Genomic DNA, 461373 nt, shown 5'->3' on the forward strand with positions numbered 1-461373 from the left:
GAGGGTCACCCCGCTGGCCGGCGCGCTGAGCGCCGCGCCGCGGAAGCCCCAGCCGCCGCTTGGCGCAGCGGCTGGAAGCCCCGCCGCAGGACTTGCGGCGGGTATGGCTTCGCCGGCGGGCGGGCGCCGCCGGCTCGGGAAGGCCGCAGCGGTGCTGGACGCTGCGGCGGAGCTGCTGCGCCGCGAGTCGGCCATGGCCTCGGCCGCGCGCAGCCTAGCGGCACGGGCGGCGGATCTCGCCGGCGGCCGATTCACGCTGGCGCTGTTCGGAGCGTTCAGCGCCGGCAAGTCCTCCTTCGCCAATGCACTGTTGGGCCAAGAGGTGCTGCCTGTGTCGCCTCACCCTGCCACAGCAGCGGTGAACCGCATCTTGGCCCCGGAAGGAGACTTCCTTCACGCCAGTGCGGTGGTCACCATGAAGAGTGCGGAGGATTTCTGGGAGGATATCCTCCATTCCTTCAGCGTGCTGCAGCTTGCCGAACCGCAGCCGGAGAGCTGGATTAGCAGCGCTGCGAACCTTGAAGTCAGCGGGCTCCATCCTTCGGCATTGCCGCATGCCGGATTTCTGCGGGCAGCCGCGGCAGGCTGGAAGGAGTCCGGACCCTTGCTCGGAAGCGTCCGCACGGTCGATCTGCAGGAATACCGGCTGTTAGTTGCCGAAGAGACGCGCGCCTGCTTCATTCAGGGAATAGATCTTTATTACGACTGTCCTCTAACGGCCAGCGGTATCGTGCTGGTGGATACGCCTGGGGCAGATTCACTCCATGCACGTCATACGGGAGTAACCTTTGGTTATATGAAGAGTGCCGACGCGATATGTTTTGTGACCTATTACAATCATGCGTTTTCCAAGGCGGATAGAGGCCTGCTCACCCAATTGGGCCGGATCAAAGACAGCTTTGCGCTGGATAAAATGTTCTTTATTATCAATGCTTCCGATCTGGCCTCGGATGAGGAAGAGCTGCAGGAGGTTCAGCGGCATGTCGCGCAGAATCTTCGCGTTGGAGGTCTGACTGCACCGCAAATGTACTCTCTCTCCAGCCTACTTGCCCTGGAAGGGAAGACGACAAATAATCAGGAGATCTATGAAGCTTCCCGGTTCAGCAGTTTCGAGCAGGCACTTGCCCAATTCGCTGGCGGAGAGCTGCCGAAGCTGGCATTGGCAGGAGCCAGAGATAGCCTAAGCACCGTCCGGCGCAGGACGGAGGAGTGGCAGGAGAAGGCGCGTCAGGCGGCAGGTAAGCGTGAAGTGCAAATGAGGGAGCTGCAAGAGCAGCGGAGCCAGGCAGAACGACGATTGGTTCAACTGGTCTCTGAGGAGCGGCCGCGCCGGGACTTGCGCCGGGAAGGTGAGGAGTTGCTGTATCATGTCCGTCAGCGGATCTCCTTCTCTTTCGGCCAATTCTATCAGGAATCGTTCCATCCCTCTCTGCTCCGTGAAGACGGCGGTCATCTGAAGGATATCTTTACAGCTTGCGGAAGAGAGCTGGAACGGACGATCCAGCGTGAGCTGGAGCAGGAGCTGTGGGCCACCACGCTCCGTCTGGAGGCTGCCGGACGCCGTCTGGTGCACTCAGCCGCCATCGCTGCCGCTGAAGAATTATCCATACCCGCAGAAGAGCTTCAGTTCCTTCAGAATGATAAAGAGCCTTGGCCAGCCCCGGTCAAGCTGGAAGTCAGACTGGAGCCGCTGGATTGGTCAGCGCTGTGGAGCCGCTTCAAATCACCGCGCCATTTCTTCGAAGGGACTGGCCGTAATGAAGTCAGAGCGGGTGCGGAGCCCGGGATGAAGGAAGCCGTGGCCGCGGCGGCTGAAGGACAGGAAAGCTTGTTGCTTGAATTCTACGTAGGAAGCCTGGACACCGCGTTCTCCAGGGTGGTGAAGGTGCTGCGTGAGAATCTGTCCGAGCGGGAAGCAGCGATCACAGAACTCCTGGAAGGGGGTGATTCTGCAGAGCACTGGAGCCATCTTAGCAGCGAACTCCTGCAACTCGAACAAGCTTTGGGCGATATCGTGGACAACAATCTGTGAAGTTTGTAGGAAAATGTCGAAGAAAACTTGCATTCTGACTGAGGATGGAAGAAAATAAAGAAGCCTGAAAATTTACAATTTGAACTGCATCGTTTACAGAAACATAGAACGCAGCATTCAAATTGCCGAAAGAGGTTGGAATCGACAATGTGGGGAGCTCCTTTTTCAGCCCGAAGCCGTAAGCTGTTGCTCTTGGGCAGCGGGGAATTGGGCAAGGAAGTCATTATCGAAGCTCAGCGCCTTGGCGTAGAGACCGTAGCTGTGGATCGTTATGCAGATGCACCCGCCATGGGAGTGGCTCATCGTTCCCATGTCATTGATATGCTTGATGCGGATGCACTGAAAAAGCTGATTCGTGACGAGAAGCCGGATCTGATTGTTCCGGAGATCGAAGCGATTGCTACACATGCGCTGCAGGAGCTGGAGCAAGAAGGGTTCTTCGTAGTTCCTACTGCACGTGCAGCCCGCCTGACTATGGACCGGGAAGGCATTCGCCGGCTAGCCGCCGAGGAGCTTGGCCTACCTACAGCAGCCTACCGCTTCGCGAATAGTCTGGACGAGCTGCGGCAGGCCATAGAGATCCTGGGCACCCCATGTGTAATAAAGCCGATCATGAGTTCTTCCGGCAAAGGGCAAAGCGTCTGCAGGAAGCCCGAGGATGCTGAGAACTGCTGGAATACGGCATTGGAAGGTGCACGTGCCAAAGGAACTAGAGTCATTGTAGAAGCCTTTGTGACCTTCGAGAGCGAGATCACATTACTCACCGTACGTTCAGTCAGTGGTACAGTATTCTGTCCTCCGATCGGACATATCCAGAAGGACGGCGACTATGTGGAGTCCTGGCAGCCTCATCAGATGAGTTCGGCTGAGTGGGCCGAGGCTCAAGAAATCGCCCGTGCCGTAACAGACCAGCTGGGCGGGTATGGAATTTTCGGCGTGGAATTGTTTCTTACGGATCATGGTGTATTGTTCAGTGAAGTCTCGCCTAGACCGCATGATACCGGCATGGTTACCATGATTACACAGGATTTATCAGAATTTGCTCTGCATGTCAGAGCCATTCTTGGATTTCCGCTCGACTCGGTGCAATTGCTGTCACCGGGCGCATCAGCAACATTGAAGGCAGACACAGCCGGACAAGCTTTTAGAATAACCGGTATTGGTGAGGCGCTGGCGCTTCCCCGTACTCAGATTCGGGTGTTCGGCAAACCGGAGATCCGCCCTGGACGGCGGATGGCCGTAGCGTTAAGTGCAGCGGAAGATGTGGAAATCGCGCGGACGGCGGCCAAACAGGCAGCGTCTATGCTAAAAGTGGAGGTAATTGAGGATGAACAGTAGTACTCAGGAGCAAGTACTGCAGATTCGCAAATGCGGCTTGAATGATCTGGAGAGAGTGACAGCCCTTCTGCGGGAATTCGGCTATCCGACAACGCTTAGCGTGATGAAAGAAAGAATGGAAGACATGGAGACGGATCCTTTCCACTGCACACTCGTCGCAGAACTGGATAATGAAGTTGTGGGAATGATTGGACTACGGAAGGTAAGATCCTATTACAAGCATGCAGACTGTATTATGGAGATAACCGCATTGATCGTAGCAGAGGAGCTTAGAGGCAACGGTCTTGGCAAAAGACTGGTGGCTTCAGCAGAGGATTGGGCACGCCAGCAAGGATGCTGTCAGCTTTTCCTTAGAAGCGGCAATCGGGTGGAGCGTTCGCCGGCACATGCGTTTTACCGTCATATCGGATTCGAGAAAACTGCCGGCTACCGCTTCAACAAATCATTGCTATAGACCCATACGCACCAATCATCCCCATCCCGGTTCAAGCGGGATGGTTTTTTTTGCCTGTTGTTCTGTTAATTAGTTCCATGGCTCTATACGCGTATGTATTCTTTAGATTACCTTCACAAATCCACCTTCCCTAACTTAACCATAGATTGAGCCGTTCGAATCATATAGAATGGTGTAGAGTGACATAAACCTGATTCAAAGAGGGATGAAGTATGTATAAATTGATTCTGGCAGAAGACGAAGAAGAGGTTAGAGAAGGAATTATCGCACAGATCGACTGGGAGCACTACGGGTTTGAGGTTGTAGATCAGGCAGAGAACGGACGGGAAGCCGCGGATTCTATTGACCGGCTGATGCCGGATGTCGTCGTAACTGATATCCAGATGCCCTTTATGAACGGGTTGCAGTTGGCGGAGTGGATTCGCAGCCGTCATCCCAATACGAAAATAATTATTCTGACCGGATATGATGAATTCGAATACGCCCAGAAGGCGATCAAGCTGCAAATAGATGAATATCTCTTAAAGCCGTTTTCTGCTCAGGAGCTGATTGACGTTCTGCTTAAGGTAAGGTCAGGGATAGAGGCTGAGATTGCCGAGAAGGAGAATGTATTTTTGCTCAGCGAGCATTACCGCAAAAGTCTGCCGGTGCTCCGTGAGCAGTTTCTCTCCTCGCTGGTCTCCCGCAGACTTCCAGCCGCTGAGATTGCCGGGAAGAGTTCGGAATACGGCATTGAATTAGACGGTGAGCTGTTTCAGGCTTCTGTGATCCGCGTGGATTATATCCGCGAAGGTGCAGGAGAGGCTATAACCGGCAAAAAGCCGTTATCGCTCAGAGATACGGGTGAACGTAATCTTCAACTGTTCGCTGTACTGAATATTGCTGAAGAAATATGCCAAAGACATGGATTCGGTAAAGTATTCATCTACCGCGATGATGTGGTGCTCCTCTCACTCAGCGAAGATAGGGATGAAGCCGTCATTACCGGAAGAACCTATGCGATTCTCGAAGAAATCCGCCAGAACGTGCAGCGTTATCTTAAGCTGACTGTGACAGCGGGTTCCGGTACGGCCTGCAAATCCCCTTCACTCCTGTCCCATTCGTTCCACGATGCGCTACAGGCGCTGGATTACCGTCAAATCCTCGGGAATAATAGAGTAATCTGGATCGAAGATGTGGAATCCCGGGTAGGACGCATGCTGGCGTATGACGAGCTGACCCAGCAGTCGCTGACCCGCACCATCAAGCTGGGCACCCTTCAGGAATTGAAGGAGGTAGTGGACGAGCTGTTTGAAGGATTGGATGCGGCCCAGGTGAGCACGCAGGAGTATCAGATTTTTCTTCTGGAAGTGATCACTACGATTCTTAGGGTGGCCAAGGAATCAGGCAGTGAGATGAGTGATTTTAGCGGCTTAGGATTCTCTTCCCTAACGGAGATTCAGAAGTTTAATAATATGGGTGAAGCCAAAGAATGGATAATCGGTGTGTGCAGCCGGCTTATGGATTCCATAGCGTCAGAGCGGCAGTCCAGTTACAGACAGCTAGTAGACCAGGCCAAGGACTATATCCGCAGCCATTATGAGGAGTCCGATATATCGATCGGCAGAGTCTGCCAGCATTTGCATATCAGTACCGGCTATTTCAGCAGTATTTTCAAGAAAGAAATGAAGATGACTTTTGTCAGCTACCTGCTGCAGATCCGGCTGGAAGCAGCTAAGGAGCTGTTGCGCTCGACAGAGCTTAAGGCCTTTGAAATCGCTGAAAAAATCGGTTTTGCCGATCCGAACTATTTCAGCTTCTGCTTTCGCAAGAAATACGGTCAATCACCAAAAGAGTACAAAAACAGCTCCCGGGGAGGATAAGCCATGAATAAACCGAAGGCTTATTTTTTTCCGCTTCGCCCGCAGCCGCACAAGAAGGGGAAGCTTCGTTGGTCCTCCAAGCTGCGGAGTATCCAGCTCATTATTACACTTACCTTTACGGCGGTCACTGTGCTCGTTGCAGTGATCGTTAGTTTTATGCTGTACAACAAATTTGCCACAACCGCCGAGAATAATGCCAATATGAACATGCAGCAGATTATCGAGCAGGTGAATTATAACCTGGAGCTGTATGTTAAAGGGATGGGGAGTATTTTTGAAACAGCGGAGAAGCAGATTACAGCCAGCCCTTCGATTGATTCTCCCTTGCTTGCTGAGCGGATGGATACCCTGATGAGCAGCCGTGAGGATCTCGTCTCGGTGGCGGTGTTCACACCGCAGGGAAAATATGTAGTCGGGACTCCGGGCCAGAGCATGCGGCTCAATACCCAGCTGCAAAGTCAAAGCTGGTTCACTTCTGCGAACAAAAACCCGCAGATTTCCTACTCTCCCCCCCATATCCAGAATTTGTTCAAGGGACGGTATACCTGGGTGGTCTCTATCAGTAAAAAGATTGAATACAAAGAAAACGGGCTGGCCAAAACCGGCGTTTTGCTGATCGATTTCAACTTCCGTACGATAGATCAGCTCAGCAGACAGGTTAAGCTAGGCAATAGAGGTTACGCTTACATCCTTGATCCCCAAGGCAACATTGTATACCACCCGCAGCAGCAGCTGATTTATGCCGGGTTGAAGTATGAGAATGTAGAGCCAGTACTGGCGTATGAATACCGCAGCTATCTGGATGAATCGACAGGAGAGAAACGGTTTATCACGGTACGTACACTGGCTCAGACAGGCTGGAAGATCGTCGGTGTGGCCTATTATGATGAGATTGTAACCACCAAACGCGATTTGAACCATTTTTTGATCTGGTTTCTGGGCTTCGTTATCTTCGGTGTAATCGTGTTATCCATCTCCTTGTCCTGGCTGATTGCCAGTCCCATCCGCAAGCTGGAACGGACAGTCAAGCTGGTTGGCGAAGGGGATCTGAACTCGCCTATCGATGTCAGCGGCCCTTACGAGGTGGAACAGTTGTCCAGGCGCTTTAACTTGATGCTGCAGCGGATCAGACAGTTAATGGACCAGATTATCTACGAGCAGGAGACCAAGCGCAAAGGTGAGCTTGAAGTTCTGCAATCCCAGATCAACCCCCATTTTCTATATAACACGCTTAATTCGGTAATCCGGCTCGCGGAACGCGGTAAAACAGATGAAGTGGTCACAATGATCCAGTCCCTGTCGAAATTTTTCCGCATCAGCCTAAGCAAAGGGAAAAATATGATTACTATGCAGGAGGAGCTCGATCATATCCGGCATTACCTGGTTATTCAGAGCTTTCGCTTTAAGAATAGATTCCGTTATGAGATTAAAGCGCAGGATGAGGTCCTGCCTTGCCAGACGATCAAGCTGATTCTGCAGCCTATTGTTGAGAACGCTCTTTACCATGGTATCGAGATGATGCCTGATGAAGGTCTGATTACGATTACAGCGGAATTGCAGGAAGGTCTGATAGTTATCCGGATCAGCGACAATGGGCTTGGCATGAATCCAGAGACACTAAAAACGATTCTGAGCGGAGGCAAAAGCAGCGGGGGTTCAGGTGTAGGTGTCCGGAATGTGAATGAACGGATCGGACTTGTCTATGGACGTGAATTCGGGCTTACCTTTGAGAGTGAGATTGAAGAGGGTACTACGGTTACGATCATCTTTCCTGCGGTCCGGGCCCAGGAGGGTCTAGAAGAAGGAAAGGAGGAATCCGTATGATGAGAGGCTTACGCATAGGGGTGATTTTGCTGATATGTGCGGTGTTGGGGGTTACGGTTACCTCCTGCCTGGGTACTTCTCCGGCCTATATCAGCACTGCCAAAACACGCAACGTGCACATGATTGTAAAAATGAACAGAGGCGATTACTGGAACACCGTGAAGCTGGGCGCAGAGGCCGCTGCGAAGGAGTTCAATGTGAAGCTGACCTTTAAGGCCCCGGATTCCGAGAGCGACATTGACGAGCAAATCACGATGGTGAAGGACTCCATCAAGCAGAAGGCGGATGTGATTATCCTTGCAGCGAGCAGTTATATGGGGCTTGCACAGGTTGTGGACCAGGCAGAATATTATAAGATTCCGGTCATTTCGGTAGATGCAGAGGTAGGTTCAGCCAAGGTGAAATCCTATGTAGGCTCAAACGGCTATGAGGCCGGGCAGAAATCTGCAGAAAGGCTGATTGAGCTTTTGAATGGCTACGGGGAGGTTGGAATTATTAATTTCACCAATTCCAGCGGAAATCAAGCTCCCTCTGGAACAATTGATTATGGCGCACGGGATGCGAATGAACGGGAAATGGGTTTTTTGAACTATGCAGCACGTTTTCCTGATGTCAGGGTCGTGCAGATTTCCTATACTTCATCCAATACCAGCGAAGCGGAACAACTGACCCGGGATATGCTGCTGAAGCACCCTGACCTCCGCGGAATTGCTACTCTGAATGAAACGGCCTCTCAGGGGGCAGGCAAAGTGATCCAGGAACTGGGCTACAGCAAGTTGAAGATGGTCGCCTTCGACAGTTCTCCGTCAATGATGGAGCTGCTGCAGAATGGTACGGTTCAGGCAACAGTTATCCAGAATCCCTTCAGTAACGGATATTTGGCTGTGAAATATGCCGTGGAAGCCGCTGAGGGCATTAATGTGCCTGAGCGTGTCGATACAGGTACCAAACTAATTGATCTGGAGAACATGCTATGGCCGGAGAACCAGAAATTATTATTTCCTTTTGTCCGGTAGATCGCTTACATCATTAGAATTTTTATAAAAGTGAGTAGGATTTTATATTCGCAACCGCTTTCACGTCGGGCATAATAAGGATGTACCCGGGACACACCGGGCAAACTAAAAAGAAACATTATCAGGAGGTCAAATAATTATGAAAAAAATCACTTCCGTTCTACTCGCTAGTGCTTTGCTGGGGGCTGCACTTGCAGGCTGCGGCGGTAACAACAATGCAAAAACCGAGAATACAGGCAATGCTGCAAAAGCAACTAACAGTGCAAACTCCGGTGCTGCTGGTGAGACTCCAAAAGTCGGCGTGGCCATCTACAAATTTGATGATACATTCATGACTGGTGTCCGCAACGCAATCGACACAGCTGCCAAAGGCATCGCTACTGTAGACATCGTAGACAGCCAGAACTCACAGCCTACACAGAATGACAAGGTGGACCTGTTCATCACCAAGAAATACGACGGCATGCTGATCAACCCGGTTGACCGTACAGCAGCAGGCGTAATCATCGATAAAGCCAAAACAGCAGACATTCCGGTAGTGTTCCTGAACCGTGAACCTCTTCCTGAAGATATGAAGAAATGGGACAAAGTATACTACGTTGGCGCTAAGGCTGAAGAGTCCGGCACCATGTCCGGCCAGCTGATTGTAGACTACTGGAAGGCTCATCCGGAAGCTGACAAGAACAAAGACGGCGTGCTCCAATATGTAATGCTGAAAGGCGAACCTGGACACCAGGATGCTGAGCTTCGTACAACCTACTCCATCCAGGCCATTGAAGATGCAGGCATCAAGGTAGAGAAACTGGCTGAAGATACTGCAATGTGGGATCGTGTAAAAGGACAAGAAAAAATGGCTGCCTTCCTCGGCTCCCATGGTGACAAGATTGAAGCCGTTCTTGCCAACAACGATGATATGGCCCTCGGTGCGATCGAAGCTCTGAAAGCTGCCGGTTACTTCACTGGCGACAAGTATATGCCGGTTGTAGGTGTAGATGCGACTGCACCAGCAGTTCAAGCCCTGCAAGACGGAACCATGCTCGGTACAGTGTTGAATGATGCCAACAACCAAGGTAAAGCTGCTATAACACTGGCTGCATTGCTGGCTAAAGGCGAAACACCTACCAAAGAAAATGTAGGCTTTGATATCACAGACAATCAATATGTATGGATTTCCTACAAAAAAATCACTAAAGACAATGTAGCTGACGCTAAATAAAGCTTGATACAAATAAATCCGGGGAGTGTTTATTTGCTCCCCGGAATTCCTTTCGGGTAGGGAGCAGGATGGAACCGCTGTGCCTCTCATGGAAAAAGAAAAAAAGCGTAGGGGGCGTAACAACATGGCAAAAACTGAATTTTTGCTGGAAATGAACAATATTACCAAAGAATTTCCCGGCGTTAAGGCGCTGGACGGCGTGAGCCTAAAGGTTCGACCGGGTTCGGTCCATGCACTGATGGGCGAGAACGGTGCGGGCAAGTCCACACTCATGAAATGTTTGTTTGGGATCTATTCGCCGGATGCCGGTGAGATTTACCTGGATGGTGAAAAGGCTAATATCACGAACTCCAATGATGCTTTGGGTCTCGGAATCTCTATGATACATCAGGAGCTGCATCCTGTGCCGTTCCGCAATGTAATGGAGAATATCTGGCTGGGGCGTTTTCCGACAAAAGGGTTCGGACCGATTCAGTTCATTGACCACAAGAAAATGTTTACGGATACTGAGAATCTTTTCAAGGATCTGGATATCGACCTGAATCCCGAGACCCTTGTAGGCAAATTGTCTGTATCCAAAATCCAATCTATCGAAATCGCCAAAGCCGTCTCTTTTCATTCACGCGTTATCGTTATGGATGAACCTACCTCCTCGTTGACCAGTGTGGAAGTGGAGCATTTATTCCGGATTATCCGGGATCTGCAAAAAAGAGGCGTAGCCATTATTTATATATCCCACAAAATGGAAGAAATCCTCGAGATTTCTGATGAAGTGACGATCATGCGTGACGGCAAAAAAATCGGAACCTGGCCTTCGGCAGAGCTGACAACGGATCTGATTATTTCCAGAATGGTCGGCCGTGACCTCACGAACCGGTTCCCTGAACGCACCAACGTTCCCGGTGAAGTTTTCCTGAAGGTGGAAGGGCTTACTTCCCCTGAACCGAGATCGTTCAAGGATGTATCCTTCGAGCTCAGACGCGGTGAGATTCTGGGTGTCGGCGGATTGGTCGGCGCACAGCGTACGGAGGTTATAGAGGCCTTGTTCGGACTCCGTGCAATAAAATCCGGAAGCATCTCCATTGCTGGCAAAAAGGTTAATATTCAGTCGCCGCAGGATGCCAAAAAACACGGGCTGGCGCTGCTTACCGAAGAACGGCGTGTAACGGGGATTTTCCCAGTGTTGTCCGTTCACGAGAATGGGGCTATTGCCAATCTGGACCGTTATCAGACGCCTTATCTGCTGCTTGACGGCAAGAAGAAAAAAGTTGAAGTTGATAAGATGATTGAAAAGCTGCGCACCAAGACACCAACCACCAAAACACAGATCATGAATTTGTCTGGCGGTAACCAGCAAAAGGTTCTGCTGGCCAGATGGCTGTTAACCGAGCCTGAAGTGCTGCTGCTGGATGAACCCACCCGCGGAATTGATGTCGGGGCCAAATTCGAGATTTATTCAATCATTGCCGATTTGGCGAAGCAGGGCAAAAGCATCATCATGATCTCATCGGAAATGCCGGAGCTGCTCGGGATGTCCGACCGTGTAATGGTCATGTCGGAAGGCAAGCTTACAGGAATACTAGAAGGCGAGCAGGCTACGGAAACCGAAGTTATGCGTCTCGCTGCACAGCATTAAGGGGGAAACTACTAATGAACGTTAAAAAAGCGCAATCCTTTGTCACTCAAAACGCGATCTATATCGTACTCGTCCTGCTGATTATGGGTATTATCATCTATGAGCCAAGCTTCATGTCTGTCAATACTCTGCGTGATGTACTGATTCAATCATCCACACGCGTTATTATTGCCCTGGGTGTGGCCTTTATACTGATCACGGCCGGAACGGACTTGTCCGCAGGCCGGGTTGTAGGATTCACGGCGGTTATCTCTGCTTCTATGCTGCAGATACCTGATTATTCACGCCGGTTCTTCCCTGATCTGCCGCAAGTGCAGGTATGGCTTCCTATCCTGATCGCTATCGTTGCCGGTCTCCTATGTGGTCTCGTGAACGGGATTATTGTCTCCAAGCTAAATGTTCCACCATTCATCGCTACACTGGGTACGATGTTGATTGTATACGGTTTGAACTCTCTGTACTTTGATATGGACCCGAACCAATCGCAGCCGATCGGCGGTCTGCGTCCTGACTTCACCAAAATAGGTTCTGGCTTTATTGGTAGCGGGAAGTACTCTCTACCGTATATCGTAATCATAGCCTTGATAGTCGCCGCCATTGTCTGGGTGCTGTTCAACAAAACCAAGCTTGGCAAAAACATGTACGCTATCGGCGGCAACATGCAGGCTGCTAAGGTATCCGGGATCAACGTATCCAAGAACCTGATCTACATCTACGCTATCGCGGGTGCCCTGTACGGTCTGGCTGGTGTACTTGAGGCTGCCAGAACAGGCGGCGCTACCAACAACTATGGTAACATGTACGAGCTTGACGCTATCGCGGCTTGCGTAGTCGGCGGCGTATCCACTACAGGCGGTATCGGTACGGTACCGGGCGTTCTGGTCGGTGTTATTATCTTCACCCTGATCAACTACGGTCTAACTTTTATCGGCATCAGCCCTTACTACCAACTGATTATCAAAGGTCTGATCATCATTGCGGCTGTATCGTTTGATATGCGGAAATATTCGTCGAAGAAGTAAGCGAAACTGTGAGGGAAAGCGTTGTGGGAGAGAGTTGAAGATAAAGTGCCTGAGGTGATTGGGGCGTGACTGCTGGTAGTGTTTGGGCTTCCGATCGCTGTTATCCTCTGATTTCCTGATTTGAACCGCTATTAGCGGTAGAAATCCGAGGATAAAGGCGAGCACTTCGTTTCTCCAGCTCCAAACCTCCCCTCCGCCACTTGCATCACCTTAGGTAGTTCCCCTCCCTGCTTCGTGAGGGGGAGAGGCAATATAAAAAGCGTTTGCTGGGTAACCGGCAAACGCTTTTTGGCATTTATGAAGTTACAAGTTACTTCAAAAAGAAGAATTAGGAATACGATTTCTCGGAGCCTCTTTAGTTGGCTAAGTGGAAAAAGTATCACTAATTAGATCAAATATCCTTTTCTCCACAGGCTAAGTGGAAAAAGTATCTCTATTCTAGCTCATTTCGTCCCTTGTAGGGGAATCTCGCCGGATTAAGTTTCCTTTTTCCACCTAAACCCTCAACATTGCTGTTTTCGGCGGGATTAAGTTCACTTTTTCCACTTCATAGTTGAGTGGAGCCCAGTTTGTTCTTATCTAGAACTCCATAAACCTTTGGAACCGCCGTATGCGGACTCGCATGCATCATTTCCATTTCAATAGTTAGCAGTATTATAAGTTGATCAAATGGGATTTTTGGTGCTTTCGGAAAATTCCTGCCTTTACTATTAGCTAAATCAATAATTTCATTCTCAACTAAACCAATAATCAAAGGTTGTGCTTTTTCCGCTTCCGCATACTCTTAAACTGTCGAGGATTGTACAATCTTGAAATGTTTTTCTTTCTCTTCTTATTTCTTTAAAGTCCCCGTCTGGTTTGATACGAATCAAAGTGATTTTCAGGTTATTTGATAGGGGGTTCAAAATAAAGAACTGCTCCAAAGCCAATGCTACAGCTTTGGGCAGTTCCTTTAAATGGTTATAAGGCTACTTCAATCCCAATATGCGAATAAGAGGCGAAGTCGAACAAACCCCGGTCTGTCAACTTAAGCGCGGGAATGACCGGCAGGGCCAGGAAGGACAGGGTCAGGAACGGATTGAAGTTGTCCGGGGCACCGATCTCGCGCATAGCGGCGTACAGCTGCTTCATCTCGGTATATACCTGTTCGTAGCTCTGCTCAGACAGGAGTCCTGCCACCGGAAGCGGCAGAGAGGCTAGAATTGTGCCGCCAGATACTACAGTCAGCCCGCCATTCATGGCTTCGATGTGGCGGATGGCGGTAAGCAGCTCCTGATCGGAGACACCAGCGGCGATGATGTTATGCGAATCGTGGGCTACGCTTGCGGCGATGGCACCTTTGGAGAACTGGAAACCTTTTACGATACCCAGACCGATATTCCCGGTACGGTTATGCCTTTCCACGACAGCCAGTTTGAGCTGATCCTGCTCGATCGAAGGGGCGAAGAATCCATCCTGCACCTGAACCTGCTCCTGGAGATGGCGGGTCACGATGGAATTCGGAATAATCCCGATCACATTGCAGTTGCCGGATTGCAGAGGGATTGCCAAATCCCCGATCTCCATATTGGCCAGGCGGCAGCTCTCGGCGATTGAATGTTGAACCTCGGCTCTTTGATTTTCTGTGAAAACTCCTTGTACCAGCGTTCCATCGTCAACAACACATTCACCGTGCTTAAAGACCTGAGTGATGGAGAGTGAATTCAGATCGTCCAGCACCACCATATCCGCCCGGTATCCCGGCCCAATGGCTCCCCTGTCCTGAAGCCCGAAGCATTCTGCTGTGTTCAGCGTTGCCATTTGGATGGCTGTGATGGGATCAAGACCTTTGCTGATGGCGAGCCGGATGTTGTGGTCCACGCTACCTTCTTCCAGCAGATCATCGATTAATTTATCGTCGGTAACGAAAAGGCAGCGTCTGGCATTCTTTGCCGTGACGGCAGGTAGAAGGGCCTCCAGGTCCTTGGCTGCGGTTCCTTCGCGGATCATCAGATACAGGCCCAGGTCAAGGCGCTGCCTGGCCTCTTCCGCATTGATGCATTCATGATCTGTCCGGATGCCTGCAGAACGGAAGATATTCAGATCTTCCCGGCTAATCCCGGCTGCATGCCCGTCGATCTGTTTCCCATGGTCCAGTGCACCGGCCAGTTTATCCAACATCGCTGGTTCAGGTCCAGCCAGGGCGGGGAAATCCATCACTTCTGCGAGTCCCAGAACCATGGGGTCCGCATACAAAGGATTGAGGTCAGCGGCCTCTAATTGGGCAGCACAGCTCTCAAACTTTGTTGCCGGCACACAGGAGGGAAGCATGACGTAAATATCCACCGGCAGGTCCCTGGAGCGCTCCAGCATGTAATTAATGCCCTCTACCCCGGATACGCTGCCGATTTCATGAGGATCGGTGACTACTGCCGTTACTCCATGCTGAAGCACGACCTTGGCGAACTCCTGGGGCGTGAGCATAGAACTCTCAATGTGTACATGCCCGTCGATCAGGCCGGGAATAATCCATTTACCGGCCGCATCTGCCGTACGTTTGCCTTCATACGAGCCAATGCCTGCGATATATCCATCCACAATCGCAATATCGCCCTCCATAAGCTCACCAGTGAATACATTGACTATGGTTCCGCCTTTGATTACGAGATCCGCCGGGATTTGCTTGCCTGCCACCTGAATACGTCTGGAGAGCAAGGACTTCGTACTGTAGCTCATAGAATTCACTCCCTTTTCTGAATATAAGGTACGCCAAAAATCCTGATCGCAAAAAAATGCACACCGGCATTTTTTTGTAATCAGGATTTTACGGTTCCTGGTAGAGACCCTCGGCCCATATCGCCGAAGTTATACAACAATGTTATGTCTATAGTATGCGAGGACGCTATGATTTTCAAGATCACACTACATGTCATATAGAATGTGCCTGGTTAGGCACATTAATCCGCCCCCGCCCATATCCTGTAATCATAAGGTTTGGGCAAAGGGGAGCGAATGGATGCTGAGGATCAAATTGAATGAGCTGGGAGCAGTAGGGGACAACAGCCTTATCCAGACAGAAGTATGGCGGTGGGACGGAATCGGCTGGAACGAGTGTATCTCCCGGCAGGAAGAGGATTTCATCCTTGCGGATGAAGATGTGTTCGTAACGATCCCTGCAGTAGAGGGTTTATACCGGGTAGACTATATCCGCCAACCTCTAGAACAGCAGTGGGTTCATCCAGAAGCAGAGGAGCATACACTACGGGCAGATCTGCTGCATCCTGCGCCTTTCAAGCTGAGAGTGGGCACGCTCTGGGGCTATATTAATAATGAGGGCCGTACAGTCATCGAGCCCAGATACGATTATGCCGAGGAATTTCAGCCGAACGGGCTGGCTATCGTGCAGCGTAAGAACGGCAGCGGGCTGATCGACAGCACCGGCAAGGAAAAGGTAAAGCCCGTCTATTCCTTTATTGCCCCCTTTTCCGAAGGCCGGGCGGTAGTCTCCGATGCAAAAGGGTATACCCTGATTGATGAAAAAGGCAAAGAGGTAACCTCTGCACGGGCTGACTATTTGAATTCGCTGCATGAAGGACGGGCGCTTTTTTCCAGACAGAGCAACACTGGCACTGCCAAATATGGCTATTGGGATGCGCAGGGGAAAGAAGTTCTTCCAGCCGTCTATGAGGATGCTGGCGATTTCAATGGCGGAACTGCACTTGTCAAAATGAAAGACGGAGAGTTCGCGCTGATCGATCCGCAGGGAACTGTATTACATTCGTATCACTATCCGTTTGTCGGGTATCCGGGAGACGGTCTGCTCCCCTTCCAGGGGGAAGTCAACGGCAAATACGGCTATCTCCGCACGGATGGAACTATAGCCATACAGTCGCAATTTACCGCTGCCCTTCCTTTTTCCGGGGGAAGAGCGGTCATCAATACAGCTGCGGATTACGGCAATGCCTACGGCCTGATTGATACGAAGGGACAACAGATCATCCCGGCCACTTATTACGTCGTGCTACAGCTTGGCGAGGATCGCGTTGCACTCGGAACCCCGCTGGACGCTGCCCGGCCTTACATCGGGTCTCGTTATGTTATCGCAGATGCGGTAACTGGCAGGATTCTCAGTAATCATCCTCTGCTCGGTGTGAACAATTATCAGAATGGCCTGGCGTCTGTATATGATGACAAGGAGACCTATTTTATAGATAAAAGCGGCAAAAAAGCCGCCCAGCCTCCTGTTATCCCTGGTGCCGGCACTTTGTCATTCAGCGGCAGTCTGATCCGGGCGGATGTCGATCTACGCACGTCTTATTATGACCGCCGGGGCAAACAGGTATGGAGACAAAATAGTGTGATTCCGCTCCGGCCGCCGTATTCCGTACTTGAGAAAAAATATAAGCCAAATAAAGACTATCTGGTCTATTATCCGGTGGTGGAAGGCATCGCCATTACGGATGTGTCCAGAGCAGTGAACGACAAGCTGCGAAGCCTATCTCTGGCCGAGGGTGTAAGTACAGGCGGCGCGTCTCAAGATTTCAGCTATACCGGTGATTTTAACGTGTCCTTCTTCCGTAAAAATCTCCTGGTTCTGGAGCTGAACGGTTATCGCTTCCCATTCGGAGCGGCACACGGGATGCCAACAAAAATCTATACGCATATTAATCTGCGGAACGGTAAATTTTACAAGCTGGGTGATTTGTTCAAGCCTGGCAGCAAATATGTGCAGAAGCTAAGTGATATTGTCGGCAGGCAGATTGCTAACGATCCCCAGTATTCTTATGTATTCCCCGATACCTATAAGGGCATTACCGCTGACCAGCCGTTTTATGTGGATGAGGAGGCACTTTATCTCTATTTTGCACCATATGAGATTGCTCCTTATGCTGCTGGATTCCCTACATTCCGTATTCCTTATGCAGAGATTATGGGCCTCATCTCAATCGAGGGGGAATTCTGGCAGTCTTATCATTAAGAGGGACGCTGCCCCGTTACAATATATAATGAAAGAAAATTAAATTTAAAATATCTGCGGCCGTTCCGGAAGGAACGGCTTAGCCATATCCACTGGGTGCTCAGGCTAATCAGGCGCTAAATGGGACAAGCAGTGCTGGAATCTATTATTATCCAGAATTTAGAAGCGCACGGCAAATAGATTTATGTTACAATGACTGAGGAACAAATTACAATTTTGTAACATATGATTCAAATGGCTTTTGGCGGAAGACAACCTTACAACAAGAACAGAACAAGGAGATGGCAGAATGAAGAGCAAGACTTTAAGAGCAGTAATTGGTGGAAGTGTAGCGGCTGTTATGGCGCTTAGCCTCACTCTTCCATTACAAGCAAGTGCAGCCTCACAAACTCAGACAGTCACCATAAAGACCACTAACTTCGCACAATTCATGGATTACCTTGAACAATATGGCGCTAACGGATGGTTATTTGACGGTTCCACCATAACGATCACGAAGCTTCAGCCTGTGCCTGCTAAGCCGGCAGCGGCTGCTCCATCAGCTACAGCAAAGCCTGCTGTTACACCAGCACCCGCGGTTCAGCCTGTAAAGCCAGCGGTGACACCAGCGCCAACAGCAAAACCCGTAGCAACGCCTGCACCAACAGCTGCACCTGTGGCAACAGCCAAACCTGTAGCAACAGCGGCACCTGCAGTTGCAACTACAACCGGTACGGCTGCATTCACTCAGCAGATTGTAACACTAGTCAATAAGGAACGCGCAGCAGCCGGACTTTCGCCTGTAACCGCATTGGCGAGCCTTAACAAAGTAGCAGCAGCCAAAGCCACAGACATGCGTTCGAACCAATACTTTTCCCACACGTCTCCTACGTACGGATCACCTTTTGACATGATGTCTTCTTTTGGGGTGAGCTACCAGTATGCAGGTGAAAACATCGCCATGGGACAGAAAACACCTCAGGAAGTCATGACTGCCTGGATGAACAGCACCGGACACCGGGCTAACATTCTAAGTGCCAATTTCAATTATATTGGCGTTGGTTACGACAATAACTACTGGGTACAAGAATTCATCGGCAAATAAACAACAACCCTTGCATGGTGTAACCGTTATTCATTCTCTCTTATGAAGAACTGCGGCGCCTGCAGCAGTATACCGTTCTCCGGATTAGCCGGGGAGCGGTTTTTATTTGCAAATTGTACATAGAAGAATTATGTTTATCTACATAGTTAAGAAGTTTGTAAAATGTGGAACAATACAGAATAGAACGGCATACGGAGGGATAGCATTGAACGATTCCAGATGGACCTGGCGGGCAGTCAGCCTGATTTCCATAGCAGCTACCATTCTTTTAATCGTCGGGTTTGTATATGCGGTAAAAGATGTTCTGTACCCGAAAGGAGAGGCCACGCTGACCGTTCTCCCGGAACAGACCGCTGCCCCGGCCTCATCAGCCGGAGAAGCCATCCGAATAGTAGCATTAGGCGATTCCCTGGCTAAGGGAACAGGAGACAATGAAGGCAGCGGCTACGTGAAGCGTACGTTAGACGGGTTAACAGCAAAAGGAAGTAAGACGAATCTGATCGGCAACATGGGGATCAACGGTTTGACAACAGCAGGACTCTTGAGCAAGCTGGATCAGGAGGGTGTGAAGTATACGCTTCGCCAATCTAACGTGATTCTGGTGTCTATTGGCGGGAATGACCTTTTCAGGGGATCTGATCTTTTGGGAAGCGGAAGTGAAGGCCAGCAAATTGCAACACCGGATACGGAAAGTCCGGAAATTGGAAGCATGGATACTGATGCTGATGCAAGTGCAGATGTTGGTATCGCAGATGGAGCTAAAGAATTAACTCCTGCCTCCCTGCTGGCAGCCTTGCCTGAAGCAGCTAAAAGGCTTAATACCATTCTCGAACGCATTACACAGATTAATCCTGAGGCGCAGATCTATTATCTGGGGCTTTACAATCCTTTTGGAGATGTTCCTGAACTGCTGGTGCCCGGGAATCAGGCGGTGACGGCCTGGAATAATGCCGCAATGGATATTATTAATAAGCACTCTAACATGACTCTTGTGCCGACCTTTGATTTGTTCAACCGGCACTTGGATAAGTACCTGTCAAGCGATCATTTTCATCCGAATGGTGACGGTTACCAGCGGATAAGCGAGCGGGTTGTGCAGGCAGTGCGTTAAGTCTGGTCATTAGTAAACAGGACTAATAAGTCAGCTGAAGGGAGCTGCGAGAAGAATGACAACAGACCCAAGAGACGGCTCCGGAACGGTAGTGCTGTCTGTCAACGGTGTCCGCAAAAAGATAGGGCGTAAATGGATTATTGATGACGTAACCTTTGATGTGCGCGAAGGTGAAATATTTGGTTTTCTCGGTCCGAACGGAGCCGGCAAAACAACAACCATCCGCATGCTGGTAGATTTGATCCGGCCAAGCGAAGGGCAAATTACCGTGTGCGGCTACAACGTGAACCGTGAACCTGAAAAAGCATTGCAATATGTCGGCTCCATTGTGGAGAATCCGGAGGTATATACCTACCTGACCGGATGGGAGAACCTGCAGCATTTTGCCCGGATGCAGCCGGGAGTGGGTAAGGACCGTATCGCTGAGGTAGTAGATATCGTCCGGCTGGACCAGAGGATACATGACAAGGTAAGCACGTATTCACTGGGCATGCGCCAGCGCCTGGGGATAGCCCAGGCCCTTCTGGGACGTCCCCGGCTTCTAATCCTGGACGAGCCAACGAACGGGCTGGATCCCAAAGGGATCAAGGAGCTTCGTGAATTTATCCGCCGCCTGGCCGATGAAGGTCTAGCTGTATTTGTCTCCAGCCACCTGCTGAGCGAAATTCAGCTGCTCTGTGACCGGGTGGCCATTATCAGCAAAGGACGTGTGCTCGCCGTAGGCGGAGTGGATGATCTGGTTGCCCAGAGTTCACCATATGTGCTGTGGGAACTGGAGCCGCTAAGCAGAGCAAGAGAGGTCCTTGGCGGCCGCCCGGATATTTCACTCATGGAGATGGATGAAGTGACTCTGGATGATTCCATTATCGCCGGGATGGGGGCGAATTCTCTGATCACCGTGATGGAGGAGGATTTGATTCCGGAGATTGTAGCCGTACTGGTTACAGATGAGGTGGAAGTAAGAGCCGTGCATAAAATCAACCCCACACTGGAACAGCTATTCTTGAAGCTAACGGAAGGTGAGACTATTGACTAGCCTGATGCCGCTCATCCGTAATGAGTGCCTGAAGATTATTAAAAAGAAACGTTTCTATATTATTTTGCTCATTCTGCTTGTGCTGGTGCCTATGTTTACATACGCGCAGATGCGGATTGCCGAGCGCAGCCGGGATAAGTTCAACTCGGACTGGAGGCTTGAGATTCAGCAGCAGATCATAGACAATCAGAATTCACTCGGCAGTGACCGGATCCCCGAGGAATGGAAGTCTTACCGGAAAATTTTTGTCCAGCAGCTGCAATATTATCTGGATCATGATGTGAATCCGAATGAGCCCAGCGGAGTAACCTTCACCCGTGAGTTTCTGGACAATTCGGTAACCTTGTTTATTCCGCTCCTGATCATGGCTGTAGCCTCCGATCTGGTCTCTGGAGAACGCACCACAGGTACCATCAAAATGCTGCTGACCCGCCCGGTAAAACGCTGGAAGGTGCTGTTCAGCAAAATGGCGGCACTGCTGATGTTTGTCTCACTGATTGTGCTCTCGACTTTTTTGATCAGCTATCTGGTGTCGGGTCTGGCTTTTGGCTATAAAGGATTTAATGTCCCTGTCTTTACAGGTTTTCAGCTGAATGGAGATACAGTCAATATGTCTACCGTGCATGCGGTGCCGCAATGGAAATATATACTGATGCAGGGCGGACTGATCTGGTTCGTGAGTGTAGTTGTTGCGCTTCTGGCATTCATGGTATCAGTGCTCGTACGCAGCACAGCCGCAAGTATTGTTGTGATGATGGCGGCGCTGATTGCCGGCACTATATTGACAAATATGGCTTCAGCCTGGACTACGGCAAAATATTTATTCATGGTCAACCTGGGCCTGACCGGATATTTGTCCGGATCGCCCGCCCCTATTGAGGGGATGACACTATCTTTTTCTATGGGTGTACTGGCCGTTTGGGGAATTCTTTCGGTGATCATTTCATTCACCGTCTTTACGAAACGGGATATTTTGAATTAGAATGTACAAAGTGAACGAAAACGTTTGTTTGCATTTCGCAGATAGAGAAAGAAGGAGGAGCATGAATGCTCGAACAGATCGATATGTTTGCAAAAGTCTCTAAGAACGGCGATACCGCCCGGACTGGATACGATGCTGACGACATTCAGGTGCTCGAAGGTCTGGTTGCAGTACGCAAACGGCCCGGCATGTATATCGGCAGTACGAGTTCCTCGGGACTGCACCATCTGGTATGGGAAATCGTAGATAACGCCGTAGATGAGCATTTGGCCAAGTTTTGCTCCAAAATCGATATTACACTTCGCAAGGACGGTTCGGTGACCGTACTCGACAATGGACGCGGAATACCGACCGGCATGCACAAGACAGGAGTGCCTACACCGCAGGTAGTTTTTACTATTCTGCACGCGGGGGGCAAGTTCGGAGGCTCTGGCTACAAGAAATCCGGCGGTCTGCACGGCGTGGGAGCTTCGGTGACCAATGCTTTGTCCGAGTGGCTGGAAGTAGAAATATACCGGGATGGCAAGATTCACCGGCAGCGGTTTGAATATTGGGTGGACAAAAAGGGCAAAGAGCATGTCGGTGAGCCCGTGACCGGACTTGAGGTTATGGGAAATACGAATAAGACCGGATCGAAGATCACCTTCAAGCCGGATATTCGTGTCTTTCCGAACGGAATTGCCCTGAACTATGACACACTGGCGGAACGGGTACAGGAGATTGCGTTTCTGAACTCCGGCCTGCGCATTAATCTGACAGATGAGCGGAGCGGCCGGCAGGATGAATACTTTTATGAAGGCGGAGCGAGCCAATTCGTACAGTTCCTCAACGAGGGCAAGGATGTATTGCATGATGTGATCCATTTCAGCTCGGAAAAGGATGATATTGAGGTTGAGATTGCCTTACAATACAATGCCGGATATACAGAAACGATTGCTTCCTTCGTGAACTCCATTCCTACCCGCAGCGGCGGCACGCATGAGACAGGCTTCAAGACAGCCTATACCCGTGTTCTGAATGATTATGCCCGCCGTACACAGCTGCTCAAGGAAAAGGACAAGAACCTAGAGGGTAATGATCTGCGCGAAGGCATGATGGCCGTAATCAGTGTTAAGATGTCCGAGGTAGAATTCGTCGGCCAGACGAAGGACCAGCTCGGCAGCGCATCGGCCCGAAGTGCTGTCGATTATATTGTATCCGAGAATATGGCGCGTTTTCTGGAAGAAAACCCGCAGGTGGCACAGAGCCTCCTGAAGAAGTCGATTCAGGCCTCCAAAGCACGGGAAGCTGCGCGTAAGGCCCGCGATGAAATTCGCAGCGGCAAGAAACGCAGTGAAAGCTCGAACCTGGGCGGCAAACTGTCGCCTGCACAGTCCAAGGATGTAACGCGTACAGAATTGTTCATCGTCGAAGGCGATTCTGCCGGTGGTTCAGCCAAACAGGGACGGGATTCCAAGATTCAGGCGATCCTGCCTTTGAAAGGGAAACCGATGAATTCTGAGAAAGCCAAGCTGCTGGATGTCCTCAAGAACGACGAATTCAAGGCTATCATTTCCACTATCGGTGCAGGAATCGGGCCGGAATTTGCCGTAGAAGACAGCAATTATTCCAAGATTATTATCATGACCGATGCTGATACTGACGGGGCGCATATACAGGTCCTGTTGCTGACCTTTTTCTACCGTTATATGAAGCCGCTGATTGATGCCGGCAAAGTCTTTATTGCTCAGCCGCCGCTGTACAAGCTTACGCGCAAATCGGGTAAGCTGGAGACGGTACGTTATGCCTGGAGCGACGAGGAGCTGGCGAACTACCTGAAGGAATTTGGCAAGAACTTCGAGCTGCAGCGCTACAAAGGACTTGGCGAGATGAACCCGGATCAGCTGTGGGAAACCACGATGAATCCGGACTCACGCAATCTGCTTCAAGTGCAGATCGAAGATGCCGCCAAGGCAGAGCGCCGCGTATCCACGCTGATGGGTGACAAGGTCGACCCGCGTAAGCGCTGGATCGTGGAGAATGTCGATTTCACGGAGATAGAGGAATAGCAGAAATTTCTGTCGGAATTGCGCATTTCTGTGTGCTTTGTCCGTTCCGCGCTGCTTCGCGGCAGGATATCTAAGAGATGCTGCGGATACACGCGGCATAGGTTGTATATAGCGGTAAGTGACGATTACTTCCGTTTTTTTAATTTTTTGGTGATCTTTTTATGCGAAGCAAAAAGGAGAATTCTCTGGTTTTGCCGCCAGGTTCTATAGAATAAAGCGAAGCTTATTGAGTGGAAAGTACCGAAGGAGAAGTTTGGAACTGTAGGAGCGGAGCTTCCGCCTTTATGTTTGGATTTCTACCGCTTATAGCGGTTAATATCAGGAAATCCAAACAAAACAGCGGCCGGAAGTCCAAACATTCCCCGCAGTTACGCCGGACACCAATCAGCATAGTCTTTTTCTATTGAACATTATTGGCAACAAACCTCGAAGAATTTCCCTTCAGCTAGGCGGTAAGGTATCACCAATATTTAAAACGCGGACAGATTTGAGGAACAGAAGGTGAACGAATGAGCAGTTTATCAGAACAGTTTTTGCCGGCTTTTCTGGAAGAGGTCGTTGGTGACCGCTTTGGCCGGTATTCCAAATATATCATTCAGGACCGGGCGATTCCGGATGTACGCGATGGGCTGAAGCCGGTGCAGCGCCGGATTCTGTATGCGATGTATGATTCGGGTAACACCCCGGACAAGCCATACCGCAAGTCTGCCAAAACAGTCGGGGATGTGATGGGGAATTATCATCCGCATGGAGACTCATCCATTTACGAAGGTATGGTACGGATGGCGCAGCCCTGGAAATTAGGTCATGTGCTTATAGACGGACACGGCAACTGGGGTTCGATGGATGATGATCCCGCGGCAGCGATGCGTTATACAGAAGCGCGGCTGTCACCGATCGCGATGGAGATGATGCGCGATATCGAGAAACGCACGGTGCTGTTCAAGGACAATTTTGATAACACAGCCAAGGAGCCGGTGGTGGTACCCTCCCGTTATCCGAATCTGCTGGTCAATGGGACCAGTGGCATTTCGGCTGGCTTTGCGACAGAAATTCCTCCGCATAATCTGCGTGAGGTGATCGACGCCTGCATCGCTGTCATGCAGAAGCCGGATATTGAATTGGAGGATATCATGACCTTTATCAAAGGTCCTGATTTTCCGACAGGCGGTACTATTATGGGCGGCGAAGGCATCATGGATGCTTACCGCACAGGCAAAGGGCGCATTTATTTACGCTCCAAGACGGAGATTGAAACGCTTCGGGGCGGAAAACAGCAGATTGTGATCACTGAGGTGCCATTCCAGATCGTCAAATCCCGACTGGTCACTTCCATGGAGAATATCCGGCTGGAGAAAAAGATTGAAGGTATCGCCGAAGTCCGCGATGAGAGTGGACGCGATGGCCTGCGAATCGTAGTTGAGCTTAAGAAAGAGGCGGATGCCCAGGGGATTCTTGCCTATCTGCTCAAAAAAACCGACCTGCAGATCACATATAATTTCAACATGGTTGCTATTGTTAACAAGTCTCCACAGCAGCTTGGCCTTAAAGCTATTCTGGAGGCTTATATTGCCCACCAGCGTGAGGTAGTTACCCACCGCACCCAGTTCGACTTGGAAAAGGCAGAGGACCGTGCCCACGTACTGGAAGGGCTGGTTAAAGCGCTGAATATCCTGGACGAGGTGATCGCCGCTATTAAAGCGTCGAAGAACCGCCAGGATGCCCAGAACAATCTGGTCTGGATGTTCGGATTCAGTGAAAGACAGGCGGACTCCATCCTTACCTTGCAATTGTACAGACTAACCAATCTGGAGATTCATTCCCTCCAGAAGGAGCTGGACGATATGCATGCACGGATTGCTGTACTGCAGGGTATTCTGGACAGCGACAAGAAATTGATCGCTGTTATCCGTAAAGAGCTTATCGAAATCCGCGATAAATATGGTATCGACCGCCGCTCCCTCATACAGGGTGAGGTCGAAGAGCTTAAGGTCAGTCTTGAAGTGCTTGTGAACGCTGAGGATGTCCTTGTAGCTCTTTCAGCTGACGGATATATCAAGCGGACAGGCATGCCTTCCTTCACACGTTCAGGCGGCGAACGCCACGCTTCGGGCGTGAAGGAAGGCGACCATATCATCAAGCTGATGGACCTGAATACAAGGGACAGCCTGCTTGTCTTCACCCGCAGAGGGCAATATTTCCTTCTGCCCGTGCACCAGATCCCGGAGTTCAAATGGAAGGAACCCGGAACAGCGATAGTGAACGTGATTGGTCTGGCCAAAGGAGATGGAATTGTAAGCATTCTTCCTGTCGGCAATATGGAGGATCCGCAGGCTAGTCTGGTCTTCATCACCCGCAAGGGACAGGTGAAGCGAACCGAGCTCAAGGAATACTCGACCACCCGTTCAGGGGCCGTTGCGGCATGCAAAGTGGCCGATGGGGATGAGGTCATCACAGTGGCACTGAGCAGTGGTGATAAGGAGATCGTGCTGGTGACCCGGGAGGGCATGAGCATCCGTTTCCGTGAGAGCGAAGTGAATCCTATGGGGCGTGTAGCCAGTGGGGTAAGGGGAATTCAATTGCGTGAAGGTGACGAAGTGGTCTCTTGCTTCTGGGTCAGTGAAGATGAAGGTGAAATCCTGTCGGTAACCGAAATTGGTTATGCCAAACGAACCTTGCTGCTGGATTACCCGGCGCAGAGCCGCGGCGGCAAAGGGATGCCAACCTTCGAATTCAAAGAGGGCAAGCGAGTCCGTCCGAACGGCAGCAGAATCTCAGGCGCTTTTTATTGCCGCGAACCGCTTGAACTGGTGGCAATATCCCGTAGTGGAGCAACTTATTCCTTCTCCTCGGAAGCGGCGCCGCTCAGCGAACGGCGTTCGATAGGCAAGCAACTGGTCGCCATTGAGAAGAAGGACGAGATTATCAGCCTATTCCCTGCAATTAAGTAGTACTATGTAATATTCTTGAGTTCACAAAGTTATGAAGAAATTAACGGTGTCCTGAATCCCCATTTGGAGAACAAGGACACCGTTTTATGATACATACACCATACTCTGATTCTGATTCAAAGGATGCATTTCAGTATGGCTTTGGGCTATTTATTTTTTCCTTTTGCAGGAAATGGAAGTTTTCTCGCGAAAATGTAGATATGACGACCCGAAATGAACCCATCCTTATTGATCAAGAAAGGACGGAATACGTGTGCACTCCACTGAATTCAGTAAGATCTGGCATAAAATATTAAAGGATTACAAGTTACATATGGACAGCAATCTTGCCCCTACACTTACAGACGCGCAACTTACTGTACTGGAATTACTACAGGAGCGTGACGCGATGAAGCCTTCTGATCTTGCACCGCATCTGGCGACAAGCCCGGCAGCAGTAACGATGCTGCTGGACCGGATGGAGAAACATGGTCTGATAGTGCGGGAGCGTGATGCTGCGGACCGGCGGATTGTATGGGTGAGCATTACGGAGACGGGCAAGAAAGAGACCGAACGCGGACTTCAGATCCGCAGCGATTTTTTTGCTGAAGCGCTAGACCCGATCTCTTCCCATAACCAGCAGCTGCTGCTCTATCTGATGGGGAAGATGGCGGTGGCACCAACATCTACATCAACACCGACACCGACACCAGAGGGCTCAATGCCCTGATGCCGGCGGCGGTCTATAAGAATGTGCTATGTTCATTCTTAGAGAAATATATTCATGCATATACAAAAGCAGGCCTCCTTTAACGGATGGCCTGCTTTTGTATATGTGGTGTCCACAGATTCCACGGATGGGTCTGCGGCGGCAGCGAGATTAGTTCAACTTCTTCTTTGGTGACGGGATGCGGGAAGCCGACAAGTGCGGACCATAGAGCGATCTGCTGGCCGGGCTTGTTCACAGCAGCCCCGTATTTCTGATCACCATACAGGGGACAGCGGATGCCGCTGAGCTGAACCCGGATCTGGTGGGAACGTCCGGTGAGCAAATCGATCTTGAGCAGACTGTAACCTTCAACACTGCCGAGAACCGTATAATCCAGAATGGCTTCTTTGCCTCCGGGTGTGCCTTGGCGGACTATCGTCACCGTGTTACTCTTGGCATCCTTTAGGAGAGTGTTGACCAGACGCCCCTGCGCAGCCGGTGGCTTGCCGTGAACCACGGTCAGATAAACCTTGTTGAAACTGTGGGAGCGGACACTCTCCGACAGCCGTGAAGCGGCTTTGGAGGTCTTGGCGAAGATCATGGCTCCTCCAACCGGACGGTCTAGCCGGTGAACCAGTCCCATATATACGTTGCCCGGCTTCTGAAAGCGCTCCTTCACATCCTCTTTGAGCAGGCTGAGCAGATCAGGATCACCTGTAGCGTCTTCCTGCACCGGAATATTCACAGGCTTCACGATGCCCAGCAGATGATTGTCTTCGTACAGAATCTCGAACCGGGAGCTTCCACTACCGGATTCACTGAGTGTGCCGGGTGTCATTCCTGACATGCTTTACGCCTCCCAGCGGCCCAGAATTCCGCAAGGCAGGTTCATTCCGGAGGCCGTAATCGGCAGGCCAATTTCACCGGAGGTCAGCTTACCGCCGTAACGTTTGCCCATTGTCATCGAGAGCATGTTCCGCAGAACGGTTGGTGAAATACCAGTGGTGTAGGAGTTGATCAGCATGAATAGCGGTCTGTCGCTCATAATCTCCATGCAGCTCTCCAGGAACGGATACAGGCTTGCTTCCAGTTTCCACATTTCACCGCCGGGGCCTCTGCCATAGGATGGCGGGTCCATGATAATCGCATCGTATTTGCTGCCGCGGCGCTGTTCACGCTGAACGAATTTGAAAACATCATCGGTGATGTAACGAACCGGCCGCTCAGCCAAACCCGACAGCTGCACATTTTCCTTTGCCCATTGGACCATACCTTTGGCAGCATCCACGTGAACGACTGAAGCTCCTGCGCTGGCAGCAGCAACAGTAGCCCCACCTGTATAGGCAAAAAGATTGAGCACGGAAATTGGACGGCCCGCTTCAGCGATCTTGTCCATCATCCAGCGCCAGTTGGCCGCCTGTTCGGGGAACAGGCCGGTATGCTTGAAGTTGGTCGGACGCAGGTGGAATTTCAGCTTGCCGTAGCTGATTTTCCAATCGTCTGGAATGGTCTTCTTCATTTCCCACTGTCCGCCTCCGGCTGAACTGCGGTGGTAATGACCATGCACATCGCGCCATTTCGCGGTCTCATTGGCAAGCGGCCAGATGATTTGCGGGTCCGGACGACGCAGGATGATATCACCCCAACGCTCCAGCTTCTCTCCGCCTCCAGTGTCTAGTACTTCGTAGTCCTTCCAATCACTTGCTATATACATTATTAATCCATCCTTCAAAAAGTCATTTAGCCTTTATTGTACAACATTTAGCCTTGCAGCTACAAACAAAATGGTTGCAAAGCTGCGATTCTTCTCATTTTACCCCAATCCTCCATTAAGTATATTATTTCCATAGAATGGAGTGAAGTAAGAAGACTAATGAGTGCAGCTAAAAGGATTCGCAGAGGAAAAGAGAGGTCTGTAATTCTGGCGCTTCTGGCAATGATTGTGTATGATCGGATTGTGTTCTATAGAACTACTAGAAGGGAGGCAGGACCGGATGTTTGATCTTTCGCAGCTATATTATCCGATTACGGCAAGGCCCGCCGGAGCCAGTGAGGTTCTGCCCTGCAAGGCACTGCGGCCGTATATCCGCTGCTTCTGGGGACCTGGAGCCCTTCCGCAGACAAGTGGGCCAGAACCGAAGGTGATCCTGACAGGCGGGCCAACCTCTGGCCCTCAGGAGCGGGAAGTGATTATACCGGACACCTGTATGGATATTATTTGGGAGTGGGATGAGCATACGGGGGAGTCTGAAGGGGTTTTTTGCGGAATTAATGATGCTCCGTTCGAAGTGGGACAAGCCGAGGAGTCAACCGGCAGGCTGTACTTCGCTATCCGTTTTCATTTCTGGGCCGTGCACTTATTCACGGATGATCACCTCAGAGATGTTCTTAATGTTCATGTTCCGGTGGAGCAATATTTTGCTTCTTTTCGCAAAGAGCTGGGTTATAGGCTGGCCGCCTCTCTTTCATATACAGAACGTATCGCAATGGTGGAAGAATATCTGCTTGAGCGCCTGGAACGCACCGGGCATAGCCGGGATAGCTTGCTGAACGCCGTCTACAGTATTCTTAGGCAGAGAGGGGCCGTTAATGTCAGAGAGCTTGAGAGCTCAGCAGGGGTAAGCAGCCGGCAACTGGAAAGGCTTTTCCGGGAATACATCGGGCTTTCTCCGAAAAAAACAGCAGATTTGGTCCGGTTTCAAAATGTATGGCTTGATATATACCGTTCTCCTCCCCCAGAAAGGGCGATGCAGGATGTAGTATACGATTACCATTACAGCCACCAGTCGCATATGATCAACAGCTTCAAGAAATTTGCCGGCAGAACGCCGCTTGAGGCTTTGGCTTATGCCCGGAGGTAGATGTCGTTTTTTTGCAATACATTAATTACAGGAGCAGGTACACTGATGTCAGCGGGCCAATGTGCAGCTAGTAAATAATCTTGAAGGAGTGCGGGCAGATGATTTCTTCTTTTGAAGGTATTAACTTGTATACCAAGGATACGGCCACTTTGGCAAAATTTTATGCTGAACTGCTGGGGGTTCCGGTTCCATTTGAGGGATTTGGTAACTATGACGGCGCGAAGATCGGTTTTGACCGTGGACAGCCGGGGCTGATTATCTGGGATGAGAACAAATGGGGCAAGCACACTACCGGAGTTGTTAATCTGGTGTTTTCCTGCAGCAGTCTGGACGAGACCTATGAGCAGCTTAAAGCGCGGGGATTGGATTGTCAGCCGCCGGCTACCATGGAGTATGGTGGAAAAGAAATGAACTTCCGTGATCCGGACGGCAATGGAATTACGTTACTGGAAGGCGCATATTAAGCTTGTTGTACCCATGGTGAATGTATTTGTTCAAAGCGTTGAAGGCGGACTCTAACGGTGAAGGAACCGGAGGGTCCGTTTTTTGTGTGTTTATATTGACAATGAGAATCATTATCAAATAGAATGGGATTAGCAATACTTGATTTAAATTTAAACTTGTTTGATTGGTATAAAAAGTGTGCTTACTTTGGGAGGAAACCATACATGGCTAAAGTATTAGTAGCATATGCCAGCTTGACTGGCAACACGGAGGAAATGGCTGAGCTGATTGTGGAAGGTATACGCCAGGCCGGTGGTGAGGCGGTTCTGAAATCGGTCACAGACTGCAATGCAGATGAGATAAAAGCCTATGAAGGCGTTCTGCTAGGGGCATATACCTGGGGAGATGGCGAACTGCCGGATGAATTCCTGGATTTCTATGAGGAGATGGATGAGCTGGATTTGACAGCCTTCAAGGCTGCCGCCTTCGGCAGCGGAGATACGGGTTATGAAATATACTGCGGTGCCGTCAATCAGATTGAGGAGAAGCTGAGGGAACGCGGAGCGGATATTATACAGGAAAGCCTGAAGATTGAATACGGGCCTAACGCAGCGGAAAAAGAAGCCTGCCGCAGCTTTGGCCGCCAATTTATCGAGACCTGCGCGGCGGTATCCTAAGAATGGGCGGCGCGGCGGGAAGCAGGACCGTTGGGGCACGAGATCTACATGCCGTACAATACAGACGGCTGGATGATTTTCGTATGGAGCATATTATGCTGGGAGGATCAGAACATACCGGGAACGGGTCGCAGGCCACCGGGCTGCCGCGCTGGAGACAACAGGTGCAGTATGCGGTTGGGCATACGCTGAATGACTTCTATAGTCTGCAGCCTGAGGTGCGCAGCGAAACGCCGATTCAGTTCCTGCTGGAGCGGCGCTGGCCGCCCAGAGGGGATGCTTTTCCATCGCTGATGCATTATTGGGAGGTCAAGAACGCCGTCTCCGATGAACTGATGCGGATCGTCAGTGTGAATCATCTGCAGGAGGTGCCGGTGCTGCTGTATGAGCAGTGGCATGTCCCGGTGCCGGAGCTGGAGATTGAGCTGGCGATGATTTTTCAGCTGGCCTGGAATGCTGTGGTTCCCGGACGCTGCCTCAGGATTCAGAAATTCATGGTGAATGGAAATGATGAGGTCATTACAGGATTTCTGCATATGGCCAATGTATTTTGTCATCAGGCTTATGGAATGCCAGCCGAAAGGGTGGAGGTATACTCACTTTTGGACGGCCGCCGGTATAGGTTTGATGGTGCAGGAATCCAGCTTACGGAATCAATGGATTATGTACGGTTGTTGTCCGTATTCCTGGGGCGGGAGGAGTCGGCTTCGAAGCTGCTGAAATACGGAGAACGCAGAAGCGAACAGGATGAGCTGGTCCAACGGGGTTATGGGCTGATGTGAGCGGCGCATGACTACACTATAGCTTGCGCTTGCAAGCAGACGGCCAAGACGATAAGGTTAAGAACAGGGGGGTGTTCGAAACCATGCCAGAACCAATCAAAACGTATAACACCGCGGTGGAGGCCACGCTTGAGGTAATAGGCGGCAAGTGGAAGCCGGTCATTCTATTTTTTCTTACCTTTGGCAAGAAGCGTAACGGTGAGTTCATGAGTTTGATGCCAATTATCACCCAGAAGGTCCTGACCCAGCAGCTACGAGAGCTGGAAGAGGATGGCGTGATTCAGCGGACTGTATTCAATGTGGTTCCTCCCAGAGTCGAGTATGAGCTGACCGATTACGGCTGGAGCCTCAAGGAAATTCTGCACCTGATGTGCAGATGGGGCGATGCCCATATTGAGCGGGTCTACGGTGATCAAGCCGCCGTGCTGGCCCAGCCGCAAACGAAAGATTAAAGAAGCCTGACCCGGCAGGATAGGGTCAGGCTTTTTACGCTGTTCAGGAAGGATGAATCCCCACGTTTACGGGATGATCTTACGATTGCGCAAGTCTGCAAAAATACGCATAAACATCGCCTCTGTATCGACAAATTCATGAAATCCGAACCGCCGGGCCTTGCTTCCGTCGGCAAAAAAATCATAATCCCAGGAGAATACAAAATCGCCGAATCCCCATGAAGATACATCCTGATAGCGGTTCGGTTCCAGCCCATATTTCTCTACCATGCGATTCCACAGCTGTTCCTTGTCATCCATCACTGCCGAGAGTGACATCGGCAGCGGCGGTGCTGTCTCAAGTCCGAAAAATGCGGCAAGCTTCGGCCAGAGCTCCTCCCAGCGAAACAGATCGCCATTGGTAATGTTGAAGGCCTGATTGGCACAGCGGGTGTCTGTCGCTGCCCACACGGTTGCCTCTGCCAGCAGACCTGCATCCGTCATTTCCAGCAGACTGTGATAGGCACCCGGCTTACCCGGGAAACGGAGCGGAAGTCCCAGCTCCTTAGAGATTGAGGCATAGACGGCGATGACCATAGCCAGATTCATCGGATTGCCAAGTGCGAAGCCGCAGACCACAGATGGCCGGAGTGCTGACCAGGTCCAGGTTTTGCCCATCTGCCGCTTCTCAAGAAAGTCCTGTTGATCAATATTGAATTCTGGCGGCATATGATTGGCGTCTGTCTCCCGGGCAGGGGTCTTGAAGGGACCCAGATGGGCTCCATAGACCTTATAGCCCTGCATGAGGCTTATGTGCTGCAGTTTGTAGGCAATAGGCTCTATCGCTTCGACAACGTTCACCAGCATGGCCAGATTAGGAGGGACCAGCTCCGCCCAGGTTGGACGATCCTGATAGGCGGCGTAGAAAAGATGGGTCACCTCGGGCAAAGCCGCAAGCTTTTGACGAGAATCTTCAGGGTTAAGTAAATCGGCCGCGATATAGCGGACACGGCTTGTATCTTCTCCGCCCCGGCGTGAAATTCCGATAATGTCCCATTCGGGTAGTGTAACCAGATATTCAATCAGATTGCGTCCGATCACTCCATTCGCTCCTATAACCAGTGCGGTTTTGCGTCCTGCTGTATCATCTAGCATCATAAGCGGGTTCTCTCCTTTAACTTGTGTATGACCTCATTATGTCTGCTGGATGAGGGAGCGGATAGTACGCACTTTGAGGTTATATAGGCACCTGAGAGTAACAATGACGCTTTCGATGATTGTGTGAAGCCTTAAAGGTATACAAAAAAGCACCCTATCTTAAGGCCTGAGCCATAAGAAAAGATGCTGTTCAGATTGCAATCCACTAGCCGATATAGCGGTAATACTCCTGTTTGTTCAAAATAACAAAACCGCAGCTTTCATACAGCTTCAGCGCATTGGGATTGTCGAGTGCCACTTCCAGATTCACGCCATTGTAATTGTGCCGCTCCCGTTCAATCGTCTGCAAAAGCGCGCTCCGGCCAATGCCGAGTCCCCGCAGCTTCTTGTCCACGGTAAACCCGTAGATCCAGGTTTCGTTGTCTTCCGTCCACAGCCGCATCTTGCCGGCAGGTTGGCCATTCATTTCAATCACGATTTGCTCCTGCTGATGGTCATTCATCTGCTGTATATACATCTCCGCGGCATCCTCTTTAGACATGTCAAACCCTTCAGCATCCAGTTCGACAAGAATATCAGTTTCATCCTGACGCGCAGGCCGGAGGATTACGGTTCCAGCGGCAGAACTGGCTTCGACCGAGCCTAATGGTACAGAAGTTCCATCCCATTTCATCTGATATTCCGCATGATTGAATTTCAGAGGAAGGGTCTTCAGAAATCCGGCTGCCGAGGCCGAACTTGCCGGGGCATTGAGCAGCAGTGTTCTTATATTACTGCGTTTGATGATGCTTTGGGCTCTTTCCCATAGGGAGGTAAAAATGCCTCTGCGCCGGAATCCCGGACGCACCATTCCGCAGACTTCCATTTCGCCGGCGAATCCGTACAGTCCTATAAAACCTACCAGTTCCTCTTCCTCATAAGTTACCAGCCATTCGGCACCGCCGGATTCTGGAGGCATACGCAGCATGTCCCAATTCAGCTTCAGGCTGATGCCTTCGTATTGCTCGCAGCGCTGCTGCAATTGCTCTATATCTTTTAATGTATCAGCTGTAGTCAAACGTATATCCTCCTGAAAGTTTAATCCCTTAGTGGTCTCCTGTACTGCTCTCAGTTGCTGAGAACATCCCCGTATTCTGCATGTTTCTTGAATTGATGTGCAGCATAAGGACACTGGGGTACAATCTTGACCTGTTCAGCGCGGGCTTTATCCACAACCGCACGCACAAGCTTCTCACCGGCACCTTGGCCGCGCAGATCTTCGGAGACAAAGGTATGGTCAATAATCCAATTCCCCGTTGCCTCTTCCGTTCTGTATGTAATCTCGGCAAGGTCCTGTCCGTCACCAGCAATATAAAAACGTCCTTCTCCCTGTTCAATCTGTCCCATATTCTTCACTCCAATCCGGTTATAGTGTCTATATTTTACTACCGTGATCTGGAAAAAGCGAGGTCACGACCATTGGAGAGCGTGTTCACATGAAATATTAACCCACACCCGCTGCCTCTTTGCCAAGGAGGTTGGTAAGTAGCAGGCTCCTGTTTTCCGTGGTGGCGGAAGCGGACATTTTGTGGCCTGTCATTTGGTTTAAATCAGATACAAATGGGATAAAATTGAACTATCTCCTATATCGGCTTGCTCTGTACTCAGTGCTATACTGTTTCCACTGTAGGCAAATATGGTTAATAAGAGACTAATTAGACTTACATATCTAATTGGTCTTGTTTTTTGTTTTGGAACAAGAATTACTCCATGCAGCTAAGCTGATCCAACTTGGCGTATGCTTCCGGCGCAGTTTTTTAAGCTGAACCACTGGTGTATCGTCAAAAAAATTTTAGGAGGAATATCATGAATACCACAGTACGTTTGACTGAAAGATCCGGCTCGACCTCTTCACAGCGGAGCAAAGGCTTTGTACCGGTTGTCGTCTACGGTGCAGGTTCAGATAGCCAGTCCTTTACAGCGGATGCGAAGACATTGAACGAAATTCTGGGCAAAAACCCCCGTGCTATTTTGAAGGTGGAATTCCCGGATTCCGGCTCTAAAAATGTAGTGATTCAGGAGGTGCAGCGCCAGCCGTTGTCCCGCAAGCTGCTCCATGTGGATCTTCATCAGATCGACATGAAAGCCACACTGGACACCAAGGTTGCTTTTCACTTCACTGGAGATCCTGCCGGTGTGAAGAACGGCGGCATTCAGCAGGTTGAGCTCTATGAGCTGGATATCCGCACTTTGCCGGACAAGCTGACAGCGACCTTTGAGGTGGATATTACCGGCCTCGACATTGGGGACCAATTGCTGGTCTCGGATCTGCCGAAGCATGAAGGCTGGGAAGTACTGACGCCCGAGGATACGCTGATTGTCCGTATTGCACCTCCGGTAGCACTGGAAGAGCCTGCAGATACGGAAACAGACACACCGGAAGCTGCTGAAGCTTCCGAAGTGCAAAAAACTGAGGAATAAGCCTGAACTCGGCCAAACCGGCCTACCCATATGTATAGCAAAAAGGAGCAGACCCTATCCTTGCCAAGGAATGGTCTGCTCCTTTTTGCGTGCCTATGGGAATCCTTGAAATAGTTTTGAAGAATGAGCGGAAATCATCCTAAAGGCGGAGGTTTGCTGTATTGCTGTGGAATACAATCGGAAGTATCCAAGTGTACGAATCAGTAAGGAGAATCCAAGAATAAGGAGTGGAATCTGTGAATTCAGCCTCAAAAACGCCCAATCTGGGTATTGTTATTGCCGGTTTGCTGCTAGGCATACTTATGGCCTCTATGGACAGCACAATTGTCGCTACAGCGATGGGCAACATTGTCGGTGAACTGGGTGGCATGGACAAATTCGTCTGGGTCACTTCAGCATACCTGGTTGCCGAAATGGCGGGGATGCCTATTTTCGGCAAGCTGTCGGATATGTACGGCCGTAAAAAGTTTTTTATCTTTGGAATTATTGTGTTTATGGGCGGCTCAGCCTTGTGCGGTACGGCAGAGACGATTACCCAGCTGGCCGCTTACCGAGCCATTCAGGGAATCGGTGGGGGCGCGCTGGTACCGATTGCCTTTGCCATTATGTTCGATGCGGTCCCGCTGGAGACACGCGGTAAGCTTGGCGGCGCTTTTGGAGCGGTGTTCGGTCTTTCCAGCATATTCGGACCGTTGCTTGGGGCTTATATTACAGATCATATTGCCTGGCAGTGGGTCTTCTATATCAACCTGCCGCTGGGAGTGATTGCTTTGCTTATGGTCGTGGGCTTCTACCGGGAATCAGTGGAGCATTCGAAGCAGCCGATTGACTGGCTGGGTGCGGGAACGCTGCTGGGCGCCGTGATCAGCTTGATGTTTGCTCTGGAACTGGGCGGTAAAGAATACGCCTGGAGCTCCGGGTTAATTCTGGGGTTGTTCGGAGCTTTTGCTGTTCTTACAGTCTTATTCCTGTTCGTTGAGACGAAGGCTAAGGAGCCGATTATTTCTTTTGCCCTGTTCCGGCAAAGACTGTATGCCTCCAGTATTCTGTGTGCCTTATTCAGCGGTGCGGCTTTTATCGCCGCTTCCGTGTATATCCCGATCTTCATCCAAGGTGTGCTTGGCGGATCGGCTACGAATTCGGGGCTGGTGTTGCTGCCGATGATGGTCGCCTCAGTCGTAACAGCATCCACCGGCGGTTTCCTGATGGCCAAAACCAGTTACCGCAGCCTGATGGTGCCGACACTGGCCGTGCTTGTACTGGGAACGGGTCTTGTAGCTACGCTTACACCCGATGCCTCGCGCCTTCTCCTGACGCTGTATATGATCCTTATTGGACTCGGTATCGGGGCATCCTTTTCGGTACTCAGCACAGCAGCGATTCATGGCCTGACGCCTCAGCAGCGCGGATCAGCCAGCGCGACCATGAATTTTATCCGTTCGCTCGGCATGACCATTGGAATCACAACCTTTGGAATCCTTCAGAGCCATTATCTCAGCTCCAAGCTGTTAAATGATCTTGCGTGGTGGAGCGGTGGAGATCCTTCGGGCGGCCCACTTAATTTTAAGGACCCGCATGCGCTTCTATCCCCCGAGTTAAGGGCTCAGATTCCACAGGAAATTCTGGACAAAATAACGAATGGCCTATCTTTCTCGATCACTACCACATTCGCCTGGGCTGTCATACCTGCAGTGCTGGCGCTGGTGGCTGCATGCTTCATGGGACGCCAGAGGGTGGATGCATCGGCGGAAGGACAGGTGCCTTCCAGCCACTGAGACTGACATGCGAAGCTAAGCATCCGATCAAGCACATTTGCCCGTGCTACTCTTCACGGGAGACCAGAAAACGCAGGACGGTCTTCAGATTCTCCGGTTTTGTTCTGCGGTTATCCGTGATATATATTTCCCGGTGGGTTTTGGAGATCCGCCGAAGTCCATTCAGCCTGCAGTATTCCTCCATCCTCCTGAAGCTCGCCGGCTCATTATCGTAGGGTCCCAAATGTAGCATTTGCACACACAGTCCGTCTTCGCAGCTCGCGAAGACGGCTCTATCCAGCAAGGGTTGCGGCTTCGCGCGCTTAACCTTCTCCATCATTTCGGCGGCAAGAACCGGTGTGACAAAATCCGGCTGCCGGATCATTATGTTGTAGACCAGCTCATCCTTATCAAGTTCTGCCTTCAAACGTCCTTGTTCACTTAGATCCCATACACCCTCCAAGGGGAAAATGCTGTATTCATGATAACCTTCCGGAGCAGGACCTTTTTTGGGCAGCATCTTGACGGCATAAGATAGTGAATACAAGACACCAACAGCCTCTGCAAACTCATCACTGTTCGGGTTGCCATTCCCTGTCACCATGAAGTAGGGGTAGGCGGGAACCTTTATCAGCCCCGGTTCAGAAGGGGGCAGGTAGAATGCTTTTTCTTGTTTTTTCCACTCGTATTTCATAGTTATCCCTCCGTAATTCATAGCGGCTGGCCGCCATGATTCATAATTGCCTCCAGAATATCATGCCTAACTGGACAGGTGTCTGTCATATTAGCCAAAAGTGGATAATAATACTCTGCGAAGGTAGAATGGAAAAGAAGTGCACTATTCTAGAGTAAGCTAGGAGGAAATTCATTGATCATAAAGGCAGAACTAGTGCTGGATGCAAAGGCTGAGCTTGGCGAGGGTGCCCACTGGGACCCTGAAGCCGGGCGGCTAAATTGGGTGAATATTGAGGGCAAGCAGCTTCGGATAGTGGATTCCCGCACGCTTAATGAGAAGATCTACAGCTTCAAGCAAATGATTAGTGCGGCTGTTCCATCAGTTGGCGGCGGCTGGGTAGTGGCTTTGCAGGACGGGATATACAAATTCCGAGAAGATGAGTCTTTGGAATTACTGGCCGCAGTAGAGACAGAGCTTCCCGGGAACCGGCTGAACGATGCGAAATGCGATAGCAAGGGCAGATTATGGTTCGGCTCGATGAGCATGGAGAACAAGGAAGATGCGGGAAGCTTATATGTGATGGACCCCGAAGGCGAAGTGCGTAAGGTGCTGTCGGGTATCGGCATCTCCAATGGCATGGCCTGGGACGACAGCCGCGGGCTAATGTATTACATTGATACATTGACCCAGGGAGTCGATGTGATGGATTATGATCTGCAGAACGGGACAGTAAGCGGACGCAGAACTGTGGTACGGTTCACGGAAGGTGTTGGCAGCCCTGATGGAATGACGATTGACCGTGAGGGAATGATCTGGGTAGCCCATTGGAATGGCAGCTGCGTCTCGCGCTGGAATCCCCATACCGGAGAGCAGATTGGCAGAATCGAAGTACCGGCTCCATTCGTGACCTCCTGCGCTTTCGGAGGTGATCATCTGGACGAGCTGTACATCACTACAGCCAGAGGTGGCATGAATCCGGAAGAATTACAGCGCTGGCCGCTGGCTGGCGGATTATTCAAGGCGGACACGGGTGTGAAGGGATTGCAGGGCAACCGTTTTGCAGGTTAAGGTGCTTAGCGGGAAGCCGCCCATCCTGTTCTCCTGCTGATTAAGCATGGAGCAGGGGGTACATAGGATTTAGATCAGCTGAACTGGAAATGATATTGTGATTAGGGGAGGAACGGGTATGCAGCTTTTGAATTATTGGGAATCAGGAAGCCTGCGTCTCGGCGTGAAGAGAGCAGAAGGCATATTGGATGTAGAAGAGGCACTGCGTACGGTGCCAGCGCGGATAGCGGAAGCTGTACCGGCTACACTAAGAGAATTACTGGACGGAGGAGAGACCGCACTCGGCAGTTTGCGTGAATTCGTGGACAACTTGTCAGTAATGGGCGAAGCTACCCGGTTTATTTATAAAGAGGAAGCTTCGCTTGATTTCGCGCCCTGTGTGGCTGATCCCGGCAAAATCATCTGTGTCGGGCTGAACTACCGCAGACATGCCGAAGAAACCGGAATGCCGTTGCCTGAATATCCGATTCTTTTCAGCAAATTCACGAACAGTCTGGCCGGACACGGCATGGAGGTTCCTCTCCCGGGCACCACACAGAAGGTTGATTATGAAGCTGAGCTGGGCATTGTGATCGGCCGGACCGTCAAGAATATAAGCGAGGAAGAGGCGCTGGATGCAGTGTTTGGCTATTTTGCCACCAATGATCTGTCCGCACGTGATCTGCAGACGCGCACCAGCCAGTGGCTCGCAGGCAAATCATGCGACCGGTTCGCGCCGGTCGGGCCTTATGTGGTAACAAAAGATGAGGTGGGGGAGCCCGGTTTGCTGCGCATCAGAAGTTCGGTCAACGGGGAGATCCGCCAGGATTCCAACACTTCGGACATGATCTTCAATTGCCAGCAGATCATCAGCTATATCTCAGGGTGCATGACACTTTCTCCAGGGGACATCATTCTTACAGGAACCCCGGAGGGCGTTATGATGGGATATCCGCCGGAGCTTCAGATATACCTGCAGCCGGGTGACGAGGTTACTGTGGAGATTGAGAAGCTTGGGAGCTTAACTAACCGCATGATTGCAGACAAGGCTTAGGCGGAGGAGATGGGGATACAGCGGAATATCCGCTGCATCCTGGCGTCCGCACGAATTCATGGGATGTACGAAGGAAGGAGCCGTTCATTGGCAGAGCTTGCCAATGAACGGCTCATCTTTTTTTGAACCCCATAGCCTGCTACGGGAAATTCGTCCGTTGACCTGTGAAAATCGTCTGATACTGTCTTACCGCTCTCGCAGAAGGCCTGGCGGTCCTCTCTCCCGGCGGAGATCTGTTATGCCCTACAATGAAAGCGCAAACAAAATCCGGGTAGAGGAGATTTGATATGGGGGTACCTTCTGGCGAACTGCTTCGCGGTGTGGATCCGGTCCGGCGATCCCGCAGGAAGCTGCAGAACAAACACAAACTGTTTCTGATGGCGCTTCCTTTTCTTGTAGTGACCTTTGTTTTTTATTACCTGCCGGTTAGCGGGTGGATCTACGCCTTTTATGATTTCATCCCTGGTATTCCGCTGGCGGATACACCGTATGTAGGACTGAAGTGGTTCAGGACCATTGTTGCTAATCCCACGCAGACAGAAGAGGTGCTGCGCGTACTGAAGAACACAGTAGCTATGAGTTCACTCGGTCTGGTCACTTCTGTCTTTCCTGTTATTTTCGCCATATTGCTGACGGAGATACGGGCAGGCTGGTACCGCAAGTTCGTGCAGACGCTGACGACGATACCGAATTTTATCAGCTGGATTCTGGTCTATGCCCTGGCCTTCTCCCTGTTCTCTGTCGACAACGGCGTGGTGAACCACATTCTGATCCAGTTGGGATTTGTGAATGAGGAATTCAATTTCCTGGCCTCCAGTTCGCATATTTGGGTGACGATGATTGCCTGGTATTGGTGGAAGTCCCTGGGGTGGGGGGCTATTCTCTATCTGGCGGCTATTGCCGGCATTGACCAGGAACTGTATGAAGCGGCAGAAGTAGACGGGGCCAGCCGGTTCCGCAAAATCTGGCACATTACCGTTCCCGGTCTCATCCCGACCTTCTTCGTACTGCTGCTGCTCTCCATCGGGAATTTTGTCAACAACGGCATGGAGCAGTACTTTGCCTTCCAGAATGCCATGAACAAGGATGCGATAGAGGTGCTCGATTTATATGTGTACAATATCGCGTTTGCCAACAATTTTCCTTTCGCCACGGCGGTCAGCATGCTGAAGTCGGTCGTCAGTGTCATTCTGCTGTTTGCGGCCAATACGTTGTCCAAAGTTGTGCGCGATGAATCGATTATTTAAGGACGGTGATTCCAGTTGCGTAAAAAGCTAAAGCCCGGCGATGTCCTGTTCCAGGGAATCATCTATGTGCTCTTTGGTTTGTTCACCCTGAGCTGTATTTATCCCTTCTATTACCTGTTCATCAACACGATCAGCTCCAATGATCTCAGCGCGGCAGGCTACATCAAGTTCTACCCGCAGCAGATCCATTTCGACAACTATTCCAAGGTGCTGCGGATTAGCGGGCTTAGCCATGCAGCGCTGGTCTCGGTCTACCGGACAGTTGTCGGTACATTGCTAACTGTAGGCGCTTCGGGCTTTCTCGGTTATCTGTTTACGAAGAAGGAGATGTGGGGCCGTCAGGTCTGGTACCGTAGCGTCGTAGTCACCATGTATTTCAGCGCAGGGCTGATTCCCTGGTACATTACGATGCACAACCTGCATTTGACCAACAATTATCTGGCCTATATTTTGCCGACGATTATTACTCCGTTCAACATCATTCTTGTCAAAACCTTCGTTGAGGCGATTCCGCCCTCACTGGAGGAGTCGGCAGCTATGGACGGCGCAGGATACCTGCGGTCATTCTGGAGTATTATTGTCCCGCTGACCACTCCAATTCTGGCTACCATTACGATTTTCTCGGCGGTCAACCAGTGGAACTCCTTCATTGATACGGCATTCCTGATGACGGACACCAAATATTTCACGCTGCAGTTCCTGCTCTGGAGGTACCTGAATGAGTCCAGCTCGCTGGCTGCACTCATCCGAAGCTCCCCGGATATGGCTGCCAGTGTGCAGAACATGCAGACACCAACCTCTGTGCGGATGACGGTTACGATGATCGTTGTGCTGCCCATTCTGATTGTATATCCGTTTTTCCAGCGTTTTTTTGTCAAAGGCATCATGATCGGCGCTGTTAAGGGCTGACTGTTCAGTAACAGCATGTACAGCTGGAGTTCGGCTCTGCCAGCCGGCGGAGCTTTAACTTATGAGCACCATTTCACATTTTACCAATTCAATAGGGGGTATGACGCAATGAGATTTAAGAAGCTGCCGCTTATTCTGCTGAGCATGATTATGGTGCTGGTCCTGGCATCCTGCGGCGGAGGGAACGGGAATTCGGACAAGACGAACACAGCGAAGGCCAGTGATAAGCCTACAGCTGAAGCAACCAACGCAGCAGCAGAGACGACAGCGCCCAGTGACGGGACACTCGACCATTCTAAGCCGCTCAAGCTGACGGTATTCTCGACCACAGCCAACTATGCAGGTCCGCAGACCGGATGGTTCGCCAAAATTATCAAAGACAAATTCAATATTGAGCTGGATATCGTAGCTTCCAATCTGACCGGAGGCGACACCAAAATCTCGGCAATGATGGCTTCCGGTGATCTGGGCGATATTATCATCTTCGGGGATGACAAGAACCATTATCCTAATGCCATTAAGGGCAACCTGCTGCTGGATTGGACCAAGGACGGTCTGCTCGACAAGTACGCCCCGGATATTGCGAAGCAGTTTCCCAAAGCCATTGAGAAAGCAAAGGTTGCTTTTGGCGGGGGCAACGCAGTCTATGGGATGGGGAACAATGTGGCAACGAACCCGTCAGGACCTTCTGAAGGCAAGGATATGACCTGGGGACCGGATCTGCGCTGGGATCTGTACCAGCAAATCGGGGCTCCGGCGATCAACAAAATCGAGGATTACCTGCCGGTGCTGAAGAAGATGCAGGAGCTGGAGCCCAAGAATGAGCTGGGTAAAAAAACCTATGCCTTCTCGCTCTGGTCCGACTGGGACGGCAACTATAAAATGACACTGGCGAAACAATTCGCCAATATGATGGGCTATGATGAAATTCCTGACACTGCCCTTTACGTCAAAGCGGATGAAGAGAAATATTATGATTTCCTCTCCGACGAGAGCTGGTACATGAAATCGCTCAAGCTGTATTTTGAGGCCAATCAAATGGGGCTGCTTGATCCCGACTCTCTGACACAGAAATTTGATGATGTGGTTGCCAAGTATAAGGATGGCCGTCTGCTCTTTTCCTGGTTCCCTTGGCTCGGCGCTGCCAACTATAATACACCGGAAAGAACGGCAGAAGGCAAGGGCTTCGCTCTCGTACCATTCAAGGATGAGCTGATGTATTCTACAGGTTTTAATGTCTACGGCGGCAATGGGATCATCTCCATCGGTGCGAAGGCCAAGGATCCGGCGCGGATTATGGAATTCATCAACTGGATGTACACACCGGAAGGCGCAATGATCTCGGCAGGCAGCGGAACGGCGGTACCGAACGGTCCGAAGGGACTGACCTGGGATATTGACAGCAGCGGCAAACCGGTCGTTACCGACTTTGGCTGGAAAGCTTACGCTGATCAGCAGAACACCAAGGTTCCGGATGAATACGGCGGCGGGGACTACTACTACGGCTCGAATCAGATGAACTTCTCGTTCGTGGTTCCGGCAATGGTGAATCCGCAGACCAGTGAGCCTTTTGACCACAATTTGTGGAAAACCTCCCTGGAACGCAACCCGTCGAAGCTGGACAGTGACTGGAGAGCAAAAATGGGCGTGCTGACGGCCAAGGAATATTTTGAGAAGAATAATCTGCTTGCCGTTGCCCCTCAGGGCTTCACCGGGAAAGAACCGCTGACCATGGACAAAACACTGGAACAGAAAAACAAGCAGATCGGTACGGTGATTCAGCAAATTTCCTGGAAAATGGTCTTTGCCAAAAACCAGGCCGAATTTGATAAACTGAACAAAGAAATGCATGACAAGGTGAACGGACTGGGATATGCCGATGTGATGGACTTTTCGGTCAAGAAAGCACAGGAGCTGTTTGAGGCCCGTAAAAGCGTGAAGTAACACATCCTGAACTATAAGAGCAAGGCAGGGCGGAGAAATGGCTGCTCTGCCTTATTCTGTTCGTATGAACGTAAATCTGGTATTCTGGATTTATGAGATAAAACGCTTTCATCGGAGGAGAAAAAAGGACGTGCGGATGCTCAGAAGAAACGCGGGAAAGCATGCTCCGGCAAGCCATTCACTGCGGACGACCTTGGTGATATACCTACTGGTCGGGACACTGCTGCCATTGCTCATAGTCGGAATAGTATCCTATACTTCAATCTACTCTATTCTGTCCGGCAAAATCGGCAGCGGGATCAGCGCAAGTCTGCGGCAGGAAGCGCTCAGCCTGGAGAATGCCATCGATAATCTGGATTTTGCCTCCAAGCAGTTTGCCCTGGACGGTCAAATCGTAGCAGAGATGTCGTCCTTTCTGGAGGAGAAGCAGATCTACCGGAAATCCCAGATTATGAATTCCATCAATGAGAAGATCAATCTCGTGAACTTCACCAACCCCTACATCGGACTGACCGCCTATATTATGCCGGGCAGTGAAGACCCGGTGCTGTTCACCAATATGAGCACCCGCCGGGATTTTGATATCAGCCGGCTTCCGTCTTTTATGCGTTACAATGGTGCTGATTATTACGGGCCTCACGGGACGATGTATGCAGTTGGTGACAATGTTGTTTTTTCTGAACGCAGGATCGTCCGGGTGAACGGCCAGCATGATTTATATGTTTATCTGGAGACGAACTACAGCCTGCTGCGCAAAATTTTCAACCCGCAGGCTTACGGGATGCAGGTCAATCATCTGCTGGTCAACCAGGACGGCACGAATGCGCATGTGATTGACGGAGAAGTACCTGCACGGGTTGTGGAAGCAGCCGGTACAACCTCGGGGCCTGAGCATGAGGAGCTTGACGGCTATCATTTGTTTCGGTATGAGAGTCCGCAAGGCTGGAAGCTTGAGGCTGTGGTGAAGAAGTCAGTGTTTAACAGCGAAATTTATACCTGGTTCTATAAAATGATACTGCTCGCGCTGTCCACGCTGCTGTTTGCCGGAATGCTGGCCTGGCTGATCTGGAAAAGGATCTATGGTCCCTTGCGCAAGGTGAACCTCGAAATAATCCGGATGGCGGAGAATGTAACGGCCCCGGTATCCTTCACCAATGTGGAGGAGTTCGATTTCGTGCTGACGAACTTTCAGCAGATGAAGGATCAGGTGAACGAACTGATTCAGGCGGTAGCCCGTAATGAGAAGCAGAAAAGCCAATCTGAAATCGAGAAGCTACTGAGCCAGATCAACCCTCATTTTCTCCATAACACGCTGAATACGGTGCAGTGGCTTGCACGGCTGAATGGCCAGAAGGAGATCGACAAGCTGGTCACGCTGCTGGTGAAGGTGCTCCATTACAACCTCGGCAAACAGAGTATCATCGTAACGGTTCGTGAGGAGATTGAAGCTATCCGTAATTATATGGAGCTGCAGCGGATCCGCTATGATTATGAGTTTGAATTCAATGTGCAGGCCGAAGAAGCAGTGCTAAATGCAGCGGTTCCGCGCTTTCTGCTCCAACCGCTCGTTGAGAACTCGATCTATCACGGACTCAGCGACAAGGGCAGGGTAGATGTCATGATTACAGCCCACGGCCCCGGTGAAGTGCAGCTATGCGTCAGGGATAATGGAATCGGCATGAATGAGGCTCAGATCGGTGAGCTTCTGGCGGACGGAGAAGTAGGAAAACGCGGGCTTGGTATTGGGTTCTCTTACGTCATGCGTATGCTGAGGACGTATTACGGAGAGCAGATGACCCTGCAGATTCAAAGTAAAGTAGGGAAAGGAACCATCATATCCATTCTCATTCCCATTAAGGGCAAGGAGGACTTCGATGATTAAAGCTGTTGTAGTCGATGACGAGCGCCTGGTGCGCAAAGGCTTCATCTCGCTGATTGACTGGTCGTCCTTCGGGGTGGTAATTATCGGTGAAGCTGGTGATGGCAATTCTGCACTGACGTTGCTCCAGGAACAGGAGACTGACCTGTTATTTGTCGATCTGACCATGCCAGGCATGTCCGGCTTTGAACTTATCCGGCAGGTAAGACTGCGCTTCCCGGCTATACGCTGTGTAGTGCTGACCTGTCATCATGAATTTGACTATGTGCAGGAAGCATTGCGTCTCGGAGCGGTAGATTACATAGTCAAGACCCTGCTTGAGGTGGAGAATGCCGACGAGACCATCGGCCGGCTGGTTGAGCGTGTGAAATGGGAAGACAGCACACGGGAGCTGCTGGCGCGTGGAGAAGCCAGAGTAGTGGCTGCTGACCTGGCGCTGATCTATCTCCCGCGGCTGCAGGGAATGAATGAAGAAGAGCTGTTTCGGCTTTCGGTAACGAAGAATAACCCGCTCATCTCATTTCCGGACATGTGGATGACCCCACTGCTGAGCCGCTTTACGGAGCAAGAACTCTGCCTGGAGTTCAAAAATGTACTTAGCGGACGCTGGAGGATGGTGCTGGTTAGCGGATTGAAAGACCAGCAGCTTCAGGAAGTGGAGCATCTGCTGGGCAAGACGCTGCGGCAAGCACTTTTTTATTACAGCGGGATGGAGGAGCCTGCCAGGTTGAACTTTGGTGAGCTGAAACGAATGGCTGCTCAGCCATTTCCCACAGGAGAAGAATTATTGCGTGAAGGGCTGAATCTTAGATGGACGCTTGACGGTGCAGCTTGGGAAGGGTTCGTCTCCAGCGTGCAGCAGCTGCAGCCGGGGTATGAACATATTACGGCATTCAGCCATTCGCTGCTCCAGGACTGGAGCGGGCTGATCCTGAAGGCTGAAGAATCAGAACAGCTGAAAGCCTCGATTATCGGGAACTTGAACTGGTATCAATGGAAGAACTGGCTCCGGCAGTTCGCCGGATCTGTCCAGCGGCGGATGCTTGAGCTCGGGCTGAGCAAAGAGGTCATGTTCTGTCTGATTCGTGCAGTTCGCTACATGAGGACCCATGCGGGTGACAAAATCAATCAAGGGGATGTTGCCGCCGAGATCAATATGAGCAGAGGTTATTTCAGCCAGTGCTTTGCCCGTTTTGCCGGAGAGACTTTTGGGGATAGTCTGCGGAGCATGCGTCTGGAATTAGCCAAGACGCTTCTGCTGGAGACCCATTATCCGGTATGTGAAATTGCAGGGAAATCGGGATTTGAGGATGACCGGTACTTCAGCAGGCTGTTCCGTGAACATGTCGGCAAGCTGCCGAGCGAATATCGTGCGGAGGGGATGGAGCGGTGAGGAGAACGGTGTATTTTGTTCTTGCCGCCGTGGCTCTGCTCTCCCTGGCGGCTTGCCGGGGAGACAGGATGCCGGCAGCAGGCTCAGATAGCGCTGCAGATCCGGCAAATTCTGCAGATGCGGCCGCTTACGGGAGATATGAGAATCCGGTGATGATGCGAATTGGCTTCAAAGTGCCGGATTCCAGGCTCAATACGGGAGATAGTAATGACAATAACCCGATCTCCCGTTATTTGGAGAGTCTGACGAATATCAAGGTTATACACTCCTGGGAAGCGAAAGGTGAGGAGACATTTACGCAGAAAGTCCAGCTGGCGATCGACAGTAACGATCTCCCGGATGCCATGGTGGTCGACAGGGACCAGCTCAAAATGCTGATCGACAGCGATATGATTGCCGATCTGACCGATATTTACACAGAGTATGCGTCTGAGCTGATCAAAGATATGTATGATTCTACCCAAGGTGAAGCACTTGGAGATGCCTCCCGGAACGGCAGGCTGTACGGTCTGCCCAATGTGGCCATTAATGCAGATTCGCCGTCTCTGCTGTGGGTCCGTCAAGACTGGCTGGACAAGGTAGAACTGCCGGCTCCGCGTACTTTTGAGGATATTGAAGCCATTGCCAAAGCATTTATGGAGAAAGACCCGGATGGTAACGGCAAGCGGGACACTGTAGGCCTTAGCGCCTATAGCAATATCGTATACGGAACGAAACCTCATGTTAATGGCTTGGATACTGTATTCAGCGCATTTCATGCTTTCCCTACCAATTGGATCCAAGACAGCCAGGGTCATATTGTCTATGGCTCGATTACCCCAGAGACCAAGAAGGCACTTGGCAAGCTGGCCGACTGGTATAAGCGGGGTCTCATTGACCCTGACTTTGCCCTGTATAAGGAAACGCAGGAGCCGATTATTTCCGGCAAGGCGGGAATGTTCTTCGGCCCGTGGTGGATGCCGTACTATCCGTTGTCGGAGGCAGTCGCTGCGGATACCAAGGCGGAATGGAGGGCCTATGCAGCTCCGCTTGATGCATCCGGCAAGTTTGTAACTCATATGGCTCCGGTCACTGACCGCTATCTTGTCGTCCGCAAAGGCTATGAGCATCCTGAAGCGGTAGTGAAGCTGCTGAATGTCTTCACCCGGCTGGAACGGAGAAGAGATCCGAACGAGGCCGCGGTTCACAGCCTGGATGATTTCTCTGCGCAGACCGGCATTCAACTGCGTGCGTATTACCCGTTCGATCTGCTGATTGATTATTCGGATGCCACCGAGAAGCATTATGCGGAGTTGCAGCAGGCAGTTCACGGCAAGATCGATCCGGATTCATTGGACCCTGAGACCAGACTGCTCTATGAACACTGGCTTGCAGAGGAGGAGCAGCCCAAAAAAAATCTGGAGGGCTGGAAAGCGACCAATGCCTACAAATACGGAGTTGCTGTATTGTCTACGACAGCAATTGAGAGAGTGCGGAGTGTCTATTACGGCAGTACACTGCATATGCGCACCAAGTGGCCTGAACTGCAGAAGCTGGAGAGTGAAACCTTCCTGAATATTATCGTAGGTGATTCGCCTCTCAGTGATTTTGACCTCTTTGTAGCCAAGTGGAAGCGTATGGGCGGAGAGGTCATTACCCAAGAGGTTACGCAGATCTTGAACAGCAGTAATATGAACCGGTAAGGACTTGTAGCACCAATCCGTTATTTGCTGTTGGCACGGGCTGACAACAGGAGAAGGATATCCCATGACAGAAGCACAGGCCGGACTCTATTAGAAGAACCATTTCTGTAATGAATTAAATTGGGGTTTGTCTTTCCCAAACGTTTGGGATTATGCCCCCTGGCTTCGGCGGATACTCGAAAGGACTGAGCCTACAAAATGACATTTTCCCGAGAGCATAAACAATTGCGTATTAGTAACCTCTGCCCTATGGATCTGAACTTTCTTTTATATATTGAAAATATCTATGAGTGTTATCTCGGAAAAGAAGAGATCTTTCCAGGTAGAGGCGTAATCCCAAATGACCAAGAATTACTGGAAGCTGAAAGCTTTAGTGTCCGTCTTCATACTTGCTGGGATGAAATTGTAAAGGAGTATGAACAACAACAATACATGGATAACCATTTTAAAACATTTCATTTTAGAGATTGTTATAAAAATTTGTTTAAAGAGGGTTCAATATCTCAGATAGCTGAAAAGGTATGGAGTTCATTTTCATTGTGGTGGTGGTCTGAATACGGTATTAAAGCATACATGGAGAGATACTCCGATATATTTCTACCAGACCTTGCGGAGCAAATTTGGAAGGGTATTTATGAAAAGAATATTGAAGTTGATGACAGTTGTTCTCTTTATGTAATCCTATTATTCAAACAGCCTGTTAGGGTATTACCAAAGAGTTCAAATAACCTATTTTTTTCAACCATCAATAACTTTGTATATAAAAGAGAGGACATAACCTCCGATATAGTTGATTTATTTGTATGAATGCTCTTTATACGAGAGCAGAAGTGCTAAATACGTTATCCGAAATCATCAGCAATGCCCGTCAACCTTAACTGGTCGGCGGGCTTACTGTTTTATTAAAGGCTAATTACATTGGACCTATGTTAATTTTTGCTTAGGTCATCAACTACTAAGGAGTCTGAAGTTGTCCTCACGGGTCGATCATAGGTTCCCTGAATTTTTATTGACCTTTTGCAGCAAAATAACCAGCTGATCTGCCTCTTCTTCGGTTAGGTCGAGGGTAAGCTTACGGTTCAGCTCTGTCAGGATCGATTGGAGAACCGGAGCGAACTCGAATGCCTTGGTGGTCGGATAGAGCAGGGAGGAACGCCGGTCCTTGGGATCGGTTCTGCGCTCAATATATCCCGATTCTTCAAGTTGCTTCACTGAGCGGGCGGTAGTGGCTTTATCGAATTTCATTTCACTTGTCATTTGATCCTGTGTGATGCCGGGCTGGCCCAGAATCAGCTTCAAAAAGCTGTGCTGCCCTCCGTTACCGATGCCGTAAGGCATCAGTTCCTTGACCAGCCATTTTTGGTTCTGGCGATGAAGCTGGGAGATCAGCTTGCCGATAGGTTCTCTTTTTGTATTCAACGTGCACACCTCTTTGGTTGGAATCCTGCAGTCAGCAGGCTCTCCTCAAATCTTACATTATAATAGTTGCGCATGCAACTAAATTGGAGTACACTGGTGAAGATCAATTCGTTGCGGACGCAACTATATGCGAAAACTGTTTAAAGAGGGTGCTAAATATGAGTACACTTAGTGCAACCTATCAGGAGGATGCGGCGGTTCAGAAGAAACGCTGGATGATTCTAATCGTTCTGAATTTGTTCACCTTTATGTCCACGCTTGACGGAAGCATTGTGAATATTGCCTTGCCAGTGCTAGTGAAGAAGCTGCAGCTGCCGATAGCACAGGTCGAGTGGGTTACTACTGGTTATTTAATGGCGATATGCGCGGTCATTTTGTTCTTCGGAAAGCTGGGAGATATCGCCGGCAAGATCCGGATTTTCAAAATCGGAACGGTGATCTTTATCATTGGCTCACTACTCTGCGGTCTGAGTGCAAGCCTGCCGTTTCTGATCGCTTCCCGGGTCATTCAGGCGATTGGTGCTTCGATGACCATGGCCAACAGCCAGGGGATTGTCACAGACATTTTCCCGGCTACGGAGCGAGGCAAAGCGCTAGGGCTGATCGGAACCTTCGTGTCGCTTGGAAGTATAGCAGGACCCAGCCTGGGCGGGATTATCGTCTCCGCATTAGGCTGGGAATATATATTCTGGGTGAATGTGCCGATTGGCATAATCGCAATTGTACTAGGGTGGAAGGTGCTTCCGAAAGATCTGATCCGAGTAAAATCCAGAATCGATCTCCCGGGAAGCCTGCTGTTCGCCATATTCATCGTAACCTTGTTCGCTGGTCTGCTGCTCGGACAACAGCTCGGGTACGGGGACAGCCGGATTCTCTCGGCGCTGGTTGCCGCAACCGCAGCTTTTATTGCGTTTATTACAGTAGAGTTGCGCCGGAATCAACCGCTTCTGCAGCTGTCACTGTTCAAAAATCCTTTATTTTCTCTCAGTATCCTATGTGCGTTCCTAGTATTCGTAACGAACTTCTGCTTCAACATTATTGCCCCCTTCTACGCGCAGAACATGCTGAACCTCTCGCCATTCTATGCCGGGTTTCTGCTTATGCTGTTCCCGATATCCATGGTAATTGTGGCTCCGCTAAGCGGTGCATGGTCTGATAAAATCGGCTCCGAATTCCTGACCTTCGCCGGACTGATCGTGATGGTTATCGCCCAATTCGGCCTGGCCCGCCTGCATGAAGGAAGTGCAGTAGCGCTGGTGGGTGTGTGGATCGCCATGCTCGGCATCGGCAGCGGACTGTTCCAATCACCCAACAACTCGCTGATCATGTCCAAAGTGCCGCGGACCCAGCTGGGTTCGGCAGGCAGTGTCAACTCGCTGGTCCGCAATGTCGGGATGGTTGTCGGGATTACGATTGCCACATCCATACTCTTCAATGTGATGAGCAGCAAGGCTGGCTACCGTGTAACCGGCCTGATTCCGGGCCGTCCGGATATTTTCCTCTCCGGCATGCATGTCGTATTCATGACCTCATCAGCCATCTGCCTGGTATCAGCGCTGCTGACCGGCTGGCGGATGATCAGCATTAAAAAGGCTAAGAAGGCAAAGAAAGCCGCAGTTTGATAGTGGGCCGGGAAGCTTATACTGAAAGCTCGAGATGAATCCATTCGATCGTACTTTTTGCAGCCAGATGGCCCGCGATTATAGGCCTTTGTCACAAATACACACTTTGCATTGTCTTCAATATGTACACACATTTATGGAGGCGATGAGAATGAGTTTAAGATTTAATCACAGAGTGGTGAACGCTCCGGTTTTTAAGGCAATGAGGGCACTGGAGCAACAGGCGGGCGAGCGGATAAAAGATAAGGTATCCTATGAATTAGTAAAAATACGTGTCTCCCAGATCAATGGCTGCGCCTTCTGTCTGGATATGCACGCCAAGGAATTGTTGAAGCTTGGTGACTATGCTGACCATATTCTGTTGCTTAGTGTGTGGCATGAGGTTCCGCTGTTTACAGCCAAGGAAAAGGTGCTGCTTGAGCTTGCAGAAGCCGTAACCCTTATCAGCCAACAAGGAGTTCCCGCGCCTCTGTATGACAAGGTTATGGAGCATTTCAGCCAAGAGGAGTATGTAGACTGGATTCTGGCGATGAATACAATCAACAATTGGAACCGGATGGCGATTTCTACCGGAATGTATCCGGGTTGTTTTGACTAACTGATTAGAGAAAAGGCAGGTATAAGGTACAGGAGGGACAGCAGTGAAAGACTGGGCAAGTAAGCCAGGTACGGGAACAAGTCCAGAGCCAGTGCAGGGTAGCAGCCTGGAGGAACTCTTCCGCAGCTACTATCGTTACGGCTTTTCCATTGCATACAGGATGCTTGGATCAGTAGGCGATGCAGAGGATACAGTACAGGATTGCTTTGCGGAGATGCAGCGCCTTGGCTCAAGCAATATTCACAATATGAAGGCATATGTGGCTAAGGGAATCACCAACCGTTGTCTGAATATGCTTGGATCGGCGAGAAGCCGCAGGGAGACCTATATAGGTCAGTGGCTCCCTGAGCCGGTAAGTGACGCTTATGATGAGCCCGAAGCTTCAGTGGAACGGAAAGATACGCTCTCCTATGCTTTTCTAGTGCTGCTGGAACTGCTGTCTCCAACAGAACGGGCAGTGTTTGTGCTGAGAGAGGCTTTTCAATACGGATATGATGCCATTGCAGAAATGGTCGGCAAGTCAGAGAGCAATTGCCGGCAGATCTTTAGCCGGGCGAAACGCACACTCCAAGCCAGACCAACTTCTGAACTGCATCCGGCACCCGGCGGTAGTGCTTCAAGAGAACAGCTGCTGAACCGGTTCACAGCTGCGTTTACCGCTTATGATATTGAAGGAATGCTTGCGCTGCTGGGTGAGCATCCTGTCCTTGTCTGCGATGGAGGGGCGAAGGAAGTGCATACGATTCTTAGACCAATGAAAGGCCGTAAAGGTGTGCTGGCACTGCTGACCTCACGGCGGGTGCTGAAACAGATGCATGAGTGGGAAATCTCAACGAACAGGATTAACGGCGAGCAGAATCTAGTGTTCAAGCGGCAGGGTGAGGTTAGAGCAGTGCTCTGTCTGGTATTGGATAAGAGTGGAGAGCACATTCAGGACTTGTATCTGATGATGGCTGCCAGCAAGCTAGGTCATGTGAACTAAAAAAAGCGCTGCTTCCCGTATCATAGGAAGGCAGCGCTTCTTCGTGGATCTAGTTCTTGAAGCTGTGTATCGGAGCAGGAATACGCCCACCCCGGTTCACGAACCCGGAACAGTCGAACTTGTTCACGGCCATAACTGGCGCATAGCCGAGCAGACCGCCGAATTCAACCATTTCGCCTACTTCTTTGCCGATGACCGGAATCACGCGGACTGCAGTAGTCTTGTTGTTGACCATGCCGATAGCAGCTTCGTCAGCAATGATGCCTGCAATGGTTTCTTTGCTGGTGCTACCTGGTATTGCAATCATGTCGAGCCCGACGGAGCAGACACAGGTCATCGCTTCCAGCTTCTCCAGGGTCAGCGCGCCGCGCTGTACCGCCTGGATCATCCCATGGTCTTCACTGACCGGGATAAAGGCGCCGCTTAGTCCCCCTACATAGGATGAAGCCATAACGCCGCCTTTTTTCACATTGTCATTAAGGATGGCAAGCGCGGCAGTTGTGCCGGGTGCTCCAGCCTCCTCGAGCCCCATCACCTGGAAGATCTCGGCGATGGAATCACCGATCAGCGGAGTAGGTGCCAGAGACAGATCGATAATGCCAAAAGGCACATTCAGCCGTTTGGAGGCTTCCTGGGCTACCAGTTGTCCCACGCGGGTAACCTTGAAGGCGGTACGCTTGATCGTCTCGCAAAGGGTCTCGAAGTCGTGGCCCTTCACTTCCTCCAGTGCACGCTTGATTACTCCAGGACCGCTGACGCCAACGTTGATTACACATTCACGCTCACCAACACCGTGAAAAGCACCGGCCATGAACGGGTTGTCCTCGACTGCATTGCAGAAGACGACCAGCTTGGCACATCCGATGGAATCGCGGTCCTTGGTGCGTTCAGCGGTCTGAAGAATAATATCGCCCATCAGCTTCACAGCATCCATATTAATCCCGCTGCGCGAGGAGCCCACGTTGACGGAGGAGCAGACTCTTTCAGTAACTGCCAGCGCTTCAGGGATACTGTCGATCAGAATCCGGTCGCCTTTGGTACAGCCCTTCTGGACCAGGGCAGAAAATCCACCGATGAAGTTTACACCTACCTCTTTTGCCGCCTTGTCCAGAATTTCGGCTACCGGCACATAGGTGTCCGTATGGATTGCACCGGCAGCAATGGAGATCGGAGTCACCGAAATCCGCTTGTTGACAATCGGTACCCCGAATTGGCGTTCCAGATCCTCACCGGTTTTTACCAGCTTCTCAGCAGAGCGGGTAATTTTGTCATATACATTCTGATTGAACACCCGCATATCCGTGTGGGCACAGTCCATGAGGCTGATTCCCATTGTAATTGTACGGACATCCAGATTCATTTCCCGGATCATTTTATTCGTTTCCTGTACTTCGCCAATTGAAATCATAGGTTTAACTCCTTAAATTTTATTCATATATATTCATCTTTAGCCGTTTAAATCCGATGCATAATATTAAAGATATCTTCATGCTGGAGCTTGATCTCAACGCCGATCTCTTCGCCGACATGCTGCAGATCTTCTACAATCTCTTCAAAAGATTTACTTGGTGCGGATATATCCACTATCATCATCATGTTGAAATAATCCTGTACAATCGTCTGTGAAATGTCCAGAATGTTCAAATTGTGGCCTGCGAGATAGGTGCATACCTTTGCGATAATACCTACTTTGTCTTTTCCCAGTACTGTTATAATCCCCTTCAATGAAAAAGCCTCCTATTATAATTAATGTTTATCTAATGCTTTGCCCATCCGCCGCTTTAACGGAATGAACCGTTTCAATTATTATGGCAAAGGATTGGACAATCGACAACCGAAGTTTTTTTGTCCGTCTGCTCACTGATTTGCGCTTAAGCCCCATTTTAAATAGAATACAGTTGACAGATTAATAAAGCTATGTTTACAGCCTCGCATATACTAGCAGCTCGAAGGAGTTATCATGACAACTAGAAAATACAAAGAGCTGGTCGAGCAGCGTACCAGACAAACACTTCAAGCCTGGTCAACACAGGATGTCGTAAGTGAAAAGGACATTTACCGTTTCCTTCATAATTTGAAGGGTACCGCTGGAACCGTAGGATTATTCAAGATCGAGAAGCTGGCAGACAGCACGTTGCTCTACTTCACGGAGGATATCCACCGCAGCTGGCCGGAAAAGGAGTGGGGAGATTATTTGTACCCGCTGCTGGAGCTATTTGATGACGAAACAGATGCAGGGGTAGAGCCGCCAGGCCCGCATTCGCTTCAAACAGGGCATCTTCACGACATGCCGATCCAGCAAGAAATTCTGATCATTGATGACGATGTGGAACTGGTGGCTTTTATGCGTGAAGCCCTGGAGAAGCAGTCCTATTATGTAAGTATTGCCTTATCCGCCGAACGCGGATTGAAAATATTTTATGAGAGCAAACCGGACTTGATTCTGCTCGACATTCTGCTCCCGGACCAGAGCGGGATTGATGTGCTGAGGCAAATTATCGGCAAGGCGAAGAAAGAACGGATTCCTATAATTATCGTCAGCGGAGAGCATTCCAAGGATATTCAAATGTACGCCTATTCATTGGGGGTGATGGATTACATGCCGAAGCCCCTGGATATCGATTTGTTCCTGGTACTGATCAAAAACCGTTTTGATCTGAAGCGGGAATGGCAGGAATCAATTATCGTGGATGAGCTGACCGGGGCGTTCAACCGCAGATATTTTAACCAGACCATGAAGCAGCTGGTATCTGATTTCCGGCGGACCGGACGGATTTTTTCCCTGGCACTTATGGACCTTGATTATTTCAAGCTGGTGAATGACACCTACGGCCACCAGATGGGGGATCAAGTGCTGCAGACCTTTACGGACGTAGTGCGCCATTCGATTCGTGTGGAAGATACCTTTTGCCGCTTCGGAGGGGAAGAGTTCGCCTTGTTCATGCCTAATACGGACGCTGCTTCCGCTTTGCTGGTCGTGGACCGGATTCAGCAGCAGCTTGCATCAAGATGTTTTACCGCCAAAAAAGAAGAATTTCAAGTGACCTTCTCCGGAGGCATTACAGAGATTCGTGAGGAACTGAATGAACCTGACAGGCTGATCGGGGAAGCAGACCAGGCGCTGTACGCAAGCAAGCACAGGGGAAGGAACCGGAATACCCTGTATACGGACAAGCTCGACACCGACAAAACCGACTCACAGCTGAATGTAATTGTGGTGGATGACGATGCGCTGATCCGGCGGATTGTGACCCATCATTTTGCCTCCTGGGATCCGGTAGGTATTGATCTTGTCAAGGTCAGCAGTTATGCCAACGGTCTGCTATTCCTGGAATCGGACTGGTATACGCAAGGCGGTAAATATATTATTTTGCTGGATGGAATCATGCCGGAGCTGGATGGACTGGAGGTTCTGGAACGGATCCGCAGCAACTACCCGGAAGTGAATATTCTGGTAATCATGCTCACCGGAAGGAATAACCAGCGCGATATTATTCATGCATTGCAGATGGGGGCCGATGATTATGTAGTGAAGCCGTTTCATCTGCCGGAGCTGCTGACCCGAATCGAGCGGTTGGCTCACAGATTTCTGTTCTAAAACAGAAAAGTGCACAACATCATGAGGAACAGAAGGGTGAGGATTGAATGCAAAAAGTACTTGTAGTTGATGACGAAGAAGTTCTGCGTATGCTGATTGAAGATACACTAGAGGATTTGGACAATGTGGTGATCCATACCGCTGAGAATGGCGCCGAAGCGCTGATCAAGCTTTCAGAGGATCAGTATGACCTGGTCATTTTGGATTATATGATGCCGGAGATGACAGGAATTGAAGTTCTGGAGGCGATTGGAAACGAGCAGATTCACACCCTGCCTATCCTAATGCTGACCGCAAAGGCCCAGGAGAATGACCGCAGTAAAGCCCGTGAGGCCGGAGCGCAATATTTTATGCCTAAGCCATTCAGCCCGATGGAACTCCTGCAGATTGTGGAGGGTATTCTCAGTGAGAACAACGCATCCCTCTAATGTCAGCATGAAAACTAAATATTTTCGGATTATTACTCTGTTATTCACGTTTCTGGTTCTGTCAATCAGTGTCCTGTTCTTCTATATCAATTCCCAGCAAAGCAGGCTGAAGTCGGAACGTGAGCTCCTGCAGAACAAAGCGCATACCATAGACCAGTTGGCCGGGATGCTGAATGAAGTATTTTTCCGGGCCCGCGGGTATGTTGCCTTGAAGAGCACAAGTGAGCTGGGAATGTTAAATACGGCACTTGAGAATCTGGATGATATTCTGAAGCAATATTCCGGGCTGGATTTGTCACCCGAAGAGGCGGAGTACCGGGATGCTCTATCCGCTTATTATACGAACTACAAGAATCAAACACTGCCAAAAGTAATCCGTATGATTGAAAAAGATGACTATGAGGGCATCCGCAACCTTTCGCAGAGCGGTAGTACGCAGGCCTTGAATGATTTTCTTGCCTATACCAAGACCTTCAAGACCAGATCAGATGAGAAGCTGAGCGAATTGGCAGACCGTTCCATTCGGAAGGCTGACAGCTATACCGTTGCGGCTTTTGGGATCAGTGCCTTCCTGCTTCTGTTCTTTACCTTAATGATCTGGCGGATGCTGAAGGTTCTGATTGATCCGATTGTCCGGCTGGAGGAGGCTGCTCATTCGCTTGCTGCAGGTGAGGCGGTTCTGCTGGGCAGTCTGAACAAGCGGGATGAGATGGGCCGTTTGTATGAGGCCTTCCTGAACATGGCACGCAGCATACAGGACAAGGAAGAAGAGCTGACGATGCAGAACGAAGAGCTGCACGCCCAGCAGGATGAGCTTCAGGACCAGCAGTTCAAGCTGGAGCGTTCTTTAAGCGAAATTAATAGCATGATGAAAGCACTCGATCAGACCTCGGCTGTCGGCATTCTGTCGGCAAAAGGGCTGTTCACTTATGCAAATGATAACCTTAGCAGCTATACAGGCTACAGAAATTCTGAAATTATCGGTCATCCTTTCCGGTTATTCAAGCTTCTGAATATTGACGCCGCTCAGGTGGAGCAGATCATCAGTAAATTATCGACTGGCGGGGACTGGAGCGGGGAAACAGAAGTTCTGGCGAAGGAAGATCAGGGTTCTGTATGGCTCCATATGATGGTCATGCCGTATTTGAACGATGAGGGTAAAGTCTACCAGTATATCCTGATCGCGAACAATATCACCTCCCTGAAAAATGTGCAGCAGCAGCTGGCGGTTACCCTCCAGAATACGGAACAGACTACCTTCATGCTGGAGCGTTATAACCAGTTGAATCATGATCTCACCTACACATTGGACAAACAGGAATTTGCCGAGAAATTCAGCGGGTTCATGAACCGGATCTATGGTTTTGATTCCAGTCTGTTCCTTCTGGTCAAGGATAAGATTGCCGTTGTCAAAGGTGTACCGAAAGCGAATGTGGAGCGCTACCTCGATCATAATCATTCTGATATTCTGCACCGGCTGGGTGAGGAGAAATCCTATATTGTCAAAAGAACCGGCTCGCCTCGGGAACAGGGCATATCTCCGGATGAAGTCTATTGCTACGATTACTACACTTCCGTAGTAGGCAGCAGTAACGAGATTCTGGCCGTCTTCTGCGGCAGTCGGATTGGCCGTACCTTCACTGAAGAAGAGCTGAGCGAGATTCAGGGGCTCATGAGCCGGGTGGCACTGGCGATCGAACGGCTTATGATGTATGAAGAAATCGAACACGGGCGTAAGCTGAACCGCGATATTCTCAACAATGTCAATGAAGGTATTCAGTTCGTCAATACCGCAGGCGTAATTCAGCATATCAACAAGGCGCTTAATCAGTTGTTCCGCTATAGTGACAGGACTGGAGATTCACTGGTTTCTGCAGAGGATTGGCTGGATGCGTTCACCGGTAAATCTAACGAATCAACTGAGCTCCGGCAGTTCTATGAGCATGCGATGTCCGAAGCGGCCGTGGATTCCAGCACCATGAAATATTCGCTGGGCAGCGAAGAGATTAAGCATGTGGATGTCTATGCGATTCCGGTTCTTCGCCGTAAAGAACGGATAGGGACGCTGTTCGTACACCGTGATATAACCCGGGAGTATGAGCTTGATCTGATGAAATCCGAGCTAGTCAGCACGGTCAGCCATGAACTGCGGACTCCGCTGTCCAGTGTCCTTGGCTTCACAGAGCTGCTGCTGTCCAAAACCATGAAGCCGGAGAAGCAGCTGAAATATCTGGAGACGATTCACAAGGAAGCGAAACGTCTGACGGAGCTGATCAATGATTTTCTGGATTTGCAGCGTATGGAGTCAGGCACACAGCAGTATCACGTCGAAACAGCACATCTTAGTGAAATTGTGCTTGGGGTTATTGATCAATATAAACTTAGCAGCACTCATCATATCCTTCTGGAAGACGGAGCTGTACACGATGAGGTGGCTGTTGACAGGGACAAAATCATTCAGGTGCTCACCAACCTGCTGAGCAATGCCATCAAATTCTCGCCGGAAAGCCATGAAGTCAAGGTGCTGCTCCGCAATGAGCCGAATCAGATTATCGTGCGGATTCAGGATTACGGGCTGGGTATTCCCAAGAATCAGATTAGCCAGCTGTTCCAGAAATTCAGAAGAGTGGACAACAGTGCATCCAAGCGGATCGGTGGCACCGGACTGGGGCTTGCGATATGCAAGGAAATTATTGAAAAGCATCAAGGGGCTATCGGCATCGAGTCGGTGGAGGGTGAAGGTACGACCGTTTGGTTCAGCTTGCCTGTAGAGATTGCAGAGGACAGCAGACCTGTGGAAGAATCCGCCAAGTGGGGAATGGACAAGGAAGAGAAACCGAATGTGATGATTGTAGAAGATGATTACAGTCTGTCGCTGCTGCTCTCGGAGGAGCTAAAGGGCAAAGGCTTCCAGGTCACCCATCACTATCATCCGCAAAAAGCATTCGACCAGGCTATAAATTCCTCTTTTGTGGCTATCGTCGTGGATCTGATGCTGGGTGTGGAGCTGGACGGATGGGATCTGATCCGTATGCTCAAAAATGATCCCCGGACCGAACAGGTTCCTATTGTGATCTCCTCGGCATTAGACAAAACAGATAAAAGCATGCTTGAGAACGTGAAGACCTATCTGACCAAGCCTTATCCGCCGGGTGAGCTGTCCAGTACACTGCAGGCAATTGTGGATATCCGGCTGAAGTCGGGTGAAGTCCTTTTCCCGGACAATACCCTGTAATAGCTCTTGCCTTACAGTAGACTCTAAGGTATATAGTGAGGTTGAAACAGACAACCAATCAGGATTGTAAGGGAGGAAATGCGAGTGAAATACAGTTATTTAGGTAAATCCGGATTAAAAGTCAGCCAGCTCTGTTTGGGTACCATGAATTTTGGTCCGGAAACCGAGGAGAAGGAAGCCTTCAGAATTATGGACGCAGCCTTGGACGCAGGCATTAACTTTTTTGATACAGCCAATGTATATGGCGGTAATGACCGGCGCGGCTGGACCGAAGAGATTATCGGCCGATGGTTTCAGCAGGGAGGCGGCCGCCGTGAGAAGGTCGTCCTGGCTACCAAGGTTTATAATGACATGTTCGACGAGCAGGACGGTCCCAATTCAGGTGCCGGTTTGTCTGCGTACAAGATCAGACGGCATTTCGAAGGCTCACTGAAACGTCTGCAGACGGATCATATTGAGCTGTATCAAATGCATCATATCGACCGTAATGTTTCCTGGGACGAGCTGTGGGGGGCTTTTGAAATTCTGGTCTCCCAAGGCAAAGCCGATTACATCGGGTCCAGCAACTTTGCGGGCTGGCATATTGCCGCTGCCCAGGCAAAAGCCAAGGAACGCCACTTCCTGGGGCTCGTCTCCGAGCAGCATCTGTATAACCTGCTGGAGCGGACACCGGAACTGGAGGTTCTTCCGGCTTCGCAGGAGCTTGGCCTGGGAGTGATTCCATGGAGTCCGCTGGCCGGCGGCTTGCTGGGACGTAATGCGCTGTCCAAATCGGGCGTACGCAGCGCCCGTTCGGCCAAACTGGAGCAGCACCGGGGCCAGCTGGAGCAATTCTCCGCGCTCTGCAAGGAGCTTGGAGAGCATGAGGATCAAGTGGCATTGGCCTGGGTACTTGCTAATCCGGCTGTGACTGCACCGATCATTGGGCCGCGGACGATTGAACAGTTCGAAGATTCGCTCAGAGTCACCGAGATCGTGCTCGAAGCAGATACGCTGAAGAAGCTGGATGAGATCTTCCCGGGACCGGGCCGTCCGGCACCGGAAGCCTACGCCTGGTAAATGTTGCGAAAGAAATCAATATAGGAAACCGGCTGCTGCATATTCTCTGCAGCAGCCGGCCAGCACGGGAGTATCCTTTGGGATGCCCCGTGTTTTTTTTATTCTATGATTAATATTCACCGGGATTTGAATCCTGAGAGGTGGAACGAATGATGACAAGGTCCCCTTCCTCGTTAATTTCCGCATATGCCACTAAATCCAGATCCGGATGGCCAAGCTCCTGAAGCTTCCGGCGCAGCCAGGTTTCATCATGGCCGAGACTGGCCAGCGTGTCCCGCTGTACCACACCGGCTTCCACGAGACTGCGGGGGAGCTGTACGCTCTGTGGCGCGAGGTTCAGATCTTTGCGGGGAGCCGGCTCATATTCAGGTTTCTTAAGGATACTGAGCGATCCGTTGGTTTCATAAATGGCATAGGCCACCTCATTTACGGAGAAGGTATCCTTCGCACGCAGCATCATTCTCAGCTGCTCGAAGTCCAGATTGTTTTTGCGGAGTCTGGAGAGATCAAGCTTACCGTCACGGATGAGAATTTCCGGCTCACCCTCCAGCGGTTTGCGCAGCTTGCGGACCCGCTGTGTGATCTTTTCAAAGAGAATGGAGAGCACGGTCCATACTGCCAGAGCAAATAGCAGCAGCAGTACCGACTTATCCGGCTCATAAATGGTGTTTCCTACCAAATCGCCAAGAATTACAGCAGAGATAAAGTCGAAAGGCGTTAAAGCGGAGATTTCCTTTTTGCCAAGCAATCTTGTCATGGCCCATAAGCCGGTGAATCCCGCTGTAAGTTTCACTAATACGGATAGGTAATCCATAGTTGTTACCTCCCTGATGCGATTTGGATTGCAGATCGCAGATCTAAGAATGTATAACCCATACACCTTCCGTTGTAACATGAAACATATGCCGCTCCAGCCGGGTGGTTCCTTAGAAGAGTGACAGGGATGAATCTTGGATCTTCCTGTGATAAGCTGAGCATGGAGAATGAATAGTACGCTTATTTATAAAGAATGAAGAGGAGGTGGCTATTACGCTTTTTTATTTGATATCCCTATTGATCGTTATTGCGGACCAGGGGGCCAAGTGGGCGGTGCGCTCTCATATGCAGCTGGGTGAGAGTATTCCTGTGTGGAGCGGACATCTGCAGTTTACGTATTACGAGAACAGTGGTGCAGCGTTCAGCTCTTTTCAGGGATTTGGCCAGTATTTCGCTATAGTTGCAATAGTCTTCGTTGCTGCGGTGTTCTATTACAGACACAAGGGGGAGCTGCGCGGACCTTTGCTGGAAGCAGCGAGCGGATTTCTGGTAGGAGGAGCCATCGGGAACGCCCTTGATCGTGTGATTTATCATCAGGTGACTGATTTTCTGGTCTTCGGTAGCCGGGGCGGCATTCTGAACCTTGCAGATTTGGCGATCAACGCCGGAGGACTGCTCGTGGTGGATCATCTGCTGAAGGGACCGCTGACACGTTTATCTTTTAAAAGATAATATAATTCCTTCAGGCTGGAATCTCCCTGGTTTGAATGTGAATGGCTGAATTCTTACAAATTTATCGAATAATTAATATCATTTTATCTAATAGAAGTTATCACTAAATATGATGAAGCTGGTTAAATCAAAGCTTTTTACTATGATTTAACCGGCTTTTGTGCGTTTTATTGAAATTATTGGTTATATAGTATTAATTTAGCAGCATTATCCCTCGTTGATCGTTTCATATAATTGTGATAGCCTGAATTCATGATGTTAAGAGGGAAGCAGATTTCATGCGAGGAGAGGTCGATAGTGTTGCAATTACATGTTACGAACAGTCCTTTTAATGAGGAACAAGTGGAGCTTCTAAACCGCCTTCTGCCGTCATTGACGCAGACACAGCAGATTTGGCTTGGCGGATATATATCTGCACTGACACTGCAGGGCGCATCAACTGTAACAACTGCAGTGCCGGCTGTGCTTGCGGCATCCGGTACAGGTGTTGCTGCTGCTTCAACTGCGATTGCCCAGCCGCCTGTTTCCCGTGAGATCACAGTGCTCTTCGGATCGCAGACTGGTAACTGCCAGCGTCTCGCCTCCAGCCTGTCAGGCAAGCTGAAGGAGCAGGGTTTCGAGGTTACCGTATCTGCCATGAATAGCTTTAAGCCGAATGGGCTGAAGAAGGTGGAGAATCTTCTGATTCTGGTCAGCACCCATGGAGAAGGCGAACCGCCGGATAATGCCCGGTCGTTTCACGAATTTCTATATAGCAAAAGAGCGCCTCAACTGAATCATCTGAGATATTCAGTGCTGGCTCTTGGGGATACCTCTTATGAATTCTTCTGCCAGACTGGCAAGGATTTCGACAAGAAGCTGGAAGAGCTTGGCGGACAGCGCCTGAGCCCGCGTGTGGACTGCGATCTGGACTATGACGAACCGGTCGCTGATTGGATAGAACAAGTGATTACCGCCCTTAACGGTGCCCAGGGTGCCCCGGTAATTGCTGAAGAGGCCGTACTCGCGGCTGAACATGCGGAATCGCTGCAATCTGCGTATTCCCGCAATCATCCTTTTCAGGCTGAGGTGCTGGAGAATGTGAATCTGAACGGACGCGGCTCGGACCGGGAAACCCGCCATTTGGAGCTGTCGCTCGCAGGTTCTAACATGACCTTCGAACCTGGAGACTCGCTTGGAGTCTATCCCGAGAATCACCCCCGCCTGGTTGAGGAGATCATTGCTGCCATGGGCTGGAATTCCGGAGAAACTGTTCCTCTGAACAAAAAGGGGGAAGAGGGCACTCTGCAGGAGGCCCTTCTCCGCCACTATGAAATAACCGTCCTGACCAAGCCGCTGCTGGAGCAGGCAGCCAAGCTGTCCGCAGCGCCGGCGCTTCATGAACTGCTGCTTCCGGACCGTTCCAACCAGCTAAAAGAATATATCCAGGGTCGCGATCTGCTCGATCTGATTCAGGATTTCGCGCCATGGGATGTCCCGGCCCGTAGCTTCGTAACCATTCTGCGCAAGCTTCCGGCAAGATTATACTCTATCGCCAGTAGTTATAATGCCAATCCTGAAGAGGTTCATTTCACTGTACGGGCGGTACGCTATGAATCCCATGGACGAGAACGCTATGGTGTATGCTCGGTTCACTGCGCGGAGCGTGTACAGCCAGGAGACACTTTACCGATATATATCCAGAACAATCCGAATTTCAAGCTTCCGGCAAATCCGGATGTGCCCGTGATTATGATCGGACCCGGTACGGGAGTCGCGCCGTTCCGTTCGTTCCTGGAGGAACGTGAAGAGCAAGGGGCAGAAGGCAAGACATGGCTGTTCTACGGAGACCGTCATTTCGTGACGGACTTCCTTTATCAGACAGACTGGCAGCGGATGCTGAAGGACGGTGTACTGAATAAGCTGGACGTAGCCTTCTCCCGGGATACTGAGGAGAAAGTCTATGTGCAGCACCGTATTCTGGAGCAGAGCAAGGAACTCTATTCCTGGCTGCAGGAAGGCGCCCATGTATATGTCTGTGGAGACGAAAAGCATATGGCCCACGACGTCCACGCAGCACTGATTAGTGTGATTCAGGAGGAAGGCGGATTGAGCCCTGAAGCAGCAGCGGCTTATCTGGACACTCTGCAGCAGGAGCAGCGTTACCAGCGCGATGTATATTAAAGCTTAACAAACAGGGAATGCGGGAGAGGAGACTTGCAGCAATGGCGAATAATGAATCTGTGGTGAAGCCCATCGGCGGCCCGCCTAGTGATGTTGAACATATTAAGCTTGAGAGCAATTACCTGCGGGGAGCTCTGGTGGATACGCTGAAGAACCCGATCACCGGGGGGCTGCCTGAGGATGACAACCGGTTGCTTAAGTTCCACGGCAGCTACATGCAGGATGACCGGGATTTGCGCAGTGAACGGGAGCGTTCGAAGCTGGAACCGGCCTATCAATTCATGCTGCGTGTTGTCGCACCGGGTGGTGTGGCTACCCCGTCACAATGGCTGGTCATGGATGAGCTGGCCCACAAATACGGCAACGGTACCTTGCGGCTGACTACCAGACAGGCATTTCAGATGCATGGAGTACTCAAATGGAATTTGAAAAAGACGATCAAGACCATTAACGATACGCTGATGACTACCCTTGCCGCTTGCGGTGACGTCAATCGTAATGTCATGAGTGGTCCCAATCCGTATCAGTCCGAGGTTCACGGCGAGGTCTACGAGTGGGCCCGCAAGATCAGTGATCATCTGGCACCGCGTACGCCTGCCTATCATGAAATCTGGCTGGACGGTGAAAAGGTAGTGGACAGCAAAGACGGAGCTATCGTGGAACCGATCTATGGTCCGGTTTATCTGCCGCGCAAGTTCAAAATCGGCCTCGCGGTCCCGCCATCCAATGATGTGGATGTATTCTCCCAGGACTTGGGCTTTATCGCTGTCCTGGAAGACGGCAAGCTGGCCGGCTTCGATGTTACGGTTGGCGGTGGTATGGGGATGACCCATGGCGACACCAGCACGTATCCGCAGCTTGGACGGGTCATCGGCTTCTGCCGGCCGGAGCAAATGATTGATCTGGCGGAGAAAACCGTTACGATCCAGCGCGACTTCGGCAACCGGTCGGTCCGCAAAAATGCCCGTTTCAAATACACCATCGACCGCCATGGTCTGGAGTGGTTTATCGGTGAATTGCAGTATCGCTTAGGCTGGGAATTGGAACCGGCAAGAGGCTTTCACTTCGACCATAACGGAGACCGTTACGGCTGGGTGAAGGGTGTGAACGGCAGATGGAATCTGACGCTCTATATCCAGAGCGGACGGATTCATGACACGGAGAGCGTCAAGCTCATGACCGGTCTGCGGGAAATTGCCAAAATCCATGATGGAGACTTCCGTCTGACCCCTAATCAGAATCTGATTATCGGCAATGTCAGCAGCCTGAAGAAACGCAAGGTCACGGAACTCGCCAAGCAGTATGGATTGACAGATGGTGCACATCTTACGGCTCTGCGGCGCAGCTCGATGTCCTGTGTGGCGCTGCCGACCTGCGGATTGGCCATGGCTGAGGCAGAACGTTATCTTCCGCTGCTGCTGGATAAGCTGGAGCTGATCATCGACGAAGCAGGGCTTCGGGATGAAGAAATTGTGATCCGCATGACGGGTTGCCCGAATGGCTGTGCCAGACCGGCACTAGGGGAAATCTCGTTCATTGGGAAGGCTCCGGGCAGATATAACATGTATCTGGGGGCAGGTTTTACCGGCGACCGTCTGAATAAGCTGTATAAGGAAAATATTGATGAACAGGAAATTCTGGCGACGCTTGCGCCGATCATCCGCCACTATGCCAAAGAGCGCTTAACCGGTGAGCATTTCGGGGACTTTGTGATCCGCAGCGGATACGTAAAGGCGGTTACGTCTGGACTTAATTTCCACGACTGATTCTTTAACGAGAATAGGAAACGGACCCGTATCTCTCTATAGGGAGAGAGGGTTCGTTTCTTTTTTTGAAAGGATTCAGATTAAATTTGGATTTTTGGCGAATATATTTCATAATATAGAGATGAACGACCAAACCATAACTAAGAGCCATTATTGTAAGTAATGTGTTCTGTACAGAAGAGGCGAAATGAATGATCATCATGAAAACGATGGAAGAGATCGAAAAAATGCGGGCAGCCGGCAAAATCCTTGCGGAATGCCACCGGCAAATCGCTCAAATCATTAAGCCGGGAATCACAACCTGGGAAATCGACCAGTTTGCCGAAAAGTTTATTCTCTCCCAAGGAGCTACTCCCGAGCAAAAGGGTTATCACGGCTATCCTTATGCGACCTGCGCATCTGTAAACGATGTGATCTGCCATGGATTTCCGAAGCATGAGGAGCTGAAAGACGGGGATATCGTAACCATTGATATGGTTGTGAATCTGAATGGCTGGCTTGCGGATTCAGCCTGGTCCTACGCTATCGGCAATATCAGCGAACAGGCGGAGAAACTGCTGAATACGACTAAAGAGTCATTATTTAAAGGGATTGAGCAAGCTGTCGCCGGCAACCGGATCGGGGATGTTGCCCATGCGATACAGGTATATGCCGAATCGAACGGCTTCTCCGTCGTACGTGACTTCATTGGTCACGGCATCGGATCCGAAATGCATGAGGGGCCTGAGGTACCACATTATGGACCCGCAGGGAAGGGACCAAGACTCAAAGAAGGTATGGTATTTACCATCGAACCGATGCTGAATACCGGAAGTTACCGCACTAAGATTGATGCAGACGGGTGGACTGCCCGCACGATCGATGGCGGCCTGTCTGCACAGTATGAGCATACCCTGGCCATCACTCCGCAGGGCACCATTATCCTGACTGAACTGTAAATCGGTGTCTAGTTAGACCTGCCCACACAAGCAGCGGCTGTGCCGTCCCACCCGGGACTGCACAGCCGCTGCTTGTGTATAAGATTGAACATGAATGTCAGCTAATCAGTAATATTGCGGGTGTAATATTCGATAATGTCTTTCCGGCGGATAATACCCAGGAAGATGCCCTGATCATCAACAACCGGGACGAAATTCTGATCCGCAGCCAGTGTGAGCATATCCTCCATCTGGGCATGAATCTCGACACTTTCGTTGTGAACATGACGCTGAATATCGCTTACGGTTACTTCCCGCATGTTCTCAAAGCTTAATCCTGCCGTATCCTTCAGCTTCCACAGCAGATCTCCTTCAGATAAGGTTCCCACATATTTACCTTCTTCATCAATGATGGGGATGGCAGAATAATAATGATTCTCCAATTGTTCCAACGCTTCCAGCATGGTGATGGAGGAGGTAATGAATGATACCTGGTCCTTGGGCAGCAAAAAGGCGGATATTTCCATTCGTGTAGGCTCCTTTACAGCGGAATTTGCCGATAACGGTATTCTTATTAAAACACAGATTGTCATGTAAGCGCATAAAAAAATAGTATTTGCGATGTTTTTTTGCATGAAAAAAGGATACAGCATCTCATGAATCGTTCTGAGACCTATATCCTTATAGTACCCGGAGGATCGGGAAGACAGGTTAAGCGTTGTCGCCGCTCTGTCCGCCTTCGTGGCTTAGCTGCCAGATGATCCCGAATTTGTCTTTCAGGCTGCCATAGCATTTGCTCCAGAAGGTTTCTTGCAGGTCCATGATTACAGTACCGCCTTCTTTGAGCTTATCGAACCACGTTTTGATTTTACCGGTATCGGCATTCATTAGAGTAAGGTTTATGTTATTCCCTTCAGTATAAGGCGTACCGGGGAAAACATCCGAGAACATCACTGGACTTCCGTCAATGAACAACATGGCGTGCATTACGAGAGGGTTGGCTTCCTCGGGAAGAGGGTGGGCTGGGTCGGGAGGCGACTCTCCAAATGTCATTATCTGCGGTGGCTCCGTTCCAAATACTTCGGCATAGAACTCTACAGCTTCACGGGCATTTCCGTTAAAATTGAAATACACATTAATCGCCACAGGCTTCACTCCTCACAAAGGTTAATGTAAAGGCAAACGCTTTATTTCCATACTATATCATGTGCTTGTCCATTGTAGAAATATACGATTGATTATAGATAGACAATCTGCAGGCAGTTTCAATATACTTAAGGAAAGTATTGGGACTTATGTGCTGGAGGTTTGGATAGAACGTTCTAGATTCACCCGTATCATTGTGACCTGAGGCATAAGGAGGCTGGATATCGTGAATACAGACATCGCAGTCCGAAGACTGGCTAATCAGTTCATTCACAGCTCTGCCTCAATGGAGCCGGAGGAGGTTGTCCGAAGATTAGGGGCTTTACAGGCCCAGGATTATCTGCAGGCCGTGTGGGCGATCGGCCTGCGAACGCCTTCAGCCACGCTGGTCCAGGTAGAACAGGCAGTAGCGGAGCGGAAGATTGCGCTAACCTGGACGCTGCGGGGAACGATTCATTTCGTACCGCCAGAGGATGTGAAATGGATGCTGCAGCTATGCGCTCCGCGTCTGCTAAGACAGGCTGTTCGAAGAATGGAGCAGCTGGAGCTGGATGAGAAGTCCCTCGAACGCGCCAGGAAGATCATCTATAACGCACTCAAGAACGGCGAGAGTGCACGGCGGCCTGACCTGCTTGCGCTGCTTGAGGCCGGGGGCATCCATACTGGAGGACAGCGCGGTTATCATATCTTGTGGCACAGCGCGTACACTGGACTAATCTGCTTTGGGCCGCGCAGCGGGAAACAGCAAACCTTTGTACTGCTCGACCGGTGGGTGGAGCATTCCCGGGAGCTGTCTTACGAGGAATCCCTCTCCGAGCTGGCCTTGCGCTATTTTACAGCCCACGGACCGGCTACCGTACAAGATTTTGCATGGTGGGCAGGGTTGTCGCTAAAGGAGGCCAGAGCAGGACTGGATACGGTCAAGAGCAAATTTGAGACCAATGTCCTCACAGGTACTGAGTATTGGAGTCCGTCTTCAACTGCAGGACAGACACCAACCCTCTCTGAGGTTCATTTGCTTCCCGGTTTCGATGAATATGTTCTCGGGTATAGTGACCGTAGCGCTGTACTTGAACCAGAGACAGCCCCGCTCATCGTGCCGGGTAATAATGGTGTGTTTCTGCCAACGATTGCCGCAGGCGGGCAGATTATCGGCACCTGGAAACGAACCGTCAAGACTAAAGGCGTTGATCTGAGGTTCAGAACCTTCAAGACTCTGGAGAAGAAATGGGAAGCGAAAATTATGCAAGCCGCTGAGCGGTATGCAGGCTTTTTAGGACTCCCTGTGTTAAAGACAGCATTTGAAGATTAGCCTGTACAGATGGATGCGGATGAGCCTGCTGGGTGAATAAGAATTGAAACAGGAAACTCTACGAAGAGGAAGTGTCAACATTGGAGGATTATACCTTATTATTGGATAAGCTTTTGCAGCAGGAACGGGATTTGCAGTTCAGTACATTTTCGAATCAGACAGCCATCCGGCTGGGCAACGCCATTGTAGAGAGAGCTGTGGAGTTGAATAAGCAGATCGTGGTGGATATCCGCAAGAATGGCATAGTCCTGTTCCACGCCAAAATGGATGATACCGGCCCGAACAACGACCGCTGGATTGCCCGCAAGATAAATACAGTCAATCATTTCGGCCATTGTTCTTACTATATGCATGTACTGTATAAATCATGGAACACAACGATTCAGGACAATGCCTTTGTAGATCCGATGGAGTATGCCGCCGAAGGCGGGTGTTTCCCTATCTTTATCAGGAATGCAGGCCCGGTAGGTAGCATTTCAGTCTCTGGATTATCGGGGGAGGAAGACCATGAGATGATTGTTAGCGTGCTTGAGCACTTCCTCAAGGCGGAGTAAGAAACCACAGTATATGTATATCAAATGGGCGTTCACAGCCATAATCCTTGGCCGCGTGAACGCCTTTTACATCTGTTTTCCAAGTTCGTATGAAAATGGCGGGAATGGCAATAAACCAGGCAGGAATAATCTGGGTGAATATCGAATAGTTTTGTTTGTCAACAAAATTCGACTTTTTATTTATAAGAGGGGATTCCGCCATGATTAAAAAAAATAAGACTGTCTTCCTGATCCTGACGTTTGCTCTGATCTTCCTGCTTCCATTTCTGGGAAGTATAGCCAAGTGGAAGGGGATGCCGCCGGGATATGGCGATTTTCCTGCTCAAAAGGTAGAGGCGGACCCTGGCTTCAGCCTGCTGTACTTTTCACTGGCTTGCATTGTTGCCCTGATGATCACACTGGTTCTGGTCTTCCCCTATTGGTGTGGCTTCAAAAAGGTCCAGGATACACCTGTACCGAAGAACGGGTCCACTCCTTTTCCTGTCTGGTTCTGGTGGAGTCTGCCTGTGCTTGCTGTCAGCTGGTTCCTGATGTGGGCCCGGGTCAAACTGTTTGTTTCACTCGAATCCTATACTTTTGTACCCTTATGGTGGTCGTTCATATTAATTCTGGACGGATTGGTGTATAAAAGAAATAAAGGCGCATCCATCATTTCGCGGAAGCCCCATGTGATGCAGCTTCTGGCTGTAGTGTCCTGCTTTAGCTGGTTTGCTTTTGAATATCTTAATTTTTTCGTGCTTGAGAACTGGTATTATCCGAATGGTAAGGTGTTCTCGAACTTTGGCAATGTGTTTTGGTTCTCGCTGTCGTATACAACTGTGCTTCCGGCAATCTTTGAATGGTATCTGCTGCTTAAGACTTTCAGCGCGTTCAGGAACCGCTATAGTCATGGTCCGAAATTCAAGGTCTCCCCGACTTTTCTGATCCTCTACTATGGATTGGGACTGATCCTCGCTTTTGGAATGGGGTATTATCCGTATTTGCTGTTTTGGGTGCTGTGGGTGGCACTTGTACCGATGCTCTCAGCGGCTATGGCGCTTGTAGGATTCTGGACGCCATTTACTCCGGCCAAGAACGGGGACTGGTCCAGTGTCATACTGATCGGGCTTGCCACGCTGTTTAACGGATTCTTTTGGGAATTCTGGAATTTCGGCAGTGAGTGGTTCCATGATTCTCTGCCAACCAATCCTAACTATTGGAAGTACTCTGTACCTTACTTGGATAAATTTCATATTTTCTCCGAGATGCCTGTCCTGGGGTATTTCGGTTATCTGTTTTTTGGGCTGAACTGCTGGATTATCTGGCTGATTGCTGCCTATATTTTTAAATTTGATGCGGATATTGAAGTGACGGGAGAACAGAGCTAAAGGTGGAGTGGGCATGGTTGTGTTTGACCAATATAAGATACTGGAGACGATTTCCGATCAATATATAAAATCCGTATACCGGGCCATCGACTCCGTAACCGGTGAACCGGTAATCCTGAAGGTGCTAAAGCCGGAATATGCCGGTACGGAAGCGGTGATGAGGTTCAAGCAGGAGTACAAGCTGCTGAAGGAGCTGAGTGATCACACAACAGGTGTCATCAAGCCTTACAGGCTGGAGGAGCAGAATAATTCTTACATTATGGTGCTGGAGGATATTCACGGACGTTCGCTCAAGCGGATTATGGCGGAGGATCATCCGGAGCCCGAGTCACTTTTACAGCTGGCGGTCCGTATCGTGGATATTCTGGGGAGCATTCATGAACAGAATGTTATTCATAAGGATATCAAGCCTTCCAATATCATTTGGAACAGGGATCAGAATCTTGTACAAATCATAGATTTCGATCTTGCAGTGAAGCTGTCGAGGGAGCAGCGGGATTTTCAGAACAATGGTGTACTGGAAGGCAGCCTGCTGTATATATCACCGGAGCAGACGGGCAGAATGAACCGCAATATTGATTATCGCAGCGATTATTATTCCCTGGGCGTAGTCCTGTACGAGATGATGACCGGGAAAAAGCCTTATGATGCCGGGGAAATGTTGGAGCAAATCTATTCGATTATTGCGAAGGAAGCCGTTCCTCCTTACAAAGCAACCGGAGGAAAGGTCTCAAGCAGTCTCTCAGCAGTGATTATGAAGTTAATGGAGAAGTCATCAGAGGACCGGTACCGCAGCGCATATGGGATAAAAGCGGACTTAAATAAATGTTTGGCTGGGCAGGATAACTTTGTAATCGGTGCAGAAGACCGGCTGAATATCTTTCGGATTCCTCAAAAGTTATATGGACGCGAGCAAGAGCTCGAATCCCTGGTGGAGTCGTTCCGCAGAAGTGTCAGTGGCAGTACACAGCTGATGCTGATTACCGGTGATGCCGGGGTGGGCAAGACAGCGCTGGTGCATGAACTGCACAAGTACATAAGCGAGGAGAAGGGGCTTTTTGCTGAAGGGAAGTTCGACCAGTATAACCAGAACATCCCCTATAGCGCCATTACTCAGGCTTTTCGGCGGTTGCTCAGCCAATTGATGGACAGTCACGATGAGGATTACAAGGCTGATATCAAGCGGACCTTAACGGAAGCTCTGGACGGAAATGGTCATCAAATTGCCGGTCTGCTCCCTGAGCTCGATGCCTGGATTGGTATCCAGCAGGAGATGGAGACGTTGAATCCGGCAGAAGAAACCAACCGCTTCTACCTTACCTTTGCCAGGTTCATCGAAGGAATTACCCATAACGAGAAACCCTTAGTGCTGTTTCTGGATGATGTGCAATGGGCGGATTATTCCAGTCTGCAGCTTGTTGAGAAGCTGATGGGTCATCAGTTGCAGAAGGTCCTCATTGTCTGCTCTTACCGGCAGAATGAAATACATGAGGGACATCCGTTGTTTGGTATGATATCCAATCTAGCGAATACCCATGAGGTTGGGACAATTATTCTTAACTCCCTATCAGCATCACAGGTAGGCAGTCTGATTGCTGATACTCTATTCACTACAGTGACCCGGGCGGCGGAACTTACGGAAGTGATATATAAGCGGACCAAAGGAAATGTCTTTTTTGTCTATGAGATTTTGAAGGATCTGTACAGGAACGGGTATTTGTATTTTGACGAGTCGGAAGGATTATGGACCTGGCAGCTTCAACGGATTATGAGCTTGCCAGTCAACGAAAATGTCGTCGATTTTCTGATGCTGAAGCAGCAGGAGCTACCGGAGAAGGTGCGGAGAATTCTGATGCTTAGCGCCGTGGTGGGGAATGTATTCGATTTTGGAATATTGGCTCTGATTGCGGATGAACCGCTTGAGGTTATTGCTCATGCCATAGCTACAGCAGTGGAGAAGGAGTACATCTTACCCGACGACTACCGGTATGCCCGGATGACCAGCTTTCTCTCAGCACCGGAGGAAGAGGTGTTGCAGCGTCTGGACATCCGGTTCAAATTTGCGCATGACCGGATTCAGCAGGCGTTCTACCAGATGCTTGACGGCGGGGAAAGCGCTGCACTGCATCTGGCCATTGGCCGCTTGCTGCTTAAGCGCCTGGGTTCTGAGGAGATTGAGGCGATTATCGTAGATATTGCCGCACATCTGAACAAGGGACTGGACAGATTGTCCGGCAAGGCGGAAATCGATGAAGTGATCAGGATTAATCTAAGAGCTGCGCGCAAGGCCAAGGCAGCCTTCGGCTATGACTCGGCGTTCCGGTTGCTGGAAGCCAATATCCGGCTGCTGGGAGAGACATCTTGGGAAGAGGACGAGACACAGACTTCAGAGATTTACCGGCTATATACGGAATGTGGATATCTTACTCATCAGGTAGAAGCCGCCGATTCAGCAGGTGCCGTTCTGATCAATCATACCGGAGACAAAATAGCGCTCGCCCATATCTATGAAATGCAGGCCAACCATTACATGTATTTGGGAATGATGAAAGAGTCTATCGCTTCAGGGAGGCTAGGTTTATCTGCGCTTGGCATTCATATCCCTGCCCGGGTAGGCATGGCATCGGTTCTTATTGAACTTGTGAAGATCAAAGCTGCGCTGCGGGGAAAAACGGCCGATCATATTTTTGAAGCTGCAGAGATGAAAGATCCGGAAATGAAGCTGGTAATGCGGCTATTGATCAACTTTATTCCTCCCGCTTTTATTTCCGGTGAGACCTCACTATTCGGACTGGTTGTTCTGAAAAAGGTGGGTCTTACCCTGAAGCATGGAAATGCCCCAGAGTCCGCGCTCGCGTTCATCGGCTATGCCATGCTGCTGTCCGGGTTCGGAGATTCTAAGGGAGCTTTTGACTATGGTCGTCTGGGCATCCGAATCAATGATAAGTTTGGCGATCTGCAGTGGAAAGGAGCGGCGCATGTTCTATATACGCTGTTCTGTCATACCTGGACCGAACCTTGGGATACACTGCATGAGTGGTACACAACCTCTATTGAGGCGAGTCTCCGGACAGGAGATTTACTCTATCTGGCCCATTCCTGCTTCTACGTGAATCTCTGGAATCCGGGAATGGATATTTCCGCGAATCTGCAGGAGAGCAGCAGAATGATTGCCATGATTGAGAACACGAAATACAAAGAAGCCTTAGCCACCGCACAACTGTCCCGGCAATATCTGCTGAATCTGTCGGGGGAGCTGAAGGACCGGTTATCTTTGGACAGCTCTGACTTTAGTGAAGCAGCCTATCTGGAGGAGCTGGAGGCCGCCAAATATTATTCCGGAATCGCAATCTACTATATTTATAAAATAAAACTGCTGTTCACCTATGAGAACTATAGCGAATCTCTGGCCTATATCGACAAAGCTTACCCGATCATCGGTACGCTTGCCGGTTCAGCTTTTATGGAAGAGTTCGCACTCTACACCTTCTTGAATTTGGCCTATGCCTATCAAGATCTGGGGGCAAACCGGAAGAGGCAGGCCAAAGCGAGAATGCGCAAGGAGTACCGCCGGGTACTCAAGTGGGCCAAACATGCGCCAGAAACCTTCCGTCAGCATGAGCTGCTGATGAAGGCCGAATGGGCCAGAATTGCTGGACGTGACGATGAAGCGGGTCAGTATTATGATCAGGCCATCGAGGCCAGTGAGCGGGGGGGATTTGTACGTTACAAGGCGCTATGCAATGAGCTGGCTGCCCGTTTTTATAACCGCAAGGATTTCAAAGAATTCGCGGGTTACCTGCTGAGGCAGGCAGAGTATTATTATTCGGTCTGGGGTGCGAAAGGGAAAATCGCTTTTCTGGGAGAACGGTACCCTGAGATGATTACACGAATTCATACCAAAGAACTCATGTATAACCATATGGTATCGGATTACACGGAAAGCCTGGATCTGAACTCCATGATTCTGGCTTCACAGGCGATCTCCAAGGAAATTGAGCTGAACAATCTGCTGGAAGCCCTGATGCAAATCGTCATTAAGAATGCCGGCGCGCAAAGAGGCTGCATTGTGATGTCCTCCGCAACGAACCTGCTCGTCGAAGGGGAGTACCGGCCGGCTGAAGACAGGATTACTGTTGCTGTACATGATCGGACCAAATATAATGAACTGCCGTACACTATCCTGAATCAGGTGGTCGAGAGCCGCGAAAGTGTAATCTATAATGATGCATTCTCCGAAACACCATTTGTAAATGATCCTTATATTGTCAAATGTAGGCCTAAATCGATGGTCTGCATGCCGCTGATCAATCAGAACAAGACCATAGCAGTGATTTATTTGGAAAACAGCCTGATGACGGGTGTATTCACCGAGCAACGAATGAAGATTATTAATTTGCTGTCACGGGAAATGGTCTTTTCGCTGGAAAATGCCACTCTGTATTCCGAGCTTGAGCGCTCAGAGGAAAAGTACCGGGAACTGGTTAACAATTTGCAGGACGGAGTCTTTATTACCCAAGACGAAATATGCAAATACGTCAATGAGGCTTTGGCGCAAATGCTTGGTTATGTGGCGGAAGAAATGGTGGGCCAGCCTTTTGTGAAATTTGTAAGTCTTCCAGAACGGGAGAAGGTAATGCATTATTATGCAAGAAGGGTGGAGGGGAAGCAGGCCCCTTTTGAATATGAAACCAAATTAATCCACAAAGATCAGATCCGTGAGGTGATTGTGATCCACAAGGTCACACGGATCAACTACAAGAACAGGCCCGCTATTCAGGGGACCGTCAAGGATATCACCGAACGGAAAAAGGCAGAGCAAGAGCTCCTGAAGCATAAAGAGCACCTGGAGGATCTGGTAGCTGAGCGCACCAAGGAGCTGGAGCTGAATAATGAAGAGTTGAATAAGTACATTCAGCTGATTGAAAAGATATCTATCACTGATGAGCTGACAGGCTTGTATAACCGCAGATATTTCAACAAGCTGCTGGTAGTTGAAGTGGAAGAAGCTGCAGCGAAGCAGCAATATCTGACTTACATGATGCTCGATATTGATTATTTCAAGAAATATAATGACACCTATGGGCATTATGAAGGTGATAAAGTATTACGTAGAGTAGGAAGCTTGCTGCAAGAGCTGTCGGTACGTTCGAATGGATTCGCGTTCCGTCTGGGCGGAGAAGAGTTCGGTATCCTTGTCAGCGGCTACACTCCGCGGCAATCACAGGATTATGCGGAGAATATCAGAAGAAGCATAGCTGATCTGGGCATCGAGCATGCGCTGAGTGCAGAATATGGAATCATAACCGTCTCCATTGGAGTGGCCACGATCCATGTGGACCAAGTTCGCGAAGGGGATCTCTACAAGCTTAGTGATGATGCGCTGTATCAATCCAAAGCCAATGGCAGAAACTGCGTAACTCTGTTTGAGGAACCAGAGGGAGCCGCATAAGTTGCATCAGCTATAGCCGTACCGGAAACGGGGTAACCGTAACCGGCACGGCCCTTTTTATTTTCCATGGGTAAATCTCCAGCATGTTGCAGATACTTCTCTTAAAAAACCGGGGAGGCTGCAGTATGGGGCAGGATAAAAAAGGATTAACGGTGTGGGGACTGACAATGCTTGCACTGGGAACGGTGGTTGGCGGCTCTTTTTTTCTGGGATCATCAGTGGCCATCCGTGCGGCAGGACCGTCTGTACTGTTGTCTTATGTGATCGGTGGGATTCTCGTCTATTTCATTTTGTCCGCATTGTCGGAGATGACAGTAGCCTATCCGGCAACGGGTTCCTTCCGAACCTATACAGAGCAGGCATTTGGCCGCGGTGCAGGCTTCACGGTAGGCTGGGTCTATTGGACAGGCCTTGTGCTTGCGATGTCCAGTGAAGCCACAGCGGTGTCCATCCTGCTGCGGGGCTGGTTTCCCGCACTGCCGATTGCCTTCCTTGGATCGGGGATTATTGTGGGGGTAACACTGCTTAACCTATTGGGTGCAGAACGGCTGAGCAAGCTGGAGAGCGGACTCGCCGCATTTAAGCTGCTAGCGATTGCCGCTTTTGTACTGATTGCCGTGGCTCTGGTAGCGGGAATCGGTACAAGAGGTGCTGATGGGGCAGGTCTTGGTGTTGTGCGCGGACAGAGCTTCATGCCCGGGGGGATTGCCGGAATCGCGGGAAGCATGCTTATGGTTATGTTCACCTATGCCGGTTTTGAGGTGCTCGGACTGGCGGCATCAGAGACGGGCGATCCGGAAGTAACTATTCCGCGGGCGATCCGGTATACCATCATGCTCCTGGTCGGATTATATCTGGCAGCAATGATTGCATTATTTCTGCTCTTGCCCACAGCAGACGTGTCTGAACAGATTAGTCCCTTTGTATCTGCCCTAAGCCTGTATGGATTGGGATGGACCGGAACTGTGATGAATGTTGTGCTGGTATCCGCAATTTTGTCTACAATGCTGGCTTCGGTATTTGGCCTGGGCCGGATGCTCCGTTCATTGGCTGAGGAGGGGCATACCCCAATATGGATGCGGGACCACACGGATATCCCCTTCCGGGGCATCCTTATCTCCGGGACTGCGATGCTGGCAGGTCTCTGGATGGGAATGCTGCTGCCGCAAGGGGTCTATCTTTTTTTGGTCAGCTCCGGGGGCTTCTCGCTGCTGTTCTCCTACGTAATTATTATGGCCAGTCATTATCGGTTGCGCAGACGTCATGGCAGCCCGCTAACGGGGCAACATGGGTTGCGCGGCTATCCCTACACTTCATGGATTGCAATCTTAAGCCTGGTTGCGATTCTCGCAAGCATGCCGCTGGTTCCCGGACAGGGCGGGGGACTCGCGGCGGGAGTAATGTTCGTTGTGTTATTTTCCGGGGTGTATGTGCTGGGGGTGAAGCGGAAGGCCAGGGAATCCGGAAGATTGCGAAGACAGCCATTTCAGATGCTTGGGGTAAGGGCACAGATGGAGGCGGCAGAAGAGCTGGAAGGGAGGCAAGGGCGGGAATAGAGTTCAATTCAACACCGGAAGTGTAAGTGAAACTGTTACAAAATAGTCGGATCATGAAAGTGAAGGGGATTCGCAAAAGCTGGCGTTCAGCTTTTGGGGTCTCTTTTTGCTGTGGCTTCAGTGCTGATTAAGCGAGTCTGAAAGCTCCCCCTGATGAATAGATATAGGTGATGCAGTTTTCATTTGAATGACCTGACCTGTTACTAAAGGGGGAATTAGTATGCATCCGTCTGCAATCTATACTGCAACAGTCGATTCCCATATCCTTGCAACATTTAAAGCTCTTGTTGAAGCAATCATTCCTGATTCACTGATCTCCGCAACATATTCACCAGTGCTTTCTGCAGGGGCTGCCGATTTATGTATCCACGAGTATATGATCTGGGAGCTGGATCACAGCCTTTCCCTTGTTTTGGGATTTGGATTGACGGACATTCCATTGTCCTGTTCCACCTCAGGCTTGCTTAATGCCGGGGCTGCCTATCTCGCCGCCTCGGGACAGCTGCAGTATGCTCCGAATCACCTGCTCTGGGAGAGCGGGCCATTCAGTGCCTTATCCCAGGCTGACCGGATTCGGGTTCTCGCTATGCTGGAGCAAGGAAATATCGATCCCGGCATTCTGCCACCTCCTTACCGGAACGACCTGGGGTTTACCCGTTATATGATTGACTTTCTTAACCGCCAAACCATGTTTGGCAACTATTCTGAGTGGTCAGCATACGGGACGACCCGGCTTAGGACGCCAACTGAACGAAGACTGGAATTTTTCCCTGAATCCTGGAAGCAGGTGGAGTATCCGGGAGTGGTTCCAGGCTACCGGGCGCTTCTTGGCTACATGTTGACCATTGAGCGCCAAGGGGGGGAATCCACCATTGAATAGTGCAGATACTATGTTCGATGCGGACGTTATTGTGATCGGGTCAGGCGGTGGAGGTGCCGTTGCGGCCAAGGAACTTGGAGAAGCGGGTCTCAAGGTACTGGTGCTGGAAGCGGGTCCCTGGTACGGAAACAAGCGTTGGGAGAATCCGAACAGGGAACATGGCGGTGAATGGAGTTCGGAGTATAAGGATCTGGATATAGGGATCTATAAAAGAATCTTCAATGCATATGAGAACAATATGAATGATGTGGTGTCAGGCACGTTCCGTTTTGGGCCAGCCGACCGGCGCCGAACGCCGTGGCACCGAATTATGCGCCAGAAGGGGGATATCTGGCAATTAGCAGGTGTAGGTGGAACGACTCAACATTACTGGGGCCAGTCACCGCGCGCTTTTCCTGTAGCAGTCGATGACATCTGGCCGATCAGTTACCGGGAGCTGATGCCTTATTACGAGAAAGCCGAGGCCACATTGCCTGTTCAGTTCGCGCCTACCACGCCCAAGGAGGAGCTGTTCTACTATGGAGCCAAAAAGGCAGGCTGGCAGCTGAATCCAACGCTTAATGTAACCACTCCGGGCTACCGTCCCAATCCGAATGCCATTCTACCCACGAATGAGCATCTGATGGACCCCGCGTACTCCCTTGAACAATTGTCCAACATGGAAGGATGTACCTTGAAGGGAAATTGTGTCAATGGCTGCTCAGCTGGACCCACCGTGGATAAAATCGCCAAACGAAGCACCTTAGTCAGCTACATTCCACTCGCGCTTAAGACCGGAAATGTTGCGGTCCGTCCTAATTCCTTTGTAGTCCGAATTCTGACTTCTCATGATCCCAAGGAAGGAATTCGAGCGACTGGTGTACAGTTTCGGGATACATGGACAGGAGAAACCGGAGAGCTTACAGCCAGAACCGTGATCATGGCTGCAGGCTGTATTGAAACTCCGCGTCTTTGGTTGAATTCGGATCTGCCGAAAAACGAATGGGTGGGGAGAGGCTTAACCAATCACTGCTTTGACTGGGTTGGCGGGGTCTTTGAGGAAAAGGACCTTATGCGCATTATGGGTCAACCGGCGGTCTATCCGTACATCGGCCATACTTCGGGAGCAAGGGTCGATATTCCGGGGACAGGGATATTCCAGGTATCGTGCTTAAGCCCCGGGTTGATGTCATTCCTGACCTATGGTTTCAGTGAAGCCGGATATGATGCCCTGAACCCGCCGGAGCCGGGAGAACCATGGGATATGCGCGGCCGGATGGTCGGTCCTCAGCTGAAAGAGCTGATGATGAACTATAGCCGGACCATGACCATGCTGCTGTTGACCGATGATGAAACGCTCTACCGCAACAGGGTGGAGGTAGACCCGTTTCTGAAAGACGAGAACGGTCCCATACCGGTCATTCATTATACCCCTAGCGTCAAGACGCTTAAGAGACGCGATCAACTAGCCAGATATGCTTCGGAGACGTTGCGCCACGCAGGGGCAAGCAGAGTTATCCGGTCCGATACCCCCTTCGGCTTCATGCTCCATCTGGAGAGTACAATGCGTATGGGATATGTTACGGATTCGAACTGCGAAGCTTTTCAAGTCAAACGCCTGTTCATCGCCGACAACAGTGTTCATTTCAATGGGATCGGCGGCCCCAACCCCACTCTTACGACACAAGCGCTGGCTACCCGGACGGCAGAGAAGATTGTTACTAAGTATTTCAGCTAACCACCCATTGCGGTGGCGTAATATAGGACGGCACCGGATAATGCGACGATTAACAGAAAAGCAAGAGTCTTACCGAATACTTTCATTCCTCTTCACTTCCTTTCCGTATTGTACAGGTTAGTTATGGAAGAAGTATGTACGGAGGACGGGAAAATATACCTCAACGATTGTACCGGGGCTATCTCATGAGATAGTCCTGTTTGTCTGTTCCAATACATGGGATCATAATCTGAATAATCCAATAATGGATGGGGGAAATTAGGCTGAAAGGGGGATCGTTTATGAAAAGCAATTCCAAAGTGAACAATCCTTTCGGCAAAAAGCTGAGAGAATCCGAACCTCCAGTGGACTTGATGATCTCAGGGACACTGGATGACAACGAAGCAGCAATGAATCAGCAGTTTTCCAAATGTTACGATCTTGTTGTGCGCAGGCTTCAAATTTTCGGATCCCAGCCCGGTATGGTGGTGTTTCTCAAAGTTTTAGTGGACAAACAGTTGTGGGATGACGGTTTTCTCACACCTTTAATGCAGAAAGAGGCTGTACCGCTGGATGATCCCTCCCAGCTCTATGAGCAACTCAAATTCAAATTTTCATCCATCGTCCAGCCCACTGTGATCTTAACGGTCAATGAGGCTGTTCAGCGTATTGTCAGAGGTGAAACTGTTTTGTTCATCGAAAATACCTCTCAGGCTTTTTCTTTTGAACTGAAGGATAAACTGAACAGACCTCTGGAGGAACCGTCAACAGAGGCGGTCATCCGGGGGCCAAGATATGGATTTATCGAGAAAATGGATATTAACCTGGCACTCATTCGTCATCGGCTCCATACTCCCCGTCTCAAGACAGAAAAGTTTAAGGCCGGGAGTATATCCCAGACGGATATTATGATTGTTTACCTGGAGAACATCGCAAAACAGAGTGTGGTTGATGAAGTAAAAAGAAGGATATCAAAGATTGACATGGATAGTGTGCTGGAGTCTGGATATATTGAAGAATTGATCAGCGATCATACGTATTCCCCATTTCCCGTTATTCAGGCAACCCAACGTCCGGACCTGGTGTCAGGTTCACTAATTGAGGGCAAGGTGGCAGTTATTACAGACGGATCGCCCATGGTGCTGGTCCTGCCCATCACCTTCTGGTTTGGATTTCAGACGGCAGAAGACTACTACATGAAATTTATATTCGCTACGACGCTGCGCTGGCTACGATATTTGTTTGCTTTTTTGGCCATGACACTGCCTTCCATATTTATTGCAATTACGACTTTCCATCAAGAGATGATACCGACAAGCCTGACCTTGAGTCTAGCCGCTGCACGCGAAGTGGTCCCTTTTCCGGCCATTATGGAGGCATTGATCATGGAAGTCACCTTTGAGGCACTGCGCGAGGCAGGCATTCGTCTACCACGGCCCGTAGGTCAGACTATCAGTATAGTGGGAGCACTTGTCATTGGACAGGCTGCTGTTCAGGCAGGTATCATCTCGGCTACGATCATCATTGTCGTCTCCATAACGGGAATCGCCTCGTTTCTTATACCCAATCCCGGAATGAGCCAAGCGATCAGTATCATTCGCTTTCCTCTTATGCTGCTTGCAGCAGCCTTCGGGTTATACGGGGTTGGCGTTGGTCTGCTCGCTCTTTTGATTCACCTGGTTAACTTGCGTTCCTTTGGAGTCCCTTATATGACTCCGATTGCACCGCTCAACCTGTCCGGACTAGCTGATGTACTGGTAAGAGCACCGTGGACGTTAATGCGAAAACGTCAAAAGCATATTAGGCGGTGACTGGGATGAATCTTAGGGAGATATATAGAGCTTCGGAGCTGTTGAGATTACTGTCTGTTCTAGTGATTCTTGTGATGACAACAGGCTGCTGGGACCGCAAAGAGATGGATGATCTCGCCTTGGTAATGGCCAGCGGTGTAGATCTTATGGAAGATGGTCAGATTGAAGTCACCTTGCAAATTGCGCTTCCATCCGGAATGCCCAGTACACTGAAGGCTGGAGGCGGGGGTCAGAAACCAGTGGTTGTTGTATCGGCCAAAGGTAAAGATTCCTTGGAAGCCATAGACCGGCTGCAGCAACAAATGTCCCGGTTCATCTATTTTGGGCACAGGGAAGTCTTCATTATCGGGGAGCACTATGCGAAGCAAGGAGTGAATCAGGTTCTGGACATGTTTTCGCGGTTCCCTGAGAGCCGGTATAACAGTTACGTTTTAACGGCATACGGAAGCTCGGCCAAAGAAATTTTGAATCAGATGTATCCGCTTGAGCTTATACCGGGTCTTGGAATAAGTAAAATAGAAGCCGAAAAAAACAGCTTTTCCATAAAAATGGATGGATTTCTGAACGCCCTCTCCACTCAAGGGATATCACCTGTAACAGCTGCTATCCGGATAATGAATAAAGACAGGGATAAAGAAACATTTGCAATTGATCATGCAGCAGTCTATGCGGGGAACAAACTTACTGGTTTTTTGCCGCAGGATGAATTGGAGCTACTGCGCTGGTGGATCGGAGAGAACAACAGAATGAGTTTTACCATTCAGGCAACCCCAGAGGATGAGAAGTACAACGGAACCATTAGCGTGCAAACCCTAAAGAGCAGTGTGAACGTAAGCACAGCCATCCAAAGTGAAATTCCTGAGGTCACGGTTTCTTTTCATACGACAGTCAGAGTGGTAGCTAATGATTCGAGATTAGATTTTAACAGTGTGGATGATAAGAAAACAATAGAAAAAATGTTTTCAGATCAACTAGCAGCCCGATTTGAAAGCATGGTATCTCATCTGCAAAAAGAGGAGAAGTCAGATATTTTCGGTATTGGAAAGGAAGTTCACATTGAGCATCCATACTATTGGAAAAAAACAAAAGATAAATGGAACGATATCTTTCCTGATGTGCCTGTAAGTATAAAGGTTGACGTAGATATGGAACGGATGGGAAAAACGCAGGGAAGGTCATATTTAAGAGAATAGCAGCCCAATACACTGAAAAGGATGCTTACAATGAAGATGAAAATATCAGGTATGCAGGTCTTCTGGCTCATCTTCAGTATGGATCTGGGAATGACGCTGGTTATGACTTTTACCCCGAGCCTGCAAGCTGCCAAACAGGATAGCTGGATTTCCATGATATTGGCAGGTTGCATTGCCTTGCTGGTTGCCCTGCTGGCGACACAAACCGCTCATCTATATCCGGGGCAGACTTTAGTGGAGTACAGCCAAGTGATTCTTGGTTCATGGATGGGTAAAATAATCGTGGTGATCTATCTAGTCCAGTGGTATACGATTATTCCCATTGTCCTCCGGCAATTTACCGATCTGGTACAAATTATGCTGCTCCAAGGGACGCCCAAAGAAGCGATCATTCTCCTGATGGTGCTATTAATTGTCTATGCGACTTTTGCAGGAGGAATCGAGGGGATCGGCCGTTGCAGTGAGTTTCTGGGACCTATCATATTTATCATGGTGGTTCTGGTCCTGGTCGCCAACGTCAACAACATTCACTTGAAGAATATTTTACCGATATATGCTGACAGCCAAGTGAAGGGAATTATACAAGGCTCCCTGGCTCCCGCATCTTATCTGGGACATTCAGTGGAGTATCTTATGCTCGCATCATTTCTGCGGCAGCCCGGCAAGGGAGCACCCTTTGCTTTTGGGGCGGTGCTCGCTGCCAATTTTATTGTGTTGGTCACTTCGGTTATGGTCATTGTCACTATTGGTGTCAGCCTGTCCCCGAACATGTGGTATCCTTTTTTCGAAATGACTCAAATGATATCCTTGTTTGGTTTTATCGATAACTTCGACGCTATCCCTGTCGTGATATGGATATCTAGTGTGTTCATTAAATTGTCAGTCTACTTTTTCGTTGCCAGTTATGGAACCGCCCAATTTTTGCATGTCCGTAACTGGAGGCTATTGATCTGGTTCATTGCTCCGGTTATGTTCGCATTTGCGCTCATTCCCCAGAACGTGACCGAGTCCACTACGAATTATCTGCTGCGATACTGGGTACCGTTTGCGCTACCGGTAAATATGCTGGCCCTGCCTTTGCTCCTGCTGATCGTCGGTAAATGGCGGCAAAGAAGAGGTTAGTCCTGTCCCGTAAAAAAAGGTGCCCCAGCCGCCATTCCATGGCTTGCGGGGCACCTCCAGCTTAGTATTCGTTAAACATTGTGGCAATTTCCTCATAACCCGTCGTTTGGGTCAGCGCCAGCGACAGCAGAATCCGGGCCTTCTGCGGTACCAGACTGTTGCAGGGGATCGAATTGGCTGAGAGGTCAATATAGGAATCCTTCAAGGTAATACCGCTGGAAATCCGCGAGCAGCGGACAACGGGGATATTGTTATTTTTAAGCTCCCCGACCTTATCAATCCAAGGTTTGCTATAGATTCCTCCGCCTGCTCCGGCAATAACGATACCTTTGGAGATGGTAGCCAGATAATCCAGAATTCCCGGATTAGCATCCACATGGAAGTAAGCCACGGACACCTCCGGCAACCCAACCAGTGCAGATACGTCAAACTGGGCAGCGGTCGTATGCTTTTTGAGCGACCGGGTATAGAAAAAAGCCTGGCTGTCCCGCATGTAGCCTAGACATCCGAAATCCCGCTCATCAAAGGCATTCGCCTTAAAGGTGTTGACCTTCTGCACATCCCGTCCGCTGTATATCCCTTCCGCAAAAACAACCATGACGCCCTGACCGGCAGCTTCCGGGTTGGCCGCCAAGGCTACTGACTGATACAAATTCAGCGGGCCGTCCGCACTGATCGCTGTAGCCGGACGCATGGAGCCGGTAATGATAACCGGTTTGTCGGTTTTGATTACAAGATTCAGGAAATATGAGGTTTCATCCAGAGTATCCGTACCATGTGTAATGACAAACCCATGAACATCTTCGCGAAGTGCAAGTGTATTGATGAGAGTTGCCAAGGTCAACCAGTGATCGCTTGTAATGTCGGCGCTGCACAGATTGCTGACCTGCACTCCCGCACAATTCGCTACCCGTTCCAGATGGGGAACACTGTCCAGCAAATCTTGTATCGGCAGAGCACCGGGCTCGTAATTTAACGTTTTATGCGCTTCGCCACTGCCGGCAATCGTACCGCCGGTGGCGAGAATGACCACATTTTTGAGAATGGGATTATAAAAAGGTGAAGCCGTAAAATTCACTTCCGGAGCTGGAATAATCATCGCTTGATTCCTTTCAGATCATATCGTATAAACATAATATTTAGGGTGAATGTATTATAACATATGATAAGGACAAACCAGAACATAGTATACTGAGAGATTTAGTTAATCAATGGGGAGGGCTTGACCATGAGGCAATTTATACCCGCCCGGCATCTACGAAGCAATGCAGATGAAGCGGTGACAGCACCTTAAATCCTTCGCCGAGCTCGAATTCCTTTCCTTCTGCAAGTTCTAGCCCTTTCTTCTTGAAATACAGGTTGTATAGTGCCAGCGTGTCCTCATTGAACTGGCTGCTGTGAAGGGCCATAGCAGCGAACTTCCGGTCAAAGAAATGAGTAATATCCATAACGGTATTGGGTTCTGCCGTGAAATAAAAGCCAATTGCTCTCGGCTGCCAGGCCTGTGTATCCGTTCCCCGGGGATACAGCGGCAATCCCGAGGATAAGAAGGCCTGGGCGGCTGCCCGTCCGGTAATAATATGATCATAGTGGGCTTCATAGGGGAGCCATGGATCAGGGCAGAATACTGCATCCGGCTGAACGGTACGGATGATTTCGGCAATCTCCGCTGCCAGCGCCGGAATATGCTCCAGTGTGCCGTCTCCGTGCGGCAATTGGTGGAACACTGTGGCTCCAAGCGAGCGTCCCGCCGCTTCAAGCTCCTGAGAGCGGACCCTGGCAATCTCAGCATGGGACATCAGGCCGTCACTACTGCCCAAATCCCCATTGGTTACCGTTAAGTAATGAATCTCACAACCCTTCTCCGCAAAAGCGGCAATCGTTCCGCCCATGCCTACTTCATTGTCATCGGGATGGGGTTGAACGCACAATATTCTCCGGCAATCCGTAAGATCGGGAGGTGCCATAAGGCTGTTCAGGATGGATGAACTCATTTTGAATCGCTCCTTCTTTTGCTAAAAGTATGGGTGATAGGATGATGCCTTTTGGTTACAGCGACCGGCGGTCCTCCAAATCCATCAATGTTTGTATCCGCTGCTTGTCGCTTATCGTATAGAACAGAATCGGAATAATAGCCCCGAGGAAACAAATGGCGGGCAATACAAACATGACCAAGCTTAGACCCTGCTGGAGTCCCGGAGAAGACGGCTGATTCTCCACGTAGTTCAGCAACCCGAGACTTGCCCCGATAATCAGTCTGGACACTGCCCCGCTGAATTTGGAGATAAAGGTATTTGTTGAGAATACAATCCCTTCCCCCCGGAACCCCAGCTTCCACTCTGAATAGTCAATGGTATCCAGCAGCATCGATGTGCTGACAATGGTGGTGATGCCTGAGAAAAAGAAACTGATTCCTAAGAACACGAGTGTAAACAGAAAATTCTGATCCCCGGACAGATAAGGAATCACGCAAGAGAGGCTGCCTAAGAGGCATGAGGAGATAAACACGCTTTTCTTGGAAAAGGTACCCAGCAATTTGGGGGTTGCGGTCATGCCAAGCAGCATGCCAACTACCAGACTGATTCCGATCTGTGTGCCATAGCTGGCATCTCCCCAGACATAGACCACATAGTAGAGCTGAATGCTCTGTCTGATGCCTGTCACGAGATTAATGATTAGCAGTGAGGCCAGCAGTGTGAGGAGTGGTTTGTTCTTGAATACGGTTTGCAGATTTTGGCGGAAGGGAGTCCGGTCAGCCGATGGGGCCACTCTTTCTTTGGACAAGATGCCAGTCAGCCAAATGGCCAGTGCGGCAATGACCGATACGATGATTGCAGAGTACAGATATGCACGGGAGCTTCGTTCACCACCGAAGGCAAGCAGGAGCTGTATACCGCCTATGGTGATGACCACAGCCCCGATGGTTCCGCCAATTTTGCCTAGTGTAACGACTAGTGTCCGTTCCGCTGGATCTTTGGAAATAACAGAGGATAATGCCCAGAGTGGAGTATCGCAGATAGTGTATAACATTCCCCACAGCAAATAAGAAATAGCTGCTATGGCTGCGGTTATGGTGGAAGAGGTACCAAAGTTCATGAAGCACAGCACGGTAGCGGCAGCAATCAGAAACGGGGCAAACAGCAAATAAGGCCTGAATTTCCCCCACCTGGAACGTGTTTTATCCGTGATCATTCCCATGACCGGGTCCAGGCAAGCATCGAATGTACTTGCGGTGACCAAGATGACGCTGGCCGTCGTTGCTGGAATGCCAAGTAAGTCAGTATAAAAAAATAAAATGTACATCGACATGAAGCTGTAGAGCATATTTTGGCCGAGTAATCCGCCGGAAAACACCACTTTTTCTGCTAAAGTTACTTTTGTACTCAATCGGCTGCCCTCTTTTCTACGGGAAGATTTGGAGAAACCTATTATTCGTAATTATGTTTATTTATAGCTTATTTGTACATATTGTCAAGAGTATGATTCGTTGTGAAACCGGCGCTTCGGAAAGGGTATAGAAATCCTGCGGAATGTGAAAAATATGGTAAGTAAATAACATTAGGAAGGGAGTGGGAATGTTGGAGATTACACTAGGTTCAGACGAGGTCATTAGCCGAATAAGAGAGCTGCAATCAAACGGTGGAACCGTGAACAAAAAACAAGTTAAGCAGCATGATCCGGAACTGATGCGCAGTGCGCTGCATTACTTTCCAAGCTGGGAGCATGCCGTCAAGAATGCAGGCCTGCTATAAGCTGCACAACAAACAGCCGGAAGGACCACAGTATTGGACTGTGACCTTCCGGCTGTTGTTAGATTACATGATGTTGCAGGTTCACTCCTCCGGCAGATGTACCTGTGCGGGGGGGCCTAGACTAAGTTGTTCGATCGCCTTTTGGTTCAGCTGTAGCTCATTCATATAGCAGTTGACCTTGGATTGAAGGTTTTGCAGAATCTTGATATGCATTTCACTTACCTGATCTTCGATGCAAAATGCCGAACACGTCAGAATTCCGTCCGTATAGGATTTAGTCTCATCTACAACAGTGTTCATCTTCTCTTTATAGATTCTCTTCACGGGTCCGCTCTCTGGCTTGATCTCATAATAACGGTTTGTCTCCAGGAGCAGCCGCCAGTGGCTGACCTTGATCTCGTATTCATCTTTCTCTATTTCTGCCGATACTTTCACAATACGAATGTGACTGTTCTTGATGATATGACCCCCCGAACCCTTATGTGTTGTAAGGGATAAATCTCCCTGAATGACTTAAGAGATTATATCATGCAGGACGTTCAATTCTCAATACTGCGTTACAGTAAAGTGATGGCAAATGCCTGTATCATAACAATCCCGGTCTAGCTGTTTAAAAGTTCTGACTTTTTCCGGTCAAATTCCTCTTGGCTAATAGCGCCCATGTCCAGCAGCTGTTTGAATTTAAGCAGCTCGTCAGCGACACTGAATTTGTCGGAGTTACCTTTGCTTACGTTCTCTTTGTCTGGAGCAAAACCGAGATCGAAGAATTCGCCTTCTATAATATTGATCTCCGGATCGGCAGCCGAACGCTGCACGCACTCGTAATCCTGATTGAATTGTGCCTCTGAGTAATTATGGCTGGCTTCGGAAAGAGCTTCTCGCAGACGGCCACCCATTGGTTTCATAGAGAAATAGGTCATCCCGCCAGACAGGAGTCCGCCGAGGAGCGGTACGAATTTGGAGGCACCTTGAGCGAATGTCTTTTTTGTAATTTTGATTCCGATGTAGGTAGAGGTTTTTTTGAGAATCGGATAGTAGATCGTATGAGTTAAGACATTCTGGGGCAGCTTCTTCAACAACTGCTGGGAAATGCGCGCGGTGAGAAGCTTCAGCAGAGAGGCTGTACCGGCTACACCGAACATTACACCCAAATATAGAGTAAGCTCACGGGTGACATGCTCCGGGTCCATAGGGTCCTCTTGCCATAGATCCCCACGCCCATATAGATAAGCTAATTCTTGAGACATCCGCAGGGCTACCCCAAAAAACTGCAAAGTGTCCGCGGGAATGGTGGCAGCCATGGCCAGTCCGCCAGGAAGTCCTGCAACAGTGGACGCCGCCGTGCTTAGGACAGTTCTTTTTTCTATCAGCGTCTTCGCCATCCGATCAATGATGGAAATATGGATTCCGGCTTCAAGGGGCCCTTTATCCAAAATAACATTCATGCTGTTGGATGTATCATAATTGGCAAATTGTTGAGCCAAAAATTCCCGGCGGTTCACATTTACACCTGGAATCTTCATCGCATTGGTGAGTATGGATTCAACTGTACCCTGTCCGGATTGCTGATCATTTGTCATCTCAAAACTCCTTCAAATAATTAGGTTAATAAATCAGTCTACTACATATTCGGCTTTTCACTTCCAAAATCCTACTATTTTCGTATAAAAAATACTAACGGTTTATTTACTTTTTAATAGATATTTACCAAGGAAAGTATTACAATTAACCCATTATTGGACTCTTGATCCAAAGATACTGTAAATGATAATAAAGGAGACGAGCTATGAAAGAACCGAACGCAAAAAAAGGACATCCGGTTTTATTTTCACTCATGCTGGGCATTGTACTGACCCTGTTGGTGTCCGTTGCCTCAGCTGCAGCAAGCATCATGGAGCTTGACGATACGGGAATCCGGTTTGCTCAGGCTTGTGCCTTTTTACTTATGGCTGTGATCATCACGGTGTACATGAGCAGGAGTAAACGGCCAATTGGCAGTTTTGGATTCGGAAAACTCATGGGGTCTAAGGATAGGCAGGCGCTATATTACATACCCTTACTGATCATCGCACTGATTCAGCCGGTTATGAGCGGATTCAATCTCAAGCTTACAGGAATCGAGATCACGAGTATTCTGCTGCTGACCGTATTTGTCGGTTTTACAGAGGAAACCATATTCCGGGGAATCATCAGGGACAAGCTACGCCACAAGGGGCCAGTGTTTTATATTGTGTTTTCTTCCGTATTTTTTGGCATTCTGCATATGGCCAATGCGTTAAACGGAACCGAGTTCATACATATTATTCTTCAGGTCATCAACGCCTTGCTGCTGGGCTGTGTTCTGGCACTCTTAATTGAAACTACAGATAATATTATTCCCTTGATTGCATTTCATTTTATTTATGATGCTCTTGCCATGGTCAGTAATGAAAATTTGGATCAGGAAATTATGATAGTCTCCCTGCTGAATATTCTGTATTTGCTGTATGGAATCTATTTATATGTCATTTTGACTCGGAGAAATAAATCGAATAGCTTATCTATGTAAAACACACCAGCCCGCAAGCAGGAGCTATTCCTGATTGCGGGCTGGTGTGTTTGTGCAGAAGCGTAGGAGCCTTATCCGGTTAGGCTACATTCGGTTCTTCATTTGATACAGGCTCTGTTTCCGTTTCCGTTTCAGCTGCCGGCTGAACCTCCAGTTGGAATTGGCTGACCAGAGTATCAAGCTCCTCTGCTAATCGTGTCAGACTGCTTGTGGAATCCATTAATTCCTGCATGGCTGACAGGGATCTGACAGTAGCTTCTGCCGCATGTGCAGCCTTTCCGCTGGATTGCTCCGCATGGTTGGAGATGAGCTGGATTGTGGCTGAAATCTCTTGCGAACTGGAGGAGATCTCTTCGACAATCGCTGAAACATTAATAATCTGGCTATTCACCGAATCCACTTTTTCTGTGATATGCTCAAATGCCTCACCGGCTGTCCGGACCGATTGGAGGCCTTGAACCGTTTTCTCAGAGCTAAGGTTGATCTGGAGTACAACAGCCTCTGTTTCACTCTGAATGGAGCGGATCATTGCAGATACTTGGTCTGACGCGGTTTTGGATCTCTCCGCCAGCTTCTTCACCTCATTCGCCACGACAGCGAAACCTCTGCCTTGTTCGCCTGCGCGGGCAGCTTCTATGGATGCATTTAAGGCTAACAGATTGGTCTGGGAGGATATTTGTGAGATAAGCTCAATGATTCCGTCAATTTCTTTTGTTTTTTCCCCTAGACGTTCAATAACCGCTACAGATTCACTGGAATCCAGAACAAGATTTTCGATCATCTGCTGCGTTTCATGAATGATTACCCGGCCTTGCTCAGCCTGAGTGAGTGAGGAAGCAGACGCATGGGCAACATCCTCCGTGCTCATGGAGATCTGTTCGATGCCTTTGGCCACTTCATCAATTCCCAGGGAGCTCTCCACAATAGAAGCGGATTGTTCCTTGGAGTTCTTCGCGATTTCATCAACGGAAGCGGCGATGCTCTTCTCTGACCGGCTTGCCATGATGGATATAAGTGAAATCTGGTTAGCATTATCCGCTAACTGGCTGGATGAACGGGAAATTTGTTGCAGTGTCTGCTTCAGGTTAGAGACCATCTGGTAAAAGGAACGGGACAATATACCGATCTCATCCTTGCGGCTGTTGTTAAGCACTTCAATGTCCGCGCGTAGATCGCCGGCAGCTATTTGCTCAGAGAACTTTACAAAGCTATTCAGAGGTTTGGTGAAAAACCTGCGGACCAGCAGCCAGATAATCACCATTACCACAACCAGCAAAATAGAAGATACGATAATCATGTCATATACCAATTCAACGGAAGACTCCAGTTCATCAGCAATATCAAATTGAACACCGGCTACATATGTAATTTGTCCATTGATATGTAATGGAGCAGTCAGATCCACAAGATTATTATCTAAAAGGGTTACTGTGCGGTTTTCATTGGCTGCTGTAATATCTTCCTTATCGGCAGGTTTGCCAATTTCAGCCGCATCCAAGGAGGCTATCGCTTTGGGCTGGCTGCCTAGGCTGTAAATATTAAAGTCTACGATCTCCAGGTCAGCCGATTTTAAGGTATTAAGTGCTGCTTGAAGCTCTGCAGCGGATTCTCTTCCGGATAGAGTGGAATCAAAGGTTTTGAGAATGACCATAGCCTTTTCTTCTCCAGAGAGAATGGCGGCTTTCCTGCTCTGTGTATAGAATACGGAACAAATTACGAGTGACACAACGATGAGGGAAATACTAGCCATAATGATGATCTTGTTAGCAACTTTCAAAGAAATCCACCTCAAATTTATGTATTTACTGATAGGCACCCCTTGTTGTCATAGCTACCTCCTGTCTGGGCATAGGTACAAATCACTATAAAAGTATATACCATATAGTGCCAAAGAAATAGTATAAGATTTGCTACTGGTTTTGATGCTGGAAATGAAAACGCAACCAAAACCGCATAATCCGCAGGATTTCTTAGACTTCTGAAGGCCAGATGTAGAGATCAGCGAATATCAGGAAATAGGCTGGAATATAGTATCTTATGGAGTTTTAAATTTTATCTATAATACGCTAGAATAGAGGCATCACCACAGGAACCACAAAAGCAAAGGTCAGTGGTTACCCGGGTGACTGTCTCATTCCTAAATTTAGAAATGAATGTAGGAAAGGAGAGAATCCAATGTACTGAGTTAGCGAAGCATGCCGGAATCGGCTGCGGGTAGAAGGATGGAAGTGACAACATCTTTCGGCAGACCGTGGGGATGCGGGAAACCACAGCAAATCTTTATTAAAGGAAAAGGCTATTCATTCAAGCAGGAGTGATCTTGCGGAAGAAAGAGCGTGATTCCATTGAAAAAGGTTAGCGAAGCGTACTAATACGATCTTCACAACGGGAAAAACGCCGGTGAAAACGTTTTTCGTGAAATCGTGTACGCGGGAATTCACCCCATATGCAGGACATGGATAACACTCCGGACAGGAGAGAACGGGTAATACGGTAATTTGAATATGAGAACAATCACCATGTCAGGGATATGGCTTGTTACTTGGAGGAAATGATAGAAGTGCATACAGTAGTTAAAACATAAATCCCCGTTACCTTGTACATAAGGTGAACGGGGATTTATGCGTTTATATGAATGTGTTTTGGACAAGCAGGGGGGCTACACATTCACGGAAAACATCTGGAGGCGGGTTGTTTTTGCCACGCTTATTGTCTTGGGTGAGCACTACGACTGCCTTAATCTCCGGAAGGACATATACGAATTGTCCTGCGTATCCCCGAGCGTAAAAATAGTCCATGGCAGAGGGAGGTCCTCCGCTTTTTGCAGCTAGCGGGTAGGAATCAGTCCACCAGTGCCAGCCATACCCGCCGTGGCGGGGAGGTTCGGCAACCATGACCGGTTTCACCGAGCGAGCTACCCATTCACGAGAAATCACCTGCTGCTGCTCCCACATTCCTCCTTGTAAATAAAGCTGTCCAAATTTCAGCAAGTCGCCCGGCCGTAACTGAAGCCCAAACCCACCCGTGTGAATACCTTGTGGATCCGTCTCCCATTGATAGTCCACAATACCAAGGGGGCCGAAGAGAAATTCCTCGGCAAACTGTGCCGTTGACTTTCCCGAGGCTTGGACCAGAATGGCTGATAACATTTGCGAGATCCCGGAATTGTATTCCATACTTGTGCCAGGATCATGTGCCAGCGGCTGCTCCAATACATACTTCACCCAATTTGGGGAGCGGGTCATCTTGGGGAATGAATTTTGACCGCCGAATTCGGTCCAGCGAAAACCGGCAGATAAGGTTAATAAATGTTCAATCGTGATCTTCTGTTTGCGTGCATCCTTATCCCGGCCCAGCTGTGGGAAGAATTCTGACGCTACCGAAGCAGGCTGAAGCAGGCTTTGATCCATTGCAATGCAGATCAGCGAAGAAAGCACGCTTTTGGTGCAGGAATTGATCTTGGCAATCTCTGATGCTATGCGGTCATCTCTATAATATTCAAACTTCAGTTCGCCCTGGAGGCTGATCAGGCAGCTTCTCAAATGTAAAGGGGCAATCGCTGTAGTTAATGTCATCAGATTCATACCACTCACCCTTTCTTAAGGGATATCATATCATCCGTTGATATAATACCCCAATAGGGCTGCGGAAAATCCGCAGTACACGAAAAAGCTGCCCGGATGAGCTCCAGACAGCTTTTTATATTTATAAATCCTGATATACAATATTGATAAGTTCGATCTTCAAGGTCTGGATAGCTTCTTCCCGGGGCAGCATAATGAACTTGGACAAATATTCGATATCTACCGAGAAGAGACTAAGAATGTCCTCCATGGACGCTTTATCACCATTCTGCGCTTTTTTTACTGTATCGACGAAGTGATGAGATATTCCCTCAGTATTTCTAGGCCCTTCCGCTTCCATTTGCTTACCCCCTGTTGAGTCATATGTAACTCGATTGCAACCTCATGTTCCGGCATGCCCTCAATCACAGTTTTTTTAATGATATACCTGCATTTTTCCCAAGGAATCGTTTCCAGAAGCTCGTCAACAAACAGATCCGAAATCACCAGGCTCTCAAAGCTGTTGTCATAAAGCTGATTGTCATAAATAGGTTTACTTTCTCTTATCAGTTGATTGCGGGTCTTATACTGGATTCTCCATGCTGAGCGTTTTAACAGTTTTCTGCAGGTTTCTACTAACTCGTCTTCACAGGTAATCATGATTACTCCCCCATGGTTTAGTTTTGCGGAAAAGAATTAGCCAGCGCAGCCTGTTCCCCCAGGCCCGATCCCACCGTATATCGCCCCTTCCATTGGAACCGACAGGTGTCTCCATATGTTAAGCATAGGATAGATCAGCTGAATATTCTCCTTATATAACAAGTAGAATATTCCATAGATTCCACAACTATCAAAAACATAAATTTACATGTTTACTATTATTGTTAGCGAAGTTGTAATAATGTCTGCTGATTTACCATCTATTATGAGGAAAAATTGGGTTGGTATGTCGAAACTACACTTTTTGGAGGCGATACGATGAAGGATTATTTTACACCCGAGATCATCAATACCATTCTTACCGTAATGGTTGTTCCGCTGTTGGGTCTATTGGCGAAATCTATGATTGCGTATATCAAACGGGAAATTGCCCATCTGGAAGAAAGGATAGGGGTCGAGGCTGTGAACACGCATCTGGACCGGGCTTCAGATGCCATTGAATCTGCAGTTATTGCGGTGAATCAGACGTTTGTAGAGGGGTTGAAACAGCAGGGTGCTTTTGACGCAGCGGCGATGGAGAAGTCATTCAAGCTGGCTAAAGAGAGAGCCATAGTCCTATTGGGGGAGGCTGCCAAAAAGGAGCTGAGTCTTGTGGTTGGTGATCTCGAAGCCTGGATCGAAACGAAAATAGAAGTTTATGTGAACCGCAATAAACAGTTGTAAAAAACAGCCCTGATTTCCCTTTGTTAAGTAAAGGAGGAACAGGTTATCGCCATTGCCGGTACGTTTATCACAAAAAAAGTTAGGGGATGCATGATGAAACAATCGAAAAGAAGAGTAAAGCATGTTCAGTACAGAAAGTTAGGCATCATCACCAAATGGTTATGCCTCACGCTCCTGATCCTGATGTTGACTCCCGGGGCCGTATTCGGGTCAGAGAAATGGTTATCCAGCCATTCGGAGGATGCGGGAGCAGGCAAGGCATATGCGTCACCGTATGATGCAGAACCACCTGCTGAGCAGACAGAGGATGGATTGACAGTCAAAGATTCCGTCTACTCATCGGTAGCGAATTCAGTGTATAGGCTGGACCCATCACTCGGAGTCATCCTGCATCACGGGGCTTACCAGATGAGTCTGCTCGCTGTAAGCAATGTGGAGGGGACGATGAGCGCAGTATCACCGCTGCTGCAGCAAATGAAGCTGTCGCAGGCTTCTGGGGTCATTCCAGGCGGACGCGGATTTATGCTTCCTCAGGTAGTCGCGGTCAAGGATCTGGCCGGCAATCCGCTTGCCGGAGTTCCGGTTACCTTCACTGCTTCTGAGGATAGCACGATCACCGCGGTTATGCGCGGACTGAACAGTACGGGCGTCACTGTTGTCACGGATGCGAATGGTTATGCTTCTGCTGCCAATACCTACACAAGTTATGTAGGTGAAGGGTACCAGGTCTATTCCAAGAGCACAGGGGTCATCCGGACAGTGGAAGTTAAAGCCACGGTGCCTGGCCTCCAGCCGGTTACCTTTCGTGTGGAGGTCGGGTCAGTGGGGTCGAACCTGATTGATACTACGCCGCCGACCATTACGGCATCTGCATTAACCGATGCGGGAGCTCCTTACATTGCCGGAACATGGACGAATCATTCGGTGACTGTTCACTACACAGCAAATGATACGCTGTCTCCGATCAAATCACTGACCCCGGACCAGAATTTTACTGCAGAAGGCGCGGGTCAGATGGCTACCGGTAAAGCGGTAGACGGCGCAGCTTCCAGTGATGAGGACCAGAGCCATTATTCCATCGTTACCTTCGGTCCAATCAAGATTGATAAAACTGCTCCGGTTACGACCGTAACTCCAGCGGCTTCAGAAACAGGCAGCTGGAGTCACGATAAGGTTACACTTCATTTTAGCGCCGCCGATCCATATTCAGGTATCGATTCCATCTACTATAAGAGTGGTGTCAATGATGCTGTGAAAACGGCGGGTGGAAGTGCGGATATGGAGATCAGCGAGGAAGGAACAACTACCGTCACCTATTGGGCTGTGGACAAAACAGGGAATGTCGAGGCGGCTAAAACCGTAAATGTAAAAATCGACAAAAGCGGTCCGGTGATCTCAAGCATTGTAAGCCCTGAGGCGAACGCAAAAGGCTGGAACAGTGCTAATGTCACCGTCGCTCTTACCGCCTCCGATGCAAATTCCGGTGTCAAGGAAATTCATTATGTCTTGGGTGCAGCAGGCGAAGAGAAGGTTGTAGCCGGCACTACGACAACATTTGCTGTTCAGACTGAGGGCATCACACCGCTCACATTCTGGGCTGTAGACCAGGCGGGGAACAGTACTCCCGTTCAGAAGACTGAAGTGAAAATAGACAAAACCATTCCGGTGATTACTGTACCTTCAGATATCACTATTGAGGCTAAGGCCGTTCGTACTCCTGTCGAGATTGGCAAAGCTTCTGTGCAGGATATTTCCATCCCGGATGTGATTGTGACGAACGATGCTCCGGCCGATTATCCAATCGGAACGACAACCGTGAAATGGACTGCGGTAGACCCGGTAGGGAATACCTCCTCGCAGGTGCAGAAAGTAACGGTAAAAGATACAACCAAACCTGTACTCACTGTACAAGGGGATATCGTAGTTGAAGCAACCGCTGTGCAGACACCTGTCATTGTCAGCGGCGCGTCGGCAAAGGATATTTTCCCGGTCATCGTGGTCAACGATGCTCCAAAGGAATTTCCAATCGGTACGACCAAAGTCACATGGACGGCTACAGATGCGAACAGCAACGTGATTACCGCTACACAGAATGTTATCGTGGTTGACACGATCAAGCCGGTACTCACCGTCCCTGCAAACATCACAAAAGAAGCTACGGGCAGAAGAACTCCGCTATCCGTAGGCACGGCAACAGCAGAAGATATTTTTAAAGTGAATATTACTAATAATGCACCTGTGGACTTTCCGGTAGGCACCACTAAGGTGACCTGGAAAGCAGAGGATGAGAATGGAAATGTCACGACAGCAGAACAGCTGATTACGATAACTGACACAACCAAGCCTGTATTGACGCTTCCGAAGGATATCAGTATTGAAGCAACCGACACCCGGATGAAGCTGGAGGTTGGAGCAGCGAAGGCCGCAGATTTGTTCGATGTCCTGTTAGTTAATGATGCTCCGGAATATTTTACAGTAGGGGTCACCAAGGTAACCTGGACAGCGACAGATGAAAACGGGAATGTAACCAAAGCCGTTCAGAACGTTACGGTTACGGATACAACGGTTCCAGTGCTTACGGTACCCAAGGATATCTCAGCAGAAGCCACAGGAATCAAGACTCCGGTAACCATCGGAGCGGCGTCTGCAACGGATATTTTCAAGGTCATCATTACCAGCAATGCCCCGGATAGCTATACTGTCGGTAAAACTCTGGTCACCTGGACAGCCACCGATGAGAATGGCAACATCACCAAGGGGACGCAGACGGTTATTGTGACGGATACCACCAAGCCACTGGTCACACTCCCAGGAGATAAGACAGCAGAAGCAACCGGAGAAAGAACGAAGGTAGACATCGGCCAGCCGATCGTGACTGAGATCTTTCCGGTGACGGTTACCAATAATGCGCCTGCAGATTTCCCTCTGGGAACGACAGAAGTCATCTGGACCGTTACCGATGAGCACGGAAATGCGACTACAGGTACCCAGAAGATCAAGGTCGTGGATACGACCAAACCAATTCTCATTGTACCGGCCAATATTACAACGGAGGCGACGGCAATCCGATCTGTAGTTCCGCTCGGGCAGCCTACAGTCACAGATTTATTCAAGGTTACTGTGATTAACGATGCGCCAGTAGATTTTGCTGTTGGCACCACCAAGGTCACATGGATGGCTACGGATGCGAGCGGTAATGTGGCTATAGGCACACAGAATGTAACCGTTACCGATAATACCAATCCTGAACTCCATGTCCCTGCGGATGTCCGGGTTGAAGCCACTGCATTAAGATCAATAGTTCAGATTGGCACTGCTACAGCGACCGATATTTTTCCGGTTACGGTAACCAGCAATGCTCCGGCAGATTATCCAGTAGGGATTACCGAAGTCACTTGGACTGCCAAGGATGCCAACGGAAAAATAACTACAGGTAAACAAAAAGTAACTGTAGAAGATACAACACTTCCAGTTCTGAAAGTACCAGCAGATATTAGCAAAGAAGCTACAGCGGTAAATACACCAGTCAACATTGGTCAAGCGACGGCTACTGACTTGTTCCCGGTTGAGATCGTCAGCAATGCTCCGGCAAGCTATCCGCTGGGCAAGACCATTGTGACCTGGAAAGCGACAGACGCGAATGGCAATATCAGCAGTGCAACTCAGACCATTACCATCGTTGATACAACGAAACCTTCCATTGCTGCTATACCGGATTTAAAAGTGGAGGCAACCAGCCGCGAGACTCAGGTTCAACTGGCGGTGCCTGCAGTGACGGATATTTTTGGAGTTGCATCGGTTACCAGTGATGCTCCGATTGCTTTTCCTATTGGAATTACTGAGGTGACCTGGACGGCTAAAGACAAGAACGGCAATTTATCCACCCGCATACAAAAGGTTACGGTAGTTGACACGACGAAGCCGGTGCTGAGTGTGCCTAAGGATGTTCAGGCAGAAGCTTCGGCATTACAGACTCCTGTCGGGATCGGGCAGGCAACAGCTACAGATGTATTCAACGTTACTGTGACAAGTAATGCTCCGGAGTCTTTTCCGATTGGTGCAACAGAAGTCACCTGGACGGCTACCGATGAGCATGGCAATGTGTCCACAGGTGTGCAGAAGATTACAGTGGTAGATACCACAAAGCCTGTACTAAGTGTGCCGGAGGACTTGTCGGTGGAAGCCACCGCAGTGAAAACTCCTGTAGAGATTGGACAGGCGACAGGGACGGACATCTATAAAGTTACGGTAACCAGCAACGCACCAGAAACCTATCCATTAGGCGTAACTGAGGTTATTTGGACCGCAACAGATGCAAACGGCAACGTAACTACGAAGGTGCAGAAGATTACAGTAGTAGATACAACCAGTCCGGTACTCAGCGTACCTGCGAATAAAACGGTTGAAGCCACGGCGGTGAAGACAGTTGTGGAGACCGGACAGGCAACGGCAGCAGATATTTTCAAATATACGATTGTGAGCAATGCCCCTGCAGATTATCCGCTGGGTACCACTGAAGTCACCTGGACGGCTACGGATGAGAACGGCAATGTAGCAACGAAGGTGCAGAAGATTACGGTGGTGGATACGAGCAGACCGGTACTCACTGTACCTAAGGATCAAACGGTTGAAGCCACGGCGGTGAAGACAGTTGTGGAGACCGGACAGGCAACAGCGGCAGATATTTTCAAATATACGATTGTAAGTAATGCCCCTGCAGACTACCCGCTGGGTACTACTGAAGTCACATGGACGGCTACGGATGAGAACGGTAATGTGTCCACTGGTGTCCAAAAGATTACCGTAGTGGATACGACTAAGCCGTCGCTTACCGTACCTGAGGATCAGACGGTAGAGGCGACAGCCATTCGTACCCCCGTCGGAATAGGGCAAGCTGCGGCCAAGGATATTTTCCCCGTTACAGTGACATCGGATGCTCCGGCGGACTACCCGCTGGGCACAACTACAGTCACATGGACGGCCAAGGACAAGAACGGCAATGAAATCACAGGTGTGCAGAAAATAACTGTTGTGGATACCACGCAACCTGTGCTGAAATTCAAAGGATCTTTGCATCTGACCAAGGAAGCAACTGCGCTGGCAACACCGGTAGAACTGGAAGTGCCTGAGGTGCTGGAGCTGTTTCCGGTCGTATTAACTACGGATGCTCCAGGATTTGGAAGTCAAGACCCGATCACTACAGGGGAGAGCATTACTGCGAAATTCCCTCTGGGAACCACAAAAGTAACATGGACCGCAAAAGATGCGAACGGTAATGCAATGATTGGAATCGTAACGGTGACGATCACAGATACAGTCAAACCCGTACTCAAGCTACCGGCAGACATCACTCTGGAAGCAACTGCAGTGCGGACTCCGGTTGAAATCGGACTGGCAACGGCAACGGATATCTATGACGTGACCGTAACCAGTAACGCTCCGGCGGATTATCCGCTGGGAACAACAGAAGTCACCTGGACCGCAAAAGATGCGAACGGCAATGTGACCACAGGCATACAGAAGATTACGGTAGTCGATACAACAAAACCGGATCTGATCTTGCCTGTCGACAAGACAGTCGAGGCGACCGCGCTGAAGACGCCAGTAGACATTGGTCAGGCAAAGGGTACAGACATTTACAAAGTAACTGTGATCTCGGATGCTCCTGCGGATTATGCACTAGGTGTAACTGAAGTGAAATGGACAGCTACAGATGAGAACGGCAACATAACGACTGGTGTACAAAAGATTACAGTGGTGGATACGACAAAGCCTGCTCTGAAGCTGCCAGCCGACAAGACGGTCGAAGCAACTGCGCTGAAGACGCCAGTGGAGATCGGACTAGCAACAGGTACAGACATTTACAAAGTAACTGTGATCTCGGATGCTCCTGCGGATTATGCGCTGGGTGTAACTGAAGTGAAATGGACAGCTACAGATGAGAACGGCAACGTAACGACTGGTGTACAAAAGATTACAGTAGTGGATACGACAAAGCCTGCTCTGAAGCTGCCAGCCGACAAGACGGTCGAAGCAACTGCGCTGAAGACGCCAGTGGAGATCGGACTAGCAACAGGTACAGACATTTACAAAGTAACTGTGATCTCGGATGCTCCTGCGGATTATGCGCTGGGTGTAACTGAAGTGAAATGGACAGCTACAGATGAGAACGGCAACGTAACGACTGGTGTACAAAAGATTACAGTAGTGGATACGACAAAGCCTGCTCTGAAGCTGCCAGCCGACAAGACGGTCGAAGCAACTGCGCTGAAGACGCCAGTGGAGATCGGACTAGCAACAGGTACAGACATTTACAAAGTAACTGTGATCTCGGATGCTCCTGCGGATTATGCGCTGGGTGTAACTGAAGTGAAATGGACAGCTACAGATGAGAACGGCAACGTAACGACTGGTGTACAAAAGATTACAGTAGTGGATACGACAAAGCCTGCTCTGAAGCTGCCAGCCGACAAGACGGTCGAAGCAACTGCGCTGAAGACGCCAGTGGAGATCGGACTAGCGACAGGCACAGACATTTACAAAGTGACTGTGATCTCGGATGCTCCTGCGGATTATGCGCTGGGTGTAACTGAAGTGAAATGGACAGCTACGGATGAGAACGGCAACGTAACGACTGGTGTACAAAAGATTACAGTGGTGGATACGACAAAGCCTGCTCTGAAGCTGCCAGCTGACAAGACGGTCGAAGCTACAGCGCTGAAGACGCCAGTGGAGATTGGATTAGCGACAGGTAAAGACATTTACAAAGTAACTGTGATCTCGGATGCTCCTGCGGATTATGCGCTGGGTATAACTGAAGTGAAATGGACAGCTACGGATGAGAACGGCAACGTATCGACTGGTGTACAAAAGATTACAGTGGTGGATACGACAAAGCCTGCTCTGAAGCTGCCAGCTGACAAGACGGTCGAAGCTACAGCGCTGAAGACGCCAGTGGAGATTGGATTAGCGACAGGTAAAGACATTTACAAAGTAACTGTGATCTCGGATGCTCCTGCGGATTATGCGCTGGGTATAACTGAAGTGAAATGGACAGCTACGGATGAGAACGGCAACGTAACGACTGGTGTACAAAAGATTACAGTGGTGGATACGACAAAGCCTGCTCTGAAGCTGCCAGCTGACAAGACGGTCGAAGCTACAGCGCTGAAGACGCCAGTGGAGATTGGATTAGCGACAGGTAAAGACATTTACAAAGTAACTGTGATCTCGGATGCTCCTGCGGATTATGCGCTGGGTATAACTGAAGTGAAATGGACAGCTACGGATGAGAACGGCAACGTAACGACTGGTGTACAAAAGATTACAGTGGTGGATACGACAAAGCCTGCTCTGAAGCTGCCAGCTGACAAGACGGTCGAAGCTACAGCGCTGAAGACGCCAGTGGAGATTGGACTAGCGACAGGCACAGACATTTACAAAGTAACTGTGAGTTCGAATGCCCCTGCGGATTATGCACTGGGTGTAACTGAAGTGAAATGGACGGCTACGGATGAGAACGGCAACGTAACGACTGGTGTGCAAAAGATTACAGTGGTGGATACGACAAAGCCTGCTCTGAAGCTGCCAGCTGACAAGACAGTCGAAGCAACTGCGCTGAAGACGCCAGTGGAGATCGGACTAGCGACAGGCACAGACATTTACAAAGTAACTGTGAGTTCGAATGCCCCTGCGGATTATCCGCTAGGTGTAACTGAAGTGAAATGGACAGCTACGGATGAGAACGGCAACGTAACTACCGGTGTGCAAAAGATTACGGTGGTGGATACAACGAAGCCCGTTCTTAAAGTACCGGCAGACGTAACCATCATGGCGAAAGGCGTCAAAACACAAGTGACTTTGGGCCAGGCAACAGTGAATGATATTTTTGGATACACATTGAAAAATGATGCTCCTGCGGATGGGTTTCCGATAGGCAAGACAACTGTTACCTGGACTGCCACTGATGCGAACGGAAATGTATCCACAGCAGTCCAGTACGTAACCGTTACCCAGATTTTCAAAGTTCAATCGTACAACGGCACCAGAACGAGCCTCACCAATACGATTGCTCCGAGAATAATCTTTGAGAACACAAGCAGCAGCACTATTCAGCTTTCAAACATTAAGCTTAGATATTACTACACCATTGATGGAGAGAAAACGCAGGGTTACTATACCGATTACGCACGGGTATCGAGCTCCAGCAGCAACATTCAGTCCTATGTTACAGGAAGCTTCCAAAAGGCCGCCAGCAAGACCGGTAGCGATTATTACCTGGAGATCAGCTTCTCCAGCGGTGCGGGAAGTCTGAAGCCGGGTGAAGAAGTTGAGATCCAATGCAGGTTCTGGAAATCTAATTTTTCCAACTATACCCAGACGAATGACTATTCCTTCAATACGTCGGCAACAGATTATACAGACACCAATAAAATTACGGTCTACTCTTCCGGCAATCTGATTGCAGGCATGGAACCGTAAGCCAGCAAGAACTACATTGTAACAGCGTAACAGCTTCCAGGCTGCATTCCTGTAAGATTGGCTGCAGCCTGGAGCCTATATTCTTAATGAGAGATCAAGCAGCTCCATTCCGGGGGTACGATATGCCAGACGACATGAATGAAATTCTGCAAAGGTTGACCCGCGTAGAAACGAAGCTCGATATTATGAATAGCGCAAGGGATATTGCGCTAGAGGCTATGCAGAGCAGCAAATCGGCCCATCTGCGTATGGATGAAATACGGGATGAGCTGGCCAGATTGAAGGTCAGGCAAGGAGAAAGCCAGCGGTGGCTGGTGGGAACCATCATCAGCAGTTCAGGGTTATTCATTGCGGCCTTGGGTCTTCTGATGAAGCTGTTGATCGGGTAGCAGAAATATCAGGGGCGGATGATGGATGAGGAAGGAGGATACAGCAATGGCCAAGGGATTTGATTGTGCGGCACCGCTGACGAAGACGTTAGCGAAGCGGTTCCGGGAGGACGGTTATGAATTCGTATGCCGGTACCTGGTACCTTCTGGCTGGAAAAGACTCACCAGGGCTGAGGCGGCAGCTATCAGCGCTGCCGGTCTGCAAATTGTCTCTGTATATGAGACAACAGCCAGCCGTGCGCTGGGAGGGCGCGACGCAGGTCTTGCTGACGGGGCGGCTGCAGCACAAACAGCGATAGCTGTCGGCCAGCCGGAGGGAAGCCGGATTTACTTTGCGGTAGATTTCGATGCCTCAGCAAGCCAGATGGCTTCGGTAATCCAGTATATCAAGGCTGCGGGTGAAGCCTCACCGAAGTTCCGAACGGGTGTATACGGAAGCGCGGCAGTTGTTGAAGCGGTGATGGCAGCCAAGGCATGCACAGGTTTTTGGCAGACCTACGCCTGGAGCAGAGGCCGGAAAGCAGAAGGCATACACATCTATCAATACGATAATGGACCCAAAGGGCTCGGGCAGCCGATCCACGGCGTGAATGTGGATATGAATCTGTCCAGCGGTGATGCGGGATGGTGGAATACTCTTACTACGGTTCCTTCCCCACCGACGAGTTCGAGCGGGGGGGTGAAGGAATATATGCTGGTCAAAGAGGACGCGAATAAGATCATAGCCTTCATTAAAGCTGCCTATATGGCGGCAGGTAGCCCGGAATCCCGAGAGGAATTCCACCGCCTGGCAGATGAGATACGCAAAGCATCAGGTCAAGCTGTGGAAGGGGAGAAGTAGGACTACCCACCAGTATAGTAGACTTGGTAAAAATGCTGTTAACAGCCACCTTCGGGTGGCTTTTTACTTTTTATTTAGAGGGAGAATGAGAGGTGAAGGGATGCAATAAATAGTTTTATTTTCCCTTCCGGCTGTAAAAAGCACTATGGATTTTACTTTATCTATAGGAGCAATTTTTTTACAGAGGGGGAATCCGTTTGCAGACCCATGCAACCGTAAGCAAGGACAAAGAGAACACTTCGGGCAGTCATCAACCATATAGCAAACCATCCAATTTCGTGAAGCCGGCAACGGCCAAGCTGCCAGACCCGGTGGAGATCATCCGGCGTATCCGGCAGAACCCGGCCTCTTTAAGCCGGGAAGACAAGCTGGCGCTCCAGCGTACCCTCGGCAACCGTGCCGTGGTTCACTTGTTATCCAGTTTGAAGGAGAGCAAGGAAGGTAGTCAGACAAGTGAGGCAACAGGTACGAAGCAGGGTGAGCAAGGGCAGGGGATTGCGGGGGATTCCCGGACGGAGCAGCAGCCTCAGGCGCAAGAACCTGCACTAACGGCACAACCCGTCAACGCTCAGACTGAGCCGAAGGCCGAGCAGAATGAAAAGTCCGGCATTCGAGCAAAGACTGCCACTACACTCAAAACGTGGGTCAAATCCTTGGCGGGAACTTCTTCTTCCAGCCAAGAAGGTAGCAAGAGGAAGACGGATGGAGGGCAGTTGGCCAGTAAAGAGAAGGTAGAAGCTCATCAGCCAGCTGAAGAACCGGCAATGGGTTCGAAGGCTAAAGAGGATGGAAAAGAACAGCCGGCGGAAGGTAAAGAGTCCAAGGAAGGCAAAGAGGCCAAGGCGGAAAAGGAATCGAAGCCAGGTAAGGAAACTTCGGGGGAACCTGCACCTAAGGGAGCCGCGAAGGAACCTTCGCTAGGAGATGCGTTGGGCGCTTTGGCCGGAGACGGAAAGGAAGAGCCCGCCAAGGCCAAGAAGGTGAACATCCACGGGGAGGATCCCGGACAGATCCTCGATCAGCTGACCCGGGTTCAGCCGACAGAGATGGGAGACGCCTACGCTCAGGCGGTGGATGTGTCTGCAGGGGCTTTCGCGAAGCAGAAGCAGAAAACCCGGCAGGGGCTGCCAGTAATTCCAGCCCCAACAGGGTTGAAAGGCAGAGTCTTTCAAGCCCGGAAAAAGCCAGCGCCACTGAAACACTCCGCTCCGGAGGGATACAAAAGCGAGCGTACTGGCGGGACGGCGACTACAGGCAACCTGGAACGAATGAACATCGGATCTTCCGGCTCCGAAGGTAATCCCGAAGCCATCATGGGTGAAATCCGGTCCGCTGCGTCGCAGCCTCCGGGCATCAGCATGACTGGTGAGGCAGACCCCTCCCAGCTTGAAGGCATGGGTCAGGAGGCGTCCCAGCAGGTAGGGGCAGCCAAGCAGGCGGAGATGGGCCAGATCCACACTCCGTTTGGTGAGAATGACATCTATCCTGAGCCGGACGGCTCTACGGTGAAGGCTTCCGCAGAGCTGCAGGGCGGGAATGCACCCGGAGCCAAGAAGCTCCCTGCACTGGGAGTGCCTGCGGACATGACGGCCGGACTGAACCGCAGCCTTGCCCCGGAAATGAAGAAGCAGCTGGGTGCCAAGCAGGCGGAATACAGCAAGGAAAAAGCGAAATTTGACAGCAAGGTGCTAATCTCCAAAGCAGACAGCCACGCCCAAATCCAGCAGGCGGAAGCCGATGCCAAGAACAAGCAGCTCAGCCAGCAGGCTGGAGCCAAGGCGGAAGTCGACAACCTGCGCGGGGAATGGAAAAACGAACTGGATGCAGCCGAAGCCGACTATGCCGGACAGGCTGGAGCGGCAGCGCAGCAGAAAAAGGGCGAGATCAACAGCGTCCGGACCGAAAAAGAACGCGAAGCGCAGAAGAAGCAGTCCGAAGCGGAGCGGGAAGCCACCCAGGCCTACAGCAAAGCCAAGAAGGAGGCGGACGGCAAGCATGCAGAGGAGAAAGCCAAGGAAGAGAAGAAAGGCGGTTTCCTCGGCTGGGTGAAGGATAAACTTGAAGCCGTGGTCGATCTTGTCAAAAAAGCGGTCAACTTTATTTTCGAGGGCCTTCGCAAAGCAGTGAAGTTCATTTTTGAAAAAGCCAAACAAGCTGTGCTGGGCATTATCGAGCTGGGCCGCAAGCTGATCACCAACCTGATCAAAGGCCTGGGCGCGCTGCTCAAAAAACTGGTCTCCGTGGTGTTTGCCAAATTCCCTGGCATCGCTGCCAAAATATGCAGCAAAATTGATGGCGTCGTCAATAAGGCCGTGAAGGCCGTCAACCAGCTGGCACAGAAGCTCAAAACCAAAGTCACGCAGGTCATGGACTTCCTGGCCGCCAAGGCGGATCAGGCGCTGGCTGCGGTACAGAACTTCTACAGTAAGTTAATCTCAAGCCTGGGCAACCTGCTCATTGCTACGTTTCTGGATGTGCTTGCCCGGATTGGGGCGCTGGGTAAAGCGGCGAAGCGCTCGCTCAGTCACCTGGAAGGCAAGATGTGGGAATATCTGCTCGGAGTAGACATCTCCAAGCCTATGGGGGCAGGAGCGGCTGAGCAGGCGCAGGACTCCGGTCAGCCTCAAGCGGACGAGAAGCTTACCGCAGACGACATCGAAATGGAGTCGGTCGAAGCGGGTGAGATGGATCCGGCGCTGGTGCAGGAAGCGAACCTTAAGGACGGGGAGAGCAAGCAGCTCTCCGGCAGCCGCGATCCGGCCACCATGGACAGCATCATGGCAGAATTCGATCCTGGAAAAGTGGATCAAAGCCTGGGCAGCAAAATTGCCGATGGCGCGAAACTTCGTGCGAGCAATGCGAAAATGCTGTTTGACCAGATTAAATCATATGTAATAAAATGGATGAAGAGTAATGGATTGAAGCTTTTGGCTGCCCTTGCTGGCATCTTGGTTGGCGTCGTGGCTGCAGAGATCATCACAGGCGGGGCCATTACCGCTGCGCTTCCGATGATTATCAACCTGATCACGATGTATTTGCAAGCGGATGCGATTAAATCCGTGGCCCAGACTATTGTCCAAGCTTCCGGCTATATTGGCACCTACCTGAGCCAGGGTTGGCAGAAGATGATCGAGCCTGCCGCTATTGCGCTGGCAACGGCCCTCGCGATGGGACTCGTTGAGCTGGCGATGGAGCTTGGCTTCAAAGCGATCGGCAAAGGGCTGAACAAAGCCGGACAAGCCGTGAAGAAAGGCGTTGGAGCTGCGGCCACTGGTGCGAAGAAGGTAGCGGGTGCAGGAGTCAGGGGCATCAAGAGCTTGCTGAAATCCGGAGCCAAGCTTGCGTCCAAGAGCGGCAGCATGATCATCCGTAACGGAAAAATCGTGATCAAGAGCCTGCAAAAAGGGCTTATGAAGGGGGCCAAAAAGCTCCAGGGTCTGGTGGACCGGATTCTGCAGAAGTTCAAGTTCAAGCGGTTCAAGCTGGAGCGCAAGGGTAAGCATATCCGTCTGTATGGCGAGGTTAATCCTTGGGTGCTGTTGATTGACGGGGAACTGCGGGACATCAAAGAGCAGAATCTCGAAAAGGAATTAAAGAAACTAGAACTCGATGGCAAGAAGCCAATCAAGCTTAGCGATGCGGAATATAGTAAGCTTAATAAAATAGACATTGAAAAGAGAGCAAAAATCTCCAAGAATGCAGATGGAGATAAGAGTAAGATAGATTTTAATAGAAAGAGACCCCAAAAATTACGAGAAAAGTATTTGGGGCGAACGCCTGGGAAAAAATCCAGGACTGGTCGAGAGGTTATAGAAAGAATGGAAGCTGAAGGTAAAATAACTAAAGATATATTTGGGAAAACTAAGTTTTTGGCAAGTGATGGAAAATGGTATGATATTAGTGAGGCTGATATGGCCCACCTAACTGATGCTGTCACTTGGTGGAATAATGTAGGCAAAAAACTTGGAGCTAAGAGTAAAGAAGTTAGAGAGTGGATGTTAAAATCAGAAAATTATGTACTTGATCATTTCAAACTAAATCGTTCAGAAGGGGCAAAACTTGGACAAAATTATGAGTTGCCACTTAAATAAAGAAAGGAACCTAATTCATGGAATTAACTGACGAAATACATGGAAAAATTTTAATATTATGTGAGATCGGTGATGAATTATTAGACGAGAACAGAGTAGATCTAGCGATAACTAAATACTTATCAGCACTAGAATTAGTCCCCAATCCAAAGAGTGATTGGGAAGCAAGTACATGGATATACACTACGCTTGGTGAGGTATATCTTATGAAAAAAGAATATAAAATAGCAAAAGAATATTTTTATAACGCCTTGAATTGTCCTGACGGTAAATTCAATCCTTTAATTCTTTTAAGAATTGGAGAAACTCTTTTTGAAACCCAAGATTTTGAACAGTCCAAGGAGTATTTATTAAGGGCGTACATGTTAGAAGGTCAGGATATTTTTGACGAGGAAGATGAAAAATACTTTAATTCTATCAAAAGCTTAATCTGAAGGAGGGAAAAGAAATGGTATTACTTCAACCACCATTAAAAGAAAAGATTGATAGTCTCTTTAGAGATTGTGCAGAAAAATATAAAAATAAGGAATTTGCGGAGGCTGTAAGTATACTTGAGAGCGGGTGGGACTTACTTCCATATCCTAAAGTAACCTATGATGAAAGTTATACAATCGTGGAGTACATGATACAGTTTTGTCTGTTGGCAGAAGATTATGTACAAGCACGAAGATGGGCTAATATTATATTTATTTGTGACCTTGAGAGAGTAGATAGCGGGAAGAGAGAATTCTTGGCGGGAAGAGTAGCATTTGAATCTACTGATCCGATAATGGCTAGAGAACTTTTCTATATTGCCGATCAAAAATCAAAAGGAAGATGTTTTGAGGGTGAAGAGGTAAAATATTTAAAGTTTTTTAAGGAAAAATAATGTAGCCTGTGATTATTTTAGACCACCCCGGAGCAACACGCACTAGGGTGGTTGTATTTTTGTTTTCCTCCCCAATTGGTATTATAAAATCTTTCCTCCCCCTACTATTGTTGTTGAAAACCCGAGCCAAGCTCGCATCCAAGAGCGGCAGCATGATTATCCGTAATGGCAAAATCGTGATTAAGAGCCTGCAAAAGGGGCTTATGAAGGGGGCCAAAAAGCTCCAGGGTATGGTGGACCGGATTCTGCAGAAGTTCAAGTTCAAGCGGTTCAAGCTGGAGCGCAAGGGGTAAGCACATCCGTCTGTATGGCGAGGTTAATCCTTGGGTGCTGCTGATTGACGGGGAACTGCGGGACATCAAGGAGCAGAATCTCGAAAAGGAATTAAAAAAACTAGAACTCGATGGCAAGAAACCGATCAAGCTTAGTGATGCAGAACATAGTAAACTCAGTAAGCTAGAAGGTACAGAAATAAAAAAAGTCTCTATGAATGCAGATGGGGATAAGAGTAAGATTGAGTTTAATAGTGTTGAGAGAACGGATAAAGATGGTTCAATAATTAAGGATAAAACATTAGTTGGCAAAGGGGAACAATATACAAATGGAAGAAAAAATAAGTTAAATCCTAATATTAGGTATAAAACTGGAGAGTATGATTATTTTTATGAAACAGATAATCTAGGTAGGCTTTCTAAGTTTGAAACTGATTATTTGCAATTAACAAAGAGAAAAGAAAGATTACCGCATAGCAAAAATACACCTGGTAAAATAAAAGGTAAAGACGATGCAGGACATTTGGCAGGTGATAGGTTTGGAGGCTCACCTAAAATTGATAATTTGGTATCACAACTATCAGATGTTAATCAGAAACAATTTAAGAAAATTGAAAATATGTGGGCTGCTGCATTAAACGCAAAGCCTCCCAAAAAAGTAACAGTTGATATTGAGATGATTTACTCTGAAGAAGGTGTACGTCCGGATAAATTTATTGTTAAATATACTATTGACGGTAAACCGGGCATTAATGTTTTTGAAAATAATTAAAAGGAGTGGAAATCAGTATGAAGGAATTTGAAGAGATATTTAGTGAATTACAAGCAGATATGGTATCTATATGTATGGAATTTGTTGAAGATAGAGCCGATAAGATATTTATTTACGCTTCAAGTGAAGAAGGTATTGTGTCAAGTAGTTTCTTTTATTTAATTAATAATAAGTATCTAGAGTGCCACAAAGTCAATGATGCATTGAAGAATGGGGAGGAAAGATATGATGTGTCCTCGGAACGAATGTTTAAGGTATTAGAAATCATAAATGAGAATATTGCTAATATCAAAAAATTGTGCGAGGAATATGAAAGAGACATGCCAACTGAGATGAAATTAATATATGATGTTACGAGTGGCAGGCTTCAAGCGGAATACAAGTATGAATTAGTATATACTCATGATGATATTAAAACGGCTCATAATATTGCAGATGAATGGTTTGAGGAGATAAAAAGTAAGGTTCTTTAATATGTATATTTGAAAAAAGGCCGATTACAGTCTATTGACTGAATAATCGACCTTATTTTTCTTTTTTCGAAATAATAACTCCTCCTGGAATCTTCCGATGATTATCAACCTGATCACGATGTATCTGCAAGCGGATGCGATTAAATCCGTGGCCCAGACTATTGTCCAAGCCTCCGGCTACATTGGCACCTACCTAAGCCAGGGCTGGCAGAAGATGATCGAGCCGGCCGCTATTGCGCTGGCAACGGCCCTCGTGATGGGACTCGTCGAGCTTGCGATGGAGCTTGGCTTCAAGGCCATCGGCAAAGGGCTGAACAAAGCCGGACAAGCCGTGAGGAAAGGCGTTGGAGCTGCGGCCACTGGTGCGAAGAAGTTAGCGGGTGCAGGAGTCAGGGGCATCAAGAGCCTGTTGAAATCCGGAGCCAAGCTTGCGTCCAAGAGCGGCAGCATGATCATACGAAATGGCAAAATTGTGATCAAGAGCCTGCAAAAAGGGCTCATGAAGGGGGCTAAAAAGCTCCAGGGTCTGGTGGACCGGATTCTGCAGAAGTTCAAGTTCAAGCGGTTTAAGCTGGAGCGCAAGGGTAAGCATATTCGCCTGTATGGCGAGGTTAATCCTTGGGTGCTGTTGATTGACGGGACGATGAAGGACGTCGATGAGAAGCAGCTTGAAAAGGAATTGAAAGATCTAGAACTTGAGGGCAAGAAGTCGATCAAGCTTAGCGATGCGGAGTTTGACAAACTAAGTAGCTTAAAAGATAAAAAAAGAGCAAATATCTCTAAGAAAGCCGATGGAGATAAAAGTAAAATAGATTTTAATAGTATTAAGTTGAAGTTTGATTATAAAAAAGTGTTTTTTGAAAAACATCCAGAACTAGAAGGAGATGTAGTGGTTCACCATTCTATTGAACAGCAAGTTCTGAGAAAACCTGAATATAAGGGACTGTTCACTGAGGTTGAAATGCATGATTACAATAACTTAAGAGGCATACCGAAAGAAATTAATAGTGACGTACATCTATCTAAAATAAGAATTGAATGGAATAGGTTTTATAAGGAAAATCCAAATGCTACAAAAGAGCAAATAATACATCAAGCAAAAATTATTGATAGTATATACGGCCATTTATTTAATCCACCTATTCAGTAGGAAAGAGAGTTGTTCAAAATGAAATTATATATGTTAGAACCTGAAGTGGCTGGTGAGTTGGGAGAAAAGACTCTATTTAATAATGACAACTCAGTTAGTCGCTTGCATTATGAGTTTCATGGGTGGCTAGGTGATGAACTTTTAGAATCAACTCCATGTTACATTGTGTCAGAGCTACTTGGACAATCACTAATTATGTCTAACATTACAGGGTTTCATTTAGAGGAAATGGAAGTATCTTTGACGGATGAATTTATAGAATTATATCCCAATAGAGAACTACCAACATTTAAGCGGCTAATTCCTTTAGGAAATATTATTATTGAAGGAGCGCAATTTTCTGGATGGTCTGGAGAAGATATTTGTATAACCCCCAAAAAATATTTAGTCGTCTCAGAAAAGGCATTTGAAGTATTCAAAACTTATAACTTAAAGCATTGCGAGGTAACAATATTATCGAACTAGGAGAGAAAGAAGGGAGATTTCTTGAGAAACAATTTAATACGGATTACCCTATAAAGATATTTGTACACACAATAATGAAACTAAATAAAGCGTTACATAAAACAGATCAATTATGGAAGATACTGCCATGGTTGACCTGTTTTTTTATCTTTTGTCATCTAGCGGTTATTAAAATTACTCGCTATGTAGAATACTATATAACGATAGTGATGCTGAGAAAAAGAAAATGCATCTTTCAAGATAGATAGCACAACAACTATAGTATAGGTTTTATGCAAGGAATAGGACTTTGTCTCCCAGTTAAACGCCCTCGCAACGGTGATTACGGTGCAGAAAGAAATCTGGTATGACCAGCCAACATAACAGGTACGGTTACTTTAAGGCGAGTCGCCTTGCCCCAGAAATGAAGAAGCAGCTCGGTGCCAAGCAGGCGGAATACAGCAAGGAAAAAGCGAAATTTGACAGCAAGGTGCTGATCTCCAAAGCAGACAGCCATGCCCAGATCCAGCAGGCGGAAGCCGATGCCAAGAACAAGCAGCTCAGCCTCAGCCAGCAGGCGGGAGCCAAGGCGGAAGTCGACAACCTGCGCGGGAAATGGAAAAACGAGCTGGATGCAGCCGAAGCCGACTATGCCGGACAGGCTGGAGCGGCAGCGCAGCAGAAAAAAGGTGAGATCAACAGCGTCCGGACCGAAAAAGAACGGGAAGCGCAGAAAAAGCAGTCTGAAGCGGAGCGGGAAGCCACTCAGGCCTACAGCAAAGCCAAGAAGGATGCCGACGGCAAGCATGCAGAAGAGAAAGCAAAGGAAGAGAAAAAAGGCGGCTTCCTCGGCTGGGTGAAGGACAAACTCGAAGCCGTGGTCGATCTTGTCAAGAAAGCGGTCAACTTTATTTTCGAGGGCCTCCGCAAAGCAGTGAAGTTCATTTTTGAAAAAGCCAAACAAGCTGTGCTGGGCATTATCGAACTGGGCCGCAAGCTGATCACCAACCTGATCAAAGGCCTGGGCGCGCTGCTCAAAAAGCTGGTCTCCGTGGTATTTGTCAAATTCCTGGGCATCGCTGCCAAAGCAAAATTAATGGCGTCGTTAACAAGGCCGTAAAGGCGGTCAACCAGCTGGCACAGAAGCTCAAAACCAAAGTCACACAGGTCATGGACTTCCTGGCCGCCAAGGTGGATCAGGCGCTGGCTGCGGTGCAGAACTTCTATACCAAATTAATCTCCACCCTGGGCAACCTGCTCATTGCTACTTTCTTGGATGTGCTCGCGCGGATGGGGGCGCTCGGTAAGGCGGCGAAGCGTTCACTCAGTCACCTGGAAGGAAAGATGTGGGAATATCTGCTCGGAGTAGACATCTCCAAGCCTATGGGGGCAGAAGCGGCAGAAGGTGCAGCGGCAGAGCAGGCGCAGGCATCCGGTCAAGCGACGGACGAGAAGCTTACCGCAGACGACATCGAAATGGAGTCGGTCGAAGCGGGTGAGATGGATCCGGCGCTGGTGCAAGAAGCGAACCTTAAGGATGGGGAGAGCAAGCAACTCTCCGGCCGCCGCGATCCGGCCGCCATTGCGCTGCCAACCGCACTCGCAATGGGACTCGTGGAACTAGCGATGGAGCTTGGCTTCAAGGCGATCGGCAAAGGGTTGAACAAAGCCGGACAAGCCGTGAAGAAAGGCGTTGGAGCTGCGGCCACTGGTGCGAAGAAGGTAGCGGGTGCAGGAGTCAAGGGCATCAAGAGCTTGCTGAAATCCGGAGCCAAGCTCGCATCCAAGAGCGGCAGCATGATCATCCGTAACGGCAAAATCGTGATTAAGAGCCTGCAAAAAGGGCTTATGAAAGGGGCTAAAAAGCTCCAGGGTCTGGTGGACCGGATTCTGCAGAAGTTCAAGCATACTGTTCTAGGTTCTCTTTTGCCCATTCTAGGAGATAGTTTTCAGCTCATCATCTTTTAGTTTTTTAAGTTCACTATATTCAGCATCGCAGAGTTTAATAGGTTTGCTTCCAGCATCTTCAAGCTGCTTCAATTTTTGTTGGTTGATGTCCCGCAGTTCCCCGTTAATCAACAGCACCCAAGGATTAACCTCGCCATACAGACGGATATGATTACCCTTGCGCTCCAGCTTGAACCGCTTGAACGCTATGATTATAGAAAAGCGCCCACAGTAACTATAGAAACTAAAAAAGAATTACCGCATACTGAGATCGCCAATAGACAAAATGAAAGAAGAGATGCAAAAGTTGCTGAATAACTGGGGAAGTGGAGTACTACTCTGCAACAAGAGCTGCAAAATACCTTGAAGGATTTTAAAGCTACGGGATTCACTAGATAAACAATAGAAAAGGTAATGGAACAGCAATATAAAATGTTGGAAAAGCTTAGAGTACCTTTCGAAAGGATTGATCTAGATGAGTATTTTTGAGGAAATAAGTTCAATGTATGCAATAGACAGCAGAGAATCTCCTGCAAAAAAGGAAGAAATCAACAAACTTCTTAATTACTGCACAATTGAGGTTCCTTTTGACTATATTGAATTTATAAGTATCGCTACCGAAGTGGAAATTAAAGTGAAAGAAGAAATGTATATCCGAATATGGGGTCCGGTGGATTGTATTGAGATGAACGAAGCTTATCATATACAAAAATATATTCCAAGATCACTTGCGATCGGAGATGATGAAGGAGGTAATGTAATTATATATTTGGAAGGAGAAGGTGGTTTGGGTTTGTATATGGTAGGGTTTGGTGACTTGGATATTAATGATGCCGTGAAAATAGCACCTACGCTTAGAGATCTTCTAGTAGACAATATTGGTATTGAAGTGATAATGAGCGGATATGTGTAACACCGAGTCTTCAGATGGGGGCGGAGATCAGAAAACTGGTTTCTATGTATTGCCTAAATCCCCTGTATCGCGGGGAGAATTTGCTGCAAGCAGCCTATCTATATCTTTTTATTGATGGCGGCGTATAACAATAAGTATTTTCAAAGAATAGTTAATAAACAGGTCAGTCCGGAACATAATCAACGGACTGGCCTGTTTTTATCATCCTTTTCTTCTTATAACCGCATGATCATCCGGGGCGGCAAAATTGTGATCAAGAGCCTACAAAAGGGGCTTATGAAGGGGGCTAAAAAGCTCCAGGCTCTGGTGGACCGGATTCTGCAGAAGTTCAAGTTCAAGCGGTTCAAGCTGGAGCGCAAGGGTAAGCGTCTGAATGGGGCTGCTAATAAATCTTATTCAGCAGCCCAATTACTTCATCAAGGGTGAGACCGAAGGACTTGTAGTATGAGGTGTCGCTCTCCATTTGCTTAAGGATCATTTCGTTACGTATCTGCAGCATCTCGCCCCGCGAAAATTTGGCTACAAAACATCCTTTACCTGTTACCGTATTTATCAAACCGCTTCGTTCCAGTTCCTCCCAAGCTTTCTTAACAGTGATTACACTAACGTTAAGCTCCAGGGCTGCCTGACGAATGGGCGGTAGACAATAGCCGCTTTCCAGCTCGCCTTTCAAAATTTGGGCGCTGATCTGTTCGTAAAGCTGCTGATAAATCGGTTTCTCGGAACTATTCGAAATCGTTACATTCATAATATCTCCACTTTCAGGAATCTCTTTGCGGCAATCCGATAGGCAATTAGGGTGAATGCTATAAAAATAACGAAACCTGCGATCAAAATGGATAGCTGCAGTGCCGTATTATCCGTTCCTGAGCCATAGAAAATGTCGTTTATCCAAGAACTTTGGATACCGGCCCATTGGGCAACTCCGGCAAAAAGGATAGCGGCCGTAGTGGATGCGGTCGTTGCCGCTCCATACTTATACGCCGTCTTGTAATGCATGGATATAAATATGATGTTGAAGATCGCCAGCATGATGAAACTTAATCCCCAAAAACCCATATACGGCGGATAGAAAAAGTAAGTCAGATGTGGGTACAAACGAAACGTGAAAATACTGAAGATCATTGCAATGAGGAGATGCATGAGTTCAAGAATAACAACAACGGTTATCCTGGACTTCACGATGTCTGTTTTGGTCACAGGCATCATCGTACTAAACATCAGATCATTCTGACTCTTAAATCCGCCAAACATATTCGGTATCGTTATGAAGCAGAAATATAGCGGTACGATAAAGTAGATCCAGCCGGGAACAAGCATTAAGCCGCCCATAATTAAGGGTAATACGAAGAACCAAGGGTTTACTCCTAATTTTAAATCTTTCATCACCAAATTATACATATACATCCTCCTTTTTTGCGAAGTAGATCATGATTTCATCGAGGGTCGGAGTGGTTGCCCTTAGGTTAGAGCGTGGATCAAAGTCTTTGGCATGAATCAATCCGGTAAAACCGAAGGAGTTGATTTTGTAGGAAATCAAATGTTCTTTCACTTCGCTCAATTGGGCTTCGCTGCCGCTGAGTAAACGGTAAGACTCTTTAAACTCATGTTTCTCTGAACTGGCAATGATTTGCCCTTGTTCAATGTAGGTTATAAAATCCGCACATCGCTCCAAGTCGGAGGTAATATGTGTAGAGAAAAGAATGCTAATCTCGCCGCCAATGATGAGCTCCTGAAAGATATCGAGCAGATCGTCTCTTGAGACAGGATCGAGTCCGCTGGTCGGTTCATCCAGGATGAGTAGCTTTGCGCCATGCGATAAAGCAAGGGCCAAGCTGTACTTTACCTTCATTCCTCTGGATAGCTCCGCTATTTTTTTGTTCTCATCCAGCTTGAATCTCTTTAAATAATTGTAGTATGTTTCATCATTCCAATTCTTATAAAATTTCTTCGTAATATCGGTCAGCGTCTTGATCTTGCTCCGTGTATAGAAGTCGATATCACCGAATGCGCATCCGATCTCCTGCTTCAAGTCAATTTCGTGATCAGCGATGTTCTTGCCAAGAATGTATATCTCGCCGCTATCGACTTGAACCATGTTCAAGATCGATTTTATTGTGGTTGTTTTTCCTGCGCCATTCGCCCCGATGAACCCCATGATGTAGCCCTTCTCCAATTGAAAAGATACATCTTTGACCTGAAATTGCGGATATTTTTTATTTAAATTTCTAATATCTAGTGCCAGCATACCATACCTCCTCGAAATTGTGTATTCCGTGTATGCACAATGTATCATAAGGTTTTTACGAAAGTCAATGGGTATTTCCCATTCCCTGGTGCGGTAACGAAATTTTCTTCCCATCCCAGTTGTAATTCCCCTCCCCTAACTTACTTTATATATGAACGAGAAAATATAGAGTGAGGACATAAACAGGCGATGAAATTCAAAAAATTGGCCAGAACCTTTCGTCAGGAAACGCCGGAAGTCGAGTGTACAGAACAAAGCGCTGCACACGCATTAGAACAAGATTCCATGCAGAACGAAGGATTGGCTCTGGTCCCGGATCGAAGCGTCGAACAGGCTGCAGATCAGATGAATGAAGTTGCTGATGCTACCCGCTCGACAAATGAACCTATCCTTGACCCAGAGTCCGCCCATTGTCTTGCTCCCGAAGCCGCAACTGACCAGGAGGACGGCGGCGAACCTGCTCAACCCTACAGCTCTAACCACGAGCATCTGTCAGAGGAGCTGCTGCGGCTGGAACTCCGGCTTCAGTTAAGGATGCTTGAGACCACACAGCTGGACGCAGGGCTGGCTCATATGGACGAAGAGATCCGCTATTTGCTGAATGTTCAGTCCTCAGATGAGGATGATGGGGATCTTCTAACAGCGAAGATCCGTCATTTGGGAGAGCACATCGCCGCCAGGCTGAAGGCCAGCCAAGGATTAGAGGTCGGGCTGATGCTCCCGCGGGTAGCATCCACGCTAAACCTGTCGGAAGTGGAAGTGAGTATTCTTATCGCTTGTCTGGCGCCGGAGCTGGACCGAAAGTATGAACGTATCTACGCTTTTCTGCAGAATGATATGTCAGAGAAGCGTCCTTCGGTTGAATTCGTCCTGGGGTTGTTTACCGGGTCGGATGACGAAAGGCTAGCGGCCCGTCTGCTGTTCGATGTCAATGCACCGCTGATGAAGTTCCTGCTGGAACGTAGAGGGGAATATGGCGATGGCCGTACGCCGCTAATTGCCCGGCCGCTGAAGCTGGAGGATTGGGCAGTAAGCCTGCTGCTAGGCTACGAGTTGCTGGATGAGCGTCTGACGAAGATTGCCAGCCTGAACACTGTGGTGATTCCGCCACAGAGCTGCTTTCCTGAAGAGCTGGAGCAGAACATACTGCGGTTTGTGACACATTACAACAGTATGGAACAGAGGTCCGGCAGCCTTTTGTACTGCAGTGGCCCGGATGAAGCCGGGAAGCTGAGCGGGATTAGAGGTGTCTGCGGCAAGCTGGGATTATCGGTGCTTGTTGCTGAAATGGACAAGCTGCTGCTTCCCGAGGTAGATTTCAGCGAAATGCTGAGATTGCTTGGAAGACATGTGCTGCTGGAACATTCGGCCCTCTGCTTAACAGGCTTCGACAGCATGGTGACAGAGGACGACCGCTACCGGGTGAAGATCCGGCTTTTGGTTGAAATGCTGGAAGCTTGTGCGCCTTTGACTTTTATTATTGGAGAAGCACAGTGGGGAATCGGCTTAACCGGGGTTCAGCTGAATTTCATGCAGATCGACTTTCCCTTTCCGGACGCAGCAGCCCGTGAACAGGCTTGGACGACCTTTGGTCAGGACTACAGGTTGTCACCGAACATCGAGCTGGCAGATTTCAGCGGCAGCTTCCGCTTCACTTCCGGACAGATCCAGGCTGCACTTACAGGTGGCGAGAATATCGCCGTATGGAACGGTTCCAGCGGGGCTGAGGTTAGCGCCAAAGATCTCTACCAGGCTTGTTACTTCCAGTCCAGCCGCAAAATCCAGGCGCTGGCGACGAAGATCCGGGCCATGTATACATGGGATATGCTGGTGCTTCCTGGCGAACAGCTAAGCCAGCTGCGGGAGATTTGCCACCAGGTGAAGTACCGCTCGCTGGTCTATGGGGAGTGGGGTTTCGCAGGCCGGCTGTCGCTGGGCAGAGGGCTGAACATTTTGTTCTCCGGCCCGCCGGGCTCCGGGAAGACCATGGCCGCCGAGGTGATCGCGACGGAGCTGAACCTGGAAATCTACAAAATCGATGTCTCACAGATTGTGAGTAAGTACATCGGGGAGACGGAGAAGAATCTGTCGCGGATTTTTGACGAGGCAGAGACCTCCAACGCCATACTCTTTTTTGATGAAGCGGATGCCTTGTTCGGCAAGCGCTCCGAGGTCAAGGATGCCCATGACCGGTATGCCAATGTCGAAATCAGTTATTTGCTGCAGAAGATGGAAGAGTATACGGGGATCGTGATTCTGGCTACCAATTTGAATCAGAACCTGGATGATGCCTTCTCCCGCAGACTGCACTTCAAACTGGAGTTCCCTTTCCCCGAAAAAAATCAGCGCGGTCTGATCTGGCGGGGGATGTTCCCGGCGGGAGCGCCGCTTGATCCGGATATGGATTACGATTTCATGGCGGATAAGTTCATTCTTGCCGGAGGGAATATCAAGAACATTGCTTTGAACGCTGCCTTTTATGCCGCGCACGAGGGCTGCCCGATCGGGATGAAGCAGATCATGCTGGCGGCGAAGCGAGAATATCTCAAGCTGGGCAAGACCTTTTTGCAATCCGATTATGCTCCTTATCACAAACTGATTGAGGTGAAGTAAGCATGGCTGTGGATACCGGTACGGTAATAAGAGATGTCAGCACCAGTCTGAAGGCACTGCTGAAGGCCCATGTGCCTGAGCTGAACGATGACAGCTTCATCAGCTTCGGCTCCCCAAGTGACATCGACAGCTCCACGATGAAGCTTTCGATGTGTCTGTATTATTTGAGTCACAGTCCGAGCATGCGCAACAGTGAGAAGGAAGAGATCAGCGGGACAAATAAGTTCATGTATCCTCCGGCTTATCTGGATTTGTATTATCTGCTCACCCCGTATGCCAAGGACAGAGAAACCGAGCAGCTCATACTAGGCAGAATCTTTCAGCTGTTCCATGAGCACCCGGTGCTCAGCGGCACAGACCTCACCGGCAACCTGACCGCATGCGGCAATGAAAAGATCCGAATCTCGTATAACAATCTGACGATTCAGGATATCAAGCAGCTGTGGGAGGTTTTTCCCGGCAAGCCCGCCAAGGTTAGCCTGTCCTATCTGGTATCTCCGGTAAGGCTGCCTGCGGATAAGACGATTACGATTCCTCGGGTACAGGTAAAGGATCTGGGCATTCACCCCATTTAAATAGACAGGTCCAGGCTTCTTCTTTGAAAGGAGTGATTCATGGAGGGAACCCGTTGCAAGTCCAACCGGATAAGCGGATCTTCCGCATAATCCAGCACATGCTCTCAGTAGCATAGGCTAACAAAACTTAGGCGTATGCTTTCGGAGCGAGTTTTGTCGAAGCAATCTCTCAGTAGCATAGGCTAACAAAACTTTTAGGAGGGTAAGAGATGGCAAATTATTTATCGCCAGGCGTGTATGTAGAGGAAGTCTCAAGCGGTGTCAAACCGATTGCCGGTGTGGGCACATCTGTAGGGGCTTTTGTAGGGATTTCAGAGAAGGGTGTAATCGGCAAAGCGGTGCTGGTTACGAACTGGAGCCAATTCGTCAATGAATTCGGCCAGTTCATCCCGAATGGCTATCTGGCTTATGCCGTGTATAACTTTTTTGCGGAAGGCGGCACCTCCTGCTATGTAGTAAGAGCGGCGCCTACAGATATTCAGCCTGCATCCCTTACGATCAGAGACACCGATAACCTGGATCTGTTCAAGGTGGTTGCACGCTCGGAAGGGGAATGGGGCAACCGGATTTCGGTCAAGGTCAGCCAGTCCTCCAATAAGCAGCAATTCGGCTTCAAAATGGTAGTCCAATATTTAGAAGACACTGATTTTAATGATGAATACAACGGGGAAGATGAAGCCGGCAAAATCGTCGAAATTTTCGACAATATGCTGCTGATCAATTTTGAAGAAAAGGTCAATGAGGTTTCCGCTTTTGTTAAAGTGAAGCCGCTGGTCGATCTGACGATCCTGGAGAACATGGAGAAAACCCCTGCCTTTAATGAAGCGGCCTTGTCGCTCAGCGGCGGTGTGAACGGGATGTCTCCGATTGATTTCATGGGAGATTCGGTAAGCCGGGCGGGGATTCACGCCTTTGACACCATCGACGGCATCAATATTGTGGCTGCTCCAGACCTTGCGGATATGGCTTACAGCCGGGGCACGATCCTGGACATGCTCAATTACTGCAAGCTGAGAAAGGACTGCATCTTTATCGTTGACCCTCCACATGGGCTGACTCCGATGCAGGTTAAGGATTTCAAGGAAGGCGCAGGCAACTATTCGGGCAATTCGTTCAATACCTCCTATGGTGCTCTGTACTATCCTTGGGTCTACATTAACGATCCGCTCACTGGCAAGCAAAAGCTCGTGCCTCCGTCAGGCGCTGTTGCCGGAACCTACGCTTATGTGGACTCTGTGCGCGGCGTTCATAAAGCACCGGCCGGTACAACGGATGGTTATCTGGATACGGTTGTAGGCATTGAGAAGATTATTACCAAGGCTGAGCAGGAGCTGCTCAATCCGGAAGGCATCAACGTGATCCGTTCCTTGCCGGAAGGCATCTGTGTCTGGGGCGCAAGAACCCTGTCTTCGGATTCCGAATGGAATTATGTCAACGTCCGGCGTCTGCTGATGTACATTGAGGAGTCACTCGATGAAGGCAGCCAATGGGTTGTGTTTGAACCGAATGATCCAAGCCTCTGGGGTAAAGTGAAACGTAACCTCACAGCCTTCCTGACCCGGGTCTGGAGAGACGGCGCTTTGTACGGAACTACGCAGGAAGAAGCCTTCTTCGTCAAAGTGGACGAGGAGAATAATCCACCTGCTGTGCGGGATGCGGGCCAGCTGATTATCGAGGTCGGTGTGGCACCGGTCAAACCTGCTGAATTCGTAGTCATTCGCGTCAGCCAGAAAACCCTATCCAAATAAGAGATTGAGAGGAGATTTATCCTATGGCAACCGGCAAAAGAATGGATCCTTACCGCAATTACCGCTTCCGCGTCGTGATTGATGGTATTCAAACCGCAGCATTCGCTGATGCGACAATTCCAGATACCTCCACTGAGGCTGTGGATTACCGTGAGGGCATTGATGCTCCGCATGCACGCAAGCTTTCCGGGCTGACTAAGTTCGGTAACATCACCCTGAAAAAAGGTCTGACCGACTCCCTGGAGCTCTACAACTGGCGCAAGTCGATTGAAGACAAGGGTGCCCTGAAGAACCGTAAAAGTTTGTCCATCATCCTGGTGGATGAAGAAGGCAATGACAAGGCCCAGTGGGATATCCTCGAAGCCTGGCCGATCAAATATGATGTCAGTGCACTTAGCGCCAAAGGGAACGAAGTCTCCGTTGAATCCATGGAGCTGGTCCATGAAGGTGTACGCAGAGTGAAATAACTTCTCCACCCGTCGTCACAGGGGATTTGATACGATACGCCAAAACATGAGAGGGCCGGTATACTAATCAAATTCACTGCCTGGGGACGCGGACGGAGCGTAAGAATAACAATTTTCTGAAGTGAGGGATATCTCTTGGAACTTTTGCAAACCGAATTCAGCTTTACCCTGCCAAAGGGTTATGTGGATGAGGCGGGCACTCTCCATAAGCAGGGAACGATGCGCCTGGCTACCGCAGCGGATGAAATTACGCCGCTCCGGGATTCCCGGGTCCAGTCGAACCCCGCGTATTTGACGGTCATTCTGCTCTCCAGAGTGGTAACCAGCCTGGGTGGCCTTGGGATGATCACGCCGAGAGTGATTGAAGAATTGTATACTTCGGATTTTGCTTATCTGCAGGATATGTATAACCGGATTAACCAGAACGGTACTAATACCGTACATGCTAAATGCCCCAAATGCGAGCAGCCGTTTGAGATTGAACTGGAACCGCCGGGGGAATAATGGGCTACCCCCTTGACCGCCTCTATGAGGAGGTAGCCTTTCTAACCTACTATCTGCATTGGGACTATCCGGACGTGATGAACCTCGAACACACCGAACGGGACCGCTGGTGCCGGGAAGTCAGCAAAATCAACCAAAAGCTGAGTGGCGGGGAAGAGAAGAAGAACTTCTTTGAGGCTTAGGAGGATAACATGAAGGCGAATATTTTGAATATCGGTGCAAGAAGCAATTGGGTGCCCGGCTATAGGGAGGATCCTTATCTTGCCTATAACTTCATAGTAGAGATTGAAGGGATATCCGTCGCCGGCTTCTCCGATGTCTCAGGTCTCAGTGTTGAGACACAGGTGGAACGCAAGACTTTCGGCGGCGAGAACCACAAGGAATTTGTCTTCCTCGGCCAGACGAAATATTCCGACCTGACGCTGAAAAATGGAGTCACGAACGACGAATATTTGTGGAACTGGTATCAAAATGTGATTAATGGAGTCGTAAAACGCCGCAACGGGTCCATCTGTCTGCTGGATCATTCCGGCACGCCAAAGGTGTGGTGGAACTTCATCGAAGCCTGTCCCATCAAGTGGGAAGGACCGGCATTCAGTGCCAGCAGCAGTGCGGTGGCTGTGGAAAGTCTGGTTCTGACTCATAACGGGCTGTACAGGTACCGGTAAATGAATACATCAACAGCTTCACAAGTGGATCAGAAAAGGCTGGATTTCGTCCAGTCCATTCTGGGAAGGTATGGCATCACCAGATGGCGGAGCCGGTTTCAGAATCTGATCCTGCGGCAATTCCCATTGTTGTTCCCGGAGCCTGAAGCGGTGAAGCCGGAAGGTGCAGTTATTAATCAGGTGAACCTGATTCAGCACACACATATTCATCAGTCCATCATTCATCCGCTGACGCGGGTCATGATGCAGCCGGGATCTCCAAATCAAATGCTGCAAATTAGGACAGGCAGCAATGAAACTGTAATAGGCAATTCTGATTCATTACAGGAATACCAAGGCGGCAGGACGGATGATTTTCATGCTCAGAACAGCAATCTGAACCTTATCCATGTATTGCAGGAGAGAGTCGGAAAACAGAATAGTAGTGATAAACATCCTGTAACAAGGGGTTATCGAACTTTTCAACAAGCTGATACTGAACCGGAACCTATAAGCCCTCAGAATGATCAGAATCAGAAGCGAACAGCTGAAACAAGGCCGTTGCACCTGTTACCCGTGCCGGAATCCCCGGCAGGCGGAACAGAGCAGGTAGAGCAAGACCAGAGAAATAGGCTTGTGCCGCATGTCCGGAAATCCCGGCTGCATGATTTCTTCACGAACGATGAACCACAGCCGTTGCGGACTGTCCATCATCAGCTGCACACGCTGCGGACGTACACTTTATCCACAGGAGTTGCCCCCTTGAACATTGAGCGTCCTATGACGCTGAGAAGGGAGCTGCCTGCTAATCGGGATGTGCAGACAGGGCAACCTCCAGGATTCGTACTAAGGAATAGCAGAAAGGTTGTCTCCAGCTCTGGCGGGACCGCTGTGGATGTACAGCATAACTCTTCTCCATTAATCTTCATGCCAAGTCAGGATTTTCTCCCTTCCGCAAGCCCCGGTCTTCATCTGGGCTTAGGCCCGGGGGTAGCGGCAGTGCTGGAGAAGATGGAGAGCAAGCTGCCTAGCCGGAATCCGTTGCTACAGGAGTCGGCATCACTTCACAACCTGCGGCAGTCCTTGGCCGTCCAGCCCATTCAGCTTCTTACAGCTCCGTCAGAATCTCAGCGGGAAGTTCAGCGGCAGGGTTCACTCCTGCTCGGCAGCACTACACGCCGGGCGGATGCTACAGTCCTTCCAGCAGAAGATCCGATGCCCGGCTTAATTCATATGGCAGAGGAGCCCGCAGCGCCTTCCGCACAGCGGAGGAGCGGCCGCGGGAGCCGGCCATTTACAGTTGCTCCGGGGCAAGAGGAGGAGCAGCAGGCCGCTGGCAGGCATTCCAGCCTGGTTCTGCGGAAGTCGGAAGCCCCAAAGGCTGCAGGGCAGGAACCGGTCCAGCAGCTGCAGGAAGCGATGCTTCAGGAGCAGGCCGTCCAGCAGCTTAAGGCACAGCCATCTCCCAGAGCAGCAGTTCCTGCTGCAAAGATGGACGCTGCGGAACTGAATCAGCTGGCTGAACGGGTCTATCAGGTGCTGGAGAAGAAAATGGCGATCCGCAAGGATCGGAGGGGGCTTAGATAATGGCAGAAAAAGCGAAGATTATCCCTCTGGATATGGGCGGCGGAGCCATTGAGGTGATGTTCAACCCCAATGAGTACACCGTTTCCTTTGAAGGAAAATATACCGGGGAGAAGAACAACAAGCAATTTCAAATCACGGAAACACCGGAGTTCAAGGTGTCCTTATTTTATGACACGTATGAAAAGCGCACGGATGTACGCAAGAAAACCAGACTGTTGACTTCGCTGCTCGACCCCAAAGTTAGCGGGAAAAGCACGAAAAAGCCACCGGTATGCATGTTCGTCTGGGGCGGCTTTACCTATCGCGGACTCCTCAGCAAGATTGAGCAGAAGTTCACGATGTTCATGGAGAATGGCACACCGGTCCGCTCGCTGCTCGACGTTACCTTTATCACGGATGAGCCGGACAAAACCGTGGAGGACAGCCAGGGCTTGAATGCCTGCCGTAAGTTATGGGTGGTTAAAAGCGGTGACCGTCTGGACCTGATCGCGAATGAAGCGCTGAAGGAGCCGCTGGCGTGGCGCAGGATTGCCGAGCTGAACCGGATTTCGAATCCCGTTGGCTTTCCTGGAAAAAACGATATCGGGAGGACCTTGGTCATCCCGGATTAAGGCGGGGGTTGCATGGGCACCAGTGTAGCGAATTATAAGATTGAGCTGAATGGAAGCAAGCTGCCGGCAGATCTAACAGCCGCGGTCGAGGGAGTTACGCTGGAGGATGAGATCAATCTGCCGGCTTTATTTTCCATTCAGATGAATATGGTCAATTCCAGTGGCGGGATGTGGCGGGGAACGGATCTTAAGAGCATTAAGCCGGGGGATAAAGTGAAGCTGTCGCTTGGCCTCGATAAGCCGCAGCCCCTGATCAGCGGGGAGGTTACGTCGCTGGATCTGAATTTCTCGGAGCATTCCGTGCTGGATATCCGCGGGTATGACCTGCTGCACCGGCTGCGGATGGGGACGAGAAGCAAAGTATTTCTGAAGAAAAAGGACAGCGACATCGCCTCGGAAATTGCCAAGGAGCATGGTCTGACCCCAGTGGTTGATGATACGGGAACCCTCTATCCCTATCTGTTCCAGAATAATCAGAGCAACTACGAGTTTCTGCTGGAACGGGCGGCCATGCTGGATTATGAGCTCTATGTGGACGACAAAAAGCTGTATTTTGTCAAATCGCGTTCGGTCAAGGCTCCGGGACTGCCTGAGATGACCTTCAAGAAGGATTTTGAACGGCTGAATCTGGAGCTTCGGACACTTACGCGGGGGAGTAAGGTGAAGGTAAAGGGCTGGGACGTGAAGGAGAAAAAGGCGATAGAAGCCGAAGCAAAGACCGGAGACGAGACGACTAAGATGGGCGGCACAGAATCCGGTTTCTCTATAAGCGCCAAAGCCATCCAGGAATCACCCATCTCCATCATGGCGGAAAATTTGCTCGATATGAGTGAGGCCAAAGTACTGGCATCTGCCGCCTACAACAGCCGTCTGCGCGATTTCATCGCCGGTGAGGGCATGTGCTGGGGAAATCCGCTGCTCCGGGCGGGTCAGACGGTGAAGCTGATGGGCATGGGAGACCGCTTCAGCGGTATTTATTATATTGTGTCTACGGTTCACAAGATCGACAGCAAGGGGTACACAACGACTTTTAAGGTGAAGAGGACAGGCCTATGAATGAGGGAACCGGAATTACCAGTTTTATCGACAGTATGATCAGCGAAGGACGGCTCTTCGGGGTAATGGTGGGGATTGTGATCAACAATGACTCAGCGAACCATGCGGATAAACCGGGACCCGGACGGGTTAAGGTGAAGATCCCTCTAATGGGGATGCCGGAATCCAACTGGGCCCGAATGGCCTCCTGGATGGCCGGGAAGGAACGCGGTGCTTTTTGTCTGCCTGAGGTGGACGATGAGGTACTGGTGGTTTTTGAGAATGGGGATGTGAACCGCCCCTATGTGATCGGTTCCTTGTGGAACGGGAAGGATGCCCCTCCGGAGACCAACAAGGACGGTAAGAATAACATTCGAATGTTCAAGTCGCGGAGCGGACATATCCTCCAGTTTAACGATACCGGCGGCGAAGAGAACATTACGCTCACCTCTGCGAAGGGGCATGTAATCCGGCTGGATGACAAGAGCGGGGCAGAACTCATTCAGATCGCCGATAAATCGGGGAAGAACAAAATCGTTATCGATACCAAAGCTAATAAGGTGTCGGTCCTCTCCGGCAAGGATATTGAAATTTCCGCCCCGAGCGGCAAGCTGTCCCTCTCCGCCAAAACCATTGAAATGAAATCATCGGCGGACACCAAGATTGAAGCATCGGCAGGCATGGATGTCAAAGCATCGGCCAATATGACGATCAAAGGGGCAACCGTCAACATCAATTAAAGAGGAGACGATAGGTATGGGACAGCCTGCCGCGAAAAAAGGTGACCGCATTCTGGCTACCGATACGCATATTGTGATGCTTCCTGCCGGAGCTGCACTTGTTCCAACACCGTTGCCTCATCCGTTTACGGGGATTCTGGACGGCGCACTTAGCACGAATGTCAAGATTATGGGTCAGCCGGCAGCCACTGTGGACTCCACGGCAACCAATACACCGGCACATGTCCCGCAGGGAGGCCCGTTTCAAAAACCTCCCAAAAACCAGGGGAAAATCATCGCCGGAAGCGCTAGCGTAAAAATCAACGGGAAAATGGCCGCCAGAAACAGTGATCCGGCACTGACGTGCAATGATCCGGCCGACCTGCCGGTGGGCAAGGTGGTTGCGGCGGGAACGGTCTTAATAGGAGGCTGAATTATGGAAGTTGTGGATTTTTTGGGACGGGGCTGGAAGTATCCCTTCGCTGTCCAAAGAGGCAGAATCAATGCATCGGAGGGAGAAGATTCCATCCGGGAATCGGTCATTCTGATCCTTTCCACCGCCCGTGGTGAGCGGGTGATGAGACCGGACTTTGGCTGCCGGCTGAACGAGCTGGTATTTGCTCCGAATACGATGAGCACTGCCACATTGTTAAGAAGCTTTATTGAAGAAGCGCTGCAGAACTGGGAGCCGCGGATCGAGGTGGATGACATTACAGTCACACCGCGTTCCGACCAGTCTGAGCTGGAAGTGTCTATTGACTATACCATCAGAGCCAGTAACAGCAAATATAATCTCGTCTATCCATTCTTCCTTGAAAGCGTGGGGAAATAATGACAAACCTTATACCTACCATTGACAAGCGGAATCAGGAACAGCTGGTTCCGGAGCTGAGACGCTTAATCTACCAATACTGCAGCAGGGAATGGACGGATTTGACGGAGCTGGAAGCAGACAAGAAGGTAGATGCTCTGGTTCATATTTTCACCAATATGACAGGTAAGGTTATCGACCGGTTGAACAAGGCACCAGAGAAAAATTTCATCTCCTTTCTGAATCTGATTGGCATTCATCCTACCCCGCCGAGAGCAGCCAAAGTTCCGCTGCTGTTCAGACAAAAGCCGGATGCGGAACCAATCAATACAATTCCGGCAGGGACCAAGGTATCGGCCCAGCCTGAGAATCAGGCAGAGGTTATTTTTGAAACGGAAAAGGATCTGACGGTCATCCAGCCACGGCTGGTGCGAGCTGTTAGTCTGGAGCCTGAAGAAGACCAGTGGAGCAATCAGGATTACCTCTTCGCCGCGGAGTCTACCGGTCAAAACGCCAAATTGTTCAGAGGGGATTCAACGGTAGTCCATAGGTTGTACCTGGGACAATCGGAACTGCTGGCCTTCGAGGAGGCGGGAAGCAGCTTGTCTGTGTACTTTAACAAACCGGATTCCGCTCTGATTGCATCTGCGAATAGACAAGATCTGACCGATGTGACCGAAAGCCTGCTGCTGAATATGGATTGGTTCTGCTTCGATGAAGAGGGCAATACCGTTCAGCTGATGCCTAAGATGGCTGAGGTCGTAGAGGATAATGTATGGAGAGCTGTGTTCCGGTTCGATCAGCTGTCCGGAGTGCATGTGAAGACAATTGCCGGCTATGAACAAGCTGAGGTTCGGCGTGAATGGTCCAATAAGTGGATATTTGCCGAGCTGAAGACACCTATAACAGCTGCTACCCAGATGCCGGACATCGAGGAGATCCGCATGGAGCTGAATGTGACAAGCCCGCTGCCTCTGGCTCCGGATTTGGCGGTTAACAACGGCAACCAGCTGGATATGGGCAAAGATTATTATCCTTTCGGGGAGAAGCCCAAAGTGAACGACACCTTCTATATCGCTTGTAGCGAAGCTTTCTCCAAGCCGTCTGCGCAGATTACATTGGCGATCGAGCTGTCTGATCCGGAAATCAGCAAGCTGCCGGATACTCCTTACGTGCGACTTGACTGGGAGTACTGGAACGGCAAGGAATGGCTCGTAATCGACAGCCTGGAAGATATGCCTGGTGAAGATACATCGGCTGCAGTAAGCAGCACCGGCCGTGCGGCGAGTCTTACGGCAAGCGGAACACTGAGATTCCAGTGTCCGGGGATCCAGCCGCTGACTCTGAATGGTGAAGAACGTTACTGGGTTCGTGTCCGCATCACTGGCGGCAATTACGGTGAGGAAGCCAAATATGAATACGAAGATGAAGCGGTCAAGCTGGGAGAAGGCAGCATCACCGTAGCGCAGCTTAAGGTTACGCAAGCAACCTATGCGCCTCCTTCGATACGCAAGCTTAGTATTGCATACAGCTACACGCTGGAGGCACATCCGCAAACCGTGCTCACAGAGAACAATTTCAGCTTTGAGGATAAGACAGATGAATGCCTGAAGCCCGGGGAGTATTTCAAACCCTTTTATCCCTGTGCCGAGCTTTCACCTACGTTCTATTTGGGCTTTGACCGTGATATCAGCAATCTTCCGGTTTCGCTCTTTTTCCCGTTAACCGGCGAACAGCTCGGGCGCCCGGTAGTGGCCTGGGAATACTGGGACGGCAGAAGATGGCTGACATTAAGTGTCAATGACGAAATCCGGGGCTTCACCCGCAGGGAAATCCTGCAGTTTGCTGTACCCTCGGATATTGAAAAGCGTGCGTTGTTTGGAACCGAGCAGTACTGGATTCGCGCCCGGCTGGACGAGGGACGTTTTGAGATCTTTCCGCAGGTAGATGCCATCTCTTCCAATGCAGTGTGGGCCCGTAACTCCTATACCGTTGCAGGGGAGATTCCGGGGTCGAGCAACGGTGAAGAGAACCAGAGCTTCCAGTTATCGAAGACGCCTGTACTGCCTGGCCAGAGTATTCGCGTCCGCGAGGCCTCGGGCCAAGGGGAATGGGTGCTGTGGGAGGAAGTTGACACCTTCTCCTTGTCCGCTTCGGACAGCAGGCATTATGTGCTGGACAGAAGCAGCGGAACGCTTGTATTCGGTGATGGCAAGAACGGAATGATCCCGCCTACCGGAATCGATAATATCGAGTGCGACTACAAGCATGGGGGTGGAGCGGCCGGCAATGTTGCGGCCGGGGCTGTAACAAAGATATGGGACAGCTTCAGCTGGCTGGATTCGGTGACCAATCCGGTTGCGGCAGACGGAGGATTTGACCAGGAAGAGGCGGACCAGGCCGAGATCCGCGGGCCGCATACGCTGAAAAGCTGGGACAGGGGAGTTACCGCAGAGGACATGGAATGGCTGGTGCGCGAGGCTATGCCCCAGATTGCCAAGGTGAAATGTCTCAGTGCCATGAATCGTGATCTGGAATTCGTCCCAGGTACAGCCACAATCATTGTGGTGCCGGATACAGACGAGCCGAAGCCGGTTCCCAGCCAGGAATTGCTCAGCGAGATTGAATCTTATCTATGCGATAGAACTTCGGCGACGCTGGACACGAATGTGCCGGGAATCGCAGTGATTGGCCCGGATTATGTGCAGATCGGGGTAGAAGCAACAGTCGTGTTTACCTCGGTAGATCAGCGTAAGGTAGCAGAGGGCCGGATCATTGACAACCTGAAGCAGTTTTTTCATCCGCTCTATGGAGGGGATGGGAATAAGGGCTGGGAGCTGGGCCAGAACCTGTATGTCTCCGAGGTCTATGCTGTGATTAAGAATACGCCTGGCGTGGATTATGTCTCCGATATTGCCATTAAGGCTTCGGTGCAATGCTTCACTGTAAGTCTTGAGCCTTTGGAAGGCGGTCCCTATAAACCACTTGCTGCTTACCCCAAATACAGCGCAGTCAGGTCTGACGACAATTCCATTCAGTACGCGCTTGCCGAGCGGGTAGAGGCTGGAAGCGGAGTGAAATCGCTGGTGCTTAAGGGCTTCAAGAAGAATGGGATCATCAGGCTGCGCTATAGAACCTATGAGCCGGTGGAGCTGATCGTTGTCTCCATTGACGGTGATATTCTGGAATGTCAGACACTGGACGGACAACCTCTGGAGCATAGCTATCCTGAAGGCAGCGACCTCGAATTTGATATCACTGATGATCTGATGGTCCGCACCTATATTCTTAACCGTGTGGATTCGGGGGCAACTTCGTTTTTTGTGAAAATCGCTGTGTTTGAGCGCGGTGACATCGTCTATTTAAGCAGGACTGATGAGTATGTCAATACTACACCGCTAAAAATCCGTGGAATCCACTCGGAAAATATCTTCCTTGAAGAGGACGAGCTGATCTATGGAGGGACACACCTGATCAACAAGCCGGAGGAGCATCTCTTTTCATATCTTCTGGATAAGAACAAGGGCCTGGTTCATGATCTGACCGGGACCACTGCAGAATGCGGGCTTGCCGCCATCCTTAAGGAGGACCGGAAGTTTTTGACCGATCTGGCTGCTGCTCCGGAGTCTACGATACATTGTACTTATTGTTTTCCCGCGGAACCGTAAATTGTAAATTGACCTTAGAAAGGAGGAAGACTTATGCCGCTTCCAGTACCGAGTCTGGATGATCTGGGCTTTGAAGAGCTTGTGGCGGATGCCAAAACGCTGATTCCGCTCTACGATCCGGACTGGACGAATTACAACCCCTCGGATCCAGGTATTACCCTGATTGAACTGTTTGCATGGTTCAGCGAAATGGTCCTCTACCGGATTGACCAGGTTACAGAAGAAAGCCAGCAGCAGTTTCTCAAACTGCTGGGTGTGACCTTGGCTGATAAGGAGGAGCTGACAAGCGGGATACGGCGTGGGGTAAAGCAGTTCTCGGAATGCTATAGAGCAGTAACTGCAGGGGATTTTCAGCTTTTGGCCGAACAAGGCTTGCTGGAAATTCCGGGTATCCTGGAGACGTATCCTGACCTTGCTGTGCGTATTCTCTGTCTGATTAATACAGATATGGAGAACGGCACCGGCGTGAACAAAGAGGCTTTCGGTCATGTCTCCGTGATCCTGGTTCTTCAGACTGCCAATCAGAAGGATCTGCTGAGAGAAATGACGGCAATCAAGCAGCGGGTCAAAGCCTATCTGGATACCCGCAAGCTGCTGACCACACGCGTGCATGTGGTAGAGCCCGATTACCGGGATGTTACGATCGAGATGGTGGTTTCAGCCACGGATAAAAGCATCGCCAATACCGTTAATGACAGCATTCGGCGGTTTCTTGATCCGGTAAGCGGAGGAGAAGAAGGCCGGGGCTGGCTTCCCGGAAGAAAGCTGTACAACTCCGATTTGTATCATCTTGTAGAAGGCATATCCGGGATCGATCATGTGACGAGTGTGACGCTGGACTCTCCCGACCTGCTGCCGTTTCAATTATTCAAGCTGAAGGATCTGAAGGTTGAGGTGGAATCATGAGCAGTACGGACGATTACAGTTATGTGCAGTACCTTCCAAGAGTATTCCAGCAGAAAGCGGGGGAATCCGACGAGAAGTTTTTTCTGGGCCGGTTCCTGAAGGCTTTCGAAGCCATGCTCTCTGGTAAAACAGGCGCAGCTAGTCAGGAGTCGCTTGGAATTGAAGCGCTTGTGGATAGCTTGCATCAGTATTTTGACCCAGACACGACGCCGTCCCAGTTTCTTCCCTGGCTTGCAGGCTGGGTAGGCCTGGAGCTTGAAGAAGGCCTCGAATATGACGGCGAGCAGGATAACAGGGAAAGGGCGCTTTCCCCTCTGCAGATTCTGCCCCTTACAGCCGCCCGCAGTACGGTTAACCGCAATTTGATCGGCAGCATTGTCCAGCTTTACAAAAAACGCGGCACACTGGATGGACTCGCAGAATACTTGCAGGTATATGCGGGGGAAGAAGCGGCTATTCACATCAGTGATTACGAAGAGCCTGTCCGCTGCGGCCAGTCGCAACGTGTGGGGATCAATACGATGGTGGGGGCGGCGGAGCCGAGTTATTTTTCTGTTCATGTCATTCTACCCGCATACAGCCGGAGTATCCTGCAGAATAAAGTGCAAATCCTGCAGAAGGTCATCCGGAAGGAAAAACCTTTTCACACCAATTCCAGCTTGAATATTGAAGTTCCGCGCATGTGCCTTGGGGTATATGGACGCGTAGGAATGGAGACCTTGCTCGGGGGTATGACAGAGGAATAGAGAATATAGATCGGAGGCAAAGCGAATCATGGGAAAAGAATTTGCAAGAATGCGTTACTTTGACGGGCTCTTCCTGAATGCAGATGATTATAAGCTGGATCAGGATTTTTACCTGCGCCTTCAGCGGCTGCATAACCGCTATCTGCATACCTGGGGTATTGTTTGCGGACTGAAGGTACTGCCTTTGCTGGATCAGGGCGAATACATGAAGGTGAAGATTGCCGAAGGGCTGGCTTTGAATCAGGCAGTGATTAAGGGGGCCACCCCTCAGAAGAATGAGAGCATCAGCCAGGAAATCCTTATATATGAAGGTCATCCGGACAATCCGGTGGATCTATCTGAGTATAACGCCAATGAAAGTATCTATATCTGGGTGAGCTATGAAGAGATGGAGACCGACCGCAATATTGAGCGGGGCCAGGGAGAGAAGATTCATATCTGGGAGCGCGGGCGGATCAGCCACGGTACCGTGAAGCCGGTCAGCTCAGAACATATTGTTCTGGCCCGGGTTGTCCCGCGCAAGGATGGTACAGAGACGGTAATCGACAGCGCGTGTATCTTCGACTACGACAGTGACGCGGTCCGCACGCCTCTCCGAACCTACGCGGGTGCGGCAGGCAAGAAGATGGTGACCGAGAAGCTGATCATCAAAGCCACAAGTGAGGACAGCATCGACAATATGCAGTTAAATGAAGAAACACTGGCGGCCATGCCTTCGGTCTATACGCTGCAGGAAGGCAAGGTGCTGGAGGTCAGTGCCCCGGATACTCAATTTACAGGAAACCTCATGGTTGCTGGTGATTTGACCCTCCAGGGAGAGCTCATTCTGCAGAGCAAGGATAAATCACAAAGTGAAATGCGGATCATGAACAGCTTCGTTGAGGTTAACAGTCCCAATACGGATGATCCGAACTATGTATTTCCCGGCGCGCGGGACGGCGGACTTGAAGTCTACCGCGGCGATGGAGGTACTCATGACGCTCGGATTGTATGGGTGGAAGCGGATCAATGCTTCAAAGCCGGGATTGGTACGGATCTCAAAAAAATCGCTTATGGCAACGAGTGGGACAGCCTCATCAAGTATGAGTTCGCCGACCTCCTGCACAGACACAGCAGACTATCGTCCCCGGGCGGATCGTCGGTGGGCTTCAATAGCTCCGGCAAGCTCTACAGCGACGCAGATCTGGCGCTGAAGGACGAAACAACCCTATGGCTAAAAGGCACCAACCCGGACACTATCGACAGCTCGCATGGTCTCGGCTGGTTCGGAACCGGCAAGCCTTTTGCGGCTGCAGAGGTGGACGGACCTGTGCTATTCGGGAACAGCGGCGGTGTTCTGGGCACAAGAACGGCAAATAGTGACGGCTCCCGGACAGAGAAGCCGGTTCTCTCCTGGAACAAGACCGGTTATGTAGGGATCGGCCCGCGCAAAGCGCTGGAGGATTCCCTGGATGTCGATGGTAGCCTGCGGATTATGAGCGGCAAAAACCCGGTCCGTTTCACATCCGTATGGTCGGGATTCCCTGATAATCAGATTAATGGGGCGGAGATCAGTAATGACATTACCGATCACAAAGCATTAATGATTGTGGGTAACCAGTCCGCAGGGCAGGGGAGAAAGGTTGCGATCTGGGACCGTCTCGATGTGAACGGATTTCTGTATGTGAACGGTAAAATGCAGGCCGCACAGGAGATCATTCCAAGTGCAGGCAAAGGGGAGCATAACGGCATCATATTCCCGGCCAACCCGGGTGGTGGCGGTGCAGACCTTGCATGGATCAAATACTATCCGCGCACAGGCGAGGATTGCACGCTGGAAATCGGCACTTCGAATGATGCCAATGATCACATCTCGCTGAATGCTTCCGGGAATGTGGGCATTGGTACACTGACCCCGGCGGATAAGCTCGATGTGGCCGGAGAGCTGCGTGTCCTGAGCGGTAAGAATCCGGTCCGCTTCACCTCGGCCTGGTCAGGGTTCCCGGACCAAGCCCGGAACCAGGCAGAGATCAGTAATGATACCACAACCTACAAATCCTTGATGCTTGTAGGTAATTCCTCCTCACCGGAGGGCAAACGCAAGGTCTCCGTCTGGGATCAGCTGGATGTGAACGGCTTCCTGCAGGTGAATGGCGGCGCCCGCATCAATGGGGATCTGCAGATTACAGGCAGCATCAAGACAGATGTATTCAACTTTGACGGGCGGTTCAAAAAGCTGGATGTCGCTGATAATTTCGGAGCCTATGTACGCTGCGCCGATTTCTATATCGGCTACTCGGGCCGCCGCGGAACTCCGGGTAGAGCTTTGGTCGACAACGGAAGCCATCTGGTGCTCAACTACGGTAATGACTGGTCTTATGCTTCTGTCCACAGCAGTCTTGAAGTCAAGAATGCGCTGAATCCCAGCGCAGGCAGCGGCAATAACGGCATTATCTTCCCATCCGACCCAGGCGGCGGCAGCGGCGACTCGGCCTGGATCAAGTTCTATCCGACCAGCGGGGAGAACTGCGTGCTGGATATCGGAGTATCCAATGACGCCGGTGACCGCATCTATCTGCATGCCAGCGGCGGTGTCTACGCCAATGGCAGCATGTACTGGTGGTCTTCACGCGAGCTGAAGGACAATATCGCTGATATTCCTGTCAAGGAAGCGAAGCAGCTGCTCGATGGGCTGAACCCGGTTTCTTTTAAATACAAAGGCAGCACGAAGGAAAGAACCCTTGGTTTTATTGCTGAAGAAGTGCCAGCGGTTCTGGCAGACCCCGATCAGCGGGCTATCAGCGGAATGGATATTATGGCCGTTCTGACCAGTGTGATGAAAGACCAGCAGAAAGCTATTGCAAGAATGCAAAAACAAATCGCAACCCTGCAGGGTGCCTAACAAATTGGAGGATGAAATGATGAAAGAACAATTGGAAACACGCATGAAGGAATTGAAGGCAGAACTCGAATCCGGCCGGCAGATGATGCAGGAGCTGGACGAGAAACGCAGTAATCTGGGCTATGCTATGACACGGATTAGCGGGGCTATCCAGGTGCTGGAGGAATTGGCAGCCGGGGAAGAAGAGGCCGTTCAAGCCTGAAACAAGCTGTAACTATGAAAGCCGGGAGGAGTGGGATTGTGCCAAAGGATATGAAACGCATGAATTATTTCAACGGGCTGCTGCTGAAGGAAGAGGACTTAACGCTGGATCAGAATTATCATAAGCGTGTACGCGGTCTGCACAACCGTTATTTTCATAATTGGGGAGTCGTCACAGGACTGAAGGTCAACCCCAAAGAGCTGACCAAAGTTGAGATTGATCCGGGCCTGGCCCTGAACCGAGTCACAGATCCTGACAACAATGAAGAGATCAGCCAAGAGATTCTGGTCAGTGACACCCATCCGGCACGGGTGCTGGATCTGTCCGGATACAGCACCTCAGATCAGATCTATATTTCAGTCAGCTATAAGGAAGAACTGGCGGACCCTGATCTGCTCAAGGGGGGCGGGCATGAGATTCATGTGTGGGAAATCGCGGATATCAAATCCAGCTCCCTGAAGCCTGAGGATGTGCGCAAGGACGTCTTATTGGCACGTGTGACGCTGAAGCATAATCAGGACGGAGCGCTTAGCATCGACCAGATCTATGAGACGGATGTGGATGGAACGCCGCTGGTGACCAGAGCCGTGGGCGGCGAGACACTGAAGGCGAACAAAATCATTCTCGGATCGAAGGAGGACCCGAACCAGCCATTCCTGAGCAACTCGGTGGCAGAGGATGGTACAGAGGGGAATAAGCTGAATGTTCATGCAGGTTTGACTGAATTTACGGGCAATCTGAGAACAGGTGCGATCAGTACCTACGGGACCCTGGGAGTAACTGGAGAGCTATCTGTCACTGCTGGCAGTGAGCAAGTGTTCAAGGTCAACGAATCCGGGGACGTGGATATGACGGGTTCCGTTGCTATCGCAGGGCCCTTGTCCGCGAAAAGCGGAATTGAAGTCAGCGGAGGCATGGCAGTACTGGATGTGCCTCAGGTCATGATCGGCGGCAATATGGTGACGATCAACAAAAATGCCAGTGAGAAAAACAGCAGCGGTATCGAAATCGTCCGGAAGGATCAGCCCAGCGCCAAGCTGCTGTGGGATGAAAAGACCAACGGATGGATGATGGGTACCGACGAGAAAGAAGGGGACCCGGCCAGCGGCATGTATCGCGTCGCTTATGGCGAAGAGTGGGAGCAACTGCATGACGGCTCCATGGCGGATAGCCTGCATACCCACAGCCAGCTGAATTCGGCGGATGGAAAGCCGGTTCTGCGTACCGACAAGGCGGGGAATATCCAGATTGATCAGACCTTGACCGTATCCGGAAGTCTTGTGTCCAAACAGGATGGACTGGAAGTGTTCCGGGGTGAAACACTGCCTAATGCCAAAATTGCCTGGAATGAGGCGGCCAAATCCTGGCAGATCGGAACGGCTAACGGGGATATGACCAATATCCCTGACGGGAAACAGTGGGAAGAGCTGACTGGCGGCAACAGCAATGCGGATGCTCTTCATACCCACAGACAATTTCATAATGAGGACAAGAGCCTGTTGGCTCTGGAAATTGGTGCGGACGGGAATGTGAATATCCCGCATGAGTTAATGGTTGGCGAGACGCTTACGGTCAATAAGCTGATCGTCAGAGAAGAAGAGGTCGTTATCAAAAAAGTCGAGCAGGAAGTGACAGACAGCTTCCTCACTGTGAATAAGGCAGAGAATGATACGGCACTCGGCAGCAAGGGCGGCCTGGACGTGTACCGGGGCAGCCAGAATCCGAAGGCCCGGATGGAATGGAACGAGACTGACCGTAAATGGAAGATCGGAATCGAAGGCAGTCTGTCTGACATTCCTTATGGAAACAAGTGGGATTCCTTGACAAACGGTTCTCTGGCCGACACTGCCCACAAGCACAGCTCCCTAAGCACTCCTTCAGGCGGGACTGTACTGTCTGCGAATGAACAGGGGAAGCTGTCGGCTTCCGGAAATGTGGAGATTGCGGGTACGCTGCTGAGCAAAGGCAGTGCAAATCTGAATGCCGACCTGAATGTGGGCGGTTCTGCTACCATCGAGGGGAACCTTACGGTAAAGGGGAAGACTACCTATGTCAATAAAGAAGATATGGTTGTGGTCAGTAACCGGATTGAGCTGAACAAATTCGAAGGCAACAGCTCCGCCTTGAAGCAGAGCAGCATTGAAGTCTACCGGGGCAAGCTGAAACCGAGCGCCAAGCTGGTCTGGAGTGAGACGGACGGCAGATGGAAGCTGGGCCTCGGAGATGAGCTGTCCAATATTGCTTACGGCAGCAATTGGGATGCGCTGACCGGAGGTGTGAGTTCGGATGCGGACGGCCTGCACCGGCACAATTCGCTCAGTGACAGCGAGGGGAACACTGCGATCCAGGCAACCGCTGATGGCGATATTGAAATTGCGAACAGTGCGGAAGTGCAAGGAACACTTACTGTCAACAACGGTGCGGATATCAGCGGCGGCCTGGCGGTGGAGGGCTTGCTTACGGTGGACGGCAACCTGATTGTCAAAGGAAGCACCACAACAGTAGAGCGTAAAGATTTGGTCGTTACCAATAATGTAATCGAGATTAACAAGTTCGAAGGGGCTACCCCTCCTGCGAACGAAAGTGGTATAGAGGTCTACCGGGGGGAATCCCAGCCCGCAGCCAGAATTATCTGGAATGAAAGTGAGCGGAAATGGAAGGTTGGCACCGGCAGTGCTCTGGAAAATATCGCAAGCGGCAGCTCATGGGACAAGCTGACGCAAATGGCAAGTGCGGATTCCCTGCATATCCACAGTCAGCTGTACAATCCGCAGACCGATATTTTGGCGCTTAGCGCAAGTGCCGGTGGCGATGTGGATATTCATCATGACCTGACGGTCGGCAGCAATCTTACGGTGGCCGGAGATCTGGAGATCCGGGGGACTTCTGCCAGTATTAACACGGATGAACTGGAGATCGGTAGTCCATGGATCACGATTAATCAGGATGGTGACAATGTCTCTTCCCTTTCCGGAGGAGGACTGGAGATCTATCGCGGCGTGAACGAGCCTGTAGCCTCCATCTCCTGGAATGAGGATAAGGATCAGTGGCAGCTTGCAACTCCAACAGAACCCTCCGCACTCGTTGTGGATACATCCGGCAATGTGAATGCAGCCGGCGGGTTGAATGCAGCTAATGCCAAAATCCTGGGCACCCTGACCGCAGCCAGTGCCGCTATTGCCGGAACGGTGACCGTAGGTGACGGGCTTGAAGTCCTCCAGGGAACGGAGACCAGCGCACAGATCAAATGGGCGAAGGACCGCTGGAAGCTGGGGACGGCAGGCAAGACAGTACTCAGCCTGACCCGCAGCGGAAAAATGGGTGTGGGTACGGATAATCCTACTGAAGTGTTGGACGTGGCCGGCAAGGCCATCTTCCGCACGGAAGCAGAAATTGCCGGAGCAGCAACCTTTTCCGGTAAAGTCACTGCACAAAATGAAGCCACCTTCGAAGGTAAAGCTACATTTAACAAAGCAGTCAGTGCCGTGGATGTTGCAGTAAGCAATAACGCTGTGGTAGCCGGAAGCGTTGTGGCTGGCGGCTTTGAGGCCCCGCGCGGGCTGGACAGCAACGGTAAAGCCTTGCCGAATGCGCGGATCGTCTGGAATAACGTGCAGAAGGCCTGGTTCTATGGTGACGGAGATACGCTCTCTGAATTCGGCACAGGCAAAGGCGGGCAGAACAAGCTCTATAACGCACTTGGTGATACGATTGCCCTATTTGCGGATTCCGAAGGGAAGGTGGGGATCGGAACCAACACCCCGCTAGCACTGCTGGATGTCAAGATTAAGGGCGGGAACACAGCTTTCAGTGTAACCGGATCCGGGAATGTCGGAATCGGGACCTATACTCCCAAAGTGAAGCTTGATGTACAAGGCGACACAGCGATTACAGGTAACCTTACTACTACAGGAACTCTTACTACAGGAAATCTAACTGCAGCAAATGCGGTCATCTCCAAGGATTTGACTGTCACAGGCAATCTAACCGTGAATGGGGATACGGTGACCCTCAATACTGCTACGCTTGAAGTGGAAGACAATATAATCAGGGTGAACAAATATACACCGCAGAACACTCCGATTGTGACAAATGCCGGTCTGGAGGTCTTCCGCGGCGGAACTGCGCTCCCTGCCCAGCTTCTGTGGGATGAGACTGCCGATCAGTGGCTGGCCGGTCTCTCCAATTCGCTGAAGGCTATTGAATTCAAAGGTCATACCCATCCGGAGTTTTCCGACTTATCGGGAGCATTTACTGTAGATTCCGGTAATGTCGGGATCGGTACTGCGACACCAGCGGCCAAGCTGGATGTCAATGGCAATGTGGCGGTTTCCGGCAAACTGAACGTTGTGGACTCTACTGTCAGTGGTATTTTAACTGCCAAGGATGCAGCACTGACCGGAACGGCTACATTAAAAGACGTAACGGTAAGCGGCGGATTCACTGCCAAGGATGCAAATCTCAGTGGTTCATTGACCGCCAAGGATGCTTCAATCAGCGGCAGCCTTATGCTCAGCCAGGGTATCGAAGTCGGGCGGGGAACAGATGCGAAAGCTCAGATTCTATGGAACGAAGCTTTGGATGAATGGCAGATAGGGATAGCTGGCAGCTTGAAGCAGCTTTCATACAGCGGTCATACCCATCAGGAGCTGACGGATTTGACTGGAGTGCTCAAAATTGCCTCCGGAAATCTCGGGATTGGTACTGCAACACCAGCGGCCAAGCTGGATGTGAATGGCAATGCGGCTGTCTCCGGCAAATTGACTGTCGCTGAAGCCGGCATCAGCGGTATATTAACCACTAAGGATGCGACAGTGAGTGGCATTTTGACCGCAAAAGATGCCACGGTTAGCGGCGCTTTGACCGTTAAGGATGCAACAGTCAGCGGCATATTCACTACAGCCAATGCATCGGTTACCGGTAATTTAGCAGCCAAAGACGCAGCCATTAGCGGTATCCTATCCGCTAAGGATGCATCCGTCAGCGGCAACCTTACGCTCAGCCAGGGCATTGAAGTCGGCCGTGAAACAGACGCGAAAGCCCAGATTCTATGGAACGAAACTCTGGATGAATGGCAGGTGGGCATAGCCGGCAGTCTGAAACAGCTCTCTTACAGCGGTCACACGCATCAAGAGCTTACAGATCTGACGGGTGTGCTGAAGATCGCTTCCGGAAATATCGGAATCGGCACTGCAGCACCAACTGCAAAGCTGGATGTGAACGGCAATGTGGCAGTTACCGGTAAGCTCTTGGCAAGTGATGCCGAACTAAGCGGGAAGCTGACTGCGAAGGACGCTTCACTCACAGGCAAGCTAAGTGTGAAAGATGCTGAGATCAGCGGAAGTCTGACAGTTAGCCAAGGCATCGAAGTCACCCGCGGAACGGATAAGAAAGCCCGGATTATCTGGGACACGTCAAACAATGTATGGCAGGCAGGAATTGAAGACAATCTGCAGACCCTCGTCTGCAAAGATGCCGTTTATGACGAGCTTACCCAGTTAGCCGGTGCGGTAACGCTTGACTCCAAAAACAATATAGGGATCGGTAAAACCCCAACCGATGATTATAAGCTGGATGTGGAAGGAAACTTGCGGGCGACTAATTTCGCGCAGACCTCTTCCAGAACCTTCAAAGAGAACATCACCAGCCTTCCGGTGAAAAAAGCTTTGGAGCTGCTGAATAAGCTGAAGCCCGTTACCTTCAACTATAAAGCGGAGAATTCCAAGAAACAGAACATCGGCTTCATCGCTGAGGACGTACCACAGATTTTCTCTACCGCTGATCACAAGTCAGTAGTTCTGATGGATATCATCGGTGTGCTTACTACTGTTGTGCAGAAGCAACAAAAGGAAGCCCAGGACATGCGGAAACAAGTTAATGAACTTCAGGTTCAGGTTGCTGCCCTAGCAGGTGCATGATGCGATAGGTATTTAGATCAGAGATAGACCAGCTCCTTCAGTCATAGCGCTGTGGGGGCTGGTTTTTTTCATTAATCTCGAAAATTTGATAACATATTAGAGTGTACAACTGAGCGGAAGAAGTGCATGAATTGGGCGTACGAAGGCTAAATGGTGAAATGAGAATCTGCTACAGCCCACTCTGTTCGTATCAAAAGTTTACAAGGAGGGATAACGTGGATGGCATTACTCCGAAAGAAGCAACGTTAAAGGCGAATCACCGCCCTCAAGATACCATTACGGCGGGTCGCCGTCATACCGTCCTGCTTCAATCTGACGGTAAGGTCATGGCTGTGGGGGATAATAAATATGGCCAATGTAATGTGAGCAGCTGGAGCGATATGGTGGCTGTAGCGGCAGGTAATGTACATATGGCAACGAACACGGGGAATGCTCACACTATCGGTCTGAGATCAGACGGTACTGTGGCGGCTGTAGGTTGGAACAGGCATGGCCAATGCGATGTGACCGGCTGGCGTGATATTGTAGCGGTTGCGGCGGGATGGTGTCGTACCCTTGGGGTTAAATTTGATGGCACGGTGGTAGCTGTGGGCCGAAATAATGAAGGTGAATGCAATGTAAGCGGCTGGCATGATATAGTGGCGGCCGCGGCGGGTGACTGGCACACCATCGGTCTTCAACAAGATGGCACGGTGATGGCTTTAGGTAATAATCGGTTCCGCCAATGCGATGTAGGCGTCTGGGGCGATATGGTGGCGGTTGCGGCGGGTTATCTGCATACCATCGGTCTTCAATCGGACGGTACGGTGATGGCCGCGGGTATGAATAAACATGATCAATGCGAGGTGAGCGGCTGGAGCGGTATTGTAGCGGTCGCGGCGGGTAGTAATCATACCATCGGGCTTAAACATGACGGCACGGTGGTAGCTGTAGGTTGGAATGAGTATGGCCAATGTAATGTTAGTGAATGGCGTGATGTTGTGGCGGTCGCGGCGGGTTGTGCTCACACCATCGGCCTGAAATCAGACGGTACGGTGATTGCTGTGGGTGATAATGAATATGGCCAGTGCGATGTAAGCGGCTGGCACGGCATTCAGCAGACCAGCAATTAGTCTGAACTAGATCTTCTATATAATTTCTCATGAGCGAATTTGCCCATGGACTGTGATTTCGCAAAATAAGGTGTAAAATAGTCAGAAGATGAACACTGCAGGAGGAACATGAATGTCAAAAGAATATCCGCGTACGTATATTGAGAGTATTAAGCTGGAGCTGTTGAGCAGGTTAGGTCTGAAGCAGGTCTACTACAAGGGGCAGGCAGGTGATGATTTGCTCTATGAAGCCACGGGTTTTGACAATAAGTCACAGCATAAATTCTGCGTCAGAACCAAAACCGGGACCATCGATGAGTTCGTTGCCGGCAAATGGATGAAGGTCCGCAGCTTTGAAATCAAGAGTAAGCAACAATAGCAGAGGGATTTTAACACTTTGATACTATAAAACAAGCCGCCAAACTCTCCCTGGGCTAAGCGGCTTGTTTTACTGTAATCTACATCGAGAAGTCGTTGCCCAGATATACATTCGGCGCAGTTAGATAAAGCTCCCGGACCACCACGTTTTGCGGCTGCTGCAATGCGTAGACTACCGCTCTCGCAATATCATCACCACTCAAAAATGTCGGTCCCATCGTGCCGCCGATTCGGGCAATCAGCTCTTCCGGCAGATGCTCTCCCTGATTGAATTCCACCTCCATCCCCCGGCCGGGTTCTGATCATGCGGGGCTTTTTGCTATGCAGTGAATACCCATAACCCAGCGTCAAACAAAGGAGTGACAATTGAAAATGTTATTATAGACAGTTGTTAAGGGAAGGGTGAACAGATTGGAACTTCGCGTAGGTAAAACAACAGTACAATCGCTATGGATGATATGGGAAAAAGTGTTTGCGATGGGTTCACATTTTCGCGGAGCGGGGACGTCTCATTTTGGTATCTGCAGTGTGATGCTCAAAAAACACAGAGGCCAGGCTATCGTATGTGCGGATTCTACAGTTATTCACGATGGGGAATGGGTAGGTGAGCTCCACCTTGATAATGGAAGCATCCTGAAGCTGATCCAGTCGGAAGGCTCAGACCGTGCTGCGCTGCGTACGGCAAGGCTGCTGCGTCAATCCATGAGCCAGATCAATGAAGCCTTTGAATCCCAGTCAGAGTTCAGACAGGTCAAGGCTTTACTGGGAATTACGCTGCTACACCGGGGACTTACACATGGACTGGGCTTCGAACAGCAGGTTATGCAGCCTGGAGTTTTTAGACGGATGACTACGATTTATCTGCGTCTTCTTCTCTCTGCACTGCACCCGGATGGAAAGAACAGAATCCGTCGGCGCACCGATAAGCTAGTCCCTATGCTGCTGATTCATTCTCGTTCATCCCTCAAAAACCGTTTCTCTCGCGGAGAGTAACTGTCAGTCTAAATAGATTTCGGATGAAGGAGGAAGCTATGCTCATTTATCTTGGAATTGGAATGGTCAGCATTATAGTAATGTACATGTTAGCTCCTAGTCTGATTACAAGGCTGACGGGATACGGCGTACTGCGCCAAGGAACGACTCCCAAGCAGGTCGCTTTTACATTCGATGACGGTCCGCATCCGGAATACACGCCAAGGCTGCTGGATCTTCTCAAGCTCCATCAAGTAAAAGCCACTTTTTTCGTGCTTGGTGCACAGGCGGAGCTATATCCCGAGCTGATCAGAAGAATGGATGCGGAGGGCCATCAGATTGGTATTCATAACTATATTCATACTTCCAATTGGCTGATGCTGCCGGGAACCATCCGGCGTGGGCATCTGGAGCGGACCGCAGATATTGTGGAGTCTATCATCGGAACCCGGCCCAATCATTACCGTCCGCCTTGGGGACTCATTAATGTGTTCGATTTCTTGCGGCTCAGGCAGTACCGGATTGTGCTATGGTCGCTAATGGGACATGATTGGAGCCGTCAGAGATGTCAGACCTCCCTGCGCTCCACATTGTTAGACCGGATGAAGGACGGATCGATTATTCTACTGCATGACAGCGGGGATACACTGGGGGCGGACGGAAATGCTCCTCATTATATGATACAGGCACTGGAGGATGTACTGCTGCAATTGAAGAGCAGGAATCTGACATGTGTGCGGCTGGATGAAATGGCTTGAAATATTTCAATTTCAATAGTTAAAAAATGATAGACACAAATTTGTGAAATTTATCACGTTGTATTTATTAAAATTTTAATATATAATATGAATATATCATAAATAGGGGGAATTATTGTGAAGATAGTAAAAGGATTGTTGGTTGCAGGCGTAGCGGCAGCATTGTTGTCGGGTTGTGGAAATAATAATAACGATACAGCAAAAGAAGCGGCTAGCGCATCACCAGCTGCAAGTGCAGCGGCAACTGAACAGACTGATGCAAAAAGCACGGCATCCATCGTTAACCAAGCAGATGCTTTTACCAAAGCAGTTAGTTCAGAAGGTAACTGGATCGTAGCTATTCTGAATGATCTGACTGTTGACACTGATGTTGTTGTTGCCGGTGAATTCCACGATAAAGGCGCTGCCGAAAATGCAATCTACCGTAAACTGGCTCTGTATGCACAGGATGCAGACCACAAAATCACTGCCAGCTATACGCTGACTGCCCCTAAGGTCACTGTTCAAAGTGAAAACTTCAAAGTGCAAGGCGGAACGATCAAAGGTGACGTTTATGTAGAAGCCAAAGGATTCACTCTTGATAAAACAGCAACTATTGACGGCAACCTGTACTTTAAAAGCGATGATCTGAAAACAAGTGCTGTCCTTGATGGTAAAGTAACTGGCGAAACAGCCGTTAAATAATTGAATTTCTTAAGTCATAGCTATCATAATGTTCTATAGAAAAGCCTATAGACCGGCCCTAACCAGGGTTCGTGTTCTACAGGCTTTTTTTTGTTCTTATTTGTATCCATAATAGGGTATACAGTAGTCATATGAATATACACCTTCATATACAATGCCTATAGTATTTTATTGCAATGCTCTAAAGGGAACACACCCGTCAATATGGTGCACGAACTGTCGGAATCGGGTCCTGAAATACTGTTATTCTGGGTTTGAGGGAAGGAGGCAGAAGCATGAACTTACTGGAGAACATGAATGATGCGTTATCCTACATTGAAGATCATCTTACAGATGAGATTAATTTTAAAGAAGTTGCCAGAAGGGCATTATGCTCCGAATATCACTTCAAGCGGATGTTTTCATTCCTTGCGGGGGTATCACTCTCGGAGTATATTCGCCGCAGACGCCTTACACTGGCCGCATTCGAGCTTCAGAAAAGCCAACTGCGGATCATCGACGTGGCTATAAATGCTGGTTACAGTTCACCGGATGCTTTCACGAAAGCGTTCCAGCTTTTTCATGGTGTGACTCCATCTGAAGCGCGAGCGGGTGGTTCATCGCTGAAGTCCTTCCCCCGAATGACTTTTCAGTTGACGATCAGAGGAGGCAGTGAAATGAATTACCGTATGGAGGAAAAAAAGGCCTTTCGTATCGTCGGGCTGAAGAAGAGGATTACCATTCAATTTAATGGTGTCAATCCGGAGATTGCCGAAATGTGGCAGAGTCTGAACATGCAGATGATTACCGAGCTGAAGCAGCTGTCGAACACCGATCCAGCCGGGATCATCTGTGCATCGGTGAATTTCTCTGAGGGCCGCATGGAAGAAAAGGGAGAACTGGATCATTACATTGGGGTTGCTACGACGCTGGAAGGTCCGGAGCATTATGCTCAGCTAGAGGTTCCGGCTTCCACATGGGCAGTATTTGAAGCGGTTGGGCCGTTCCCGGATACCCTCCAGAATATATGGGGCCGGATTTATTCCGAATGGTTCCCTTCTTCTAATTACGAGCTGGTGGAAGGGCCGGAAATCTTGTGGAATGAGAGCAAAGACACGGCTTCGGCCACGTATAGAAGTGAAATATGGATACCTGTTCAAGTATCAATTGAAAAGTGAGGTGTTATAAAATTGGTTCAAGTTAAGGAAATACTGGGCAACCAGTTGCTCGCGAATGCAAATGACCCAAGCTGGTATGTGACCTTCACAGAATCCGTGCAAGGCTTGAGTGAAGAAGAGGCTGTATGGAAGCCGGACGAAGACAGCAACAGCATTGCTGAGCTGGTTCAGCATCTGCTGTATTGGAATCAGACCTGGCAGTCCCGGTACCGGGAAGCCAGTGTTCATGCCGTACCCTCTGTGGAGAGCAACAATCTTACATTTGAGCTTCCACAGGGTATCTCTTTTGAACAGCTTCAAACGAGTTTACTGGAGGTGCTGCTGAATTGGCAGAGCCTGTTAACCGAAGATCAGCTGGCGGAAGACATACAGGAATTTCCCGGTAGCCAGTGGTGGGAAATTATCGGAAATGTGACAACCCATAATGCCTATCATATCGGGCAGATCGTATTGATCCGCAAGCTGCAGAAGAGCTGGAGACGGAGTAGTGAATAGATGAGCAGACATTAACAGCCAGAGTGTGGAGTATACCCGGAAAACACTAACTCGAAGGGATAATTAACCTGACGGGTTAGTGTTTTTTATTAATATCATTGAGTCATTTTGTCCGTATATACATAAGTATGATTCGCAAAATGTTATAATAAGGAAAAATCGCTTAAAAAGGTGGCGATAAGACCATGAGAATGATATTGCCCAGAGAAATGCTGATAGTGGCATTGTGTTTGGTAGTTTCTTGTACTGCAATCTCTTGTGATTCGGATAATCCTTTAACTTCAGGGCAAGCGGAAGCATTGATTTTGGCGGATAAGAAGTTATCTGCTACAAGCGAAATGACCTCACATTTGATCGATATCACTCCACTTGACATTTGGGAGCAGACGGGGCGTCAGCTTTTTAAAAATGTAGAAGGGACTTCGAGCTGGGATACCTTTGCCGTCTCAGCTGGGAGTGCAGTTCAGATCGGTATGGGTTTCGGCGGATTTGGGGTAACCAGCGCTGTCCCATATGATGTTAATAAAGACGGTACAGTGGATATAGTCTATGCATATTCCTTTGGCTCAGGTATTCACCGCTCGGTTATTGCGTGGCTGGACCTGGAGAATTCCACCGAGCATATTGTTACAAATAAACCTGCCGATATGGCATTCCGCCAGTATGATCTGATCCTCAAATTGAAGAAAAAGCAGATTGAAGTTTACCGTATTCATGGAATCGACACGAGCAAAACCAGTATGGATGTATTACGTACATACCCTGCTCCTAGTGATATTGAGAATATGACTCTAGTAAAAGAAGGGCACCTGGTGTGGGAGAATGGTGAAATGTTCAACATTAATAATTAATGGTTAGGGGGATTATTTTGTTTCATCCTGTAAGCCTTATAATACCGCTGATGATAATGTTGCCCAATCTGCTGTTTATCAGATTTGGGTCTCAGAACATGCCTAGCGTCCCTCCTAGGAATTTACTTTTGTCCGGTGCCGAATTCGTTGGGCGTATAGGTGTGATAGCCGTTCCACTTTTCTATTCCCTGCATTTGCAGAATGGATATGAGATCCTGGCGCTGATAGTGATGCTGTTCTCGCTGGGCATGTACTATTTGGGATGGGGAAGATATTTCAGGAATGGAAGACCGTACAGTCTGCTGTTCACACCGCTTATGGGTGTTCCTGTGCCTCTGGCGCTAAGCCCGGTCTTCTATTTCCTGTGCGCTTCAGTGATTCTTCACTCAGGATATCTGCTCATCTTCAGCATTATTCTAGGAGCGGGGCACATTCCCGCCAGTTTCATTGAGTATAAACGGAATGTTTAAGCTCTTTACGGTTAACGCTACATATACTCTCCAAACAGCTGAACCAGTATAGCCCTGTTCACGCCAAGCTTGCCTTGCCAGCCCGCCCAGGGCATCTCCATATCGGAACGGCCTTTGGTATTGTTCAATTCCTGCTCACCGTTCAAGATCTCTTCAATCTTCGCAAAGTGGTTGGGGGCTAGCGGCAGGATAGTGTTCGGCAGTACGCCTACCATGGCAAGAGACTGCAGGATGCCGCGGCGTGTACCAGCGGTTCCTTTGAGCAGCTTGGACGAAGTCAGATGTTTCTCGAATTGGCCGGGCGTTAGTTCATCTGCCGCTGCTTCAAGCATTTGTATGAGCTGGTTGAATAGCTGTATATCTTCGCGGGTCGGGACACCGAATCCACGGTCCAATAGATCATACAATTCCGTCAGATCCGTATAGGCTCCTACATTGCTGCCGTAGGTGTTACCCAAATGGATAGCGTATCTGATCCGGGACAGGTTCTCCCATTGATCCTTATGGAACCCGCAGTACTTGCAGCACACAAAGCGTTCGGCTTGTTCATACTCATGCTCCTGCATATGAATCATCCGGTGATAGCTCATAAGGGAGGAAATGCCTCTAGGGAAACTCCCGCCAACCCCCGCAATAAAAGCTCCCGCGATCCGCGACCAGTCTGCACGTTCGTCTGATTGCAGAGCCATCAGTTTCCGGTTGATATCTTCATGAGTTATTTTATGTGTGTCATTTGTCTCCCACCCGGATTGCTCCAGCAGCTTGCGCTCAGTAGGTTCCAGGGTATCCGTTCGATACAAGCTAACACCGCGTTCTGCATCGTATTCGGAATTCGTATGATGATAGAGTTTCTTAAGTACAGTAAGTATTTTCTTGTCCATTAAACAAGGTCCTCTCTGCGCGGATATTTGTCTGCTTTTTGACTACTGGATAAGATGAACTGTAGTTACGATTAAGCCCCATATGGAAATCTCAAGTTCAACTTAGCATAGATTTGCTTTAGACGAACAGGAATGTTTTACAAAATAGCTTTGAGAATGATAACTTTTTGCCACTTTTTAGGCAGGAGAATCATTTATGGTTAAGAGTATCAGGAACATATAAGGAGGATTAGCGATGCGTCGAGGACTTATTTTGAAAAAAGAGCCTTGGTATGCGCTATTGATAATGTTGTTGTTATCAGTAATGTCTGTAGCTGGAATAAGTGAGGGCAGCAGTTCCAAGCTCAAACCGGGTACGGTTTATACACGCAACTCGGCAGGGGAACAGGTCATTGCATATAACGCTGGTCATTCATATTCGCTCGACAAGGACGGTCACGTGATTATTTCTTACAGCAACGGCAAATCGAAAGTCAAGGCCCCTCTGACCCTGATTCCGGGCTATCGTGAAGACTCGGGAATGTCCGAAGATGAAACGGGTTTTTTTATTTCCATCGACAAGACAGCTATTACTTATGGAGGCTCCAGAGGAACTCCGGTTCAGGTGCTGATCTCCAATGACCAGGGGAAAACATGGAATACCTATCCAGTGACCCAAGAACTCATCGGTACAACCAAAAACATCGGATTCATTACCAAAAATGAAGGCTGGTTAGTACTCAGCAGATTTAATGGCATGGGCAGCGAAAATCATTATATCTACAAGACGCGGGATGGCGGAAAATCCTGGAGTGAGGTGAAGGGAAACGCTAATTCCGTATATGCAAGGGTGTTAACCGGAGCAGGCTTTGCCAGTGACAAGATCGGTTTTATGGGGTTCAGATATGAAACAGACTTCCAACCGGCCATATGCTGGACACAGGACGGAGGGGAAAGCTGGACCAAGCTCCATATCAAGCTACCCGATAGTTTTGCAGATTATAGCTTGACGCCGCTGTCTCCAGTATTCGATGGGGCAACAGGACAATTCCCTATACAACTCAGTAAGGATGGAGCGAGTAATGTAGTCGGTACGGTCTATTTGACTAGCCAAAATTATGGGAAGACGTGGAAGTATAATAAAGTCGTATTTCGTTAAAAAGCACTCCAAAGAACCCCACCTCGAGTTCACGAAGCGGGGTTCACTTTTATTTATCCTCGTCTACAACTTCCCGGTCGGGTAATTGTGTGACATAGCTGTCTGACAGGTGCAGCAGCTCAAGTGCACGATTGAATTCATCTTCTGTGGCTTTCAGCGGCTGATGGCCATTACCGGATAAAGTATAATGCTGGCCGTCCTCAAACCCGCTGCCGGAGAGGAAGAGTTCTTCATTATTAACGAAGGAGCCTGTCGGTAAATAATAACGCTGCGGAAGCAGATTATAGGTGGATTGATTCAAGAGATCCTGTCCAAAATGGATATGATTGCTTAGTGATACGCCTAACAGATTGGATACCGTAGGCAAAATATCAACTTGACCGCCTAATTGCTCCTTCACGCTGGGCGATGTCAATCCTGTCGATGCAATGATGAGTGGAATATTTATCAAATCTCGTTCCGTATACTCGTGATTGAGAATTTCGGCGAGCAAGGCTTGATCGGCTTCCTTCAATGAGAAAATAGGAAGTCCCCGATGATCGCCATACAACACAATTAAGCTGTTATCCCAAACTCCATTGGCTTTGAGTTCGTCAATGAACTGGCCAAGCGCATAGTCCGCGTAATTCTGGGCACGGATATAATCTCCAACGAGAGTTCCTTCGAACCGTTCCGGGAGTGTCATCTTGTATTTGCTCTCTGGAATGGAAAAAGGATTATGAGAAGACATGGAGATTACATGTGAATAGAAAGGCTGGCTGCTCTGGTCCATTCTCGCCAATTCATCGGATGTCTTCTTGTACAGAACTTCATCAGAAGCCCCGTAGAAGACAGTGTCATCTTCACCGAAGAAGGCCTTGTCATAATAACGGTCAAATCCTACTGCCTTGTACAGCTCCCCGCGGTTCCAAAAGTCAACTTCATTGGTATGAAAAGTTGCCGTATCGTACCCTTGTGCCTGCAGCAGCTTGGGCAAGCTTGGAAGCTCCTTGGGAGCATATATGTCGGTAGCCGCTCCATCTGGTGGAACATAAAAAGAAGTGTTCACTATGAATTCAGCATCAGAAGTATTGCCTTGACCGACTTGCTGGTAGAAGCGGGGGAAGTAAAAGTTCCCGGCAGCCAGCTTGTTCATATTGGGTGTAATTTCTTGTCCATCGATGGATAAGTTAATCAGGAAATTCTGGAAAGATTCCATCTGAAGAATGATCAGGTTCTTTCCTTTGGCGGCACCGAACAAGACGGGGTTTGCAGGTTCTTGAATGCCTTTCGTGTCATTAATGGCGGATTGTGTGATTTTGGATAGCTCAATCTGCTCTTCCTCATGCTCTCCAAGCAGCGCGTAGGCTTCATAATTGAGAATTCCCATTTGCTCGGCTTGAACGTTTTCATTCATGCTGGCCTGATTCGGGAAAATATTCATCATACACATTGCGAAGGAAATGCAGAACAAGGCGGCAACAGCTTTGCGGTTGCTCCGGCGTGACATGGCTGTCTTCCAGGCTACTGCTTTTTTGCGGCTGATCATGACCAGGCTGATGATAATGATATCCAGGAAAATAAGCATGTACTGCGGGTGGATCACTGAGAAAATACTCTTTTTCACAGCTCCAACCTGCTTGGCCTGACCGAACACCTTAGAGGTAGCGATAATCCCAAAATGATTATGATAGATAATCAGAGAGAAGAACAAGACGGTAATCAACAAATTCACAAGCATGTAGATAGCTATTTTCCGTTTCGTGGCGAACCATTCGATCAAACAGAAGATTAGCAGTACAAAAGGAAGTTCTTTAAATAAGGTGGTCCAGGTGGGTCCGTCTTCGAATAAGTAATACCAGGCAAAATAGCTTTTGGCGAGCATGATCAGTGAGAAAAATATAATTGATCTTTTGCTGAGTGTGCGTGGCTCTTTCAACCGCATTTCATATGCGCATCCTTTTCTATATAATTAGTCCATTCTATTACATAGCAGGTTTCAAAATCAACTAGAGTGATAACCTGGTTTTACAAAATATGTGACTATTATTCGATAAAAATAATGGCTGAAGCAACCGGAGAATGGTGGACGTAACCCAACCCACAGGTTCTATGTTAAAATAACCCTGGATTCTATCTATGAGCCTGCACAGATTTGAAATGAGGTGTCTCTATTGTTCAAAATAATGCTCATTGAAGACGATATCACTCTTTTCGGGGAGATTAAGGAGCGGTTGTCTCAGTGGTCATATGAGGTTTACGGTATTTCCGATTTCGGGAAAGTCATTCAGGAGTTTACGGAGGTCCAGCCTGAACTGGTCATTATTGATATCCAGCTGCCGCAGTTTGACGGGTTTCACTGGTGCCGGATCATAAGGGCTCATTCCAATGTGCCTATTATTTTTCTGTCCTCCCGCGACCATCCGAGTGATATGGTGATGTCGATGCAGTTCGGAGCTGATGACTTTATACAGAAGCCGTTCCATTTCGATGTACTTATCGCCAAAATCCAGGCTACCTTGCGCCGGGTGTACAACTACAACACGGAACGGATCGAGCTTAAGACTTGGCGCGGAGCAACCATTGAATATGTGAAGAACACTGTCACAAAAGACCAAGACTCAGCACTGCTAACGAAGAATGAAATGCTGATCCTCAAAATATTGATAGAGTGCAAAGACCGGATTGTAAAGCGCGAGGAGCTCATAAAAAACCTGTGGGACAACGAGCATTTTGTGAGTGACAATACGCTTACTGTGAATGTGAACCGGCTGCGTAAAAAACTGGAGCCTCTGGGTCTGGATGCGTATATTGAAACCAAAGTCGGACAAGGCTACATGGCAACCGAAGAGGCGGCCTTATGATCAGGAAGTACATAAAAGAAAAGCTCAGCTGGCTGCTCCTGCTTGGCGGGTTGCAGATTATCTTTTTATTCGTGGCCTATGTTGATTCTTCCATACCCTTCATGCCCATATTGTACATCGTCGGATTGAATGTAATGGTATGTACTATTTTTGTGTTTCTCAGATATTCTAAGGAGACCCGCTTCTATCATCGGATTGGGGACTGGGATGAGATTTATGATCTAAGCACTTTCAAGGGAGCCGACAGTCCGTTCGAAAGGATTGTGGAGGAAGCCGTGAATGCCCAAACCGAACGCTACCGGCTGGAATCTTCAGCGAATTTCCAACAGCTGGAACAGGAGAAGGACGACCTGCTGTCATGGATTCATGAGGTCAAAACTCCGCTTACAGCCATGCAGTTAATGATCGAACGGCTGCCGGATGAGACACTGAAACGGCAAATCATGTACGAATGGCTGAGAATCAATCATTTGCTCGACCAGCAGCTTCATCAGAAACGGATTCCGTTCATGCATAATGATCTGTATATCGAGATGACCCGGCTTGAACCGATCCTCCATCAGGAGATCCGGGCGCTGAAATCCTGGTGTATTCCCAAAGGAGTAGGGTTTGACGTTGAACTTACAGCGGAAGAAGTGCTCACTGACAGCAAATGGCTTGGTTTTATACTTAGACAGCTGCTGACCAATGCTGTGAAATACAGCGAATTCTCTGATATCCTCATTCAGAGCAGGGAAACGGAGGGTCATGTTGTGCTGACCATCACGGATCATGGAAGAGGAATTGACCCCAAAGACTTGCCTCGTATTTATGATAAAGGCTTCACATCCACAACCGGACGCCAGGAAGGCGCCGCTACAGGCATGGGCCTCTATTTGACGAAACAGGCAGCGGGGCCGCTGCTGATCGATATTCAGGCAGCCTCCCAACCCGGGGAGGGCACTACCTTTACATTGACCTTTCCACGCAAAAATGACTTTCTGAGTATTGCGGGCATGTGACAACAATGTCACATGCCTCTTTGTTTTGTTCGTCAAAACGCAGGAAAACAGAACGCTACCCGCTTATGATAGAAATGTAGAGATCAGACATAGTGCAACATCAGAAGATCAAGGGGGTTTTGATCTTAAATCTTTTGATCTTTAATCTTTTGATCTTAATCTCTACCCCGTATCCAGGTCACGCCGCAGTTAAGCGTGTCCCGCAGGGACGGCAAGCGATCCTACTCCCCACACCTCTAAGTCCCGCCTGCCTGAACACCCACGCTAATTGCACTTAGACGGGTGTCCAGAGGGCAGAGCCCTTGGGGCCCTCCCTTGGCTAAGGGAGGGTTTGGGAGGGATCGAAATAATTCAGGGATCGGAATGTTATTCTATTTTAAGGAGTGCGAAGAACGTGCTGATATTGGAAGCGAACAAAATTTATAAGACGTACGGTAACAAATTCAACAAACAGGAAGTGCTGAAAGGGATTGATCTTCAAGTCAGTAAAGGCGAATTCGTCGGCATTATGGGGGCATCCGGTTCTGGCAAAACCACACTGCTGAATGTCCTTTCCTCTATTGACCGGGTAAGTCAAGGAACGATTGAAATTGAGGGCAAGGAGTTTACGGGCATGAAGGAGAAACAGCTGGCCGAATTCCGCAAGCAGCATCTGGGATTTATTTTTCAGGAATATAACCTGCTCGACACCCTGACGGTCAAAGAAAACGTGATGCTTCCGCTCACGATCACCGGGATCTCGAAGAAAGAAGCCCATCAGAAGTTTGAACAGGTGGCCGGTGAACTGGGGATCTACGAATTGAAAGATAAATACCCGGCGGAAATATCCGGCGGACAGAAGCAGCGGACATCAGCAGCACGGGCGTTTATACATGATCCGAGCATTATTTTTGCAGATGAGCCAACAGGTGCGCTTGATTCCAAATCTGCCTCCGACCTGCTGAACAAGCTTGCCGATATGAATACGAAGCGCCAGGCCACCATTGTGATGGTTACCCATGATGCTGTTGCCGCAAGTTACTGCAGCCGGGTAGTGTTCATACGTGACGGGCAGATTTATACTCAACTGAACAAAGGGGAAGAAGCACGGCAGTCCTTTTTCAACGATATCATCAAGACCACGAGTGTACTAGGCGGTGTTCAGCAATGAGCCTGAACTACATCATCCTGCGTAATCTGCGAAAAAACATTAGGAACTATTACCTTTACGTCTTCGCACTGATCTTCGGTGTGGCGCTGTATTTCTCTTTTGTTACGCTTCAGTATGACCCGTCCATGGATGAAGTTGCCGGTACGGTTAAAGGAGGGGCAGCCATTGGTACATCTTCGGTGCTGCTGGTAGCTATTGTCGCCATTTTCCTGCTGTATGCAAATACGATCTTTATTAAGCGCCGCAGTCGCGAGATAGGGCTGTTTCAACTGATTGGACTAACGAAGGGCAAAATCTTCAAGCTTTTAAGTGCAGAGAATCTGATCTTGTATTTCGGGTCCATGGTCCTGGGGATTGGTGCCGGGTTTGCGGTATCGCGGCTGATTTTGATGATCTTATTCAAAATATTGGCGATTGAGACGGTAGCGAAGCTGCGTTTTTCACATGAGGCGCTTCAGCATACCGTGGTCGTCTTTGCCGCGATTTATGTGCTCATCATGCTGATGAATTACATATTTATTAAAGGGCAGAGCATCCTCTCACTCTTCAAAGTTACTTCCACTGCACAGGAGCGCATCCGAAAGATACCGCTATGGGAGATTATCCTGGGTCTGCTGGGCATTGGTTTTATTGCAACAGGGTATTATTTATCGTCCTTGCTCTTCATGGGTGAAATAAACGACATGACAGAACTGATGATTTCAATGATCCTTATCCTGGGTCTGGTCATAATCGGCACGTATCTATTCTATAAAGGGTCCGTCAGCTTTGTGTTCAACGCCATCCGCAAGAGTAAGCAGGGTTACCTCTCCATCAATGAGGTGCTCTCGCTCTCGTCCATTATGTTCCGGATGAAGTCCAATGCGCTGCTCCTGACAATTATCACCACGGTATCCGCGCTGGCTATCGGTCTGTTGTCTCTCAGCTATATTTCATATTATTCGGCTGAAGCCACTGCCAAAGAAAGTTCGCCGAACGATTATGGGTTTGCTGGGGTAGAAGTCAAAGAGAAATTTGTGGAGGCACTGGACCGTGCGCAAATTAAATATAGAGAAATCCATATGCAGCCAATCATGATGGAAGTGGATGCCTCGCAAATTATGGAGAAGGGGTCTAGTGACACGATCCTTACCACTTCTGTAATCAGTGACAGCAGCGTTGAGGGTGTAGATGTAAAACCCGGTGAATCCATGATCCTGGGATACAGCAATGCTATTGAAAGTCTCGTGTCCCTGCGTGAAACCGGCGAGATTGGCTTTAAGACCTTGAATGGAACGATGAAGCAGCGGCTTATAGGAATATCCAAAGCATCGGTTTTACCTTTCTATTACAGCGGAGGAGCCGGAGTGTTTGTAGTCGACGAGACGGTCTACCAGAAGCTGGCGGAGGTCCTGAATCCCAAGCTGCAGAGAGACAAGAAAAAGTCAGAATACTACGGTGTTGAACTTGCGAGTCGTTCGCAGGTAGACGCAGCCTATCAAATATATGTGGAACAGAAACCCGAAGCGCCGAGCATTTCACAGCATGAATACGAACTGAACCAGCGGAGCAATATGGGGCTTATCATGTTTATTGTCGGATTCCTTGGGTTGACGTTCCTGATTACCTCCGGCTGTATTCTATATTTCAAGCAAATGGATGAAGGGGAGGAGGAAAAAGCCGGTTATACCATTCTGCGGAAACTGGGTTTTACCCAAGGTGATCTCTTACGCGGTATCCAGTTCAAGCAGTTGTTCAACTTTGGAATCCCGCTGGTCGTTGGTCTCAGCCATAGCTATTTTGCCGTCAAATCCGGCTGGTTCTTCTTCGGCACGGAAATGCTCACACCCATGATCTTGGTTATGCTCCTGTACACGGCGCTATATTCTATTTTTGGCTTCCTGTCGGTGCTGTATTATAAAAGAGTGATTGGAGAGTCGTTGTGACCCAATGAACAGAATGGCACTTCACTCCATTCAACGATACTCCAACTGAAGATTATGACTGTCAAAATAGACGAGATCCCCACTGTCATAATGCCAAACCGCCTGCAGGTGTGTAGGTTGTCTAATACCATTAATCCACTTGTAATCCTTCATAAGCGCGGACCATCGCACATGTTGCTTGGAGCCATCCATTCCGACGGCGGTGCGGTCGTCCGTAGTGAAAGACAGACATTCTCCCTGGTCATTAAAGCTGAAGATTCCCGTAGCCGTAATCCCATAGCACGAAATGATCGCCTGCGCATGATGATCGTCAACGGGGACCCAAGTGATGTAGCCCTGTATGGCGGCACTCGGCAGCCAGAGAGCTTCTGACAAAAAGGTAACCAGACTCGCCTGATCCATCTCCACCCCAAGCTGGTTAAAGAGTGTGAATGTCTTGCCCAGGACGCCTTTCATACTGCCGGTACCCTCTATATAGGAATCAAGTCCTTGAAAAGGGATGCCGTATAGAGCCGTCTCGATCAGGGCGATTCTGGTGAGGGGCCGTACGAAATTGTACTGCTTATAATCTATGGACACAGCAGGTTTTTTGGGGGACAGGATGAAGTCTACTTTGTTAAATACGGCTTTCATCGAGGACATCTTCGGCTTGCCGGTAAACCCGCTGCTCTCAAAATACAACCGGACAGGGGGAGGAAGCAGCTTCCAGTCCTCGTTAGTGAATGCATCATTCGGGATGGGAGGGTTGGCGAGGTTCCTGTCTGCTATCCGCCGGAATTCTGTTTTGGTTGTGGAATAGGGAATCTTGAAAAAAACAATTGTGGCCGCTGCGGCGCCAGCCAGAATAAATATAAGGGTCATATGTTTCTACTCCTTTTCTTCATTGGATGAAGTTGTCTCCATTCGGGTAATGTTCTCGGTAAGCATGGTTAATCCGCGGTATAAACCTTCGGTTAGCCCGTGGTCGAACGACTGGAATAGTGCGTCCATGAAACCTGCCTCCCGCTCACTTCTTCCCGCAAAATAGATTCCGCATTTCTCGGTCAACTGCAGCCTGAGGATACGTGCATCCTTGCTGTCCTTGGTGAGCGTAATGAACCCCTGCTTCTCGAGCAGTAGGGCCATCTTTTTTACATTTTGCCGCGAACTGCCGATCATCCCGGCGACATCACTTAAGGTGGGGGAGGATGAACCACTCTTCAGAATGACTGCGATCAGCAGCCACTGCTTCATGGTTATTTGATCGTCCAGTTGATCACCCAGTACCTGAAGACGGTTGGCAAGTGTCAGCACAGCACCCAGAATGTAAGCCTGTTGCTCCTTTTCGTCCAATACGATTTACCTCCTCTAATTAATAAGGTAACCTGTTACATAAATATTATATGTAATAGGTTACCTATTTGTCTATAAGGAATGATGGGATGATCTTCCCGTCGCTTTGTACTCTCTTGATTAAATATGTTTACAAAATGTAAAAATTAGCAATTACATATACTATTCCATAATTTACTATGTTATTCTATTAGCGGCTATTCAGGCCTAATTCTATTAAAGAGAGTGGAGGAATGAAGAATGTTTCTAAGCTTCCCGCGTTTGCGCAAAACCTGGACGAGCCTGGCCATGGCCGCTTTACTTGCAGTGGTAGTGGGTATCCAGCCGTTAGAGGTGTATGCTGAAGGACCTTCCGATCCGGCACCGAGCATCACGCCAGCTTCGGCCAACGGCAAGAAAGTATTGTTCGACAATACGCATGCACAAACTGCAGGTGCGGCAGACTGGGTGATTGATGGCGGGTTCTCGGATTTTGCGAACGGGCTGGCAGCCGCAGGCTACTACGTCAAAGAGCTGCGAAAGAGCACGCCAATCACCTTATCAGATCTGTCTGGCTATGACGTATTCATCATTCCCGAGGCGAACATTCCATACAAGACATCGGAACAAAGCGCGCTGCTGAGCTACGTGCAAAGCGGGGGAAGCATTTTCTTCATTAGTGATCACTATAACGCAGACCGGAACAAGAACCGCTGGGACGCTTCCGAAGTCTTCAACGGTTACCGCCGGGGGGGCTGGTCGAATCCGGCTGCTGGAATGAGCACAGAGGAAGCGGCTTCACCAGCCATGTCCGGGGTAGCAAGCTCCGACTGGCTGTCCACGAACTTTGGTGTGAGATTCCGGTACAACGCTCTTGGCGATGTGACGGCGGGTAGCATTGTGGCTCCTGCACAAGCATTCAATATTACTAGCGGAGTATCCAGTGTGGCTGTTCATGCCGGTTCAACACTTGCGATCACCAATCCTGCAAAAGCAAAAGGAATCGTCTATGTTCCAACGACAGCTCCCGCCTGGTCCAGTGCAGTGGATGCCGGTGTGTATAACGGCGGCGGAGTCGCGGAGGGGCCCTTTGTGGCTGTATCCAAGGTAAGTGCCGGCAAAGCAGGATTTATTGGTGACTCCTCCCCGGTTGAGGATGCTTCGCCTAAATATAAAAGAGAAGAGACCGGGGGCACCAAAACGACCTATGACGGCTATAAAGAAGCGGATGATGCCACTCTACTGATCAACATGGTGAACTGGCTTGCCACACCGGAGAGTTACACAACGTTCTCTGCCGTTTCCGGACTTACTCTGGATTCAGCTACTTCGTTATACAGTTGGGAAGCGCCTGCCAGTTCCACTGAACCGCAGGCCGAACCTTGGGCGGCACCGGCTTCAGGCTATAAATGGTATGATCCCTCTACTTTCAAAACCGGTTCCTTCGGTGCCGGAAGCTCTACCGTTCCTACAACACCGGGTTATACTTTCGGCCATCAGGCGACCCTTCCGAACCATTATGAGTTCGAAGTGGAAGTGAAGGTCTCCGGACTAACACCGGGCTCCACCACTACCGGTTACAGCCTTGGAATCTATACCAGCTCGGGTACGCAGGTGGCGAAGGTGAAGAATAGTGACGGTTCATGGCCTTCATCCTACGGCTACAGCTCTACCTTCGCCCTGACGGCTGACTCCAGCGGGGTGGCATCCAGAATTTTAACGGTAACCATCAATCCAAACACAACCGGGGCAGGCAGTATGCGGCTCCGCTTAAACAGCACGGCAAAATACACAGAGGCAGTGACAATCGCGGACGTTCCTGTCGAGTAATTCCAACTAAATGGTAGAACTGAAGCTCGGGGGATGGCCTAACGCCTTATCCCGGGCTTTTTGTGTATTGTTATACTGTTTCGCTACATCCAGAGACTGAGGCAAAAATGCGCTTGAAGACCGTTAAGCGGTTTATCCGCCGGGAGTATAATGAAGCAGCACCAGAGGAATACATATCAAGTTTATATTCAGTTTAAACTGGACATTTATGATCCCAATATATTAGTTGACTAGGAGGAACGGCAAATGAATCAAATAAAAAAAACAGCTTCGCCACGAAGGGACTTGGCTATCGAAGCGGATGGGCTTGTCAAGGTTTTTGGAAATAACCGGGCGGTAGATGGCGTGAACCTGCAGGTGGCAACAGGCTCAATATACGGTGTGCTGGGACCGAATGGGGCGGGGAAGACAACCGCCATCCGGATGTTGGCTACGCTGCTGAGACCGGATGGAGGCTCCGCCAGGATTTTTGGGCATGATGTGGTGAAGGAGCCGCAAATCGTGCGTCAGCTGATCGGAGTAACAGGACAATATGCTTCCGTGGATGAGTCGCTGAGTGCAACCGAGAATCTGGTGATATTCTCCCGGCTGCTCGGGCTGGGGCGTGTTGATGCGCGCCGCAAGGCAGCTGAGCTACTGGAGGAGTTCGGTTTGACGGAAGCGGCCAAACGTCCGCTCAAGAATTTCTCCGGCGGGATGCGCCGGCGGCTCGATCTGGCGGCAAGCCTAATTGCGCAGCCGCCGCTTATTTTCCTGGATGAACCCACGACAGGTCTGGACCCGCGCACGCGCAATCAGATGTGGGATACGATCCGGCGTTTGATTCAGTCTGGTTCAACTGTACTTCTGACCACACAATATCTGGAAGAAGCAGATCAATTGGCTGACCGGATTGCTGTTATTGATCATGGCCGTGTAGTCGCGGAGGGAACGGCAGATGAGCTGAAATCATCCGTGGGCACATCTTCCCTGCAATTAAGGGTACAGAATCCGCAGGACAACGGCATTGCGCGTCAGACGGTTGAACGGGTGCTGAAGGTACCTACAAGCATATCAGCGGAAGCGGCGCTTATTACTGCACCGATGGCGAATGCCGATCTGGTTACGGATCTGCTGATTGCTCTCCGTGAGGCGGGGATTTCACTCGCGGAGCTGAGTGTACAGAAGCCAACGCTCGATGAGGTTTTTTTGAGCATCACAGGCCATGGGGTAGAGGAGAAATCCATTCCCGCTTCAGGTACATCCAATCAAGTGGGGGGACATACAGTATGAACACATTCATAAAGCCAGGTGCAGAGCGCCAACTGAAAAACCATTCCAGCTTCAGACAGTCGGTACGCAACTCACTAACCATGGCATACCGGGGACTGTTAAAAATTAAACGCACCCCTGAGCAGTTATTTGACGTCACGCTGCAGCCGATCATTTTCACTCTGATGTTCACCTATATTTTTGGCGGAGCGATCTCTGGTGATGTCCTGAATTATTTACCGGTAATCATCCCCGGCATTCTCGTTCAGACGGTAATCACCACTTCGATTGTTACCGGTGTCCAGCTGCGTGAGGATATGGAAAAAGGCGTCTTTGACCGCTTCAAATCGCTGCCGATCTCGCGGATTGCCCCGCTGGCCGGAGCGCTGCTTGCAGACACTGTGCGGTACACGATCGCAACGGTGCTTACCTTTGCAATGGGATATCTGCTCGGGTTTCGCCCTGAGGGCGGTATCGGGTATGTTGCTATCGCGGCTCTGCTCGTGATTGGGTGCTCGTGGGCTATCAGCTGGATATTTGCCTTCTTTGGAGTCATTGCCCGGACAGCTTCCAGTGTGCAGGGGATCTCTATGATCGTGCTGTTCCCGCTTACGTTCCTGTCGAATGCTTTTGTACCAGTGGATACGCTGCCGGACTGGCTTCAGTGGTTCGTCAAAATAAACCCGATTTCACATCTTGTCACAGCAGTCCGTGAACTCGTTAACTCTGGAACTGTGGGCTCGGATCTCGTGTTCTCCCTTGTCGGTGCGGCGGTCATCGTAGCGATATTCGCACCGATCACGGTGCGTGCTTATATGCGGCGGACGTAAGGCGTATGGAGCGTTAGGAAGACAAAAGTCAGACAATATGGAGCCTTATCCTCGGGGATAGGGCTTTTAATTTTGAGAAATTTACAAATAAGGCTGTGAAAAGGTCCCTGAAATTACCACTACTAGTATATGAACATTCAGGGAGTGACCCTCTATGCCAAGCAAGATCGCTGTTCACAAGCCGGCAGAGCCGGTAGCCGAGACGAAAAAGAGTTCTGCACAAACCCCGATTGCCGACAAAGCAGCGATGAAGCCGCTGCTGCGAACACCGCTTGAGCTGAAACGGTTAACCAACCGTCTATTAACAGCCCCGGAAACAGTGACATCCGGTGAGTTCAATATGCTCACGGGAGTGATTGGACTCCGCAGTGCTCTTATGCTGCTCGATAAAGGCAAGCGGAACAAGGAAATAGCAAAACCTGTAACAGATCCAACCCCGAAAGCATCACAGAACTCAACTGTCCCTCCTACAAGCTCACCGGTACCTCAAGAGTCTACATCAACGATTCAGTCCGATAAACCGGCTGCAGTCCGGGTATTCCAAGCTACCAGGAAAGCGTCTCAACCTGGATACGAAGCGGAAAACAAACCAGAGAACAGATCAGAGAACAAAGCAAAGATGGTCAAAGTAGAAGCCAAACGGGAAAGAAAAGTGGAGTCTAAAACCGAGGCTGAATCAGCAGACGGAATTGAGGCGAAGGCGGAGGCTAAGCCAAATGCGAAATCAGGCAGTAAAGCGGAAGTAAAGCCGGAAGGGAAGTCAGCAGCCAAGCCAGAAGCCAAGCCAGAAGCCAAGCCAGAAGCCAAGCCAGAAGCCAAGCCAGCTCTTCCAGCGCCCAAGTCTGCTGCCTCAGGTCCATTGTCCGCTGGCCTGCCGCTGCAAGCCAGAAAGGCACCTGCCAAAGCACCTGTTGTAAATATTAAAGGCGGTAATCCTGGCAGTGTGATTCAGCAGCTCGGCAGCATTGCTCCATCCGAAATCGTCGGGGCGTATACTCAAGCATTGAATGTCTCGGCAGGAGCGCTGGAGCAGCAAAGACAGCAGGCTGAGAAGGCGTTGCCTGAAATTCCGACACCAACCGGAATCACCCCCGGCAAAGATATTGAAGCTGCTAATCCCTCGAAGCGGGCAGCGGCAGATCCGGTGCGGGTAACCGAGCTGCCAGCTTTTCAGAGCGGGAAACAAGGCGGAGATCCTTCCCCAAGAATGACTAGCTTGCCTCAGGGCTCAGAGGAGGCAGATCCTGACCAAATTATGGCGGAAGCCAGCCAATATGCTGCGAATCCGCCGGAGATTGGACTGAAAGGTGAAGCGGACCCTTCCCAAGTGGAGAGCTTTCGCACAGAAGCTGCTCAGCACATACAGACTGCGCAGCATTCCGAGCTTGAGCAGACCCGGCAGGATTTCGGAGAGGACCGGATTCTGCCCAAGCCGGATGCGGCCATTCTCAAGTCCGGGCACAGCATCCGCCCCGTGACCCCGCCTGCTTTTCAGCTGAGATCAACCGGTGTCATCCCCCCAGATGTTGCAAGTTACCTCAACCCTCATCTGGAGAGTTCACTTCAGACTTATATGGAGAATAGCCAAGGGGAGTATCAGAAAGGGAAGGAACCTTTTGACAGTGGAATCATAGCTGCCAAAAGCGACACCAAGGCCGAAGTAGAACGGCTCAAAACAGAAGCTTCAGAGAAGCAGCGAAGCGAGCAGACTGCAGCCAAGGCAGAGGTCTCAGGATACCGGAGCCAGTGGCAGGAAGAGATCAAAGCTACCAGCGGTGAGTTTGACCGTGAAGCGGGCACAGCAGCAGCAGAGAAGAACAAGGAAATTACCGGAATCAAGGATGAGAAGGAAGGCGAGGTCAAGCAAAAGCTGTCCGAAGCCGAAACCGAATCCCGGAAGGAATATAAGAACACGAAAACCCAGGCAGATGAGAAACAAAAAGAAGGTGAACAAGAAAAGAAAAAAGCCAAAAACCCTTGGGAATGGATCAAAGAAAAGGGAAAGCAATTAGGGGACGCCATCAAAAAGGGCATGAACTTCCTCTTCACCCAGTTGCGTAAGGCCGTCAAATTTATTTTTGACAAAGCCAAGCAAGCTGTAGTGGGGCTGATAGAGCAGGGCCGGAAGCTGATAGTCAGCGCTATTAAGGGATTCGGGAAGCTGCTGAAGGGGTTAGCCAATAAAATATTTGCCCGGTTTCCGGGCATTGCCAAGCGGATCAACGGCTGGATCGACCGTGCAGTGAACAAGGCGGTTCAAGCCGTCAATGCTGCCGCAAGCCTCCTGAAGAAAGGGGTTAGCGCTGCCCTGGATTTCATGGGGAAAACAGTGGATAAGCTGTTCGCTGGTGTCCAGTCACTGTATAACAAAATATTGTCGGGAATCGGGAAATTCCTGAACGGCGATTTTAAAGTGAACTTCGGCAAGTTTCTGGAGATTGCACAGATCGCTGCTGAGATTGCTGCCGCTTTTGCAACGGGGGGAGGCAGTGTCCTGGCGCAAATCATCACTTGGCTGACTTCGACACTTCCTAAGCTTTTGCGTCAGGCGAATACGGTTATGACTGTAGTTAACACATTGCGGAATTTCAAAGTGCAGAATGTGAAGCAGTTCTTGAATCCGGCGGGAATGGGCGGTTTTCTGGTCAAGGGGCTGTTCGGCGAACTTAAGCCGTTGCAGACGGGCCAAGCCGATGACAAGGACAAAGACGCTGGCAAGGCCCCGAAAAACGGAGGCCAGGAAAAAGGGCTGATGAAAGTCCTGCAGCTCCTTCAGAGCGTGTTCGAAATTCTGCAAAAGACCGTCGGCAAGGTTGCAGGAGCCATCAACAAGGCTTTACCGGTAATCAATATATCTAATAAATCATGGTTTAACCCGTTCAGTATCGCTTATGCCGGGGCTGTTCAGGCCCTGGAAGTCATACAGAATCCTGCCGGGATGCTGAGTGAGGGGGCGGGCAAGCTTAAAGCAGCGGCTGGAGGCTTTTTTAAGGGGATTCGGGAAAAGGTAACCGAGGCTGCCAGCGGGATCAAAGCGAAAGTGCAGCTGCTCGGGAAACCGGCTCAGCTCATGCCGATCTTGGCCAACAAAGGCGTGGATATGGTGCTGAATTTTATCATTTCTAACCCGCCATCAGCACTCATCAAAGCGGTATTCAAAGGAATTGAAGCCGCCTCCGGCCAATCCCTGGTTGAATTGATCCGCCAGCATATTCCGTTTGCAGACAAGTTGATCAACAAAATCGCAGAGTCCGGTCCGGTACAGGGCTTGCTGCAGCCGCTTCAGGCGCCAGTGGAAAAGGTAGGCGGAATGATCGACGAAGCTACAGAAGGAGCGACGGCCCTTGTCGATGATGCCGAATCGCAGACGGTGAATGTCTTCGGTAACGGCACGAAGCTGCTGGCTAATCTGTCCGGTACGACAGGTGGAGGAAGCAAAGACAGCACAGGCCAACAAGATGGGCGAAAAGCCGGTGGCAAGGCAGGCGCTGCCCCTAATGAAGCCTCCGGTGATTTCCTCGGAACCATCAAAGGGGGGATTCACTCCCGGCTGTTAGCTTTCGGCAAGCGGCTGTTGAAGTCAGGAGTTAACCTCGTGGTAGCTGGAGCCAGCAAACTTAAGAATGCCATATCCGGCCTGCTGGTCAACTTCAAAATCGGCAAAGCAAGCCACAAGCTCTGGGTCGAAAAGAGCGGCACTGGTCATGTCGTGAAGATGGCTAGTAAGGAAAAAGAAATCCCGGATGTAATAAAGGAATCGAGAACTATAGCGGAGAAATTGAAAGGTGAAGAAAAGAAAAAACTGGGAAATTCAGTAGAACAGCTGAAGCAGAAAAACCAGAAGATCCAATCCGAAAAAACAGAACAGGTGACAAGCAAGCAACTTGAAACATTAGTCCCTGAATTGACAGTGATTGAGCCCTATTTGGAAAAAGTCGGGGGGAATGCTGAGGGGACGAGTGATGGTAGCAGAAGAGCACCTCACGTAAAAAACATTGACGAATTTTTATCGGGAAGAAAACCGTTTGATGAAGTTCTTGATGACTATGCTAAGCATTATGTTGATGTAATAAACATTAAAGGGTGGTCTTGGGAGAAAAGTATTGTTGGAGGAGATAGTCTAACCGCTAAGCAAAGAAAGTTGATAAAAAGTAAAGCCGAGGAATTAAATCTCATACCTAAAATTGAAGTGAAAAATGTAGATGGCATGCGTTATGGGTTTGCTGATTTTGAAAGTCCTGGGGTAGTAGTGCATACTGACGAGCTCCCAAAAGATTTGTGGAAAAAAGGTGATACAGAGCAGTTTGATTGGTTGAATAATAATCTTCCGAAAGACATAAGGAAACTGGTGGAAAACGGAACGTATACATGGCACCATTCTGAAGTGCCAGGGAAAATGCAATTGGTTCCTTATGGGATTCACAACATTACAACTCACAATGGAGGAAGGTCTACTGGAATGTGGGCTGATGCGGCAAGATGAACAAGAAGGAGGAATTAAGTATGCAAATAAAACAAGAGTCAATAATTTATCCGTTACCGTCTGATCAACTGTTATCAAAAGAGGAAGATTTTTGGAGAGTAGAATTGCCATTAGTGTATAAAGAATTTATTAAAATAAATAATGGGGGAATTCCAGAAATTCGTTCGTTTATTTGTAATGATCATAGCTATGTAATTACTAGATTTTTATGCATTCTTGAGGAACCAACAGAAAATGAATTTGGAATATTTGATATTGACGCTACTAAATCTCAGCTTGATGAGAGACTAATTGATAATGAAGATTTGGTAGGAGTTGCATTATTACCAATTGCTGTTCTATTTGCTGGTGATTTTTTATGCTTAGATTTTCGTGAATCAAGAAGTAATCCTAACATTTGTGTGTGGGATCATGCAAATTCTGGAGAATTCGACCCAGTAAGCTATCGTGTTGCGGATAGTTTTGAAGAATTTGTATCAATGTTAACTGATTAGAAGAATTAAGGTTACTCAGTACCGAATAAACCCATCTTTCATACATGAACACCTATAAACTATATAATATAGATGTGAACATTTCCTTATATTGGTTGTACGCATATTGATGCTTTAATTTCATACACTAAATAATGTTTTTCGTCACATCGAACAGGTCGATTATGGTCATATACCACCATGATTGACTTGTTTTTTGTTGTCTTCACTTTCTTTCTGTAAACTTCAGTCATTGCAGACAGGACAATTTGATGGTAAGGAAAAGGACTAGAAAGCCAGCAAGGCTCATGTGGAGCTTTCTGCGAAGGTTCTGTTTGCAAGGCTCGATGGACAATCGCGCAACTAGTGGCTAGACGGAACTCTATCGTCAAACATGCCGCATATTGACGGGAAGGCGGCTCTAGCCTTTTGGGATAAGTACCCTGCTCCATATCACTTGGAATCGGTGGGGGCAGAGGAACTAGCAACATACCTCCGTAAAGCTAGCCATAACACCTGTTCGACCCGTAAAGCAGAGGAAATCTTGGAACTGGTGAAGAAGGACGGGGAGACGAAACGGAGCTACCAAGCGTCAAGAGACTTCCTTGTCGTCAACATGGTACAGGATATGAAGCGGAGCAGAGAACTGATTAAGCAGACGGAAGAACAGCTTCGTCAGGTGCTAGCCGAGACGGACTATAAGTTAGATGGTATTAGCACCGTTACAGCGGCGGAACTGATTGCCGAAATCGGAGACATTCGCCGCTTCTCTAATGCCGATAAGTTAGCACGTTTCGCCGGAATCGCCCCTGTCCGTTTTAGTTCGGGCGGCAAGGGCAAAGACCAAGCAAGCGGACAAGGAAATCGGGTGCTGAACGCCATCTTCCACAACCTAGCCGTTCAGCAAATCCAAGTCGCAAAAGGTGACAACAAGAAGCAACGGAATCCCGTCTTCTACGAGTTCTACCAACGGAAGCTAGCCGAAGGCAAGACCAAGAAGCAAGCCCTGATATGCGTCATGAGAAGGCTTGTAAACATCATCTACAGCATGATGAAGCACAAGACAGAGTATCGGGCGGCAACTCTAACAGAACGCCAAGCAAGCTGATATAATGGGTGGTAATTGGAAGAACCGATTGCCACCTTTTTCATTCCCAAGTTTAAGATTACAACTTAGGGGACGGGAAATCTTACAATTCCTCAAGGGGTGACCAGTGAACAATTCAACAATGCTTCATCAATAATAAGACAAAAAGTAGGCTCTATAAGCGATGATATTATTGTTCAAGGAAGTAGAGCCAATGGTACTGCAAGACCTGATTCGGACATTGATTTTGCTGTACGGGTTTCTCCTGAGAAGTTCGATGAACTTATTACCCAAAGGTTCGGAACACCTAATCCGGGTTCGGTAAAAGAAAGAACTATGCAACATGCAATAGAAACAGGGAAGATTCAGTCCGGGGAAGCAGGATTGCGTAGTTTGCGTCAAGAGTTACAGAAGGCTTTAGGAATGGATGTAGATATCTCTATTGTCAAGTCCGGCGGTCCATTCGATAATGGAACTCAAATACCATTACCATGATAGAGGTGAGAATATGTTAAATGATGATTTTGACCCTTTTTGCAAAATATTTTTGGACACTGATTTTGATAGAACTGCCGTTCTAGCATCAGTTAGGGAAAATATTGGTGGAGTGTTAGAACAATCAAGCATTACAAATGATATCTGTAATCTTGATTTATTAAGAAATGATGATTTTCACGAACACAAACGAAACGAATCACCTGATGGATTTTTGTTTTCAAGATATTTAATTGAGATTGAACCCAATGAGGATGTTGGTACAGAAACATATATCGCTACACTGTCACGCTTGCTCGAAGGATTATGGAGAATGGGTTATAAGGCAGTCGCGTCGTGTGATTTTGAAGAATTGTTACCCAATATGGGTGGTTACAATCCCGATAACAGATAGTATTGTGTATCACTTTTCTTACCTTGATTAGTTTATCACTAGTCAAGGTTTCTTTTTTGTAGGGGCTACCCAATGCCGAATGAACCCAACATTCAACCAATAACACATATAACCCATGTAATACTCGTATAAAGATTTTATCATTTGGTTTGTACGCACATATCATTGCTTGAGTTTTATACCCTAAATAACGCTATTCCGTTACAACGAGCAGGTCGATTATGGTTAGATACCACTATGATTGACTTGTTTTTTGTTACCTCCGTTTTCTTGCGTTTTTTTGAAAATGACTCGCAACTTTGCGTAGCGGAGAAATTGAAAGGTGAAGAAAAGAAAAAACTGGAAAATTCAACGGAGCAGCTTCAGCAGAAAAACCAGAAGATCAAATCTGAAAAAACAGAACAGGTGAAAAGCAAGCAACTTGAAACATTAGTCCCTGAATTGACAGTGATTGAGCCCTATTTGGAAAAAGTCGGGGGGAATGCTGAGGGGACGGGTAATGTACTTGATTCTGTTCCATCAGTTAAAAACGGTGAGTTCAATAAATGGTTCAATTCTTTGACTCCTGATGAATTTGATAAAGTGTGGGCTGACCCTAAACTAAGAGATACCATAAAAGACCGACTCAGACATCCAGGAGGGTTGCATGAGTGGCATTTGGTATCAAGAGCAGACGTATTCAAAAGATGGGGAGTAACAAGCGAACAAATTGCTGAAATGAGGACGCTTATAAGTGAGACCAAGTTCGTGAATTCCACTGGTAAGCACGGTGGGAAAGGCTCAACAAAAGCACATAATGAATTGCTAGAAATAATTGATTCGTCTACTGATTATGATATGTTTAGAAGAAGACTACAAAACTGGGCTAATTATAGGTTTGAGGGTGGGGTAGATGCTCTACCTGATGGACTAAAACCATAGGGGAGGCTTAACATGGAACTGGAAGGATTCGTATCTTTGTGGGTGGGCAATGTTCAATCTTCTGAGGAATTGGACAGATTACTTACAGTCTCTTATTCCGATGAAGGAGACTTTATTCCATCCATATTTGCTAAGCACTTTGAGGTTCGCAGATATGATGATGCGGTAAGAGAAGCAGAATATTATGAAGAAGTAAGTAATGACCTAAATCAATTACTTGAAGGATTCTCTTATGATGATGAAATTATCCCGAAATTTAATACACTACTAGTGCATGAAAAATTGCCAAAAGATATTAATGCAGTAATTTTACTTTATAACTTTAAGTATACTGGGGAGATTGTTGAAGCTACAATTCAATCCAATTATCTGAGATACTTAGGTACGGTGGAATACCAATAAAGGGGCTACCCAGTGCCGAATGAACCCATCATCTAACCAATAACCCATATAACCCATGTAATACCCGTATAAAGATTTCACCATTTCATTTGTACGCACGTCAATGCTTTAGCTTTATACCCTAAATAACGCTAATCCGTTACATTAAACAGGTCGATTATGGTCAGATACCACCATGATTGACCTGTTTTTTGTTATCTTCGTTTTCTTACAGTGAACTTCAACCGTTGTAGACGGAAAGGGCTCAATATGGACTTCAGTGCGTTATGCGGAAAAGTACTGCAGAATTTGTAAAAAACCAATTACAATTAGGCAAAGTCTTTTAAATATCGAATCTGCTGAATATCGGAGGGAATAACTTGCTGGAAGAAATAATTAACCTGAATCACATAGGGATCAATGTGAAATACGCTTTAGATCATAAGGAAGCCGTTCTTTTTCTCCACTTTAGCGGCGGGAATTTGAACATGTGGGATGGCATCATCCCGCAGTTTGAGCAGGAATACAGTATCATTGCTCCGGACTGCCGGGGGCACGGCAAATCAGATAAACCCGAAACAGGCTATCATATAGATGATATGGCAAATGATATGTTTCTACTACTTCAGCATCTAAATGTTAAACGTTGCCATATCGTTGGCAGTTCAATGGGGGCTGAGGTGGGGCTGAGTCTGGCTGCGTCACATCCAGAGCTCGTTCAGTCATTTATCTGTGAGGGTGCCTTGTATAATGAGTTTGGCGAATATGGTCTATTTAAGGGGTCAGAAGAAGAAATTAAGCAGAAGAAGGAAGCCCAGCGGGCCCGGTTGGCAGAGGGGAAAGAACGTGAATTTACCACTAGAGCAGCCTATGTGGAAAAAGAACGGATGGAATTCGAGGAACACGGATTGTGGAACGAATACTTCTCAGCTTTTATTAATAATAATCTGCAGCAGCTGCCAAATGGAAACTTTACGGAGTGTTTTTTAAATCGGGTTAAAATCGAATATGTTCAAAAATACTTGGATGTGAAATTTGAGCACTATTACAGCAAGTTGAAGTGTCCGGTTCTTTTCTTACCGAGCGAAGAAGAGTGGGCAGATGAGAAAATTAGAAGCTGTATGCATGCATTCGCCAGTCTAGTGGATATCTATGAAATCGAGCATATCGAGAACTCCCTTCATGCTTATGTCTGGATGCAGTTTCCTGTGGCGGCGGCTGAGGCGGTAAAGAGGTTTATTAACAAGCATTAATGAAATACCCGTACATAGGAGTAGAAGATCTGAGACATTAGCCCGTAGGCTAGTGTCTTTTGCATTTCAAGGGCACAGCTAAGCTCGAGTCGTTTCTTGCGGGAGCTCTTCTACCACCGGACAAAAACCGGGGTTTGAAGAGCACAACTGCTTAGTGAATTCCGGCCGGAGCTTGGAGAGTTCTCTGAAATAACTGCTAAGGGCGTGATTGAGACTGACGGACCCTTTTTGAAAAGAAAGGGGGTACAAGGTCTGGACATGGCTGTAATAATATCGTTTGTCGCTGCGGGGCAGTTTGAAGATCGAGGGCGGAACATAAGTGGCAGCATCAAAAAGATTGCCAATGCGGTAGCTGTTCGGTACATACTTGGAACAAGTCTTTGCGAAGACCGGATCGCCGACGCGGGGAGAACCATAGGTATACAGGCGCGGAGTATTAAAGGCTGTATTGGCAGCAACATCGGGGGCACATAGTGTGGCCAGCGCTCCTCCAAGGCTGTGACCGGTAATATACAGGATCTTACCAGATGACAGCCGGGATAGTGCGGAGTGGATTTCCCTTCGTGCAGAGGTATAAATATCAGTGAAACCACGGTGTGTAAGACAGTAGTTTTCCTTGATGAATTTATACCTTTTTTGCGTGGCGTTGGCATTAGAAATCCAATTGGCCGTTGAACTGCTTCCACGGAAGGCAATAATAATCTCTTGCGGAGATTCTATAATGAATCCGAACGGCTCCCATACACGGCCCAAAGATTTCGCTTGAATGATATGAATGACTGAATAACCTGCTGGAACGGTGAACGTTCTATCTGAATGATTAAACTGGACATAGGTCTGTCCACAGACAGCCGCCAGAAAGATAGCCCGTTCTTCAAAAGCCTGATTATTGCTCACCTGCATCCCGCCTCTCCTTATAACCTGTGTATGATTCGAGCATAGGATAGGTGCCTGTCACTGGAATAAAAGCTTCTAATCTGTGAAGTTCAAATCCATTGAAATTAAGGATTAAGGCTGTTTTCCCCTACGTATCAGTCTAAAAGGTATGGGGTAATAAGGTTGTAGTCCCAAATACAACCTTAGGAGGAATGCAGATTGGAATGGACCCTTGAAGACGTGGAAGAGACGAGCCGATTATTCCCGCAATCCTTTTTTATCCCCTCCGAACAAGAACGCAGGGCACAGGGTATAGGAAGGAAAGTAAGGCTGCATTTTACATTGACGAATCCGGCAGATGGAGACCCTCGCACAGAGCGGATGTGGGTTGAGATTACTGGCCAAGATCCGGTTACCCATACGTATACAGGAGTATTGATTAATGCTCCGTTAAGCCTAAAGACACTACAAGCCGGGGATGTTCTTGAATTCGAGACCCGGCATATAGCGCAGACCATTCTCCGTAAAGGAGACCCGTCATGGGTAGAGGTTGGCGAGAAAGTAGCGTTTGTCTCCAAAAAATGTCTTAAACCTGGAAGTGCGGTACTATGGATGTACCGGGAAACCGCCGAACGGGAGCAGGACAGCGGCTGGCGTCTTTTTGCCGGTGACGAAGATAGCGAATATCTCAGCAATCCCAATAACACTCGTCTGATGAATGTATACTATATTCTGGATCTTGACCCTAGTCTACTGGAGCCGTTCAAGCGGGAAACAGGCACTGCGTTTGAGCGGGAGAGCCAGGATGCCGAATGGGTGGAGGTTAAGGATTGGGCAAGGGGCAAACAGATGTAATAGTGGTTCGTGAAGGAAATGCACTGCTGTTCATGAATAAGCGCTCAAAAGCATAAGAGCTATGCTTTGAGCGCTTATTCGTTTCGTATGGTTATTGCGGGATCAACTGGGTGAGCTGGTCTAATAACTCATTGATTTGGTTAATGGTCTCAGGAATGCCTGTTGATTCAAAGGCGGCCTTGCCTTCCTCGAGGTTGGTGATGGCCTGATCCAGACCTTTCTGTAGCGTTTCGTTATACCCCACAATAGATTGATGCAGGTCCGCTGCATATTCGGGAACCTGAAGATCTGCATATTGGACGATCTGTTCTTTGAGCGCATGGAGTCTATCGGTCAATGCCTGCTTCGCCTGCGGATCTAAGGCAGCAGCAGCAGCCAGCGTATCCATTTCCTGCCCGAACGCTGTTAAGGTCTGCATATATGAAGCTGTATCGGTGGCGAAATTGACGCTGTTCCCCACTTTTTCTGCAAACCCGCAACCTGGAACAACCAGCAAAATGAAAAGCAGCAGACTTATTCCGTATTTCCTCATTTGCTTCACTCCTCTTGAGTTATTGTATGTGCCAAGTATACTGAAGGTAATACGGGAAGGATTACTCCAGGTTGCGAACGTGACGACTTGGAGGAATCCCCCAGCCTATCAAAGAAAGGGGTAATTTGATTGAACCAAGTGTTGTTGATCATCGATGCGCAGCAGGAATTAATGGACGGGAACCAGGAGGAAAGTGCAGTATGGAATAAAGATCAGCTTATTCTAACGATCAATAAAATGATTAATAAGGCCAAAGAGACTGGCGTAGAAGCGGTGTTTGTCAGGGATCTCGATGTAGCTGAAGGAAAAGGCGCAGGTTTTCAGGTGCACAATGAAATTCATATGCCTGTAGATGCTAAAGTGTTTGATAAGCAGGCAACGAATGCTTTTCACGGGACAGGACTTCTGCAATATCTGCAAGAACAACAGGTGGAGCATGTAGTGATTATGGGCTGTAAGACACAGCACTGTATCGATACTGCGGTACGGATGGCTACCGTCAATAAGCTGGATGTCACCCTGGTCGGAGATGGACATTCTACAACAGACAGCGAAGTACTGAATGCCGAGCAAATCATCAAGCATCATAACCGTACACTGCATGGGCACTACAATGTGGAACACTTTTCGATGGTCAGAGGCTCGGAAGAAGATCTGTTTCGTCCAACACATGACTCGTACAGGTAGGGTTATACATGCTGGCGGCACTCAGAGAGTGCTGCTTGCAATCTAAATCTAAAGGATATATAGTATATTCAGAAAATAAAAGTTAGGGTGAATACAATTGTCATACTCTACAGCCTTATCACAAGGGATCTCCATATTAGTCTATATACATGGTATCTCGGAGGAAAACTGTGCTAATTTTTTATCCACCAAAGTGATCTCCGAGCAGCTCAATATTCCAGTACCAACCACGGTGAAAGTCATCCGCAACCTGAATAATGCCAAACTGACGATTGCCAAAGAAGGGGCTAAAGGCGGCATCCTGCTGGCAAGACCGTTATCCGAAATCACGATATTGGATGTTTTTCTGGCCGTAGAGCCTGGAAAAGCCTTGTTCAAACTCCACACAGATGTAACCCTGCAAGGAAAAGAAGTGAATGAAGTGAAACAAAAAATCTCAGACAGTCTGGAGGCTGCAGAGATAGCGATGCAGAATCAATTAAAAAAAGTAAGGTTAACGGATTTATTAACTTGATAAAGTTAACCTATTTTTTTTAAATTAACTATATATAATATGTATAAAGAATATTTCATATATTATAATTGTTAATTAGCGAAAAGGAGCATTCATATGAATTTAGAATCAACAGTAGTGAGAGCAAGCAATGGCGTCGCAATCCCGCAATTAGGGTTTGGAGTGTATAAAATAACGAAGGAGGATGAGTTCAGGATAGCAATCAGCGAGGCTATTCGGATAGGCTACCGGCATTTTGATACCGCCAGAATTTACGGGAATGAGGAAGCTTTAGGCAGAGCGATCCGGAACAGTCAACTCTCGCGTGAGCAATTTTTCATCACCTCCAAAGTATGGAACACAGATCATGGGTATAAAGAGACCAGGAAGGCCTTTGAACGAACCATTCAAAGGCTAGGTGTAGATTACCTGGATATGTATCTAATCCATTTCGCATCACCCAACTATATAGAGACGTGGAAAGCGATGGAGGAATTATATGAAGCGGGGATGATCAGAGTCATTGGGGTGGCAAATTTTGAGATTCAGCATCTGGAGTATTTAATGAAACACAGCACAATCCCGCCAATGATCAATCAGATTGAGACCCATCCGGAGTTTCCGCAACTGGAGCTGCATAATTATCTTAAGGAGCATCAGATCCTGCACGAGGCCTGGGCCCCGCTAGGACAAGGCAACCAGACACTTCTCCAACATCCGGAATTAAAAAAGATCGCTGATCAGCATCATAAAACGGTGGCTCAGGTCATTTTACGCTGGCACCTGGAACGGGGAGTAATCCTTATTCCCAAGTCCTCCAATCCCAAAAGAATCATGGAGAACAGTGAGATCTTTGACTTTAGCCTGACCAGCGGCAATATGGAAATAATCAGCCAGCTGAATACAGGCAAACGTTATTCGATGAATCCAACGGGGTATATGATCAACCCAATCTATAATCGTCTGATGAAACTATTTCTTAAATAAAGCTACCTTTATTCATAAGCTGCTCCATTTTTGCAATGGTACCGTCCTGTTGCGGAACGTGAATGGACACAGTCAGGTTTGGATTCTCCAGGGACTGGAAAGAGACCAAGTCGAAATTCAGCATCCCGAGATTAGGACATCTCAGCGCTTTGTGGCTGTCAATGGCATCCCTTATGTCATGAGTCTCCCAGAATTCCCGGAACTCGGGACTGGCCTTGGATAAAGCCTCGTACTGCTCAGACCACCAGGAATCGTCTGCATAACGGGCATAACCGGCATGGAATTGAGCAGCGATTCGGCGGGCGTGCAGTTCCCATTGATCGCCTTTGAGGTACCGGAATTGCGGGGAGGTAAAGGTCATCCATACGAAATTCCGTTCCCGTTCAGACATGGAGGATAATTCACCATTAATGGCACAGTATGCGGAATTCCATGCGACGATGTTCATTCGGGTATCCATGATACTGGCAGGAGAAGTATCGAGACTATCCAGGAAACCTTGCAGCGACGGGCTGACAAGGGAGGCGTCAAAAGGTAGCTCAAGGGGCAGCTCCCTACGTGCCAGGGAAAACAAATGTTTGCGTTCGGAGGCATCCAGCATGAGAACGTTAGACAATCGCTCAAGCACTTCAGGGGATGCATTAATGTGCCGGCCCTGTTCCAGATAGGTGTACCAATCCAATCCTACTTCCGCTAGCATTGCGACTTCTCCACGGCGAAGCCCGGGAGTGCGTCTGCGTCCGTTATATGGCAATCCGACTTGATCAGGCCGAATCCGTTCTCTGCGAATACGCAAGAATCGGGCTAATTCCTGATATCGATCCAATTGGGGTGTAGACATATCATTCTTCCCTTTCACATGAATTTCACAAGGAGAGTGGGACTGACAATCCCAGGATAATCAAATCTCTTACTAACCCGGGGAGTACTTTATACAATAGCTTATGTCATCTATAAAGAAGAAGCAATGAAGACCAAGATAATATCCAATACTCGAATGGAGGGTTCATCATGTACGAGCATATCGTTCTTTTTAAATTCAATAACAGCGGCACTGAAGAGAAGCAAGAAGAAATCATCCAGACCGTGAACTCTTTTAAAACCTCGATTCCCGGTATTATTGAACTGACCGCTGGCATCAATGTAACGGAGGAAGTTGAGCATAAGAATGGATTTACTGTGGGGATCCGGATTACTTTCGAAGACAAGCAGGCAAGCCAGAACTATTTTCACCATCCGCTGCATCAGCAATTTCTGCAAAACGCAGGCAGTTCGATTGATAGTGTTATTGTTGTGGATTACCCGTTCCATTGAACGGAGGATGAGGCCTCGCAGACTATCAATTTGATCCCGGAACAAGCTGCTTTGTTGACGCTTCAGGATTATAATCATTATAATCTTGCTATGACAATATCTATTGTATCTACCAAGCTGTATATCCCCCCGGCCAGGTCAAAAATTGTTGTCCGCCAGCGTCTGCTGGAGCGGCTTAACGAGAGTTTGCAAGGCAAGCTGACTGTTCTCTCCGCCTCTGCCGGTTATGGTAAAACGACACTCGCCAGTGCATGGCTCTCCGTCTGCGGACGCAGAGCTGGATGGCTGTCGCTGGATGCTGGGGATAATGATCCTGCAAGCTTCCTCACGTATCTGTGTGCCGCTTGCCGGACTATCGGCGTGAACATCGGAGAGGGTGTGTTTGCTGCGCTTCAATCCCCTCATCCCCCGCCAATCGAATCCTTGCTGACCACACTTCTGAATGAAATCACTTCTACCTCTGAACCTTCCATTCTTGTCCTTGACGATTACCATCTGATTGATTCGAAGACGGTCAATGAAGCCGTTGCTTTTCTAATTGAGCACCTGCCGCCGCAGATGCATCTGGTCATCTCCACACGTCAGGATCCGGTTTTGCCGCTCTCCAGGCTACGTGTGCGGCATCAATTGACTGAACTGCATGCTGCAGACCTGCGTTTTAACGCCTCAGAAGCTGCTGAATTTCTGGACCAGGTCATGGGGCTGACGCTTTCCGCTGAAGATGTTATGCTCCTTGAATCCCGCACAGAGGGCTGGATAGCTGGCCTGCAATTAGCCGCGCTCTCCTTACAGGGACGCAGTGATGCCACAGGTTTCATCCAGTCGTTCTCGGGGCGCCACAAGTTTGTTCTGGATTATCTGGTAGATGAAGTGCTGCATCAGCAGTCCGAGAGTATTCAAGCCTTTTTACTGTTCACATCGGTCCTGAGCCGGATGTGCGGTCCGCTGTGTGATGCTGTTCTTGGTGAAGAATGCGGAGGATCACGGCTTTCCTCCGGACAATGTACCTTGGAATATCTTGAACATGCGAATTTGTTCCTTGTCCCTTTAGACAACGAAAGACGCTGGTACCGTTATCACCATCTCTTTGCGGATTTGCTGCGGGAAAGGCTGTCTCAAGGCTTTCCTCCGTTAACAGGGGAAGGGAAGATGACCGCTACTGAATTACATATACGGGCCAGCAGATGGTATGAGGACAATGGTTTTGAACTTGAAGCTTTCCACCATTCAGCTGCTGCGGGGGATATGGAACGCACAGCCCGGTTGATGGAAGGAGAGGGAATGCCGCTGCATTTCCGGGGAGCGGTAACTCCTGTACTGAACTGGCTGCAATCCTTACCGGGGGCGATTCTGGACGCAAGGCCCTCCTTGTGGGTGATGTATGCTTCAGCACTCCTCATGAAGGGTCGGATAACGGGTATAGAACAGATGCTTCAAGCTGCCGAACAGGCGCTGCAAGATATTATACAGAACGAGAGGACCCGTGATCTTACAGGACACATTGCCTCCATACGTGCTACGCTCGCTGTAAGCAAACACCAGGCTGAACCCATATTGAACGAATCGCGCCGTGCTTTGGAATATCTGCATCCTGACAATCTCCCGGTGCGCGCAGCGGCAACGTGGTCACTGGGTTATGCCTATCAGCTTCAAGGGGATCGCGGCTTAGCCGTTACAGCTTATGCCGAAGCCTTGTCGATCAGCAAGAGGATCGGGCATGTGATGATCACAATCATGGCAACCCTTGGGCTCGGAAACATTCAGGAAGCAGAGAACCTGTTGCCGGCTGCGGCTGAGAGCTATCTTAGTGTGCTTGAATGGGCAGGGGAACCGCCACTGCCGGCCGCATGTGAAGCGCATCTTGGATTAGCGCGGATCTATTATGAATGGAACCAGTGGGAAGATGCCATCGTTCACACCCGATTAAGCGTTAAGCTTGCGCAGCAGTTTGAAGATTTGGACCGGGGTGTGGCAGGGGAACTGCTACTCGCGAAGCTGAAGCTTGCACGTGGAGAGGTGGGCGCGGCGGCTACTATTTTAGCTCAAGCAGAGCTTTTCGCCCGCCAAGAACATTTTTGGATATTGATTCCGCAGATTGCTGCTGTACAAATATCGGTTATGCTCCAGCAAGGGAATCTAGATGCAGCAGCTTTAATAGCTGGGCAGCACGGGCTTCCACTCTGGCAGGCTAAGGTCAACATGGCACGCGGTGATACTTCTGCCGTGTTAGCGCTGCTGGAGCCCATGCTTAGGCAAGCAGCCGTCAAGGGTCGCCCGGACGAACAGCTCAAGGGAATGATTCTATATGCAGCAGTCCTTTACAAGTGCGGAGATAAGTCTGCTGCGACGCTAGCATTAATCGAATCTATGACAATGGCTCAGCCTGGCGGCTTCATCCGTTCTTTTGTAGACGAAGGGCTACTGGTCGAAAGGCTGCTGCGTGATGCAGAGGTACGTGGGAAACTGCTGGATTATCGGGGAAAGCTGCTGGCTGCATTTGAAGCAGAGAAACTGCAACATGGCCAATTGAAATCGATTCAGCATCTGGCCCAGCCTGCCCCAACCTTTGTCGAGACGCTGAGCGGGCGTGAACTCGAAATATTGCATCTCATAGAACAAGGTCTCTCGAATAAAGAGATAGGTGAGCGGCTATTTCTGGCACTTAGTACCGTTAAGGGGTATAACCGGAATATCTTTGACAAGCTTCAGGTTTCACGTCGCACAGAGGCTGTTGCCCGGGCCCGCACGCTAGGCTTATTGTGATAACTTCAACAGTACTAACGCAGTTTTTGCTAAAACCATACTTAAGTATCTACCTGATCCACCCTGCCGAAGCTATACTTATTGCAAATCGATACCCGGGGGGAAGCTCATGAAAGCTGTAGTATGTTCCAAATACGGATCACCAGAAACACTGCGCCTTATGGAGTTGGAGAGGCCTGTGCCCAAGGGCAAAGAGCTGCTGATCAAGGTTCATGCTTCAACGGTAACCGCAGGGGACATTCGAGTACGGACTTTTAAGAGTCCTGTCTTGTTTTGGCTGCCTATGCGGCTCGTTTTAGGTCTCAGCAAACCCAGAAAACCTGTTTTGGGTGTAGAGTTATCCGGTGAAGTGGAAGCGGTAGGCCATGATGTGAAGCGGTTTAAGCAAGGTGACCGGATTTTTGCGCTGACGGGGATGCGCTTTGGCGCCCACGCAGAATATGCCTGTCTGCCTGAAGATGGAATGGTAAGCATCAAACCGGCCAATACGACCTTTGAGGAAGCTGCCGCAGCGCTTTATGGGGGAACCACCGCATTGTATTTTCTTAGAAAAGCGGGTATTCAAAAAGGACAAAAAGTTCTGATCTATGGAGCTTCGGGCACTGTAGGGTCATTTGCGTTACAGCTTGCAAAGCACTTTGGGGCAGAGGTTGCCGGGGTATGCAGTACCGCAAATCTGGAATGGGTATATTCCTTAGGCGCGGATCAGGTGATTGATTATACGAAAGAAGATATTACAACTAAAGGCGAGAGGTACGATATCATCTTCGATGCCGTCGGCAAACTTCCCAAATCCAGCTGCAAAAAAGCACTGAAGCCAACCGGAGTTTACGTTACAGTAGACAGGCAGGGAATGGCTAAGGTACGCATTCAAGATCTGCAATTCCTCAAAGAACTCATGGAAACGGGGAAGATTAAATCGGTGATCGACAGGTACTATACATTAGAACAAACGGCAGAGGCTCACCGGTATGTGGAACAAGGGCATAAGAAGGGCAGTGTTGTCATAAGAGTAAGGAAGGGCAGCGATCACTGCGACCTTTGCCGCCCGCTGTAGTGAAAACGAAATCCTCATGCATTAAGATCGCTTTGAATAAGAATGAAACGGAAAAAAGTGAACTTTCGTTACATTCTATACAGCAACTATTACCTCGACGTCGCCATATTTTTCCTACGATAATCTGTAGGGGATACGCTGGTTTCTTTTTTGAAGATACGGTTAAAGGATCTATAGTTCTCGAACCCAATGGATTCGGAAATCTCAAAGGTTTTGTGATCTGTGGTGATCAGGAGCAGCTTCGCCTTCTCAACTCGCAACCGGGTAAGATATTGAATAAAGCTTTCTCCAACGGTTTTTTTAAACATCGTGCTGAAATAAGGTACGCTGTAATTAATGGAAGCAGCCAGTTCCTCCAGCTTATAAGGATAGCTGAGATCTTCACGCATGTGTTGAATGATTCTTGAGATAGAAGCATCAATCTTGCGGCTACCCTCCTGCAGCTGTTGAAGCTTGCTGAAATAAGCACAGGTAGCTTCATGCACCGAGTTGAAGGTTTGGCACAGCTCTAATTTTTTGCGGAGGTCTGCTTCTAATTCTGCACCGCCTTCGGCTCCAACTACGGTGTGACTCATATTCAGAAAAACCCGCAAATATAAGGATTTTATCTGCTCAGGGTCCCAGCATTGCTCCAAAGCTTGTCGGTAGAGAGAATTGCGTTCTTGCTCTAGTGCCGAGGCATTTAGATAGGGCTCCAGTAACGCCTGCTGCAGCACCTTGCTCCAGAACCGGTTTAACGGCTCAGGTATGCTGTGGAATTGGGCTACTGATCCCCACTCCTCGATACGGATGCTTTCATCGTAGCGGTAGAAAAAAGGGTATGGTGCGGACGACAATTGTTTGAGCGCATCTGGATGAAGCTCTAATCCGTGCTCGAACCGACACTGAAGAGCAATACAGTTCATTTTTAGATTGGTAGCTGTGGACTCGAGCACCTGCTGTAAAAATCCGGGGTACTCCAGACTCATAGTATCGGTGTAAATAGCTAGAAAACGTCCTTTATCAAGGGCAATGACTTTATTCGCGCCTATGTTGCTGAGCAGTTCCTTTAACACATTGGCTCCGGCAAATTGCCACAGCTTCAGCTCCTCTTGCTGGTCAAACGAAAAGCGCAGGGAGTTTCTGTCCAGCTCAAGTAGCAATGCTGTAAAAGAGTTGCTATAGATCGAGAGCTGGGCCTCCTCCAGGCTACGAAGCCATTTGGCTTCAGCAGCAGGATTCAGCAGCATATCCAGGAACAGGCTTTGTTCAATCTCAATTTCGCTCAAGCGTACCTGCTGCTCTAGCTGGAGCTGCTTATCCCGAGATTTATCGAATGATTCTACTTGAGTCGCTAATGCTTCCATTGTTCTGGCGAGCAGCTCCGGGTCGGAAAGACAGTCATCCTTGATGAGATAGGAAGAGGCTTTCAGCTGAATGGCTTGTTGGGCATAATGGAAATCCTGATGACAAGTTAGGATAATAACCTTTGGCACTTGTTCCCCGCTTTTTTCAATTTCCCTAAGCATCTCTAGTCCGTTCATAACCGGCATCGTAATATCCGTTACGACTAGTTCTGGCTTATGCTTCAAGAACAATTCCAGCCCGTCCATGCCATCCTCAGCTTCACCAACCAGGCTAAACAGGTCGTCACGCTGCTCAATGAAATGGCGGAATATTTCGCGGGCAGGAGTTTCGTCTTCCACCAGTAGTACTTTATGTTGCTTCATGTGGCTCCTCCTTTATCATTACGGTTTCAAGTGGCAGTGTGATCCGAATGGTTAAGCCGTCTCCATCGGAATTCAGCCCGATATGCGCCCCCGTTCCGAATAACAGCTTCATTCTCATCCATACATTCAGCAGCCCAATGCCCTCAGTAATTTCCTCTCGTTGCAGATGGAGTTGTAATTGGGTCAATTTATTGTCCTCCACCCCAATTCCATCATCTATAATCTCCAGTATAATTTGCTTTGCTGTAAAATCATTGAAGGCATGTATAGTTATATGGCCTTCGTTCAATTTCTTGGGGAGAATGCCATGGAAGATGGCGTTCTCGATAAGTGGCTGAAGGCTTAACTTAGGAATAAACATCCTTTGCAGCGGTTCCTCAACCTCGAGCAAAAGATGAACCTGACATTTATAACGGATATTTAGCAAGCCCACATAATCTGTGAGATAATCAAGCTCTTTCTCTAGTGGAACGGTCTGTTCAAAATTTTCCATCGAGTACCTTAATAGTGCAACAAGGCGTCCCATCAGCATGTTGATTTTGTCGTAATCCTTCATAAGTGCGAACATTCGAATGGTATTCAGCGTGTTGTACATGAAATGGGGATTAATCTGTGATTGGAGTGCGCGTATTTCCAGCTTGCGTTTTAAATCCTCAGATTCACGCAGATCTCCAAGCAAGTCTTGAATTCGGACGGACATCGTATTGAGCATACGACCGAGATCTCCAATTTCGTTGTTCGCAAAATGAGTGACCCGCGCATTGAAGTTCCCCTTTTTAATGGCATCGACCTGGCGTTTCACGGCTTGTAGTGGTTTATATAGCTGATAGCCGAAGCCGACAACACAAAGAGCACCAAGCAAAACGAGAATCAGGAGAAAATAGGTTACCGTGTCGCGAATGATTTGTGTGCTGGCGGTAAGCTCATTGGAGGGGATCTCCGAGACCACGATCCAATGATCATACGTAGAGGTCTGCTTGACAGAGACAATGGAGGTGCCAACAGCAAATTGTGTGGGACGTTTCATTTCCTTCCAATGTTCCAGAATATTATGTACACGCTCGTTCTGTTCCTGGGTCTCCAGCTTACTGGTGGTAGCAATGGTCTGACCGTCTTCCGTAAGCAGGGAAATAGAGCCATGGTTGCCGAGCTGGATATTCTCAATTTGCTTCTGATACTCGTTGTTGCTCATGGAGATCAATAGAACTCCCTTTAAGTCTTCATACATGAAGAAGGGAACCCGTGAGATGTAATAGGTAGAAGAGTCCAATATCCGCAGGTCAGGCAGTGAATGCTTATCAAGAAAGAGGCCGGTCTGTCCTGAGGACAAATAGGCTTTGATCAATGGTTTATAGGGGGAGCTATCCAGCGTAGCAGGTGCCTCTGTTGAGGAGAAGACTTCATCTGTAATTGCTGAATATACGAGTAATCCCTCTACATTTCCGATGATTGCTGAGGCTGTACTGAGGACAGAGATCAGGTCTCTTTTGCGGACAACCTCTTCAAAATATTGTTCTGACGGTGTAACCAATGCATCTTGTATAGAGGTATTGCGTGAATATTGTTCACTAAGCTCTCTGAATCTGATCATGGTTAGCTCAATCCGATCGACGACTTGATTAACGAGCTGGGCATTGAGACGATTTACTTGTTTCTGTACCGTATTGCTGGATACGCTTACAGAAATATAAGACAGAACAATTAAGGGAATTACAGAGATCGCGAACATGACAACAATCATTTTGAAATAGAAGCTGCGTCTTAAAAAACTAAAAAAGGATGACTTCAAATGACCACTTCCATTATAAGTATAATTTATTTTAATTTATATTGATTATAGTACATCAGCACTCTAGCATAAACAAAAATAATGTAAAATATTAAAAACGGTTACACATTGGCGAAAATCCGGCATGTTCACAATTGCTGCTCTCTTTTATAATCCAAAGTGTCACATACAAGAATGCGCATTCAAAACTGAAGTAATGGGGGATGACAATGATCTTTACAAAAAAGCAAGCATCTTTGACGTTAGCAACGGTGTTACTAGCTTCAACAATAGCGGGTTGTTCCAGTAATAGTGGTAGTGGTAATAGTACAGCGAATAGTGCGGATACAGGGGCAACATCGGCACAGGCTAAGCCGGCCAATATTAAGGCAATGACGATTCTCTTCGGCGATCCAGCAGCAACACAGAATAACAAAGCCAAAGAGGATTTGGAGAAGCGGGGAAATGTTAAGCTGGACGTTACCTTCGTGCCTTCTGAGGCATATGCAGATAAGCTTTCAGTGGCGATCTCTGCAGGAAATTCCTACGATCTTATGTTGATGGATGGCGGGAAAAATGATAATTTCATCAATCTTGTGAAGATGGGTGCCTTTCATGATCTAACTCCATATATCGAAAAAACGAAAAATCTTAGTCTGATCGATGAGCAAGTGTGGAACGGTCTAAAAGTAGAAGGCAAGGTCTATGGAATTCCACGTCCACGTGGTCTGTATGGTGGTGGGGAAGCTAGTATTATCATCCGCAAGGATTGGCTGGATAAATACAACTTACCTTTACCTCAAACGATGGATGAGTTGACTCATGCGCTTGAAGTATTTAAGGAAAAGGACCCGGCAGGCAGTGGCAAAACAATCCCGCTTACAGCCTTTGCGGTTGATACTCCGGGACCTTTCGGCGGGGTAATGCCAATGAAATTTGCATATGGACTTCCAAACGATTGGAAGATTGAGGATGGCAAGGCCGTTCGTGACTTCCAAACTCCTGAATACAAAACTTATCTGGATTGGCTTAAAGATGCTTGGAGCAAAGGTTTGATCGACAAGGATACACCAGTTCTTAAAGGACAGGCACAAACACGCAGCAAATTTTTTTCGGGTACGGCAGGTGCATTCATTGGTAACGTAAGTGATATTGTGGAAACCAATCTTGAGAAGCTGAAGCAGATAGATCCGAATGCTGAAATGGCGATCATTGATATGCTGAAGGGCCCTGATGGAAAGACCGGTGTAGCTATTTATTCCGGATACTACGGTCTGTGGAGCATACCAAGCTCTGTACCCGATGATAAGGTTCAGCAAATTATCGATTTCCTTGACTTTTCGGCTTCCGAAGAGAATGCGGATTTCTCTAAGACAGGGATTAATGGAGTTCACTCCAGTGGACTTAAAGATGGTGTAGCTGTGCAGACAGATGAGCAGAAGAAGCTGTATGACTTGGAGAAACCTAGCCTATTCGTACTGGAGAACAGAACGAATCCTTACGTATATGCCAATTCCAAGGAGCAGGATATCCTGAAAGTTCAGATGGAGTCGCTGGATCGAATTAGCAAAGTTGGGATCGAGAATCCGTTCCTCAGCTATTCCTCTGAGACCGCTAGTAAGAATCCTAATCTGCTGCAAAAGATGAGTGCTGCGATGACGAAATATGTGCTTGGTGAGGGTAGCTGGGATAATGTGCAACAAGAAATCGATGCCTATAGTAACGGAACCGGGTCACAGATCGCTAAGGAAATGATGGATCAATACAACGCAGATCATTAAAGAAATAAAATTTGCAGGTGAGAAAGGGGAAACATCCCCTTTCTTTTCAGGATAAGGGGGTTTTCTACATGCAGACAGCGATGCGTTCGAACCGAATTCTTAAATATTGGCCATTCTATGTACTGGCGGCACCGGGACTTATATATTTCTTGCTTTTTAATTATTTACCGATGTCTGGTTTGTCATTAGCCTTTAAAGATTATAGTCCCTTTAAAGGCATTTTAGAAAGTCCGTGGGTAGGGTTTGATAATTTCAGACAATTCTTCGGAACATCCGATTTCTATATGCTGTTGAAGAACACATTGCTGCTCAGCTTGCTGAATATAGTTATTTATTTTCCATTCACGATTATTTTGTCGCTATTAATCAATGAAGTACGGCTCAATGTATTTAAACGCTTTTCCCAGACCATTGTCTATTTGCCACACTTTTTATCCTGGGTCGTTATTTATGGGATTACGATTTCCTTCTTTGGTCCTTCGGGTGTGATCAATCACTACTTGGAGCAATGGTTTGGTACAAGTGCGAGCTTCCTTGTCAGCAATGAATGGTTCCGGCCATTGATGATTTTCCAAGCGATTTGGAAGGATGCAGGCTGGGGGACGATTATTTTCTTAGCAGCACTTGCCGGAGTGAATCCGGAGATATATGAAGCGGCAAAAGTGGATGGAGCCAATCGCTTACAGAATATTTGGCACATCACGTTACCGGCGATCAAAAGCACGATTGTGATTTTGCTGCTCCTGCGTTTAGGCTCATCGCTTGATTCGAATTTTATGCAAATATTCTTGATGACGAACAGTCTCAACCTGGACGTTTCCAATGTATTTGATCTATATGTCTACCGTGTCGGCTTGGAACAGTTTGATTACAGCTTTGCTATTACGGTAGGTATGTTTAAATCTATTGTCAGCTTGATCCTTGTCGTCGGAGCGAATTATGCTGCAAGACTGCTGGGTGAAGATGGCATATTCTAGAATTGGAACAGGAGTGGGGCGTCATGAGACTACGGTTCACCTGGTTTGATAGCATCATTGTTGTATTCATTAGCTTAATAAGTCTACTGGTAATACTACCTTTTCTTTATATTATTGCAGTATCGTTTAGCCCGGCAGCAGTATCGATGTCAGGAACCTTCTACATTTGGCCGAAGAGCTGGACGCTGGATGCCTACAGCTATCTCCTGCACGCAAACAGCTTTATGGGCTCCATTAAAAACTCACTCATCATCACGATCATGGGAACCTGTATCAGCTTGTTTGTATCCATTACCCTGGCATATGCAATCTCGAAAAAGTATCTGCCGGGTCGACGGGTAATGCTGCTGCTTATTTTCTTTACGATGATCTTTCATGGCGGATTGATTCCTAACTATCTAGTCGTGAAAAATCTGGGCTTAATCGATTCGTATTGGGCGGTTGTGCTTCCAGCAGCTTCCAGTGCATTTAATATTCTAGTAATCCGCTCGTTTTTTCAGAGCCTTCCGGAGAGCTTGGATGAAGCAGCACGTATTGACGGTGCTGGCGAGTTCAGAATTTTATTCTCCATTGTACTTCCGTTATCGAAACCGATTATCGCAACCTTTACGCTGTTTTTTACGGTGCAGTTTTGGAATGACTTCTTCTCCTCTGTAATCTATATCAATGACACCTCGCGTTGGCCAATTCAACCGCTGCTCCGGCAGATGGTCGCCATCGGTTCTTCCAATATTTCGGCAGAAGCATCCGTCGATGCCTCACTTGCGGCCAATCTTGGACCCAATGTACAGAATGCAGCGATTCTGCTGGCCATGCTCCCAATTATCGTAGTCTATCCGTTTCTGCAAAAGTATTTTGCGAAAGGCGCGATGCTAGGTTCGATTAAAGAGTGAAAAGTGATGATAGAGATGACATTGACTTATAAGGTTGTAAGGCATAATTCGTTAAATGGAGCTACTTACAATCAGGATGTCATTGTTATCTCTCGCAAGTAATAAATGATTGGGGGCGTTGTTGTATGCTCGGCATGATTGAACTGCTTCATGGTTTGGACATGGGAACGAAGGAGGGCTTCAGGGAGAAGCTATTTCTGGAGGCTCGCCCGCAGGAATATCGTAATTTTCGTGATGATGCACTGAATATAGAATTGGTTGAGGAGGTTCGGGCATATAAGGACCAGCTTGATAAGCAACCGATTACCGCTCTAACGTATTCAACGTTTAAGCTGTTTTCGGAGCAAGGATCGAGAGTGGAGTACGAGAGCTTGTATTTTGCAAGACGTTTGCGTCTGAACACATATGCCTTGCTGGTATTAATAGATGAGCGGCTAGAGGATGTGGCCAGCCTGGAAGACATCATTTGGGCGATATGTGATGAATATACATGGTGCGTTCCTGCACATCTTGCGAATAGAACTGGGGACCAGCTTCGTTACACCATCGATTTGTTTGCAGCTGAGACGGGCTGGGCATTATCAGAGATTGTCGAACTCACCAAGAATAAGCTTGCTCCAGAGATTATCGAGCGAGTGGAGAGAGAGGTTACGTCACGTATTCTGGAGCCATTTATGGAGCTTCGGCCGATGCATTGGTGGGAAACCGCGACGAACAATTGGGCTTCTGTCTGCGCAAGCTCGATCGGAGCATGTGCGATCTATTGGATTGAAGACAATCAGATTTTGGCGCCGGTGTTATCTCGTGTTGTTCAGGTGCTGCGCAATTATTTATCAGGCTTTGGAGAAGATGGAGCTTGTACCGAAGGCTTGTCTTATTGGAAATATGGCTTTGGCTTTTATGTTGCTTTTGCTGAATTGTTACGTGAGAGAACGAGTGGAGTGGTAGATCTATTACAGTCGGAGAAAGTAAAATCTATTGCGTTATTTCAGCAGCACAGCTATTTATACGAGAATTTTACGATAAGTTTTTCGGATGGCTCTTTAACCTCATCCTTCCATGCCGGATTAACCTCCAAGCTAAGTGAGCGAATCGGGCAAGTGCAAATTCCGAATATCAAGTATCGTTCCAGCTTTGGTGAAGATCACTGTCACCGCTGGATTCATGCTGCGCGGAATATTTTCTGGGTAAAGCCAGAGGGAAGCAAGTCGGCGGAGTCTACGCAAGCTCCTTCTAGTTGTTACTGGAAGGATGCAGAGTGGTTTGTGACACGATCGCAGGTTCAAGGGCATACGGTGGTATTCGTAGCCAAGTCTGGACATAACGATGAGCATCATAATCATAATGATGTCGGTAACTTCATTCTGCATTTGGATGGGGAGACCTTTCTGGTAGATCCCGGTGCAGGAGAGTATACGAAGGATTATTTTAGCCCTCGAAGATATGAATTTACGGTTGCCGGATCACAGGGACATTCGGTTCCGATCATTTGTGGGCAATATCAGCAGGCAGGCAGGGAATATCGTGGTGAAGTTATTCAAGCTGAGTTTGGCGAGCGGACCGACCGATTTGTAATCGAGCTGTCAGATGCGTATCAGGTAGATTCCTTAATAGAATGTCGGCGGACGTATCATTATGAACGGGCGAGTGGCGTAATGAACTGTACGGATGAATATAAGATTGCTGAACCTTGTTCGGACATTCGCAGCAGGTTTGTAAGCTTTCTACAGCCGCTAGAAATAGCTGCAGGGAAGCTTCTGTTAAAAGGAGAACGGCATTCCGTGCTGGTTCAATATAATGCACTGTCATGTACACATGCATGGAGTGTTACAGAATATATAGATCATCATCATGACGTGAGAACCCTGTACATGCTTGATGTGATGCCGCGGGATATGAAGAATGAAGCAATTGAAGGTACTGAATTCAAGGTAGAGGTATCTTTCACACCATTATGGGAGCATAAGGGGAGCAGATATGAGTAAAGAGTTTGCGGATGCAGTGCTAAAGCGCCTTGAGCCAAAGGTAGATCGGATGCTGGAGCTGATCGGTGATAAATGTCCTCATGTTGCAAGAGAAGATGGAATCTATGATAACACGGGCAGTGACTGGTGGACTTCAGGCTTTTGGCCGGGGCTATTGTGGGTGATGTATTCTGTCACTGGCAAAGAGCGATACAAAGAAGCCGCATGGCGTTGGGATGAGGAGATCGAGCAATGGTTCGTTAAAACGAATGAAGAGCTGCATCATGATGTGGGCTTTCAATTCTTAATGACTGCTGTCATTAAGCACACATTAACCGGTGATAAGGATGGCCTGCGCAGAGGGCTCGAAGCAGCTAATTTCTTAGCGGGACGCTTCAATCCGGCTGGAGGCTTCATTCGTGCCTGGAACATGGATAAGTTCGGCTGGGCGATCATTGATTGTATGATGAACATCTCTTTATTGTATTGGGCTTCGCGTGTGTCAGGCGATCCTAGATTCAAGCATATCGCTTCTATCCATGCCGATACGGCTCTCCAGCATTTCATTCGCGAGGACGGCTCGGTAAATCATATTGTGAGCTTTGATCCGGAGAGTGGGGAGTTTCTTGAATCGTTTGGCGGACAGGGTTATGGGCCGCATTCGGCATGGAGCAGGGGGCAAGCCTGGGCGATCTATGGTATGGCTAATACCTATCGTAATACAGGAGAGATTCGTTATTTGGAAGCTGCCAAACGTGTTGCCCATTACTTCATAGCATCCCTGCCGGAGGATTCCGTTCCCTATTGGGATTTCCGTGCAGAGCAGCAGGATGGGCAAGAGGAGCCAAGAGACAGCTCTGCAGCGGCCATTGCAGCATCCGGTCTGTTGGAAATCGCGAAGCTTGTGCCAGCAGTAGAAGCTGAGCTTTATTACAATATGGCATGTCGTATTCTGCAATCTTTAACAGAGCATTATGGAACGTGGGATCAGCCTAACCATGAAGCGATTCTAATTAAGGGTACAGGGCATAAGCCTGCTAATTCGAATATTCATGTTTCACTTATTTACGGAGATTACTTTTATGTTGAGGCATTAGCTAAAATAAGTGGCTGGCAGCAACGCATATTCTAAACTACTAGAAGCAGGGGAGATAAGAATATGATTGATGAGAAGCTTCCGAAGATTTGGTATGGTGGAGATTATAATCCTGAGCAATGGGACGAGGCGACAATGGAAGAGGACATCCGGATGTTTAAGCTTGCCGGCATTGATCTTGCAACCATTAATGTCTTCTCATGGGCTAAATCGCAGCCAGATGAGAATACCTATAAGTTTGAATGGCTTGATCGTATTATGGATCGACTTTCTGAAGCTGAAATTTCAGTGTGCTTGGCTACCAGTACAGCTGCACATCCTGCATGGATGGCGAGAAAATATCCGGATGTTCTGCGGGTGACGTTTGATGGACGCAAAAAGAAATATGGTAGCAGACATAACTCCTGTCCGAACAGCCCTACGTATCGCCACTATTCACGTGAAATAGCTAAAAGATTAGCAGATCGATATCAGAATCATCCTGCGCTTGTGGCTTGGCATGTATCGAATGAATATAACGGCTATTGTTATTGCGATAATTGTGAACGCGAATTCCGTAATTGGCTGCAGAAGCGTTATGGTACCTTGGAGAAGCTGAATGCAGTATGGTATACCAGCTTTTGGGGTCATACCTTCTACGATTGGGAGGATATTGTTGCTCCTAGTGGATTAAGTGAAGAGCAGCCAGGCAATAAATCTTATTTCCAGACGATTTCGCTGGATTATCGTCGTTTCCAATCAGATAGTCTATTAGAATGTTATCTGATTGAATATGAGGAATTGAAACGTGTAACTCCGCAAATTCAAATAACAACGAATCTAATGGGAACCTATTACGGTTTGGATTATTTTAAATGGGCGAAGCACTTGGATATAGTGTCTTGGGATAACTATCCTTCTATTGATACTCCGCCAAGCCATACCTCGATGTCACATGATTTAATGCGTGGTTTAAAGAGTGGTCAACCATTTATGCTAATGGAGCAGACACCAAGTCAGCAGAACTGGCAGGCTTACAATGCGCTGAAACGCCCAGGTGTGCTGCGACTTTGGAGTTATCAGGCGGTTGCACACGGTGCCGATACATTATTATACTTTCAATTGCGACGTTCGATCGCAAATTGCGAGAAGTATCATGGGGCAGTGATTGAACATGCTGGACATGAACATACGCGCGTATTTAGAGAGAGTGCGGAGATTGGTAAAGAGCTGCAAGTATTGTCTGATCACATCCTGGATTCACGGCTATCCTCAAAAGTTGGGATTGTATATGATTGGGAGAATCGCTGGGCAATTGATTTATCCAGTGGTCCGAGTAAGCTGCTAGATTACGTTAATGAAGTTCACAAGTTCTATGATGCCGCGTATCAGCTGCATATTCAGACTGACATGATTGGTGTCGAAGAAGATTTGAATTCATATGAGGTCATAATTGCACCGGTTATGTATATGGTGAAGCCGGGCTTTGCTGAACGTGTTGAGCAATTCGTACAGCAAGGAGGTATATTCATTACAACCTACTTCAGCGGTATTGTCGACGAACAAGATAGGGTACCAGTAGGAGGATATCCAGGTGAGCTTCGTAAAGTTCTCGGAATTTGGGCTGAGGAGATTGATGCATTACTACCGGATCAGTTCAATCAAGTGGTGATTAACGATACAAAGGGGTATTTGCAAGGGGAATATCAGTGTAGCATACTCTGTGACCTCATTCATTCAGAAGGTGCGGAGGTCATTGCAACCTATGGTTCCGATTTCTATGCCGGTATGCCATCCTTGACCGTGAATTCGTTCGGGAAGGGACAAGCCTGGTATGTCGCATCCAGCTGTGAGCCTCGATTACTACAGGACATATTGCGAACGGTATTTGCAGAAAAGCAGATTACACCAGTGCTTGATGCACCAGATGGTGTTGAGGTGACAAAACGCAGCAAAGAGGATCAGAGCTTTATATTCGTGCTTAATCACAATCCAGAGCCCGCTGCGATTCCTCTGCAAGGAGAAGTGTACATTGATTTGCTAAGTGGCGAAACAATAACCGGAGTGAGTGAGATACCGGGTCGAGGGGTTTGGATTCTCTCAAAATAAAGCAAAGAAATAATAATCGGCTACTCCTAATAGATGAGTAGCCGATTATTTAACTTAATAGACGCGAATCTCAATAATCTCTGCAGAGGAGCAACCGTTTGTAGCCTCAACGGTAATTCGGAGTTTGGTTACAGCGATCGACTGCTCTAAGGTATGAATATGTTTTCGTTTATGATTGTTGGTCATGTGCGCTAACAGTATCCATACACCATCAGAGCTCAAAGCTTCAAGTCGATAGCTCTTCACAAGCTCTGGAATGACTCTAAATGGTGTTTTGTGATGATGAAGATTAATTAGATCTTCATTTACGTCATCATTTAACGTGATATGGATTTGATCAATTATGACAGGGCGAGGCTGATCCTGCCAGCTTAGTTCAAGGTAAGCTTCCTGCCCAGCTATTAGCGGCTCGGAGATCCATAGATGAGGAACACCATAAGGTCGGGCATAACCGTCAATAATATGATCTGGCGAATAGGCTTCTGTATCAGGATAAGCTCGGAAACAAACCGGATGCCGATCGAACGGATTACGGTTCCATTGCAGTAGCGGTTGCTCTATATCACGGTCCTCGAGATCTGTTGATACAACATGACGTTGCAGCTTAGAGAATGAAAGTACTCCAGTTAGTGGTTCCCTTGAAGCATAAATGTTCAATGCAGGATTCTCTTTGATGATGATGAAAATGTTCTGTGGAACATCAGGTTTCCAAGGTAAGTCGATCGATACCCATTGTGTATCACCCTTTACGATGCTTGTTGATCCAATGATTTCAAGCTGATGCGGGATATAGTTCTCGGCTCTGCCAGTGCTCCAACCTTGTATTTCGAGGATTGTATCTGATGCTGAATCAACAAGCAGCTCAATACGTTGCAGCTCAGGTGCTACAGGAATCAGTAATCCAATATCTGTAGTGAGCTGGTGGGCTTCAGCTTGTTGCTCGCAAGCAAGCTTACGTAATGAGCTGGATGACGTGATCGTCCCGGTACGAGCTTTATCTTGCTCATCAATATTCCGTACTCCTATCAGAGAAGCATCCTGGCGAAGTAAGGTTTGCTGAAGCTCTGTAACATGCTGTTCGGCAATGCTTCGTGGTGTGATCCGATGCTGCACTGCTAGTGCTGCTCCGGTTCCCGCTGCTTCGCCAATGACGGCACATGTTGCCATGACTCTTGTTGTTCCAAAGGCGACATGTGATGCACTAATATTACGACCTGCAAAGAGCAAGTTGCTCACATTGGCAGAGTATAGTGAACGGAAGGGAATATGGTAAATACCGTCAGGTTGCATATGTTTAGAGCCGGATTCGGTTGAATATACCCCTTGTGGTGGATGTAAATCAATAGACCAGCCACCAAAGGCGATACGGTCATTAAACTCACGTTGTGCGATAATATCGTTCTGGTTCAGCACATAATCGCCAACAAAACGGCGGTATTCCCGCTTGCCCGGGCAAGAGCCTATCCATTCTAAGGTCATGTTAGCAGCTTCGGGAAATTTTCCGGAATTTTTAATATAATCCCATATTCCATAGATAACAGCCCATAGCTCGTCGCGAATATGTTCATTATCATGCACAGTGTCTAATTCCCCACCCCATTCAATCCACCAATAGTGGCAACCCGAGGTTCCGCTCTTAATGACGCGTTTCACAGGGATCGATGTTGAGGTGATATCTTTAGCGAAGCTTGGTGCAACATAGGTAATGGGTTCACCAGCATCTTTAGTATAGAACAAAATCGTGCTACCCAATGTAATTTCATCGGCTTCGAGGGGGGCCCAGCTCTCATTATATTCGTGTTGAGCTTCTCTCCCTAGTCGATATTGCGCGCCTGCTAGAAAACCTATAAGTCCGTCTCCCGTGCAATCGAGGAACATGTCACTTTCAAATCTCAGTTGTCGTTCAGAGCCCATCATCCAGCCACTTACTGAAGTGATCTCCTTTGATTCTGAGCATGCATTCGTCTCAACATCACGAACGTCAGTATTTAGGAACAGTTGGATATTAGACTCTGCCCGAACCGCTTCTAAGATTGTTAAATCCCAGATGTAGGGATTGCCTTCTGGATTGCGGTATTGATTTTCAATAAATAATTCACCCATAATGCCTGTTTCACGAGCATATCGATTATTACCATGAGCTGTTGCACCGCATACCCACACGCGAACCTCGCTACTAGAGTTACCACCTAGGACAGGACGATTATGAACTAGGGCAACCTGCTGTCCGAGTCGAGCTGCCGCGATTGCAGCACATACTCCAGCAAGACCGCCGCCAATAACGGTGACATTTGCATGGATGGTTTCTTGTCTCATTGGTTGACTGACCTCCTTTATACTAAACAATAATTCTTTGTTTAATAACATTGTAAAGGAATGATGTCAGATTATTAATGCATGGAATTATCATGACCATATCCAAAATTACAAGGAGTGAACGATATGCTCGATGATATATTGGAATATATTCCAACCGCTATTTCACACGAATATATGCAGCAAAAGCAAAAGTTCCTATTATCATCTGACACCTATTCTAATTGGGTACTTTTTGCAATCACTGAGGGCAAATTTAACTTTCGTATAGATGAAACAGAAGGAACAGTTGGCTTTGGGGATATTGTATTTTGTCCTCCGGGTATCCTTTTCGAGCGTGAAGTGCTTGAGACCGTTTCATTTTTTTTCTATACTTTTGAGTGGAGAAAATGGAGTAATGTTGTGAAAGGGTCTCCGCCCTTTCCAATAGGTTCAATTAAGCTTATAGATCAAGATCGCTTGATCTCTACTTATACTTATATGAAGCGAGTGTCAGCGCTACTAAATAAAGAGCAGCAGTTGCAATCAATAGAGATGTTATTCTCGGATCTACGGCATCAGTATTGGTTGCAAAAAAATTTGAGTGAGCAGGATTACTCGTTACGAAAACCTTCCCCTTTAATGATTCAGGCTAAAGAATGGCTTCAGCAAAATGCCTATCAGCCTGTCAAAATCAAATCATTTTCTTCACTCGTTAACATATCACCAGTGCAACTAACCCGCCAGTTTCAATCAACATTTGGGGTGACGCCGCTTGATTTTTTAACTTCCTTACGTATAGAACGAGCCAAGAAGCTACTTCTTGAAACGTATTTCAACTTGGACGAAATTGCAGAGCTATGTGGGTATGAGAACGGATATTATTTAAGTAGATTGTTTTCGAAGAGGGTTCAGATCAGTCCATCAAAGTATCGGATTATGTATCGGATTTAGCAGGAAAAAAGGTTGAATCGCTTATCACATCGCCATGTTTCTTATAAATAATAAATGCGATATTTTTTGCGGTTTGCTGGATTTCCGTTTTGGCTGGGTACGTGTTTTATCGGAGATCCATGGACGATTTTTGATGATTAGGAAAAAGTCGGTTCGGATACGTGACCCTTTTTCTTCATGATACGTCTATGCTAGGTATACTATGAAGAAAAGGTCTGAAACGGAGGCCAATAAATGAAAAGTCTTATACCCTATATATCCATAGTATGGCTTGCTTTAATCTTGTCAGGCTGCACGAGTAATGAACCAAATAATACTTCACCCAATGTTCCAGCGAACAGCACTTCTACCCCTCTAGCCACTATTTCACCTACAGTAAGTCCCAAGGATGTTTTTGAAACGGGGGTTTTTATTGATTTAGATACGTTAGAAGATCCCCTGTTTAATGATGAAATCAAACTTTCGCTACAAAGTACTCTTGAGGGCTTAGCAGAAAAAAATGAACAACTTTTTCGCAGTGCTTTCGTTGATGAACAAACAGCCAATGCATTTATGTATTTATTGGGGAAGGAGTATCGCTTTGATAAGGTTGGCACCATTTTGAAGGACAATCCAGGCAGAATTGTTGTAGAAGTCAGAGGTCTAGTGAAAGATGACTCAGGTGTTCATGAACCCAATGCCTACTACTACTTCGTCTTGTCAGATCAAAACAAGTGGGCGCTTGGAGCCATAGATTAAGGCCTCCAGATAAGTAAAGTGGTGTAACTCATGAGCCTCGAGAGGATAATAATGGAGCAATCGTGTACAATAAATGGAAAACGCAGCATAACAACAGGACAACAAGGAGGTAATATGACAGAGAGAAAAGAAAGTTCGAATCCAGGGTGGAACTTCGATAATAGTTACGCCAGTCTGCCGAAATCTTTGTTTACTATACAGAAGCCCACACCAGTCCGCTTACCGGAGCTGGTTATTCTGAATGATCCTTTGGCAATTTCTTTAGGATTAAACGGACCGGATCTGCGCACCGAAGAAGGGATAGCGGTTCTAGCTGGCAATGAGGTTCCTGAAGGTGCTATGCCTCTTGCTCAAGCCTACGCAGGACATCAATTTGGGCATTTCAACATACTAGGAGACGGGCGGGCAGTGCTTATTGGTGAACAGATCAATCCGCTCGGTGAAAGATTTGACATTCAACTTAAGGGATCAGGCAGAACGCCATATTCCAGAGGAGGAGATGGGCGGGCGGCACTTGGACCGATGCTGAGGGAATATATTATCAGTGAGGCAATGCATGCCCTGGGTATTCCTACGACCCGCAGTCTGGCGGTAGTATCAACCGGGGAGTCCTTAATCCGGGACACGGAACAGCCAGGAGCCATTCTGACCCGTGTGGCGGCCAGTCATTTACGCGTTGGGACCTTCCAATATGTTGCTGCTAGAGGCAATACCGAAGATCTTCGGACGCTAGCTGATTACACTTTGCAAAGACACTATCCAAAGGCTGACACCGGTAGTGGTAACCGCTATCTTATCCTGCTTCAGGAAGTGATCAGGCGTCAGGCAGATTTGATTGCTCAGTGGGAGCTTGTCGGCTTTATTCATGGTGTGATGAACACGGACAACATGGCCCTTAGCGGAGAGACCATTGATTATGGCCCCTGTGCCTTTCTGGATGTGTATGACCCGAATACCGTATTTAGTTTCATTGATCTTCAGGGCCGTTATGCGTTTGGCAATCAGCCCCGTATTGCGGCTTGGAATCTGGCGAGATTTGCGGAAACCCTTCTTCCGCTGCTCCATGAGGATCAGTCGGAGGCCATCAAGCTGGCCGAGAATGCCATTGCAGATTTTTCAGTGCAACAGCATCATAACTGGCTGACGGGAATGAGGGCGAAGCTCGGAATCTTTAATGAAGAACAAGAGGACATCCACCTTATTGAAGAACTGCTGGGTATGATGCAAAGGAGTCGTGCGGATTATACAAATACTTTTCGTGCCTTAACCCTGGGTAAACCCGAAGAAACTGGCCTGTTAAATACGGAGGGATTTGACCAGTGGCATAAGTTATGGCAGGCAAGACTGGATAGACAAGGGGAATCCCAAGCCTCTTCCCAGCAACTGATGCGCAGCAGCAATCCGGCAATTATTCCGCGCAACCATAGGGTAGAAGAGGCGCTGGAAGCAGCGGTGCAACAAGGTAACTACGGAGTATTGGAGAAGCTCCTTCAAGTGCTGTCAGACCCGTATGCCTATTCTGCTGAACAGACGAATTACGCGACATTGCCTAAGGAATCTGAACGTCCTTACCGGACCTTTTGCGGGACTTGATGTGCAAGTGATGAGGGGAGAAACTATGGAAAGAGTACTGGTTATCGGCTCAGGAGGATCGGGGAAATCCACACTGTCCCAAAAGCTTGGCAGCATTCTTAAGCTTCCGGTTATCCATTTGGATACTTACTTTTGGAATGCTAACTGGGTCCCGAAAGAAAATGAGGAATGGGATAAGATCGTGGAGCGATTTACTAACGAAGATCAATGGATCATAGACGGCAACTATTCAAGGACGATGGATATCAGAATCAAGAGAGCAGATCTAATCATTTTTTTGGATATGCCGAGGATGCTATGTATGTACCGGATATTCAAACGTCGGGTAATGTACAACAACAAGGCAAGACCTGATATGAACGCAGAATGTCCGGAAAAAATAGATTGGGATTTTGTGAAGTGGGTTTGGAATTACCGGTCACGAAGCCGCATGAACACGGTTAAGAGGCTCGAACAGATCCAAGGACCACAACAAGTTATTACTTTGAAAACTAGAAAACAAGTAGATGAGTTCGTCAAGTCGATGGAGAGATAGTATATTCACAGAGGTACCGCATGAATTCCAGCTAACAGGGGTACAATAGGCTCTATTCTGTTTATCCCAGGGGGAATTCCATGAACTTACAATCCGGATCTTATTATTGGCCGACCACTTTCCCGGAAGCTCCGTCCTACCCCTCCTTGAAGGAGAATATTACTTGTGACGTGGCTATTATCGGCGGAGGAAGCTCCGCAGCGCAGTGCGCGTATTACTTAGCTGACAGCGGACTTATGGCTGTTGTTGTGGAAAAAGGGACAATTGGCAGCGGGAGCACCAGTACGAACACCGCTATCATTCAATATTCAGGTGAAAAAATGTTCACTTCCCTGGCCCACACCTTTGGTGAGGCGTATATCGGACGGCATCTGAAATTGCTTAAGGAGGCAATCGACGAGATCGAACTAGCTTCGCAGCGTGCCGATATCGATTGTGAATTCTGCCGGAGAGATACGCTTTATGCTGCCAGCTGTTCCGAGGATGTAGATCGTCTGCACAGCGAATACGCTTTTATCAAGCGGCATGGCATAGAACTGGATTTTTGGACGAAGAATGACATTGAAGCGAAATATCCGTTCAGCCGGGATGCCGCTATCTATTCCTACAATGATGGCGAGCTGAATCCATACAAGTTCACCCATGCATTATTTCAGTATGCGAAGCAGCGGGGAGTTGCTGTGTATGAGCATACAGAGATGAACGGCCACCATTACGATAGGGAACAGCAGCGTATGATCATTCACACGAAAACAGGGTATGAACTTAGTGCCCGCTATGTCATTTTTGCAGCTGGCTATGAGAATATGGATATTCGAAAAGAAAAGCAGGCTTCCTTCGTGAGCACCTATACGGTCACCACTGAGCCTGTAGCGGATTTCTCTACCTGGTATAACCGAACCCTACTCTGGGAGACGGCGCGCCCCTACTTATACATCCGCAGCACTGCAGATAACCGGATTATTATCGGTGGTCTGGATGACAATACAACGTATCCGGAGGATCGGGACAGCAAGCTGATGCATAAGAAGGATAAGCTGATTGAGGATTTTAACCGGATGTTTCCCAGTATCAAGGTTGAACCTGCCTTCTATTCCACAGCATTTTACGGAGGGATTGTGGACGGTCTGCCGATCGTCGGAAAATACGATGATTACCCGAACAGCTATTTCCTGCTTGCTTACGGTGACAACGGAACGGTGTACAGCCAACTGTTGGCGAAGATTATCGTTAGCGAAATTGTCAAAGGACATAGTCCTGATATGGAATTGTATTTGCAGGACCGGCCGCTCCTCATGTAGAATTGACAGATCAATAAGCATTTAGAAGCTTCTGCTAGCGCCTTGCAGAGGCTTTTTGGTTTGAATATTATTGGGTGTTCGTGATATGGACAAATTGATGAATAAGGAGTGATGAAATGGAGAGTTCTCCGAAGCATACAGTGACTGCTGCTGTAGTTGTGATGAATGATCGTAACGAAATACTGCTGAAATATGGACCCGAACGCGGGTGGGAAATTCCAGGTGGTAGAGTGGAAGAGGGAGAATCACTTTCTGCTGCAGCCGTACGGGAAACGAAAGAAGAGACGGGTATAGATGTCGAGATTATTAAATTTTGTGGTTTTTTTCAGAATGTTAAGGAATCGGTATGTAATAACTTATTTATAGGGAAGCCCGTCGGAGGAGAGTTTAGAACATCGGATGAAAGCCTGGAGGTTAGGTATTATTCCATTGATGAGGCACTCCAAAAGATAACCTGGAAGAGTTTCAGAGAACAAATTGAATATTGTTTACATTATAAAGAGCCATTTCTAGTTGAATATAATAGCCTGGATTTTAAGAAAAAAGTATTTGGCAGGGATATCGTTGAAGGTCCGGATTTCATATAACAAAGCTTTCATCGTCCAGCTTATCACGGCACTAATAGGAAAAATTATGATTTTTAAAAACCTGTCTGGAGTTGTGCCGCTTTAGCCTTTATAATATGACAAGAGTACAGTATAAAGGAAAAGGTGTTAATTACATGAGCATATTAAATGTAGAAAAGCTGAGTCACGGATTCGGCGACCGCGCGATTTTTACCGATGTATCCTTCCGCCTGCTAAAAGGCGAACATATTGGTCTGATTGGTGCCAATGGTGAAGGTAAATCCACCTTCATGAACATCATCACAGGCAAGCTTCAGCCGGACGAAGGGAAAGTCGAATGGGCGAAACGCATGCGGGCCGGCTATCTGGACCAGCATGCAGTACTGACGAAGGGGCAATCGATTCGCGATGTTTTACGCGGGGCCTTTCAATATCTCTTCGATATGGAACAAGAGATGAATGACATGTACGGCAGAATGGGCGAGGTGTCTCCGGAGGAACTGGAGCAAATGCTGGAGGATGTCGGAACGATCCAGGACACGCTGACAAGCCAGGATTTCTATATGATCGACGCCAAAATCGACGAAACCGCCCGCGGGCTGGGATTGACGGATATCGGTTTGGATAAGGACGTTCATGATCTCAGCGGTGGACAGCGGACCAAGGTGCTGTTGGCCAAGCTGCTGCTGGAGAAACCGGACATTTTGCTGCTGGATGAGCCTACGAACTATCTGGACGAGCAGCACATTGTATGGCTAAAGCGGTATTTGCAGGAATACGAGAATGCCTTTATTTTGATATCACATGACATTCCGTTCCTGAATAGTGTAATCAACCTGATCTACCATATGGAAAATCAGTCGTTGACACGTTATGTGGGGGATTACGAGTATTTCCAGCAAGTGTACGAGGCGAAAAAGTCTCAGCTTGAATCTGCGTTCAAACGTCAGCAGCAGGAAATTGCGGATCTGAAGGACTTCGTTGCGCGGAACAAGGCCAGTGTGGCTACACGGAATATGGCGATGTCCCGGCAGAAAAAGCTGGATAAGATGGACGTTATCGAACTCGCCAGAGAAAAACCGAAACCGCAGTTCAACTTCAAGGATGCGCGTACTTCCGGCAAACTGATATTTGAAACCAAGGAACTGGTGATCGGGTACGATTCTCCGTTGTCGAGACCTCTGAACCTCCAAATGGAGCGGGGACAGAAGATCGCCCTCGTCGGAGCGAACGGAATCGGTAAGACAACCTTACTGCGCAGCATTCTCGGCCAGATCCCGGCGATTTCAGGTTCGGCCAGACTTGGCGATCTGCTGGAAATCGGCTATTTCGAACAAGAAATTAAGGGAACGAACTACAACACCTGTATTGAAGAGATTTGGACCGAGTTCCCGTCTTACACCCAGTTTGAAATCCGGGCAGCGCTTGCCAAATGTGGTCTGACTACCAATCATATTGAGAGCAAAATCGCAGTCTTAAGCGGCGGCGAGAAAGCCAAAGTCCGCTTGTGCAAGCTGATTAACCGTGAGACGAATCTGCTTGTACTGGATGAGCCGACCAACCATCTCGATGTGGATGCGAAGGATGAACTGCAGCGTGCACTCAAAGCGTATAAAGGCAGCATCTTGCTGATATCCCATGAACCAGAATTTTACCGCGATATCGTGACGGATACTTGGAACTGCGAATCGTGGACAACAAAAGTATTTTAATCAGCCTGGAATAATGCGAGTCTGAATGATGACCCGTAAGATGGAAGCTTTGAAAAAAGTGACACTCTTGCGGGTCATTTGTATTGGGCTCTACTGGATTGGATGTGGAGGGGCACGTATGGAAGTACATAATCAGTCAACGTCTGTAAAGCAGCCCAAAAAGAGTATAGTCAATATCATTGTGGACGGTATCTCGGGAATCTTTCTTCCGATTGTCAATATTCTGAGCGCGGCGGGCATTATGAAAGGGTTATTGGCTGGCGCGGCAGCACTGGACCTTCTCAGTAAAACAGAAGGAACGTATATTGTGCTGAACGCGATGGCGGACAGCCTGTTCTACTATCTTCCTATTCTTCTGGCGTATACAGCAGCCCGTAAGTTCGGGGCCAACCCATTTACTGCTGTCGTGATTGCCGGGGTGCTGTTGTACCCGAGTCTGACCACATTGTTTGCTGACCATGAGACGATAAGGTTTCTCGGCGTGGGCATTACTCCAGTCAACTATCCGGCTAGCGCGATTCCAATCATTCTCGCAGTAGGTTTGCTGGTCTATGTGGAGCGAATTTGCGGTAAAGTGTTGCCTGAGATCATTCGGGAATTTTTTACACCTTTGATTTCTATTATTGTGGTCTCATCCGCAGCGCTGCTGTTGTTCGGGCCGATGGGCACACTTGCTGGGGACGCGCTCGCTCAAGGGTACAAGTTTGTGTATAATCTCAGTCCGATAGGGGCGGGAATAGTGATTGGCGCAATCATTCAGCCGATGGTCATCTTCGGTCTGCACTGGAGTCTGGTACCGCTGGCGATTAATAATATCACCCTCAATGGTTCGGATACCCTCTTGGCGCTGATGGGTCCGGCCTCCTTCGCACAGGCAGGAGCGGCGCTCGCGGTTTTCATCAAAGCCAAAGACAAGAAGTTCAAAACCTTGAGCTTGTCCGCGTCCATTTCGGCCTTGTTCGGAGTGACCGAGCCCGCGATGTTTGGTGTGAACCTTCCTTTGCGCAAGCCGATGATCATTGTTTGCTGTGCTGGAGCCATCGGCGGAGGATTGTCGGGGATGTTTGGAGCGTCGGCGATCTCATTTGCTTTTGCGGGACTGGCGACTTTACCTGCTTACTTGGGTGACGGGTTCGGCGGTTTCCTGATCGCCTGCACAACTGGATTTCTGATTGCTCTGATTGCGACGCTGCTCGTAAAGCTGGAGGCTGAGCCTGTGGTGGATGCACAAGTGAAGTAAAGGGAAGAAGAAACTAGATTATACTAAGAGATGACTTCTGGATTGTTCGGGAGTCATCTTTTTTGTCTTTCCCATTGATTCCACTCTAATCCTCGAAGAAAAATATAGGATTGACAGACTTATTATACTAATAGTCCATTCATTTCAACAGTTGGCTTAGATCACTAGTCTTTTTAGCTATAGCTGGGGTGTTTTTGAGGACTTTTATTGAGAAATTTTAGGAAATTAAGACCTATAGAATCTTCTCCTATATCACCGATAATATGGAGTGTGAATATTTCCATATGATATCAGGATCAAATATGCTTTTCACATACATACATAATCCATACATATTTCTGCTTTACATTTTGAAACGGAGTTGAATTTTCTGAAAAAACCGATTATAAAAACCGTGTCAACCCTTATTTCCTGTTCGTTTTTTTTATACAATGTCTCACCTGCCTTTGGCGATGCCAGCGATTTAGTTCCGATGATCCAGTTCATTCGACAACATGAAAGTTACACAAATTTAGATATGTCCTCTGCTCTCAACCTCAACTTTGGATTCAAGACTTTCCCTACAGCAGATGATATTAAGGAACAATTGATAACGGAAGCCGACGGTTATCTGAGCGAACTCGAACTTGCTGCGGCTAACACCCCTACTGCTTATAACATGTACAGGTTGGGCATCGCATACGAAATGAATGGCAAACCGAAAGATGCGATTAACATGCTGGAGAAAACAATCCAATTGATGCCTGGGCAGAAGGATGTCTATCAAGAGCTCATTATGCTCTACGATATGAACAAATCCGGGATTTTTGTGTTCATGAATGGCAGAAAAATGAGCTTCAACAATGGTAAAGAAGAGGTTAAGCCTATGATTCTAGATGGGCATACACTTTTGCCGATAAGGAAATTGTCCGAAAGTCTGGGTGCCCAAGTCGCTTGGAAAAGGGAATCTAGTAGATTTTTCGTCAAAATCATCCTTCCTGATACCACAATTATTATTAACCAGAACTCTGACAAAGCGGTCGTTAATGGTATCCCTGTCAAAATGGATGTTCCTGCCAAGAATATCCAGGGGCATATACTCGTTCCTCTCCGGTTTATCGCGGAGCAGATGCACAAAAGAGTGAACTACATTTCTAATGGTAGTGGAACAGCAATTATTACAATCAGTAATAACATTTCAGCTGAGATTCCCGCAGAGAGTACAGATTCCCTTACTGTTGAAGATTGGTATAGCCGGTTCCAAAATATGCTGCAGCACGAAGAAATCTTGTACAACAATATGAACATGCAGAATAATCAAAATATGCGCCTGATGAATTCCTTATTTAGCAATGTTAATTATACGGATCTGCTGCGGATAAAGGCAGTCCATGATCAAAATCATGTACTTTATGAGACAAACAGCGCGTTGTTTCAGGAATATTACTTCCTCACGTCAAAAGAGAGGTATGACTCGGATAAGCTGACTTATGCGCAAATTGAACAAGTTAAAGCGCGGTTATCTCCGATTATTGGTTTGATGAAATCCAATCAGAATTCAATAAAGGACATAGTTACCCAGGTCGATAACACCGAAAATCATATCCGGTCAGCATTCGAACCCGTGGCTTCACTGGAAGCACAGCTGAGAATCCTTTGGGACAAGGAGCATGCACTGCAAGTAGAACGGATCTCCGGCTGGGAAGCTGTAGACAGTGCAATCAAAAGTAACAACACCGCAAGTGCAATTCAAGAACTCAATCAAATTGCATATATCAAGGAGCAAATATATAACACCAGATTAAATATATACCTCCTTATGCAGCAAGCAGGGGCTATTTTGACTCAAATTGCACAAACACCATCCACGGACCTTCCTGCGACGATTGATAAAGGTGTACAGCCGCCGTCTACAGAACCTGTGATTATAGATACCCAAGCTCCGACCATACCGGCAGGCTTGATGGCCACGGCTTCCTCCATCAGCGAGGTGAACCTCAGCTGGAGTGCATCTACGGACAACGTTGGTGTGACGGGATATGATGTTTACCGTGACGGCACTTTGATTGGCACAACAGCATCTACTTCGTACAGCGATATGGGCCTGACTCCATCCACTTCGTACAGCTACACGGTAAAAGCCAAGGATGGAGCGGGGAATATATCGGCAGTAAGTAATGCGGCAAGTGCAACGACGTTGACTTTGATAGACACACAACCACCAACTGCACCAGCAGGATTGAACACTACGGCTTCCTCCATCAGCGAAGTGAACCTCAGCTGGTCGGCTTCAACGGACAACGTGGGTGTGGCTGGATATGATGTTTATCGTGACGGCACTTTGATCGGCACAACAGCATCAACTTCGTACAGCGATATGGGATTGACTCCATCCACTTCATACAGCTACACGGTGAAAGCCAAGGATGGAGCAGGGAATACATCGGCAGCAAGTAATGCGTCCAGTGCAACAACGTTGACTCCGCCAGACACACAAGCACCGACTGCACCAGCAGGATTAAGCGCCACGGCTTCCTCCATCAGCGAGGTGAACCTCAGCTGGTCGGCTTCAACGGACGACGTTGGAGTTACTGGATATGATGTATACCGTGACGGCACTTTGATCGGTACAACAGCGTCTACTACGTATAACGATATGGGCCTGACTCCATCCACTTCATACAGCTACACGGTGAAAGCAAAGGATGGAGCAGGGAATACATCGGCAACAAGTAATGCGGCAAGTGCAACGACGTTGACTTCGCTGGACACACAAGCACCGACTGCACCGTCAGGTTTGAGCGCCACGGCTTCTTCCATCAGCGAGGTAAATCTTAACTGGTCGGCTTCAACGGACAACGTTGGTGTGACGGGGTATGATGTTTATCGTGACGGCACTTTGATTGGCACAACAGCATCAACTTCGTATAGCGATATGGGCCTGACTCCACCCACTTCATACAGCTACACGGTAAAAGCCAAGGATGGAGCAGGAAATGTATCGGCAGCAAGTAATGCGGCCAGTGCAACAACATTGACTTCGCTAGACACACAAGCACCAACTGCACCGTCAGTCTTGAGCGCCACGGCTTCCTCCATCAGCGAGGTAAATCTTAACTGGTCGGCTTCAACGGACAACGTTGGTGTGACGGGGTATGATGTTTACCGTGACGGCACTTTGATCGGCACAACCGCAAATACAACTTACAGTGATATGGGCCTGACTCCGTCGACTTCATACAGCTACACAGTGAAAGCCAAGGATGGAGCAGGAAATGCATCGGCAGCAAGTAATGCGGCCAGTGCAACAACGTTAACTCCAGCCGACACCCAAGCACCAACAGTACCGTCAGGCTTGAGCGCTACGGCTTCCTCCATCAGCGAGGTGAACCTCAGCTGGTCGGCTTCAACGGACAACGTGGGTGTGACGGGATATGATGTATACCGTGACGGCACTTTGATCGGTACAACAGCGTCTACTACGTATAACGATATGGGCCTGACTCCATCCACTTCATACAGCTACACGGTGAAAGCAAAGGATGGAGCAGGGAATACATCGGCAACAAGTAATGCGGCAAGTGCAACGACGTTGACTTCGCTGGACACACAAGCACCGACTGCACCGTCAGGTTTGAGCGCCACGGCTTCTTCCATCAGCGAGGTAAATCTTAACTGGTCGGCTTCAACGGACAACGTTGGTGTGACGGGGTATGATGTTTATCGTGACGGCACTTTGATTGGCACAACAGCATCAACTTCGTATAGCGATATGGGCCTGACTCCACCCACTTCATACAGCTACACGGTAAAAGCCAAGGATGGAGCAGGAAATGTATCGGCAGCAAGTAATGCGGCCAGTGCAACAACATTGACTTCGCTAGACACACAAGCACCAACTGCACCGTCAGTCTTGAGCGCCACGGCTTCCTCCATCAGCGAGGTAAATCTTAACTGGTCGGCTTCAACGGACAACGTTGGTGTGACGGGGTATGATGTTTACCGTGACGGCACTTTGATCGGCACAACCGCAAATACAACTTACAGTGATATGGGCCTGACTCCGTCGACTTCATACAGCTACACAGTGAAAGCCAAGGATGGAGCAGGAAATGCATCGGCAGCAAGTAATGCGGCCAGTGCAACAACGTTAACTCCAGCCGACACCCAAGCACCAACAGTACCGTCAGGCTTGAGCGCTACGGCTTCCTCCATCAGCGAGGTGAACCTCAGCTGGTCGGCTTCAACGGACAACGTGGGTGTGACGGGATATGATGTATACCGTGACGGCACTTTGATCGGTACAACAGCGTCTACTACGTATAACGATATGGGCCTGACTCCATCCACTTCATACAGCTACACGGTGAAAGCAAAGGATGGAGCAGGGAATACATCAGCAGCAAGTAATGCGGCTAGTGCAACAACGTTGACTCCGCTGGACACACAAGCCCCGACTGTACCGTCAGGCTTAAGCGCTACGGCTTCCTCCATCAGCGAGGTGAACCTCAGTTGGTCGGCTTCAACGGACAACGTTGGTGTGACGGGATATGATGTTTATCGTGACGGCACTTTGATTGGCACAACAGCATCAACTACGTACAGCGATATTGGCCTCACTGCATCGACCTCATATAGTTACACTGTGAAGGCCAAGGATGGGGCAGGCAATACGTCGGCAGCAAGTAATGCGGCTAGTGCAACAACGTTGACTCCGCTGGACACACAAGCACCGACTGTACCGTCCGGCTTGAACGCTACGGCTTCCTCCATCAGCGAGGTGAACCTCAGCTGGAGTGCATCTACGGATAACGTGGGTGTGACGGGATATGATGTTTATCGTGACGGCACTTTGATCGGCACAACCGCATCAACTACGTACAGCGATATGGGCCTGACTCCATCCACTTATTACAGCTACACGGTGAAAGCCAAGGATGGAGCGGGGAATACATCGGCAGTAAGTAATTCGGCAAGTGCAACAACGTTGACTTTGATAGACACACAAGCGCCGACTGCACCAGCAGGATTGACGGCCACTACCGTTTCTACCAGCCAAATCAATCTAAGTTGGACCGCTTCAACGGACAACACAGGCGTAGTTGGGTACGACATTTATCGTAATGGTTCATTATTAAATACCACTACTCAGACCACTTACATTGAGACAGGATTGAGTCCTTCGTCATTATACAGTTATACTGTGAAGGCAAGGGATGCCGCAGGAAATACCTCTACAGTGAGCAACACCGCGAGCGCGCTGACCTTTGCTGGAAGTGGAACATATACCGTATTGAATTCAGCTGGATGGATTGCAAGCACGAATTCCACCAGTGGAACAGACCCGGCTGCCTTATTTGACTGGAATTTGGGCACTCGCTGGAGCACCGGGAAGACTCAAGCGGCAGGACAATATTTAGTTGTGGATATGGGGACGGTTCAGAACTTCAATCGCATTGTGATGGATTCAACGAATGATCCCAACGATTATGCCCGCAGCTATGAGATTTACGTATCCAATGACAATATTAATTGGGGAAGCCCAGTGGCAAGCGGATCAGGAATCAGTGGGAACAACGTTGTGGATATTGCTGCACAGAATGCCAGATATATCAAAATAGTCCTTATGTCCAGTTCAGCGAACTGGTGGTCTATTGATGAGTTTAAAGTATATGATAATCTTGTTCATCCCAAACAGGCTTTAGTGCGTACCGGATGGACTCTGACACCGTCCACTCCTCTTACCAGCGAATTGCCTGCTAATATGATTGACGGTGAAATTTCAACTCGATGGAGTTCAGGAGCCGCTCAGGCTACCGGCCAATATCTTATTGTAGATATGAAGTCCATAAGAAGCTTTAGCCGGATCATGATGGAAGTGAACATAGGCAGTAGCGGAGACTTCGCGAGAAACTTCGAAGTTTATATCTCGGATGATGGTATGAACTGGGGAACTGCGATAGCAACCGGGACAGGCAAAATGACGACAATTGTTGATTTTAATCAGCATACAGCACAGTTCATCAAGATAGTGCTAACTTCAAGTATTGCAAACTGGTGGTCCATCCATGAATTAAATATATATGATGAAGCCACTGGACCCTGAATAGGTGTTAACGAAATTTCAGGAAGATAATGAGAATTAAGGAGATGTCCCCACAGACATGGCTGTAGGGACATCTCCTCTTTCTTTTTCACGTTATGCGGCAATAATTACCTTTAGGATTGGATACTCCCGCCATGGAACATGCATTCATATACCTTAATGCCATTGCAGAAAATATCTTCATAACCGTGGAACCATTCAAACCCTCCGGTTATCACACTGTGGTAAGTATAATCACCATTGTGGTGCAGCAGGGGGCCGCGGTACGGATATTCTTGAGAGACCAGGCTCAAGGCTTCTTTCAGGAAATCTCCACTGAAGCCTTCGGCAAGGATGCGTCCGGCATAATTCATGGACCAGATAGGCTGATCCTCCAACCATATGGCTTCTTCTCCGGCAAATTTCTCCCCACCCAGATAGGTATCCATATAGCTAAGCAGTCCCTCAGAATAATGCAAGTCATGAGACCCGGGTCTCGAAGAAGCGGCCTCCGCTCCATTGGCAGCATAAGTGGCTTTTTTGGCACGGCATAGAAAATCAATGACGGAATGATCCGGTTGCAAATGCACTTGACCGCTGGTAAACAGGCAATTTTCGTCATGATGGTCTTTGACCAGATGATCAATACTAACCCGGAATACATCACTTAAGCTGATGAGGTTGACCATATCCGGGTAAGATTGACCGATTTCCCATTTAGCAACGGCTTGTCTCGAAACCCCGATGAGCTCCGCCAGTTTTTCTTGAGACAGTACCTTTTCTTTCCGCAGAATCTGCAGTTTATCCTGAAATTTCATTATCTTCACCTCTTGATAACAGGTTATCGAATTCGTCTCCATCTTACTACCAATTATAGTTAACAGATATGACAACTGCAGGTTGGCAGAGAGCTTTTCCGCATAGCTGTGTGAGTGGACTTGTTGATTCAGCATGGTAAAATCTAGCAGGATTAGCCGGCACATTTAGCGAATTAGTTGGATAACTCAAGCGTGGGAGCATACACATATGGGTAGGGAGGGATTCGGTCGGTGAAGAAGCAGAAATTAATACGTATCTTCGATAAGCAAGCAACCCAATATGAGAAAAAGACAGGGGACCCCAGCCAACAACGCTGGCGTGAACATCTGTTAAGTCATGCAAAAGGTGAGGTGCTCGAAATTGCGGTTGGGGCGGGGGCGAATTTCCCTTATTATCCTCCCGGGGTAAAGGTTACTGCAACGGACTTTAGTGAGGCTATGATTGGGAAAGCAGAACGTGCAGCGAACCAACATCGGGTGGATGTACATTTTATTTGTTCAGATATTGAAGAAATGGATTTTCCGGATCACTCATTTGATACTATTATTTCCACGTTATCCTTTTGCAGCTACGATAATCCCTTAATGGTGTTGAATAAAATCAAACGCTGGTGCAAACCGGACGGGCAGATCCTTTTGCTGGAGCATGGAATTAGTTCGAAGCTTACCGTCTCAGTTGCCCAAAAAGCATTGAATCCACTGTTATACCGCATTTATGGATGTCATCATACAAGGAACATTCCAGAGATGATCCGGGAGTCAGGTCTTGCAATCAATAAGTCGGAATCCTACTGGCTTAATATGGTTCATCTGATATGGGCAAGTCCAGGGCAGCTCTACCCGTTAAAATCTGAAGAACCTTTCGAATAGCAGAACTGATAGGGAAGTAGATCATATGAATACAAGCGCGGAACAAGTAAATTAAAGAAATATACCGGATGAACGTATGATTTCAGCAACGAGAAGAAAGGGTTTTTATATGATTAGATTTCTGGGTATAGTTCTTGTACTTGTCGTGTGCATGTCAGCACCATTAACCGCGTTTGCGTCAGAAGGTGAAGATGTACTGCCGTCAGGCGTCACGTATTCGAATATCGAAGCAGTCATTGATGCCTACGTGGAGGAGCATGAGAGTACTACCGCTGCGGTATCAGTAGCAGTATTTACAGATAGTGATGTAGTAATGGAGAAGGCCTATGGTTATTCAGACATCGAGAATGCAATTGCGAATGATAAGGATACGGTCTTCGAGTGGGGCTCCTGTACTAAATTGCTGGTGTGGGCAAGTGTCATGCAGCTTGTCGAGAAAGGTGAGCTGGATCTCAATGAAGATATCCGCACCTATCTGCCCGAAGGATTTCTCACGAAACTTAAGTATGATACCCCGGTAACGATGCTGAATCTTATGAACCACAACGCCGGCTGGCAGGAAACGTTTACCGATCTGTATATTAAGGACAAGGCCGATGTTAAGGAGCTCGGAGCGGCCTTACAGCTGATAGAACCAGAACAGATACATAAGCCGGGGACGGTCGTTGCGTACTCCAACTGGGGGGCAGCACTGGCAGCATATATCGTCGAAAATGTCAGCGGGCAATCTTTTGATAATTATGTACATGAACATATCTTTGAGCCACTGGGCATGGAACATACGGCATTAGGTGCTACAATCTCGGATAATGAATGGGTTGCCAACAAGCGGAAGGAAGAGAAGAACTATACCACAGAGAATAAATCGCTTGGAACCAGTCTTTATTATATATCATTATATCCTGCGGGAATGGCAATGGGGACATCCGGTGATTTTATCAGATTCGCGCAAGCCTTCCTTACAGCCAAAGGGAAACAATCGCCATTGTTTGAACAAGCAGATACTTTAGCTAAAATGCTGTCACCCTCTCTTTTCTATGCCGACGGGACTTCGGTCAGGAACTATCACGGATTTTGGACAGATCAGTTTGGAGTCCCTGTCATCTGGCACAACGGGGGTACCATTGGAAGTTCCTCCTGGTTTGCATTTGATCCTGTATCGGGTATAGGTACGATCATTCTGACCAATCAGCAACACGAGTCGGTATTCAACTGCGGCATTCTGCCGCTGGTTTTTGGGAAATATAAGCTCAGTAAGAGTACAGTAACGGGAAAAGATATATCGGGCATGTACTTATCGGCTAGAACCAGCTTTAAAGGTTACACCAAGCTCTACAGTTTGGCTTGCCTCATGCAATTCGTATCAAATGGTGAAGGCGGATACTCTGTTCCTGGCCCTGAATTTACCGTTACAAGTGTGGGTACAGACTCGTATCTGTTAGATATGGGTGGACTGAAGCAGGATGTAATTTATGCGTCAGCTGCGGAAGGTGAGGATACAGTTCTGCAATTCCCCGGCAAGGACTATCTGGAAGTGAACGGTTATGGAGTAATCGCCAAATTAGTACTGCTGCTGTTATTCATAGGGTCCGTGTTATATAGTTTAATTTCACTGATGATCAGTATGATTCACTGCCTGAAACACAAAAGGTTTCTTGGGACATTTGAGAAATACCGTGCCATTGTAAATGTCTCTATCATCACTACAGCAATGTTGTTTGTATACATATCATTAAAGTTATTCTCGGATGCACCACTGATTCAAGATGTTCGATGGAGTGTCATACTTATTGCGGTACTTGTCCTTATACCAGTGATCTACACCGTCATGCTGGCTGCACAATGGACCAAACTGGACTGTACAAGGAAAGAGAAGATAAAGCTTATGATGACGTGGATTGCTAGTTTCATTATGATAACTAACGTCATTTATTGGGAGGCATATAAATTTTGGTGATATTCAATGGTGGGTATATGAAAAGGGGGATTACTTTCGAGATTCCGAATGAGCACGGCCGTGTTCTTGGGGAGATTTTGAAACCCTTTGATGTGGCGTCATTTCATTGGTATAACGGGGGAGAGGAGGCATACTTCTCAAGACAGAATACCTTAGATGAGCCGCTTTTTCTTGAACAGACCTTTGGGATGGATGGAGTTCTGCTTAAGGGGATTTTAGAGAATAACGATTATTACATCATATTTGCAGACCTCAAGGCTTATCCGAAGGATCAAAAGGTAATAGATGTTCAGACATACGAAGAGTATATAAATAGTGAATGTCAATTCGTACTTTTAGTGGTCGACAGTGTTTATGTTGCGATATATTGTAAGGATCAGGAGAAGCTGTTGGACATGTATCTACATGCTAATTCACAAGGATATAGTAGCTTAAAGTATATTACGGATGAAAATGATTACAGAACAAGGTTGTCTGCGTGGTAGTATTCCTGACAAGGAGGTGGTATTTTGAGGAGAATAATAAAAATTATCCTAGTTCTTGGACTTAGCATTTCCCTAAGTGGTATAGTTCCTTCCACCTTCTCTGTCGTATCAGCAGCGTCGGGTATAACGCAGTCCTCTTACACACCCATTCATATCTATCTTAACAACACGCAGATTACTTCATCAGCTGGGGCTCCGTCATTACGAAATGGAACACTCATGCTCCCGCTAGATGGCCTGTATATCAGTGGCGCAACCGTTAATTACGATGAACATACCAAAATGATTACGATCGCCAATATGTTTACAAAGGGAAGTATAAAAGTCGGTAGTCGTTATGCATCAGTGAATGGCAAGAGAGTGGTGTATTCTGAAAGTCCCCAGCAGATCAATAAGCAGCTCTACTTACCTTTGCGCTTCGTGAATGATGCCATTGGGGGTTCACTGAATTGGAATGCTGCCAGCCGTAGAGCGGATATTAATTATCCCGAATTTGTTGGCGATGGTAAGGTAAAGAATGACGCGTATTTTATTAATGGTGTGAACGGTACTTTATATAAGCGCGACACAGCAGGTGTTATTCACTCATTAGGAATCTCATCAGCAAATCTTGAACCAGGTTATATTGGAGATACCAGGATTACTTTCGTGAAGATTTCAGAAGATGCGGACCTGGTGACAATTCAAAATTCTAACGGCGAGCCGTCGATGAACCTGACTGTAATTAACCTGTTTGTAAAAAAAGGTGCTATTCTACGCCAATCCAAAGGAAACTACTGGCAGTTTTATCCTGAAGATGTGAAGATTTATGGTGGTAATGCCGTTATGAACGATGGTCATTATATTCGATTAATTGCACCAGATGCTTCGGTGAAGGCCACATGGAACGTATCAATACTAGCAGGCGAACCGGATTTGAGCTACTCTATTGAAGCTATAGGTGAGAATTACTTAATCGTCCGCTCTTCTCAAGAAGGACTGCTAACGTTAATCGATATGGAGACTAACGAAGCGATACTTCTCTACAAAGAGTTCAGTATTCTTCCAAGTGATATGCCAGGGTTCAAATACGATGGAATACATTTTACAGGAAAAGATGAGAACCAGTCTGAATTGCAATTTGAATTTACCAATAATAATAAAGTTAAATCGACCTTCACTTATCAATTAGGCGACCAATAATCATCTTCAAAAAAAGGAGATATATAATGAAACAGATACTTTCAGGTATTTTGCTTGTGTTTGTTTTAGCAGTATCTTCTTCAACCGCTCATGCGGCAGCGAGAAATATTCAAATCAAGATTGATGGTGTTGTGATTACATCCGATGTGGAGGCAGAAGTCAGGAACGGTAGTACGATGGTACCTCTGCGTGTGATCAGTGAAAATTTAGGCGCTAAGGTCGGTGGGTCTAACGCTGAAATTACACTTACGAAAAACAATACACAAGTCAAATTGAATCTGAACAGCGGTACCGTAACGAAAAACGGGGAATCATCACATCTGGATGTGAAGCCTTATATCAAGAATAACCGAACCATGGTTCCACTTCGTTTTCTCTCAGAAGCATTTGGTTGCCAGGTTGATTTCAAAAGTTCCACAGTTACAGTCCATTCCGAAGCATTGATTATCAATCATACAAAGATTTCAGCATTTCAGCAGGAATATCATATGATCATAGGTGGTGAAGTTCAGCAAATCCAAGGAAATGCATACAACACAGCAATTTATGATGTTTTTATTGAAAATTTAGGCAGTAAGATCAAAGTTCCTGAACATTATTCGTGGATGTTATCCTCAGATTTTCCTGGATCTTATTATAAAGATAGACAATATGACTTTCTCGATACTGAAGGCAAAAGCGTAAAACGTTATGATATTTATACTTTGATAGACTCTTCGTCAACGGAAATAGTAAAGGATTACCCGCAAGTTATCATTCATGACGCGACTGAAGACCAATGGTATTTATTTAGCGACGCAGCTAGAAGATCCATTCAACGGATCATCGAAACAGCCTCTAAGAACGGTTTCTTAAAAATTATCAGTAATACGATTGTATAATGAATCTTCTACTTCATAGTGGATGATTACACAGCAAAAAGGGTTGGAGCAGGTGTATCCTGCTCCAACCCTTTTTTTAAACGTCCTTACGGCTCAATCCCCCATACAAGCTGACCGCTCAAATATCCGGTAACCTGTTCGTTGTTAGCGAACTGAGTGCTAGATGCCTTGAAGGAGTAGTCATTAGACTGATTATAATTGGACCAGTTGGTTTTGGAGAACCGTGCTTGAATCTCTGCGCTTTGGCCGGGATTAAGCGTTCCTGCTGTGCCTGTAAAACCAACTTCCAGAACATAATCGGCTCCGGCAACCGGAGTTGCCAGCTTAATGAATTTGCTGGTTACATTTGCACTCCCGATACTAGCCCAGTCGCACCAGAAGTTCTGTTCATTATCCCCGTCGATCGTGTAGTAATACCGGAGCTTGACATCACTGAGCCGAATCGCTGAATCCCCGGTGTTGACTATTTTGAATTTGGGTGAAATTCCGTTAGTGGAGGTACTAGTGTTACCGTTAAAGGACTGGATCGTCAGGTCTCCCGCCGGTACAGGAACACCGCTGTCCAATACATTTACTGTAATTACAGCGTTATTCCCCCCGCTAAAATGAAAGGTTATCGTATTCTGGCCCAGCGGCAGCGTAGAAAGATAGGATTTGCGAAGAACGACAGCAGCGCTTGATGCCGTATAATCCTGACCGGATTGAAGCGTATAATTTCCATTCGTGATATTTACAAGCTGGTGCCCGTTTAGCGTAAGAGATACGGAAATATCTTGCGCTTGATTCGACGCTTTATCAAAAGTCGCATTCACAGGAGATACCGCGGCGCTCGGAGTGGAATCGACTATTTTGACTTTTAATACGGGATCTTGCCCCTGATTAAAATCAAAGATAATCGAATGCTCGCCAACCGGCAGACCCGCCAGGAAAGCTCTTTTCAGAAGTAGTGTACTTCCGCTCAAGGTATAATCCTGATTCACGGTCAATACATTCGCGCCAGCCCGAAGTGCGGTTAATGTATTGCCGTTTGAATTCATGGTTATAGCTTTGTCACTCTGAGTCAGCGCATATTTGTCAAATTCAATATTTACCGGTGTAATGGACGCACTTGGGGTGGGATCGTCCACTTTCAGATCGGGCAGCTCATCCAGTGTGATTACATAATTACTTTGATAAAGCGTGGTCAGGGTGGCCGGATAATTAAAGGCAGAACTCATGAGATGTTCACCGTACCAAGGTAAGAAATAGAGCCAGCCCGATTTTTCCTCTGTCAGATTCTGTACGCTCGGAACGGTGTCATTCTCCGTCATGGCCACCATTTTCTTACCACCGCTTAAGTCAACGAGCTGATAGAATGTCGAAGTAATGGCATCCTCATTCGGTACCCCGGACAATCCGTCATAACGGTTGTAGATCGTATTGTATTTATCATAACCGATAATATCCACCTTATCGTCCCCAGGATACCAGGCTGGAGAAGTACTGTACACGTAGCTGTTGTAAGTCCAGATCAAGTTGTGCAATCCGTACGTCTCCGTAAGTTCAGTGTAGAGCAAATCCCACAACTGCTTGTACACATCCGCGCCAGCCGAAGCCCACCAGAACCAGGCGCCTTCGCCATTCAACCCGCCGTTGCCCTCTGCCTCATGAAAGGGACGGAAGATAACCGGTACCTTGTTGTTCTGCAGAATCTGCAATTGTTCCGCCAAATCTTTGATGGCCATCATCACATATTGATTTTCTTTGGTACCGGGAACTACGGCATTGGCTGTCTTAAAATCGGTTTCCGTAGGCTTATAGGTGGCTTCCTTCCAATCCACTGCCTGTCCGAGCTGATAAGTGGTGAACTTGCGCGGCACAGTGATATGCCAGCTGTTTGTCGCGATCCCTCCCCGGTTATTCACCCAGTCGATCATCCGGGCGGTTGTGCCGTCCTCCCACCCGTACAGCGGATTATAGTTCATAAGATCGAAGCCGCGGATAGCAGGATACTTACCGGTAAGATTATGAATCCAATCGAATTCCAGTTCGGAATTGCCGTCATTTCCACCTCCGTATATTTCCTGCTGGCCGGAGATGATATGTTTGCCGTAAACACCCGTTAAATAATTCATCAAAGCCTGTGTTTCCGGTGTGGCCTGAGAATCAGTGAGGACAGGCTGTACATTCAAAGGATCAAGAGCGGCAACATCCACTGTGAGGGAATCAAAATAAGCAAATCCCCAACCGGCCTTTATTTGGATGGTATTACTACCTTGGTTCAGCTTGTGATAGCCGAAATCGAACTTCGACCACGTTTTTGTGTAGGGTAACATATATGAACCTTTAGAAATACCATTAACGGATAAGGATTGCTGTCTGCCGTCTGGACTGAGCTCCTGCATATACCGGGTGGAGATCGAATACATACCGGTTTCCGGGACAGTCACTTTGAAGGTTAATGTACCGCCATTCTGCATCCAGACAAACCCGCTCCCCGTGTATCCGGGTTTGGGTTGTCCGTAAATCTGTGTCACGACTTGTAGATCGGAGGTAAGCTGGGCGTCCTCGCATTCCAACGTGGTAAGTGTGCTGCCTGTGTCTGCATGAGCAGGCACTGTCATCCATCCAAGCATTAGAGTGATTGCCAGCATCATTACGCTTGCCTTTTTGAACCAAGTATTCATTGTTCATCTTCCCTTCCATGTGGAATATGATGAATAACTTATCAATCTACCGACTCATGATGGCGCTTTCAAAGTAAAGATAGCATATACATCAATATTTGTAAATATATGGGCGGCAAAAGGTTCTATACTTTATTAGCTGGTTAATCTACTCATCTTTTTCTACTAAATGATATGCACCGTTACCAAAGTTATCGCTTCAAAATACGATATCTTATCAACCGATGAGGGGTGATAGGATATGAGTGTAGGTCCACAGTGTAAAAGATTTGCCGGGATTTTTGGCGGGGAAGCCCAAGTCGTAAATGGAGTGTGTGCAGCCACTAAGTTACGTACAAACATTAAGGTGACGGCTCTTCATTATCACTGGTTATTCACAAACCCAAATATCTGGTATATCCATTGGGAGGCCATTCAACGTCCGCTTGTGTTTGCTAAGAACGTGCGTGAAGTATCCCGGGTGTTGACGGACAAATCGGTGGGTCCATTCGTTTGTAAACCTGCTAAAAAATGAGGCTATGCATGCAGAGCGACACTAGCCCTTTGTAAGTGTTTTTTTCACGGAGCCCCATAGTCAATGATAAAGTTATGCCGGCTAAAGTCTTACATATATTCCTCCATGTAAAATAGGTTATAGTCTATACATTCAGAACGGACGGCGCATATCATGTGTTAGAAAGCGAAGAGGAGGGGAAATCAATGGGATGCGCTGAAGTTGGTCATGGATTTACTTCTACAGCTGCAATTTTAGTTCTCTATATTCTGTTGGTCATCATTTTATCTGCTGGTTTCTTTGTTTAGTAACAAGGCCTGGAAAGTGTATTAAGCAAGAACAAGAGCCTATTTAGTAGGCTTTTGTTCTTTTTTTGTAGCATGTTGAACAGCCTGTTTATTTAGTTCCAATCACAAGAATATATCCGATATATTCTGTATAGCTGTCCATTATCCGGTTGTACATATTGCTTACTTCCCAAATGGATCGGTCAAGAAAAGAACCTGCATCAATTTGTTGATGAGCATCAGGCTGCTCATACAGTTCTGGACTTGAGTTAGGAAATTTGAAGGGTCCCTCGATCTGAGAGTGAATAAATCCGATGGTTTGTACCAGGGCTGACCATTGATTGATATCCCATAAACCATCAATGTGATAAAATTTAGTGATTTCTTGGTTGATATCTGCCGGCATGGGGTTACGCTGGATCATTTCTCTGTCAAAAAGTTGGCCTCCAGGCCGCAAAACCCTGAAGTATTCCGAGAAAGCCTTCCTTGTATCTGTGAATATGGAGACAGACTCGACAAGAATCACATCAAATGATTCGTTAGGAAAAGGCAGCGAAGTAGCATCCCCTTCCAGGAAATTCAATGTTACATTTTCTTTTTCAGCCCGCTTATTTGCTTTTGCAATCATATCAGGACGAATATCTACACCTGTTACTTCATGACCCTGAGCAGCTAAATAACAAGATGTTCTCCCTGTGCCACAACCTACTTCGAGAATTTGCGAAGCAGGGGGCAGGGGATGATGTTCAAACTGATCTAGGGTTGCCGAGAATCCTCCAGGGTGAGCATTACCAATACCTAATTTAGCCAGCATATCGAGATATTCCATGTATTTAATGTCCTTTCATCGCAGATTTTATTTTTATGATATGTAAGAAGGATTCGATTGTTGAAATGATCGTCAACTTTACAACAACCGGGGCTTCCAGCGTTTTCTGATTCACGGCATAGAATAAGCGATGCTAGAGGTCGCTTGGCTTTTGCATGTGTATGAAATTATTGGAAAATACTATACTTTATTTACCATAAATATGTTATTCTGATAGCAATACAAAGTTATTTCCTTTATATGGGTTACATTATTCGGAAAGGAGGGCATTCGGTCTTTATATAGAAAATATAGCTCGGATTGTTGTAACCGTTTGCACGCTGAATAATCACAATATAAACGGAGGTTTTAAAATGCTATCCAAACTAAAAAAATACGGAATTTACAGTGTAGCTCTTATGTTGGTAGCCTCAGTCGCGTTGACCGGATGGAGTGCCAGAGCATCTGCAGCCACCCCCATTACATCAGACTTCAGATCATTGCAAGCTTCGCAGATTGTCAGCGAAATGGGCGCCGGATGGAATTTGGGCAATCAGCTGGAAGCATCTTCGAATGGTACGCCAAGCGAGACCGCTTGGGGGAATCCTGTGATTACTCCGGAACTGATCAAGAAAGTGAAAGCAGCAGGTTTTAAAACAATTCGTATTCCCGTTTCTTACTTGAATTATATTGGAAGCGCTCCATCCTATACGATAAATTCTGCATGGCTGGATCGGGTGAAAGCGGTTGTAGACTATGCCTACAATGAAGGCCTGTATGTGGTTATTAATGTTCACGGGGACGGATACAATTCTGTTCAAGGCGGGTGGCTTCTCGTGAATAGTGGCAACCAGGCTGCCATTAAAGACAAGTACAAGCGTGTTTGGCAGCAGATTGCCAATAAGTTTGTCAACTATGACGAGCGGCTGATCTTTGAGTCAATGAACGAAGTTTTTGATGGGACTTATGGTAATCCAAATTCTGCTTACTACGCCAACCTTAATGCTTATAATCAAATCTTCGTGGATACGGTCAGACAAACCAGCGGCAACAATAGTGCAAGATGGCTGCTGATCCCGGGTTGGAATACGAATATTGACTATACCGCTGGCAATTACGGCTTTGTTCTGCCAACCGATACTTATAGATCCTCTTCGATACCTAGTTCGGAAAAAAGAATCATGATCTCCGCGCATTACTATTCCCCATGGGATTTTGCGGGCGAGGAATCAGGGACGATTACGCAATGGGGCGCATCAGCCACGAACCCCTCTAAAAAATCAACATGGGGACAAGAGGATTACCTGAATTCGCAGTTTCAATCGATGTATAATAAGTTTGTTACCCAAGGTTACCCTGTCGTGATCGGAGAGTTCGGTTCAATTGACAAAAATGCCTACGATTCCAGCAATAACATTTATCGTGCAGCCTTTGCCAAAGCGGTAACAGCAACAGCCAAAAAATACAAAGCAGTGCCGATTTATTGGGACAATGGCTATAACGGCCAGCATGGGTTTGCTCTGTTTAACCGTACGAACAACACCATAACTCAGCAGGACATTATTAATGCGATCATGCAAGGCATGCAATAATTATTTTTTGAATATCATCAAGAAAAGGTGACTCCACTGGTTGGAGCCACCTTTTTTATTTGCACTGAGCTTCCTCCTCGTGGGAAGTATAAGAATTACATTCGTCATATTCTTCCAACTCATAGTATGATAAGAGCATAGTATTAATAAATACAATAAACCAGAGGAGCATCCAATTGGAATCAAAGTAACTACTAATAATGGAGGAGAATATAAATTCGTAGTATATAGGAGGACTAAGTTAATAGAGCTATTAAACAGCTTACGAAAATACTAAACTAAAAAAACGATCTTACCACAGCCGTTTACCGGGCTCTTTGATAAGATCGCTTGTTGGAACTATCTATAAATTACAACTCTGACCAGGTTAAGGTCAGTTCTACAGTCTCTTTCTGCGTGGATAATGGACCGCCGATCAGCGACCAGCTTTCAGCATCAGTATCTCCTTGAATGATGAGGTTTTTCTCATCAATGGTCTCCGATGCATCTTTGATCCCTTGATCCTGGAAATACTGTTTATACGTTTCTGCCAGCTTGTCGAACTTTTCTTGGGATTTAAAGATGAAAAGAACCGATTTCTTGCCGTCATTTTGCTCTGAGTGGGAAGTGGTTATTTCAGCATCATCCGGAATTGGAAAGTCCTTTGGCAAATATTCAGGTCTCTCTGTTCCTTCAACTTGAACGGCAGCTGTGGCATTCTCAGCTTCTTCAGTTGCGTTGGATTCCTTGGCAGAACACGCCCCCAGGACCCAGGTCAAAGCAGTCGTCATAAGAATCAGCTTACCAAATTTCCATGGATTATGAATCATGTGTTCACTCCGTTTCTGTAATGATTAATTGTTGTGACAAACCTCACACAGAATCATATCCAGTATATAACAGGACATTTTAGGAAAACAACTTTTTTGGACAAAAGATATGACGTAAGCGAGCCCGATTTAACATGCTTTCGGACGCCGGAACCGGATCTATAGGCTATATGAAGCGGTGGCTTCAGGAAATTGAAAGGAATATGGAGGAAACAATGATGATAAACATTAGCATGAAAAAAGCCGCAATGATTTTGAGCTTTTCAATGGGTATAACTATATTTTCAGGTCAGGCTTGGGCTGAGCAAGGTACCAATTCTTCAGCACCTGCTTACATAGCGAGTGTAGATAGCGATAATCCTTATGCAGTTGCTGGCATCGACGACCCCGCAGAATTCACGGCTTATTTTGCCAAGTTACAAAAAGCGGTCAAAGATAATAAACCAAAAGAAGTGGCAGAGCTGATCTCCTATCCAATGAATGTTAACAAAGACAACAAAAAATATATCATTTATAACAGGGATGAATTTATTAAGAAGTACGATCGCATCTTTACTTCTGTTGTACGTGACCAACTACTAACTCAAAAAGTCGATACGCTATTTGTGAACTATCAGGGAGTTATGGTTGGAGATGGGGATTTGTGGATGGGTGAACGAAACAATAAGCTAGGGGTTATTGCGGTTAATATCAGTAACAATCCTTATGAAGTCGCAGGCATCATGAATCCAGTCGTATTTGAGCATAACTTCAGTTTACTTCAGAAATACACCAAAGAAGGAAACAAATCCGAGGTAGCCAATTTGATGGTATACCCATTGAAAGTGACTAATAAGGGGAAAACTATAGAAATCCCAAACAAGAAAGATTTTATAAAGAAATACGACAAAATCATGACTGTAAAAGTGAAGAAGGCGTTATTAGCACAGAAACTAGATAAAGTATTTATTAATTCTGAAGGTGTTATGATTGGCAACGGACAAATGTGGATGGGGCAGTTTGGAGAGCAAGTTGGTGTGTTTGTTATAAATCAGTGATTAATCTATTTGGAAGAACAGATAGCAGCACCACACAATGTTTCGAGTCACGCAGAGAAACTCTATTAAGATGTGAAATCAGCAGACAATCCTGCACTGGCTACATCCGCCGGTCCCTAAGCGTAATTTCAGTAAATATATTATTCGAATGGAAAAGATATATATTCGTAGAATATGTGAGGACAAAATTATTAGAGCTATTAAACGAATTACGATAACCCTACTTTAGAATGGAGGTATGATTAATTCAAAGAAGCATGTTACTTCTGATAACAATATAATCGCTCCTATGCCTTCCCATTTTTGGTTGGTTCTTATTTACAAATTCAATAAATTGCAACAAATTATGATATATAATATAACAAAAATGATCAAAAATGTTTAGATAAATATATACTTTAAAGGTAATAATTAATTGTTCGCATTCTATTGAGAGAAGGTTATTAATTTTGTTACGGAGAAAAAATATTATTTTAGTAGCAGTTTTGAGTCTCATGCTGTCCTTATTTCATTTTAGCCTAGTTGTAAGTGCAAGTCCGATTTACTCGGGGAATTTGATTCCGAAAATGACAAGTAATGCAGCTCCGTCAGGTGTAGCTAATGCAAGTACACAATACGACAGTAATTCTCCTGCTTGGAAAGCTTTTGATAAACTTAACGGTTCTACTGATTATTGGTGTGCGAAATCAAGTACTGGATGGCTTTCTTATGAATTTAATGCAGCAAAGGTAATTACAAAGTATACGATTTCTCCCATTGGACTCAATGGATATGTAAATCGTATGCCAAAGAATTGGACATTCGAAGGAAGTAACAATGGTGTTGATTGGACTGTATTAGACACGAAAACTGACGTTTCATCGTGGCAAGATGGAACTATAAAGGAATTTTTAATAAATAATACCAGCTCATATTTAAAGTACAAAATTAACGTTTCATCCATTAATGGCGGTAGTTATTTGTCAATAGGTGAAATGGAGATGATGGAGAGTCAAAATGTACCTTTACCTCCAACTTTGACTGTTTCAGATGGAAATAATGAAATATTGTTAAATTGGACTGCAGTTCCTACTGCAACTAGTTACACTGTGAAAAGATCTTCAAATATGGGCGGTCCCTACATGACTGTTGTTGATAATGTCTATGGTACGTCATACACTGACAAGAATGTTCAAAGCAACACAATGTACTATTATGTTGTTTCAGCAAAAAATATTTATGGAGAAAGCTTAGACTCAAATGAAGCTACTGGCACTGCTAAAAATGTAGGTAGGGCATTATTGACAATTACTTTTTCTACAGGAATGGAAAAGGAATTTGACCTGTCCATGTCTGAAGTTAACGCTTTTATAGACTGGTATGATGCTAAAGCTGCTGGGAAAGGACCAGTAATCTTTGCGATTAACAAACATAATAATAACAAGGGCCCATTTATATCTCGGAAAGATTATATTGTGTTTGATAAAGTATTAACATTTGAAGTTAATGCATACATAGCTGAATAATCTTCTACTATAAACACCGGCTTGTTTTTATTTTGTGAAGATGAATGAATCGTGGTCAGTGGAACATGTTTCTTACGAAACAGGTGTGTCTGAAGCGCAAGGTATTGTGGAGTCAATCAACGAAACATGAAGAGAAGAATTGGGCGTTGAAGAAACTATTAACCTCTGGAAAAATTCCAGGGGTTTTTATATGGAAAAATTCGGTTTTTCGGAAGGAGAGTACGGTGTCTTGTAGAATTTCAATAAGAGAATGGAATGCTGCGTGTTGACATTAGTTCAGAAGTTCACTTTGGATATTCCTTTAAATTTAGTGGAGACTTGGTTAAAGAAGCACTAATTGAATCGCAGAAAGAATGGTGACAGTATCACTTAAGGGAATCAGAATTTGTAGAGAAGACATTTATTAGTAATGGTTACCTTGAAATACAAGGATTGGTAAGCCTGGACACCGTTATAATGGAGAGAATTAGGGAAAGAACAATACAATTATTTGAATATCGATATTTGCTAGATGGTGAAGTTGAGTTTTTATACCAAAGCAAAAAATAGAGCGTTCGTGAAAACGACGGCGTTATCCGAAACCCCTTAAAGAAAGGAGCCGAATAATATCATATGGGAGTCATCATACTGGAAAGATGATCTATTAGAACTTACAGAAAAGATAAAATACGTATACGAGGGGTATGAATTCCTTGGGGATCGGCGGGCACCCAGCATCGTTGGAAGCAGGGGCTTTAATTGTTAAAACCTATGAATGGTGGGACACTTACATCCAAATGATTCTGAGCATGGTGCCGATCCTTCAAGAAGCTAGAGCGAAAGATGTAGCACCTAATCTATTTGACTATATAATCCAATGATAAGAAGTGTGGTGACAAACTATCAAAAGCATAATAAGTGTATTACTTTTTTTAGCCCTTACAGTTATCTTTTACTTGGTTGGAAGATACTTTATTTTCGATTTAATCACCCTATCATCAAGTACGTATCAAAGTTTAATAGAAATCATATACATGTTCACAGCCGTATTAATAGCTATAATTCTAACTAGTTATTTGGTAAGTAGTTTAACAAAGAAATAAAAAATGAATGAAGAGACTTAGTTTGAAAGTCTCTTCATTGCGCCTTCTCCCGCCAAATTGGGTAAACTAACATATAGATGTACTTTACCCAAAATTATCCGAAATGAGGGGATAGCCCCATGACAACTCACAAAGTACCCAATAGATTAGCCAAGGAAAAATCGCCTTATATGCTGCAACACGCACATAACCCGGTCAACCGGTTTTCTTGGTCGGAAGAGGACTTTGAAGTTGCTAAAAGTGAGAACAAGCCTATCTTCCTATCCATCGGCTGTTCCACCTATCTTTGGTGGCATGTCGGTGAATTCCACTCCTGTTAATTTTAGTTTTTCAGCCCATACTAAATTACTTTCCTTATTAACGGACAACAAAGTGTGGTTATAGACATTCATTTATTTAAAATAATATGGTAATATTTAACGATCCCGATTTAAAATTGTTTGAGTATACGATGTATAAGAAGCTTGAAATCTGTGCAAGATATTTTTGACGGTGTGAAGAGAGGTGTGGTTCCGTTGGACCATTCGGTGCTAGGGCTACAAGAGGAATTTAACTAATCACTAAGTCAAATGAAAGCGAGGGGTTGTGTCGCAGAGCATCTCTGAACACACACGCCTAGTAGCATTCCTTTAAAACGGAAAGTGAACTAGCGGTGCCCAAGTATTTCTAATGATGTGAAGTGTGACTTTTAAAGATACTCGAACGATCAAACACCGTCGAAGGGGAGCCTGTAAAAGGGCTCCTTTTTCTATTGCTTAAAGTACTTGCCATAATTCAGTTGTCAGATGAGTAGCTCTGCGTAACAAAAGGTCTGGAAAATGTTAATTTCACCCATGTAGTCAGTGAAATCGATTATAATAAAATTTATGTTAAATCGAAAGGCATAGTGATGAATCGCCGATGCTCTAAGGGTTATAGAGTTTTCGAATACACACTTATGTATAAGAGGAGGCGAATGATATGACGATAATGCCTGTTATAATAATGATCTTTGTATTTGTACCTACCATTGTACTCATGGTAAGCATGCCTTATTTAACAAGAGAGACGATTAGTTTTGGGGTCACCGTCAGCGCTGTACAATTCCACAGTGAGCCTCTGCGCCAGATGCGGAAGTCATATGCTAGGATTAGTGCCACCTTGCATACTATCCTCTTCATGGTTTGTATCATCTGCCTAATATACGGTGATGAACATGCCAAGCAACAAAGTTGGATCATTGTCACTTATTCTCTCGCCATGGTCGTAATCTCCCTAGTCATAAACATTAGCTATCATTTCAAAATGAAAAGTTTACTACCTATGCTGCCGATTGCTCAGGAACCATCAATCATGGCAGTGGACACTGGTTCTCGGAAAAGAAACATTGGCTTGTCTAATAATTGGTTCCTCATTCATGTTTGTATTATTGTTGTTAGTATTGTAACTGTGCTACTCAACTACGATCAGATTCCTGATCAGATTCCGATCCATTACAACAGCAGTTGGAACGTTGACCGCTATGCAGATAAATCTTATAGTTCTGTGTTTATGACTACGATAATACAAGTATTCATAACACTTTTGTTCACATTTGAGAATTGGAGTATTCGCAGAGTGAAGCAGCAGGTTCAACCTACTGATCCGAACCGTTCCATTAGACAAGACGTAACTTTCCGCCGTACTTGGTCATGTTTTATGATTACAGCAAGCTTCTTATTAGTTATCCTGTTTTCCGTTGTGCAACTAAACATGATATCTCTGCTAAACATCAATTTCGCTATCCCCATTATCTTTATCATAATAGCCTTTATCATGCTATACTACTTCGCCTTATCGTTCTGGGCTGGTCAGGGCGGAAACAGCTTGGAGCAATCTGTCAATTACTCTAATGTCAGACCTGTCCATGATGATGATAAATGGCTGTTAGGGATGATTTATTTCAACCGTAAGGATCCAAACCTAATCGTCGAGAAAAGGTTCGGAGTCGGCTGGGGATTAAATTTCGGTCACCCAGTAAGCTGGCTGATTTTGCTCGGAATTATTGTACTGTTAGTTGTGGTAACAAGGCTTAGAGGTTAGTATTCACCGTTATTTGACTTGAACATAAGCGAACCGAGGCTCTAACCCTTGGTGTCTTTTTGCCATTCAATGGGTAATACTAACAAAGGCACATTCCGTATAAGGAGGCTACATAAATGGAGATCAAAGAAGGCCAACAGCCTAATCGACTTATAAATGAAAAGTCCCCCTATTTGTTGCAACATGCACACAACCCCGTGCACTGGTATCCATGGGGAGAGGAGGCTTTTGCCAAAGCGCAAACCGAGAACAAGCCTATCTTCCTATCCATCGGTTATTCCACCTGTCATTGGTGTCACGTAATGGAACGTGAAAGCTTCGAAGACTCAGAAGTCGCGCAGCTGCTGAATGATAACTATGTCGCCATCAAGGTAGACCGCGAGGAGCGGCCGGATATAGATGCGCTGTATATGTCGGTGTGTCAGGCGTTGACGGGGAGCGGGGGGTGGCCGCTGACCGTGCTGCTCACACCGGAGAAGAAGCCATTTTATGCCGGGACGTATTTTCCGAAGCGGCAGATGTTCGGGCGCATTGGACTGATGGATGTGCTGGAGCAGATTCACCGTAAATGGGAGCAGGATGGTGAAGCGCTGGACAAGCTTGGGGATGATCTGCTCGCGGATCTTCAGTCCCTGAATCGCAAGAGCTCACAAAGTGCCGGCACAGGCAGCGGGGGGATTCCCGGGGAAGAGTTGCTACACGAAGCCTATGAGCTATACCGGCGTCAGTTCGATGAGGAATACGGCGGGTTCGGCAATGCGCCGAAGTTTCCTTCACCGCATAATTTGTCTTTTTTGCTGGCATACAGCCAGATATACAACCAGCCGGAAGCGCTGCGTATGGTAGAGAAAACGCTGGAATCGATGTACAGGGGCGGCATGTATGATCACGTGGGTTACGGGTTCGCTCGTTATTCTACGGACCGGGAGTGGCTGGTACCGCATTTTGAGAAAATGCTCTACGATAATGCACTGCTGGCGATTGCTTATTTGGAGGCATATCAGATCACGGAGAAACCACTGTATGCGGAGATTGCTGAGCAAATCTTTGCGTATGTTGAGCGTGATATGACTTCGCCGGAGGGTGCTTTTTACTCAGCGGAGGATGCCGATTCCGAAGGGGTGGAAGGCAAGTTCTACGTATTCCCTCGTGAGGAGATTGAAGAGGCGCTCGGCCTGGAGGATATGCATTCCTACTGCCATGTATACGGGATTACTCCTGAGGGTAACTTCGAAGGCGAGAATATTCCGAATCTGCTGCAGGGTTTGCCAGATGAGATGGCAGAGCGGCTCGGGATGAATCCGCTGGGTCTGCGGACACGGATGGAGGAATGGCGTGAGAAATTGTTCACCTATCGGGAGCAGCGTATCCATCCGTCTAAGGATGACAAGGTGCTTACTTCCTGGAACGGGCTGATGATTGCGGCGCTGGCCAAGGGAGCGAAGGCACTGCAAAAGCCTAAGTACGCCAAAGCTGCAATAGCAGCTGCGGATTTCATCTGGGACAAGCTGCGTCGGCGAGAGGATGGCAGGCTCCTGGCCCGCTACCGTGACGGCGAATCCGCGATTCCCGCTTATTTGGATGATTATACCTTTTTGATCTGGGGTCTGACTGAACTCTACGAAGCTACGGGTCAATCCGTCTATTTGGAGCGGGCGCTGATCTTGAAGGATGGACTGCTGGAGCTGTTCATCGACCAAGAGAACGGGGGATTCTTTTTCACGGGGCATGATGGGGAGGAGCTGCCGATTCGTTCTAAGGAATTATATGATGGAGCTCTTCCTTCGGGTAACTCGGTAGCAGCGAAGCTGCTGTGGAAGCTGTCTGTGATGAATCAGGATGCGGAGCTGAAGAAGGTTGCTGAACAGACAGCGGCAGTAGTAGCAACGGCTGCAACGGATTATCCTGCGGGCTACGCCATGTATTTGCAGGCTCATCTAGCCATGACTTCCGGGGGAAGGGAATGGGTACTCTCCGGGAAGCGGGATGACGCTGGCCTCCACAGTATGCTGGCACAGGTTCAGCAGGCATATCTGCCGGACGCTGCGCTTATCGTCAACTGGGAAGGAGATACTGAGGGGATTCTCCGTCTGTTGCCACACCTCGCAGACAAACCAGCTATTAACGGGGAAGCCACGGCTTATGTCTGCCGGAATTTTGCCTGCCGTGCCCCGGTTACGAATATGGAAGCGGTCAGGGAGCTTTTGGCTTCAGGGAACCGGGAAGTGTAGTATTACAGAGGGCAGCCTGCGGTTTGGGCTGCTTTTTGGTATGAATGCCCTTTTGAAGCCACAAAAAGAAGCTAACCTTGGGTCAGCTTCTTCTTCCGGAGCTCATACGGCTCATCTGACAAATTGTGCATAAAAGGAATCCTGGGGAATCGCTGCTGCGAGTCTGCTCCCATATTCAGTCATTTCTCTGAGTATACGTTTGCCTGACCAATGGTCAGGCAGCAGTTCATCCGGGAGATACGGGTCGGTCATGAACATCCCGCTTAACTCCTCGCCAATCTGCAGATACAGTAAGAAAAGCTCGAGCGCCTGCCCTTTATGAAGCGCATCTTTCATTAACGGGGCGAACTCCTGCTGCAGCCAGCCTGATTTCTCCTGGTATAACGCTTCGACCTTATCGAGCTGCCAGATGGACTGTGCCTGGAGCGGTGTAATCGAACCTTCCAGGAATTGGCCCTGCAGGATCGATACCTTGCCTTCAAGCTCAAGCTTCCCGATCTGTGCGGTGACTTCCTTGCGGTAATTCCATGGAGAAATGTACACACTGTTATACAAAAGCCCATAACCCAGCTGTAAAAGCGCCGAACGAAACTGATCGCGTTTTTTGCGTTCGGATTCAGGGACTTCGAGCATGACTACATCCCAGGTCTGATCCCACTGCTCCTGATAACGGGCAGGCTTGCTGTTGATCGCCTTGATGTAGGCGAGGCCGGCGGCGGTAACTTGATACCAGGAGCGCGAAGGGGATGCAACATAACCCTCTTTTTTCAGACGGGACAAGGCATTACGGATATAGGTGGAGGTATACCCCCTGTGTTCGTAGATCTCCACAAACTGCTGGGCGCCCATCTGCTCCACCTTGGATAACAGAAACAGCATGGTTTTTTCAACAGACAGCAACGTGCTTCACACCTCTCTTGACATTAGGCACCAATGAATATATCATAAATACATACGAACGTTATAAAATATGTTATATCGAGGTTCCAGTTTCGTTCCAAACTTCTGAGTATTTGGTGTCATTGTATCGTAAACTTTGAGTTTTTGCACGGATGAGTCCATTTTACCTATTGAATTTCTACTAGAGAAGAGGAGAGATAGCTATGAGAATCATTTACCATGGTCATTCCTGTGTACAGATTGAGGTGAACGGCAAGTCGCTGATTATCGACCCGTTTCTTAGAGGCAATCCTGCGGCAGTCACCAAACCTGAGGAGATTAAGACCGACATGGTGCTGCTGACACATGCTCATATGGATCATATTCTGGATGCGGCACCGATTGCGCTACAGAATAATATACCCGTTGTGGCTAATGTAGAGCTGGCTGGCTATATGCAAGGGAAAGGTGTCCAGACCATTGGGATGAATATCGGGGGGACGGTTGATTTTGGTTTTGCTACTGCGACAATGATTCATGCTTTTCACAGCTCGGGTATTACACTGGATGAGGACCAGAAAGTGATCTACGGCGGCATGCCTGCAGGTTTCATTATCCAAGCGGAAGGACGCACGGTTCTGCATGCAGGAGACACTGGACTATTCGGCGATTTGAAAATGTTCGGTGAACTCTATGACATCGATCTGGCGATTCTGCCGATTGGGGGGCATTTCACCATGGGACCGGAGCATGCGTTAATCGCCGCCAAATGGCTGGGGGCCAAGCAAGTGCTTCCGATTCACTACAATACCTTCCCGCCGATCGTGCAGGATGCGGGTGCTTTTGTTCAGGCGCTTAGTGAGGCTGGAATCAAGGGTACACCACTTGCTTACGGGGAGACACTGGAGCTGTAAAGGGGCAGAGGATCGGATAGGAACAATTCGCACAAGCTGGAAGCGCAAATTTTGAAGAATTGGAAGCCTCAATGGTATGATCAATGAGAATAGAGGAGGCGGTTTGAAAATGAAGACCAGAATTCTTGGAAGTGGTCAGCTGCAAGTTTCAGCTCTTGGACTGGGCTGTATGGGAATGTCCGACTTTTACAGTGGACGGGATGAAGCGGAATCCATTCGTACCATCCACCGGGCGCTTGATCTGGGAGTGAATTTCCTGGATACAGCGGATATGTACGGCGTAGGGAAGAACGAAGAACTAGTGGGACATGCGATCAAGGGTCACCGGAATAACGTGGTGCTCGCTACCAAATTCGGCAATGTGCGGAGCGCAGAAGGGAAAATGCTCGGAGTGAACGGCCGCCCGGAATATGTGAAGTCTGCCTGTGATGCCAGCCTTCGGCGTCTGGGAGTGGATCACATCGATTTGTACTATCAGCACAGGGTGGATCCAAACACTCCGATTGAGGAGACCGTTGGCGCAATGGCGGATCTTGTAACGGCGGGAAAGGTCCGCTTCCTCGGTCTGTCAGAAGCTGCACCCGGAACCATCCGCCGCGCTCATGCGGTTCATCCAATAACGGCGCTGCAGACAGAATACTCGCTCTGGAGCCGTGACGTAGAGGATGAGATCCTGCCTGTCTGCCGCGAGCTTGGCATCGGTTTTGTTCCTTACAGCCCGCTGGGCCGGGGATTCCTTACCGGTCAAATTCAGACCTTCGAGGATTTGGCGGAAGACGATTACCGCCGCTTTTCTCCGCGTTTTCAAGGGGAGAACTTCGCCAAGAATCTGGATCTGGTGAAGCGCATCCGGGAGATTGCTGCAGAGAAGGATTGTGAGCCTTCCCAGCTTGCGTTGGCCTGGCTGCTGGCCCAGGGGGACGACATCGTTCCCATCCCTGGTACCAAACGGATTAAATATCTGGAAGAGAACATCGGCTCACTGGAAGTCACTCTGAGTGGCGACGATCTGAAGAGTATTAATGATGCTGCGCCGCTAGGGGTAGCAGCCGGGACCCGCTATCCCGAACAGAACATGAAGAGTGTGAATCTCTAGCATAGAAGACTTGTGATGGATAATCTGACAGCAGGTTCAGCGTTCAGTCATTCAAGCCCATACAGATAGACAAAACAGGCAGTAGCGTAAGAAATACGCTGCTGCCTGTTTTGTCCTGTTGGAAATGTAATGTCCCTTATCGGATTATTGCTGCTTCTCCGGCTCCTTGGGAGTTATCCGGGACGGCCGGGTTACCCAGTTGCTGCGGTTCATCGGCTTGACCGTATCAATACGCGGAATGAAGCTCTCCTCAGGTGCCTCTACAGTCTGCTGTCCCTCAGTTTCCTCAACCGCTATAGTTTTCTTTGAAAGACCGCGTCCGTTATGCTTACCTTTATTCCATACTCTTCCCTTGCTCATGATTACACTCCATTTCTGTAAGCTTATACTTTCACCATATCACATCACGAACCGTTAAGAAAGATCGGTTAGCATAAAACAAGCTTTTTGACAAGTTATAAAATGTACTATTGATTGCCCATCAGACTGGCTATAATAGTATAGAATTGAAAGGAGAGTACCCTGATGCCCATCAAGATCATAACCGACAGCGGTTCGGATTTACCCCTTGAATATGTAGAGAAATATAATGTTGACATCGTTCATCTACCAGTTCACTTTGAGCATGAGCTCATGCCGGAAGATACGGATACTAAGGCTTTTTATGCCAAAATGCGGGACTCCAAAGAGCTGCCGAAGACGGCCAGTCCCAGTCCGCAGGTCTTCTTGAACAAGTTCAGAGAAGTGGAAGCAGGCACCGACATTATGGTTGTCTGTATGTCATCTAATATAAGCAGCACTTATCAGACCGCATTGATTGCCAAGGAAATGTATGAAGAAGAAGGCCATCCCAATGCGATTGAAATTATAGATTCCAAAACCTTTTCCGGGGGGTTATCCCTTCTTGTTGCTTTAACGGCTAAATGGTCGCTTACCTGCTCCAGTCTGGAAGAGCTTAAGGTAATGGTTCTGAACAAAGCCGAAGAAGTGACTGCGTACTTTACCTTGGACACCCTGGAGAATGTTATCAAAGGCGGGCGTCTGAACCGGTTATCCGGTGCTGTAGCTTCTGTGCTGAACATCAAGCTACTGCTGAAGATCAGCGATGAAGGGACTGTCGAGGTGATCGAGAAGACGCGGGGTCTTCCGAAGGCATTAACCCATCTGCTGGCGAAGCTCGAAGACAAACAGCATGATTACGAAAAAGCCGTGATTGCCATTGTACACAGCAATTGCGAAAAACTTGCGCTGGAGATCAAGGAGCGTATTCTTGAGAAGCATCCTTTTAAAGAGATTTTATTCTCCAGTATGGGTCCTGTGATGGGTACTTATGCCGGAGAAGGCGGGATCGGTGTGGCCTTTTAACCACCGCTCCGTACCACACCAGTCAGGCCGTACCCGGAATTATCCCGGTGTGCGGCCTTTTTGCTACCATAAACTTTATCTATTCTTTAGATTTGGTTTAGACTAGATAAAGAATGCCGGGCTATAGTTACAATGAACGCGCCATGCAGGATAAGATAGAGGGGGATTCACGATGTACACCATTCTGATTGCCGATGATGAATTGGAGATTGTAGAGCTGCTGCAGCTCTATTTGGAGAAGGAATATAACATCCTGCAAGCACAGAACGGGAACGAGGCGCTTAAGCTGATGCAGAGCCATACCGTGGATCTGGCGATTCTCGATATTATGATGCCGGGCATGGACGGACTACAGCTGCTGAAACGCATCCGTGAAAACAACCATTTTCCAGTACTGTTTCTGTCAGCTAAAAGCCAGCATCATGATAAAATCCTCGGGCTGGAGCTGGGGGCGGATGACTACATTTCCAAACCGTTCAATCCGCTGGAAATTGTTGCCCGTGTAGGGTCAATGCTCCGGAGGGTTCACCAGTTCGACGCTCCGGCGGTACAAGAAAAGCAGAAGGAGCAAATCGTGCTCGGACGCCTGCTGCTTGACCGGAGCAGCTGTCAGGTACAGGTATCTGGAGAGCCGGTCAGCTTGACATCAACGGAGTATAAAATTCTGGAGCTGCTAATGGAGCAGCCGGGCCGGGTTTTTACCCGTAAGAAGATATACGAAGCCGTATGGGAAGACTTTTACGTCTATGAAGATAATAGTATTATGGTGCATATCAGCAATATCCGCGACAAGATTGAACGTGATTCCAAGAAACCGGAATACCTGAAGACGATCAGGGGATTGGGGTACAAAATTGAAGCACCCGTGGAAAAGTAGGGATAACCGTCCGCTGCAGACATCACTCACTCTGGATTTCCTGCTGTTCAACTGTATGCTGCTGATGATTATACTGATTGTCTATCTATTTATCCAGAAGGATATCACCCACTTGATTCTAAATAAACAGCTCACAGATCCTAATCTTTCCGTCGAAGCAGGTAATTACCGGGAAGATCTGGGTGACGGCGCTCAGAGCAGGCAGCTGCTGCAAAGCGGGGGATGGCTGGAGCTCCTTGATTCCGACAAACAGGTAATCCGCGTCATTGGAGAGAAGCAGGATCAGATACGAGCCTATGATGAGAATAGTCTGTATCTGGGGCTGGAGAACCGCACGGATCAGCCCTATTACTATTCGATTACCCCGTTGAAGGGAGAAGGTCAGGCAGCCTGGCTTCTGCTCAAAATCCCCCGCCATGTCATCAAAGTATCCATTAACAATGAACTGCTGGTATCCTATTTGAACCATTCTGTGTTTTTTTATGTTTTTATGGTCAGTGCGCTGATTCTGATGCTAATCTTTGTATATAGTTATTGGGTCACAAGACGCATCAAGAAGCCGCTTCGCGTGCTGAATCTCGGACTGAAGCAGATGATGGAAGGGCATTACAGCACGCGAATTGCCCTCTATGCAGAGACAGAATTCCTGCGGATTGGCGAAAGCTTCAATTACATGGCGGATGTGATTGAGAAGACGACGGAAGAGAAACGGAAGGCCGAAATGAGCAAGCAGCGGTTAATGGTGGATTTGTCCCATGATCTAAAGACGCCGATTACGAGTATCCAGGGCTACGCGCAGGCATTGATGGAAGGCCGGGGAGCCGACCCGGAACGCCAGACGAAGTATTTGAATTATATCTACACCAAATCGGTGCAGGTGACGAAGCTCATCCAGCATATGCTGGAGCTGCTGAAGCTGGATTCCCCGGATTTCATTCTTCATACGGAACGGCTGGAGCTTGGAGATCATCTGCGGGAGATTGTTGCGGACACGTACGGCGAAATTGAACAAAAAGACTTCCAGCTTCAGCTCCAGGTTCCCGAAGAGGAAGTCTATGCAAGGTATGATCCGGAGCTATTCTCAAGTATTATCAATAATCTGATCTCCAATGCGCTGGCTTACAATCCCCAAGGCACACGCCTTCGGGTAACCGTTATCCCTGAGGATACAGAGGTCTGTATTGAAATCGCCGACAATGGAATAGGTATCCCCAAAGAGCTGTGGTCAACGATCTTCGATCCGTTTGTACGTGGAGATGAAGCCCGGACGGCAAGCGGAGGAACAGGGCTTGGATTATCCATCGCCAAGAATAATGTGGAGAAGATGGGCGGTTCGCTTACGCTAGAGGGCAGAGAGGGAGAACCAACGGTATTCACCATCCGGATTCCGAAATAGTACCGAACTGGATCTGCAGATTTTGAGGAGGAATGGATATGAATCAAGGTTGTCAAAAGGGGCTTGTTCATATTTCCGATCGTGTGATATCGGCTATTGTGGGTTATGTCGTTATGGATACACCGGGAATTGCTGGGATGTCGGGAAGCTCAGTTACGGGAAATCTGAGCAAGTGGCTGGGCGGTAAAATCAGTACGAAAGGAATGTCTGTGGAGGTCTCAGAGGAGGAGGTAGCCGTCCATCTTCAAGTCATTGTGGATTATGGATGCTGTATTCATGAGGTGTGCGTGAATCTGCAGCACAATGTCCGCAGTGCCGTTGAGAACATGCTGGGTCTCACCCTCGCTGTTGTGAATGTCCGGGTCGACAAGCTGGCTATTCCGCAGCTATAATTCCGGATATAGACACCCTGGTCTGGGCATCCGCATAGAATGGAGCAAATCCATTTACGGAGGTCATGCAATAATGTCATACTATCCATCCGGTCAACCCTCGACGGTGATCTATCAGGCTGATCCGGCTGTGGTGAGTCATCTGCACACAGTCCGCGAATCGCTGCACCATTCCTGCAAGCCGTACTTAAACCACTATGTCAATGTTCAGACGATTGACGGTCAGATGCATGAAGGAACCATTGCCGGAATGGACAACAAACACCTGTATCTTAAGATTCCCGAAACTGCAGATATGGTGCGGGGTTACTACAATCCTTATTTCAAACCCTATCCAGGGCCAGGTTATCCTTACCCGGGAGTGGTGAATAACAACGTCATCCTTCCGCTGGTATTGTTCGAACTGCTGGCCATTTCATTAATTTGATTCTACGTAGCCCCACAAGACATGAACCGGGTCAACGGCAGTACGCCGAATCCTCGGCTCATGTCTTTTTTTGTGAATGGGAGGATGTGCTTAACTTGTATTTGTGGAGATAAGTAATTATGGTAGACTAAGATACACGTAATTTCAGGAGGTTTAAAAATGATTACATACCCTGTACTTGAAAAAGGGGCAACGATAGGTGTGACTGCAGCCTCTTCGGGTGTTGGCCCCCAAACTGCGGAGCTGTTCGGCAAAGCGGTTACCCGTATGGAAGAAAGAGGTTATCAGGTCATATGCGGAGATACGGTCTTTAAACATGACAAGGCAAAATCCGCCTCTGGTGCAGAGCGCGGCAAAGAGTTCAATCAGATGATGAGTGACGACCGGATCGGCCTGATTATCCCGCCTTGGGGCGGGGAGCTGCTGATCGAGATGCTGGAGCATATTGATTATGGGCAGGTGAAGGCTAAGTGGGTGATGGGTTTCTCCGATATTAGTCTGCTGTTGCTCGTCCTAACCTTACGAACGGGTATAGCGACAGCACATGGACCAAGCTTTTGGGATTTGCGCGCTGAGGTTTCGGATAAGACGACGGCGATGTGGCAGACGGTTTTATCCACCAACAGTAGGGAACCGGTCGTCCAGCATTCCTCAGTGAACTATCATCAGGAGCTAGAGCAAGCCGTACCATCGCCTTCACTGTTTCATTTACATATTCCAACAGTGTGGAAGTTGGTATCCGGCGATACTGTCACATTAAAGGGACGGCTGCTTGGCGGCTGCGTAGATATCATCCGTCATATTATCGGTACACCTTACGGCGATGTGCGACATTTTCAGGAGCATTTCCTACAGCAAGAACCCATCCTGTGGTATCTGGAAAATTGCGAACTGAATGCGGCCGATCTGCGCCGATCCTTGGTACAGATGAAGCTGGCCGGCTGGTTCGACCATTGCTCCGGTGTCATGTTCGGCAGAAGTGGCACCAATACGCCAATGGAGAATTATACAGCTGAGGATGTATACAGGGAGCTCTTTGAAGAATTGCAGATACCTGTGATTTATGATTTGGATTTCGGACATGTTCCTCCGCAAATGACACTGATTAATGGAGCCTACGCGGAGGTTGTAGTGGCCGGAGGGGCGGGTACAATAACGCAATATTTTTATGAGTAACTTGGGTCGATAGAGGGCCCCGCTTTCGCTATAGGTATAGACCAATAGTGTCCTTTAGTAAAAAAAGGTGTGTCTCAAAAGCCATGAAAAGGCTGATTGGGACACACCTGATTTTTTTGAACCGATAGTGTTGAAACTGTCACTGTGATAGCCGGACGGTTCCTTGTGCACAATTATTTACGTATTTACAACTGCCGTGATCTCGTCATCCAGCTCTAGATGAACCTCTTCACGGTAGGCCCTTATGCCATATTCACTGTGCATATAGCGCAGGATGGCCTCGATCATATTGGACTCTACCAAGTACTGGCTCCGGCCTTCGACCCACACCTCTGCAGTATATCCGGTGTCTTCTTCCCAGCTTAGCTCCACCTGAACCTTTTGCACCGGAACGCCCTTACGTTCAGCCATATGCATACAGATGGCGTTAATAATCTCGTCCATGCTTAGAACGGTTGTCCCCATATTAGTAACGTCCACCCCGTTCCTCTAATCTGCGCCGTTCCTTTCTGCGACGGAAGAAGGACATAACCATTATTACTACCAGGTAGATAGCCAGCATATTGACGGCGAATCCGATCAGGTTCCCGAACGCGCCCATTCCGGCGAACATGCCGCCAAAGAGGAATCCGGCGATTCCGCCGATCATCAGGCCTTTCATTAAGCTTCCACCGCTGAAAAACCCTCTGTTTGCCCTGGCGGCTGTTCCGGTTTTGGTTCCTGTCATGCTATCGTTTTGTTTCACATTATTTGTTGTTGATTTCTTCGGAGTCGTGGTGTATCCGCGGGTTCCGGATTTGAAGCCGCCACCGCGTCTGGCATCCGCAAAGTCGGGAGCAGTAACTGCGAAAAACAGGGTAAAGGCCATCAGGATCATCATTACGCGTTTCATTGGTTTCATTGAGTACAAGCACCCTCCTATAGGTGTTGGAAGCCTCAGCTCCCATGTATTTGTGTATCTGTTCAGTAATACGCACGAAAGGAAGGGTGGTTCCATTTTAAAATATCATAATTTTAATCAACACAAGGGAGAGGAGGAGGATCAGAGGGCAAAAAAAATGCGCGGATCATAAGATCCACGCAAACAGCAGATTTTCAGAGAGTTGCCTTGTTCTCCACGTAACCGTCAGACACAAGCTCAAGCGCTCCGGTGGCCGGATCGATGATCATGCCGTGAACAGGTACGTTTGGGGGGAGTAAAGGATGGCGCTTAATCAGCTCCACAGTCTGAATTACCCCTTCTTCCACGTTGTCAAACCCGCGCAGCCATTTGGTGAGCTTAATTCCTGAGTTCTCCAGAGTGGACAGCACCTCTTCAGAAACTCCGCGTTCTTTAATTGAATTGATCATTTTGTCCGCGTTGAGCGAAGCCATCCCGCATTCATAGTGTCCCACTACAATCACTTCATCGGCGTCGAGCTCATACAGGGCTACCATCACGCTGCGCATTACGCTTCCAAAAGGCTGGGATATAATGGCACCGGCGTTTTTGATGATTTTGACGTCCCCGTTCTTGAAATTCATAGCCTTAGGCAAAAGCTCAACAAGCCGAGTGTCCATACAGGTGATGATCAGCATCTTTTTGTCAGGAAAGCGGCTGGTCAGATAGGCTTCGTATTCTTTTTCCTCGACGAAATTCTTATTAAACTCCAAAATATCAGTAATTTGACTCATGACCTGCTACCTCCTAAAAGTTATGTGAGCATACGCTTTATGCTTGGTTAGCATCCTGCTCCGTGATTGTTAATTCCTAATATACTCCTTGATTCGGGTGAACTCCAGAGGCAGACTGGTGCCCCATACATCCCGCATAAGAATATTCTTGCCATAGTTCCTTCGATCACTAATTGCTCTATCTCCCGTTTCCGTCAGGGGTATTAAATGGATATAAAAAGGCAGCTCCCCCTCCTTTAAAGAAAGTCACAGAGTTATTTCAAATTAAAGATATAATACCTCTGGATTTGATTATACGTATTTAAAAAAGTATCATCAAGGGGAGCTGGTTAAAACAGAGAAAGCGGGTGTTCAATGATGGAGCAATTGGTCCAGGAAGAGTGGGAGAAATTCAGCGAGCTATTATCCAAAATTAGCGGATACACGGAAGCGATTGGATTGCTGCACTGGGATTTGCGTACAGGAGCCCCACGTAAGGGGGTGGAGATTCGTTCGAATACAATCGGACTGATCAGTGGAGAGATTTTTAGACTGCAGACATCACCGGAGATGGGCGAGTTCACAAAATATTTCAGCCGCCCGGAAGTCACGAGCCAATTAAGCGACATTCAGAACAAGATCGTTAAAGATTGCCGCAAAGAGTACGAGCGCAGCAAGAGCATACCTTCCAAAAGCTATGTGGAGTACTCCATGCTCACCGCCCATGCACAGACGATTTGGGAGGAGGCCAAGGAAAATGATGATTTTAATTCCTTCGAACCGTATCTTAGCAAAATCGTTGCCTTCACCCAGGAGTTTATCGACCATTGGGGTGTGAAAGACTCCCGGTATGATACGCTGCTTGATATGTATGAGCCCGATCTGACGGTGGAGAAGCTGGATGATATCTTCGGACGTCTGCGCAGCCGCCTTGTTCCGCTTGTCGAAGCCATAGCCGCATCCGAGAACAAGCCTGATACAAAGTTCCTGGCCCAGATTTTCCCTAAGGAGCAACAAGAGAAGTTCGGATTATTCATTTTAGAGCAAATGGGCTTTGACTTTGAAGCCGGAAGACTGGATGAAAGTGTGCATCCGTTCGCTACCGGCCTGAACCCGGGAGATGTCCGTATTACGACGAACTACTTGCTTGACAATGTCTTAAGCGCTGTATTCAGCTCGCTTCATGAAGGCGGACATGCTTTGTATGAGCAGAACATTAGCAGGGATCTGGTGGGTACACCATTGGCTCAAGGTGCTTCCATGGGTATCCATGAATCCCAGTCCAGACTATGGGAAAATATGATTGGCCGCAGCCGTCCGTTCTGGCAGCGTTACTATGGAGATCTTCAGCAGCATTTTCCTGAGCAGCTTGCCGCTGTGGAAGTTGAAGACTTTTACCGTGCGATTAACAGTGTATCGAATTCCTTCATCCGGATTGAAGCCGATGAATTGACGTACAATCTGCACATCATTGTCCGTTATGAGATTGAGAAGCTTATCTACAATGAAGGACTTGAAGTTAAGGATCTGCCTGGGGTATGGAATGCCAAGTATCAGGAATATCTCGGGATTACCCCTCCAAGCAACGACCTGGGAGTGCTGCAGGATGTTCACTGGTCCGGCGGGGATTTCGGTTATTTTGCCTCATACTCCCTGGGAAATATGTATGCCGCGCAAATTTTGAACACCATGCGGAAGGAACTGCCTGAGCTCGAAAATCTGATAGCAGCGGGTAACCTGCTGCCGATCAAGGAATGGCTTACGGACAAAATCTATCGTTATGGCCAGAGTCTGACTCCATCACAAATCATCGAACAGGTAACTGGTGAACCGCTGAATCCTGATTATCTGGCCGACTATCTAGAAGCTAAATATACGGAGCTGTATAGTCTATAATCTCACAAAGACCCTGGCGTCTACAGCAAGGTGGAAGGACTTCGCGCAAAGGAATATAATAGAAGGAAAGCGCAGAATGGAAGGAATCGTGGAATGGCAAATACACACACATACAGTCGTAAGGAAGAGGTCGCAAATGCGGTAACGCACGGGATTGGAGCTGTATTAAGCATAGCAGCACTGGTGCTGTTGGTCGTCTTCGCTGTACAGAATGGAACAGCCTGGCATGTGGTCAGCTTCTCCATCTATGGCGCTACGATGCTGCTACTGTATACTAATTCAACGCTGGTGCATAGTCTTAGGGATGGGAAAGCTAAAGATTTTTTTGAATTTATGGACCATTCCTCGATCTACTTGTTTATTGCCGGAACTTACACACCTTTTATGCTGGTTGCCATCCGGGGCACGCTGGGCTGGACCTTGTTCGGAATTGCCTGGGGTGTCGCGGTATTCGGTGTTTTCTTCAAAGCCTTTTTCGTGAAAAGATTCCTGTTCATGTCCACCGTCTTCTACATCGCGATGGGCTGGATGATTGTGATTGCCTGGAACCCGCTCTCTGCGGTGATGGCAGATGGGGGCATGACCTGGCTGTTGTTTGGCGGGCTGCTGTATACACTAGGAACGGTTTTTTATGTGTGGCGGGGATTCCCGTACCATCATGCAATTTGGCATTTGTTTGTGCTCGGAGGGACTATCGTACACTTTTTTGTCGTATTGGTTTACGTATTGCCGATCCACTGAATTAAGCTCTACACAAGGAGAAAATCCACTTTTGGAACAAAGAACAAGATGACAAGCAAAAAGGCTTGACATCTTTCTTTGTTTTAGGTATCATAAGGGACGTTGTGAAGCTGTAAAGTGTTTTTCCTTGACGAAGGGAGTGCCCTTAATGAGTCAGGAGAATAGGCTCGAGAAGACTAACCGGATTAACTTGCTTTTTGCTTTTTATGAACGCCTGCTTACCGATAAGCAGCAAACGTTTCTTAAATATTATTTTCACGATGACTTCTCCCTGGGAGAAATCGCCGCTGAGTTTGAAATCAGCCGCCAAGCCGTGTATGAGCACATCAAGCGTGCGGAGCAGGTTCTGGAGAATTACGAAGCAAAGCTGGGATTGCTTAGCAAGCATGAGAGCCGCAACAAATACTTAGAAGAACTGCGCAGACTGCCGGAGAATGGGATGCTGCCTGAGCAATATACACTGCGGTTCACGGAGCTCGTGGATCGTTTGCAGAGGTTAGAGTAGCATGAAGGGAGAAAGCTGCATATGGCGTTTGAAGGTTTAACCGGAAGATTGCAGAATGTGTTCAGCAAGCTGCGTGGCAAAGGTAAAGTCTCCGAAGATGATGTAAATGAAGCTATGCGTGAAGTACGGCTGGCCCTTCTGGAAGCCGATGTTAACTTCAAGGTCGTTAAGGACTTTGTGTCCAAGGTAAAAGAAAAGTCCATTGGCAAGGAAGTAATGGACAGCTTTACTCCCGGCATGGTAATCATCGACATCGTCAACAAGGAACTGACCGAGCTGATGGGTGGAAGCCAGGCAAAGCTGGCCAAGTCGAACAAGCCGCCGACCGTGATCATGATGGCGGGTCTGCAAGGGGCAGGGAAGACGACCACTTCAGGCAAGCTGGCTAAGCTGCTGCAGAAGGGCAATCACCGCCCGTTGCTGGTAGCTGCCGATATTTACCGTCCGGCTGCGATCAAGCAATTACAAGTGCTGGGTGAACAGATCAAGGTTCCTGTATTTTCGCTGGGTGATCAGACCAGTCCGGTAGAAATCGCCAGACAAGCTGTACAGCATGCGAAGGATAACAACCTGGATTATGTGATTATCGATACTGCAGGTCGCCTGCATATTGATGAAGAGCTTATGGAAGAATTGAAGCAGATTCATAACGTTGTAAGTCCTGACGAAGTACTGCTCGTAGTTGATGCGATGACCGGTCAGGATGCCGTGAACGTTGCCGATAGCTTCAATAAGCAGCTAGAGCTCACCGGTGTTGTATTGACTAAGCTCGACGGCGACAGCCGCGGCGGTGCCGCGTTGTCCGTCAAAGCGGTCACTGGCTGCCCAATCAAATTCGCTGCACTAGGCGAGAAGATTGATGCGCTGGAGCCTTTCCATCCTGAACGGATGGCATCCCGTATTCTCGGAATGGGCGATATGCTGTCCCTGATCGAGAAGGCCCAGGCCAATATCGATACCGAAAAGGCCAAAGAAATGGAACGTAAGATGCGCAACGCGGAATTTACGTTCGATGATTTCCTGGAACAAATGGATCAAGTCAAGAAGCTTGGACCGATCGACCAGATTCTCGACATGCTGCCTGGTATGAACAAAGCCAAGGGCATGAAGGACCTCAAAGTCGACGATAAGCAGATGGGCCGCGTCGAAGCCATTGTTCATTCCATGACCAAGGAAGAGAAGGCCCAGCCCGAGATTATCAACCACAACCGCCGTAAGCGCATTGCTGCCGGCAGTGGCACCAACGTGGCTGAGGTCAACCGTCTCATCAAGCAGTTCGATGAAATGCGCAAGATGATGAAGCAGTTCTCCGGCATGATGGGCGGCGGAGGCAAGGGCGGCAAGAAAAATGCGATGAAGCAGCTCAAGGGTCTTGGCGGTAAAGGAATGAAGTTCCCTTTCCGTTGATCATATAAGGGTTCCATAGATCAGACTTAGTCTAACTATTGTATAATTTTCGATATTCTTATAAGGAGGTGAATTTCGTGGCAGTACGTATTCGTCTGAAAAGAATGGGTGCACATAAAGCGCCTTTCTATCGTGTAGTGGTTTCCGATTCCCGGTCCCCTCGTGACGGTCGTTTTATCGAGGAAATCGGTTATTATAATCCGATTGAAGTACCGGCAGTAGTTAAGATCGATGAGGAAAAGGCTCTTAAATGGCTTCAAACAGGTGCGCAGGCATCTGATACCGTCCGCAATCTGCTTTCCAAAGCAGGCGTGATGAAGAAGTTCCATGAGCTGAAGTTACAGAAATAATGACTGATTGCGAGGGTCCTCTATGGAAGAATTAGTTGGAGTTATTGCTAAGGCTTTAGTGGATCATCCAGAGGATGTGGCTGTACGGACCGTGGAGAAAGAACACCTGATTGTGTATGAGCTTTCTGTGCATCCAGATGATGTCGGTAAGGTCATCGGCAAGCAGGGCAGGATCGCTAAAGCGTTCCGTACCGTGGTCACATCTGCAGCAGTCAAGAGCGATAAACGCGTTACCGTGGATATTTTATCTTAAAGAATGCGTTCAATGAGGGGCTAGGGATAGTATATCCCGGCTCCTTTTTGTTGAAATATATAAGAAGGAATCTGCTGCACAACAACTATAGGTAAAGGAGAGGGTCAGATGACGGAAGAGCTGAACGTAGGCAAGCTAGTCAATACACACGGAATTCGCGGGGAGATCAAAATATTATCTTCTACCGATTTTCCGGAAGTCCGATTTGCCCCGGGTAAAAAAATGTTCGTGGTTCCTGCGGACGGTAGCCCGAAATTCGAGGTAACGGTGGAAGCGGCAAGAGAGCATAAGGGAACGTATATCGTTAAGCTGAAGGGATATACCAACATCAATCAGATCGAGAAATACAAAGGAAGCTTGCTGACGGTACCGAGTGATGACTTAGTGGAGCTGCCGGAGAATGAATACTACTTTCACCAGATTGTTGGCTGCGAAGTGTATACCGATGAAGACGACAGTCAACCCCTCGGCAAGATTACGGAAATCCTTCAACCTGGAGCTAACGACGTATGGGTGGTAAAGCCGGCCAAGGGTCAGGACATCCTAATTCCGGTAATCAACGATGTCGTGCTAGATGTAGATATCCAGGCCAAAAAGATTAAGGTGCACCTGATGGAAGGGCTGCTGCCATGATGCGGATTGATGTGCTGACGCTTTTTCCTGAAATGTGTGAAGGTGTATTCGGCACTAGCATTCTAGGCAAAGCACGTGAAAAAGGGATTGTTTCGTTGAACGCGGTCAACTTTCGTGATTTCTCCGGAAACAAGCATAATAGTGTGGATGATACACCCTATGGCGGCGGGGGCGGGATGGTGTTGAAGCCGGATCCTATCTTTGCCGCTGTGGAACATGTGCTTGCAATTTCAGGGAATTCAAGGGGTATAGCTTCAGAAGGTGGGCAGAGTGCTGAAACGGACGAATCGCTTCGAGTGAACAGCCCTGGAGAAGCTGCAGTGGAGAGCGGGAGTGCTGTTGTCTCTCAGGCGAAACCACGGATCATTTTGATGTGCCCTCAGGGTCAGACCTATAATCAGCAGATCGCTGAGGAATTGGCACAGGAAGAGCATCTCATTTTTATCTGCGGTCATTATGAGGGTTATGATGAACGGATTAGAGAACATCTGGTGACGGATGAGTTGTCAATCGGGGACTATGTACTTACCGGGGGAGAGTTGCCTGCATTGACAGTGATTGATTCCGTGGTCCGGCTACAGCCTGGAGCGCTCGGCAATGAGACGTCGGCGGTGACAGATTCGTTTAGTACTGGTCTTCTGGAATATCCTCATTATACCCGTCCTGCTGAATTCAGAGGATGGAAGGTGCCTGATATCCTTCTAAGCGGACATCATGCGAATATCGAAGTGTGGCGGCGTGAGCAGGCATTGCAGCGCACTTTAGAACGCCGGCCGGATCTGTTGGAGACAGCTGAGCTGACGATAAAGGACAAGGCGGCCCTGGATAAACTGAAAAAAATATTTTAACGTAAAATTTACTATAAAATGGAATATTTAGCGTCTTATTAACGTATACTATGTTGATGAGGCGTTTTTTGTTGTGCTTTTTTCTGTCATACAAATCTTTGTACATGCTGAAAGGAGAATGAGCTTAAGAGATTATTTGAAAAATACGAGCAGATGTGCGTTACTACCCTGTTTTTGGGGTAATTATGAGAGGCGCCGGAAATTACATCTCAGATGTAACTAACTATTTTAACCATCGAAAGGAATGAACATAAGTGACTACGAATACGCGTGAAGAATTCAAGCCAGACGTGGACACTGTCCACAAAGAAGCGGAGCCGCTCCGCACAGTAAATGATATTATCGATTTCTATACCAATCGTAAATCATAAGACCAATATAGCATGAATAAAAACCACTACCTCAGCCGGGACTGAACTCGGGGCTGGTGTAGTGGTTTTTTGATAACAACGATACAGCATTTTGCAGCCCGTTCTGGAATGGGGGCAGGCAATGAAAAAGACCGTCCGAAGACGGTCTCTCTACCCGAGGCGCTAGTTAAAACTTTGATCCGTATCCCGCGCCACCAGGGCCAGAACTTCAGCCGTTGGTCCGGGTAAGGGATACGTTCAGCATGTCATGCTTGATGTGAACGCACCTCCTTTCCTTGTGCCAAGAGTATAGCACAGCTTTTGCGAAAAAACTATAAATTTTAAGAAAAAAATAGTTTTTTAGAGTAGGAAATTTATGCTTGAATCTTTTATTAGTCTGCGGTATATATAAAATGAAGGTAAATGAAAGGCACTTCAGTTCTACGATTAGGATTAAAGCGTATATTGAACAAAGCGCAGCAATACATAAATGTCGGGGTATAGCGCAGCCTGGTAGCGCGCACCCTTGGGGTGGGTGAGGTCGCAGGTTCAAATCCTGTTACTCCGATTAACCAAATTGGCATCTTAGATAGAGGGAATCACTATCAGCCGGGTAAGTAACAGGCGCGAAGTGGTTCTTTTTGCTGTAAATATCCCTCTGTGGGTGCATGCATTAAAAAAACACTTTCTGCTGAACCAAAGGTCCAGAGAAAGTGCTGCGGATAAGCACGGTAGGGGTTAAGCGTTGCTAAACCCTGGAATGATGATCGCGATGATCCTGACGGTCTTTCGCAAGCATCACAATACCTGAACCGAGAGCATAGATAGCTACTACCGAAAATAATACAACCACCCATGTGTAATTCCGTACAGTATAGGTAAGCGATGCAAAGATAATGAACCAGGCGATACGGAGCACCCCTTCATTGATAAATCTTTTGCCAGCTGCACTCATGAGATTTGCCTCCTCTGTTAAATGAAATTTGTCCATCCTTCGTAAACGCTCTAATTGTGAATATTACATTAATAATAACCTCTTTTTCTCGAAAATGATACACAATGTTCACAAGTTCTTTGTTTCACAGCTATTTTTTTTATTGCTGTCTACCACGAGGCAATTGCCGTTCCCGGCTTATCCCCCCGGGCATAACATACAGCATCACGAATGGGGAGGGGTTCTCAGGTGGAAGCCTATTATAATTGTTTACATTGTATGAATAAAAGAGTTCGCATCATGACTACAGACGGCAAACGGCATGAAGGGATCATCGTGAATGTAGACAGAAACAATGTATATTTGAAGACAAAGGGCAATGGCAAAATGAAGACTTCGGCATTTAATCCTTATGGAAATTATTATGGCGGGTTCTACGGATACGGCAGCGAGATCTTGACATTAAGCTTGTTCACCTTGCTGGCCATAGCGCTGATCTAGGGTTAAGACATAACAAAAGCAGCCAGGTCTCCCTTGAGATTGGCTGCTTTTGTTATATCTATAGTGAAGCTGGTTCACCTGTATTATTTCGTTGACTATTGAACTGTAATTGAACCGATCTGTGTGTACAGAGAGATTAGTGGACCGCCGCCGTTGAAATCCGTTTTTCCAGATTCATTCCCGGTAATTTGGCCAAGCTCACTTTTAGTGGTTACAGTGCACTTTAGGCGGCTGTTAAGATTGGCTGTGATTGTTCCAATTTCACTACTGGCTTTTAGAGTGCTACTGGAATTCAAGGCGTTGATGTGCATATCGATACTACCTGTATTCGATACCACGGTCGAGCTTCCGCTTAACTGTGCATTATCCAGAACGATTGACCCTACATTGCTGGAGATATGGAAAGTTCCTTTCAAGTTTTGCAGCTGAATCGAACCTACATTATTACTAATTTGGTATTCATCTATATCAGAAGGTACTTGAATATTATAACTAATACTGAAATCGGAGGAGCCATATTCTTTTTGTGCCCAGGTCCATAGATCTTCTGCGGGTGCATTCTTCGAATGGGTGAAAACCTTAAGCTTATTTCCGTCAGCTTGAACTGTAACTTTTGCGTGATCTATAATATTTTGTTTTGTCAGCAGACTCATTCCGGAATGTGGGACGACTGTTGCCTTCACGGTGATGAAGTCGTTGTTGCCGGAAGTGACCTTCACTTCTCCCACATTATTTTTAAGAACCAGTTCAGTTGCATAATTGGTTTTTTTCGAAATCTCGAGCACTTTATTCAAACTGCTCCCGTTCAAATCCTCTGTCATCTTCACGGAAGTATTCTGTACTGTTTGCTTAATACCTGAAGTAACCTCATCCAACCCTTGTTTCACTTCTTCAGAAGTTTCCTTCTGGAAATTTCCATTCAGACGCTGCTCCAGCTGTTTGTCTGCAGCTTCTTTGCCTGGAAGCTCTCGGCATCCGGACAGCAATGCAATAGAGAAAACGGCAACTGCCGCGAGAATTGCAGGATTACGATTTCTTTTCAATTTCAGGCCCTCCCGTAATTTGCTTGTTACTTATGTATATACACACTATATCTTATGGAAAAATATTGGAAAACGGGCCGGGGACGGGTTGATGTGCTGGACTAAAGTCGAGGTTATCTGGTCTGCTACATTTCGATGAAGAGGTATGCTAGAATAAATGTATTATCGTAGCCATGCGAGGCCCGGGATGATCTGTTTACTATTAGACTGACACCAGTCAAGGGAGCGGATGATGCAAATGCAATATGCGGCAGTTATAGTTGTGTTATTAGTTGGTGTGGTTGTGTATTTCGGTTACCTCAACCCGAGAAAACCATCTTCAAGTTCCAAAAAAGGCGCTACCAGTAATGTGATTTCTATGGACCGACACCGCAAAGCCAAGCAGAGTACTGATGAACAGCCTTGCTCTTCTTGTAAGAAGAAAAACGGCAAACTGATCTTCTATGCCCAGGATAACGGGACAGTCGTCGGCTTGTGCAAGGACTGTAAAGTAAAGGCAAAGAAACGTGATATGATGCCTCTCTGAATCTCGAAAAAAAAGTTGTCTTTCGTGAGGGATTGTGATAATATTATTTCTGTTGTGTGGAATACGGTGGTCCTCTGCGGATAATGAGGGAGAGCGATGGTCTCTCCGGAAGAGGCAAGAACACCTGTACGGAAGGAGGAAGTCCTAAATGAATATCCTACAAGCAATTACGCAAGAGCAACTTCGCAAAGATATCCCGAGTTTTCGCCCGGGTGACACTTTGAAAGTGCACGTAAAAGTTATCGAAGGAACTCGTGAACGGATCCAGTTGTTCGAAGGCGTTGTAATCAAACGTCGCGGCGGTGGAATTGGTGAGACTTTTACGGTTCGTAAAATCTCTTACGGTGTTGGTGTGGAAAGAACTTTCCCAATCAACTCGCCTAAGATCGAGAAAATCGAAGTGGCTCGCCGTGGTAAAGTGCGTCGTGCGAAGCTGTATTACCTTCGTGACCTGCGCGGTAAAGCTGCAAGAATTAAAGAAATCCGTCGCTAAAATTGCGGCAAAGGAAAGGGGCTTGATATCAAGCCCCTTTCGTTTTATTCACATATAAGAAATTGTTAATATAAATCTTGATTATATTTGCCTTTGGATCAGCTTCTCCGAAAAGGCCTCCTGACGGAGTATTCGTGGAGGAGTTTTTGGTAGGAGTTTTTTTGTTGTATAGTGAGGGTAGCATATAGAGAGGACGGTGAACTATGCAGCAGGATTTTCAGCAGGGACAAGGTGAGGTTATTGAGCCTGACGGCAAGAATCCCCGCAAGCCCAAAAATGAGGTTTTGGAATGGATCAAAGCAATTGCAATTGCTTTGATTCTGGTGATTTTGATACGATGGCTATTGTTCAAACCGTTTATTGTGGATGGGCCTTCCATGAAGCCGAATTTTCATACCGGGGAACGTGTGATTGTCAATGAAATCTTATACGACATCCGTTCACCGCAGCGGGGTGAGGTTATTGTGTTCCATGTGCCATCTGAAGGCAGGGATTTCATCAAACGTGTAATTGGCGTAGCCGGAGATACAGTGAAGGTTGAAGGCGATGTGGTCACTGTAAATGGTGAACCGGTGAATGAAACCTATATTCAGGATGCGATTAACCAGGCGCACGATAACAACGCGTTGTACAATAACAAGAATTTCCCGAATGAAGATTTTACAGATGGAAAAGTACCGGAAGGGCATGTCTTTGTAATGGGAGACAACCGTTCGGACAGTACGGATAGCCGGATGATCGGTTATGTACCGCTGAGTGATATTGTCGGCCGCGCAGACCTCATTTTTTGGCCGATTAAAGATGTTACAGTAATTAACCATTAAGTTGACGGAAGTCAAAGGAGGTGACGGCAATGGCCATTCAATGGTTTCCTGGTCATATGACGAAGGCTAGGCGGCAAATCGAGGATAAGCTGAAGCTGATTGATGTGTGTATAGAATTGCTCGATTCCCGTCTGCCGCTTTCCAGCCGCAATCCGATGATTGACGATATTTTGCGGGATAAGCCAAGATTGATTATTCTGAATAAGGCGGATTTGGCTGACCTAGAGGCTACACGGAAATGGCTGGCTTATTTTAGGGCAGAAGGCCATGTTGCGCACCCGGTGGATGCAGCTACAGGCACTGGCATCAAAGAGATTCCTGAACAGGTCAAGCTGCTGCTGAAAGAGAAGATCGACCGGCAGATTGCTAAAGGTATGAATCCGCGTCCGAGCCGGGCACTGATCGTCGGGATTCCCAATGTGGGTAAATCTACACTGATCAACCGGATGGCTGGCAAAAATATCGCGGCAACGGGTGACCGCCCGGGCGTTACCAAAGGACAGCAATGGATTAAGACGGGCGGAAATCTGGAATTGCTGGACACGCCCGGGATCCTTTGGCCTAAATTCGAGGATCAGGATGTAGGCTACCGACTGGCAATAACCGGTGCAATTAAAGAGGAAATCCTGAATATTGAGGATATTGCTTTTTATGCGGTGAAATATCTGGTGAGGGATTATGGGGAAAGCTTCAAGGAGCGTTTTGGGATCGAGAAGCTCCCGCAAGACTTGGAGAATCCAGATGAAATTGTTGCAGTTATGGAAGCTGTCGGGCGTAAGCGGGGCTGTCTGATCAGCGGTGGCCGGGTGGACCTGGAGAAGGCTTCGCGCTTACTGCTGCATGATCTGCGGGCTGGCAAGTTGGGACGTTTCACATTGGAAACGCCTTAAATACAAAATCATGTGGAATGGAAGAGCCATCCGAGCAATTGGGATGGTTTTTTGTTATGTATACATGAATGATCCTGAATTTGGAAGGGGTATTTTGAGCAAAAAGTGGGATGACCGCGGTGTATTCTTATGATAAGCTGGCTTGTACAGAGAATAGGGAAATAAGAATTGGTGGTGGATAAACGGTGAGTTCGATAGATATGTTAAGCTACGAAAAGGAATGCTGGGAGCAGGATTACCGGAATATAGCAGGGGTTGACGAGGTGGGTAGAGGCTGTCTGTTTGGGGATGTTGTAGCGGCTGCAGTTATCTTACCGGAAGGTCTTATTATAGAGGGCGTGGATGATTCCAAGAAGCTGTCAGCGAAAAAGCGGGAGATCTTGTTCGAGCAGATCATGGAGCATGCGCTGGCGGTAAGTGTAGGGCATGTGGACTCTATGATGATTGATGAGATCAATATCAAGCAGGCTTCCAGGCTGGCGATGAAAAAAGCGGTAGAAGGTCTGGTGCATCGGCCTGATTATATGCTGATAGATGCGGAAAAGGTGGATCTTCCCTTGCCTCAGCGTGCGATTATTAAAGGGGATGCTAACAGTCAGTCCATTGCCGCCGCATCTATAGTGGCCAAAGTTACACGTGACCGGCTCTGCGAAGGTCTCTGGGATGAATTATACCCGGACTATGGTATTAAAATACATAAAGGTTATGCGACAAAACTGCATAGAGAACAGATTCTGGCGCTGGGACCGACGCCTATGCACCGCCGCAGCTTTCTAGGGAGAATTCTTTCAGACGAACTGACGCTTTTTTAAGAATAGGGAGATGCAAATCTACAGGCTATCCTATTGAATGAATTAATGTGTATTTATATACAAGAGGAATTGCGATCACGGGCTTATCTTAAGCGAAACTTGGGTGAGATGCGTTTCTTATAAAACGTCTTGAAATACCGATATATATAGAAAGAAATAGACGAAAGGAGGGGAGCACGGCATGAACATCGGATCTCTGATTCGCGGATTGCTTGGAGACCAAAAACCAGGTGAACCCAAGGCGGTAGAGCTAAAGGAAGGCCAGGTTGTCCGGGGTGTGGTACTTAGCGTATCTGATTCTGGTAAAGAGGCGGTGGTGCAGATTCAAGGCACCCCAGTTCGTGCGGAACTGGAGACGCCGCTGCAACCCGGGCAAACGCTGAATTTGCAGGTTGCTCCTCCGGGAGAAGGCGGTTTGCCTGTATTAAAACCCGTCTCCTCCGGTGAGGCCGCTCTGGCTTCACCTCAAAGTATGGGGGAAGCACTGGAATCGCTTGGACTTACAGATTCCAAGGCAGGAAAGGAAATTATTCAGGCTATGGTATCTGGAGGCATCCCTCTGACCAAAGAAACGGCAGCGAAGCTGGATGCTGTTATGAGCGCCAAACCACCTAATGTTCCAGCATCGGAGTGGCTGGAGGCGGCCGTCATCTCGGTAAAACGTGGACTCCCTGTTACGGCAGAAAGTGTGAAAGGACTTCAGCAAGCCGTGTTCGGGCCTAAGCTTCATGAGCTGGTGGCTCAGCTTGAAACGGCGATCACCCAATGGGCGCAGCAGGAGTTCGAAGCGGCTGGTGGCAATACTGCTGCACCGAAAGTTTCCAGCCAGCCAACATCAGGTGTTGTTCCAGGAACGGCAACTCCACCTTCTGCAGGAATGCCTGTAAACGGAAGTGCTACCGCTCCTGTTATTCCTGTAGCAAGCCAAATAGCTGCTGTTAATGCAGATGGAACGGCCACGGCTACGGTATCAGCCAATTCAGCCGGATCAGCAACTGCTTTTGAAGTCGCTGATCAACCTGGAATGCCTTCTGGTAGCGTTGCTAGAGCTGGGCAGACTCCCGAAAACGCAGTTGCAGCGGTGGCAGCCAATATAGCTGCTGAGGCAGAACAACCGGCTGAGGTCTCAACAGGCCAAACAGCGCGGAATGATGTGCTGGGTGGTGAAGTAGTTGCTGATGAGGCAGGCGCCGCTCAAATGGCGAGCAATACTCTGAAGGCGAGTAATGCCCAATCCCTAGCTGCGGGAACTGGTGCAACTGCAGGTATTCTTCCTTCTGCGGAACAGGCAGAAGGGGCGGAAATCCGTTCCGTGGCACAGCCGGAACGGACAGCAGTACCTGCAGCAGCAGGTTCTGCTGCAAACACGGGTGCCGCTCTGCTCGCGAAGCTGCAGGGCGTGTTGACCGAGCTGCGCGGCACGCTGCCGCAGCTCGCTGCCCCTGCCCCTGCGTCCGCACAGCCGCCGCAGGGCACTATAGCCCCGCAAGTAGCGGCGGGGCAAGAGCAAGCCCCCGCGCCTGCCGGGCAGCGCGGGGAGAACCCGTCTGCTGCGGCGCAGCAGCAGACGGCCCCCGCAGCCACCCCCGACACGGAGTCGTGGGTGGGGCGGGTGCTGAAGCTGCTCGGTGCAGAGCACGAGCAGCAGGCCGTTCGCGGCGGCGGGCTGGCCGCCGCTGAGGTGCGTGCGGCGGCGGTGCCTGCGGCCGCAGCAGGGCGCACAGCAGCGCTGCCGCAGGCGGCGCTGGCAAGTGCAGCTGGCGGCGAGGATACAGCCGCCGCTACGCTGAAGGGCGTGCTGCTGCAGGTGCTGGGCAGCAGTGAAGTGCCGGCCGCGGTCAAGGACGCCGCAGGCCAGCTGGTGCAGCAGTTGACGGGTCAGCAACTGCTTCTGAATACAGACCGGACGGCCCCTTTTGCGCAAGTTACGATGTTCCTGCCGCTGCATGGTCCGGATGGGCAGGAAACGGCTTCCGTTCATATTCAGTCCAGACGGGGCCGCAAAGGCGAACTGGATGCATCCAACTGCCGTCTGTGGTTTGATCTGGATATGAAGCAGTTGGGACAGACTTTGGTAGATGTGCAGGTTGTGGACAGAATCGTAAGTTTGAAGCTGCATAACGATACGCCCTGGGTGTTAGAACTTCTGGAAGAACGCAAGGATGAGATTGGAGCGGCAGTGGAATCGATAGGCTATCAGCTGTCCAGTCTAAGAACAGAACCTCTTCCAGAGCGAAGTGCGGGGTCAGTGGCTATTGCGGGTGGCTCAGGCAAGCTGGCAGATTATGTGCCGGATTCCTACAAGGGAGTGGATTACCGTATATGAGTGAGCCCTCCAATGAAATTTCGAAAAACCGGAAAAAAGCCGTAGCCCTCAAATATTCGCCCGGACAGAGTGAAGCGCCTGTTGTTGTAGCTAAGGGACAAGGTGCGGTAGCAGATAAGATTCTGCAGTTGGCCAAGGATAGCGGGGTTGCTGTTCAAGAGGATGCTGCCCTGGTGGAAGTGCTCTCCAAACTTGACCTGGACCAGCAGATTCCTCCGCAGCTTTACCAGCTGGTTGCGGAAATTTTGAGTTTTGTCTATCAGAGTGACCGCTCAGCTGTTACACGGAGGCAGAAGTGAGTGGGGTTTCGCCTGGAAATCCTTATACCCGCAAGCAAAAAGGTGCTGATGGTGAGAGAGCCGCTCTCCAATATTTATCCTCCCAAGGTTACCGGATTATAGAACGTAATTGGCGCTGCCGCAGCGGGGAGCTGGATATCATTGCTGAATACGGTGAAGTGCTTGTTTTCATTGAAGTGCGAAGCCGCAGTGGAAGCCCGCTTCAGGGTACCCCTGAAGAATCTGTGGATGAACGGAAGATTCGTCAGGTGCGTGCCACCGCCCAGGTATACATACATATGAAAAGCGAGTATGAGCGCCGGGTTTCATTTGATGTCGTCACGGTAATGCTGAATGAAGATCGGAGTATTGCATCCCTTCATCATATACGGGATGCTTTTTGAAAATATTTATACATTTTGTTGACTTTTCAAACATACAGTCTTGACATACCCTCTGTAATATGGGTCATTTCTCCGAAGAAATGGGTAAACATTATTGTAACTTTTTAATGCAACCATGAGGAGGGCTGTCCGAGTGAGCGATCAACCGTTGGATATACAGGTGACTTTTACTTGCCAATACTGTAAAACCAAAATCGTAGTAGAGCTGGGCGGAGAGCCTGTTTCCGTTATTTGCTGCAGCGAGTGTAACAAGACCTTTACCGTTATGCGGCCAGCCATAGCGGAAGAGATATTGATTGATTGGGAGAATGAAGCGTTATTCCAAAAAATCCGGGCTGAAAAAACCCAGAGCAGCAACAGTAGTCTTTTATCGCTCGTAATTCGTGTAATAGAGCTGCTGACCTGGCGTGACAAAGGAAATGGACAGGTGGAAGCCATCAAAGAGATGCGGCACTGGCTTATAGAGCACGAGGAAGTGCCCCCTTTAGCAGAGTTAATAAAGCTGGATACGAATAGTCAGCGTTCTGCCAAACGGAGCTGGAACGAGTGACGAGTGCATCACCGCTAAAATGAAGCGGCCGTGTCTGATTACAGTAGGGGGAAAAGGAATGTCGAATACATTTTTCACCTCAGATCAGCATTTTGGTCATAAGCTGATTATTGATTTTGAGACCCGTCCCTTCAGCAGTGTGGAAGAAATGGACCAGGTTATGATTGCGAAGTGGAATTCTGTAATCGGGACAGAAGATACAGTCTTTCACTTGGGGGATTTTTCGTTCTTAAACTTGGACAAAACACGGGATATTGTATCGGCCCTGAATGGCTATAAAATCCTGATCCTAGGCAATCACGACCGGAGTAGGGGTAGGAACTGGTGGCTTGAGGCCGGGTTTAATGAAGTCAGTGAGTATCCTTTGGTATATAAAGATTTCTTTTTTCTTTCCCATGAACCTATGTACATGAACAAGCATATGCCTTATGTAAATGTGCACGGTCATATTCATGGCCAGAAGTATGAGGGGAAGAATTATTTTAATATTTGTGTAGAACACTGGGACTATACACCTCTGTCTTTTGCTCAAATCAGAGATCATGTTGTAGTGAATGAGGAAGGATAACGATTTTTTTCTTATATAGATGTATGCATATTTATGTATTATAAGAAAATATACCGTTTAATACTGGTTAACTGTTGATTATGCCAATAGATCCTGAGTATACTAAGGATAATTGAATAACTGGAAAATGAGGAAGCACCCTTTTCTTGAATACTATCCGTCCTTAGGGGCGTATTTCAAGAGACGAGGTGTTTTTTATGTATGGAAAGATGCACAGCGCATGCCTGTATGGCATAGAGGGTGTCATGATAGGGGTGGAAATTGATCTGGCTAACGGTTTGCCGCAGACGAGCATCATTGGGTTACCTGATTCAGCAATCCGGGAAGCTGTGGAGAGAGTGCGTGCCGCCGTCAAAAATTGTGGTTACCGTTATCCGCAACAGCGGGTGACCATAAATTTGGCGCCTGCTGACCTCCGCAAGGAAGGCTCCGCATTTGATTTGGCGATTGCTCTTGGTATTCTCATCACAAGTGGCCAATTGGATATGCCTGAAGCGGCACAACTATTATTAATTGGTGAACTGGCGCTGGATGGAAGTTTACGACCGGTTACCGGAGTACTGTCTATGGTCGAAGCGGCCCGCCGAAACGGTATGAAGGCTGTACTCGTCCCGGCAGGTAATGCTGCTGAAGCGGCATTAATCAGCGGGATGACTGTATATGCAGCGGAGCATTTACGGCAGCTGCCACTGCCAAATACAGAGGGGGAGCGTTTAGCTGTCATCCCGAATGGGAAACCAATGATGGCTAATTCGGAGCTGGTTACACCTGCTAAGGGCTACACAACTGCTATTCCCATAAAAACAGCTTCGGAGCTTTCATCCTTGTCTTCACCTGTTCCGGAACGGGGCGAGCTTCCTTTTCCTGTAACGGTCAGTACAGGCACGGTAGAAAGAGAACGGCCACCCGTTAAAGTTTATTCTCTGGATCACCTGAGGTACATTCCTGAAAATACTCATATTGATTCTGTAAACTCTGAAGTGAACATAATGCTGGAGGACTATAGTGATGTACTGGGGCAGAACCATGTAAAGCGTGCATTGGTGATAGCAGCTGCCGGAATGCATAACATAGTACTGATGGGACCGCCGGGTACAGGCAAAACCATGCTGATTAAACGGCTGCCAGGCATACTTCCGGAATTGGACGACAATGAATCGCTGGAGGTGACCAAAATCTTCAGTTCTGCTGGCAAGTTGAAGGATACCGGCAGTGGTTTGCTGCGTTGCCGTCCGTTTCGCTCACCGCATCATACGATATCAGCGGCGGGATTAATCGGCGGAGGAGGAATACCCAAGCCGGGAGAGGTGAGCCTTGCTCATCGGGGGGTGCTTTTTTTGGACGAGCTACCGGAGTTCTCACGCAATGTGCTTGAGGTACTTCGCCAGCCGCTTGAGGATGGAGTGGTGACGATCAGCCGCGCACGGGCGGTGTTTACATTTCCGGCACAATTTTTACTTGCCTGTTCAATGAATCCGTGCAGCTGTGGATATTTGGGGAACGGTGGGATACATCAGCGTTGTACCTGCAGCCCGGCTAAGATTGCCCAATACCGCGGCAAAATTTCCGGTCCGCTGCTGGACCGGATTGACATGCAGGTGGATGTCCCACGTCAGAGTGACTGGAATGGGGAGGGGTCCTCGATATCTTCGGCGGAGATGCGTTCCGAAGTTCTTAAGGTACAAGCTATTCAGGCAGAACGCTATAGAAATCTGCCGATCTCCTGGAACAGCGAGCTGTCGGGGGCTGCTCTGCGCCGGTATGCAAGGCTTCATAAGGACGGTAGGCAATTATTGAATGATATTCTGGAAAGTCTCGGCTTAAGCATGCGGGCGCATGACCGGATTATTAAGCTGGCCCGTACCATTGCTGACCTTGAAGGGTCAGCAGATATCAACACTGCCCATCTTGCTGAAGCTGTACAGTACCGTAATTTGGATAGGCAAATTGTAGTGGATGAGTAATTCTCCGAAGAATAAAGTGTTTCATTGTTAGATTATTAAATCAAACAAGCCGCCTGGTCTCCCAGGCAGCTTGTGTTATGTTAACGAGATGTGCAGTAAGTTCTTAGAGCACATTCATCTCGACTACAATATTACCGCGGGTTGCACGGGAGTAAGGACAAGCACCATGAGCCGCTTCTACCAGCTGTGCTGCGGTTTCTTTGTCAACACCCTTGACCAGGACGTCGAGCTTAACGGCGATGCCGAATCCGCCATCCTCAACTTTACCGAAGCTTACGGTCGCTGTAACTTCGCTGCCTTCAATTTTCACTTTTCCCATACGGGCGACCATGTTCAGTGCGCTGTCGAAACAAGCGGAATAACCTGCTGCAAACAACTGCTCTGGATTGGTACCTTCGCCTCCGGCGCCGCCCATTTCCCGTGGAGTGCTAATGGTAAGATTCAGTTTTGGACTCTCAGACTCAATATAACCGTTTCTTCCACCTACTGCTTTTACTGTAGTTTCGTACATTTTCTGTTGGATAGTCATCATTATTAATCTCTCCCGTTCATTCATTAATGTATTGTACACAACTTAATTTAACACAATAAAAATAATAGTCAATATATTTTTTGCTATTAACATGATATTTACATGAAATTGTGATAAACTATTGCCATAAAGGCAGGTGAAGAAGATATGCATGAGACAACCACAACCCCCGAGCTGCTGCTTGAGAATCAATTATGTTTTACCATTTATGCCTGTTCCCGTGAATTCACGAAGCTGTACCAGCCTCATCTTGATAAGATTGGATTAACGTATTCCCAGTATCTTGTAATGCTAGTCCTGTGGGAACGGCACCAATGTACAGTTAAAGAGCTGGGCGAAGCGCTTTTTCTGGATTCGGGCACATTAACCCCGCTGTTGAAGCGGCTGCAGGCGGCCGGCCTGATTCTTCGCGAACGGTCACTTCAGGATGAACGGAAGGTGCTGATCTCACTAACTGAGCAGGGTAAGGCTCTGCGCAGTGAAGCGTCGTGCATCCCAGGTAAAATGGCGGAAGGAACGATGCTGTCAGCAGATGAATTTGTGGGTCTGCTGGGTCAGTTCAAGGACCTGCTCGCCCGTGTGCACGAAGCCAATACCAATGCAATGAAATAGTTCTTTGAGTGAAGTCAATGCGATCGTTCGCATTCCGGCATGAAATTGAGCGAAAATGTATGTATAAATCATGAAAGTTTTTAAGGAAAGCGTTTTTAAAACATGTTACAATATTCTGGGTTTCATATTATGGCTCTGGGCGGGAATGGTTCCTCTAAATATTCGCCCCGGCAGCCATAGACAGAAACCTGTGCCGAATTCATAATATTCCGGCACGGGTATTCTGTATGTACCGGGATAATTACTTTCTACCGGTCTGGACCCGGCTTTGGACAATCAAAACGGAAAGCGGAATGGCAGCAGGCTGCCTGCTAAGCCACCGCAATACTTTAGGAGGCTTCCGGTATGAATATCCACGAGTATCAGGGAAAAGAAGTACTTAAGAAGTACGGCGTCGCCGTACCGAACGGAAAAGTAGCTTATACAGTGGAGGAAGCGGTGGAAGCCGCAGCATCACTGGGTACCCCGGTGGTGGTGGTAAAAGCACAGATTCATGCTGGCGGACGCGGCAAAGCGGGCGGTGTGAAGGTTGCGAAAACTAGCGAAGAGGTTCGCGCTTATGCCCAGGAGATTCTCGGGAAGACGCTGATTACCCATCAGACTGGACCGGAAGGCAAGGTTGTGAAAAGGCTGCTGATTGAAGAAGGCTGCCAGATAGTAAAAGAGTACTATATTGGACTAGTAGTGGACCGTGGCTCCGGCCGTGTGGTGATGATGGCTTCGGAGGAAGGCGGAACGGAGATTGAAGAGGTTGCGGCTACGCATCCTGAGAAGATTTTCAAAGAGATTATTGACCCAGCTGTAGGGTTGCAGACCTTCCAGGCCCGGAAATTAGCGTACAGTATAGCGATTCCGACAGAACTGGTTAATAAAGCGGTCAAGTTCATGCAAGCGCTATATTTGGCTTTTGTGGATAAGGATTGTTCCATTGCTGAGATTAATCCGCTCGTGGTTACCGGGGATGGAAACGTTATGGCACTTGATGCCAAGCTGAATTTCGATTCCAATGCCCTATTCCGTCATAAGGATATTCTGGAGCTGCGCGATCTCGATGAAGAGGATTCAAAGGAGATTGAAGCGTCCAAATTCGATTTGAGCTACATTGCACTGGATGGCAACATCGGATGTATGGTGAACGGTGCCGGCCTGGCTATGGCTACCATGGATATTATCAAATACTACGGCGGCGAACCGGCCAACTTCCTGGATGTAGGGGGCGGTGCCACAACTGAAAAGGTTACCGAAGCATTCAAAATCATTTTGTCAGACGACAAAGTCAGTGGAATATTCGTCAATATTTTCGGCGGGATCATGCGTTGTGATGTCATTGCCAGCGGAGTAGTGGAAGCGGCCAGACAGCTGGGATTGACCAAGCCGCTTGTTGTCCGTCTGGAAGGCACCAATGTAGCTCTGGGTAAGGAGATCCTCGCCGGATCGGGCCTGAACATAGTAGCTGCGGATTCTATGGCGGATGGAGCCCGTAAAATAGTAGCTCTTGTGTAAAGACAATTCTAATTAGGGATGTGACTATAGCATGAGCATTCTTGTAGATAAAAATACGAAAGTCATCACGCAAGGGATCACAGGCTCGACCGGCTTGTTCCATACCAAGGGAGCCCTGGACTATGGTACTCAGATGGTAGGAGGGGTTACTCCCGGCAAAGGCGGGACCACTGTCAATATTACGTTAGAGAATGGCAGTGAGGTCAGTCTGCCTGTATTCGATACTGTGGTTGCCGCCAAGGCAGCTACGGGAGCGACAGCTAGTGTGATTTATGTGCCGCCGGCTTTTGCAGCAGACTCGATCATGGAGGCCGTGGATGCCGGTCTTGAACTGGTCATTTGTATCACTGAAGGAATCCCGGTGCTGGATATGGTTAAAGTATCACGCTATATGGAAGGACGCCCTACCGTGCTGATCGGGCCGAATTGTCCGGGAGTAATTACTCCTGGTGAGTGTAAAATAGGCATTATGCCCGGATACATTCATATGCCTGGTTATGTGGGGGTTGTATCCCGTAGCGGAACGCTCACCTATGAAGCGGTGCACCAGTTGACGGAGCGCGGAATCGGACAGTCCTCAGCAGTAGGTATTGGCGGAGACCCTGTAAAGGGCTCGGAGTTCATCGATATTTTGAAGCTGTTTAATGAGGATCCTGGAACCAAGGCTGTCATTATGATCGGTGAGATAGGTGGTACAGCGGAGGAAGAAGCAGCGGAATGGATCAAAGAGAATATGACCAAGCCGGTTGTCGGCTTTATTGGTGGAGTAACCGCGCCTCCGGGTAAACGGATGGGACACGCGGGAGCCATTATATCCGGCGGAAAAGGAACAGCCAGTGAGAAGATTGCTGTGCTGGAGTCCTGCGGTATCAAAGTTGCGCCAACACCAGCAGAAATGGGCTCTACTCTTGTGAGCGTCCTGGAAGAACGCGGCATTTTGAACGCTTTTACGACTCACTGATATTTCACAATACATTTGCGGCCAAATTAGGTATAATCAGTTTATAAGGTAAGCAACCTTTTGTTCTCTTTCATGGGGATAAAAGGTTGCTTTTTTTGCGTTCGGTCTGTCGCATACCAGGGAATCGGGGGCTATCGGCCCTATTTCTCCCGGTGAATGGCGGCCAATACAGGAAGGCTACGCCTTCCGGAAAAAGGAGAGAACTACATATGGAAGCACGTGAGCTGCTGATTGGATTAAATGAAGTAGAGGGGATTGGCTGGAAAACCATCGATAGAATTCACCGGGCGGGACTTTTGACGGAAAATGCATTTTTATGTAATTTTGAGGAATGGGTACGAGCAGGGATTCATGTGAAAATCGCTCAGAAGCTCGTTGCTGATTTTAATAAAGACTGGATCTATACGCGTTGCAATTTAATGAAGGAAAAGGGAGTAGCTGTGGCTACTTTGCTTGATGAAGATTATCCTGAAAGACTAAAAGAAACGCCGCAACCTCCTTGGGTATTGTATTATAGAGGCAATCTGGAGCTGGCTTCCCGTCCTTCAATTGCAATGGTTGGAACCCGTGTTCCTACGGCCTATGGGCGTAAGGTGGGTGAACTGCTGGCTCAGGAGCTTAGTGCTGCAGGCTTAACGGTGGTAAGCGGACTTGCCAGAGGGATTGACAGTGTCTGTCATGAAGCTGCACTGGGGAGTAAAAGCAGTACCATTGCTGTAGTTGCTACAGGACTCGACAGGATTTACCCTCCAGAGAATAGGGAACTTGAACGGCAGATTTCGCGTGAAGGTCTTGTACTCAGTGAGTATCCGATAGGAACCCCAAGTCATCCGGGGCTTTTCCCCCAGCGCAATCGAATTATTGCGGGTCTAGCACTGGGAACGCTGGTAGTGGAAGCGGATATCCGGAGTGGTTCATTGATCACAGCCGACGCTGCCCTTGAAGCAGGGAGAGATGTCTTTGCTGTACCGGGACCGGTCACTTCACCCAAAAGCCGGGGAGCACTCGACCTGATTAAACAAGGAGCGAAACTCGTTACAGGAGCTTCTGATATTATTGAAGAATACCTGTCCTATCTGCCCTCAAAGACTTTAGAAGGAACAGAAAATGACTCTATGCTGCCGATGGGGGAACACAGGCTTGGGGAAAAGAAATTGACAAGTGAGGAGTCTCACCTATACCATATACTGCATCAGGGCCCTTTTACACTGGATGAGCTGCTGCACAGAACGGGATGGGATTTTGGACATTTGCATTCAGTTCTGTTATCTTTAATCATAAAAAAAGCGGTATCACAATTACCAGGGGCAATTTATAAGGTGATTTAATATAGAAGGATCAGAGATAAGCTATGTTTCCTATACAAGTGATGATCGAAACAGATTCATGGAACGTATGCTTACCATACTAAGTGTGCGCTTCCGAAGCCGGTTTTGTTCCATACAGATTCAAGGAAACGTATACTTACAATACTTTTAGGGGGAACAACCTATGGCGGAAGCATTGGTTATTGTCGAGTCGCCGGCAAAAGCGAAGACCATTGGCAAATATTTAGGAAGTAAATATATCGTAAAGGCTTCAATGGGCCATATCCGGGATTTGCCGAAAAGTCAGATCGGTGTAGAAGTAGAAAATGATTTTAGTCCCAAGTATATTACGATTCGCGGTAAAGGTTCGATCCTGAAAGAACTCAAGGACGCCAGCAAAAAAGTGAAAAAAGTCTATCTGGCGGCTGACCCGGACCGCGAAGGTGAAGCTATTGCCTGGCATCTGGCACATGCACTAGACCTGGATAACACACAGGAATGCCGGGTAGTTTTTAATGAGATTACGAAGCAAGCGGTAAAAGATGCTTTCAAGACACCCCGGAAAATCAATATGGATCTGGTCAATGCTCAGCAGGCACGGCGTATTCTGGATCGACTGGTCGGCTACAAAATCAGCCCTCTATTATGGAAGAAAGTCAAAAAGGGATTGTCCGCAGGCCGTGTGCAATCTGTTGCCGTAAAAATCATTATGGACCGCGAGAATGAAATTTCGGCTTTTGTACCGACAGAATATTGGAGTATTACTGCGAAGCTGGGTATTCGGGATTCACTCTTTGAAGCCAAGTTCCACAAACTGAACGGCGAAAAGAAAGAACTTGGCCAGGAAAGTGATGTTCAGGAAGTACTGGAAGCAATAAAAAATGCTGCCTTCAAGGTAAGTGAGGTAAAAGAAAAAGAAAGACAGCGTCATCCTTCCGCACCCTTCACAACAAGCTCCTTGCAACAGGAAGCTGCACGTAAGCTGGGCTTCCGTGCAGCCAAAACCATGTCTGTGGCACAGCAGCTTTATGAAGGAGTTGAGCTGGGCAAAGAAGGAACAGTCGGTTTGATCACATATATGCGTACTGACTCCACTCGTCTATCAGTTACCGCACAGGACGAAGCCAAAGAATTAATCCTTTCCAAATATGGTGAGAAATTTGTCCCTGAAGCACCTCGTCAGTATTCCAAGAAAGCCGCCGGGGCACAGGAAGCACATGAAGCGATCCGCCCTACCTCCGCACTTCGTGAACCTGATATGGTAAAAGAATACATGAGCCGTGACCAGTTCCGGCTGTATAAATTGATATGGGAGCGGTTTGTATCCAGTCAGATGTCTTCTGCAGTACTGGATACGCTATCGGTAGATATCACTGCAGGCACTGCTGTGTTCAGAGCCGTCGGTTCTAAAGTGTCTTTTGCGGGATTTATGAAGGTATATGTTGAAGGTAATGATGATGGTACCACGGATGAGGAAAAGTATTTACCTCCGCTCAAAGCGGGTGATGATCTGGTTAAGCATGAGATTGAGCCGAAGCAGCATTTCACTCAGCCGCCTCCTCGCTATACTGAAGCCCGTCTGGTCAAAACGTTGGAAGAACTAGGTATAGGACGTCCAAGTACTTATGCTCCTACATTGGAGACTATCCAGAAACGCGGTTATGTGGCGATTGAAGAGAAGAAATTCATGCCGACAGAGCTTGGAGAATTAATCATCGAGCAGATGGAACAGTTTTTCCCGGAGATTCTGGATGTAGAGTTCACGGCGCATATGGAAGGTGACCTTGACCATGTGGAAGAAGGCGCGGAGGATTGGGTTAAAGTATTAGCCGAATTCTACACGTCCTTTGAGAAGCGACTGACATTTGCTGAAGAAGAAATGAAGGAAATAGAAATAGAAGATGAAGTATCGGATGAGCTGTGTGAGAAGTGCGGCAAGGCGATGGTGTATAAGCTCGGACGGTTCGGTAAATTCCTGGCTTGCTCCGGTTTCCCGGACTGCCGGAATACCAAACCAATTGTCAAGGATATTGGGGTAAGTTGTCCAAAATGCCATGAAGGCAAGGTTGTTGAGCGCCGAAGTAAAAAGGGTCGTGTCTTCTATGGCTGCGATCATTACCCTGGTTGTGATTTTGTATCGTGGGATAGACCATCCACTAAGCCATGTCCTGACTGCGGTTCCTGGATGATTGAGAAGCGTAACAAGCAGGGAACGAAGTTACAGTGCACCTCTTGCGATCATACCGAGGCTGTACTTGAGGGCGAAGAACTGGCAGAATAAATGTCTTTACAGGAGGAAAGGGAATTGACAGATATAGCTAAGGTAACAGTTATAGGGGCAGGACTTGCAGGAAGTGAGGCTGCCTGGCAGATAGCTTCGCGGGGAGTACCTGTCAGATTGTATGAAATGAGACCGGTTGTAAAGACTCCTGCACATCATACCGATCAATTTGCGGAGCTGGTATGCAGCAATTCACTACGTGCCAATGGACTTGGCAATGCGGTGGGAGTGCTTAAGGAAGAAATGCGGCGTCTGGATTCACTGGTACTGGGAGCGGCTGACCGTCATGCGGTTCCTGCAGGCGGTGCGCTTGCTGTTGACCGTGACGGATTCTCCGGTGAGATTACTGCCATGCTGCACAATCATCCCCTTGTAGAAGTCATAAATGAAGAACTTACGCATATACCGGAGGAAGGGATTGTTGTGATTGCGACGGGCCCGCTAACTTCCCCGGCATTATCAGCCGAGATCAAAGGCCTGCTTGGCGAAGAGTATTTTTACTTCTATGATGCCGCTGCTCCGATCGTAGAGAAAGACACCATCGATATGAGTAAGGTATACCTGGCCTCCAGATATGATAAAGGTGAGGCAGCCTACCTTAACTGTCCGATGACAGAAGAGGAGTTTGACCGTTTTTATGATGCGCTAATCTCAGCAGAGACTGCAGCGATCAAAGATTTTGAGAAAGAGATTTATTTTGAAGGCTGCATGCCGATTGAGATCATGATGAAACGTGGCAAGCAGACCGCCTTATTCGGACCTATGAAGCCTGTGGGACTCTTGAATCCTCATACAGGTAAACTGCCTTATGCGGTTGTACAGTTGCGACAGGATAACGCTGCCGGAACGCTCTATAATCTGGTTGGCTTCCAGACACACTTGAAATGGGGCGAACAGAAGCGGGTATTCTCACTGATTCCAGGCCTGGAGAATGCCGAGTATGTCCGCTATGGTGTAATGCACCGCAATACATTTATTAATTCACCGAAGCTTTTGCATCCGACCTATCAAATGAAAGGCAGAGAGAGACTGTTCTTTGCCGGTCAAATGACGGGGGTAGAAGGTTATGTGGAGTCCGCAGCATCGGGCTTAATAGCTGGTCTGAATGCAGCTAGAGCTGCTCTAGGTGAAGAAGGATTAATCTTCCCTCAGGAGACGGTACTGGGCAGTATGCCTGCTTACATCACGTCTGCTGATCCGGAACATTTCCAGCCGATGAATGCCAACTTTGGTCTATTACCTAAGCTGGAGCAGAGAATCCGCAGCAAAAAAGAAAAAAATGAGTTTCTCGCTCATCGTGCCTTGGACAGTCTCGCTGCTTACGCTGATCAAACGGGTCTTCCTTATAAAAAGCCGGAGATTGCAGATCAGGCTTCGCAATAGATTGATATGAAAGTAGCGCTCACAAAACTTAGATTGTGCTATCGAAGCAAGTTTTGTGTGTAGGTGATTCTAGGCAGTGTCGCTTACAAAACTTTTTAGGAGGTTGCTTAAATTATGTTACCTAGCTTTCATGCAACTACAATTTGTGCAGTGAGACATAATGGCCATGCAGCAATTGCCGGAGATGGACAGGTTACATTTGGCGAAAGTGTGATTATGAAGACAACGGCCAGAAAGGTACGTCGTTTATATAGAGGGCAGGTAATCGCCGGTTTTGCGGGATCGGTGGCTGACGCAATTACATTATTCGAGAAGTTTGAGGGTAAGCTGGAAGAGCATCATGGTAACTTGCAGCGGGCGGCAGTGGAACTGGCCAAGGATTGGCGCCAGGACCGCATATTGCGGAAACTGGAAGCTCTCATGATTGTGATGGATAAAGAGGGCATGTTGCTTATATCCGGTAATGGTGAAATTATAGAACCGGATGATGATGTGCTTGCTATTGGTTCAGGTGGTAATTTCGCGCTTGCTTCAGGACGTGCCTTGAAGCGGCACGCTTCACAGCTAAGCGCTTCGGAAATAGCCAAAGAAGCACTGACCATTGCTTCCGAGATATGTGTGTATACCAATTCTAATATTATTGTCGAAGAACTGTAGGCACGGTGCCACAGAAAAGGGAGGAAGTCACAATGGTGAATCAATCGCTTACACCCCGGCAAATCGTAGCAGAACTTGATAAGTATATTGTTGGACAGAAGCAAGCTAAGAAGTCGGTGGCAGTTGCGCTCCGTAACCGGTATCGCCGTTCACTGCTGTCTGAAGAACTGAGGGATGAGGTTGTCCCGAAGAATATTCTTATGATCGGACCTACAGGTGTCGGCAAGACCGAGATTGCACGGCGTCTGGCCAAACTGGTTAATGCCCCATTTATCAAAGTTGAGGCCACCAAGTTTACAGAGGTTGGTTATGTAGGACGTGACGTAGAGTCAATGGTCCGTGATTTAGTTGAGACCTCAATTCGTATGGTAAAGCTGGAACGGACTGAAAAGGTCAAGGATCGTGCTGAAGAAATGGCCAATGACCGGATTGTGTCCATTCTTGTGCCAGGCGGATCAAAAAACAAATCGCAACGGAATCCGTTTGAGATGATTTTTGGCGGGAATAGCGGTGGGAGCGAGGATACCAAAGAGGAAGCAGATGATGGAAGTCTTAGTGAACGCCGCCGCGGTATCAAGTTCAAATTGCTGGCAGGGCAGCTAGAGGATGACATCATTGAGGTGGATGTAGAGGATACGACACCTAATATGCTCGACATGTTCGCTGGACAGGGAAATGACCAGATGGGGATGAACATGCAGGAAATGTTCGGTAGTCTTTTGCCTAAACGGACCAAGAAACGCAAACTGTCGATCCGCGAAGCCCGGAAAGTTCTGATCCAGGATGAAGCTGCGAAGCTGATTGATATGGATGATGTCATTCAGGAATCGGTAGCTCGTGCCGAGCAGTCCGGAATTATTTTTATCGACGAGATCGACAAAGTCGCCAGTCAGGGCAAAGGCTCTGGCCCCGATGTGTCCAGGGAAGGTGTACAGCGCGATATATTGCCAATCGTTGAAGGATCTACGGTAATGACCAAATATGGTCCAGTAAAAACAGACTATGTCCTCTTTATGGCCGCTGGAGCTTTTCATGTAGCCAAACCTTCGGATCTTATTCCTGAACTGCAAGGCCGGTTTCCGATCCGGGTAGAACTGAGCAGCCTGACTCTTGAGGATTTTGTCTCTATTCTGACCGAACCGGAGAACGCCCTCACGAAGCAATATGTCAATCTGCTGCAAACGGAAAATATCGAAGTTCAGTTCCAAAAAGAAGCGATTTATGAAATTGCAAAGATTGCTGCATCGGTTAACCAAAATATGGAAAACATAGGTGCGCGTAGATTGCATACTATTTTAGAGAAACTGCTGGAAGACCTATCTTTTGAAGCTCCCGAGCTTACTCTGGATACCATGGTCATTACTCCGGAGTACGTTCGCGAGAAATTGTCAGGAATCGCACAGGATCGGGACTTGAGTCAATATATCCTTTAGGACCCTTTAATTCGGAACGATTCAAATTTAGGTATTTGGAATTAGATGTTTGCAAAAAAGTCGTTTATAAGACGAATTTAGTGTAATTATATGTAAAATAGAGATAGATATTGGTGTTTAAAAGTAAAATAATAGAAAAAATATGCTTTAAGCCCTCTCTTTTCAGAAAAGATAGGGCTTATTTCTTATTGTAATAATATACAAATTCTAAGAGAATCAATGTATGTGGAATTGACATTATTTTTGTCCATCGACAACTTTCGACCTATATTCGGCAGTAGTGGAAGAAAATTAGGTTTTTATGTCGAATCAGGCAGGAATTCGTAAGAGGTTTGTGGAATTCTATTCATTACAAAGCTTTGGAAGGGGGATTTCCATTGGGTTTATTGAACAGTGTCAGTTTTCAAAGATTGCAGGGAGGCCTAGATGCCGCCACCAAACGACAAAGTGTTCTGGCTAATAATGTAGCCAACGTTGACACTCCAAATTTCAAACGCTCTGATGTGAACTTTGAGAGCTTTTTACAGCAACAGGAGAGTGGACTGAAGTCAACACTAAATGCGAAGGTGACAGATTCCCGGCACTTCCAATTCGGAACAGGTACTTTAGTACCAACAGCAGTAGTTAGTACGGATGAAACAACTTCAATGAACAATAACGACAATAATGTGGATATGGATCGTGAGCAGGCACTAAGTGCTGAGAACCAGCTCAGATACAATGCATATGTAGAGCAGTTGAACAGCCAAATAACCATGATGCGCACAGCGGTTGAAGGGAGATAATGAGAAATGAACTTTGGTAGCAGCTTTGGAATCAGTGCATCAGCGTTAACCGCCCAGCGGCTGAGAATGGATGTGGTTTCCTCTAACATTGCCAATGCTGAGACAACGAGAGCCTCTGTAGTCGATGGTAAAGCTGTACCATATCGGCGAAAGATGGTTGTACTGGAAGCAGCTCAGAATGACAGCTTCTCCAATATTCTGCAGTCAAAGATGAGCAGTGGTGGGAGCCAAGGGGTTAAAGTACAATCAATCATCGAAGATTCATCACCGCTGAAGCCTGTCTATAACCCAAGTCATCCGGATGCGGATGCTAATGGATATGTATACATGCCAAATGTGGATATCACCAAAGAAATGGTGGATATGCTATCAGCATCTCGATCTTATGAAGCTAATGTCACGATGCTCAATGCATCCAAATCAATGGTAAGCAAGGCGCTCGAAATCGGGCGGTAAAATATAATCATACCGGGAGGTAAACAGTTGATACAGAATTTAAGTATAGGGGCGCAGGCGATTAAGCCATTAGCCATGAAAACCCCTTCCGCTGAGTCATCACCCGTTGCAGATTCAGGCCAAAGCTTTAGTTCCTACTTGCAGGATGCTCTGAATCAGGTGGCGGATCAAGAACAACAGGCAAAAGATATGAGTAATAAATTTGTCCTGGGTGAGGTCAATATTGATGAAGCTATGATATCTTCCCAACAGGCATTGCTGAGTTTGCAGTTGACTACACAAGTCCGGAACAAAGTGATCGAAGCCTATCAAGAAATTATGAGAACTCAAATCTAATTAATCTTAGCTTAGTTTCGGATGGGGTGACACTGTGAATGAAAGATTTGCCCAGTACCGGGAAAAAGTTACCCAGTATTGGAATGGATTCAGCGGTAAACAGAAAATATTATTTTTCTCAACTCTGTTTATCATAATCATCATAATCGTAGTTTTATCGATGCAATTATCGAAAACAGAATACGAAGTAGCGTTTCAAGATTTGGATAGTACCGATTCAGCCGGAGTAATGAATTACCTGGACACAGCTGGAATTTCCTATCGTCTGAGTCCTGATGGTAAAAGCATCTCCGTCCCAAGTACAGATGCCGCCCGGATCAAAGTGGACATTGGTTCACAGGGGATTGTGCAGGGGGGTTCCATCGGATATAAGGTCTTTGACGAATCTTCATCGATGATTGGTACAACGGACAGCGAATTTAATGTGAAGTACAACAATGCTTTGAATGGTGAAGTAGAGCAGCTAATGAGAAGAATGCAGGGAATCAAGGATGCGAAAGTCCTGATCAATCTGCCTAAGGAAACTGTTTTTGCCTCCCAGGAGGACCAAGAACAGGCTTCGGCTTCAGTAGTGCTTAGCTTTGACCCTGGATTTAGACCTTCACAAGAAAATATCGATGGTTACTTCAATCTTGTGAAGACTGCTGTGCCTAATCTGCCGGTTGACAACATTACGATTGCCAATAATGAAGTCGAATTAATGCCAACGGCCAGAGGCGGACAAGCTGGAGTTTCCAGTCAGGTGGAAGAAAACTTTACTCTCAAAAAGAAATTTGAAGAGGAAGTTAAAAAGAATGTAAAGCAATTCCTTAGTACTCTCACTGGACCGGATAAAGTTGACGTTCTGGTGTTCTCTCAGTTGAACTTTGATAAGGAGAACAGACAGGAGAAACTCGTTACACCGGTAGATACGGAGAATATGAAAGGGATTGAGATCAGCTCGCAGATTATCAGCAATTCCTATTCGGGCCAGGGAAACACTACCGGAGGGGTTGCGGGCACGGGCTCGCAGGATGTTGCAGGTTATCCAGCGGATACAGGTTCAGGAACTTCTTCTTCTGAGGAGTCTTCGGAGACAAGGAACTTTGAAGTGAACCATATCACTAAGGATATTATTGCGAGTCCATATTCTGTTAAAGACTTAACCATAAATGTTGCGGTTGAACCACCTAACGGAGAAAAAACTTTGGATTCCGCTACATCATCGGCAATACAGAACATTTTGGTGAATATCGTACGAGCATCCTTGGCTGACTCGGGTGTCACATATACAGACGCGGATTTAGCAAAAAAAGTTTCGGTATATTCCCAGCAATTCGGAAATACGGAGACTAGCACAACTTTGGGCGGGCTTGCAACTTGGATGATTTGGGCTATTGCAGCCGCTGCTTTGCTGGTGGGTGCAGGAGGCGGTTACCTAATCTACCGCAGCCGCAAGAAGAAGGCGGAAGAAGAAGTGGAAGAAGATATTCCGCTCCAGATGCCGACCGAATTCCCGTCGATTAATATGGAGAGTGTGACGAACGAAAGTCAGGTTCGTAAACAGCTTGAAAGTCTGGCGAAGAAGAAACCGGATGAATTCGTAAATCTGCTGCGCACATGGCTAGCAGACGAACAGAGGTGAAATAATGGCAAAAGCCGCTCAGCAGGTGCTTAGCGGCCGTCAAAAGGCGGCCATCCTGCTTATCACACTAGGCCCCGAGGTATCGGCGCAAATATTCAAACATTTGAGAGATGAAGAAATCGAACAGCTGACTCTGGAAATCGCCAATGTCCGTAAGGTCGATAGTTCAGAAAAAGAGTCAATCATGGGAGAATTCCATCAGATCTGTCTCGCGCAGGAATATATATCGCAAGGCGGTATCAATTACGCCAAAGAGATTTTGGAGAAAGCTCTGGGTTCGACTAAGGCGTTGGAAGTTATCAATCGTCTGACGGCAACTCTTCAGGTACGGCCGTTCGATTTTGCCCGTAAGGCTGATCCTAACCAGATACTGAACTTTATTCAGAATGAAAATGTACAGACCATAGCACTTGTATTGTCCTATCTGCAATTTGAACAAGCGGCATCTATTCTGTCTTCGCTTCCACAGGAGAAGCAAGCTGAAGTGGCCAGAAGAATTGCGATTATGGACAGTACCTCTCCGGAGGTTGTTACACAAATTGAGCGGGTACTGGAGCAAAAGCTGTCCGCTACAGTAACACAGGACTATACCAATGCCGGTGGTATTGAATCGATTGTGCAAATCCTCAACGGTGTTGACCGCGGGACGGAACGCACGATTCTGGATTCCCTGGAAATTCAGGATCCGGAGCTCGCCGAAGAAATCAAAAAACGGATGTTCGTATTCGAGGATATCGTCAATGTGGACAATCGCTCGATTCAGCGGATTATCCGCGATATCGAAAATGCCGATCTGCAATTGGCTCTCAAGGTGGCCAGCGAGGAAGTACGGGATGTTATTTTCCGGAACATGTCCAAGCGGATGGCCGAAACCTTCCGGGAGGAAATGGAATATATGGGCCCAGTGCGGCTGCGTGATGTCGAGGAAGCTCAGACACGTATCGTAGGAACAATTCGTAGGCTCGAAGAATCAGGTGAAATAATCATCGCCCGTGGTGGAGGAGATGACATCATTGTCTAGGCTGATCAAGCATTCACAATATGTTCCGGTTGATGTACTGAAGCGGTTGGAACAAGCCAGGCAGCATGCAGGTCTGGATGGGGTGCCTACTGTTTCTGATGAAGCGACAGGTGAGTTGCATAATCAGGACTCCGCTAGGGAAACAGCAGAACAGGCCCGTAAGCAAATGCTGAAGGATGCACAGGAGTTTGCCGAAGGACAGGTCAGGAACGCAGCGCAGGAAGCGGAGAATATTGTGGAGTCGGCAAGGACGGAAGCTGAAGAATGGTGGCGTCAGCGCAGGGAACAAGATGAGCATCTTGTAGAGGCAGTCAAATCAGAGGCTTATGAGCAGGGTTATCAGGAAGGGCTCGCAAAGGCTGAGGAAGAAATGTCGCGGAAGCTGTCCGAGATGATGGAGGAAGCAAGGCAGGTCCTTCAGGATGCTTATCGGGCCAAAGAAGTAATTATTCAAGAGGCTGAGCCCTTTCTTGTAGAACTCAGTTGTGATATTGCTGAGAAAATTGTGGACAAGCAATTGACTGTGGAGCCGCAGTTCGCAATGGATCTGATCCGTAAGAATCTTGCGCGCAAACGTGAGCAGGGCTTGATCTCATTATGTGTGTCACCTTCACAGTTTTCCTTTGTCAATGCAGCTAGGGAAGAACTGGCGATGGCGGTTGATTCGCAAGCGGAACTGCAGATCCTCCCTGATTCAACGGTTAGGGATCATGGATGTGTTATCCGTTCATCATTTGGCAGTATTGATGCTCGAATAGATACACAACTTGCCGAAATTAAGAAAGAACTGATTCGAATAGCACTGGACACCGATGAGAACAGAAATGGGGAAGAGGATGCTTGACAGTGGACGGTATAAGGAGCAATTGCGGAATTTTGACCCTGTCAGAATCAACGGGAAAGTCACCCAGGTGATAGGTCTGATGGTTGAGTCAGAAGGGCCGGATGCCAGCATAGGGGATGTATGTTACATCTACCCTGCTAAAGGCAATAAGCCGCTGCAGGCTGAAGTTGTTGGTTTTCGCGACAATAAGGTTCTGCTGATGCCGCTTGGTGAGCTGCAAGCAATCGGACCTGGCTGTGATGTGGTGGGTACTGGCAAACCGCTAAGTGTACAAGTGGGTTCTGAACTGCTTGGCAAGGTGCTTGACGGTCTGGGACAGCCGCTTGATGGCTCTCTTATTCCGGCAAGAATGCCGCACAGCTCAACATTCAATATTCCATCCAATCCGCTCAACCGCCCACGGGTTCAAGAACCAATCAGTATTGGAGTTAGGGCGATCGACGGATTGCTTACCATAGGAAAAGGCCAGCGTGTGGGTATCTTTGCAGGGTCAGGGGTCGGTAAGAGCACGCTCATGGGTATGATTGCACGCAATACATCAGCAGATGTGAATGTGATTGCCTTGATCGGAGAACGGGGCAGAGAAGTGCTTGATTTCATCGAACGCGATCTCGGTCCGGAAGGTCTGCAACGCTCAGTCGTTGTTGTAGCAACATCTGACCAACCTGCACTCATCCGAATCAAGGGAGCATTAATTGCTACCACGATTGCCGAATATTTTCGTGACCGCGGCTTGAATGTCATGCTGATGATGGACTCAGTCACAAGATATGCTATGGCACAGCGTGAGGTAGGACTAGCAGTAGGTGAACCTCCTGCGATGCGGGGCTACACACCTTCAGTATTCGCAAGCTTGCCGAAGCTGCTTGAAAGAGCCGGAACGGGGCCTTCAGGATCAATCACCGCTTTTTATACTGTTCTTGTAGACGGTGATGATATGAACGAGCCCATTGCCGACGCTGTTAGAGGGATTCTGGATGGTCACATTGTGCTGAACCGGAATATTGCCAATAAGGGACATTTCCCGGCCATTGATGTACTTTCCAGCATCAGTCGTGTGATGAATGATATTGCTCCCGAGGAACAGATTGCTGCAGCCGAGAATGTGAAAAGGCTTATGGCGGTATATAAAGATTCTGAGGATTTGATTAATATTGGTGCCTATCAAAGAGGCTCCAATGCGCAGATTGACGAGTCGATCCATTATATTGATAGCATTTGGGATTTCACCAAACAGAAGGTGAATGAGAAGGTTACGCTAGCCGAGGTCCAAGAGTCTTTAATTTCTCAGTTCTCAAGGAGTTGATAGATCGTGAGATTCCATTATACTTTTCAAAAAGTGGTGGACTTGAAAGGAAATGAAAAAACACAGGCAGAGTGGTTGCTCTCAAGTGCAATCGGAGAACTGCAGGCCCATGAGAAAAGTCTTGAAGACTTGATTCAGCAGCGGCTTGAGCTAATGCAGTCACTGCAGCACGCGGCTGAACAGAGAACACCGTTGTCTAAACTCCGAGAAATGCAGGATTATGTAGATTACTTGGATCAATGCATTGCCCGGAAGCATTCGGATGTCAGTCGTGCACATGTCGAAGTTCGGCATAAACAGGACCACCTGAGCACAAAGGTTCTGGATGAAAAGGTATGGTTGAAAGCCAAGGACAAAGCACTGACAGCTTTTCAGCATAACATGATTTTACGGGAACAAAACGAACTGGATGAGATGGCTACCGTCCGCTTCGCGATGAAATCCCTCTAACCCAGGAGGTTTCCGCTAGTGGCTAATAACGAAATGGAATTTGATAATGAAGGGTCTGCCAGTAAATTTGAACGGTTTTTATTTTTAATGATACCGATCATCTTTACACTAGTACTGCTTGGTGTATTGTTGACACTGTTTAATATGGATATCCGCCAAAATGTGTTTTCGATTGCAAACAAAATCCCTGTGGTGGAGAAATGGGTTCCAGATCCAGATCCAGCGACTGGTGAGAATGCAGAAACGGATCCGCAGAAGCAAATTAAAGAACAGGCTGCGAGTTCAGAAACCACGATCAAGGAACTGAAAAGCCAGCTGGCGGCTCAGGCGGAGCAGGTTAAGAAAGCTAATGAAGACAAGACCGATCAGATGGCCAAGACAGAAGCGTTGCAAAAACAGATCGACGGAATGAAAGAGGAAGCTACGGCTGCTGCAGCTAGTACAGGGGAATCTGCAGATCCTTATGTGAAGCAGGTGACTGAACTGGCAAAGCTGTATGCAGGAATGAAAGCATCCAAGGCAGCTCCGATTATGGAGAACTTAACCACGGATGAAATGGTGCAAATCTTCAGTGTGATGAATAATGCGAGTAAAACAGCGATTTTAGAAAAAATGGATCCCAAAAAAGCAGCAGATGTATCGGTTAAGCTAAAAGAAACAACGAACTCAACCGATATGGCTATTGCGGCCCTTCAATCCAGACTGAAGCAGGCTGCGGCGTCTACAACAACAGCCACAACAACAGCTAATCTGGATAAAGAGAAATTGAGCCAGACCTTTACTACAATGCCTGCTGCAGATGCTGCTTCTCTGCTAGTGTCAATGTACAAGATCAGTCCTGATAAAGTGATCACGATTCTTAATACAGTTAGCGATAGTGTACGTTCATCCATTCTTGGGGAGATGACCAAGAAAGACAGCGATCAGACAGCTAAAGTTGTAAACCGGCTGATGGGCGGCAAATAATCCACTTGAAAGGAGGTGAAAAAGAATGAGTTTGGTCGTTCAATCAATGAGTGGCGGTACTACTGCCGCGGCTAGTGGAAAATCAACGGCAGCTAGTGGTACAACGCCCGTTCAACCTTTTGCTCAAACTCTTGTTCAGAGCATGGGAGGGGCACAGACCCAAGAAACAACAGTTCCTGCAGCTCTAGGCAACTTAGCTTCCTTGCTGCAAGGTCTTATGAACGCTGTACAAGCAGCTGGTGGTGAACCAGGCGCAGAAGGTACAGTCAAAGGTGCCGAACAGCTGCAAGGACTTGCGGAAGACGTGGAGAAGCTGGATGACAGTATCAGTAGCGATCCTGCCTTGATGGCAGCATTGCAAGGATGGTTGATTCAGGTATCTGCATTGTTGTCTGGAGGTACTGCAGGAGGCGTTGAAGCAGATACTGGAAGCAGTTCTACAGCAGCTTTGTCCCCACTTGCACAGAATCCGGAGACTTTGCGGTTTGCGGTTCAAGATGAACTTAATACCTTGGTTAGTATGATTCAGCAATCTGCTGCAGCAGGAGATGAGAAATCAGCCTCCGATGGCATTGCGATGTTGAATAATTTCACAGCAATCCTGGCAGAAACTCAGGTTTCTGATAATAAAGCTAAAGCTAAAACAGGAGTAAGCGCAGAGACCTCACCGGTTGTTTTGACAGCATTGTCTGAAACGGACTCCGTAGCAGATGCAAAAGTGAAAGCTCCTGTTCTTACAGACCTGCGTACAACTCAAACGGCTACAGTCAAAGCTGAGAACGCTGCTGCTGTTCCTGCTGTCACGGTATCGGAGGATGCTTCCGATGTCATTGCCATGCCTCAGGCCAAAACAGCCGGATTGGTGGAAGCCTCTAAAGGCGAAGTGATTACAGAGACTATTTCTAGTGCTAAGCCATCTGAAGCAAATAATGAAATCATAACTGCCGGTCAACTTTCCTTGCAGAACGGAATTACCACACCGCTTAAGGCAGAACTACAGCCTGTTCCAGTTCATCGTTTCGCTCAAGAAATGTCTTCATTTATTACTGGCAAACTCGAGATTATCAAAAAGGGCGGCGTAGCTGAGGCTTCGATTACTTTGTTCCCGGAGAATCTCGGACAAGTGGATGTGAAGATTACTATGCAGAACGGCCATCTGGTAGCCCAGTTTTCAACACTGAATTCGGGAACCAAAGATATTCTAGAACAACAGATGAGCCAGTTAAGATCCGCATTGCAATCTCAAGGGCTTCAAGTAGAGAAGCTGGAAGTTACCCAGAACAACACACCGTTGCAGTCCCAGTACAGTGGCAGTCAACAGGGTCGTGGAGGTTCAGGCGCTCAGCAACAAGAAAGACGTTCCAGAGAACGCACTGAGGAGATTGGTGATGCAGTGCTCGCAGCTGAGTTGAATGGTGAATGGAAAGAATGGGTTGCAAACAATCAACAGGTTAACAGCTCTGAAGACGGAGGTTTCTCAGCCAAGGCATAACATAGGACAAGCGAGGTGAAAAAAATGGCATCAACTAATCCTATTTCTACACAGGATCAATGGAATTATTCAGTACCTGACAGTTCCAAAAAAACTACAGGTGAATCAACACTCGGCAAGGATCAATTTCTGAAGATACTTATCACCCAGCTTCAGAATCAGGACCCAATGCAACCAATGGAGGATAAGGAATTTATTGCCCAGATGGCCCAGTTCTCCTCTGTAGAACAGCTAATGAATATTTCAACACAAATGACTGCAATGAATCAGTCGCTTGGTGCGGTATCGGGTCTGATTGGCAAAGAAATAACCTGGACGGATAAAACGACTGAGCAGGCGAAATCAGGAAACGTAGAATCTATAGTAGTCAGCGGTGGGGTACAGTACGCTGTTGTAGGTAAAGATCGAGTAGCATTGACTGAGGTTCTGCAAATTAAGAACCCTGCAACGACAGCAGGAAATACGGCTGATATTACAGGTGCTGCTGATGGTGGGGCGGTATCATGAGCGACAGACTTACAATAGGTCAGTTGTATCCTGCCAGTGTTCATCCATCGGCACTTCAAAGGTCAGCTAACGCTAAGAACACTGTGAATTCGGATGTTTCATTTGAAAGTGTGCTGCAAAAGAACATGCTGAAGTTTAGCAATCACGCAGCCAAACGTTTAGAGCAAAGAGGCATAGAACTAGGCCGCAGCCAATTGGATCAGATCTCTTCTGCAGTGGATAAGGCCGCAGCCAAAGGCAGTAAAGAATCACTTATTTTAATGAACGATATGGCTTTAATTGTAAGTGTAGCAAACCGGACAGTAGTAACTGCTATGGATGGAAGTTCCATGAAGGACAATGTATTCACTCAAATTGATAGTGCAGTGATTATTTCTTAAACCGGCTGGTCCTTACTGGAGAGCCGGATTGGCCGCCGACCGACTGACGCGGCCACAGCTCAATGAACAATTTCAATATAAATACGGAGTTCCAGAACTCCATAATCCGGGAGGAATTTATTAATGTTAAGATCTATGTACTCAGGGGTTTCAGGAATGCGCGGTTTCCAGGCTAAGCTTGACGTTATCGGGAATAACATTGCTAACGTTAACACCATTGGATTTAAATCAGGCCGTGTAATGTTCAAAGACATCATGAGCCAGACGGTATCTGGAGTAACAGCACCTGTTGATGGTGGTCAGGGTGGGGTGAATGCCAAGCAGATCGGGCTTGGGGTCAGTATTGGCTCGATCGATACCTTGCATTTGGCTGGTAGTGCCATGACAACCAATAATCCGACAGACCTGCGTATTGATGGTGATGGTTTCTTCCTGGTGAAGCTCTCTGAAGATCAGGCGACACCTTTCCTGACCCGTGCTGGTGATTTCCATGTGGATTCCAGCCGGAATTTGCTAACCTCGGATGGCCTTCATGTGCTGAATTCAGATGGTGATCCAATTCAATTGAACGAGGGAGCTACTGGATTCTCCATCTCTACTGACGGAACAATTCTTCAGACGTTAGCAGACGGAACCATTGATTCTGATACGAAAATCGGTGTGGCCAAGGTGAGCAATCCACAGGGTTTGGAAAAGATCGGGGGCAATCTTTACCGGATGACGCTGAACGCCAACGCTGATGGAGCCCTCACTCCCGTAACAGCCAACAATACTGAAGAAGGGACAGGAGCAATTGTAGCTGGTCAACTGGAGATGTCAAATGTGGATCTGACCAGTGAGTTTACAGAAATGATTGTTTCCCAGCGCGGGTTCCAGGCCAACTCCCGCATCATTACGACCTCCGATGAAGTGCTTCAGGAAGTCGTTAACCTCAAGCGGTAATTTGAGGAGCCATAATCAGAAACTAGCTGTATAATGGTAACGTTTCGCCTTCTGGTGTAAAGGTTATTGCGAAGTCGTGGGGGAGGAACTCCTCCCCCTATTTTTTGTTAGGAGGCCTGTTATGATTTCGGTAACCAGATTGAATGGTACATCTATGTTTTTAAATGCTTTATTGGTTGAAATGGTAGAAGAAAGTCCGGATACGTACATTACGCTCGTAACTGGAAAAAGACTGATTGTGCTGGAAAAGGCCGATGAAGTCATCCGTAAGATCCGTGAATATAACAGGGACATTGGCACATACGCTGCCACCATTAAAGTCCAGTCAATGGAGGAGCTTTCATGAAGAAGATGCTGCCGTGGCTCGTTACAATTTTATTAGCAATAACTCTTATTGTAGTAGCTGCATTTTTACTAATGGATAAGATCTTTCCGAGTGATTCGAACGACGTGAATACGGCAGTCCAGAAAGTAGAGACCAAAAAACTCAGCGCTGATGAGATTGTCGAACTGACTGCACAAATCACTGATATCAAAACTAATCTTGCCGATCCCGATTATATCCTTTCAGTAGACATCGCGTTCCAATTGGATTCTGCGAAGTCCAAGGAAGAATTCGAAAAGATAAAGGCCATTAAAATCACGCCGCTTATTATCAAGGCGATTGCCGATACCAAGCCCGAAGAACTCAATGGGGCTAGCGGCAAAGATCAATTCAGCAGCAAGCTGGTGAATATAATTAATAAGAATTTGACCGAAGGCACTATAACCCAGATCGAATTCACTAAATTCATTTTGGCTTCCATGTAGCTGCTGAAGGATTATTCTTGATAGGGGGGTGATTGAATTGGTTGATGTACTATCACAAAACGAAATTGATGCTCTGCTTGCCGCGCTTTCATCCGGTGAAATGAATGCTGACGAACTGAAAAAAGAAGAAACCCAGAAAAAAATCCGCTCTTACGATTTCAAACGGGCTGTTCGTTTCTCAAAGGATCATATCCGAAGCTTAACCCGGATACACGATAACTTTGCCCGCTATCTTACGACGTACTTTTCGGCCCAATTGCGCACCTTCGTACAGATCAATGTCGTTCAAGTCGAGCAGCTCCCTTATGATGAGTTTATCCGCTCTATTCCGAAAATGACGATCTTAAATATTTTTGAAGCTGAACCGCTCGAAGGCCGAATGGTGATGGAAGTGCATCCGAATATAGCCTTTGCCATGCTGGATAGACTGCTTGGGGGATTTGGAACAGCACCTTCCAAAATCAATGCTTTGACTGAAATTGAAACAACTATTATGGAAAGGATTTTCAGCAGATGCTTTGAAAGCCTGCAGGAAGCCTGGAAGACAGTGCTTGATATCAATCCCCGTATGGAGGCTTTGGAGACAAATCCTCAATTTATGCAAATCGTATCACCCAATGAGACCATAGCACTTATTTCCTTAAGTACTAAAATTGGCGATACGACAGGGATGATCAACCTGTGTATACCGCACGTTGTTCTTGAACCTATCATGTCCAGACTGTCCGTACACCAATGGTTTGTTTCTGAAAAAAAAGCGCGGGATGAAGTTGAGCTTGAGGCCATCCGGGCGAGAGTTCAGAGAGCGCAGCTGCCGATTGTGGCGGAGTTGGGTGAATCGAGTTTATCCATTGCTGAATTTCTCGGGCTCAACGTCGGCGACGTCATTTCTCTCAACAGGAATGTGGATTCAGGACTGTCAATCAAGGTGGGGGACAAGCTGAAATTCATCGGAAGTCCTGGGATGATTAAAGAGCGTGTAGCTGTACAAATAGACGAGATAGTCAGCGAAGGAGTTGAAGATTTTGACGAGTAAAGATTATTTGTCCCAAGAAGAAATAGATGCTCTGCTCAGACAGTCGGCGGAAGGATCGTCAGCACCTTCGAAAAAGTCGGTGGATGATTACTTGACCCCCTTTGAACAGGACGCACTGGGTGAGATAGGGAATATCACATTCGGGAGTGCAGCAACTGCTCTGTCAACCCTGCTGGGTAAGAAAGTTGATATCACTACCCCTGAAGTATCCATTATCACACGTGGAGAATTTGAAGAAGCCTTCCCAAAACCTCATGTAGCAGTACATGTACAATATGTAGACGGGTTTCAGGGCATCAATTCTTTGGTCATTAAAATCAGAGATGCACAGGTCATTGCTGATCTAATGCTTGGTGGTGAAGGGGATCCTAAGGATGAAGAGCTGAATGAAATTCACATCAGCGCGGTTCAGGAAGCGATGAACCAAATGATGGGTTCTTCTGCTACATCCATGTCGACTATATTTAACCGTTTTGTGAATATTTCCCCTCCGGGAATCGACATTCTGAATATGTCTAGCGGAGAAGGCGTTGGCAGTCTTCCGGGGGATGAGACACTCATTCAGATATCCTTCCGGCTCAAGATTGGAGATCTCATTGATTCAACCATTATGCAGTTGCTTCCGGTACAGTTCTCTAAAGATATGGTGACTATGCTTCTGGGAGATGTTTCGCAAGCTGAAGAGGAGACAGCAGCGGCTGTAGAGGCTCCGCCTAAGCCGTCAGCAACCCCAGAACCTCATGCAGCACCTCCAGTGCAGCAAACGCCTCCAGCACAGCCTGGAGCGGTTCCACCGCCATATCCGCCACAAGGTATGCCGGCCTACCCGGGGATGCCGGAGGGAGGATATTATTATCCTCCTGCAGGAATGCCAGGTTATGGGATGCCAGCTTATGGAATGCCGCCTCAAGGAATGCCTTATCAGCAGGCTCCGCCTCAGCAGCCCGCACCTAACCGTAATGTAAATGTTCAACCGGTGCAGTTTGCTAACTTAAGCTCAGGCGCTTTTGGGAATATTGACGAAAATAATTTAAATTTATTGATGGACATACCACTGAGAGTAACCGTAGAATTAGGAAGGACCCAGAAGCAGATCAAAGATATTCTGGAAATGTCGCAAGGCTCAATCATCGAGTTGGACAAGCTAGCTGGTGAACCTGTAGACATCCTTGTTAACAACAAGCTGATTGCCAAAGGGGAAGTCGTAGTTATAGACGAAAACTTCGGTGTTCGCGTAACGGATATCGTCAGCCAGTGGGACCGAATTCAAAAATTACAATAAAGCGTACTTAGGGAGGATTTTGTAAAAATGGCTAACCGAATTCTAATCGTGGACGATGCAGCATTTATGAGAATGATGATCCGTGACATTTTGTCGAAAAACGGATTTGAGGTTGTGGGTGAAGCCCAGGACGGGTCACAGGCTATTGAGAAATTTAAAGAGCTTCGTCCCGATTTGATTACGATGGATATCACAATGCCTGAAATGGACGGCATTGCCGCTCTTAAAGAAATTAAAAAAGTAGATGCCAGCGCCAAAGTCATCATGTGTTCTGCCATGGGTCAGCAGGCTATGGTTATTGACGCAATCCAAGCGGGTGCTAAGGACTTTATTGTGAAGCCTTTCCAGGCAGACCGTGTTATTGAAGCAATCAACAAAACACTGGGTGTGTAATAAGTAGTTATGCCAGTCACTGTAGAACCGCATCTGGGAACAGGTAACAATCTGCTGAATTTGTTAAATGTTATTTTTGTCCTTGCGGTTATTGTTGTGCTTATAGTATTGCTTATCCGTTTTCTGGGACGCCGCAATCAGACTCTGATGAGTGGGCGTTCCATCCGTACGCTAGGCGCTTTAGGCCTTGGGCCTAACAAGTCCATACAGATTATTGAGCTTGGAGACAGCCTCTATCTGATCGGGGTCGGTGAGAATATATCCATATTGGATAAAATCACCGACCCGGCTGAGGTAGCGATAATCATTTCGGCATTTGAGGATCAAACTTCAGGGCAGAATAACATTCTTCTGCCACTCATTGCCAAGATAAAAGCCAAATTCCGTGGAGAAGTACCATCACAGGAAATTGAACTTAATGAAACATCCTCTTTTTACGAGACACTACAATCCAAGCTTGCGCTGGCACCAGAGCGTAAAGGGAAAATGGAAGAGCTGCTTCGTGATGATGAACTCAAGGATGAGTCGAGGGATTATGAAAAATAAACTGATTTTTTCCTTACTACTATTGGTTGTATTCAGTGCACTACTGATTCACCCCGTTCATGCAGATCCAATCCCTAATATTGATATTAAGGTTGGAGGCAGTAATGGCTCGAGTAGTGGTACCAGTTCCATTTCTATTCTGCTTCTTGTAACGATTCTGAGCGTGGCACCGGCATTTCTTGTACTAATGACCAGTTTCACCCGGATTGTCATCGTTCTAGGCTTTGTGAGAACCTCACTTGGAACACAGCAGATGCCACCCAATCAGGTGCTTGTAGGACTAGCTTTGTTCTTGACACTCTTCATAATGTCTCCGACGTTGGCGACAGTGAACGAGACAGCGCTACAGCCGTACATGAAGGGGACGCTTACGCAGACCGAGGCGCTTAACAAAGCGGCAGATCCCATGAAGGAATTTATGTTCAAGCAGACTAATACCAAGGATTTGTTGCTGTTTATGAATTATACCGGTAACAAGGCTTCAGTTAAGCCTGCAACATACAGCGATATTCCTTTGACAGTGATCGTGCCCGCTTTTGCTATCGGAGAAATGAAAAAAGCCTTTACGATGGGATTTATGATTTTTATACCTTTTCTGATTATAGATATTGTGGTAGCCAGCACCCTGATGGCGATGGGGATGATGATGCTGCCGCCGGTAATGATTTCATTACCATTCAAAATAATGCTCTTTGTACTGGTAGACGGGTGGTACTTAGTCATTAAATCACTGTTGTTAAGTTTTAACACCTGAGATGCAAGAGGAGGCATAAGGGATGAATACGGAATTTATTATTGGTCTAGCCGGCCAAGCCGTATATTTAGTGCTCGAAACAAGCGCTCCCATGCTGATTCTTGGTCTGGTGGTAGGACTGATTGTCAGTATATTCCAGGCCACGACGCAGATTCAGGAGCAGACATTGGCGTTTATACCGAAAATTGTTGCTGTAATGCTCGCGTTGCTGTTGTTCGGACCATGGATTATTACGAAGCTGGTAGACTTTACATCACAAATTTTGGGCAATCTCCATATGTACATCGGTTAAAAGGATGGATATGGATAACTTGTTGCAAAGTTTCCCCGTCTTTTTGTTGATTTTTTGTCGAATTTCCGCTTTTTTTGTTGTGGTACCGGTTTTTTCTTCACAGGGAGTGCCAACCACCTTCAAAATTGGATTATCCTTTTTTGTGGCGATGGTTGTTTTCAGCTCAGGAGGGACGAACATCACTGTTCCACAGGATCTGTCATATATTTTGTTGATTGCCCGCGAAGCCTTAATTGGCTTGCTGCTCGGTTTCATTGCTTATCTGATGTTTATGGCCATACAGACGGCCGGTTCATTCATCGATATCCAGATTGGATTTGGTATTGCCAATGTTATTGATCCAATGACCGGGACTTCAGCTCCTGTCATCGGGAACTTCAAGTATATGATTGCCCTGTTGCTGTTTCTGAGTATGAACGGACACCATTATATGCTGGATGCGATTGTATACAGTTATAAGTGGGTTCCAATAGATAATAATCTACTGTTTAAAATGATAGACGGAAGCCTGGGACAATTTCTGGTCCGCTCGTTTTCACAGTCATTTATGCTGGCTTTTCAAATATCGGCTCCTCTGGTTACAGCACTTTTTCTTACGGATATTGGACTAGCATTTTTGGCCAGAACGGCTCCACAGTATAACGTATTTGTCATCGGGGTTCCGCTCAAGATCATTATTGGACTTGTTTTGCTTTTACTATTGATGCCTAGTCTGGCAGGATTGTTCCAGAATTTATTCGACATAATGTTTGAGTCTATGCACAATTTGCTGGGCTTGATAGGGAAAAGTCCTTAGGTGGCTGTAAGGGGGAGAGCGATGCCGAAGACAAGACGTTATAGGCTTAATCTTCAGCATTTTGGGGGAGACAAGACAGAAAAGGCTACCCCGAAGAAGCGGCAGGACGCCCGTAAAAAAGGTCAGGTAGCCAAAAGTGCAGAACTGTCTGGTGCTGTGGTATTGCTATCTGCTTTGTTAACCTTAAGGATGTTTGGCAGCTTCATAAAAGAACGGATAGTTACATTATATACGGATGTATTTCAGAACCGTATGTTGATGCAAGTGACTCCGGAAAATGTATCCGAGATGTTTAAAAGCTATGGCTTGCAGATGCTTATTCTTCTGGCCCCGCTGTTCTTAATTACCTTTGTGCTGGCCCTAGTGGCTAACTTGGCTCAGGTGGGTTTTATGGCAACCAGTGAAGGGCTCACGCCAAAGTTCAGTAAAATTAACCCGATCAAAGGATTCAAGAATATTTTCTCCATGCGTTCTTTTGTGGAGTTTCTAAAATCGATTTTCAAACTAGTGTTGATCGCCTATCTGGTATATAGCACGCTTTGGCGACAGAAAGAAAGCTTTGCAGCATTGTCTCATGTGAATGCCGAAGGGGCTTTTCGGTTCGCTGCTAAGCTCACCATGAGTCTCGGCATCAAAATTGGAGCGGCTTTGTTAATCATGGCGGCTCTTGATTACATCTATCAGAAATATGAGCACGAAAAAAGCCTCAAAATGTCGAAGCAGGACATTAAGGATGAGTACAAAAAAATGGAAGGCGACCCCATTATCAAAGGCAAGATCAGGGAGCGTCAGAGAAGAATGGCTATGCAGCGCATGATGCAAGAGATACCCAAGGCGGATGTTATTATTACCAATCCTACACACTTTGCAGTCGCTTTGAAATACGACGGTTCTCAAATGGAAGCACCACAGATTATTGCAAAAGGCCAGGATCATGTAGCGCTCCGCATCCGGGAGTTGGCCAAGGAGCATGGGGTTATGACTATGGAGAACAAACCGCTCGCGAGGGCGTTGTTTCAAAGAGCGGAGATTGGTGATGTAGTGCCTGCGGATCTGTTCCAGGCAGTTGCAGAAGTACTAGCCTACGTATATAAGCTTAAAGGTAAGAGGAGATAAGTCGGGGGAGGTTGAGGACATTGAAAGCAAGAGATCTAACAGTTTTACTGGGTATTATCGGTATAGTGCTTATGATGATTCTGCCCATCCCGGCTTGGCTTCTGGATGTACTGCTAATTATCAATATTTCGATAGCCTTAACCATTATATTAGTGGCAATGAATACAAAGGACCCGCTGCAGTTCTCGATTTTCCCCTCACTGCTGTTGATTACAACTTTGTTTCGCCTTGCATTGAACCTTTCCACTACCAAACTGATTCTTTCGGAAGGTCATGCCGGTGAGGTTGTGGCTACATTCGGCAGTTGGATTGCCCGTGGCCAGATCGCCATCGGTTTTGTTGTGTTTCTGATCCTCGTGGTTGTGCAATTTATTGTTATTACAAAGGGTTCAGAACGCGTAGCTGAGGTAGGCGCACGGTTTACACTGGATGCGATGCCAGGGAAACAGATGAGTATCGATGCCGACTTGAATGCCGGTATGATTAATGAACAACAGGCGGGAGAACGTCGACGCAAGATCGAACGCGAGGCAGACTTTTTCGGGTCTATGGATGGTGCCAGCAAATTTGTCAAAGGTGACGCAATTGCCAGTATCATCATCCTAATCATCAACCTTGTAGGCGGTTTTATTATTGGTATGTCAGTTCATGGTATGGGTTTTCAGGATGCGCTCTCGACCTACTCCGTATTAACGATCGGGGATGGTCTGGTCAGCCAGATTCCTGCACTGCTTATCTCTACCGCAGCCGGTCTGATTGTTACCCGCGCAGCATCGGACGGCAATCTGGCTGAAGATTTGACCGGTCAGCTCTTGTCTTATCCTAAACTTCTGTACATTGTAGCGATAACCATCGCTTTTCTTGGATTCTTCACACCTATTACTATCATGTCAACGCTGCCTTTAGCTGGCTTAATGGGATATGCAGCTTATAGTATGAGCCAAAAGGCTAATCGTAAGCAAATTGCAGATGAACAGCTGGTTGAAGAAAAACAGATCGAAGAAGTCCGAAGTCCGGAAAGTGTAATCAACTTACTGACTGTAGATCCGATTGAATTTGAGTTTGGATACGGGCTTATTCCGCTGGCAGATACGGGGCAGGGTGGAGACTTGCTTGACCGGATTATTATGATCAGGCGTCAATGCGCACTGGAGATGGGTCTGGTAGTTCCTGTGATTCGTATTCGCGACAATATTCAACTAAAACCGAATGAATATGTTATAAAAATTAAAGGAAATAACGTTGGCGGTGGTGAATTATTACTTAATCACTATTTGGCAATGAGTCCTGGGTATGATGACGAGTCGATTCATGGCATTGAGACAGTGGAACCATCGTTTGGTCTACCTGCATTGTGGATTGAAGAGTCCGTCAAGGAAAGAGCAGAATTATCGGGATATACAGTAGTTGATCCACCATCCGTAGTGGCTACTCATTTGACTGAGCTTATCAAACGTTATGGGCACGAACTGCTTGGACGACAGGAGACCAAACAGCTGGTTGACAATCTTCGCGAGAATTATCCTGTGCTCGTGGATGAACTGATCCCTTCTGTTTTGGCAATTGGCGATGTACAGAAGGTATTAGGCAAGCTGCTGCGTGAAAAAATATCTATCCGTGACTTGGTGACTATTTTTGAAACTCTGGCTGATTACGGTACCTATACCAAAGATCCTGATATTCTAACTGAATATGTCCGTCAATCCTTGTCCAGACAAATTACCCAACAATTTTCGCAAGCCGGTGAGACACTGCGGGTCATTACTGTCGGTCCGAATTTGGAAAAGAAAATTTCCGAAAGTGTGCAGCAGACGGAACAAGGCAGCTATCTCGCACTGGATCCAGTCTCTACACAGACAGTGTACCAGCGTCTTACAGAGCAAATTAACCGCCTTCTTCAATCCGGACAGCAGCCTATCGTGTTAACTTCACCAACGATACGGATGTATTTACGTCAAGTGATTGAGCGGACCATGCAGGACATTCCAGTACTATCTTACAGTGAACTGGAGCCAAATATTGAAATTCAAAGCGTTGGGGTGGTGAATCTATGAGAGTGAAGCGTTATGTGGTCGATACGATGCCTGACGCCATGCATTCCATCCGCACCGAGCTGGGAAGTGATGCCGTCATCTTAAGCACCAAAGAGGTCAAAGTTGGCGGTTTCATGGGAATGTTCAAAAAGAAAAAGATCGAGGTTGTCGCGGCTGTTGAGGATGCGCAAAAGCCGGCTGCTTCCGGAAAAAAACCGGCAGCTCCTCCGAGCATTCCGCGGAACGCAGTTCCACAAGCATATCAGAAAGCTGCGGCTGCTTCTTCGGTGCCTGCAGCAGGTGATGCTAGTGAAACTGTGGCTGTAGCATCTTCCTCGGCGAACGAGGCAGCGGCGAAACGGGCTTTTGCCGAGATCGCCGCTGCCTTGTCTGATGCATCAGAGAAAAGTGCAGCTGTAGCAGTGTTGCCAGCAGTGGATCTTGATAAGGATGAAGAATTCTTTGAGACAGATACACATTTGCAGCAATCTTCTCCTGCAGTTGGCCATTATCCCAATATGTCATCAATAGATGAGGCAAGGGGAAAGAGTTCTGTTGCGGCTGCACCGCCTGATTTGGAGGGTGAAGTTCTCAGGGAAATACGGGATATGAAACAATGGATGGAGCGGATCGCACGGTATTCTTCTGGCGCGGTTGAGCTTCCAGAACCATTAGAAGAGCTGAGAAACCGTCTGATTGAGCAGGAGACAGATGTCATCCTGGTGGATGAGTGGATCAGCAATATCTTTGAACAATGGAGTGAAGAAGGTCGTACATGGCTCCCACAGCAGTTCGGTGAAATGCTTGAAACCCAGATGGAAGCTTTTTTGTCCGGACGTATTGCAAGCGGTATTGCACCAGATACACGGATTGTCTATATTGCCGGCCCTACGGGTGTGGGAAAGACAACTACGATTGCCAAGTTAGCTGCTGAACAGCTTTTCAAGCAAGGACGAAAGGTAGGGTTAATAACCTCCGATACGTATCGTATTTCGGCTGTTGAGCAGCTTCGAACTTATGCAGCTATACTGAATATGCCGCTTGAGGTAGTTCAGTCACCTGGTGATCTGCAGAGAGCTTTGTTCCGATTGGAAGGCTGCGATCTGGTATTAATGGATACAGCTGGCCGTAATTACCGCAACGAGATGCTGGTTGCAGAACTTCAGAGTCTGCTGGCCAAAGAGCTTAAGAGTGAGACCTTTCTGGTGCTCAGCCTAACATCAAAAAGCCGGGATATGAAAAAAATCGCCGAACATTTTGGTCGCTACCAGCTGGATAAAGTCATCTTTACCAAGCTTGATGAGACTGGAAGCTTTGGACCGCTTTTCAATGTGTTGAATGATTTTCCGCTTAAGCTTTCATATATTACCAACGGTCAGAATGTCCCTGATGATCTGCTGTTGGCTACCAAAGAACAGATCAGCGGGATGATTTTGGGAACAGGAGGCGAATGATGGATCAGGCGCAATCCCTGAGACAGCTTGTGTCCAGCCAGGAGCCCAAACGATCCTCCGGTGGAGGGACATCAGCCCGGATTATCACCGTCTGTAGTGGGAAGGGTGGAGTCGGTAAATCGAATTTCACCTTGAACTTTGCGCTCGCACTTAAAGCGTTGGGTAAGAGAGTGCTTTTGTTCGATGCAGATATTGGTATGGCCAATATAGATGTGCTTATGGGGGTGTCAGCCAGATACAACCTCTATCATTTATTGAAAAGAGAGGCTGACATCAGCAAGATCATCCAGAAAGGCCCTACCGGGCTTCCGTTTATCGCAGGGGGTTCGGGAATGGATGAGCTTTTTTCACTCTCAGAGGCGGACTTGAGCTATTTTACTGACCAGATTGCCGGGATTGCGGACTCCATGGATTATATTCTGTTTGATACAGGAGCCGGGCTCTCTAAAGAGACGATGAAATTCATCACCTCAGCAGATGACTGCCTTGTGGTGACTACACCAGAGCCTACTGCAATAACTGATGCTTATGCACTGATAAAGGTAGTGAACAACTCCCATCCTGATATTTCATTCAAACTGATCGTTAATCAGGCGGGGGATGAGAAAGAAGCAGCTGTAACCAGTGACAAGATTCGTATGGCGGCCAATCGTTTTTTGCAGCTGGAGATTTCTTTTCTTGGATTTATCAGCAGTGATACTCATGTGGTTCAGGCAGTGAAGAAGCAAATTCCATTCTCAGTGGCTTTTCCGAACAGTGCGGCTGCCAAAGATGTACATCGGCTTGCGCTAAGCTATTTGGCCGCAGATTCGGCAGACACCACTAAAGTTCAAGGCATCAAGGGATTTATCAGCAGGTGGTTGAAGCGAACACATGAATTGTTCTGAATTTGAGGAACAGAGGTGGAAATGGTATGAAGCCATATCGAGTTTTAGTTGTTGATGATTCTGCGTTTATGCGTAAAATCATCTCTGATTTAATAGAAAATGACGCTAACTTTCAGGTAGCTGCAACAGCGGCGAACGGCCGTGAAGCCATTGAAAAAGTAAATGAATTATCTCCGGATCTAGTAACCATGGATGTTGAAATGCCGGAGATGAACGGCCTGGAGGCGCTTAAAATAATAATGGCAAAGCGTCCGCTGCCGGTAATTATGCTCTCTGGCATCAATGAAGAGGGAATGAAGGAGACCATTCTGGCATTGGAATCGGGTGCGTTTGATTTTATTCGCAAACCTTCCATTTCAAACTCGCAGGACATTATATCTGTGGGTGTAGCGCTGAGGGAGCAAATGAATGAGGCTATGCTTGCCCGTAAGCAGCGTGAAGCCAGAGCTACTTCATATAAGACGCCCGAGCTTCCGGCCGCGGAAGTATCGACTGTACCTGAGCCGATCCGCAATCCTGCCAAAAGGATACTGGAGCCTATTAAGAAATTCCCGGATCCTGCAAGCAAATTAGTAGAAAAGCCTAAGGGAAAACAGGAAGCGAATCTTGCTACAGAGCAGAATAAGGGTAAAAGTTCGCCGGGTAGAACAGCTAAGGAGAACGCTTCAGCTCCGATGGGAGCCAAACCGTCGATTACACCTCCTAAATCGGCAACTGATACTTTGAAAAACCTTTCGAAGGAGCAAGCCAGACCGGCACTACCGGATACAAGGCAGGCACCTCTAACTTCATCTGGCCCCAAAAATGATCATCCTTCTGTTACAGGGGAACATAAATCCTCGTATACAGGTTTGAGTAAGCTGGTTGCTGTTGGTTGTTCCACAGGAGGACCAAGGGCTCTCAAAGCATTTCTCGAAAATATCCCTGCTGATTTCCCGGCACCGATTGTTATTGTGCAGCATATGCCGCCCAATTTCACCAAGTCGCTGGCCCAGAGGCTCAATACGTTCAGTCCTCTCGAAGTTGCAGAAGCAGAGCAGGGTATGATTCTGCGTAAGGGGGCGGCATATATTGCTCCTGGGGGTTATCATATGAGGGTTGTTCCGGCAGCAGGAGGTCAGTATGCAATTGATCTCACTTTGGGAGAAGCCCGAAATGGACATCGTCCTTCCGTGGATATCCTCTTCGAATCCATCCTCCCTTATACATCACTGGAGAGACACGCAGTGATTATGACCGGGATGGGAAGCGATGGCGCCAAAATGATGAAATCTCTTTATGATTCGGGTGTAACTTCCACTTTTGCTGAAAGCGAAGAAACCTGCGTAGTCTACGGGATGCCGCGATCTGCAGTGGAGTTGCATTGTGTAAGACATATCCTGCCGTTGCAAGAAATTGCTCCAAGGCTGGTACAAGCCGTTAAATAACGGACAAGTGAACTTGAAGGGGAGGTGCTCGTTAGTGGACATGAACCAATATTTATCCATGTTTATTGATGAGTCAAATGATCATCTGCAGTCATTGAACGAAAGTATGATGGGGCTTGAAGCAAATCCTGAAGACCTGAGCATTGTGCAAGTCATTTTCCGCTCAGCACATACTTTAAAGGGTATGGCAGCTACAATGGGCTTTGAAGATTTGGCTTCACTTACTCACCAAATGGAAAATGTTCTGGATTTAGTGCGAAATAACAAGTTGCGGATGCAGGATTTCATTTTTGACACACTGTTCAAAAGTCTGGATGCCCTTGAATCCATGGTTGAGGATATTACGGGCGGTGGAGAAGGCAAGGCCGATGTATCGGCTATTGTTGCTTCATTGCAGGCGATTGTCCGCGGTGAGATCCCAACTGCTGCCGGTGCTGTGCCTGAGGCTGCAGCAGCGGCTCCAAAGGCTGCAGACGCTCCCGTATACCTTGATGAGTTTCAATACTCTGTTCTGGAGCAGTCACTCCAGGAAGGTCATAAAGTGCTTTATGTTGATGTTGCAATCCGCAAGGACTGCCAGCTCAAAGCAGTACGGGCATATATGGTCTTTGATCTCCTCGAACGTTCGGGCGAGGTTGTTAAATCCTTCCCTTCGGTTCAGGATATAGAGCAGGAGAAATTTGATTATGGCTTCTCGCTCTATTACATAACACAGAAGGAAGCAAGTGAAATTCAGGCGATGATCTTGAATCTGTCGGAGATCGACAAGGTCACTGCGGTAGCGCTTGATCAGGAATCGCTGCGTCAAATGGGTCAGGAAACGGTGGCGGCTACTTCAGAAGCACCCGCACCTGTTAAACCATCCGCTCCTGCTGCGGGCAACAGTAATGCTTCACCTGCAGCTGAAGCACATGCCAAAGAAGAATCCAAAGCATCACCAGCCAGAACCGGAGGGGCGCCTTCGCGGACCATTCGTGTAGACATTGAACGCCTTGATGTGCTGATGAACTTGTTCAGTGAACTCTTGATTGACCGTGTTCGCCTGGAACAGCTTGCTTCAGAAGTCCAGAATGGGGACCTGACAGAAACAGTCGAGCACATGGGCAGGGTCAGCGGTGATCTTCAGAATATTGTTATGAAGCTGCGCATGGTTCCTGTTGATACTGTATTTAATCGTTTTCCGCGTATGGTTCGGGATTTGGCCAAATCATTAGATAAGAAGATCGATCTAGTTGTTACTGGTGCCGAGACGGAATTGGACCGTACGGTTATTGATGAGATTGGTGATCCGTTGGTACATTTGCTGCGAAATGCTGTAGACCATGGCGTTGAAGGAATACAGGAACGTTTAGCATCCGGTAAGTCGGATACAGGAACAGTGAACTTGCGGGCATTTCATAGCGGCAATCATGTCTTTATCGAAATCGAAGATGACGGGGCTGGAATTAACCCACAAAAGATTTTGCAGTCTGCGATAAAAAAAGGGATACTTACCCAGGAGCAAGCATCGAATTACTCTGATGATGAGGCTATACAGCTCTTGTTCGCTCCAGGATTCAGCACCGCTGAGGTGATCTCCGACGTATCTGGCCGCGGTGTTGGACTAGATGTCGTCAAATCAAAAATTACTTCGCTGGGCGGGAACGTGGTAGTCTATTCCACTCAAGGCAAAGGCACCAACTTCTCGGTACAGCTTCCACTGACCCTGTCTATTATCGCAGCAATGCTTGTGCGGTTGGGCTCGGAGAAATATGCAATTCCGCTCTCATCCATTGTAGAAACTGGCATCGTGAAGCAATCCCAGATCCGGTCCATTCACGGCAACAAAATGCTGGAATTCCGTAACACTCATATTCCACTGGTTTCTCTTAGTAAGATCTTCTCCGTTCCGGATTATGATGAAAGCACGGAAGAAGAGATTGAAATCGTGGTGGTACGCAAGGGAGAGCGTCTGGTTGCCCTCGCAGTTCAAGATTTTATTGGGCAGAACGAAATAGTGATCAAGAATCTGGGCAAATATTTGCCGGAGGTTCAAGGCATTTCAGGTGCTACTATTCTCGGTGACGGACAAGTCGCACTCATTATTGATCCGAACGCTTTTATTAAATAATTAGGATAGAACAGGGAGGTTCATTCCATGGCTGAAGATATTAAGGTGATTGTGTTTAAACTTGGAACTGAAGAATATGGCATTGAAGTGGATAAAGTACAAACCATCGAGCGGATGATGCCGATTACGCGCGTCCCCAAGACGTTTTCCTTTATTAAAGGAGTCATTAACCTACGCGGTGTGGTTATTCCGGTTATTGATTTGCGCGGCCGTTTTGGTATTGCGGAAGCGGAGCATACGGATCAGACCCGTGTAATCATTGTGAATGTTAATGATATGGAAGTTGGCTTTATTGTTGATTCTGCTAATGATGTTATTGACCTGAACAAGGATTCCATTGATACACCTCCGGATGTTGTTGGGGGCATCAAAGCTAAATACCTTGACGGGGTGGCCAAGATTGGAGAAGATCGTTTGCTGATCATGCTCAACTTGTCAGAAGTGCTGAACAAGAACGAAATCGTGCAATTGGAAAGTCTAGAGGGCTAACCTGTGGAGCTCTTCAAAAACTTTAAAGATTTTAAAATGGATGTGCTCAAAGAAGTCGGGAATATTGGAGCCGGCAACGCAGCCACCGCGTTGTCCCAGCTGCTGGGCAAACCGATTGATATGGCTGTCCCCAAAGTGCAACTTCTGAATTTTGATGAAATTACCGACAAAGTCGGTGGTGCCGAAGAGCTGGTATATGCTGTATTCTTAAGAGTAGAAGGTGAAGCGCCGGGAAATTTGTTCTTCATACTTTCACCAGAAGCTGCAAAAAACCTGCTTAGCCGAATCGCAGGCATTGAGCTCTCGGAGGGTGAAGAATTGGGAGAGATGGAACTTTCCGCCCTTAACGAAATCGGGAATATTCTTGCAGGTTCCTATTTATCCTCTCTTGCCGACTTCACTTCATTGTCTATGTACCCAACAGTACCTGCACTTGCAATGGACATGGCTGGAGCGATATTGAGCTATGGTCTGCTGCAGTTCGGGCAAATGGGGGATGACGCATTGCTGATTGATACGACCTTTCTTGAAGGACAACATGAAATAGAGGGACAATTTTTCCTTATTCCCGATCCGGAATCTTTCCCGAAAATTTTCAAATCATTAGGAGTACCGTTTGAAAATGATTGAAGAACAAAGCATCATCAAAGTAGGCATGGCGGATCTTAACGTAGGCAGTCAAGAAAGCCTTGTCCGGACAACTGGACTTGGCTCCTGCGTTGGAGTAACATTGTTCGATCCTGGGAAAAAGATTGCAGGGATGGCGCATGTCATGCTGCCCTCATCCGAAATCGCTCGGGACGGGCAGATGAATATCGCCAAATTTGCGGATACCGCTTTGCCGGAGCTATTATCCCGCTTGCTTGCGCTTGGCGCCGTCCGGAGCCGTCTTGTAGCCAAAATGGCTGGTGGCTCTCAGATGTTCGCCTTTGCCGGGGGGAGTGACACCATGAGGATCGGGCCTCGTAATGTGGAATCCTGCAAGATTGCCCTACAAGATTTGAACATTCCGCTGATTGCAGAAGATACAGGCGGGAATTTTGGACGCACGATAGAAATTGCCTGCAACACTGGAATATTGTATATTCGCAGTGTTCAAAAAGGCACTAAGGAAATATAGCGATGAATGGTAAAATTCTATTAAGTCTGTTGTTTGGATTGTTGGGCTTTTGCTTTACCTTTCTAATAAACCATGGGCATAACTTGCTAGGAACCAGTCTGATTCGAGGTTTTTTTGGATTTATTGTCTGGTTTCTGCTTGCCTTCCTCTTAAGATGGGTATTGGGTTTTATTGTTAAGCAATCCGGGTCCCCGGAGAATGCCGAGACAACTTCCAATGAGGGGCATGAAACCCTTGGTAACAATTTTGATATCAGCACTCCGGGTGAAGATGAGGAATTAATCAATATGTTGCAACAGAAACCGGAACAGGGGAGTGTGAATGTGAAGGGCTTTACACCGCTTCAGCCTCCCAAATTAGTCACTTTGAAAGATCCTGAAGAATTGGCCAAGGCCGTTCGTCACCTGAAAGAAGAATAAGCGGGTTCTGTCTATGCCTGCTGACTAAACTTTGGGAAGGGTGAAAGCCATTGAACGAGCATAAAACTTCTCAATCGGAAACGGATGGTCTCTGGGAACAGTGGAAAGAACACGGGAACCCTGAAGCCAAGAAGAAACTGATTGAGAGTTATCTCCATATTGTTGATTACGTATCCAGCCGTTTAGCAGTTGGTTTGCCCAAGAATGTATCCAAAGATGATTTGGCCAGTAATGGTGTGATGGGTTTGATTGATGCAATAGAAAAGTTTGATTACAAGCGTGGTCTGCAGTTTCAGACCTATGCTTCCTGGCGGGTGCGGGGAGCGATCCTGGATTCTTTGCGGCAAAGTGATTGGGTTCCCAGATCGGTTAGGGAAAAAGCAAAGAAAATTGAGGACGCCTACCAACAGCTCGAACAGAAATACTTGAGATCCGTGAGTGACGAGGAAATGAGCCAATATCTGAATATATCGGAGCCGGAGTTTCAGAATATGTTGCAAGATGTGGCAGTCATGTCACTTTGCTCACTGGAAGACCCTATCCGGGAAGAAGAATCAGAGACTCGCTTGTCAATATTGGTGGATGATAAAGCCAAGAATCCAGATCGAAAAGTAAATGAATTCTATTTACGTGATACCCTGACCAAAGGCATCGAGAAGCTAACAGTGAAAGAACGGACAGTCGTGTCCCTTTTATATTATGAAGATTTATCTTTGAGCGAGATCGCCGAGGTGATGTCCCTGTCTCCTTCACGGATTTCGCAGCTTCATTCGAAAGCCATTTTGCGGCTGAGAGGAACACTCGAAAAAAATCGTGATCTTCTCATGCAAAACGATTAACCGGGCGACGGTGACAAGGGGGAGCAAAATTTGATCGGTCATTATGTTTTGAGCCAGTATATCAGTATTACCTTTTCGGAGGATAAGGGGATTGCTTACCTTCAGTTTTCGAAAAAGGATGAAAATTTCACTTGTACGGTAGAAGATCTGGAAAGCTTCCTGAAAAGTCATAATATTCATTACGGGATTCAGCAGGATATCGTTCAACGGATCAGCAGCAATCCGGAGGAATACTTTTTTAGCAGGGTGCCTATAGCGATAGGACAACCTGCTGTGAACGGTGAAGACGGTCGCGTAGTACTCTCTGTCGATCTGGAAGAGGACCGCAAACCACTGGAGACGGCAGATGGGAAAGTGGATTACAAGGACCTTGTTCGCCTTCATAATGTTTTGAAAGGTCAGATTATCGCCAGAGTCGTTCCCCCTCGTCCAGGCAAAACCGGTACAATGGTTACTGGTGAAGAGATGCCGTTCAAACCGGGCAAAGAAGTTCATTTCAAAGTGGGAAAGAACGTGCTTGTCGATCAGGAAGAGACGGCTATGTATGCGGCCATAGATGGACTAATCACTTTAACAGATAAAGGGAAGATCAATGTTTTCCCTATATATGAAGTGAACGGGGATGTGGATTACAGCACAGGCAATATTGATTTTGTCGGGACGGTTGTAATACGCGGTAACGTACTGACGGGGTTTACCGTCAAATCTGCAGGCGATATCCGTGTAATTGGGGGGGTTGAAGGTGCGGAGTTGATCTCAGGCGGTTCAATCGAAATTACCGGAGGAATTATAGGTTATAATAAAGGACTTGTAAGCGCAGGTAAAAATGTGAAGGTTTCCTTCATTCAGGATGGGAATGTAGTAGCAGGTGAGGATGTTATTGTGTCACAGAGCGTGATGCATTCCAATATCAAGGCTGGCAGGGATGTCTTGTGCAGTGGAACGAAGGGCTTGATCGTTGGCGGAGTAGTTCAGGCTGGTGAGCGTGTTGTGGCGCGAACCATCGGTAACACGATGTCGACAGCAACGGCGATTGAAGTAGGGGTAGTACCCCAGCTGAGAAATGAGATCAATGATCTCCGCCAGGAACTTCGCCAGCTGCTTGACAATGAAGATAAGACCAACAAAGCTTTGTATCTGCTGAATCAGCTTGCAAACAATGGTCAGCTCTCTCCAGATAAAGTGGCACTTCGTGTGAAACTGAACGCCACTAAGAATTCCCATATGCGAGAAGAGAAAAAGCTCAAAGAGCGCGTGCTTGAGATCGAGAAAATACTTGAAGACACAGGCAGAGCTAAAGTAGAAGTTATTAAAACCATCTATGGAGGTTCTAAAATTGTGATCGGCAGGTATACCCGTTTCGTTAAGGACACAACAGAACGGGTTACCTTCATTTACAGCGATGGAGATATATCCATGATCCCAAATGTATAAATTTGGCAGACCGCTTCTGTAACCACTTCAGTGAGGAGAGGGTAGTATGAGCCTGAAACCAGTGGAACTCCAAATTGCTGTACCCCGGACAACCGAGGCGGGTAAAATTCAAAATGGGCTGCAGCATCGGCCAGCGCTGGATCAGCAGCAGCTGGCCGATCAGAATGTAAAAGGAACGGAGCAGCTCGCCCATCGGAGCAGTGAAGTGGATGAGTCTGCTGAATCTGCTTTGCGTGATGACGGAAGCGGACAACATCAATCCGGCTCCCATTCAAACCCTCATAAACATCAGAAGCCGGAGACCAGTCATGACGCTGAGCATCCTTATAAGGGGCGTCGTATTGACCTGAGTCTATAATATTCTTGAATTGAACTTCAAAAGGAGATATGGCACTTGCAACCATGGGTATACATCGTGCTGGTAGGCGCTGTCGTTATCGTTTATGCCCTGAGACTGCCAGCTCGTGCTAAGGAAGAGTCAGCAGACAGACAGAGCCTAAAAGAAACGGAAGCCGCGCTTGAATTGTATATGGCAGACATAGAGCGTGATCATGACAACATGCTACAACTGGTCAGCAGTATCAAGCAACAGTCGCAGAATAACCGGACAGCACTTCAAGAGGAGATTACCGGATTGAAGGAGCAGTTGGCTGAGTTGCAAAAAAACTCAATGCTGCTTGATGCCAGACTGACCTCTGAGGAGAAAAGCCTCTTGCAGCTGTCAGCGGCTTTTGGAAAGGGGAATGTGTCTGTTCCTCAAGTTCCTGACCAGAATGTGCAATCCGAGACAGTAACTGAAGCACCTGTTCCCAAACCGAAACCGGTAAGTTCAATCAAACAGCGTTATCCCCGGTTGTTTGAACTTCATGAACAAGGGAAATCTATCGACTCCATTGCTAAGACGGCAGGACTTCAGCGTGGTGAAGTTCAGCTGATTTTGCAGCTGGCCAAACAGGAGGAGTCCGTGTGATCAAGAATCGTTCATTCATGTTTGGACTTGGTGCAGGGTTGATTATCGGCGCGTTGCTCCTGCAAGTAATGCTCTCGGGAGGAGCTGCTCCTATGACCAAAGATGAGCTGGTCAAGGAAGCGGCCAAACTCAACTTAACTATTAATGATCCTGCAGCAGAAAAACCAGTTGAGGGTGGGGAAAATGCAGGGAAGGATGCAGAGGACGCTGCAAAAGAAAAGAATACTTCAGCAATCTCTGGCTCTCCTAAGCCATCTGCTTCACCACAAGCATCTCCTGCTGCTTCGCCAAAGGCTGCCACTAAACCCACAGATGCTAATAAACCTGTGAAACCTTCGACGCCTGCTAATCCATCTACATCGGCTGCTGTTAAGCCAAAGGTGACATCTTCGTCAGTTAATCCGCCTACTACACCTGCTCCTTCAGGCGCCATTTCCGTTAAAATCCCTACAGGAATAACACTCTCTGAGACTGCGGATCTTTTGGAAGAAGCCGGAGTCATTGAGGACAAAGCAGAGTTTTTGAAAAGTGCGGACAGCCGCAAAGCTAATACCAGAATTCAATATGGCGGGTACAGCTTTACAAAGGATGAGAGTATTAATTCTATCATTGACAAATTAATTACCGTAAAGTAAATTCGCCGAAGAAATTCATATGAAGCGTTGCATACGTTATTTTATTATGTTATAGTAATAAACGGTGTTAAAACACACGCCGGTTGATTTCGACAAGGGGTGCTTTCTTCTGAAGAAAGTCTTGTAGGAAAATGACACGCGGCGGAGGAGACACACAAAAAACCAATACTAGGAGGTGTGTGAAGATGGCAGTAATCTCCATGAAGCAGCTTCTCGAAGCTGGGGTACACTTCGGTCATCAGACTCGTCGTTGGAATCCAAAGATGGATCGTTATATCTTCACTGAAAGAAACGGAATTTACATTATTGACCTGCAAAAAACGGTTAAAAAGGTAGAGGAAGCTTACAACTTTGTAAAAAGCGTCGCTGGCGACAACGGCACAATCCTATTCGTAGGAACAAAGAAACAAGCACAAGATTCCGTAAAAGAAGAAGCTGAACGTTCGGGTATGTTCTTCATTAACCAACGTTGGCTCGGTGGTACTCTGACTAACTTCCAGACTATTCAGAAACGGATTGACCGTCTGAAGAAATTGGAACTTTGGGAAGAAGATGGTACCTTCGCAGTTCTGCCTAAGAAAGAAGTAATCCTTCTCCGCAAAGAGAAAGATCGTCTTGAGAAATTCCTGGGCGGTATCAAGAACATGAAAGGTCTTCCTAGCGCGCTGTTCATCATTGACCCGCGTAAAGAGCGTATCGCTGTTGCAGAAGCTCGCAAACTGGGTATCCCTATCGTAGCTATCGTTGATACTAACTGTGATCCGGATGAAATCGACTACGTAATCCCGGGTAATGACGACGCAATCCGCGCCGTGAAATTGCTTACTGGTAAAATGGCTGATGCTGTTGTAGAAGCTCACCAGGGCGAAGATACAACTACAGCTTAAGTAGTGTCTGGAACTTAACAAGAACTTAAATGAAAAGGGTGGTTGGCAGGTGGATAACCTCTCACTGCCCTTTTTTTAGGATAATAGACATGAAACATGTAACATAACGACAATTATCTGGAGGGAATTAACAATGGCAGTAGATGCAAAAGCAGTAAAAGAACTTCGCGAAAGAACAGGCGCAGGAATGCTGGATTGCAAAAAAGCGCTCGAAGAAGCGAATAACGACATTACAAAAGCAGCGGAATTGCTTCGTGAAAAAGGCCTCTCCGCAGCTGCGAACAAAGCTGGACGTATTGCCACTGAAGGTGTTGTTGAATCTTATATCCATGCTGGCGGACGTATCGGTGTACTTGTTGAAATTAACTGCGAAACTGACTTCGTAGGTAAAACGGATTCTTTCAGAGAATTCGCACGCGACATCGCTATGCAGATCGCTGCAGCAAATCCGCTGTATGTTCGTCGTGAAGAAGTGCCTGCTGAAGCTGTAGAGAAAGAAAAAGAAATTCTGAAGGCTCAAGCCCTGAACGAAGGCAAGCCTGAGAAAATTGTTGAAAAAATGGTTGAAGGACGTATCAGCAAGTTCTATGAAGAATACTGTTTGCTTGAACAAGCCTTCGTTAAAGATCAAGACAAGACCATTTCTCAACTGCTGAATGAAAAAATCAGCACCATCGGCGAAAACATTTCGATCCGTCGTTTTGTCCGTTTCGAGCTGGGCGAAGGCCTGGAAAAGAAAGTCGACAATTTTGTAGAAGAAGTTATGGCGCAAGTAAATCAATAATAGCAATCTGCATACTGAATTGAATAAGGCAAGCATCAAAAGAGCGGAACACATACACGTAGTGTTCCGCCTTTTGTAAGAAAGTGAGGGTATACAATTGGAACAGCCGGTATTTAAGAGAGTAGTCCTTAAGGTTAGCGGTGAATCACTCGCGGGTCAAAACGGATATGGCATTGATGCCGAGACGATTATTTCCATCGCGGAACAAGTCAAGGAAGTCGTTGAGCTAGGGGTTCAGGTTGCTATTGTGTGCGGTGGAGGCAATATCTGGCGTGGAATCGCGGGCAGTGCAAGTGGGATTGATCGTGCTACAGCTGATTATATGGGAATGCTTGCCACAGTCATGAACTCGCTTGCTCTTCAGGATGCATTGGAACAGATTGATGTACCTACACGGGTGCAGACTTCAATTTCCATGCAGCAGATTGCTGAACCGTATATTCGCCGCCGTGCTATCCGGCATTTAGAGAAGGGCCGCGTTGTTATTTTTGCAGCGGGTACGGGTAATCCGTTCTTCTCCACGGATACAACTGCAGCTCTAAGGGCAGCCGAAATTGAAGCAGAAGTCATTCTGATGGCGAAGAACAAAGTGGATGGTGTATATTCTGCTGACCCATTCAAAGACAGTACAGCCGAGAAATATGAGCAGCTTACGTACATGGATGTGCTCAACAAAAATCTTGGCGTCATGGATTCCACCGCTTCCTCTCTGTGCATGGATAATAATATACCGCTCATTGTGTTTGCTATTACAGAACAAGGCAATATCAAACGTGTCGTTCTCGGTGAGAAGATCGGGACGATTGTTAAAGGGAGTGTAGATTAATGCCACAATCGGTTAAGAAAAATGCCGAAGAGCGTATGGAAAAAGCGATTTTATCCCTGAAACGCGATTTGGCAACATTACGGGCAGGACGTGCTTCTACGTCACTCCTGGACCGTATCCAAGTTGAATACTACGGTGCGCCTACTCCGATCAACCAGTTGGCCAACATCAGTACACCGGACTCACGGACGCTGTTGATCCAGCCTTGGGATAAAACCTCAATGTCGGACATCGAACGGGCGATCATGAAATCGGATATTGGAATTACTCCGGCCAATGACGGTACAATCATCCGTCTTTCCATTCCACCGCTTACGGAAGAACGCCGCAGTGAGCTTGTAAAGTTCACCAAGAAATTTGGCGAAGAAGCCAAGGTGGCTATCCGTAATATCCGTCGAGATGCTAATGATGACATCAAAAAGATGGAGAAAAACGGTATTTCTGAAGATGAATCACACGGGCACCAAGAAGACATCCAGAAGTCAACGGATAAGTTCATAGCTGAAGTTGATAAAGTGCTCTTGGCCAAAGAAAAAGAGATTATGGAAGTATAATGAAATTCAAGAGACTTCAAGCCCCTCCGCACATGGTGGGGTTTGTCTCTTTCTGATAAGAGCTTGGAGGAAACGGAAATGATCAAACGGATTCGAGCATGGCTGAGCCGTAAAGACAGGCAACAGGAGCCAGTCGAGATTTCACCGGATAATATTCCCCGGCATGTGGCTGTCATTATGGACGGAAATGGCCGCTGGGCTAAACGCCGCGGATTGCCGCGGATTGTTGGCCACCAGAACGGGATGAAGGCAGTCAAACGAACCACGATTGCCGCGAACGATCTGGGTGTGGAGTTCTTGACCATGTACGCTTTCTCTACCGAGAACTGGAAACGGCCGAAGGAAGAAGTTGACTTTTTAATGCGTCTGCCAGTCGAGTTTCTGGCTCTGGAGCTTGATGAGCTTATCGAAAAAAATGTGCAAGTACGTGTGATGGGCGACACTGATGCACTGCCTTCTCATACCCGAAAAGCTATGGAGGAAGCGGTCAACCGTACCAAGCACAATACGGGACTTATATTGAATTTTGCCTTGAATTATGGTTCGCGCAAAGAGATTGAGGATTGCATGCGTGGATTGGGACAGGATATAAAAGATGGAATATTATCACCGGAAGATATTACATCTGACCTGATAGACAGCAGACTGTTAACTTCAGGAATGCCTGACCCTGATCTTCTGATCCGCACAAGCGGAGAAATGCGTCTCAGCAACTTTATGCTCTGGCAGCTGGCCTACAGTGAATTCTGGTTTACAGATGCTTACTGGCCGGAATTTGACAAGACGCATTTACTACAGGCTGTGGCGGAGTATCAGCGCCGAACACGCCGATATGGTGGTCTGAAGTAGCCTGATGGGAGATGGGAACCTTTGAAGCAGCGATTAATAACCGGGGTGATAGCCGGAGCAGTATTTTTAGGATTGTGCTTTTTGGGGGGCTGGCCGTACCAGCTGCTGCTCACAGCTATGGCGCTCATAGGCTTTTATGAATTTATGAAAATGACTGGCATACAGACTTTCGGCGGTACCGCTATGATGGGTTATCTGTCCGTAATGTGTTTCATGATCCCTTGGAATATGATCGGTATTTCTGAATGGTTTTCTTGGGAACAAGGGATTTGGCTATTAATGCTGGTGTTCCTGCTCCTGACAGTAATTAGCAAGAATAAATTGGATATAAAAATCACAGCTCTATTGTTTACTGGAATAATATACATAGGAATGGGTTTTTCCTATATGGCTATTGCCCGCGGAGCAGGCGATGGGCATGGTTTGATCTGGACCTTCCTGCTGTTGTGCTGTATATGGGGCAGTGATGCTGGTGCTTATTTTGTAGGCAGAAGCTTTGGCAAGAATAAGCTGTGGCCGGCTATAAGCCCCAACAAAACGGTGGAGGGAGCCCTTGGAGGGGTGTTGATCTCCATTCTGATTGCAATTGGTTTTGCCTTATTTATTCCTGATCTGCTGACTATAGGTCGTGCGCTTCTTATCGGGATTTCCTGCGCGGTTCTCGGTCAGCTTGGAGATCTTGTACAGTCTGCCTATAAACGGGTGTACGGTATTAAGGATTCAGGCTCGCTGCTGCCTGGTCATGGAGGTATCCTTGACCGCTGCGACAGCTGGATTATCGTATTTCCTTTCGTACATATCGTAATGCTTATGCCTTACTATTAATGCCAGGGAGAAGGTTATACTGTGAAAAGAATAAGTATTCTCGGCTCTACGGGTTCGATCGGGACACAGACGCTGGATGTAATCGCCATGCATCCCGATGCCTTTTCAGTGGAGGGTTTGGCTGCGGGCAGCAATACAGCTTTACTATTGGAGCAAGTTCAACGTTTCAAACCGCGTCGTGTTTCTGTGTCCACCAAAGAGCTGGCTGAGGAGATCAGGACGAGTCTTCCTGAGGGAGTAGAGCTATTCAGCGGAAATGAAGGACTGGTTGAAATCGCTGCCGGCGGGGATGCAGACACTTTGGTAACAGCGGTTATGGGCAGTGTCGGCCTGCAATCTACACTTGCAGCTATTGATGCTGGAAGACATATTGGTTTAGCCAACAAGGAAACACTGGTTACAGCCGGGCATCTGGTTACAGAGCGTGCGGTGAGAAAAGGCGTTCAATTACTGCCAGTCGACAGTGAGCATTCTGCCATATTTCAGTGTCTTAATGGTGAGAACCGTCAAGATGTTGCCAGTATTACGCTTACCGCCTCCGGCGGCTCTTTTCGGGATTATACTCGAGAACAGTTAAAGAAGGTTACGGTTGAAGATGCCCTTCGACATCCGAACTGGAGCATGGGTTCCAAAATCACGATTGACTCGGCAACTATGGTGAACAAGGGGCTAGAGGTAATTGAAGCGCATTGGCTGTTTGGTCTTCCTTATGAACAAATTCAGGTACTGCTTCATCCGGAAAGCATTATTCACTCTTATGTAGAGTTCAAGGACAGTAGCATAATCGCTCAGTTGGGTACCCCGGATATGCGTGTTCCCATCCAGTATGCGCTCACCTATCCTGAACGATGGTCTTCACCCGCCAATCGACTGTCTTTGGCAGAGATTGGCCGGCTAACCTTCCGGGAAATGGACTATGAGCGTTTTCCAGCTTTGAAGCTTGCGATAGAATGTGGGAAGGCTGGAGGCACGAATACTACTGCCTTTAATGCTGCCAATGAAATTGCAGTCGCCCGTTTTCTGCGTCATGAGATTTCTTTCCTGCGGATTGAAGAGATTATTGATGAAGTCCTTCAGCATCATGTAACGGTTGCATACCCGGATCTGGAACAAATTGAGTATTGCGACCGTACAACACGTGAATTAGCAAGTAAGTTGTAAGTCATAATCTGTTATTATCAAGTTTTATCGGTGAATTTTTGCTTTACCCTGAAAAATAGGCTGAAGCTGTTGATTCTCTTGTGCACGGTCTTGGAATAATGATAAATTAAGAGGACATACTTCGGTCTTACACCTAAAGGGGGAAAGTTACGCATGGAAATGGTAAGAGTCGTCTTTTTAACGGTGCTCATGTTCTTTGTACTGGTGACAGTACATGAATGGGGACATTATTATTTTGCCAAACGCGCCGGTATTCTTGTGCGGGAGTTTGCCATCGGTTTCGGCCCGAAACTGTTTTCTTATAAACGAAATGAAACCCAGTTCACGCTTCGTCTGCTGCCCTTCGGGGGTTATGCAAGGATGGCCGGAGAAGATCCGGAGATTATTGAGATTGGTCCTGGACAAACCATTGCCGTAAGGCTGGGGCAAGATAACAAAGTGAAGAATATTTACCTGGATTCCCTCGACACACGCAGAAATGTGATCCGCGGTGAAGCACAGTACACGGATTTGGAACAAGAATTGAAGATCCGTTTGGACGTGGATGGGGAAGTCACTGTATACGACGTTCATCCGCAAGCTATGCTGATTAAAGGCACCCAACAGACGCAAATTGCGCCTAAGGACCGCCAATTCGGCAGTAAAACCGTTGGTCAGCGAGCCATTGCTATTTTTGCAGGTCCAGTGATGAATTTCATACTCGCTTTTGTGCTGTTTGGTCTGCATCTGCAAATGGCTGGAATTCCCATTGAGAATCCTACGTATGTGAAAATTGGTGATGTAAGTGCCAACATGCCGGCAGAGGAAGCAGGACTGCAGAAAGGCGACATCGTGGTATCTGTTAACGGTGAGAAAATCGGCGGGGATTATCAGAAGATGATCTCGCTAACCTCGGCCTCCAAAGGCAAAGAGATGCAGTGGACATTGCAGCGAGGTGAGGAAACCTATAACGTGGCTATGATCCCCCGTAGTATGGAGGGAGAAGAAGGCGGGAAAGTGGGTATTACTCCAGAGCTGCCCACACGCCATGCCGGTATTGGAGAGACATTCTCCAAATCGGGTATAGCTATGGTGGATACCACTAAGGCAATCTTCATGGGCTTTAAGCAATTAATCAATAATTTTAACATGGATGATATTTCAGGACCGGTTGGTACGGCGAAATTGACCGGCCAGATCGCACAGCAAGGGATTCAGTATTTAACCTATTGGGCTGCTATTCTAAGTCTGTATCTGGGAATATTTAATCTGCTGCCGATTCCCGCGCTTGACGGAAGCCGCCTGGTCTTCCTTGGTGTAGAAGCTTTGCGGGGTAAGCCGGTTGATCCTGGCCATGAGGGTATGGTCCATTTTGTCGGCTTCGCGATGTTGTTCCTGGTGATGATAGCTGTGACGTATAATGATATATTGCGGCTCATAAGCGGTTGATTCCTTTTGTTCCATATAATCTTTATCCTTATATTTTTGCTTGGGTTTACATCTTTTGGAGTCCCCGCAAAGTAATTGAATCAGCGTTGAGGAATATTCGACACTTTGTGGGGCGAATTTAGGAGGAGTTTCACTACATGGCCAAAGATAAGCAGTTCGTTACTGAGATTACACCGCAAGGTGAAGATTTCTCACGCTGGTACATTGATGTTATCAAAAAAGCTGATTTGATGGACTATTCACCAGTCCGGGGTTGCATTGTATTCAAACCGGATGGTTTTGAAATCTGGGAACATATCCAGGAAGAAATGAACCGCCGGTTCAAGGAAACAGGACATCGTAATGCTTATTTTCCGCTTTTCATTCCGGAGAGCTTTTTCCAAAAGGAAAAGGATCATATTGAAGGATTCAATCCGGAACTCCCTTGGGTAACGGAAGCGGGCGGCGATAAATTAGAAGAGCGTCTGGCAATCCGGCCTACTTCAGAGACCATGATCGGGCATATGTATTCCAAATGGATTCAGTCATACCGTGATCTCCCTGTTTTGATCAATCAATGGGCTAACGTGGTCCGTTGGGAGAAGCGTACACTTCCTTTTATCCGCACCAGTGAATTCCTGTGGCAGGAAGGACATACTGCTCATGAGAATGAAGCTGAAGCACGTGAAGAAACGATGCAGATGCTTGAAATCTATCGTGATTTTGTAGAAGGCTATCTGGCAATTCCGGTAATTACCGGTCAAAAGACCCCTTCGGAACGTTTTGCCGGTGCAGTAGATACCTATTCCATTGAAGCCATGATGAAGGATGGACGTGCTGTACAGGCGGGAACTTCTCACTACCTGGGCACCAAATTTGCAGTTGCTTTTGAAATCCAGTACCTGAGCCGGGAAAATGTGCTTGAGCACGTGCATACCACTTCATGGGGAACCAGTACACGTCTGATTGGTTCCATGATTATGGTTCACGGTGATGACAGAGGACTCGCGTTACCGCCAAAAGTTGCGCCTACCCAAGTTATTATGATTCCGATCGGACCGCCTAAGACTCGTGACGCTGTCATTGGCCGGACGGACGAGCTGTTCCAGGAACTCAAAAAAGCTGGGGTCCGCGTACGTGTAGATGACCGGGCGGATGTGACTCCAGGATGGAAGTTCAATGAGTACGAAATGCGCGGAGTGCCTGTCCGTCTCGAACTGGGGCCGCGTGATATGGAGAATGGTGTCTGTGTGCTGGTCTCACGGATCAGCGGTGAGAAGAAGGTCATTCAGCAAGCGGATCTGGTAGAAGAAGTCCAAGCAATGCTGGAGCAGGTTCATAATGAGATGTTCGAGCGGGCACTTAAATTCCGTGAGGATCACTTCTATTCGGTGGATACACTTGATGAAATGAAGGCTTCTATGGATGAGAAACGCGGTTTTGCGCTGGCAGGCTGGTGCGGCACTGAGGAGTGCGAATCCAAGGTGAAGGAAGAAACTGGTGCAACCAGCCGAAACATTCCATTCAACCCCGCAGAGACAAAGCAGGTGTGCATCTGCTGCGGTAAACCTGCAGCGCATACGGTTGTTTTTGCCAAAGCCTATTAATTTGGTTCAGCATTGTTTATGATAAAGAATATAGGATGTTAATCTAGCTTCTGGTGAGAGGAGTCGGCGGGCCGAAAGAACCCAAAGCTTTTTGACCCGGAAGCTTTTTAAATCTGTCTTATACTACTATTTGCTGAAATCAGGCATTTATATCATTGCGTAAGTTAGGTGGGGGAAGCATGGAACAGAACGTGGAGAGAAGAAAGCGGTTCGAGCTTTTGATGAAACAAGGAGAAATCCCGCCCGCGATCATTGATCCTTACTTCTTGGATGGATACATTGAACGTGTGGAGATCAGCCGCGGCAACCATGACTGGCATATTGTAATTGTCAAAGAAAGTTTGGTTCCGGCCCAGACGTACCGGACCTTTGTGCTCAGAATGCGAGAGAAGCTGCAGCATATAGCCAAAGTCAGCTTCTTGTTTCTATATGATAACAAAATCAGCAGAGCGGAGCTGGTACAGGAATATTGGGGCCTTTTTCTGGAGTGGGTTCAGCGTGAAATCCCTTCTGTCAATGGCTGGCTTACCCGCTCAACACAAGAGCTGCAGGACGATACACTTTTGCTGAGTCTAAGTGATTCGATGTCACTGGAATTGGCCCGCAAAAAGGGGATCGAAGGCGCGATAGTGAAGTTTTACGATAAATTCTTCGGGCTCTCTCTGAAAGTTAAGCTCCAGATTGCGGAGAATGAGAGTAAAGCGGATGCCTATGAGGAATTCCAGCAGAAACTGCAGCAAGAACAACGTGAACTGGTGGAAATGATGATGATGGCCAGTGAGCCTGATGAACCAGAGGACGATAGAGATCCAAATGAGATTATTAAGCTGCAGGTTGGTTATGAAATTAAGGAGCAGGCTGTGCCTATCCTAGAGATTCAGGATGAGGAAAAGAAGATCACGATCCAAGGGACTATCTTCGGTCTCGAGAGCAAGGAACTTCGCAACGGAAATACCTTGTTCACTTTCTGTATTACCGACTTTACGGATTCTCTGCAAATTAAGATGTTCGCCAAAACCAAGGAAGATCTGAAGGTCATGGGACAATTAGCTAACGGCAAATGGGTTAGAGCACGCGGCAAAGTGGAATATGACCGTTTCATGCAAATTCCAGAGCTGGTGATGATTCCTTCGGATTTGTCCGAGGTTCAGGCGCCGCCTGCCCGGAAAGATACAGCTCCTGTGAAGAGAGTGGAATTCCATCTGCATACGACTATGAGCACCATGGATGCAGTAACTCCTATTGATGCCTATGTCAAAACAGCCGCGAAGTGGGGCCATCCGGCGATTGCCGTCTCGGATCATGGTGTAGTCCAAAGCTTTCCTGATGCGGATCATGCTGCCCATAAACACAAAATCAAGATGCTGTACGGCGTAGAAGCCAATGTTGTTAATGACTCGGTTAATATTGTGGAGAACCCACAGCCCTTGGAACTGAAAAAAGCGACCTATGTTGTATTCGATATCGAGACCACCGGTTTGTCGATTACACGCAATAACATAACGGAGCTTGCGGCCATAAAGATGTGCGAAGGGAAGGAACTGGACCGTTATTCAACCTTTGTGAACCCGCATGAAAAAATTCCTTATCATATTCAGCAGCTGACCAATATCACGGATGAAATGGTGAAGGATGCACCGGATCTGGAGCCTGTGCTTCAGAAGTTTGTGGAGTTTGTAGGTGACAGCATCCTAGTAGCCCACAATGCTAGGTTCGATATGGGATTCATTCAGGCATCGCTAGTGAAGCTGGGCAAGCCGATATTGCCAAACCCTTCGCTGGACACACTGGAGCTGGCGCGCCTTTTGTTCCCTAGCATGAAGAATCACAGACTGAATACCTTAGCAGATAAGTATAAAGTACTGCTCGAGAGTCATCACCGTGCGATAGACGATACTATTGCGCTGGGGGGCATCCTGAACGGCCTGCTGGCCGATGCGGAGAAGCTCAAGAATCTGACCCGATTGGACCGGTTGAATGATTATGTAGGCAATGACCTCTCGAACACCCGGCCGTTTCACTGCGGCATATATGCACTGAATCCTGTGGGCAAAAAGAATCTGTACAAGCTGATTTCACTATCTCATACAGAGTATTACAAGCGGGTGCCATGTATACCTAAGTCCAAGCTCGAAGAGCATAGGGACGGTCTGCTGGTGATTTCCGGGTGTGAACGGGGTGAGTTTTTCGAGGCGGTCCTGAACAAGACTACAGAAGAGGCAATGGAAGTTGCACAATTTTATGATGTTTTGGAGATTCAACCCCTGACGATGTACATGCATCTGGTAGACAAGGGTTTTGTCGCCAGTCCAGAGGACTTACGGGGTGTCGTACACAAGATTTGTGAGATTGGCGAGCAGTTGAACAAACCTGTTATTGCTACGGGGAATGTTCATTACCTTGAACCAAGGGATAAGCTGTTCCGTGATATTACGATTCATGGAATTACTGGCTTCAGCCCGCTGAAAGATCAGCGCAAACCGGATGCTCATTTCCGCACTACGGATGAGATGCTGGCTGAATTTGAATTCCTTGGCGCAGAAAAAGCGATGGAGGTTGTTGTCACTAATACAGTGGCATTAGCTGAGCGTTTTGAGGAGTATCCACTTTTCCCTAGTGATCTGTTCACACCCATAATCGAAGGGGCAGACGATGAAATACGGGAAACCTGCTATAATACGGCAAAATCGATCTATGGCGAAGAACTGCCTGAGGTAGTCGTTGCCCGGTTAGAAAAAGAACTTGCGCCAATTATCAAGTACGGCTTCTCTGCCAACTATCTCATCTCTGAACGGCTTGTTAAGAAATCCAATCAGGATGGTTACTTGGTAGGTTCACGTGGTTCTGTAGGTTCATCAGTGGTGGCAACCTTTCTCGGAATCTCCGAGGTTAATCCGCTGCCTGCCCATTATATTTGTACAAATCCTGAATGCAAGCACAATGAGTGGTTTCTAGACGGCAGCGTGCCAAGCGGGTTCGACCTTCCAGATAAAGCATGTCCGGATTGTGGAGGTAAGCTTAAAGGCGAAGGGCAGGATATTCCGTTTGAGACGTTCCTCGGCTTTAAAGGAGATAAGGTTCCCGATATCGATCTTAACTTTTCAGGTGAATATCAACCGAACGCCCATAATTTCACCAAGACCATGTTTGGACCGGACAATGTATTTCGTGCAGGCACCATCGGTACTGTAGCAGAAAAGACTGCTTTTGGCTTCACGAAGAAATACGAAGAGCATCATCAAAAGCGGTGGCGCGGAGCCGAGGTCGGACGCCTGGCTGCGGGCTGTACTGGTGTGAAACGGAGTACGGGGCAGCATCCCGGCGGTATCGTTGTTTTGCCGGATTATATGGAGATTGAGGATATCACCCCAGTTCAGTATCCGGCAGATGATGTCACTGCAGAATGGAAGACCACCCATTTCGATTATCATGCGTTTGACGCCAATCTGCTGAAGCTCGATATCCTGGGTCACGATGATCCGACCATGATGCGTATGCTCCAGGACTTGACTGGTGTGGATCCGACCACCATACCGATGAACGATCCCAAGGTTATGAGCATGTTTAATTCAACGGATGCGCTGGGAGTCAGACCGGATCAGATCCGGACACCCGTTGCAACCTATGGGGTGCCGGAGATGGGGACCAAATTTGTGCGCCAGATGCTTGTAGAGTCGAAGCCGTCAAGCTTTGCCGACCTTCTGCAGATCTCGGGTTTGTCCCACGGTACAGGAGTTTGGCTTGGCAATGCCCAGGAGCTGATCAAGAACAATACCTGCAACATCAAGACGGTTATTGGTTGCCGTGATGACATCATGCTATTTCTGATTTACAAGGCGGGAATGGATGCAGGTCTGGCGTTCAAAATTACGGAGAGTGTTCGTAAGGGCAAAGGGTTGTCGGCCGAATGGATTGAGGAAATGAAGAAATGCAAAGTTCCACAATGGTATATCGATTCCTGCCTCAAGATCCAGTACATGTTCCCAAAGGCTCATGCTGCTGCCTATGTCATATCTGCAGTACGGACCGCCTATTTCAAGCTGTACTATCCTATCGAATATTATGCGACTTATTTCACGGTGCGGGCGGCTGATTTTGACATTGAGCTGTGTTGCAAAGGATATGAGGCCATTGCCCGTCAAATTGTTGAAATTGAGCAAAAAGGCTTTCAGGCACTGCCGAAGGAAAAGGCGATGCTGCCTGTACTTGAAATGGCTCTGGAAATGACCGCACGGGGGTTCACCTTTAAAAATATCGATTTGTACCATTCGGATGCGACCAAATTTACTGTGGACGGTACAAGCCTGATTCCTCCGTTCTCTTCACTTGCAGGAATTGGAGATAATGCAGCAATTAATATTGCCGCAGCCAAGAATGCCGGGGAGTTCCTGTCCATCGAGGATTTCCAGCAGAAATCCAAGGCGAGTAAGACGGTTGTTGAACTGCTGAGCAACATGGGCTGCTTCCGTGGATTACCAGAGAGCAATCAGCTTTCACTCTTCTAACATCCTCGTATAGTTGGAAAATGTGCTGTAGAAGAATTGTACAAAAACTCCGTTGCGGAACGGATGAAAAGCACGTTTTTGCACCTTGTTACACGAGGCAGTCAAGGGCCGGCACTTGTCAGTGCTGATGCACTATGGTATAATTTTTTTGGTAATAATGAGATAAGTCCGTTGTGTAAAGAGTGGGGAAACCCACTCTTTATCTTTGGTATATAGCAAAAGACAAGTTCGTGGAGGTTATTTTCTTTTGAGCACACCTAAATCCCAAATTAAACAAACGGTAGAGCAGATGCTCGGGCCCTATCTCGAGGACAATGGTTTCGAACTGGTGGACGTTGAATATGTGAAGGAAGGCTCCAACTGGTTTTTGCGCATATTCGTAGATAAAGAAGGCGGCATTGATATTGATGACTGTGGTGCCATCAGCGAATATTTCAGTCAGAAGCTGGATGAGAATGATCCTATACCTGAGGCTTATTTTCTTGAGGTATCCTCACCGGGTGCTGAGCGCCCGCTCAAAAAGGCTGCGGACGTTGCCAAAGCGGTTGGCAAGGATGTCTATGTGACGGTGTATGAGCCGATTCAAGGACTTAAGGAATTCGAAGGTCGTTTGCTTTCGTTCGAGAACGAGGAACTGCTCATCTCCGCGGGCAAAAAAGAACATGTAGTACCGTACGCCAAAGTCGCCAGCGCGAGATTGGCCATTATTTTTTAACGTCTTGAAAGGGGGACCGGAATTTCATGAGTATGGATTTTATCGAAGCTATGAATGAACTGGAAAGGGAGAAAGGCATCAGCAAGGATGTGCTGTTCGAAGCCATCGAAGCTGCGCTGATCTCCAGCTATAAACGCAACTTCAATGCGGCGCAGAATGTGCGTGTGGATATGAACCGCAACACAGGTGTAATCAAGGTGTTTGCACGCAAACTGATAGTTGAAGAGGTTCTGGATACCCGGACCGAAATTTCACTGATGTCTGCCCGGGAGATTAATCCTCATTTTCAGCTGGAGGATATCGCCGAGCTGGAAGTAACACCGCGTGATTTCGGCCGTATTGCAGCCCAGACTGCTAAGCAGGTGGTGACTCAGCGTATCCGTGAAGCGGAGCGCGGACTCATCTATAATGCTTTTATCGACAAGGAAGATGATATTGTTACCGGCCTTGTGCAGCGTCAGGATATGCGTAATATTTATGTGGATCTTGGCAAAATCGAAGCGGTTCTGCCGCTCAGCGAGCTGATGCCTGGAGAAAAGTTCAAGCAAAGCGAGCGCATCAAGGCATATATCACTAAGGTTGAGAATACCACCAAAGGGCCTCAGATCATGCTGTCCCGCAGCCATCCAGGCCTCTTGAAGCGCCTGTTCGAGCTGGAGGTCCCAGAGATTTTTGACGGTGTTGTCGAGATTCGCTCCGTGGCCCGTGAAGCTGGCTTCCGTTCCAAGATTGCCGTTTTCTCGCGCAATGCTGAAGTGGATCCGGTCGGTTCATGCGTAGGTCCTAGAGGCACACGTGTTCAGACGATCGTCACCGAGCTGCGCGGCGAGAAGATTGATATCGTCCGTTATTCCGAAGCGGTTCAGGAGTATGTAGCGAACGCGCTTAGCCCTTCCAAGGTGCTTGAGGTTCAAGTCTTTGAAGCGGAAAAGATGGCCCGTGTCATTGTTCCTGATTATCAATTGTCGCTCGCGATCGGCATCAAAGGACAGAATGCCCGTCTTGCCGCGAAGCTGACCGGCTGGAAAATTGATATCAAGAGCGAAAGCCAGGCAGAGCAGGAATACGGCAGACCAAGAACTTCTAATGATGAAATGCATCAGGATTCCGTCTCCATTGACTAATCAACCTGCTCTATTTTAGAGGGGAGGCGATTGACATGAAACAGCGTAAGGTACCGCTACGCAAATGCGTTGCAAGCCAAGAGATGATGCCCAAAAAAGAGCTGATTCGTGTGGTGAGAACGCCGGAGGGCGAAGTACTGATTGACCTGACGGGTAAGAAGTCGGGCCGGGGAGCTTATATTTGCGGCAAACTGGAATGTTTTAAGCTGGCACAAAAGAATAAAGCACTTGACCGTGCACTGAAATGTCAAGTGAGTCCTGAAATCTATGCCCAGCTTGCTCGGGATTTTGCATCCGTCGAGGAGCAGTTTCTGGCAGCAAAGGATAGTGAGGACAATGAGTAAGGCACTTTCTTATTTAGGGCTTGCCATGAGAGCAGGCAAGATTGTCACTGGCGACGAAGCTGTACTCAAAGCAGTACGGTCTTCGGAGGCGAAGCTGGTCGTCCTTGCTGGTGACGCTTCAGATAATACTCAGAAAAAGTTCCGCGACAAGTGCGGAACCTACGATATTCCACTAGTAATCGCATTTCACCGGGATGACCTCGGTGCAAGTATTGGTAAGGACCAGCGCGTTGTGCTGGCCGTTACGGATAAAGGATTCGCGGAAATGATCTCCAGAGTGCTTGGAGATACTGTCGGAGGTGGAGTTATTGACTAAAGAAGACAATAAGGATAAACTGCGCGTGTATGAATACGCGAAATCGCTCAATATGAGCAGTAAAGAAATCATTACAATTCTGAAGCGTTTGAATGTTCCTGTGAATAATCATATGAGTGTCATGGAGAATAGCTCCGTGAACAAAGTAGAACAGTTCTTCAAGGACATAAAGTCAAACGCTGCAGCCAAGCGGGATAGCGGAACCAGCAGCCGTCCGGCATCTGCCGGAACGGTAACCGCCGAACCCCAAAACGCTCAGAATGCCAACAAAAATCAACCGGAAAAGCAGGTAGGTATGAACAGTAACCAAAACAACAACCAATCGACGACGTCCCCAAGGCCCCAAAGCGGACAAGATTCCCGCATAGCAACATCAGGTTCCACACAGAATTCCCGTCCGCAGAGTTCTACTAGCGGCAATCGCCCACAAGGTTCCACTGGAAGCCGTCCGCAAGGCAGCTCCACCGGCGGCAGCCGTCCACAAGGCAGCTCCACCGGCGGCAGCCGTCCACAAGGCAGTTCCACTGGCGGCAGCCGTCCGCAAGGCAGCTCTACCGGCGGCAACCGTCCGCAGGGCAGCTCCACTGGCGGAAACCGCCCGCAAGGCAGCTCCACCGGCGGCAGCCGTCCGCAAGGCAGCTCTACTGGCGGAAACCGCCCGCAAGGCCAAAGCAGTAATGCACCACGTACCGGGGCTCCACAAGGCCAAGGCAGCGGTGCACCACGCACTGGTGCGCCACAAGGTCAAGGCGGCGGAGATTTCTCCCGCGGCGGTGATAGAGGACCTAAGAAGAATACAACTGGCGGCAGACCCAACAATAACAGCGGTCAGAAACGTTTTGAAGACGGCAAAGGCGGTAACTTCCGCGGCCGTGGCGGCAAGAACAACCGGGGCAGAAACCAGCCAACAGTGTACCGCGAGAAGATCGACAACACACCGAAGAAGATCATTGTCCGCGGCAGCATGACTGTCGGAGAAACTGCAAAGCTGCTTCATAAGGATGCTTCAGAAGTCATTAAGAAGCTGATCTCCATGGGTGTAATGGCTACAATTAACCAGGAGCTCGATATTGACACGATTCTGCTGCTTGCCGGTGAATTCGGCGTAGAAGTAGAAGTGAAGATTCCTGTTGATGAAGACAGCTTCGAAACGGTGGAAGAGAACGATTCCGAAGAGGATCTGCAGGCTCGTCCTCCAGTAGTAACCATCATGGGCCACGTTGACCATGGTAAAACGACATTGCTGGATGCCATTCGTTCGACGAATGTGACCGGCGGTGAAGCCGGTGGGATTACCCAGCATATCGGTGCTTACCAAGTTGAAATCAACCACAAAAAAATCACGTTCCTAGATACACCGGGTCACGAAGCGTTTACCGCAATGCGTGCCCGTGGTGCACAGGTAACGGATATGACTATTATCGTAGTCGCTGCTGATGACGGCGTTATGCCGCAGACGGTAGAAGCAATCAACCATGCCAAGGCTGCTGGTCTGCCGATCATCGTTGCAGTTAACAAGATTGATAAACCGGGTGCTGATCCGGATAAAGTGAAGCAGGAGCTTACGAGCTATGAGCTGGTACCAGAAGAGTGGGGCGGAGACACCATCTTCGTTAACTTGTCTGCCAAGCAGCGCATCAACCTGGAAGAACTGCTGGAAATGATTCTGCTTGTTGCTGAAGTGAATGAGTACAAAGCGAACCCTGACAAACGGGCCCGCGGTACTGTCATAGAAGCAGAGCTGGATAAGAACCGTGGACCGGTTGCCCGGATTCTCGTACAGAACGGTACGCTGAAAGTCGGGGACGCTTTTGTAGCGGGTAACTGCTTCGGACGCGTACGCGCTATGGTTAATGATAAAGGACGCAAGATCAAGGAAGCGGGTCCTTCCACTCCGGTCGAGATTACTGGTCTGACTGAAGTCCCGCAAGCCGGCGATCCATTCATGGCGTTTGAAGATGAGCGCAAAGCCCGTGCAATTGCGGATAGACGTTCCACTTCGCAGCGCCAGTCCGAGCTGAATACGAATACCCGGGTAACTCTGGATGATCTATTCAAGCATATCAAGGATGGCGAGATCAAAGATCTCAACGTTATCATCAAGGGTGACGTACAAGGTTCAGTAGAAGCACTCAAAGGATCCTTGGCCAAAATCGAAGTTGAAGGCGTAAGGGTGAAGATTATCCACAGTGGAGCGGGTGCGATTACAGAATCCGACATCACCTTAGCTGCAGCATCCAATGCGATCGTTATCGGGTTCAATGTTCGTCCGGATGCTCAGACCAAAGCAGCCGCTGAGCAGGAGAAAGTGGATGTACGTCTGCACAACATTATCTACAACGTAATTGAAGAAATTGAAAGTGCAATGAAAGGGATGCTTGATCCGATCTACAAAGAGAACGTTATCGGCCATGCTGAAGTGCGCAATGTCTTCAAAATCAGCAAAGTGGGTACTATTGCAGGATGTATGGTTACTTCCGGCAAAATTGCCCGTAATGCCGAAATGCGCCTGATCCGTAGCGGTATCGTTGTCTTCCAAGGCAAGATCGACACCTTGAAACGTTTCAAAGATGATGCAAAAGAAGTGGCGCAAGGTTATGAATGCGGCATAACTTTGGAACGCTATAATGATGTCGCTGAAGGCGACATTATCGAAGCGTTCATCATGGAAACGGTAGAGCGCTAAGCGAAGAGGTGAATATAGATGTCTAAAATCAGAGCCGGACGGGTTGGCGAACAGATCAAAAAAGAACTGAGCCAGCTCATCCAAAGCGGACTAAAGGATCCTCGTATCGGGTTTGTTACAGTAACCGGCGTAGACGTGACTAACGATCTGTCGCAGGCTAAAGTATACCTGAGTGTATTCGGGGACGAAGAGCAGGTTACAGGTTCACTAAAAGCGATTGAGAAAGCGAACGGTTTTCTCCGGTCAGAGCTTGGTAAGGCGATCCGCCTGCGTCATACTCCTGAACTGATCTTCAAGATTGACGAATCCGTTGCTTACGGAAGCCATATCGAGAAGCTGCTTGGTGAAATTGGCAAGAATGAAGAAAGCTAGGTAACATAAAGGAGACGGCGAATGCAGAGCTATGAACAAAGTCTCCAGCAGACCCGTAAGTTTCTGCTGGAACACGACGATTATCTTGTAGTGTCGCATGTTCAGCCGGACGGAGATGCAGTCAGCTCCACCCTCGCGGTGGGCTGGCTTCTCTCATGTCTGGGCAAAAAATATACTATGCTGAATGAAGGACCGATCCCTCAACGAATGGAATACTTATGGCATGCTAATGAGATTGTTAATTTAGCTGACGGCGGGCTATCCCGCCAATATCATAATGTTATTTGCGTCGATTGTGCCGATTTTCAGCGTGTAGGGCTTACCCAGCGTCATTTTGCCACCGATGCCCTCATCTTGAATATAGATCATCATCCTACGAACAACGGTTATGGCCATGTTACGCTGATTAAACCGGATGCAGCTGCGACTGCGGAAATTTTGTTCGACCTGCTGAAGACGTTTGAGATGGAGTGGGACATAGATATCGCGACTGCTCTCTATACCGGACTGTTAACGGATACCGGAGGTTTTCGTTACAGCAATACCTCTCCTAAAGTGATGGCGGCCGTATCCGAACTGCTGGCACTTGGTGTCAACGGTCCTGAACTGGCGGAAACACTGCTCGAAGAAATGACATTGGCACAGGTTAAAGTGCTTAACAGGGCGTTAAGTACCTTGCAACTGTCCCCGGAAGGAGACATAGCTTGGGTATACGTGACACCACAGGATATGCTGGATTGTGATGCCGCCAATGAAGATCTTGAAGGTATTGTGAACTATCCGCGTAATATCCGCGGAGTTGAGGTGGGAATTCTGTTCAAGGTGATCCATGAACATGCGGTAAAAGTAAGCCTACGCTCGGCAGGCAAAGTGGATGTTGCCGCTTTGGCGCAAGTATTCGGGGGCGGTGGACATACGCGTGCAGCAGGTGCCCGTATTGATGCTACACTCGAAGAGGCTATACCGATGATACTTCAGGAGGTCAGACGTCATTTATGAGTGAACTTACAGGTGTTTTGGCTGTCTATAAGCCTGCCGGATTCACTTCACATGATGTTGTCGCCAAAGCGAGACGCATTCTCGGAATGAAGCGGATCGGCCATACAGGGACACTAGATCCCCAGGTCACCGGGGTCCTGCCGCTCTGTCTGGGACGGGCAACACGTGTCGTTGAATATATTCAGGAACTGCCCAAAGAATATGTGGCTACCTTGAGACTTGGAGTATCCAGTGATACGGAGGATTTAACCGGAACGATTACCGAAACGGTTGAAGAGGTCAATGTCACGGAGGCTGAAGTGCTTGCTGTGCTTACTTCTTTTAAAGGCGTCATTTCTCAGGTTCCACCCATGTATTCTGCTGTCAAGGTTGACGGCAAACGCCTATATGAGCTCGCCAGAGAAGGCAAAACAGTGGAGCGTAAAAGCCGTGAAGTGGAGATCTATGAGATCGAGATGCTCGGCATGATCTGGAATGGTAAACATCCCGATATTACGTTTCGTGCCTTGTGCTCCAAAGGTACTTACATCCGAACATTATGTGTGGATATCGGACGGGCACTTGGACTTCCTGGAGTTATGGTTAAGCTTGAACGGACCATGTCAGCAGGAATATCGGCCAGCCACTGCTTGACTCTGGAGCAAATAGCTGCGCATAAGGAAGCTGGTACGCTGGAAGAGCATTTGATTGCAGCGGATGAAGCCATCAATCATTTACCCAGACATATAGTGATGGATGAGAAGAAGAAAGCAGCTCTGCAAGGGCAGCGTCTGTCGATCCGGCATGTGGCTCCTGAAGTAAAGCAGAATGGACACTTTCGTCTTTATGATGTTCAAGGCGAGTTCCTGGGTATTTATGAATTGGAAGAGACAGGGGCTATTGCGCCTGTTAAGGTATTTGCACAAGCATAACTTTAATTTTAATTAGTGAATTGTAGGTGAGAGACAGCGTGAGAACCGTAACCTTAAGCTACCCGATACCGCCGGAGACTGCAGCAGATTGGGCACAGCCACAAGTAACAGCTTTGGGCCAATTTGACGGATTGCATCTGGGACATGCCAGCGTCATTGCATCCGCTGTTGCACTGGCCCGCAAAGATGGCATTCCAGCCTCTGTCATGACTTTCCATCCTCATCCCAAGGATGTAATGGGCAAAGGTGACTATGATGGATATTTGACCCCACCGAAGGATAAGCAGGAGCTTCTTGCCGGGATGGGGGTCGATATTTTGTATATCATTGAATTTAATGAGCAGCTTTCCAAAGTAAGTCCGGAGGATTTTGTATCGGTGATGCTGCTGCCTCTGAAGATTGTAACCGCCGTGGTTGGCTTTGATTTCCGTTTTGGCTACCTTGGTGAGGGGGACCCGGAACGACTTCGAGAGCTGGGGCAAGGGGCAATGGGTGTTGTGACTGCGCCTCCCTTCCTGATCGGGGGCCAGAAGGTAAGCAGCTCCGGTATTCGTAAAAGTCTCCAGAATGGTGAGCTTACTCTGGCGAATACATGGTTTGGACGTTGTTATCATCTGCGGGGAACAGTGGTACATGGAGAGAAGCGTGGACGCACGATAGGGTTCCCTACAGCAAATGTACAGCTTGATGAGCGTTATGTTATTCCCGCTAAGGGAGTTTATGCTGTCAGAGTATTTTACAAGGATGAGGTTCTTCACGGTGTAATGAACGTTGGTGTCAAGCCGACCTTTCATGAAGGAGTAACAGCGCCCAGCTTTGAGGTGCATCTGTTTGATTTTGCGGGGGATATCTACGGGCAAGAGCTTATGGTGGAGCTGGTCTCATTCATCCGTCCTGAACGCAAGTTTGAATCTATTGGTGCTTTGATCGCACAAATTGGCGAAGATGCCGGGACAGCAAAAAGTCTGCTGGAAGATCAATCCTGAATCATATGGACATGCCGTTTACATTTGTCTGCGAAGGTGCTATACTGATTAACGTTGCTGGAATGACAGCATCATAACCTTAGCTTGGTTGCATGTTCTCACCGACGGTGACGAGGCTATTGGCGATTATATTGAAGGAGGTGAACAGGATGGCATTGACTCAAGAACGTAAACACCAATTGATTGACGAGCACAAAACTCATGAATCCGACACTGGATCCCCTGAGGTGCAAGTTGCTATCCTAACGGAGAACATCGTTAATTTGACTGACCACTTGCGTACGCACAAGAAGGATCATCATTCCCGTCGCGGATTGCTGAAGATGGTTGGACAACGTCGTAAACTGCTGGCGTATTTGAAAAACAAAGACATCAGACGTTACAGCGCCCTGATCGAAAAACTGGGATTGCGTCGCTAATTTTCCATAATCGTTACCCTAAAGCAGCCTGGTTGTATACCGTATGTCCTTCTTACGAGCGACAGCGGGACAGCCGGGTTGCTTTTTGAAAATTTAGGGGAAACTGTGGTTAGCAGCAAGTAGATATGATGTGCACAAAACGGCTACTTAACCTCATCTTGAGGACAAGCCGTTTTTGCTTGAAATATAAGAATTTATAGTTCTTGTGCTATAGGTGATCCTTATATTTTTGAGGAAACGGGAGAGTTTAATGTACATACGGCGAAGCCGTTTCTTCTTATATAATTATAATTAACATTGAACCTGTGATCGTGAACGGCAGGTCTACTACCATTCAAGGAGGGATTTTATGGAAAAACGTGTAGAAATGCAACTTGGCGGAAGACGCCTTGTGCTCGAAACAGGCCGCTTGGCCAAACAGGCAAACGCAGCAGTTATGGTCCGTTATGGTGACACTTCAGTATTGTGTACGGTTACAGCATCCAGTGAACCTAAAGATCTGGATTTTTTCCCGCTTACAGTTAACTATGAGGAAAGACTATATGCAGTTGGTAAAATTCCCGGGGGATTTATCAAACGCGAGGGTAGACCCAGCGAGAAAGCAATTCTATCCAGCCGTCTGACGGACCGTCCGATCCGCCCATTGTTTCCGGAAGGATTCCGTAATGATGTGCAGGTACTCAATCTCGTAATGAGTGTGGATCAGGATTGTGCGCCAGATATTGCTGCAATGATTGGTACTTCCGCTGCACTCAGTATTTCTGATGTGCCTTTCAGCGGTCCTATTGGCGGTGTGGCTGTAGGCCGCATTAACGGTGAATTTATCATTAACCCTGATGTTGCACAACAAGCGGTAAGTGATATTTATGTAGTCGTAGCCGGAACTAAGGATGCCATTATGATGGTAGAAGCAGAAGCCAATGAAGTACCGGAAGATGTAATGCTTGAAGCTATCATGTTCGGACATGATGAAGTCCGCAAGATCGTAGCTGTGATCGAAGAACTGGTTGCGGTTGCGGGTAAAGAGAAAATGGCAGTGAAACTGCACGCTGTAAATGCAGAAGTGAACGCTGAGGTTCGCGCGTATGCGCAGATCCGCCTGGTGGAAGCTGTGAAGATTGCCGAGAAGCATGCCCGACAGGATGCCATCGATTTGATCAACAATGAAACGGTGCAGTATTTCGCAGAGAAATACATAGAAACACCGGAGCTTCTGAAGGATGTCAAGGAAGTTCTCCATGATATCGTAAAGGATGAAGTTAGACGCCTGATCACCCACGATAAGATCCGTCCGGATGGACGCAAGCTGGATGAAATTCGTCCGATCGAATGCGATACTGCTCTGCTGCCACGCACACATGGTTCCGGTCTCTTTACACGGGGACAGACTCAGATCCTAAGCGTATGTACCCTTGGCGCACTTGGTGATGTTCAGATTCTTGACGGGATTGATCCGGCTGAGACCAAACGGTTTATGCATCACTACAACTTTCCTCCATTCAGCGTAGGGGAAGCTCGTCCGCTTAGAGCGCCGGGCCGCCGTGAGATTGGACATGGAGCTCTGGGAGAACGGGCGTTGTCTAAGGTTATCCCTAGTGAAACAGAATTCCCGTACACCATTCGTCTGGTATCAGAAGCCATTGAATCCAATGGATCTACTTCCCAAGCGAGTATCTGTGCGAGTATCCTGGCAATGATGGATGCAGGTGTGCCGATTAAAGCACCGGTAGCTGGTGTAGCCATGGGTCTGATCAAAGACGGGGAACATGTCTCGATTCTAACCGATATCCAAGGTATGGAAGATCACTTGGGCGACATGGACTTCAAGGTAGCTGGTACGGCTGAAGGTGTTACGGCAATTCAGATGGATATCAAAATTGACGGCATCGACCGGAAGATTCTTCAGGATGCGCTGCAACAGGCCAAAGAAGGACGTATGTTCATCTTAGGCAAAATGATGGAAGCCATCTCCGAACCTAGACCAAGTCTGTCTAAATATGCTCCAAAAATTATTATCATTAACATTAATCCGGACAAAATCCGTGATGTCATTGGTGCTGGTGGCAAGATCATCAACAAAATCATTGAGGAAACCGGCGTGAAGATTGACATCGAGCAGGATGGTCGTGTCTTTATCGGATCTTCAGATGAAGCAATGATTCAGAAAGCCCGCGGCATTATCGAAGGCATTGTACGTGAAGTACAGGTTGGCGAAATCTATGTAGGTACAGTTAGACGCATCGAGAAGTTTGGTGCATTTGTCGAACTGATTCCGGGTAAAGACGGATTGGTGCATATTTCCCAATTGTCCACAGACCGTGTAGCCAAAGTAGAAGATGTAGTAGCCATCGGCGATACGATTACTGTCAAAGTAACCGAAATCGACCAACAAGGCCGCGTCAATCTATCGCGTAAAGCTGTACTCACTTCAGAAGGTGCAGCCAAGGCGTAATATCACTGCAGCTTCAATGCAGATCATATGTATGAATGGGAAGAGACAGAAGCAATTTCGTTCTGGCTCTTTTTTTAAAATATAAATGACTATAAGTCCGGGCAAGCAAGCTCCACTCTGTGGGGCTATTTTCAATTGTAGTCATATTTTCTTGCTTGGGTTCATAGGCTGGGACAAAGCGTCTCTGCACCTTCCTGTGCCGGGACCGACCAATGAACCGTTTCTGCCAGGGAGGAAAGTCGTCATGAAGACGGAAAAAGCGGCACTTGTGCTGGCCTGTATCGCTGTCGTAATCGGCATCGGCAGTACCCAAGGCCCCGTGAAGGATATGCTGTCCCAGCTTAAGCAGCAGACAGGACTGGCTGTATGGAACGAGGCTTTAGCAGAACAACCGGGGGAAGATTTGCGAAGAATGATAGAGAGCAAGGCATCCGCCCTGAACAGCCCGCCTGTAGATGCCACCGTAGACCGCGTATGGAAGGCTATACCGGGCTATAATGGTCTGGAAGTAGATGTAGAAGCAACCTATAGGAATGCAATGCTTAAAGGCCCTAATGACGGCTTGAAGCTTCTCTACCGCCAGATTCCGCCTAAGATTTCACTAAATGACTTGGGAGCACAGCCGATCTACCGGGGTAATCCGGCGAAACCGATGGTATCACTGATGATCAATGTCGCATGGGGGAACCAGTATATCATCCCGATGCTGGATATTCTGGATCAGGAGCAGGTGAAGGTCACCTTTTTTCTGGATGGCAGCTGGCTCAGCCGTAATAAAGAATTGGCTATGGAAATGCAGAAGCGCGGTCATGAAATGGAAAATCACGCTTACACCCATCCCAATATGAGCACTTTAAGCAGGGCGCGGGCCACCGCTGAAATCCAGAAAACGCAGAACCTGCTAAAGGAAAGTCTCGGTGTGACCAATATATGGTTTGCACCGCCATCCGGTGATTTTGACCAGGAAACTGTAGATATTGCCGCCTCGCTTGGTCTCAAAACTGTACTCTGGACGCTCGACACGGTAGATTGGCGCAATCCTTCCCCGGAATCGATCATATCCAAAATCAGCAGCAAGGCAGAGCCGGGAACCTTGATTCTCATGCATCCTACATCGTCCTCGTCGCAGGCGCTGAAAGGGATGATCCGGGGAATTAAGGCTAAAGGTCTGCAATTGGGAACGGTTAGCCAGACGTTATCTGCGGAGCGTGTGCTGTCTGCTGATGTTGAGTGAGTCGAATAATTCTGGTAGGATAAAAGGCGCGTATACTAAATATAGACAGAACCAGGGCTATGCCAGGAGGATTTTGAAGTGGAAAAAATAGTGTTATCAAACGGCCTAAGGGTGGTAACTGAAAAAATCCCTACCGGACGATCCGTTTCCTTTGGAATATGGGTTAAAACAGGCTCACGCAATGAGACGCCGCTGAACAACGGGATTTCTCATTTTATTGAGCATATGCTGTTCAAAGGCACCGACCGCTATAGTGCAAAGGATATTGCCGAACAGTTTGATGCGATAGGCGGTAACGTCAATGCGTTTACCTCTAAAGAGTATACATGTTATTATGCCAAGGTTTTGGATGAGCATCTGCCGATTGCTGTGGATGTGCTGGCCGATATGTTCTTCCGTTCACGGATGGATGCCGACGAGCTGGCCAAGGAAAAAAACGTCATTCTGGAGGAAATCGCCATGTGCGAGGACACACCGGATGATCTGGTACATGATCTGATGTGTGCTGCAGCTTATGGTGAACACCCTCTGGCTTATTCGATTCTGGGCCTCAAAGAACGGCTTCAGGAAATGACTCCAGACGACCTCAGGGCTTATATGAAGACTCAGTATACCATTGAGAATACAGTTATCAGTGTAGCAGGCAACATAAATGATGGACTGGCTGAGCTGCTTGAGAAACACTTCGGATCTTTTCAGAATCATGGTGAATCAGCTGCGCTGACTGTGCCCAATTTCCAGGGTGAGCTGTTGTTCCACCGCAAAAAAACAGAACAAAACCATATTTGCCTCTCTTTACCGGGTGTGCAAAGCGGAGGTCCGCTGCAATATCCGATGGTGCTGCTGAATAATGCATTCGGCGGCGGTATGAGTTCACGCATGTTTCAGGAGATCCGCGAAAAGCGCGGCCTGGCCTATTCGGTATACTCCTACCACAGCTCCCAGGCGGATAGCGGGATGTTCACCGTCTACGCAGGAACTGCGCCGAAGCAGACCAAAGAAGTCACAGAACTGATCAAAGAAATGATGCATGAACTTGCTGTCCATGGGCTTAGCGAAGATGAACTGCGAAAGGGCAAGGAACAGCTTAAAGGAAGCCTGATTCTAAGCCTGGAAAGCACAAGCAGCCGGATGAACCGTATTGGTAAAAACGAGCTGATGCTTGGAAGACATGATACACTGGATGAGATGATCGCCAAAATCCAGCAGGTGACTATGGATGATGTGAATCATTTGCTGGACCATATGTTTGCTGAGCCGCTGGCTCTTGCGATGGTGGGCTCAACAGACAAAGCTATAGCCAATGTTAGGAGAGATGATCTTGTCGTATTACGTTCAAATTAACAAGCTTCCCGGGAATGAGGATGTTGAGCTTCCCCGTAAAATGTCCGAACAGGCCTCGGGTTATGACCTGTATGCCGCTGTGGGAGAAGCCGTTGTGCTTGCTCCGGGCGGACGGGCACTAATCCCTACTGGTATATCGCTGGCCATGCCGGACGGCCTGGAGGCGCAAATCCGGCCGCGCAGCGGGCTGGCGTTGAAACACGGTATTACTTGCCTGAATACGCCGGGAACCATTGATGCTGATTACCGTGGCGAGATCAAAGTACTGCTCATCAATCTGGGACAGGAGCCGTTTGCCATTGCCCGTAATGAACGGATTGCCCAAATGGTCTTTCAGGCTGTCCCTTCTGTCACACTGGTTGAAGTGGAAGAACTGTCCGAGACGGAACGCGGAGCCGGAGGCTTCGGGCATACAGGTAAATAAGGTTATCTACACTAATTATAAGCTCAAGCTAAACATTACCAAAGTTAACCGGATTGGGTTCCGGTCGGCTTTGGTTGTTTAGCTTTTTTTGTGTGCTAACAGATATTGTTAAAGCTGCCCGGTACCTCCTAAGGCGGCAAATTTGATTGGTGCAGTCTTTTTGATGAGGCAGGTGATTCAATTCTTCTCGTTATTCACCCATCCGCCCAACCCGGCATAAGATGCTCTATATTCGATAGTGTGTATGTGGAAAGGAGCGTCATCCCTATGCTTACTGGCATCAGGATCGTGTTCCTGGGCGGGGACGCGAGACAGATTGAAGTGATTCGAAAATGTGTGGAAATGGATGCGACGGTAAGCGCTGCCGGATTCGACAAGTGGGAAACCCCAAGCCCAGGGGTGAGCATTGAACAAATGTCGGTAGAGCTGCTGAGCCGTTCGGATGTGCTGGTACTGCCTACTGTAGGCTGTGATGATGAGGGGAATATCAATGCTCTTTTTTCCTCGGAGCGCCTGCAACTGCTGGAAGAGCATGTTGCAGCGTTGCCAGCCAGCTGTACGGTATATACCGGTATGGCCAAAAGTTATTTGAGAACCCTGTGCGCCAAGCATTCACTGAAGCTGGTGGAACTGCTGAACCGGGATGATGTGGCAATCTACAACTCCATCCCTACGGCGGAAGGAGCACTGGTTATGGCTATTCAGAATACGGATTTTACAATCCATGGATCGACCTCGATGGTACTGGGAATGGGCAGAACCGGGTTCACAATGGCCAGGGCACTGCAGGGCCTCGGTTCAAATGTGAAGGTGGGAGTAAGGAAACAAGAGCATTATGCACGGGCCGAGGAGATGGGCTGGAAACCCTTTATGACTGGAGAACTGCTGATACATGTACCTGAAGTTGATCTTATTTTCAATACCATACCAAGTATGATTATTACCGCGCAGGTACTGTCGCGTCTCCCCAAACACTGTGTAATTATCGATCTGGCTTCCGCCCCGGGCGGATGCGATTTCCGCTATGCGGAAAAACGCGGGATCAAGGCCATGCTGGCACCGGGATTGCCCGGAATCGTTGCTCCCAAAAGCGCTGGAATTATTATGGCAGGTGCGCTGGTACAGTCGATATCGGACGAGACTTTTAACAGGGGGGACGAATAAATGGATTGGCATGGAAAAACAGTAGGTTATGCTATTACCGGTTCACACTGTACGTTTGCCGAGGTGATGCCGCAGATTCAACGCTTTATCGATGACGGCGCCAAAGTGGTGCCGATTGTTTCGGCATCCGTGATGAATACAGACACACGCTTTGGCACATCGGAAAATTGGTTAAAACAGTTGAAAGATATAACAGGGAATGATATCATTTCTACAATTGTTGAAGCGGAACCGCTGGGTCCTTCCAAGTTGCTGGATGTATTGACCATCGCGCCCTGCACAGGGAATACTACGAGTAAACTGGCTAATGCCATGACAGACAGTCCTGTTCTTATGGCCGCCAAATCGCAAATGCGTAATGGAAGGCCTCTGGTGCTGGCGATCTCCACTAATGATGGACTTGGACTAAATGCGTCGAATATCGCGAAGCTTTTGGTGACGAAGAATATTTATTTCGTTCCGTTCGGCCAGGATAACCCGCAGGGCAAGCCGAATTCTCTTGTAGCGAAGATGGATCTCATTCCAGAGGCCTGCTATGCGGCACTGCAGGGTAACCAGCTACAGCCGATGATTATCGAACGGTTTCATTCAGCATAGATAACATTTCATGCAGGCATTCTGAATATATAAGGTATACATCTGCCGTCCTCAATTTGAGGGCGGTTCAACACTTTATTCAGCTAACTGAATAATGCCCCCGCGCAGGCGGATTCTTTCCATCGATGGAATGGAAGGTGTATATACGCATTAGTATGCTTGCTTAGAGAAGTAATGGAGGAATTATTCATGGGTATTTTGGTGCAAAAATTCGGCGGAACCTCACTTTCCACACCAGCGGCCAGAGAGCATGTGATCCGTCATGTCAAAAGAGAGCTGGCTAGTGGTTTCAGCCTGGTTGTCGTGGTATCAGCAATGGGCCGTAAGGGTGAGCCGTATGCTACCGATACATTGCTGGACTGGGCCGTGCAGAATGGGGATGCCTTGCCGAGCCGGGAGAAAGATCTGTTGATGTGCTGCGGGGAGATTATTTCTGCTACCACTTTATGCGGCTTGCTGGAGCATGAAGGTATCCCATCAACCGTGCTGACAGGAGCGCAGGCCGGTTTTCTGACGGACAACAACTATGGCAATGCCAGAATACTGGATGTGAGGACTGAACGTATTCTGCGCGAATTACGGGAACATAAAGTAGTTATTGTAACCGGGTTCCAGGGTCAGACTGAAGCCGGTGATTTCACAACCCTTGGACGTGGAGGCAGTGATACTTCAGCTACAGCTCTCGGTGCTGCACTTCGTGCGGATATGGTTGATATTTATACAGATGTGGATGGTATTCTGACGGCCGATCCGCGGATTGTAGAAGATGCGAAGCAACTGACCTATGTAAGCTATACGGAAATCTGCAATATGGCCTATCAGGGTGCGAAGGTCATACATCCCCGCGCTGTGGAGATTGCTATGCAGGCTCAGATTCCAGTCCGGGTCCGTTCTACTTTCTCTGAGGCCGAAGGCACACTTGTAACGCATCCTGAAGGATTCAGCGATGTTTCGCACGGAGTAGTAGACCGCTATGTCACAGGGATCGCTTATGTTAGCAATATCACCCAGATTTCAGTAGAATGCCCGAATGGCAACGGAACCGGCGTACAGCTGCAGATATTCAAGAGCATGGCCGATAATGGCATCAGTGTGGATTTCATCAATGTTACTCCAAGTGAAGCACTATATACAGTGAATGATGACAAATCTGAACAAGCGATTGCTGCTCTTCAGGAGCTGGGTCTGCGTCCTTCGAGCTTATCCGGCTGTGCCAAGGTTTCAGTCATCGGGGGCGGGATCAACGGGGTTCCAGGTATTATGGCCCGCATCGTTGAGGCACTTAGCGCACAGAATATCCAGATTCTGCAGTCTGCAGATTCCAATACAACTATATGGGTTCTGGTCAAAAAGGAAGATATGGTGCAGTCGCTGCGCGCTTTGCATGCCAAGTTTGAATTACACCGCTGACAAGGAGGAATTCAAAGTGGACTTCGGAAGATTAATAACCGCTATGGTAACCCCTTTTGACGGGGCTGGAGAGATTAATTGGGAAGCCACCTCACGGCTGGTCGACTATCTTATTGAGGAACAGAAATCCGAAGCGCTTGTGGTCTGCGGAACAACCGGAGAATCTCCAACCCTTAGCGATGAAGAGAAATTGGAGTTATTCGCTTATGTATTGAACCATGCTGCTGGACGTTGTAAAATCATCGCCGGAACAGGCAGCAACAGCACAAGGCATTCCATACATCTGACAATGGAAGCAGAAAAAATAGGTGTGGACGGCGTACTGCTGGTTGTCCCGTATTACAACAAACCGAATCAGGAAGGACTATATCAGCATTTTTCTGCCATAGCTGGAGCGACGACGCTTCCTGCAATTCTCTATAATGTTCCCAGTCGAACCAGCGTCAGCATGAGTACTGCAACAACACTCAGGCTTGCAGCGATTCCGAACATCGTGGCGATCAAGGAATGTCTATCGGTGGATCAGATTACACAGATTGTCTCCGCATGCCCTGCAGATTTTCGTGTATATACTGGTGATGATTCTGCAGGACTTGCTGCACTCTCTGTAGGAGGGCATGGTATTATCAGTGTAGCCAGCCATATCGTTGGTGAACAGATGGCGGAGATGATTGGAGCATACGTGTCGGGCGATGTACAGCGAGCAGGGGCGCTTCACCGCAAGCTGTTCCCTGTCTTCAAAGGACTGTTCGAATGTCCACAGCCACTGCCGAATCCTTCAGCAGTAAAGTATGCACTCGGGCTTCGCGGCGTAGATGTAGGTACGGTACGGCTGCCGCTAGTATCACCCACCGAAGAAGAGGCTGCATTTATTGCAGCGCTGCTGCAGAAGTAACAAGATTAATAATAGCTCGAAGCTGTAGCCGGTATTCCTTGACAAGGAGTGCCGGTTTTTTTATGTTTTGTGTTAACAATATAAACGCATTATTAAGTTTTCACTTCCTTCATAACGTGTAAGCCTTCAAATGTGAGACGATTTCTTCAGTTTTTTTATCAAATAACCGTCTGAAAATAAGGAAAGAATAGGGTAACGGTGTGGATGACTTGTCTTTTGCCAAAAAAATCATGTATAATGTTCTTAAGTGACTGGGTGCGGTAAAAATTAAATATGCGGTAATCTTCCGTCAATGTATTTTACATTGTGAGACAGGATAGGTCCTTGAATAAGTCTGTGCTAATGGAGCCGGATTTTCGCGCGAGGGGCGCGACAGTGAATTTTGACGGCTTTTTTCCGCTCAAAAAGCGTTTCACTGCGCGATTCAGGTATTTTCGCAGTGCGAAATTATACAGACTTATGGAATTTCCTTGTTGATTGTGGAAGCTATCAGCAATTTGAAGATGTGTTCAGCGCCGCTGAAATAATGAAGCTTAATATTTACAAATAAAAGTATGACGTCCAACATCATAGGAGGGTTAGATTCATTTGTCCAAAAAAAACAACAACGATAAATTGACGATTTTCGCTTTGGGCGGAGTCGGAGAGATCGGGAAAAACATGTATGTGGTTCAATACGGAAACGACATTGTGGTCGTGGATGCGGGTCTTAAGTTCCCAGAAGAAGATATGCTCGGTATTGACATTGTTATTCCTGATATCTCGTACCTGACAGAGAACCGTGACAAAGTAAGAGGTATTGTACTTACCCATGGACACGAAGATCACATCGGCGGATTGTCTTATGTTCTTAAGAACCTGAATGTTCCGGTCTACGGAACGAGACTTACTATGGGTCTTGTGGAAAACAAGCTTAAGGAAGCGAACCTGCTCGGCGAGACTAAGCGGATCCTCATCAATGAGGATTCTGAAATCGAACTGGGTACCTCGCTCAAAGCCACTTTCTTCAGAACTAACCACAGTATTCCCGACTCTGTCGGTGTATGCATCGAAACACCGGAAGGCAATGTAGTTCACACAGGTGACTTCAAATTTGACCATACCCCAGTGAACGGTCAATTTGCCAACTTGCACCGGATGGCCGAAATTGGACAGAAGGGTGTACTTGCCCTTATGTCTGACAGCACGAATGCCGAGAAACCAGGCTTCACTCCTTCAGAGAAAAATGTCGGAATCGTTCTGGAAGATATTTTCCGCAAAGCTGAACAACGCGTGGTGGTAGCAACTTTCGCTTCCAACGTGCACCGTATTCAGCAAGTGGTCAACGCAGCGGAATCAACAGGACGGAAGATTACCGTAATTGGCCGCAGTATGGTCAATGTAGTGTCCATTGCTTCCGAGCTTGGATATCTGAACGTTCCGGATGGCATGCTGATCGAACCTGAAGAAATGAACAGAATGGCTGGCAACCGTGTAGTAGTTCTATGCACAGGCAGCCAGGGCGAGCCGATGTCGGCACTTACCCGCATGGCGCGTTCCAGTCACCGCAAAGTAGACATCTTACCTGGAGATACCGTGATTATTGCGGCAACACCTGTACCGGGTAATGAGAAATATGTAGGTCGTACAATTGATGAACTGTTCCGTCTAGGCGCCAACGTTATTTACAGTGGCTCCAATTCCGGTGTTCACGTATCCGGCCACGGCAGCCAAGAAGAGCTGAAGCTTATGCTCAACCTGATGAAGCCGAAATATTTCATTCCAATTCACGGTGAATTCCGGATGCAGCGCAGACATGCCTTACTGGCAGAATCAGTAGGTGTAGAACCGAGCAACATCTTTATTACCGAGCTCGGTGAAGTGATTGAGATTTCCGGAGGTGCGGCACGCAGAGCTGGCAAGGTAACAGCTGGCAACGTGCTGATTGACGGACTTGGCGTAGGTGATGTAGGTAACATTGTACTCCGTGACCGTAAGCTGCTGTCTCAGGATGGTATTCTTGTAGTGGTGGTAACGCTTAGCAAACAAAACGGCGCCATCGTATCTGGACCTGATATCATTTCCCGCGGTTTTGTCTATGTGCGGGAATCCGAAGGACTCCTTGACGAAGCGAACCGGATTGTATCCGGGACACTGCAGCGCCTGATGAGCGAGAAGGTCAATGAATGGGCATCGCTTAAGACTAGTGTAAAAGATTCACTCGGCCGTTTCCTTTATGAGCAAACCCGCCGCAGACCGATGATCCTGCCGATCATTATGGAAGTGTAATTACGAGGCTTGCTTCTTAACCAATAAACAAATATGCTGGGCCCCAAAGCCCCTTTTCTCCCCGGAAATATTGGACGGTTTCCACGGGAGGAGGGGCTTTTACTGATTTTGGCTAACTCTGAATGGGAGTAGTGACGGATCGGGCATATTTGGTGAAGTTCTTGTTTTCTTGTGCATAACGAAGTCCCCTGGAACGTCATACTAATGAAAGCTAGTATGGCTGCAGCAGACAAGTGCTGCAAGCAAAGAGGGAGTGCTGCGAACAATGGACATAACAGAAGGTGCAAATGTGAGCACGAATGAGGAGATTCTCCCGGATGTGGTGAAACCGCAGACCAGTGAGCTTGTGCCTCCGGGGACAGCAGGAGTTGTGAAGGAACTGGGCCAGACCGTGGTGCCAACCGGAGAACCCGATATCTTTTGCATGACAATTATTGGACAGATTGAAGGACATTTTGTTCTGCCTCCGCACAACAAGACCACTAAATATGAACATATTATTCCCCAGCTGGTGGCAGCCGAACAGAGCAAAACTGTTAAGGGGCTGCTGATCATCCTCAATACGGTAGGCGGTGATGTAGAGGCAGGACTTGCGATTGCAGAGATGATAGCCTCTCTGTCAAAACCTACAGTAACGGTGGTGATCGGTGGGGGCCACAGCATTGGGGTACCGATTGCAGTCGCATCCAGCTACTCGATTATAGCCGAGAGCGCGACGATGACTATTCATCCTATCCGAATGAACGGGCTCGTGATCGGAGTACCGCAGACCTTTGAGTATATGGAACGGATGCAGGAGAGAATGGTGAGATTTGTTACCTCCCATTCGCGGATTTCCGAGCAGCAATTCAAGGATCTGATGTTCAAAACGGGTGAATTGAACCGGGATATCGGTACAGCAGTCGGCGGCTATGATGCGGTCAAATACGGACTAATGGATGAGGTGGGCGGAATCGGTGCGGCCTTGTCCCGCTTAAATGGGATGATCGCCGGAGATATAGCGCAGTCTCCAGAACAAATTATGCAGGAAGGGTTGACGCAATGACCCTATATACCGTTATTCCGATAGAGCAGGTGTACGAAGGCTCAGTCAGCTTTGTTCAGCCACTGGAGGAAGTCAGTATTCAAGGTATGCTGATGCAGGTGGAGCCTTTGGAACGCGGACAGGCGCGTATCGTAAGGCTGCTTGATTGCCCGCTTGAAAAATATCTGGACCCTGCGTATTCGCCGGGAGCTATAATCTCCTGGATTCCATGAGAATTTCCCCCGGACACTTTGGAGTGGAATGCGAACACTGTGTTATAAGATGCATTTTCTGACAAAAGAGAACATAGGTACGCCACGCCATTATATGGTATAATATTGTTCCGGGGGTGGCTGGTGTGGCTAAACGAAGAAAGAAAAAGAAAAAAGCACTGCTCGGCAGTGTTTTAAAATATGAAATTTACGGGATTATGCTGATTACCTTATCCGTCATTGCATTATCTGGTGAGGCAGCAGTAGGACGCTCCCTCTCCAATATGGCAGGTTATTTATTCGGTAGATTCTATTTTGTGCTGCCGCTTGTCGGTATTTTTTATGGATTAATGGTCATGATTCACAGAAAGTGGCCTTCTACCTGGAACAGCCGTCATTCCGGCGCGCTGCTGCTGGTGCTGTCCATGTGTCTGATGAGCACGATCTCGGCAATGGAACAGAAATTGGGACCCTTATCGATGCTACACCCGGGAAATGTGCTGGCACAAATACACAATGATTTGTCTGGTGCGCTATCATCGGACGTAAGCGGCAACGATGTATACATGCTGGGTAAGGATATTAGCGGGGGATATCTCGGAGCGCTGGAATACGCAACATTGCTCTGGCTCTTCGGCAACCTGGGAGCGAAACTGCTGATGATTGTCATGATGGCGATCAGCTTCATGTTGATTACGAATCTCTCCTATGTTGAATTGTTCACACTTTTGCGAGTCCGGATAGTGAAGCTAGTGGAGGATATCCGCCAGAGAGCGGCTAACCGGCCGTCAGCGGTTCCTGTATCAGCCAGACCGGACAGAACAAGGAGAAACGCCGTTACTCAGCCCGTCGTAGATGAAGACGAGGATGAGGAAGAAGAGGAATCCCCTCTTCCTAACCGAAGCCAGCCCCAGTTCCTGAGAAGAATCGGAGGCTGGTTCAGCGGTATGCCAAGAAATGAATCTACACCTGCCGAAGGCCAGGGTGAGGAGTCCAATAGAGGTGCAGTACTGAACGGTGCACACGCGGATCCTATTCTGTCAGTTTTACCTGCAGGAGATGTATCCTATCTGGACGATGATGAGGATTATCCTGGTGATGACATCGAGCCGGCAACTCCAATCATTCGTGATTTCTTTGAACATATACGTGCTGAAGGTTTGAATGCAGAAGATCGTGAAGAGTGGAGTGAATTTTCCCCGGCAGCGCGTAGCGGAGCAGTCAGAGAGGCTGCTACAGATTTAAATAGCCCTCCCCATAGCAGCGGTATGTCTGCTGAGGTGGTTGTGCCTGCAGAAGAACTGATTCCGCTTGAATTGAATGGCCTGCTGGATTCTTCGGAGGGCACTGAGCCAGTTCCAGTACCGCTTCCACCACCGCCGAAGCCTTACAAATTGCCCCCGTTCAAGCTTTTGGCCAAGCCGAATAATGGAGCCAAGGCGGGTGACCAGAACGATTATATGCAGACAGCCCGTAAGCTGGAAGCTACACTGGAAAGTTTTGGCGTAAGGGCGAAGGTACTTGAGGTTGTAAGAGGACCAGCAGTTACGCGATACGAGATTCAACCGGATATAGGTGTCAAGGTTAGCCGGATTGTGAATCTGACTGATGATATTGCGCTTGCTCTGGCTGCCAAGGATATCCGCATGGAGGCACCGATACCCGGCAAGTCAGCCATCGGAATCGAGGTGCCGAATTCTGAAGTTTCTATAGTGACGATGCGTGAGGTCATGGAGACTCAGATATTCCAGGATGCTGAATCCAGACTGTCAATCGCTTTTGGACGTGATATTTCTGGACAGACGATCGTAGGCAATTTGGCCAAGATGCCCCATCTGCTGGTAGCTGGAGCAACAGGTTCAGGGAAATCGGTCTGTATTAACGGTATCATTACCAGTATTCTATATAAGGCGAAACCAAATGAAGTTAAATTTCTCATGGTTGACCCCAAAATGGTTGAACTAAATGTGTATAACGGGATTCCTCATCTGCTGGCTCCTGTGGTCACTGATCCCAAGCGTGCAAGTCTGGCCTTGAAGAAGATTGTTGTCGAAATGGAAAAGAGGTACGAGTTGTTCTCCAAATCGGGCACGCGAAATGTGGAAGGCTATAATAATCTGATGAAGGATAATCCTGCGGCGGTCTTGCCATACATTGTGGTGATAGTGGACGAGCTTGCGGATCTCATGATGGTTGCTGCGAATGATGTAGAAGATGCGATTTGCCGGCTGGCGCAGATGGCACGTGCAGCGGGTATTCACTTGATCATTGCCACCCAGCGTCCATCAGTCGATGTCATCACTGGGCTTATCAAAGCAAACATTCCTTCGCGTATTGCGTTCGGGGTGTCCTCCAACGTGGATTCACGTACCATTTTGGACATGCCCGGAGCAGAGAAACTGCTCGGCCGGGGAGATATGCTCTTCCTGCCAATGGGCGCATCCAAACCTATCCGTGTCCAGGGTGCTTTTATGAGTGACCAGGAAGTGGAGACTATTGTCCAGTATGTCAGCAGTCAGGGAGAAGCCAATTACGATGAGTCCATTGTCCCTGAAATTGATGATACAGTGATGGAAGAGGAAGATCCTCAGGATGAATTGTACGAGCAGGCTGTCCAGATAGTGCTGGAGGCGAAGCAAGCGTCTGTATCTCTGCTGCAGCGCCGAATGCGTGTCGGTTATACACGGGCAGCACGATTAATTGATGCCATGGAAGCCCGTAGTGTAATCGGGCCTTACGAGGGCAGCAAGCCCCGTGAGGTGTTGATGTCGCTTGAACAGTACCAGCAGAACCGGATTAGTTCTTAGACCTTGCATATGGATTACCAAGAATAAGCCTCTTTCCTTAACCGGAAGGGGCTTATTTTGTGTGCTGTGAGAATCCAAGGAAAGCAACTACAGGATTGAAGATCTAGTGAATGCATAGGATGCTCTGTCTGTCGTCATAATAACTTTAGCCATCCATGCAGAACTTACAAGAGAAAGGTAGAGCGATCCCAATGAAAAAGCATAAGCAGTGGATATTTGCCGCACTAACCCTTGCATTGGCAACAGCTCCGTTCACCGGTTTACTTTTCAAGACCAATGGAGCCGTCTACGCAAATCAGAATAATAACGCATCTGTTATGACGGGGAACACTTTAACTGAGGAAATGGCATTGCCTGCATTTGGTACTGTTCCGCTTAAAGTAGGTTCATCAGGTCAGGATGTTTACGAACTGCAGGGGAGGCTGAAGCATCTTGGATACTATGCAGGTGCCATTGATAGTCATTTTGGGACAAAAACCAAGAACGCAGTAACCTGGTTCCAATGGAAATTTGGGATTAAAGCAGACGGCATTGTCGGTTCTAAAACCAAGCTGAAGCTGTATAACGCCACCAAAGCATGGAGGCCGACAGAACCATCGACCAGTGTTGCCCAAAAGACCGGAAACAGTGATAATACCGGTACATCAAATTCGGCAAAGGTTAATACAGCGGAGCTGACTTCAGGCAATACCATGGGCCTATCGGAGAATGATCTAAAAATTATGGCGAACGCAGTATATGGCGAATCGCGAGGCGAACCCTTTGAAGGTCAGGTAGCTGTAGCCGCAGTCATTCTGAACCGTGTGAAATCACCAAACTTTCCGAAGACGCCTTCGGGAGTGATTTTTCAGCCGGGAGCCTTCACGGCGGTTGCAGACGGACAGATTTATCTTGAGCCTAATGAACAGGCGCGCAAGGCCGTGCAGCAGGCCCTTAACGGGTGGGACCCCTCGGGTGGGTGTATTTATTACTTCAATCCGAAAACAGCAACTTCCAAATGGATTTGGTCCCGACCTCAGGTGAAGACGATCGGCCAGCATATTTTCTGTATGTAGCCTCAAGGCGGTACAAATATTGTGCCGAATACCATACAACCGACCCTGAGCAACCGGTAGCCTGCTTCCGGTTGCTTCCTTACTTTGGAATAGTTTAGAATGGATAATACTTCATAAACTTGTTGTATAGAGAGTGAACTATAAGAATCTGGATTATCATGATTCATAAGTTCAGCTTATATAGCAGTTATCCACGCCGCAAAGGAGTTTTGGACTTGACAAATACTGGATTTCAACATGGTAGTGCTGCAGGGATGCGTATTCACGTGCTTCCGACCAAAGCGTTCAAGACATTCGCTATTTCGCTCTATGCAGGTGTTCCACTCGACGAAAGTACAGTTACCAAGTCGGCGCTAATACCATTTGTGCTCCGAAGAGGGACTGCGAATTATCCTGAGACCACTCAGTTCCGTGAACGTCTGGAGGAGCTGTATGGCGCCGGATTTGGCTTTGACATCTATAAAAGAGGCGATTATCAGATCGTCCAGTTCCGGATGGATACGATCAATGATTCCTTTGTGCAAAGCAAGGAAAGCTTACTGGGTGAATCGTTCGCATTTTTGGGAGACGTCTTGACGAAGCCGCTGTTGGAGGGAGATAGTAGCTTCCGTGCTTCTTATGTAGCTACTGAACGCGAAACCGTCCGCAAGAAGCTGGAAGCCATCGTCAACGATAAAATCCGTTATGCGGCTGAGCGCTGTATTGAAGAAATGTGCCGCAAGGAACCATATCGTCTTCACCCGCTTGGCCAAATAGCGGATCTAGACGACATTACCCCTGAATCCCTTTATCAGTCCTATAAATCCTGGTTGGATGCTGCCATTCTTGATCTGTATGTGGTAGGTGACACTACACCTGAGGAAGTGGAGAAGCTGGTCAATCGTCATTTTGGGCGTACGAATGAAGAACCGGCAGCATATTCCTCCAATTTTGCGCCGGTATCGGTGACAGAGGTCCGAACTGTGGAAGAGAAGCTTGATGTCAATCAGGGCAAGCTAAACATGGGGCTTCGCACCTCAATTACCTACAAGGATGACCGCTATGCTTCTGCCCTTATGTACAACGGTATTCTGGGCGGATACCCTCACTCGAAGCTGTTTGTGAATGTGCGTGAGAAAGAGAGCCTGGCTTATTATGCATCCTCTCGCTATGACGGGCATAAGGGCATTGGTACCATCCAGTCGGGGATTGAGACACAAAATTACGCAAAAGCCGTGGACATCATACGAAAACAGCTGGATGAACTGAAAGCTGGGAATATCAGTGATCTGGAGCTGAGCCAGACCAAAGCCATGATCCGCAATCTGCTCTCTGAAATTCAAGATTCAGCATTTGAGATGATTTCCTTTGATTTCAACCGTCAATTGTCTGGAAAAGACCGCTCAGCCCAGGAACTGATGGACCAGGTAGACCATACAGGAACCGAAGATGTTAAAGCTGCGGCAGGCACCTTTGAACTGGATACCATTTATTTCCTGACAGGGAAGGAGGAATAGCGGTGGAAAAAATCTATTATGAGAAACTTCAAGAAACGTTGTATCACGAGGTTATGGATAACGGACTGCAGGTGTATGTGCTGCCGAAGCCTGCTTTTCTGAAAACCTATGCGACCTTTGCAACCAAATATGGATCTGTGGACAATCACTTTAGAGTAGCCGGTGGAGAAGAAATTACTGTACCTGACGGCATAGCCCACTTTCTGGAGCACAAAATGTTTGAGGAGCCAGAAGGTGATATTTTTGCTACCTTTGCCACCAATGGAGCCTCGGCGAATGCATTTACCAGCTTTGACCAGACGGTCTACCTGTTTTCTGCAACGGAAAATATCGAGACCAATCTCAGTACACTTGTGGACTTTGTGCAGCATCCGTATTTCACAGATGAGAACGTGGAGAAGGAAAAAGGAATTATCGGCCAGGAAATTAACATGTATGCAGATAATCCGGACTGGCGTGTTTACTTTGGGCTGATTGAAGCTATGTATGCCACACATCCGGTCCATATCGATATCGCCGGTACTATAGAATCCATTGGCACCATTACCAAAGAAACACTGTACACCTGTTACAATTCGTTTTACCACCCCAGCAATATGCTGTTGTTCGTAGTTGGCGGAGTTGATCCGGAGAAGGTATTTGAACTGATCCGCAGCAACCAGCACGGCAAATCCTACGATAAACAGGGTGAGATCGAACGTATCTTCCAGGAAGAGCCGGTTCAGGTAGCTGAAAAAGTGAAAGAAAGTAAGCTTGCAGTATCGATGCCTAAGATCATGTTTGGCTTCAAGGAGAAAGTGGAGAACTTGACCGGGGAAGAGGCAGTGCGCCGTGATCTGACGACCAAGCTAATGCTGGACCTGTTGCTGGGCAGCAGTACTACACTCTACCAGAAGCTGTATGACGAGGATCTGATCTCTGACAGCTTCGGGCATGAATTCAACAGTTCTCCGCAATATGCTTTCTCGGCTATCGGCGGAGATACCAAGGATCCCGATTTGCTGCTGGAACGGATTAAGGAAGAAATCAACCATGTTCTGGAATCTGGCTTTGCTGAGAAAGATTTCGAACGTGCCCGCAAAAAGAAAATCGGAGGCTATCTCCGTATGTTGAATTCACCGGAGAGTATTGCTCATGAATTCACACGTTATCAGTTTCGCGGAGGAGATCTGTTCGAAGTGCTTCCGGTTTATGAATCCATCTCCCTTGAAGAAGTAAATGCCCGCCTGCGCTCACATGTGGACTGGGAACAGCTCGCCGTATCGCTTGTGGTGAGTCCTTAATGGCGCTTATGGGGGAGAACAGCAAGCCAATTGGGGAAATGACGGTGCTCATTACCGGAGGCAGCGGGGGGATCGGTGGTGCAATTGCCGAGCGTTTTGCATCTGTGGGGATGAACATCGTTATCCATTACATGAATTCACACGAAGCAGCAAATGATGTAGCCCGGCGCTGTATGGCATATGGGGCCAAAGTATTAACCGTGGCTGCTGATATGAAGGATCGCAACCAGTTGTTACGCATGGCAGAAAAGCTGGAGAACAGTGGGCTTAAGCCGGACATCCTCGTGAATAATGCCGGTAAGGCCCATTACGGGATGCTGGCTGATGTAACTGAGGAAGAGTGGGACGACATCATGGCGGTTAATCTGAAGGGCACTTTTCTGTGCAGCCAGATTTTCATGCCATACATGGTGTCCCAGCGCTATGGGCGGATTATTAATGTCTCCTCTGTCTGGGGGATTTCAGGGGCTTCCTGTGAAGTAGCCTATTCCGCCAGCAAAGGCGGTGTGAATGCCTTTACCAAGGCGCTTGCGAAGGAGCTGGCCCCCTCTGGAGTAACGGTCAACGCAGTAGCACCTGGAGCCGTTCATACAGCAATGCTGTCCAATCTGCAGGAAGATGAAGTGCGGATGCTAAAAGAGGAAATTCCTGCAGGCCGTCTTGCTTCGCCGGAGGAAATATCCTCTTTGGTTTATTTTCTTGCGCTTCCTGAATCAGGATACATCACGGGGCAGATCATCAGTCCGAATGGTGGCTGGATTACCTGAAGTTTGTTCAAAAGGCGCTTGGAGAAATGCTCCAGCATAAGAACATCTACGCGGAGACATATTATAACTGTTGCTATTAAATCTCACGTAACCCACAACATTTTGAGGAGGATTTAAGATGTCAACAGACTCCGTAGTGAAGAACTTTGATACCTGGAAAAGTTTTCTGGGAGACCGGGTCATTCAGGCTGAAAAAATGGGCATGAGTGAGGAAACTATTTCCAAGCTGGCTTTTGAAATTGGGGAATTCCTCGATAAGAAAGTCGATCCCGGCAACTACTCCAACCGGGCAATCAAGGAGCTGTGGGATGTCGGCACCGATGATGAGAAGCATACCATTGCTTCCCTCATGGTCAAGCTGGCGAAGAAAAACGCATAGCATCGCGGAACAAGCTCCCCTCGCGGGAGCTTTTCTGTAATTATTACGGAAGTGACCTTGCCTTTCAATTTTATTTTATATATCATTAACATGACCCGTGTTCAGAACACTTTGCCGAAGCCGGCTTTTTTGACGTAAGGCGCAAAGTTAAGGGAAAAGGAATCTATGAGGTGTAACAAGTGGAATATAAACAATGGTATATGGAGTATAAGATACATAAGAACAGACCTGGTCTGCTTGGTGATATCGCTTCAATGCTCGGAATGCTAGAAGTTAACATCCTGACCATCAACGGGGTCGAAGGCAAGACGCGTGGTATGCTGCTGGAAACAAGTGATGATGAAAAAATTATGCTGATGGGCGAAATGCTCAAAAAAGTTGATAATATAACTGTTACGGCTCTTCGTTCTCCGCGGCTTGTAGACAAGCTGGCGGTGAGACACGGACGCTATATAGACCGCGATTCCGATGACCGCAAGACTTTTCGTTTCACAAGGGACGAGCTCGGGCTGCTTGTTGATTTTCTTGGGGAACTGTTTAAAAGGGAAGGAAATCAGGTTATAGGTCTTCGGGGCATGCCCCGGGTCGGCAAGACAGAATCGATCATTGCCGGAAGTGTCTGCGCCATGAAGCGCTGGACGTTTGTGTCTTCTACACTTTTGCGACAGACGGTGCGGAGCCAGCTTGCTGAGGATGAGATGAATCCCCATAACGTGTTCATCATTGACGGTATTGTCAGCACAATCCGCTCGAACGAGAAGCACTATAATCTGTTGCAGAATGTAATGAACATGCCCAGTACGAAGGTGATCGAGCACCCGGATATTTTTGTGCGGGAATCTGAATACAGCTTTGATGATTTTGATATTATTATCGAGCTGCGTAGTAACCCGAATGAAGAGATATTGTACGACTCGTTCACGACGGGCTACAGTGATGATCTATAAACACATATAATTTAGGAGGTGATGGTATGTCGGAACTGGGCCGGCATTTGAAGGAGGCGCGTCTGCAAAAAGGGATGAGCCTTGATGATGTCCAGGAAGTAACGAAAATCCGTAAAAAATATTTGGAAGCCATCGAAGCAGGGGATTACAAGGTGCTCCCAGGAAGTTTTTATGTCCGGGCATTCATCAAAACCTATGCGGAGGCAGTGGGTGTGAATCCTGACGAACTGATGGAGGAACATGGGAATGTTCCTGCCGCACCGGCAGATACTACGATGGAGACGGTCATACAAAAACGCAGCCGCAGACCTGAAACGGAACGGAATGCAAAGTGGCTGCCTACGGTATTGATGTGGACCTTTCCCGTCATTATTATTGTGGTGATATATCTGTACGCCTCTTCTAACTTGAATGACAAGTCAGAACCCGATAAAGTCGACCCTGGGACTATAACCTCGGCAACACAGGATCCTTCAAAAGTGGAGCCTTCGCCGACAGCTGTGGGGGGAGGAGCTGTAATGCCATCTACAACAGCAGTACCTGAGACCAGCACAGCTACTCCGGAGGTCACAATAGCTCCTTCAGCAACTCCGCTTCCATCGCCATCCTCTCAGGAGGTAACGGTCACACAGGATAGAAAATCCGGCAAAACAACGGTGTATAAGGTTTCTGCTCCTGTCGGAAGTGCGGTTCAGGTGCAGATTGCAGCGACCGGTGTGAGCTGGCTTGAAGTCTACAAGGGCGAGAATTCCAAGGGAGAGAAGCTGAGCTTCGGCAATACAGCTGCTGGCGACAATTTGAGCTTCACCCTTGACAGTGCAGGGATGTATATTAAATCCGGGTATTCTCCCGCAACACAAATCACAGTTAACGGCCAGATTATTACCGATGGCAAAACTTCATCCCGGCTTCTTCTGGAGTTGGATAATGGTTCTGCTGCAGGGACAACGGATTCACAGAATACCGGTACAACGGACACCGGTACAACAAGTAGTCCTGACACTACTGTTACACAAGAGGGTACGACTACTCCATAAGTTGTCCGCGTATAGACTTTGGCTTTTGGGATATCCTAAGACTGATTTACAGTTCTTACGCCAAAGTGAGGTGTATTCTCTCATGACCGTTAGCTGGATCGTCACAGGGCTGGGCATTATCGTCAGTCTCCTGGGATACTATCTGACACCGAGTGCTTGGGGTTATGGAATTCTGGGCTTTGGGCTGGCACATATTGTGCTGGGGATTCTGGATATGTTCCGGGCTCCCTCTCGCAGCAGACAATAGCCCGTATTGTTATCTGTTTTTACAAGAATGGCTCCACTATGTGGGGCTGTTTTGTATGTCAGGTCATGCGTGTTTCCCATAATTAGACTTAAGAGTTCCTTTCTCATATAATAGGAAAAGAATATTTGTAAACAAAGGAAGTGGATTTATGAGTTCGGAAAGTTCATTTGATATCGTATCCAAGATGGATATGCAGGAGTTAACCAACGCCGTTCATCAGACGGAGAAGGAAATCGATAACCGCTTTGACTTCAAAAACAGCAAAAGCAGTCTGAAGCTGGAGAAGGATGCGCTTATCATCGCTTCAGAGGATGAATACAAACTGAATGCTGTTATTGATATTTTACAGTCAAAGATGGTCAAACGCGGAATTACACTCAAGAATCTGGATTTCGGCAAAATTGAGCCCGCCTCACTGGGAACGGTACGGCAGCGTCTAGGTCTCAAACAGGGGATTGATCAGGAGAATGCCAAAAAAATTAACATTCTGATCCGTGACTCCAAATTGAAGGTGAAGAGTCAGATTCAAGGGGACCAAATCCGTGTAACCGGCAAAAGCCGGGATGATCTGCAGCAGATTATCCAGCTCCTGCGAAAAGCCGATTTACCGCTGGATCTGCAGTTCAACAACTTAAAGTAAGATTTTCGTACCCCGCACTGCTTGCATTTTTCTTGCCTGCGGGGTGCTTTGTGTTTTTTTTGACACCTACATAGGGCTATAATATACTTGCCTAAGCCGATTTTAAGAAAATAGTGGATTATAGGATTCGTATGGATCAAGGGAGGAACTTCAGTGAATTTGCCTAACCGAATTACGCTTGCCCGTATTTGTCTCATCCCGATTATGATGTTTTTCCTGCTGGTGAATTTCAGCTTTTATCCGGAACCGATTCATTGGGGCTCATTCCAGCTCTCCATTAATCATCTGATCGCAGCAGTGATTTTTCTGCTTGCTGCCAGTACAGATGGTATAGACGGCTACATTGCCCGGAAATACAATATGGTTACCAATCTGGGCAAGCTGCTTGATCCCCTGGCGGACAAGCTCCTGGTCTCTGCTGTACTGATCTCCCTGGTGGAACTGGGCAGATGTGACTCTTGGATCGCTATCGTCATTATCAGCCGTGAGTTCGCTGTAACGGGCTTGCGTCAGGTAGCGCTGCTTGAAGGTAAAGTAGTTGCTGCCAGCAAATGGGGCAAGATCAAAACGGTTATTCAGATTGTTGCCATTTCACTTCTGCTGCTCAACAATTTTCCGTTTCAGTTTGTCAGCATTCCTGTGGATGATATTGCGATCTGGGCTGCGGCACTTGTTACCATCTACTCCGGTATTGACTACTTCGTGAAAAACAAAGATTTACTACAGCTACACAACGCTTAATTGAACTGAACAGAGTCATTCATTATTTACATTCAGGAGGAGAAGCCAGCGATGAAAGCGGAAATTATTGCCGTCGGAACAGAACTTTTGCTAGGACAGATTGTAAACAGCAATGCACAGTTTCTTTCAGTAGAGCTGGCCGCACTCGGAATCGATGTTTATTTTCAGACGGTAGTTGGGGATAACAGCAGCCGTCTGCAACAAGCTATAGAAATTGCCCGCAACCGTGCGGATATTATTCTGTTCACCGGCGGGATTGGCCCGACTGAAGATGATCTTACTAAAGACGCATTGGCAGCCTCCGTTGGACGCAGTCTGCATATAGATCAGCTTGCTATGGACCATGTTCAACGGTTTTTTGACGAACGCAAAATTGTTATGACCGAAAACAACCGGAAGCAGGCGCTGATTATCGATGGGACAACACCGCTCCCGAATGAAACGGGGCTGGCGGTGGGGCTTGCTTTTTCCGATGGAGGAAAGTTCTATATCGTGCTTCCCGGACCTCCGCGCGAGATGAAGCCTATGTTCATAGACCAGGCCAAACCTTGGCTGCAGCAGCATGTCCTGACCGATGAAATGCCGATATATTCCAAAATGCTGAAGTTTGCAGGTATCGGAGAGTCGCTCCTTGAAGATAAATTGATTGATCTCATCCGGGGCCAGAGCGATCCGACCATTGCTCCTTATGCCAAGGAGGGCGAGGTAACGGTTCGCATTTCCACCAAAGCCCCTTCGGAGCGGGAAGCCATGAAGAAGCTGGAGGTACTTGAAAAGACCATTCAGGAGATTCTGCCGGAGCATATGTATGCCAATATCAATGTACCGCTGGAGCAGCTGATTGTGGATTGGATGGCAGATGCCGGACTGACTTTGAGTGCGGCGGAGAGCTGTACTGGCGGTCTTCTGATGGAGAGTATCACCAATATTCCGGGCAGCGCGTCTATGTTTCTCGGAGGAATCGTATGCTACTCCAATGAGATGAAGAAGAAGCTGCTGAACGTGCCTGCAGCGATGCTGGAAGGCCCGGATGCCCCAGGTGCGGTTAGCAGGGAAGTGGCTGAGGTGCTCGCGGATCAGGTGAGAATGACTGCTGACAGTGACTTTGGATTGTCGGTTACCGGTGTAGCGGGTCCGGGGTATTCAGAGCGCAAGCCGGTAGGACTAGTATTTATCGGACTCGCTGAACGCGGCCGTCCTACGGAAGTATATGAACTTAATCTTAAAGGCACTCGCGAGAATATCCGTCTGCGGACAGTCAAGGCACTCTTGTACCGTCTCTGGCGCAGACTGGAGGAACGCAAGATAGCTACACCGCTTGAAGGCTCTGCCTTGCAATAGCCTTCCTGTCTGGTATATAATTGGGTATACGGAAGAACCGTGGCACTGAGAGATCCCTGCTGCGGTTTTTTGTTTTATTCATACGAAGTGATCCCGCAGCATGACCCTTGCGAGAAGGTGCTGTCCGATGTCCGGTGAAACCATAATCTGGCGCAGATCCAGATCCGGAAGGAGGCTTACATTAAAAGGAATTATTAGCCCTCGGGACAAAAAAAACGAATGTATGTTCGAAAAAAAGCTTGGCAAGACCTCCAAAACACGTTATTATATTATTATAAACAGTGAAGGAAGTGGTCTGATTGTCAGATCGTCGTGCAGCGCTTGATATGGCGCTTCGTCAAATAGAAAAACAATTCGGTAAAGGTTCGATCATGAAATTGGGAGAATCCACTCATATGAAAGTGGAAGTCGTACCTAGCGGATCTTTGGCACTTGATATTGCATTAGGTATAGGCGGACTTCCCAAGGGACGTATTATTGAAGTATATGGACCAGAGTCTTCCGGTAAGACAACTGTTGCCCTACATGCGATTGCGGAAGTGCAGAAGGCTGGCGGACAAGCTGCATTTATTGATGCCGAGCATGCGCTTGATCCTAAATACGCCAATGCACTTGGTGTAAATATCGATGAACTTCTGTTGTCCCAGCCGGATACCGGGGAGCAAGCGTTGGAAATTGCTGAAGCCCTGGTACGCAGTGGCGCGGTAGATATCATTGTAGTTGACTCTGTGGCAGCCTTGGTTCCAAAAGCAGAAATTGAAGGCGACATGGGGGATTCCCATGTAGGCTTGCAGGCCCGCCTGATGTCCCAGGCTCTACGGAAATTGTCGGGAGCCATCAATAAATCGAATACCATTGCTATCTTCATCAACCAGCTTCGTGAGAAGATCGGTGTAATGTTTGGTAACCCGGAAACGACACCTGGCGGACGGGCACTGAAATTCTACTCTTCGGTACGCCTGGATGTGCGTCGCGTTGAGAGTATTAAGATGGGTAATGATGTTGTGGGTAACCGCACCAAGATCAAAGTCGTAAAGAACAAGGTTGCACCTCCGTTCAAGCAGGCAGATGTGGATATTATGTACGGTGAAGGCATCTCTCGTGAAGGAAGCCTTGTGGATATCGGAACGGAAATGGACATTGTGAACAAGAGTGGTGCTTGGTACTCCTATGAAGGTGAACGTCTTGGACAAGGCCGTGAGAATTCCAAGCAATTTCTCAAGGAGCATCAGGACATTGCCTTGCTGATTGAGAATAAGATTCGTGAAGCGAGCAATTTATCAACGCTTGTGGCTGCGCCAAGTGAATCTGAGGTAGCTGCCGAGCAAGAAGAAGAAGAGAAACTTCTGCTTGAAATTGAATAACCTGATATTCAATCATTTGAAATTGAATACCCGGTAAGAGTTCGGGCGCCCTGTGAATGATCCATTGCAGGGCGCTTTTTCGCAAATGAATAAGACTTACATCAGCAATGAGGTGATAGGAAGCCAATGGTAATCCAATTAAATCCTGAACCTGAAGAGCAGGACGAGCAAATCTTAGCCGATTTCCCTGAGGATGAATTACTAGAAATTACGCGTGTAGAGCGTCTGAAGAAGTCAGACCACCGTTATATCATACATTTTGGTGCCTATCAGCTGGCCGTTCATGAAGATGTCATGATTAAATACCGGATGATTACGGGTAGCTCCTTCATGAAGACTGATCTGGAAGAGATCGTTGTAGCCGATGAGCGGCAGCGGGCTTATGTGGAGGGCCTGCGCTATTTGGAGCGCAAGCCTCGAACGTCTCAGGAAATGGCCCGCCGTTTACGGGAGAAGGAAATAGGGGAGACTATTATTGCCGAAGTTCTGTTGCGTCTGCAGCAGGAGCGTCTGCTCGATGATCCTTTATATGCCAAGCAATGGGCAGAGCAGCGTATAACGAATCAGCGTAAAGGCAAGCTCTGGATCCGCCAAGAACTGCGTGAGAAGGGCATAGAGAAGTCGCTGATTTCCGAGGCATTGGAGAATATCACTCCCGAACAGGAACTGGAAAGCGCTTTGCAGACGGGGCGTAAGAAATGGAACTTAATTCGCGGAGATGGGAATGACAAACGGAGGAAGACCGGGGCATTTCTCATGCGAAGAGGATTTTCCGGGGATATGGTGCGCCAGGTGCTGAATATTTTGCGTGAGGAAGAGGATTTTGAGGGGGAAGAAGAGGATATTTACTTCCCTGACTGATTGTCTTGACTTTAATGCAGTTATCGACTCTCTTGACAATGTCTTTTTATAAATAATAAAATATAACATGAATCGGCATAAATAAGATATCCTTTTTCCTTCCCAAAAAGCAGACTCTTATAATGCGGTTCGCGTACAACTCATATGAAATGTAATCGCCGGATAAGGCGGGCAGTGTGCATGTGCAGCATGTGCAGTATGGCAATCGGTGTATTACCGGTTTTTTGTATGGTGATGAACGGATTAGTTTAACAACTGCACAAATTCCCAAGCCTAGTTCTTGGAGGAACCAACGAGGAGGTGAACAGATGCAAACTGCGATCTGGGTCATAATCGTTCTCGTTGTAGCTGCATTATTCTTTGGATTCGGTTATTTTATTCGTAAATCCCTTGCAGAAGCTAAGATTTCCAGTGCTGAGAAAGAAGCCGTAGTCATCGTGGAGAACGCGAAGAAAGAGGCAGAAGCGCTGAAGAAGGAAACGGTACTTGAAGCTAAGGACGAAGTCCACAGAATCCGTACCGAAGCTGAGAAAGAAACTCGTGAACGTCGGAATGAAATCCAACGGCAAGAGAGACGTTTGCTGCAAAAGGAAGAATCGCTGGATAAAAAAATGGAATCGCTCGAACGAAAAGAAGAACAAGTAGCTAACAAAGAGAAACGAATTGACGAAACACAACAGCAAATTGACGTTATTTACAAGAATCAAGTCACTGAATTGGAACGCATCTCCAATCTGAGCATCGATGATGCCAGAAGTATCATTCTCAGTAATGTTGAGCAGGAAGTTCGCCACGAAACCGCTCAGATGATCAAGGAAATTGAACAGCAGGCCAAAGAAGAAGCGGATAAGAAAGCCCGTGAGATCATTACTTTGGCGATCCAACGCTGTGCAGCTGATCATGTAGCGGAAACAACCGTGTCTGTCGTAACATTGCCTAATGAAGAGATGAAGGGACGGATTATCGGACGCGAAGGCCGTAATATTCGTGCACTGGAAACTCTCACTGGTATTGATCTCATCATTGATGATACTCCTGAAGCGGTTATTCTGTCAGGCTTTGATCCGATTCGCCGCGAAGTGGCCCGTACGGCACTTGAGAAGCTTGTGGCTGATGGACGTATCCATCCGGCTCGGATTGAGGAAATGGTTGAGAAGTCCCGTAAGGAAGTGGATGAACGGATTCGCGAATATGGTGAACAAGCTACCTTCGAGGTTGGTGTTCACGGATTGCATCCTGATCTGATCAAAATCCTGGGCCGTCTGAAATTCCGTACGAGTTATGGTCAAAATGTACTCAAGCACTCCATGGAGGTTGCTTATTTGACTGGACTGATGGCCGGTGAGCTTGGGGAAGACATCGTGCTTGCAAAACGCGCCGGACTTCTGCATGATATCGGCAAAGCGCTGGATCATGAAGTGGAAGGTTCGCACGTGGAAATCGGCGTCGAACTGGCGAAGAAATACAAGGAACATCCAGTGGTTATCAACAGTATCGCATCTCACCACGGTGACTGCGAAGCTACATCGGTTATCGCTATGTTGGTTGGAGCAGCTGATGCTTTGTCAGCCGCACGCCCTGGCGCACGCCGCGAAACCCTGGAAACGTATATCAAGCGTCTGGAAAAACTGGAGGAGATCTCCGAATCCTTCGAGGGTGTGGAGAAATCCTACGCCATTCAAGCGGGCCGCGAGGTACGCGTAATGGTGCAGCCTGAGAAGATCGACGATGCTGAAGCTTTCCGTCTGGCACGCGACATTACGAAGATGATCGAGAGTGAACTGGATTATCCGGGGCATATCAAGGTTACGGTAATCCGCGAGACACGGGCAGTAGAATACGCCAAATAACCAAGGAAATCGGCCCCTCTGTGGGGCCTTTTTTCTTTCAGGAGGAGAATATCATTAAAGTTTTATTTATTGGAGACATTTGCGGGAATACAGGCAGAAAAGCGCTTCGCGAAATGCTGCCTTCCCTGAAGGATAAATATCAGCCGCATATCATTATCGTCAACGGTGAGAATGCCGCGGCCGGCCGGGGAATTACCTCAGCCATTGCTAATGAATTCTTTAATTGGGGAGTTCATGGGATTACGATGGGTAATCATACGTGGGATAACAAAGATATTTTTGAATTCATTGATGACGAGCCCCGGCTTATCCGTCCGGCTAATTTTCCTCCGGGGACACCTGGCCGCGGGTATACGGTGATTAAAGCGAATGGTAAACAGCTCGCGATTGTCAATCTGCAGGGACGTACGTTTTTGCCGGCTATTGATGATCCGTTTCGTATAGGTGAGGAGATTGTTGAAGAGCTTCGGCAAAAGCATAAATGCATTCTTGTCGACTTTCATGCTGAAGCAACATCCGAAAAAATCGCAATGGGTTATTTCATGGATGGACTGGCTTCTATTGTGGTTGGTACGCATACCCATGTACAGAGTAATGATGAAGTCATCCTGCCAGGAGGAACCGCATATTTAACGGATGCAGGTATGGTTGGTTCAAGAGAAGGGATATTGGGTATGGAAAAGGATGCAGTACTGTATAAATTTACTACTCAGCTTCCTGCAAGGTTTGTTGTGGATGAAGGCAAATGGATGTTGCATGGTTTGTTCGCCGACCTTGACGAAGCTACTGGTAAAGCCACTCGTGTGGAGAAAATCAGGCTGCGTGAAGGCGAATGGGTCATGAGTTAAACTGAATTACAATTAAATAGGGTTTACGGCAAAAATCGTAGGTTTTGGGTAAAGTGTGATTTTTATTATATCGAAAAACAGTATCTTTTGTCCTAATTTCTCCGGAATGGTCCGCAAAAAGAAGGAATTAATTCTTCTAGCGCGAATAACATCTACAGTAGTGGAAGAACACCATCATTTTCCCAGGGGAGGTACTTACTATGGATGTATTAAAAGTATCAGCTAAATCCAATCCTAATTCCGTCGCCGGCGCGTTAGCAGGTGTTCTTCGTGAACGTGGAACGGCCGAGCTGCAAGCGATTGGAGCCGGAGCACTGAACCAAGCCGTCAAAGCAGTTGCCATTGCCCGGGGATTTGTTGCACCAAGCGGTGTGGATCTAATCTGTATCCCGGCCTTTACGGACATAGTGATTGATGGAGAGGATCGGACCGCGATTAAATTGATTGTAGAGCCTAGATAATAAATAAACTTTTGAATGAACCTGTTTACCCCGGTAAGCAGGTTTTTTGCTGCATAGAATGAATTTATGGGTACCCAGTCGAAGGATGGATGATGGCAGCATATGCTTTGTAATAGATCTATAGCTATTGCGAAAGCGGGGTTCATACAGGATGGGGAACAGGAGAATGAAAGTAGCGGATTTTCACTGTGATGTGCTAAGTAAGCTTCAGGCTTCTCCGGATATCGACTTCACAAAGGACAGCCGGCTGGATGTAACGCTGGAGCGTTTGCTGGCGGGGGGGGTTAGTCTACAGGTTTTTGCTATTTATTTGTCTACTCAACGGGAAAAAGCAAGCTTTGAACGCATTCTGGGACAGATTGAATCGTTCCGCCTACAAGTGGCAGGCCCAGGGGGCCTTCAGTGGCTTCGCTGGAAGGAGGAAGTAGCAGTCCAGACCAATACACCCAATGGATGGGGGATGCTCTCTCTGGAAGGTGTAGACGGTCTGGAAGGGAATCTCTTCTATGCCCAGTTATGCTTTGAGCTCGGAGTACGTTGTCTGGGGCTAACCTGGAATTATGCCAACTGGGCGGCTGACGGTGTACTGGAGCTACGGAATGGCGGTTTTACGGAACAGGGGCGCAAGCTGATTGAATGGTGCAACCGGAGCGGCATGCTGCTGGATGTGTCGCATCTCGCGCCAGCCGGATTCTGGGAGCTTGCGGAGCGGAGTATACATCCCTTCATTGCGTCGCATTCCAATACTGCTGCCGTATGTGGACACCCGCGCAATTTGAGCGACGAGCAGATTCGGGCTCTGGTGGCTATGGATGGGCGAATCGGGTTGACCTTTGTCCCCTGGTTTGTCCGGGATGGAGGGGGCGCGAAGGCTGAGGATGTACTGCGTCATATTGAACATGTTTGTTCTCTCGAAGGCTCCACGAAGATAATGTTCGGATCGGATTTTGACGGGATTGACGCCTGGGTAGAGGGCCTTGAGCACCCGGGGAAATATGTCGAATTTGCTGATATGCTGCTGGCTCGTTATCCCGAGGATGAAGTTCGGGGGTGGTTGTACGGGAATGCCCTTACTTTTCTTGCCAATCATCTGCCGTCAAAAATCGTCCAAACTTGAGATGCAACATTAACGCCCGGGAAGTGGCGATTTCTTGACAATCCTGTTCCAATATCGCAAAATGTTGAAAAAAAATCGCTCATTGTGAACTCGATCTTTTTATTTTCAAAGAAATAGATGTATAATGTTCAGTGGCTTGTACAGATATTAGAGAAAATACAAGGAGTGACTTTACAATGAGCAAGACTGTACCCGTAGGTGTGTCGGCCCGACATATTCACCTTACGCAGGAGCACGTAGAAGCGTTATTTGGCCCAGGATATCAACTGACTGAGTTCAAACCGCTTTCCCAACCCGGACAATTTGCAGCAAATGAACAAGTAGCCGTGATCGGAACCAAAGGAAAATTTGACAAAGTCAGAATTCTTGGCCCTGTTCGTCCAGCATCGCAGTTGGAAGTTTCCCGTACAGACGCATTCAGCCTTGGCGTGAAAGCCCCTGTCCGCGAATCCGGCAATATTGAAGGAACACCAGGAATTACGATCAAAGGACCTGCCGGCGAAGTTGAGCTGGAAACAGGTGTAATCGTGGCAGCACGCCACATTCACTTCCATACTTCCGAAGCTGAAGCTTGGGGCATTGCCGACAAGCAAATGCTGAAGGTGCGTCTTGGCGGTGAACGTGGTCTGGTACTGGAGAACGTGCTAGCACGCGTATCCGACAACTTCAAACTTGATATGCATATCGACACCGACGAAGCCAACGCTGCAGGTGCCAACAACGGCGATACTGCTGAAATTGTAGAATAGTCTTAATCTTTTTATAAGAGTGAAGGCGGGGGAGCAATCCTCCGCTTTTTTTGCGTGCACGGAGGCAGGTGAAAGTGGACTTAAGAATAAGACACAAGGGGTTTGCAGGATTTCTTGGGTATCAGTCCTTATAGAGAATCTGCCGTAAACCGAATGAATCCAATGGCCTATGTATGTGTTCAAAGCTCAGTCAAACGTCCTGAGCAGCAGCAAACAGATCGGTTTCGTGTATGAAAAGATCGGATTTTTAAATGTTCAGTAACGCTGGCAGATGATAGTATCGATTTGAAGCTGTAACTTTATGGTAATTAAATGCAGCGCTCAGATCAAATGGATCTCGAAGGGAGCTGATATAGCAGGAGCTGGGTGTATAAAGTGTTCAGTATTCCATAGGATCAGTGTCAAAAGCGGCAGCAACAGGTTTGTTTTGGAAAGCGGTTACATTTCGAGGAGTGATCCAAAGGCTTTTAAAAAAATTGAAAGCGGGTGAATCACGAAAGATGAGAAATCGTGCGAGCAAACAGATGGCAATGCTTCTTCTATCGTGGATTATGATATGTTCCTCTTTATTTCCGGGACTTGTGTATGGAGCTGAGCAGGAGGATAACGCATCGGTGCAGTCTTCACAGCTGGAGCTGCGGTATGATTTTGGCACAGCATCGAGTCCGATTATGGATGGGTACACTGCTGTCAATGAAACTAAGCTGTATACCGGAGAGCTGGGGTATGGCTTAGACCAGGCCGTAGCCTCCAGAAACCGTTCGGGTGGAGACGAGCTCACGAATGATTTTGTGCTGGGTACGTCTTACTCATTTCAGGTAGATGTTCCAAATGGAGATTATGATGTGACTGTCTATTCAGGGGACTTGCTTGCGGGTACCAGTACCACCAAAACAACGTTTACCCTAGAAGGGGCTGTGGCAGGAACGATCGCCAGTAAACAGCAGGTCAATCAGGCAATCTACCATACCACAGTGCTCGACGGTCAACTGACCTTAGGGGTGTCCGGATCGGGAGCTGGCGGATATTTAAACGGTCTTGTCATTCAAAAAGCGATAGCTCTGCCCCCCTCGGCACCGGTTGGACTTGCGGTTACTGCTGCGGACGCATCCAGTGTTTCGCTTCAGTGGAATACCGTAACGGGTGCGGTCTATTACCAGATCTATCGAAGTGGTGGGGCAGACAGTAACGTTTTGCACTTGGGATCGGCGGCGGATACGAAGTATACAGACCAGCAAGTTGTTGAAGGAGGTCACTACTCCTATTATGTATCCGCTGTCAATGATGACGGTGTGGAGTCGGATCTAAGCAGTCCGGTCATTGTGGAGAGCACGAATGACACGCCGCCAGCCCCGCTGCCGGAAGGCAACGAATATGCACTTGATTTCGGGCCGGGTGCCGCAGCGGAAGGATATTTGAAGGTTGAGGCCGGAACTGCTTACTCCGAGGATGCAAAATATGGATTCACTGATACGTCCAAAGTAAGCGGTGCTGATAGAGGTACGGCTGATGCCTTAAGAACGGATTTTGTAGTTGTTAATGGGGCAGGGTTTAATATTGATTTGCCGAATGGTGACTACTCGGTATCGCTGATTGCCGGGGACAGTGGCGGGGATACAAACGTGGGTATCAATGTAGAAAGCATGCAGAAGGTACAGCTGACCAGCAAAAGTGCGGGAGAATATTTGGAAATGAGCTTCGATATTGCGCTGGTCGACGGACAGATGAATTTCGTGTTTAGCGGAACTAGACCTGTACTCAATGCGCTTGTGATCAAAAAACAACCTGAACGTACAGTCGGTATGAAACCTACCGTATACATTGCCGGAGATTCCACTGTACAGACCTATGATCCGTACTGGAAACCACAGGCGGGCTGGGGTCAGATGATCGGCAAGTTTTTTACCACAGCGGTTGAGTTCAATAATCATGCTATCGGGGGGCGCAGCTCGAAGTCCTTCATTGTGGAAGGCAGATTAGATGAGATCCTCCGGGAGATTAAACCGGGTGACTATTTCCTTGTACAGTTTGGACATAACGATGCCACGATCAGCGTACCTGAACGCTATGCTTCACCTGCAGATTACAAAAATTATCTGAAAACCTACATCCAAGGCACGAGACAACGCGGAGCGACGCCGATTCTGGTTACGCCAATGGGGCGCCGCGATTATAACGCAGGGACAAGTCAATTCAATGTGAGCTTCCCTGAATATGTCCAGGCGATGAAAGAAGTCGCTGCTGAGCTTAACGTTGGACTGGTAGATCTCAGCTCGCTAAGTGTGGCTTATTACAATTCCATTGGATTTGAAGCTACGCGGGCAGTATTTCTATATACCGACCCGGGCGTGTATTCAGCCTTTCCGGCGGGATCAAGCGATAATACCCATTTTCAGGAGTATGGGGCTATTCAAATGGCACGTCTGATTGCCGGAGGGATCGCTTCCTTGGATATCCCATTGTCTGGTGAGGTTCAGGAGATTGCTCCCCCTGCTGCGGTTCCAGAGAAGCCTACTGGCCTGGCGGCTGGAAGTGTCAGCAATGCAGGTGCCGTACTGAAATGGGATGCAGTAGAAGGGGCAGATATCTACAAAATCTACCGTAAGCCAGCTTCAGCCGATGACTCTGCTTATGCCATGATTGGCTCTGCCACAGTTCCATCTATTACGGTGGGAGGAATGGCTGAAGGCCAAAGTTACACGATAAGAGTAACAGCGGTTAACGGGCGTGGGGAATCCGAACCCTCCGATCCGCTGACACTAACTACGAAGCAGTCCCAGTACAGTTATGATTTTGGACCTGCGGGTTCACCGGTCGCTGCAGGTTACACTGAAGTGAACCGAAGTGTGCTGTATACTCCGGAGCTTGGTTATGGACTGACTTCAAGCGCCGGGATGAGTGACCGTGACCGTGGAGACGGCACGGATGCACTGCGCCGGGATTTCGTCATTTATTTTGGCGGATCTTATGAATTCAAAGTGGATATGCCGAATGGCTATTATTCTGTCAAGACTTACACGGGAGACTGGATAGGATCTACCAAAACGAATGTATCGATCGAAGGTAAAGATTATGGAACCATTTCTTCCGGTAAAGGGAGTATTGCTGAGAAGGAGTACAGTCAGATATCCATCAAAGATGGTCAGATGAATCTGGTGTTCAGCGGTACAACGGCTCATCTCAACGGGGTGGAGATCACGCCTCTGATGCTGGCACCCTCGAATCTTAAGCTGGATCAGCTGGATCTTCTCAATGATCCTGTAAGAGCAACACTCTCTTGGAAAGGCATCGACGGCGCCGCTAAATACCGGGTGTACCGGAAGGCTACAGTTGCAGAGAGTGCAGAGGTGCTGGGGGAAACTAATGGTTTGACCTATACAGACTTAACGGCTGACATTGGTATGGATTACGAGTATTCGGTGACTGCGGTCGATAGTACAGGGCTTGAGTCGGTGGCTTCGAGCCTTCTGCTGGTGTCTATGATTGATCCTTCCGTAGCCAAAGCTGCTATTCCGAGCGGACTGGAGCTGCAATCTATTCACAAAAATGATGTGAGCTTCAGCTGGAACGAAGATGCAGATGCTAAAATGTTCAATGTGTACCGCTCAAAGTCAGCCGGCGGCGAGTATGCCCTGATTGGCAAGACCAAGGTGGCTTCTTATACGGATAGTACAATTCTAAGTACGATTCCTTATTACTATAAAGTTGCCTCGGTCAATGCAGGCGGTATATCCGGGCTGTCCTCCATGCTGGAGACGCCGGTTGTGACTACACTTTTCCGCAGCATGGAAAACCTGGACCGGGCACCGGTTGCGGTCAAGACGAATGAAGGAATATATCTCAGCTGGCGGATGCTGGGGCTTGATCCCGATTCGATAGCTTTCAATGTGTACCGTGATGGAAAAAAAGTAAATGTAAAACCGCTGACTGGCAGTACGAATCTGTTGGACGCTATGGGAAAGGCGGACTCTAAATATACAATAAAAGCCGTATTGAATGGCGTAGAGCAATCCGCTACGGAATCATTCGGGGTATGGCAGCAGCAGTACCTGTCAGTGCCGCTTCAGAAGCCGGCAGATGATTATACGAAGGACGGCCAGCCTTATACCTACAATGCCGGAGACGCCAGTGTAGGGGATCTGGATGGTGACGGGAAATATGAGATTGTTATGCTATGGTCTCCTTCGATCAGCAAAGACAACTCTCAGGCAGGATACACAGGCATTGTCTATATGGATGCCTACAAAATGGACGGAACCCGTCTCTGGCGGATCACCCTAGGAAAGAATATCCGTGCAGGTGCCCATTATTCTCCGTTTATAGTCTACGATCTGGACAGCGACGGCCGGGCAGAGGTCATGCTCAAAACCGCAGATGGTACGGTCGATGGCCAAGGTACAGTGATTGGCGATGCTACGGCGGATTACCGCAACAGCAGCGGATACGTGCTGCTTGGCAATGAATATCTGACCGTATTCGATGGAATGACAGGCAGGGCAGTAGATACGGTCGAGTATGACCCTCCACGCGGCGATGTGAGTGCATGGGGCGACGCCTATGGCAACCGCGTGGATCGTTTTCTGGCGGCGGTAGCTTATCTCGATGGTGAGCACCCCAGTGTGATCTTCAGCCGAGGTTATTATACACGAACGGTGCTGGCTGCCTATGATTACAAGGATGGCAAGCTGAGCAAGGTGTGGCGGTTTGATTCCAATGACGAAGGAAATGGTGAATACACAGGCCAGGGCAACCACAACTTGTCTGTAGGGGATGTGGACCGGGACGGTAAGGATGAAATTACGTTCGGTGCTATGGCAATTGATGATGACGGGCTGCCGCTGTATAATACGAAGCTCGGTCATGGGGATGCTATTCACTTCGGGGATCTGGACCCGGCAAGACCGGGACTGGAGGTATTTGATGTACATGAGCATACAGATTCCAAGTACGGCATGGAAATGCGTGATGCGGCAACCGGCGAAGCGCTGTGGGGTATTTATACAGGTATTGATACGGGTCGTGGGATGTCAGCAGACATTGATCCGAATTACGTGGGAGAAGAGGTCTGGGCGGCAACTATTACCAATGGGCAGCAAATTCCGGTTACCGGAATATACAGCGCTAAGGGGGAATTGATAAGCACAACTCTGCCTACTTCAACTAACTTTGGGGTATGGTGGGATGGCGACCTTTCGCGGGAGCTGATGGATGACAACCGGGTGGATAAATGGGATTATGTGAAGCAGGCGACAGCTAATCTGCTGACAGCAGAGGGGGCGGCCTCAAACAACGGAACCAAAGCCAATCCCAGCCTGCAAGCAGACTTGTATGGTGACTGGCGTGAGGAAGTGATGTGGCGTTCCGCCGACAGTACCGAGCTGCGGATATACACCACTACGGATCTTACCGATACCCGTATTCGTACGCTCATGCAAGATCCGGTGTACCGTCTGGCCGTGGCTTGGCAAAACGTAGGCTATAATCAGCCGCCGCATCCAAGCTTTTATCTGGGAACAGGAATGGAGGCTCCTGCGGCACCGGCTATTCAGATCGTAGGGGGCCCGCAGAAGGCAACGGATGTACCCGGGAAGCCCGTACTTTCCAGCAACAACGGTTATGATACCGGACTTCAGGATGGCGACTACCAAGTCACAATGAACCTGTGGTGGGGCAATAACGGAACCAGCTATAAGCTGTATGAGAACGGTAAGCTGATTGACAGCAAGGCTTTTGCCGATAACACTCCAGAGGCACAGACCGCAGTGACCCAACTGACTGGAAAAGCAAACGGAACATACACCTACACTGCGGAGCTTACCAACTCCTGGGGAACAACGGTTTCCAGTCCGTTTGTGGTAACTGTGGAAGACGCGGCTCCCGCCGTTCCGGTGTTGTCGAACGATAACTCGGATGGTGACGGGAACTATAAGGTAACGATGAATCTGTGGTGGGGAATGAACGCGACAACTTACCGCCTCTATGAAAATGGTGTCCTGGTTGATACGCAGTCCTTAAGCGTTAATACGCCAAATGCCCAGTCGGCCGTGACCTCTATTGAGGGCCGCATAGCAGGCGTATATGAATATCGTGCGGAGCTGGTGAACAGCTCCGGGGCAAGTGAGAGTGCAATGATGAAGATTACGGTCAAATAGAAGGATCGTAGTAATGGCGGGTTATTCCGCAATCTGTATTTAAGGACCTCCAGCATTGATAGGATGCGGGGTCCTTTTTCAATGGGGATTTATGTAAAAAGGGAGTGTGTTAGTTGATGTACAAGAACGCACATTCTATAATATTGCAGGACCTGTAATTATACATTTTCTCATGAATAGTGTGATCACATTATTATATAAATTCCAGATATTAAGTACTAAATCAGCTCCGATCCCATAACCTGAGGGGGCGGGGTTATTTTATATGCGGATCTGTGGTATCATTATGTGTTATGACTTACAACTGCGCTATGTGGAGACGCAGGAATAAGCTAAATTCCGTTCGTTCATGATCTAAAAATATATGTATTGATAATTAAGGAGACAAAATGACTTTTAATGATTTGAATTTGATTCCCGCGATCCTCAAGGCTTTGAGCCAGGAAAATTATACATCCCCCACTCCAATCCAGGAGGAGTCCATTCCTGCGGCACTAGCTGGCAGAGACGTCCTCGGCTGTGCGCAGACCGGAACAGGCAAAACAGCCGCTTTCTCGTTGCCGATTATTCAACTGCTGAGCCAGCAGCCTTCCGTAACCGGAGGCAAACGCCGGATTCGTTCGCTGATTCTCACACCTACAAGAGAACTTGCCTTGCAAATCTCAGAAAATATCCAGGCCTACAGTAAATTTACCAGTATCCGTTCAACGGCTATTGTCGGTGGTGTATCACAGAAAGCCCAGGAGCGTGCATTAAGCCAAGGTGCAGATATCCTGATTGCAACACCAGGCCGTCTGATCGATCTGATCAATCAGAAGCATGTCGATCTGCAGTATGTACAGATTCTTGTACTGGACGAAGCGGACCGGATGCTCGATATGGGCTTCATTCATGATGTGAAGCGGATTATTGCCAAAATGCCTGCCAAAAAGCAAACGTTGTTCTTCTCGGCTACTATGCCGACGGAGATATCCAACTTGATCAAAACGCTGCTCGTGAACCCGGTGAAAATCGAAATTACCCCGGTTTCCTCCACTGTAGACAGAATTGAGCAATCAATCTATCTCCTGGAGAACGGCAATAAGCAGAATCAGTTAAACCGTCTGCTGCAGGACAAGTCGATTGTGTCTGCACTGGTCTTCACCCGCACCAAACGCGGAGCTGACCGAGTAACCCGTGATCTGACCCGAATCAATATTACCGCACAGGCAATTCACGGCAACAAGTCCCAGAATGACCGCCAGAATGCGCTGCGCAACTTCAAGAGCGGAGCTACACGCGTGCTTGTTGCTACGGATATTGCCGCCCGCGGGATTGACATTGATGAGCTGTCGCATGTTATCAACTTCAATCTGCCGAACATTCCGGAAACGTATGTTCACCGTATCGGCCGCACCGGGCGTGCAGGTATGAGCGGAATCGCTATCTCCCTATGCGAGGCTGAAGAAATCCCGTACCTTAAGGATATCCAGAAGCTGATCGGCAAGACAATTCCGGAAGTGAAGGACCATGCGTATCCGATGTCCAAAAGTGCTCAGGCGCTGCTGAATGAACGTCCGTCCAAAGCTCCGGCGAAGCCGGCTGCCAAGGCGAAGACTAATCCTGCGCGCAAGCCGAAGTCGGAGTGGTTCACGCAAGGCAACCGCCAGGGCAGTGCTAACGGTGGAAGCAAGAGCGGCACGGGCAGCAGACCAAATGGTGAGCCGGGCCGCAAGGCGGCAGGAGCAGGAGCAAGACCTGGGAGTGCTACAGCCAGTGGAGCCGGTTATAGCGGCAGACCGGGCGAGCAGAACCGCTCTGGTCAGAGCAGTAGACCTGCTGCCAGTCAGGCTGGCCGGTCAGGCAACAACTACAACAGCCGCCCGAGCAGCAGACCTGCTTCCCAAGCAGGCAGATCACAGTAAATTACGGCTCGCTTGATATAAATACATTTCAGCCTCTCCATACGGGAGGCTGTTTTTTTTGCGTGGTGCTGGGATTCCATGATGACAAACAAGAACCGCCAGGGTACAGTCAAAGACTGTCCTTGGCGGTTCTTGTGGTGTTGTATACTTATCCGTTAACGAACAGAGCAGGTGCTACCCGGCCAGATAAGCACCTAATTCCTCACGCAGCTCGGAGCTGATGGGGGTCATTGGCAGACGGAGTGTGTCTGAGGAGATTTCGCCATAGGCATTAAGCAGCCATTTGATCGGAGCCGGATTGGATTCCTTGAAGAGGAGCTTCATCAGCGGCACAAGTTGGTTAAATTCTGTTCGGGCTTCTTCAAGCTTGCCATTTCTGAACTGTTCGTAGATTCCGAGGTACTTCGCGGTATGGACGTTGGCCGAGGCCAGCATCCCACCGGCGGCTCCGCAGCCCAGCATCTCGAAGAAATGAAGATCATCGCCGCACAGCACGGGTTTCGAACCTAGTCGGGATAGCTCAGAGACGAGCAGTGGTGAACCGGAGCAGTCTTTTAAACCCACAACATTGTTCATTTCCAGGATCGTTCGTGCGGTATCGATGGTCATGCCGACTCCTGCGCGGCCTGGAATATCATAAGCCATGACAGGTATGCCTACTTCCGCAGCTTTGCGGAAATGCTCAATAATGCCTTGTTGGGAAGGGCGGCTGTAATAGGGTACAACCACCAGCACGGCGTCAGCACCAGCGTTCGCTGCCATCTCGGTCCGGGCAACAGTGGATGCCGTATCGTTGGTGCCTGTGCCAATAACCAATGGAATTGTGGTGGATTTTAATAGTTCCCGTGAAGTGTCCACGAGGGTCTGCAGCTCTTGTATGTTGACTGTCGGCGATTCTCCAGTGGTTCCATTGACGACCAGACCATGAATACTGTTCTTGATGATGTTGTTCACATAACGCTGATACGATTCCAGATCGATTTCTCCAGCCGTATTGAACGGGGTTACCACGGGAACATAGATTCCATAAATCTGTTCTTCTGTTAACATGAATATCGTCCTCCAAAATGTTTAAATCCTTTTATCTTACTGTAGCATGGAATATTCTATCGGCGTTAGCTATAATAAATGATGTAGGTTATCAATAATATTGATGTTGAGGTGACAGGATGGATTTAACATATATGCGGACCTTCCGTGAGGTCGCAAAGCGGCAAAGTTTCACCCGTGCGGCTGAAGAACTGGGTTATGCCCAGTCCAGTGTGACCACGCAGATACAGAAGATTGAGAAGGAATATGGGGTTCCGCTGATGGAACGCCACGGGCGGGTGCTGCGCCTGACTCCTCCTGGAGAAGAGCTGCTGAAGCTGTTTGTGGAGATTCTGGATTTATATGACCGCTCAAAGGAAACGATCGCCCAGCAGATTGGGGGAACCTTGACGATAGGGACGATTGATTCTCTGGCTGCTTTTTACCTGCCTCCCTTTTTGCAGCAGCTTCGGACGACGTTTCCAGGGCTAAGCATTCATCTGCAAACCGAGCAGGAGGCTAATCTGGTAGCCAAAATAAGAGATGGTGAGGTGGATATTGGCCTAATGCTCGACCGCAGTACTGCAGATACACAACTGGAGCGTATGATCATCAGGGATGAGCCGCTGGTGCTGGTGGCACCAAAAGATCACCCGCTGGCAGGGCTTGACCATGTGACGCTGCAGGATTTGAACAAATGTGAGCTGATTGTCTCAGAGGAGAGCTGTATCTACCGCAGTCTGTTCGAGAATCTGCTGCGTGAGCATGGGATTACTTTCCGGATCGGCTTTGAGCTGTCTAATCTGGAGGCGATTAAGCGCTGCGTCCGTAATGGGCTGGGCATCGCCCTGCTTCCTCGAATCGTAGCTGAAGAAGAGATAGAACGGGGCACGCTTGCAGAGCTTCCTTTTATACATCCGGAGATTCACTTCGACCTGCAACTGCTTATCCATCCGAAGAAGTGGAAATCGCTGCCGCTGCAATCCCTAATTCAGATGCTGCTGGCAGATGCGGAATCCAAGGCTGTTGCGCTGTGAAATTGGCCATGTAAACAGATAAAAGGTTGGTAAAGACTCACGGGTCTTTCCAACCTTTTTGTATTGTGCGCTGCATGCTAGTATTGGGATAGACTGAAACACTGTGATAATACCGAGTTTAGGGTTTCCTGGTCATATTGTTGCTTGCGTAAATTGCCTTCCAGAATCTTGTGAGCCCATGCCAAGGACTTATTATAGTGAGCAGACTCATGTACCCGTATTCTGAAGTAGCAAAAATCCAAGTGAGTCTGGTACTCCTCAGCGGTAGGTTCAATGTCGAGCTGGCGTAATTGAACTCTGCGAATGGCTTCTGATTGTACTTCTTGGACCTGTTTGTGGATATTCGATATCTGATTGGGATGTTGTCTGTACATGAGCAGCACCTCGGGAAGATTAACCACTTGCGTTACGGCAGCTAACCGATTCCATATTTCATAATCTTCAGCATGAAAATAATTCAGATACCTGATCCCATGGTCTACTAGTACGGATCTGCGGATCATTACTGATGGATGCACGAGCGTACAGTGAAATAACTGCCAGCATCTGATCTCCTCATGATTCAATGGTTTGTTGGTAGTAGAATCCAACCCCAATAAATAAACCTGGGAGCCGCAAACTCCGCAATCCCGATGGTCGTCCATGAAATTCACTTGGCGTTCAAAGCGGTGGGGCAGGGCGATATCATCACCATCCATGCGGGCAATATACTCACCTGTACATAATTCTATGCCTTGGTTTAAAGTCTCAATTAACCCGAGATTGCTTGAATGTGTGATCAGCCTAATTCTGCTGTCATCAAATTTCCTAATAATATCTAATGTTCCATCTGTAGATCCGTCATCCATAAGAAGTAATTCGAAATCTCTATACGTCTGAGTCAAAATACTGCAAATCGATTCTTCAATATAGGGGGCCATATTAAAAACTGGCATAAGAACGGATATTTTGGTCAATATCAACACCGCCAATCTCATGGTCTAAAATATATTATGTGAGATACCTGCCGCTTGATCTGCATATCTGTCCAATTTGCAGGATATAGGCAGGACAGTCCAAACCCTTTTCTCTTCCTGTAATTAAATATAGTAAATGCTGCGGGAGGGGATTAGATATGGATTTGAATCAGATCAAAGGGACTTACGATGTCATCTACAGTCTAGGGGCGAATTGTTTACCGGCAGACCAATTATCGCGGCATATGCTGAGGAAAATCGGAGGTGTTCTGGACTGGGTGGAGTCGCCTGCGCTATCCGGGGTAAGCCATCTTTTACGGAACCGGTTCGTGAATTATATGGAATTGCCTAATCTGGCGATTACGGGGGTTAATGAAAAGGCTGGATGCTACATTGTACGGGACGCTGCTTACTATATTTTCTCACATCATGACTTTCCGCTGGATCAGAATACTCCCGTTCAACTGTTGAGCTATCCGGAGCTAAGAGAGAAAGTTAACCGCCGTGTGCCACGTTTTCTGGAGTCACTTAAGAATGCTAACCGGATTCTATTTATTCGTACAGAAGGAACGATACATGAAACTGCGGAGCTGCTGGAGGTTCTACAATCATTAGTGCCTGGTGAATTCAACTTGCTCGTGATTAATCATGCTCCCGTAGACCGTGTGGTTGAAACCCCGTGGCCTTTTCATAATGTATGCGCTCTGCAAATCCCTAAAGTTCCTGATGAGTTTCACGATAATGATGAACTGTGGAAACATTTATTGGAGGGATTCTCTGTCCGTTAGCTAAGGATTTCCCGCAATATATTGACAATAAAAACGTGTATATGGTATATAAAAGGAAGTATTAGCACTCCTCGCGATGGAGTGCTAATCATCCGGAGACTATTATGAGGTTATTTTTGAAAGGAGATTTACTTATTCATGGCCAAAAAAGAGTTTAAAGCCGAGTCCAAAAGATTACTGGAAATGATGATTAACTCCATCTATACGCAACGCGAGATTTTTCTGCGGGAACTGATTTCGAATGCAAGCGATGCCATTGATAAAATCTATTACAAAGCACTGGCCGACGAAGGCCTGGTGTTCAATAAAGAAGATTATTACATTAAAGTGACTGCCGATAAGGAGAGCCGTACACTCACGATCTCCGATACAGGTATCGGGATGACCCAGGAAGAGCTGGAGAACAATCTGGGGATTATCGCGAACAGTGGATCGTTTGCTTTTAAGAAGGATAATGAAGCGAAGGACGGCCACAACATCATTGGGCAGTTCGGGGTTGGTTTCTATTCCGCTTTTATGGTGGCCGATGATGTTACTGTAGTCAGCAAGGCGCTGGGCAGCGAGCAGGCCTTCAAGTGGGAATCCCAGGGTGCTGACGGATATACGATTGAGCCTGCGGAGAAGGATAGCGTGGGTACCGAAATTACACTTAAGATCAAAGCGAACACTGAAGAAGACAACTACGATGAATTTCTGGAGGAATACCGCCTGAAATCGATCATCAAGAAATATTCCGACTTCATCCGCTTCCCGATCAAGATGGACATCACCGGCAGCAAGCCAAAGGAAGGCAGCGAAGGGGAGTTCGAAGAAACGAAGGAAGAGCAAACCGTCAATAGCATGGTGCCTATCTGGCGCAAGAACAAAAATGAGCTGACTGACGAGGATTACAATAACTTTTATACAGAGAAACGTTACGGCTTCGACAAGCCGCTTAAGCATATCCACATCAGTGCTGACGGCGCGGTGGTCTATAATGCGATCCTGTTCATTCCGGAGAACACACCGTTCGACTACTACACGAAGGAATATGAAAAAGGGCTGGAGCTCTACTCTAACGGCGTGCTGATCATGAACAAATGTGCAGATTTGCTGCCGGATTATTTCAGCTTCGTCAAAGGGATGGTCGATTCCGAGGATCTGTCGCTGAATATCTCCCGCGAAATGCTGCAGCATGACCGCCAGTTGACGCTGATTGCTAAGAACATCAAGAGCAAGATCAAGAGTCAGCTTCTGAGCCTGCTGAAGGATGAGAGAGAGCAATATGAGAAGTTCTATACTTCTTTTGGCAGACAGTTGAAGTTCGGGGTCTACAATGACTATGGCATGGAAAAAGAAACCCTCCAGGACCTGCTGATGTTCTACTCCTCCAAGGAGAAGAAACAGGTGACGCTGGCCGAATATGTGGAAAGAATGCCTGAAGACCAGAAGTATATTTACTATGCTTCCGGGGAATCGGTGGAACGGATCGAGAAACTGCCACAGACTGAAATGGTATCGGACAAGGGGTATGAAATTCTCTACTTTACCGACGATATCGATGAATTTGCGATCAAAATGATCATGTCCTATAAGGAAAAAGAATTCAAAAACGTATCCAGCGGCGACCTGGGCATTGAAGAGAATGCAGAGGACAAGCCATCGGAAGCGGAAGAGAATGAGAACAAGGAATTGTTCGAAGCGATGAAAGGCATTCTCTCCGGTAAAGTGAAGAACGTCAAAGCCTCCAAACGTCTGAAGTCCCATCCGGTCTGTCTCTCCACAGAAGGAGAGCTCACGATCGAAATGGAGAAAATCCTCAAAGCCATGCCGAACGGCCAGGAAGTACAGGCGGACAAGGTGCTGGAGATCAACATCCATCATGATGTCTTCAAATCCTTGAAAGCTGCCTCCGAAGGGGACAAGGAGAAGCTGGGCTTGTATACGAATCTGCTCTACAACCAGGCGCTGCTGATCGAAGGTCTGCAGGTGAATGATCCGGTACAGTTCACGAACGATATTTGCAAAATCATGGTCTAAGCAGCATCGTCATTTGACTGCAATAGACCCATAAGCATAACCCGCCTCCGGCGCTGTCCGGGGCGGGTTTTTGGCATGCGGGAGTTACTTCTGAAAGTTCTCAATAAATTTCTCGGCCAGGGATGACAAGTATTTGTCTTTCATCCAGACCGCAGCTACCCTTGTGTTCAGTGAATCGCTGCGGATTTCCTTGTGGACAAGGTTGCTGTTGTCGGCAAGAGTATAGGCGGATCTCGGGATGATCCCGACGCCAAGGCCGGCATTCGCCCAGAGCAGGGTTGTACGGGCATCGTCATTCATGCAGAAGACCTGGGGATCGAAGCCGTTCTCCAGACAGGTCTCACGGATCAATTGCTCGAACCGGCGGTAAATAATGAGCGGCTGGTGTTTAAGCTCACCGATCTCAATACTGGCTGCTGCGGGGTTCCAGTCATATTCAGGCGCCATCACGGCAATCATAGGTTCAGACGTGGTATAGACACATTCGAGGCCTGTGCTGCTGAATGGAGTACGGACAATTCCCACTTCGACAATGCCCTTGTTCAGCAGATCGAGAATGCGATAGGTATTGCCCTCGTGGATCTCGAATTTGACCCCGGAATAGTCGTGATGGAACTCCAGCAGCCGCTCCTGGAGCAGAGTCGCAGCAGAAGAAGAGACGGTCCCGATGGACAGGGTACCCGATACGCCTTTGACAAAATCCTTAAGTTCCCGGGTAGTGGAGTCGGTCAATTCAAGAATTTGCTGTGCCCGGTCCCGCAGGATGCTCCCGGCTTCAGTAAGCCGGATACTGCGCGGCCCGCGTTCTACCAGCTTAACTCCAAGTTCCTCCTCCAGCAGCTTGAGCTGTTGGCTGAGAGGCGGCTGGGCCATTTGCAGCTTCCTGGCGGCTGATGTGATTTGTCCTTCTTGGGCGATAGCCAGAAAATATTTCAGCTGGCGGATATCCATAAGGTAACCTCCGATGTGGTTGTTCTGGTATATAAATATCATATCGATTAGATACGAAACCAATATTATTAATATGTAAATAGGTGTGACATAATCATAACGGGTCTTATCTATTTTTCAAAGCTTTTACATACCACATAGGTTAGGTGAGGATTACTGTGTACAAAATTGCTTTATTCTTAAAACCTTATAAGAAAGAAGTGACGCTAGGGCCAATTTTCAAGCTGCTGGAAGCCATTCTTGAGCTCTTGCTGCCTACTATAGTTGCTCTGATTGTCAACAATGGGATCGGCCGCCACGACAGCGCTTATGTGTACCGGATGGGTGGTCTAATGGTGCTTATGTCACTACTCGGCTTCGGCTGTTCGTTGGTCTGCCAATATTATGCCGCCCGGGCTTCCCAAGGCTTCGGTACTTCACTGCGCAACAAGATGTTCAAGCATATTTCGGCGCTCTCCTATGCCGAGCTGGATACCTTCGGCACGCCTTCACTGATCAACCGGATTACGAATGACGTGAACCAGCTTCAGCTCGCTGTGGCGATGCTGATCCGTCTGGTTATCCGCGCTCCGTTCATCTGTATTGGAGCCATCATCATGTCCATGATTCTCGACTTCCGGCTCTCCTTGATACTGCTTGCGGCAACTCCGGTAATTGGCGTGATTCTGTATCTCATCATCACACGCAGCTCGCCGCTCTATCGTCAATATCAGCAGAAGCTGGATCATCTGGCACTGGTGCTTAGTGAGAATCTTTCCGGCATCCGGGTCATCCGCGCATTTGCCAAGAGTCGTAGTGAGAAACAGCGTTTCAATACCGCCTCGGAGGATCTGACATCGACGGCAATCCGTGTCGCACGCATTTCAGCGTGGCTTGGGCCTATGACCACACTGGTCGTGAACGCGGCGATTATTGCTATCCTGTGGGCAGGTGGTATTCACATAGATAGCGGACGGCTGTCTCAGGGCGAGATTATCGCTTTTATCAACTATGTAACCCAAATTCTGCTGGCGCTGATTGTGGTCTCGAATCTGGTCATTATTTTCACCAAAGCTTCCTCCTCGGCGAACCGAGTGAATGAAGTACTGGCTACCACAGCCTCCGTTACGGATGTAGGGAATCAGAATCTTTTACCTGCAGAGGGGCAGGCACCGGCAATTATTTTCGATCATGTGTCTTTTGGTTACAACACTACGGGTGAACTCGCGCTACAAGATATTTCGGTAACTATTAACCGTGGGGAAACCGTTGGACTGATTGGCAGTACAGGCTCCGGCAAGTCAACCTTCGTGAATCTGATCCCGCGTTTCTATGATGTGGTAGAGGGAGATATCCAGGTCAATGGAGTCAGTGTCAGAAAATATGGACTGGAGAAGCTGCGTAGCAAGATTGGGATCGTACCGCAGAAGGCCACGCTGTTCAGCGGCACCATTGCTGATAATATCCGCTGGGGCAAGCCGAATGCCTCACTCGAAGAACTGAGGACCGCTACTTCTATAGCCCAGGCTGAAGAGTTCATCCAGAAGCTTCCTGAAGGACTGGCTACGCCTGTCGCCCGAGGAGGATTAAATCTGTCCGGCGGGCAAAAACAGCGGCTGGCCATTGCCCGTGCAGTTATTATGCGTCCGCAGATCCTGATTCTGGATGATTCGGCAAGTGCACTTGATTTTGCCACGGATGCGGCGCTTCGCCGCGCACTGAAGGAGAACAGCGAAGAAACAACCGTGCTGCTGGTCTCCCAGCGGGTAAGCACTGTCCGACAGGCCGATCAGATTATTGTCTTCGACGAAGGACGAATCGCCGGAGTCGGCACACATGAGGCATTATTACAGAGCTGTGGAGTGTATCAGGAAATCTGCCAATCCCAGCTTTCAAGCGAGGAGGCGGGTATGCGATGAGCTCCGCAGCAACCTGGAAGAGAATGATTAACTACACCAAACAGCATAGGGGCATCGCCATTGCCGCAGTATGCTGCGCCTTATTGAGTGTAATCGCCAGCCTGATCGGCCCGCTGCTGATCGGACGGACTGTAGACTATATGGTTGGACCTGGACAAGTGGACTTTGACCAGATTCTGCGTCTTCTGCTGATTTTGGGTGCGGTTTATATGGTCGGCAGTTTTTTTGGCTGGCTGCTGACTTACTATACTAACCGGATAGCCTACCGGACGGTCTATGATATGCGGCGGGAGCTATTCGACAAGCTGAACGTATTGCCGCTGAGGTTTCATGATAACCAACCACAGGGGGACAGTATCAGCCGGTTCGTTAACGACATGGATGCTGTATCAGACGGATTACTGCAAGGCTTTTCTACACTGCTGACTGGAGTGGTCACAATTGCCGGAGCTATTGGACTGATGCTCTACATTAGTCCGGTGATGACACTTGTGGTACTGGTCTCGGCCCCGGCAACCTTTTATGTCGCACGTTTCATTACGACACGTTCCCAGAAGCTGTTCAGGGAGCAAGCTGCAATTCTAGGCGGACTGAATGGATATGTAGAAGAAATCGTAGGCGGTCAGAAGGTGGTGCAGGCATTCCGTTACGAAGACCGCAGCTTTGCCAGGTTCTCTGAACGGAATAATGAGCTGTACCATACCGGCATCAAATCGCAGTTCTACGGATCGTTGTCCAATCCAAGCACCCGTCTGGTGAATAATATTACGTTTTCTGTGATTGCGATGGTCGGGAGCGCACTGGTAATCGGGGGCCATTTCTCAGTTGGGGACCTGTCCAGCTTTCTGATCTATTCGAATCTGTTCGCCAAGCCGTTCAACGAAATAACCGGTGTGATCACCCAGCTGCAGTCGGCTACGGCTTCGGCGCAGCGGATCTTTGCCATTCTTGACCTGCCGCCGGAAACGCAGGATACCGCAGATGCCCAGATCATGAAGACAACCCAGAGTACGATAACCTTTGAGAAGGTAAGCTTTGCCTATACCCCTGAGCGTCCACTGATCAGGAACTTCAGTCTGGAGGTTAAACCTGGTACCCGGGTAGCTATCGTCGGACAGACCGGAGCCGGGAAAACAACACTGGTCAACTTACTGATGCGCTTCTATGACGTGGATAGCGGCAGCATCCGGATCGATGGAACGGATATCCGGTCGATCACCCGGGATAGCCTGCGCCGCAATTTCGGCATGGTTCTGCAGGATACCTGGCTGTACGGCGGATCCATCCGCGATAATATCGCTTACGGCAAGCCGGAGGCGCCGGAGGAAGAAGTGATTGCCGCCGCCAAGGCTGCGAACGCACACAGCTTCATTAAGCGGCTTCCGGAAGGCTATGCAACGAAGATTTCCGGTTCCGGGGATAATCTATCCCAGGGACAGAAGCAACTGCTCACTATCGCCCGCGTCATGCTAGCGGATCCTCCAATGCTGATACTGGATGAAGCCACCAGCAGTATCGACACACTGACGGAGGCGCGTATCCAGAAAGCTTTTCTCACGATGATCTCCGGACGTACCAGCTTCGTGATTGCCCACCGGTTGTCCACGATCCGTGAGGCGGATGTCATTCTCTACATGAAAGACGGCGATATCGTTGAGAGTGGCACGCATGAAGAACTGCTTCAACGGGGCGGTCATTACGCCCGGTTGTACAACAGCCAGTTTGCAGCGGTCTAGCAGGGGAGATATCGGATATAGACAATAAAAACAGCTGCAGCCTAGACTTGAGATAGAGGTCCAGAGCTGACAGCTGTTTTTGTACTTGTCTGTCCAGAAATGACTTCTTTGTTCACCGCCGCCAGCAGGGTGTAAATCATTAAGATTCATTCTGCCGCTTACGCATCATCCCCGGCGTACAGCCGTACGTATTCCGGAAGACACGGATGAAATAATTAGTCTCCATGCCCAATTGCAAGGCGATATCCTGAACCGGTGTATCGGCATTCTCCCGGATCAGTTGAACTGCACGTTCCAGACGGAGGTTCTGCAGGTATTTGTGCGGGGTGATTCCATACTCCTGCAAGAAAAGCCGCTGAAAATGCTGAACAGAGTAACCTACCGCAGCAGCGAGATTCGATACCAGCAGCGGTTCGGTAAAATGCTCATTGATCAGGCTGACGGCTTTCTGTAAGGCCTCATTTCGTACATTCTCCAGCTCCAGCCGCCCTGTGGGGCTTGTCTCTGAAGCAGTGCGGCGAAGCAGGAGAAGCAGCCGGTAGAGCGCCACAGAGAGCTCCTGCATCACATGTTCATCTTGTCGGCTTGCTTGGTCGTTCACCGTATGCCAGATACTGCCGACCTGTTCCCAGCATTCTTCAAAGTGCTCGGGGTGTAGCGGCGGGGCACCTGGCAGAATGCCGATTCCTGCGAGCAGGCTTTGCGTTAATTCTCCATGAAAGCCAATGAAGCCCACATGCCAGGGTGTAAGAGACAATGGATAATATTCATGACCCCTGTCAGGGGGATAGGCAAAAGCCATACCGGGTTCCAATATCGTCTCTTCTCCGGTCACAAGATCCCGGAACAGTCCTCTCCCGCTGCGGATCAGAAAGACTTGGTATACGGGAAAACCGCTTGGGCGAACATGATGATACTGAATATGACGGCCAACCGAATAAGGGTACAAGGGGAAACGATTCAGGTCGCGAGGCATTTCAATTAGAGAGAAGGGCAGAATGATGGTCACCTCATGTTCATTTTGTACTAGTAAAGCGAGCGTATATTCCTACTTCCAGAATGGGATTTTCCTTTATTATATACAGTATAAAGAATGATTCATGAAATGGACAGGGCTTTCTAACAGGATTTATCAGAGAATAATCCCATCCAGACATGAACATCACACCGAAAGGATGAACCCATCAATGAACATGAAATTACCTCCTGTCAGCAGCAAGATTCCAGTGATGCTGCATGGTGCCGACTATAATCCCGAACAATGGCTGAAATACCCTGAGGTGCTGCAAGAAGATATCCGCTTGATGAAGCTTGCCAAATGCAATGTAATGTCTGTGGGGATCTTTTCCTGGGTATCGCTGGAGCCGGAAGAAGGTGTATTCACCTTTGATTGGCTGGACAGCATCCTTAATACCTTTGCCGAAAACGGGATATATGCTTTCCTGGCAACCCCAAGCGGTGCGCGTCCGGCATGGATGTCGGAGAAATATCCTGAAGTACTGCGGGTAGAAGGCAACCGCGTTCGTAATTTGCACGGTGTAAGACATAACCATTGTTACACTTCACCCGTGTATCGTCAGAAAACAGCATTGCTGAACGGCAAGCTGGCTGAGCGTTATGCGAATCATCCGGCAGTTATTGGTTGGCATATCTCGAACGAATACGGCGGCGAATGCCACTGTGATCTGTGTCAGGCGAGCTTCCGGGAATGGCTGAAGGTGAAATACGATAACAGCCTGGATGAATTGAACCATGCCTGGTGGACTACCTTCTGGAGCCATACTTATACTTCCTGGGATCAAGTGGAGTCCCCTGCACCACACGGGGAGACGCAGGTTCATGGTCTTAACCTGGACTGGCGCCGTTTTGTCAGCGAATCTACTATTGATTTCTGTCAGCATGAGATAGATTCAGTGCGTGAGTATAACCCTGAGTTGCCGGTAACGACCAATATGCACAATATCGACGGTGTGGATTACCGTAAGCTCGCCAAGATACTCGATGTTGTATCCTGGGATTCTTACCCGTCCTGGGGATACTCGGATGACGATGACGACGCTCGCCTGGCAGCTTGGGCAGCGATGCACCATGATATGTACCGAACCTTCAAGCATAAGCCGTTCTTGCTGATGGAGAGCACACCTTCGCTGCTGAACTGGCAGAGTGTCAGCAAGCTGAAGCGTCCCGGTATGCATAAGCTGTCCTCCCTGCAGGCGATTGCCCATGGCTCTGATTCCGTACAATACTTCCAGTGGCGCAAAAGCCGTGGATCGAGCGAAAAATTCCATGGTGCCGTAATCGATCACAGTGGCCACGCCGAGACACGTGTTTTCCGCGATGTTGCCGAAGTGGGCCGTACACTCTCAGAGCTGCAAGCGGTAGTAGGTACGACAACACCAGTTCAGACGGCTATTATCTATGATTGGGACAACCGCTGGGCCATTAAGGATGCACAGGGTATCCGCAACTCGGGTCTGAAATATGAAGAAACAGTGCTTCAGCATTACCAGGCATTATGGGAGCTGGGTATTCCGGTGGATATTATCGGTTCGGAGGAGGATCTTTCCGCATACAAGCTGGTGATCGCTCCTATGCTGTACCTGATCAGTGAGGAGAATGGCAAGCGTATTGAGAAGTATGTCGAACAGGGAGGAAACTTTCTGGGGACATACTGGTCAGGTGTCGTTGGGGAGACAGATCTTTGCCACCTGGGCGGATTCCCGGGTCCGCTCCGCCGGACACTCGGCATCTGGGCGGAAGAGACAGAAGGCCTGCACAGCCGCGACCTGAATGGGCTGGTAATGAATTCCGGCAATGCGCTGTGTCTTGAAGGAGACTACGATGCGCATGAAATTGCTGAGCTGATCCACCTGGAAGGAGCTGAGGCGCTGGGTACGTACCGTACGGACTTCTACGCGGGCCAGCCTGCGCTGACGATGAACCGTCTGGGTAAAGGCCGGGCCTACCATCTGGCTACACGCGTAAAGGATGCCGGTTTCTATGTGGAGCTATATGCGGCAATTACCAAAAAGGCAGGGATTATCCGCACCTTGGATACCGATCTGCCAGCAGGTGTCACCGCTCAACTGCGGACCGATGGAGACATTGATTTTGTATTTGTGCAGAATTTCAGTGGCGTGGAGCAGTCCATTCAGCTGGATAGCAGAACATACACTGTACTTGAATCCGGCGAGCCTGCGCCTTCGGTGCTTACGCTTCCGGTTCATGGCCTGGCTATTCTCAAGCGGGCGCATTAATTCAGCAGGCATATAGATATCAAAAAGGCAGGACCCGGTATGACCAGGGCTCCTGCCTTTTTTTGCTGGAATCACGAGTTGTGACTTCCAGCCACTTAGAGGAAAGCTGCTTCGATTCCTGAGATAATCTTCAGATAATAGTCCGTATCATGAGGCACAAAATGGCTGATGTCCACGCTCTGCTGAACGGCTTCACGCTTACCGCATTCCGTTACGCGAAAACCCGAGACATCGAGTTGCTGCAGCTCACCCTGCCAGAACTTGCGGAAGGAGGCAAACTCTGCGATGACGATTCCGGCAACCTCTTCAGGCTGAAGCTGGAATTGCTCCAAGGGGAAATGATTGTCATACAGGAATACATTTGCCCTCTCATTATCGATCATCCCTTCCTTGATCATGGAATAGGGGATGATTCCGAGTGGAATGAGCTCGTCATAGGTAAGTTGCAGTCCCAGCTCTTCTTCCACCTCACGGATGCCGTCCATTGCCGTCTCACCAGCCAGTAAATGTCCAGCCGCGGTAATATCAAGCAAGCCAGGATAGTCCCGCTTGTTCTTGCTGCGCAACTGAAGATAGATATAGAATGAATCTGCACGCTGCTCTACGAACCAACAATGAAAAGTCTCATGCCAGAGCCCTAGCCGGTGTACATCATCGCGTGTGGCGGTGCCGGTCACCAGGCCCTGTGCATCATATGTAGTAAGAATTTCGTCTGACATTTGGATTCTCCTTATTGGCCCAGTTGCTAACAACACTATCACAAATAATAGGAGAATGCTCGGAAGTCATTGTACAGAAAGGTATAATATGGCTTAGGGGGGGAGAACATGCGCGTGGTGATAGGAAGGAAAGAATTCAATTCATTAACTGATGAAAGGCTCGGTTGGGCTTGCATGGAGTCGACCTTCAAGCTGATCCGAGGGAAATCACCTGAAGTGAAAGTTGCCGCAATCAACCAATTGGGTAAGGCGCAGACAGCACTTTGCATGTTCCGTATCATGTATGATCACTGCCACAAGTCATCAGCAGAGTTTTATGCTTGGAGCTCGTACCTGCTGAATCAGCAGGGAACTTGGAACGGAGTTCTGGAAGGTGTGCGTTTTTTTGCAGATGATGCCTTGTTTGAACTTCTTGAAGAGACACGGGAAAGGCTGGAGGCCAGAAACCTTAGTTTGGGTTTGGGATGGGAGGATGCAGGGCTGAACGATATCGAAACCGATCCGGAATTGCTGGAGATAGTCAACGGCCTGTATGAACGCTTTAAGCGGCTAAAACCGAATACCCATAACGTTATCGCTGAGTATATCCGTGCCCACCCTGATGAGTTCGTGGAATTCAGCAAGTAATTGGCGGAGTTTTGAGATGAAAGGCATAGTTAAGTGGGTTGACATATCGAGAAATGTCGATATAATGATGACATGAAACCAATTATCCCAATAGATGTATTTAAGGCACTTTCCAATGAAGCACGTCTTCAAATTCTAGAGTGGCTAAAAGATCCGACAGCTCATTTTGGACCCCAGGGAGGGGTTGATCTTATCGAAATTGGGGTATGCGTCAGTCAGATTACTGCTAAGCTGAATATGACCCAATCTACCACCTCTCAATATTTGTCTGTTCTGCAGCGGGCAGGGCTTGTACAGGCGACCCGGCTGGGAAAATGGACATATTACAAAAGAGATGAAGCAGCATTAACCCAAATAGCCACTTACATTCAGAAGGATCTCTAGGGAATAAAGACTGAATTCAAACATATGAATTCAGTCTTTATATATAACAACAAATCGATAATTCGTGATATATAAATCGATTATTTATAGATCTATAAATCGACATATCACGAATTGTATGATTACAAAAGGAGCTGTTCCATATGACCACCTCATCCAAACCTTCACCAAACGCCGTAACCCTCGTTATCGTGGCTCATCCACATTTGGAGACGTCCCGAATTAACAAACGATTAACAGCCGAAATTGAAAGAATGGGTAATGTTACTGTTCACCGGCTGTACGAGAGTAATCCTGACGAAAAAATCGATGTCCCACGCGAACAGGCGCTGTTACTTGCTCATGAACGAATCGTACTGCAATTCCCCTTTTATTGGTACAGCTCGCCTTCTTTGCTGAAAAAATGGATGGATGAAGTATTCGAGCATGGCTGGGCTCACGGCAGAGGGGGAGACAAGCTGAAGGGCAAGGAGCTTATGATTGCGATTTCTTCAGGAGGCGCTCAAGGCATGTACCAGGCCGGAGGTTTTCATAATTACTCCTATAGCGAGCTGCTGCGGCCGTTTCAGCAGACCGCCAACTTGACCGGAATGATCTACCGGCAGCCATTTGTGGTGAGCGGAATTCGCGAAGTAAGCGACGAACTGCTGGAGCAGTATGCCGCAGATTACGCCGTCTATGTGGATAGTCATTCCTCTCCCTCCGGCAGAAGAGCTTAACCGTCTCCGCGTACAACAAGGTAAGCTATGATCCTTTCCTGCATGGAGAGCAGCGCGGGAGGGAAAGCTTTGCACCGGGAAACGGGTTATCGAGGCCAATCACCGGAAATAGCAAAACAAGACTGTAGCGCCTTTTGTGAGGACGCCTCAGTCTTGTTGGAAAGTGATATGTTTAGCAGCAGCTGCTGGCAGAGTAAGCCGATGTCAAATCTAACTCCCCGCAGCCCAATTGTATGTGTATGTCTATTTATAATAAGCTTGCTAACCATAACCTTCAGGAAGAGAATGGCCAGGTATTATCTAGCCAACCATCCGCCATCCACATTCAGAATGTGGCCGTTCAGGTAGTCGGATGCAGCGGATGCCAGGAATACGGCAGGTCCTTTAACATCTTCGGCAGTTCCCCAGCGTCCCGCAGGAATGCGGTCAAGGATGGAATCGGAACGGTTCTGGTCGGCACGGATTGGAGCGGTATTCTCAGTAGCCATGTATCCTGGAGCGATTGCGTTGATATTCAGACCGGAGCCAGCCCATTCATTGGCAAAAGCTTTGGTCAGACCAGCTACGGCATGCTTGCTTGCAGTGTAGCCTGGTACATTGATGCCGCCCTGGTAAGAGAGCATGGAGCAGATGTTGATGATTTTACCATTTCCTCTTTCCAGGAAGTGACGGCCGGCGATTTGCGACAGCAAGAAGACAGTGTTCTGGTTGAGGTTGATTACATCGAACCAATCCTTTTCGCTGTGGTCCTTGGCCGGTGTACGGCGGATCATACCTGCACAGTTCACAAGAATATCAACCTTGCCTGTGAAGGCAACAGCTTCATCGAACATGCCCTGAAGCTTGGAGTGGTCGCTCAGGTCACAAGCGATGCTGAGTGCTTTTACGCCAAAGGCTTTAGCTGCAGCTACTGTTTCATCACTTGCATTGAGGGAAGCGGAGATAACGTCTGCGCCTGCTTCTGCAAAGGCAAGGGCAATCCCTTGTCCAAGACCTTGGGCAGCACCTGTTACGATTGCTGTTTTACCTGCCAAACTGAATAAAGATGACATATGATTATTCTCTCCTTTTATAAACATTAATGAGTATTTTGGTATTGCTTAATGCTGTATTTATACTATCCACATTCGATATGAATGCCTGCACTCCGGAATTGCCCTACGGTTTCTGCTGCAAGACCGCTGTCCGTCAGCAGCACATCAACTTCCTGCAGGGATGCGAACGTTCGCAGTGCGGTATGCCCGAACTTGTGATGATCGCAGACGGCAAATACCGTACGTGCTGTGGATACTAAGGCTTGTTTGAAATCGATGAAATCACCGGTGTAAATGGACAGTCCGTGTTCAATATGAACGGCTGTAGCCGACAGAAAGGCTTTTTCTATATTAAGCTTTTGGACGTAGGAGACCGCTTCGGGACCGGCCAGCATATTGCGGACCCGGTATCCTCCCGGAACGACGAGACGGATGTTATCTTTCTGAACCAGCTCACTGATGATGTATACATCATTGGTGATAACCGTCAGCGGAATGTTCTCCAGCCTCCGGGCAATTTCGAGCGTGGTGCTGCCGCCATCCAGCGCAATAATATCATCCTCTGCGATATGGGTCAGCGCGAGCTGTGCAATCTCCGTTTTTTCATCGGAATATTTATCTAGCGGGTTTCTCAAGGGCAGGATGCCGAACTGATCGCTCTGTGCCAGAACGGCTCCGCCGTGGACACGCATAATCAGTCCTTGCTCCTCCAGCTTGCTTAAGTCCTCGCGGATTGTTTTTCCCGTGACCTGGAGCTTGTCGCTCAGCTCGTTCACCGTTACATCCTTCTGGTTCAGCATAACTTCCATAATCATCTCATGTCGCCGTATCGGGTTCATCCGCCTGCCTCATCTTTCCGTAGTTGTTTTTGTTCTATTGTAATTCTTTCATACCTACGGGGTCCATATCATCATAACGTTTGTTGTCTCCGGCCATGCTCCAGATGAAGGTGTAGTTGTGCGTACCCACACCGCTGTGAATGGACCAGCTTGGAGAAATTACTGCCTGTTCATTGTGCATTACAATGTGACGGGTCTCTGTAGGCTCACCCATGAGGTGGAACACAATGGAATCATCCGGAAGATCGAAGTAGAAGTAAGCTTCCATCCGGCGCGGGTGAGTGTGGGATGGCATTGTATTCCACATGCTGCCCGGTTTCAATTGAGTCATCCCCATAACCAGCTGAGCACTTTGAACGCCGTTAGTATGGATGAAGCGGTGAATCGTACGTTCGTTAGAGTTCTCGAGACCCCCCATTGCACCAGATTCGGATTCAGCCAGCGTGGTTTTGGTAGTAGGGTAAGATTGATGTGCAGGTGCAGAGTTCAGGTAGAACTTCGCAGGTTTGGCGCTGTCGGCGCTTTTGAAAATAACATCTTTGGAGCCTTGTCCTACATACAGGCACTCTTTGTAATCTATTTCATATTCTGTTCCGTCTACAACAACTGAACCCTTGCCTCCGACATTGATAACACCCAGTTCACGGCGTTCCAGGAAGTAAGTTACTCCAAGCTCTTTCAGGTCAGTGGTGAGCACAACATCTTCTTTAACGGGATTAGCACCGCCGACGATCATGCGGTCTTCGTGGGTCAGGACAAGCTTCAGTTCATCCGGAGCAAAAATGACAGGAATGTGGAACTCCTTGCGCAAGCGCTCTGTGTCAAATTGCTTAACTTCATTAGGATGGGATGCGAAACGTCTTTCCATGAAATATTCAATCTCCTTCGCAAACATATTTTCGTTCGTATAGGTACAATTTAATCCATATAAGTTCATTTGGCAAGTGATAATCTTTTTTATTATGTTTATTTTAGTTCATTTATAGCGTTTAAAGCGTTGCCATATGAACTGAAAGCGTGCACAATAGTACTGAAATGAAGTTGGATCTTAAGTATGTAGTATATAAGAAATGGTGGAGGGTGAACGGAAGTGGGAGAACACAAATCTGCACCGGGTCCATATCAGGCTCGCCAAAATGAAATCATCTATACTATCGCTACCCAGGCTGAACGGCGTCCCTTACTGGATAGCGGGCTATGGTTCCATGATGATGTACGCAACAACTTTTATTATGCATCTTATCTTTTTGCTGCTGCTGTGGAATCATCTTTTGAGCTGCCTTTTGACCGGGAGGAGGCCAAACACAAAGCGGAGGCTGTGATGCTCGAAACCGTGCTCCTGCAAAACCGGCAGCCGGATACGCCGTTATACGGGCATTGGCCGCTGAATCTGCACCCGCTTCCGCGCGAGGCAGCACTGCATGAGCTGCCGGTGGAGATCATGGGCAGCCTGATGGTCTGGTTCTTCAAGCAATACGGGGGCAGACTGAATGCTGGACTGCGGATTGCTTTTCACACAGCAATCGGGCATATCTATCGCAGCGGCTTCTACTGTAAGCCAGTGATTCACTTTGGACATCATGAGGCCAAATATACAGCGGCCAAGCTGATCTTCGGCAAGCTGTTCGATGATGAAGAACTGCTGGCGGACGGGCGGCAGAGTCTGGAGAATACTCTGGTGTATATCAGAGAGAAGGGAATGCCGGAGTATGGCAGCCTGCCGTGGTTCTGGCACTGGGTGCAGGCGTTTACCTGTGCCTGGGCGCTGGAGGAAGACAGCAGAGTTAAGAGAACGCTTGGAGAAATGCTGGATTACCTGTGGAATGAACGGGGACAATTCTATCTGCAGGGTGCCTGGGTTGGCGCGCATTCCAGGGGCTGGCCGCATGATATTCCGGCCGACGGGAATGTGCTTCATGACTATGTGCAGTTTGGGAATTTCAAGCTGCCACAGGATATGCCCCGCACGGAGTATGCCGGGTTTCTCTTCTATGAAGCTCCGGCTAAGGTACGTGCAGCAGCACTGAACCGCCAGACTCCGGTGGAAGTCACCAAAGTGACGCAAAAAGTCATTCCCGAAGATCCTAACCCGCAGCCGCTGATTCACTCCTATGCGTATATTACCGAGAGCTTCGCCGCAGGAGGCTTATGGGAGCGGGTTGAGGAGTTCGACAACGAACAGCTCCGCTGGGCTTTTTCACTTCCGGTATCTGCTGAATCTGCAGCGAACCGGCTGTATTTCTTTCATCCCGGTCAAGGTTATCACACAGGAGACCCGCGCCATCAGAGCAGGTATATGGAGGTGCTGTACCACCGGAACACCATTCTATCATTGTTCCCGGTTCCAGAGGGGGAAGGGGATACAGTAGTCGGTGTGCTGCCCAAGGGCCAGTGGATGAAGCGGCATACTGCGTTGTTCGGCCAGGCGGGCGCTGTGTATTTTGCCGTATATCTGTCCCATGGTTACCAGCTGATTGAAAGGGAGACCTATCTCGAAGTGTCTGCACAGGGAATGCCGGGAGGCGTGGTTGTGGAAGCTATAAGTGTCAAGGAGGCTGCGGAGCGGGGGATCAGTGACCTTGCGTGCTTTGAAGCTGAATGGGCAGCATATGCACCATCTTTTGAGGTTGGGGCCACCTTGACCGTTCAATATGACAATAGTAATGGAGACCGGCTGCAATTAAGTGCAGGGGATCAAATCTTTACTCAAGCTCTGCTGAATGGCAGCCCAATCACATTGGAACATTATACCGTTAGCGGCAGCTAAATATGTTTTGTTAAAGAACCCGCAGGCAGATGATCCGCCTTCATGCGCGTGTTCTCCTTCGACAGATGTGGTTAAGGTTCAATCCAATGCGTGTCCATGATATAATAATTAAGAGCATTCATACAAAAATTGTGTTTATCCCTGTAATGACTTATTGGAGGAATAGCGTGGCAAAAGCGAAAGTGGCCAAACGGCCGACAAGAGATGAATTTGTGCTGGAGGAAATTGGCAATCAATTGACGGAAGCTATGCAGGAGGCCTCTGAAATCCTGTTGACCGTCTGGGGCAAAGAGGAGCAGGTGCGGGGAACGATCGTTGGCATGGATTCACGTACCGGCAAGGTGCATGTAAGCTTCAAAGAGGAGCTCATGAAGGTTCCTTTTATGGACATTATGGCCATAGATTATCCAAGAGATTAGTAGAGCGAACAGATAGAACTGCCGAAAGGTCGATGTATGATGTCAATCACCAAAACCAACGCCATGCGGATTCTCGATACCCGAAAAGTCGCTTACAGGATTCATGCGTATGACAATGAGGATGGCCAGATTCATGGAACAGCTGTGGCTGAGAAGATAGGTCTGCCGCCGGAAACTGTCTTTAAGACCCTTGTCGCGCATAGCGGAGTGAACCTCTATGTGTTTGTTATTCCGGTAGCGGAAGAGCTCGATCTCAAAAAAGCAGCGAAGGCGGCGGGCGAGAAGAAGATGGAGATGCTCCCGGTAAAAGATCTGCTGAAATGGACCGGATACGTGCGCGGTGGTTGTTCTCCCGTAGGCATGAAAAAGCTTTATCCTACCTTTATTGACGGCAGCGCCGCAACACTTGCAGCCATGGCCGTCAGCGGCGGCAAGATTGGCATGCAGATCGAATTGGTACCGGAGCAGCTGGCTGGGGTTGTCAACGCCAGATTTTGTGATGTGATCCAAGCATGAACGCATGATGTGAAAAAGCAGTGGGCCGGATGAATTCATTCCTCCGATCCACTGCTTTTTGCTGTTCAGGCTCCATTCCCTGCTACCAGATACGGGCGGCGAGGTAGCCTAAATATTCTTTTAGTGACGTTCCCGTATTATTCATTGCTCCGGGGGATGGTGAGAATTTGGCCAAATAAAGGCGTTCTTCCTGGCTGACGGTATAATCTGATGGATACGCCTGTGGCAAAAGTCCGCTATTCTTGAAGTGAATCATGGCCCGGGGCATGTGAAAAGCGGATGTAACCAGGATCGGGTGACTGAGTCCGTTGCTTTTCATAAGGAGCGCTGTGTTGGCGGCATTCTGCTCAGTATTCAGAGACTGGTTCTCTGTCAGAATATCACCCTCCGGGACACCGAGGCCAATCAGCTGACGTTTGGCGATATCCGCTTCATTGCCGCTGTCGGCAAATACCTGGCCGCCGGAGAACAGGACCGGCAGTCCGGTCTTTCGGTACAGCCGCGCCGCAGTCAGCAGCCGGTTCGCCGCTGAACCGAACATATTCCCATCCCCGTCAATGTCAGGCGTCCCTGAAGTAGCTCCACCGCCAAGTACGACGATTACATCACCTTGGATCCTCTCTGGCTGATTATACTGCCGTTCCAGGCCACCCATCAGCAGATCGCCGATTAGTGGAGTCATGGTGAGGTAGAGCAGGAAGGTAATGCCGAGCAGGACCAGAGCCGGTCGCCGGTTGCTCCGCCACAGCCAGATTGTCATACCCAGAAGCAGCAGGACGAAAAGACCTGGCGGAAGAATGAAGCTGTATAAGAATTTAATGAAATAGATCAACGGATTCACCTCGTTATGTAGAATTGCTGAATATATTGTACCATGAGCACAGGAGGCAGGCCCAGCGGCCTTGGTTCCACTCGGCATGATTCGCGAATGCATTCCATATTAGGCGGTTTCAATTCGTTCGTCGAATTGGTCCGTCTATTTAATTCTGCAAAGAGAGGGCTGGATTCTAAAAAAACTGCTATTTTATATGAAAAGGTTTCACTCCTGTCCCGGATCTGACGTGCTACAGTAAGGTGGGAGAACTCTATTTGTCAATGAGACAATGGCAAATCTTAAGTAATGTGACTGCAGTACACAAAGGCAAAGCAGGGTCTAATATGATAGCATTATAGGCAAAAAAACCTTTTCAACAGATAAAAACGGACTTGCGGAGGGATAGCGATGAACAGAAGCATCCGGGTACTGCTGGCAGATGATGAACCGGTTATTCTGCGCGGACTGAAGAAGCTGATATCCTGGGATACACTTGGTCTGGATATAGTAGGTGAAGCACGGGACGGGATCGAGTTGAAGGCGTTGATTGACTCCTGTACTCCTGATCTGGTGATCAGCGATATCAGCATGCCCGGATTCAGCGGTATTGATATTATACGGGATATTCATGAATCGGGCCGTCCAATCAAGGTTGTATTTATAAGCGCTTACCAGGAGTTTTCGTATGCCAGGCAGGCCATACAATATGGGGCGCTCGACTATATCGTCAAACCCGTGAACACAAGCCAACTAGAGCAGGTAGTAGGGAGAGCTGTGGCGGTAATCCGTCAGGAATCAGAAGAAGAGCGCAACAAGGAAAGGCTCAAATCCTATGAACGCAAAAATCATTCCATCACGATTGAGGGATTACTTGAGGGTTTAACCGATGGCAACAAAGGGGCAGTGTCAACATTAGCCAGTATGGGATATATAGCGATCACCCGTTATGCGAGCGTATGTGTGATAGAACCGGATGAATATGGCGGCCAGGCCTCCCGCTGGGAAGAGCGCGAACGCAAGCTTGTAGATTTTGCCCTGTCCAATATCATTAAAGAAACCGTGGATGCTGAAGGCAATAGCTATGTTTTCCGTAAAGGAGAGCGTTTCGCAGTTCTACTGCAGCACGAGCAGGAATCGGGGCCGGAGCAGGTCATGAAGGACCTCCATCACAAAATCAACAGTTTCCTGAAGCTACAGGTCTCGATTGGCGTAGGGCGGCCGGTGAACGGAATGGAAGAGGCGGATGAATCCTACCAAAGTGCTTTGAGAGCACTTAAATTCAGGTACTTTGCAGGACTCAACCAAGTGCTTGCAGATCGTACGCACTATCAGGAGACTACTGTAGCAATATCTGACTGGATTGCAGCTCAAGCTTCATTAATGGACGCGCTAAAATCAATGGACAAAGAACAGCTGCCCGTTCTGGCTGGCAGACTGCTGGAAACGATTCGGCTTCTGTCCGGTGACAGCAGGAATCAGGCAGTATCTCATGTGTACAATTCCATCATTCAACTGGAACAGGAGCTTGCCGGTTTTGGCGTAGATGCCGGGCTGGTGGACTCCGGAGATAAGCCACTGCTGGAAAAGCTGACGGATGCCCCGACGTTTGATGCTTTGAAACAGCAGTTTGAAGGCGTGCTGACGAGACTAACCGGCCTGTTGGCATCGAAGATGAATGGAAGAGAAATGCCACAGCTGCTGCAGGTGAAGGCTTTTGTCGAAGAGCATTATGCGGAGAATATTACATTGGACTCTATGGCGGCACTGGTCTATATGAATCCCTATTATTTCAGCAGTTTTTTCAAAAAGCATACGGGACAGAATTTTAAAAATTATGTCACTGAAGTCAGAATGGGGCACGCGCTGCGACTGCTGCTGCATAGTGATCTGATGGTCTATGAGATTGCGGAAAGTGTCGGCTATAATAATGCCCGGCATTTCAGTGATATGTTCAAGAAGCAATTCGGGAAGCTGCCCCAGGAGTACAAACAATCGCTTAAGAAGTAGTTACCAGGTTTCTATTCAGTGAAAAGGGGGGGAGCATGCTGATCTGGGGGAGAGGTTCCAAAAGTATTTTCGTCAAATTCTCTGCATCATTCCTGCTGGTTGGACTAATTCCCTTGCTGGCGCTCAGCTTCTTCTCGGTGAAGACCTTCTCCAGCTATGTAGAGAGGTATACCACCAGTAATCTGCAGCAGATGGTGCTGTATATGAGCTATAATCTGAACTCCGCGTTCAACCAGTACAATGAAATTTCCAAGCTGATGTATACCGGACGTAATGAAGCTTTCATCGACAGTTATAAGCAGGACCAGACCACTAATGTCAATGAACTGGAGCAGATCAACACCATTCCGATCGACTCTTTTCTGAAGACGGTGCTGTTTAGTGATCCGTATATTTCAAGCGCCGTCTTTGTCCGTCAGTCTGATGGCAAAATGTACGCCCAAGAGAAAGAAAACCGGTCACTGGATACTAATTCTTTTCCTGCAGCTGCACGACTGAAGACGATGGCTCTCAATCCGTCAACGGTGGCTATTTTCCCTACACATACCGACCCCTATTTCTTCCATTCCAGCCGCAAAGTATTTACAGTTGGACGCAGTCTGATTGATACATCGGGAAAAGTGACTTCACATCCCAAGGTAACTGGTACGTTATTCCTGGATATCGATACTTCGTTGTTTGAACAATTCTTCAGAGAGCTGAGCTTGGGTGACAAAGATGAGCTTTATCTTCTGGATGGTGAGGGCAATGTGTATTTCAGCAATCAGACCCTTCCGGTGGGAACTCTTGCAGAAGCTGTTCAAACGGATAGCGAGATGATCGTACTTAGTGAGGATATTCCATTCCTGAATGGTAAGGTGATTGCACGGATTCACCGCGGCAGCCTGTTCGAGCAACTGTTATCGGCCAGAGCCACAGTGTACATTGCTATTATCATTTGCGCTTTGGTCATGATTGTGATGGGGGCGTGGTTCTCCAGGCGTCTTGCGGCTCCGATCCGCGAGCTAATCAAACAGATGGCCATAGTGGAATCCGGCAACCTGGATACTCAGCTGTCAGTGCACACGAATGATGAAATGGGCAGGCTCGCCCACGGGTTCAACCGGATGGTGGAAAGGCTTCAGATCTATATCAATGAGGCATATGTGGCCCAGATCAAACAGAAACAGACGGAGCTGAATGCCCTGAAAAGCCAGATCCGGCCCCATTATTTGTATAATACTCTTGAAGTGATCCGGATGAACGCGGTGGATAAGGAGGCTGTGGAGGTCGCAGATATGATTCTAGCCCTATCCAACGAACTGAAATATGTGATCGATTATGGAGAAGACCGGGTGAGCATCCGCAGTGAGCTGGAGCATCTGCAGAATTATTTTTACATCATCTCGGTACGTTTTGAGAACCGGTACGAGCTTCAGCTGGATATTGACCCTGAGGTTCATATGGATTGGCCGATTCTGAAGCTCTCACTCCAGCCGATTGTAGAGAATGCTATTCAGCATGGGTTACGCCTGCAAGGAAAGGGTACGGTAGGGATTACCATGGAAAAAAAAGACCGCCTGCTAGCGATTACCATTTATGATGATGGTGTCGGTATGAGCCGGGAAGCGCTGGCGAGGGTTACCAAAACATTGGATGATTCCGTTGTACCCGGCAAAAATGTAGGTCTTAAAAATGTGCATGAGCGGTTACGTTCAACTTTTGGGGAGGAATACGGGCTGTCCATCAACAGCCGGGAGTATGTAGGAACCTCAGTAACGCTACTGTTCCCGATTCTAGACTGAACCTTAACCTGATAGTGGGTAAAGCGTCATTATCCAGCCTGATATCACACGGCTTGCAGGAGGTATATGCTTTAAATGCAGAAGATAAAATGGATACAGCACCGGGCCGGATTTCTGGTCGCTATACTCCTCTTGAGTGCATGCAGGAACAGCTATACAGGGGATTCAGATGGTAAGCAGGCGGAAGACAGAGTAGATCACGACAAGCAAGAAGTGCATTTCACCATCGCTTATGCAGCCGGGGACCCGGCAACCAAGCAGGCCATCGTGGCTACCATAGAAGCTTTCACTAGCGCACATCCAAATATCATTATTCAGGACAGCAGCGAGCTGTCCTCCAGCGCATACCTGGACTGGCTGAAGATGAAGGATGCCGTGGGCGAATTCCCGGACCTGGTGGAAATCCGGGATACTGAAGCTTTTGCCAGTGCCGGTAAAATTGTGGAGCTGCCTACCGACCTTCTGGAATTGTTCGATAGACTGCCGGAGGTAAACGGCAAGGTATGGAATGCGCCTCTGTTCGGCAATGCGCCTCAGGGCATCATTTACAGCAAACAGGCTTATGCCAATGCCGGAATCACCCGGCTCCCGCGAACCTATACTGAATTCCTTGAGATTCAGACTAAGTTGAAGGCTGATGGAATGACTCCGCTGGTTGTCGGAGGCAAGGATATTTTCCACATCGGATTCTGGGTGAACAAGTTTCTGATCGATGAAGTCTATGCTAAAGAACCAGATTGGAACGCCAAACGCACGAAGAGGCAGGTCAGCTTTGCTGATAAACAAGTGGTTCATGCCATGACAGATTTCAAAACACTGTTTCAATCGGATGTGAACGATGATTGGCTGACCACTGCTGATAATCAAACTGCCTCCATTCTTACATCCGGCAAGGCGGCCCAGCTCTTTTCTGGAACCTGGATGTTCTCGCAGATTGAAGAAGCTGACCCGGACTTTCAATATGGATTCTATGCAGTGCCTGACCGTGAAGGCAGACGAAACGTCGTGGGCCTGCCGTCGCCAGCCGGGTGGTCGCTGTCAGCGCAAGCTGCCAAAGATACAGAAAAGACAGAAGCGATCAAGGAGTTTATCCGCTTCTTCTTCTCCCAAGGACCTTACTCGAAATTCCTGGCCAGCATCAACGGACTTCCCTCCACCAAAGCAAAGATAAGCTATGAAACAGGAGAACAGATGCAAACCGCCCTGAGTCTGATGGCAGATCCGGACGTAACCAAGTCGCTAATGATTAACAACTGGTGGGGGGATAATCTGATTCCGCCGGATTTCCGCAACTGGTTCTACAAGCTGCTGGAGGAGATGGTTCTGAATGACGGGAATGTCGCCGAATATATGAAGCGTGCCGATCAGGAGTATGACAGACAGGTGCAGGATAATCAAATAACTGACTAATAGCTTAAACGGGGGACCTGCAGTCCTCCGTTTTTTTTGTTGCTTAGGATAAAAATCCTCTTAAATTTACCGCATATGGCACTTTAATAAGTTCATTCTAACTAAAGTTTATGGATGCTATTCTTGAAGCAAGGAAACGCTTTCGAACGATGATGCGCACATCGGGCCATACTATGCTGCTCCTTGAACAGGATTGAGACTGCAACACCATCGAACAGAATACGATTAGGGGGTTACTCTTCATATGCAGAAGAAAACAATGATGAAGCTTTCGGTTCTGCTGCTTGCAACCACGTCCATATTATCTGCTTGCGGAAGCAACAACAATAATAATGGCAGTGCCGGGAATAATGCGGCTGCCTCGGCGTCACCGGGTGCTGCTGCAACAGACGCTCCAAAAGAGGTGAGCTTCTCCATAGGTTATGCTGCGGGTGATCCTGCCACCAAACAGGCCATCGCGAATACCATAAAAGCATTCATGGAAGCTAATCCGAATGTGAAGATCAAAGATATTAGTGAAAATACCTCAGCAGCCTATCTCGATTGGCTGAAGACCAAGGATGCGGTCGGAGAATTCCCGGATCTCGTGGAAATGCGTGATACCCAGGTGTTTGCATCCGCCGGTAAAATAGTGGAGCTGCCAAGTGATCTGCTTGATCTCTTCAGTGATCCGCCTCAGGTTGAAGGCAAGGTATGGAATGCCCCGATGTCCGTCAATGTGCCTCAGGGAATTATTTACAGTAAGAAGGCTTATGCCGATGCCGGTATTACCGAGCTTCCCAAAACCTATGATGAATTCATCGCTATCCAGGAAAAGCTGAAAGCAACCGGGATTTCGCCGATTGTGGTCGGAGGAAAGGATATTTTTCATATGGGCTTCTGGGTGAACAAATTCCTGATTGATGATGTCTATTCCAAAGATCCGGATTGGAACTCCAAGCGAACCGCAAAGACCGTGAGTTTCACAGATCCTAATGTCGTTCAGGCTATGACTGATTTCAAAGACCTGTTCACCAACTATGTGGATAAAGGCTGGTTAAGTACAGGTGATAACCAGACCGCCTCGATTCTTGTATCCGGCAAAGCGGCTCAGCTGTTCTCAGGAACCTGGATGTTCTCGCAAATTAAGGAAGCCGATCCGAACTTTGAATTTGGCTTCTATGCCGTCCCTGACCGCGAAGGCAAAGTTAATGTTATCGGTCTGCCGTCTCCGGCTGGCTGGTCGCTCTCTTCCGAGGCCGCTAAAGATGCCGATAAAACACAGGCGATTAAAGAATTCATCCGGTTCTTCTTTGCACCAGAACAATATAAAACCTTCCTGGCCAGTGTCAATGCCATTCCATCCACCAAAGAAAAGGTGACATATGAAACCGGCGAGCAAATGCAAGTGGCACTGGACCTGATTGCTGATCCGAATGTAACCAAATCCCTGGCGATTAACAATTGGTGGGGCGAAAATCTGATTCCGCCGCAGTTCCGCAACTGGTATTACAAACTGCTGCAGGATATGGTGGGTAAGAACGCAGATGTAGCTGACTATATGAAGCAAGCAGATAAGGAATATGACGCTCAAGTCAAAGCCAACGCACAGTAAAATAGAAAACTGTCTGATGGAGGAGCGGCTGTACTTGAACGGCAGCCGGCTTCTCCTTAAGGAACAGCTCCGGGAGGGAGAGCAATCATGGCTACAGCAGTAGAAAGGGCAAACAAGCCGCTAACGGCAGCCATACCGAAGAAAAAGAAGAAATGGCAGTGTTACGCTTTGTTGTTTATCCTACCTTCTTTTTTAATCTATACCTTGTTTGTAATTGTTCCTACAGTAGGAAGCATCTATTTGAGCTTTACTTCCTGGGACGGCATCAGTGAGGATGTCCGGTACATTGGCTTCGCTAATTTTGTGGAGATTTGGCATAGTCCCCGGGTTCATAATGCATTGAAGAATACCATGGTTATGACGATAAGTCTGGTATTGTTGGAGAATATTGCTGCGATTGTTCTGGCTGTCCTTGTCGATAAGGTCCGTTGGTTCCGTAATTTGTTCAGAAGTGTGTTCTATTTTCCTACACTGCTCAGCGGCATCGTAATGGGTTTCGTCTGGGCTATGATTCTGAATTACAACTTTGGGGTTTTTAATCAAATTCTGGATTCGATCGGACTGGGAAGCTGGGTGGTGGACTGGCTAGGCAATCCGAAGTATGCCATGCTATCGATCATTTTGTCTACGGTATGGAAAGGCGCGGGCTATTATATGATCATCTATCTGGCGGGGCTGCAGGGTATTCCAGCTGAGCTGAACGAAGCGGCAAGCATCGATGGAGCGAGCGGATTTCAGCAATTCCGCCACATTACCTTTCCGCTGCTTGCCGGCTCGATGACCGTATGTCTGGTGCTCTCTATGATCAGCGCACTGAAGATTTTTGATCAGATTGCGGTCATGACGGATGGGGGCCCGGGCTTTGAGACCGAGACATTAACTTATATTATTTACAAGGTCGGCTTTGGTGAACTGCGGCAGGGTTTTGGTACGGCACTTGCCATGGTTCTGTTCCTGATCATCATGCTGATTACTGTCATTCAAGTGAAATTCCTCCGTAAACGGGAGGTGCAGATGTAATATGACACTTCAAGCTAAGAAAAGATGGGCCGAAATTGCCCTGCTTACATTAACCCTGGTGCTGGCAATCCTTTTCTTTTTCCCGATATTCTTCAATCTGATGTCGGCATTCAAGAGCAATGCGGAGATTATGAACGATGCCGTTGCATTTCCCACGGGGCTGTATCTGGACAGCTTCAAGTATCTGCTGACGGAGACGGATTTCCCCCGGGCGATTGTGAACAGCCTGATCCTGACGCTCGTATCGATTATAGCCCAGGTGCTGATTATCCCGATGGCCGGATATGCGATAGAACGCAGGGATTCCAGATGGACCAAGATGGTGTTTCTGTATTTCCTGGCAGGGATGATGATTCCTTTTCAGGCGTACATGATTCCTTTGTTTAAGGAATTGAGAACGTTGGGCTTGTACGGAAGTCTGGTCGGTCCGATTCTCGTCTACGTTGCTGGTGCAGTAGGCTTTGGCTGTCTGCTCTATACCAGTTTTGTCAAAGGAATACCGAAGGAGATTGAGGAGGCGGCTGAGATTGACGGCTGCAGCCGGTACGGCATCTTCTGGAAAATCGTCTTCCCGCTTCTGGGACCGGTTACGGCAAGTATGGTTGTACTGAACGGCCTTGGGATCTGGAATGACTTCCTGATGCCGATGCTGGTGTTGCCTTCCGGCGAGCCGAAGACGATGGTCGTAGAAATTTACCGTTACATCGGTGAATTCTCCTCGCGCTGGGATATGATCTTTGCCGGGACAGCTATGTCAGTGATACCGGTGCTCATCGTATTCGTCTCGCTTCAAAAGTACTTTGTCAAAGGGATAGCCTCAGGGGCAACTAAAGGATAAGCTTTGTAAAAATCAAAGGGTCAGGCAAGCCATGGTACAGTGGCTTGCCTGACCCCTAATTATTTTGAAGTTATCAAGACAGCAGGATTCTTTGACGAAGTGGTAAAGCTTCATGGTACATCCCCTGATTAAATATTACTGATCTGCGCACAGCAACAGTAGAAGAATGTGGGAATAACAAAAGCAGTCTGCCCGGATCTTAGGTTCGGGCAGACTGCCTTGTTGGATAGATAAGTAATGATATCGTACCGAAGATTGCAGATCACTTGGAAGCTTGCAACGATATGCAGCTAGAAAACCCGGTGCTTCCATCCGTTCAATTTTGCTATGGCTTCAATATAATAGTAATCTGCGTAAATCAGCGATACTTCGATGAAGGAATCCCCGCTGCCGGTACCTTTGGTAAGGATGGCTTCATGCTCAGGCTGATTCCAAGTGGCATAATTCTCGGTTAATGAGCGGAGGATACGTTCTGCTGCATCGGCGTAAAGGCTCTTTTCACCTAGCGGGACAATACCGGCGAGCTCCAGCAGGCCAGAAGCGGCAATAGCTGCAGCTGAACTGTCCCTGTACTTGCGCTCATCATTTCCGGTGCGGAAATCCCAGTAAGGGACCTGATCCTCTGGCAGCGCCGCGATGAAATAGTGGGCAATCCGCTTGGCGGTATGGAGGAAGCGCTCATCCCCGCTATGTCGGTACGTGTTGATGAATCCATAAAGACCCCATGAGGCGCCGCGGCTCCAGCAGGATTCGGGTGAATATCCCTGACCGCCAAAGTTCTCAATATACGCGCCGGTCTCGGCATCGAAAGAGAGGATATGCATCGTCGAACCGTCTTCCCGAATGCCGTATTTCATCGTCGTTTCCGCATGACTGACCGCAATATGCTTATAACGTGGATCCCCCGTAACCTTGCTGGCCCAGAATAAGAGTGAGATGTTCAGCATACAGTCGATGATGACCCAGCCGTATTTGTCCGCATTCCAGGCACGGATGAACTTACCGACGGGGTTATAGCGGGCGGCCAGGAAGTTGGCGGCCTCGATTCCTCTGCGCCGACCATCCTCATCGCCGGTCAACGTATGTTTGATGACGGCAGTAGGCAGGAACTGAAAGCCCACATCATGGTGAAATTCCTCAGTTGGCTTGACGAACCATTCCTCAAGAGTCTTGTCCCAGTGCCAGGCGGCTTCTTTATAAATGTTTTTCCCGGTCATATCATGCATGATCCAGAGAAGTCCCGGCCAAAATCCGGTAGTCCACCAGTCAGACCCGATATCGTCGTATATGCCGTCTTTACCTGCATAATGTGGACATTTGTCTCCGATTTGTTCTACCATTCGCGTAACCTTGGTGTCCAGTTTGTCCATAACTTCTTGCCAATAGGTTGTACTCATTGCGGATGCCTCCAATATATAGGATGTATCCTGAGTATATCGTGAAGGAGATTCAGGAAGTTGCGATTTTATATCTGGAAATATCGAAATTTTGTCATGATCCTCAAGAACATTTGGGTAATGTTTACCGCTTTAATTGCTTCTTCTGTACTTTAGGGGGGTAGTTCCAAGGACTCTTTTGAATAGCTGGTTAAAGTAGGAGGCATTCGGAAAACCGACCGATATACCAATTTGCTCCACCGGCATATCGGTAGTGGCGAGCAGACGGCAGGCCTGCTTAATCCGCCGGGCTGTAAGGTAATCCACTAGTCGTCCGCCTGTTTCCTGATGAAACACTCTGGAGACATAAGACTGGGACAAATGGGTCTCGGCAGCAAGCTGGGTGAGGTTTACCTCCTCCTGGTAATGCTCCTCGATCCAGTTCATAATCTGCTCAGAATAACGGAGCTTTCGCCGCTCCTCCGGTTGAATGAGGGAATTCTCGCCGGTTCCCAGAATGCTAAGCAGCTGAAGAAGCATCATCGTGATGTCTTCGGGGTCTTCCTCCATGGTGCTTTTGCGGCACAGGTTGTAATTCTTGTAGACCCATTCCACAGCTTCGGTGCTGGAGCTAAGATCAAAGCCGCAGCTGGTATTATTGCCCTGCCAAAGAGAGGAGAAGAGGGCCTTGCGTTTGGCAAAGCCCTGCAGCAGATTCTCAGCGGTATGCGGATCAATATAAAAAATCGTGCGCACAAAAGGACACTCTGGAGAGACCTCTGAGTAGATCCGGTGCAGCTGGTAGGGCTGGAAAAAGAACAACATTCCCGGGCGGATATCGTACATCTGCTGATTAACAACAACATTGCCCTGACCGTTATGGACAAACATGACTTCACAGCATTGATGCCAATGATAGTACCCTTTGTAATAATCGTCAGTGTATATCAGATAATCCCAGATCAGTGAATGGTGGTCAATAAAAACGACGGGTTCAAACAGCTGTTTCATAGCTCCTCCATCATGACAAAATATAAACATTTCATTACTAATCAGTATAACTTTTATCAGCTATAATCGCTACAATTAAAGGCAGGGATTTCGCATAAATTAAGATATGTGCTAGCTATTTATTAGGAGGGTGAAAGTTCATGGCTTCAACAATTGTTAATCCGGTTCTGACTGGCTTCCATCCCGATCCGTCTTTTCTGCGTGTCGGTGATGACTACTATATTGCCACTTCGACCTTCGAATGGTTTCCGGGTGTGGAGATCCACCATTCCCGGGATTTGGTGCACTGGCGCTCGTTAACCCGTGTCTTGACGGAAGCATCACAAGTGGATCTGCGTGGCAATGGAAGTTCCGGATCGATATGGGCTCCGGCACTTTCGTACGATAACGGAATCTATTATCTGCTATATACAGACGTGAAATCCCGCAAAAGTGTCTACAAGGATCTGCATAATTATCTGATCACTGCGACAGATATCACTGGACCCTGGAGTGAGCCGGTACGGTTGAACGGCAGTGGCTTTGATCCGTTTCTGTTCCATGACAAGGACGGCTCCAAATGGCTGCTCAATATGCGCTGGGATTTCCGCAAACAGCATAGCAATTTTTCCGGCATCATCATGCAGCAGTATGATCCGGAGAGCCGCAGTCTAACAGGGCCTGTTCACGAACTATTCAAAGGTACACCCGCAGGTGTAACGGAAGGTCCGCAGCTCTATCAAAGAAACGGCTATTACTATCTGCTTGTTGCCGAAGGCGGGACTGGCATCAATCATATGGTCACAATGGCCCGAAGCCGCAGCCGGACAGGTCCTTATGAGACCGATCCGGATTATCCGATCATGACTACTGCTCATGACCTGACCTTTGCGTTCCAGCAGGCGGGACACGGTTCTCTGGTAGAGACGCAGTCCGGTGAATGGTATATGGCTCATCTGTGCACCCGGCCGATCCCTGGGACCGGGACAATGAATCCGCTGGGCCGGGAGACGGCTATTCAGCATGTGGTCTGGACGGACGATGGCTGGCTGCGCCTGGCCCAAGGCGGTAAGCTGCCTTCGCTGATGGTTGAAGCGCCGGGGCTGCCGCTGCACCCGTATCCGGAACTACCGGAACGGGATGATTTCGATAATGAGTTGCTGGGGTATCCATACCAGAGTCTTCGGGTTCCTTTTGATTCTTCGTGGGTCAGCCTGACAGAGCGCCCGGGGTTTTTGCGGCTGAGGGGAAGAGAATCGCTTGCTTCGCTGCACGATCAGAGTCTGATAGGGCGTCCTATACAGCATTTTACCTGTACAGTGTCTACCTGTATGGAGTTCAAACCGGATACTTACATGCAAATGGCCGGGCTTGTCCTTTATTATGACGACAGTGATTACTACTATCTGCGGGTGACTGCTGACGAGATCAGGGGGATAAGTCTTGGAGTTGTAATGTGTAGAGCGGGTAAATATGACGAAATCTCCCCAATGCAGATATCGGTGAAGGATTGGGACCATTACTATCTTAAGGCGGTGATCAAAAATCGCGATATTGTATTCTACGCTTCACCGGACGGGGAAGCGTGGATTGCGATGTGCACACCACTTGATTTTGGCACATTGTCCGATGAATACGGTGGTAAGCTTGGTTTCACTGGCTCCTATGCTGCAATCTGTTGCCAGGATCTGGACCAGCAGGCGAAAGCAGCTTATTTTGATTATTTTGAGTATAGGGCTAACTAATTCAGCAGCTGAATAATAGTATTACTGAAAGCTCCCGTTTTCTGGATTTCATAAGAAAGAGTGGAGCTTTTTTTAAGCTGAATAAATATTTTTCAATGAAACCTAATTATATGTAGCGGCGGAGTATCAATTCAATCGAATAATATTGTACTTCAAAGATAATAGGAATAGGATCCCAGAAAAAATAATGATCCCTGCAGCCGTTAACCCTCCGATCAAAAAGATCATACGAAACAAAGGGTTCCCCTTTAGTTTCCTGCTGATATACTATATAGAAATGAACTTCTGGAACAGAGAGAATAGAGAGTAGGAGAATCCATACATGTCCAGCTTATTGGAGATTTTGCACAAGGAAGTTGTCCCGGCTGAAGGCTGTACAGAGCCGATTGCAGTAGCATATGCCGTTTCATTGGCGGCAGAGCTTCTGGAGGAAGACATCACGGCCATCCGGCTGCAGCTTAGCGGAAATATTATTAAGAACGCAATGGGCGTGGGCATTCCCGGTACAGGTCAGACCGGACTCCCGATCGCAGCAGCCCTCGGAGCGGTGGTGGGACGTTCCCACAAAGAGCTGGAAATTCTGTCCGGCCTAACTCCGGCCGAATTGAAGCTTGCTAATGAACTGTTGGAACGGGGGCTTCTTGAAGTAGAGCTGAAGGATACAACGGAGAAGTTATATATTGAGGCAAAGGTATTTTCGCAGAACCATATGTCTACCGCCATTATTGCCGGGGAGCACACTCATATCGATTACCTGGCACTGGATGGGGAGAAAATGACACCCCCCAAATCCAAAGCGGATTGCGGTATTCCTAGAAGAACGGGTCACGAAGCTTATACAGGTTCAATTGAAGGTATCTTTGAGTTTATCTGCACTGTCCCTTTCCAGGATATCCGTTTTCTTCTGGAAGGGGCCACAATGAACAAAGCTATCTCCGATGAAGGATTGCGCGGGAATTACGGCTTACAGGTGGGCAAGAAAATGAGCCAGCAATCGGCTGTGAACTTGTTCGGTAACGATGTGGCGAGCACCATCATCGCTGCGACGGCGGCAGCCTCTGATGCCAGAATGGACGGCAGCGCTATGCCGGTTATGACCACGGCTGGCAGCGGGAATCAGGGCATAGCCTGTACACTTCCGGTGATTGCCTTGGCGGAGCTGCTGGGCAAGGATGAGGACATGCTGGCCCGGGCGCTTGCGCTGAGCAATCTGGTTACAGTGCACATTAAGCATTACATCGGGCGGCTCTCACCGCTATGCGGTTCAGGGATTGCCGGTGGTGTAGGGGCGAACAGCGGGATTCTATATCTTATGGGCGGAACCCTTGCCCAGATTAAATATGGCATACAGAATACCATCGCCTCCTTGTCAGGAATGATCTGCGACGGGGCCAAATCAACCTGTGCGCTCAAAATATCCACCTCCACCAATGCGGCCATTCAGGCAGCCACGCTGGCTATGAATAACATTGGGCCTTCTACGAATGATGGTGTGATCTTTGAAGAGGTGGAAGACACCATCCGCAATATGGAGCGGCTGGTTCAGGAGGGGCTGGCCGACACCGATGCTACCATTTTAAGCATCATGCTCTCCAAAGGCGGAATGCTGTAGCCGTACTATTGGAAATCCTGTAACGTATAAATAAAACGAATATGTTCATAGATTTATACAAAACCGCCCGGTTCCTGTTTTAACAACGCAGGTGACCGGGCGGTTTATTTTAATACAATACTTCAATATTCTCTTCGGCAAGCCGTTTAAGCCAGGGGTTCGCAGGTCTGCGGTCAGTAATCAGCACATCAATGCTGTCAAGTGCAACCAGCCGTGTAAAGGCGGTTTTGTCAAACTTGGTATGATCGGCAAGCAGCACAACCTTCTCCGCCTGACGTAGCATGTATTTCTTCAACTCGCACTCCGGTTCGTTGGAATCGGTAATTCCTCGCTCCATATCAAGGCCCTTGCAGCTAATAATCGCGGTATCTACATTATAGCGCTGAATGGTATCATGGGCGACAGGCCCGACCAGTGACAGGGAACGGTGGCGCAGTGAACCACCGGAGGAAATAATATTCAGGCCGGAGTTCGCGAACTCATGCAGAATATTAATCGAATTCGTAATGACCGTCAGATTGTTTTTGTTGCCCAGCAGCTTCAGGAATTCAAAAGAGGTAGAGCTGGGGTCTACCATCAGAGTATCTCCATCATTAATCAAATCCAGCGCTTTTAGTGCAATATTTCGTTTGATATCCGTATTGAGCGCATTTCTTGTCACAAAAGGCAGGTCCTCATTCGTGTGCCTGTTCAGCATTGCACCGCCATAAGTCCGGCTGAGAATGCCGTCTTTCTCCAGCTTCTCAAGATCCCTCCGGATTGTTTCCTCAGTTACCTCGAACATCCGGCTGAGATCAGAGACGAGAACCCGTTTATCCTGATGTACAAGATCTATGATTTTCTTGCGTCTTTCGGCTGCCAGCATATATATCACCTTTCCAGAACTATATTATCTAACTATAGACCTGAATATCTGTGTTTTGCAAGGAAATAAACGAAACCCACAGGTGTATTATAGATGATTCTTTGTAAAACAGACACTAAACAAATAAAAACAACACAAAATATATATTATTTGTTGACAACAAAGATTTATGGAGATACGATGAGAATGTTAATGCTCTCTTTGTAAGCGATACCTTTTATAGAGGTGCCAGAGCCGGTCGGATATTGTGCCCAGAGACCAGCCTGTGGTACCAAAGCGGCATAGAGCTTGAGGCTTGCTAAGAAGAACATTAATCCTGGTAACACCGCAGTAACAAATTGCCTGGGAGGCTGGTCAATCAATGAGTACTCATGTCTATTATGTTCCGTCCACCAACATTATGGGAAAAGGCTGTCTGAAGGAAATCGGTCCTTACATTCAGGAATTGAACTTGAAGAAGGCACTAGTCGTCACCGACAAATTTCTGGTCAAGAGCGGTATCGCGGGCAAATTGCTGGCTGTATTGGATGAAACGGGAATTCAATATGCCCTATATGATGAAGTCAAACCTAATCCTACATGTAAAAATGTTCATGACGGTGTGGATTTTCTGAATTCGCAGGGCTGTGATTATTTGATCTCCATCGGCGGCGGCTCGCCGCAGGATACGGCCAAGGCGATTGGAATTATCGCCACCAATGGCGGGCATATCAAGGAATATGAAGGCGTGCATAAATCCAAGAATAAATCTCTGCCGATCGTAGCCGTCAATACAACCGCTGGCACCTCTGCTGAAGTTACGATCAATTACGTGATTACCGATGAAGAACGCAAAGTGAAGATGGTAATGGTCGACAAAAACAGCATCGCCACCATTTCAGTGAATGATCCCGAGCTGATGATCAACAAACCGGCCGCGCTTACCGCCGCAACCGGAATGGATGCGCTTACGCATGCCATAGAAGCGCTGGTTACACCTGGAGCTTATCCGGTTACTGATGCTACCGCACTGGCTGCGGTTGAACTGATCTTCGCCAATCTGGCCCGGACCGTGAAGAACGGACATGATATTGAAGCCAGGGAGCAAATGGTATACGCCATTTTCCTGGGTGGTCTGGCCTTTAATAATGCCGGGCTTGGCTACGTGCATGCGATGGCGCATCAGCTTGGCGGCGTATATGATCTGCCTCACGGTGTTTGCAATGCAATGCTGCTGCCTTTTGTAGAAGAAGAAAACGCCAAACATGTTCCTGAGAAATTCAGAAGTATTGCCAAAGCTATTGGACTGCAGATCGAAGGCAAAACAGATCAGGAATGTGCGGCATACGTTATTGAATCCATCAAGGAACTGTCCAAGGAAGTGGGCATTCCTTCCAAATTGTCAGAGCTTGGCGTAGATGAAGTCGATCTGGACCTGCTCGCCGAGAACTCAATGAAGGACGCCTGTGCCCCTGGTAATCCTTTCATTCCTACAAAAGAAGAAGTAATTGCCTTGTTCCGCAAAATCCTCTAGAACAACCTTTAAGTTAGGAGAGCTTCTATGAACAAACATATCGCCGTCGATATCGGCGCCTCCAGCGGCAGGCTTGTGCTTGGGACTCTCAGGGACGGCAAGCTGGCCCTGGAAGAGCTTCACCGCTTCAGTAATGGATTCACCGAGCGTGACGGCTCCTGCTTCTGGGATATTGATTATTTGTTCGACCAGATTATTACCGGTCTTCAAAAAGCCAAAGCACAAGGCATCACGGAGTGCACGCTAGGCATCGATACCTGGGCGGTGGATTATGTGCTCCTGGATGCGGATGGAAATCGCATCCAGGAGGTATATGCCTACAGGGATTCCCGTACCGAAGGTATTATGGGGGAAGTGGCTTCGCTCATTCCACCGGAGACAGTATATGCGAAGACGGGGATACAGCAGTTAGCTTTTAATACGTTATACCAGCTGTATGCTCATGACCGGAAAGAACTGGCCGAAGCAGAGCAAATTCTGCTGGTGCCGGATTATCTCTACTATAGATTAAGCGGGCAGAAGATCAATGAGGCTACCAATGCCTCGACAACTCAGATGCTGAATTTGCAGACTGGGGATTTCGATTCTGAACTCCTGTCACTTCTCCACCTGAGAAGAGAGCAGTTTGCCATACTGACAGCTCCAGGAGAGAGCCTCGGATTTATCCAGGAGCCGCTTGTAAGCCGGTATGATCTGCCCCGGTGCGAACTGATATGTGCAGCTACCCATGACACTGCTTCAGCAGTGCTTGGTGTTCCTGTGCAGAGGGGGCGCTCATCCGCATACATTAGCAGCGGCACCTGGTCCCTGCTTGGCGTGGAGCTAAGCCATCCGATCAATAATCCGCAAGCGATGGCCGCCAATTACACCAACGAATGGGGAGCCTTCGACACCTACCGGTTCCTTAAGAACATCATGGGGCTTTGGCTGATCCAGGAAGTACGGCGACTGGATGGAGAACGCTACAGCTTCGCCGAATTGGCCCAGCTAGCTGGTGAAGCCGAGGGCTTCCGCAGCCTAATCCCTTGCAACGATCCGCGGTTCCTTAATCCGGATAACATGATTGATGAGATTCGTGCCGCATGTGCGGAGAGTGGCCAGCCTGAGCCGAAGACGCCTGGACAGCTTGCCCGTTGTATATTCGACAGTCTGGCCTTGTCTTACCGTAGTTACCTACAGGAGCTTGAAGCCCTAACGGGAACGGAGGTAGAGGTGCTGCAAATTGTCGGAGGCGGTGCGAATAATGGACTGTTGTGCCAGCTGACTGCCGATATTACCGGCAGGGAAGTGCTGGCGGGGCCCATAGAGTCAACAGCACTGGGGAATCTCGCAGTTCAACTGATTCACGAGGGCAGTGTGGCCAATATCGTCGAAGCCAGAGAAATCATCGAGAATTCTTTTCCTATTGTATCGTATACTCCTCAACCGGTCCCTAAGCTGCAAGATCTACTAAGGCGCTGGGAGGCCCTTCACGCACCGTTTATCCATTAGTCAGTGTATGCCACAATATTTTTAGGAGGTTGCATCATGGATCAGAGCATCATCAACAGTTATAACGAAGCCAAAAAATTATACGCAGCCCATGGAATCCATGTGGACGAAGTTCTAGAAAAGCTGGCACAGATCAAAGTTTCACTGCACTGCTGGCAAGGGGATGATGTCAAAGGATTTCTTTTTAAAGACAAGGAACTGAGCGGGGGGATTGCTGTAACCGGCAGTTACCCTGGCCGTGCCGGAACACCGGATGAGCTGCGTAAGGATTTGGAAAAGGCCTTGTCGCTGATTCCGGGCAAACACAAGGTGAATCTGCATGCCATTTATGCCGATACGGATGAACAGGTGGATCTGGATGAGCTGGAACCGCGCCATTTTGCACCTTGGGTTGAGTGGGCAAAGGAACAGGGGCTGGGTCTGGACTTCAATCCAACCTGCTTCTCCCATCCCAAAGCGGCTGACGGCTTCACCTTAAGTCATGCCGACGAGGAAATCCGCAGCTTCTGGATCAGGCACTGTAAAGCTTCGCGCAAGATTTCTGAATATTTTGGCCGCGAGCTGGGACAGACCTGTGTGACGAACTTCTGGGTACCGGACGGTTACAAGGATGCTCCCGTAGACCGCCTGTCTCCGCGCGTACGGCTGAAGGAATCTCTCGATGAGGTGTTCAGTGAAGTGATTGATCCTAAGTTCAACATCGATGCGGTAGAGAGCAAGCTGTTTGGGATTGGTTCGGAGAGCTATGTGGTTGGATCTCATGAATTCTATATGGGCTATGGATTAACCCGGGGCAAGGCGATCTGCCTGGACGCCGGACATTTCCATCCGACAGAAGTGATATCCAATAAATTGTCTTCTATTCTGATGTTCAGCGAACAACTGCTGCTTCATGTCAGCCGCCCTGTCCGCTGGGACAGCGACCATGTTGTCACTATGGATGATGAGCTGCTTGAAATCGCACGCGAGCTCGTTCGCGGAGATTTGCTGGGCCGCACGAATATCGGGCTGGACTTCTTTGACGGCAGCATTAATCATATCGCCGCATGGGTGATTGGCACACGTAATACCATCAAGGCACTCCTGCGGGCCATGCTGGAGCCGGTGGCAGAGCTGAAGGCTGTGGAGTTGGCCGGAGATTATACTTCCCGTCTAGCCTTGGTTGAAGAATTTAAGTCTTATCCGTTCGGTGCGGTCTGGGATTATTACTGCGCTTCGCAGAATACACCTGTACGGGAGCAGTGGCTGGTTGAAGTGAAGAGCTACGAGCAGGAAGTGCTGTCCGCCAGATAATGTCTAAGGGGAACCTTAAGGGGTACAGCTAGCATCGCATACAAAGGAGAGATAACATATGAGTACATCCGTAATTGAATCCAAAGGTTATATTGCTTCTGTAGAAGCCCCGTTCATCCAGGAGATGTCGGAAATTACCCATCATATGTGGTCGCTAGGCTGGGATGAGCTGAACGGCGGCAACGTGAGTTACCTGCTGGATGAGGAAGAGGTAGCGAAATATATTAACATCCGAGAGTCTTTACGGACGATTAAGCTGACTTTTCCGGTACAGGAGCTGGCTGGAAAATATTTTATCGTCACTGGTTCGGGCAAATACTTCCGCAATGTGATCAAGGATCCGGAAGCGAATCTGGGCGTCCTTCGTGTCAATGATAATGGAGAGAGTGTTGAAGTACTGTGGGGTCTCCGTAACGGCGCAGTACCGACAAGTGAGCTTGCTTCGCATTTCATGAGCCATATTGAACGTTTAAAGGTCGATCCTGCACATCGCATTGTGCTGCATACTCATGCTACGAATGTCATCGCTATGACGTTCACCCATGATCTGGATGAGCTGAAATTCACCAAAACTCTATGGGAAATGTGCACTGAATGTCTGGTTGTCTTCCCGGATGGCGTTAGTGTCATTCCTTGGATCGTACCAGGCAGCAGTGAAATTGGCCGTGCTACCGCTGACAAAATGAAAGAGTACCGCGTGGTGATCTGGCCGCAGCACGGTATTTTTGTCACCGGCGCAACCATGGACGCTACCTTCGGACTCGTGGAAACGATCGAAAAAGCGGCAATTGTCTATAATCTGATTGGCGGCAGAGAAATCAAGCAGAAGATTACTGACCGGCAATTGGCCGATTTGGCCGCAGCATTCCGCGTAACGCCAAAAGCAGGAATATTGGAATTATAGAATTGCAACGAATCCAGAATCAGGGACATTATCTGAATCTTATCGCCGGACACAGCAGTGAACTGTTGTGTCCGGTTTTTTGGTATGCAGCACCAAAGGAGGGAGAATAGGAGTCCTGCAGCTCCTTCATTTGCTTTTACGAGTGACAACAGGCATAATATGCTTACTTAAAGTAATTATATTAATTAACGGAGGCTGAATATGAACACCGATAAATTGTTTGCCCCATTTCAGGCAGGAAGCTTGTCTCTTGCCAATCGTATCGTAATGGCACCTATGACCCGTGTGTATTCGCCAAATGGCGTCCCGGGAGAAGATGTTGCTGCATATTACCGCCGGCGTGCTGAAGGCGGAGTAGGTCTGATCATCACCGAAGGAACGGCGATTAATCATCCTTCAGCGGTCAGCCACCAGAATATTCCCAATATCCATGGTGAAGCCTCCCTTAAGGGATGGGCAAACGTAGTGAAAGAGGTTCATGCCGCTGGCGGCAAGATCGTACCGCAGCTCTGGCATGTCGGGATGGCCCGTACTATAGGCCAGCTTCCGAATGTAGATGCACTGCCGATAGGACCTTCCGGACTGGATCTGGCAGGCGAGCCGGTTACGGAGCCTATGACCCAGCAGGAAATAGACGGGATTGTCGCTGCCTTCGCCCAGGCTGCTGCCGATGCCAAAGCAGTAGGCTTTGACGGAATCGAGCTTCATGGTGCGCATGGCTATCTGATTGATCAGTTTTTCTGGGAAAAAACCAACAAGCGGACTGATGAGTATGGCGGCGACCTGGAAGCCCGGACGACCTTTGCGGTTCAAATCATTGATGCCTGCCGCCGTGCGGTTGGCCCGGACTTTCCAATTATTCTTCGTTTTTCGCAGTGGAAGAGCGGGGATTATTCCGCTAAGCTGGCTCAGACACCGGAAGAGCTTGCCCGATTCCTTACTCCGCTCAGCAATGCCGGGGTAGATATTTTCCACTGCTCGACACGCCGTTTCTGGTTACCTGAATTTGAAGGCTCCGAGCTGAATCTGGCGGGCTGGACGAAGAAAATCACCGGCAAACCAACCATTACTGTAGGTTCTGTAGGTTTGAACAGTGAGTTCGTAACCGCCGTAACCGAGAAGAATGAAGAAGACAATATTGAACGGTTGCTGGAGAAGCTGGATAAAGCTGAGTTCGATCTGGTCGCTGTCGGCAGAGCGCTTATCAGTGATCCAGCCTGGCCTGCTAAGGTGAAGAGCGGCAGAACAGAGGAGATTATTGCTTTTACTTCCGAATCGACAAAGACTCTGTATTAAAATGTACAAGATATTCTGAAAGTATAGCCGCCCTGATCAGGGCGGTTTTTGTTTTGGCCGTCCAATTACGAGAATGGATGATTTATGCTATAATTTTTACTTGAGTATTACCATTTCAGCCTTGCAGACGCTGCAGAGCTTCAAGAATAAAGGACGTGAAACCATGACAATGGAGAATAACTCACCGGACTTAAAATCCGGCAAGGGTGATTCGAAGGATTACTCGAAATATTTTGATTTTTCTGATGCCAAAGTCATCAGTGAAGAAGAAGGCAAAACCACCTACCGGATCAAGGGCCGCACCGTTCAGATCAATTCCAATCCGGATTACAAGGAAGGCAAACGCCGGGGTAAGCAGGATATTGAAGTCATTGACTTTGAGAATGCGGACACGAACCGGATTATGGAAGAGTTCAGAGAGATCAACCGCCACAAACAGCATTATTACTCCATAGCCACTTACGGCTGCCAGATGAATGAGCATGACACTGAGACGATGAAGGGGCTCCTGGAGCAAATGGGGTATCTTGGCACCGAGGACCGCAATATGGCAGATATCATTCTGCTGAACACCTGCGCCATCCGGGAGAATGCAGAAGATAAAGTATTCGGCGAGCTTGGACACCTGAAGAATCTGAAGCTGGAGAAACCCGGCCTGTTGCTTGGGGTCTGCGGGTGTATGTCCCAGGAGGAGGGTGTAGTCAACCGGATTATGTCCAAGCATGGATTTGTGGATATGATATTCGGTACCCATAACATCCACCGCCTGCCACATCTCGTTAAGGAAGCATATTTTAGCAAAGAGCTCGTCGTAGAGGTCTGGTCCAAGGAAGGCGACATCATTGAGAACCTGCCGAAGAAGCGGGAGGGCATGCGCGCCTGGGTGAACATCATGTATGGCTGCGACAAGTTCTGTACCTATTGTATTGTACCGTTCACGCGGGGCAAGGAGCGCAGCCGCCGTCCTGAAGATGTAATCGCTGAGATGCGGGAACTGGCACGTCAGGGCTTTAAGGAAGTTACGCTGCTGGGACAGAATGTGAATGCCTACGGCAAGGATTTTATAGATATGGACTATACATTCGGGGACCTGATGGACGATATGCGAAAAATAGACATCCCGCGTATCCGCTTCATGACATCGCATCCCCGCGATTTTGACGATAGATTAATTGAAGTGCTCGGTAAAGGCGGCAATCTGACGGAACATATCCATCTGCCGGTCCAATCGGGAAGTACAGCTGTGCTGAAGAAAATGAGCCGTAAATACAGCCGAGAAACGTATCTTGAGCTTGTACGGAAGATCAAAGCCAGCGTGCCTAATGCTGTGCTGACTACGGATATCATTGTTGGCTTCCCTGGTGAAACTGAGGAGCAGTTCGAGGATACCCTGTCACTGGTGCGCGAAGTGGGCTATGATATGGCATATACTTTCATTTATTCTCCGCGTGAAGGAACGCCAGCAGCTTCCATGGAGGATAATGTCCCGCAAGAGGTGAAGAGTGAACGCCTGCAGCGGCTCAATGATCTGATTAAGGAGCAGAGCAGGGTCAGCAATGACCGGATGCTTGGCGAGATCGTAGAGGTATTGGTGGAAGGCGAGAGCAAGAACAATTCCAATGTGCTGTCCGGCCGCAGCCGCGCCAACAAGCTGGTGCATTTTGAAGGGCCGAAGGATTTGATCGGAACCTTTGTTCAGGTTAGAATTACCGATACGAAGACATGGTACATCAAAGGGGATTGCGTAGCTGAAGCTGCGGCAATTCTATAATTATAAAGAAATGGGGCGATAGCAGTGAGCCAGGAAGAACCGCGTTTGAATGAATACGGCATGCAGACCTATAATACCCGTGACCTGATTGTACGTGAAGATATTATGGGAAAAGCCAAAGAGCTTGCCTCACTCATCTCCACGAGCGAAGAAGTAAAGCATTTTCAGCAGGCAGAGCAGAAGATCCAGAATCACGAACGGGTGCAAGGTCTGATCGCTACCATTAAGAAGAAGCAGAAAGAAATTGTGGCGTTCGAAAGCTTCAAGAATAAGGAAATGGTCGCCAAAATCGAACGTGAAATTGAAGTGCTGCAGGATGAGATCGACGGGATTCCAGTCGTGAATGAATTCCAGCAAAGCCAGAGCGATATCAACTATCTACTGCAGCTTGTGATTTCGGTGATCCGCGATACCGTTTCGGAGAAAATCAATGTAGAAGCGGGTACCGAAGCGCCTCCTTCGACCTGTGGTGATTAATTTCAAGAAGATCCACTTATTAAATATGCTGGGGCAAAGGATGATTCATTGTGAGCGAGAACGGGGAACAAACCTATAACGTCAAAAAATACCGCACGCCGGACGGGGTCCCGGCCGATATTGTCATGTTTACACTGACCAAGCGCGAGCGGAAGACCGTCACCAAGACGCTTCCGCTGCGTGAACTGAAGGTCATGCTCGTGAAACGCAAAAAATGGCCATGTGCAGGGATGTGGGCATTGCCGGGCGGATTTTGCCAGGAAGATGAATCCATCTACGATGCCGCGACCCGTGAACTGAAGGAAGAAACCGGTGTGGACGGCGGGCATTTGGAATATCTGGGCGTCTACAGCAAGCCCGGACGCGATCCGCGCGGATGGATTATCAGCCATGCTTTCTTTGCATTAGTGGAAGAATGGATGCTGGAACATAGACAAGCTTCTGATGATGCGGGAGAGGTTGGGCTGTTCACGCTGCAGGAGGCGCTTGAGGAGCTTGAGCTTGCTTTTGACCACCATGACATTATTAAAGATGCATATTTGCGGATTCAGCAGCAAATGCTGCAGACGACAATTGCCAGGCAGTTTCTGCCCCATCATTTCACTCTGAGTGAGCTGTATCAGGTGATCCAGACTGTAGTGCCTGAATTCAAGGAGCCCAATTTCATCCGCAAAATCACTTCAACCCGCAGCCGTCAGGGTATATTAAAGGAAGTACGGGATGAAGCCGGCAATCCGGTAAGCTCCAACCAGTATTCGCAGCGTCCGGCACAGCTCTATATGTTCACGGATCATGAGCCTTTGTTATCAATCTATACCTAGGGAGGGATAGCAGTAATGAGAGCTTTGATCGTAATTGACTTCACGAATGATTTTGTAGATGGCAGTCTGCCTGTGGGGCAGCCTGGTATTGATATCGCACCTCGGATCAGCGAGCTAACTCAGGCTTTCGTGGACAACGGGGATTATGTGGTGATGGCTGTGGATCTGCATGAAGAGAATGATCCTTATCATCCGGAGAGCAAGCTCTTTCCGCCACATAATCTGCGGGATACTAAGGGGCGGGAGCTGTACGGCAGTCTGAAAGATGTGTACGAACAGAACCAGGATTCAATCGATTGGATGGATAAAACACGTTACAGCGCCTTTTGCGGTACAGAACTGGAACTGAAGCTGCGTGAACGTGGGATTACAGAGCTGCACCTGATCGGAGTATGCACAGATATCTGTGTCCTGCATACGGCAGTGGATGCCTATAACAAGGGTTTCAGTATTGTCGTTCATAAGGATGCAGTGGCCAGCTTCAATCCGGAAGGCCATAACTGGGCGCTTGGACATTTCACCGGAAGCCTCGGAGCGACAGTAGTTGCAGCAGAATAACCAAATCGCACACCACTCACAGAGCACCAGAGAAAAGCTAGGAGATGAGGATTTTGAGGAGAGAACTTGCTCTACATACAGACAAATATCAAATCAATATGATGTACGCCCATTGGGTGAACGGAAGCCATAAGCGCAGAGCGGTGTTTGAAGCCTACTTCCGCAAGCTCCCCTTTGGTAATGGTTTTGCCGTATTCGCCGGGCTGGAGCGCATAACCCAGTATATCGCCGAGTTGCGCTTTACGGAGGATGATATCCGCTATCTGTCGGAGCAGGAAGAGAATTATGCCCCTGCTTTTCTTGAAGAGCTGCTGCAGTTCCATTTCCAAGGGAGCATTCATTCTATGAAAGAGGGTGCCCTGGTTTTCCCGGATGAGCCGCTTATTCGCGTCGAGGGTACGATTATGGAGGCGCAGCTGGTAGAAACGGCGATCCTGAACTTCATGAACTACCAGACACTGATTGCCACTAAGGCCTCGCGGATTAAGCAGGTGGCTCCAAAGGATACACTGCTGGAGTTCGGTACACGCCGGGCACAGGAAGCGGATGCAGCTGTCTGGGGTGCACGTGCAGCTTATGTGGGAGGCTTCCACGCAACCTCGAATATGCTGGCCGGCAAAAAGTTCGGCATCCCTACGAAGGGAACCCATGCCCACTCCTGGGTACAGAGCTTTGCCAGTGAGCAGGAGGCCTTCGATGCCTACGCCAAGGTAATGCCGGATGGTGTTACCCTACTGGTAGACACGTTCGATACGCTGCGCAGCGGTGTGCCGCATGCCATTAATACAGCCAAGATGCTGGAGGCGGCAGGCAAACGGATGAACGGTATCCGGCTGGACAGCGGTGACTTGGCGTATCTGTCTATCCAAGCTCGCAAAATGCTGGATGATGCGGGTCTGGATTATGTGAAAATTGTGGCCTCGAATGATCTGGACGAAAATACGATTATGAACTTGAAATCCCAGGGTGCGGCTATAGATACGTGGGGTGTCGGCACACAACTCATCACGGCTTCGGATCAGCCCTCCCTGGGCGGTGTATATAAGCTTGTTGAGATTGAATCACCTTCCGGTGAAATGGTTCCGACGATCAAGATTTCATCCAACCCGGAGAAAGTATCCACGCCAGGCAAAAAGGATGTTTTCCGGATCATTGGCCCCAAAGGAAAAGCTCTGGCTGACTATATCAGCTTCCCCGGGGAGAAAGAGCCGCAGAGTGGTGCCCGTCTGAAGCTGTTCAATCCGCTTCATCCTTATTTGCAGAAGTATGTGGAGAAATATAAAGCTTTGCCGATGCTGGAGCCGATCTTCGTAAACGGGTTCCAGGTCTATACGTTGCCAGATCTGGATGAAATCCGCCGCTATCATCAGGAACAGATTGATTTGTTCTGGCCGGAGTATCTGCGTAAGTTGAATCCCGAGGTATACCGCGTGAATCTCAGTGAGCAGGTATGGAAACGCAAGCAGCAACTGATAGCGGAGCATATGATGCCGGATCCGAATGATGAACTTAGCTGACAACTGGTAGTAAGTAAAAGACAGCGAGGCTGTTCCTGGAGTAGATCTTCTACTCAGGAGCAGCCTTTTTTTGGATACTGTCAAAATTCATAGGACAGGTCTCTGACCTGTGATAAATATCATGATTTATGTGATAAATTTAACATCTTAATTTTTAATTTTATTGCTAAATTAAGGGTGACATTGGTTCCACATTGGACTTGGGAAGTGCGGATTAACACACAATATTCACATTTAGACATTTTTATGGCAGATTACCTTCTATTAAAGTAACGCAGCACTGTCGTGTATAAAGAAATCGATTGAAATCCATAAATAAATGTGATTCCTGAGGCGTGGAAAATGCAAGATATGTCACTTCGCGACTGACAATTTCAAGTTACAATCGTTGAAAAAGTCATAAGGATGTTATTCTACTTGACACAAAGAAAGGGGTTATGTCGGTGGTACAATTACCAATCGTCAATGATCTCGGATTTTTCGAGATTCGTCTGGAGTCCATTGGAGGCTTAGGTGCGAACCTTGCGGGTAAGATGCTCGCTGAAGCAGGTGTAGTGGGGGCGGGCCTTAATGGCGTCAGTTTCTCTTCGTACGGCTCGGAGAAGAAGGGTTCTGCAGTTAAAGCGCATATCCGCTTCTGTGATCTGAACACACATATCCGCGATACCTCACCTGTGGAACGTCCGCATGTGGTGGGTGTGTTCCATGAAGCGCTGGCCAAGACAGTCAATGTGACTAGCGGGATTCTTGAAGAGAGCACCGTACTGGTGAATTCGGCCAAATCGCCGGAGGAACTGAAAGAGCTGCTGAAGATGAAAGCCGGAACCATTGCCGTAATCGATGCAACAAGCATTGCACTGAAAGAGAAGAATCGGGTAAATATGGCGATGTTAGGCGCGTTGTTCCGGCTGTGTCCATTTCTGGATACCGCAACGATGAAGGACGTGATTCAGAAGTCTCTAGGCAAAAAATACCCTCAGGCTGTCGAGTCTGCCATTACAACGTTTGACCGCGGCTATAATGAAGTGAAGTTTATGCGATTTGAGCTGGCAGCAGGGGATACGATGCCTGAATATGTCCGTTCCGATATCGGCGTTCTGGGATATGATACGCAGCCGATCGGCGGCTCGATAATTAATCCAGGCAGCACATTCCTGAAGAACCTCAGCATCTCACGTTCCGGCATGATCCCTGCGTATGAGAACGAATCCTGCATTCATTGCGCTCAGTGCGATACAGTATGTCCGGACCAGTGTTTTGTATGGGAAGAACGGATCGACCGCAAGGGCCGTTCGCAAATGTTCCTGACGGGCATTGATTATCAATATTGCAAGGGTTGCTTGAAATGTATAGACGCCTGCCCGACCTCAGCGTTATCAAGCCAGCGTGAGAAGGAAGGCTATGCTGACAGCCACACGGTACACCACACATTTGATCTGATTACACAGCTTTAATTCTTGAAGAAAGGTGGAATGAATAATGGCTATAGATTATGAAAAAGAAGTAGGCTCCGCCAAAGTGGAGCAGAAATTCCTATATGAATCCGGTAACGAAATGGCTGCATATGCCGCCCATCAGATCAATTATCATGTCATGGGCTATTTCCCGATTTCACCTTCCACAGAAGTAGCCCAGTTCCTGGACACGATGAAAGCCAGCGGTCAGCATGACATCATGCTTGTACCTTCAGATGGTGAACATAGCTCCGCAGGGATCTGTTACGGCGCATCTACTGCAGGCGGACGAGTATTCAACGCCACCAGTGCCCAAGGATATATGTTTATGCTGGAGCAATTGCCTGTACAAGCAGGTACCCGTATGCCAATGGTAATGAACCTGATCTGCCGCTCGATCTCCGGTCCGCTTAATATTCACGGGGACCACTCCGATTTATATTTTGCCCTGAACACCGGATGGCCGATTCTGATGTGCCGTGATCCTCAGTCTGTCTATGATATGAATCTGATGGCGTTGAAGCTGGCTGAACACGCCAAGGTCCGTCTTCCGGTAATGGTTGCTTCAGATGGTTATTTCACTTCTCACCAGAAGCGGCGTGTACAAGCTTTTGCCCATCGGGAGGATGTTCATAAGTTTGTAGGCGAACAGCCGCCTACTGGCTTTACAGACACCTTAGACCGTAACAATCCTGTTACGGTAGGCCCTTACATGAACGAACCGGATTATATCAATAACCGTTACCAGCAATCTGTTGCCATGTACAATGCCGGTGAAGTATTCGAAGAGATTGCCCAGGAATTCGCAGAACTGACTGGACGCCACTATCCGATGATCGAGCAGTACCGGATGGAGGATGCCGATGTTGCCGTGTTCCTGATGAACTCTGCTTCGGAGATTATCAAAGATGTTGTCGACCAGCTTCGTCTGCAAGGGATCAAAGCCGGAGCGATCTCCCCTAACATGATCCGCCCCTTCCCGCAGAAGCAAATCGCTGAAGCATTGAAGAATGTGAAGGCTATTACGGTTGGAGACCGTGCAGATTCTGTAGGTGGACACGGCGGTAACATGGTCAATGAAATTAAGGCAGCCCTATTCACATATGGCAACACTACCACTAAGGTAATCAGCCGCATCTATGGATTAGGCGGTAAGGATTTCTACGCTGAAGACGGGCATCATTTCTTCCAGCTGGCAATGGATGCTGTAGCTGCCGATCGTGTGGAAATTCCTTTTGACTACTATGGCCACAATCCAGGTTCACCGGACCAAGCACCGAAGCGCTTGCTGAAGCCGATGAACTTTGAATCCCTCAAGACAGGTCTAATCACTGTGAAGCAGAACGAAGAGACTGGCAAGCTTAGCGTGAAGGTACCGCCAATCCGCAGCCTGATGAAGAAACCAAGACGTTTGTCACCGGGTCATGGTGCCTGTCCGGGCTGTGGGATTTTCTCCGGTCTGGAGCTATTCTTCAAAGGAATTGAAGGAGACATTGTAGCCCTGTATCACACAGGGTGTGCGATGGTTACAACTACCGGCTATCCATATTCCGCCCATAAGTCGACCTTCATCCACAACCTGTTCCAGAACGGTGCAGCTACGTTGTCCGGTGTCGTGGAAATGTTCTGGGAACGCAAACGCCGCGGAGAACTAGATGGATTGGGACTTCAGGAGGACTTCACCTTTGTCATGGTAACTGGTGACGGGGGCATGGATATCGGTATGGGTCCAGCTATTGGTGCTGCCTTACGCGGCCATAAGATGATTATTGTAGAGTATGACAACGAAGGATATATGAATACTGGCGCCCAGCAGTCGTATTCCACACCGCTCGGCCATCGTACTTCAACTTCAAGCATCGGCAAGACACAGCAGGGTAAAGTTACGCAGCATAAGGATACCGCTCAGATCATGGCGGCCACTAACATCCCTTATGTATTTACTGGTTGTGAGGCATATCCGCAGGATCTGCTCAAAAAAGCAGCCAAAGCCCAGTGGTATGCACAGAATGAAGGGCTGGTCTACGGCAAGATTCTTATTGCATGCCCGCTGAACTGGATGAGTGAAGATAAAGATGGAACTAATATTGTGTCACTGGCCGTGGAATCCTGTTTCTTCCCGCTCTACGAAGTAGAACAGGGCACGACAACGATAACGTACAATCCAGAGGAAAAGGACAAACGTGTGGAAGTCGCTGCATGGCTGAAGACGATGGGCAAAACCAGACATCTGCTGAAGCCTGAGAACGAGCCTGCTCTGCGGAGCTTCGAAGGTGAAGTACAACGCCGCTGGAATCGTCTCAAAGCCAAACACGAGCACCCGGATTTGTAGGACTTATAACATCTGTGCCGATAATACCCATAATAAATGCACAAGCCTGGCAGAATTTATCTGCTGGGCTTTTTTTTGGATCATGGTTGTGTATTAAGTGGAGAACGTAGAACGTCACAAGGCCGGAATTCCGTTTAATCAAAAAAGTAGCATACATCAGAATAACTATTTAATAAAACACTTTTATAAAGTATTATAATAAGTGGGGTGAAGAAAAATGAAGAATATCGGAGGCAACGCTCTGGTTATTAAAGAAGTGAATATCAACCTGGTGCGGGGAGTGCTGAAAGAACATAAACAGGTTACCAAACGGCAGATTGCCGAGGAAACTGGGCTAAGCATCGTTACAGTCAGTACAGTACTGGAGTTTCTGATCCGGCATTCGGAAGTTAAGGCGGCAGGGCAAATTTCGTCCAGTGGAGGCAGGCCTGCCCAGCAGTACATATACAATGATGAGCATGTTCTGGCACTTATCATGTTCCCGTTTGAAGAGCTTGGAGGCATCAGTATCAGGTGTACTGTAGTTACACTCATCGGGCGCTGTCTGTATCAGGTGAACAGGCAGGTATCTAGAGTAGATCTAGCCTGCTTTGAAGCTATTATAGATGAATTGTTAGTGCTCTATCCGGCTATAGAGGCCATAGGCTTTGGATTACCCGGTGCAGAAGCGGATGGCAGGCTGGTGGTCTCTGATTATGAAGCTCTGCGCGGTATAGCTGTTGCAGAGTATTTCAGGCAGCACTATCATAAGCGGGTTATGATCGAAAACGATGTGAATGCTGCGGCTATCGGTCACTTCAGCAGGTTTGAGATGAAATCGGAGGGTTCAGCTGTCTATTTGTACTTTCCTGACCGATTTCCACCAGGAGCTGGGATGATTATTAATGGCCGGCTATATAAAGGAAGAAGCGGATTTGCCGGGGAAGTGGCCAATATTCCTCTGGGCATTTCATGGGACAGCTGTGAGTGGCAGTCTACGCCGGCGAAGCTGACGGATGCCGTGTCCAAGCTGGCTGTTGCGGTCAGCAGCGTGCTAAATCCTGATACAATCGTACTATATGGAAGTTTTTTGAAGGAGGGACATCTGAGTCTCATAACGGAACAATGTGCAGCACTACTGCCGTCAGGGATGGTTCCTTGTGTAGTGCTCAGTACGGATTTTGCCGGGGATTATTTAGAAGGAATGATCGTTTCAACACTTGCAACTCTGGAGACAGGGCTGCGATTGACCAAATCTGAAGCATAGGCGGTTGACATCCATGGCTACAATTTTTCTGATTATTATTTATTTGGCTTTTATTAGTCTTGGCTTGCCGGATTCGATGATTGGTGCAGCCTGGCCGATGATGCGTCCCGACTTTGGGGCACCGGTGGATGCTGCGGGACTGCTATCCATGATCGTTGTCGCAGGTACAATCGTCTCCAGCCTGGCTAGTGGCGTAGTGCTGCAGAAGCTCGGTACGGGGAAGGTGACTTTTATCAGCGTTGCTGTGACGGCACTCGCTTTGCTCGGCTTTACTTATTCCCCTTCGATCATTTGGCTGGCAGTATTGTGCTTTCCACTAGGACTCGGTGCCGGCTCCATTGATACCGGGCTGAACAATTATGTGGCTACCCACTACAAGGCCCATCACATGAGCTGGCTTCATTGCTTTTGGGGTGTAGGCGCTATGCTGGGTCCAATTATTATGTCGCGTTACATTGCAGCTGGTGATTCTTGGCGGCATGGTTTTTTGACGGTCAGCCTGATTCAGTTCGTGCTGGTGATTCTGCTGTTCATTGCACTTCCCCTCTGGAAAAGGGCCGAACCTGCAGATCAGGCCCAGGCTATAGAATCTCAGCAGGAGATCATCTCACCGCAGATTCCTGTGGCAGGTGTGCTGCGCATCAAGGGTGTGAAGCTGGCGCTGATTACCTTTCTTTTTTACTGTGGGGTAGAAGCGACGCTTGGGCTCTGGGGCAGCAGCTTTCTGGTCAATGAGAAGGGATTATCGGCGGCAACCGCTGCAGGTTGGGTGTCTCTTTATTACGGAGGAATTACGGTGGGGAGACTTGTCACAGGATTTGTCACCTTCAGGTTCAATAACCGCCAGCTCATTCGTACGGGTATTCTGATTTCGCTGCTTGGTGCGCTGCTTCTGTTACTGCCTTTGCCGGCTGTGTATTCCTTATTTGGATTTATTCTTGTGGGTCTTGGTTCAGCCCCGATCTTTCCATGTATGCTACATGAGACACCCGCCCGCTTCGGGAAGGAGCAGTCCCAGAGAATTATGGGTTACCAAATGGCAATGGCGTATACGGGAGGTGCATTTTTACCGCCTTTATTAGGATGGATTGCCGCCCGCAGCTCGTTTGTGATTCTTCCGTTTATGCTTGTGGGATATATTGTTATAATGCTTATTAGCTCAGAGAAGATCAACGCTGTAATGAACAAGCGGAAAGATGAGGTGTCCATGTGATGAGAGCAGTGGATTGGCAGAGTGGAGAGTGGAGCAATCAACCAGTCACCGCCAAGGTTCAGGATGGAGCATTCGTTGTGGAAGCAGCAGAAGGCAGTGATTACTGGGAAAAAACAATGTACGGCTTCCAGCATGACAACGGACATGCACTCCTGGCTCCTTGGGAGGATAGTGATGCGGTAGAGGTCAGCTTTTCACTGCAGGGGTTTACAGAGCTGTACGACCAGGCGGGGATCATGCTGTGGCTTAACTCCACGGTATGGATCAAAGCAGGTATTGAGCTGAATGACGGTGTGCCGCATATTGGTGCGGTTGTGACTGACGGATATTCCGACTGGTCGTTGTCGCCTGTACCGGAATGGACCGGTGAGGTGATCACGATGCGGGCTTCACGGATGAATGATGCGGTTGTGATCAGGGCCAGAACAGAGAAACACCCTTGGCGTACCATCCGGGTGGCGCGTTTTCCCTATGAAGCTGGTAAAAAGGCAGGTCCATTTATCTGCGCCCCTACCCGTTCCGGACTCAAGGTATCATTCTCGCGCTGGGTGAATACAGCACCCGATACGGATATACACGCAGATCCTCCTGTGGAGTGAAGTTGCTTCGGTCCGTTCGCCTTAGATTCGACAGCTGTCAAGGATCACCTGACTAATTGGGATCATTTCGTTTTGCCGAGCGTTTAACTGCAGGCCGGTGTGAGCATCCGTGGAACGGAAGCTATACCGGCCTTTTCTTATAAAGTGAATGGGAATCACCGTTGAACTTCTCTCCTACGAACGTTTATAAATCTCCCGCATGACATGTCTTAACTCGGGGACAATCAGCCGCTCCATAGCGAGCTTGATCGCACCGGTAGAACCGGGCATGGAAAAGACTGCCGTGTTACCGATAGTGCCGGCAATGGCCCGGCTGAGGATAGCTGCGGAGCCAATGTCTTCGGTGAAGCTAAGCAGCCTGAAGATCTCACCGAAGCCCGGAAGTGTTTTGTCCAATAATGAAGCCACAGCTTCATAAGTGGTGTCCCGCGGAGAGATTCCCGTACCCCCAGTCAAGAGCACGGCTTCGATGCCCGAGTGAACGGAGCTTTTATAGACCAGTTCACGGATATCTTCATAATCGTCCTTGACGATCGTACTGCCGGTAACTACATATCCTGATGCTTCGAGCATACTTCTAATCAGTGCGCCTCCGGTATCGGTTTCCGGTGTGCGGGTGTCAGAGACCGTAATAACATAACAGGACACACTTTGGGGCGCTTCGCGCCGGTGTTCATCAACGGATGACAGGCAGACCAACTCCTATTTGATCGATTTATTCCCATGATAGGGGATTGCCTTGACAAAGACAAGCTAGCGGAGCAGGCCCACAAGTAAATCCTATACTTCAGCTGTTATCTTGCACCGAAAAGGTACTTGTAGTACACTCGCTACCAGAACCGAATTTTGTCAGGGAGAGATGAAACATGGAACAGGCTATGCCAGTTTATATATTGTCAGGATTTCTAGGGAGCGGCAAAACAACATTGCTGCAACGCCTATTGGACCATTGGAAAAGCCAGGGCCTCAAACCGGCCGTAGTCATGAACGAGCTGGGCGAGGTGAATCTGGACGGTCTGCTGGTAGAGCAGTCGGTGCCTATGGCGGAAATGCTCGGCGGGTGTATCTGCTGTTCCATCCGGGGTGACCTTAGTACAGAGCTTGCTACACTGATTAAAAAAGAATCACCGGATGTTGTTGTCATTGAAGCAACTGGGGCAGCCAATCCGCTTGAGATCGTAGACGCAGTTACTGAAACCTCGTTGTATCAATTGGTGGAACTGAAAGGTCTGATTACCGTTGTTGATGCAGCGCATCTGATTGAACTGTACCGCTCCCAGCAGGGTGCGACCTACCGGCTGATGCAGGAGCAAATCCGCTGTGCTTCAGTCCTGATACTGAACAAGACTGACCGGGTGACGAAGGAGGAAGCGGAAGAAATCACTGTAATTCTGCGGAAATGGAACGCTTATGCGGAAATACTGCCTGCTGTACGCTGCGAGCTTGAGCCTGAAGCGTTACTGGAAGGTATGGGAGGCGTTCATACCGAGGCTCGCTATGAAGTTGACGATGAGCTTCTGCAGGAGTCGGAGAGTCAAGTTGAACTTGCGGGGGGGAATCCGGAATTGGAGGGTGTAACGCATTCGTCTCATGACCATGTGATGGCTTACACACATTACTTCAAACGTCCTGTGAACAGCGAGGAATTCGAGCAGTTTGTCAAAGAGCTCCCACGGGATGTCTACCGTGCAAAAGGGATTGTTACATTCAGCGATACTTCCAGCCGCTTTCTCTTCCAGTATGCCTATAGAGAGGCGGATTTCATGAAAATCACACCTCAGGGTGAAGTGCCGGATGTGGCGGTATTCATCGGAGAGCACTTTTCTTCCAGTGAGCTACGGACCCGTCTTCTCCAACTGGAGAAGCGAATTATGACTAGACCTGCGGCTGTTAAAAGAAGTCTCTAAAAGGACTTCTTCCGGTAGAAGAATGGTTCGTTGGAGTTCCTGCAGGTTAATACATAGGCATACCCTATTAAAATTGCAGGAGGTAAAAGGCTATGACCCGAATTCAATATCAGGAGTGCATCGATGCTTGTATTCAAACCATGAATGCCTGTAACTATAGCTACGTCTCAAGCCTAAAAGAATACGATCTTGCCTCATTACGTGAAAGTATGATTCTGGACCGGGAGTGTGCTGATATTTGTTCTTTTGCCGTCCAGGCCATGACCCGTCAAAGTCCTTTCGCAGCAGAAATTCTCCGCCTGTGCGCAGAAATCTGTGAAAAATGTGCAGCAGAGAGCAGCAAACATCTACATACCCATTGTCAGGCATGTATTGATTCCTGCCGAGCCACTGCGATAGCCTGCCGGTTGATTAGTGACGCAGTAGAGGTATATGCTTAAATCGATTTCAAATTATTTATATATTTTATTCTAGCTGAGATTATCCAAGGTTCCAGTTAGATATTCCAAGACCAGAGGCTCCCGCAGTCCATACTGTGGAGTTCTGGTTTTTTTGCTGTAATGATGAAGCATTCTATCAGGTTAAAAAGGAAATTGAAGCAGACCCGGCGAATTGAGTATGATTGAGTATGAAGTACAAGGCTGCTTGTGATGATAGAATAATACCAAAGCAGAAAGGGGAACGGGAGGAAAGATGAAGGATACACACATACCGGAGAGTGAACAATCCAAAGAGCTATTTGCTTATTTCGGACTGGCTGTCTACTACTGCCAGGCACTGGAGCAGCAGTTGACCAACCTGCTGCTTTTAACGAAGCTGTCTCAGGGAAAAACGCCTACAGAAGCAGATCTTGCGGAACTGTATCAGCGCAAGCTCAGCAATTCACTCGGCCAGCTCATCAAAGAAATCCAGCATCACTTCCCTTTTTCGGAAGAGGAAACCAACCAGCTTCAGGAAGTCTGGAAGCAGCGTAATCATATTGTTCACGACTACTTCAAAGAACGGATTCAAGAGACCTTCACGCCTGCGGGCAGAGCACATATGATCCGTGAACTGAAGCGTTTCAAGAATAAAGCCCGCAGGCTTGAGATCAAATTGCAGGGCTATTGCTCTGAAATGTATAGCAAACTGGGTCTTGAAGAAGAAGAAAACCTGATCTAAATATTATGTACTATTGAAAGTAGGACGTCAGACCCTGTAGCCCATTGCTCTCCGCCACTCCGGGATTGAACCGGATTGACGAGGCGCGCGTGCACTTTGCTAGCGCATCTAAAGCGGCTGTGATCGCTGGGATCATCTCTTGGCTTAAGGCCGTATCCGGCTCCCACCACCAGTGCAAAATGTTCAGTATACCGTTTTTCTTGTCCATCACCGGTTCAAACCGCGCAATGAAACGGTCTCCGTACAGCAGAGGCAGTACATAGTAACCGTATTCCCGTTCAGCAATAGGCTTGTATACTTCCCAACGGTAAGTGAATCCGAATAATTGCCTGATCAGCTCTCTGTCCCAGAGCAGATTGTCTAGGGGAGCCAGTGCAGCTGCAAATTCAACGCTGGTTTCGTTCTTAATAGGGGTATCATAGCCATTAGCTAATATCTCTTCTAACACGTAGGCATCAATAGTTCGCATGTATAAAGGAAGCTTGAGACCATCGACGCGAACCTCGCGGAGGGAATCCCTGTGGAGCAGCCGTTCTATCGCGGCAGTCCGTTCTTTGCTCTTCAAGCCTGCAATTCCCAGCCAGCCGTCACCGGATTTATTCCATTGCAGACCGATGCTGCCTATTCTCCGAAGCACATACCAGTCGAAATGCTGCTCAGCCGTCAAGTTGGGGTCCCTGGTGCCGAGCAGATGCTCAGGCAGCAAGTTTGCCGTGAAATCATAATAGCGGCGAGTGTGTACGCGGTGATGAACGGATATTTCACCCCAGAAATACATACTTTCCATAGCTGCACGGGATAGCCGCGCCGGAGCCCAGGCCCAATCTATCTTGTCCTTACTCTCCAGATCCAGTGAGGAGAGGGGACCACGCCGTACCAGTTCTTCCCGTACATGCGCCACCATAGTTTTCAATGTCTCATTTCCCTGATAGCGTTCCGCAGCCATATCTCTGCGGCGCTGAAAGTACGGCCAGTCTTCTGTGCAGTAGATCGACATATTCTTGTCCCAGCCATCGATTAGCAGCCTGTCCTTATATAACAGCTCTGAGGCTAGTTCCGGAACGAAACCGGGGATCCGTGCCTGCAGCACCAGCTCATGATTATGGCCAGCTATACTCAGCGGATCATATTGTATGCAGCCGACATGGCGGATGAAGTCGTAAATAGCATCTTTACCGCGTGCCGAACCGCCCGAGACGAGCCGTTGATGATGAAGCAGGAACTGCCTTGCCTGCCTTTTGCTGAGCGAATAAGTGATCAACGTTTCCACCCCAATCTTATATATTATTTCCATTATACGGAACGAATGTTCCTAACACAAGGTTACAAAAGCCCCTGATGCCTACTTAGGCATCAGGGGCTATTTTGTTACGGTTCTCCCGTCCGAGAGAGCATTCCCGTACTTTTTATACTTGTTTTAGGGATGGCTGCAAGACAGCGCCGAACTGTTGATCCAAAGCAGGGGCTGATATCTCCGAGCTTTCGCCTGCACCTGCACCCAGCTGCAGCTGATACATGCGGAAGTATCTTCCGCCGAGGGCCATTAATTCATCATGACTGCCGCGTTCCACAATCTCTCCCCGGTGCAGAACCAGAATCTGATCGGCACTGCGGATGGTGGAGAGGCGATGCGCGATGATGAAGGTGGTGCGTCCCTTTTTGAGAACCTCAAGCGCTTGCTGGATCAGACTCTCTGTTTCCGTATCGATATTGGAAGTAGCCTCATCCAGAATCAGAATCGCCGGATCAAAAGACAATGCTCTGGCGAACGAAATTAGCTGGCGCTGTCCTGCTGACAATGTGCTGCCTTTCTCGACTACCGGCTCATCGAAGCCTTGCGGCAAATGGGCAAGCAGTTTGTCTGCACCTACTTCTCGCAGTGCACGTTCCACGCGTTCGCGGGAGATCCGCTCATCCCCGAGGCTAACGTTTGAAGCGATGGTGCCTGTGAAGAGATAAGGATCCTGCAACACGATCCCCATGTGGCTTCGCAGCCACTGCTTCGGTATGCCTTTAACCTCTTCACCATCAATCGTGATAGTGCCGCGTTGCGGATCGTAAAAGCGGAACAGCAAGTTGATAATCGAGCTTTTGCCGGAACCGGTATGGCCTACGAGGGCGACGGTTTCGCCAGGACGTGCCTCAAAGGAGATATTCTTAAGGACGAAGTCTTTTTTATAGGCAAAAGAGACATCCTTAAATACTACATTTCCTTTGTAACGCGGCATGGTTCCATCCGTTACCGGTTCACCCGTTTCGTCCATCAGCGTAAACACCCGTCCCGCAGATACCATGGAGCTGTCAAGGTTGGCTAGCTGGTTAACCATCCCGGTAATCGGCTGAAACATCCGTCCCAATACGTCAACGAATGCATACAGTACACCAAGTGACACAAAGGTAGAACCGCCCAGACTGCCAAATCCGAAGTACCAAAGTACGAGTACAAAGGAGAGGCTCCGCAGCGAATTCACCAGATTGTGGGACGTAAAGGCGTTCAAATTCAGCATTTTGTTCTGATATTTCAAGTAATCGTCGTTGAGATTCTCGAACTCTTGCGTACTCTGCTTCTGGCGGCGGAAAATACGGATAATCGACATCCCCTGAATCGATTCATTGATGATAGCATTAATTTCACTAAGACGGGAACGGATAATGGTATTGTATTTGGTAGCAACCTTGCGGTACAGAATGATCCAGAGAACCACAATCGGCACGATGAACAAGCTCACCAGGCCAAGCCGGATATCCAGCAGGAACAGGGCAACGTACACGCCCAGAATGTTGATAATTCCAGTACTGAAGTTAGATAATACGGCGATGAACAAATCTTTTACCGCTTCTGTATCATTCGTCACCCGGGATACGACTTTGCCTGCAGGCAGGTTGTCAAAAAAGTAGACCGGCAAACGCTGGATATGCGCATACACATCGGTCCGCAGCTTGCGGATGACCTGGTTGGCCGAGGATTGCAGCCAGTACGTTTTACCGAATTCGGCAAAGATAGAGATCACCAGGAACAGGGCGTACAAGCCTACAAGCTCGTAGATCCCAGGAAGTTCGGGTTTGTAAAAGGAAAACAGTTCGTCAGCCGACAGCTTCACAGCTGGGTAGACTGCTTCAGAGTCTCCATGCTTGATATGCAGTGAACCGTCACGGTAGGTTCGCTCACCTTCAGGCTGCGCTACCGGCTCATTGATGAAATAGAAGGATCTGCCTTCCTGAAGCAGGCGCACCTCCTGGCCTTTGGCTTCACCCGGAGCAAAACGGTCACCGCGTTTGTAGTAGGTATTGTTATATTCAGCTGCTTCCTCGGACGAGGTAGTCTGGAAGTAAGGCTTCTCGATGCCCAGCATGTGATTATCGATCATGCTCTTGGCGATAAAAGGGCCTGCGAGCTCGGCCGCTACTCCGATGGTAAGCAGCAATAGTGCTGCGATAAACGTCTTTTTGGCAGTTAAAGCATACTGCAGCAGGCGTTTGCCTGTACTCTGTGTCAACGGTGACACCTCCTAAATGTTATTATTCATTGGTCAGGTTGTTCTCTACCTGCTGACGATCGAATTGCTCACGGTACCAGCCGTTCATCTCCAGCAGCTCCTGATGGGTTCCGCGCTCGGTAATCTGTCCATTGTCCAGCACGACAATCAAGTCGGCATGCTCAATAGCGGACAGGCGGTGGGTCGAGATTAATGTAGTTTTGCCGGACCGTTCCTCACGGATGTTCTCAATAATCTTGGCCTCAGTCCTTGCGTCAACAGCGGACAGTGCATCATCCAGAATAAGGATATCAGGATTGGCTATAAAAGCTCTGGAGATTGATACACGCTGCTTCTGGCCTCCGGAGAGGGAGACGCCGCGTTCACCTACCAAGGTATCAAGACCGTCGGACAAAGTACCCAGATCGTTCTGGAATGCTGCTGCTGTGATCGCATCCATAATACGCTCATCACTGGCTCCGTGGTGACCGAACTGGATGTTCTCGCGCACGGATTTGGAGAATAAAATCTGCTCCTGAGGTACATATCCCATCCAGCTGTGAAGCTGATCGAGTGCGATCTGCCCAATAGGCACATCCGAGATCAGGATCTCCCCTTGACCCGTCGGATATTCGTGCAGCAGCTGTTTGAGTAAGGTTGATTTACCACTGCCGGTACGGCCGACTACGCCGAGTGTCTGGCCTTGGGTGAGAGAGAAGCTAACCCCGCTCAGATTATCGACCGTTGAGGTTGGATAACGGAAGGTTACGTTCTTTAATTCAATAGTGGACGGCTCAGTGACAGGAACCGGATGGGCAATATCCTGAACATCAGGTTTTGAATTCAACGTCTCGTCGATCCGTTCCAGTGATGCACCGCCCCGCTGCATGATGTTGATCAACTCACCGATAGCGAACATCGGCCAGACGATCATCCCGAGATACATATTGAAGGAGACCAGATCGCCCAAGGTAATTTGATTGCGGAAAACAAGATAAATCCCATAAGTAAGAGCGATAATGTAGCTGAGCCCGACGCACAGCCGGATGGTTGGCTCGAAGAAGGAATCAACCCGCGCTACAGCCATATTCTTGCGGTAGACATCATCCGTAATGTCGCTAAAACGTTTCTCGTCATGCCGTTCCTGCACATAAGCGCGGATGACACGAATACCGGATACCGATTCCAGTACCTGATCGTTCATGTCGCCGAACGCGTCCTGCGCCAGGCTATAGCGGTCATGAATGGCTTTGCCATAGAAGATCATGGCGATCGCGATGAGCGGCAGCGGCAGTACGGCCGCAAGGGTCAGCTTCCAACTCACCAGGAAACCCATGGCGAGCAGTACGACAGAGAGGAAGATGGTTGAATCGACGAGTGTAAGCATCCCGAATCCAACAGTTGCCGAGACGGCACGGATATCGTTGGTAGCCCGGGCCATCAGGTCACCTGTACGGTTACGCTCAAAGAACGAAGGGGTCATAGTCATCAGATGGTTCATGAAGCGGGAGCGCAATAACCGCTCTACCAGGTTGGACCCTCCGAATAGCTTATGCATCCATATGTAGGTGATCCAATAGATAATCAGCAGCATGAGAATAATCATGCCAATGTACTTCATGAGCGAACTTGCGGTGATCGACCCGCTGACAATGTCATCGATGGCGTTGCCTAGCAGACGGGGAGGCAGAAGCTCCAGAACACCGGCGACAATCAGTAAAATAAGTCCAATAGCATAGCGCTTTTTTTCGCGGCGGAAAAACCAGCCGAGATTGCGGAGAACGGAGAACAAGGGAAATCCCTTCCTTTCGTGTTGAAATGATTGTCGGCTTTAGTTAACGTCAAGAAAGTTGTGATTAATGAAAGTGGCAACTCTGACCAACATGCAAAAAGGCATACCATCCGGTAACGGATGATATGCCTGAAATTTACATCAGCTATCATGTCCACGGTGCTGTATTGCAGCACGGAGACATGGAAGAGACTTGCCTAACCTGATCTTATACGTTACGCGTAACACGTATGAATCTCAGGAGGTTTCCACTGCTAGGGCTGCTTCGGTATTCAGTTGTGTATGTGTGCCGACAATAGTTAGGAAATATACAGGTACAAGGTTAAACACCGCGCTCACCCCTTTCATTAATTTTGGTAATAACTTGAAGACGCTTCGTTATGTTCCGAGTTTATCACCCGGCCGGAAGAATTGTCAAATGTAATTTTGAATAAATTTCGAATAAGCTGTAGAATGATATCCTCGTATATGATTTGGAATATAGCTATAATTTCAGTATGATAAGAATATTCAGGAGGTGCTTATACAGATGAAGATGGTAATCAGCAAAGACGCCGCCGCCTGGTTCAAGCGGGAACTTTCCCTGCAAGACGGGGCTTATATCCGTTTATTTCCACGTTATAGCTCTGGAGGAGGATTGCACCCGGGCTTTTCGTTGGGGATTGCGAATGAGCCTCCGGGCCGTCCTTCTATAGAGACGGATCAGTCGGGAATTGTTTTTTATATGGAAGAGCAGGATCTTTGGTATATGGAGGGTTATGGCCTATCCATTGTCTATTCTGAAGCCGAGGATGACATTGAGTACAGGTATGAGCCTGAGGCGGCAGCCGGAGTTCTTGAGCGGTGAAGCATTGCGGTTATTAATATGGCCAAGAAGCCCTTGCCATAAGGCAGGGCTTTTTGTATGGCAGCCATAGCGGGATGGTCCGCTGCAGGACTGATGGAGTTTAAGGTGAACTGTGGTAGGTTTCTTCCTCCATGGCAAATTCAAAATCATCAATATCAAACACCTGAACAGGAACACCGTTTTCAATGATGCGCTGAATCAGCTCGAATTGATCGGTAAGAATCGGCACTTTCTCCCGCTGTGAGGTCAGCAGCAGCTCCGTTTCAATCGGGTCGAACGTTTCTCCATACGTTGCGTTATCGACACTGTTGATAATAGTGATTTGTGTGTGGTTGCCCATCAGGATGCCGGAGCTTTTAGCCCAGGGGATGTTCAGGCAGCGGTTGATTTTTTTGGAATTCAGCGGCTGCTCGAAATAAGCAATAAGTTCGCGGATTTTGAGCTTCACATGCTCGTCATCTTCTGCATGGCTCATCAGAGGTTCGTCACTGTCCCGCAGTTCGTATAATTCCATCACTGTAGTGTAAGGCACTATATATTCTACGGGGCTCCTTGGAATGAGAAGCTGGCCGTAAATCGCCATCATGACGGCTTCGGTCACAAATTGTCTGGACATCGTTATCCTCCTGAAGTTCGGGTACTGCTAAATAGAGTTGAACGCGTACCTATGGACTTAAAATTATAAAAACACTGTGGAGCGCAAATGTCAACAGTGCCCAATCAACACGGTAAAGAGAAAGGACGTTAGTTCCTGTGAAGCAATGGAAATCTTATTATACATTTGTACGGCCCTACATGAAATGGATCGTCCTTACCCTGTTCATCGGGATGATCAAGTTCAGTATTCCGCTTACCTTGCCGCTCATCCTGAAATATGTAGTTGATGACCTGCTGAACAATCCTGTACTTTCTGTCGCGGAGCGGGTATCCAAGCTAATGACAGTGCTCGGAGGCTCACTTGTGCTATTCATTATTATAAGGGGGCCAGTGGAGTATTACCGCCAGTATTTTGCCCAACTGATTACCAGCAGAGTGTTATTTGATATGCGCAATAGACTCTATGGTCATCTGCAGCGTCTCTCTCTTCGCTATTATCAGAATACTAAGGTCGGCGAAGCGATCTCTAGATTCATCAATGACGTCGAGCAGAGTAAGAACCTTGTTGAAGTGGGTATGATGAATGTCTGGCTGGATATGTTCACGCTGGTGTTCGCCCTTGCTTTTATGTTTTATCTGAATCCGGTGCTGGCACTCGTGTCGATTGCGATACTGCCACTGTATGGCATCGCGGTGAATACACTTTACAAGCGGCTCAAGCTCCTGACCAAGGATCGTTCCCAGGCGCTTGCAGCGATACAAGGATATTTGCATGAACGGATTCAGGGGATTGCAATCATCCGCAGCTTCACCATGGAGCGGGTGGACAAGAAGCAGTTCGAAGATATCAACGGCAAATTTTTGGAAAAAGCGATGGCCCAGACGCGCTGGAATGCTGTGACCTTCGCTATTATCAATACCCTGACGGATATCGCACCGCTATTAGTTATCGGTTACGGGGGGTATCAGGTCATTCACGGGAATTTGTCACTCGGGACCTTCGTGGCATTCTTCGGCTATCTGGACCGGATGTATGCCCCGTTGCGGCGTCTGATCAACTCCTCAACCGTGCTTACCCAAGCATCTGCATCGCTGGAGCGGGTGATGGAACTTCTGGATGAGCCGTATGATATTGTCGACGAACCAGGGGCCAAGCCGCTTGTGGCGCCGTCTGGAGCCATAGAGTTCCGAAAGGTATGGTTCAAATACAACGATGAGCATGACTGGGTATTGAAAAATATCGAACTTCGCATCGATCCTGGGCAGACAGTGGCTTTTGTCGGCATGAGCGGGGGAGGGAAATCCTCATTAATCAGCCTCATCCCGCGTTTCTATGATATAACGGAAGGCAGCCTGTGCATGGACGGACAGGATGTCAGGGGTCTGACGCAGGAGAGCTTGCGGCGGACTGTCGGTATGGTGCTGCAGGACAACTTCCTCTTTAGCGGGTCAGTACGGGATAACATCCTCTTCGGTAATCCGCTGGCAGGGGAGCAGGAGATTGTCGCGGCTGCTCAGGCTGCCAATGCTCATGATTTCATTATGCAGCTGCCGGAAGGGTATGACACGGAGGTGGGAGAACGTGGAGTGAAGCTGTCCGGTGGACAGAAGCAGCGCGTCGCCATCGCACGTGTATTCCTAAAAGATCCCAAGGTGCTGATTCTTGACGAGGCCACCTCGGCGCTCGATTTGGAATCCGAGCATCTGATCCAGCAGGCGCTGCAATCACTGGCTTCGGAGCGTACCACATTAATTGTAGCTCACAGACTGTCTACAATTACCCACGCAGATCAGATTGTCGTACTCGAGAATGGGGAAATTACGGAACGCGGGACCCATGAGCGACTTATGGCGCTCGATGGAAGTTATGCCCGGCTGTTCAATGTGCAGCGGCTGGATGCTTGAGGAATTAGACAAGCTGGAACAGGGTTTAGCGATAACGAGTAACTAAAAAGACTGCAGGCGCTTTTAAGCGAACCTGCAGTCTTTCTTTATTTCCGTAGCCGCGTTAACCTCTTCCGATCAGCAGCGACAAAATCCCGGCAGCGATCAGAGGCCCCACGGGAACGCCTTTGAATAAAGCTACCCCAAGTACAGTGCCGATTAAGAGGCCAGCAACAATCATAGGCTGACTGCCCATCAGCAGAGCGCCCCGGCCGCCAAGGTAGGCTACCAGCATACCGACACCGATCGCTGCAAGTGACTTCCAGTGCAGAAAGGAGTGCCAAATGGTGTCCAGTGAGATTTTACCGCTGGCCAGCGGAGTCATTACACCGATCGTCAGGATGATAATCCCGACTGTGAGACCGTACTTTTCAAGCCAGGGAAAAGTCTGTTGCAGTCCAAGCACCCGCAGCAGCAACAAAACAACCATGGCGATCGTGATCGGTGAATTTTTACTGATAATGCCCAGTGCAGCAAAACCGAGCAATAGTAAAGAGGTAATATCCATAGCAGGCACACTCCTTTTTTCTAATATGCCCAATGTATTAATCATTTGGATCGGATTATGCATATTGGATGTGTCGGAATTTATTCGGCCAAACGTTTGGCGACGATATGATCCGCGATCAGTTGTCCGTGCCCGCGCCCGGTTTCGATAAATACCTCATTGGCATTCCGTCCGGAAGCTATGACTCCTGCGACATAGAGTCCGGGTACATTACTCTCCATGGTAGAAGGATTAAAGGCCGGTTTATCCTGGGTGTCATCCATTCTTACTCCAGCGGATGAGAGTAACGTTCTGCTGGGTCTAAATCCGGTTAAGGCGAGCACAAAATCATTATCCAGTTCGGTCACTTTACCGCTGTGGCTAGTGATGAATACGGACCCCGGTGTAATTTCAGTTACCCGTGACTCGGTATGGACAACAATCTTCTCTTTCAGAACCATACTTTCGAAAATAGGGCGAACCCATGGCTTGATATTCTCAGAGATACTGGCTCCCCGGTACACCATATCCACCTCGGCCCCAACGCGGACCAGCTCCAGTGCAGCATCAACAGCAGAATTGCTGCCTCCGATTACAGTTACCTTCATCCCTGTATAGGGATGGGCTTCGCCAAAATAATGGGTGACCTTGGGAAGCTCCTCTCCAGGAATTCCAATCAGGTTCGGTTGATCGAAATACCCTGTTGAGATTACGACATTGGCAGCATTACGGGTTAGCGTTTCTCCACGCTTATTACGGGTATGTACTGCGAAGGTCCCGTCGTCTAAAGGCTGAACAGACAAGGCTTCCTCGTAAGCGGCTATATCCAGTCCATGTTGTTCAGCGGCACGGCGGTAGTAGACCAAGGCTTCGTGACGGAAGGGTTTGTCATTGGGTGAGGTAAAAGGCACATTCCCGATTTCCAGCAGCGCGGTTGTGCTGAAAAATTGCATATTGGTCGGATAGAGATAGATGGAGTGGACAATAAAATTCTTTTCGATGATCAGGCTGGACAATCCATGGCGCTGACATTCAATAGCCGCGGATAACCCGCAAGGACCTGCCCCGATAATGATGACATCTTTCATTAAGCTTCAAACCTCCCGGAGAATTACTTGCTTATACCATAAATCGTACCCTATATTATATATTTTCGCCATTCATCCCGCAAAATCAGTTGTTTACTCTTGCTCCATTCCATAGAAAAGCATATAATTAGATATATATCTAAATTAATTGCATTCAGCAGTTGCTGATCATATGCACAGGAGAGTGGCCCCATTGCAGCTTGATAAAATTGTGAATTACCACAAAGCCTTATCAGACCCTACACGTTTACGGATTCTTCTGCTGCTGTCCAAGGGGGAGGTTCACGGGCAGGCCTTGGCAGAGAAGCTGAATCTGTCACAGCCTACGGTTACACATCATGCCGCCAAACTACGGGAAGCAGCGCTCATAAATGAGCGGAGAGACAAGAACACCGTTTATTTCATGCTGAATCCTGAATTCATTCAGGCCGGTTCGGAGGCATCGTTGAAGTTTATTTTTGCAAAAGGGGTGGAAGATATGGAGAAAGAGTCACCTGATGTTAATCTGAAGGATTCGGTGCTGCGGAATTTCTTCGCCAAAGACGGACGTTTGCGGCAGATCCCTGCCCAGTACAAAAAGAAATTGATCGCTCTGCAGTATATCGTCGAAAAATTGGAACCTGGTGTTGTCTATACGGAGAAAGAGATCAACGAGTTCATTAAACCCTTTCATGAAGATTACGCAACCATCCGACGCGAGTTCGTTATGCATCAATTCATGTACCGGCAGAATGATCACTATGAGCTAAACCCGCCAGAGTTATGGACGCATTGGGAAAATGTCAAATAATGATCTAAAGATTGGGGAATTTCTGTGACGAAAGTCAGGCAAGCTGATTAAATGTCTGAATAACGAATAAAATGGAATTGTAAGCGTTATCTGACATATACTTCGAAAGGAGACTTTCAGTATGATTTTCAAGCGCGCCAAAAAGAATACATCCACTGTCCCTATCACTGTTACCTTGCCGCAGATCAAACAGGCTGTAAGGCAATTTGAAGAAGATATGCCCGCTCCTATTAACCGTACGGCTTTGCTGTTAAAGGATAAAAGCATTGACCTAAGCCGGCTCAGACGTTATTTAGGCGGTGTACCCGAGCAAAAGTTCTATATGTCCCGGGAGACCTTTGAGATTTTTGAGGAAGCTGACAAGCTTGTGCCTTACTATCTGGATCTGGTCCAAGCGGCTGTAGATAATTATATTAACGATACCGGAAAACTCCCGCTGGTTGAGGATGCCTGGCTGCCAGAGGTGCATTACCGGCTGCTTGCCAGTGAACGGTATCTAAAAGAAACTCCGCCTTTTCCTTTATATATTACCGAAGAGGAATTGATGCTTACACATCGGCCGGAGCATTTTGAATAACAGGATAGTAGTCCGTAGACTGTTCAGATGAAGGAGTGTAAGATCTCTTTTACCAGAATGGTCTTTTCTTGCCGAGTTTCCCCATAGTACAATGGATTTCTGAAGGGTTACGGAATGAAATTCAAGACATAAGGGGAACTTGGAATGAGAGAAGTACAAGCTTTGCTGTTTGATCTGGACAATACACTAATGGATCGCGATCGTACTTTCCGCAGCTTCAGCCGCAAGTTCGTGCAGGATTTGCTGGCTCATTTGGAGCCGGAAGAAGCGGGGCGGGTCGTGGAGGATATTATTGTCAGAGATGCGGACGGATACCGGGACAAAGATGGTTTTTTCGCCGAGCTCAGCCGTGTTCTGCCTTGGGAGAAAGTTGTAACGGCTGCGGAGATACGTGACTATTATGACGAGACCTATATTACTCACGGAGCGCCTATGAAGCATGCTGTAGAGATTCTGGAATATTGCCGGGAGCAAGGGTATGTTATGGGGCTGGTTACAAACGGCAAAAAGGATATCCAGTATGGCAAAATCGATTTGCTTCAGATACGCGGTTACTTCGAGCAGATTGTTATTTCCGGAGAGGTTGGGATCAGCAAGCCTGATCCGGGTATCTACCGGCTCGCACTTGAGCGGCTGGGCACAACCGCAGATGAAACCTTGTTTATCGGCGATCATCCGGTGAATGATATTTGGGGAGCAGCCAAAGCAGGTATGGAAACTATATGGCTTAAGCGAAATCATCCGTGGGATGAACAACTGGATGCCCATCCCTGGAAGACCATTCATGAGCTGGATGAACTGAAGTCTATTTTATAGCCGCATAAGATTACGGGGTTGACAAAATAATGCAGCGCCGTATATCATTACACCATATTAGTTCGGAAGGAGACGATGTTATATGACAGTTTATACGGTTACTTCGTTATCGGTTAATACTGCTCAGGATACGTGTCTTCCGGGAACAGAGGCTGCAGAGTAAGGATTGCAGCTTCGCAGGCCAACTCTATGATGCCTTATAGAGCCGCCGGGAACCGTATCGGTTCCGGCGGCTTTTTTGCGTGTGTATGTGCAGGGATTGATATTACTGCAACTACCGCGTGCGGAAATTCCTGGTCTGTCCTGTTATAGGGAAGAGACCGTTATTTTTCGCATGTGAAAAGACGCCGCCGGAATGTGGATTCCGGCGGCTTTTTGTGTAAGGGGAAGTACGTAAACAGAGCAGAAAATGTCAGACAGAATGCATAAATGAATTCCATTACAAAAAATTCAGGAGGCCATAATGATAATAGAACAATACGGCTGGAACGAGAACTGGCAAAGCAAGTGGGATGAAAAGGTATTAGAATATGGAGGAAAAGAGTACGTGCCGGGAAGAATTGTCGGCGATTTCGGCAGCAAGTACAGGGTAATGGCGGAAACCGGAGAGACCTGGAGCGAGCTTTCAGGGAAACTCAGACATTCGCTGTCTGACTCCGGGGAATATCCGGCGATCGGCGACTGGGTAGTTCTGGCGATGCAGGATGGCGGAGAGCATGCCGTGCTACATGGGGTTCTGCCGCGTCAAAGTGTCATCTCCCGGAAAGTGGCAGGTAATACCCTGGACGAACAGATTGTAGCATCCAACGTAGACACGCTGTTCCTTGTCAGCGCACTAAATGATGATTTTAATGTCCGGCGCATGGAGAGGTATCTGATCATGGCCTGGAACAGTGGTGCTAATCCGGTCATTTTGTTGACCAAAGCCGATCTCTGCCTGGATGCGGAGAGTAAAATTGCCGAGATGGAACAGGCGGCGCCCGGTGTAGCTATACATGCGGTTAGTGCGTTACTTGGAGACGGGCGAGAAGAGCTGCTGCCCTATATCAGTTTCGGGAAGACAGTTGCTCTTACCGGCTCCTCCGGCTGCGGCAAATCGACGATGGTCAACTGGCTCAGCGGCCGTAACCTACAGCTTACTCAGGACGTGCGCGAAGGGGACAGCAGGGGACGGCATACAACTACTCATCGGGAAATGTTCGTCCTGCCGGATGGGGGAATCATTGTGGATACTCCCGGGATGCGTGAGCTGCAGCTATGGGAGGATGAAGGTGGTCTTGATCTCGCCTTCGGTGATATCAGCAGACTGGCTGCCGAATGCCGCTTTAGTGATTGCAGGCATGAATATGAAGAAGGCTGCGCGGTACTAGAGGCTATGGCAAACGGGGAGCTGAATGAGAAACGGCTCATGAATTACCGCAAAACACAGCGTGAACTGCAGTATCAGAGCAGCAAAGAGGTGAAGCAAAAGCGAAAAACTGCTGCAGCTGCAACGAAGGCTGGAGGTTCCCGTACCCGGAGTTCAGACTGGCGCCGCGAGCTGGACGAATATTGAGAGGAATATCTGGAATGTCCGATTAGAACACAAGGGACCCATACAGCCGTTGAACGGCTGTATGGGTCCCTTGATTACTGTCCGGCGAAGATGGCTTATGATACTCCGCCTAACTATATATAAATAAAAGTCCGGATGATGTAAAAGGGGAGATGTCTCTCAACTTAGAATGATGCAGCTGCAGTTTTAGCCAATTGCAGGCCGTCTGCAATGATTTGTGCAGATTGCTGCGGGTTCTGGTTGTGTCCTTCGATGATAACCTGAGTAGTTTCCTTGAAGCCCCAGAAGTTCAGCATACCAGCTACATAATTCACAGCCATTTCAGCAGTAGCAGCTGGACCTTCAGAATAAACACCGCCTCTGGCATTCAGAATGACTGCCTTTTTGTCAGTCACAAGTCCAACGGGACCTTCTGCAGTGTATTTAAAGGTTGTACCAGCCTGGCTCAAGTAATCAATGTAAGTATGCAGTACAGCAGGAACGGTCAAGTTCCACAGCGGGAAAGCAAAGACTACTTTATCTGCAGCCATGAATTGATCAAGATATTTTTTTACTACAGCAGCGCCTGCAGCTTCTTCGGGAGTAGCTTCGTAGCCCTGGGCAGCTTTGTACATCCCTGTAATCAAGGTATTATCATAGTATGGAAGTTGTTCAGCGAACAAATCCAGCTCGGTAATTGAATCGTTAGGATGAGTTTCCTTGTAGCTTGCCAGAAACGCGTTATACAGTTGAACACTTACTGCTTGGTCTGCAGGACGGTTGTTTGCTTTGATAAAAAGTACATTTGACATTATGATTTCTCCTTAAATATCGTTTATTTATTAACTAACGTTAATATAGCATTTAATTATTTGTTTGTAAATATCCGTCGATTAAAATTTTTTTTGTTCGACATTAAGACTCTATTCTTTGCATCGCTACCATATCTCCAGGCCGTTTGAATCGTTTGGGCTATCTAGACTCAATATATAGTAATTGCGTCATTCGCTTGGTTTTTTTGCGTTTTGGAGGACAGGTTTAAGGAAACAGAGACCCGGTTATATAGGTGTTACAGGGTGCAGGAAATGATTTCCTCTCTGCTATAGCTGTAAAGGAATCCAAACCAAAGGAGCGATTGACATGTCCATTGACCGTTTTATTATAAAAAAACTGGACAGCTGTCACGAAGAGCATACCCGGCGCAACCTAGTGAAGCTGTTCAAGCTGCGGATTCAGAAAGCTGAAAAACAAGAGAAGACATCCATTCACCGGATCAGTTAGCTTCATGTCTCCCATGAAAAATTGTGCCCGATATATATATAGCAGAGCGAATTCCTTGGATAGGAATTCGCTCTTTTTCTATGCTTTTTTTCCAGTGTCCTTATGTATAGGCGGGTATTCCGTAAACAAAAAAAATCCCTCTATTAATAGAGGGACAAGGCCAATGAATCATTTTCACTGTAACTGTGCAATATAGCTTCAGAACCTTTAATTTCGATACTAATCAGAGAATTCAAACATTTCTGCAGGGCGCTTTTGCCCTTTTGAATTTTGAGTTCAAGCGTGCTGTTAAGCAGTCGAAGTACTTTTTGAGTGGGTTGTTTGTTTTCTGTAGTGAAGTATACAGGTACAAGCTTGTTCTGAAATGTGATGAGCATTCTCATTGAAATCACCTCGCTACAAGTATTTCATGATATTGACTATACCCTTGCTTTCTTAATTTTACCTTAAAATTAGCTTATGATAACATAAAGATTACAAGTTTTATAGCTGAAGCCTTATCCGGGAAGGATACATTGATGTGAATATCCATGATAGGTTACATTTAGCGCATTTTCTGTTCCCTGAAACATCTTGTAATGCGAGAGTACGGGAGGTGCTGCAAAAGGGGGCTTTAGCGGACCGTATATGCCGTCTGGAGTTTCGTGAAGGGGAATATGTACAGGATTTATGCTTGCTGGCCAACAAAGATGAAACACTGATACTCTATCTAAAAGATCCCGATGCTTTCAGCTGTGAACTCAAAACACCGGAAGAGATTAAGCGCGCTTGTTATTATCTGATGAACTGCTTTCAGCAGACAGAGGATTTGGATACGAAAATGCCTGCTCTGATGATATCAAAACACAAGTATGAGAAGCTTCAAAAGAATGCGGATACGTTCACATTATACTTTTTATCTGAACGACTGGCTGCCGAAACGGGTGATGTAGAACAAGCCTCCTTGCTGGCTAAGGCAATGAAACATTCTAACGCTGCTGCTGAGCTGAGGTTATGTAAACGTACCAAATGCAACTGGACTTTTGAGCGGGCCTCCTATCTGGAGGATGCTGCCGGCGGTTGGCTGATCCGGATCAGTTCCAGAAGCTCGGAAGACTGGATGAATGCTGCCCCGCTCACAAGACCACAGCTTTGCTCTATATTACATAAGTGGTTAGTCTGTCCATCTCCATTGTCTACTCCATAATGACAGTTGTATAAGGTGGAACTGTGAGGATCCCCTGATTCAAGCGGGCTGTGCCAGGAATTACTTGTATAATTTTATTATAAGTGTGTTCGCCGGTTCCCGGACGGATAGGAATAGATACTGCTTCACCAGTCAGGTTATGGGCAACCAAGACTTGCTGTGCAGAAGTGATCCGCTCGAAAGACATTACGCCCGCTTGACCAGAAGGATAGTCACGAATGTCCCCATTCCGCAGCGCTGGCAGTTCACCTCGAACTGAAATAAGCTGACGATATCGTTCCAGCAGGGAATCACTGCTATTCAGTTGACTTTCAACATTGACATCTGACCCGGCATCGTTATTGCTATCAAGCTCCCATGTAGTCTGTCCACCGGATGGTTGGCCTGCTGTCCAGCGCATGGGTTCGCGGATCCCCTCGTCTGGTTTGACACCAAGCATTCCAATTTCCTCACCATAGTAAATAAAAGGGTTTCCGGGCAGGGTCAACAGCATGGACGCGGCCATTTTGGCATGCTGGGGCTGGTCCTGCAGTTGACTCATTACTCTGTTCTGATCATGGTTGGTCAGAAAGATAGCGTCTGTAAAAGCACCTTCAGAAAGTTGGGAATACAGCTTATAGGTCCGTTCAAGTGTAAAAGCAATGCCGCTGTCTTTCTCTGTTGCGGCAGAGTTCACCAGGGCTTCGGCCAATCCGAAATTGAACCCGGAATCGAAAGCATGATCCAGATAAGCTCCGACGGAAACAGCAGAATTCTCCCAAACTTCACCCACGATATAAGCCTTAGGATTAACCTCATTCATGGACTGACGGAACTCTTGCCACCAGGCTACGTTTTTTGCTGTTGTGGCTGCACTTTTATCGGATAGCAGATCCTCGTAGATGTGTTTCGCGGCATCCAGACGGAAACCGTCGATCCCAAGCTTTAGCCAATACTTTCCGATACTCTCCATCTCAGTCCGAACCTGCGGATTATCGAAATTCAGATCCGGCATCCCATCCCAGAATGTGCCCATGTAATGGCTGCCTAAAAGTTCATGCCACGGATTACCGCTCCCCGCTGCACTTGTTCCGCTTATAGGCCGGTGTTGATCTTCTGCCCATATGTACCAGTTACGGTATTTTCCATCCGGATTTTTAGCCGAGTCTACGAACCATGGATGCTCTTTGGAAGTATGATTGACCACCAGATCCATGATGACCTTGATTCCACGCTTATGCGCTTCAGTGATTAGAGTCTGCATATCTTCTATAGTTCCATAATCAGGGTTAATGCTGCGGTAATCAGTGACATCATAGCCGTGGTAGCTGGGTGAGGGGTTTACAGGCATCAGCCAGATGCCCCCTATTCCCAGATCGTCCTTGGTTGAAGGATCACCATCATTGAGGTAGTCGAGCTTCTCCGTAATACCCTTCAGATCACCAATCCCGTCACCATCCGAGTCATAGAACGAACGGACAAAAATTTCATAAAAAACCGTGGACGGCTGTTCATCAACCGCTACGGATGAGGAGATAGATGAATGGGATGGAGAATGCGATGCAGCAGATTCAGAGCCGATAGAAGCTGACGGTCCGGTGACAGCTGTACTCGTGGGGGAGGTGATGTTGGCTTCAGAGGCGTTGCCTCCTGAACATCCTGCAAGCAGAACAGCAGAGAGCCCGGCAAGGGCAACGGCAGACAGAAAATGCTTCCTATGGGTTGTTTTGAATAAATGAGTCATTAATGATTCCCCTTCCAAACGGATTACTAATCCAAGTATGTATTTTGGTAAGCGCTTTACAAATATAATAGTAGATAAAATGTTTTTGGTAAAACGTTTGCACAATGTGTGAACGATTAAATAACCACTAATAATACGGAATATCAGGCTATAGATCGTAATATCTACGGTTATCTCGGTATTCTTTCATTTTTCTGAGCTTATTAACAGATTTTGCTGAGAAAATGAAAAGACTACATCAAAACCACTATGAAGAACAGTCAAATAACGCTTGATTAGAGTGCAAACGATATACTTCATGTCAGTTAACCATTCTTTAGGCAGATGCATATGCTTAATCAAGGGCGAAGACCCTGAAAGAAAGGGGAATGAAGGATGAATATCAGGAAACAAATTTCATTGTCGCTCATGATCATCCCGCTATGTTTTTCTCTGCTCGCCGGGTGTGAACGAGACTCGGCTGAGGTGAAAGTTAAAGTCGGTGAAGTTACCCGTTCGGTTTTTTATGCGCCTGAATATGTGGCATTGTCGCAGAATTTCTTTAAAGACGAAGGACTGGCGGTTGAACTGCAGACCATTCCAGGCGGAGATAAAACGATGACAGCTTTGCTATCGGGGGCGATTGATGTGGCGCTCGTAGGATCTGAAACCTCAATCTATGTTTATCAGCAAGGAGCGGATGATCCTGTCATCAATTTTGCACAGCTTACACAGAGGGACGGCACATTCCTGTTCGCACGTAAAGCGGATTCGGATTTCCAATGGGACAAATTGAAGGGGAGTACATTTCTGGGCCAGAGAAAAGGCGGGATGCCGCAAATGGCAGGTGCATTTACCCTGCTGCAGAAGGGGATCGATTCGGGAAAGGACCTCACACTGATCCAAAATATTGATTTTGCCAATATTGCGGGTGCTTTTGCCTCAGGAACGGGGGATTATGTGCAGCTTTTTGAACCAACGGCTTCCATATTTGAGCGTGAGAAGCGCGGAGAGGTCGTTGCTTCTTTTGGAATGGAGAGCGGATATCTGCCCTATACGGTTTTTATGTCCAAACAAAGCTATATCAGCAAAAACGGCGATACCGTGCAAAAATATACAAATGCCATCCAGCGGGCACAGCTTTGGGTGAAGGCGCACAGCCCTGAGGAAATTGCTGATGCGATTATGCCTTACTTTGAAAAAACTGACAGGGATATTGTGATTTCTGCGGTCAAGCGCTACAAGGAACAGGATACGTATGCCGTAAATCCGGTCATCGACGATAAAGAATGGAATAATCTGCTGGATGTTATGGAGTATGCCGGAGAATTGAAGGAACGTGTTCCTGTAACCAAGATCGTCAATAACCATTTTGCTGAAAAAGCCGAAGCTAGTGTGAAGTAATTGAGCAAGCGGATGCTTACAAAACTTAAGCATGAGATCACAGAAGCAGATGCTTACAAAACTAAAGCTAATGCTTACGAAGCGAGTTTTGTACGAAGCGGATCACAGAAGCAGATGCTTACAAAACTAAAGTTAATGCTTACGAAGCGAGTTTTGTACGAAGGAGATCACAGAAGCAGATGCTTACAAAACTTTTAGGAGGGGTGATATGCTTCCCATTGTGCAGTTAAAGGAAGTGACGCATGCCTATTTGGGGGATCGTGAGGCGTCGCTTGCCATCGAAAATTTCAGTCTGAACGTGGAAGCAGGCGAGTTCGTCAGTCTGGTCGGACCCAGCGGCTGCGGCAAAACCACGCTCCTGTCGATCATCGCCGGACTGCTGCAGCCCTCGCGGGGAGCTGTATCTGTGAACGGACATGCGGTTAGCGGCCCTTCACCTGAGGTGGGGTATATGCTGCAGCAGGATTATCTTTTTCCGTGGCGGACTATTCTGGATAATGCCTTGTTGGGACTGGAGCTCACCGGAAGTTTGAACGAGCAATCCAGGAAGAAAACGATAGAATTGCTTGCTGAAATGGGCCTTGCCGGCAAAGAGCATACGTATCCGGTTCAGCTCTCAGGAGGGATGCGCCAGCGGGTGGCGCTGGTACGGACGCTTACTACAGACCCTGGGCTGCTGCTGCTGGATGAGCCCTTCTCTGCGCTGGATTATCAGATCAAGCTGCAGCTTGAGGATCTGGTCTCAGAAACTCTGCGCAGCCGCGGAACTACTGCTATTCTGGTTACTCATGATCTGTCTGAGGCGATTGCAGTCAGCAGCCGGGTGATCCTCCTGCAGCCGAATCCCGGCAAAATCCGCAAGATTTTTATTGTACCCGAAGCGATCAGGCGTACACCTCCTCTATATGCGCGGGACTTGCCGGGGTTTGCAGAGCTTTTTCATGAAGTGTGGAAGGAAATGGAACTTGCGGGGAGGGAAGGTCTATGAAATCGGTTGAACAAATAGAATTAGCTGCCTCCCGTCAGTTGTGGCTTGAAGAGAGTCATGCCCAATATCAAAAGAAAAAACGGCGATGGCGCGCCCGTGTAATAGGAGTCCGTGGAAGTCTGCTTGTCCTGTTCTTTGTGCTCTGGGAGGCTGGCGCCAGACTGGGCTGGCTGGATGAGCTGTTGTTCAGCTACCCCACCAAGGTCTTCCGGCAAATTTGGAGTGATATGATCAGTGGAAGTCTGTGGCCACATCTGGGTATGACCGTTGGTGAAACGGTGGTAGGCTTCGTACTTGGGACACTATTAGGCACTCTTCTTGCCATAATCATCTGGTGGTCGCCCTTTTTATCGGCAGTACTTGATCCATACATGGTCGTCTTTAACAGTATGCCTAAAGTGGCGCTGGGGCCGATATTTATCGTGATGTTCGGAGCGGGCTTTACGGCGATTGTGGTAACAACGTTGTCTATCACTGTAATTATTACAACACTTGTGGTGTACAACAGCTTTTGCAGCGTGGATCCGAATCTGGTGAAGGTGGCAAAGTCGTTTGGAGCCTCACGGGTGCAGGTGTTCAATAAGGTGATTCTGCCGGCTTCCTTCCCCACGGTTGTATCTACATTGAAAGTGAATGTTGGCATGTCCTGGGTGGGTGTGATTGTTGGCGAGTTTTTGGCGGCCAAATCCGGCCTTGGATATCTGATTATTTACGGATTTCAGGTGTTCAATTTCACGCTCGTGATGTCCAGTCTGCTGATTATTGCCGCTGTGGCTACAGCCATGTATCAGCTGGTAGTATATGTAGAGAAGCTGCTTTTGTCGAGACGATGAAAAACATGTCATATTGTGCAGCTCCGCAAAATCTTGTACCATGTCTATATCTTTACCTGAACATGATTGCCAACCTGTTAAGCTGGCGTGACCGGGTTATGCTTCTCATGAAGCCAGCCAGGAGCCGCCTGACTTACAAAGACCGCAAGGAGAGGTATTTACATGGGATTTCGAGTTATCAAAACAGCGGCTGCGACACTGCTGTCGATCCTGCTGGCAGCCGCTGTGGGCATCCCGAACGCGCAGAGTGCGGGTCTGCTGGCGATTCTGGGTGTGGAAACCACCCGCAAAAGGAGCCTCCGTACGATTACTGCGCGGTTTCTTGCCTCATTGGTCGGACTTTTCTTCGGCTGTATTTTATTTTATTTACTTGGGTTTCATTACTGGGTGCTAGGGATGTATGTCCTGGTAGGGTTCCCGATGATTGTAAAATCCGGTTATAAGGAGGGGATCGTTACCAGTTCCGTTATTGTGTTCCGTGTTTTTGGACAAGCTGAGCTGTCGGTACATGTTCTGCTACAACAGATCGAGCTCCTGTTTGTCGGCCTGGGCTCTGCCGGATTGATTAATTTGATCTATATGCCTCAGACCGGCAGTGTCATTGCTGCCATTCGTAAAGAGGTAGATAGTTATTTTTCGGTCATTTTTACACAGATGGCCCGAACCCTCCGTGACCCGGGATATCTATGGGACGGTAAGGAACTGATTGGAGCAAATGAAGCAGTGCAGCGGGGACTGACAGCGGCCTCCAGAGAAATGGAGAATCATGTGATTCATCCGGATGAAGCCTGGAATGTCTATTTTTATATGCGCAAGGAACAGCTTGAATCCATTCAGAACATGATGCAGCTACTCTCTCAAGTCTACCGTCAGCTGCCACACGGGGATATGGTTGCAGACCTGTTCGATCAACTCAGCAATGATGTGCTGGCTGAAGAATATACGGGCCGGACAGAAAAACTGCTGGCACTGCTGGAACAGGAATTTCAAAAAATGGATCTGCCTGAAACGCGGGATGAATTCGAGGTCCGTTCAGCGATTTTGCAATTATGCCGTGAGCTCTCCCTGTATCTGAATATTGCCAAAAGGTATAAGATGCCGGTCGATATCAAACCGGTGAAACGGCCTGTATCTAGCTAAATGAAACTAGGTAAGCCGTAGACAAATGATGTTACCGTCCTCTGAAGGGAAATTTTAGGTATTCATATTTTGGTGGGAAATAACGATAAGAGATATAGGAGCAAAACAGCGGTTGCTTATTTAGTGCTGCATTCACCATGCTCTAAAGCCAGGATATCCTATAATATCAAGCTGAATGGAGCGGCACAGATTTCAAATTACGCAGCTTATTCACATCTTGTGAATTCTGCACTGGCAGGTGAGAAAGATGAACAACAGCAACGAACAATATATCGGCAAACAGCTTATAGACAATCTTTTTAATCACAACGGTGTGTTTGTATTGCCCGCTATGACATTACTGAGCTCAGAGCATATCCGTCTGATTACCCAGCATCGGATCATTCTTCAGCCGCATGATGTGCTCCAGCTGGACAGTGAGGCTTTCTATCAGCTGGCGGTGGATGACTGTACAGAAGCTATGGAGAATATTTTTGAGCAGTTCCGTTATACCAAAAGCAAGCGGCTGCCAATGCTGGAACTAAGAAATGAAGTCATTCCTTTTATCCAGCAGGTCAGTGAGAAAAATGATTTTTACGGGATATTGGCTGCGCTGCAGACTAAAGATGACTATACATACAGACATAATGTTGCCGTAGGTATTCTGTCAACGCTTCTTGGCAGGTGGCTTAAGCTCAGCCCGGAAGAGCTGGGGATGCTGACTATTGCCGCAACTCTTCATGATATCGGAAAAGTTATGATTCCAGCCGAAATCCTAACCAAACCCGGTCCCCTGAATGACGAGGAACTGGCCATCATGAAAAAACATACTACACTCGGCTATGAGATGATCAGGGATACAGTGGGGACGTCGCATATGCAGGCACTCGTTGCACTGCAGCACCACGAAAGAATGGACGGCAGCGGCTATCCGTTCGGGGTGATGGGACACCGGATTACGGATTTCAGCAAGATAGTAGCCGTCACGGATATTTTTCATGCAATGACTTCAGACCGGTATTACCGTTCTGCCGCACCCTTATATGAAGTGCTTACGCAGATGGAGGATAACTCTTTCGGCAAGCTCGATCCCTATATTTGCAGTGTGTTTATCAATAAACTTATGCAATCCATGATAGGCAACGACGTGTTGTTGACAGACGGGCAGATTGGTAAAATCATCATGATTCTGGCGCATGATCCGCTTCGCCCGCTAGTCAATATCGGTGAGGAATTCATTGATCTCAGCAAGCACAGAACCCTTGGTATTGTTCGAGTCCTACCACAATCAAATGGATGATAAAGACCCCCGCAGAGCACATGCGGGGGTTTTTATGCGGATCGGGACTATCTGGGAGTCTGCCTATTTAAGATGGGGTGATTCATTTCTTGGGCAGGATTTCGATTATGTACTCATATCTAAGCAAATTCATCAATAAAATGTAGCAAGACCCAGCCGGGCAGCAGCTTGGAGGGCTTACCCAAATTTATTTATACTCTAACAATCAACAAATGCCCAGAACGTGCATACACTTGATAGTGAATGATTGTATGGAGGAGGTTCAAAGATGTCATTAAGCCATAAACGTCAAACAAGGGAGATCATTACGAAGGCAATTTGCGGCAAAGGTCGTAAGTTCTCTACAGCAACCCATACCGTGACTCCGCCACACCATCCGACGAGTATTCTGGGGGCTTGGATTATCAACCACCAGTACGAAGCGGTTGCCGCCGGGAACGGAATCGAAGTAATTGGTACTTACGATGTGAACATCTGGTATTCGTATGACAAAAATAAGCAGACCGAGGTAGCCAAGGAAACGGTCTCTTATGTGGAGCTTATTCCACTGTCATACCTGGATCCCAGACACCGCGCTTCCACAGTCGAGGTATCTGCGGAGGCAACGCAGGAACCCAACTGTGTGGAAGCAGGTGTGTCTCCTGGAGGAGGAAGTGTGACGCTGCGTGTGGAGCGGGAGTTCGAAGCGGAACTGGTGGCTGAGACCAAGGTTCGCGTGTTTGTGACCGATCAGAGCGATGATCCGGAAGACAAGGATTATGACTTTGAGGGTGAAAGCTTCGATTATGATGATCTGGACCCTGACGCCCTGGATGATGAACTGTAAGGAAGAGGATCGCCGCTGCCCACTGAATATCGGTGGGTTATGATCCATTATATGTTGTGGGGGTGGCGGCGAGAGGGCGGATGCCCTCCTTTTTTATTTTTATTTATCTCCATGCATAGGCTTGAAGAATCCAAGAGGAGGCTGAGTGATGAATGAGGGCGTTCAGGTCTTCCTGCAATTATCTGCTGCCCAGCGGGAAGACAGGCTTCGGCGCATCGGACTGGAAGCTTTGCTTACGCAAAACGGCAGTGCAGGATCTGGCGAGAATACATACGAAAATGTACCGGGAGCAAAATTGTACAGACAGTTCTATAAGGTCCGTGTATTTAATCTGACGATTCTGGAAATTCTGCCTCTGGGGACAGGGGCAGCGATGAAGCCGGCTTCATTGCCGGGGTTAAAGGTTACCATGTCGACCAGGGGTATGGAGATGGACGGCCATGAGGAAGGACCGGCGCGTGTTGTCCTACCAAATGGAGAATGGTCCAGGGAGTTAACGGGGGAGAGCGGCGGTGCAGTAGCGGGGACAGCTTCCGGCAGATCATCTGTCAGTTCTGCCTCCTCCGGCCAGCGACGCGGTGCGGCGGGGAAGATAAGAGATACAGCGATAAAGACATTGTACAGTCTCGGGCTGGACAGTGGAGAGCTGCTGCTGGAAGCCATGGGCTGCCGTCACTATAGGGTTCTCAAGGTTATTCCGCTTCCGGCGGCCCCTGGCGGGGAACTGCCGGAGCCTTACCGCGCAGCATCGCTGGCACTGAGGCGCGCACTGGCTCTGGAGCAGCCCGGCCGTCCAGGGCTGCTGCTGGGCATGGACCCGGAGTTCCTCCTGCTCCGGGAATTCACGGGCCGCGTCGTGCCGGCGTCGCGGTACCTGCCCACGGACGGCGTCGCCGGCTGCGACGCCGGGCCTCCGGGAACGCGGGGCACGTTCCCGGTCGCTGAGCTGCGCCCTGCGCCGCGCGGGGAACCGCGCGCGCTGCTGGCGCAGCTGATGTCCGCCGCGCGTACGGCGGACCGGCTCATCGCCGACCGCTCGCTGCGCTGGCGGGCGGGAGGCATGCCGCTGACGGGCTGGGCCCTCGGCGGCCACCTGCACTTCAGCGGCGTGACGCTGTGCGCGCCGCTCCTGCGGGCGCTCGACAACTATCTCGCGCTGCCGCTGATGCTTCTGGAGGACACCCGTGCAGCGGCACGGCGTCCCAGATACGGGGGGCTCGGCGATTTCCGGCTTCAGCCGCATGGCGGCTTTGAATACCGGACCCTGCCGAGCTTCCTGGTGTCCCCGGTCATCGCGAAGGGAGCGGTCTTCCTGGCTCACCTGATCGTGAGCCGCTATGAAGACCTGAGACTGCGCCCGCTCGACCGGGAAGACCTGCACGCCGCCTACTACAGCGGCGACAAACCCCCGCTGCGCGCCGCGTTCCCGCCGCTTGCAGCTCAGCTTCGCGCTTTGCCTGGCTATGCGCAGGCCGCTCGTTATATTGAGCCGCTGTTCAGCTGCATTGCTGCAGAACAGACCTGGGATGAGTCACGCGATATCCGTGAGCTTTGGTCCGGCCAAAAAACACCTGTGAACGCTCCAGGAGGAATGTCCGCAGGTGCCTGTCTAAATTAATAATTCATTATCCTGAATCCAGAATCTGAACTAAGCTTTCATCACATATATAACATCGTCCAGAAGCCGATATCCTGAAAACCCAGTTTGTGATAGATCAGACCAGCCTGAGGATTGTCGTAGAACAGGCAAGGCGTGATGCCTTCTGCCTTTATGTCTGTGCATAAGCGGGCCACCACCTGACTGGCCAATCCTTGTCCCCTGTATGCAGGATGGGTGGCAACAGCAACAATCATTGCTGACATGGAGCTTTCCGCTGAAGTGGAGGCCGTAGCAATTACCTGGCCATTCTGTTCGATATAATAGGTCCGGCCGGTTCCGGTCTCCAGTGTTTTTCGCAGGCTTCTACGCGAATCGTCCGTATTGCTCATGAATTCCTCAATTTGATCCGTAAGCGAACAGACAGCTTCCACATCGTCAACGGTAGCCTTTTTAATAACATGTGATGTTACTGTGGATGTATGTACTATGCTGTTCAGCTTGCGTAGCTCGGCAAACCTCATTTGTTTCTCTATCCGGAAGTTCAAATGCCCGGCAACTGCCGTAACCACCTTCGCAGAACCGGAGACCATCTCGAATTTCTTGCTCTCCTTCATCAGCGCCGCAAATCCTGCCGCATCAAAAGGGCCGTCCGCATAAGGCAGGAAACTGCCAAAAAACCTCAGCAATACGGCAATTAATTTGCCATCAGCTTCAGTGAACTCACCCCAGAGTTCCATGAAATCCTGTTCAAACCCGAAATTCTCCACATCCCCGATAATGTACAAATTTATTGCGGGATCCTTGCTTAACAGCGACATCAGCGCCCCACGGTCGGCCTCTTCCAGTCTACGGATCATTCTGTTTTCCTCCCTTGATCATCCTTTGGCATCCTTAACCCCTTACAAAGCCGAGTTGAGGTTTTACCAGATGGTTCCCGTCCATTTTTAGGATATAAGCTTATCAATTATAGTGATTTTACTGCATCAGCTCTCAAAAGCATACCATTTCAAAGCCTTGCTGCCCAAGGTCTACATTATAATCTCAGCATATTATAGTCTGCGGTGCAGATTTGCATTTCGGTATGGGGAACAGAGGCCATGGGTGCGGCGAACACGTACAGGGTGACTTTGACAGGCAAGTTTCTGCTATAATGGAGAACAGTATGAAGCAGGTATGGAGGTTGACGATGGCAAATTATACGCCGATGATACAGCAGTATTTAAAAGTAAAGGAAGGGGCTAAGGATGCTTTCCTTTTCTTCCGTCTGGGCGATTTCTATGAAATGTTCTTTGAAGATGCCATACTGGCTTCCAAAGAGCTAGAGATTACGTTAACGGGCCGCGAGGGTGGGGGCGAAGATCGTATTCCTATGTGTGGAGTGCCATATCATGCCGCCGAGGGTTACATCCAGCGCCTGATTGAAAAAGGTTACAAGGTCGCCATCTGTGAGCAACTGGATGATCCGGCTGTAACCAAGGGGATGGTTCGGCGCGATATTGTCCGCGTGGTGACCCCGGGTACGGTGATGGACGGCAAGATCATCTCCGACAAAAATAACAATTACCTCGTCTGCGTGACTGAGGAGGACGGGATGATGGCGCTGGCGGCTTGTGATTTGACCACAGGTGAGCTATATGTGACTTCCGTGCTCGCAGGTGATGAATGGCTGCGTGATGAGATTGGTATCTATGAGCCGGCAGAGATTATCGGGGATGCAGCGCTGCTGGATATGCTGCGGAGCGAGGCCTCGCTGCTGGCCAAACCAGTAGTATATACACCTTGGGAGAAAAGAGAAGAAGGGCTGGCCCGCCGCCAGTTCGGCGAAGCCGCTTGGGTGCGTCTGGAGAAAGAGCGCGGACAGTGCCTAGCGCTGCTGATCTCTTATCTTAACGAAACTCAGCGGCGGTCTCTGGGCCAGCTGAGCCAGATTTCGCCTTACGAGCCGGGCAATTATATGATTCTCGATCCGTTTACCCGGCGCAATCTGGAACTGACTGAAACGGTACGTGAGCGTTCCAAAAAAGGCTCGCTGCTCTGGCTGCTCGACCGGACTGAAACTTCGATGGGTGGCCGTCTGCTACGCCGAAGAATAGATAAACCGCTTCTGCAGCGTGCCCCGATTGAACGCCGGCTAGAGGCTGTCGATTATTTGTACAACCAGTTCATCGTGCGCGAGGATCTGCGCGGAGCGCTGAAAGAGATCTATGATCTGGAACGATTGGTTGGCCGGATCGCCTTTGGCAGCGCCAACGGCCGGGATATGAATGCCCTGAAGCTGTCGCTCGAACAGATTCCGTCACTGAAGCAAATGTGCCTGGATTCCGGATCGGCAACTTTGCGTGAGATTGGCGCCTCTATGGATGAATGCGCAGAACTGCGCGAGGATATTGACAGGGCGATTGTTGAAGAAGCTCCAGTCTCGGTGCGTGATGGGGGAATTATCCGTGCCGGCTACCATGAACGTCTAGATGAATTGAAGGAAGCGAGCAGCAGCGGCAAACGCTGGATTGCAGAGCTGGAGGCCAAAGAACGCCAGGCCACGGGTATTAAATCCCTGAAGATCGGCTACAACAAAATCTTCGGATACTATATTGAAATTACCCGTTCCAATCTTTCTTCCTTGCCGGAAGGGCGCTATGAACGCAAGCAGACACTGGCTAACGCCGAGCGTTTCGTTACACCGGAACTGAAAGAGAAAGAGGCATTAATTCTGGAAGCCCAGGACAAGATGACGGATCTGGAATACAGCTTATTCATAGAACTGCGTGACCGGATTAGCGCGCAAATTCCCCGTCTCCAGGCTCTTGCCGAAAAGGTGGCCGAAATCGATGTCTACCAGTGCCTGGCCGCAGTCAGTGCCGAGCACCGTTTTGTGAAGCCGAAGCTATCGGATGGATATGATCTGCGGCTGGAAGGCGGACGACATCCGGTGGTGGAGGCAGTGCTGAAGGATGCGGCTTTTATTGCTAACGGCAGCACACTCAGCAAGGATGAAGGCAATATCCTGCTGATCACCGGCCCGAACATGGCAGGCAAAAGCACCTATATGCGCCAGGTTGCCCTGATTTGCATCCTCGCCCAGATTGGCTGTTTTGTGCCCGCTGGCAGCGCTGAGGTGCCGCTTATTGACCGCATCTTTACGCGGATCGGAGCAGCGGATGACCTGATTGGCGGCCAGAGTACCTTTATGGTGGAGATGGCTGATATTCAGGTGATGACAGAAAAGGCAACAGCACGCAGCCTGATCATCATCGACGAGCTGGGCCGGGGCACTTCGACCAGTGAAGGTATGGCCATTGCCCAGGCCGTTATCGAATATGTTCATGATACCATTGCCTGCAAGGCCTTGGTCTCGACGCATTTTCATGAGCTTGCCCATCTGGAGCAGAGCCTCGCCGGGCTCCGCAACTACTCCATGGCAGTACAGGAAAGCGGCGATAAAGTGAATTTCCTGCGCAAGCTCGTGCCGGGGGCGGCGGACAGCAGCTACGGGATTTATTGTGCACGGTTGGCAGGACTCCCGGAAGGTATTATAGACCGCGCCTATGGTCTACTTCAGAGCATTGAACAGGCTGCTCCTCCGGGAACTGTTTCGTTGAATTATGGCACGGGCTACATTGAACATACCGTGCAGGAAAATCAGGTCATGCCTTTGCAGCCGAATGCTGGAGGAGGTCCATCCATTGCTGGACAACCTTATTCCTCAGCGCATAGTGGTAGTGTTCATTTTGACGACAGCTCTATCGTG

403 protein-coding genes, 1 tRNA gene, 1 pseudogene and 1 riboswitch (1 of these 406 only partly in view) are annotated in these 461373 nt (G+C 48.3%); of the genes and pseudogenes, 333 read left to right on the top strand and 72 right to left on the bottom strand.

The genetic code is table 11. From position 1 onward, the window contains the following. The 9 genes from ACAN54_RS00005 to mglC all read left to right on the top strand — a co-directional run. Positions 1 to 2032 (top strand): dynamin family protein (locus ACAN54_RS00005; RefSeq protein ID WP_379150642.1); only part of this gene is annotated, 2032 nt, incomplete at its 5' end. 147 nt (positions 2033 to 2179) lie between these two features. Then, positions 2180 to 3370, top strand: a complete 1191-nt coding sequence (gene purT, locus ACAN54_RS00010) for a formate-dependent phosphoribosylglycinamide formyltransferase (protein ID WP_379154055.1) — start codon at positions 2180 to 2182, stop codon at positions 3368 to 3370. Then, on the top strand, positions 3360 to 3824 hold the full coding sequence (locus ACAN54_RS00015) for a GNAT family N-acetyltransferase (protein ID WP_379150645.1): 465 nt from the start codon (positions 3360 to 3362) through the stop codon (positions 3822 to 3824). Before purT ends, ACAN54_RS00015 begins: the two co-directional genes overlap by 11 nt. Before the next feature lie 212 nt (positions 3825 to 4036). Continuing rightward, on the top strand, positions 4037 to 5686 hold the full coding sequence (locus ACAN54_RS00020) for a response regulator (protein ID WP_379150649.1): 1650 nt from the start codon (positions 4037 to 4039) through the stop codon (positions 5684 to 5686). A gap of 3 nt (positions 5687 to 5689) precedes the next feature. After that, positions 5690 to 7510, top strand: a complete 1821-nt coding sequence (locus ACAN54_RS00025) for a sensor histidine kinase (RefSeq protein ID WP_379150652.1) — start codon at positions 5690 to 5692, stop codon at positions 7508 to 7510. Further along, positions 7507 to 8526, top strand: a complete 1020-nt coding sequence (locus ACAN54_RS00030) for a substrate-binding domain-containing protein (protein WP_379150656.1) — start codon at positions 7507 to 7509, stop codon at positions 8524 to 8526. Before ACAN54_RS00025 ends, ACAN54_RS00030 begins: the two co-directional genes overlap by 4 nt. 139 nt (positions 8527 to 8665) lie before the next feature. Then, positions 8666 to 9742 carry a galactose ABC transporter substrate-binding protein gene (locus tag ACAN54_RS00035; protein WP_379150659.1) on the top strand — a complete coding sequence of 359 codons (1077 nt, stop codon included), beginning with the start codon at positions 8666 to 8668 and terminating at the stop codon, positions 9740 to 9742. A gap of 124 nt (positions 9743 to 9866) precedes the next feature. After that, positions 9867 to 11378, top strand: a complete 1512-nt coding sequence (locus ACAN54_RS00040) for a sugar ABC transporter ATP-binding protein (RefSeq protein ID WP_379150662.1) — start codon at positions 9867 to 9869, stop codon at positions 11376 to 11378. 14 nt (positions 11379 to 11392) lie between these two features. Next, a complete protein-coding gene (mglC, locus tag ACAN54_RS00045) occupies positions 11393 to 12400 on the top strand; it encodes a galactose/methyl galactoside ABC transporter permease MglC (RefSeq protein ID WP_379150665.1) in 1008 nt (335 codons plus the stop codon). A 547-nt stretch (positions 12401 to 12947) separates the two neighbouring features. On the opposite strand, the gene ACAN54_RS00050 is transcribed toward mglC, so the two are convergent. Both ACAN54_RS00050 and ade read right to left on the bottom strand, forming a co-directional pair. Next, a complete protein-coding gene (locus ACAN54_RS00050; protein ID WP_379150670.1) occupies positions 12948 to 13154 on the bottom strand; it encodes a hypothetical protein in 207 nt (68 codons plus the stop codon). A gap of 206 nt (positions 13155 to 13360) precedes the next feature. Continuing rightward, positions 13361 to 15115, bottom strand: coding sequence for an adenine deaminase (gene ade, locus ACAN54_RS00055; protein ID WP_379150673.1), 1755 nt, complete (start codon positions 15113 to 15115; stop codon positions 13361 to 13363). A gap of 57 nt (positions 15116 to 15172) precedes the next feature. Next, positions 15173 to 15272: riboswitch (purine riboswitch) on the bottom strand. Between the two features lie 123 nt (positions 15273 to 15395). On the opposite strand from ade, the gene ACAN54_RS00060 reads away from it, so the two are divergent. The 8 genes from ACAN54_RS00060 (at position 15396) to ACAN54_RS00095 (ending at position 27278) form a co-directional block, all read left to right on the top strand. After that, positions 15396 to 17357 (top strand): WG repeat-containing protein, encoded by a 1962-nt coding sequence (locus tag ACAN54_RS00060; protein WP_379150675.1) that lies wholly within the window; start codon positions 15396 to 15398, stop codon positions 17355 to 17357. A 289-nt stretch (positions 17358 to 17646) separates the two neighbouring features. Continuing rightward, entirely contained in the window at positions 17647 to 18441 is a 795-nt protein-coding gene (locus ACAN54_RS00065; protein WP_379150678.1) for a CAP domain-containing protein, read from the top strand. A 205-nt stretch (positions 18442 to 18646) separates the two neighbouring features. Beyond that, on the top strand, positions 18647 to 19552 hold the full coding sequence (locus ACAN54_RS00070) for a GDSL-type esterase/lipase family protein (protein WP_379150681.1): 906 nt from the start codon (positions 18647 to 18649) through the stop codon (positions 19550 to 19552). 55 nt (positions 19553 to 19607) lie between these two features. Continuing rightward, positions 19608 to 20588, top strand: coding sequence for an ABC transporter ATP-binding protein (locus ACAN54_RS00075; RefSeq protein ID WP_379150685.1), 981 nt, complete (start codon positions 19608 to 19610; stop codon positions 20586 to 20588). 4 nt (positions 20589 to 20592) lie between these two features. Continuing rightward, positions 20593 to 21570: an ABC transporter permease gene (locus ACAN54_RS00080; RefSeq protein WP_379154057.1), complete on the top strand. Its 978-nt coding sequence runs from the start codon at positions 20593 to 20595 to the stop codon at positions 21568 to 21570. Positions 21571 to 21635: 65 nt separating this feature from the next. Beyond that, positions 21636 to 23618: a DNA topoisomerase IV subunit B gene (gene parE / locus ACAN54_RS00085; RefSeq protein ID WP_379150688.1), complete on the top strand. Its 1983-nt coding sequence runs from the start codon at positions 21636 to 21638 to the stop codon at positions 23616 to 23618. Between the two features lie 509 nt (positions 23619 to 24127). After that, positions 24128 to 26569, top strand: a complete 2442-nt coding sequence (gene gyrA, locus ACAN54_RS00090) for a DNA gyrase subunit A (RefSeq protein WP_379150693.1) — start codon at positions 24128 to 24130, stop codon at positions 26567 to 26569. Between the two features lie 253 nt (positions 26570 to 26822). Continuing rightward, positions 26823 to 27278: a MarR family winged helix-turn-helix transcriptional regulator gene (locus tag ACAN54_RS00095; RefSeq protein ID WP_379150696.1), complete on the top strand. Its 456-nt coding sequence runs from the start codon at positions 26823 to 26825 to the stop codon at positions 27276 to 27278. 79 nt (positions 27279 to 27357) lie between these two features. Here the strand turns inward: ACAN54_RS00095 and ACAN54_RS00100 are convergent, their stop codons facing one another. Continuing rightward, entirely contained in the window at positions 27358 to 28095 is a 738-nt protein-coding gene (locus ACAN54_RS00100) for an RluA family pseudouridine synthase (RefSeq protein WP_379154059.1), read from the bottom strand. Positions 28096 to 28107: 12 nt separating this feature from the next. After that, entirely contained in the window at positions 28108 to 28971 is an 864-nt protein-coding gene (locus ACAN54_RS00105) for a class I SAM-dependent methyltransferase (RefSeq protein WP_379150699.1), read from the bottom strand. Positions 28972 to 29251: 280 nt separating this feature from the next. Between ACAN54_RS00105 and ACAN54_RS00110 the strand changes: the two genes are divergently transcribed. From ACAN54_RS00110 to ACAN54_RS00130, 5 genes are all read left to right on the top strand, one after another. Next, a complete protein-coding gene (locus ACAN54_RS00110; protein WP_379150702.1) occupies positions 29252 to 30118 on the top strand; it encodes a helix-turn-helix domain-containing protein in 867 nt (288 codons plus the stop codon). A gap of 98 nt (positions 30119 to 30216) precedes the next feature. After that, positions 30217 to 30582, top strand: a complete 366-nt coding sequence (locus tag ACAN54_RS00115; protein WP_379150705.1) for a VOC family protein — start codon at positions 30217 to 30219, stop codon at positions 30580 to 30582. A 204-nt stretch (positions 30583 to 30786) separates the two neighbouring features. Continuing rightward, positions 30787 to 31239, top strand: a complete 453-nt coding sequence (locus ACAN54_RS00120) for a flavodoxin (protein WP_379150708.1) — start codon at positions 30787 to 30789, stop codon at positions 31237 to 31239. 83 nt (positions 31240 to 31322) lie between these two features. Further along, positions 31323 to 32021 carry a hypothetical protein gene (locus ACAN54_RS00125; RefSeq protein ID WP_379150710.1) on the top strand — a complete coding sequence of 233 codons (699 nt, stop codon included), beginning with the start codon at positions 31323 to 31325 and terminating at the stop codon, positions 32019 to 32021. A gap of 83 nt (positions 32022 to 32104) precedes the next feature. Then, positions 32105 to 32473, top strand: coding sequence for a winged helix-turn-helix transcriptional regulator (locus tag ACAN54_RS00130; RefSeq protein WP_379150713.1), 369 nt, complete (start codon positions 32105 to 32107; stop codon positions 32471 to 32473). Between the two features lie 66 nt (positions 32474 to 32539). Here the strand turns inward: ACAN54_RS00130 and ACAN54_RS00135 are convergent, their stop codons facing one another. From ACAN54_RS00135 to ACAN54_RS00145, 3 genes are all read right to left on the bottom strand, one after another. Then, complete coding sequence (locus tag ACAN54_RS00135) at positions 32540 to 33610, bottom strand: SDR family oxidoreductase (RefSeq protein ID WP_379150716.1); 1071 nt, start codon at positions 33608 to 33610, stop codon at positions 32540 to 32542. A gap of 205 nt (positions 33611 to 33815) precedes the next feature. Next, the gene (locus ACAN54_RS00140) at positions 33816 to 34667 is read right to left on the bottom strand and encodes a GNAT family N-acetyltransferase (protein ID WP_379150719.1); all 852 of its coding nucleotides are present in this window, start codon (positions 34665 to 34667) and stop codon (positions 33816 to 33818) included. A gap of 50 nt (positions 34668 to 34717) precedes the next feature. Next, positions 34718 to 34996 (bottom strand): GNAT family N-acetyltransferase, encoded by a 279-nt coding sequence (locus ACAN54_RS00145; protein ID WP_379150723.1) that lies wholly within the window; start codon positions 34994 to 34996, stop codon positions 34718 to 34720. Positions 34997 to 35455: 459 nt separating this feature from the next. Between ACAN54_RS00145 and ACAN54_RS00150 the strand changes: the two genes are divergently transcribed. Both ACAN54_RS00150 and ACAN54_RS00155 read left to right on the top strand, forming a co-directional pair. Then, complete coding sequence (locus ACAN54_RS00150) at positions 35456 to 36070, top strand: 50S ribosomal protein L25 (protein WP_379150726.1); 615 nt, start codon at positions 35456 to 35458, stop codon at positions 36068 to 36070. A 302-nt stretch (positions 36071 to 36372) separates the two neighbouring features. Further along, positions 36373 to 37845, top strand: coding sequence for an MDR family MFS transporter (locus ACAN54_RS00155; protein ID WP_379154061.1), 1473 nt, complete (start codon positions 36373 to 36375; stop codon positions 37843 to 37845). A 46-nt stretch (positions 37846 to 37891) separates the two neighbouring features. Here the strand turns inward: ACAN54_RS00155 and ACAN54_RS00160 are convergent, their stop codons facing one another. Next, positions 37892 to 38518 carry a GyrI-like domain-containing protein gene (locus tag ACAN54_RS00160; RefSeq protein WP_379150730.1) on the bottom strand — a complete coding sequence of 209 codons (627 nt, stop codon included), beginning with the start codon at positions 38516 to 38518 and terminating at the stop codon, positions 37892 to 37894. Between the two features lie 174 nt (positions 38519 to 38692). On the opposite strand from ACAN54_RS00160, the gene ACAN54_RS00165 reads away from it, so the two are divergent. The 9 genes from ACAN54_RS00165 (at position 38693) to ACAN54_RS00205 (ending at position 50462) form a co-directional block, all read left to right on the top strand. Continuing rightward, positions 38693 to 39568 carry an SMP-30/gluconolactonase/LRE family protein gene (locus ACAN54_RS00165; RefSeq protein ID WP_379150733.1) on the top strand — a complete coding sequence of 292 codons (876 nt, stop codon included), beginning with the start codon at positions 38693 to 38695 and terminating at the stop codon, positions 39566 to 39568. Positions 39569 to 39686: 118 nt separating this feature from the next. Beyond that, positions 39687 to 40601 (top strand): fumarylacetoacetate hydrolase family protein, encoded by a 915-nt coding sequence (locus tag ACAN54_RS00170; protein WP_379150736.1) that lies wholly within the window; start codon positions 39687 to 39689, stop codon positions 40599 to 40601. Between the two features lie 287 nt (positions 40602 to 40888). Continuing rightward, positions 40889 to 41848: an ABC transporter permease gene (locus ACAN54_RS00175; protein WP_379150739.1), complete on the top strand. Its 960-nt coding sequence runs from the start codon at positions 40889 to 40891 to the stop codon at positions 41846 to 41848. A gap of 15 nt (positions 41849 to 41863) precedes the next feature. After that, positions 41864 to 42757, top strand: a complete 894-nt coding sequence (locus tag ACAN54_RS00180; protein ID WP_379150742.1) for a carbohydrate ABC transporter permease — start codon at positions 41864 to 41866, stop codon at positions 42755 to 42757. A gap of 108 nt (positions 42758 to 42865) precedes the next feature. Continuing rightward, positions 42866 to 44701: a type 2 periplasmic-binding domain-containing protein gene (locus tag ACAN54_RS00185; RefSeq protein WP_379150745.1), complete on the top strand. Its 1836-nt coding sequence runs from the start codon at positions 42866 to 42868 to the stop codon at positions 44699 to 44701. Positions 44702 to 44897: 196 nt separating this feature from the next. Then, positions 44898 to 46583, top strand: coding sequence for a sensor histidine kinase (locus ACAN54_RS00190; RefSeq protein WP_379154063.1), 1686 nt, complete (start codon positions 44898 to 44900; stop codon positions 46581 to 46583). Beyond that, positions 46576 to 47973: a response regulator transcription factor gene (locus ACAN54_RS00195; protein WP_379150748.1), complete on the top strand. Its 1398-nt coding sequence runs from the start codon at positions 46576 to 46578 to the stop codon at positions 47971 to 47973. Before ACAN54_RS00190 ends, ACAN54_RS00195 begins: the two co-directional genes overlap by 8 nt. Then, the gene (locus tag ACAN54_RS00200) at positions 47970 to 49655 is read left to right on the top strand and encodes an extracellular solute-binding protein (protein ID WP_379150751.1); all 1686 of its coding nucleotides are present in this window, start codon (positions 47970 to 47972) and stop codon (positions 49653 to 49655) included. The genes ACAN54_RS00195 and ACAN54_RS00200 overlap by 4 nt, the downstream gene beginning before the upstream one ends. Before the next feature lie 198 nt (positions 49656 to 49853). Next, a complete protein-coding gene (locus ACAN54_RS00205; RefSeq protein WP_379150754.1) occupies positions 49854 to 50462 on the top strand; it encodes a hypothetical protein in 609 nt (202 codons plus the stop codon). Between the two features lie 180 nt (positions 50463 to 50642). On the opposite strand, the gene ACAN54_RS00210 is transcribed toward ACAN54_RS00205, so the two are convergent. Further along, the gene (locus ACAN54_RS00210; RefSeq protein ID WP_379150757.1) at positions 50643 to 51074 is read right to left on the bottom strand and encodes a MarR family winged helix-turn-helix transcriptional regulator; all 432 of its coding nucleotides are present in this window, start codon (positions 51072 to 51074) and stop codon (positions 50643 to 50645) included. Between the two features lie 158 nt (positions 51075 to 51232). On the opposite strand from ACAN54_RS00210, the gene ACAN54_RS00215 reads away from it, so the two are divergent. From ACAN54_RS00215 to ACAN54_RS00225, 3 genes are all read left to right on the top strand, one after another. Continuing rightward, positions 51233 to 52696: an MFS transporter gene (locus ACAN54_RS00215; RefSeq protein WP_379150760.1), complete on the top strand. Its 1464-nt coding sequence runs from the start codon at positions 51233 to 51235 to the stop codon at positions 52694 to 52696. 151 nt (positions 52697 to 52847) lie between these two features. Continuing rightward, a complete protein-coding gene (locus ACAN54_RS00220) occupies positions 52848 to 53294 on the top strand; it encodes a carboxymuconolactone decarboxylase family protein (RefSeq protein WP_379150763.1) in 447 nt (148 codons plus the stop codon). Between the two features lie 43 nt (positions 53295 to 53337). Then, positions 53338 to 54276: a sigma-70 family RNA polymerase sigma factor gene (locus ACAN54_RS00225; RefSeq protein ID WP_379150766.1), complete on the top strand. Its 939-nt coding sequence runs from the start codon at positions 53338 to 53340 to the stop codon at positions 54274 to 54276. A gap of 49 nt (positions 54277 to 54325) precedes the next feature. Here ACAN54_RS00225 and ACAN54_RS00230 read toward each other — a convergent pair whose 3' ends face one another. Then, positions 54326 to 55681, bottom strand: a complete 1356-nt coding sequence (locus ACAN54_RS00230) for a PFL family protein (protein WP_440833899.1) — start codon at positions 55679 to 55681, stop codon at positions 54326 to 54328. A 50-nt stretch (positions 55682 to 55731) separates the two neighbouring features. After that, positions 55732 to 56001 carry an ACT domain-containing protein gene (locus ACAN54_RS00235; RefSeq protein ID WP_074087745.1) on the bottom strand — a complete coding sequence of 90 codons (270 nt, stop codon included), beginning with the start codon at positions 55999 to 56001 and terminating at the stop codon, positions 55732 to 55734. Positions 56002 to 56236: 235 nt separating this feature from the next. Here ACAN54_RS00235 and ACAN54_RS00240 point away from each other — a divergent pair, with 235 nt between their 5' ends. The 4 genes from ACAN54_RS00240 (at position 56237) to ACAN54_RS00255 (ending at position 62596) form a co-directional block, all read left to right on the top strand. Then, complete coding sequence (locus ACAN54_RS00240) at positions 56237 to 57874, top strand: GGDEF domain-containing response regulator (RefSeq protein ID WP_379150774.1); 1638 nt, start codon at positions 56237 to 56239, stop codon at positions 57872 to 57874. 47 nt (positions 57875 to 57921) lie between these two features. Continuing rightward, positions 57922 to 58302, top strand: coding sequence for a response regulator (locus ACAN54_RS00245; RefSeq protein ID WP_379150777.1), 381 nt, complete (start codon positions 57922 to 57924; stop codon positions 58300 to 58302). Next, entirely contained in the window at positions 58280 to 61537 is a 3258-nt protein-coding gene (locus tag ACAN54_RS00250; RefSeq protein ID WP_379150780.1) for an ATP-binding protein, read from the top strand. The genes ACAN54_RS00245 and ACAN54_RS00250 overlap by 23 nt, the downstream gene beginning before the upstream one ends. Positions 61538 to 61621: 84 nt before the next feature. Further along, positions 61622 to 62596, top strand: coding sequence for an aldo/keto reductase (locus ACAN54_RS00255; protein ID WP_379150783.1), 975 nt, complete (start codon positions 61622 to 61624; stop codon positions 62594 to 62596). 109 nt (positions 62597 to 62705) lie between these two features. On the opposite strand, the gene ACAN54_RS00260 is transcribed toward ACAN54_RS00255, so the two are convergent. Next, on the bottom strand, positions 62706 to 63410 hold the full coding sequence (locus ACAN54_RS00260) for a DUF421 domain-containing protein (RefSeq protein WP_379150786.1): 705 nt from the start codon (positions 63408 to 63410) through the stop codon (positions 62706 to 62708). Between the two features lie 206 nt (positions 63411 to 63616). On the opposite strand from ACAN54_RS00260, the gene lspA reads away from it, so the two are divergent. The 4 genes from lspA to map all read left to right on the top strand — a co-directional run bounded on the left by lspA (position 63617) and on the right by map (position 68951). Next, on the top strand, positions 63617 to 64084 hold the full coding sequence (gene lspA, locus ACAN54_RS00265) for a signal peptidase II (protein WP_379150789.1): 468 nt from the start codon (positions 63617 to 63619) through the stop codon (positions 64082 to 64084). A gap of 300 nt (positions 64085 to 64384) precedes the next feature. Continuing rightward, complete coding sequence (locus ACAN54_RS00270) at positions 64385 to 66247, top strand: assimilatory sulfite reductase (NADPH) flavoprotein subunit (RefSeq protein WP_379154065.1); 1863 nt, start codon at positions 64385 to 64387, stop codon at positions 66245 to 66247. A 41-nt stretch (positions 66248 to 66288) separates the two neighbouring features. Then, the gene (gene cysI, locus ACAN54_RS00275; protein WP_379150793.1) at positions 66289 to 68013 is read left to right on the top strand and encodes an assimilatory sulfite reductase (NADPH) hemoprotein subunit; all 1725 of its coding nucleotides are present in this window, start codon (positions 66289 to 66291) and stop codon (positions 68011 to 68013) included. A gap of 191 nt (positions 68014 to 68204) precedes the next feature. Further along, entirely contained in the window at positions 68205 to 68951 is a 747-nt protein-coding gene (gene map, locus ACAN54_RS00280) for a type I methionyl aminopeptidase (RefSeq protein WP_379150796.1), read from the top strand. Between the two features lie 101 nt (positions 68952 to 69052). Here the strand turns inward: map and ACAN54_RS00285 are convergent, their stop codons facing one another. After that, positions 69053 to 69457 (bottom strand): CBS domain-containing protein, encoded by a 405-nt coding sequence (locus ACAN54_RS00285; RefSeq protein ID WP_379150799.1) that lies wholly within the window; start codon positions 69455 to 69457, stop codon positions 69053 to 69055. 184 nt (positions 69458 to 69641) lie between these two features. Then, entirely contained in the window at positions 69642 to 70076 is a 435-nt protein-coding gene (locus ACAN54_RS00290) for a VOC family protein (RefSeq protein ID WP_379150802.1), read from the bottom strand. A gap of 226 nt (positions 70077 to 70302) precedes the next feature. On the opposite strand from ACAN54_RS00290, the gene ACAN54_RS00295 reads away from it, so the two are divergent. From ACAN54_RS00295 to ACAN54_RS00340, 10 genes are all read left to right on the top strand, one after another. Next, entirely contained in the window at positions 70303 to 71388 is a 1086-nt protein-coding gene (locus ACAN54_RS00295) for a winged helix DNA-binding domain-containing protein (RefSeq protein WP_379150805.1), read from the top strand. A 71-nt stretch (positions 71389 to 71459) separates the two neighbouring features. Continuing rightward, a complete protein-coding gene (locus ACAN54_RS00300) occupies positions 71460 to 71942 on the top strand; it encodes a heme-degrading domain-containing protein (RefSeq protein ID WP_379150808.1) in 483 nt (160 codons plus the stop codon). 200 nt (positions 71943 to 72142) lie between these two features. Next, positions 72143 to 73309 carry a small-conductance mechanosensitive channel gene (locus ACAN54_RS00305; protein ID WP_379150810.1) on the top strand — a complete coding sequence of 389 codons (1167 nt, stop codon included), beginning with the start codon at positions 72143 to 72145 and terminating at the stop codon, positions 73307 to 73309. Positions 73310 to 73322: 13 nt separating this feature from the next. Further along, positions 73323 to 78761, top strand: coding sequence for a diguanylate cyclase (locus ACAN54_RS00310; protein ID WP_379154068.1), 5439 nt, complete (start codon positions 73323 to 73325; stop codon positions 78759 to 78761). Positions 78762 to 78886: 125 nt separating this feature from the next. After that, entirely contained in the window at positions 78887 to 80317 is a 1431-nt protein-coding gene (locus tag ACAN54_RS00315) for an amino acid permease (protein WP_379150813.1), read from the top strand. Positions 80318 to 80537: 220 nt separating this feature from the next. Beyond that, entirely contained in the window at positions 80538 to 81197 is a 660-nt protein-coding gene (locus ACAN54_RS00320; RefSeq protein ID WP_379150816.1) for a hypothetical protein, read from the top strand. Positions 81198 to 81207: 10 nt separating this feature from the next. Next, on the top strand, positions 81208 to 82914 hold the full coding sequence (locus ACAN54_RS00325; protein ID WP_379154070.1) for a GMC family oxidoreductase N-terminal domain-containing protein: 1707 nt from the start codon (positions 81208 to 81210) through the stop codon (positions 82912 to 82914). Between the two features lie 281 nt (positions 82915 to 83195). Further along, positions 83196 to 84704: a spore germination protein gene (locus tag ACAN54_RS00330; protein WP_379150819.1), complete on the top strand. Its 1509-nt coding sequence runs from the start codon at positions 83196 to 83198 to the stop codon at positions 84702 to 84704. 5 nt (positions 84705 to 84709) lie between these two features. Beyond that, positions 84710 to 85897, top strand: a complete 1188-nt coding sequence (locus ACAN54_RS00335; RefSeq protein ID WP_379150822.1) for a Ger(x)C family spore germination protein — start codon at positions 84710 to 84712, stop codon at positions 85895 to 85897. A 30-nt stretch (positions 85898 to 85927) separates the two neighbouring features. Next, complete coding sequence (locus ACAN54_RS00340) at positions 85928 to 87019, top strand: GerAB/ArcD/ProY family transporter (RefSeq protein ID WP_379150825.1); 1092 nt, start codon at positions 85928 to 85930, stop codon at positions 87017 to 87019. A 61-nt stretch (positions 87020 to 87080) separates the two neighbouring features. Here the strand turns inward: ACAN54_RS00340 and ACAN54_RS00345 are convergent, their stop codons facing one another. The 3 genes from ACAN54_RS00345 to ACAN54_RS00355 form a co-directional block, all read right to left on the bottom strand. Beyond that, complete coding sequence (locus ACAN54_RS00345; RefSeq protein WP_379150828.1) at positions 87081 to 88118, bottom strand: asparaginase; 1038 nt, start codon at positions 88116 to 88118, stop codon at positions 87081 to 87083. A 139-nt stretch (positions 88119 to 88257) separates the two neighbouring features. Continuing rightward, positions 88258 to 89013, bottom strand: a complete 756-nt coding sequence (locus ACAN54_RS00350; RefSeq protein WP_379150831.1) for a PIG-L deacetylase family protein — start codon at positions 89011 to 89013, stop codon at positions 88258 to 88260. Between the two features lie 55 nt (positions 89014 to 89068). Next, positions 89069 to 90406: an MFS transporter gene (locus ACAN54_RS00355; protein ID WP_379150834.1), complete on the bottom strand. Its 1338-nt coding sequence runs from the start codon at positions 90404 to 90406 to the stop codon at positions 89069 to 89071. A 191-nt stretch (positions 90407 to 90597) separates the two neighbouring features. On the opposite strand from ACAN54_RS00355, the gene ACAN54_RS00360 reads away from it, so the two are divergent. Beyond that, the gene (locus tag ACAN54_RS00360; RefSeq protein WP_379154230.1) at positions 90598 to 90771 is read left to right on the top strand and encodes a hypothetical protein; all 174 of its coding nucleotides are present in this window, start codon (positions 90598 to 90600) and stop codon (positions 90769 to 90771) included. 81 nt (positions 90772 to 90852) lie between these two features. On the opposite strand, the gene ACAN54_RS00365 is transcribed toward ACAN54_RS00360, so the two are convergent. Both ACAN54_RS00365 and ACAN54_RS00370 read right to left on the bottom strand, forming a co-directional pair. After that, positions 90853 to 91206, bottom strand: a complete 354-nt coding sequence (locus ACAN54_RS00365; protein ID WP_379150837.1) for a hypothetical protein — start codon at positions 91204 to 91206, stop codon at positions 90853 to 90855. 167 nt (positions 91207 to 91373) lie between these two features. Continuing rightward, the gene (locus ACAN54_RS00370; RefSeq protein ID WP_379150840.1) at positions 91374 to 92351 is read right to left on the bottom strand and encodes an SHOCT domain-containing protein; all 978 of its coding nucleotides are present in this window, start codon (positions 92349 to 92351) and stop codon (positions 91374 to 91376) included. Positions 92352 to 92557: 206 nt separating this feature from the next. Here ACAN54_RS00370 and ACAN54_RS00375 point away from each other — a divergent pair, with 206 nt between their 5' ends. After that, on the top strand, positions 92558 to 93319 hold the full coding sequence (locus ACAN54_RS00375; protein WP_379150844.1) for a CPBP family intramembrane glutamic endopeptidase: 762 nt from the start codon (positions 92558 to 92560) through the stop codon (positions 93317 to 93319). Positions 93320 to 93398: 79 nt separating this feature from the next. Here the strand turns inward: ACAN54_RS00375 and ACAN54_RS00380 are convergent, their stop codons facing one another. The 4 genes from ACAN54_RS00380 to ACAN54_RS00395 form a co-directional block, all read right to left on the bottom strand. After that, positions 93399 to 95096 (bottom strand): methyl-accepting chemotaxis protein, encoded by a 1698-nt coding sequence (locus ACAN54_RS00380; RefSeq protein ID WP_379150848.1) that lies wholly within the window; start codon positions 95094 to 95096, stop codon positions 93399 to 93401. An 850-nt stretch (positions 95097 to 95946) separates the two neighbouring features. Next, positions 95947 to 96903, bottom strand: coding sequence for a serine hydrolase domain-containing protein (locus ACAN54_RS00385; RefSeq protein ID WP_379150852.1), 957 nt, complete (start codon positions 96901 to 96903; stop codon positions 95947 to 95949). A 121-nt stretch (positions 96904 to 97024) separates the two neighbouring features. Continuing rightward, positions 97025 to 97153 (bottom strand): hypothetical protein, encoded by a 129-nt coding sequence (locus ACAN54_RS00390; protein ID WP_244169865.1) that lies wholly within the window; start codon positions 97151 to 97153, stop codon positions 97025 to 97027. A gap of 29 nt (positions 97154 to 97182) precedes the next feature. Further along, positions 97183 to 97542, bottom strand: coding sequence for an RNA polymerase sigma factor (locus ACAN54_RS00395; protein WP_379150856.1), 360 nt, complete (start codon positions 97540 to 97542; stop codon positions 97183 to 97185). 318 nt (positions 97543 to 97860) lie between these two features. Here ACAN54_RS00395 and ACAN54_RS00400 point away from each other — a divergent pair, with 318 nt between their 5' ends. The 17 genes from ACAN54_RS00400 (at position 97861) to ACAN54_RS00480 (ending at position 119332) form a co-directional block, all read left to right on the top strand. Then, positions 97861 to 98265: a hypothetical protein gene (locus ACAN54_RS00400; RefSeq protein WP_379150859.1), complete on the top strand. Its 405-nt coding sequence runs from the start codon at positions 97861 to 97863 to the stop codon at positions 98263 to 98265. Between the two features lie 93 nt (positions 98266 to 98358). Then, positions 98359 to 106746, top strand: a complete 8388-nt coding sequence (locus ACAN54_RS00405) for an HYR domain-containing protein (protein WP_379150862.1) — start codon at positions 98359 to 98361, stop codon at positions 106744 to 106746. A gap of 86 nt (positions 106747 to 106832) precedes the next feature. Beyond that, positions 106833 to 107135 carry a hypothetical protein gene (locus ACAN54_RS00410; RefSeq protein ID WP_379150865.1) on the top strand — a complete coding sequence of 101 codons (303 nt, stop codon included), beginning with the start codon at positions 106833 to 106835 and terminating at the stop codon, positions 107133 to 107135. 46 nt (positions 107136 to 107181) lie between these two features. Continuing rightward, a complete protein-coding gene (locus tag ACAN54_RS00415) occupies positions 107182 to 107976 on the top strand; it encodes a glycoside hydrolase domain-containing protein (RefSeq protein WP_379150868.1) in 795 nt (264 codons plus the stop codon). A 197-nt stretch (positions 107977 to 108173) separates the two neighbouring features. Then, the gene (locus ACAN54_RS00420) at positions 108174 to 112067 is read left to right on the top strand and encodes an HNH endonuclease (RefSeq protein ID WP_379150871.1); all 3894 of its coding nucleotides are present in this window, start codon (positions 108174 to 108176) and stop codon (positions 112065 to 112067) included. 17 nt (positions 112068 to 112084) lie between these two features. Continuing rightward, complete coding sequence (locus ACAN54_RS00425; RefSeq protein WP_379150875.1) at positions 112085 to 112501, top strand: tetratricopeptide repeat protein; 417 nt, start codon at positions 112085 to 112087, stop codon at positions 112499 to 112501. Between the two features lie 14 nt (positions 112502 to 112515). Beyond that, positions 112516 to 112935, top strand: a complete 420-nt coding sequence (locus ACAN54_RS00430) for a hypothetical protein (protein ID WP_379150879.1) — start codon at positions 112516 to 112518, stop codon at positions 112933 to 112935. Positions 112936 to 113045: 110 nt separating this feature from the next. After that, positions 113046 to 113228 (top strand): hypothetical protein, encoded by a 183-nt coding sequence (locus ACAN54_RS00435; RefSeq protein WP_379150883.1) that lies wholly within the window; start codon positions 113046 to 113048, stop codon positions 113226 to 113228. A gap of 34 nt (positions 113229 to 113262) precedes the next feature. After that, positions 113263 to 113979, top strand: a complete 717-nt coding sequence (locus ACAN54_RS00440) for a DNA/RNA non-specific endonuclease (protein ID WP_379150886.1) — start codon at positions 113263 to 113265, stop codon at positions 113977 to 113979. 17 nt (positions 113980 to 113996) lie between these two features. Continuing rightward, positions 113997 to 114452: a DUF600 domain-containing protein gene (locus tag ACAN54_RS00445; protein WP_379150888.1), complete on the top strand. Its 456-nt coding sequence runs from the start codon at positions 113997 to 113999 to the stop codon at positions 114450 to 114452. A 97-nt stretch (positions 114453 to 114549) separates the two neighbouring features. Then, complete coding sequence (locus ACAN54_RS00450) at positions 114550 to 115602, top strand: hypothetical protein (protein WP_379150891.1); 1053 nt, start codon at positions 114550 to 114552, stop codon at positions 115600 to 115602. Between the two features lie 18 nt (positions 115603 to 115620). Then, a complete protein-coding gene (locus tag ACAN54_RS00455; RefSeq protein WP_379150894.1) occupies positions 115621 to 116067 on the top strand; it encodes a hypothetical protein in 447 nt (148 codons plus the stop codon). Between the two features lie 346 nt (positions 116068 to 116413). Continuing rightward, positions 116414 to 117166 (top strand): hypothetical protein, encoded by a 753-nt coding sequence (locus ACAN54_RS00460; protein WP_379150897.1) that lies wholly within the window; start codon positions 116414 to 116416, stop codon positions 117164 to 117166. Between the two features lie 50 nt (positions 117167 to 117216). Continuing rightward, positions 117217 to 118014 carry a hypothetical protein gene (locus ACAN54_RS00465; RefSeq protein ID WP_379150900.1) on the top strand — a complete coding sequence of 266 codons (798 nt, stop codon included), beginning with the start codon at positions 117217 to 117219 and terminating at the stop codon, positions 118012 to 118014. A gap of 75 nt (positions 118015 to 118089) precedes the next feature. Further along, complete coding sequence (locus tag ACAN54_RS00470; protein WP_379150903.1) at positions 118090 to 118311, top strand: hypothetical protein; 222 nt, start codon at positions 118090 to 118092, stop codon at positions 118309 to 118311. Positions 118312 to 118468: 157 nt separating this feature from the next. Next, the gene (locus ACAN54_RS00475) at positions 118469 to 118906 is read left to right on the top strand and encodes an SMI1/KNR4 family protein (RefSeq protein WP_379150906.1); all 438 of its coding nucleotides are present in this window, start codon (positions 118469 to 118471) and stop codon (positions 118904 to 118906) included. 249 nt (positions 118907 to 119155) lie between these two features. Continuing rightward, the gene (locus tag ACAN54_RS00480; protein WP_379150909.1) at positions 119156 to 119332 is read left to right on the top strand and encodes a hypothetical protein; all 177 of its coding nucleotides are present in this window, start codon (positions 119156 to 119158) and stop codon (positions 119330 to 119332) included. Here the strand turns inward: ACAN54_RS00480 and ACAN54_RS00485 are convergent. From ACAN54_RS00485 to ACAN54_RS00495, 3 genes are read right to left on the bottom strand one after another with little or no spacing between them, the layout of a single operon-like run. Next, a complete protein-coding gene (locus ACAN54_RS00485; protein ID WP_379150912.1) occupies positions 119289 to 119654 on the bottom strand; it encodes a GntR family transcriptional regulator in 366 nt (121 codons plus the stop codon). The genes ACAN54_RS00480 and ACAN54_RS00485 overlap by 44 nt on opposite strands. Beyond that, positions 119651 to 120307, bottom strand: a complete 657-nt coding sequence (locus ACAN54_RS00490) for an ABC-2 transporter permease (protein WP_379150915.1) — start codon at positions 120305 to 120307, stop codon at positions 119651 to 119653. Before ACAN54_RS00490 ends, ACAN54_RS00485 begins: the two co-directional genes overlap by 4 nt. Beyond that, positions 120300 to 121154: an ABC transporter ATP-binding protein gene (locus tag ACAN54_RS00495; RefSeq protein WP_379150918.1), complete on the bottom strand. Its 855-nt coding sequence runs from the start codon at positions 121152 to 121154 to the stop codon at positions 120300 to 120302. The genes ACAN54_RS00490 and ACAN54_RS00495 overlap by 8 nt, the downstream gene beginning before the upstream one ends. Before the next feature lie 189 nt (positions 121155 to 121343). On the opposite strand from ACAN54_RS00495, the gene ACAN54_RS00500 reads away from it, so the two are divergent. The 21 genes from ACAN54_RS00500 (at position 121344) to ACAN54_RS00600 (ending at position 148262) form a co-directional block, all read left to right on the top strand. Beyond that, complete coding sequence (locus ACAN54_RS00500; RefSeq protein WP_379150921.1) at positions 121344 to 123767, top strand: ATP-binding protein; 2424 nt, start codon at positions 121344 to 121346, stop codon at positions 123765 to 123767. 2 nt (positions 123768 to 123769) lie between these two features. Beyond that, positions 123770 to 124342, top strand: coding sequence for a Pvc16 family protein (locus tag ACAN54_RS00505; RefSeq protein WP_379150924.1), 573 nt, complete (start codon positions 123770 to 123772; stop codon positions 124340 to 124342). A gap of 209 nt (positions 124343 to 124551) precedes the next feature. Next, entirely contained in the window at positions 124552 to 126090 is a 1539-nt protein-coding gene (locus ACAN54_RS00510; RefSeq protein ID WP_379150927.1) for a phage tail sheath family protein, read from the top strand. Between the two features lie 23 nt (positions 126091 to 126113). Next, positions 126114 to 126557, top strand: a complete 444-nt coding sequence (locus ACAN54_RS00515) for a phage tail protein (RefSeq protein WP_074087859.1) — start codon at positions 126114 to 126116, stop codon at positions 126555 to 126557. A gap of 135 nt (positions 126558 to 126692) precedes the next feature. Continuing rightward, entirely contained in the window at positions 126693 to 127061 is a 369-nt protein-coding gene (locus tag ACAN54_RS00520; protein ID WP_074087861.1) for a hypothetical protein, read from the top strand. Then, positions 127061 to 127243, top strand: coding sequence for a DUF6760 family protein (locus tag ACAN54_RS00525; protein WP_379150932.1), 183 nt, complete (start codon positions 127061 to 127063; stop codon positions 127241 to 127243). The genes ACAN54_RS00520 and ACAN54_RS00525 overlap by 1 nt, the downstream gene beginning before the upstream one ends. Before the next feature lie 9 nt (positions 127244 to 127252). Next, positions 127253 to 127729, top strand: a complete 477-nt coding sequence (locus tag ACAN54_RS00530) for a phage tail protein (protein ID WP_379150935.1) — start codon at positions 127253 to 127255, stop codon at positions 127727 to 127729. Then, the gene (locus tag ACAN54_RS00535; protein WP_379150938.1) at positions 127730 to 129295 is read left to right on the top strand and encodes a hypothetical protein; all 1566 of its coding nucleotides are present in this window, start codon (positions 127730 to 127732) and stop codon (positions 129293 to 129295) included. Next, a complete protein-coding gene (locus ACAN54_RS00540) occupies positions 129295 to 129906 on the top strand; it encodes a CIS tube protein (RefSeq protein WP_379150941.1) in 612 nt (203 codons plus the stop codon). Before ACAN54_RS00535 ends, ACAN54_RS00540 begins: the two co-directional genes overlap by 1 nt. A 12-nt stretch (positions 129907 to 129918) precedes the next feature. Then, positions 129919 to 130962: a phage late control D family protein gene (locus tag ACAN54_RS00545; RefSeq protein ID WP_379150944.1), complete on the top strand. Its 1044-nt coding sequence runs from the start codon at positions 129919 to 129921 to the stop codon at positions 130960 to 130962. After that, positions 130959 to 131681, top strand: coding sequence for a phage baseplate assembly protein V (locus ACAN54_RS00550; RefSeq protein ID WP_379150947.1), 723 nt, complete (start codon positions 130959 to 130961; stop codon positions 131679 to 131681). The genes ACAN54_RS00545 and ACAN54_RS00550 overlap by 4 nt, the downstream gene beginning before the upstream one ends. A gap of 16 nt (positions 131682 to 131697) precedes the next feature. Then, positions 131698 to 132093 carry a PAAR domain-containing protein gene (locus ACAN54_RS00555; RefSeq protein WP_379150951.1) on the top strand — a complete coding sequence of 132 codons (396 nt, stop codon included), beginning with the start codon at positions 131698 to 131700 and terminating at the stop codon, positions 132091 to 132093. Between the two features lie 3 nt (positions 132094 to 132096). Next, entirely contained in the window at positions 132097 to 132492 is a 396-nt protein-coding gene (locus tag ACAN54_RS00560) for a GPW/gp25 family protein (protein ID WP_379150954.1), read from the top strand. Continuing rightward, positions 132492 to 136139: a putative baseplate assembly protein gene (locus ACAN54_RS00565; protein ID WP_379150957.1), complete on the top strand. Its 3648-nt coding sequence runs from the start codon at positions 132492 to 132494 to the stop codon at positions 136137 to 136139. The genes ACAN54_RS00560 and ACAN54_RS00565 overlap by 1 nt, the downstream gene beginning before the upstream one ends. Positions 136140 to 136172: 33 nt before the next feature. After that, a complete protein-coding gene (locus tag ACAN54_RS00570) occupies positions 136173 to 137045 on the top strand; it encodes a baseplate J/gp47 family protein (RefSeq protein ID WP_379150960.1) in 873 nt (290 codons plus the stop codon). Beyond that, positions 137042 to 137791 (top strand): phage tail protein, encoded by a 750-nt coding sequence (locus ACAN54_RS00575; protein WP_379150963.1) that lies wholly within the window; start codon positions 137042 to 137044, stop codon positions 137789 to 137791. Before ACAN54_RS00570 ends, ACAN54_RS00575 begins: the two co-directional genes overlap by 4 nt. A gap of 28 nt (positions 137792 to 137819) precedes the next feature. Then, positions 137820 to 140672, top strand: coding sequence for a tail fiber domain-containing protein (locus ACAN54_RS00580; RefSeq protein ID WP_379150966.1), 2853 nt, complete (start codon positions 137820 to 137822; stop codon positions 140670 to 140672). Positions 140673 to 140691: 19 nt separating this feature from the next. Further along, entirely contained in the window at positions 140692 to 140874 is a 183-nt protein-coding gene (locus ACAN54_RS00585) for a hypothetical protein (RefSeq protein WP_379150969.1), read from the top strand. A 38-nt stretch (positions 140875 to 140912) separates the two neighbouring features. After that, positions 140913 to 146792 (top strand): tail fiber domain-containing protein, encoded by a 5880-nt coding sequence (locus ACAN54_RS00590; RefSeq protein ID WP_379150972.1) that lies wholly within the window; start codon positions 140913 to 140915, stop codon positions 146790 to 146792. A gap of 215 nt (positions 146793 to 147007) precedes the next feature. Further along, positions 147008 to 147904, top strand: coding sequence for an RCC1 domain-containing protein (locus tag ACAN54_RS00595; RefSeq protein WP_379150975.1), 897 nt, complete (start codon positions 147008 to 147010; stop codon positions 147902 to 147904). 112 nt (positions 147905 to 148016) lie between these two features. Next, a complete protein-coding gene (locus ACAN54_RS00600) occupies positions 148017 to 148262 on the top strand; it encodes a hypothetical protein (RefSeq protein ID WP_379150978.1) in 246 nt (81 codons plus the stop codon). Between the two features lie 79 nt (positions 148263 to 148341). On the opposite strand, the gene ACAN54_RS00605 is transcribed toward ACAN54_RS00600, so the two are convergent. Then, positions 148342 to 148539 (bottom strand): hypothetical protein, encoded by a 198-nt coding sequence (locus tag ACAN54_RS00605; protein ID WP_379150981.1) that lies wholly within the window; start codon positions 148537 to 148539, stop codon positions 148342 to 148344. A 124-nt stretch (positions 148540 to 148663) separates the two neighbouring features. Here ACAN54_RS00605 and ACAN54_RS00610 point away from each other — a divergent pair, with 124 nt between their 5' ends. The 7 genes from ACAN54_RS00610 to ACAN54_RS00640 all read left to right on the top strand — a co-directional run bounded on the left by ACAN54_RS00610 (position 148664) and on the right by ACAN54_RS00640 (position 153648). Next, positions 148664 to 149254, top strand: a complete 591-nt coding sequence (locus ACAN54_RS00610) for a YkoP family protein (protein WP_489685734.1) — start codon at positions 148664 to 148666, stop codon at positions 149252 to 149254. A gap of 38 nt (positions 149255 to 149292) precedes the next feature. Then, positions 149293 to 149991 (top strand): polysaccharide deacetylase family protein, encoded by a 699-nt coding sequence (locus ACAN54_RS00615; RefSeq protein ID WP_379150984.1) that lies wholly within the window; start codon positions 149293 to 149295, stop codon positions 149989 to 149991. Between the two features lie 117 nt (positions 149992 to 150108). Beyond that, complete coding sequence (locus ACAN54_RS00620; RefSeq protein ID WP_379150987.1) at positions 150109 to 150675, top strand: hypothetical protein; 567 nt, start codon at positions 150109 to 150111, stop codon at positions 150673 to 150675. 275 nt (positions 150676 to 150950) lie between these two features. After that, on the top strand, positions 150951 to 151832 hold the full coding sequence (locus ACAN54_RS00625; RefSeq protein WP_379150990.1) for an AraC family transcriptional regulator: 882 nt from the start codon (positions 150951 to 150953) through the stop codon (positions 151830 to 151832). A gap of 12 nt (positions 151833 to 151844) precedes the next feature. Continuing rightward, a complete protein-coding gene (locus ACAN54_RS00630; RefSeq protein ID WP_379150993.1) occupies positions 151845 to 152327 on the top strand; it encodes a DinB family protein in 483 nt (160 codons plus the stop codon). 185 nt (positions 152328 to 152512) lie between these two features. Then, a complete protein-coding gene (locus ACAN54_RS00635) occupies positions 152513 to 153178 on the top strand; it encodes a hypothetical protein (protein WP_379150997.1) in 666 nt (221 codons plus the stop codon). 128 nt (positions 153179 to 153306) lie between these two features. After that, a complete protein-coding gene (locus ACAN54_RS00640; RefSeq protein WP_379151000.1) occupies positions 153307 to 153648 on the top strand; it encodes a hypothetical protein in 342 nt (113 codons plus the stop codon). Between the two features lie 17 nt (positions 153649 to 153665). On the opposite strand, the gene ACAN54_RS00645 is transcribed toward ACAN54_RS00640, so the two are convergent. Continuing rightward, positions 153666 to 154529 carry a hypothetical protein gene (locus ACAN54_RS00645; protein ID WP_379151003.1) on the bottom strand — a complete coding sequence of 288 codons (864 nt, stop codon included), beginning with the start codon at positions 154527 to 154529 and terminating at the stop codon, positions 153666 to 153668. Between the two features lie 235 nt (positions 154530 to 154764). Here ACAN54_RS00645 and ACAN54_RS00650 point away from each other — a divergent pair, with 235 nt between their 5' ends. Next, positions 154765 to 155667 (top strand): WD40/YVTN/BNR-like repeat-containing protein, encoded by a 903-nt coding sequence (locus tag ACAN54_RS00650; protein WP_379151006.1) that lies wholly within the window; start codon positions 154765 to 154767, stop codon positions 155665 to 155667. 49 nt (positions 155668 to 155716) lie between these two features. Here ACAN54_RS00650 and ACAN54_RS00655 read toward each other — a convergent pair whose 3' ends face one another. Beyond that, on the bottom strand, positions 155717 to 157591 hold the full coding sequence (locus tag ACAN54_RS00655) for an LTA synthase family protein (RefSeq protein WP_379151009.1): 1875 nt from the start codon (positions 157589 to 157591) through the stop codon (positions 155717 to 155719). Positions 157592 to 157820: 229 nt separating this feature from the next. On the opposite strand from ACAN54_RS00655, the gene ACAN54_RS00660 reads away from it, so the two are divergent. From ACAN54_RS00660 to ACAN54_RS00675, 4 genes are all read left to right on the top strand, one after another. Beyond that, complete coding sequence (locus ACAN54_RS00660; RefSeq protein ID WP_379151012.1) at positions 157821 to 158510, top strand: response regulator transcription factor; 690 nt, start codon at positions 157821 to 157823, stop codon at positions 158508 to 158510. Beyond that, a complete protein-coding gene (locus ACAN54_RS00665; protein ID WP_379151016.1) occupies positions 158507 to 159511 on the top strand; it encodes a sensor histidine kinase in 1005 nt (334 codons plus the stop codon). Before ACAN54_RS00660 ends, ACAN54_RS00665 begins: the two co-directional genes overlap by 4 nt. Before the next feature lie 394 nt (positions 159512 to 159905). Beyond that, the gene (locus ACAN54_RS00670) at positions 159906 to 160661 is read left to right on the top strand and encodes an ABC transporter ATP-binding protein (protein WP_379151019.1); all 756 of its coding nucleotides are present in this window, start codon (positions 159906 to 159908) and stop codon (positions 160659 to 160661) included. Further along, a complete protein-coding gene (locus tag ACAN54_RS00675; RefSeq protein WP_379151022.1) occupies positions 160658 to 162586 on the top strand; it encodes an FtsX-like permease family protein in 1929 nt (642 codons plus the stop codon). The genes ACAN54_RS00670 and ACAN54_RS00675 overlap by 4 nt, the downstream gene beginning before the upstream one ends. Before the next feature lie 30 nt (positions 162587 to 162616). Here the strand turns inward: ACAN54_RS00675 and ACAN54_RS00680 are convergent, their stop codons facing one another. Further along, a complete protein-coding gene (locus ACAN54_RS00680; RefSeq protein WP_379151025.1) occupies positions 162617 to 163447 on the bottom strand; it encodes a DUF6544 family protein in 831 nt (276 codons plus the stop codon). Between the two features lie 6 nt (positions 163448 to 163453). Beyond that, complete coding sequence (locus ACAN54_RS00685) at positions 163454 to 163918, bottom strand: MarR family transcriptional regulator (protein ID WP_379151028.1); 465 nt, start codon at positions 163916 to 163918, stop codon at positions 163454 to 163456. A gap of 240 nt (positions 163919 to 164158) precedes the next feature. Between ACAN54_RS00685 and ACAN54_RS00690 the strand changes: the two genes are divergently transcribed. The 11 genes from ACAN54_RS00690 (at position 164159) to ACAN54_RS00740 (ending at position 177295) form a co-directional block, all read left to right on the top strand. Continuing rightward, the gene (locus ACAN54_RS00690) at positions 164159 to 165727 is read left to right on the top strand and encodes a DNA-binding protein (RefSeq protein WP_379151030.1); all 1569 of its coding nucleotides are present in this window, start codon (positions 164159 to 164161) and stop codon (positions 165725 to 165727) included. Positions 165728 to 165973: 246 nt separating this feature from the next. Further along, positions 165974 to 166999 carry an ATP-binding cassette domain-containing protein gene (locus tag ACAN54_RS00695; RefSeq protein ID WP_379151033.1) on the top strand — a complete coding sequence of 342 codons (1026 nt, stop codon included), beginning with the start codon at positions 165974 to 165976 and terminating at the stop codon, positions 166997 to 166999. After that, positions 166996 to 167808, top strand: a complete 813-nt coding sequence (locus ACAN54_RS00700; protein ID WP_379151036.1) for an ABC transporter permease — start codon at positions 166996 to 166998, stop codon at positions 167806 to 167808. The genes ACAN54_RS00695 and ACAN54_RS00700 overlap by 4 nt, the downstream gene beginning before the upstream one ends. Positions 167809 to 167962: 154 nt before the next feature. Further along, positions 167963 to 172291 (top strand): HNH endonuclease, encoded by a 4329-nt coding sequence (locus tag ACAN54_RS00705; RefSeq protein WP_379151039.1) that lies wholly within the window; start codon positions 167963 to 167965, stop codon positions 172289 to 172291. A gap of 20 nt (positions 172292 to 172311) precedes the next feature. Next, complete coding sequence (locus ACAN54_RS00710) at positions 172312 to 172785, top strand: SMI1/KNR4 family protein (RefSeq protein WP_379151042.1); 474 nt, start codon at positions 172312 to 172314, stop codon at positions 172783 to 172785. A gap of 373 nt (positions 172786 to 173158) precedes the next feature. Beyond that, positions 173159 to 173872, top strand: a complete 714-nt coding sequence (locus ACAN54_RS00715; protein WP_379151045.1) for a transposase — start codon at positions 173159 to 173161, stop codon at positions 173870 to 173872. A 99-nt stretch (positions 173873 to 173971) separates the two neighbouring features. Beyond that, positions 173972 to 174346 carry a nucleotidyltransferase domain-containing protein gene (locus tag ACAN54_RS00720; RefSeq protein ID WP_379151048.1) on the top strand — a complete coding sequence of 125 codons (375 nt, stop codon included), beginning with the start codon at positions 173972 to 173974 and terminating at the stop codon, positions 174344 to 174346. A gap of 13 nt (positions 174347 to 174359) precedes the next feature. Next, entirely contained in the window at positions 174360 to 174740 is a 381-nt protein-coding gene (locus ACAN54_RS00725; protein WP_379151051.1) for a 1,4-dihydroxy-6-naphthoate synthase, read from the top strand. A 237-nt stretch (positions 174741 to 174977) separates the two neighbouring features. Next, positions 174978 to 175661 carry a hypothetical protein gene (locus ACAN54_RS00730; protein ID WP_379151054.1) on the top strand — a complete coding sequence of 228 codons (684 nt, stop codon included), beginning with the start codon at positions 174978 to 174980 and terminating at the stop codon, positions 175659 to 175661. Positions 175662 to 175673: 12 nt separating this feature from the next. Then, positions 175674 to 176063 carry an immunity 22 family protein gene (locus tag ACAN54_RS00735; RefSeq protein ID WP_379151057.1) on the top strand — a complete coding sequence of 130 codons (390 nt, stop codon included), beginning with the start codon at positions 175674 to 175676 and terminating at the stop codon, positions 176061 to 176063. A gap of 359 nt (positions 176064 to 176422) precedes the next feature. Then, positions 176423 to 177295, top strand: a complete 873-nt coding sequence (locus ACAN54_RS00740; protein ID WP_379151060.1) for an alpha/beta hydrolase — start codon at positions 176423 to 176425, stop codon at positions 177293 to 177295. Positions 177296 to 177373: 78 nt separating this feature from the next. Here the strand turns inward: ACAN54_RS00740 and ACAN54_RS00745 are convergent, their stop codons facing one another. Next, the gene (locus ACAN54_RS00745; RefSeq protein WP_379151063.1) at positions 177374 to 178198 is read right to left on the bottom strand and encodes a lipase family protein; all 825 of its coding nucleotides are present in this window, start codon (positions 178196 to 178198) and stop codon (positions 177374 to 177376) included. A 192-nt stretch (positions 178199 to 178390) separates the two neighbouring features. Between ACAN54_RS00745 and ACAN54_RS00750 the strand changes: the two genes are divergently transcribed. Further along, a complete protein-coding gene (locus ACAN54_RS00750; RefSeq protein ID WP_379151066.1) occupies positions 178391 to 179026 on the top strand; it encodes an immunity protein Imm33 domain-containing protein in 636 nt (211 codons plus the stop codon). A 91-nt stretch (positions 179027 to 179117) separates the two neighbouring features. Here ACAN54_RS00750 and ACAN54_RS00755 read toward each other — a convergent pair whose 3' ends face one another. Next, on the bottom strand, positions 179118 to 179558 hold the full coding sequence (locus ACAN54_RS00755) for a DUF6376 family protein (protein ID WP_379151069.1): 441 nt from the start codon (positions 179556 to 179558) through the stop codon (positions 179118 to 179120). A gap of 129 nt (positions 179559 to 179687) precedes the next feature. On the opposite strand from ACAN54_RS00755, the gene ACAN54_RS00760 reads away from it, so the two are divergent. The 3 genes from ACAN54_RS00760 (at position 179688) to ACAN54_RS00770 (ending at position 181725) form a co-directional block, all read left to right on the top strand. After that, a complete protein-coding gene (locus ACAN54_RS00760; RefSeq protein ID WP_379151072.1) occupies positions 179688 to 180245 on the top strand; it encodes an isochorismatase family protein in 558 nt (185 codons plus the stop codon). A gap of 97 nt (positions 180246 to 180342) precedes the next feature. After that, entirely contained in the window at positions 180343 to 180759 is a 417-nt protein-coding gene (locus tag ACAN54_RS00765; protein ID WP_379151076.1) for an RrF2 family transcriptional regulator, read from the top strand. Positions 180760 to 180855: 96 nt separating this feature from the next. Further along, the gene (locus ACAN54_RS00770) at positions 180856 to 181725 is read left to right on the top strand and encodes an aldo/keto reductase (RefSeq protein WP_379151079.1); all 870 of its coding nucleotides are present in this window, start codon (positions 180856 to 180858) and stop codon (positions 181723 to 181725) included. On the opposite strand, the gene ACAN54_RS00775 is transcribed toward ACAN54_RS00770, so the two are convergent. Then, positions 181718 to 182566 carry a helix-turn-helix transcriptional regulator gene (locus tag ACAN54_RS00775; RefSeq protein ID WP_379151082.1) on the bottom strand — a complete coding sequence of 283 codons (849 nt, stop codon included), beginning with the start codon at positions 182564 to 182566 and terminating at the stop codon, positions 181718 to 181720. The genes ACAN54_RS00770 and ACAN54_RS00775 overlap by 8 nt on opposite strands. Positions 182567 to 182736: 170 nt before the next feature. Here ACAN54_RS00775 and ACAN54_RS00780 point away from each other — a divergent pair, with 170 nt between their 5' ends. The 3 genes from ACAN54_RS00780 to ACAN54_RS00790 all read left to right on the top strand — a co-directional run bounded on the left by ACAN54_RS00780 (position 182737) and on the right by ACAN54_RS00790 (position 186859). After that, complete coding sequence (locus ACAN54_RS00780; RefSeq protein WP_379151085.1) at positions 182737 to 183039, top strand: Dabb family protein; 303 nt, start codon at positions 182737 to 182739, stop codon at positions 183037 to 183039. Between the two features lie 90 nt (positions 183040 to 183129). Further along, positions 183130 to 185802 (top strand): winged helix-turn-helix domain-containing protein, encoded by a 2673-nt coding sequence (locus tag ACAN54_RS00785; RefSeq protein WP_379151089.1) that lies wholly within the window; start codon positions 183130 to 183132, stop codon positions 185800 to 185802. 109 nt (positions 185803 to 185911) lie between these two features. Next, a complete protein-coding gene (locus ACAN54_RS00790) occupies positions 185912 to 186859 on the top strand; it encodes an NAD(P)-dependent alcohol dehydrogenase (RefSeq protein ID WP_379151092.1) in 948 nt (315 codons plus the stop codon). An 89-nt stretch (positions 186860 to 186948) separates the two neighbouring features. Here ACAN54_RS00790 and ACAN54_RS00795 read toward each other — a convergent pair whose 3' ends face one another. Both ACAN54_RS00795 and ACAN54_RS00800 read right to left on the bottom strand, forming a co-directional pair. Then, positions 186949 to 188568, bottom strand: coding sequence for a response regulator (locus tag ACAN54_RS00795; protein ID WP_379151095.1), 1620 nt, complete (start codon positions 188566 to 188568; stop codon positions 186949 to 186951). Continuing rightward, positions 188555 to 190309, bottom strand: a complete 1755-nt coding sequence (locus ACAN54_RS00800) for a sensor histidine kinase (protein WP_379151099.1) — start codon at positions 190307 to 190309, stop codon at positions 188555 to 188557. Before ACAN54_RS00800 ends, ACAN54_RS00795 begins: the two co-directional genes overlap by 14 nt. 257 nt (positions 190310 to 190566) lie before the next feature. On the opposite strand from ACAN54_RS00800, the gene ACAN54_RS00805 reads away from it, so the two are divergent. The 6 genes from ACAN54_RS00805 to ACAN54_RS00830 all read left to right on the top strand — a co-directional run bounded on the left by ACAN54_RS00805 (position 190567) and on the right by ACAN54_RS00830 (position 199135). After that, positions 190567 to 192117 carry an extracellular solute-binding protein gene (locus tag ACAN54_RS00805; protein WP_379151102.1) on the top strand — a complete coding sequence of 517 codons (1551 nt, stop codon included), beginning with the start codon at positions 190567 to 190569 and terminating at the stop codon, positions 192115 to 192117. A gap of 68 nt (positions 192118 to 192185) precedes the next feature. After that, positions 192186 to 193094, top strand: a complete 909-nt coding sequence (locus ACAN54_RS00810; RefSeq protein WP_379151105.1) for an ABC transporter permease — start codon at positions 192186 to 192188, stop codon at positions 193092 to 193094. 23 nt (positions 193095 to 193117) lie between these two features. Further along, positions 193118 to 193987 (top strand): carbohydrate ABC transporter permease, encoded by an 870-nt coding sequence (locus ACAN54_RS00815; protein ID WP_379151108.1) that lies wholly within the window; start codon positions 193118 to 193120, stop codon positions 193985 to 193987. 125 nt (positions 193988 to 194112) lie between these two features. After that, complete coding sequence (locus ACAN54_RS00820) at positions 194113 to 195972, top strand: heparinase II/III domain-containing protein (RefSeq protein ID WP_379151111.1); 1860 nt, start codon at positions 194113 to 194115, stop codon at positions 195970 to 195972. Then, entirely contained in the window at positions 195965 to 197083 is a 1119-nt protein-coding gene (locus tag ACAN54_RS00825) for a glycoside hydrolase family 88 protein (RefSeq protein WP_379151114.1), read from the top strand. Before ACAN54_RS00820 ends, ACAN54_RS00825 begins: the two co-directional genes overlap by 8 nt. 27 nt (positions 197084 to 197110) lie before the next feature. Continuing rightward, complete coding sequence (locus tag ACAN54_RS00830; protein WP_379151117.1) at positions 197111 to 199135, top strand: beta-galactosidase; 2025 nt, start codon at positions 197111 to 197113, stop codon at positions 199133 to 199135. A gap of 54 nt (positions 199136 to 199189) precedes the next feature. On the opposite strand, the gene ACAN54_RS00835 is transcribed toward ACAN54_RS00830, so the two are convergent. Continuing rightward, on the bottom strand, positions 199190 to 201451 hold the full coding sequence (locus ACAN54_RS00835; RefSeq protein ID WP_379151120.1) for an FAD-dependent oxidoreductase: 2262 nt from the start codon (positions 201449 to 201451) through the stop codon (positions 199190 to 199192). 126 nt (positions 201452 to 201577) lie between these two features. Here ACAN54_RS00835 and ACAN54_RS00840 point away from each other — a divergent pair, with 126 nt between their 5' ends. From ACAN54_RS00840 to ACAN54_RS00880, 9 genes are all read left to right on the top strand, one after another. Continuing rightward, complete coding sequence (locus tag ACAN54_RS00840) at positions 201578 to 202384, top strand: helix-turn-helix domain-containing protein (protein ID WP_379151123.1); 807 nt, start codon at positions 201578 to 201580, stop codon at positions 202382 to 202384. Positions 202385 to 202618: 234 nt separating this feature from the next. Beyond that, positions 202619 to 203122 (top strand): hypothetical protein, encoded by a 504-nt coding sequence (locus ACAN54_RS00845; RefSeq protein WP_379151126.1) that lies wholly within the window; start codon positions 202619 to 202621, stop codon positions 203120 to 203122. A gap of 114 nt (positions 203123 to 203236) precedes the next feature. Next, positions 203237 to 204715, top strand: coding sequence for a protein adenylyltransferase SelO (locus ACAN54_RS00850; RefSeq protein ID WP_379151129.1), 1479 nt, complete (start codon positions 203237 to 203239; stop codon positions 204713 to 204715). 25 nt (positions 204716 to 204740) lie between these two features. After that, entirely contained in the window at positions 204741 to 205250 is a 510-nt protein-coding gene (locus ACAN54_RS00855) for a DNA topology modulation protein (RefSeq protein ID WP_379151132.1), read from the top strand. 80 nt (positions 205251 to 205330) lie between these two features. Beyond that, positions 205331 to 206551, top strand: a complete 1221-nt coding sequence (locus ACAN54_RS00860) for an NAD(P)/FAD-dependent oxidoreductase (RefSeq protein WP_379151136.1) — start codon at positions 205331 to 205333, stop codon at positions 206549 to 206551. A 116-nt stretch (positions 206552 to 206667) separates the two neighbouring features. After that, entirely contained in the window at positions 206668 to 207138 is a 471-nt protein-coding gene (locus ACAN54_RS00865) for an NUDIX hydrolase (protein WP_379151139.1), read from the top strand. Positions 207139 to 207272: 134 nt separating this feature from the next. Next, positions 207273 to 208829 carry an ABC-F family ATP-binding cassette domain-containing protein gene (locus ACAN54_RS00870; RefSeq protein WP_379151142.1) on the top strand — a complete coding sequence of 519 codons (1557 nt, stop codon included), beginning with the start codon at positions 207273 to 207275 and terminating at the stop codon, positions 208827 to 208829. A gap of 118 nt (positions 208830 to 208947) precedes the next feature. Continuing rightward, positions 208948 to 210069, top strand: a complete 1122-nt coding sequence (locus tag ACAN54_RS00875) for a PTS transporter subunit EIIC (RefSeq protein WP_379151145.1) — start codon at positions 208948 to 208950, stop codon at positions 210067 to 210069. 586 nt (positions 210070 to 210655) lie between these two features. Then, positions 210656 to 216154, top strand: a complete 5499-nt coding sequence (locus ACAN54_RS00880) for a fibronectin type III domain-containing protein (protein ID WP_379151148.1) — start codon at positions 210656 to 210658, stop codon at positions 216152 to 216154. 113 nt (positions 216155 to 216267) lie between these two features. Here the strand turns inward: ACAN54_RS00880 and ACAN54_RS00885 are convergent, their stop codons facing one another. Beyond that, the gene (locus ACAN54_RS00885; RefSeq protein WP_379151151.1) at positions 216268 to 216951 is read right to left on the bottom strand and encodes a DUF5680 domain-containing protein; all 684 of its coding nucleotides are present in this window, start codon (positions 216949 to 216951) and stop codon (positions 216268 to 216270) included. A 231-nt stretch (positions 216952 to 217182) separates the two neighbouring features. Between ACAN54_RS00885 and ACAN54_RS00890 the strand changes: the two genes are divergently transcribed. The 5 genes from ACAN54_RS00890 (at position 217183) to ACAN54_RS00910 (ending at position 222326) form a co-directional block, all read left to right on the top strand. Beyond that, positions 217183 to 217821: a class I SAM-dependent methyltransferase gene (locus ACAN54_RS00890; protein ID WP_379151154.1), complete on the top strand. Its 639-nt coding sequence runs from the start codon at positions 217183 to 217185 to the stop codon at positions 217819 to 217821. 151 nt (positions 217822 to 217972) lie between these two features. Further along, complete coding sequence (locus ACAN54_RS00895) at positions 217973 to 219778, top strand: serine hydrolase domain-containing protein (RefSeq protein WP_379151157.1); 1806 nt, start codon at positions 217973 to 217975, stop codon at positions 219776 to 219778. 17 nt (positions 219779 to 219795) lie between these two features. After that, positions 219796 to 220263 carry a DUF2691 family protein gene (locus ACAN54_RS00900; protein WP_379154074.1) on the top strand — a complete coding sequence of 156 codons (468 nt, stop codon included), beginning with the start codon at positions 219796 to 219798 and terminating at the stop codon, positions 220261 to 220263. Positions 220264 to 220287: 24 nt separating this feature from the next. Continuing rightward, positions 220288 to 221445, top strand: a complete 1158-nt coding sequence (locus ACAN54_RS00905; protein WP_379151160.1) for a copper amine oxidase N-terminal domain-containing protein — start codon at positions 220288 to 220290, stop codon at positions 221443 to 221445. Between the two features lie 26 nt (positions 221446 to 221471). Continuing rightward, the gene (locus tag ACAN54_RS00910; protein ID WP_379151163.1) at positions 221472 to 222326 is read left to right on the top strand and encodes a stalk domain-containing protein; all 855 of its coding nucleotides are present in this window, start codon (positions 221472 to 221474) and stop codon (positions 222324 to 222326) included. An 86-nt stretch (positions 222327 to 222412) separates the two neighbouring features. Here the strand turns inward: ACAN54_RS00910 and ACAN54_RS00915 are convergent, their stop codons facing one another. Further along, complete coding sequence (locus tag ACAN54_RS00915; protein WP_379151166.1) at positions 222413 to 224992, bottom strand: glycosyl hydrolase; 2580 nt, start codon at positions 224990 to 224992, stop codon at positions 222413 to 222415. 241 nt (positions 224993 to 225233) lie between these two features. On the opposite strand from ACAN54_RS00915, the gene ACAN54_RS00920 reads away from it, so the two are divergent. Continuing rightward, complete coding sequence (locus ACAN54_RS00920) at positions 225234 to 225506, top strand: DUF1259 domain-containing protein (protein WP_379151169.1); 273 nt, start codon at positions 225234 to 225236, stop codon at positions 225504 to 225506. A 185-nt stretch (positions 225507 to 225691) separates the two neighbouring features. Further along, positions 225692 to 225793, top strand: a complete 102-nt coding sequence (locus ACAN54_RS00925; RefSeq protein ID WP_084146909.1) for a sporulation protein YjcZ — start codon at positions 225692 to 225694, stop codon at positions 225791 to 225793. Between the two features lie 88 nt (positions 225794 to 225881). Here ACAN54_RS00925 and ACAN54_RS00930 read toward each other — a convergent pair whose 3' ends face one another. Further along, complete coding sequence (locus tag ACAN54_RS00930) at positions 225882 to 226601, bottom strand: class I SAM-dependent methyltransferase (RefSeq protein ID WP_379151172.1); 720 nt, start codon at positions 226599 to 226601, stop codon at positions 225882 to 225884. A gap of 353 nt (positions 226602 to 226954) precedes the next feature. Here ACAN54_RS00930 and ACAN54_RS00935 point away from each other — a divergent pair, with 353 nt between their 5' ends. Continuing rightward, positions 226955 to 228172 carry a glycoside hydrolase family 5 protein gene (locus tag ACAN54_RS00935; protein ID WP_379151175.1) on the top strand — a complete coding sequence of 406 codons (1218 nt, stop codon included), beginning with the start codon at positions 226955 to 226957 and terminating at the stop codon, positions 228170 to 228172. 350 nt (positions 228173 to 228522) lie between these two features. Here ACAN54_RS00935 and ACAN54_RS00940 read toward each other — a convergent pair whose 3' ends face one another. Continuing rightward, complete coding sequence (locus ACAN54_RS00940; protein WP_379151177.1) at positions 228523 to 228981, bottom strand: hypothetical protein; 459 nt, start codon at positions 228979 to 228981, stop codon at positions 228523 to 228525. Between the two features lie 203 nt (positions 228982 to 229184). Here ACAN54_RS00940 and ACAN54_RS00945 point away from each other — a divergent pair, with 203 nt between their 5' ends. The 5 genes and pseudogenes from ACAN54_RS00945 (at position 229185) to ACAN54_RS00965 (ending at position 236897) form a co-directional block, all read left to right on the top strand. Continuing rightward, the gene (locus ACAN54_RS00945) at positions 229185 to 230018 is read left to right on the top strand and encodes a hypothetical protein (protein ID WP_379151180.1); all 834 of its coding nucleotides are present in this window, start codon (positions 229185 to 229187) and stop codon (positions 230016 to 230018) included. A gap of 566 nt (positions 230019 to 230584) precedes the next feature. Next, positions 230585 to 231523 (top strand): discoidin domain-containing protein, encoded by a 939-nt coding sequence (locus ACAN54_RS00950; RefSeq protein ID WP_379151183.1) that lies wholly within the window; start codon positions 230585 to 230587, stop codon positions 231521 to 231523. A 1201-nt stretch (positions 231524 to 232724) separates the two neighbouring features. Further along, positions 232725 to 232919 (top strand): annotated as a pseudogene (locus ACAN54_RS00955) (DUF255 domain-containing protein); the annotation flags it as partial. Positions 232920 to 233565: 646 nt separating this feature from the next. Further along, the gene (locus ACAN54_RS00960) at positions 233566 to 234666 is read left to right on the top strand and encodes a DUF1648 domain-containing protein (protein ID WP_379151186.1); all 1101 of its coding nucleotides are present in this window, start codon (positions 233566 to 233568) and stop codon (positions 234664 to 234666) included. A 122-nt stretch (positions 234667 to 234788) separates the two neighbouring features. Further along, on the top strand, positions 234789 to 236897 hold the full coding sequence (locus ACAN54_RS00965) for a thioredoxin domain-containing protein (protein WP_379154076.1): 2109 nt from the start codon (positions 234789 to 234791) through the stop codon (positions 236895 to 236897). 111 nt (positions 236898 to 237008) lie between these two features. Here ACAN54_RS00965 and ACAN54_RS00970 read toward each other — a convergent pair whose 3' ends face one another. Then, positions 237009 to 237797, bottom strand: a complete 789-nt coding sequence (locus tag ACAN54_RS00970) for a PaaX family transcriptional regulator C-terminal domain-containing protein (protein WP_379151189.1) — start codon at positions 237795 to 237797, stop codon at positions 237009 to 237011. Between the two features lie 203 nt (positions 237798 to 238000). On the opposite strand from ACAN54_RS00970, the gene ACAN54_RS00975 reads away from it, so the two are divergent. Both ACAN54_RS00975 and ACAN54_RS00980 read left to right on the top strand, forming a co-directional pair. Next, positions 238001 to 238690: a metal-dependent hydrolase gene (locus ACAN54_RS00975; protein ID WP_379151192.1), complete on the top strand. Its 690-nt coding sequence runs from the start codon at positions 238001 to 238003 to the stop codon at positions 238688 to 238690. Positions 238691 to 238799: 109 nt separating this feature from the next. Next, positions 238800 to 239786, top strand: coding sequence for an aldo/keto reductase (locus tag ACAN54_RS00980; protein WP_379151195.1), 987 nt, complete (start codon positions 238800 to 238802; stop codon positions 239784 to 239786). Between the two features lie 144 nt (positions 239787 to 239930). Here the strand turns inward: ACAN54_RS00980 and ACAN54_RS00985 are convergent, their stop codons facing one another. After that, positions 239931 to 240146, bottom strand: coding sequence for a hypothetical protein (locus ACAN54_RS00985; RefSeq protein ID WP_379151198.1), 216 nt, complete (start codon positions 240144 to 240146; stop codon positions 239931 to 239933). Positions 240147 to 240311: 165 nt separating this feature from the next. On the opposite strand from ACAN54_RS00985, the gene ACAN54_RS00990 reads away from it, so the two are divergent. From ACAN54_RS00990 to ACAN54_RS01015, 6 genes are all read left to right on the top strand, one after another. Continuing rightward, the gene (locus tag ACAN54_RS00990) at positions 240312 to 241151 is read left to right on the top strand and encodes a DegV family protein (protein ID WP_379151201.1); all 840 of its coding nucleotides are present in this window, start codon (positions 240312 to 240314) and stop codon (positions 241149 to 241151) included. 172 nt (positions 241152 to 241323) lie between these two features. Continuing rightward, positions 241324 to 242028, top strand: a complete 705-nt coding sequence (locus ACAN54_RS00995) for a response regulator transcription factor (RefSeq protein WP_379151204.1) — start codon at positions 241324 to 241326, stop codon at positions 242026 to 242028. After that, positions 242006 to 243424 carry a sensor histidine kinase gene (locus tag ACAN54_RS01000; RefSeq protein WP_379151207.1) on the top strand — a complete coding sequence of 473 codons (1419 nt, stop codon included), beginning with the start codon at positions 242006 to 242008 and terminating at the stop codon, positions 243422 to 243424. The genes ACAN54_RS00995 and ACAN54_RS01000 overlap by 23 nt, the downstream gene beginning before the upstream one ends. 38 nt (positions 243425 to 243462) lie before the next feature. Beyond that, the gene (locus ACAN54_RS01005; protein ID WP_379151210.1) at positions 243463 to 243816 is read left to right on the top strand and encodes an Asp23/Gls24 family envelope stress response protein; all 354 of its coding nucleotides are present in this window, start codon (positions 243463 to 243465) and stop codon (positions 243814 to 243816) included. A gap of 73 nt (positions 243817 to 243889) precedes the next feature. Next, positions 243890 to 244243, top strand: a complete 354-nt coding sequence (locus ACAN54_RS01010) for a hypothetical protein (RefSeq protein WP_379151212.1) — start codon at positions 243890 to 243892, stop codon at positions 244241 to 244243. Between the two features lie 159 nt (positions 244244 to 244402). Then, positions 244403 to 245419 carry a S66 family peptidase gene (locus ACAN54_RS01015; protein WP_379151215.1) on the top strand — a complete coding sequence of 339 codons (1017 nt, stop codon included), beginning with the start codon at positions 244403 to 244405 and terminating at the stop codon, positions 245417 to 245419. A gap of 177 nt (positions 245420 to 245596) precedes the next feature. Here ACAN54_RS01015 and ACAN54_RS01020 read toward each other — a convergent pair whose 3' ends face one another. From ACAN54_RS01020 to ACAN54_RS01030, 3 genes are all read right to left on the bottom strand, one after another. Then, entirely contained in the window at positions 245597 to 245884 is a 288-nt protein-coding gene (locus ACAN54_RS01020; protein WP_379151219.1) for a YxcD family protein, read from the bottom strand. Position 245885: 1 nt separating this feature from the next. Then, positions 245886 to 246320, bottom strand: a complete 435-nt coding sequence (locus tag ACAN54_RS01025) for a hypothetical protein (RefSeq protein WP_379151221.1) — start codon at positions 246318 to 246320, stop codon at positions 245886 to 245888. 194 nt (positions 246321 to 246514) lie between these two features. Then, positions 246515 to 247093: a beta-class carbonic anhydrase gene (locus tag ACAN54_RS01030; RefSeq protein WP_379151224.1), complete on the bottom strand. Its 579-nt coding sequence runs from the start codon at positions 247091 to 247093 to the stop codon at positions 246515 to 246517. Positions 247094 to 247450: 357 nt separating this feature from the next. On the opposite strand from ACAN54_RS01030, the gene ACAN54_RS01035 reads away from it, so the two are divergent. The 10 genes from ACAN54_RS01035 to ACAN54_RS01080 all read left to right on the top strand — a co-directional run bounded on the left by ACAN54_RS01035 (position 247451) and on the right by ACAN54_RS01080 (position 254623). Beyond that, positions 247451 to 248968: a carboxypeptidase M32 gene (locus ACAN54_RS01035; protein WP_379154078.1), complete on the top strand. Its 1518-nt coding sequence runs from the start codon at positions 247451 to 247453 to the stop codon at positions 248966 to 248968. Between the two features lie 93 nt (positions 248969 to 249061). Beyond that, positions 249062 to 249709, top strand: coding sequence for a PAQR family membrane homeostasis protein TrhA (gene trhA / locus ACAN54_RS01040; protein ID WP_379151227.1), 648 nt, complete (start codon positions 249062 to 249064; stop codon positions 249707 to 249709). Positions 249710 to 249857: 148 nt separating this feature from the next. Continuing rightward, positions 249858 to 250214, top strand: a complete 357-nt coding sequence (ylxM, locus tag ACAN54_RS01045; protein WP_379151230.1) for a YlxM family DNA-binding protein — start codon at positions 249858 to 249860, stop codon at positions 250212 to 250214. Positions 250215 to 250235: 21 nt separating this feature from the next. Further along, positions 250236 to 251621 carry a signal recognition particle protein gene (ffh, locus tag ACAN54_RS01050; protein WP_379151233.1) on the top strand — a complete coding sequence of 462 codons (1386 nt, stop codon included), beginning with the start codon at positions 250236 to 250238 and terminating at the stop codon, positions 251619 to 251621. A gap of 77 nt (positions 251622 to 251698) precedes the next feature. Then, on the top strand, positions 251699 to 251971 hold the full coding sequence (gene rpsP, locus ACAN54_RS01055; RefSeq protein WP_379151236.1) for a 30S ribosomal protein S16: 273 nt from the start codon (positions 251699 to 251701) through the stop codon (positions 251969 to 251971). Positions 251972 to 251993: 22 nt separating this feature from the next. Next, entirely contained in the window at positions 251994 to 252224 is a 231-nt protein-coding gene (locus tag ACAN54_RS01060; protein WP_074088041.1) for a KH domain-containing protein, read from the top strand. Between the two features lie 108 nt (positions 252225 to 252332). After that, a complete protein-coding gene (gene rimM, locus ACAN54_RS01065; RefSeq protein WP_379151241.1) occupies positions 252333 to 252857 on the top strand; it encodes a ribosome maturation factor RimM in 525 nt (174 codons plus the stop codon). Further along, a complete protein-coding gene (trmD, locus tag ACAN54_RS01070; protein WP_379154081.1) occupies positions 252857 to 253705 on the top strand; it encodes a tRNA (guanosine(37)-N1)-methyltransferase TrmD in 849 nt (282 codons plus the stop codon). Before rimM ends, trmD begins: the two co-directional genes overlap by 1 nt. A gap of 440 nt (positions 253706 to 254145) precedes the next feature. Then, positions 254146 to 254304, top strand: a complete 159-nt coding sequence (locus ACAN54_RS01075; RefSeq protein WP_379151244.1) for a hypothetical protein — start codon at positions 254146 to 254148, stop codon at positions 254302 to 254304. A 245-nt stretch (positions 254305 to 254549) separates the two neighbouring features. Beyond that, a tRNA-Pro gene (locus tag ACAN54_RS01080) sits at positions 254550 to 254623 on the top strand. A gap of 180 nt (positions 254624 to 254803) precedes the next feature. On the opposite strand, the gene ACAN54_RS01085 is transcribed toward ACAN54_RS01080, so the two are convergent. Continuing rightward, the gene (locus ACAN54_RS01085) at positions 254804 to 255010 is read right to left on the bottom strand and encodes a hypothetical protein (protein ID WP_379151246.1); all 207 of its coding nucleotides are present in this window, start codon (positions 255008 to 255010) and stop codon (positions 254804 to 254806) included. Positions 255011 to 255238: 228 nt separating this feature from the next. Here ACAN54_RS01085 and ACAN54_RS01090 point away from each other — a divergent pair, with 228 nt between their 5' ends. Continuing rightward, positions 255239 to 255490 carry a hypothetical protein gene (locus tag ACAN54_RS01090; RefSeq protein WP_074088046.1) on the top strand — a complete coding sequence of 84 codons (252 nt, stop codon included), beginning with the start codon at positions 255239 to 255241 and terminating at the stop codon, positions 255488 to 255490. A gap of 95 nt (positions 255491 to 255585) precedes the next feature. Here ACAN54_RS01090 and ACAN54_RS01095 read toward each other — a convergent pair whose 3' ends face one another. Next, positions 255586 to 256533: a hypothetical protein gene (locus tag ACAN54_RS01095; protein WP_379151249.1), complete on the bottom strand. Its 948-nt coding sequence runs from the start codon at positions 256531 to 256533 to the stop codon at positions 255586 to 255588. Positions 256534 to 256771: 238 nt separating this feature from the next. Between ACAN54_RS01095 and ACAN54_RS01100 the strand changes: the two genes are divergently transcribed. The 11 genes from ACAN54_RS01100 (at position 256772) to ACAN54_RS01150 (ending at position 266168) form a co-directional block, all read left to right on the top strand. Continuing rightward, on the top strand, positions 256772 to 257059 hold the full coding sequence (locus tag ACAN54_RS01100; protein ID WP_379151252.1) for a hypothetical protein: 288 nt from the start codon (positions 256772 to 256774) through the stop codon (positions 257057 to 257059). Positions 257060 to 257207: 148 nt separating this feature from the next. Beyond that, positions 257208 to 257552 (top strand): 50S ribosomal protein L19, encoded by a 345-nt coding sequence (gene rplS / locus ACAN54_RS01105; RefSeq protein WP_074088051.1) that lies wholly within the window; start codon positions 257208 to 257210, stop codon positions 257550 to 257552. Between the two features lie 203 nt (positions 257553 to 257755). Next, the gene (gene lepB / locus ACAN54_RS01110; RefSeq protein WP_379151256.1) at positions 257756 to 258376 is read left to right on the top strand and encodes a signal peptidase I; all 621 of its coding nucleotides are present in this window, start codon (positions 257756 to 257758) and stop codon (positions 258374 to 258376) included. A gap of 29 nt (positions 258377 to 258405) precedes the next feature. Continuing rightward, positions 258406 to 259266 (top strand): ribosome biogenesis GTPase YlqF, encoded by an 861-nt coding sequence (ylqF, locus tag ACAN54_RS01115; RefSeq protein ID WP_379151259.1) that lies wholly within the window; start codon positions 258406 to 258408, stop codon positions 259264 to 259266. Between the two features lie 200 nt (positions 259267 to 259466). Beyond that, complete coding sequence (gene rnhB, locus ACAN54_RS01120) at positions 259467 to 260078, top strand: ribonuclease HII (protein WP_379154083.1); 612 nt, start codon at positions 259467 to 259469, stop codon at positions 260076 to 260078. 181 nt (positions 260079 to 260259) lie between these two features. Next, positions 260260 to 262404 carry a DNA ligase gene (locus tag ACAN54_RS01125; RefSeq protein WP_379151262.1) on the top strand — a complete coding sequence of 715 codons (2145 nt, stop codon included), beginning with the start codon at positions 260260 to 260262 and terminating at the stop codon, positions 262402 to 262404. Beyond that, positions 262401 to 262703 (top strand): EscU/YscU/HrcU family type III secretion system export apparatus switch protein, encoded by a 303-nt coding sequence (locus ACAN54_RS01130; RefSeq protein ID WP_379151265.1) that lies wholly within the window; start codon positions 262401 to 262403, stop codon positions 262701 to 262703. Before ACAN54_RS01125 ends, ACAN54_RS01130 begins: the two co-directional genes overlap by 4 nt. Beyond that, positions 262700 to 263086, top strand: coding sequence for a YraN family protein (locus tag ACAN54_RS01135; RefSeq protein ID WP_379151268.1), 387 nt, complete (start codon positions 262700 to 262702; stop codon positions 263084 to 263086). The genes ACAN54_RS01130 and ACAN54_RS01135 overlap by 4 nt, the downstream gene beginning before the upstream one ends. Before the next feature lie 133 nt (positions 263087 to 263219). Beyond that, positions 263220 to 263636: a hypothetical protein gene (locus ACAN54_RS01140; RefSeq protein ID WP_379151271.1), complete on the top strand. Its 417-nt coding sequence runs from the start codon at positions 263220 to 263222 to the stop codon at positions 263634 to 263636. 58 nt (positions 263637 to 263694) lie between these two features. After that, entirely contained in the window at positions 263695 to 264204 is a 510-nt protein-coding gene (locus ACAN54_RS01145) for a phosphoesterase (protein ID WP_379151274.1), read from the top strand. Positions 264205 to 264401: 197 nt separating this feature from the next. Further along, positions 264402 to 266168 carry a YifB family Mg chelatase-like AAA ATPase gene (locus ACAN54_RS01150; RefSeq protein ID WP_379151277.1) on the top strand — a complete coding sequence of 589 codons (1767 nt, stop codon included), beginning with the start codon at positions 264402 to 264404 and terminating at the stop codon, positions 266166 to 266168. 103 nt (positions 266169 to 266271) lie between these two features. Here the strand turns inward: ACAN54_RS01150 and ACAN54_RS01155 are convergent, their stop codons facing one another. Then, entirely contained in the window at positions 266272 to 266700 is a 429-nt protein-coding gene (locus ACAN54_RS01155) for an organic hydroperoxide resistance protein (protein ID WP_379151280.1), read from the bottom strand. Between the two features lie 147 nt (positions 266701 to 266847). On the opposite strand from ACAN54_RS01155, the gene ACAN54_RS01160 reads away from it, so the two are divergent. From ACAN54_RS01160 to ACAN54_RS01640, 97 genes are all read left to right on the top strand, one after another. Next, positions 266848 to 267312: a MarR family winged helix-turn-helix transcriptional regulator gene (locus ACAN54_RS01160; RefSeq protein WP_379151284.1), complete on the top strand. Its 465-nt coding sequence runs from the start codon at positions 266848 to 266850 to the stop codon at positions 267310 to 267312. Positions 267313 to 267657: 345 nt separating this feature from the next. Continuing rightward, entirely contained in the window at positions 267658 to 268815 is a 1158-nt protein-coding gene (gene sucC / locus ACAN54_RS01165) for an ADP-forming succinate--CoA ligase subunit beta (RefSeq protein ID WP_379151287.1), read from the top strand. Between the two features lie 31 nt (positions 268816 to 268846). Then, complete coding sequence (gene sucD / locus ACAN54_RS01170) at positions 268847 to 269776, top strand: succinate--CoA ligase subunit alpha (protein WP_379151290.1); 930 nt, start codon at positions 268847 to 268849, stop codon at positions 269774 to 269776. Positions 269777 to 269985: 209 nt separating this feature from the next. Next, complete coding sequence (gene dprA / locus ACAN54_RS01175) at positions 269986 to 271104, top strand: DNA-processing protein DprA (protein ID WP_379151294.1); 1119 nt, start codon at positions 269986 to 269988, stop codon at positions 271102 to 271104. Positions 271105 to 271267: 163 nt separating this feature from the next. Next, positions 271268 to 273364, top strand: a complete 2097-nt coding sequence (gene topA / locus ACAN54_RS01180) for a type I DNA topoisomerase (RefSeq protein WP_379151298.1) — start codon at positions 271268 to 271270, stop codon at positions 273362 to 273364. Between the two features lie 24 nt (positions 273365 to 273388). After that, entirely contained in the window at positions 273389 to 274747 is a 1359-nt protein-coding gene (gene trmFO, locus ACAN54_RS01185) for an FADH(2)-oxidizing methylenetetrahydrofolate--tRNA-(uracil(54)-C(5))-methyltransferase TrmFO (protein ID WP_379151301.1), read from the top strand. Between the two features lie 114 nt (positions 274748 to 274861). After that, a complete protein-coding gene (gene hslV / locus ACAN54_RS01190) occupies positions 274862 to 275404 on the top strand; it encodes an ATP-dependent protease subunit HslV (protein WP_379151304.1) in 543 nt (180 codons plus the stop codon). 32 nt (positions 275405 to 275436) lie between these two features. Then, a complete protein-coding gene (gene hslU / locus ACAN54_RS01195; RefSeq protein WP_379151306.1) occupies positions 275437 to 276837 on the top strand; it encodes an ATP-dependent protease ATPase subunit HslU in 1401 nt (466 codons plus the stop codon). Positions 276838 to 277214: 377 nt separating this feature from the next. Continuing rightward, entirely contained in the window at positions 277215 to 277622 is a 408-nt protein-coding gene (flgB, locus tag ACAN54_RS01200; RefSeq protein WP_379151309.1) for a flagellar basal body rod protein FlgB, read from the top strand. Between the two features lie 6 nt (positions 277623 to 277628). Next, on the top strand, positions 277629 to 278078 hold the full coding sequence (gene flgC, locus ACAN54_RS01205) for a flagellar basal body rod protein FlgC (protein ID WP_379151312.1): 450 nt from the start codon (positions 277629 to 277631) through the stop codon (positions 278076 to 278078). A gap of 27 nt (positions 278079 to 278105) precedes the next feature. Next, entirely contained in the window at positions 278106 to 278414 is a 309-nt protein-coding gene (gene fliE, locus ACAN54_RS01210; RefSeq protein ID WP_379151315.1) for a flagellar hook-basal body complex protein FliE, read from the top strand. Positions 278415 to 278448: 34 nt separating this feature from the next. Beyond that, positions 278449 to 280038 carry a flagellar basal-body MS-ring/collar protein FliF gene (fliF, locus tag ACAN54_RS01215; RefSeq protein WP_379151318.1) on the top strand — a complete coding sequence of 530 codons (1590 nt, stop codon included), beginning with the start codon at positions 278449 to 278451 and terminating at the stop codon, positions 280036 to 280038. 4 nt (positions 280039 to 280042) lie between these two features. Then, entirely contained in the window at positions 280043 to 281059 is a 1017-nt protein-coding gene (gene fliG / locus ACAN54_RS01220) for a flagellar motor switch protein FliG (protein WP_379151321.1), read from the top strand. Next, the gene (locus ACAN54_RS01225) at positions 281052 to 281903 is read left to right on the top strand and encodes a FliH/SctL family protein (RefSeq protein WP_379154085.1); all 852 of its coding nucleotides are present in this window, start codon (positions 281052 to 281054) and stop codon (positions 281901 to 281903) included. Before fliG ends, ACAN54_RS01225 begins: the two co-directional genes overlap by 8 nt. Beyond that, on the top strand, positions 281884 to 283209 hold the full coding sequence (gene fliI, locus ACAN54_RS01230) for a flagellar protein export ATPase FliI (RefSeq protein WP_379151324.1): 1326 nt from the start codon (positions 281884 to 281886) through the stop codon (positions 283207 to 283209). The genes ACAN54_RS01225 and fliI overlap by 20 nt, the downstream gene beginning before the upstream one ends. A 6-nt stretch (positions 283210 to 283215) precedes the next feature. After that, positions 283216 to 283659 (top strand): flagellar export protein FliJ, encoded by a 444-nt coding sequence (fliJ, locus tag ACAN54_RS01235; protein WP_379151327.1) that lies wholly within the window; start codon positions 283216 to 283218, stop codon positions 283657 to 283659. Positions 283660 to 283677: 18 nt separating this feature from the next. Beyond that, entirely contained in the window at positions 283678 to 284625 is a 948-nt protein-coding gene (locus ACAN54_RS01240; RefSeq protein WP_379151330.1) for a MotE family protein, read from the top strand. A 25-nt stretch (positions 284626 to 284650) separates the two neighbouring features. Continuing rightward, complete coding sequence (locus ACAN54_RS01245) at positions 284651 to 286117, top strand: flagellar hook-length control protein FliK (protein ID WP_379151333.1); 1467 nt, start codon at positions 284651 to 284653, stop codon at positions 286115 to 286117. A gap of 24 nt (positions 286118 to 286141) precedes the next feature. Next, entirely contained in the window at positions 286142 to 286624 is a 483-nt protein-coding gene (gene flgD, locus ACAN54_RS01250) for a flagellar hook assembly protein FlgD (RefSeq protein ID WP_379151336.1), read from the top strand. Further along, a complete protein-coding gene (locus ACAN54_RS01255) occupies positions 286621 to 287004 on the top strand; it encodes a TIGR02530 family flagellar biosynthesis protein (protein WP_379151339.1) in 384 nt (127 codons plus the stop codon). Before flgD ends, ACAN54_RS01255 begins: the two co-directional genes overlap by 4 nt. Positions 287005 to 287127: 123 nt before the next feature. Continuing rightward, positions 287128 to 287946, top strand: coding sequence for a flagellar basal body rod protein FlgG (gene flgG, locus ACAN54_RS01260; RefSeq protein ID WP_379151342.1), 819 nt, complete (start codon positions 287128 to 287130; stop codon positions 287944 to 287946). Between the two features lie 121 nt (positions 287947 to 288067). Continuing rightward, positions 288068 to 288292: a flagellar FlbD family protein gene (locus ACAN54_RS01265; RefSeq protein WP_379151345.1), complete on the top strand. Its 225-nt coding sequence runs from the start codon at positions 288068 to 288070 to the stop codon at positions 288290 to 288292. After that, positions 288289 to 288756: a flagellar basal body-associated FliL family protein gene (locus ACAN54_RS01270; RefSeq protein WP_379151348.1), complete on the top strand. Its 468-nt coding sequence runs from the start codon at positions 288289 to 288291 to the stop codon at positions 288754 to 288756. The genes ACAN54_RS01265 and ACAN54_RS01270 overlap by 4 nt, the downstream gene beginning before the upstream one ends. Before the next feature lie 37 nt (positions 288757 to 288793). Then, positions 288794 to 289792, top strand: a complete 999-nt coding sequence (gene fliM / locus ACAN54_RS01275) for a flagellar motor switch protein FliM (RefSeq protein ID WP_379151351.1) — start codon at positions 288794 to 288796, stop codon at positions 289790 to 289792. After that, entirely contained in the window at positions 289782 to 291074 is a 1293-nt protein-coding gene (fliY, locus tag ACAN54_RS01280; protein WP_379151355.1) for a flagellar motor switch phosphatase FliY, read from the top strand. Before fliM ends, fliY begins: the two co-directional genes overlap by 11 nt. 27 nt (positions 291075 to 291101) lie before the next feature. Further along, positions 291102 to 291467: a response regulator gene (locus tag ACAN54_RS01285; RefSeq protein WP_379151359.1), complete on the top strand. Its 366-nt coding sequence runs from the start codon at positions 291102 to 291104 to the stop codon at positions 291465 to 291467. Positions 291468 to 291476: 9 nt separating this feature from the next. After that, positions 291477 to 292013 (top strand): flagellar biosynthetic protein FliO, encoded by a 537-nt coding sequence (locus tag ACAN54_RS01290; RefSeq protein WP_379151362.1) that lies wholly within the window; start codon positions 291477 to 291479, stop codon positions 292011 to 292013. Further along, positions 292003 to 292767, top strand: a complete 765-nt coding sequence (gene fliP / locus ACAN54_RS01295) for a flagellar type III secretion system pore protein FliP (RefSeq protein ID WP_379151365.1) — start codon at positions 292003 to 292005, stop codon at positions 292765 to 292767. The genes ACAN54_RS01290 and fliP overlap by 11 nt, the downstream gene beginning before the upstream one ends. Positions 292768 to 292789: 22 nt before the next feature. Then, complete coding sequence (fliQ, locus tag ACAN54_RS01300) at positions 292790 to 293059, top strand: flagellar biosynthesis protein FliQ (protein WP_379151368.1); 270 nt, start codon at positions 292790 to 292792, stop codon at positions 293057 to 293059. Positions 293060 to 293069: 10 nt separating this feature from the next. After that, entirely contained in the window at positions 293070 to 293855 is a 786-nt protein-coding gene (gene fliR, locus ACAN54_RS01305) for a flagellar biosynthetic protein FliR (RefSeq protein ID WP_379151371.1), read from the top strand. Between the two features lie 21 nt (positions 293856 to 293876). Further along, the gene (flhB, locus tag ACAN54_RS01310) at positions 293877 to 294971 is read left to right on the top strand and encodes a flagellar biosynthesis protein FlhB (RefSeq protein ID WP_379151374.1); all 1095 of its coding nucleotides are present in this window, start codon (positions 293877 to 293879) and stop codon (positions 294969 to 294971) included. A 20-nt stretch (positions 294972 to 294991) separates the two neighbouring features. Beyond that, entirely contained in the window at positions 294992 to 297025 is a 2034-nt protein-coding gene (gene flhA / locus ACAN54_RS01315; protein ID WP_379151377.1) for a flagellar biosynthesis protein FlhA, read from the top strand. Further along, positions 297022 to 298458, top strand: a complete 1437-nt coding sequence (flhF, locus tag ACAN54_RS01320; RefSeq protein WP_379151380.1) for a flagellar biosynthesis GTPase FlhF — start codon at positions 297022 to 297024, stop codon at positions 298456 to 298458. Before flhA ends, flhF begins: the two co-directional genes overlap by 4 nt. Next, positions 298455 to 299345: a MinD/ParA family protein gene (locus ACAN54_RS01325; RefSeq protein WP_379151383.1), complete on the top strand. Its 891-nt coding sequence runs from the start codon at positions 298455 to 298457 to the stop codon at positions 299343 to 299345. The genes flhF and ACAN54_RS01325 overlap by 4 nt, the downstream gene beginning before the upstream one ends. A gap of 26 nt (positions 299346 to 299371) precedes the next feature. Then, positions 299372 to 300772, top strand: coding sequence for a protein-glutamate methylesterase/protein-glutamine glutaminase (locus tag ACAN54_RS01330; protein WP_379151385.1), 1401 nt, complete (start codon positions 299372 to 299374; stop codon positions 300770 to 300772). A gap of 34 nt (positions 300773 to 300806) precedes the next feature. Continuing rightward, complete coding sequence (locus tag ACAN54_RS01335) at positions 300807 to 302882, top strand: chemotaxis protein CheW (RefSeq protein ID WP_379151388.1); 2076 nt, start codon at positions 300807 to 300809, stop codon at positions 302880 to 302882. A 27-nt stretch (positions 302883 to 302909) separates the two neighbouring features. Further along, entirely contained in the window at positions 302910 to 303371 is a 462-nt protein-coding gene (locus ACAN54_RS01340; protein WP_379151390.1) for a chemotaxis protein CheW, read from the top strand. Between the two features lie 36 nt (positions 303372 to 303407). Then, the gene (locus tag ACAN54_RS01345; protein ID WP_379154087.1) at positions 303408 to 304001 is read left to right on the top strand and encodes a chemotaxis protein CheC; all 594 of its coding nucleotides are present in this window, start codon (positions 303408 to 303410) and stop codon (positions 303999 to 304001) included. Further along, positions 303994 to 304491, top strand: coding sequence for a chemotaxis protein CheD (locus ACAN54_RS01350; protein ID WP_379151393.1), 498 nt, complete (start codon positions 303994 to 303996; stop codon positions 304489 to 304491). Before ACAN54_RS01345 ends, ACAN54_RS01350 begins: the two co-directional genes overlap by 8 nt. Positions 304492 to 304493: 2 nt before the next feature. Beyond that, complete coding sequence (locus tag ACAN54_RS01355) at positions 304494 to 304910, top strand: hypothetical protein (protein WP_379151396.1); 417 nt, start codon at positions 304494 to 304496, stop codon at positions 304908 to 304910. 50 nt (positions 304911 to 304960) lie between these two features. After that, positions 304961 to 305749, top strand: a complete 789-nt coding sequence (locus ACAN54_RS01360; protein WP_379151399.1) for a FliA/WhiG family RNA polymerase sigma factor — start codon at positions 304961 to 304963, stop codon at positions 305747 to 305749. A 30-nt stretch (positions 305750 to 305779) separates the two neighbouring features. After that, the gene (locus ACAN54_RS01365) at positions 305780 to 307183 is read left to right on the top strand and encodes a FapA family protein (RefSeq protein WP_379151402.1); all 1404 of its coding nucleotides are present in this window, start codon (positions 305780 to 305782) and stop codon (positions 307181 to 307183) included. Between the two features lie 46 nt (positions 307184 to 307229). Then, a complete protein-coding gene (locus tag ACAN54_RS01370; protein ID WP_379151404.1) occupies positions 307230 to 307541 on the top strand; it encodes a hypothetical protein in 312 nt (103 codons plus the stop codon). A gap of 36 nt (positions 307542 to 307577) precedes the next feature. Then, positions 307578 to 308153, top strand: coding sequence for a hypothetical protein (locus ACAN54_RS01375; protein ID WP_379151407.1), 576 nt, complete (start codon positions 307578 to 307580; stop codon positions 308151 to 308153). Further along, complete coding sequence (locus tag ACAN54_RS01380) at positions 308150 to 308788, top strand: hypothetical protein (RefSeq protein ID WP_379151410.1); 639 nt, start codon at positions 308150 to 308152, stop codon at positions 308786 to 308788. The genes ACAN54_RS01375 and ACAN54_RS01380 overlap by 4 nt, the downstream gene beginning before the upstream one ends. 185 nt (positions 308789 to 308973) lie before the next feature. Continuing rightward, positions 308974 to 309675: a 30S ribosomal protein S2 gene (rpsB, locus tag ACAN54_RS01385; RefSeq protein WP_020434093.1), complete on the top strand. Its 702-nt coding sequence runs from the start codon at positions 308974 to 308976 to the stop codon at positions 309673 to 309675. Positions 309676 to 309808: 133 nt separating this feature from the next. Then, complete coding sequence (gene tsf, locus ACAN54_RS01390) at positions 309809 to 310459, top strand: translation elongation factor Ts (protein WP_379151414.1); 651 nt, start codon at positions 309809 to 309811, stop codon at positions 310457 to 310459. A 97-nt stretch (positions 310460 to 310556) separates the two neighbouring features. Beyond that, positions 310557 to 311285: a UMP kinase gene (pyrH, locus tag ACAN54_RS01395; RefSeq protein WP_074088146.1), complete on the top strand. Its 729-nt coding sequence runs from the start codon at positions 310557 to 310559 to the stop codon at positions 311283 to 311285. After that, complete coding sequence (gene frr / locus ACAN54_RS01400) at positions 311285 to 311839, top strand: ribosome recycling factor (protein ID WP_074088147.1); 555 nt, start codon at positions 311285 to 311287, stop codon at positions 311837 to 311839. Before pyrH ends, frr begins: the two co-directional genes overlap by 1 nt. Before the next feature lie 78 nt (positions 311840 to 311917). Beyond that, entirely contained in the window at positions 311918 to 312688 is a 771-nt protein-coding gene (gene uppS, locus ACAN54_RS01405; RefSeq protein WP_379151419.1) for an undecaprenyl pyrophosphate synthase, read from the top strand. 21 nt (positions 312689 to 312709) lie between these two features. Further along, positions 312710 to 313513, top strand: a complete 804-nt coding sequence (locus ACAN54_RS01410) for a phosphatidate cytidylyltransferase (protein ID WP_379151422.1) — start codon at positions 312710 to 312712, stop codon at positions 313511 to 313513. A 21-nt stretch (positions 313514 to 313534) separates the two neighbouring features. Continuing rightward, positions 313535 to 314674, top strand: coding sequence for a 1-deoxy-D-xylulose-5-phosphate reductoisomerase (locus tag ACAN54_RS01415; RefSeq protein ID WP_379151425.1), 1140 nt, complete (start codon positions 313535 to 313537; stop codon positions 314672 to 314674). A gap of 153 nt (positions 314675 to 314827) precedes the next feature. After that, positions 314828 to 316102 carry an RIP metalloprotease RseP gene (gene rseP / locus ACAN54_RS01420; protein ID WP_379151427.1) on the top strand — a complete coding sequence of 425 codons (1275 nt, stop codon included), beginning with the start codon at positions 314828 to 314830 and terminating at the stop codon, positions 316100 to 316102. A 137-nt stretch (positions 316103 to 316239) separates the two neighbouring features. Next, positions 316240 to 317688, top strand: coding sequence for a proline--tRNA ligase (proS, locus tag ACAN54_RS01425; protein ID WP_379151429.1), 1449 nt, complete (start codon positions 316240 to 316242; stop codon positions 317686 to 317688). Between the two features lie 179 nt (positions 317689 to 317867). Further along, the gene (locus tag ACAN54_RS01430) at positions 317868 to 322193 is read left to right on the top strand and encodes a PolC-type DNA polymerase III (RefSeq protein WP_379151432.1); all 4326 of its coding nucleotides are present in this window, start codon (positions 317868 to 317870) and stop codon (positions 322191 to 322193) included. Between the two features lie 247 nt (positions 322194 to 322440). After that, on the top strand, positions 322441 to 322908 hold the full coding sequence (gene rimP, locus ACAN54_RS01435) for a ribosome maturation factor RimP (RefSeq protein WP_074088160.1): 468 nt from the start codon (positions 322441 to 322443) through the stop codon (positions 322906 to 322908). A 26-nt stretch (positions 322909 to 322934) separates the two neighbouring features. Beyond that, entirely contained in the window at positions 322935 to 324032 is a 1098-nt protein-coding gene (nusA, locus tag ACAN54_RS01440) for a transcription termination factor NusA (RefSeq protein WP_379151436.1), read from the top strand. 35 nt (positions 324033 to 324067) lie between these two features. Next, on the top strand, positions 324068 to 324376 hold the full coding sequence (gene rnpM, locus ACAN54_RS01445; RefSeq protein WP_019910454.1) for an RNase P modulator RnpM: 309 nt from the start codon (positions 324068 to 324070) through the stop codon (positions 324374 to 324376). Then, complete coding sequence (locus ACAN54_RS01450) at positions 324369 to 324692, top strand: YlxQ family RNA-binding protein (protein WP_379151441.1); 324 nt, start codon at positions 324369 to 324371, stop codon at positions 324690 to 324692. Before rnpM ends, ACAN54_RS01450 begins: the two co-directional genes overlap by 8 nt. Next, entirely contained in the window at positions 324685 to 327378 is a 2694-nt protein-coding gene (infB, locus tag ACAN54_RS01455) for a translation initiation factor IF-2 (protein WP_379151444.1), read from the top strand. The genes ACAN54_RS01450 and infB overlap by 8 nt, the downstream gene beginning before the upstream one ends. Positions 327379 to 327396: 18 nt before the next feature. Continuing rightward, positions 327397 to 327750, top strand: coding sequence for a 30S ribosome-binding factor RbfA (gene rbfA, locus ACAN54_RS01460; RefSeq protein WP_020434078.1), 354 nt, complete (start codon positions 327397 to 327399; stop codon positions 327748 to 327750). A 21-nt stretch (positions 327751 to 327771) separates the two neighbouring features. Continuing rightward, positions 327772 to 328749, top strand: coding sequence for a DHH family phosphoesterase (locus ACAN54_RS01465; RefSeq protein WP_379151448.1), 978 nt, complete (start codon positions 327772 to 327774; stop codon positions 328747 to 328749). Further along, entirely contained in the window at positions 328746 to 329660 is a 915-nt protein-coding gene (gene truB / locus ACAN54_RS01470) for a tRNA pseudouridine(55) synthase TruB (RefSeq protein WP_379151451.1), read from the top strand. Before ACAN54_RS01465 ends, truB begins: the two co-directional genes overlap by 4 nt. A 38-nt stretch (positions 329661 to 329698) precedes the next feature. Next, positions 329699 to 330646: a bifunctional riboflavin kinase/FAD synthetase gene (locus ACAN54_RS01475; protein ID WP_379151454.1), complete on the top strand. Its 948-nt coding sequence runs from the start codon at positions 329699 to 329701 to the stop codon at positions 330644 to 330646. A gap of 149 nt (positions 330647 to 330795) precedes the next feature. Continuing rightward, complete coding sequence (rpsO, locus tag ACAN54_RS01480) at positions 330796 to 331065, top strand: 30S ribosomal protein S15 (RefSeq protein WP_019910460.1); 270 nt, start codon at positions 330796 to 330798, stop codon at positions 331063 to 331065. 349 nt (positions 331066 to 331414) lie between these two features. After that, positions 331415 to 333517, top strand: coding sequence for a polyribonucleotide nucleotidyltransferase (pnp, locus tag ACAN54_RS01485; RefSeq protein ID WP_379151459.1), 2103 nt, complete (start codon positions 331415 to 331417; stop codon positions 333515 to 333517). A 244-nt stretch (positions 333518 to 333761) separates the two neighbouring features. Beyond that, on the top strand, positions 333762 to 334751 hold the full coding sequence (locus ACAN54_RS01490; protein ID WP_379151462.1) for a polysaccharide deacetylase family protein: 990 nt from the start codon (positions 333762 to 333764) through the stop codon (positions 334749 to 334751). A 78-nt stretch (positions 334752 to 334829) separates the two neighbouring features. After that, positions 334830 to 336095: a M16 family metallopeptidase gene (locus tag ACAN54_RS01495; protein WP_379151465.1), complete on the top strand. Its 1266-nt coding sequence runs from the start codon at positions 334830 to 334832 to the stop codon at positions 336093 to 336095. Next, entirely contained in the window at positions 336073 to 336519 is a 447-nt protein-coding gene (gene dut, locus ACAN54_RS01500) for a dUTP diphosphatase (RefSeq protein ID WP_379151468.1), read from the top strand. Before ACAN54_RS01495 ends, dut begins: the two co-directional genes overlap by 23 nt. Positions 336520 to 336786: 267 nt before the next feature. Beyond that, the gene (gene dpsA / locus ACAN54_RS01505) at positions 336787 to 337683 is read left to right on the top strand and encodes a dipicolinate synthase subunit DpsA (protein WP_379151472.1); all 897 of its coding nucleotides are present in this window, start codon (positions 336787 to 336789) and stop codon (positions 337681 to 337683) included. After that, positions 337684 to 338280 carry a dipicolinate synthase subunit B gene (locus ACAN54_RS01510; protein WP_379151476.1) on the top strand — a complete coding sequence of 199 codons (597 nt, stop codon included), beginning with the start codon at positions 337684 to 337686 and terminating at the stop codon, positions 338278 to 338280. 189 nt (positions 338281 to 338469) lie between these two features. Beyond that, positions 338470 to 339690 (top strand): aspartate kinase, encoded by a 1221-nt coding sequence (dapG, locus tag ACAN54_RS01515; RefSeq protein WP_379151480.1) that lies wholly within the window; start codon positions 338470 to 338472, stop codon positions 339688 to 339690. 16 nt (positions 339691 to 339706) lie between these two features. Further along, positions 339707 to 340585 carry a 4-hydroxy-tetrahydrodipicolinate synthase gene (dapA, locus tag ACAN54_RS01520; RefSeq protein WP_379151483.1) on the top strand — a complete coding sequence of 293 codons (879 nt, stop codon included), beginning with the start codon at positions 339707 to 339709 and terminating at the stop codon, positions 340583 to 340585. A 588-nt stretch (positions 340586 to 341173) separates the two neighbouring features. Then, positions 341174 to 342853: a ribonuclease J gene (locus tag ACAN54_RS01525; RefSeq protein WP_379151488.1), complete on the top strand. Its 1680-nt coding sequence runs from the start codon at positions 341174 to 341176 to the stop codon at positions 342851 to 342853. Positions 342854 to 343118: 265 nt separating this feature from the next. Further along, positions 343119 to 343898, top strand: coding sequence for a ClpP family protease (locus tag ACAN54_RS01530; RefSeq protein ID WP_379151491.1), 780 nt, complete (start codon positions 343119 to 343121; stop codon positions 343896 to 343898). Next, on the top strand, positions 343895 to 344110 hold the full coding sequence (locus ACAN54_RS01535) for a YlzJ-like family protein (protein WP_379151495.1): 216 nt from the start codon (positions 343895 to 343897) through the stop codon (positions 344108 to 344110). Before ACAN54_RS01530 ends, ACAN54_RS01535 begins: the two co-directional genes overlap by 4 nt. A gap of 125 nt (positions 344111 to 344235) precedes the next feature. Continuing rightward, on the top strand, positions 344236 to 346896 hold the full coding sequence (locus ACAN54_RS01540) for an FtsK/SpoIIIE family DNA translocase (RefSeq protein ID WP_379151498.1): 2661 nt from the start codon (positions 344236 to 344238) through the stop codon (positions 346894 to 346896). A 191-nt stretch (positions 346897 to 347087) separates the two neighbouring features. Next, positions 347088 to 347951, top strand: a complete 864-nt coding sequence (sleB, locus tag ACAN54_RS01545) for a spore cortex-lytic enzyme (RefSeq protein WP_379151502.1) — start codon at positions 347088 to 347090, stop codon at positions 347949 to 347951. 215 nt (positions 347952 to 348166) lie between these two features. Further along, positions 348167 to 349447, top strand: a complete 1281-nt coding sequence (yfmF, locus tag ACAN54_RS01550) for an EF-P 5-aminopentanol modification-associated protein YfmF (RefSeq protein ID WP_379151505.1) — start codon at positions 348167 to 348169, stop codon at positions 349445 to 349447. 2 nt (positions 349448 to 349449) lie between these two features. Next, positions 349450 to 350730: an EF-P 5-aminopentanol modification-associated protein YfmH gene (gene yfmH, locus ACAN54_RS01555; RefSeq protein WP_379151508.1), complete on the top strand. Its 1281-nt coding sequence runs from the start codon at positions 349450 to 349452 to the stop codon at positions 350728 to 350730. Further along, a complete protein-coding gene (gene ymfI / locus ACAN54_RS01560; protein WP_379151511.1) occupies positions 350730 to 351497 on the top strand; it encodes an elongation factor P 5-aminopentanone reductase in 768 nt (255 codons plus the stop codon). The genes yfmH and ymfI overlap by 1 nt, the downstream gene beginning before the upstream one ends. A 118-nt stretch (positions 351498 to 351615) precedes the next feature. Further along, positions 351616 to 351876: a DUF3243 domain-containing protein gene (locus ACAN54_RS01565; protein WP_025704680.1), complete on the top strand. Its 261-nt coding sequence runs from the start codon at positions 351616 to 351618 to the stop codon at positions 351874 to 351876. 179 nt (positions 351877 to 352055) lie between these two features. After that, positions 352056 to 352823 (top strand): DUF3388 domain-containing protein, encoded by a 768-nt coding sequence (locus ACAN54_RS01570; RefSeq protein ID WP_379151515.1) that lies wholly within the window; start codon positions 352056 to 352058, stop codon positions 352821 to 352823. A gap of 26 nt (positions 352824 to 352849) precedes the next feature. Continuing rightward, complete coding sequence (locus ACAN54_RS01575) at positions 352850 to 353860, top strand: RodZ domain-containing protein (protein ID WP_379151518.1); 1011 nt, start codon at positions 352850 to 352852, stop codon at positions 353858 to 353860. A gap of 82 nt (positions 353861 to 353942) precedes the next feature. Continuing rightward, complete coding sequence (locus ACAN54_RS01580) at positions 353943 to 354107, top strand: hypothetical protein (RefSeq protein ID WP_379151521.1); 165 nt, start codon at positions 353943 to 353945, stop codon at positions 354105 to 354107. 148 nt (positions 354108 to 354255) lie between these two features. Further along, complete coding sequence (locus tag ACAN54_RS01585) at positions 354256 to 354747, top strand: YajQ family cyclic di-GMP-binding protein (RefSeq protein WP_379151524.1); 492 nt, start codon at positions 354256 to 354258, stop codon at positions 354745 to 354747. Between the two features lie 153 nt (positions 354748 to 354900). Beyond that, positions 354901 to 355488: a CDP-diacylglycerol--glycerol-3-phosphate 3-phosphatidyltransferase gene (gene pgsA, locus ACAN54_RS01590; protein ID WP_379151528.1), complete on the top strand. Its 588-nt coding sequence runs from the start codon at positions 354901 to 354903 to the stop codon at positions 355486 to 355488. Positions 355489 to 355539: 51 nt separating this feature from the next. Beyond that, a complete protein-coding gene (locus ACAN54_RS01595; RefSeq protein WP_379151531.1) occupies positions 355540 to 356829 on the top strand; it encodes a competence/damage-inducible protein A in 1290 nt (429 codons plus the stop codon). A 299-nt stretch (positions 356830 to 357128) separates the two neighbouring features. Next, positions 357129 to 358193 (top strand): recombinase RecA, encoded by a 1065-nt coding sequence (gene recA / locus ACAN54_RS01600; protein WP_379151534.1) that lies wholly within the window; start codon positions 357129 to 357131, stop codon positions 358191 to 358193. A gap of 126 nt (positions 358194 to 358319) precedes the next feature. Beyond that, positions 358320 to 359054 (top strand): regulatory protein RecX, encoded by a 735-nt coding sequence (locus ACAN54_RS01605; RefSeq protein ID WP_379151537.1) that lies wholly within the window; start codon positions 358320 to 358322, stop codon positions 359052 to 359054. A 308-nt stretch (positions 359055 to 359362) separates the two neighbouring features. Further along, the gene (gene rny / locus ACAN54_RS01610) at positions 359363 to 360904 is read left to right on the top strand and encodes a ribonuclease Y (RefSeq protein ID WP_074088215.1); all 1542 of its coding nucleotides are present in this window, start codon (positions 359363 to 359365) and stop codon (positions 360902 to 360904) included. 53 nt (positions 360905 to 360957) lie between these two features. Further along, positions 360958 to 361752, top strand: a complete 795-nt coding sequence (locus ACAN54_RS01615) for a TIGR00282 family metallophosphoesterase (protein WP_074088234.1) — start codon at positions 360958 to 360960, stop codon at positions 361750 to 361752. 200 nt (positions 361753 to 361952) lie between these two features. After that, positions 361953 to 362213: a stage V sporulation protein S gene (locus ACAN54_RS01620; protein WP_036656334.1), complete on the top strand. Its 261-nt coding sequence runs from the start codon at positions 361953 to 361955 to the stop codon at positions 362211 to 362213. A gap of 166 nt (positions 362214 to 362379) precedes the next feature. Continuing rightward, the gene (locus ACAN54_RS01625) at positions 362380 to 363330 is read left to right on the top strand and encodes a dipeptidase (RefSeq protein ID WP_379151543.1); all 951 of its coding nucleotides are present in this window, start codon (positions 362380 to 362382) and stop codon (positions 363328 to 363330) included. Positions 363331 to 363506: 176 nt separating this feature from the next. Continuing rightward, complete coding sequence (gene pduL, locus ACAN54_RS01630) at positions 363507 to 364079, top strand: phosphate propanoyltransferase (RefSeq protein WP_379151546.1); 573 nt, start codon at positions 363507 to 363509, stop codon at positions 364077 to 364079. A 500-nt stretch (positions 364080 to 364579) separates the two neighbouring features. Continuing rightward, positions 364580 to 370231: a rhamnogalacturonan lyase family protein gene (locus ACAN54_RS01635; protein ID WP_379151550.1), complete on the top strand. Its 5652-nt coding sequence runs from the start codon at positions 364580 to 364582 to the stop codon at positions 370229 to 370231. 389 nt (positions 370232 to 370620) lie between these two features. Then, positions 370621 to 372135, top strand: a complete 1515-nt coding sequence (locus ACAN54_RS01640; protein ID WP_379151553.1) for a DEAD/DEAH box helicase — start codon at positions 370621 to 370623, stop codon at positions 372133 to 372135. 174 nt (positions 372136 to 372309) lie between these two features. Here ACAN54_RS01640 and dapA (ACAN54_RS01645) read toward each other — a convergent pair whose 3' ends face one another. Further along, positions 372310 to 373185, bottom strand: coding sequence for a 4-hydroxy-tetrahydrodipicolinate synthase (gene dapA, locus ACAN54_RS01645; RefSeq protein ID WP_379151556.1), 876 nt, complete (start codon positions 373183 to 373185; stop codon positions 372310 to 372312). A gap of 119 nt (positions 373186 to 373304) precedes the next feature. Here dapA (ACAN54_RS01645) and ACAN54_RS01650 point away from each other — a divergent pair, with 119 nt between their 5' ends. Then, entirely contained in the window at positions 373305 to 374201 is an 897-nt protein-coding gene (locus tag ACAN54_RS01650) for a LysR family transcriptional regulator (RefSeq protein ID WP_379151559.1), read from the top strand. Positions 374202 to 374278: 77 nt separating this feature from the next. Here the strand turns inward: ACAN54_RS01650 and ACAN54_RS01655 are convergent, their stop codons facing one another. Beyond that, positions 374279 to 375178 carry a glycosyltransferase family 2 protein gene (locus ACAN54_RS01655; protein WP_379151562.1) on the bottom strand — a complete coding sequence of 300 codons (900 nt, stop codon included), beginning with the start codon at positions 375176 to 375178 and terminating at the stop codon, positions 374279 to 374281. Positions 375179 to 375315: 137 nt separating this feature from the next. Here ACAN54_RS01655 and ACAN54_RS01660 point away from each other — a divergent pair, with 137 nt between their 5' ends. Next, complete coding sequence (locus ACAN54_RS01660; RefSeq protein ID WP_379151565.1) at positions 375316 to 375945, top strand: DUF1796 family putative cysteine peptidase; 630 nt, start codon at positions 375316 to 375318, stop codon at positions 375943 to 375945. A 138-nt stretch (positions 375946 to 376083) separates the two neighbouring features. Next, positions 376084 to 377964, top strand: a complete 1881-nt coding sequence (htpG, locus tag ACAN54_RS01665; RefSeq protein ID WP_379151568.1) for a molecular chaperone HtpG — start codon at positions 376084 to 376086, stop codon at positions 377962 to 377964. A gap of 84 nt (positions 377965 to 378048) precedes the next feature. Here htpG and ACAN54_RS01670 read toward each other — a convergent pair whose 3' ends face one another. Continuing rightward, a complete protein-coding gene (locus ACAN54_RS01670) occupies positions 378049 to 378915 on the bottom strand; it encodes a LysR family transcriptional regulator (RefSeq protein ID WP_379151571.1) in 867 nt (288 codons plus the stop codon). A 158-nt stretch (positions 378916 to 379073) separates the two neighbouring features. On the opposite strand from ACAN54_RS01670, the gene ACAN54_RS01675 reads away from it, so the two are divergent. After that, positions 379074 to 380813, top strand: coding sequence for an ABC transporter ATP-binding protein (locus ACAN54_RS01675; RefSeq protein WP_379151574.1), 1740 nt, complete (start codon positions 379074 to 379076; stop codon positions 380811 to 380813). Then, on the top strand, positions 380810 to 382549 hold the full coding sequence (locus ACAN54_RS01680) for an ABC transporter ATP-binding protein (protein WP_379151577.1): 1740 nt from the start codon (positions 380810 to 380812) through the stop codon (positions 382547 to 382549). The genes ACAN54_RS01675 and ACAN54_RS01680 overlap by 4 nt, the downstream gene beginning before the upstream one ends. A 139-nt stretch (positions 382550 to 382688) precedes the next feature. Here the strand turns inward: ACAN54_RS01680 and ACAN54_RS01685 are convergent, their stop codons facing one another. Beyond that, positions 382689 to 383558, bottom strand: coding sequence for an AraC family transcriptional regulator (locus ACAN54_RS01685; protein WP_379151580.1), 870 nt, complete (start codon positions 383556 to 383558; stop codon positions 382689 to 382691). Positions 383559 to 383736: 178 nt separating this feature from the next. Here ACAN54_RS01685 and ACAN54_RS01690 point away from each other — a divergent pair, with 178 nt between their 5' ends. Next, positions 383737 to 385806, top strand: coding sequence for a beta-galactosidase (locus ACAN54_RS01690; RefSeq protein ID WP_379151583.1), 2070 nt, complete (start codon positions 383737 to 383739; stop codon positions 385804 to 385806). 95 nt (positions 385807 to 385901) lie between these two features. On the opposite strand, the gene ACAN54_RS01695 is transcribed toward ACAN54_RS01690, so the two are convergent. After that, the gene (locus ACAN54_RS01695) at positions 385902 to 386525 is read right to left on the bottom strand and encodes an NUDIX hydrolase (protein WP_379151585.1); all 624 of its coding nucleotides are present in this window, start codon (positions 386523 to 386525) and stop codon (positions 385902 to 385904) included. A gap of 108 nt (positions 386526 to 386633) precedes the next feature. Between ACAN54_RS01695 and ACAN54_RS01700 the strand changes: the two genes are divergently transcribed. The 3 genes from ACAN54_RS01700 to ACAN54_RS01710 all read left to right on the top strand — a co-directional run bounded on the left by ACAN54_RS01700 (position 386634) and on the right by ACAN54_RS01710 (position 388255). Further along, entirely contained in the window at positions 386634 to 387152 is a 519-nt protein-coding gene (locus ACAN54_RS01700) for a hypothetical protein (protein WP_379151588.1), read from the top strand. Between the two features lie 81 nt (positions 387153 to 387233). Beyond that, the gene (locus tag ACAN54_RS01705) at positions 387234 to 387536 is read left to right on the top strand and encodes an ArsR/SmtB family transcription factor (protein WP_379154090.1); all 303 of its coding nucleotides are present in this window, start codon (positions 387234 to 387236) and stop codon (positions 387534 to 387536) included. Positions 387537 to 387679: 143 nt separating this feature from the next. Next, a complete protein-coding gene (locus ACAN54_RS01710; RefSeq protein WP_379151592.1) occupies positions 387680 to 388255 on the top strand; it encodes an NAD(P)H-dependent oxidoreductase in 576 nt (191 codons plus the stop codon). A 296-nt stretch (positions 388256 to 388551) separates the two neighbouring features. On the opposite strand, the gene kduD is transcribed toward ACAN54_RS01710, so the two are convergent. The 3 genes from kduD to kduI form a co-directional block, all read right to left on the bottom strand. Then, the gene (gene kduD, locus ACAN54_RS01715; RefSeq protein ID WP_379151595.1) at positions 388552 to 389307 is read right to left on the bottom strand and encodes a 2-dehydro-3-deoxy-D-gluconate 5-dehydrogenase KduD; all 756 of its coding nucleotides are present in this window, start codon (positions 389305 to 389307) and stop codon (positions 388552 to 388554) included. Positions 389308 to 389372: 65 nt separating this feature from the next. Next, a complete protein-coding gene (locus ACAN54_RS01720) occupies positions 389373 to 390128 on the bottom strand; it encodes a DeoR/GlpR family DNA-binding transcription regulator (RefSeq protein ID WP_379151598.1) in 756 nt (251 codons plus the stop codon). 34 nt (positions 390129 to 390162) lie between these two features. Then, entirely contained in the window at positions 390163 to 390996 is an 834-nt protein-coding gene (gene kduI / locus ACAN54_RS01725; protein ID WP_379151601.1) for a 5-dehydro-4-deoxy-D-glucuronate isomerase, read from the bottom strand. A gap of 222 nt (positions 390997 to 391218) precedes the next feature. Between kduI and ACAN54_RS01730 the strand changes: the two genes are divergently transcribed. From ACAN54_RS01730 to ybaK, 3 genes are all read left to right on the top strand, one after another. Beyond that, entirely contained in the window at positions 391219 to 392895 is a 1677-nt protein-coding gene (locus ACAN54_RS01730; protein ID WP_379151604.1) for a hypothetical protein, read from the top strand. A gap of 167 nt (positions 392896 to 393062) precedes the next feature. Next, the gene (locus tag ACAN54_RS01735) at positions 393063 to 393314 is read left to right on the top strand and encodes a YolD-like family protein (protein WP_379151607.1); all 252 of its coding nucleotides are present in this window, start codon (positions 393063 to 393065) and stop codon (positions 393312 to 393314) included. A 39-nt stretch (positions 393315 to 393353) separates the two neighbouring features. After that, complete coding sequence (gene ybaK, locus ACAN54_RS01740) at positions 393354 to 393830, top strand: Cys-tRNA(Pro) deacylase (RefSeq protein ID WP_379151610.1); 477 nt, start codon at positions 393354 to 393356, stop codon at positions 393828 to 393830. A gap of 82 nt (positions 393831 to 393912) precedes the next feature. Here the strand turns inward: ybaK and ACAN54_RS01745 are convergent, their stop codons facing one another. Continuing rightward, positions 393913 to 394662, bottom strand: coding sequence for a YdcF family protein (locus ACAN54_RS01745; protein ID WP_379151617.1), 750 nt, complete (start codon positions 394660 to 394662; stop codon positions 393913 to 393915). A gap of 390 nt (positions 394663 to 395052) precedes the next feature. On the opposite strand from ACAN54_RS01745, the gene ACAN54_RS01750 reads away from it, so the two are divergent. The 6 genes from ACAN54_RS01750 (at position 395053) to ACAN54_RS01775 (ending at position 403297) form a co-directional block, all read left to right on the top strand. Further along, on the top strand, positions 395053 to 396651 hold the full coding sequence (locus ACAN54_RS01750) for a response regulator (protein WP_379151620.1): 1599 nt from the start codon (positions 395053 to 395055) through the stop codon (positions 396649 to 396651). A 35-nt stretch (positions 396652 to 396686) separates the two neighbouring features. After that, the gene (locus tag ACAN54_RS01755; protein ID WP_379151623.1) at positions 396687 to 398435 is read left to right on the top strand and encodes a cache domain-containing sensor histidine kinase; all 1749 of its coding nucleotides are present in this window, start codon (positions 396687 to 396689) and stop codon (positions 398433 to 398435) included. Positions 398436 to 398510: 75 nt separating this feature from the next. Next, positions 398511 to 399845: an ABC transporter substrate-binding protein gene (locus ACAN54_RS01760; RefSeq protein WP_379151626.1), complete on the top strand. Its 1335-nt coding sequence runs from the start codon at positions 398511 to 398513 to the stop codon at positions 399843 to 399845. 244 nt (positions 399846 to 400089) lie between these two features. Further along, a complete protein-coding gene (locus ACAN54_RS01765; protein WP_379151629.1) occupies positions 400090 to 401439 on the top strand; it encodes an ABC transporter substrate-binding protein in 1350 nt (449 codons plus the stop codon). Between the two features lie 87 nt (positions 401440 to 401526). After that, the gene (locus ACAN54_RS01770; protein WP_379151632.1) at positions 401527 to 402459 is read left to right on the top strand and encodes a carbohydrate ABC transporter permease; all 933 of its coding nucleotides are present in this window, start codon (positions 401527 to 401529) and stop codon (positions 402457 to 402459) included. A 1-nt stretch (position 402460) separates the two neighbouring features. Beyond that, positions 402461 to 403297, top strand: coding sequence for a carbohydrate ABC transporter permease (locus ACAN54_RS01775; RefSeq protein WP_379151635.1), 837 nt, complete (start codon positions 402461 to 402463; stop codon positions 403295 to 403297). A gap of 290 nt (positions 403298 to 403587) precedes the next feature. On the opposite strand, the gene ACAN54_RS01780 is transcribed toward ACAN54_RS01775, so the two are convergent. Both ACAN54_RS01780 and ACAN54_RS01785 read right to left on the bottom strand, forming a co-directional pair. Next, positions 403588 to 404694, bottom strand: a complete 1107-nt coding sequence (locus ACAN54_RS01780; RefSeq protein ID WP_379151638.1) for a glycoside hydrolase family 88 protein — start codon at positions 404692 to 404694, stop codon at positions 403588 to 403590. A gap of 132 nt (positions 404695 to 404826) precedes the next feature. Next, positions 404827 to 405684: a helix-turn-helix domain-containing protein gene (locus ACAN54_RS01785; protein ID WP_379151641.1), complete on the bottom strand. Its 858-nt coding sequence runs from the start codon at positions 405682 to 405684 to the stop codon at positions 404827 to 404829. Positions 405685 to 405824: 140 nt separating this feature from the next. On the opposite strand from ACAN54_RS01785, the gene ACAN54_RS01790 reads away from it, so the two are divergent. Both ACAN54_RS01790 and ACAN54_RS01795 read left to right on the top strand, forming a co-directional pair. Beyond that, complete coding sequence (locus ACAN54_RS01790) at positions 405825 to 407408, top strand: glycoside hydrolase family 43 protein (protein WP_379151644.1); 1584 nt, start codon at positions 405825 to 405827, stop codon at positions 407406 to 407408. A 322-nt stretch (positions 407409 to 407730) separates the two neighbouring features. Continuing rightward, the gene (locus ACAN54_RS01795; RefSeq protein ID WP_379151647.1) at positions 407731 to 409020 is read left to right on the top strand and encodes an L-cysteine desulfidase family protein; all 1290 of its coding nucleotides are present in this window, start codon (positions 407731 to 407733) and stop codon (positions 409018 to 409020) included. Positions 409021 to 409129: 109 nt separating this feature from the next. On the opposite strand, the gene ACAN54_RS01800 is transcribed toward ACAN54_RS01795, so the two are convergent. Next, a complete protein-coding gene (locus ACAN54_RS01800) occupies positions 409130 to 409885 on the bottom strand; it encodes a DeoR/GlpR family DNA-binding transcription regulator (RefSeq protein WP_379151650.1) in 756 nt (251 codons plus the stop codon). 361 nt (positions 409886 to 410246) lie between these two features. Between ACAN54_RS01800 and ACAN54_RS01805 the strand changes: the two genes are divergently transcribed. The 15 genes from ACAN54_RS01805 (at position 410247) to ACAN54_RS01875 (ending at position 428370) form a co-directional block, all read left to right on the top strand. Further along, the gene (locus tag ACAN54_RS01805) at positions 410247 to 411398 is read left to right on the top strand and encodes an iron-containing alcohol dehydrogenase (RefSeq protein ID WP_379151653.1); all 1152 of its coding nucleotides are present in this window, start codon (positions 410247 to 410249) and stop codon (positions 411396 to 411398) included. Positions 411399 to 411425: 27 nt separating this feature from the next. Beyond that, a complete protein-coding gene (gene rhaB / locus ACAN54_RS01810; protein WP_379151655.1) occupies positions 411426 to 412889 on the top strand; it encodes a rhamnulokinase in 1464 nt (487 codons plus the stop codon). A 36-nt stretch (positions 412890 to 412925) separates the two neighbouring features. Continuing rightward, the gene (gene rhaA, locus ACAN54_RS01815; RefSeq protein WP_379151659.1) at positions 412926 to 414182 is read left to right on the top strand and encodes an L-rhamnose isomerase; all 1257 of its coding nucleotides are present in this window, start codon (positions 412926 to 412928) and stop codon (positions 414180 to 414182) included. 58 nt (positions 414183 to 414240) lie between these two features. Then, on the top strand, positions 414241 to 415086 hold the full coding sequence (gene rhaD / locus ACAN54_RS01820) for a rhamnulose-1-phosphate aldolase (protein WP_379151662.1): 846 nt from the start codon (positions 414241 to 414243) through the stop codon (positions 415084 to 415086). 201 nt (positions 415087 to 415287) lie between these two features. Continuing rightward, positions 415288 to 416382: an NADH:flavin oxidoreductase gene (locus ACAN54_RS01825; RefSeq protein ID WP_379151665.1), complete on the top strand. Its 1095-nt coding sequence runs from the start codon at positions 415288 to 415290 to the stop codon at positions 416380 to 416382. 163 nt (positions 416383 to 416545) lie between these two features. Then, positions 416546 to 418153 carry a tRNA (N6-isopentenyl adenosine(37)-C2)-methylthiotransferase MiaB gene (gene miaB / locus ACAN54_RS01830; RefSeq protein WP_379154092.1) on the top strand — a complete coding sequence of 536 codons (1608 nt, stop codon included), beginning with the start codon at positions 416546 to 416548 and terminating at the stop codon, positions 418151 to 418153. A gap of 60 nt (positions 418154 to 418213) precedes the next feature. Next, positions 418214 to 418630 (top strand): YlbF/YmcA family competence regulator, encoded by a 417-nt coding sequence (locus tag ACAN54_RS01835; protein ID WP_379154094.1) that lies wholly within the window; start codon positions 418214 to 418216, stop codon positions 418628 to 418630. A 50-nt stretch (positions 418631 to 418680) separates the two neighbouring features. Next, positions 418681 to 419451 carry an NUDIX domain-containing protein gene (locus ACAN54_RS01840; RefSeq protein ID WP_379151669.1) on the top strand — a complete coding sequence of 257 codons (771 nt, stop codon included), beginning with the start codon at positions 418681 to 418683 and terminating at the stop codon, positions 419449 to 419451. Between the two features lie 15 nt (positions 419452 to 419466). Then, on the top strand, positions 419467 to 420009 hold the full coding sequence (locus tag ACAN54_RS01845) for a cysteine hydrolase family protein (protein ID WP_379151672.1): 543 nt from the start codon (positions 419467 to 419469) through the stop codon (positions 420007 to 420009). A 44-nt stretch (positions 420010 to 420053) separates the two neighbouring features. Next, positions 420054 to 421526: a nicotinate phosphoribosyltransferase gene (locus ACAN54_RS01850; protein WP_379151675.1), complete on the top strand. Its 1473-nt coding sequence runs from the start codon at positions 420054 to 420056 to the stop codon at positions 421524 to 421526. A gap of 443 nt (positions 421527 to 421969) precedes the next feature. Beyond that, complete coding sequence (locus tag ACAN54_RS01855) at positions 421970 to 422980, top strand: 2-oxoacid:acceptor oxidoreductase family protein (protein WP_379151678.1); 1011 nt, start codon at positions 421970 to 421972, stop codon at positions 422978 to 422980. Between the two features lie 25 nt (positions 422981 to 423005). Further along, positions 423006 to 425312, top strand: a complete 2307-nt coding sequence (locus ACAN54_RS01860; protein WP_379151681.1) for a thiamine pyrophosphate-dependent enzyme — start codon at positions 423006 to 423008, stop codon at positions 425310 to 425312. A gap of 217 nt (positions 425313 to 425529) precedes the next feature. Then, positions 425530 to 426558 carry an ROK family transcriptional regulator gene (locus tag ACAN54_RS01865; RefSeq protein ID WP_379151683.1) on the top strand — a complete coding sequence of 343 codons (1029 nt, stop codon included), beginning with the start codon at positions 425530 to 425532 and terminating at the stop codon, positions 426556 to 426558. A 13-nt stretch (positions 426559 to 426571) separates the two neighbouring features. After that, positions 426572 to 427771: an MFS transporter gene (locus ACAN54_RS01870; RefSeq protein WP_379151686.1), complete on the top strand. Its 1200-nt coding sequence runs from the start codon at positions 426572 to 426574 to the stop codon at positions 427769 to 427771. Then, a complete protein-coding gene (locus ACAN54_RS01875; protein WP_379151688.1) occupies positions 427771 to 428370 on the top strand; it encodes a DUF1349 domain-containing protein in 600 nt (199 codons plus the stop codon). Before ACAN54_RS01870 ends, ACAN54_RS01875 begins: the two co-directional genes overlap by 1 nt. A gap of 174 nt (positions 428371 to 428544) precedes the next feature. On the opposite strand, the gene ACAN54_RS01880 is transcribed toward ACAN54_RS01875, so the two are convergent. Next, on the bottom strand, positions 428545 to 429060 hold the full coding sequence (locus ACAN54_RS01880; RefSeq protein ID WP_379154096.1) for a MogA/MoaB family molybdenum cofactor biosynthesis protein: 516 nt from the start codon (positions 429058 to 429060) through the stop codon (positions 428545 to 428547). 176 nt (positions 429061 to 429236) lie between these two features. Here ACAN54_RS01880 and ACAN54_RS01885 point away from each other — a divergent pair, with 176 nt between their 5' ends. The 3 genes from ACAN54_RS01885 to ACAN54_RS01895 all read left to right on the top strand — a co-directional run bounded on the left by ACAN54_RS01885 (position 429237) and on the right by ACAN54_RS01895 (position 431438). Further along, positions 429237 to 430277 carry a CobW family GTP-binding protein gene (locus tag ACAN54_RS01885; RefSeq protein WP_379151692.1) on the top strand — a complete coding sequence of 347 codons (1041 nt, stop codon included), beginning with the start codon at positions 429237 to 429239 and terminating at the stop codon, positions 430275 to 430277. A 92-nt stretch (positions 430278 to 430369) separates the two neighbouring features. Then, positions 430370 to 430717: a four-helix bundle copper-binding protein gene (locus ACAN54_RS01890; protein WP_379151695.1), complete on the top strand. Its 348-nt coding sequence runs from the start codon at positions 430370 to 430372 to the stop codon at positions 430715 to 430717. Positions 430718 to 430970: 253 nt separating this feature from the next. Then, positions 430971 to 431438: a hypothetical protein gene (locus tag ACAN54_RS01895; RefSeq protein ID WP_379151698.1), complete on the top strand. Its 468-nt coding sequence runs from the start codon at positions 430971 to 430973 to the stop codon at positions 431436 to 431438. Positions 431439 to 431448: 10 nt separating this feature from the next. Here the strand turns inward: ACAN54_RS01895 and ACAN54_RS01900 are convergent, their stop codons facing one another. From ACAN54_RS01900 to ACAN54_RS01910, 3 genes are all read right to left on the bottom strand, one after another. Continuing rightward, positions 431449 to 432699, bottom strand: coding sequence for a winged helix-turn-helix domain-containing protein (locus ACAN54_RS01900; protein WP_379151701.1), 1251 nt, complete (start codon positions 432697 to 432699; stop codon positions 431449 to 431451). A gap of 145 nt (positions 432700 to 432844) precedes the next feature. Continuing rightward, on the bottom strand, positions 432845 to 434935 hold the full coding sequence (locus ACAN54_RS01905; protein ID WP_379151704.1) for an ABC transporter ATP-binding protein: 2091 nt from the start codon (positions 434933 to 434935) through the stop codon (positions 432845 to 432847). A 22-nt stretch (positions 434936 to 434957) separates the two neighbouring features. Beyond that, complete coding sequence (locus ACAN54_RS01910) at positions 434958 to 436706, bottom strand: ABC transporter ATP-binding protein (RefSeq protein WP_379151707.1); 1749 nt, start codon at positions 436704 to 436706, stop codon at positions 434958 to 434960. 529 nt (positions 436707 to 437235) lie between these two features. On the opposite strand from ACAN54_RS01910, the gene ACAN54_RS01915 reads away from it, so the two are divergent. Continuing rightward, on the top strand, positions 437236 to 437553 hold the full coding sequence (locus ACAN54_RS01915) for a HesB/YadR/YfhF family protein (RefSeq protein ID WP_379151709.1): 318 nt from the start codon (positions 437236 to 437238) through the stop codon (positions 437551 to 437553). A gap of 100 nt (positions 437554 to 437653) precedes the next feature. On the opposite strand, the gene ACAN54_RS01920 is transcribed toward ACAN54_RS01915, so the two are convergent. Next, positions 437654 to 438169 carry an ADP-heptose synthase gene (locus tag ACAN54_RS01920; RefSeq protein WP_379151712.1) on the bottom strand — a complete coding sequence of 172 codons (516 nt, stop codon included), beginning with the start codon at positions 438167 to 438169 and terminating at the stop codon, positions 437654 to 437656. Positions 438170 to 438306: 137 nt separating this feature from the next. Here ACAN54_RS01920 and ACAN54_RS01925 point away from each other — a divergent pair, with 137 nt between their 5' ends. Next, positions 438307 to 440055: an ABC transporter ATP-binding protein gene (locus tag ACAN54_RS01925; protein ID WP_379151715.1), complete on the top strand. Its 1749-nt coding sequence runs from the start codon at positions 438307 to 438309 to the stop codon at positions 440053 to 440055. Between the two features lie 103 nt (positions 440056 to 440158). Here ACAN54_RS01925 and ACAN54_RS01930 read toward each other — a convergent pair whose 3' ends face one another. After that, the gene (locus ACAN54_RS01930; protein ID WP_379151718.1) at positions 440159 to 440602 is read right to left on the bottom strand and encodes a DUF441 domain-containing protein; all 444 of its coding nucleotides are present in this window, start codon (positions 440600 to 440602) and stop codon (positions 440159 to 440161) included. Between the two features lie 80 nt (positions 440603 to 440682). Further along, on the bottom strand, positions 440683 to 441669 hold the full coding sequence (locus ACAN54_RS01935; RefSeq protein WP_379151721.1) for a YpdA family putative bacillithiol disulfide reductase: 987 nt from the start codon (positions 441667 to 441669) through the stop codon (positions 440683 to 440685). A 193-nt stretch (positions 441670 to 441862) separates the two neighbouring features. On the opposite strand from ACAN54_RS01935, the gene ACAN54_RS01940 reads away from it, so the two are divergent. From ACAN54_RS01940 to rsgA, 4 genes are all read left to right on the top strand, one after another. After that, a complete protein-coding gene (locus tag ACAN54_RS01940; protein WP_379151724.1) occupies positions 441863 to 442459 on the top strand; it encodes a DUF2087 domain-containing protein in 597 nt (198 codons plus the stop codon). Between the two features lie 121 nt (positions 442460 to 442580). Then, entirely contained in the window at positions 442581 to 443036 is a 456-nt protein-coding gene (locus ACAN54_RS01945) for a DUF3939 domain-containing protein (protein ID WP_379151729.1), read from the top strand. A 144-nt stretch (positions 443037 to 443180) separates the two neighbouring features. Then, positions 443181 to 443852, top strand: a complete 672-nt coding sequence (locus ACAN54_RS01950) for an HAD family hydrolase (protein WP_379151732.1) — start codon at positions 443181 to 443183, stop codon at positions 443850 to 443852. Between the two features lie 463 nt (positions 443853 to 444315). Then, positions 444316 to 445407, top strand: coding sequence for a ribosome small subunit-dependent GTPase A (gene rsgA / locus ACAN54_RS01955; protein WP_379151735.1), 1092 nt, complete (start codon positions 444316 to 444318; stop codon positions 445405 to 445407). A 164-nt stretch (positions 445408 to 445571) separates the two neighbouring features. On the opposite strand, the gene ACAN54_RS01960 is transcribed toward rsgA, so the two are convergent. Continuing rightward, entirely contained in the window at positions 445572 to 446198 is a 627-nt protein-coding gene (locus ACAN54_RS01960) for an FMN-dependent NADH-azoreductase (protein WP_379151738.1), read from the bottom strand. Between the two features lie 328 nt (positions 446199 to 446526). Between ACAN54_RS01960 and ACAN54_RS01965 the strand changes: the two genes are divergently transcribed. Then, a complete protein-coding gene (locus ACAN54_RS01965; protein WP_379151741.1) occupies positions 446527 to 446667 on the top strand; it encodes a hypothetical protein in 141 nt (46 codons plus the stop codon). Positions 446668 to 446810: 143 nt separating this feature from the next. Here the strand turns inward: ACAN54_RS01965 and ACAN54_RS01970 are convergent, their stop codons facing one another. Further along, complete coding sequence (locus ACAN54_RS01970) at positions 446811 to 447050, bottom strand: hypothetical protein (RefSeq protein WP_036687997.1); 240 nt, start codon at positions 447048 to 447050, stop codon at positions 446811 to 446813. Positions 447051 to 447340: 290 nt separating this feature from the next. Here ACAN54_RS01970 and ACAN54_RS01975 point away from each other — a divergent pair, with 290 nt between their 5' ends. After that, positions 447341 to 447853 (top strand): hypothetical protein, encoded by a 513-nt coding sequence (locus ACAN54_RS01975; protein WP_379151745.1) that lies wholly within the window; start codon positions 447341 to 447343, stop codon positions 447851 to 447853. Here the strand turns inward: ACAN54_RS01975 and ACAN54_RS01980 are convergent. Continuing rightward, complete coding sequence (locus tag ACAN54_RS01980; protein ID WP_379151748.1) at positions 447843 to 449576, bottom strand: alpha-amylase family glycosyl hydrolase; 1734 nt, start codon at positions 449574 to 449576, stop codon at positions 447843 to 447845. The genes ACAN54_RS01975 and ACAN54_RS01980 overlap by 11 nt on opposite strands. Positions 449577 to 449951: 375 nt before the next feature. Here ACAN54_RS01980 and ACAN54_RS01985 point away from each other — a divergent pair, with 375 nt between their 5' ends. The 7 genes from ACAN54_RS01985 (at position 449952) to ACAN54_RS02015 (ending at position 457643) form a co-directional block, all read left to right on the top strand. Beyond that, positions 449952 to 450959: an ABC transporter substrate-binding protein gene (locus tag ACAN54_RS01985; protein WP_379151751.1), complete on the top strand. Its 1008-nt coding sequence runs from the start codon at positions 449952 to 449954 to the stop codon at positions 450957 to 450959. A gap of 208 nt (positions 450960 to 451167) precedes the next feature. Next, positions 451168 to 451947 (top strand): ABC transporter ATP-binding protein, encoded by a 780-nt coding sequence (locus tag ACAN54_RS01990; RefSeq protein WP_379151755.1) that lies wholly within the window; start codon positions 451168 to 451170, stop codon positions 451945 to 451947. Beyond that, a complete protein-coding gene (locus ACAN54_RS01995; protein ID WP_379151758.1) occupies positions 451944 to 452780 on the top strand; it encodes an ABC transporter permease in 837 nt (278 codons plus the stop codon). Before ACAN54_RS01990 ends, ACAN54_RS01995 begins: the two co-directional genes overlap by 4 nt. Before the next feature lie 162 nt (positions 452781 to 452942). Next, positions 452943 to 453920: an aromatic acid exporter family protein gene (locus ACAN54_RS02000; RefSeq protein WP_379151760.1), complete on the top strand. Its 978-nt coding sequence runs from the start codon at positions 452943 to 452945 to the stop codon at positions 453918 to 453920. A gap of 247 nt (positions 453921 to 454167) precedes the next feature. After that, complete coding sequence (locus ACAN54_RS02005; protein WP_379151764.1) at positions 454168 to 455199, top strand: HD-GYP domain-containing protein; 1032 nt, start codon at positions 454168 to 454170, stop codon at positions 455197 to 455199. Positions 455200 to 455467: 268 nt separating this feature from the next. After that, entirely contained in the window at positions 455468 to 456025 is a 558-nt protein-coding gene (locus ACAN54_RS02010; protein ID WP_379151767.1) for an outer spore coat protein CotE, read from the top strand. Positions 456026 to 456173: 148 nt separating this feature from the next. Beyond that, positions 456174 to 457643 carry a putative amidoligase domain-containing protein gene (locus ACAN54_RS02015; RefSeq protein WP_379151771.1) on the top strand — a complete coding sequence of 490 codons (1470 nt, stop codon included), beginning with the start codon at positions 456174 to 456176 and terminating at the stop codon, positions 457641 to 457643. 41 nt (positions 457644 to 457684) lie between these two features. Here ACAN54_RS02015 and ACAN54_RS02020 read toward each other — a convergent pair whose 3' ends face one another. Continuing rightward, positions 457685 to 458482 carry a GNAT family N-acetyltransferase gene (locus ACAN54_RS02020; protein ID WP_379151774.1) on the bottom strand — a complete coding sequence of 266 codons (798 nt, stop codon included), beginning with the start codon at positions 458480 to 458482 and terminating at the stop codon, positions 457685 to 457687. A gap of 329 nt (positions 458483 to 458811) precedes the next feature. Between ACAN54_RS02020 and mutS the strand changes: the two genes are divergently transcribed. Further along, a protein-coding gene (gene mutS, locus ACAN54_RS02025; RefSeq protein WP_379151777.1) for a DNA mismatch repair protein MutS crosses the window boundary here: on the top strand, positions 458812 to 461373 show its 5' portion. It continues 276 nt past the right edge of the window; the window shows 2562 of its 2838 coding nt (coding positions 1–2562); the start codon lies at positions 458812 to 458814; its stop codon lies beyond the right edge, outside the window.

This window comes from Paenibacillus diazotrophicus, from assembly GCF_042610465.1.

What these genes read in the sequence shown, in the direction of transcription:
- ACAN54_RS01930 (WP_379151718.1), bottom strand. Translation starts at nt 440,602, where the DNA reads ATGGATATTACCTCTTTACTATTGCTCGGTTTTGCTGCACTGGGCATT.
- ACAN54_RS00900 (WP_379154074.1), top strand. Translation starts at nt 219,796, where the DNA reads ATGAAAAGGGGGATTACTTTCGAGATTCCGAATGAGCACGGCCGTGTT.
- ACAN54_RS00150 (WP_379150726.1), top strand. Translation starts at nt 35,456, where the DNA reads ATGAATACCACAGTACGTTTGACTGAAAGATCCGGCTCGACCTCTTCA.
- ymfI (WP_379151511.1), top strand. Translation starts at nt 350,730, where the DNA reads ATGGCGCTTATGGGGGAGAACAGCAAGCCAATTGGGGAAATGACGGTG.
- ACAN54_RS01970 (WP_036687997.1), bottom strand. Translation starts at nt 447,050, where the DNA reads ATGAGAATGCTCATCACATTTCAGAACAAGCTTGTACCTGTATACTTC.
- ACAN54_RS01670 (WP_379151571.1), bottom strand. Translation starts at nt 378,915, where the DNA reads ATGGATATCCGCCAGCTGAAATATTTTCTGGCTATCGCCCAAGAAGGA.
- rnhB (WP_379154083.1), top strand. Translation starts at nt 259,467, where the DNA reads ATGTTAAGCTACGAAAAGGAATGCTGGGAGCAGGATTACCGGAATATA.
- ACAN54_RS00060 (WP_379150675.1), top strand. Translation starts at nt 15,396, where the DNA reads ATGCTGAGGATCAAATTGAATGAGCTGGGAGCAGTAGGGGACAACAGC.
- dapA (WP_379151556.1), bottom strand. Translation starts at nt 373,185, where the DNA reads ATGTTAACAGAAGAACAGATTTATGGAATCTATGTTCCCGTGGTAACC.
- ACAN54_RS00635 (WP_379150997.1), top strand. Translation starts at nt 152,513, where the DNA reads ATGAGAATGATATTGCCCAGAGAAATGCTGATAGTGGCATTGTGTTTG.
- ACAN54_RS01985 (WP_379151751.1), top strand. Translation starts at nt 449,952, where the DNA reads ATGAATATCAGGAAACAAATTTCATTGTCGCTCATGATCATCCCGCTA.
- frr (WP_074088147.1), top strand. Translation starts at nt 311,285, where the DNA reads ATGCCACAATCGGTTAAGAAAAATGCCGAAGAGCGTATGGAAAAAGCG.
- ACAN54_RS00430 (WP_379150879.1), top strand. Translation starts at nt 112,516, where the DNA reads ATGGTATTACTTCAACCACCATTAAAAGAAAAGATTGATAGTCTCTTT.
- ACAN54_RS01700 (WP_379151588.1), top strand. Translation starts at nt 386,634, where the DNA reads ATGCGCGTGGTGATAGGAAGGAAAGAATTCAATTCATTAACTGATGAA.
- ACAN54_RS01125 (WP_379151262.1), top strand. Translation starts at nt 260,260, where the DNA reads ATGAACATCGGATCTCTGATTCGCGGATTGCTTGGAGACCAAAAACCA.
- ACAN54_RS01010 (WP_379151212.1), top strand. Translation starts at nt 243,890, where the DNA reads ATGTCATACTATCCATCCGGTCAACCCTCGACGGTGATCTATCAGGCT.
- ACAN54_RS00405 (WP_379150862.1), top strand. Translation starts at nt 98,359, where the DNA reads ATGAAACAATCGAAAAGAAGAGTAAAGCATGTTCAGTACAGAAAGTTA.
- ACAN54_RS00945 (WP_379151180.1), top strand. Translation starts at nt 229,185, where the DNA reads ATGGAGGAAACAATGATGATAAACATTAGCATGAAAAAAGCCGCAATG.
- ACAN54_RS00950 (WP_379151183.1), top strand. Translation starts at nt 230,585, where the DNA reads ATGACAAGTAATGCAGCTCCGTCAGGTGTAGCTAATGCAAGTACACAA.
- ACAN54_RS01775 (WP_379151635.1), top strand. Translation starts at nt 402,461, where the DNA reads ATGACACTTCAAGCTAAGAAAAGATGGGCCGAAATTGCCCTGCTTACA.
- sucC (WP_379151287.1), top strand. Translation starts at nt 267,658, where the DNA reads ATGAATATCCACGAGTATCAGGGAAAAGAAGTACTTAAGAAGTACGGC.
- ACAN54_RS01825 (WP_379151665.1), top strand. Translation starts at nt 415,288, where the DNA reads ATGAACACCGATAAATTGTTTGCCCCATTTCAGGCAGGAAGCTTGTCT.
- ACAN54_RS01350 (WP_379151393.1), top strand. Translation starts at nt 303,994, where the DNA reads ATGATTGAAGAACAAAGCATCATCAAAGTAGGCATGGCGGATCTTAAC.
- ACAN54_RS00845 (WP_379151126.1), top strand. Translation starts at nt 202,619, where the DNA reads ATGAAAAGTCTTATACCCTATATATCCATAGTATGGCTTGCTTTAATC.
- ACAN54_RS00215 (WP_379150760.1), top strand. Translation starts at nt 51,233, where the DNA reads ATGAGTACACTTAGTGCAACCTATCAGGAGGATGCGGCGGTTCAGAAG.
- ACAN54_RS00770 (WP_379151079.1), top strand. Translation starts at nt 180,856, where the DNA reads ATGAATTTAGAATCAACAGTAGTGAGAGCAAGCAATGGCGTCGCAATC.
- rpsB (WP_020434093.1), top strand. Translation starts at nt 308,974, where the DNA reads ATGGCAGTAATCTCCATGAAGCAGCTTCTCGAAGCTGGGGTACACTTC.
- ACAN54_RS00185 (WP_379150745.1), top strand. Translation starts at nt 42,866, where the DNA reads ATGAGATTTAAGAAGCTGCCGCTTATTCTGCTGAGCATGATTATGGTG.
- ACAN54_RS01155 (WP_379151280.1), bottom strand. Translation starts at nt 266,700, where the DNA reads ATGATGACTATCCAACAGAAAATGTACGAAACTACAGTAAAAGCAGTA.
- ACAN54_RS00675 (WP_379151022.1), top strand. Translation starts at nt 160,658, where the DNA reads ATGAGCCTGAACTACATCATCCTGCGTAATCTGCGAAAAAACATTAGG.
- rhaB (WP_379151655.1), top strand. Translation starts at nt 411,426, where the DNA reads ATGAACAAACATATCGCCGTCGATATCGGCGCCTCCAGCGGCAGGCTT.
- ACAN54_RS00260 (WP_379150786.1), bottom strand. Translation starts at nt 63,410, where the DNA reads ATGGATTACCTATCCGTATTAGTGAAACTTACAGCGGGATTCACCGGC.
- ACAN54_RS00395 (WP_379150856.1), bottom strand. Translation starts at nt 97,542, where the DNA reads ATGATTACCTGTGAAGACGAGTTAGTAGAAACCTGCAGAAAACTGTTA.
- ACAN54_RS01640 (WP_379151553.1), top strand. Translation starts at nt 370,621, where the DNA reads ATGACTTTTAATGATTTGAATTTGATTCCCGCGATCCTCAAGGCTTTG.
- ACAN54_RS00580 (WP_379150966.1), top strand. Translation starts at nt 137,820, where the DNA reads ATGGGAAAAGAATTTGCAAGAATGCGTTACTTTGACGGGCTCTTCCTG.
- ACAN54_RS00645 (WP_379151003.1), bottom strand. Translation starts at nt 154,529, where the DNA reads ATGGACAAGAAAATACTTACTGTACTTAAGAAACTCTATCATCATACG.
- ACAN54_RS00705 (WP_379151039.1), top strand. Translation starts at nt 167,963, where the DNA reads ATGCCAAGCAAGATCGCTGTTCACAAGCCGGCAGAGCCGGTAGCCGAG.
- ACAN54_RS01655 (WP_379151562.1), bottom strand. Translation starts at nt 375,178, where the DNA reads ATGAGATTGGCGGTGTTGATATTGACCAAAATATCCGTTCTTATGCCA.
- ACAN54_RS01035 (WP_379154078.1), top strand. Translation starts at nt 247,451, where the DNA reads ATGGAGCAATTGGTCCAGGAAGAGTGGGAGAAATTCAGCGAGCTATTA.
- ACAN54_RS00370 (WP_379150840.1), bottom strand. Translation starts at nt 92,351, where the DNA reads ATGACAAATGATCAGCAATCCGGACAGGGTACAGTTGAATCCATACTC.
- hslU (WP_379151306.1), top strand. Translation starts at nt 275,437, where the DNA reads ATGGTGAATCAATCGCTTACACCCCGGCAAATCGTAGCAGAACTTGAT.
- ACAN54_RS01270 (WP_379151348.1), top strand. Translation starts at nt 288,289, where the DNA reads ATGAAGAAGATGCTGCCGTGGCTCGTTACAATTTTATTAGCAATAACT.
- ACAN54_RS00985 (WP_379151198.1), bottom strand. Translation starts at nt 240,146, where the DNA reads ATGAGCAAGGGAAGAGTATGGAATAAAGGTAAGCATAACGGACGCGGT.
- fliP (WP_379151365.1), top strand. Translation starts at nt 292,003, where the DNA reads ATGAAAAATAAACTGATTTTTTCCTTACTACTATTGGTTGTATTCAGT.
- flhF (WP_379151380.1), top strand. Translation starts at nt 297,022, where the DNA reads ATGAGAGTGAAGCGTTATGTGGTCGATACGATGCCTGACGCCATGCAT.
- ACAN54_RS00375 (WP_379150844.1), top strand. Translation starts at nt 92,558, where the DNA reads ATGAAAGAACCGAACGCAAAAAAAGGACATCCGGTTTTATTTTCACTC.
- ACAN54_RS00745 (WP_379151063.1), bottom strand. Translation starts at nt 178,198, where the DNA reads ATGCAGGTGAGCAATAATCAGGCTTTTGAAGAACGGGCTATCTTTCTG.
- ACAN54_RS00665 (WP_379151016.1), top strand. Translation starts at nt 158,507, where the DNA reads ATGATCAGGAAGTACATAAAAGAAAAGCTCAGCTGGCTGCTCCTGCTT.
- ACAN54_RS01130 (WP_379151265.1), top strand. Translation starts at nt 262,401, where the DNA reads ATGAGTGAGCCCTCCAATGAAATTTCGAAAAACCGGAAAAAAGCCGTA.
- ACAN54_RS00325 (WP_379154070.1), top strand. Translation starts at nt 81,208, where the DNA reads ATGTTCGATGCGGACGTTATTGTGATCGGGTCAGGCGGTGGAGGTGCC.
- ACAN54_RS01790 (WP_379151644.1), top strand. Translation starts at nt 405,825, where the DNA reads ATGGCTTCAACAATTGTTAATCCGGTTCTGACTGGCTTCCATCCCGAT.
- tsf (WP_379151414.1), top strand. Translation starts at nt 309,809, where the DNA reads ATGGCAGTAGATGCAAAAGCAGTAAAAGAACTTCGCGAAAGAACAGGC.
- ACAN54_RS00425 (WP_379150875.1), top strand. Translation starts at nt 112,085, where the DNA reads ATGGAATTAACTGACGAAATACATGGAAAAATTTTAATATTATGTGAG.
- ACAN54_RS01760 (WP_379151626.1), top strand. Translation starts at nt 398,511, where the DNA reads ATGCAGAAGATAAAATGGATACAGCACCGGGCCGGATTTCTGGTCGCT.
- ACAN54_RS00785 (WP_379151089.1), top strand. Translation starts at nt 183,130, where the DNA reads ATGACAATATCTATTGTATCTACCAAGCTGTATATCCCCCCGGCCAGG.
- ACAN54_RS00875 (WP_379151145.1), top strand. Translation starts at nt 208,948, where the DNA reads ATGGAAGTACATAATCAGTCAACGTCTGTAAAGCAGCCCAAAAAGAGT.
- ACAN54_RS01015 (WP_379151215.1), top strand. Translation starts at nt 244,403, where the DNA reads ATGATTACATACCCTGTACTTGAAAAAGGGGCAACGATAGGTGTGACT.
- ACAN54_RS02000 (WP_379151760.1), top strand. Translation starts at nt 452,943, where the DNA reads ATGGGATTTCGAGTTATCAAAACAGCGGCTGCGACACTGCTGTCGATC.
- trhA (WP_379151227.1), top strand. Translation starts at nt 249,062, where the DNA reads ATGGCAAATACACACACATACAGTCGTAAGGAAGAGGTCGCAAATGCG.
- ACAN54_RS00540 (WP_379150941.1), top strand. Translation starts at nt 129,295, where the DNA reads ATGGCAGAAAAAGCGAAGATTATCCCTCTGGATATGGGCGGCGGAGCC.
- ACAN54_RS01530 (WP_379151491.1), top strand. Translation starts at nt 343,119, where the DNA reads ATGGACATAACAGAAGGTGCAAATGTGAGCACGAATGAGGAGATTCTC.
- sleB (WP_379151502.1), top strand. Translation starts at nt 347,088, where the DNA reads ATGAAAAAGCATAAGCAGTGGATATTTGCCGCACTAACCCTTGCATTG.
- ACAN54_RS00865 (WP_379151139.1), top strand. Translation starts at nt 206,668, where the DNA reads ATGGAGAGTTCTCCGAAGCATACAGTGACTGCTGCTGTAGTTGTGATG.
- ACAN54_RS01660 (WP_379151565.1), top strand. Translation starts at nt 375,316, where the DNA reads ATGGATTTGAATCAGATCAAAGGGACTTACGATGTCATCTACAGTCTA.
- ACAN54_RS01710 (WP_379151592.1), top strand. Translation starts at nt 387,680, where the DNA reads ATGACCACCTCATCCAAACCTTCACCAAACGCCGTAACCCTCGTTATC.
- ffh (WP_379151233.1), top strand. Translation starts at nt 250,236, where the DNA reads ATGGCGTTTGAAGGTTTAACCGGAAGATTGCAGAATGTGTTCAGCAAG.
- ACAN54_RS01535 (WP_379151495.1), top strand. Translation starts at nt 343,895, where the DNA reads ATGACCCTATATACCGTTATTCCGATAGAGCAGGTGTACGAAGGCTCA.
- ACAN54_RS01340 (WP_379151390.1), top strand. Translation starts at nt 302,910, where the DNA reads ATGGCTGAAGATATTAAGGTGATTGTGTTTAAACTTGGAACTGAAGAA.
- ACAN54_RS01025 (WP_379151221.1), bottom strand. Translation starts at nt 246,320, where the DNA reads ATGAAACCAATGAAACGCGTAATGATGATCCTGATGGCCTTTACCCTG.
- ACAN54_RS02020 (WP_379151774.1), bottom strand. Translation starts at nt 458,482, where the DNA reads ATGATCCGTAGACTGGAAGAGGCCGACCGTGGGGCGCTGATGTCGCTG.
- ACAN54_RS01605 (WP_379151537.1), top strand. Translation starts at nt 358,320, where the DNA reads ATGGTAATCCAATTAAATCCTGAACCTGAAGAGCAGGACGAGCAAATC.
- ACAN54_RS01020 (WP_379151219.1), bottom strand. Translation starts at nt 245,884, where the DNA reads ATGGGGACAACCGTTCTAAGCATGGACGAGATTATTAACGCCATCTGT.
- ACAN54_RS01510 (WP_379151476.1), top strand. Translation starts at nt 337,684, where the DNA reads ATGGATTGGCATGGAAAAACAGTAGGTTATGCTATTACCGGTTCACAC.
- hslV (WP_379151304.1), top strand. Translation starts at nt 274,862, where the DNA reads ATGTTACCTAGCTTTCATGCAACTACAATTTGTGCAGTGAGACATAAT.
- ACAN54_RS00940 (WP_379151177.1), bottom strand. Translation starts at nt 228,981, where the DNA reads ATGATTCATAATCCATGGAAATTTGGTAAGCTGATTCTTATGACGACT.
- ACAN54_RS01950 (WP_379151732.1), top strand. Translation starts at nt 443,181, where the DNA reads ATGAGAGAAGTACAAGCTTTGCTGTTTGATCTGGACAATACACTAATG.
- ACAN54_RS00310 (WP_379154068.1), top strand. Translation starts at nt 73,323, where the DNA reads ATGGTTGTGTTTGACCAATATAAGATACTGGAGACGATTTCCGATCAA.
- ACAN54_RS01895 (WP_379151698.1), top strand. Translation starts at nt 430,971, where the DNA reads ATGAAGGATACACACATACCGGAGAGTGAACAATCCAAAGAGCTATTT.
- ACAN54_RS00535 (WP_379150938.1), top strand. Translation starts at nt 127,730, where the DNA reads ATGAATACATCAACAGCTTCACAAGTGGATCAGAAAAGGCTGGATTTC.
- ACAN54_RS00495 (WP_379150918.1), bottom strand. Translation starts at nt 121,154, where the DNA reads ATGCTGGCACTAGATATTAGAAATTTAAATAAAAAATATCCGCAATTT.
- ACAN54_RS00515 (WP_074087859.1), top strand. Translation starts at nt 126,114, where the DNA reads ATGGCAACCGGCAAAAGAATGGATCCTTACCGCAATTACCGCTTCCGC.
- ACAN54_RS00815 (WP_379151108.1), top strand. Translation starts at nt 193,118, where the DNA reads ATGAGACTACGGTTCACCTGGTTTGATAGCATCATTGTTGTATTCATT.
- rny (WP_074088215.1), top strand. Translation starts at nt 359,363, where the DNA reads ATGCAAACTGCGATCTGGGTCATAATCGTTCTCGTTGTAGCTGCATTA.
- ACAN54_RS00560 (WP_379150954.1), top strand. Translation starts at nt 132,097, where the DNA reads ATGGAAGTTGTGGATTTTTTGGGACGGGGCTGGAAGTATCCCTTCGCT.
- ACAN54_RS01765 (WP_379151629.1), top strand. Translation starts at nt 400,090, where the DNA reads ATGCAGAAGAAAACAATGATGAAGCTTTCGGTTCTGCTGCTTGCAACC.
- ACAN54_RS00505 (WP_379150924.1), top strand. Translation starts at nt 123,770, where the DNA reads ATGGCTGTGGATACCGGTACGGTAATAAGAGATGTCAGCACCAGTCTG.
- ACAN54_RS01450 (WP_379151441.1), top strand. Translation starts at nt 324,369, where the DNA reads ATGAGTAAGGCACTTTCTTATTTAGGGCTTGCCATGAGAGCAGGCAAG.
- ACAN54_RS00895 (WP_379151157.1), top strand. Translation starts at nt 217,973, where the DNA reads ATGTCAGCACCATTAACCGCGTTTGCGTCAGAAGGTGAAGATGTACTG.
- gyrA (WP_379150693.1), top strand. Translation starts at nt 24,128, where the DNA reads ATGAGCAGTTTATCAGAACAGTTTTTGCCGGCTTTTCTGGAAGAGGTC.
- ACAN54_RS00160 (WP_379150730.1), bottom strand. Translation starts at nt 38,518, where the DNA reads ATGAAATACGAGTGGAAAAAACAAGAAAAAGCATTCTACCTGCCCCCT.
- ACAN54_RS00810 (WP_379151105.1), top strand. Translation starts at nt 192,186, where the DNA reads ATGCAGACAGCGATGCGTTCGAACCGAATTCTTAAATATTGGCCATTC.
- rseP (WP_379151427.1), top strand. Translation starts at nt 314,828, where the DNA reads ATGGAAATGGTAAGAGTCGTCTTTTTAACGGTGCTCATGTTCTTTGTA.
- ACAN54_RS00910 (WP_379151163.1), top strand. Translation starts at nt 221,472, where the DNA reads ATGAAACAGATACTTTCAGGTATTTTGCTTGTGTTTGTTTTAGCAGTA.
- ACAN54_RS00485 (WP_379150912.1), bottom strand. Translation starts at nt 119,654, where the DNA reads ATGAATGTAACGATTTCGAATAGTTCCGAGAAACCGATTTATCAGCAG.
- flgC (WP_379151312.1), top strand. Translation starts at nt 277,629, where the DNA reads ATGAACTTTGGTAGCAGCTTTGGAATCAGTGCATCAGCGTTAACCGCC.
- ACAN54_RS00995 (WP_379151204.1), top strand. Translation starts at nt 241,324, where the DNA reads ATGTACACCATTCTGATTGCCGATGATGAATTGGAGATTGTAGAGCTG.
- ACAN54_RS00775 (WP_379151082.1), bottom strand. Translation starts at nt 182,566, where the DNA reads ATGTCTACACCCCAATTGGATCGATATCAGGAATTAGCCCGATTCTTG.
- ACAN54_RS01145 (WP_379151274.1), top strand. Translation starts at nt 263,695, where the DNA reads ATGTCGAATACATTTTTCACCTCAGATCAGCATTTTGGTCATAAGCTG.
- ACAN54_RS00695 (WP_379151033.1), top strand. Translation starts at nt 165,974, where the DNA reads ATGAATCAAATAAAAAAAACAGCTTCGCCACGAAGGGACTTGGCTATC.
- kduI (WP_379151601.1), bottom strand. Translation starts at nt 390,996, where the DNA reads ATGGAAAGACGTTTCGCATCCCATCCTAATGAAGTTAAGCAATTTGAC.
- ACAN54_RS01945 (WP_379151729.1), top strand. Translation starts at nt 442,581, where the DNA reads ATGATTTTCAAGCGCGCCAAAAAGAATACATCCACTGTCCCTATCACT.
- ACAN54_RS00830 (WP_379151117.1), top strand. Translation starts at nt 197,111, where the DNA reads ATGATTGATGAGAAGCTTCCGAAGATTTGGTATGGTGGAGATTATAAT.
- topA (WP_379151298.1), top strand. Translation starts at nt 271,268, where the DNA reads ATGGCGGAAGCATTGGTTATTGTCGAGTCGCCGGCAAAAGCGAAGACC.
- ACAN54_RS01960 (WP_379151738.1), bottom strand. Translation starts at nt 446,198, where the DNA reads ATGTCAAATGTACTTTTTATCAAAGCAAACAACCGTCCTGCAGACCAA.
- ACAN54_RS00975 (WP_379151192.1), top strand. Translation starts at nt 238,001, where the DNA reads ATGAGAATCATTTACCATGGTCATTCCTGTGTACAGATTGAGGTGAAC.
- ACAN54_RS00170 (WP_379150736.1), top strand. Translation starts at nt 39,687, where the DNA reads ATGCAGCTTTTGAATTATTGGGAATCAGGAAGCCTGCGTCTCGGCGTG.
- ACAN54_RS00120 (WP_379150708.1), top strand. Translation starts at nt 30,787, where the DNA reads ATGGCTAAAGTATTAGTAGCATATGCCAGCTTGACTGGCAACACGGAG.
- ACAN54_RS00510 (WP_379150927.1), top strand. Translation starts at nt 124,552, where the DNA reads ATGGCAAATTATTTATCGCCAGGCGTGTATGTAGAGGAAGTCTCAAGC.
- ACAN54_RS01800 (WP_379151650.1), bottom strand. Translation starts at nt 409,885, where the DNA reads ATGCTGGCAGCCGAAAGACGCAAGAAAATCATAGATCTTGTACATCAG.
- ACAN54_RS00545 (WP_379150944.1), top strand. Translation starts at nt 129,919, where the DNA reads ATGGGCACCAGTGTAGCGAATTATAAGATTGAGCTGAATGGAAGCAAG.
- ACAN54_RS00870 (WP_379151142.1), top strand. Translation starts at nt 207,273, where the DNA reads ATGAGCATATTAAATGTAGAAAAGCTGAGTCACGGATTCGGCGACCGC.
- ACAN54_RS00730 (WP_379151054.1), top strand. Translation starts at nt 174,978, where the DNA reads ATGATTGACTTGTTTTTTGTTACCTCCGTTTTCTTGCGTTTTTTTGAA.
- lepB (WP_379151256.1), top strand. Translation starts at nt 257,756, where the DNA reads ATGCAGCAGGATTTTCAGCAGGGACAAGGTGAGGTTATTGAGCCTGAC.
- ACAN54_RS01060 (WP_074088041.1), top strand. Translation starts at nt 251,994, where the DNA reads ATGGAAGAATTAGTTGGAGTTATTGCTAAGGCTTTAGTGGATCATCCA.
- fliQ (WP_379151368.1), top strand. Translation starts at nt 292,790, where the DNA reads ATGAATACGGAATTTATTATTGGTCTAGCCGGCCAAGCCGTATATTTA.
- ACAN54_RS01345 (WP_379154087.1), top strand. Translation starts at nt 303,408, where the DNA reads ATGGATGTGCTCAAAGAAGTCGGGAATATTGGAGCCGGCAACGCAGCC.
- rhaD (WP_379151662.1), top strand. Translation starts at nt 414,241, where the DNA reads ATGAGTACATCCGTAATTGAATCCAAAGGTTATATTGCTTCTGTAGAA.
- ACAN54_RS02010 (WP_379151767.1), top strand. Translation starts at nt 455,468, where the DNA reads ATGTCATTAAGCCATAAACGTCAAACAAGGGAGATCATTACGAAGGCA.
- ACAN54_RS01290 (WP_379151362.1), top strand. Translation starts at nt 291,477, where the DNA reads ATGCCAGTCACTGTAGAACCGCATCTGGGAACAGGTAACAATCTGCTG.
- ACAN54_RS01720 (WP_379151598.1), bottom strand. Translation starts at nt 390,128, where the DNA reads ATGAACCCGATACGGCGACATGAGATGATTATGGAAGTTATGCTGAAC.
- ACAN54_RS00780 (WP_379151085.1), top strand. Translation starts at nt 182,737, where the DNA reads ATGTACGAGCATATCGTTCTTTTTAAATTCAATAACAGCGGCACTGAA.
- ACAN54_RS01370 (WP_379151404.1), top strand. Translation starts at nt 307,230, where the DNA reads ATGAGCCTGAAACCAGTGGAACTCCAAATTGCTGTACCCCGGACAACC.
- mglC (WP_379150665.1), top strand. Translation starts at nt 11,393, where the DNA reads ATGAACGTTAAAAAAGCGCAATCCTTTGTCACTCAAAACGCGATCTAT.
- ACAN54_RS00345 (WP_379150828.1), bottom strand. Translation starts at nt 88,118, where the DNA reads ATGATTATTCCAGCTCCGGAAGTGAATTTTACGGCTTCACCTTTTTAT.
- ACAN54_RS01085 (WP_379151246.1), bottom strand. Translation starts at nt 255,010, where the DNA reads ATGAGTGCAGCTGGCAAAAGATTTATCAATGAAGGGGTGCTCCGTATC.
- ACAN54_RS00930 (WP_379151172.1), bottom strand. Translation starts at nt 226,601, where the DNA reads ATGGAATATCTCGATATGCTGGCTAAATTAGGTATTGGTAATGCTCAC.
- trmD (WP_379154081.1), top strand. Translation starts at nt 252,857, where the DNA reads ATGCGGATTGATGTGCTGACGCTTTTTCCTGAAATGTGTGAAGGTGTA.
- ade (WP_379150673.1), bottom strand. Translation starts at nt 15,115, where the DNA reads ATGAGCTACAGTACGAAGTCCTTGCTCTCCAGACGTATTCAGGTGGCA.
- dprA (WP_379151294.1), top strand. Translation starts at nt 269,986, where the DNA reads ATGGAAGCACGTGAGCTGCTGATTGGATTAAATGAAGTAGAGGGGATT.
- ACAN54_RS00710 (WP_379151042.1), top strand. Translation starts at nt 172,312, where the DNA reads ATGCAAATAAAACAAGAGTCAATAATTTATCCGTTACCGTCTGATCAA.
- ACAN54_RS00530 (WP_379150935.1), top strand. Translation starts at nt 127,253, where the DNA reads ATGAAGGCGAATATTTTGAATATCGGTGCAAGAAGCAATTGGGTGCCC.
- ACAN54_RS00130 (WP_379150713.1), top strand. Translation starts at nt 32,105, where the DNA reads ATGCCAGAACCAATCAAAACGTATAACACCGCGGTGGAGGCCACGCTT.
- ACAN54_RS01650 (WP_379151559.1), top strand. Translation starts at nt 373,305, where the DNA reads ATGGATTTAACATATATGCGGACCTTCCGTGAGGTCGCAAAGCGGCAA.
- ACAN54_RS00820 (WP_379151111.1), top strand. Translation starts at nt 194,113, where the DNA reads ATGCTCGGCATGATTGAACTGCTTCATGGTTTGGACATGGGAACGAAG.
- ACAN54_RS00145 (WP_379150723.1), bottom strand. Translation starts at nt 34,996, where the DNA reads ATGGGACAGATTGAACAGGGAGAAGGACGTTTTTATATTGCTGGTGAC.
- ACAN54_RS00490 (WP_379150915.1), bottom strand. Translation starts at nt 120,307, where the DNA reads ATGTATAATTTGGTGATGAAAGATTTAAAATTAGGAGTAAACCCTTGG.
- ACAN54_RS01575 (WP_379151518.1), top strand. Translation starts at nt 352,850, where the DNA reads ATGTCGGAACTGGGCCGGCATTTGAAGGAGGCGCGTCTGCAAAAAGGG.
- ACAN54_RS00390 (WP_244169865.1), bottom strand. Translation starts at nt 97,153, where the DNA reads ATGGAGGACATTCTTAGTCTCTTCTCGGTAGATATCGAATATTTGTCC.
- ACAN54_RS00655 (WP_379151009.1), bottom strand. Translation starts at nt 157,591, where the DNA reads ATGCGGTTGAAAGAGCCACGCACACTCAGCAAAAGATCAATTATATTT.
- ACAN54_RS01850 (WP_379151675.1), top strand. Translation starts at nt 420,054, where the DNA reads ATGAGGATTTTGAGGAGAGAACTTGCTCTACATACAGACAAATATCAA.
- ACAN54_RS00015 (WP_379150645.1), top strand. Translation starts at nt 3,360, where the DNA reads ATGAACAGTAGTACTCAGGAGCAAGTACTGCAGATTCGCAAATGCGGC.
- ACAN54_RS01995 (WP_379151758.1), top strand. Translation starts at nt 451,944, where the DNA reads ATGAAATCGGTTGAACAAATAGAATTAGCTGCCTCCCGTCAGTTGTGG.
- ACAN54_RS00245 (WP_379150777.1), top strand. Translation starts at nt 57,922, where the DNA reads ATGCAAAAAGTACTTGTAGTTGATGACGAAGAAGTTCTGCGTATGCTG.
- ACAN54_RS01935 (WP_379151721.1), bottom strand. Translation starts at nt 441,669, where the DNA reads ATGAAAGATGTCATCATTATCGGGGCAGGTCCTTGCGGGTTATCCGCG.
- ACAN54_RS00835 (WP_379151120.1), bottom strand. Translation starts at nt 201,451, where the DNA reads ATGAGACAAGAAACCATCCATGCAAATGTCACCGTTATTGGCGGCGGT.
- ACAN54_RS01005 (WP_379151210.1), top strand. Translation starts at nt 243,463, where the DNA reads ATGAATCAAGGTTGTCAAAAGGGGCTTGTTCATATTTCCGATCGTGTG.
- rbfA (WP_020434078.1), top strand. Translation starts at nt 327,397, where the DNA reads ATGTCTAAAATCAGAGCCGGACGGGTTGGCGAACAGATCAAAAAAGAA.
- ACAN54_RS00980 (WP_379151195.1), top strand. Translation starts at nt 238,800, where the DNA reads ATGAAGACCAGAATTCTTGGAAGTGGTCAGCTGCAAGTTTCAGCTCTT.
- ACAN54_RS01795 (WP_379151647.1), top strand. Translation starts at nt 407,731, where the DNA reads ATGTCCAGCTTATTGGAGATTTTGCACAAGGAAGTTGTCCCGGCTGAA.
- ACAN54_RS01785 (WP_379151641.1), bottom strand. Translation starts at nt 405,684, where the DNA reads ATGAAACAGCTGTTTGAACCCGTCGTTTTTATTGACCACCATTCACTG.
- ACAN54_RS01990 (WP_379151755.1), top strand. Translation starts at nt 451,168, where the DNA reads ATGCTTCCCATTGTGCAGTTAAAGGAAGTGACGCATGCCTATTTGGGG.
- ACAN54_RS00700 (WP_379151036.1), top strand. Translation starts at nt 166,996, where the DNA reads ATGAACACATTCATAAAGCCAGGTGCAGAGCGCCAACTGAAAAACCAT.
- ACAN54_RS01805 (WP_379151653.1), top strand. Translation starts at nt 410,247, where the DNA reads ATGAGTACTCATGTCTATTATGTTCCGTCCACCAACATTATGGGAAAA.
- ACAN54_RS00385 (WP_379150852.1), bottom strand. Translation starts at nt 96,903, where the DNA reads ATGAATCTGATGACATTAACTACAGCGATTGCCCCTTTACATTTGAGA.
- purT (WP_379154055.1), top strand. Translation starts at nt 2,180, where the DNA reads ATGTGGGGAGCTCCTTTTTCAGCCCGAAGCCGTAAGCTGTTGCTCTTG.
- ACAN54_RS00465 (WP_379150900.1), top strand. Translation starts at nt 117,217, where the DNA reads ATGGACTTCCTGGCCGCCAAGGTGGATCAGGCGCTGGCTGCGGTGCAG.
- ACAN54_RS00935 (WP_379151175.1), top strand. Translation starts at nt 226,955, where the DNA reads ATGCTATCCAAACTAAAAAAATACGGAATTTACAGTGTAGCTCTTATG.
- htpG (WP_379151568.1), top strand. Translation starts at nt 376,084, where the DNA reads ATGGCCAAAAAAGAGTTTAAAGCCGAGTCCAAAAGATTACTGGAAATG.
- ACAN54_RS00735 (WP_379151057.1), top strand. Translation starts at nt 175,674, where the DNA reads ATGGAACTGGAAGGATTCGTATCTTTGTGGGTGGGCAATGTTCAATCT.
- ACAN54_RS01030 (WP_379151224.1), bottom strand. Translation starts at nt 247,093, where the DNA reads ATGAGTCAAATTACTGATATTTTGGAGTTTAATAAGAATTTCGTCGAG.
- rpsO (WP_019910460.1), top strand. Translation starts at nt 330,796, where the DNA reads ATGGCATTGACTCAAGAACGTAAACACCAATTGATTGACGAGCACAAA.
- rsgA (WP_379151735.1), top strand. Translation starts at nt 444,316, where the DNA reads ATGATAATAGAACAATACGGCTGGAACGAGAACTGGCAAAGCAAGTGG.
- ACAN54_RS00115 (WP_379150705.1), top strand. Translation starts at nt 30,217, where the DNA reads ATGATTTCTTCTTTTGAAGGTATTAACTTGTATACCAAGGATACGGCC.
- ACAN54_RS02005 (WP_379151764.1), top strand. Translation starts at nt 454,168, where the DNA reads ATGAACAACAGCAACGAACAATATATCGGCAAACAGCTTATAGACAAT.
- ACAN54_RS01330 (WP_379151385.1), top strand. Translation starts at nt 299,372, where the DNA reads ATGAAGCCATATCGAGTTTTAGTTGTTGATGATTCTGCGTTTATGCGT.
- ACAN54_RS00600 (WP_379150978.1), top strand. Translation starts at nt 148,017, where the DNA reads ATGTCAAAAGAATATCCGCGTACGTATATTGAGAGTATTAAGCTGGAG.
- ACAN54_RS00565 (WP_379150957.1), top strand. Translation starts at nt 132,492, where the DNA reads ATGACAAACCTTATACCTACCATTGACAAGCGGAATCAGGAACAGCTG.
- ACAN54_RS00460 (WP_379150897.1), top strand. Translation starts at nt 116,414, where the DNA reads ATGACCAGCCAACATAACAGGTACGGTTACTTTAAGGCGAGTCGCCTT.
- ACAN54_RS00805 (WP_379151102.1), top strand. Translation starts at nt 190,567, where the DNA reads ATGATCTTTACAAAAAAGCAAGCATCTTTGACGTTAGCAACGGTGTTA.
- ACAN54_RS00855 (WP_379151132.1), top strand. Translation starts at nt 204,741, where the DNA reads ATGGAAAGAGTACTGGTTATCGGCTCAGGAGGATCGGGGAAATCCACA.
- ACAN54_RS00175 (WP_379150739.1), top strand. Translation starts at nt 40,889, where the DNA reads ATGGGGGTACCTTCTGGCGAACTGCTTCGCGGTGTGGATCCGGTCCGG.
- ACAN54_RS00400 (WP_379150859.1), top strand. Translation starts at nt 97,861, where the DNA reads ATGAAGGATTATTTTACACCCGAGATCATCAATACCATTCTTACCGTA.
- ACAN54_RS01690 (WP_379151583.1), top strand. Translation starts at nt 383,737, where the DNA reads ATGAACATGAAATTACCTCCTGTCAGCAGCAAGATTCCAGTGATGCTG.
- ACAN54_RS00040 (WP_379150662.1), top strand. Translation starts at nt 9,867, where the DNA reads ATGGCAAAAACTGAATTTTTGCTGGAAATGAACAATATTACCAAAGAA.
- ACAN54_RS01845 (WP_379151672.1), top strand. Translation starts at nt 419,467, where the DNA reads ATGAGAGCTTTGATCGTAATTGACTTCACGAATGATTTTGTAGATGGC.
- flgD (WP_379151336.1), top strand. Translation starts at nt 286,142, where the DNA reads ATGGCATCAACTAATCCTATTTCTACACAGGATCAATGGAATTATTCA.
- ACAN54_RS00125 (WP_379150710.1), top strand. Translation starts at nt 31,323, where the DNA reads ATGGAGCATATTATGCTGGGAGGATCAGAACATACCGGGAACGGGTCG.
- ACAN54_RS00320 (WP_379150816.1), top strand. Translation starts at nt 80,538, where the DNA reads ATGCATCCGTCTGCAATCTATACTGCAACAGTCGATTCCCATATCCTT.
- fliR (WP_379151371.1), top strand. Translation starts at nt 293,070, where the DNA reads ATGGATAACTTGTTGCAAAGTTTCCCCGTCTTTTTGTTGATTTTTTGT.
- ACAN54_RS00715 (WP_379151045.1), top strand. Translation starts at nt 173,159, where the DNA reads ATGCCGCATATTGACGGGAAGGCGGCTCTAGCCTTTTGGGATAAGTAC.
- ACAN54_RS00690 (WP_379151030.1), top strand. Translation starts at nt 164,159, where the DNA reads ATGTTTCTAAGCTTCCCGCGTTTGCGCAAAACCTGGACGAGCCTGGCC.
- ACAN54_RS00135 (WP_379150716.1), bottom strand. Translation starts at nt 33,610, where the DNA reads ATGATGCTAGATGATACAGCAGGACGCAAAACCGCACTGGTTATAGGA.
- ACAN54_RS00205 (WP_379150754.1), top strand. Translation starts at nt 49,854, where the DNA reads ATGACATTTTCCCGAGAGCATAAACAATTGCGTATTAGTAACCTCTGC.
- ACAN54_RS01965 (WP_379151741.1), top strand. Translation starts at nt 446,527, where the DNA reads ATGTCCATTGACCGTTTTATTATAAAAAAACTGGACAGCTGTCACGAA.
- ACAN54_RS01915 (WP_379151709.1), top strand. Translation starts at nt 437,236, where the DNA reads ATGAAGATGGTAATCAGCAAAGACGCCGCCGCCTGGTTCAAGCGGGAA.
- truB (WP_379151451.1), top strand. Translation starts at nt 328,746, where the DNA reads ATGAGTGAACTTACAGGTGTTTTGGCTGTCTATAAGCCTGCCGGATTC.
- ACAN54_RS01885 (WP_379151692.1), top strand. Translation starts at nt 429,237, where the DNA reads ATGGAACAGGCTATGCCAGTTTATATATTGTCAGGATTTCTAGGGAGC.
- flgG (WP_379151342.1), top strand. Translation starts at nt 287,128, where the DNA reads ATGTTAAGATCTATGTACTCAGGGGTTTCAGGAATGCGCGGTTTCCAG.
- ACAN54_RS00410 (WP_379150865.1), top strand. Translation starts at nt 106,833, where the DNA reads ATGAGAGATCAAGCAGCTCCATTCCGGGGGTACGATATGCCAGACGAC.
- ylxM (WP_379151230.1), top strand. Translation starts at nt 249,858, where the DNA reads ATGAGTCAGGAGAATAGGCTCGAGAAGACTAACCGGATTAACTTGCTT.
- ACAN54_RS00960 (WP_379151186.1), top strand. Translation starts at nt 233,566, where the DNA reads ATGACGATAATGCCTGTTATAATAATGATCTTTGTATTTGTACCTACC.
- ACAN54_RS00415 (WP_379150868.1), top strand. Translation starts at nt 107,182, where the DNA reads ATGGCCAAGGGATTTGATTGTGCGGCACCGCTGACGAAGACGTTAGCG.
- ACAN54_RS01585 (WP_379151524.1), top strand. Translation starts at nt 354,256, where the DNA reads ATGAGTTCGGAAAGTTCATTTGATATCGTATCCAAGATGGATATGCAG.
- ACAN54_RS01490 (WP_379151462.1), top strand. Translation starts at nt 333,762, where the DNA reads ATGAAGACGGAAAAAGCGGCACTTGTGCTGGCCTGTATCGCTGTCGTA.
- ACAN54_RS00800 (WP_379151099.1), bottom strand. Translation starts at nt 190,309, where the DNA reads ATGATTGTTGTCATGTTCGCGATCTCTGTAATTCCCTTAATTGTTCTG.
- ACAN54_RS00650 (WP_379151006.1), top strand. Translation starts at nt 154,765, where the DNA reads ATGCGTCGAGGACTTATTTTGAAAAAAGAGCCTTGGTATGCGCTATTG.
- rplS (WP_074088051.1), top strand. Translation starts at nt 257,208, where the DNA reads ATGAATATCCTACAAGCAATTACGCAAGAGCAACTTCGCAAAGATATC.
- dpsA (WP_379151472.1), top strand. Translation starts at nt 336,787, where the DNA reads ATGCTTACTGGCATCAGGATCGTGTTCCTGGGCGGGGACGCGAGACAG.
- ACAN54_RS00335 (WP_379150822.1), top strand. Translation starts at nt 84,710, where the DNA reads ATGAATCTTAGGGAGATATATAGAGCTTCGGAGCTGTTGAGATTACTG.
- ACAN54_RS00680 (WP_379151025.1), bottom strand. Translation starts at nt 163,447, where the DNA reads ATGACCCTTATATTTATTCTGGCTGGCGCCGCAGCGGCCACAATTGTT.
- ACAN54_RS01695 (WP_379151585.1), bottom strand. Translation starts at nt 386,525, where the DNA reads ATGTCAGACGAAATTCTTACTACATATGATGCACAGGGCCTGGTGACC.
- flhB (WP_379151374.1), top strand. Translation starts at nt 293,877, where the DNA reads ATGCCGAAGACAAGACGTTATAGGCTTAATCTTCAGCATTTTGGGGGA.
- ACAN54_RS00725 (WP_379151051.1), top strand. Translation starts at nt 174,360, where the DNA reads ATGTTAAATGATGATTTTGACCCTTTTTGCAAAATATTTTTGGACACT.
- ACAN54_RS00925 (WP_084146909.1), top strand. Translation starts at nt 225,692, where the DNA reads ATGGGATGCGCTGAAGTTGGTCATGGATTTACTTCTACAGCTGCAATT.
- ACAN54_RS00105 (WP_379150699.1), bottom strand. Translation starts at nt 28,971, where the DNA reads ATGTATATAGCAAGTGATTGGAAGGACTACGAAGTACTAGACACTGGA.
- ACAN54_RS00525 (WP_379150932.1), top strand. Translation starts at nt 127,061, where the DNA reads ATGGGCTACCCCCTTGACCGCCTCTATGAGGAGGTAGCCTTTCTAACC.
- ACAN54_RS01835 (WP_379154094.1), top strand. Translation starts at nt 418,214, where the DNA reads ATGCAGACCTATAATACCCGTGACCTGATTGTACGTGAAGATATTATG.
- ACAN54_RS00990 (WP_379151201.1), top strand. Translation starts at nt 240,312, where the DNA reads ATGCCCATCAAGATCATAACCGACAGCGGTTCGGATTTACCCCTTGAA.
- ACAN54_RS00065 (WP_379150678.1), top strand. Translation starts at nt 17,647, where the DNA reads ATGAAGAGCAAGACTTTAAGAGCAGTAATTGGTGGAAGTGTAGCGGCT.
- ACAN54_RS01860 (WP_379151681.1), top strand. Translation starts at nt 423,006, where the DNA reads ATGGCTATAGATTATGAAAAAGAAGTAGGCTCCGCCAAAGTGGAGCAG.
- ACAN54_RS01920 (WP_379151712.1), bottom strand. Translation starts at nt 438,169, where the DNA reads ATGTCCAGACAATTTGTGACCGAAGCCGTCATGATGGCGATTTACGGC.
- ACAN54_RS00340 (WP_379150825.1), top strand. Translation starts at nt 85,928, where the DNA reads ATGAAGATGAAAATATCAGGTATGCAGGTCTTCTGGCTCATCTTCAGT.
- kduD (WP_379151595.1), bottom strand. Translation starts at nt 389,307, where the DNA reads ATGTCATCTTTATTCAGTTTGGCAGGTAAAACAGCAATCGTAACAGGT.
- ACAN54_RS00615 (WP_379150984.1), top strand. Translation starts at nt 149,293, where the DNA reads ATGCTCATTTATCTTGGAATTGGAATGGTCAGCATTATAGTAATGTAC.
- ylqF (WP_379151259.1), top strand. Translation starts at nt 258,406, where the DNA reads ATGGCCATTCAATGGTTTCCTGGTCATATGACGAAGGCTAGGCGGCAA.
- ACAN54_RS00860 (WP_379151136.1), top strand. Translation starts at nt 205,331, where the DNA reads ATGAACTTACAATCCGGATCTTATTATTGGCCGACCACTTTCCCGGAA.
- ACAN54_RS01355 (WP_379151396.1), top strand. Translation starts at nt 304,494, where the DNA reads ATGAATGGTAAAATTCTATTAAGTCTGTTGTTTGGATTGTTGGGCTTT.
- ACAN54_RS00755 (WP_379151069.1), bottom strand. Translation starts at nt 179,558, where the DNA reads ATGAGGAAATACGGAATAAGTCTGCTGCTTTTCATTTTGCTGGTTGTT.
- ACAN54_RS00030 (WP_379150656.1), top strand. Translation starts at nt 7,507, where the DNA reads ATGATGAGAGGCTTACGCATAGGGGTGATTTTGCTGATATGTGCGGTG.
- ACAN54_RS00315 (WP_379150813.1), top strand. Translation starts at nt 78,887, where the DNA reads ATGGGGCAGGATAAAAAAGGATTAACGGTGTGGGGACTGACAATGCTT.
- rhaA (WP_379151659.1), top strand. Translation starts at nt 412,926, where the DNA reads ATGGATCAGAGCATCATCAACAGTTATAACGAAGCCAAAAAATTATAC.
- ACAN54_RS01750 (WP_379151620.1), top strand. Translation starts at nt 395,053, where the DNA reads ATGAACAGAAGCATCCGGGTACTGCTGGCAGATGATGAACCGGTTATT.
- ACAN54_RS01265 (WP_379151345.1), top strand. Translation starts at nt 288,068, where the DNA reads ATGATTTCGGTAACCAGATTGAATGGTACATCTATGTTTTTAAATGCT.
- ACAN54_RS00585 (WP_379150969.1), top strand. Translation starts at nt 140,692, where the DNA reads ATGAAAGAACAATTGGAAACACGCATGAAGGAATTGAAGGCAGAACTC.
- ACAN54_RS00555 (WP_379150951.1), top strand. Translation starts at nt 131,698, where the DNA reads ATGGGACAGCCTGCCGCGAAAAAAGGTGACCGCATTCTGGCTACCGAT.
- ACAN54_RS01465 (WP_379151448.1), top strand. Translation starts at nt 327,772, where the DNA reads ATGCAGAGCTATGAACAAAGTCTCCAGCAGACCCGTAAGTTTCTGCTG.
- ACAN54_RS00790 (WP_379151092.1), top strand. Translation starts at nt 185,912, where the DNA reads ATGAAAGCTGTAGTATGTTCCAAATACGGATCACCAGAAACACTGCGC.
- pnp (WP_379151459.1), top strand. Translation starts at nt 331,415, where the DNA reads ATGGAAAAACGTGTAGAAATGCAACTTGGCGGAAGACGCCTTGTGCTC.
- ACAN54_RS01580 (WP_379151521.1), top strand. Translation starts at nt 353,943, where the DNA reads ATGACCGTTAGCTGGATCGTCACAGGGCTGGGCATTATCGTCAGTCTC.
- ACAN54_RS00550 (WP_379150947.1), top strand. Translation starts at nt 130,959, where the DNA reads ATGAATGAGGGAACCGGAATTACCAGTTTTATCGACAGTATGATCAGC.
- ACAN54_RS01755 (WP_379151623.1), top strand. Translation starts at nt 396,687, where the DNA reads ATGCTGATCTGGGGGAGAGGTTCCAAAAGTATTTTCGTCAAATTCTCT.
- ACAN54_RS01620 (WP_036656334.1), top strand. Translation starts at nt 361,953, where the DNA reads ATGGATGTATTAAAAGTATCAGCTAAATCCAATCCTAATTCCGTCGCC.
- ACAN54_RS00110 (WP_379150702.1), top strand. Translation starts at nt 29,252, where the DNA reads ATGTTTGATCTTTCGCAGCTATATTATCCGATTACGGCAAGGCCCGCC.
- ACAN54_RS00305 (WP_379150810.1), top strand. Translation starts at nt 72,143, where the DNA reads ATGATTAAAAAAAATAAGACTGTCTTCCTGATCCTGACGTTTGCTCTG.
- ACAN54_RS00195 (WP_379150748.1), top strand. Translation starts at nt 46,576, where the DNA reads ATGATTAAAGCTGTTGTAGTCGATGACGAGCGCCTGGTGCGCAAAGGC.
- ACAN54_RS00285 (WP_379150799.1), bottom strand. Translation starts at nt 69,457, where the DNA reads ATGGAAATATCCGCCTTTTTGCTGCCCAAGGACCAGGTATCATTCATT.
- ACAN54_RS01430 (WP_379151432.1), top strand. Translation starts at nt 317,868, where the DNA reads ATGGAACAGAACGTGGAGAGAAGAAAGCGGTTCGAGCTTTTGATGAAA.
- ACAN54_RS00795 (WP_379151095.1), bottom strand. Translation starts at nt 188,568, where the DNA reads ATGAAGCAACATAAAGTACTACTGGTGGAAGACGAAACTCCTGCCCGC.
- proS (WP_379151429.1), top strand. Translation starts at nt 316,240, where the DNA reads ATGGCCAAAGATAAGCAGTTCGTTACTGAGATTACACCGCAAGGTGAA.
- ACAN54_RS01285 (WP_379151359.1), top strand. Translation starts at nt 291,102, where the DNA reads ATGGCTAACCGAATTCTAATCGTGGACGATGCAGCATTTATGAGAATG.
- ACAN54_RS00500 (WP_379150921.1), top strand. Translation starts at nt 121,344, where the DNA reads ATGAAATTCAAAAAATTGGCCAGAACCTTTCGTCAGGAAACGCCGGAA.
- ACAN54_RS01160 (WP_379151284.1), top strand. Translation starts at nt 266,848, where the DNA reads ATGCATGAGACAACCACAACCCCCGAGCTGCTGCTTGAGAATCAATTA.
- ACAN54_RS02015 (WP_379151771.1), top strand. Translation starts at nt 456,174, where the DNA reads ATGAATGAGGGCGTTCAGGTCTTCCTGCAATTATCTGCTGCCCAGCGG.
- ACAN54_RS00625 (WP_379150990.1), top strand. Translation starts at nt 150,951, where the DNA reads ATGAACTTACTGGAGAACATGAATGATGCGTTATCCTACATTGAAGAT.
- rimM (WP_379151241.1), top strand. Translation starts at nt 252,333, where the DNA reads ATGACGGAAGAGCTGAACGTAGGCAAGCTAGTCAATACACACGGAATT.
- dapG (WP_379151480.1), top strand. Translation starts at nt 338,470, where the DNA reads ATGGGTATTTTGGTGCAAAAATTCGGCGGAACCTCACTTTCCACACCA.
- cysI (WP_379150793.1), top strand. Translation starts at nt 66,289, where the DNA reads ATGGCGAATAATGAATCTGTGGTGAAGCCCATCGGCGGCCCGCCTAGT.
- ACAN54_RS01325 (WP_379151383.1), top strand. Translation starts at nt 298,455, where the DNA reads ATGATGGATCAGGCGCAATCCCTGAGACAGCTTGTGTCCAGCCAGGAG.
- ACAN54_RS00350 (WP_379150831.1), bottom strand. Translation starts at nt 89,013, where the DNA reads ATGAGTTCATCCATCCTGAACAGCCTTATGGCACCTCCCGATCTTACG.
- ACAN54_RS01780 (WP_379151638.1), bottom strand. Translation starts at nt 404,694, where the DNA reads ATGAGTACAACCTATTGGCAAGAAGTTATGGACAAACTGGACACCAAG.
- uppS (WP_379151419.1), top strand. Translation starts at nt 311,918, where the DNA reads ATGATCAAACGGATTCGAGCATGGCTGAGCCGTAAAGACAGGCAACAG.
- ACAN54_RS00920 (WP_379151169.1), top strand. Translation starts at nt 225,234, where the DNA reads ATGAGTGTAGGTCCACAGTGTAAAAGATTTGCCGGGATTTTTGGCGGG.
- ACAN54_RS01150 (WP_379151277.1), top strand. Translation starts at nt 264,402, where the DNA reads ATGTATGGAAAGATGCACAGCGCATGCCTGTATGGCATAGAGGGTGTC.
- nusA (WP_379151436.1), top strand. Translation starts at nt 322,935, where the DNA reads ATGAGTATGGATTTTATCGAAGCTATGAATGAACTGGAAAGGGAGAAA.
- ACAN54_RS00025 (WP_379150652.1), top strand. Translation starts at nt 5,690, where the DNA reads ATGAATAAACCGAAGGCTTATTTTTTTCCGCTTCGCCCGCAGCCGCAC.
- map (WP_379150796.1), top strand. Translation starts at nt 68,205, where the DNA reads ATGATCATCATGAAAACGATGGAAGAGATCGAAAAAATGCGGGCAGCC.
- ACAN54_RS00455 (WP_379150894.1), top strand. Translation starts at nt 115,621, where the DNA reads ATGAAATTATATATGTTAGAACCTGAAGTGGCTGGTGAGTTGGGAGAA.
- ACAN54_RS00080 (WP_379154057.1), top strand. Translation starts at nt 20,593, where the DNA reads ATGCCGCTCATCCGTAATGAGTGCCTGAAGATTATTAAAAAGAAACGT.
- ACAN54_RS01870 (WP_379151686.1), top strand. Translation starts at nt 426,572, where the DNA reads ATGGCTACAATTTTTCTGATTATTATTTATTTGGCTTTTATTAGTCTT.
- ACAN54_RS01565 (WP_025704680.1), top strand. Translation starts at nt 351,616, where the DNA reads ATGTCAACAGACTCCGTAGTGAAGAACTTTGATACCTGGAAAAGTTTT.
- sucD (WP_379151290.1), top strand. Translation starts at nt 268,847, where the DNA reads ATGAGCATTCTTGTAGATAAAAATACGAAAGTCATCACGCAAGGGATC.
- ACAN54_RS00885 (WP_379151151.1), bottom strand. Translation starts at nt 216,951, where the DNA reads ATGAAATTTCAGGATAAACTGCAGATTCTGCGGAAAGAAAAGGTACTG.
- ACAN54_RS00330 (WP_379150819.1), top strand. Translation starts at nt 83,196, where the DNA reads ATGAAAAGCAATTCCAAAGTGAACAATCCTTTCGGCAAAAAGCTGAGA.
- parE (WP_379150688.1), top strand. Translation starts at nt 21,636, where the DNA reads ATGCTCGAACAGATCGATATGTTTGCAAAAGTCTCTAAGAACGGCGAT.
- ybaK (WP_379151610.1), top strand. Translation starts at nt 393,354, where the DNA reads ATGTCAATCACCAAAACCAACGCCATGCGGATTCTCGATACCCGAAAA.
- ACAN54_RS00075 (WP_379150685.1), top strand. Translation starts at nt 19,608, where the DNA reads ATGACAACAGACCCAAGAGACGGCTCCGGAACGGTAGTGCTGTCTGTC.
- ACAN54_RS00100 (WP_379154059.1), bottom strand. Translation starts at nt 28,095, where the DNA reads ATGACACCCGGCACACTCAGTGAATCCGGTAGTGGAAGCTCCCGGTTC.
- ACAN54_RS00445 (WP_379150888.1), top strand. Translation starts at nt 113,997, where the DNA reads ATGAAGGAATTTGAAGAGATATTTAGTGAATTACAAGCAGATATGGTA.
- ACAN54_RS01595 (WP_379151531.1), top strand. Translation starts at nt 355,540, where the DNA reads ATGAAAGCGGAAATTATTGCCGTCGGAACAGAACTTTTGCTAGGACAG.
- ACAN54_RS00825 (WP_379151114.1), top strand. Translation starts at nt 195,965, where the DNA reads ATGAGTAAAGAGTTTGCGGATGCAGTGCTAAAGCGCCTTGAGCCAAAG.
- ACAN54_RS00155 (WP_379154061.1), top strand. Translation starts at nt 36,373, where the DNA reads ATGGCCTCTATGGACAGCACAATTGTCGCTACAGCGATGGGCAACATT.
- ACAN54_RS01625 (WP_379151543.1), top strand. Translation starts at nt 362,380, where the DNA reads ATGAAAGTAGCGGATTTTCACTGTGATGTGCTAAGTAAGCTTCAGGCT.
- rnpM (WP_019910454.1), top strand. Translation starts at nt 324,068, where the DNA reads ATGAAACAGCGTAAGGTACCGCTACGCAAATGCGTTGCAAGCCAAGAG.
- fliG (WP_379151321.1), top strand. Translation starts at nt 280,043, where the DNA reads ATGGCAAAAGCCGCTCAGCAGGTGCTTAGCGGCCGTCAAAAGGCGGCC.
- ACAN54_RS01770 (WP_379151632.1), top strand. Translation starts at nt 401,527, where the DNA reads ATGGCTACAGCAGTAGAAAGGGCAAACAAGCCGCTAACGGCAGCCATA.
- ACAN54_RS00570 (WP_379150960.1), top strand. Translation starts at nt 136,173, where the DNA reads ATGCCGCTTCCAGTACCGAGTCTGGATGATCTGGGCTTTGAAGAGCTT.
- ACAN54_RS01980 (WP_379151748.1), bottom strand. Translation starts at nt 449,576, where the DNA reads ATGACTCATTTATTCAAAACAACCCATAGGAAGCATTTTCTGTCTGCC.
- ACAN54_RS00020 (WP_379150649.1), top strand. Translation starts at nt 4,037, where the DNA reads ATGTATAAATTGATTCTGGCAGAAGACGAAGAAGAGGTTAGAGAAGGA.
- ACAN54_RS01875 (WP_379151688.1), top strand. Translation starts at nt 427,771, where the DNA reads ATGAGAGCAGTGGATTGGCAGAGTGGAGAGTGGAGCAATCAACCAGTC.
- ACAN54_RS00450 (WP_379150891.1), top strand. Translation starts at nt 114,550, where the DNA reads ATGATTATCAACCTGATCACGATGTATCTGCAAGCGGATGCGATTAAA.
- ACAN54_RS01635 (WP_379151550.1), top strand. Translation starts at nt 364,580, where the DNA reads ATGAGAAATCGTGCGAGCAAACAGATGGCAATGCTTCTTCTATCGTGG.
- ACAN54_RS00840 (WP_379151123.1), top strand. Translation starts at nt 201,578, where the DNA reads ATGCTCGATGATATATTGGAATATATTCCAACCGCTATTTCACACGAA.
- ACAN54_RS00220 (WP_379150763.1), top strand. Translation starts at nt 52,848, where the DNA reads ATGAGTTTAAGATTTAATCACAGAGTGGTGAACGCTCCGGTTTTTAAG.
- ACAN54_RS01255 (WP_379151339.1), top strand. Translation starts at nt 286,621, where the DNA reads ATGAGCGACAGACTTACAATAGGTCAGTTGTATCCTGCCAGTGTTCAT.
- ACAN54_RS01865 (WP_379151683.1), top strand. Translation starts at nt 425,530, where the DNA reads ATGAAGAATATCGGAGGCAACGCTCTGGTTATTAAAGAAGTGAATATC.
- ACAN54_RS00240 (WP_379150774.1), top strand. Translation starts at nt 56,237, where the DNA reads ATGACAACTAGAAAATACAAAGAGCTGGTCGAGCAGCGTACCAGACAA.
- ACAN54_RS00575 (WP_379150963.1), top strand. Translation starts at nt 137,042, where the DNA reads ATGAGCAGTACGGACGATTACAGTTATGTGCAGTACCTTCCAAGAGTA.
- ACAN54_RS00850 (WP_379151129.1), top strand. Translation starts at nt 203,237, where the DNA reads ATGACAGAGAGAAAAGAAAGTTCGAATCCAGGGTGGAACTTCGATAAT.
- fliI (WP_379151324.1), top strand. Translation starts at nt 281,884, where the DNA reads ATGGGGAAGAGGATGCTTGACAGTGGACGGTATAAGGAGCAATTGCGG.
- pduL (WP_379151546.1), top strand. Translation starts at nt 363,507, where the DNA reads ATGAGCAAGACTGTACCCGTAGGTGTGTCGGCCCGACATATTCACCTT.
- ACAN54_RS01100 (WP_379151252.1), top strand. Translation starts at nt 256,772, where the DNA reads ATGCAATATGCGGCAGTTATAGTTGTGTTATTAGTTGGTGTGGTTGTG.
- ACAN54_RS01245 (WP_379151333.1), top strand. Translation starts at nt 284,651, where the DNA reads ATGAGTTTGGTCGTTCAATCAATGAGTGGCGGTACTACTGCCGCGGCT.
- ACAN54_RS00475 (WP_379150906.1), top strand. Translation starts at nt 118,469, where the DNA reads ATGAGTATTTTTGAGGAAATAAGTTCAATGTATGCAATAGACAGCAGA.
- ACAN54_RS00035 (WP_379150659.1), top strand. Translation starts at nt 8,666, where the DNA reads ATGAAAAAAATCACTTCCGTTCTACTCGCTAGTGCTTTGCTGGGGGCT.
- ACAN54_RS01890 (WP_379151695.1), top strand. Translation starts at nt 430,370, where the DNA reads ATGACCCGAATTCAATATCAGGAGTGCATCGATGCTTGTATTCAAACC.
- ACAN54_RS00915 (WP_379151166.1), bottom strand. Translation starts at nt 224,992, where the DNA reads ATGAATACTTGGTTCAAAAAGGCAAGCGTAATGATGCTGGCAATCACT.
- miaB (WP_379154092.1), top strand. Translation starts at nt 416,546, where the DNA reads ATGACAATGGAGAATAACTCACCGGACTTAAAATCCGGCAAGGGTGAT.
- ACAN54_RS01680 (WP_379151577.1), top strand. Translation starts at nt 380,810, where the DNA reads ATGAGCTCCGCAGCAACCTGGAAGAGAATGATTAACTACACCAAACAG.